At 55.2% G+C, this 461,373-nt stretch carries 404 protein-coding genes, 5 tRNA genes, 1 other RNA gene, 2 pseudogenes and 1 riboswitch (2 of these 413 running past the window's edge); of the genes and pseudogenes, 143 read left to right on the top strand and 269 right to left on the bottom strand.

All coding sequences use genetic code 11. The features are described from left to right. Positions 1–325: the 3' end of an aminopeptidase gene (locus PanJK_RS10100; protein ID WP_265299395.1), read on the top strand. It extends 701 nt beyond the left edge of the window; only the last 325 of its 1,026 coding nucleotides appear in the window; the start codon falls outside the window, past its left edge; its stop codon occupies positions 323–325. 9 nt (positions 326–334) lie between these two features. Beyond that, positions 335–619 carry a YciI family protein gene (locus PanJK_RS10095; protein WP_265299393.1) on the top strand — a complete coding sequence of 95 codons (285 nt, stop codon included), beginning with the start codon at positions 335–337 and terminating at the stop codon, positions 617–619. 175 nt (positions 620–794) lie between these two features. Here the strand turns inward: PanJK_RS10095 and PanJK_RS10090 are convergent, their stop codons facing one another. Genes PanJK_RS10090 through cysJ form a run of 3 tightly spaced genes read right to left on the bottom strand, consistent with a single transcriptional unit; the run spans position 795 to position 5,052 of the window. After that, positions 795–1,529, bottom strand: a complete 735-nt coding sequence (locus PanJK_RS10090) for a phosphoadenylyl-sulfate reductase (protein WP_265299391.1) — start codon at positions 1,527–1,529, stop codon at positions 795–797. Then, positions 1,526–3,250 (bottom strand): assimilatory sulfite reductase (NADPH) hemoprotein subunit, encoded by a 1,725-nt coding sequence (cysI, locus tag PanJK_RS10085; protein WP_256697221.1) that lies wholly within the window; start codon positions 3,248–3,250, stop codon positions 1,526–1,528. Before cysI ends, PanJK_RS10090 begins: the two co-directional genes overlap by 4 nt. Continuing rightward, positions 3,250–5,052, bottom strand: a complete 1,803-nt coding sequence (cysJ, locus tag PanJK_RS10080) for an NADPH-dependent assimilatory sulfite reductase flavoprotein subunit (RefSeq protein ID WP_265299388.1) — start codon at positions 5,050–5,052, stop codon at positions 3,250–3,252. Before cysJ ends, cysI begins: the two co-directional genes overlap by 1 nt. Before the next feature lie 293 nt (positions 5,053–5,345). Here cysJ and queD point away from each other — a divergent pair, with 293 nt between their 5' ends. Next, positions 5,346–5,708, top strand: a complete 363-nt coding sequence (gene queD / locus PanJK_RS10075) for a 6-carboxytetrahydropterin synthase QueD (RefSeq protein ID WP_256698444.1) — start codon at positions 5,346–5,348, stop codon at positions 5,706–5,708. Between the two features lie 129 nt (positions 5,709–5,837). Continuing rightward, positions 5,838–6,434 carry an inorganic diphosphatase gene (locus PanJK_RS10070; protein WP_265299386.1) on the top strand — a complete coding sequence of 199 codons (597 nt, stop codon included), beginning with the start codon at positions 5,838–5,840 and terminating at the stop codon, positions 6,432–6,434. Between the two features lie 36 nt (positions 6,435–6,470). On the opposite strand, the gene queE is transcribed toward PanJK_RS10070, so the two are convergent. From queE to rlmD, 6 genes are all read right to left on the bottom strand, one after another. Beyond that, positions 6,471–7,142, bottom strand: coding sequence for a 7-carboxy-7-deazaguanine synthase QueE (queE, locus tag PanJK_RS10065; protein WP_256697226.1), 672 nt, complete (start codon positions 7,140–7,142; stop codon positions 6,471–6,473). Between the two features lie 149 nt (positions 7,143–7,291). Then, positions 7,292–8,590 carry a phosphopyruvate hydratase gene (gene eno / locus PanJK_RS10060; protein ID WP_265299384.1) on the bottom strand — a complete coding sequence of 433 codons (1,299 nt, stop codon included), beginning with the start codon at positions 8,588–8,590 and terminating at the stop codon, positions 7,292–7,294. Positions 8,591–8,665: 75 nt separating this feature from the next. Beyond that, a complete protein-coding gene (pyrG, locus tag PanJK_RS10055) occupies positions 8,666–10,303 on the bottom strand; it encodes a glutamine hydrolyzing CTP synthase (RefSeq protein WP_007891723.1) in 1,638 nt (545 codons plus the stop codon). 241 nt (positions 10,304–10,544) lie between these two features. Next, entirely contained in the window at positions 10,545–11,336 is a 792-nt protein-coding gene (mazG, locus tag PanJK_RS10050; protein WP_265299380.1) for a nucleoside triphosphate pyrophosphohydrolase, read from the bottom strand. A 111-nt stretch (positions 11,337–11,447) separates the two neighbouring features. After that, positions 11,448–13,679, bottom strand: a complete 2,232-nt coding sequence (relA, locus tag PanJK_RS10045) for a GTP diphosphokinase (protein WP_256697230.1) — start codon at positions 13,677–13,679, stop codon at positions 11,448–11,450. A gap of 32 nt (positions 13,680–13,711) precedes the next feature. Further along, positions 13,712–15,028 (bottom strand): 23S rRNA (uracil(1939)-C(5))-methyltransferase RlmD, encoded by a 1,317-nt coding sequence (gene rlmD / locus PanJK_RS10040; RefSeq protein WP_265299376.1) that lies wholly within the window; start codon positions 15,026–15,028, stop codon positions 13,712–13,714. A 90-nt stretch (positions 15,029–15,118) separates the two neighbouring features. Here rlmD and barA point away from each other — a divergent pair, with 90 nt between their 5' ends. After that, a complete protein-coding gene (gene barA, locus PanJK_RS10035; protein WP_265299374.1) occupies positions 15,119–17,848 on the top strand; it encodes a two-component sensor histidine kinase BarA in 2,730 nt (909 codons plus the stop codon). A 111-nt stretch (positions 17,849–17,959) separates the two neighbouring features. On the opposite strand, the gene PanJK_RS10030 is transcribed toward barA, so the two are convergent. The 6 genes from PanJK_RS10030 to PanJK_RS10005 all read right to left on the bottom strand — a co-directional run bounded on the left by PanJK_RS10030 (position 17,960) and on the right by PanJK_RS10005 (position 24,952). After that, the gene (locus PanJK_RS10030; RefSeq protein ID WP_256697233.1) at positions 17,960–19,099 is read right to left on the bottom strand and encodes a glycerate kinase; all 1,140 of its coding nucleotides are present in this window, start codon (positions 19,097–19,099) and stop codon (positions 17,960–17,962) included. A gap of 84 nt (positions 19,100–19,183) precedes the next feature. Further along, positions 19,184–20,068, bottom strand: a complete 885-nt coding sequence (gene garR, locus PanJK_RS10025; RefSeq protein ID WP_265299371.1) for a 2-hydroxy-3-oxopropionate reductase — start codon at positions 20,066–20,068, stop codon at positions 19,184–19,186. Positions 20,069–20,087: 19 nt separating this feature from the next. Then, positions 20,088–20,855, bottom strand: coding sequence for a 2-dehydro-3-deoxyglucarate aldolase (gene garL, locus PanJK_RS10020; protein WP_265299369.1), 768 nt, complete (start codon positions 20,853–20,855; stop codon positions 20,088–20,090). A gap of 52 nt (positions 20,856–20,907) precedes the next feature. Beyond that, entirely contained in the window at positions 20,908–22,239 is a 1,332-nt protein-coding gene (gudD, locus tag PanJK_RS10015; RefSeq protein ID WP_256697235.1) for a glucarate dehydratase, read from the bottom strand. Positions 22,240–22,255: 16 nt separating this feature from the next. Then, complete coding sequence (locus PanJK_RS10010) at positions 22,256–23,596, bottom strand: enolase C-terminal domain-like protein (protein WP_061719915.1); 1,341 nt, start codon at positions 23,594–23,596, stop codon at positions 22,256–22,258. A gap of 9 nt (positions 23,597–23,605) precedes the next feature. After that, on the bottom strand, positions 23,606–24,952 hold the full coding sequence (locus PanJK_RS10005; RefSeq protein ID WP_008101389.1) for an MFS transporter: 1,347 nt from the start codon (positions 24,950–24,952) through the stop codon (positions 23,606–23,608). Between the two features lie 509 nt (positions 24,953–25,461). Between PanJK_RS10005 and garD the strand changes: the two genes are divergently transcribed. Further along, a complete protein-coding gene (garD, locus tag PanJK_RS10000; RefSeq protein WP_265299363.1) occupies positions 25,462–27,021 on the top strand; it encodes a galactarate dehydratase in 1,560 nt (519 codons plus the stop codon). A gap of 123 nt (positions 27,022–27,144) precedes the next feature. Here the strand turns inward: garD and PanJK_RS09995 are convergent, their stop codons facing one another. From PanJK_RS09995 to syd, 4 genes are all read right to left on the bottom strand, one after another. Continuing rightward, the gene (locus tag PanJK_RS09995) at positions 27,145–27,591 is read right to left on the bottom strand and encodes a flavodoxin (RefSeq protein ID WP_265299361.1); all 447 of its coding nucleotides are present in this window, start codon (positions 27,589–27,591) and stop codon (positions 27,145–27,147) included. Positions 27,592–27,603: 12 nt separating this feature from the next. Further along, positions 27,604–28,383 carry a tRNA pseudouridine(65) synthase TruC gene (gene truC, locus PanJK_RS09990; protein ID WP_265299359.1) on the bottom strand — a complete coding sequence of 260 codons (780 nt, stop codon included), beginning with the start codon at positions 28,381–28,383 and terminating at the stop codon, positions 27,604–27,606. Then, positions 28,383–28,709 carry a YqcC family protein gene (locus PanJK_RS09985; RefSeq protein WP_256697242.1) on the bottom strand — a complete coding sequence of 109 codons (327 nt, stop codon included), beginning with the start codon at positions 28,707–28,709 and terminating at the stop codon, positions 28,383–28,385. Before PanJK_RS09985 ends, truC begins: the two co-directional genes overlap by 1 nt. Positions 28,710–29,299: 590 nt before the next feature. Continuing rightward, positions 29,300–29,848 (bottom strand): SecY-interacting protein, encoded by a 549-nt coding sequence (syd, locus tag PanJK_RS09980; protein WP_256697243.1) that lies wholly within the window; start codon positions 29,846–29,848, stop codon positions 29,300–29,302. A 62-nt stretch (positions 29,849–29,910) separates the two neighbouring features. Here syd and queF point away from each other — a divergent pair, with 62 nt between their 5' ends. The 3 genes from queF (at position 29,911) to xni (ending at position 33,100) form a co-directional block, all read left to right on the top strand. After that, positions 29,911–30,756, top strand: a complete 846-nt coding sequence (gene queF / locus PanJK_RS09975; protein WP_265299355.1) for an NADPH-dependent 7-cyano-7-deazaguanine reductase QueF — start codon at positions 29,911–29,913, stop codon at positions 30,754–30,756. Between the two features lie 182 nt (positions 30,757–30,938). Beyond that, positions 30,939–32,303 (top strand): nucleotide 5'-monophosphate nucleosidase PpnN, encoded by a 1,365-nt coding sequence (gene ppnN / locus PanJK_RS09970; RefSeq protein WP_256697245.1) that lies wholly within the window; start codon positions 30,939–30,941, stop codon positions 32,301–32,303. Positions 32,304–32,341: 38 nt separating this feature from the next. Beyond that, positions 32,342–33,100: a flap endonuclease Xni gene (gene xni / locus PanJK_RS09965; RefSeq protein ID WP_265299352.1), complete on the top strand. Its 759-nt coding sequence runs from the start codon at positions 32,342–32,344 to the stop codon at positions 33,098–33,100. A gap of 223 nt (positions 33,101–33,323) precedes the next feature. Here xni and rlmM read toward each other — a convergent pair whose 3' ends face one another. The 4 genes from rlmM to PanJK_RS09945 form a co-directional block, all read right to left on the bottom strand. Continuing rightward, positions 33,324–34,424, bottom strand: a complete 1,101-nt coding sequence (gene rlmM, locus PanJK_RS09960) for a 23S rRNA (cytidine(2498)-2'-O)-methyltransferase RlmM (RefSeq protein WP_061719908.1) — start codon at positions 34,422–34,424, stop codon at positions 33,324–33,326. Further along, positions 34,417–34,812 carry a DUF423 domain-containing protein gene (locus PanJK_RS09955; RefSeq protein ID WP_008109570.1) on the bottom strand — a complete coding sequence of 132 codons (396 nt, stop codon included), beginning with the start codon at positions 34,810–34,812 and terminating at the stop codon, positions 34,417–34,419. The genes rlmM and PanJK_RS09955 overlap by 8 nt, the downstream gene beginning before the upstream one ends. A 49-nt stretch (positions 34,813–34,861) precedes the next feature. Beyond that, complete coding sequence (locus tag PanJK_RS09950) at positions 34,862–35,779, bottom strand: transcriptional regulator GcvA (protein WP_008109573.1); 918 nt, start codon at positions 35,777–35,779, stop codon at positions 34,862–34,864. A 333-nt stretch (positions 35,780–36,112) separates the two neighbouring features. Beyond that, positions 36,113–36,337: a YgdI/YgdR family lipoprotein gene (locus PanJK_RS09945; RefSeq protein WP_008109575.1), complete on the bottom strand. Its 225-nt coding sequence runs from the start codon at positions 36,335–36,337 to the stop codon at positions 36,113–36,115. Positions 36,338–36,543: 206 nt separating this feature from the next. Here PanJK_RS09945 and csdA point away from each other — a divergent pair, with 206 nt between their 5' ends. Together csdA and csdE are read left to right on the top strand one after the other, a co-directional pair. Then, the gene (csdA, locus tag PanJK_RS09940) at positions 36,544–37,749 is read left to right on the top strand and encodes a cysteine desulfurase CsdA (RefSeq protein ID WP_265299345.1); all 1,206 of its coding nucleotides are present in this window, start codon (positions 36,544–36,546) and stop codon (positions 37,747–37,749) included. Between the two features lie 4 nt (positions 37,750–37,753). Then, entirely contained in the window at positions 37,754–38,209 is a 456-nt protein-coding gene (csdE, locus tag PanJK_RS09935; RefSeq protein WP_265299344.1) for a cysteine desulfurase sulfur acceptor subunit CsdE, read from the top strand. Here the strand turns inward: csdE and tcdA are convergent. Then, a complete protein-coding gene (tcdA, locus tag PanJK_RS09930; RefSeq protein WP_265299343.1) occupies positions 38,197–39,003 on the bottom strand; it encodes a tRNA cyclic N6-threonylcarbamoyladenosine(37) synthase TcdA in 807 nt (268 codons plus the stop codon). The two genes, csdE and tcdA, sit on opposite strands and share 13 nt — an antisense overlap. A gap of 28 nt (positions 39,004–39,031) precedes the next feature. After that, the gene (gene mltA, locus PanJK_RS09925; protein ID WP_265299342.1) at positions 39,032–40,180 is read right to left on the bottom strand and encodes a murein transglycosylase A; all 1,149 of its coding nucleotides are present in this window, start codon (positions 40,178–40,180) and stop codon (positions 39,032–39,034) included. Positions 40,181–40,384: 204 nt separating this feature from the next. Between mltA and PanJK_RS09920 the strand changes: the two genes are divergently transcribed. The 3 genes from PanJK_RS09920 (at position 40,385) to PanJK_RS09910 (ending at position 40,719) form a co-directional block, all read left to right on the top strand. Beyond that, a tRNA-Met gene (locus PanJK_RS09920) sits at positions 40,385–40,461 on the top strand. Positions 40,462–40,514: 53 nt separating this feature from the next. Then, positions 40,515–40,591: transfer RNA gene (locus tag PanJK_RS09915), tRNA-Met, on the top strand. Between the two features lie 51 nt (positions 40,592–40,642). Beyond that, positions 40,643–40,719 (top strand) — tRNA-Met (locus PanJK_RS09910). Between the two features lie 72 nt (positions 40,720–40,791). Here the strand turns inward: PanJK_RS09910 and amiC are convergent. Further along, the gene (gene amiC, locus PanJK_RS09905) at positions 40,792–42,027 is read right to left on the bottom strand and encodes an N-acetylmuramoyl-L-alanine amidase AmiC (RefSeq protein ID WP_265299341.1); all 1,236 of its coding nucleotides are present in this window, start codon (positions 42,025–42,027) and stop codon (positions 40,792–40,794) included. A gap of 233 nt (positions 42,028–42,260) precedes the next feature. Here amiC and argA point away from each other — a divergent pair, with 233 nt between their 5' ends. After that, positions 42,261–43,589: an amino-acid N-acetyltransferase gene (gene argA / locus PanJK_RS09900; RefSeq protein ID WP_265299340.1), complete on the top strand. Its 1,329-nt coding sequence runs from the start codon at positions 42,261–42,263 to the stop codon at positions 43,587–43,589. Between the two features lie 122 nt (positions 43,590–43,711). Here argA and recD read toward each other — a convergent pair whose 3' ends face one another. The 12 genes from recD to rppH form a co-directional block, all read right to left on the bottom strand. Beyond that, entirely contained in the window at positions 43,712–45,550 is a 1,839-nt protein-coding gene (gene recD, locus PanJK_RS09895; RefSeq protein ID WP_256697252.1) for an exodeoxyribonuclease V subunit alpha, read from the bottom strand. Continuing rightward, on the bottom strand, positions 45,547–49,086 hold the full coding sequence (recB, locus tag PanJK_RS09890) for an exodeoxyribonuclease V subunit beta (protein ID WP_265299339.1): 3,540 nt from the start codon (positions 49,084–49,086) through the stop codon (positions 45,547–45,549). Before recB ends, recD begins: the two co-directional genes overlap by 4 nt. Continuing rightward, the gene (gene ptrA, locus PanJK_RS09885; protein WP_265299338.1) at positions 49,083–51,980 is read right to left on the bottom strand and encodes a pitrilysin; all 2,898 of its coding nucleotides are present in this window, start codon (positions 51,978–51,980) and stop codon (positions 49,083–49,085) included. The genes recB and ptrA overlap by 4 nt, the downstream gene beginning before the upstream one ends. A gap of 107 nt (positions 51,981–52,087) precedes the next feature. Further along, positions 52,088–55,468, bottom strand: a complete 3,381-nt coding sequence (recC, locus tag PanJK_RS09880; protein WP_265299337.1) for an exodeoxyribonuclease V subunit gamma — start codon at positions 55,466–55,468, stop codon at positions 52,088–52,090. A gap of 69 nt (positions 55,469–55,537) precedes the next feature. After that, complete coding sequence (locus PanJK_RS09875) at positions 55,538–55,795, bottom strand: prepilin-type N-terminal cleavage/methylation domain-containing protein (RefSeq protein WP_265299336.1); 258 nt, start codon at positions 55,793–55,795, stop codon at positions 55,538–55,540. Between the two features lie 16 nt (positions 55,796–55,811). Further along, complete coding sequence (locus tag PanJK_RS09870) at positions 55,812–56,234, bottom strand: DUF2509 family protein (protein ID WP_256697258.1); 423 nt, start codon at positions 56,232–56,234, stop codon at positions 55,812–55,814. Next, entirely contained in the window at positions 56,231–56,770 is a 540-nt protein-coding gene (locus tag PanJK_RS09865; RefSeq protein ID WP_265299335.1) for a prepilin peptidase-dependent protein, read from the bottom strand. Before PanJK_RS09865 ends, PanJK_RS09870 begins: the two co-directional genes overlap by 4 nt. Continuing rightward, entirely contained in the window at positions 56,761–57,231 is a 471-nt protein-coding gene (locus PanJK_RS09860; RefSeq protein ID WP_256697261.1) for a prepilin peptidase-dependent protein, read from the bottom strand. The genes PanJK_RS09865 and PanJK_RS09860 overlap by 10 nt, the downstream gene beginning before the upstream one ends. A gap of 213 nt (positions 57,232–57,444) precedes the next feature. Beyond that, positions 57,445–58,239, bottom strand: coding sequence for a thymidylate synthase (gene thyA / locus PanJK_RS09855; protein WP_176973571.1), 795 nt, complete (start codon positions 58,237–58,239; stop codon positions 57,445–57,447). Beyond that, positions 58,236–59,117: a prolipoprotein diacylglyceryl transferase gene (gene lgt, locus PanJK_RS09850; protein ID WP_008109262.1), complete on the bottom strand. Its 882-nt coding sequence runs from the start codon at positions 59,115–59,117 to the stop codon at positions 58,236–58,238. Before lgt ends, thyA begins: the two co-directional genes overlap by 4 nt. A gap of 113 nt (positions 59,118–59,230) precedes the next feature. Continuing rightward, on the bottom strand, positions 59,231–61,477 hold the full coding sequence (gene ptsP / locus PanJK_RS09845; RefSeq protein ID WP_256697265.1) for a phosphoenolpyruvate--protein phosphotransferase: 2,247 nt from the start codon (positions 61,475–61,477) through the stop codon (positions 59,231–59,233). A gap of 12 nt (positions 61,478–61,489) precedes the next feature. Further along, positions 61,490–62,017 (bottom strand): RNA pyrophosphohydrolase, encoded by a 528-nt coding sequence (gene rppH, locus PanJK_RS09840; protein ID WP_007890933.1) that lies wholly within the window; start codon positions 62,015–62,017, stop codon positions 61,490–61,492. Positions 62,018–62,699: 682 nt separating this feature from the next. Between rppH and mutH the strand changes: the two genes are divergently transcribed. From mutH to PanJK_RS09825, 3 genes are all read left to right on the top strand, one after another. Further along, positions 62,700–63,386 (top strand): DNA mismatch repair endonuclease MutH, encoded by a 687-nt coding sequence (gene mutH / locus PanJK_RS09835; RefSeq protein WP_265299334.1) that lies wholly within the window; start codon positions 62,700–62,702, stop codon positions 63,384–63,386. 104 nt (positions 63,387–63,490) lie between these two features. Then, positions 63,491–63,709: a YgdI/YgdR family lipoprotein gene (locus PanJK_RS09830; protein ID WP_007890930.1), complete on the top strand. Its 219-nt coding sequence runs from the start codon at positions 63,491–63,493 to the stop codon at positions 63,707–63,709. Between the two features lie 144 nt (positions 63,710–63,853). Next, positions 63,854–64,894, top strand: coding sequence for an NADP(H)-dependent aldo-keto reductase (locus PanJK_RS09825; protein WP_265299333.1), 1,041 nt, complete (start codon positions 63,854–63,856; stop codon positions 64,892–64,894). Between the two features lie 59 nt (positions 64,895–64,953). Here the strand turns inward: PanJK_RS09825 and lplT are convergent, their stop codons facing one another. From lplT to PanJK_RS09765, 12 genes are all read right to left on the bottom strand, one after another. Then, positions 64,954–66,144 (bottom strand): lysophospholipid transporter LplT, encoded by a 1,191-nt coding sequence (lplT, locus tag PanJK_RS09820; protein WP_265299332.1) that lies wholly within the window; start codon positions 66,142–66,144, stop codon positions 64,954–64,956. Then, the gene (aas, locus tag PanJK_RS09815) at positions 66,141–68,291 is read right to left on the bottom strand and encodes a bifunctional acyl-ACP--phospholipid O-acyltransferase/long-chain-fatty-acid--ACP ligase (RefSeq protein WP_265299331.1); all 2,151 of its coding nucleotides are present in this window, start codon (positions 68,289–68,291) and stop codon (positions 66,141–66,143) included. The genes lplT and aas overlap by 4 nt, the downstream gene beginning before the upstream one ends. Before the next feature lie 464 nt (positions 68,292–68,755). Beyond that, the gene (locus PanJK_RS09810; RefSeq protein WP_265299330.1) at positions 68,756–70,159 is read right to left on the bottom strand and encodes an efflux transporter outer membrane subunit; all 1,404 of its coding nucleotides are present in this window, start codon (positions 70,157–70,159) and stop codon (positions 68,756–68,758) included. Beyond that, positions 70,160–73,264: an efflux RND transporter permease subunit gene (locus PanJK_RS09805; protein WP_265299328.1), complete on the bottom strand. Its 3,105-nt coding sequence runs from the start codon at positions 73,262–73,264 to the stop codon at positions 70,160–70,162. After that, complete coding sequence (locus PanJK_RS09800) at positions 73,261–76,398, bottom strand: MdtB/MuxB family multidrug efflux RND transporter permease subunit (RefSeq protein WP_265299326.1); 3,138 nt, start codon at positions 76,396–76,398, stop codon at positions 73,261–73,263. The genes PanJK_RS09805 and PanJK_RS09800 overlap by 4 nt, the downstream gene beginning before the upstream one ends. After that, positions 76,395–77,639: an MdtA/MuxA family multidrug efflux RND transporter periplasmic adaptor subunit gene (locus PanJK_RS09795; protein ID WP_265299325.1), complete on the bottom strand. Its 1,245-nt coding sequence runs from the start codon at positions 77,637–77,639 to the stop codon at positions 76,395–76,397. The genes PanJK_RS09800 and PanJK_RS09795 overlap by 4 nt, the downstream gene beginning before the upstream one ends. 142 nt (positions 77,640–77,781) lie before the next feature. Beyond that, on the bottom strand, positions 77,782–79,182 hold the full coding sequence (locus PanJK_RS09790; protein ID WP_265299323.1) for an efflux transporter outer membrane subunit: 1,401 nt from the start codon (positions 79,180–79,182) through the stop codon (positions 77,782–77,784). Further along, positions 79,172–82,306, bottom strand: coding sequence for an efflux RND transporter permease subunit (locus PanJK_RS09785; RefSeq protein WP_265299320.1), 3,135 nt, complete (start codon positions 82,304–82,306; stop codon positions 79,172–79,174). The genes PanJK_RS09790 and PanJK_RS09785 overlap by 11 nt, the downstream gene beginning before the upstream one ends. Before the next feature lie 9 nt (positions 82,307–82,315). Then, on the bottom strand, positions 82,316–83,452 hold the full coding sequence (locus PanJK_RS09780) for an efflux RND transporter periplasmic adaptor subunit (RefSeq protein ID WP_265299318.1): 1,137 nt from the start codon (positions 83,450–83,452) through the stop codon (positions 82,316–82,318). Between the two features lie 291 nt (positions 83,453–83,743). Further along, a complete protein-coding gene (locus PanJK_RS09775; RefSeq protein WP_256697278.1) occupies positions 83,744–83,932 on the bottom strand; it encodes a toxin-antitoxin system HicB family antitoxin in 189 nt (62 codons plus the stop codon). 404 nt (positions 83,933–84,336) lie between these two features. Next, positions 84,337–86,067, bottom strand: a complete 1,731-nt coding sequence (locus tag PanJK_RS09770) for a penicillin-binding transpeptidase domain-containing protein (RefSeq protein ID WP_265299315.1) — start codon at positions 86,065–86,067, stop codon at positions 84,337–84,339. Between the two features lie 269 nt (positions 86,068–86,336). Further along, the gene (locus PanJK_RS09765; RefSeq protein ID WP_265299312.1) at positions 86,337–88,598 is read right to left on the bottom strand and encodes a molybdopterin-dependent oxidoreductase; all 2,262 of its coding nucleotides are present in this window, start codon (positions 88,596–88,598) and stop codon (positions 86,337–86,339) included. 197 nt (positions 88,599–88,795) lie between these two features. Between PanJK_RS09765 and galR the strand changes: the two genes are divergently transcribed. Further along, entirely contained in the window at positions 88,796–89,797 is a 1,002-nt protein-coding gene (gene galR / locus PanJK_RS09760) for an HTH-type transcriptional regulator GalR (protein ID WP_036649453.1), read from the top strand. 135 nt (positions 89,798–89,932) lie between these two features. Here galR and PanJK_RS09755 read toward each other — a convergent pair whose 3' ends face one another. Both PanJK_RS09755 and lysA read right to left on the bottom strand, forming a co-directional pair. Then, entirely contained in the window at positions 89,933–90,382 is a 450-nt protein-coding gene (locus tag PanJK_RS09755) for a GNAT family N-acetyltransferase (protein WP_008108205.1), read from the bottom strand. Then, positions 90,382–91,635, bottom strand: a complete 1,254-nt coding sequence (gene lysA / locus PanJK_RS09750) for a diaminopimelate decarboxylase (protein ID WP_265299307.1) — start codon at positions 91,633–91,635, stop codon at positions 90,382–90,384. Before lysA ends, PanJK_RS09755 begins: the two co-directional genes overlap by 1 nt. A 110-nt stretch (positions 91,636–91,745) precedes the next feature. Between lysA and PanJK_RS09745 the strand changes: the two genes are divergently transcribed. After that, on the top strand, positions 91,746–92,666 hold the full coding sequence (locus tag PanJK_RS09745; RefSeq protein WP_256697281.1) for a LysR family transcriptional regulator: 921 nt from the start codon (positions 91,746–91,748) through the stop codon (positions 92,664–92,666). Here PanJK_RS09745 and PanJK_RS09740 read toward each other — a convergent pair. Beyond that, positions 92,663–93,826, bottom strand: coding sequence for an MFS transporter (locus PanJK_RS09740; protein WP_265299305.1), 1,164 nt, complete (start codon positions 93,824–93,826; stop codon positions 92,663–92,665). The genes PanJK_RS09745 and PanJK_RS09740 overlap by 4 nt on opposite strands. Before the next feature lie 363 nt (positions 93,827–94,189). Between PanJK_RS09740 and PanJK_RS09735 the strand changes: the two genes are divergently transcribed. After that, positions 94,190–94,816, top strand: a complete 627-nt coding sequence (locus tag PanJK_RS09735; RefSeq protein ID WP_256697283.1) for a serine protease — start codon at positions 94,190–94,192, stop codon at positions 94,814–94,816. A 170-nt stretch (positions 94,817–94,986) separates the two neighbouring features. Here PanJK_RS09735 and PanJK_RS09730 read toward each other — a convergent pair whose 3' ends face one another. The 9 genes from PanJK_RS09730 to prfB form a co-directional block, all read right to left on the bottom strand. After that, the gene (locus PanJK_RS09730) at positions 94,987–95,658 is read right to left on the bottom strand and encodes an urea carboxylase-associated family protein (protein WP_265299301.1); all 672 of its coding nucleotides are present in this window, start codon (positions 95,656–95,658) and stop codon (positions 94,987–94,989) included. A 13-nt stretch (positions 95,659–95,671) separates the two neighbouring features. Then, entirely contained in the window at positions 95,672–96,337 is a 666-nt protein-coding gene (locus PanJK_RS09725; RefSeq protein ID WP_265299299.1) for an amino acid ABC transporter permease, read from the bottom strand. Beyond that, the gene (locus PanJK_RS09720) at positions 96,337–96,987 is read right to left on the bottom strand and encodes an amino acid ABC transporter permease (protein WP_008108217.1); all 651 of its coding nucleotides are present in this window, start codon (positions 96,985–96,987) and stop codon (positions 96,337–96,339) included. The genes PanJK_RS09725 and PanJK_RS09720 overlap by 1 nt, the downstream gene beginning before the upstream one ends. 3 nt (positions 96,988–96,990) lie before the next feature. Continuing rightward, positions 96,991–97,638 (bottom strand): urea carboxylase-associated family protein, encoded by a 648-nt coding sequence (locus tag PanJK_RS09715; protein WP_265299296.1) that lies wholly within the window; start codon positions 97,636–97,638, stop codon positions 96,991–96,993. Then, on the bottom strand, positions 97,622–98,254 hold the full coding sequence (locus tag PanJK_RS09710) for a DUF1989 domain-containing protein (RefSeq protein WP_008108219.1): 633 nt from the start codon (positions 98,252–98,254) through the stop codon (positions 97,622–97,624). Before PanJK_RS09710 ends, PanJK_RS09715 begins: the two co-directional genes overlap by 17 nt. A 2-nt stretch (positions 98,255–98,256) precedes the next feature. Continuing rightward, positions 98,257–99,093, bottom strand: coding sequence for a transporter substrate-binding domain-containing protein (locus tag PanJK_RS09705; protein ID WP_265299293.1), 837 nt, complete (start codon positions 99,091–99,093; stop codon positions 98,257–98,259). 262 nt (positions 99,094–99,355) lie between these two features. Continuing rightward, positions 99,356–100,207 (bottom strand): MurR/RpiR family transcriptional regulator, encoded by an 852-nt coding sequence (locus PanJK_RS09700; RefSeq protein ID WP_256697287.1) that lies wholly within the window; start codon positions 100,205–100,207, stop codon positions 99,356–99,358. A 223-nt stretch (positions 100,208–100,430) separates the two neighbouring features. Further along, positions 100,431–101,951 (bottom strand): lysine--tRNA ligase, encoded by a 1,521-nt coding sequence (gene lysS, locus PanJK_RS09695; RefSeq protein WP_265299289.1) that lies wholly within the window; start codon positions 101,949–101,951, stop codon positions 100,431–100,433. A 9-nt stretch (positions 101,952–101,960) separates the two neighbouring features. Further along, a protein-coding gene (gene prfB / locus PanJK_RS09690; RefSeq protein ID WP_102135998.1) for a peptide chain release factor 2 occupies positions 101,961–103,059 on the bottom strand; the annotation gives its coding sequence in 2 pieces (ribosomal slippage) (positions 101,961–102,983 and positions 102,985–103,059; 1,098 coding nt in all). Between the two features lie 554 nt (positions 103,060–103,613). On the opposite strand from prfB, the gene PanJK_RS09685 reads away from it, so the two are divergent. Further along, entirely contained in the window at positions 103,614–106,370 is a 2,757-nt protein-coding gene (locus PanJK_RS09685) for an autotransporter domain-containing protein (RefSeq protein ID WP_265299283.1), read from the top strand. Between the two features lie 52 nt (positions 106,371–106,422). On the opposite strand, the gene recJ is transcribed toward PanJK_RS09685, so the two are convergent. From recJ to xerD, 3 genes are read right to left on the bottom strand one after another with little or no spacing between them, the layout of a single operon-like run. After that, positions 106,423–108,147 carry a single-stranded-DNA-specific exonuclease RecJ gene (gene recJ / locus PanJK_RS09680; RefSeq protein ID WP_265299280.1) on the bottom strand — a complete coding sequence of 575 codons (1,725 nt, stop codon included), beginning with the start codon at positions 108,145–108,147 and terminating at the stop codon, positions 106,423–106,425. Positions 108,148–108,156: 9 nt separating this feature from the next. Further along, positions 108,157–108,870 carry a bifunctional protein-disulfide isomerase/oxidoreductase DsbC gene (gene dsbC / locus PanJK_RS09675; RefSeq protein ID WP_154155349.1) on the bottom strand — a complete coding sequence of 238 codons (714 nt, stop codon included), beginning with the start codon at positions 108,868–108,870 and terminating at the stop codon, positions 108,157–108,159. A 22-nt stretch (positions 108,871–108,892) separates the two neighbouring features. Beyond that, on the bottom strand, positions 108,893–109,786 hold the full coding sequence (xerD, locus tag PanJK_RS09670; protein WP_265299274.1) for a site-specific tyrosine recombinase XerD: 894 nt from the start codon (positions 109,784–109,786) through the stop codon (positions 108,893–108,895). Between the two features lie 100 nt (positions 109,787–109,886). On the opposite strand from xerD, the gene fldB reads away from it, so the two are divergent. Continuing rightward, positions 109,887–110,405, top strand: a complete 519-nt coding sequence (fldB, locus tag PanJK_RS09665; protein ID WP_265299272.1) for a flavodoxin FldB — start codon at positions 109,887–109,889, stop codon at positions 110,403–110,405. Here fldB and PanJK_RS09660 read toward each other — a convergent pair. Beyond that, positions 110,402–110,821 carry a protein YgfX gene (locus PanJK_RS09660; protein WP_265299268.1) on the bottom strand — a complete coding sequence of 140 codons (420 nt, stop codon included), beginning with the start codon at positions 110,819–110,821 and terminating at the stop codon, positions 110,402–110,404. The genes fldB and PanJK_RS09660 overlap by 4 nt on opposite strands. Then, entirely contained in the window at positions 110,796–111,062 is a 267-nt protein-coding gene (gene sdhE, locus PanJK_RS09655) for an FAD assembly factor SdhE (protein WP_061719865.1), read from the bottom strand. Before sdhE ends, PanJK_RS09660 begins: the two co-directional genes overlap by 26 nt. 218 nt (positions 111,063–111,280) lie before the next feature. Between sdhE and ygfZ the strand changes: the two genes are divergently transcribed. Beyond that, entirely contained in the window at positions 111,281–112,264 is a 984-nt protein-coding gene (gene ygfZ / locus PanJK_RS09650; protein ID WP_265299265.1) for a tRNA-modifying protein YgfZ, read from the top strand. Positions 112,265–112,313: 49 nt separating this feature from the next. On the opposite strand, the gene trhA is transcribed toward ygfZ, so the two are convergent. From trhA to PanJK_RS09605, 9 genes are all read right to left on the bottom strand, one after another. After that, positions 112,314–112,967 carry a PAQR family membrane homeostasis protein TrhA gene (gene trhA, locus PanJK_RS09645; protein ID WP_265299263.1) on the bottom strand — a complete coding sequence of 218 codons (654 nt, stop codon included), beginning with the start codon at positions 112,965–112,967 and terminating at the stop codon, positions 112,314–112,316. 240 nt (positions 112,968–113,207) lie between these two features. Next, positions 113,208–113,951, bottom strand: a complete 744-nt coding sequence (locus PanJK_RS09640) for an SDR family oxidoreductase (protein ID WP_265299261.1) — start codon at positions 113,949–113,951, stop codon at positions 113,208–113,210. A 64-nt stretch (positions 113,952–114,015) separates the two neighbouring features. Beyond that, positions 114,016–116,889, bottom strand: a complete 2,874-nt coding sequence (gcvP, locus tag PanJK_RS09635; RefSeq protein WP_265299259.1) for an aminomethyl-transferring glycine dehydrogenase — start codon at positions 116,887–116,889, stop codon at positions 114,016–114,018. Between the two features lie 99 nt (positions 116,890–116,988). Further along, on the bottom strand, positions 116,989–117,375 hold the full coding sequence (gcvH, locus tag PanJK_RS09630) for a glycine cleavage system protein GcvH (RefSeq protein WP_008108250.1): 387 nt from the start codon (positions 117,373–117,375) through the stop codon (positions 116,989–116,991). Between the two features lie 22 nt (positions 117,376–117,397). Further along, entirely contained in the window at positions 117,398–118,495 is a 1,098-nt protein-coding gene (gcvT, locus tag PanJK_RS09625; protein WP_265299256.1) for a glycine cleavage system aminomethyltransferase GcvT, read from the bottom strand. Between the two features lie 421 nt (positions 118,496–118,916). Then, positions 118,917–120,119, bottom strand: coding sequence for an FAD-dependent 2-octaprenylphenol hydroxylase (gene ubiI / locus PanJK_RS09620; RefSeq protein ID WP_256697300.1), 1,203 nt, complete (start codon positions 120,117–120,119; stop codon positions 118,917–118,919). Positions 120,120–120,139: 20 nt separating this feature from the next. Beyond that, positions 120,140–121,318: a 2-octaprenyl-6-methoxyphenyl hydroxylase gene (gene ubiH / locus PanJK_RS09615; protein WP_265299253.1), complete on the bottom strand. Its 1,179-nt coding sequence runs from the start codon at positions 121,316–121,318 to the stop codon at positions 120,140–120,142. After that, positions 121,315–122,637 (bottom strand): Xaa-Pro aminopeptidase, encoded by a 1,323-nt coding sequence (gene pepP / locus PanJK_RS09610; protein ID WP_265299252.1) that lies wholly within the window; start codon positions 122,635–122,637, stop codon positions 121,315–121,317. Before pepP ends, ubiH begins: the two co-directional genes overlap by 4 nt. A gap of 50 nt (positions 122,638–122,687) precedes the next feature. Further along, a complete protein-coding gene (locus PanJK_RS09605; RefSeq protein ID WP_008108255.1) occupies positions 122,688–123,269 on the bottom strand; it encodes a YecA family protein in 582 nt (193 codons plus the stop codon). A gap of 170 nt (positions 123,270–123,439) precedes the next feature. Here PanJK_RS09605 and zapA point away from each other — a divergent pair, with 170 nt between their 5' ends. The 3 genes from zapA (at position 123,440) to PanJK_RS09590 (ending at position 124,669) form a co-directional block, all read left to right on the top strand. Continuing rightward, positions 123,440–123,769, top strand: coding sequence for a cell division protein ZapA (gene zapA, locus PanJK_RS09600; RefSeq protein WP_007890288.1), 330 nt, complete (start codon positions 123,440–123,442; stop codon positions 123,767–123,769). Between the two features lie 39 nt (positions 123,770–123,808). Further along, a non-coding RNA gene (gene ssrS, locus PanJK_RS09595) (6S RNA) lies at positions 123,809–123,992 on the top strand. An 80-nt stretch (positions 123,993–124,072) separates the two neighbouring features. Further along, positions 124,073–124,669, top strand: a complete 597-nt coding sequence (locus PanJK_RS09590; RefSeq protein WP_265299247.1) for a 5-formyltetrahydrofolate cyclo-ligase — start codon at positions 124,073–124,075, stop codon at positions 124,667–124,669. Between the two features lie 38 nt (positions 124,670–124,707). On the opposite strand, the gene serA is transcribed toward PanJK_RS09590, so the two are convergent. Together serA and rpiA are read right to left on the bottom strand one after the other, a co-directional pair. Then, positions 124,708–125,946: a phosphoglycerate dehydrogenase gene (serA, locus tag PanJK_RS09585; protein WP_008108257.1), complete on the bottom strand. Its 1,239-nt coding sequence runs from the start codon at positions 125,944–125,946 to the stop codon at positions 124,708–124,710. Between the two features lie 279 nt (positions 125,947–126,225). Then, positions 126,226–126,885 carry a ribose-5-phosphate isomerase RpiA gene (rpiA, locus tag PanJK_RS09580; RefSeq protein ID WP_008108258.1) on the bottom strand — a complete coding sequence of 220 codons (660 nt, stop codon included), beginning with the start codon at positions 126,883–126,885 and terminating at the stop codon, positions 126,226–126,228. A gap of 181 nt (positions 126,886–127,066) precedes the next feature. Between rpiA and PanJK_RS09575 the strand changes: the two genes are divergently transcribed. Beyond that, a complete protein-coding gene (locus PanJK_RS09575) occupies positions 127,067–127,972 on the top strand; it encodes a LysR family transcriptional regulator ArgP (protein ID WP_265299243.1) in 906 nt (301 codons plus the stop codon). Between the two features lie 38 nt (positions 127,973–128,010). Here PanJK_RS09575 and PanJK_RS09570 read toward each other — a convergent pair whose 3' ends face one another. Continuing rightward, on the bottom strand, positions 128,011–128,739 hold the full coding sequence (locus PanJK_RS09570; protein WP_061719855.1) for an oxidative stress defense protein: 729 nt from the start codon (positions 128,737–128,739) through the stop codon (positions 128,011–128,013). Positions 128,740–128,956: 217 nt separating this feature from the next. On the opposite strand from PanJK_RS09570, the gene PanJK_RS09565 reads away from it, so the two are divergent. Then, positions 128,957–130,264 (top strand): MFS transporter, encoded by a 1,308-nt coding sequence (locus PanJK_RS09565; RefSeq protein ID WP_258143871.1) that lies wholly within the window; start codon positions 128,957–128,959, stop codon positions 130,262–130,264. Here the strand turns inward: PanJK_RS09565 and PanJK_RS09560 are convergent. Further along, positions 130,251–130,949 (bottom strand): IclR family transcriptional regulator, encoded by a 699-nt coding sequence (locus PanJK_RS09560; RefSeq protein WP_256697308.1) that lies wholly within the window; start codon positions 130,947–130,949, stop codon positions 130,251–130,253. The genes PanJK_RS09565 and PanJK_RS09560 overlap by 14 nt on opposite strands. Before the next feature lie 57 nt (positions 130,950–131,006). Between PanJK_RS09560 and PanJK_RS09555 the strand changes: the two genes are divergently transcribed. Continuing rightward, positions 131,007–133,265 carry an FAD-dependent oxidoreductase gene (locus PanJK_RS09555; protein ID WP_414858942.1) on the top strand — a complete coding sequence of 753 codons (2,259 nt, stop codon included), beginning with the start codon at positions 131,007–131,009 and terminating at the stop codon, positions 133,263–133,265. Here PanJK_RS09555 and argO read toward each other — a convergent pair. The 6 genes from argO to tkt form a co-directional block, all read right to left on the bottom strand. Continuing rightward, positions 133,262–133,885: an arginine exporter ArgO gene (gene argO, locus PanJK_RS09550; protein ID WP_061719851.1), complete on the bottom strand. Its 624-nt coding sequence runs from the start codon at positions 133,883–133,885 to the stop codon at positions 133,262–133,264. The genes PanJK_RS09555 and argO overlap by 4 nt on opposite strands. A gap of 128 nt (positions 133,886–134,013) precedes the next feature. After that, positions 134,014–134,889 (bottom strand): small-conductance mechanosensitive channel MscS, encoded by an 876-nt coding sequence (gene mscS / locus PanJK_RS09545; protein WP_256697311.1) that lies wholly within the window; start codon positions 134,887–134,889, stop codon positions 134,014–134,016. Between the two features lie 188 nt (positions 134,890–135,077). Further along, positions 135,078–136,157, bottom strand: a complete 1,080-nt coding sequence (gene fbaA, locus PanJK_RS09540; protein ID WP_256697312.1) for a class II fructose-bisphosphate aldolase — start codon at positions 136,155–136,157, stop codon at positions 135,078–135,080. 104 nt (positions 136,158–136,261) lie between these two features. After that, positions 136,262–137,425: a phosphoglycerate kinase gene (pgk, locus tag PanJK_RS09535; protein WP_222211091.1), complete on the bottom strand. Its 1,164-nt coding sequence runs from the start codon at positions 137,423–137,425 to the stop codon at positions 136,262–136,264. Positions 137,426–137,476: 51 nt separating this feature from the next. Then, a complete protein-coding gene (gene epd / locus PanJK_RS09530) occupies positions 137,477–138,496 on the bottom strand; it encodes an erythrose-4-phosphate dehydrogenase (protein ID WP_256697315.1) in 1,020 nt (339 codons plus the stop codon). Positions 138,497–138,836: 340 nt separating this feature from the next. Beyond that, a complete protein-coding gene (gene tkt / locus PanJK_RS09525) occupies positions 138,837–140,828 on the bottom strand; it encodes a transketolase (RefSeq protein ID WP_265299229.1) in 1,992 nt (663 codons plus the stop codon). Between the two features lie 273 nt (positions 140,829–141,101). On the opposite strand from tkt, the gene PanJK_RS09520 reads away from it, so the two are divergent. Then, complete coding sequence (locus PanJK_RS09520) at positions 141,102–141,854, top strand: M48 family metallopeptidase (RefSeq protein ID WP_008107309.1); 753 nt, start codon at positions 141,102–141,104, stop codon at positions 141,852–141,854. Positions 141,855–142,014: 160 nt separating this feature from the next. On the opposite strand, the gene PanJK_RS09515 is transcribed toward PanJK_RS09520, so the two are convergent. The 8 genes from PanJK_RS09515 to speA form a co-directional block, all read right to left on the bottom strand. Then, positions 142,015–142,419, bottom strand: coding sequence for a YidB family protein (locus PanJK_RS09515; protein ID WP_265299226.1), 405 nt, complete (start codon positions 142,417–142,419; stop codon positions 142,015–142,017). Positions 142,420–142,473: 54 nt separating this feature from the next. Then, on the bottom strand, positions 142,474–143,394 hold the full coding sequence (speB, locus tag PanJK_RS09510) for an agmatinase (protein ID WP_007890305.1): 921 nt from the start codon (positions 143,392–143,394) through the stop codon (positions 142,474–142,476). 146 nt (positions 143,395–143,540) lie between these two features. Beyond that, positions 143,541–144,767: an HlyD family type I secretion periplasmic adaptor subunit gene (locus PanJK_RS09505; RefSeq protein ID WP_256697320.1), complete on the bottom strand. Its 1,227-nt coding sequence runs from the start codon at positions 144,765–144,767 to the stop codon at positions 143,541–143,543. Next, a complete protein-coding gene (locus PanJK_RS09500; RefSeq protein ID WP_265299222.1) occupies positions 144,764–146,935 on the bottom strand; it encodes a type I secretion system permease/ATPase in 2,172 nt (723 codons plus the stop codon). Before PanJK_RS09500 ends, PanJK_RS09505 begins: the two co-directional genes overlap by 4 nt. Next, positions 146,932–148,383 carry a TolC family outer membrane protein gene (locus tag PanJK_RS09495; RefSeq protein ID WP_265299220.1) on the bottom strand — a complete coding sequence of 484 codons (1,452 nt, stop codon included), beginning with the start codon at positions 148,381–148,383 and terminating at the stop codon, positions 146,932–146,934. Before PanJK_RS09495 ends, PanJK_RS09500 begins: the two co-directional genes overlap by 4 nt. A gap of 74 nt (positions 148,384–148,457) precedes the next feature. Then, on the bottom strand, positions 148,458–164,552 hold the full coding sequence (locus PanJK_RS09490) for an Ig-like domain-containing protein (RefSeq protein WP_265299218.1): 16,095 nt from the start codon (positions 164,550–164,552) through the stop codon (positions 148,458–148,460). Positions 164,553–164,859: 307 nt separating this feature from the next. Beyond that, positions 164,860–165,549 (bottom strand): EAL domain-containing protein, encoded by a 690-nt coding sequence (locus tag PanJK_RS09485; RefSeq protein WP_265299216.1) that lies wholly within the window; start codon positions 165,547–165,549, stop codon positions 164,860–164,862. A 714-nt stretch (positions 165,550–166,263) separates the two neighbouring features. After that, positions 166,264–168,243: a biosynthetic arginine decarboxylase gene (gene speA, locus PanJK_RS09480; RefSeq protein WP_101761914.1), complete on the bottom strand. Its 1,980-nt coding sequence runs from the start codon at positions 168,241–168,243 to the stop codon at positions 166,264–166,266. 782 nt (positions 168,244–169,025) lie between these two features. On the opposite strand from speA, the gene metK reads away from it, so the two are divergent. The 8 genes from metK (at position 169,026) to ruvX (ending at position 176,407) form a co-directional block, all read left to right on the top strand. After that, positions 169,026–170,180 carry a methionine adenosyltransferase gene (gene metK / locus PanJK_RS09475; RefSeq protein ID WP_061720231.1) on the top strand — a complete coding sequence of 385 codons (1,155 nt, stop codon included), beginning with the start codon at positions 169,026–169,028 and terminating at the stop codon, positions 170,178–170,180. Between the two features lie 491 nt (positions 170,181–170,671). After that, entirely contained in the window at positions 170,672–172,066 is a 1,395-nt protein-coding gene (locus PanJK_RS09470) for a sugar porter family MFS transporter (protein ID WP_265299211.1), read from the top strand. 118 nt (positions 172,067–172,184) lie between these two features. Beyond that, positions 172,185–172,697 carry a SprT family zinc-dependent metalloprotease gene (locus PanJK_RS09465; protein ID WP_265299204.1) on the top strand — a complete coding sequence of 171 codons (513 nt, stop codon included), beginning with the start codon at positions 172,185–172,187 and terminating at the stop codon, positions 172,695–172,697. Between the two features lie 113 nt (positions 172,698–172,810). Continuing rightward, on the top strand, positions 172,811–173,518 hold the full coding sequence (endA, locus tag PanJK_RS09460) for a deoxyribonuclease I (RefSeq protein ID WP_256697328.1): 708 nt from the start codon (positions 172,811–172,813) through the stop codon (positions 173,516–173,518). 73 nt (positions 173,519–173,591) lie between these two features. Beyond that, a complete protein-coding gene (gene rsmE / locus PanJK_RS09455) occupies positions 173,592–174,323 on the top strand; it encodes a 16S rRNA (uracil(1498)-N(3))-methyltransferase (protein ID WP_265299202.1) in 732 nt (243 codons plus the stop codon). 77 nt (positions 174,324–174,400) lie between these two features. Next, the gene (gene gshB, locus PanJK_RS09450) at positions 174,401–175,345 is read left to right on the top strand and encodes a glutathione synthase (protein WP_265299200.1); all 945 of its coding nucleotides are present in this window, start codon (positions 174,401–174,403) and stop codon (positions 175,343–175,345) included. Positions 175,346–175,427: 82 nt separating this feature from the next. Then, entirely contained in the window at positions 175,428–175,991 is a 564-nt protein-coding gene (locus PanJK_RS09445; RefSeq protein WP_256697332.1) for a YqgE/AlgH family protein, read from the top strand. Next, a complete protein-coding gene (gene ruvX / locus PanJK_RS09440) occupies positions 175,991–176,407 on the top strand; it encodes a Holliday junction resolvase RuvX (protein ID WP_061720236.1) in 417 nt (138 codons plus the stop codon). The genes PanJK_RS09445 and ruvX overlap by 1 nt, the downstream gene beginning before the upstream one ends. Before the next feature lie 50 nt (positions 176,408–176,457). Here the strand turns inward: ruvX and PanJK_RS09435 are convergent, their stop codons facing one another. Next, positions 176,458–177,450 carry a type IV pilus twitching motility protein PilT gene (locus tag PanJK_RS09435; RefSeq protein ID WP_265299197.1) on the bottom strand — a complete coding sequence of 331 codons (993 nt, stop codon included), beginning with the start codon at positions 177,448–177,450 and terminating at the stop codon, positions 176,458–176,460. A 15-nt stretch (positions 177,451–177,465) separates the two neighbouring features. Here PanJK_RS09435 and PanJK_RS09430 point away from each other — a divergent pair, with 15 nt between their 5' ends. The 4 genes from PanJK_RS09430 to hemW are packed head-to-tail and all read left to right on the top strand — an operon-like array spanning position 177,466 to position 180,489. Continuing rightward, positions 177,466–178,173, top strand: a complete 708-nt coding sequence (locus PanJK_RS09430; RefSeq protein WP_265299195.1) for a YggS family pyridoxal phosphate-dependent enzyme — start codon at positions 177,466–177,468, stop codon at positions 178,171–178,173. 12 nt (positions 178,174–178,185) lie between these two features. Next, positions 178,186–178,740 (top strand): YggT family protein, encoded by a 555-nt coding sequence (locus PanJK_RS09425; RefSeq protein WP_008107240.1) that lies wholly within the window; start codon positions 178,186–178,188, stop codon positions 178,738–178,740. Between the two features lie 20 nt (positions 178,741–178,760). Further along, the gene (locus PanJK_RS09420) at positions 178,761–179,354 is read left to right on the top strand and encodes an XTP/dITP diphosphatase (RefSeq protein ID WP_265299192.1); all 594 of its coding nucleotides are present in this window, start codon (positions 178,761–178,763) and stop codon (positions 179,352–179,354) included. Next, positions 179,347–180,489 carry a radical SAM family heme chaperone HemW gene (gene hemW / locus PanJK_RS09415; RefSeq protein WP_265299189.1) on the top strand — a complete coding sequence of 381 codons (1,143 nt, stop codon included), beginning with the start codon at positions 179,347–179,349 and terminating at the stop codon, positions 180,487–180,489. The genes PanJK_RS09420 and hemW overlap by 8 nt, the downstream gene beginning before the upstream one ends. A gap of 34 nt (positions 180,490–180,523) precedes the next feature. Here the strand turns inward: hemW and PanJK_RS09410 are convergent, their stop codons facing one another. From PanJK_RS09410 to trmB, 3 genes are all read right to left on the bottom strand, one after another. Continuing rightward, the gene (locus PanJK_RS09410) at positions 180,524–181,240 is read right to left on the bottom strand and encodes a DUF2884 domain-containing protein (RefSeq protein WP_265299187.1); all 717 of its coding nucleotides are present in this window, start codon (positions 181,238–181,240) and stop codon (positions 180,524–180,526) included. Positions 181,241–181,433: 193 nt separating this feature from the next. Continuing rightward, complete coding sequence (locus PanJK_RS09405) at positions 181,434–181,760, bottom strand: YggL family protein (RefSeq protein ID WP_008107231.1); 327 nt, start codon at positions 181,758–181,760, stop codon at positions 181,434–181,436. Then, positions 181,760–182,479 carry a tRNA (guanosine(46)-N7)-methyltransferase TrmB gene (gene trmB / locus PanJK_RS09400; protein ID WP_008107230.1) on the bottom strand — a complete coding sequence of 240 codons (720 nt, stop codon included), beginning with the start codon at positions 182,477–182,479 and terminating at the stop codon, positions 181,760–181,762. Before trmB ends, PanJK_RS09405 begins: the two co-directional genes overlap by 1 nt. A 154-nt stretch (positions 182,480–182,633) precedes the next feature. Between trmB and mutY the strand changes: the two genes are divergently transcribed. The 3 genes from mutY to mltC are packed head-to-tail and all read left to right on the top strand — an operon-like array spanning position 182,634 to position 185,125. After that, positions 182,634–183,719: an A/G-specific adenine glycosylase gene (gene mutY, locus PanJK_RS09395; protein ID WP_256697340.1), complete on the top strand. Its 1,086-nt coding sequence runs from the start codon at positions 182,634–182,636 to the stop codon at positions 183,717–183,719. Continuing rightward, positions 183,719–183,991 (top strand): oxidative damage protection protein, encoded by a 273-nt coding sequence (locus PanJK_RS09390; RefSeq protein ID WP_007890330.1) that lies wholly within the window; start codon positions 183,719–183,721, stop codon positions 183,989–183,991. The genes mutY and PanJK_RS09390 overlap by 1 nt, the downstream gene beginning before the upstream one ends. 54 nt (positions 183,992–184,045) lie before the next feature. Beyond that, the gene (gene mltC, locus PanJK_RS09385) at positions 184,046–185,125 is read left to right on the top strand and encodes a membrane-bound lytic murein transglycosylase MltC (RefSeq protein ID WP_008107227.1); all 1,080 of its coding nucleotides are present in this window, start codon (positions 184,046–184,048) and stop codon (positions 185,123–185,125) included. Between the two features lie 101 nt (positions 185,126–185,226). Here the strand turns inward: mltC and PanJK_RS09380 are convergent, their stop codons facing one another. Further along, positions 185,227–187,377, bottom strand: a complete 2,151-nt coding sequence (locus tag PanJK_RS09380; RefSeq protein ID WP_265299182.1) for an ornithine decarboxylase — start codon at positions 187,375–187,377, stop codon at positions 185,227–185,229. A gap of 289 nt (positions 187,378–187,666) precedes the next feature. On the opposite strand from PanJK_RS09380, the gene PanJK_RS09375 reads away from it, so the two are divergent. Further along, positions 187,667–188,650 carry an MDR family oxidoreductase gene (locus PanJK_RS09375; RefSeq protein WP_256697343.1) on the top strand — a complete coding sequence of 328 codons (984 nt, stop codon included), beginning with the start codon at positions 187,667–187,669 and terminating at the stop codon, positions 188,648–188,650. 115 nt (positions 188,651–188,765) lie between these two features. Here the strand turns inward: PanJK_RS09375 and PanJK_RS09370 are convergent, their stop codons facing one another. From PanJK_RS09370 to PanJK_RS09350, 5 genes are read right to left on the bottom strand one after another with little or no spacing between them, the layout of a single operon-like run. Continuing rightward, positions 188,766–189,545 (bottom strand): heme ABC transporter ATP-binding protein, encoded by a 780-nt coding sequence (locus PanJK_RS09370; protein WP_265299179.1) that lies wholly within the window; start codon positions 189,543–189,545, stop codon positions 188,766–188,768. After that, complete coding sequence (locus tag PanJK_RS09365) at positions 189,542–190,540, bottom strand: FecCD family ABC transporter permease (protein ID WP_256697346.1); 999 nt, start codon at positions 190,538–190,540, stop codon at positions 189,542–189,544. Before PanJK_RS09365 ends, PanJK_RS09370 begins: the two co-directional genes overlap by 4 nt. After that, complete coding sequence (locus PanJK_RS09360) at positions 190,533–191,354, bottom strand: heme/hemin ABC transporter substrate-binding protein (RefSeq protein ID WP_265299176.1); 822 nt, start codon at positions 191,352–191,354, stop codon at positions 190,533–190,535. The genes PanJK_RS09365 and PanJK_RS09360 overlap by 8 nt, the downstream gene beginning before the upstream one ends. Next, a complete protein-coding gene (locus PanJK_RS09355; RefSeq protein WP_265299172.1) occupies positions 191,351–192,373 on the bottom strand; it encodes a hemin-degrading factor in 1,023 nt (340 codons plus the stop codon). Before PanJK_RS09355 ends, PanJK_RS09360 begins: the two co-directional genes overlap by 4 nt. Before the next feature lie 48 nt (positions 192,374–192,421). Next, positions 192,422–194,755, bottom strand: coding sequence for a TonB-dependent receptor domain-containing protein (locus tag PanJK_RS09350; protein ID WP_265299169.1), 2,334 nt, complete (start codon positions 194,753–194,755; stop codon positions 192,422–192,424). A gap of 221 nt (positions 194,756–194,976) precedes the next feature. Here PanJK_RS09350 and PanJK_RS09345 point away from each other — a divergent pair, with 221 nt between their 5' ends. Beyond that, positions 194,977–195,264, top strand: a complete 288-nt coding sequence (locus tag PanJK_RS09345; RefSeq protein ID WP_192412075.1) for a SelT/SelW/SelH family protein — start codon at positions 194,977–194,979, stop codon at positions 195,262–195,264. A gap of 59 nt (positions 195,265–195,323) precedes the next feature. On the opposite strand, the gene PanJK_RS09340 is transcribed toward PanJK_RS09345, so the two are convergent. From PanJK_RS09340 to PanJK_RS09330, 3 genes are all read right to left on the bottom strand, one after another. Further along, positions 195,324–195,863 (bottom strand): PadR family transcriptional regulator, encoded by a 540-nt coding sequence (locus PanJK_RS09340; protein WP_256697352.1) that lies wholly within the window; start codon positions 195,861–195,863, stop codon positions 195,324–195,326. Between the two features lie 89 nt (positions 195,864–195,952). Further along, on the bottom strand, positions 195,953–196,735 hold the full coding sequence (locus PanJK_RS09335; RefSeq protein ID WP_265299164.1) for a siderophore-interacting protein: 783 nt from the start codon (positions 196,733–196,735) through the stop codon (positions 195,953–195,955). Positions 196,736–196,978: 243 nt separating this feature from the next. Beyond that, positions 196,979–197,122 (bottom strand): hypothetical protein, encoded by a 144-nt coding sequence (locus PanJK_RS09330; RefSeq protein ID WP_162129952.1) that lies wholly within the window; start codon positions 197,120–197,122, stop codon positions 196,979–196,981. Here PanJK_RS09330 and PanJK_RS23990 point away from each other — a divergent pair, their 5' ends adjacent. Beyond that, positions 197,123–197,179 (top strand): SEC-C metal-binding domain-containing protein, encoded by a 57-nt coding sequence (locus tag PanJK_RS23990; protein WP_137386906.1) that lies wholly within the window; start codon positions 197,123–197,125, stop codon positions 197,177–197,179. A 195-nt stretch (positions 197,180–197,374) separates the two neighbouring features. Here the strand turns inward: PanJK_RS23990 and PanJK_RS09325 are convergent, their stop codons facing one another. The 4 genes from PanJK_RS09325 to PanJK_RS09310 form a co-directional block, all read right to left on the bottom strand. Further along, complete coding sequence (locus PanJK_RS09325) at positions 197,375–198,241, bottom strand: helix-turn-helix domain-containing protein (RefSeq protein WP_265299161.1); 867 nt, start codon at positions 198,239–198,241, stop codon at positions 197,375–197,377. Between the two features lie 222 nt (positions 198,242–198,463). Then, complete coding sequence (locus tag PanJK_RS09320) at positions 198,464–198,631, bottom strand: DUF2474 domain-containing protein (RefSeq protein ID WP_101761885.1); 168 nt, start codon at positions 198,629–198,631, stop codon at positions 198,464–198,466. Between the two features lies 1 nt (position 198,632). Beyond that, complete coding sequence (gene cydB / locus PanJK_RS09315; protein WP_256697355.1) at positions 198,633–199,637, bottom strand: cytochrome d ubiquinol oxidase subunit II; 1,005 nt, start codon at positions 199,635–199,637, stop codon at positions 198,633–198,635. 1 nt (position 199,638) lies between these two features. Then, entirely contained in the window at positions 199,639–201,060 is a 1,422-nt protein-coding gene (locus PanJK_RS09310; protein WP_256697356.1) for a cytochrome ubiquinol oxidase subunit I, read from the bottom strand. Between the two features lie 564 nt (positions 201,061–201,624). On the opposite strand from PanJK_RS09310, the gene yghX reads away from it, so the two are divergent. Continuing rightward, complete coding sequence (gene yghX, locus PanJK_RS09305) at positions 201,625–202,515, top strand: YghX family hydrolase (RefSeq protein WP_265299158.1); 891 nt, start codon at positions 201,625–201,627, stop codon at positions 202,513–202,515. A gap of 34 nt (positions 202,516–202,549) precedes the next feature. Here the strand turns inward: yghX and PanJK_RS09300 are convergent, their stop codons facing one another. Next, a complete protein-coding gene (locus tag PanJK_RS09300; protein WP_256697359.1) occupies positions 202,550–202,912 on the bottom strand; it encodes a winged helix-turn-helix transcriptional regulator in 363 nt (120 codons plus the stop codon). A 97-nt stretch (positions 202,913–203,009) separates the two neighbouring features. Between PanJK_RS09300 and PanJK_RS09295 the strand changes: the two genes are divergently transcribed. After that, positions 203,010–203,864 (top strand): SDR family oxidoreductase, encoded by an 855-nt coding sequence (locus tag PanJK_RS09295; RefSeq protein ID WP_265299155.1) that lies wholly within the window; start codon positions 203,010–203,012, stop codon positions 203,862–203,864. Positions 203,865–204,246: 382 nt separating this feature from the next. Then, positions 204,247–205,935: an alpha,alpha-trehalase TreF gene (gene treF, locus PanJK_RS09290; RefSeq protein WP_265299152.1), complete on the top strand. Its 1,689-nt coding sequence runs from the start codon at positions 204,247–204,249 to the stop codon at positions 205,933–205,935. Positions 205,936–206,098: 163 nt separating this feature from the next. Here the strand turns inward: treF and PanJK_RS09285 are convergent, their stop codons facing one another. Then, positions 206,099–207,046: a sensor domain-containing diguanylate cyclase gene (locus PanJK_RS09285; RefSeq protein ID WP_265299150.1), complete on the bottom strand. Its 948-nt coding sequence runs from the start codon at positions 207,044–207,046 to the stop codon at positions 206,099–206,101. A 353-nt stretch (positions 207,047–207,399) separates the two neighbouring features. On the opposite strand from PanJK_RS09285, the gene PanJK_RS09280 reads away from it, so the two are divergent. The 4 genes from PanJK_RS09280 (at position 207,400) to PanJK_RS09265 (ending at position 213,127) form a co-directional block, all read left to right on the top strand. Next, complete coding sequence (locus PanJK_RS09280; protein ID WP_265299148.1) at positions 207,400–210,630, top strand: transporter substrate-binding domain-containing protein; 3,231 nt, start codon at positions 207,400–207,402, stop codon at positions 210,628–210,630. Further along, complete coding sequence (locus tag PanJK_RS09275) at positions 210,627–211,337, top strand: response regulator transcription factor (protein WP_256697364.1); 711 nt, start codon at positions 210,627–210,629, stop codon at positions 211,335–211,337. The genes PanJK_RS09280 and PanJK_RS09275 overlap by 4 nt, the downstream gene beginning before the upstream one ends. Positions 211,338–211,448: 111 nt before the next feature. After that, a complete protein-coding gene (gene uxuA, locus PanJK_RS09270) occupies positions 211,449–212,513 on the top strand; it encodes a mannonate dehydratase (RefSeq protein WP_265299145.1) in 1,065 nt (354 codons plus the stop codon). 200 nt (positions 212,514–212,713) lie between these two features. Continuing rightward, entirely contained in the window at positions 212,714–213,127 is a 414-nt protein-coding gene (locus PanJK_RS09265) for an ester cyclase (RefSeq protein ID WP_265299143.1), read from the top strand. Here PanJK_RS09265 and PanJK_RS09260 read toward each other — a convergent pair. The 12 genes from PanJK_RS09260 to PanJK_RS09205 form a co-directional block, all read right to left on the bottom strand. Next, positions 213,110–213,532: a MarR family winged helix-turn-helix transcriptional regulator gene (locus PanJK_RS09260; RefSeq protein WP_265299140.1), complete on the bottom strand. Its 423-nt coding sequence runs from the start codon at positions 213,530–213,532 to the stop codon at positions 213,110–213,112. The two genes, PanJK_RS09265 and PanJK_RS09260, sit on opposite strands and share 18 nt — an antisense overlap. Before the next feature lie 43 nt (positions 213,533–213,575). Continuing rightward, complete coding sequence (fabF, locus tag PanJK_RS09255) at positions 213,576–214,853, bottom strand: beta-ketoacyl-ACP synthase II (RefSeq protein ID WP_265299138.1); 1,278 nt, start codon at positions 214,851–214,853, stop codon at positions 213,576–213,578. Between the two features lie 20 nt (positions 214,854–214,873). Further along, the gene (locus PanJK_RS09250) at positions 214,874–215,416 is read right to left on the bottom strand and encodes a winged helix-turn-helix transcriptional regulator (RefSeq protein WP_256697368.1); all 543 of its coding nucleotides are present in this window, start codon (positions 215,414–215,416) and stop codon (positions 214,874–214,876) included. Positions 215,417–215,579: 163 nt separating this feature from the next. After that, positions 215,580–216,272 (bottom strand): amino acid ABC transporter permease, encoded by a 693-nt coding sequence (locus tag PanJK_RS09245; protein WP_265299135.1) that lies wholly within the window; start codon positions 216,270–216,272, stop codon positions 215,580–215,582. A gap of 15 nt (positions 216,273–216,287) precedes the next feature. Further along, positions 216,288–216,974, bottom strand: a complete 687-nt coding sequence (locus PanJK_RS09240) for an amino acid ABC transporter permease (RefSeq protein WP_256698446.1) — start codon at positions 216,972–216,974, stop codon at positions 216,288–216,290. A 70-nt stretch (positions 216,975–217,044) separates the two neighbouring features. Next, complete coding sequence (locus PanJK_RS09235; protein ID WP_256697371.1) at positions 217,045–217,860, bottom strand: transporter substrate-binding domain-containing protein; 816 nt, start codon at positions 217,858–217,860, stop codon at positions 217,045–217,047. A gap of 20 nt (positions 217,861–217,880) precedes the next feature. After that, positions 217,881–218,618, bottom strand: a complete 738-nt coding sequence (locus PanJK_RS09230) for an amino acid ABC transporter ATP-binding protein (RefSeq protein ID WP_265299132.1) — start codon at positions 218,616–218,618, stop codon at positions 217,881–217,883. 10 nt (positions 218,619–218,628) lie between these two features. After that, positions 218,629–219,195, bottom strand: a complete 567-nt coding sequence (locus tag PanJK_RS09225) for a peroxidase-related enzyme (RefSeq protein ID WP_265299131.1) — start codon at positions 219,193–219,195, stop codon at positions 218,629–218,631. Further along, the gene (locus PanJK_RS09220) at positions 219,192–219,674 is read right to left on the bottom strand and encodes a CMD domain-containing protein (RefSeq protein ID WP_265299129.1); all 483 of its coding nucleotides are present in this window, start codon (positions 219,672–219,674) and stop codon (positions 219,192–219,194) included. Before PanJK_RS09220 ends, PanJK_RS09225 begins: the two co-directional genes overlap by 4 nt. Further along, positions 219,671–221,125 (bottom strand): NAD(P)-binding domain-containing protein, encoded by a 1,455-nt coding sequence (locus PanJK_RS09215; RefSeq protein WP_265299127.1) that lies wholly within the window; start codon positions 221,123–221,125, stop codon positions 219,671–219,673. Before PanJK_RS09215 ends, PanJK_RS09220 begins: the two co-directional genes overlap by 4 nt. A 296-nt stretch (positions 221,126–221,421) precedes the next feature. After that, positions 221,422–222,381, bottom strand: coding sequence for a LysR family transcriptional regulator (locus PanJK_RS09210; RefSeq protein ID WP_265299125.1), 960 nt, complete (start codon positions 222,379–222,381; stop codon positions 221,422–221,424). A 228-nt stretch (positions 222,382–222,609) separates the two neighbouring features. Beyond that, positions 222,610–223,518, bottom strand: coding sequence for a LysR family transcriptional regulator (locus tag PanJK_RS09205; protein ID WP_265299123.1), 909 nt, complete (start codon positions 223,516–223,518; stop codon positions 222,610–222,612). Positions 223,519–223,648: 130 nt separating this feature from the next. On the opposite strand from PanJK_RS09205, the gene PanJK_RS09200 reads away from it, so the two are divergent. The 7 genes from PanJK_RS09200 to PanJK_RS09170 all read left to right on the top strand — a co-directional run bounded on the left by PanJK_RS09200 (position 223,649) and on the right by PanJK_RS09170 (position 231,583). Then, the gene (locus tag PanJK_RS09200; protein ID WP_265299121.1) at positions 223,649–224,959 is read left to right on the top strand and encodes an MFS transporter; all 1,311 of its coding nucleotides are present in this window, start codon (positions 223,649–223,651) and stop codon (positions 224,957–224,959) included. Between the two features lie 14 nt (positions 224,960–224,973). Beyond that, positions 224,974–226,062: a tartrate dehydrogenase gene (locus PanJK_RS09195; protein ID WP_265299119.1), complete on the top strand. Its 1,089-nt coding sequence runs from the start codon at positions 224,974–224,976 to the stop codon at positions 226,060–226,062. A gap of 140 nt (positions 226,063–226,202) precedes the next feature. Next, the gene (locus PanJK_RS09190) at positions 226,203–227,609 is read left to right on the top strand and encodes an MFS transporter (RefSeq protein ID WP_265299117.1); all 1,407 of its coding nucleotides are present in this window, start codon (positions 226,203–226,205) and stop codon (positions 227,607–227,609) included. 409 nt (positions 227,610–228,018) lie between these two features. Next, a complete protein-coding gene (locus PanJK_RS09185; RefSeq protein WP_007893075.1) occupies positions 228,019–228,201 on the top strand; it encodes a general stress protein in 183 nt (60 codons plus the stop codon). A 69-nt stretch (positions 228,202–228,270) separates the two neighbouring features. After that, the gene (locus PanJK_RS09180) at positions 228,271–228,783 is read left to right on the top strand and encodes a ferritin-like domain-containing protein (RefSeq protein ID WP_265299114.1); all 513 of its coding nucleotides are present in this window, start codon (positions 228,271–228,273) and stop codon (positions 228,781–228,783) included. 129 nt (positions 228,784–228,912) lie between these two features. Then, positions 228,913–229,530, top strand: coding sequence for a glutathione S-transferase family protein (locus tag PanJK_RS09175; protein ID WP_265299112.1), 618 nt, complete (start codon positions 228,913–228,915; stop codon positions 229,528–229,530). 10 nt (positions 229,531–229,540) lie between these two features. Continuing rightward, positions 229,541–231,583, top strand: a complete 2,043-nt coding sequence (locus PanJK_RS09170) for a pyridoxamine 5'-phosphate oxidase family protein (RefSeq protein ID WP_265299110.1) — start codon at positions 229,541–229,543, stop codon at positions 231,581–231,583. Between the two features lie 51 nt (positions 231,584–231,634). Here PanJK_RS09170 and PanJK_RS09165 read toward each other — a convergent pair whose 3' ends face one another. Continuing rightward, complete coding sequence (locus PanJK_RS09165) at positions 231,635–232,594, bottom strand: autotransporter domain-containing protein (RefSeq protein ID WP_265299107.1); 960 nt, start codon at positions 232,592–232,594, stop codon at positions 231,635–231,637. A gap of 418 nt (positions 232,595–233,012) precedes the next feature. On the opposite strand from PanJK_RS09165, the gene PanJK_RS09160 reads away from it, so the two are divergent. Both PanJK_RS09160 and PanJK_RS09155 read left to right on the top strand, forming a co-directional pair. Continuing rightward, the gene (locus PanJK_RS09160; protein WP_256698478.1) at positions 233,013–233,249 is read left to right on the top strand and encodes a hypothetical protein; all 237 of its coding nucleotides are present in this window, start codon (positions 233,013–233,015) and stop codon (positions 233,247–233,249) included. 9 nt (positions 233,250–233,258) lie between these two features. Continuing rightward, positions 233,259–233,417, top strand: a complete 159-nt coding sequence (locus PanJK_RS09155; RefSeq protein ID WP_256698479.1) for a hypothetical protein — start codon at positions 233,259–233,261, stop codon at positions 233,415–233,417. A gap of 180 nt (positions 233,418–233,597) precedes the next feature. Here PanJK_RS09155 and PanJK_RS09150 read toward each other — a convergent pair whose 3' ends face one another. Next, positions 233,598–234,284, bottom strand: a complete 687-nt coding sequence (locus PanJK_RS09150) for a ZIP family metal transporter (RefSeq protein WP_265299104.1) — start codon at positions 234,282–234,284, stop codon at positions 233,598–233,600. Positions 234,285–234,432: 148 nt separating this feature from the next. Continuing rightward, a pseudogene (mntP, locus tag PanJK_RS09145) lies at positions 234,433–235,004 on the bottom strand (manganese efflux pump MntP). A gap of 272 nt (positions 235,005–235,276) precedes the next feature. Between mntP and cybB the strand changes: the two are divergent. Further along, positions 235,277–235,801 carry a cytochrome b561 gene (gene cybB, locus PanJK_RS09140; protein ID WP_265299102.1) on the top strand — a complete coding sequence of 175 codons (525 nt, stop codon included), beginning with the start codon at positions 235,277–235,279 and terminating at the stop codon, positions 235,799–235,801. Between the two features lie 397 nt (positions 235,802–236,198). Here the strand turns inward: cybB and PanJK_RS09135 are convergent, their stop codons facing one another. The 3 genes from PanJK_RS09135 to PanJK_RS09125 are packed head-to-tail and all read right to left on the bottom strand — an operon-like array spanning position 236,199 to position 238,751. After that, positions 236,199–236,636 carry a hypothetical protein gene (locus PanJK_RS09135; RefSeq protein ID WP_372340038.1) on the bottom strand — a complete coding sequence of 146 codons (438 nt, stop codon included), beginning with the start codon at positions 236,634–236,636 and terminating at the stop codon, positions 236,199–236,201. 49 nt (positions 236,637–236,685) lie between these two features. Beyond that, positions 236,686–238,074 carry a sensor histidine kinase gene (locus tag PanJK_RS09130; RefSeq protein WP_265299098.1) on the bottom strand — a complete coding sequence of 463 codons (1,389 nt, stop codon included), beginning with the start codon at positions 238,072–238,074 and terminating at the stop codon, positions 236,686–236,688. Next, positions 238,074–238,751, bottom strand: coding sequence for a response regulator transcription factor (locus PanJK_RS09125; RefSeq protein ID WP_265299096.1), 678 nt, complete (start codon positions 238,749–238,751; stop codon positions 238,074–238,076). The genes PanJK_RS09130 and PanJK_RS09125 overlap by 1 nt, the downstream gene beginning before the upstream one ends. A 206-nt stretch (positions 238,752–238,957) precedes the next feature. On the opposite strand from PanJK_RS09125, the gene PanJK_RS09120 reads away from it, so the two are divergent. Then, the gene (locus PanJK_RS09120) at positions 238,958–239,794 is read left to right on the top strand and encodes a MipA/OmpV family protein (RefSeq protein ID WP_256697399.1); all 837 of its coding nucleotides are present in this window, start codon (positions 238,958–238,960) and stop codon (positions 239,792–239,794) included. Positions 239,795–239,864: 70 nt separating this feature from the next. Here the strand turns inward: PanJK_RS09120 and PanJK_RS09115 are convergent, their stop codons facing one another. After that, a complete protein-coding gene (locus PanJK_RS09115) occupies positions 239,865–240,749 on the bottom strand; it encodes a LysR family transcriptional regulator (protein ID WP_256697400.1) in 885 nt (294 codons plus the stop codon). A 129-nt stretch (positions 240,750–240,878) separates the two neighbouring features. On the opposite strand from PanJK_RS09115, the gene PanJK_RS09110 reads away from it, so the two are divergent. Next, positions 240,879–242,276, top strand: coding sequence for an amidohydrolase family protein (locus PanJK_RS09110; RefSeq protein WP_256697401.1), 1,398 nt, complete (start codon positions 240,879–240,881; stop codon positions 242,274–242,276). A gap of 14 nt (positions 242,277–242,290) precedes the next feature. Continuing rightward, a pseudogene (locus tag PanJK_RS09105) lies at positions 242,291–242,504 on the top strand (hypothetical protein). 288 nt (positions 242,505–242,792) lie between these two features. On the opposite strand, the gene PanJK_RS09100 reads toward PanJK_RS09105, so the two are convergent. Next, positions 242,793–243,476, bottom strand: coding sequence for a hypothetical protein (locus PanJK_RS09100; protein ID WP_256697402.1), 684 nt, complete (start codon positions 243,474–243,476; stop codon positions 242,793–242,795). Between the two features lie 215 nt (positions 243,477–243,691). Between PanJK_RS09100 and PanJK_RS09095 the strand changes: the two genes are divergently transcribed. Then, positions 243,692–244,129, top strand: coding sequence for a VOC family protein (locus tag PanJK_RS09095; protein WP_265299091.1), 438 nt, complete (start codon positions 243,692–243,694; stop codon positions 244,127–244,129). Positions 244,130–244,428: 299 nt separating this feature from the next. Here the strand turns inward: PanJK_RS09095 and PanJK_RS09090 are convergent. After that, positions 244,429–244,504, bottom strand: a tRNA-Phe gene (locus tag PanJK_RS09090). Between the two features lie 195 nt (positions 244,505–244,699). Between PanJK_RS09090 and PanJK_RS09085 the strand changes: the two genes are divergently transcribed. The 5 genes from PanJK_RS09085 to PanJK_RS09065 all read left to right on the top strand — a co-directional run bounded on the left by PanJK_RS09085 (position 244,700) and on the right by PanJK_RS09065 (position 249,008). Beyond that, positions 244,700–246,022: a methyl-accepting chemotaxis protein gene (locus PanJK_RS09085; RefSeq protein ID WP_265299090.1), complete on the top strand. Its 1,323-nt coding sequence runs from the start codon at positions 244,700–244,702 to the stop codon at positions 246,020–246,022. 100 nt (positions 246,023–246,122) lie between these two features. Beyond that, positions 246,123–247,346, top strand: a complete 1,224-nt coding sequence (locus tag PanJK_RS09080; RefSeq protein WP_265299088.1) for a SpoIIE family protein phosphatase — start codon at positions 246,123–246,125, stop codon at positions 247,344–247,346. A gap of 9 nt (positions 247,347–247,355) precedes the next feature. Continuing rightward, positions 247,356–247,907 carry a SiaB family protein kinase gene (locus PanJK_RS09075; RefSeq protein ID WP_256697407.1) on the top strand — a complete coding sequence of 184 codons (552 nt, stop codon included), beginning with the start codon at positions 247,356–247,358 and terminating at the stop codon, positions 247,905–247,907. 7 nt (positions 247,908–247,914) lie between these two features. After that, positions 247,915–248,301 carry a DUF1987 domain-containing protein gene (locus tag PanJK_RS09070; protein ID WP_008103278.1) on the top strand — a complete coding sequence of 129 codons (387 nt, stop codon included), beginning with the start codon at positions 247,915–247,917 and terminating at the stop codon, positions 248,299–248,301. After that, complete coding sequence (locus PanJK_RS09065; RefSeq protein WP_265299481.1) at positions 248,301–249,008, top strand: GGDEF domain-containing protein; 708 nt, start codon at positions 248,301–248,303, stop codon at positions 249,006–249,008. Before PanJK_RS09070 ends, PanJK_RS09065 begins: the two co-directional genes overlap by 1 nt. Here the strand turns inward: PanJK_RS09065 and mrdA are convergent, their stop codons facing one another. The 11 genes from mrdA to PanJK_RS09010 form a co-directional block, all read right to left on the bottom strand. Continuing rightward, a complete protein-coding gene (gene mrdA, locus PanJK_RS09060) occupies positions 249,009–250,883 on the bottom strand; it encodes a penicillin-binding protein 2 (protein WP_265299085.1) in 1,875 nt (624 codons plus the stop codon). Positions 250,884–251,106: 223 nt separating this feature from the next. Beyond that, entirely contained in the window at positions 251,107–251,820 is a 714-nt protein-coding gene (deoD, locus tag PanJK_RS09055) for a purine-nucleoside phosphorylase (protein WP_008103284.1), read from the bottom strand. A gap of 33 nt (positions 251,821–251,853) precedes the next feature. After that, positions 251,854–253,077, bottom strand: coding sequence for a phosphopentomutase (deoB, locus tag PanJK_RS09050; protein ID WP_265299082.1), 1,224 nt, complete (start codon positions 253,075–253,077; stop codon positions 251,854–251,856). Positions 253,078–253,171: 94 nt separating this feature from the next. After that, complete coding sequence (gene deoA, locus PanJK_RS09045) at positions 253,172–254,494, bottom strand: thymidine phosphorylase (RefSeq protein WP_265299080.1); 1,323 nt, start codon at positions 254,492–254,494, stop codon at positions 253,172–253,174. A 62-nt stretch (positions 254,495–254,556) separates the two neighbouring features. Continuing rightward, positions 254,557–255,336, bottom strand: a complete 780-nt coding sequence (deoC, locus tag PanJK_RS09040; protein ID WP_008103289.1) for a deoxyribose-phosphate aldolase — start codon at positions 255,334–255,336, stop codon at positions 254,557–254,559. A 290-nt stretch (positions 255,337–255,626) separates the two neighbouring features. Further along, on the bottom strand, positions 255,627–256,406 hold the full coding sequence (locus PanJK_RS09035; RefSeq protein WP_265299077.1) for a TatD family hydrolase: 780 nt from the start codon (positions 256,404–256,406) through the stop codon (positions 255,627–255,629). After that, positions 256,403–257,455, bottom strand: coding sequence for a patatin family protein (locus PanJK_RS09030; RefSeq protein WP_265299076.1), 1,053 nt, complete (start codon positions 257,453–257,455; stop codon positions 256,403–256,405). Before PanJK_RS09030 ends, PanJK_RS09035 begins: the two co-directional genes overlap by 4 nt. Before the next feature lie 179 nt (positions 257,456–257,634). Further along, positions 257,635–257,796 carry a DUF1328 domain-containing protein gene (locus PanJK_RS09025; RefSeq protein ID WP_007893192.1) on the bottom strand — a complete coding sequence of 54 codons (162 nt, stop codon included), beginning with the start codon at positions 257,794–257,796 and terminating at the stop codon, positions 257,635–257,637. A gap of 93 nt (positions 257,797–257,889) precedes the next feature. After that, a complete protein-coding gene (osmY, locus tag PanJK_RS09020) occupies positions 257,890–258,504 on the bottom strand; it encodes a molecular chaperone OsmY (RefSeq protein ID WP_101761824.1) in 615 nt (204 codons plus the stop codon). Between the two features lie 261 nt (positions 258,505–258,765). Next, a complete protein-coding gene (prfC, locus tag PanJK_RS09015; protein ID WP_265299058.1) occupies positions 258,766–260,355 on the bottom strand; it encodes a peptide chain release factor 3 in 1,590 nt (529 codons plus the stop codon). Positions 260,356–260,682: 327 nt separating this feature from the next. Continuing rightward, on the bottom strand, positions 260,683–261,786 hold the full coding sequence (locus PanJK_RS09010) for a M20 peptidase aminoacylase family protein (protein ID WP_265299056.1): 1,104 nt from the start codon (positions 261,784–261,786) through the stop codon (positions 260,683–260,685). A 238-nt stretch (positions 261,787–262,024) separates the two neighbouring features. Between PanJK_RS09010 and ftnA the strand changes: the two genes are divergently transcribed. Then, positions 262,025–262,531, top strand: a complete 507-nt coding sequence (gene ftnA, locus PanJK_RS09005) for a non-heme ferritin (protein WP_256697419.1) — start codon at positions 262,025–262,027, stop codon at positions 262,529–262,531. Positions 262,532–262,591: 60 nt separating this feature from the next. On the opposite strand, the gene PanJK_RS09000 is transcribed toward ftnA, so the two are convergent. The 5 genes from PanJK_RS09000 to PanJK_RS08980 form a co-directional block, all read right to left on the bottom strand. After that, a complete protein-coding gene (locus PanJK_RS09000; RefSeq protein WP_256697420.1) occupies positions 262,592–265,435 on the bottom strand; it encodes a bifunctional diguanylate cyclase/phosphodiesterase in 2,844 nt (947 codons plus the stop codon). A 202-nt stretch (positions 265,436–265,637) separates the two neighbouring features. After that, positions 265,638–267,374, bottom strand: a complete 1,737-nt coding sequence (locus PanJK_RS08995) for an ABC transporter permease (protein ID WP_265299052.1) — start codon at positions 267,372–267,374, stop codon at positions 265,638–265,640. Positions 267,375–267,376: 2 nt separating this feature from the next. Further along, positions 267,377–268,366 (bottom strand): ABC transporter substrate-binding protein, encoded by a 990-nt coding sequence (locus PanJK_RS08990; RefSeq protein ID WP_265299050.1) that lies wholly within the window; start codon positions 268,364–268,366, stop codon positions 267,377–267,379. A 25-nt stretch (positions 268,367–268,391) separates the two neighbouring features. Next, on the bottom strand, positions 268,392–269,459 hold the full coding sequence (locus PanJK_RS08985; RefSeq protein ID WP_265299048.1) for an ABC transporter ATP-binding protein: 1,068 nt from the start codon (positions 269,457–269,459) through the stop codon (positions 268,392–268,394). Between the two features lie 142 nt (positions 269,460–269,601). After that, positions 269,602–271,302, bottom strand: a complete 1,701-nt coding sequence (locus tag PanJK_RS08980) for a lysophospholipid acyltransferase family protein (RefSeq protein ID WP_265299046.1) — start codon at positions 271,300–271,302, stop codon at positions 269,602–269,604. Positions 271,303–271,579: 277 nt separating this feature from the next. Here PanJK_RS08980 and PanJK_RS08975 point away from each other — a divergent pair, with 277 nt between their 5' ends. Both PanJK_RS08975 and PanJK_RS08970 read left to right on the top strand, forming a co-directional pair. Continuing rightward, complete coding sequence (locus PanJK_RS08975) at positions 271,580–272,200, top strand: response regulator transcription factor (RefSeq protein ID WP_256697424.1); 621 nt, start codon at positions 271,580–271,582, stop codon at positions 272,198–272,200. 85 nt (positions 272,201–272,285) lie between these two features. After that, a complete protein-coding gene (locus PanJK_RS08970) occupies positions 272,286–273,053 on the top strand; it encodes a capsular polysaccharide synthesis protein (RefSeq protein ID WP_265299043.1) in 768 nt (255 codons plus the stop codon). A gap of 43 nt (positions 273,054–273,096) precedes the next feature. Here PanJK_RS08970 and PanJK_RS08965 read toward each other — a convergent pair whose 3' ends face one another. The 14 genes from PanJK_RS08965 to PanJK_RS08900 all read right to left on the bottom strand — a co-directional run bounded on the left by PanJK_RS08965 (position 273,097) and on the right by PanJK_RS08900 (position 284,990). Continuing rightward, positions 273,097–273,801, bottom strand: a complete 705-nt coding sequence (locus PanJK_RS08965; protein ID WP_008103315.1) for a proteasome-type protease — start codon at positions 273,799–273,801, stop codon at positions 273,097–273,099. 17 nt (positions 273,802–273,818) lie between these two features. Then, complete coding sequence (locus tag PanJK_RS08960; protein ID WP_265299041.1) at positions 273,819–274,619, bottom strand: transglutaminase family protein; 801 nt, start codon at positions 274,617–274,619, stop codon at positions 273,819–273,821. Next, positions 274,616–275,545 (bottom strand): alpha-E domain-containing protein, encoded by a 930-nt coding sequence (locus tag PanJK_RS08955; RefSeq protein ID WP_256697427.1) that lies wholly within the window; start codon positions 275,543–275,545, stop codon positions 274,616–274,618. The genes PanJK_RS08960 and PanJK_RS08955 overlap by 4 nt, the downstream gene beginning before the upstream one ends. Then, positions 275,539–276,978 (bottom strand): circularly permuted type 2 ATP-grasp protein, encoded by a 1,440-nt coding sequence (locus PanJK_RS08950; protein WP_256697428.1) that lies wholly within the window; start codon positions 276,976–276,978, stop codon positions 275,539–275,541. The genes PanJK_RS08955 and PanJK_RS08950 overlap by 7 nt, the downstream gene beginning before the upstream one ends. 110 nt (positions 276,979–277,088) lie before the next feature. Continuing rightward, positions 277,089–277,703 (bottom strand): cupin domain-containing protein, encoded by a 615-nt coding sequence (locus tag PanJK_RS08945; RefSeq protein WP_256697429.1) that lies wholly within the window; start codon positions 277,701–277,703, stop codon positions 277,089–277,091. 265 nt (positions 277,704–277,968) lie between these two features. Then, complete coding sequence (gene lafU / locus PanJK_RS08940) at positions 277,969–278,889, bottom strand: putative lateral flagellar export/assembly protein LafU (protein ID WP_265299039.1); 921 nt, start codon at positions 278,887–278,889, stop codon at positions 277,969–277,971. Next, positions 278,889–279,752 (bottom strand): flagellar motor stator protein MotA, encoded by an 864-nt coding sequence (motA, locus tag PanJK_RS08935; RefSeq protein ID WP_137386492.1) that lies wholly within the window; start codon positions 279,750–279,752, stop codon positions 278,889–278,891. The genes lafU and motA overlap by 1 nt, the downstream gene beginning before the upstream one ends. 6 nt (positions 279,753–279,758) lie before the next feature. Then, the gene (locus tag PanJK_RS08930; RefSeq protein ID WP_265299035.1) at positions 279,759–280,457 is read right to left on the bottom strand and encodes a FliA/WhiG family RNA polymerase sigma factor; all 699 of its coding nucleotides are present in this window, start codon (positions 280,455–280,457) and stop codon (positions 279,759–279,761) included. A 9-nt stretch (positions 280,458–280,466) separates the two neighbouring features. Continuing rightward, positions 280,467–280,934: a flagellar basal body-associated FliL family protein gene (locus PanJK_RS08925; protein ID WP_265299033.1), complete on the bottom strand. Its 468-nt coding sequence runs from the start codon at positions 280,932–280,934 to the stop codon at positions 280,467–280,469. A 4-nt stretch (positions 280,935–280,938) separates the two neighbouring features. Next, complete coding sequence (locus PanJK_RS08920; protein WP_265299030.1) at positions 280,939–281,976, bottom strand: flagellar hook-length control protein FliK; 1,038 nt, start codon at positions 281,974–281,976, stop codon at positions 280,939–280,941. Continuing rightward, a complete protein-coding gene (locus PanJK_RS08915) occupies positions 281,976–282,275 on the bottom strand; it encodes a hypothetical protein (protein WP_265299028.1) in 300 nt (99 codons plus the stop codon). Before PanJK_RS08915 ends, PanJK_RS08920 begins: the two co-directional genes overlap by 1 nt. Beyond that, entirely contained in the window at positions 282,272–282,655 is a 384-nt protein-coding gene (gene fliS, locus PanJK_RS08910; RefSeq protein ID WP_265299026.1) for a flagellar export chaperone FliS, read from the bottom strand. Before fliS ends, PanJK_RS08915 begins: the two co-directional genes overlap by 4 nt. Positions 282,656–282,664: 9 nt before the next feature. Then, positions 282,665–283,954, bottom strand: a complete 1,290-nt coding sequence (gene fliD / locus PanJK_RS08905; RefSeq protein WP_265299024.1) for a flagellar filament capping protein FliD — start codon at positions 283,952–283,954, stop codon at positions 282,665–282,667. 184 nt (positions 283,955–284,138) lie between these two features. After that, complete coding sequence (locus PanJK_RS08900; protein WP_265299021.1) at positions 284,139–284,990, bottom strand: flagellin; 852 nt, start codon at positions 284,988–284,990, stop codon at positions 284,139–284,141. A 481-nt stretch (positions 284,991–285,471) separates the two neighbouring features. Here PanJK_RS08900 and PanJK_RS08895 point away from each other — a divergent pair, with 481 nt between their 5' ends. Next, the gene (locus tag PanJK_RS08895) at positions 285,472–286,410 is read left to right on the top strand and encodes a transcriptional regulator (protein WP_265299019.1); all 939 of its coding nucleotides are present in this window, start codon (positions 285,472–285,474) and stop codon (positions 286,408–286,410) included. Continuing rightward, complete coding sequence (locus PanJK_RS08890; RefSeq protein WP_265299017.1) at positions 286,385–286,849, top strand: hypothetical protein; 465 nt, start codon at positions 286,385–286,387, stop codon at positions 286,847–286,849. The genes PanJK_RS08895 and PanJK_RS08890 overlap by 26 nt, the downstream gene beginning before the upstream one ends. Positions 286,850–286,851: 2 nt before the next feature. Here the strand turns inward: PanJK_RS08890 and PanJK_RS08885 are convergent, their stop codons facing one another. The 12 genes from PanJK_RS08885 to PanJK_RS08830 all read right to left on the bottom strand — a co-directional run bounded on the left by PanJK_RS08885 (position 286,852) and on the right by PanJK_RS08830 (position 296,620). Then, entirely contained in the window at positions 286,852–287,883 is a 1,032-nt protein-coding gene (locus tag PanJK_RS08885) for a hypothetical protein (protein ID WP_265299015.1), read from the bottom strand. A 5-nt stretch (positions 287,884–287,888) separates the two neighbouring features. Next, positions 287,889–288,797, bottom strand: a complete 909-nt coding sequence (locus PanJK_RS08880) for a flagellin/flagellar hook associated protein (protein ID WP_265299012.1) — start codon at positions 288,795–288,797, stop codon at positions 287,889–287,891. A gap of 10 nt (positions 288,798–288,807) precedes the next feature. Further along, entirely contained in the window at positions 288,808–290,178 is a 1,371-nt protein-coding gene (gene flgK / locus PanJK_RS08875) for a flagellar hook-associated protein FlgK (RefSeq protein WP_265299010.1), read from the bottom strand. Positions 290,179–290,242: 64 nt separating this feature from the next. Further along, the gene (locus tag PanJK_RS08870) at positions 290,243–290,536 is read right to left on the bottom strand and encodes a rod-binding protein (protein WP_265299007.1); all 294 of its coding nucleotides are present in this window, start codon (positions 290,534–290,536) and stop codon (positions 290,243–290,245) included. Beyond that, positions 290,537–291,643, bottom strand: a complete 1,107-nt coding sequence (locus PanJK_RS08865) for a flagellar basal body P-ring protein FlgI (protein ID WP_265299479.1) — start codon at positions 291,641–291,643, stop codon at positions 290,537–290,539. It abuts the gene before it with no gap. A 19-nt stretch (positions 291,644–291,662) separates the two neighbouring features. Further along, positions 291,663–292,343, bottom strand: a complete 681-nt coding sequence (gene flgH, locus PanJK_RS08860) for a flagellar basal body L-ring protein FlgH (RefSeq protein WP_265299005.1) — start codon at positions 292,341–292,343, stop codon at positions 291,663–291,665. A gap of 52 nt (positions 292,344–292,395) precedes the next feature. Further along, entirely contained in the window at positions 292,396–293,181 is a 786-nt protein-coding gene (gene flgG, locus PanJK_RS08855) for a flagellar basal-body rod protein FlgG (protein WP_265299002.1), read from the bottom strand. Between the two features lie 14 nt (positions 293,182–293,195). Next, a complete protein-coding gene (locus tag PanJK_RS08850; protein ID WP_265299000.1) occupies positions 293,196–293,927 on the bottom strand; it encodes a flagellar basal body rod protein FlgF in 732 nt (243 codons plus the stop codon). A 2-nt stretch (positions 293,928–293,929) separates the two neighbouring features. Then, a complete protein-coding gene (gene flgE / locus PanJK_RS08845) occupies positions 293,930–295,117 on the bottom strand; it encodes a flagellar hook protein FlgE (RefSeq protein WP_265298997.1) in 1,188 nt (395 codons plus the stop codon). An 11-nt stretch (positions 295,118–295,128) separates the two neighbouring features. Further along, on the bottom strand, positions 295,129–295,839 hold the full coding sequence (locus PanJK_RS08840; RefSeq protein ID WP_265298995.1) for a flagellar hook capping FlgD N-terminal domain-containing protein: 711 nt from the start codon (positions 295,837–295,839) through the stop codon (positions 295,129–295,131). A 2-nt stretch (positions 295,840–295,841) separates the two neighbouring features. Beyond that, positions 295,842–296,267, bottom strand: a complete 426-nt coding sequence (gene flgC, locus PanJK_RS08835; RefSeq protein ID WP_265298992.1) for a flagellar basal body rod protein FlgC — start codon at positions 296,265–296,267, stop codon at positions 295,842–295,844. A 2-nt stretch (positions 296,268–296,269) separates the two neighbouring features. Continuing rightward, positions 296,270–296,620, bottom strand: coding sequence for a flagellar basal body protein (locus tag PanJK_RS08830; protein WP_265298990.1), 351 nt, complete (start codon positions 296,618–296,620; stop codon positions 296,270–296,272). An 84-nt stretch (positions 296,621–296,704) separates the two neighbouring features. On the opposite strand from PanJK_RS08830, the gene flgA reads away from it, so the two are divergent. The 3 genes from flgA (at position 296,705) to PanJK_RS08815 (ending at position 298,249) form a co-directional block, all read left to right on the top strand. Continuing rightward, on the top strand, positions 296,705–297,469 hold the full coding sequence (gene flgA, locus PanJK_RS08825; protein WP_265298988.1) for a flagellar basal body P-ring formation chaperone FlgA: 765 nt from the start codon (positions 296,705–296,707) through the stop codon (positions 297,467–297,469). 67 nt (positions 297,470–297,536) lie between these two features. Beyond that, positions 297,537–297,821 (top strand): flagellar biosynthesis anti-sigma factor FlgM, encoded by a 285-nt coding sequence (gene flgM, locus PanJK_RS08820; protein WP_265298986.1) that lies wholly within the window; start codon positions 297,537–297,539, stop codon positions 297,819–297,821. Then, positions 297,818–298,249: a flagellar protein FlgN gene (locus PanJK_RS08815; protein WP_265298984.1), complete on the top strand. Its 432-nt coding sequence runs from the start codon at positions 297,818–297,820 to the stop codon at positions 298,247–298,249. The genes flgM and PanJK_RS08815 overlap by 4 nt, the downstream gene beginning before the upstream one ends. Positions 298,250–298,363: 114 nt before the next feature. Here PanJK_RS08815 and PanJK_RS08810 read toward each other — a convergent pair whose 3' ends face one another. From PanJK_RS08810 to PanJK_RS08770, 9 genes are all read right to left on the bottom strand, one after another. Continuing rightward, the gene (locus PanJK_RS08810) at positions 298,364–299,266 is read right to left on the bottom strand and encodes a hypothetical protein (RefSeq protein WP_265298982.1); all 903 of its coding nucleotides are present in this window, start codon (positions 299,264–299,266) and stop codon (positions 298,364–298,366) included. After that, positions 299,266–300,636 carry a glycosyltransferase family 2 protein gene (locus PanJK_RS08805; protein ID WP_265298980.1) on the bottom strand — a complete coding sequence of 457 codons (1,371 nt, stop codon included), beginning with the start codon at positions 300,634–300,636 and terminating at the stop codon, positions 299,266–299,268. The genes PanJK_RS08810 and PanJK_RS08805 overlap by 1 nt, the downstream gene beginning before the upstream one ends. After that, complete coding sequence (gene fliJ / locus PanJK_RS08800) at positions 300,633–301,076, bottom strand: flagellar export protein FliJ (RefSeq protein WP_265298978.1); 444 nt, start codon at positions 301,074–301,076, stop codon at positions 300,633–300,635. The genes PanJK_RS08805 and fliJ overlap by 4 nt, the downstream gene beginning before the upstream one ends. Positions 301,077–301,084: 8 nt before the next feature. After that, positions 301,085–302,398, bottom strand: a complete 1,314-nt coding sequence (fliI, locus tag PanJK_RS08795) for a flagellar protein export ATPase FliI (RefSeq protein WP_265298976.1) — start codon at positions 302,396–302,398, stop codon at positions 301,085–301,087. Between the two features lie 127 nt (positions 302,399–302,525). Beyond that, positions 302,526–303,194, bottom strand: a complete 669-nt coding sequence (gene fliH / locus PanJK_RS08790) for a flagellar assembly protein FliH (protein ID WP_265298974.1) — start codon at positions 303,192–303,194, stop codon at positions 302,526–302,528. A 3-nt stretch (positions 303,195–303,197) separates the two neighbouring features. After that, positions 303,198–304,238 carry a flagellar motor switch protein FliG gene (locus PanJK_RS08785; protein WP_265298972.1) on the bottom strand — a complete coding sequence of 347 codons (1,041 nt, stop codon included), beginning with the start codon at positions 304,236–304,238 and terminating at the stop codon, positions 303,198–303,200. Then, on the bottom strand, positions 304,216–305,820 hold the full coding sequence (fliF, locus tag PanJK_RS08780; protein ID WP_265298970.1) for a flagellar basal-body MS-ring/collar protein FliF: 1,605 nt from the start codon (positions 305,818–305,820) through the stop codon (positions 304,216–304,218). The genes PanJK_RS08785 and fliF overlap by 23 nt, the downstream gene beginning before the upstream one ends. A 13-nt stretch (positions 305,821–305,833) precedes the next feature. Next, entirely contained in the window at positions 305,834–306,175 is a 342-nt protein-coding gene (locus PanJK_RS08775) for a flagellar hook-basal body complex protein FliE (protein WP_265298968.1), read from the bottom strand. A 17-nt stretch (positions 306,176–306,192) separates the two neighbouring features. Further along, positions 306,193–307,188 carry a sigma-54 interaction domain-containing protein gene (locus tag PanJK_RS08770; protein WP_265298966.1) on the bottom strand — a complete coding sequence of 332 codons (996 nt, stop codon included), beginning with the start codon at positions 307,186–307,188 and terminating at the stop codon, positions 306,193–306,195. Positions 307,189–307,762: 574 nt separating this feature from the next. On the opposite strand from PanJK_RS08770, the gene PanJK_RS08765 reads away from it, so the two are divergent. Genes PanJK_RS08765 through PanJK_RS08735 form a run of 7 tightly spaced genes read left to right on the top strand, consistent with a single transcriptional unit; the run spans position 307,763 to position 313,964 of the window. Then, complete coding sequence (locus PanJK_RS08765) at positions 307,763–308,560, top strand: FliM/FliN family flagellar motor switch protein (RefSeq protein WP_265298964.1); 798 nt, start codon at positions 307,763–307,765, stop codon at positions 308,558–308,560. A 1-nt stretch (position 308,561) separates the two neighbouring features. Continuing rightward, a complete protein-coding gene (gene fliN, locus PanJK_RS08760) occupies positions 308,562–308,927 on the top strand; it encodes a flagellar motor switch protein FliN (protein WP_265298962.1) in 366 nt (121 codons plus the stop codon). Positions 308,928–308,929: 2 nt separating this feature from the next. Next, complete coding sequence (gene fliP, locus PanJK_RS08755) at positions 308,930–309,694, top strand: flagellar type III secretion system pore protein FliP (RefSeq protein WP_265298960.1); 765 nt, start codon at positions 308,930–308,932, stop codon at positions 309,692–309,694. Further along, complete coding sequence (gene fliQ / locus PanJK_RS08750; protein ID WP_265298958.1) at positions 309,691–309,963, top strand: flagellar biosynthesis protein FliQ; 273 nt, start codon at positions 309,691–309,693, stop codon at positions 309,961–309,963. Before fliP ends, fliQ begins: the two co-directional genes overlap by 4 nt. 2 nt (positions 309,964–309,965) lie before the next feature. Continuing rightward, on the top strand, positions 309,966–310,739 hold the full coding sequence (gene fliR / locus PanJK_RS08745; protein ID WP_265298956.1) for a flagellar biosynthetic protein FliR: 774 nt from the start codon (positions 309,966–309,968) through the stop codon (positions 310,737–310,739). Then, the gene (gene flhB / locus PanJK_RS08740) at positions 310,739–311,875 is read left to right on the top strand and encodes a flagellar biosynthesis protein FlhB (protein WP_265298954.1); all 1,137 of its coding nucleotides are present in this window, start codon (positions 310,739–310,741) and stop codon (positions 311,873–311,875) included. Before fliR ends, flhB begins: the two co-directional genes overlap by 1 nt. Continuing rightward, positions 311,862–313,964 (top strand): flagellar biosynthesis protein FlhA, encoded by a 2,103-nt coding sequence (locus PanJK_RS08735; RefSeq protein WP_265298953.1) that lies wholly within the window; start codon positions 311,862–311,864, stop codon positions 313,962–313,964. The genes flhB and PanJK_RS08735 overlap by 14 nt, the downstream gene beginning before the upstream one ends. A gap of 210 nt (positions 313,965–314,174) precedes the next feature. On the opposite strand, the gene PanJK_RS08730 is transcribed toward PanJK_RS08735, so the two are convergent. Further along, the gene (locus PanJK_RS08730; protein WP_265298951.1) at positions 314,175–314,510 is read right to left on the bottom strand and encodes an endonuclease domain-containing protein; all 336 of its coding nucleotides are present in this window, start codon (positions 314,508–314,510) and stop codon (positions 314,175–314,177) included. Between the two features lie 174 nt (positions 314,511–314,684). Between PanJK_RS08730 and PanJK_RS08725 the strand changes: the two genes are divergently transcribed. Further along, a complete protein-coding gene (locus tag PanJK_RS08725; RefSeq protein WP_256697432.1) occupies positions 314,685–315,167 on the top strand; it encodes a YlaC family protein in 483 nt (160 codons plus the stop codon). On the opposite strand, the gene PanJK_RS08720 is transcribed toward PanJK_RS08725, so the two are convergent. Next, on the bottom strand, positions 315,164–316,576 hold the full coding sequence (locus tag PanJK_RS08720; RefSeq protein WP_265298948.1) for a PLP-dependent aminotransferase family protein: 1,413 nt from the start codon (positions 316,574–316,576) through the stop codon (positions 315,164–315,166). The two genes, PanJK_RS08725 and PanJK_RS08720, sit on opposite strands and share 4 nt — an antisense overlap. A 200-nt stretch (positions 316,577–316,776) precedes the next feature. Between PanJK_RS08720 and PanJK_RS08715 the strand changes: the two genes are divergently transcribed. Both PanJK_RS08715 and PanJK_RS08710 read left to right on the top strand, forming a co-directional pair. Continuing rightward, positions 316,777–319,077, top strand: coding sequence for an Ig-like domain-containing protein (locus PanJK_RS08715; protein ID WP_265298946.1), 2,301 nt, complete (start codon positions 316,777–316,779; stop codon positions 319,075–319,077). 286 nt (positions 319,078–319,363) lie between these two features. After that, positions 319,364–321,655 (top strand): Ig-like domain-containing protein, encoded by a 2,292-nt coding sequence (locus PanJK_RS08710; RefSeq protein ID WP_265298944.1) that lies wholly within the window; start codon positions 319,364–319,366, stop codon positions 321,653–321,655. A gap of 73 nt (positions 321,656–321,728) precedes the next feature. On the opposite strand, the gene PanJK_RS08705 is transcribed toward PanJK_RS08710, so the two are convergent. Together PanJK_RS08705 and PanJK_RS08700 are read right to left on the bottom strand one after the other, a co-directional pair. Next, entirely contained in the window at positions 321,729–323,831 is a 2,103-nt protein-coding gene (locus PanJK_RS08705; RefSeq protein ID WP_265298942.1) for a putative bifunctional diguanylate cyclase/phosphodiesterase, read from the bottom strand. Between the two features lie 156 nt (positions 323,832–323,987). Beyond that, complete coding sequence (locus tag PanJK_RS08700) at positions 323,988–326,090, bottom strand: putative bifunctional diguanylate cyclase/phosphodiesterase (RefSeq protein ID WP_265298940.1); 2,103 nt, start codon at positions 326,088–326,090, stop codon at positions 323,988–323,990. Between the two features lie 548 nt (positions 326,091–326,638). Here PanJK_RS08700 and PanJK_RS08695 point away from each other — a divergent pair. The 5 genes from PanJK_RS08695 to PanJK_RS08675 are packed head-to-tail and all read left to right on the top strand — an operon-like array spanning position 326,639 to position 331,861. After that, positions 326,639–327,208, top strand: a complete 570-nt coding sequence (locus PanJK_RS08695; RefSeq protein ID WP_265298938.1) for a spore coat U domain-containing protein — start codon at positions 326,639–326,641, stop codon at positions 327,206–327,208. Between the two features lie 38 nt (positions 327,209–327,246). Next, positions 327,247–327,741: a spore coat U domain-containing protein gene (locus tag PanJK_RS08690; protein ID WP_265299478.1), complete on the top strand. Its 495-nt coding sequence runs from the start codon at positions 327,247–327,249 to the stop codon at positions 327,739–327,741. 24 nt (positions 327,742–327,765) lie between these two features. Then, positions 327,766–328,464: a molecular chaperone gene (locus PanJK_RS08685; protein ID WP_414858941.1), complete on the top strand. Its 699-nt coding sequence runs from the start codon at positions 327,766–327,768 to the stop codon at positions 328,462–328,464. Then, positions 328,464–330,899 carry a fimbria/pilus outer membrane usher protein gene (locus PanJK_RS08680; protein WP_265298936.1) on the top strand — a complete coding sequence of 812 codons (2,436 nt, stop codon included), beginning with the start codon at positions 328,464–328,466 and terminating at the stop codon, positions 330,897–330,899. Before PanJK_RS08685 ends, PanJK_RS08680 begins: the two co-directional genes overlap by 1 nt. After that, positions 330,896–331,861, top strand: a complete 966-nt coding sequence (locus PanJK_RS08675; RefSeq protein WP_265298934.1) for a spore coat protein U domain-containing protein — start codon at positions 330,896–330,898, stop codon at positions 331,859–331,861. Before PanJK_RS08680 ends, PanJK_RS08675 begins: the two co-directional genes overlap by 4 nt. A gap of 167 nt (positions 331,862–332,028) precedes the next feature. Here PanJK_RS08675 and PanJK_RS08670 read toward each other — a convergent pair whose 3' ends face one another. From PanJK_RS08670 to exbB, 3 genes are all read right to left on the bottom strand, one after another. Further along, a complete protein-coding gene (locus tag PanJK_RS08670; protein ID WP_265298931.1) occupies positions 332,029–333,375 on the bottom strand; it encodes an MFS transporter in 1,347 nt (448 codons plus the stop codon). Positions 333,376–333,553: 178 nt separating this feature from the next. Further along, on the bottom strand, positions 333,554–333,976 hold the full coding sequence (gene exbD, locus PanJK_RS08665; protein ID WP_008103349.1) for a TonB system transport protein ExbD: 423 nt from the start codon (positions 333,974–333,976) through the stop codon (positions 333,554–333,556). A gap of 5 nt (positions 333,977–333,981) precedes the next feature. Beyond that, positions 333,982–334,710 (bottom strand): tol-pal system-associated acyl-CoA thioesterase, encoded by a 729-nt coding sequence (exbB, locus tag PanJK_RS08660; protein ID WP_265299474.1) that lies wholly within the window; start codon positions 334,708–334,710, stop codon positions 333,982–333,984. Between the two features lie 260 nt (positions 334,711–334,970). On the opposite strand from exbB, the gene metC reads away from it, so the two are divergent. Next, positions 334,971–336,161 (top strand): cystathionine beta-lyase, encoded by a 1,191-nt coding sequence (metC, locus tag PanJK_RS08655; RefSeq protein ID WP_265298928.1) that lies wholly within the window; start codon positions 334,971–334,973, stop codon positions 336,159–336,161. A 98-nt stretch (positions 336,162–336,259) separates the two neighbouring features. Continuing rightward, positions 336,260–336,922, top strand: coding sequence for a DedA family protein (locus tag PanJK_RS08650; protein ID WP_256697444.1), 663 nt, complete (start codon positions 336,260–336,262; stop codon positions 336,920–336,922). On the opposite strand, the gene PanJK_RS08645 is transcribed toward PanJK_RS08650, so the two are convergent. Beyond that, positions 336,923–337,834, bottom strand: coding sequence for an AraC family transcriptional regulator (locus PanJK_RS08645; RefSeq protein ID WP_265298925.1), 912 nt, complete (start codon positions 337,832–337,834; stop codon positions 336,923–336,925). 205 nt (positions 337,835–338,039) lie between these two features. On the opposite strand from PanJK_RS08645, the gene dkgA reads away from it, so the two are divergent. Then, entirely contained in the window at positions 338,040–338,867 is an 828-nt protein-coding gene (gene dkgA, locus PanJK_RS08640) for a 2,5-didehydrogluconate reductase DkgA (RefSeq protein ID WP_008103359.1), read from the top strand. Between the two features lie 134 nt (positions 338,868–339,001). Here the strand turns inward: dkgA and ftsP are convergent, their stop codons facing one another. The 3 genes from ftsP to parC all read right to left on the bottom strand — a co-directional run bounded on the left by ftsP (position 339,002) and on the right by parC (position 343,598). Next, entirely contained in the window at positions 339,002–340,429 is a 1,428-nt protein-coding gene (gene ftsP, locus PanJK_RS08635; RefSeq protein ID WP_265298921.1) for a cell division protein FtsP, read from the bottom strand. A gap of 119 nt (positions 340,430–340,548) precedes the next feature. Beyond that, positions 340,549–341,286: a 1-acylglycerol-3-phosphate O-acyltransferase gene (locus PanJK_RS08630; RefSeq protein WP_061720484.1), complete on the bottom strand. Its 738-nt coding sequence runs from the start codon at positions 341,284–341,286 to the stop codon at positions 340,549–340,551. A gap of 41 nt (positions 341,287–341,327) precedes the next feature. Next, positions 341,328–343,598 carry a DNA topoisomerase IV subunit A gene (parC, locus tag PanJK_RS08625; protein WP_256697446.1) on the bottom strand — a complete coding sequence of 757 codons (2,271 nt, stop codon included), beginning with the start codon at positions 343,596–343,598 and terminating at the stop codon, positions 341,328–341,330. Between the two features lie 407 nt (positions 343,599–344,005). Here parC and PanJK_RS08620 point away from each other — a divergent pair, with 407 nt between their 5' ends. The 6 genes from PanJK_RS08620 to PanJK_RS08595 all read left to right on the top strand — a co-directional run bounded on the left by PanJK_RS08620 (position 344,006) and on the right by PanJK_RS08595 (position 349,351). Further along, positions 344,006–345,568 carry a BglG family transcription antiterminator gene (locus PanJK_RS08620; RefSeq protein ID WP_265298917.1) on the top strand — a complete coding sequence of 521 codons (1,563 nt, stop codon included), beginning with the start codon at positions 344,006–344,008 and terminating at the stop codon, positions 345,566–345,568. 17 nt (positions 345,569–345,585) lie between these two features. Continuing rightward, positions 345,586–346,056: a PTS sugar transporter subunit IIA gene (locus tag PanJK_RS08615; protein WP_256697449.1), complete on the top strand. Its 471-nt coding sequence runs from the start codon at positions 345,586–345,588 to the stop codon at positions 346,054–346,056. 24 nt (positions 346,057–346,080) lie between these two features. Next, positions 346,081–346,395: a PTS fructose transporter subunit IIB gene (locus tag PanJK_RS08610; protein WP_008103372.1), complete on the top strand. Its 315-nt coding sequence runs from the start codon at positions 346,081–346,083 to the stop codon at positions 346,393–346,395. An 11-nt stretch (positions 346,396–346,406) separates the two neighbouring features. Further along, positions 346,407–347,498, top strand: coding sequence for a PTS fructose transporter subunit IIC (locus PanJK_RS08605; protein WP_256697451.1), 1,092 nt, complete (start codon positions 346,407–346,409; stop codon positions 347,496–347,498). Between the two features lie 9 nt (positions 347,499–347,507). Next, positions 347,508–348,359, top strand: coding sequence for a class II fructose-bisphosphate aldolase (locus tag PanJK_RS08600; protein ID WP_265298912.1), 852 nt, complete (start codon positions 347,508–347,510; stop codon positions 348,357–348,359). A 128-nt stretch (positions 348,360–348,487) separates the two neighbouring features. Next, complete coding sequence (locus tag PanJK_RS08595; protein WP_265298908.1) at positions 348,488–349,351, top strand: ketose-bisphosphate aldolase; 864 nt, start codon at positions 348,488–348,490, stop codon at positions 349,349–349,351. Positions 349,352–349,411: 60 nt separating this feature from the next. On the opposite strand, the gene PanJK_RS08590 is transcribed toward PanJK_RS08595, so the two are convergent. Then, on the bottom strand, positions 349,412–350,173 hold the full coding sequence (locus PanJK_RS08590; protein ID WP_265298907.1) for a transporter substrate-binding domain-containing protein: 762 nt from the start codon (positions 350,171–350,173) through the stop codon (positions 349,412–349,414). Between the two features lie 161 nt (positions 350,174–350,334). Between PanJK_RS08590 and PanJK_RS08585 the strand changes: the two genes are divergently transcribed. Both PanJK_RS08585 and PanJK_RS08580 read left to right on the top strand, forming a co-directional pair. Next, entirely contained in the window at positions 350,335–350,913 is a 579-nt protein-coding gene (locus PanJK_RS08585; RefSeq protein ID WP_265298905.1) for an NAD(P)H-dependent oxidoreductase, read from the top strand. A 31-nt stretch (positions 350,914–350,944) separates the two neighbouring features. After that, the gene (locus PanJK_RS08580) at positions 350,945–351,253 is read left to right on the top strand and encodes a putative quinol monooxygenase (protein ID WP_256697456.1); all 309 of its coding nucleotides are present in this window, start codon (positions 350,945–350,947) and stop codon (positions 351,251–351,253) included. An 85-nt stretch (positions 351,254–351,338) separates the two neighbouring features. On the opposite strand, the gene PanJK_RS08575 is transcribed toward PanJK_RS08580, so the two are convergent. From PanJK_RS08575 to PanJK_RS08560, 4 genes are all read right to left on the bottom strand, one after another. Then, the gene (locus PanJK_RS08575) at positions 351,339–354,491 is read right to left on the bottom strand and encodes an Ig-like domain-containing protein (RefSeq protein ID WP_265298902.1); all 3,153 of its coding nucleotides are present in this window, start codon (positions 354,489–354,491) and stop codon (positions 351,339–351,341) included. 205 nt (positions 354,492–354,696) lie between these two features. Then, on the bottom strand, positions 354,697–355,566 hold the full coding sequence (locus tag PanJK_RS08570) for an OmpA family protein (RefSeq protein WP_265298900.1): 870 nt from the start codon (positions 355,564–355,566) through the stop codon (positions 354,697–354,699). A gap of 70 nt (positions 355,567–355,636) precedes the next feature. Beyond that, entirely contained in the window at positions 355,637–357,826 is a 2,190-nt protein-coding gene (locus tag PanJK_RS08565; protein WP_265298898.1) for an Ig-like domain-containing protein, read from the bottom strand. Between the two features lie 266 nt (positions 357,827–358,092). Beyond that, the gene (locus PanJK_RS08560; RefSeq protein ID WP_265298896.1) at positions 358,093–358,992 is read right to left on the bottom strand and encodes a LysR substrate-binding domain-containing protein; all 900 of its coding nucleotides are present in this window, start codon (positions 358,990–358,992) and stop codon (positions 358,093–358,095) included. A gap of 92 nt (positions 358,993–359,084) precedes the next feature. On the opposite strand from PanJK_RS08560, the gene PanJK_RS08555 reads away from it, so the two are divergent. After that, a complete protein-coding gene (locus PanJK_RS08555) occupies positions 359,085–360,560 on the top strand; it encodes a tetratricopeptide repeat-containing glycosyltransferase family protein (RefSeq protein ID WP_265298894.1) in 1,476 nt (491 codons plus the stop codon). 27 nt (positions 360,561–360,587) lie between these two features. Here PanJK_RS08555 and parE read toward each other — a convergent pair whose 3' ends face one another. Genes parE through nudF form a run of 5 tightly spaced genes read right to left on the bottom strand, consistent with a single transcriptional unit; the run spans position 360,588 to position 365,045 of the window. After that, positions 360,588–362,483, bottom strand: a complete 1,896-nt coding sequence (gene parE / locus PanJK_RS08550; protein ID WP_256697463.1) for a DNA topoisomerase IV subunit B — start codon at positions 362,481–362,483, stop codon at positions 360,588–360,590. 46 nt (positions 362,484–362,529) lie between these two features. Further along, the gene (yqiA, locus tag PanJK_RS08545; protein ID WP_256697464.1) at positions 362,530–363,111 is read right to left on the bottom strand and encodes an esterase YqiA; all 582 of its coding nucleotides are present in this window, start codon (positions 363,109–363,111) and stop codon (positions 362,530–362,532) included. Positions 363,112–363,114: 3 nt separating this feature from the next. Next, positions 363,115–363,942: a 3',5'-cyclic-AMP phosphodiesterase gene (gene cpdA, locus PanJK_RS08540; RefSeq protein WP_256697466.1), complete on the bottom strand. Its 828-nt coding sequence runs from the start codon at positions 363,940–363,942 to the stop codon at positions 363,115–363,117. Positions 363,943–363,987: 45 nt separating this feature from the next. Next, positions 363,988–364,413 (bottom strand): DUF1249 family protein, encoded by a 426-nt coding sequence (locus tag PanJK_RS08535; protein WP_008103400.1) that lies wholly within the window; start codon positions 364,411–364,413, stop codon positions 363,988–363,990. Continuing rightward, positions 364,410–365,045, bottom strand: coding sequence for an ADP-ribose diphosphatase (gene nudF / locus PanJK_RS08530; RefSeq protein ID WP_256697467.1), 636 nt, complete (start codon positions 365,043–365,045; stop codon positions 364,410–364,412). The genes PanJK_RS08535 and nudF overlap by 4 nt, the downstream gene beginning before the upstream one ends. A 25-nt stretch (positions 365,046–365,070) precedes the next feature. Here nudF and PanJK_RS08525 point away from each other — a divergent pair, with 25 nt between their 5' ends. The 4 genes from PanJK_RS08525 (at position 365,071) to PanJK_RS08510 (ending at position 368,719) form a co-directional block, all read left to right on the top strand. Then, positions 365,071–365,262 carry a hypothetical protein gene (locus tag PanJK_RS08525; protein ID WP_225614418.1) on the top strand — a complete coding sequence of 64 codons (192 nt, stop codon included), beginning with the start codon at positions 365,071–365,073 and terminating at the stop codon, positions 365,260–365,262. Further along, positions 365,259–366,731, top strand: a complete 1,473-nt coding sequence (tolC, locus tag PanJK_RS08520; protein ID WP_061720468.1) for an outer membrane channel protein TolC — start codon at positions 365,259–365,261, stop codon at positions 366,729–366,731. Before PanJK_RS08525 ends, tolC begins: the two co-directional genes overlap by 4 nt. 141 nt (positions 366,732–366,872) lie before the next feature. After that, on the top strand, positions 366,873–367,547 hold the full coding sequence (locus PanJK_RS08515) for a DUF1190 family protein (protein WP_008103408.1): 675 nt from the start codon (positions 366,873–366,875) through the stop codon (positions 367,545–367,547). Between the two features lie 8 nt (positions 367,548–367,555). Continuing rightward, a complete protein-coding gene (locus PanJK_RS08510; protein WP_256697468.1) occupies positions 367,556–368,719 on the top strand; it encodes a glutathionylspermidine synthase family protein in 1,164 nt (387 codons plus the stop codon). 38 nt (positions 368,720–368,757) lie between these two features. On the opposite strand, the gene ygiD is transcribed toward PanJK_RS08510, so the two are convergent. Further along, the gene (ygiD, locus tag PanJK_RS08505) at positions 368,758–369,543 is read right to left on the bottom strand and encodes a 4,5-DOPA dioxygenase extradiol (protein ID WP_256697469.1); all 786 of its coding nucleotides are present in this window, start codon (positions 369,541–369,543) and stop codon (positions 368,758–368,760) included. A 275-nt stretch (positions 369,544–369,818) separates the two neighbouring features. On the opposite strand from ygiD, the gene PanJK_RS08500 reads away from it, so the two are divergent. Next, positions 369,819–370,202 carry a cell wall hydrolase gene (locus PanJK_RS08500; RefSeq protein ID WP_256699412.1) on the top strand — a complete coding sequence of 128 codons (384 nt, stop codon included), beginning with the start codon at positions 369,819–369,821 and terminating at the stop codon, positions 370,200–370,202. Positions 370,203–370,260: 58 nt separating this feature from the next. On the opposite strand, the gene ribB is transcribed toward PanJK_RS08500, so the two are convergent. Then, a complete protein-coding gene (gene ribB, locus PanJK_RS08495) occupies positions 370,261–370,917 on the bottom strand; it encodes a 3,4-dihydroxy-2-butanone-4-phosphate synthase (RefSeq protein WP_265298881.1) in 657 nt (218 codons plus the stop codon). A gap of 105 nt (positions 370,918–371,022) precedes the next feature. Continuing rightward, positions 371,023–371,172, bottom strand: a riboswitch (FMN riboswitch). Positions 371,173–371,343: 171 nt separating this feature from the next. Between ribB and ubiK the strand changes: the two genes are divergently transcribed. Next, entirely contained in the window at positions 371,344–371,649 is a 306-nt protein-coding gene (gene ubiK / locus PanJK_RS08490; protein ID WP_008103418.1) for a ubiquinone biosynthesis accessory factor UbiK, read from the top strand. Positions 371,650–371,686: 37 nt separating this feature from the next. On the opposite strand, the gene hldE is transcribed toward ubiK, so the two are convergent. The 3 genes from hldE to PanJK_RS08475 are packed head-to-tail and all read right to left on the bottom strand — an operon-like array spanning position 371,687 to position 377,365. Then, positions 371,687–373,111, bottom strand: coding sequence for a bifunctional D-glycero-beta-D-manno-heptose-7-phosphate kinase/D-glycero-beta-D-manno-heptose 1-phosphate adenylyltransferase HldE (hldE, locus tag PanJK_RS08485; protein WP_265298878.1), 1,425 nt, complete (start codon positions 373,109–373,111; stop codon positions 371,687–371,689). A 59-nt stretch (positions 373,112–373,170) separates the two neighbouring features. Then, positions 373,171–376,029 carry a bifunctional [glutamate--ammonia ligase]-adenylyl-L-tyrosine phosphorylase/[glutamate--ammonia-ligase] adenylyltransferase gene (gene glnE, locus PanJK_RS08480; RefSeq protein ID WP_265298876.1) on the bottom strand — a complete coding sequence of 953 codons (2,859 nt, stop codon included), beginning with the start codon at positions 376,027–376,029 and terminating at the stop codon, positions 373,171–373,173. A gap of 25 nt (positions 376,030–376,054) precedes the next feature. After that, on the bottom strand, positions 376,055–377,365 hold the full coding sequence (locus PanJK_RS08475; protein WP_265298873.1) for an inorganic triphosphatase: 1,311 nt from the start codon (positions 377,363–377,365) through the stop codon (positions 376,055–376,057). A 204-nt stretch (positions 377,366–377,569) separates the two neighbouring features. Here PanJK_RS08475 and PanJK_RS08470 point away from each other — a divergent pair, with 204 nt between their 5' ends. Beyond that, positions 377,570–378,193: a TIGR04211 family SH3 domain-containing protein gene (locus tag PanJK_RS08470; protein WP_097095975.1), complete on the top strand. Its 624-nt coding sequence runs from the start codon at positions 377,570–377,572 to the stop codon at positions 378,191–378,193. A 142-nt stretch (positions 378,194–378,335) separates the two neighbouring features. After that, the gene (locus tag PanJK_RS08465) at positions 378,336–379,568 is read left to right on the top strand and encodes a multifunctional CCA addition/repair protein (protein WP_265298870.1); all 1,233 of its coding nucleotides are present in this window, start codon (positions 378,336–378,338) and stop codon (positions 379,566–379,568) included. 18 nt (positions 379,569–379,586) lie between these two features. On the opposite strand, the gene bacA is transcribed toward PanJK_RS08465, so the two are convergent. Together bacA and folB are read right to left on the bottom strand one after the other, a co-directional pair. Beyond that, on the bottom strand, positions 379,587–380,405 hold the full coding sequence (gene bacA / locus PanJK_RS08460; protein WP_008103429.1) for an undecaprenyl-diphosphate phosphatase: 819 nt from the start codon (positions 380,403–380,405) through the stop codon (positions 379,587–379,589). A gap of 191 nt (positions 380,406–380,596) precedes the next feature. Further along, on the bottom strand, positions 380,597–380,956 hold the full coding sequence (gene folB, locus PanJK_RS08455; RefSeq protein ID WP_008103431.1) for a bifunctional dihydroneopterin aldolase/7,8-dihydroneopterin epimerase: 360 nt from the start codon (positions 380,954–380,956) through the stop codon (positions 380,597–380,599). 107 nt (positions 380,957–381,063) lie between these two features. Here folB and plsY point away from each other — a divergent pair, with 107 nt between their 5' ends. Further along, entirely contained in the window at positions 381,064–381,663 is a 600-nt protein-coding gene (gene plsY, locus PanJK_RS08450; protein WP_256697476.1) for a glycerol-3-phosphate 1-O-acyltransferase PlsY, read from the top strand. Positions 381,664–381,693: 30 nt separating this feature from the next. On the opposite strand, the gene tsaD is transcribed toward plsY, so the two are convergent. Further along, positions 381,694–382,707, bottom strand: a complete 1,014-nt coding sequence (gene tsaD, locus PanJK_RS08445) for a tRNA (adenosine(37)-N6)-threonylcarbamoyltransferase complex transferase subunit TsaD (RefSeq protein ID WP_256697477.1) — start codon at positions 382,705–382,707, stop codon at positions 381,694–381,696. Between the two features lie 281 nt (positions 382,708–382,988). Between tsaD and rpsU the strand changes: the two genes are divergently transcribed. The 3 genes from rpsU to rpoD all read left to right on the top strand — a co-directional run bounded on the left by rpsU (position 382,989) and on the right by rpoD (position 387,275). Further along, entirely contained in the window at positions 382,989–383,204 is a 216-nt protein-coding gene (rpsU, locus tag PanJK_RS08440; RefSeq protein WP_008103436.1) for a 30S ribosomal protein S21, read from the top strand. A gap of 118 nt (positions 383,205–383,322) precedes the next feature. Continuing rightward, positions 383,323–385,068, top strand: coding sequence for a DNA primase (gene dnaG, locus PanJK_RS08435; RefSeq protein WP_008103438.1), 1,746 nt, complete (start codon positions 383,323–383,325; stop codon positions 385,066–385,068). A gap of 365 nt (positions 385,069–385,433) precedes the next feature. Then, positions 385,434–387,275, top strand: a complete 1,842-nt coding sequence (gene rpoD, locus PanJK_RS08430; RefSeq protein WP_008103440.1) for an RNA polymerase sigma factor RpoD — start codon at positions 385,434–385,436, stop codon at positions 387,273–387,275. Positions 387,276–387,335: 60 nt separating this feature from the next. Here rpoD and mug read toward each other — a convergent pair whose 3' ends face one another. Both mug and PanJK_RS08420 read right to left on the bottom strand, forming a co-directional pair. Further along, the gene (mug, locus tag PanJK_RS08425; RefSeq protein WP_256697478.1) at positions 387,336–387,854 is read right to left on the bottom strand and encodes a G/U mismatch-specific DNA glycosylase; all 519 of its coding nucleotides are present in this window, start codon (positions 387,852–387,854) and stop codon (positions 387,336–387,338) included. After that, positions 387,851–388,438 (bottom strand): TetR/AcrR family transcriptional regulator, encoded by a 588-nt coding sequence (locus PanJK_RS08420; RefSeq protein ID WP_256697479.1) that lies wholly within the window; start codon positions 388,436–388,438, stop codon positions 387,851–387,853. The genes mug and PanJK_RS08420 overlap by 4 nt, the downstream gene beginning before the upstream one ends. A 133-nt stretch (positions 388,439–388,571) precedes the next feature. Here PanJK_RS08420 and PanJK_RS08415 point away from each other — a divergent pair, with 133 nt between their 5' ends. The 3 genes from PanJK_RS08415 (at position 388,572) to PanJK_RS08405 (ending at position 390,283) form a co-directional block, all read left to right on the top strand. Next, entirely contained in the window at positions 388,572–389,354 is a 783-nt protein-coding gene (locus PanJK_RS08415; protein ID WP_256697480.1) for an SDR family NAD(P)-dependent oxidoreductase, read from the top strand. Between the two features lie 189 nt (positions 389,355–389,543). Beyond that, positions 389,544–389,619, top strand: a tRNA-Ile gene (locus tag PanJK_RS08410). Between the two features lie 178 nt (positions 389,620–389,797). Continuing rightward, positions 389,798–390,283: a BRCT domain-containing protein gene (locus PanJK_RS08405; protein WP_265298861.1), complete on the top strand. Its 486-nt coding sequence runs from the start codon at positions 389,798–389,800 to the stop codon at positions 390,281–390,283. 37 nt (positions 390,284–390,320) lie between these two features. Here PanJK_RS08405 and PanJK_RS08400 read toward each other — a convergent pair whose 3' ends face one another. The 8 genes from PanJK_RS08400 to PanJK_RS08365 all read right to left on the bottom strand — a co-directional run bounded on the left by PanJK_RS08400 (position 390,321) and on the right by PanJK_RS08365 (position 397,520). Then, entirely contained in the window at positions 390,321–390,539 is a 219-nt protein-coding gene (locus PanJK_RS08400) for an ogr/Delta-like zinc finger family protein (protein ID WP_013510553.1), read from the bottom strand. A gap of 62 nt (positions 390,540–390,601) precedes the next feature. Then, positions 390,602–391,702 carry a phage late control D family protein gene (locus tag PanJK_RS08395; protein WP_265298857.1) on the bottom strand — a complete coding sequence of 367 codons (1,101 nt, stop codon included), beginning with the start codon at positions 391,700–391,702 and terminating at the stop codon, positions 390,602–390,604. Further along, entirely contained in the window at positions 391,699–392,184 is a 486-nt protein-coding gene (locus PanJK_RS08390) for a phage tail protein (RefSeq protein ID WP_265298855.1), read from the bottom strand. The genes PanJK_RS08395 and PanJK_RS08390 overlap by 4 nt, the downstream gene beginning before the upstream one ends. Continuing rightward, complete coding sequence (locus PanJK_RS08385; protein ID WP_265298854.1) at positions 392,181–395,339, bottom strand: phage tail tape measure protein; 3,159 nt, start codon at positions 395,337–395,339, stop codon at positions 392,181–392,183. The genes PanJK_RS08390 and PanJK_RS08385 overlap by 4 nt, the downstream gene beginning before the upstream one ends. After that, positions 395,332–395,451, bottom strand: a complete 120-nt coding sequence (locus PanJK_RS08380) for a GpE family phage tail protein (protein WP_071531062.1) — start codon at positions 395,449–395,451, stop codon at positions 395,332–395,334. Before PanJK_RS08380 ends, PanJK_RS08385 begins: the two co-directional genes overlap by 8 nt. A gap of 14 nt (positions 395,452–395,465) precedes the next feature. Beyond that, complete coding sequence (locus PanJK_RS08375; protein WP_265298851.1) at positions 395,466–395,768, bottom strand: phage tail assembly protein; 303 nt, start codon at positions 395,766–395,768, stop codon at positions 395,466–395,468. Between the two features lie 54 nt (positions 395,769–395,822). Further along, complete coding sequence (locus tag PanJK_RS08370) at positions 395,823–396,338, bottom strand: phage major tail tube protein (RefSeq protein ID WP_265298849.1); 516 nt, start codon at positions 396,336–396,338, stop codon at positions 395,823–395,825. Positions 396,339–396,350: 12 nt separating this feature from the next. Next, positions 396,351–397,520: a phage tail sheath protein gene (locus PanJK_RS08365; protein WP_265298847.1), complete on the bottom strand. Its 1,170-nt coding sequence runs from the start codon at positions 397,518–397,520 to the stop codon at positions 396,351–396,353. A gap of 144 nt (positions 397,521–397,664) precedes the next feature. Between PanJK_RS08365 and PanJK_RS08360 the strand changes: the two genes are divergently transcribed. Continuing rightward, complete coding sequence (locus tag PanJK_RS08360; RefSeq protein ID WP_265298845.1) at positions 397,665–398,462, top strand: hypothetical protein; 798 nt, start codon at positions 397,665–397,667, stop codon at positions 398,460–398,462. A 108-nt stretch (positions 398,463–398,570) separates the two neighbouring features. Here the strand turns inward: PanJK_RS08360 and PanJK_RS08355 are convergent, their stop codons facing one another. The 6 genes from PanJK_RS08355 to PanJK_RS08330 are packed head-to-tail and all read right to left on the bottom strand — an operon-like array spanning position 398,571 to position 402,833. Continuing rightward, the gene (locus PanJK_RS08355) at positions 398,571–399,002 is read right to left on the bottom strand and encodes a tail fiber assembly protein (RefSeq protein ID WP_265298842.1); all 432 of its coding nucleotides are present in this window, start codon (positions 399,000–399,002) and stop codon (positions 398,571–398,573) included. Then, positions 399,002–400,399 carry a phage tail protein gene (locus tag PanJK_RS08350; RefSeq protein WP_265298840.1) on the bottom strand — a complete coding sequence of 466 codons (1,398 nt, stop codon included), beginning with the start codon at positions 400,397–400,399 and terminating at the stop codon, positions 399,002–399,004. Before PanJK_RS08350 ends, PanJK_RS08355 begins: the two co-directional genes overlap by 1 nt. Continuing rightward, complete coding sequence (locus PanJK_RS08345) at positions 400,396–401,004, bottom strand: phage tail protein I (RefSeq protein ID WP_265298838.1); 609 nt, start codon at positions 401,002–401,004, stop codon at positions 400,396–400,398. Before PanJK_RS08345 ends, PanJK_RS08350 begins: the two co-directional genes overlap by 4 nt. Beyond that, complete coding sequence (locus PanJK_RS08340) at positions 401,001–401,915, bottom strand: baseplate J/gp47 family protein (protein ID WP_265298837.1); 915 nt, start codon at positions 401,913–401,915, stop codon at positions 401,001–401,003. The genes PanJK_RS08345 and PanJK_RS08340 overlap by 4 nt, the downstream gene beginning before the upstream one ends. Beyond that, positions 401,902–402,258, bottom strand: coding sequence for a GPW/gp25 family protein (locus PanJK_RS08335; protein WP_265298834.1), 357 nt, complete (start codon positions 402,256–402,258; stop codon positions 401,902–401,904). The genes PanJK_RS08340 and PanJK_RS08335 overlap by 14 nt, the downstream gene beginning before the upstream one ends. Beyond that, entirely contained in the window at positions 402,255–402,833 is a 579-nt protein-coding gene (locus tag PanJK_RS08330; protein ID WP_265298832.1) for a phage baseplate assembly protein V, read from the bottom strand. Before PanJK_RS08330 ends, PanJK_RS08335 begins: the two co-directional genes overlap by 4 nt. 92 nt (positions 402,834–402,925) lie before the next feature. Here PanJK_RS08330 and PanJK_RS08325 point away from each other — a divergent pair, with 92 nt between their 5' ends. Then, a complete protein-coding gene (locus tag PanJK_RS08325; protein ID WP_265298830.1) occupies positions 402,926–403,396 on the top strand; it encodes a hypothetical protein in 471 nt (156 codons plus the stop codon). Between the two features lies 1 nt (position 403,397). Here the strand turns inward: PanJK_RS08325 and PanJK_RS08320 are convergent, their stop codons facing one another. From PanJK_RS08320 to PanJK_RS08270, 11 genes are all read right to left on the bottom strand, one after another. After that, on the bottom strand, positions 403,398–403,844 hold the full coding sequence (locus PanJK_RS08320; protein ID WP_265298828.1) for a phage virion morphogenesis protein: 447 nt from the start codon (positions 403,842–403,844) through the stop codon (positions 403,398–403,400). Then, entirely contained in the window at positions 403,837–404,277 is a 441-nt protein-coding gene (locus PanJK_RS08315) for a phage tail protein (protein WP_265298825.1), read from the bottom strand. The genes PanJK_RS08320 and PanJK_RS08315 overlap by 8 nt, the downstream gene beginning before the upstream one ends. After that, entirely contained in the window at positions 404,240–404,482 is a 243-nt protein-coding gene (gene lysC / locus PanJK_RS08310; RefSeq protein ID WP_265299472.1) for an Rz1-like lysis system protein LysC, read from the bottom strand. Before lysC ends, PanJK_RS08315 begins: the two co-directional genes overlap by 38 nt. Continuing rightward, a complete protein-coding gene (gene lysB, locus PanJK_RS08305) occupies positions 404,373–404,801 on the bottom strand; it encodes an Rz-like lysis system protein LysB (RefSeq protein WP_265298824.1) in 429 nt (142 codons plus the stop codon). The genes lysC and lysB overlap by 110 nt, the downstream gene beginning before the upstream one ends. Next, on the bottom strand, positions 404,798–405,313 hold the full coding sequence (locus tag PanJK_RS08300; protein WP_265298821.1) for a lysozyme: 516 nt from the start codon (positions 405,311–405,313) through the stop codon (positions 404,798–404,800). The genes lysB and PanJK_RS08300 overlap by 4 nt, the downstream gene beginning before the upstream one ends. After that, entirely contained in the window at positions 405,294–405,506 is a 213-nt protein-coding gene (locus PanJK_RS08295; protein ID WP_009127601.1) for an HP1 family phage holin, read from the bottom strand. Before PanJK_RS08295 ends, PanJK_RS08300 begins: the two co-directional genes overlap by 20 nt. A gap of 3 nt (positions 405,507–405,509) precedes the next feature. Beyond that, positions 405,510–405,713 carry a tail protein X gene (locus PanJK_RS08290; RefSeq protein WP_265298816.1) on the bottom strand — a complete coding sequence of 68 codons (204 nt, stop codon included), beginning with the start codon at positions 405,711–405,713 and terminating at the stop codon, positions 405,510–405,512. Then, positions 405,713–406,177 carry a head completion/stabilization protein gene (locus tag PanJK_RS08285; RefSeq protein ID WP_265298813.1) on the bottom strand — a complete coding sequence of 155 codons (465 nt, stop codon included), beginning with the start codon at positions 406,175–406,177 and terminating at the stop codon, positions 405,713–405,715. Before PanJK_RS08285 ends, PanJK_RS08290 begins: the two co-directional genes overlap by 1 nt. Before the next feature lie 98 nt (positions 406,178–406,275). Beyond that, positions 406,276–406,926, bottom strand: a complete 651-nt coding sequence (locus PanJK_RS08280) for a terminase endonuclease subunit (protein ID WP_265298811.1) — start codon at positions 406,924–406,926, stop codon at positions 406,276–406,278. Positions 406,927–406,929: 3 nt separating this feature from the next. Beyond that, entirely contained in the window at positions 406,930–407,985 is a 1,056-nt protein-coding gene (locus tag PanJK_RS08275) for a phage major capsid protein, P2 family (protein WP_265298809.1), read from the bottom strand. A gap of 16 nt (positions 407,986–408,001) precedes the next feature. Further along, the gene (locus PanJK_RS08270) at positions 408,002–408,832 is read right to left on the bottom strand and encodes a GPO family capsid scaffolding protein (protein ID WP_265298806.1); all 831 of its coding nucleotides are present in this window, start codon (positions 408,830–408,832) and stop codon (positions 408,002–408,004) included. Positions 408,833–408,974: 142 nt separating this feature from the next. Between PanJK_RS08270 and PanJK_RS08265 the strand changes: the two genes are divergently transcribed. Together PanJK_RS08265 and PanJK_RS08260 are read left to right on the top strand one after the other, a co-directional pair. Further along, the gene (locus PanJK_RS08265) at positions 408,975–410,741 is read left to right on the top strand and encodes a terminase ATPase subunit family protein (RefSeq protein ID WP_265299470.1); all 1,767 of its coding nucleotides are present in this window, start codon (positions 408,975–408,977) and stop codon (positions 410,739–410,741) included. Continuing rightward, the gene (locus tag PanJK_RS08260) at positions 410,742–411,788 is read left to right on the top strand and encodes a phage portal protein (RefSeq protein WP_265298804.1); all 1,047 of its coding nucleotides are present in this window, start codon (positions 410,742–410,744) and stop codon (positions 411,786–411,788) included. It begins immediately after the preceding gene. Positions 411,789–411,818: 30 nt separating this feature from the next. Here PanJK_RS08260 and PanJK_RS08255 read toward each other — a convergent pair whose 3' ends face one another. The 12 genes from PanJK_RS08255 to PanJK_RS08200 form a co-directional block, all read right to left on the bottom strand. Further along, positions 411,819–412,964 (bottom strand): PIN domain-containing protein, encoded by a 1,146-nt coding sequence (locus PanJK_RS08255; RefSeq protein ID WP_265298802.1) that lies wholly within the window; start codon positions 412,962–412,964, stop codon positions 411,819–411,821. Continuing rightward, the gene (locus PanJK_RS08250; protein ID WP_265298800.1) at positions 412,964–413,632 is read right to left on the bottom strand and encodes a hypothetical protein; all 669 of its coding nucleotides are present in this window, start codon (positions 413,630–413,632) and stop codon (positions 412,964–412,966) included. The genes PanJK_RS08255 and PanJK_RS08250 overlap by 1 nt, the downstream gene beginning before the upstream one ends. A gap of 362 nt (positions 413,633–413,994) precedes the next feature. Beyond that, positions 413,995–414,252 (bottom strand): hypothetical protein, encoded by a 258-nt coding sequence (locus tag PanJK_RS08245; protein WP_265298798.1) that lies wholly within the window; start codon positions 414,250–414,252, stop codon positions 413,995–413,997. A gap of 113 nt (positions 414,253–414,365) precedes the next feature. Then, positions 414,366–414,554, bottom strand: coding sequence for a hypothetical protein (locus PanJK_RS08240; protein ID WP_154192720.1), 189 nt, complete (start codon positions 414,552–414,554; stop codon positions 414,366–414,368). A gap of 101 nt (positions 414,555–414,655) precedes the next feature. Further along, positions 414,656–416,665 carry a replication endonuclease gene (locus tag PanJK_RS08235; protein ID WP_265298795.1) on the bottom strand — a complete coding sequence of 670 codons (2,010 nt, stop codon included), beginning with the start codon at positions 416,663–416,665 and terminating at the stop codon, positions 414,656–414,658. Further along, positions 416,658–416,975 (bottom strand): DUF5405 family protein, encoded by a 318-nt coding sequence (locus PanJK_RS08230; protein ID WP_265298793.1) that lies wholly within the window; start codon positions 416,973–416,975, stop codon positions 416,658–416,660. The genes PanJK_RS08235 and PanJK_RS08230 overlap by 8 nt, the downstream gene beginning before the upstream one ends. Further along, positions 416,972–417,199 carry a TraR/DksA family transcriptional regulator gene (locus PanJK_RS08225; protein WP_105088565.1) on the bottom strand — a complete coding sequence of 76 codons (228 nt, stop codon included), beginning with the start codon at positions 417,197–417,199 and terminating at the stop codon, positions 416,972–416,974. The genes PanJK_RS08230 and PanJK_RS08225 overlap by 4 nt, the downstream gene beginning before the upstream one ends. Continuing rightward, positions 417,199–417,426 (bottom strand): DUF2732 family protein, encoded by a 228-nt coding sequence (locus PanJK_RS08220; RefSeq protein WP_105088566.1) that lies wholly within the window; start codon positions 417,424–417,426, stop codon positions 417,199–417,201. Before PanJK_RS08220 ends, PanJK_RS08225 begins: the two co-directional genes overlap by 1 nt. Positions 417,427–417,494: 68 nt before the next feature. Continuing rightward, a complete protein-coding gene (locus tag PanJK_RS08215) occupies positions 417,495–417,833 on the bottom strand; it encodes a DUF5347 domain-containing protein (RefSeq protein WP_110867358.1) in 339 nt (112 codons plus the stop codon). Further along, positions 417,797–417,988: a phage filamentation protein Fil family protein gene (locus PanJK_RS08210; protein WP_265298791.1), complete on the bottom strand. Its 192-nt coding sequence runs from the start codon at positions 417,986–417,988 to the stop codon at positions 417,797–417,799. Before PanJK_RS08210 ends, PanJK_RS08215 begins: the two co-directional genes overlap by 37 nt. A 2-nt stretch (positions 417,989–417,990) precedes the next feature. Continuing rightward, positions 417,991–418,500, bottom strand: a complete 510-nt coding sequence (locus PanJK_RS08205) for a phage regulatory CII family protein (protein ID WP_265298789.1) — start codon at positions 418,498–418,500, stop codon at positions 417,991–417,993. 34 nt (positions 418,501–418,534) lie between these two features. Continuing rightward, the gene (locus PanJK_RS08200) at positions 418,535–418,771 is read right to left on the bottom strand and encodes a hypothetical protein (RefSeq protein WP_034911927.1); all 237 of its coding nucleotides are present in this window, start codon (positions 418,769–418,771) and stop codon (positions 418,535–418,537) included. Positions 418,772–418,861: 90 nt separating this feature from the next. Between PanJK_RS08200 and PanJK_RS08195 the strand changes: the two genes are divergently transcribed. From PanJK_RS08195 to PanJK_RS08180, 4 genes are all read left to right on the top strand, one after another. Next, complete coding sequence (locus PanJK_RS08195; protein WP_265298785.1) at positions 418,862–419,482, top strand: phage repressor protein CI; 621 nt, start codon at positions 418,862–418,864, stop codon at positions 419,480–419,482. Between the two features lie 8 nt (positions 419,483–419,490). After that, positions 419,491–420,504, top strand: a complete 1,014-nt coding sequence (locus tag PanJK_RS08190; RefSeq protein ID WP_265298784.1) for a tyrosine-type recombinase/integrase — start codon at positions 419,491–419,493, stop codon at positions 420,502–420,504. 125 nt (positions 420,505–420,629) lie between these two features. Further along, on the top strand, positions 420,630–422,711 hold the full coding sequence (locus PanJK_RS08185) for a DEAD/DEAH box helicase (protein WP_265298783.1): 2,082 nt from the start codon (positions 420,630–420,632) through the stop codon (positions 422,709–422,711). 5 nt (positions 422,712–422,716) lie between these two features. Beyond that, the gene (locus PanJK_RS08180; RefSeq protein WP_265298782.1) at positions 422,717–423,436 is read left to right on the top strand and encodes a DUF2290 domain-containing protein; all 720 of its coding nucleotides are present in this window, start codon (positions 422,717–422,719) and stop codon (positions 423,434–423,436) included. A gap of 411 nt (positions 423,437–423,847) precedes the next feature. On the opposite strand, the gene PanJK_RS08175 is transcribed toward PanJK_RS08180, so the two are convergent. From PanJK_RS08175 to PanJK_RS08160, 4 genes are all read right to left on the bottom strand, one after another. Beyond that, positions 423,848–424,552, bottom strand: a complete 705-nt coding sequence (locus PanJK_RS08175; protein ID WP_008103447.1) for an MgtC/SapB family protein — start codon at positions 424,550–424,552, stop codon at positions 423,848–423,850. Positions 424,553–424,894: 342 nt separating this feature from the next. Further along, on the bottom strand, positions 424,895–426,766 hold the full coding sequence (locus PanJK_RS08170) for a TolC family protein (RefSeq protein ID WP_265298781.1): 1,872 nt from the start codon (positions 426,764–426,766) through the stop codon (positions 424,895–424,897). A 5-nt stretch (positions 426,767–426,771) separates the two neighbouring features. Continuing rightward, positions 426,772–428,013 (bottom strand): HlyD family type I secretion periplasmic adaptor subunit, encoded by a 1,242-nt coding sequence (locus PanJK_RS08165; RefSeq protein WP_256697530.1) that lies wholly within the window; start codon positions 428,011–428,013, stop codon positions 426,772–426,774. After that, complete coding sequence (locus PanJK_RS08160; protein ID WP_265298780.1) at positions 428,010–430,322, bottom strand: type I secretion system permease/ATPase; 2,313 nt, start codon at positions 430,320–430,322, stop codon at positions 428,010–428,012. The genes PanJK_RS08165 and PanJK_RS08160 overlap by 4 nt, the downstream gene beginning before the upstream one ends. A 268-nt stretch (positions 430,323–430,590) precedes the next feature. On the opposite strand from PanJK_RS08160, the gene ddlA reads away from it, so the two are divergent. Then, positions 430,591–431,673 carry a D-alanine--D-alanine ligase gene (ddlA, locus tag PanJK_RS08155; protein WP_265298779.1) on the top strand — a complete coding sequence of 361 codons (1,083 nt, stop codon included), beginning with the start codon at positions 430,591–430,593 and terminating at the stop codon, positions 431,671–431,673. A 14-nt stretch (positions 431,674–431,687) separates the two neighbouring features. On the opposite strand, the gene PanJK_RS08150 is transcribed toward ddlA, so the two are convergent. The 3 genes from PanJK_RS08150 to PanJK_RS08140 form a co-directional block, all read right to left on the bottom strand. Beyond that, on the bottom strand, positions 431,688–433,112 hold the full coding sequence (locus PanJK_RS08150) for a sensor domain-containing diguanylate cyclase (protein ID WP_265298778.1): 1,425 nt from the start codon (positions 433,110–433,112) through the stop codon (positions 431,688–431,690). A gap of 294 nt (positions 433,113–433,406) precedes the next feature. Beyond that, entirely contained in the window at positions 433,407–434,882 is a 1,476-nt protein-coding gene (locus tag PanJK_RS08145; RefSeq protein WP_265298777.1) for a SulP family inorganic anion transporter, read from the bottom strand. Positions 434,883–435,564: 682 nt separating this feature from the next. Further along, a complete protein-coding gene (locus PanJK_RS08140; protein WP_256698452.1) occupies positions 435,565–436,374 on the bottom strand; it encodes a 5'-nucleotidase, lipoprotein e(P4) family in 810 nt (269 codons plus the stop codon). Positions 436,375–436,483: 109 nt separating this feature from the next. On the opposite strand from PanJK_RS08140, the gene PanJK_RS08135 reads away from it, so the two are divergent. Further along, positions 436,484–437,203: a polyphenol oxidase family protein gene (locus PanJK_RS08135; protein WP_265298776.1), complete on the top strand. Its 720-nt coding sequence runs from the start codon at positions 436,484–436,486 to the stop codon at positions 437,201–437,203. Between the two features lie 30 nt (positions 437,204–437,233). On the opposite strand, the gene PanJK_RS08130 is transcribed toward PanJK_RS08135, so the two are convergent. From PanJK_RS08130 to PanJK_RS08115, 4 genes are all read right to left on the bottom strand, one after another. Then, a complete protein-coding gene (locus PanJK_RS08130) occupies positions 437,234–438,553 on the bottom strand; it encodes a gluconate:H+ symporter (RefSeq protein WP_008103467.1) in 1,320 nt (439 codons plus the stop codon). A 79-nt stretch (positions 438,554–438,632) separates the two neighbouring features. Beyond that, positions 438,633–439,397 (bottom strand): gluconate 5-dehydrogenase, encoded by a 765-nt coding sequence (idnO, locus tag PanJK_RS08125; RefSeq protein ID WP_265298774.1) that lies wholly within the window; start codon positions 439,395–439,397, stop codon positions 438,633–438,635. Between the two features lie 9 nt (positions 439,398–439,406). After that, positions 439,407–440,438, bottom strand: coding sequence for an L-idonate 5-dehydrogenase (idnD, locus tag PanJK_RS08120; protein WP_265298772.1), 1,032 nt, complete (start codon positions 440,436–440,438; stop codon positions 439,407–439,409). A gap of 170 nt (positions 440,439–440,608) precedes the next feature. Next, positions 440,609–441,310 (bottom strand): response regulator transcription factor, encoded by a 702-nt coding sequence (locus PanJK_RS08115; RefSeq protein ID WP_256697538.1) that lies wholly within the window; start codon positions 441,308–441,310, stop codon positions 440,609–440,611. A gap of 480 nt (positions 441,311–441,790) precedes the next feature. Here PanJK_RS08115 and PanJK_RS08110 point away from each other — a divergent pair, with 480 nt between their 5' ends. The 3 genes from PanJK_RS08110 to PanJK_RS08100 all read left to right on the top strand — a co-directional run bounded on the left by PanJK_RS08110 (position 441,791) and on the right by PanJK_RS08100 (position 448,483). Then, positions 441,791–445,435 carry an ATP-binding protein gene (locus tag PanJK_RS08110; RefSeq protein ID WP_265298770.1) on the top strand — a complete coding sequence of 1,215 codons (3,645 nt, stop codon included), beginning with the start codon at positions 441,791–441,793 and terminating at the stop codon, positions 445,433–445,435. A gap of 98 nt (positions 445,436–445,533) precedes the next feature. Continuing rightward, positions 445,534–446,157, top strand: a complete 624-nt coding sequence (locus PanJK_RS08105; RefSeq protein ID WP_256697541.1) for a response regulator transcription factor — start codon at positions 445,534–445,536, stop codon at positions 446,155–446,157. Between the two features lie 322 nt (positions 446,158–446,479). Next, entirely contained in the window at positions 446,480–448,483 is a 2,004-nt protein-coding gene (locus tag PanJK_RS08100) for an NADPH-dependent 2,4-dienoyl-CoA reductase (RefSeq protein WP_265298767.1), read from the top strand. On the opposite strand, the gene rlmG is transcribed toward PanJK_RS08100, so the two are convergent. Continuing rightward, the gene (gene rlmG / locus PanJK_RS08095; protein WP_256697544.1) at positions 448,484–449,602 is read right to left on the bottom strand and encodes a 23S rRNA (guanine(1835)-N(2))-methyltransferase RlmG; all 1,119 of its coding nucleotides are present in this window, start codon (positions 449,600–449,602) and stop codon (positions 448,484–448,486) included. Positions 449,603–449,683: 81 nt separating this feature from the next. Here rlmG and PanJK_RS08090 point away from each other — a divergent pair, with 81 nt between their 5' ends. Next, positions 449,684–450,184: a M48 family metallopeptidase gene (locus PanJK_RS08090; protein ID WP_008103482.1), complete on the top strand. Its 501-nt coding sequence runs from the start codon at positions 449,684–449,686 to the stop codon at positions 450,182–450,184. Here the strand turns inward: PanJK_RS08090 and PanJK_RS08085 are convergent. After that, a complete protein-coding gene (locus PanJK_RS08085; protein WP_265298763.1) occupies positions 450,181–451,869 on the bottom strand; it encodes a chloride channel protein in 1,689 nt (562 codons plus the stop codon). The genes PanJK_RS08090 and PanJK_RS08085 overlap by 4 nt on opposite strands. A 139-nt stretch (positions 451,870–452,008) precedes the next feature. Between PanJK_RS08085 and PanJK_RS08080 the strand changes: the two genes are divergently transcribed. The 3 genes from PanJK_RS08080 to sstT all read left to right on the top strand — a co-directional run bounded on the left by PanJK_RS08080 (position 452,009) and on the right by sstT (position 455,718). Continuing rightward, positions 452,009–452,995 carry a Gfo/Idh/MocA family protein gene (locus PanJK_RS08080; protein ID WP_265299468.1) on the top strand — a complete coding sequence of 329 codons (987 nt, stop codon included), beginning with the start codon at positions 452,009–452,011 and terminating at the stop codon, positions 452,993–452,995. A gap of 271 nt (positions 452,996–453,266) precedes the next feature. Further along, positions 453,267–454,238, top strand: coding sequence for a TerC family protein (locus PanJK_RS08075; protein ID WP_008103489.1), 972 nt, complete (start codon positions 453,267–453,269; stop codon positions 454,236–454,238). 232 nt (positions 454,239–454,470) lie between these two features. Beyond that, complete coding sequence (gene sstT, locus PanJK_RS08070; protein WP_256697548.1) at positions 454,471–455,718, top strand: serine/threonine transporter SstT; 1,248 nt, start codon at positions 454,471–454,473, stop codon at positions 455,716–455,718. 33 nt (positions 455,719–455,751) lie between these two features. On the opposite strand, the gene PanJK_RS08065 is transcribed toward sstT, so the two are convergent. The 3 genes from PanJK_RS08065 to uxaC are packed head-to-tail and all read right to left on the bottom strand — an operon-like array spanning position 455,752 to position 460,113. Continuing rightward, positions 455,752–457,242 carry a UxaA family hydrolase gene (locus PanJK_RS08065; protein WP_265298758.1) on the bottom strand — a complete coding sequence of 497 codons (1,491 nt, stop codon included), beginning with the start codon at positions 457,240–457,242 and terminating at the stop codon, positions 455,752–455,754. Positions 457,243–457,246: 4 nt separating this feature from the next. Further along, positions 457,247–458,695, bottom strand: a complete 1,449-nt coding sequence (locus PanJK_RS08060) for a tagaturonate reductase (protein WP_265299467.1) — start codon at positions 458,693–458,695, stop codon at positions 457,247–457,249. 2 nt (positions 458,696–458,697) lie between these two features. Next, on the bottom strand, positions 458,698–460,113 hold the full coding sequence (uxaC, locus tag PanJK_RS08055) for a glucuronate isomerase (protein ID WP_265298755.1): 1,416 nt from the start codon (positions 460,111–460,113) through the stop codon (positions 458,698–458,700). Positions 460,114–460,486: 373 nt separating this feature from the next. On the opposite strand from uxaC, the gene PanJK_RS08050 reads away from it, so the two are divergent. Beyond that, on the top strand, positions 460,487–461,373 hold the 5' portion of the coding sequence (locus tag PanJK_RS08050) for an MFS transporter (protein WP_256697551.1). Its footprint extends 415 nt past the window's final position; only the first 887 of its 1,302 coding nucleotides appear in the window; it begins with the start codon at positions 460,487–460,489; its stop codon lies beyond the right edge, outside the window.

The following is a 461,373-nucleotide window of genomic DNA, read 5'->3' as shown; positions in this document are numbered from 1 at the left end:
CGTGCAGCTGGCGCAGCGTTACGGCATCTCCGCCGCCAGCCACGCGATGACCGCACGCGATTATCCCGGCGTCAATCCGTTCGATAAAGCTGGCATGCCATTGCTGGATGTCACCGCCGCCAACTGGGCGCTGGGCAACAAAGATGGGCAGCAACAGCGCGCGCGCTCCAGCCACTTCCCGGCAGGCAACGTGCGCCATCAAACCGAGCGCGATAACCTCAACTATCTCGATCACTGGCTGCCAGGCCGCATCACGCAACGCACGCGTGACAGCGTGAAGATTCTGCTGCCGCTGCTAACCGAGCTCGCTAATCCGACAACCTGAGGATTCACTATGTACGTGGTATATCTGAACTATTTTCGTCCGGTAGAAGAAGTGGAAGCGTTACTCGACCCACATGTTGCGTGGCTTAACCGCTACTTTGACAGCGGCGTATTTATTGCGGCGGGACGTAAAGATCCGCGCACCAGCGGCGTGCTGCTGGTGAAGGATATTGATCGTGCGCGGCTGGACACCATTCTGGCGGAAGATCCGTTTGTGGCAGTGGCGCATTACGAAGTGACGAAAGTGAATGTGACGCGTGCGGCGGAAGAGTTTGCGGTGTTAAAAGGGATTTGATTGTGCTGGTAGTCCCCCATCCCGGCCTTCCCCCGTAAACGGGGGAAGGAGATGTTGCCACATGCACCTTCAGAACTCACATATTGCAGCATCTTCCTCCCCCATTTATGGGGGAGGACCGAGGAGGGGGACAGCAAGCACAAATTAAGGATGGGGTACAGCCAGCACTTACCACTTAACCCTCATGCAACCCGCATTCGCGCTTCAGGCCGAAGAAGCGTGTCTCTTCTTCTGCCATGCCCGGCTCCCACTTTTTGGTGGTATGCGTATCGCCCACTGACAGATAACCTTCATCCCACAGCGGATGGTATTTCAATCCGTGTTTGGTCAGATATTGATGCACCTGACGGTTATCCCAGTCAATGATCGGCAGAATCTTGAACACGCCGCGCTGCACCGCCAGCACCGGCAAGCTGGCGCGACTGCCAGATTGATCGCGGCGCAGACCAGCAAACCAGGTTTGCGCGCCCAGCGTTTCCAGCGCGCGGTTCATCGGTTCCACTTTGTTGATCTGGTTGTACTGCTCAATCCCTTCGACGCCCTGCTCCCACAGTTTGCCGTAACGTGCTTCCTGCCAGGCCGCTGACGTCTCAGCACGGAAGATCTGCAGGTTAAGATTGAGCTTGTCGGTCAGCTCATCAATGAAGCGATAGGTTTCCGGGAACAGATAACCGGTATCGGTCAGGATCACCGGAATGTCCGGCTTCTGCTGCGTCACCATATGCAGCAAAACCGCCGCCTGAATACCAAAGCTGGATGACAGCACAAATGCGCCTGGCAGATTTTCCAGCGCCCAGCTGACGCGCTCTTCTGCCGAGCGTTTCTCCAACTGTACGTTGCTTTCAGCCAGCGCCATAATGCGGTCAACTTTTGATGAACCATTCAGTGCTGCGAGATCGAGTACCGTCATACTGCCTCCGAGTCCCAGAAATCACGGGCGGGATCAACCACGGCTTTAATGATGCCGGTGCGAATCACGAAGTCGCCAAAGCCTTCATCGGCCTGACGCTCGGTTGCCCAGCGCGCCACTAGCTCATCGATGCTGGCAAGGATTTCGCCTTCGTTGATGTTCTCGCGGTACATGCGTGGGATGCGCGTACCTTCGCGGTTGCCGCCAATATGTAAGTTGTAACGGCCCGGCGCTTTGCCCACCAGACCCAACTCCGCCAGCAAAGCACGGCCACAACCATTTGGGCAACCGGTAACGCGTAACACTATGTGCTCTTCGCCGACGCCGTGCTTGTGCATGATCTCTTCCACTTTGGTGACGAACGACGGCAGGAAGCGCTCGGCTTCGGCCATCGCCAGCGGACAGGTCGGGAACGCCACACACGCCATGGAGTTCTCACGCTGCGGCGTGACCGCTTCCATCAAACCGTGTTCACGGGCGATGGCTTCGATCTGCGCTTTTTGCTTCTCCGGCACGCCAGCCACAATCAGGTTCTGGTTGGCGGTCAGGCGGAAATCGCCCTGATGCACTTTCGCAATTTCAGCAATGCCGCGTTTCAGCGGACGGCCAGGATAATCCAGCAAACGGCCGTTCTCGATGAACAGCGTCAGGTGCCATTTCTCATCGATGCCTTTCACCCAGCCAATACGGTCGCCGCGCGAAGTGAACGCATACGGACGAATCGGTTCGAAGGTCAGACCGGCACGCTTTTCCACTTCCGCTTTGAAAGTCTCTACACCGACGCGTTCCAGCGTGTACTTGGTCTTAGCATTTTTACGATCGGTACGGTTACCCCAATCGCGCTGCGTGGTGACCACCGCAGCCGCCACGTCGAGGATCTTCTCAACCGGCAGGAAGCCGAATTCGCTCGCGGTGCGCGCGTAGGTCGCTTTGTTACCATGATCAATCGACAAACCACCGCCAACCAGCAGGTTAAAGCCAATCAGCTTGCCCTTCTCGGCGATGGCGATGAAGTTCAGGTCATTGGCGTGCAGATCGACATCGTTATGCGGCGGCACCACAACCGTGGTTTTGAATTTACGCGGCAGATAGGTTTCGCCAAGAATCGGCTCTTTATCGGTGGTCGCGACCTTCTCTTTGTCCCACCAGATTTCAGCGTAAGCGCGGGTTTGCGGCAGCAGATGTTCTGACAGCTTTTTCGCCCACTCATATGCTTCCTGATGCAGCTCTGATTCCACCGGATTCGAGGTACACAGCACGTTACGGTTCACGTCGTTGGCGGTCGCCAGCGCATCCAGCCCGACTTCGTGCAGCATCTGGTGTGTCGGCTTCACGTTCTTCTTCAGAATGCCGTGAAACTGGAAAGTCTGACGGTTAGTCAAACGGATGCTGCCGTAAATGGTTTTATCGGTGGCGAACTTATCAATCGCCAGCCACTGCGTTGGCGTGATGATGCCGCCCGGCAGACGGCAGCGCAGCATCATGGCGTGACGCGGTTCGAGTTTCTGCGCAGCTCGCTCGGCACGAATATCGCGGTCATCCTGCTGGTACATGCCGTGGAAACGGATCAGCAGGAAGTTGTCGCCGGTGAAGCCGCCGGTCAGACCATCGTCGAGATCGTCGAGGATGGTGCCGCGCAGGTAGTTGCTCTGTTTTTTCAGACGCTCAGCGTCGACCAGCTTGCCTTCAACGACCAGCGGTCCAGGATGTTTTTCGCTCATTAGTAAACGTCTCGCTGATAACGGCGCTCAATGCGCAGCTCACTTAAAAATTCGTCAGCCGTTTCACGATCCATGCCGCCGTGTTCGACTACCACATCCAGTAATGCCTGCTCAACGTCTTTCGCCATACGATTGGCGTCGCCGCAGACGTAAAGGTGCGCGCCTTCCTGTAGCCAGCTCCACACCTCCGCACCTTTGGCGCGGATTTTATCTTGTACGTAAACTTTCTCGGCCTGATCGCGTGACCATGCCAGATCGATATGGGTCAGCAAGCCATCTTTGACGTACTTCTGCCACTCCACCTGATAGAGGAAATCATCGGTGAAGTGCGGGTTGCCGAAGAACAGCCAGTTTTTGCCGCCTGCGCCATCGTTGTCACGCTGCTGCATAAAGGAGCGGAACGGCGCGATGCCGGTGCCCGGACCAATCATGATCACTGGCGTTTCCGGATTAGCCGGTAAGCGGAAGTTATCGTTGTGCTCGATGAAGACGCGGATTTCGCCATCCTCTTCGATACGATCCGCTAACCAGGTTGAGGCGCCGCCCCCGCGCTGGCGACCGTCGATTTCAAAGCGCACCGCACCCACGGTGATGTGCACTTCGGTTTCGTTCTCCGCCTGTGATGAGGCGATGGAGTACAGGCGCGGCGTCAGCGGGCGCAGCAGGCCAGTTAATTGTTCGGCATTCAGTTCTGTCGGTGCCTGACGCACCATATCGACAATCGGGAAGCTCTGCGCATAGCTCTGCAGCTTCGGCTTGTCACCGGCCAGCGCCAACAGCGCATCATTGCGGGACAGCCCCGCATACTGCTCAACGATTTGTGGCGTGTTGACCGTCAGCTCGAAATGCGTTTTCAGCGCTTCGGCCAGCGGCAGATTTTTGCCCTGCACCTCTACCGGCTCATCACCTTTTAACCACACCAGCTGCAGCAGTTCCTGCACCAACGCGTCATCGTTTTCAAACCACACGCCCAGCGCATCGCCCGGCTGGTAGCGCAAGCCTGAATCGCCGAGGTCGATCTCGATGTGGCGTACATCTTTATCCGAATCGCGCCCGGTGATCTTCTGGTTAGCCGCAAAGCTGGCCACCAGCGGCTCTTCTTTGGTATACGGACTGCTGTCGACCAGATTAACGCTGCCCGCCGCCGTAACGGCGGCCTGCGCTGGCGATTGGCTCGGCACACGCGCTTTCAGAATCTCAGTGATCTGCTGACGCCACGCGTTCGCCTGATCTTTGTATTCAACATCGGCATCCACACGATCCAGCAGACGTTCTGCCCCCAGCTCAGCCAGACGCTCATCAAGGTCTTTACCGGCTTTGCTGAAAAACTCATAAGAGGTATCGCCAAGACCGAACACCGCAAACGCGGTGCCTTCAAACTTCGGCGCTTTCTTCGACAGCAGGAACTTGTGCAGCGCCACAGCTTCTTCCGGCGGCTCGCCCTCGCCTTGCGTGGAGGTCACCACCACCAGCAGCTTTTCCTGACCGATCTGCTTGAATTTGTAATCGCCGGCGTTAACCAGATTGACGCTCAGCTTGGCGGCCAGCAGGTCATCACGCAGCTGTTCAGCCAGGCGACGCGCGTTACCGGTCTGCGAGGCGGAGATCAGCGTAATGGTCGGGGTTTCTGCCTGAACCGGCGCTGGCGCGGCAACCGCACCCGGCGTCTGATTGACCATGCCCCAGAAGTAGCCGGAGAGCCAGGCCATCTGAGTGGTGTTGAAATCCGTGGTCGCCGCCTGTAAGCGCGCGAGTTGCTCCGGTGATAACGGAAGCAGTGAACCTGGTGCCTGAGTCGTCATTGCGTTAAAAATTCCAGTGTCAGAAGTCCGGATCAATATGTTGCGAAAGAATGCGTAGGTTACCGGGCTGTATATTAACGATTAAATACGCCTTCGACATATTAAATAACCAAAATGACTAAGTGGTTTTTCGGGTAAAGTTAACCAGCAAAAGTGGTAAATGAAGGCGATATGATTCAAAGAGTTAATTAGACGTTTGGCGTTGAGAAGGCGCAAAATGCCCTTTTCGTTGCCAGCGGGTGCGAAAAATCTGCAATTCAGGTAGACTTCAGCGGTTTTTAAGTCTGAGAGCCATTATGTCTACCACGTTATTTAAAGAGTTCCAGTTCGAATCTGCCCACCGCTTACCTCACGTGCCGGAAGGCCACAAATGTGGGCGTTTGCACGGCCATTCGTTCCTGGTGCGATTAGAAATTACCGGCGAAGTGGATGCGCATACCGGTTGGGTAATGGATTTTGCCGAACTGAAGGCGAAGTTTAAGCCACTGTATGAACGCCTCGATCATCACTATCTGAATGACATCCCGGGTTTAGAAAACCCGACCAGTGAAGTGCTGGCGAAATGGATTTGGGATCAGATGAAGCCGATTCTGCCAGAATTGAGCGCGGTGATGATTAAAGAGACCTGCACCGCCGGCTGCGTTTACAAAGGTTAATTGTGTTTTCGGGCTGCGCCAGTGCAGCCTGACTTTCCTGCTGTACGCTTCTTTACTTACCTTTCATCCCACTGTCATCTGCCGCCTCTAAGTTGTTGTCTCCTTCATTAAAGATCAAGAGAATCAACAATGAATCTGGTAAAACGCCTTTCCCTGATTGCAGTTTTTGTTTCCGCCTCTGCCGCCGTTCAGGCGCAAAATATTCTCGATTTTCCGCAACCGGATAAAGTGCCGGATGAGTTCTTTGCCGTAACCGAAATTCCAGCGGGCGGCATGATCAAATATGAAACCGACGCCAAAACCGGCTTTATTTTTGCCGACCGTTTCCAGTCAATGCCGGTTGCCTATCCTGCAAACTATGGCTCGCTGACGCAGTCGCTGGCGGGAGATGGCGATCCGCTGGATGTGATTTTCTATACCCGCGCGCCGCTACAACCAGGCACACTGATCAAACTCCGTCCGATTGGCGTGCTGAAAATGATTGATGGCGGCGAAAAGGACGACAAAATCGTCGCCGTGCCAACCAGCAAAATCGACCCGACCTATGACGAAATTAAAGAGATGAGCGACCTGCCGAAGATCGAGCAAGAGCGTTTGCAGTCATTCTTCCGCGTGTATAAGCAATTGCCGGATGGTCGGAAGAAAGTTGAGCTAAATGGTTTTGAAGATGCGGCGAAAGCCAAAACTGAAATCAAACAGGCGTTTGATGCGTACAAAGCGAAATAGTAAGTTTGCGGTCGCCATGAATGGCGACCCTACAATTTAGGCGATATTCAAATATTTGTGCGTCTGCATCGAAAGCCGCCAGTTGCGGGCGATACAGGTTTCAATACAGAGCTTGGTGGCCGCATCGCCGCGACTGATCGGTTGCAGCGCCACAATGCGCTTTTTCTCGTCGTGCAATCCCGCCAGCAATTCATCTAACGCTTCCACATCACGCTCACGCGCCACCGGATGCTTGATTTCATCTGCGCGCTGCAATGCCTGCGGCAATACGTCGTAGCCACCGCGCATGTTCACCTTGGGTGAAACTGTCACCCAGGTCGCGTCAGAACACTGCACGTCATGCGTGCCGCTGGTTTCGATCTGGCAGGCAAATCCCGCCGCTTCTAGTTGTTCCGTCAAAGGGCGCAGATCAAAAATCGCAGGTTCGCCGCCGGTAATCACCACATGACGTGCGGTCCAACCCTGACGTTGAATGGTGTCGATCAGCATCGCCGCATCGGCGCTGCCCCACGCATCGCTTTCCACGGTTTTAACCAGAATATCGCCGAGCGAGGTCTCCCGATCCGCCCGCTTTTCCCAGGTATGTTTGGTATCACACCAGCTACAGCCCACCGGACATCCTTGTAAGCGGATGAACAGCGCCGGAACACCGGTGTAAAAACCTTCGCCCTGCAGCGTCTGGAACATTTCGTTAATCGGGTAGAACATTTTTCACTCACGTCTAAAATTTGAGGCGCAGATTATGGCAGATCTTGCGCGCTGAGTAACAGCTGCTTCGTGCCAAATAAAAGCAAAAGCCCCGCACAAGGCGGGGCTCTATTCAGACGATGCCGCCCGCAGGCAGCATACTCAGGCGATTACGCCTGGCCTTTAACTTCTTTCAGACCGTTGAACGGTGCTTTGCTGCCCAGCGCTTCTTCGATACGAATCAGCTGGTTGTACTTAGCAACACGGTCAGAACGGCTCATAGAACCGGTTTTGATCTGGCCAGCTGCAGTACCTACCGCCAGGTCAGCGATGGTTGCATCTTCGGTTTCACCTGAACGGTGTGAAATCACCGCAGTGTAACCCGCATCTTTCGCCATCTTGATTGCAGCCAGAGTTTCGGTCAGTGAACCGATCTGGTTGAATTTGATCAGGATGGAGTTAGCGATGCCTTTATCGATACCTTCTTTCAGGATCTTGGTGTTGGTTACGAACAGGTCGTCACCTACCAGCTGGAGTTTGTCGCCCAGCACTTTGGTCTGGTAGGCGAAACCAGTCCAGTCAGATTCGTCCAGACCATCTTCGATAGAAACGATTGGATACTGATTAGCCAGATCTTCCAGGAAGTGCGTGAACTCTTCTGAAGTGAAGGCTTTGTTGCCTTCGCCAGCCAGCACATATTTGCCGTCTTTGTAGAATTCAGATGCTGCGCAGTCCATCGCCAGGGTGATGTCTTTGCCCAGCTCGTAGCCTGCTGCTTTTACCGCTTCAGCGATAACAGCCAGCGCTTCGGCGTTAGAACCCAGGTTTGGCGCGTAGCCACCTTCGTCGCCAACAGCGGTGCTCATGCCTTTCGACTTCAGCACTTTCGCCAGGTGATGGAAGACTTCAGAACCCATGCGAATCGCTTCTTTCAGGGTTGGCGCGCCAACTGGCTGAATCATGAATTCCTGGATATCGACGTTGTTGTCGGCGTGCTCACCACCGTTGATGATGTTCATCATTGGCAGTGGCATAGAGTATTTGCCTGGGGTGCCGTTCAGTTCAGCGATGTGAGCGTACAGCGGCAGGCCTTTAGAGGCAGCAGCAGCTTTCGCAGCAGCCAGTGAAACCGCCAGAATGGCGTTAGCACCGAAGTTAGATTTGTTCTCAGTACCGTCCAGCTCGATCATGATCTTATCGATGTTCGCCTGGTCTTTGGCATCTTTACCGGTTACCGCGTTAGCGATTGGACCGTTAACAGCCGCAACCGCTTTGGTTACGCCTTTGCCCAGGAAACGAGATTTGTCACCGTCACGCAGCTCCAGTGCTTCGCGAGAACCGGTTGATGCACCTGATGGCGCAGCAGCCAGACCAACGAAACCGCCTTCCAGATGCACTTCTGCTTCTACAGTTGGGTTGCCACGGGAGTCGATGATTTCGCGACCGATGACTTTTACGATTTTGGACATTCGATTTTCCTCAGTACAAGTTAGTCAATCCTAAGACAAACAACGCGCGAAAAGTTCGCGCGTTGTTCGTGAAACTTACTTCGCTAAACGCTTCTGGTGTTCCTGCGCGGCTTTCACAAAGCCAGCGAACAGCGGATGACCATCGCGTGGGGTCGACGTGAATTCCGGGTGGAACTGACAGGCAACAAACCACGGGTGGTTCGGGATCTCAATGATCTCAACCAGCTGATCGTCGCCAGAACGACCGGCAATATGCAGACCCGCCGCTTCAATCGGCTTCAGCAACATATTGTTTACTTCGTAACGATGACGGTGGCGCTCGGTAATGATTTCAGAACCGTACAACTGACGCACTTTGCTTTCCGGCGTCAACTGGCACTGCTGGCTGCCCAGACGCATGGTGCCGCCCAGATCGCTCTGCTCAGTACGCTGCTCAACGTTGCCCTCTTCGTCACGCCATTCGGTGATAAGCGCAACCACCGGATACTTACAGTCTGGCACAAATTCCGTAGAGTTCGCGCCTTCCATACCGGCAACGTTGCGGGCAAATTCCATCAGCGCAACCTGCATGCCAAGGCAAATCCCCAGGTAAGGCACGTTGTTCTCACGGGCGTATTGCGCCGTCATCATTTTGCCTTCCACACCGCGGTAGCCGAAGCCGCCAGGGATCAGAATAGCATCCAGATCTTTCAGTAATTCGACACCGCGCGTTTCAACATCCTGCGAGTCGATCAGTTTGATGTTCACGGTAACGCGATTTTTCAGGCCGCCGTGTTTCAACGCTTCAATCACTGATTTGTACGCATCCGGCAGTTCGACATATTTGCCGACCATACCGATGGTCACTTCGCCGCCCGGATTGGCTTCTTCGTAAATCACCTGCTCCCATTCGGCCAGGTTCGCTTCCGGCGCGTTCAGATTGAAACGCTTGCAGATGTAATCATCCAGACCTTGCGATTTCAGCATGCCTGGAATCTTATAAATGGAATCCACATCTTTCAGGGAAATAACCGCTTTTTCTGGCACGTTACAGAACAGCGCGATTTTAGCGCGCTCGTTCGCCGGCACAGCGCGGTCAGAACGGCAGATCAGCACGTCTGGCTGAATCCCGATCGACAGCAGCTCTTTCACTGAATGCTGGGTTGGCTTGGTTTTCACTTCGCCTGCGGCCGCCATATACGGCACCAGCGTCAGGTGCATATACATGGTGTGTTCACGACCGACATCGACCGCCATCTGGCGAATCGCTTCGAGGAACGGCAGAGATTCGATATCACCCACGGTACCGCCGATCTCAACCAGAACGACGTCATGACCTTCGCCGCCTTCAATGATGCGTTCTTTGATGGCGTTGGTGATGTGCGGGATAACCTGAATCGTAGCGCCCAGATAGTCACCGCGACGCTCTTTGCGCAGCACTTCTGAGTAGATACGACCGGTAGTAAAGTTGTTGCGGCGCGACATTTTAGTGCGGATGAAGCGCTCGTAGTGACCTAAATCCAGATCGGTTTCGGCCCCATCATCGGTAACAAATACTTCACCGTGCTGCGTTGGGCTCATGGTACCCGGATCGACGTTGATGTACGGATCGAGTTTCATGATGGTCACATTCAGACCACGTGCTTCAAGGATAGCTGCGAGGGAGGCTGCGGCAATGCCTTTGCCCAGAGAGGAAACGACCCCGCCGGTCACAAAAATATAATTCGTTGTCATGCTGAACCTGAGAGTTTAGGTTTAAAGACGGTGGAATAACCAAGACGGGAAAATAGTATACTTGAAGTCGTCTTAAGCCACAATTGATGAATCACACCATCGTCCTCCACAGGTAAGCCGGTAACATAGCGGATAGCATGGTGCGAAATGTTGATGTACGTCACAAAGTCACCGCAAGGCTGAATCGAGTAAGCTCAAGCGGCGAATTTATGCGCAGTGCTGGAATAATCGCCAGATTCGCTTACTGCTTGTTCTCCAACAATTTCACCTGCTGCCAGGCGGCTTCCATTTGATCCAGGGTGGCATCGCTCATCGCTAAACCTTGTGAGGCGATAATGGCTTCAACCTGACGGAAGCGGCGCTCAAACTTATCGTTGGCTTTCTGCAACGCGACTTCCGCTTTGCTGCCTAAATGGCGTGATAAATTGACGGTAGCGAACAGTAAATCACCGATCTCCTCTTCCAGCTTGTCGTTATCCACCACCGCTTGCTGCGCTTCGTGCATCACTTCGTCGATCTCTTCATGCACTTTATCCAGCACCGGACCGAGATTATTCCAGTCGAAGCCCACCGTGCTGCAACGCTTCTGAATTTTGTGCGCGCGCATCAATGCCGGCAGCGCTTTAGGGATGTCATCTAACGCAGAGTGCTGCGATTTTTCCGCGCGCTCGCTGTGTTTGATCGCTTCCCAGTTTTGCAGCACTTCTTCGCTGGTTTCGGCCTGAACATCACCAAAAATGTGTGGATGACGGCGCTCAAGTTTGTCGCTGATGGCGTTGCAGACGTCGTCAAAGTTAAAGCGCTTCTGCTCATCGGCCATCTGTGCGTAAAACACCACCTGAAACAGCAGATCGCCAAGTTCACCGCGCAGATCGGCAAAATCTTCGCGCTGAATGGCATCGATCACTTCGTAGGTTTCTTCCAGCGTATAAGGCGCGATCGAGGCGAAGGTTTGCTGACGATCCCACGGGCAGCCGCGCTCCGGGTCGCGCAAGATTTGCATGATGGTGAGCAGGCGGTTTAAGGGCGTCATGATTAGATCCTTGGGGAAATTTAGGGAGAGAATGCGCCGATGTCGCATATGGCAGCGTCTCCTTCCCCCGTGAACGGGGGAAGGCCGGGATGGGGGAACAGCCAGCACTTACTAATGCAAACGGCGCGCGTCGATAATATCCGGCACCTGATTAAGGCGTGCCAGCACGCGGCCAAGCACTTGCTGGTTATAGATCTCAATATCCATATCAATGGTCGCCAGCTGTTTTTTGGTGTCGCTGCGGCTGGAGACGCCGAGCACGTTGACCTTTTCGTTAGCCAGAATGGTGGTGATATCGCGCAGCAAACCGCTACGATCGTTGGCGGTGACGCGCACCACCAGCGAGTAACCGCTGGAGTAATCTTCGCCCCACACCGCATCAACGATGCGTTCCGGTGCGTGCGAAATCAGCTCGGTTAACTGGTCGCAGTCGGCACGGTGAATTGAGATGCCACGTCCCTGGGTGATAAAGCCCACGATATCGTCGCCAGGAATCGGCTGGCAGCAGCGGGCGATATGGTGCAGCAGATTGCCCACGCCTTCCACCACCACGCGACCGCTCTCTTTACGCGCCGACGGTGCATGTGACTTTTGCGTCAGCAGGCGCAGCGCCTCGCGATCTTCCTCTTCGGCGCTCGGCTTGTTGAGCTTGCCTTGCAGGAAATTCACCATCTGATTGAGGCGAATATCGCCGCCGCCAATCATCGCCAGCAACTCATCCTGCGAACTGACGTTATAGCGCGGCAGCAGCAGTTTCTCCGCTTCGCGCATGCTGATATCCATCTGATTCAGCTCGTTTTCGAGGATCTGACGGCCAGCGATAATATTTTTGTCGCGATCCTGCTTACGGAACCAGGCGTGAATTTTCGAACGTCCGCGGCTGGTGGTGATATAGCCGAGGTTCGGGTTCAGCCAGTCGCGGCTTGGATTCGGCTGCTTCTGGGTGATCACCTCAATCTGATCGCCCATCTGCAACTGATAGGTAAACGGCACGATGCGCCCACTGATTTTAGCGCCAATGCAGCGGTGACCGATATCGCTGTGAATGTGATAGGCAAAGTCGAGCGGCGTTGATCCCGCCGGCAGATCGACCACGTCACCTTTCGGGGTAAACACATACACGCGATCGTCGAATACCTGGCTGCGCACCTCTTCCAGCATCTCGCCGGAATCAGCCATCTCTTCCTGCCAGCTAATCAGCTTACGCAGCCAGGCGATGCGCCCTTCATGTCCCGCCGCGCCGCGCGCGTTGCTGGAGGTTGGACCTTCTTTGTACTTCCAGTGTGCGGCGACGCCCAGCTCGGCATCTTCATGCATCTGGCGCGTACGGATCTGGATTTCCACCGTTTTGCCCTGCGGCCCAAGCACCACGGTATGAATCGATTGATAGCCGTTGGGCTTGGGATTGGCAACGTAGTCGTCAAACTCACTCGGCAGATGGCGAAACAGCGTATGCACCGTACCGAGTGCGCCGTAGCAATCTTGCAAGCGTTCCGCCACGATGCGCACCGCACGCACGTCAAACAGCTCATCGAACGCTAACGACTTCTTCTGCATCTTGCGCCAGATGCTGTAGATGTGTTTTGGACGACCATAAACTTCGGCACGCACGCCCTCTTTCTGCATCTCGGCGCGCAGGTTGGCGACGAAGCTTTCGATGTAGCCTTCGCGATCGATACGGCGTTCGTGCAGCAGCTTAGCAATACGTTTGTATTCATCGGGATGCAGATAGCGGAAGCAGTAATCTTCCAGCTCCCATTTGAGCTGGCCGATACCCAGGCGGTTGGCCAGCGGCGCGTAGATATTGGTGCTCTCTTTCGCCGCAAGCACGCGCTCATCTTCTGGCGCGTCTTTCATTTCACGCAGATGGGCGATACGTTCCGCCAGCTTGATGACCACGCAGCGGAAATCTTCCACCATCGCCAGCAGCATGCGGCGCACGTTATCCACCTGCTCGGAGGCCATCGAATCGTTGTGAATCGCTTTCAGCTGACGAATAGCATCCATGTCGCGCACGCCGTGCACCAACATCACAATCTCTTTGCCAAAGGCTTTTTCGAGATCCTCTTCGCTCACCACATCGGCGTTAGCGAGCGGGAACAGCAGCGCCGCGCGTAGGCTGTCGATATCCATGCTGAGCATGGTGAGAATTTCCACCATCTCAATACCGCGCCACAGCAGCAGAGCTTGATCAGGATGGTTGTGCGTTTCGGCTTCACAGTAGCGCCACGCATCCGCCAGTCGTTGACAGGATTGCGGGTTGTTAATACTTAAACTGGCGATCCACTGGTCGAGGGCAAATTCGCCCGCCGTATTTAAATGCGCACTTCTAACCGCAACCATATCCTCTCCTGCCACAGCGATGTGGACATCGCTTATGCTTTGCTAAACAGCACCATGGATTCGAGATGACTGGTATGAGGGAACATATCCAGCATCGCGACCCTTTCCAAATGGTAGCCCGCTGACAGCAATGTCTGACTGTCACGCGCCAGCGTTGTAGGGTTACAGGAAACATAGACCACACGTTCTGGCGCAAGTTTAACCACATGCGTCATCACGCCCGCGGCCCCAGCACGCGCTGGATCCAGTAACACCTTGTTAAATCCCTGCGTCGCCCACGGCTGACGCGATACATCTTCCTCCAGGTTATGCTGGAAGAAGCGAACATTCTCAAGATTATTCTGGGCTGCATTATACGCTGCCTGCTGCACTAATGCTGCAACGCCCTCCACACCTACAGCATTTTGTACGAACTTTCCTAGAGGCAAAGTAAAGTTTCCCATGCCACAGAACAAATCCAGCACACGATCCTCTGGCTGCAAATCCAGCCATTCGATGGCTTTGGCCACCATCTGCTGATTCACGCCATCGTTGACCTGAATAAAATTCTGCGGGCTAAAGGTTAGCGGCAAATTCAACGAATGATAAAAAGGTTCACGCGCATTCAGCGCCTGCAAACTTTCACTGCCATCAGCCAGATAGAGCGATAGTTGCTGCTCATGCGAAAAACGTTCCAGTTTTGCGCGGTCGCCTGCAGTGAGTGCATCAAGATGACGCAGCACCATCAGCGGGCCATTGTCCGCCAGCACCAATTCAACGTGGCCCAGCCGTTTAACCGCCTGTAAATCGCTGAGACACTGGTGCAACGGCTGCAGTAACGCCTCAAGTTCGGGCACCAAAACCGGGCATTGCTTCAGCTCAGCCAGATCGTTGCTGGCGGCCTGGCGGAAACCCATTTGCAGGCGCTGCTGTTTTGGCTGCCACTGCAAGCCTAAACGCGCACGACGACGATAGCCCCACGCGTTGCCGCTGATGATCTCATCGACCTTTACCGGCAGCGGCGCTTCGCGGCTTAACATGCGGCTCAAGGCGCGCGCTTTGCTCTCCTGCTGCAAAGCTACCGACGCATGCTGCTGCTGGCAGCCGCCGCACACACCGAAATGGACGCAGCGCGGTGTTTCCCGCTGTGGACTGGGATTGATGATCTTGTTGGCTTTGGCGCGCGCGTACTTGCTTTTATCCTCGAATACCGTCACTTCGGCCTGTTCACCGGGTAACGCGCCGCTGACAAACATCGCCTTGCCTTTATGGCGCGCAACACCTTGTCCGAAAGGATCGAGGTCTTCGATGGTGACGGATATGCGCGCCTTAGTCGTCACACGCTGTTTTGCAGAGTAAAATTGCGCCATAGTATTGTGAAATCTCTACTTTAATTGGGTGTGCAGCCGTTCAATGCGCTCGCACAGGGAAAAAATGCCAGGAATCGCCAGGCCACAATTATGACCAAATACAGCCTGCGGGCGCGAATGATGATTTTGATACTGGCGCCAACGCTGATGATTGGCCTGCTGCTCAGTACCTTCTTTGTGGTGCACCGCTACAACGAATTACAGCATCAGGTGCACGACGCGGGGGCGAACATCATCGAACCGCTGGCGGTCTCCAGTGAATACGGCATGACGTGGCACAACCGCGATGCGATTCGCGAATTAGTCAGCCTGCTGCATCGCCGCCACTCCAATATTGTCCGTGCCATCACCATTTTCGACAACAACAATCACGTCTACGTCACCTCGAATAACAACCAAAACCTCTCGTTATTACAAAAAGAGGACATCTCCACGCTGGAAGATGGCGTCTCGGTGGAGCGGCAAGGCAATGTGATGATTTTGCGCACGCCGATTATCTCTGAACGCTATTCGGTAGATGAGCTGCCGGGCGAGGATGCCAAACCCGCCGGGAATCCGCTGGGTTATGTGGCAATCGAGCTGGATCTGCAATCGGTGCGGCTGGAACAGTACAAAGAGGTGTTTGTCGCTACGCTGCTGCTGCTGTTCTGCCTGTGCATCGCCATGCTGTTTGCCTATCGCCTGATGCGCGACGTCACCGGCCCGATTCGCAACATGGTCACCACCGTGGACCGCATTCGCCGCGGCCAGCTGGACAGTCGCGTGGATGGCTACATGCTGGGCGAGCTGAGCATTCTGAAAAACGGCATCAACGCCATGGCGATGTCGCTCACCGCCTATCACGAAGAGATGCAGCAGAACATTGATCAGGCGACTTACGATCTGCGTGAAACGCTGGAGCAGCTGGAGATTCAGAACGTGGAGCTGGATCTGGCGAAGAAGCGCGCGCAGGAAGCAGCGCGTATCAAATCAGAGTTTCTCGCCAACATGTCGCACGAGCTGCGAACGCCGCTAAATGGCGTAATTGGCTTTACCCGCCAGATGCTGAAAACCGGGCTGAGCACCAACCAGCGCGACTACATGAGCACCATCGAGCGTTCGGCGAATAACCTGCTGAGCATCATTAACGACGTGCTCGATTTCTCGAAACTGGAAGCGGGCAAGCTGGTGCTGGAGTCCATTCCGTTCCCGCTGCGCGCCACGCTGGATGAAACGCTGGTGCTGCTGGCGCCGTCAGCCCACGACAAAGGGCTGGAAATTACCGTGTGCCTGGAAAAACAGGTGCCGGACAACGTGATTGGCGATCCGCTGCGCCTGCAGCAGATCATGATCAACCTGATCGGCAACGCGATTAAATTCACCGAGCACGGACATATCGATCTGCGCGTTGAGCTGCGCAGCATCAGCAACACGCGCGTCGAGCTGGAGATTCAGGTGCATGACACCGGCATCGGTATCTCCGAACAGCAGCAGTCGCAGCTGTTCCAGGCGTTTCGCCAGGCCGATGCCAGTATTTCACGTCGTCATGGCGGCACCGGTTTAGGGTTGGTGATCACACAGAAGCTGGTGAGCGAGATGGGCGGCGAAATTGCCTTCCACAGCCGTCCGAATCAGGGTTCCACCTTCTGGGTGCATATTCATCTTGATCTCAATCCGAACGCACCGGCCATTCCGCGCATGCTGGATGATTTGCGCGCCACGCCGCTGGCCTATATCGAACCCCACCCGGCGGTGGCGAAAGCGGTGCAGGAGATGCTGAGCATCACGCCGTTGCAGGTGCAGCACTTCTCCAGTCTGGAAGAGATGCCCGATACGCACTTCCCGCTGCTGCTGATGGGCTTGCCGGTCACCGAACCGCATCCTGCGACGCTATCGGATGCCTTGATTACGCGTCTGCATGCGCATGCCGATTCGGTGCTGCTGGCGCTGCCGAGTGAAATGATGCTGTTTGCCGACGACTTGCGCGCGCGCGGCATTGCCGGTTGTATCGCCAAGCCGGTTTCGTTAACACGCTTGCTGCCAATGCTGCTCGACTTACATGACTGGCAAAGCGATGCGCTGCCGCGTGGCGCACGTCAGCCGCTGACGGTGATGGCGGTGGATGACAATCCTGCCAACCTGAAACTGATTGGCGCGCTGCTGGAGGAGCAGGTGCAGCACATCATTCTGTGTGATAACGCCGAGCAGGCGATTCGCCAGGCGCGCCTGCACAAGCTGGACGTGATTCTGATGGACATTCAGATGCCAGATATCGATGGCATCCGCGCCAGCGAAATCATCCGCAGCCTGCCGCTGCACGCCACCACACCGATTGTCGCCGTTACTGCGCATGCGCTGGATGGTGAACGTGCGCAGCTGATCAATGCTGGCATGAATGACTATCTGGCGAAGCCGATTGACGAGGACAAACTGAGCCAGCTGCTGCAACGCTACGCGCCGAACCGAATCGCGCCGCAACAACAACCGCCTGAAGTGGCGCCGTCCCTGGATTGGACGTTAGCGCTGCGTCAGGCCGCCAATAAACCTGATTTAGCCCGCGATCTGCTGCAAATGCTGCTCGATTTCCTGCCAGAAGTGGAAGAGCACGTTGAGAGTGCGATGGCGAGTAACGATGTGGTGGGCTTGCGCGAGATTATTCACAAACTGCACGGCAGCGCCAGCTACAGCGGCGTGCCGCGCCTGAAGCAGCTGTGTCAGCAGTTGGAGAAGAGTTTGCATCAGGAGAGCGATATCGACGCGCTTGAGCCGGAGCTGCTGGAGTTGAGCGATGAGATGGCGAACGTAGCGCGAGAGGCGAGGAAATTGTTGGCGTTGGGCTAGTGCGGTGCGGTTTTCCCCTCACCCCAGCCCTCTCCCGCAAGCGGGCGAGGGAGCAAAATGTGCACCGAACAATTCCCTCTCCCTCTGGGAGAGGGTGAGGGTGAGGGAAAACTATCTCCCTCTACCCACCTTAATCACCGCCGCCACATTACGTGCCGTCAAACGCACGTTCTGCGCCGCATTGGCCAGCGCGTCTTCCAGCGAACAAATGCTAAACAGCACGCTAAATACCGCATCCAGCCCATGTTGATGCACCACGCCGACATCCGCCGTCAAACTCCCGGCAATGCCAATCACCGGCTTATTAAACTGCTTCGCGACTTTTGCCACACCAATCGGCACCTTGCCGTTGATGCTCTGGCTATCAATGCGTCCTTCGCCGGTAATCACCAGATCGGCATCTTTCACCTGCTCGGCCAGGCCCAGGGCTTCGGTGACAATCTCGATACCGCTGCGCAACTCGGCCTGGCAAAACGCATGCAGCGCCGCGCCCATGCCACCGGCCGCGCCGCCGCCATCAATGTGTAAAACATCAATATCCAGATCGCGATGAATCAAGGTGGCGTAATGTTCCAGCGCTTTGTCCAGCTGCTGCACCAGCTCCGGCGTTGCGCCTTTTTGCGGACCAAAAATCGCCGATGCGCCCTTTTCACCGGTAAGCGGATTACTGACATCGCAGGCCACTTCAAAGCGGCACTCTTTAATACGCGCATCCAGCTGTCCGATATCAATGTGTGCCAGCTGCGGCAATGCACCACCGCCATAGGCAATTTCCTTGCCGTGCTCATCCAGCAGCTGCGCGCCCAGCGCTTGCATCATGCCGGAACCGCCATCGTTGGTGGCGCTGCCGCCAATGCCGATGATGATGTGATCGACACCGCGATCGAGCGCATCTTTGATCAGCTCGCCGGTGCCAAACGAGGTGGTAATCAGCGGATCGCGCTGTGCGGCGGGCACTAACTCCAGCCCGCTGGCCGCCGCCATTTCGATAAACGCGGTGCGCTCATCGCCTGACAAACCGTAGAACGCTTCCACTGGCTTGCCGAGCGGTCCAGTAACCGTCAGCCGGACAATGTTTCCCTGCGTTGCCGCCACCATCGCTTCAACCGTGCCTTCACCACCGTCGGCAACCGGTATTTTCACGTAGTCAGCTTCAGGAAAGATCTCGCGGAATCCCGCTTCAATCGCCGAAGCCACTTCCAGGGCGGATAAACTCTCTTTATATGAATCCGGTGCGATGACAATTTTCATAGGCAATCCAGCGCGGTTGATGACGGACATCCGTCCTGCGAAGGCAGCGAGCCGCCCGGCATCCGCAGACGCCGGACGATTGCACTACCGAGTGATCTCAACTTTCGCTAATTTTTCATAATAGCAGGCCAGTGCGCTATGGTCGGAAGTGCCCTGTCCTTCCACCTTGAGCGCCTGCATCATCTCCATCACCGCAGCGGTGAGCGGCAGATGCGCGCCAATCTCGTGCGAGGTATCCAGCGCATTGGCCAGATCTTTGATGTGCAGATCGATACGGAAGCCCGGTTTAAAGTTACGATCCAGCACCATCGGCGCTTTGGCATCCAGTACGGTGCTGCCCGCCAGGCCACCACGAATCGCCTGATAAACCAGCTCAGGATTAACGCCCGCTTTGGTCGCCAGCGACAGCGCTTCTGACATCGCCGCGATGTTGAGCGCCACGATCACCTGATTCGCCAGCTTGGTGACGTTACCCGCACCAATGTCGCCGGTGTGCACCACCGAACCCGCCATCGCTTTCATGATGTCGTAGCACTGATCGAACACCGCTTTATCACCGCCCACCATCACCGACAGCGTGCCTTCAATCGCTTTCGGCTCGCCGCCGCTCACCGGCGCATCGAGCATTTTGATGCCTTTCGCCGCCAGCGCATCATGCACTTCGCGGCTGGCCAATGGCGCAATGGAACTCATGTCGATCACAATCAGACCCGGCTTCGCGCCTTCAATGATGCCGTTAGCGCCGAGGCACACCTCTTTAACCTGCGGCGAGTTCGGCACCATGGTGATCAGCACATCCACCTGTTCAGCCACCTCTTTTGGCGTCTTTGCCACGGTGGCGCCCAGCTCCACCAGCTCTGCTTCGTTGCCGACATTATGGTCGCGCACCACCAGCGAATAACCGGCTTTCACCAGGTTTTTACTCATCGGTTTGCCCATGATGCCGAGGCCGATAAATCCAATTTTCATTGCCTTTCCTCTCAGTCAGTTATTTTTTAAATTTGTCACACAGCGCCTGCGTGGCGTGACGGAACACGCCCAGATCGCTGCCAACCGCCACAAAGCTGGCGCCCCACTCCAGATAACGGCGCGCATCGACTTCCACCGGCGCCAGAATGCCGCTCGGTTTCCCCGCCGCTTTGGCGCGTTCGAAAACGTGTTTAATCACTTTCAATACTTCGGGATGCGCAGGCTGGCCGAGATAGCCGAGCGCTGCCGAGAGATCGCCCGGCCCCACGAAGATACCATCGACACCATCGACTGCGGCGATAGCATCGATGTTGTCCACCGCCTGTTGCGTTTCGATCTGCACCAGCACCGTGATGTTGTCGTTGATGGTGCTGTTGTAATCCGGCAGCGTGCCGTACATGTTGCTGCGGTGCGAAACCGAGACACCACGGATGCCAGCCGGTGGATAGCGAGTTGATGCCACCGCGCGAATCGCCTCTTCCTCGGTTTCCACGAACGGCACGAGGAAGTTGTAAAAGCCGATGTCCAGCAAGCGCTTGATGATGATCGGTTCGTTGCACGGCGGACGCACCACCGGCGCGCTGTGGCTGCCCTTCAGCGCCATCAGCTGCGGCACAAAGGTGGTGATGTCGTTTGGCGCGTGTTCGCCATCCAGTACCAGCCAGTCAAAGCCCGCCAGGCCCAGCACTTCGGTGGTTAATGGATTAGCCAGCGCGCACCAGCTGCCAATCAGGGTTTCTCCTGCCAGCAAACGGCGACGAAAAGGGTTCGGCCAGGCATTGCTCATTGTCTTCACTCCTGTCGGTTACAGCAGGCTCCCGCGCGGGGAGCCGGAAAAGTTAGCGCACCAGGCACGGACGCTTGTTATCAAAGGTCCAGTTCGGTACGAGAAACTGCATGGCTTGCGCATCATCGCGCGCGCCCAAACCGTGTTTCTGATACAGCGCGTTGGCCTGCATCACCTGATCCATATCCAGCTCGACGCCGAGGCCCGGTTTTTGCGGCACCTGCACCATGCCGCCTTTAATCTGGAACGGCTCTTTGGTCAGGCGCTGATTGCCTTCCTGCCAAATCCAGTGGGTATCGATGGCGGTAATCGCGCCCGGTGCTGCAGCGGCAACGTGGGTGAACATCGCCAGTGAGATGTCGAAGTGGTTGTTGGAGTGCGAGCCCCACGTCAGGCCGAAGTCGTGGCACATCTGCGCCACGCGCACCGAACCCTGCATCGTCCAGAAGTGCGGATCGGCCAGCGGGATATCGACCGATTGCAATGACAGCGTGTGGCCCATTTGACGCCAGTCGGTAGCGATCATGTTGGTGGCGGTCGGCATGCCGGTGGCGCGGCGGAACTCCGCCATCACTTCACGACCGGAATAGCCTTGCTCGGCACCGCACGGATCTTCCGCATAGGCCAGCACGCCTTTCAGCTGCTTACCGAGCAGAATCGCCTCGTTCAGCGACCATGCGCCGTTAGGATCGAGCGTGACGCGCGCCTGCGGGAAGCGCTTCGCCAGCGCCGTTACCGCTTCGGCTTCTTCGCCACCACGCAGCACGCCGCCTTTCAGTTTGAAATCGTTAAAACCATATTTTTCATACGCCGCTTCCGCCAGGCGCACCACCGTATCCGGCGTCAGCGCTTCTTCGTGGCGCAGGCGATACCAATCGCATTTGTCGTTTTCCTGGCTTTGATACGGCAGCGAGGTTTTCTTGCGGTCACCGACATAGAACAGGTAGCCGAGCATTTCCACGCGGTCACGCTGCTGACCATCGCCGAGCAGCGAGGCGACATTCACGCCCAGGTGCTGCCCCAGCAGATCGAGCAGCGCCGCTTCGATGCCGGTCACCACGTGAATAGTGGTACGCAAATCAAAGGTTTGGTTGCCGCGCCCGCTGGCATCGCGGTCGGCAAAGGTGCTGCGCACCAGATTGAGGATATTTTTGTATTCACCAACGGTTTTCTGCACCACCAGCGCCGCCGCATCCTCCAGCGTCTGACGAATCTTTTCGCCACCCGGAATCTCACCCACACCGGTATGTCCGGCATTGTCTTTAATGATGACGATATTGCGGGTGAAAAACGGCGAATGCGCGCCGCTCAGGTTGAGCAACATGCTGTCGTAACCGGCCACCGGAATGACCTGCAGCGATGTAATTTTCGGTGTCTGACTCATTTACTGCTCCTTAGACTTAGCCGCGACCCAATGCTGGGCGCTTGCGGTCGAATGACCAATTGGGCACCAGATACTGCATAGCGGTGGCGTCATTACGTGCGCCCGCCGGCAGCGATTTGTACAAAGCGTTGGCCTGATGCAGACGATCCCAATCCAGCTCGACGCCAAGGCCCGGCTTATCCGGCACGGCGATCTTGCCGTTGCGTATCTGCAGCGGCTCTTTGGTCAGGCGCTGATCGCCCTCCTGCCAAATCCAGTGCGTATCAATGGCGGTGGGTTTGCCCGGCGCAGCCGCGCCAACGTGGGTGAACATCGCCAGCGAAATATCGAAGTGGTTATTGGAGTGACAGCCCCAGGTTAATCCCCAGTCGTCGCACAGCTGCGCCACGCGCACCGCGCCGCTCAGCGTCCAGAAGTGCGGATCGGCCAGCGGGATATCGACGGAATTGAGCATTACCGCGTGGTTCATCTCGCGCCAGTTGGTGGCGATCATGTTGGTGGCGACCGGCAAGCCTGTCGCACGGCGGAATTCAGCCATCACTTCGCGACCGGAATAACCCTGCTCGGCACCGCACGGATCTTCGGCGTAGGTCAGCACATCGCCCATGCCTTTACACAAGCGAATGGCTTCGTCGAGCGTCCAGGCACCGTTGGGATCAACGGTGATGCGCGCATCGGGAAAGCGTTTTTTCAGCGCTGCCGCCGATTCAATCTCCTGCTCGCCAGGCAGCACGCCGCCTTTGAGTTTGAAATCTTTGAAGCCGTATTTGTCCTGCGCCGCTTCCGCCAGCCGCACCACGGATTCCGGCGTCAGCGCCTCCTGATGGCGCAAGTGATACCAATCGTGGCTGGCATTTTCGCCGGTCAGATAGGGCAAATCGGTTTTACGACGATCGCCGAGATAAAACAGATAACCGAGCACTGTGACTTCATCGCGTTGCTGGCCCGGTCCGAGCAGTTCCGCCACCGGCACGCCGAGGCATTGGCCGAGCAGATCGAGCAGCGCAGCTTCCAGTGCGGCCACCGCATTGACGCGCAGCTCGAAGGTCCACGCGCCTTTGCCGAAGGTATCGAAATCCGCCGACTGATTGCCTTTGTGCACCTGCTGCACCAGACGATTCATGCGCGCAACCTGCTGACCTTTTACCTGCGGAATCGCCTCAACCAGCGTTTGGTAGATGGTTTCACCGCCCGGTGCTTCACCGACGCCGGTATGTCCGGCGCTGTCAGTCAGCACCACAATATTGCGGGTGAAGCAGGCGCTGTGCGCGCCACCGATGTTGAGCAGCATGCTGTCGTAACCGGCAACCGGAATCACCTGCATGTCGGTGATGACCGGCGTGCTTTGCGTAGTCATAGTCCGTCCTTATGGCCTGGTTTTCAGCTCGACGCGTTTGATATCGCCAGCAATCACCAGGAAGCTAAATGCGGCGACAAAGGCATGGATACCGACATAAATCAGCGCGCCTTCGAAGGAACCGCTGGTGGCGATGATGTAACCGATAGCGATTGGCGTCACGATGCCGGAGAAGTTACCGAACATGTTGAACAGACCGCCGCTCAAACCGCTGATCTCTTTCGGTGCGGTATCTGCCATCACCGCCCAACCCAGCGCACCAATGCCTTTGCCGAAGAACGCCAGCGCCATGAAGAACACCACCACCCATTCGGTGTCGGTGTAGTTACACATCACCATTGAAATGGAGAGCAGCATGCCGAGCACAATCGGCGTTTTACGCGCGATATTCAGCGAACCGGTTTTGCGCATCAGATAATCAGAAATCACCCCGCCCAAGACGCCGCCAAGGAAGCCGCATACCGCCGGAATCGAGGCAATAAAGCCCGCCTTTAGAATCGACATGCCGCGCGCCTGCACCAGATACACCGGGAACCAGGTAATAAAGAAGTAAGTTAAGGCGTTGACGCAGTATTGGCCGAGATAGATGCCCAGCATCATGCGGGAAGTCAGCAACTGCTTGATTTGGAACCACTTTTCACTCCAACTCACTTTGCGGTCGTCCTTTTTGACGTCCATGTTGATCAGCGCGCCGCCCTGCTCCATGTACTCCAGTTCGGCTTTGTTAACGCCCGGATGATCGGTGGGGTCGTGGATCACTTTCAGCCAGATGAAGCTGAGGATGATGCCCAATCCGCCCATGAACCAGAACACGTGCGCCCAGCCCACTTCTGACACCAGCCAACCCATGATCGGCGCGAAGATCACCGTGGCGAAGTATTGCGCCGAGTTGAAGATTGCTACTGCGGTGCCGCGCTCCTGCGCCGGGAACCAGGCCGCAACGATGCGGCTGTTACCGGGAAAGGATGGCGCTTCCGCCAGGCCAACCAGGAAGCGCAACAGGAACAGCGAAATGATAATGCCAAAGCCGCTGAACAGATCGACGAAGCCCTGCAGCAAGGTGAACAGCGACCAGAGGAAGATGCTCCAGAAGTAGACGCGTTTTGAGCCGAAGCGGTCGAGCAGCCAGCCGCCCGGAATCTGACCAATAACGTACGCCCACGAGAAGGCGGAGAAGATGTAACCCAGGCCGACCGAATCAAGGCCGATATCTTTGGACATCGCCGAACCGGCAATCGAAATGGTTGCGCGGTCACCGTAGTTGAACGAGGTGACGATAAATAACATCACCACAATCCAGTAACGGGCATTGGTGCGCTTTTGCACCGCTTCCGCTGTCTGGCTGAAACTATTCATGATGCACTCCTGAAATATAGCGAACGCTACATCCACTCTGACTGCATACACATCGCGTTGGGTATCAGAATGATGTTGGGTTAAACACGGCGATTTTTATATTTGGCAATACGATGATGCGTCGTGACGAATAACCTAACGTTGAAGAACGAGAATCAGTATAGGAACAGCCTGGCGGCGAAACACTGGAAGAACGCATGAGGATGAAGGGCGAATGAGAATGATTTTATGGCATCTGCACATAACGCTGCGGCGTGGCTCACGGAACGCTTTTTTTCACCGCGATTTTGCCTGGTAATCGTACAGGCCAAGAGCAGTTTGTGAGTCCCTTCACTTGCGTTTGGATAAACGAACCAAAATCCTCTGATAAATCTCCTTAAAGCCAGTCAGTTGCACAATGCATCCGGCAAATACCCCTGCATATACTGAGGCTGGCAAAAAACGATGACGTGATGGACGTATTTTAAACCGCGCTGCTAAGTACAGTGCGACGAACTGGAAGGTGAGCAATGAACCGTCCTCTGACAGAAAAACCGCTCTATATCAAAGTGCACGATGCCGATAACGTGGCGATCGTGGTCAACAATCAGGGATTGCCGTCCGGCACCCGTTTCAACGATGGGCTGCAACTGACGGAGCATGTGCCGCAGGGACATAAAGTCGCGCTGAATGACATCCCGCAAGCGGGCGCGATCCTGCGCTACGGTGAAGTGATTGGCTACGCACTGCGTCCGATCCCACAAGGTAGCTGGATTGAAGAATCATTGGTGGCGCTGCCCGAAGCGCCACCGCTCAACAGTTTGCCACTGGCAAACAATGTGCCGCCCGCGCTGCCGCCGCTGGAAGGTTATACCTTCGAAGGCTATCGCAACGCGGATGGCAGCGTGGGCACGCGTAACCTGCTCGGTATCACCACCAGCGTTCACTGCGTAGCGGGCGTGGTGGATTATGTGGTGCAGATCATCGAGCGTGATTTGCTGCCGCGCTATCCCAATGTCGATGGCGTGGTGGCACTGAATCATCTGTATGGCTGCGGCGTGGCAATCAATGCGCCGGCCGCGGTGGTGCCGATTCGCACCATTCACAACCTGGCACTGAATCCCAATTTCGGTGGCGAAGTGATGATCGTCAGCCTCGGCTGCGAGAAATTACAGCCGGAACGTCTGCTGACCGGTACACCGGACGTGCAGGCGATTTCGCTGGATGATAACGACATTGTGCGTTTGCAGGATGAGCGGTTGGTGGGCTTTGGTGCGATGGTGGATGAAATCCTGCAGGTCGCCGAACGTCATCTGAAGAAGCTGAATCAACGCCAGCGCGAAACCTGTCCGGCATCAGAGCTGGTGATTGGCACGCAATGCGGCGGCAGCGATGCTTTCTCGGGCGTAACGGCGAACCCCGCCGTGGGATTTGCCTCCGACTTGCTGGTGCGCTGCGGCGCAACGGTAATGTTCTCAGAAGTGACCGAGGTGCGTGATGCCATTCATCTGCTGACGCCGCGCGTGGTGGATGAAGCGGTCGGTAAACGACTGCTGGAAGAGATGGCGTGGTATGACGATTATCTCAGCCAGGGCCAAACCGATCGCAGCGCCAATCCCTCGCCGGGCAACAAAAAAGGCGGGCTGGCGAATGTGGTGGAGAAAGCGCTGGGCTCGATTGCGAAGTCAGGTCGCAGCCCAATTGTTGAAGTGTTATCGCCAGGTCAGCGCCCTACCAAACGCGGGCTGATTTATGCGGCCACGCCAGCCAGCGATTTCGTCTGTGGCACGCAGCAGATGGCATCGGGCATTACCTTGCAGGTGTTCACCACCGGGCGCGGCACGCCTTACGGCTTGGCCGCTATTCCGGTGATTAAGATGGCAACGCGCAATGCGCTGGCAGAACGCTGGCATGATTTGATGGATATTAATGCCGGAACCATTGCGACGGGCGAAGAGAGTATTGAACAGGTCGGTTGGCGACTGTTTGAGTTGATTCTGGAGATTGCCAGCGGGCGCAAACAGACGTGGTCGGATCGTTGGGGGATTCGTAATCAGCTGGCGGTATTTAATCCGGCGCCGGTGACGTGATGGTTGTTGCCCTCACCCTAGCCCTCTCCCACTTCGCGGGAGAGGGAACAAACCGTGCGGGCTGCACCCTCTAAATATTCCCTCTCCCGCTGGCGGGAGAGGGTTAGGGTGAGGGAAAAGTCATTACAGCAACTTACCCCAGCTCTCCACCCAAGGTGACGTCACTGATTCTGGCTCAGGATCTTCTGTCGCATCCACCAGCAATACCTCGCCGATACGCTGTGCGCTCTGCTCCTGCAAAGTGGCATCGAAGGTTTTACCGGCACCGCAGAAATTGTCATAGCTGCTATCGCCCAAGCCAATCACGCCGTAACGCAATTCAGGTTGATAACCCAGCTCATCGCGCACCTTAACATACAGGCGGGCAATGTTATCCGGGAAGTCGCCCTGGCCAGTGGTTGAGGTGACAATCAGCACCACCTCTTTGCTGTATGCCTGCCAATCCGCCATCGACGGATCTTCAAACACCTTCACCTCGTGGCCCTGCTCTTTCAGCACCGTCTGTGCTTCTTCAGCCACCAGCAGCGCATTGCCGTAAACCGTACCTGTAAAAATGCCAATCTTTGCCATCTTGCCGCTCCTTTATTTTGTTGGCTTATCCTGGACTGCATCAATGGCAAACTCAACCCTAGGAACATCAGGGATCTGATCCTGCCAGCCAAATTGATCAAGCATCTGCTGCCAGACGCGATCCAACCCGGCGCGAATCACTAAGGGCGCGCCGGTGACGGGATGGGTAAAGCTAAGTGCGCTGGCGTGCAGCATCAGGCGATTAAGGCCAAAGTGTGCCGCCGCACCACGATTCTGGCGCAGATCGCCGTGCGCGCTGTCGCCAATAATCGGATGACGCAGATGCACCATGTGGCGGCGCAGCTGATGTTTACGGCCGGTGTGCGGCGCCATCTCCACCAGCGTATAGCGCGCGGTGTCATAACGGCTGATAGCGACCGGCATCTCAACGTGTGCCAGCGCCTGGTAATCCGTTACCGCCGGTTGGGCAACAGGTTCCTGAGTGGCGAATTTGTCGGCAATCTTATCCAGCTCTTCCACCAGCGGATAATCCAGCGTCGCGCCGCCTTCCAGCCAGCCGCGCAGCACCGCATGATAGGTTTTCTGCATCTGATGCTGTTCAAACTGCTGCGCCAGTAGATGGGCGACTTCGCTCGATAACGCCATCAGCAACACGCCAGACGTTGGGCGATCGAGGCGGTGCACGGTGAAGACATGCTGACCAATCTGGTCGCGCACCGTTTGCATCACTACCACTTTTTCATTGCGATCGAGCCAGCTGCGATGCACCAGCCAACCGGCTGGCTTATTCACCGCGACCAGCCACTCATCTTGATAAAGGATTTCGAGCATCAGGCGGAAGGTTCCTGGAACAGCGCATCAAATTTGTTGAGCGTCAGCAATAACGCCGCATAGCCTGCGGTGTCGTCTGGCAATGCGACTTCATAATAAGGTGCGATAGCGAAATTCTGCGGTAACGGCGCGCCACTTTCGAGCAGCGCATAAAAGCGCGGCATCAATACCCATTGCAGCCACTGCAGTGGCTCCATGGTATCGAGACAGAAAGGTTCGGTACTGGCGAAGGCGTTCGCCTCGGGGGATTGTGACTGCCAATGGCCGTGTTCGCGCATCACCGCTTCGACCTGCTGCAGGCGCTGAAAAATCATTTGCGACGACATGCGCCACCTCCAGAGAAAAATTGGGCGGCAAGCATACCATCAGTCACGCCCGGCGCAAAAATGGCATAAAAAAAGGGAGCACTGTGATTACAGTGCTCCCGGTTTTCGTTTGCAGCATTCCAGCTACTGCTGTGCTCCCTGCTCATCCATGACAACTTTTCCTGCGCTTTCCGTCGCTTGTCATCATGACATTGGTCCTTAGCATCCTGGCCCGCCACATTCCGCGTGGCTCTCATTCTCCGTCCTGGAGGTGTCCCTGACTCAATCCTGAGTGTCCTGCTTCGTCCTGAAGCCTTCCTTGTGCCGTAAACTCCGTTACGTTCCTGCCTCATGGCTGACATTCTCCTGAACGTCTCTTAATCCCCAGCATCCTGCCAGTGGTGACTATTCTCCCAGAAACCATCGCAATAACAAGCCAGTAAGAAGCGTTAATGGATTAAGCCCTGTCTTAATTTTCAGATTGATGCCATAAGTTCATGATTCACAATATTTTTACATTTACGGCTTCCAGAAGTCTGCACGATGATCTAGCGATCTCTCACACGCGGCGTGAGAGATCTCTCACAAAGCGAAGCCTGAAAATCTGCAAATCACTGAGTAACCGGTTGTAATGCATTAAGAAATGTCTTAACGGATGGCGCCAGCACTTCGCGCTTTTTAGTGCCAGGCTCCTCCAGAATGACCTCACCGGTAAGATTGCACAGCGCAATCACATCATTCTCTGAATCGGTGGTGGCGATAAACAAGGTCGGTGCTTGTCTTAAGCGGCGCTTCATGACCAGATGGCCAATCAGGTTCTCCTGCAGGCGGGTGAAATCCGCTTCGCTCCATACCTGCAGCAGGGTAATCGGCCGCTGCTTTAAGGTTGCCGTCATATCGCCTGCAAATTGCGTGGTGTAAAACGCACTGATTTCCGGTTGCAGCTGCAGATCCAGTGCGCGCTCCACCGCTTCAAGCGTGGCCGGTAAGGTAAACGGCTGCGGCTGCCACAACACGCGGTCATCCAGCGTGCTGATAATACAATCTGAAGGAACGCCAAGCAGATCGGCGCTGGCGGGAAAATGTCCGGTTTGTTGCTGCCAATGTTCAACGTAGCGGGCGGTAAATTCACGCAGAGCATCTACGGTTTGCTGCATCATTCATATTCTCGCAGGTGTTAGGTTACACTTAACCACTTTGATGAAATTTAGTGGTAACCGTTATGTCTTCTGAAAACCGGGATCAGGCATTAAGCGGCCTGACCTTAGGTAAGCCCACGGCTTATGTTGATCGTTACGATAACACGCTGCTGCAATCCGTACCGCGCAGCCTGAACCGTGAGCCGCTTGGGCTGTATCCCGATACTCTGCCATTTACTGGCGCAGATATCTGGACGCTATACGAACTCTCCTGGCTCAACAGCAAAGGCGTTCCGCAAGTCGCGGTGGGCGAAGTGGTGCTGCGCGCCGATAGCCAAAACCTGATCGAGTCGAAGAGTTTCAAGCTCTATCTTAACAGTTTTAATCAGACAGTTTTCGCTGACTGGGGCGAAGTGCGCCAGACGCTGGAGCGCGATCTCAGCGCCTGCGCAAAGGGTCAGGTCAGCGTGGCCCTGTTTCGTCTTAGCGAAGTGGAAGGCCAGCCAATCGGCCACTTCAATGGCGAAGTGATTGATGAGCAAGATATCGAAATCCACGATTACGCCTTCAACGCAGATTATCTGGCGCAGGCTGCTGGCCGCGAGGTGGTTGAAGAAACGCTGGTTAGCCATCTGCTGAAATCAAACTGCTTAATCACCAATCAGCCCGATTGGGGCTCGGTGATGATTCGTTACAAAGGCCCGCGTATCGATCGTGAAGCGCTGCTGCGTTATTTGATCTCATTCCGCCAGCACAATGAGTTTCACGAGCAGTGCGTTGAACGTATTTTCAACGATGTTCAGCGTTTTTGTCAGCCAGAAGCGCTAACTGTATATGCACGTTACACGCGGCGCGGCGGTCTGGATATCAATCCGTGGCGCAGCAACGTGCCCTTCTCTCCCGGTTTTTCCCGCCTGGTTCGCCAGTAACAGATTGCGAGACGCCTCGCAGGCCGCTGCACGGATGCGCGGTTCCTCTTGAGCATTCACGGCGGACAACGTTACTCTGTTGAAGGCGCGATTGAAGCATGCGCGACCAGGGATTTTCGTCGCTGCGTTAATAAGTTAAGCGCAGCGTCATCAGCCACGCATTTGCGTGTAAAGGAGTTCTCTTGATTACACATATCAGCCCGCTTGGCTCGATGGATCTGCTCTCCCAGCTTGAAGTCGACATGCTGAAGCGCACCGCCAGCAGCGACCTTTATCAGCTGTTTCGTAACTGTTCTCTTGCGGTACTCAATTCCGGCAGCCAAACCGACAGCAGCCAGGAATTGCTTTCGCGTTTCGAAAACTTTGATATCAACGTGTTGCGCCGTGAACGCGGCGTGAAACTTGAACTCATCAACCCGCCGGAAGAGGCGTTTGTTGATGGCCGTATTATTCGTTCGCTGCAGGCGAACCTGTTTGCCGTGCTGCGCGACATCCTGTTTGTGAACGGACAACTGGCGGCCACCGAACGCTGCCAGAGTGATGAACCGGAAGACTCTGCGCATATCACCAATCAGGTTTTTTCGATTCTGCGTAACGCGCGTGCGCTCCATATTGGTGAGTACCCGAATACCGTGGTGTGCTGGGGCGGTCACTCGATCAATGCGGTGGAATACCAATATTGCCGCAATGTCGGCACACAAATGGGCCTGCGCGAACTCAACATCTGTACCGGTTGCGGGCCTGGCGTGATGGAAGCCCCGATGAAAGGTGCCGCCGTTGGCCATGCGCAGCAGCGCTATCATGACAGCCGCTTTATCGGCCTGACCGAACCGTCAATCATTGCCGCAGAGCCACCGAATCCGCTGGTCAATGAGCTGATCATCATGCCGGATATCGAAAAACGCCTCGAAGCCTTTGTGCGTATCGCCCACGGCATCGTGATTTTCCCAGGCGGCGTAGGCACAGCGGAAGAGCTGCTCTATCTGTTGGGTATTTTGATGAATCCGCATAACAGCGATCAGGTACTTCCGCTGATTCTGACCGGACCCAAAGAGAGCGCCGACTACTTCCGCGTGCTGGATGATTTCATCGTTAACACGCTGGGTGAAGGCGCACGCAAGCACTACAAAATCATCATTGATGATGCCGCTGAAGTAGCGCGTCTGATGAAGAAAGCCATGCCTCAGGTGAAAGAGTATCGTCGCGAAACCGGCGATGCCTACAGCTTTAACTGGTCGATTCGTATCGCACCCGAATTGCAGGTGCCCTTCCTGCCGACGCACGAGAATATGGCAAACCTGAAGCTGTTCCCGGATCAGCCTGCCGAGCTGTTGGCAGCGGATCTGCGTCGCGCTTTCTCCGGCATTGTCGCGGGTAACGTTAAAGAGATCGGGATTCGTGAAATTCGCGAGAAAGGTCCATATAAGCTGCACGGCGATGCCAATCTCATGCACCGCATGGATGAGCTGTTGCAAGGCTTTGTCGCACAGCAGCGCATGAAGCTGCCGGGCAGCGCCTACATCCCTTGCTACGAAATCATCAAATAACCCATCAGGAAGGCAGCCTGCGGGCTGCCACTATCGCTATGTCGTTTCATCTTCTTATCATTGATGCACTCAATCTGATTCGCCGTCTGCACGCCGTTCAGGGATCGCCGTGCCGCGACAGCTGTGTTGCCGCCTTGCATCAGTTATTAGGACATACCCAGCCCACGCACGTAGTGGCGGTGTTTGATAGCAATGAGCGTCAGCCTGGCTGGCGCCATCAACTCTTGCCGGATTACAAAGCGGGTCGTCCGCCGATGCCGGAAGATTTGCATCTGGAGATGCCCGCGCTGCAGGACGCCTTCCGCGCCGCTGGCGTCAGCTGTTGGGTGGCAGATTTAGATGAAGCAGACGATCTCGCCGCCACGCTGGCGGTGAAAATGGCTGACGCCGGTCACCAGGCAACGATTGTTTCTACCGACAAAGGTTATTGTCAGCTGCTGGCACCCAATATTCGTATTCGCGATTATTTCCAGAAGCGCTGGCTGGATGTGCCTTTTATCGAGCAAGAGTTTGGCGTTTCGCCCACGCAGTTGCCCGATTACTGGGGATTGTGCGGTATCAGCAGCAGTAAAATTCCCGGCGTACCCGGCATTGGCCCGAAAAGCGCCCGTGAGCTGTTAATGCAGTTTGGTTCGCTGGATGCGATTTATCAGCAATGGGATCAGGTGCCGAGCAAGTGGCAGGGGAAATTGCAGGAACAGCGGGAAATGGCAGAAATCTGCCGCAAGGTCTCGACGTTAAAACGGGATTTGGTGTTACAAGGCAATCTCAATACATTGAGATATCAAACGAAATAGCGGTCACCATAAATGGCGACCCTACAAAAACGTAGCGCGTCCTGGACGATCCTACGAAAAACACGGCATATCCTGCGAAATAATTTGTGCTACAGCAAGGCGGCAAGTGCGCGAGTCCCCGGGAGCATACATCAGTATGTGACCGGGGCGAGCAAACGCAGCCAGCGCCGCTGTAGTGCAAAATATGAAGCAGGACCGCTGTAGCGCAAAGTATGAAGCAGGACTAGCGCTCGTCGCGACGGCCGCCCACTGCCGCCCACAACCGGCGTACGTGAACGGTGACTTCTTCGCGGTCGTGATAGAGCTGACGCGCCTGAATCTGGGCATTAATGCCCTGCGCTTTCAGCGCGTCATCAATCATCGCCAGGTTCTGCGTCACTTCTTCGTAGCGCTTTTTCATGGGCAGCTTAAGGTTGAAGATCGCTTCACGGCACCAGCCATTCACCAGCCATTCGGTCATCAGGCTCGCTACGCGCACCGGTTTTTCCACCATGTCGCACACCAGCCAGCTGATATTGGTACGCGGCGGACGGAATTTAAAACCATCTTCGCGGCAGTGCGTGACTTGTCCGGTATCCATCAGGCTTGGCGCCATCGGACCGTTATCCACCGCAAATACCCACATGCTGCGTTTCACCAGCTGATAGGTCCAGCCGCCGGGGCAAGCGCCAAGATCGACGGCGTACATGCCGCTGGCTAAACGCTCATCCCACTCATCCGCCGGCACAAACACGTGGAAGGCCTCTTCCAGCTTGAGCGTGGAACGGCTCGGCGCATCGGACGGGAACTTTAGGCGCGGGATGCCCATGTAGAATGGTGAGTTGTTTTCCGGCAGCGAATAGCCAACGTAGCAGGTGCCCGGCGCAATAAAGAACACATGCACCACCGGACGCTTCGGCGTTTCGTAATTAAGCAGGATTTTGCTTTCACGCAGGCTGGCACGCAGCGGCACGGTTAATTTACGGCAGAATTTGGTGAGCTCTTTCGCTTCATTGGTATCCGGCACTTCAACGCGAAGTTCGCCGCCCTTCTCCACCACACCGGTCAGCATGCCGACAATCGGCGTAATGCGATCTTCTGGCGGCAAATCGCGCAGCAGCTCTCCCACCACCAGCATCTGACGCGCAAAGATCAGCTCGGCAAACGGCAGCGTTTGGATCAGCTTTTCAGCGTCTTCCTGCTGATAGCACTCATACAGCACGTAACCCGAGTCATCTTTGACGCGCGGGAAGCCGTAAATTTCGCGTTCAGCCGCTTTCGCGCTGATTTCTGCCGCGCACTCTTTCTCAAATCCCGGACGGCAATAGAGTAAAACTTTATTCATGGCGATCTGCCTTTCGTTTCAGACGCAGTGCGCCAATCAACATCAAGAACCAGCCAATAAGGAAGCACAAGCCGCCCACTGGCGTAACAAAAACCCAAAACTTCATGTGCGACAGCGCCAGACAATAGAGGCTGCCACTGAACAACACGGTACCCAGCGCCATCGCGGCGCTACTCCAGTAAAACCAGATATTGGCGCGGCGCAGCATGGCGGCACCCAAGCCGATCACCGCCAACGTGTGATACGCCTGATATTCGAGGCCGGTATGTATCCACGCCATTTCGGCCGGGCCGAGCGATTTGCTCAGCACATGCGCCCCGAAAGCACCAAACGCCACCAGTAAAAATCCACTGATAGCAGCAAAAACAAACATGGCACGACTGGACATCAAAGAATCCTCAAGGTAATGCGCACATCACTGTGCAGCCATCGATGCATTAGTGATCGTAGCGAAAACGGAATTTTTCTTGTTCATTGGCCGCTTTTTCCAGGATCCACTGACGAAAGGCGGCTATTTTACCCAGTTCTGCCTGGCTGTCATGACAAACCAGATAAAAAGCATTTTTACTGACTAATACGTCATTAAAAGGACACACCAGGCGACCGGCTTCAATTTCACTCTGCGCCATCACATTATTTGCCAGCGCTACGCCCTGACCATGTATCGCCGCCTGCAGCACCATCGCGCTGTGGCTGAAGATCGGGCCCTGTTGCACATTAATGTGCTGCAATCCCAGCTGGCGCGTATAAGATTGCCAGTCGCGGCGCGATGCATCATGCAGCAGCGTGCAGTGCGCCAAATCAGCCGGTGATTTGAGCGGATTGTCGCCGGTCAGCAACATTGGTGAGCAGACCGGCAGCAAATATTCGGCATACAATTTCTCAACCCGCAGACCTGGCCAATTGCCGCGACCGTAGAAAATCGCCACGTCAACATCATCCGCCAGTTTCTCCTCATCACGGTCCACCGCCTGGATACGCACGTCGATGCCCGGATAAGCCATATTAAAGCTGGAAAGGCGAGGCACCAGCCACTGAATGGCGAAACTCGGCAGCAAACTGACGGTCAGCGCACCTTTGGCGCTGCGCGCCTGCAACTTGCGTGTCGCATCATTTAGGGCGGAGAAAATCTCCTTGATGTCTAAGTAGTAGCTTTGACCTTCTTCTGTCAGTAAAAGCGAACGATTCCTCCGGCGAAACAGCTTTAAACCTAAGAAATCTTCCAGAGATTTGATCTGATGGCTGACAGCAGCCTGGGTAACAAACAGCTCTTCAGCGGCTTTGGTGAAGCTTAAATGACGGGCAGCAGCATCGAAGACGCGTAAAGCATTGAGCGGCGGAAGGCGTTTAGACATGGTTTTCCGTATCCGGATTGACAAGGTAATACTTCAACTTATACAAAGTCGCTACGTATTAGTTTTTTTAATCCGAGACATTATAATTTGTCCGTTGAGGAAGCTCCAGCAAATACCTATAGTTGCCGCACTTCCTGAGCCGGAACGAAAAGATTTCTGGAAACGTGCGAGAGATCGCAGACTTTTGGAGAGCTTTTGGCTTGTGGTCGTGATGTTGTGTTTGCATTTTGATCTGCCGCTTGCAGATCAAGCTTTTAATTCCTGTAGATTTACCCTGTCTGTCCATAGTGATTTTAAATAGCACCGCAAATTGCGGTGCTTTTTTTTGCCTAATTACTGCCCCATCTCTACCATCTCTTTGACGTCAGAGCGGTTAATCTGCTGCTTGTTGCCATTGGCATCCTGATAGCTGATCATACCGGTTTCATCATCAACTTTAGGTTTGCCGTCGGCGACGATGGTGCGACCATCATTAGTGTGCATCACGTAATTGCTGGAACATGCGGACAGGGTAAAGGCCAGAGTACATACGGCCAGCACTGCGGTGAGTTTATTCATCTTATTTCTCCTTGCAGATTGATTGCATTAAACCACCCGCATGCGCTCACCAAAGGTAGCGCCAGTGAAATCGACTGTGAATAGCGACGCGTTATGCGGGTTTCGGTTCAAACCTTGCAATAATTAGCATAACGCGCTTTTCCAGCTTTGCCAGGCAACGGGCCAGCTTTCAGCCTGGTCCTAATATGATTAACAGTGGGCTGAGTATGACCATTTTTTCCCCAGGCGCCTTCCGCCAGCAGTTCCCCGCAATGAGCGATGCCGGTATCTACCTCGATAGCGCGGCCACTGCGCTCAAGCCGCAGGCGGTGATCGACGCAACTGCACAGTTCTACAGCTTAAGCGCGGGCACCGTGCATCGTAGCCAGTTCGCTGCCGCTCGCGCATTAACCGAAAAGTACGAACAGGCGCGCGGTTTAGTGGCGCGCTGGCTCAATGCTGCGGACGATCGGCAGATTGTCTGGACGCGCGGTACCACCGAAGCGATCAATCTGGTGGCGAACAGCTGGCTGGCGCCGCGACTGCAGGCTGGCGATGAAATCGTAGTTAGCGAAGCCGAACATCACGCCAATCTGGTGCCGTGGCTAATGGTGGCAAAAGCGGCGGGCGCGAAAGTAGTGAAATGGCCGCTGGGCGCCGATCGTCTACCGGATATCGCGCAGTTGCCGGCATTGCTCAATTCACGCACCCGATTGTTAGCCGTTGGCCAGATGTCGAACGTCACCGGCGGCTGTCCGGATCTGGCGCAGGCGATCCGTTTAGCCCATGACGTCGGCGCCAAAGTGATGGTAGATGGCGCACAAGGCGTGGTGCATTGTCCGCCGGATGTGCAGGCGCTGGATATTGATTTTTATGCTTTTTCCGGCCATAAGCTTTACGGCCCGATGGGCATTGGCGTGCTGTATGGCAAGGCGGAATTGTTGGAAGCGATGGATCCATGGCAAGGCGGCGGCAAAATGCTGACGCAGGTCGATTTTAACGGTTTCACGCCGCAGCCAGTGCCGTGGCGTTTTGAGGCCGGAACGCCAAACGTTGCGGGCGTGGTGGGTTTGAGTGCCGCGCTGGAGTGGCTGGCGCAACATGATGGCAAAAAGGCTGAAATGTGGAGCCAGCAGCTTGCCAGCCTGGCTGAAGAGCAGTTGAGCGAGATCCCGGGTTTTCGCAGCTTCCGCTGTGGCAATGCCAGCCTGCTGGCGTTTGATATTGCCGGCATTCATCACAGCGACATCGTCACGCTGCTCGCCGAGCACGGCATCGCGTTACGCGCCGGACAGCACTGCGCGCAGCCGCTGATGGCGGCGCTTGGCGTAACCGGCACGCTGCGCGTCTCGTTCGCCCCCTATAATAATTTGCAGGACGTGGATGCGCTGGTGCGCGCCATGCGCCATGCCGTCGATTTACTGAGTGAATAAGCCCATGACATCAACTCTGCTCGCCCCGCATCCGTTCGGCGATCTGATCACCGCAGCCAGCCTGACGGAAAAGTTCACCCATTTTCATCAGTGGGAAGATCGCTATCGTCAGTTGATCCAGCTCAGCCGCCAGCTGCCTGCGTTAGCCGAAGAGCTAAAGACGGCGGATATCGAGCTTACAGGCTGTGAAAATCGCGTGTGGCTCAGCTGCCAGCTGTTGAACGACGGCACGCTGCACTTTTATGGCGACAGTGAAGGACGCATCGTGCGTGGATTGCTGGCGGTGTTACTAACGGCGGTGGAAGGCAAAACGCCAGCCGACTTGCTACAGCAAGATCCGCTGGCGTTGTTTGATACGTTAGGGCTGCGTGCGCAGCTGAGTGCGTCGCGCAGCAGCGGCTTACAGGCGCTGGCGGATGCGGTGCAACGCGCTGCACGTCAGCACACTCAGGCCGTTTGACGCGCCGCTTTCGCCAGAAACTTCTTCAACGCGTGAGAAACCGCCACAAACCCGAAAGTGGCGGTCACCATGGTCGCCGCGCCGAATCCGGCGGCACAATCCATCCGTTTCGGCCCTTCGGCGGTGGAGCGTGAAGTGCACACGCTGCCGTCCGGCTGCGGATACATCAGTGCTTCCGTTGAGAACACGCAGTCGATGCCGAGCTTGCCTTTGCTGTTCTTCACCACGCCGAAATCCCCTTTCAATCTCTCACGCAGCTTAGCCGCCAGCGGATCCTGAATGGTTTTCGCCAGATCGCTAACCTGGATCTGTGTGGGATCGATCTGGCCGCCCGCGCCGCCGGTGGTAATCAGCGGGATCTTGTTGCGACGACACCAGGCAATCAACGCAGCTTTGGGCCGCACGCTATCAATCGCATCAATCACGAAGTCGAACCCCGCCGATAACTGTTCGGCGGTATTCTCCGGCGTGATGAAGTCATCGATACAGATCACTTCGCATTCCGGATTGATGGCGCGCATACGTTCCGCCATCACTTCGGTTTTCGCCTGGCCCACTTTGCCCTGCAGCGCATGGATCTGGCGGTTGGTATTGGTGATACAGACATCGTCCATATCAATCAGGGTGATTTTACCGATGCCGGTGCGCGCTAACGCTTCCGCCGCCCACGATCCCACACCGCCAATACCAATCACGCAAAAATGCGCATCGGCAAAACGCTGTAGCGCGTCCTGCCCATAAAGACGCGCCGTGCCGCCAAAACGTTGTCGCCAGGCGTCGCTGACTACTGTCATAACCAAACCTTTCCGCTAAAACGGGACATTAATTAGAACCTAACAGCAGCGAACCGTTGTTGCCATTTTGTGGGTTGCTAAACACCGGCTGACCGGTGCCCGGCGCGGCTTTCAGCACCCAGACGCGGCCATAGTGGTTGTAGAAACCGGCCAGATGCGCCGCATCGGGGCCAACGCCCTGATAGATATCGAAGTGCTGGCCTTTAATCGCGCCGCCCACGTCCAACGCCACCATCAGGCGCATCTCATATTTGCCATTGAACTTGCCCTTCTCGTTCAGCTGCGGCACTTCCGCTAACAGCACGGTTCCGGCTGGAATCAGTGAACGATCGGAGGCAACAGAGGCTTTGGCAATTAGCGGTACCGCGCTGGCACCGCGCACCGGCACATACTCTTCCGGTTTAAAGAAGACGAAGGATTGGTTGGTTTCCAGCACCGAACGCACTTCCTGTGGCGAATGCTCTTGCGCCCACTGGCGAATCGCCTGCATCGACATATCTTCGCGCTTCACTTCACCGCGATCGATCAGCTCTTTACCAATGCTGTGGTAAGCCCAGCCATTTTTGCCGCCGTAGCCAAAGAAGCGCAGCGGACGGCCATCGCCAAAATCAACGTAGCCGCTGCCCTGCACATCCATCATGAAGTTATCGATCAGCGAGTTGCTGTAAGCAATGATGTAGCGATCGTCGAGCCCGCCGCTATATATAGAAGCGCGACTCGGCAGCTTCTGTCCGCGCGGACGCGGCGGCATACGATAAATCGGATACTGGAACTCGCCCTGACGGGTATAACGCGCTTCCACGACCGGCGTGTAGTAGCCGGTAAATTGCACGTTACCGTAATTGTCGGTGCCTTCCATCTGGTAGGCATTCAAACCAAACTGATTAAGCTGACGCGTATCGGCGCCGGACAGCAGCCAGTTTTGCACTGCGCTGTAGGTGCCGTTGTTGCGCCCAAACAGGCCAGAAGAGGCGTTTTGAATCTGCACCACCTGATCGCCAAAGTCTTTACCGTTCACCGGACGCCCTTTGGCATTCGGCTGATTGACCAACCCGAGCGGTTGCTCCAGCTTGCCATCAATATATTGTTGACCGCGGTCGGTCGGTTTGGAACTACAGCCCGCTAACAGCGCGATAAATGCGCCAGTAAGTGCATACTTCGCCCAATGTCCTTTCATAACCTTCTCTTTTTATCGATTGTTTGCCCGGCGAAGATAGCAAAGGGACAGAGAGATTGAAATCTGCCCTAAGCGGTCACGCTCACATCTGTACAATAATTCACCCGATGGCGAGTTTATTCATCAACTGACTGTAAATTTGGCGTTTTGTCTCAAAAAGGGGTTGCATCGCCGCGCGTCCAGAGTATAGTGCGCATCCACGGACGCGGGGTGGAGCAGCCTGGTAGCTCGTCGGGCTCATAACCCGAAGGTCGTCGGTTCAAATCCGGCCCCCGCAACCAATTCTTCTTAAATGAAGAGACAATGTGAAGTGTCGTGTAACGCGTCAGTCGGACGCGGGGTGGAGCAGCCTGGTAGCTCGTCGGGCTCATAACCCGAAGGTCGTCGGTTCAAATCCGGCCCCCGCAACCAATTGTCTTAAGAAGAATACAATGTGAAAAGTCGCTTAATGCGACAGACGGACGCGGGGTGGAGCAGCCTGGTAGCTCGTCGGGCTCATAACCCGAAGGTCGTCGGTTCGAATCCGGCCCCCGCAACCAATCATTTAAACACCTTAACGGGTGTTTTTTTGTTTCTGGCGTTCAAAAAAAGCGGCATTGCTGCCGCCCTCCTCAGCGATGTGCCAGCGCCGCACCTTTATCAAAATACGCTTTAATCCCATGCAGAATCGCCTCGGCCACCTGATGCTGATAGCGCGACGTGCGCAGCTTGCGCTCCTCTTCGACATTACTGATAAACGCGGTTTCCACCAGAATCGAGGGAATATCCGGCGCTTTCAGTACGGCAAATCCGGCTTGATCGACCGTGCGCTTGTGCAGGTGGTTGATATGTCCCATGCGCGAAAGTACCTCTTTGCCAAACTTCAGGCTGTCGCTGATGGTTTGCCGCTGCACCATGTCAAACATGGTGTGGTCGAGATAGCGATCGCCGCTCATGCTGACGCCGCCAATCAAATCGGCCTCATTCTGCGTTTGGGCGAGGAAGCGCGCTGCCGCTGAAGTTGCGCCGCTGGTTGAGAGCGCAAACACCGATGAACCGCGCGCGGCGCGACTGGTGAAGGCATCAGCGTGGATCGAGATAAACAGATCCGCACGCTGCTTACGCGCTTTCGCCACGCGAACGCGCAGCGGGATGAACACATCCTCATTGCGCGTCATGTAGGCTTTCATGTTGCGCTCTTTGTCGATCAGCGCCTTCAGATAGCGACCAATCTTCAGCACGATATCTTTCTCACGCGTTTTGTATTTGCCATGCGCGCCAGGATCTTCACCGCCATGTCCGGGATCGATCATGATAATAATCGGGCGATCGCGCCCCGCTTTCCCCGGCAGCGCCGCCTGCACCGGCTGATCGCGCTCAAGATCGCCCTGATTGTAATCCTGCAGTAATGCCAGTAGCGGATCCTCTTCCCGTGATTGCTGATTAGGATAGAGATCGACCACTAAGCGATGCTTGATGCCCGCCACCGGCGCCAGGGTGAAGGTCTTAGGTGCCGTGCTGCGCTTCAGTTCCAGTACAAGGCGTACCGTGTTGGCGTCAAACTGACCCACGCGTGCCGTTTTGATGAAGGGATCGTCCACGCGCACCAACTTATCGACCCCTTTCAGGACCGGATTGATGTGCATATTTTCAACATCAATAACCAGACGATCGGGATGACTCAGCGTGAACTGCTTGTACTTAAGGGGAACGTTCGATTCCAGTGTAACGCGGGAGTAAGTCGATGATGGCCAGATGCGCACCGCCACAATGTGCTGACTGGCAGCCAGCCCGGTGCGCGTGACGCTCAGCATGAATAGTGCGCCTGCGCCCTGTAATAATCGTCGTCGTGTGAAAGCTTCGGACATGCCGCTCCAACTACTGTGTTATGTCTAAAAAATCGTCACTTGATGGCAAGAAAGTGAAAACTTTGTTCGATGAGAATTGTCTTGTCTTGCCGGAAAACCCAGATAATGCAGGCTGTTAGCGCGTGTTGCATCAGGAAAATCGTAAAGTAACGTCAGGCCCGGCGCTTGCAATAAGGGGCAAAAGAGCATAAAAATACGAAAATTACGAATAAACATGCACAGAGGGCTTTGCCGTGAAGGAACGCAGTACAGAACTGGTTCAGGGTTTTCGCCATACCGTTCCCTATATAAATACCCATCGTGACAAGACCTTTGTCATCATGTTGGGTGGCGAGGCCATCGAGCATGAGAACTTCTCAAGCATCGTTAATGACATCGGTTTGCTGCATAGCCTCGGCATTCGCCTGGTGGTGGTTTATGGTGCGCGTCCGCAGATTGACGCCAGCATGGCCCAGCAACAGCTGGAACCGATTTACCACAAACACACCCGCGTGACCGATGCGCAGTCCCTTGAGCTGGTAAAGCAAGCCGCAGGTCGTTTACAGCTGGATATCACCGCGCGTCTGTCGATGAGCCTAAACAACACGCCGCTGCAAGGTGCGCATATTAATGTGGTGAGCGGCAACTTCATCATCGCGCAGCCGCTGGGCGTGGACGATGGCGTTGATTACTGCCACAGCGGCCGTATTCGTCGTATTGATGAGGAAGCGATTCATCGTCAGCTGGACAACGACGCGATTGTACTGCTCGGTCCGGTGGCGGTTTCTGTGACCGGTGAGAGTTTTAACCTGACGTCAGAAGAAGTGGCGACGCAGCTGGCGATCAAATTGAAAGCCGAGAAGATGATTGGTTTCTGCTCTGAACAGGGCGTGACCAATCGCGAAGGCACGATTATTTCTGAACTGTTCCCGAACGAAGCCCAGGCGCGCATTGACGAGATGGAAAGCGACGGCGATTTCCTTTCTGGCACCGTGCGTTTCTTGCGTGGTGCGGTAAAAGCCTGCCGCAGCGGCGTGCGTCGCAGCCACCTGATTAGCTATCAGGAAGATGGTGCGTTGCTGCAAGAGCTGTTCTCGCGCGACGGTATCGGTACCCAGATTGTGATGGAGTCGGCCGAGCAGATTCGTCGCGCCAACATCAACGATATCGGCGGTATTCTTGAACTGATTCGCCCGCTGGAGCAGCAAGGGATTCTGGTGCGTCGTTCCCGCGAGCAGCTGGAGATGGAGATTGATAAGTTCACCATTATTCAGCGCGATAACCTGACCATCGCCTGCGCCGCGCTCTATCCGTTCCCGGATGAGCAGATTGGCGAGATGGCTTGTGTGGCAGTGCATCCGGATTACCGTAGTTCGTCGCGTGGCGAACTGTTGCTGGATCGCGTGGCGTTACAGGCGCGTCAGATGGGGCTGAAGAAGCTGTTTGTGTTAACCACGCGCAGCATTCACTGGTTCCAGGAGCGTGGCTTTACGCCGGTGGATATTGAGTCGCTGCCTGAGAGCAAGAAGCAGATGTATAACTATCAGCGCCGTTCAAAAGTGCTGATGGCGGATTTGGGTTAAGTGCGGTTGGTGTGATTGGTCGCCATGAATGGCGACCCTACTAAAACCGTTCATATCGGCCATACGAAACCATTCCCGTAGGGTCGGCATTAATGCCGACCTTGTCCATCACCGCACCAGCTTTACTCACCGCTCAACCGCTCCAGCAAACCGCTGCGTCGCTGGGTACGCAACTGCACAGCACGGCGGAACACGCTGTCATCGCTATACAACGTCAGCTGCTTACGTGCGCGGGTAATCGCGGTGTAAATCAGTTCGCGCGTTAACACTGGCAGAAACTGCGCCGGCATCACCAGCGCCGTATGATCAAACTCCGAACCCTGCGATTTATGTACCGTCATCGCCCACGCGGTATCGTGCGTCGGCAATCGGCTCGGCTGCACCGCTTTAATGCTGCCATCCGGCAACGGGAAGAACACTTTCAGCAGACCTTCCTCATCAAACAGCGTAATGCCGATATCGCCGTTAAACAGGCCCAGCGCGCTGTCGTTGCGTGTCACCATCACCGGACGTCCCTGATACCAGCGACTGCCGCCGGTTGGACGACGAATCAGCTGCAGCTGCATCAGCTTCTGCTCAATACGCTGGTTCAATCCCTGCACGCCAAACGGCCCTTCACGCAGCGCGCACAGCAGCTGATATCGGCCAAATGCCGCGATAATCTCTGCAGGATCAGCGCGTTGGCTAATAAGTTTCAGGAATGGCTGATAACCGGCAGCAATCTCCGTCAGCATCGCCTGATACGCATCCGCATCCTGTAAAGGTTGACGGGTGATATCGCTGAAACCGGCCTGGAACACAGCTTCAACCGCCTTTACATCACCGGCGTTAACCGCTGCGGCCAGTTGGCCAATGCCGGAGTTGGCGTCAAAGCGGTAGCTTTTACGCAGCAGGCAAATCGCGTCGCGCACGGCGGGCGCGCTGCTGTCATCGTTACCCGCTACTTCACTGCCGGTGAGCGCACTCAGCTGCGCAGCACGCATCGGGCTGTATCCGGCTTCGGCACAACGACAGATGTCACCGAGCACCGCGCCCGCTTCCACCGACGCCAGCTGATCGCGATCGCCAAGAAATATCACGCGCGCCTGCGCTGGCAATGCCGCAATCAGGTTCGCCATCATGCCGAGATCGACCATTGAGGCTTCATCCACCACCAGCACATCCAGATGCAGCGGATTCCCGGCGTGATAGCGCAGGCGCTGCGTTTCCGGCTGCGCGCCTAACAAGCGGTGCAGCGTGGTGGCATCGGCTGGAAAGCGCTGCCGCTCCGCCTCGCTCACCGGCAGCTTTTGCAGCGCCTTGCCCAGCGATTCGGTGAGACGCGCCGCCGCTTTACCGGTTGGTGCAGCCAACTGAATACGTAACGCGCCTTCACTGAGACGGATCAGCGCCGCCAGCAGTTTTGCCACCGTGGTGGTTTTGCCGGTGCCGGGACCGCCCGAGATCACCGCAGTTTTCTGCGTCAGCGCCACCGCAGCCGCAATCTTCTGCCAGTTATCCGGCTCGATGCCAAACAGCTGATCCAGCACTAGCCGCACCTCTTCAGCCGCAAAAGCTTGTGATGTTGGTTGAGTCTGGAAGAAACGCGCCACCTGCCCTTCGTTGTGCCAAAGACGATGCAGATAGAGACGATCTTCGCTCAGCACGATGGGCGCTGCTTGCTCGCTGCGACTCAGCGCCGACCAGCCGCTTAAAATTGCAGCCCAATCCTGCGGTTCGCCTGCCGCTTGCCAGATGGCCTGCGCCAGCTCCGCATGACGCCCTTTAAACAGGTTGTCACGGCTTAGCTGTGATAACGGCAAACAGACATGCCCATCTCCCGCCTCCGCGCTGAGGCACGCTGCCAGCAGCAAACGCGCCGGTTGCTCGTCGTCGGCCAGCAGTTGAGCGAACTGGACATCCAGCGAGCGCAGCAAACGCAGCTCAGCCGCCTGTGCTAAAAGCGCGGTCATACCGCTCATGCTGTCGCTCCCGGCCCGCGAAACAGGCTATCCAGTTGTGAAACAAAATCGAAAGTCGGGCGGGTGTGGAACACACCGTTGTCTGGCGAACTGCCGTCCATGCCACGCAGGAACAGATAAAACACACCGCCGAAATGCTGCTCATAATCGTAATCCGGCACGCGATGTTGTAAATAGCGGTGCAGCGCCAGCGTGTAGAGTTGGTACTGCAAATCGTAGCGGTGGTCGATCATCGCCTGCGCCATGGCCTGCGGCGTGTAAGCCTCATGGCTGTCGCCGAGCCAGTTGGATTTATAATCCAGCAGGTAATATTTGCCCTGCCAGCGGAAAACCAGATCGATAAAGCCTTTCAGCATGCCCTGCACCTGACGAAAATCGAGCGGCGGAGCCTGTGCCGATAACGCATCCTGAGAAATTAACGCGCTCAGTTCGTGCGCGGTCAGCACGTTGTCAATCGGTAGATAGAACGCCATCTCTACCAAACGATCGCTGCTCTGCACCTGTGCCAGATGAATGCCCTGCGCGTTGAGCGGCGTGCTCAATACACGCGTAATCCACGCGCTGAGCATCGGCTGCCAGTGCAGCGGATAGCCGTTTTGCTGCAGATGTTGCGCCAGCTTCTCTTCAGAAGGCGGCTGCGGGAAATCCAGCGATTCGAACAGCTCGTGTAAAAATGTTCCCGGCGCAGCACCGCGCGGGAAATGATGTGGCGTGAGCGCTGCTTCCTCTTCCTCTTCACGCTCCTCTTCGCCTGCCGCTTCGACATCAAAATTCGGCATCACCTCAAGCAGACGATGAGCACTGTGCTGCTGCAAACCGGAGTAACTGGTGACGCGCCACGGATCGGCCAGCACGCGCGTTACGGATCGCGCGCCCAATTCGCTATCGGCGATAGCCTCAACCTGCCAGCGCTCGGCTTGCATATCTACTGCCAGCACCACATCGGTGCCCGCCGCGTCCATGTCATGCAGTAACGCACCGAGCTGTTCGGCCGTCGCCGCTTCGCCGCGCTGCAACAGAAAACCGAGCGCGCTTTTATGCAAATCGCTCTCGCCCTCTTTCTTGCGTGTGCCGCGAAACAGCGGTGCCACGCCGACGCTGCAGTGATAGATCGAACGGGTCAATGCCACGTAAAGCAGGCGTAAATCCTCCGCCAGACGCTCCTGTTCGGCCAGCGCCAGACTCTCCTCGTCGGCTTGCAGATCCAGCACCGCGTCAAAGTTCTCACGATCGTGATAGAGCGCGGTATCGGCCTCGCGGAAACCGGCGGCAAACGGCAGCCACACTAACGGATATTGCAGGCCTTTAGATTTGTGGATGGTGACGATCTGCACCAGATGGCGATCGCTCTCCAGACGCAGCTGCTGGCTGGCAGACTGGCTGTCCGGACGCGCGATCTGCTGTGCCAGATGGCGCACCAGCGCATGCGGGCTATCCAGTTGTGCAGCCGCTTCCTGCAGCAGTTCGCCCAGATGCAGTAAATCTGTCAGACGACGCTCACCGTTCTCCGAGGCCAGCAGATTTTCCGCCAGCTGGCGCTCCAGCATCATTTCGCGCAGCATCGGCAAGACGCCACGCTGCTGCCACACCAGCTGCCAGCGGGCAAAGGTATCCACCAGTTCATCCCAACCGCGCGCATCCTGATCCAGCGCATCCAGCTGCGAGGCATCAAAAGCAAACAGCGAGGTTGCCAGCGCGGTGCGCAGCATACGCTCCTGCTCCGGCGCCAGTACTGCCTGCAACAGCCATAACAGCTCACGCGCTTCCGGCGTGGTGTAAACGCTGTCGCGATTCGACAGGTAAACCGATGGAATGCCCAGCAGATTGAGTGCTTCGCGAATCAGGTTGGCTTCGTTACGGCTGCGCACCAGCACGGTGATGTCAGAGGCTTGTACCGGCCGCAAAGTGGGCGCTTTGCCCAGCATCGCGCGCTGCTGCTGCCCGGCCTGCAACCAGCGACTAATATCGGCTGCACACTGCTGCGCCATACGTTGCTGATAATCGCCAACGCTGCAGCCTTCGCCTGGTTGTAGCCAGAAGCGTAACGCCGCTTGCTCAACCTGATCGATGCTAAGAGACAACGGCTGGTTTGGTGGTGCGAACTGCACCGGCTGGAACGGGATCTCCGCAAACAGGAAGGGCGCGTCGAGGCGTGCAAACAGTTGATTAACGCTATTGACCATCGCTGGCGACGAGCGCCAGTTGGTGTCCAGCGTGTAGTGCGCACTGACTTCGCTGCGCGCGCGGATATAGGTAAAAATATCCGCGCCACGAAACGCGTAAATCGCCTGTTTGGGATCGCCAATCAGCAGCAGCGCATGCGCTGGCTGATTGATGTAAAGCGTGCGGAAGATGCGGTATTGCAGCGGATCGGTGTCCTGAAACTCATCTATCAGTGCCACCGGGAAACGCTGGCGAATCGCCTGCGCCAGCTGCTCACCGCTCGGCTGTTGCAGGGCTTCGTCGAGGCGGCTCAGCAAATCATCAAAGCCTAACAGCGCCTGATGACGTTTCTCTTTGCGCACCGCAGCGCGCACCTCGACCAGCGCGCGCGCAATCACCAGATCGCGCAGCGACAGCGGCTGGGCAAGGAAACTGTCGATGGCGTCAAACAGGGTGTGATGCGGCGGATTGCCCTTTTTGGTCTTCTCTTCAAGCATGCGCTGACCGAAGCGCGCCAGTTCGGCAGGCACCTGATAATCACGCGTTTCGCTCTGCGCCCAGGAGCTGACTTTGTTGACCCAGACCGGCAAATTTTTGCTGCTGTAGCTGCGCTTATCCACATCAGATTGCCCCACCAGCGTCAGCACCTCTTCACCCACCGCCAGCCATTGCGCTTTCATGGCGGCGATACGCGCCAGGTTTTCGCTGTGGCGTGAAGCTAGAGTTTCACTGTCAGCAGGCGGCAGGCGCAGGCTGGGCGATTCGCCCTGCAACCACGGACGCAAAGTGGAAAGCAACTGCTCTGGGCCGCTCCATTCACTGACAATTACCCGCGCAACATCCAGCGTCAGCGGATAGCAGTGACGACGCCAGAAATCGGCGGTCGCTTGGCGCAGCAGCAGCTGTTCATCCTCAATCAGCTGTTGTTCAAACAGCATGCCGGACTCAAAGGCGTTGAGATTCAGCATGCGCTGGCAGAAGCCGTGGATGGTGAAAATGGCGGCTTCATCCATCTGACGTTCGGCGGCCAGCAGCAGCGAGGCGGCATCGGCGGGTTGCGGGATCTCTTGCAGCAGCTGCATCAGCATCGGATTGCTGCTAATGCCGCGCAGGCAGGCTAACCGCAGCTCGTGGATGTTGGCGCGAATACGCCCGCGCAGTTCAGCGGTAGCGGCCTCGGTAAAGGTTACCACCAGAATCTCTTCTACCGACAGCGGACGCGAATAAGCATGTTGTCCGCCCAATCCCAGCAGCAGCCGCAGATAGAGCAGCCCGATGGTAAAGGTTTTACCGGTCCCGGCGGAGGCCTCAATCAGACGCTCACCGCGCAGCGGCAGCGTCAGAGGATTGAGCGATTCAGGTAGCAGACTCATTGCGTGTCACTCTTCACGGGCAACGATTGCTGCAGTTTCTGGACCTCATCCCATGTGGTCCAGCCCGGCAGTTGCGCGTAGTCATCTTTGGTCGCGCCATCATGGCTGCCGCCAATCTGCGAAATCATCGCCATGCCTGTTTTTGCTAATACCGCCTGATGGAAGAAGTCGGCCAGACCGGCTGGTGTTAGCTGCTGGATTTGCTCAATCGCCTTTTCACGCGTATCGAAAGCAAAGTTCTGACGTTTAAAGTCACGGTTAAAGCGGTTCGCCTCTTCATCCAGCGTTTGCGGGCGCTGCTTCATATCGTTAATTAGCGCCTGCTGATACTGGGCAAAATCTTCCGCTTTCATGCTGCGCAGACGCTGTTCCGCCTGCGGATAAAACGCCTGGAAGCGTTGCAGTAAAAACGCCGGCTGCTTGCTGTTACTTTGCAGCAGGAAACCGATGCCCCATTGCCGACCAATCGGCATCTGATACGCAAACACCGCGTAGCCGAGCTGCTCTTCGGTACGCAACTGGTTGTAGAACCAGGGTTGGACGATCTGGCTCAGCATGGTGCTGTTGGCCATGCTTTGATATTCGCTGAAGCCCAACGGCACATACAGTGCGGCCAGCGCCGAATCGGTGCTACTGCCGGCTTTTTGCAGGTTGGCCTTCATCGCTTTATCCACCGACACATAATCACTGTGCCAGTAGCCGTGACCATCGCTCTGCAACTGCTGCTGCAGCTCATCGCCGAGCTGTTTCACGCGATCGGCAGAGAGATTGCCCACCACCATCATTTCCGGCGTTGCATGATGAATCAGCGCATCGCGGTAATCGGTGACCTCTTTCAGCGTGATGTCCTTCACCAGTTTGCGGCGCGTTTCACGCTGGGTGTAAGGCAGCTGCGACAACATCTGCATCGGCTGAATCGCCTGCTCAAACGCTTTGCCCTTCTCTGCTGCCTCCAGTCGATCCAGATACCAGGATTTGGCCTGCTCCAGCTGCTGCTGATCCGGCGTAAAGGTGGCGTAACCTTCCACCAGCTTCTTCAGCAATTCCGGAAGACGTTGGGTAAAACCGCTGGCGCTAAACACGATGCCATCATCTTCCCCGGTGGAGAAACTGATGCCGCCAACCGAGGCCTGCGAATTCAGTTCATCCAGCGCCAGGCTAGAGAGATAGTCATTCAAGCCAAACAGCACCTGCTGGCGCGCATCGCTAATCGCGGATTTGTTACGCAGCGCCAGGGTGATAGCGGCTTTCGGTTCGCTGGCAAACAGCTGACTTGGCATCCAGTAAATACGCATGCTGTCGCCATTGGTCAGTGCGACCGGATGATCGTAGGTTTTGCCATCGGCAGGAATGATGGAGAAATCCGACGGAATGTAGGGATTCAGCGTGGGCATCGACAGCTGGAGCTGTGCGGCGCGTTGCTGCCAGTCGCTGAATTGGGCCTCGCTGATTTTGTCCACCTGATAGGGCGCATTCACAAAGTAGGCCTCTTTGTTATGCGGCTCCTGCGGGCTGATGTACCAGATACGCGCGTTCTGCGGCGTCATCTCATCGAGACGCGTTTTGATTGCGGCGGGATCGAACTGATCTGCCAGATACGGCGCATCCAGCGTGTGTTCAACCGGCACCCGCAGCATGGTATCCACCAGCCACTCAATGTAATCCATATCGCGGGTAATCGATGGATAACGGAAATCCAGCGCCAGCACGTGGGAGACTTCATCGAAGTACGCTTTACTGATGCCTTTGCTGCGCAGCATATCGAGGTAGCTAAACACCGCAGCGACCACTTCATCGCGCTGCGCCAGACCTTTGTCGGTTAACGAGACGCTGATAGCGAAGACGCCGCTGTTGCGCTCGGTCATTGGGTCAGCACCTGCACTGACGCCATCCGCCAGCCCCTGCTTTTGCAGCCAGTCGTTGAGGGTGTTTTTGCTGCGATTGCCGAGAATGTAGCTGATCAGCGTATCGGTTTTACTGCGGAACTGGCCGCTGTTGTTCGGGATACGGAACTCAATTTTTAACTGCTTGCGCGGCTGCGCGGGCACGTAATGGATAATGATGCCCTTCTGCGCGTCGGTCACCACCGGCACGTCAATCTCTGGCACGGTGGTCTGATGATTAGCCACACGACCAAAGGTTTTTGCCGCAATGTCGGCCATCTCGGGTAGCGGTTTGTTGCTGTAGATCACCGCCTTCATCAGATTGGCGGAATAATGGCTGTGATAAAAATCGGTCAGCGCCTGATGTAATTTGCTGTCCGGCTTGTCACTTAACGTATCGAGGTTGCCGCCGGAATAGCGCGAACCCGGATGCGCAGGGTTAAGGGTTTCTGCGCCCACCTGCGCCATGCGCAAGCCATCGCGAGAGCGAGCCATGGTCAGTTCTGCGTTGACCGCATGGCGCTCACGGTCGGCATTAACCGGATCGAGCAACGGTTCAGCAATCGCATCAGCCAGACGATCGACTGCTGGCTGCAGCGCACTGTTTTCCACTTCCAGATAGAACGCCGTGCGATACGACGCGGTGCTGGCATTGTGGCTGCCGCCATTCTTTTTCAGGAATTCGGCGAGATTATCAGGCTGCGGATAACGCTTTGATCCCATCAACACCATGTGTTCGAGATAGTGCGCCAAACCCAGTTGCTGATTAGGATCGTCCAGCGAACCAATCGGTAAGGTCAGCGCCGCCAGTGATTTAGGCGCTTCGGCATCCGAGACCAGCAGCACGGTCATGCCGTTGTTTAATGTAATCGCCTGGTAACTGCGTGGATCGTGATCGCTTTTACGAATGGTGTCATTGATGGGTTGCCAGCCGCGATCGGTATCGGCAAAGGCATTCAGCGCTAACGTGCTCAGCAGCAGCGCTCCAATCCAGCGTGCGTAAATCCGCATTTAAACCCCTTACGTTACCCTTTTCCGCTTGCTGTGTGCCCAGCGGTGAAATAGACAAACTTTCTTATCGTGTCAGGAACAACCTCAAACGAGGCCGTATTCCCTTGCTATTCATCATTTTGATGCGCCAGGCGCACCGGCAAATACCATTGGCGTGCGGCGGCAGTTATCGCCTGCACGGCATCATCATCCAATGAGCGACTCAGGCGCTGCAGATAGGGATCGCTGCCCTCGCCTTCCACCTGGAAACCACCCTGCCAGGCTTGCAGCAATTTGTTAAGTGCCTTTTTCTGCGTTGCTTCATCTTCCAGCAACTGCTGCGACTTGCTATCAAAGCTGGCTTCCAACCAGGCGCCGCCGGATTTATTCAGCAGCATCAGCGGCTGGACTAATCCGGCCTGATAACCCACAACATACTCATTCAGCAGCGACAGCGCCTGTTCAGCAGGCAGCGCCGCGAAGCGCCAGTGACTCTGTTTACGACCGTACATGCGGCTTTCACCGCTGCCGCCCAATGCGCAATACACCAGATGTTCCAGCCATAACAGCAGGCCATCATTCATGTTGAGCACGCCCGGACGCCAGCGCAGCAGGCCATCAGCTTGCACCTGCGTTAGCCAGCCGGTCAATTGCACTGCGCCGAGCGCCAGATTGATTTCCCAACTTTCGGCGGGCTGGCGTTGACCGCTCACCTCGACTGCCACTTCCAGCATCTCTTCGGTCTGGCTCTGCCAGAAAAGTTCCCCGAACGCGCCGTAAGGCAGATTGCCTGCCGCGCGATGGCGCGCATACAGTTGCGCCGGATCGTCACCGTTGACCAGCGTATTCAGTAATTGGGCGTTGATTTGGTAGCGTTCGAGGCTATCAGGCGCGAACGGTTCGCTGTCGGGCAGTTCGCTCTCTTCCATCCAGAAGGCCACACCCAAGCGCTGCTGGAACCAGGCGCGCACCGGATGACGCCAGAAGCGCAGCAGTTGCTCCAGCGACAAGGTTTCTAACGGTGCAGGCGGCAAAGGCTGTACAAAATCCGGCTGTGCCACGCCGCTGCCGCTGGCCGCTGGCAGCCACTCCGCAGCAAAGCTTTGCCCGTGTACGCCCGGCTGGAAGTTCTCTGCGGCAAACGGCATGCGGCTGTGCAGCTTTTGCAGATGGTCGCGCACGCGTTGCTCACTGATATCGGGTTCAAGTGCTTCATCCCCCGGCAGACGGAAGCTTTGTCCCAGATAATCCACCAGCTCGCTCACTAATACCGATGGATAGCGCTCCGTGTTGTCCTGAATCGCCCGGCCAATGTAGCTGATATAGAGCTGCTGCTGCGCCGAGATCAGCGCTTCGAGGAACAGATAGCGGTCATCGTCGCGGCGGCTACGGTCGCCTTTGCGCATCTGTTGCTGCATCAGGTCGAAACCAAGCGGCGCTAAGGTGCGCGGATAGACGCCATCGTTCATGCCCAGCAAACACACGACTTTGAAGGGAATGGAACGCATCGGCATCAGCGTACAGAAGTTGATGGGTCCAGCGAGAAAACGTTGGCTGATGCGCTGTTGATCGAGGCGTGAACGCAGCTCATCACGCAGCAGCGTAACCGGAATTGGCTGTTGATACGCCGCCTGCATGCCCTGTTCGATAATCTGTTTCCACTGCGTTTCCACCAGCAGTAGCGCGGCTTCACTTTCGGCGTCTCCGCTAAAGAAGCACTCAATCAGCTCACGGCACAGCGGCTGCCACTCTGCCAGCGTGCGTTCTTCTGCCAGACGCGCACGCCACTCTTCCAGTCGCGATAGCAGTTCAGCCAGATGACCCGCCAGTTCAGCGATCAAACCACTGGATTCGTCATACGGCAGGATCCCTTGCCAGTCACCGTTGCGGCTCTCCAGCGCATAGCCGAGCAGCATGCGCTGCAAGCCGAAGCGCCAGGTGTGTTGCCCGGTTACCGGCAGCGCCAGCGCTTCCACGCTGGCATCATCCAATCCCCAGCGAATGCCGGACTCCATCACCCAACGGCGCAGCAGTCGCAGCCCGCTTTCATCTACCGAGAAGCGCTGTGCCAGCGCGGGAACCTCAAGCAGCGCCAGCACATCTTCGGAGGCAAAGCGACTTTCAGGCAGCGACAGCAAGCTGAGCAGCGCCAGAATCGCCGGATGCGCCTGACTGGCGCGGCGGTCGGAAATGGCGAACGGCAAATAGCGTTCGCTCGGCGCGCTGGCAAAAGCTGCCTGAATAAAAGGGGCGTAACTGTCGATATCCGCCACCATCACGATGATGTCGCGCGGCTTGAGTTCGGGATTGGCTTCCATCAGCGTGAGCAGATGATCTTGCAGCACTTCAACTTCACGCTGGGCGCTGTGGCACACCTGCAGCGTGATCGAGCGATCTTCCGGATCAAGCAGGCGTTTCTCGGCGCTGTTCGCCAGTTCTCCCGCATTAAGGCCAATGACCGCTCTATCGTCCAGATTGAGCAGATCCGCTTGCAAGCTGTGCAGCAGATTGTCTTGTGGCATCTCAACGAAGGCATCAATGTCGTTGGCAGCGGATTCCATCTGGCTCAGCAGAAACAGATTATCGCGCCCCAGTTTGCCCCATGATGCCAGCAGCGGATTGGTTAGCTGCTGCTCGCCGATGTCGTTAAACAATGCCGGCGCGCTGGCTGGATCGCGGAACAGCGGCTGCAGCTCGTCCGATTGTATGCGGCGACGCTGGCGGCTTTGCAGCTTCGCCAGAAAAGCATAATCCTGAATGTCGCCCCAATAGTGACGGCAGGGGTTGGTGAACAGCAGATGGATATCAATGTGCCGACCCAGCGCTTCCAGTGCCTGCAGATAGACCGGAGGCAGCGCGGAAATACCGCAAATAAACACGCGTTGCGGCAAGCCTGCCGGCGGCGTTTGCGCCTGTTCCAGCTTTTGGATGAAGCGCGCATAGAGATTGGCGCGATGCCACATCGGCTGACCCAGGCTTTCGGTGAAGTTGACCAGATCGCACCACAGCGGCGCCTGCCACTGCTGCGATTCGCCCAAGCCATCAATCAGTTCACCGCGCTCCCAGCTGTTGAGCCAGTCCGAGCGATACACCAGATATTGGTCAAACAGGTCAGCAACACGGGCGCTGAGCTGATACAGCTTGCGCTTATCGTCATCATCATTGAGGTAGTGACGCAGCGGCTGGAATGCGTCCTGCTCCAGCAAAGTTGGCAAGCGATGCATCAGCTTCCAGCTCATGCTGGCTTTGGTAAAGGCGCTCTCTTCAGGAATATCGGGCAGCACCTTGACGAACATGTTCCAGATGAAGCTGGCAGGCAGCGGGAAATCGATGTTGGCGGCAATGCCGAAACTGTTAGCCAGCTCCATTTGCAGCCACTGCGCCATGCCTGGGCTTTGTACCAGCACCTGCTCAGCCGCCAGCGGGTCGGCCAGCGGTTGATTTTCAATCAGAATTCCTGCCAGATTCTTCAACAGATCAAGCTGATTTGAGTGATAGACCCGGAACATATTTCTCCTAAACACAAGACAACAACGCAGCCGAGCCACTCTACCGTTTATCACCTGCGATGCCTACCGCTAGTGGCAATTGAGCTGCGCCAGTGAGGCGGAACGCTGCTGTGGACCCGTAACCGTCACGCGCTCCAGCGTACAGCCGCCCGCCAGGCTCTGCTGCTGGCGCTGATTCTGCCATCCCTCAACCTCACGTCCAAGCAACGCCTGACCGGCAACACGCCACGCCTGTCGCTGCTGCCACTGCTGGCTAAAACCCAGCGCCAGCGCGCGATGATATTGCAGCAAGGTGCTGATGGTCATCGCCAACAACAGCATCGCCACCAGTGTTTCTGCGAGGCTAAAGCCCTGCTGCTTCTGGCTGGCACAGCGCCGGCTGCGACAGCGGACAGTAATCGATCCAGCCATGCGCTTGCCGCTGTGGTTGCGTGTTGGGGATTGATACCCAACGATAGAGCCACAGCGCGCGCCCTTCTCCATGTCCCGATAACAACGCATTGTCATCCTCCATCCGTAGCAGGCAGCTTTGCCACTGCTCTGCTGTCCATTGCTGACATTGCCAGCCGGTGGCCTGCGGCCAGTTTTGCACGCTGCCCCACTCTAACGCCGCCTGCGCCTGCCAGAAATCCTGGCCGTGCAGTTGCTCGTCAGCCACTAATACCATGCTTTGCGAAAGCTGCGTTCGCGTGGCGTGTAGCGTCAATCCGCCCATCAGTAACATCATCAGCACCATGCCCAGCGTGCTATTGCCGCGCTGCTTCACAGATTGATTCCTTCAATCCAGTTTTCCAGTTCTACGCTTTGGCTGTCAGCGTGTCCCGCCAGTTGCAGCACCAGACGCGTTCCCTGCCGCTCAAGCTTGAAGGTATCGATGGTGAGAAACGCCGGATCGGAGAGTTTCTCCCAACCGCTGCTGTTGCACTCATCCACGCCACGCTGCATTTCAAGCTGTCCGCTGCGCAGCCGATAGCCGTAATAGTCACTTTCGCTGTGGCCCACGCCTTCCCAGCGCCCGTTGCTATTCTCATCCCAGCGCAGTAAAACGCAACTGCCGCTGGCGGCAATCGTTAGTGCCGAACCGCTGCACTGGCCGTGACAATAGCCGGCTCGGCGCAGCGCTTTTTGCAGCGTATTGACGATCTGCTGCAGCTCCTGCTGTAACTGCACGCGCTGTTGCAGGCGCAGATTCTGCTCCAGCAGCAGCGGTAAAAATCGCCCGACGCTGATCATCAGTACCGCGCCTATCGCCATGGCAATCAGCATCTCCAGCAGGCTGAATCCACGTTGCGCTATTCGCATCCTTTTTCTCCCGGCTGGCAGGCGCGGATGCGCGCTCTGGCGGAGATGATTAAGCGCCAGCGCCCCGCCGCACTGGCGAGATCGATGCTGCCAGGACGCGCAACATCACGCCGTCCGTAAAAACCGACGTCGCCGGTGATGGCGACAAGGCGCACGCTGTCGTGCGGTGGTTTAAATAACCAGCGCGAGGGCAATGCGCAGCCTTCTGCCGGTTTGGCTCCCGCGCCAAGACAACCGTTTTCACCGCTTTGTAGCCACAGCGTGAGATCGCGATTGTGCCAGTTAGCATGGGCGCGCAGGCGCAGCAGAAATCCCTGCAGTTGCAGTACGCTGTCGCGCAGCTGTTGATATTGCTGCCAGCGCTGCCAACCATGCAGCGCGCCAACGCTGAGTATGCCGGCGATCACCATCACCAATAGCAGTTCGGGCAAGGTGAAGCCGTGGTTATCGTTTCTGTTCATGGCGGGTAATGTGCCCAGCGGCATGAGGTTGAACAAGCTTGGGAAATCAGCGTTGGGAAACGTTGCGCAGGGAATCGGGTGAGGTGTGCAGTGGGATACAGCGTTTTGTGAGGCGGATTCAGGATTGAGGTGCGGTTGGAGAGTGAGATGCGGTGAGGATTGAGGTGCGGGTGAGTAGAGGTCGCCATGAATGGCGACCCTACGAGTGTGGTGTTAAATTGCGACGGGCGCTTTAATCGCGGGATGCGGATCGTAGCCTTCAATCTCGAAATCATCGAACTGATAATCAAAGATAGAGGCCGGTTTACGCTTGATCACCAGCTTCGGCAACGGACGCGGTTCGCGCGTTAACTGCAGGCGTGCTTGCTCTAAATGGTTGCTGTACAGATGGGTATCGCCACCGGTCCAGACAAAATCGCCCACTTCGAGATCGCACTGCTGCGCCACCATATGCACCAGCAGCGCATAGCTGGCGATGTTGAATGGCAGACCAAGGAAGATATCGCACGAACGCTGATAGAGCTGGCAAGAGAGCTTGCCGTTCGCCACGTAGAACTGGAAGAAGGCGTGGCAAGGTGCCAGCGCCATTTGATCCAGCTCGCCCACGTTCCACGCCGAGACGATGATGCGGCGCGAATCCGGGTCACGCTTCAACTGCTCAATCACTTTACTGATTTGATCAATCTCTTCGCCCGACGCGCTGCCCCAGCTGCGCCACTGCTTGCCATACACCGGACCAAGATCGCCGTTCTCATCTGCCCATTCGTCCCAGATGGTGACCTTGTTCTCTTTCAGGTAACCGATGTTGGTCTCACCTTTCAGGAACCACAGCAGCTCATGAATGATCGAGCGCAGGTGCACTTTCTTGGTGGTAACCAGCGGAAAACCGTCCTGCAAATTGAAACGCATCTGGTGGCCAAAGATCGAGAGCGTGCCGGTGCCGGTACGGTCGGCCTTTTCAGCGCCTTCATTCAGCACATGTTGCATTAGGTCCAGATACTGTTTCATTTTACCTCACGAGTTTGTTGCTGCGGGCGACGACGATACGCCCAGATCATCATAATCACACCGGCCAGAATCATTGGGATCGACAAAATCTGTCCCATGCTGACGCCGCCTTCAAACAGGCCAAGCTGCGCATCCGGCTGACGGAAGAACTCCACGATAATGCGGAATGCGCCGTAGCCAATCAGGAACAGGCCCGAGACGCTGCCCATTGGGCGCGGCTTGCGGATAAACAGGTTGAGAATGATGAACAGCACGATACCTTCGAGGCACAGCTCATACAGCTGTGACGCATGACGCGGCAGTACGCCGTAGGTGTTCAGCAACTCCTGGTACTGCGGATTGTTGGCCGCCAGCGCGATATCTTCGCTGCGTGAACCCGGGAACAACATCGCGTATTTGAAATCGGGCGCCACGCGGCCCCACAGTTCGCCATTGATGAAGTTACCGAGACGACCGGCACCCAAACCAAACGGGATCAGCGGTGCAATGAAATCCGCCACCTGGAAGAAAGTACGCTTGGTGCGGCGTGCGAAGATCAGCATCACCACAATCACACCAATCAGGCCGCCGTGGAACGACATGCCGCCATCCCAGACCTTAAACAGATACAGCGGATTTTCCAGGAACAGCGGCAGGTTGTAGAACAACACATAGCCGATACGTCCACCGAGGAATACGCCGAGGAAGCCCGCATACAGCAGGTTTTCCACTTCCTCTTTTTTCCAGCCGCTGCCAGGTTTGTTGGCGCGTCGCGTCGCCAGCCACATGGCAAATACAAAGCCCACCAGATACATCAAGCCGTACCAGTGAAGCGAAACCGGTCCGATAGAGAAAATTACCGGATCGAATTGGGGAAACGAAATGTAGCCGTCAGTCATCTTTCACCACTGTTTTTTTCTGCCCTGAAACGGGTCTGGCTAAGGGTTCACATAATAAAAGGCCGCGCATAATAGCACAGCCACGTTTAACACAGGTCGCGAAGATGTAACCGTTAACGCCCGCCGCGAATTAAACCGCCTAAACCACGGCGCTCCATAAAGGTAGAGACCAGATGGCGCACTTCCGAGGCGGTATGCGCAGCCAGCCCATGCTCGCTAAGCTTCTGCGCCTCTTCAAAGTCGAGATGACGCAGCAGATATTTCACACGCGGTACATTCTTGCCGTTCATGCTGAGATGGTGATATCCCATGCCCACTAACAGCGCGACACACATGGGATCGCCGGCCATTTCACCACACAAGCAGAGCTCCAGTTTGGCCTGGCGGGCTTCGCTGGCGATGGTGTGCAGCGCCCGCAGCATCGCCGGATGCAGCGAATCATACAGGTTCGCCACGCGCGTGTTGTTACGATCGACCGCCAGCAAATATTGCGTCAAATCGTTGGTACCGACGGAGACAAAATCCACGCGATCCGCCAGATGCGGGATCATAAACAGCATCGACGGCACTTCAATCATGATGCCAATGCGCGGCTTAGGAATCACATAGCCGAGCATCTCTTCCACTTCGCGGCCAGCGCGATCGATCAGACGACGCGCATCATCGATCTCATCGATATGGCTGATCATCGGCAGCAAAATGCTTAAGTTGCCAGACGCCACGTTGGCACGCAGCATGGCGCGCACCTGTACCAGGAAGATTTCAGGCTGATCGAGCGTTAGGCGAATGCCACGCCAGCCAAGGCACGGATTCTCCTCGCTGATCGGCATATACGGCAGCTGTTTATCCGCGCCGACATCCAGCGTACGCAGCGTCACCGGCTTGTCGTAGAACAGCTGCAGCATGCCCTGATACTGCGCCACCTGCTCCTCTTCGGACGGGAAGCCGTTGTGCAGCATGAACGGAATTTCGGTGCGGTACAGACCGATGCCATCTACCCAGTTATCCAGTGCCTGCTCGTGTTCCGCGCTGAGACCGGCATTCAGCATCACCTGAATGCGCTCACCGCTTTTCAGCTCGCCGGGCTGCTCGACCACGCCTTCGGCCATTTTGCTCAGCGCGTTCTCTTCGCTGATCAAACGCTGATACTCCTGCACCAGCACCGGTTCCGGATCGATCAGCACTTCGCCGCGATAGCCATCAACAATCAGCAAGCGTTTGTTGAGCTGCGCCGGCAGGATATCCGCGCCCATCACGGTGGGAATGCCCATCGCGCGCGTCAAAATCGCCGCATGCGAGTTGGCCGCGCCGTCGCGCACCACCACGCCCGCCAGACGCTCCTGCGGCAATTCCGCCAGCGTGGTGGCGGTGAGTTCATCGGCGACTAACACGAAGCGTTCCGGCCACGCATTGGTGCCGACCAGTGAATCATCGAGGTGGAACAGCAGACGCTGACCGAGCACGCGCAGATCGCCGGCGCGCTCGCGTAAATATTGATCCTGCAGGTTGGCGAACTGCTCGGCGAACTTCTCGATCACCGTTTTCACTGCCCACTCGGCTACCGATCCGCGCTCGATCTCATCAAACAGATCTTTTTTCAGGCGCGCATCGGTAAGCAGGTGCGAATAGAGGTCGAAGATCGCCGCGCTCTCTTTCTGCACGCTGGCAGCAAAGCGTTTACTGAAGCGGCGGAATTCGTTGCCGGCTTCGCCCATCGCCAGCACCAGACGCTCGCGTTCACGCTGCACGTCGAGCGTGGACGCAGCAGAAACCTGGTCGAGCAGCGGTTGAGTTTCATCCACCCAACCGGGCGCAACCGCCACGCCAGGCGCCGCAGCAATGGCTTTTACCCGCGTCTGACGGAATTGACCGAACAGTTGACCGAGCTGCGACTGCGACAGCAAGCCCGCCATTTGCGTGGCGAGCGTGACGAGGAAAGACTCTTCGCTTTCATCAAACTGACGGTGTTCGCGCTGCTGGATAACCAGCACGCCAAGCAGCTGGCGACGGCTGATGATCGGGACGCCGAGGAAGGAGCGATAGCGCTCCTCTTTAACAGAAGGAATGTATTTGAAGCTGGGATGGCTTTGCGCGTCGGCGAGGTTGATTGGCTCAGCTAAGCGTCCAACAAGGCCAACAATGCCTTCATCAAACGCCAGCGTGACCGTACGACCACGCGGCTTTTTTAGCCCGCGTGTCGCCATCAGGTAGTAGCAACGACGATCGTGATCGGCGAGATAAACCGAGCAAACCTCGGTTTCCATCGCAAGGCAAATTTCGTTTACCAGAATGTCGAGTGCTTCATTCAGACGTGGAGCACTCGCCACTTTCTCTACAATTTCGCGTAACTGAGTGAGCATAAAGGGCGTGGCCTATCCTCTTTTACGTCGTTGGGCGGCGTTATTCCGCTGCCCCGCACTCTCCTGCATAGACATCACTACGCCCGCGAATTCTTTCATTACGCGGCGATAAACATCGCGCTTGAAAGAGACCACCTGACGTACCGGATACCAGAAGCTAACCCAGCGCCAACCATCAAACTCCGGCGTGCTACTGTGCTGCACATTGATTTCCGCGTCACTACACATCAACTGCAGAAGAAACCACTTTTGTTTCTGGCCGATACACACCGGCTTTGTGTCCCAACGCACCAAACGTTTTGGCAACTTGTAGCGTAACCAGTTTCGGGTTGAAGCAAGTATTCGAACATCTTTGCGGTGTAAACCCACTTCTTCGAACAGTTCGCGATACATCGCCTGTTCAGCAGTTTCACCCGGATTGATGCCTCCCTGAGGAAATTGCCAGGAGTGCTGTCCAAAGCGCCTGGCCCACAACACTTGTCCTTGCCTGTTACAGATTACGATACCAACATTCGGGCGGTAGCCATCATCATCGATCACTGGACTACCTCAAAGCTAAATTTGAATAGCCTGATTGTTTCACACTCCTTACAGGCGGTAAACCACTGGATAGCGGGCCGCAGGCGGAATAAAAACAGGATAACTCACAGAGATTAGCCAAGTTATAAACAGACGCCCCCATTTATCGGCGATCTTATTCACGTTTTCTGTGGATAGCTTTGTGCAGAACACGGGAATGAGTTGAATAACCACTTCGGATAAATCTCATCACCCAGCATGATAACGACGATAAATACGATATATTTCATCGATATAAAACTTATTAACCGTTAAATTACGATCAGGATCAACGGTTATCCTCCGCTCGGTTTTTTCGATCGGTTAAAGATCCATCACCGACGTTTTTATCCACAGAGAATGCCCTAAACCTGGTCAAAGAAAGGAAAAAAAGCGTTCAAAACACGAAAGTCAAGGCTGTAAATGGAAACAGGGGTATGGACAAAAGGGTGTTACCCCACTTTTCTGTGGATAACCAGGTTCAACACCTGTTCATTGTCGATAACAAGCTGGGATAACCGGGCCATATCACTGGATCGTCCCATTCTATTGAAATAAAAAAGCATGCTGAATCATGCTATTATCACCTTTATTCAACTAACTGCCATGTGGACAAACCCGGCTCGCGTTTACTGTTCACTCTTTAACCAATATGGGTTTTAGCATGCACTCCTCACCGTCATTACCATCGCCACCTGAAAACGAAGCGGAATTACTGCAGCGCGCACAGCAGCTGGCGGGACAGACCTTTGCCGCGCTGGCGGCGCAGATTAACCTGCCGATTCCGGCAGATTTGAAACGCGACAAAGGCTGGGTTGGCATGCTGTTAGAGCTGCATTTGGGCGCCAGCGCCGGCAGCAAAGCCGAGCAGGATTTTGCCCATCTCGGCATTGAGCTGAAAACCATTCCGGTGGATGCCCAGGGCAAACCGCTGGAAACCACCTTCGTGTGCGTCGCGCCGTTAACCGGCAATAGCGGCGTAACCTGGCAAACCAGCCATGTGCGGCACAAACTGGCGCGGGTGCTGTGGATCCCGATCGAAGGCGATCGTGCTTTGCCGCTGGCCGAGCGCCGTGTCGGTTCGCCGCTGCTGTGGCATCCGAGTGAAGAAGAGGAGCAACAGCTGCGCGAAGACTGGGAAGAGTTGATGGATATGATTGTGCTCGGTCAGGTGGAGCGCATCACCGCACGTCACGGTGCCTGGCTGCAAATCCGTCCTAAAGCCGCCAATAGCAAAGCGTTGACCGAAGCTATCGGCGAACACGGTGAGCCAATCATGACGCTGCCGCGCGGCTTTTATCTGAAGAAAAGCTTCACCGGTCCGCTTTTGGCGCGACATTTTTTACTGTAAATGCATATTGCTGCCGATAATTTTAGGAATGATGCGATTACTCCTAACGACGAAAGCATTTATTACTACACTTTTGCTGTTGAAGTCGCGAGAAGGAGATAAGAATGAAAGGGTTGGTGAGTGCAGTAGGTTTAGCGTTGGTTGCCGTGTTACTGAGCGGTTGTAGCAGTGATTACGTCATGGCGACCAAAGATGGCCGCATGATCATGACAGATGGCAAACCTGCCATCGATAAAGAGACCGGATTGGTACAGTACACCGATGAGAAAGGCCATCAGATGCAGATCAATGGTGATGAGGTTTCAACCATCATTGAGCGTTAAGTGCCAAATTGCCCTGCCTGCACGCGTTTTCCCTTTGTGCAGGCGATTTCCCGAACTTTCCCCTCTTCCTTCCGCGCCGCTTCACACGCTATAGTCCCCAAGGACACAACATTCCCTTTCATAATGAAAAAAGGATGCCGGCAAATGCACTATCACCGTATTCCCCATAGCACGCTGGAAGTGAGTCAGCTGGGGCTTGGAACCATGACGTTTGGTGAGCAGAACAGCGAAGCCGACGCCCACGCACAGCTTGATTACGCGGTTAGCAGTGGTATTAACCTGATTGATACCGCGGAAATGTATCCGGTGCCGCCGCGCCCGGAAACCCAGGGATTAACCGAACAATACATTGGTAGCTGGCTGAAGAAGCGCGGCAGCCGTGACAAAATCATCCTCGCCAGCAAAGTGGCCGGTCCGGTACGCGGCGCGGATGCGTCGATTCGCCCGAACCAGGCGCTGGATCGCAAAAACATCCGCGAAGCGCTGGATGCCAGCCTGAAACGCCTGAACACCGATTATCTCGATCTCTATCAGCTGCACTGGCCGCAGCGTCAGACCAACTATTTCGGCAAGCTGGGTTATCAATACACCGATTCCAGCGTGCCGGTGACGCTGCTGGAAACGCTGGAAGCGCTGACCGAACAGGTGCGCGCCGGTAAGATTCGCTACATTGGCGTGTCGAACGAAACCGCGTGGGGCGTGATGCGTTACCTGCAGCTGGCTGAAAAACATGAGCTGCCGCGTATCGTCACCATCCAGAACCCGTACAGCCTGCTGAACCGCAGCTTCGAGGTCGGTTTAGCGGAGATCAGCCAGCATGAAGGCGTCGAACTGCTGGCGTATTCCAGCCTGGCGTTTGGTACCTTGAGCGGTAAATACCTGAACGGTGCAAAACCCGCCGGTGCGCGCAATACGCTGTTTAGCCGCTTCACCCGTTACAGCGGCGATCAGTCCAATCAGGCGATTGCTGCCTATGTTGCGCTGGCGCAGAAGCACAATATGGATCCGTCGCAGATGGCGCTGGCCTATGTGCGTCAACAGCCGTTTGTCGCCAGCACCTTGCTGGGCGCCACCACGCTGGAGCAGCTGAAGATTAACGTAGAGAGTTTCAATCTGACGCTGAATGCCGAGGTGTTAGAGGAACTGGAAGCGATTCATCGCCAGTTTACCTATCCGGCCCCGTAAAACCGTAGGGTCGCCATTCATGGCGACCTTTTCAATTACCGCACAATCCACCGCCCAATCTACCGCCGCCCTTTCCACCACAACACCGCAATCGCCACGGCGAAAATCGCGCCGAATCCGACGCCGGTTGCCACCGCAGGCGCGCCCAACTTAATCGCCACGGTATACAATCCCAGCATCAGCAGCATCGCGGTATTTTCACCGAGATTCTGCACCGCAATCGCGTTGCCCGAACCCACGGATGCCTTGCCACGCTCCTGCAGCAGCGCATTGAGCGGCACCACGAAGAAACCACCCAGCGCACCAATCAGCATCAGCACCAGATAGGCATTGAGCAAGCTGGTTTGCAACGCGAACACCACCACCATCACGCCAATCAGTACACCGGCGGGCATGCAGCGACGCACGGTTTGCAGCGTCACCAGCTTCGCCGCTGCTGCCGCGCCCATCACGATGCCAATCGCCACCATCGCATTCAGCGTGGTCGGGGTTTTGTTGTCGCTGATGCCAAGCGCCACCGGTACCCACAGCACCAGCAGGAAACGCAGCGTCACGCCCGCGCCCCAAAACAAACTGGTACCGAGCAGCGAGAAACGCGTTTCGCCGTTACGCCACAGCAGCTTCGTGGCCGTGACGAAACTGCGCAGCATGGCAGCAAAATGCCAGCTCTGGCCCGGACGCGCCGCCGTCAGGCGCGGAATAAAGATGTTCGCCACCACCGCCATCGCATAGGTCATGGCACACACCACCAGCGCGGCCACCAGGTTCCAGTCCGCCAGCATCCCGCCCATCACCGAACCCAGCAGAATCGCTGCAATGGTCGAACCTTCCATCAAGCCGTTGGCTTTGACCAGGCGTTCACCGCTGGTGATCTCCGTCAGGATGCCGTACTTGGCCGGCGAATAGGATGCCGCGCCAATCCCCACCAGCGTGTAGCCAAGGAACGGATTGAAGCCGAAGCAGATGGTCAGCGCGCCCAGCAGCTTGAGGCTGTTGGCGAACATCATCACCCGACCTTTGGCGAAGCTATCCGCCATCTGCCCAACGAACGGCGCGAGCAGAATGTAAGTAGCGACAAACAGCATTTGCAGGATCGGCTGGCTCCAGTCCGGATAGAACTGGTTTTTCAGCACCGCCAGCGTTACGAACAACAGCGCGTTGTCGCCAAATGCCGAGAAGAACTGCGCCACAATCACCGCCAGCATGTTGCGTGACATTAGCGGTGCATCGTTATTTAACGCCTGGCTCATGCTTGCTCCTGTTCCGCCAGCTGCTTGAGGCTGACATAGTCCGGTTTGCCGCTGCCCAGCATCGGCAGCTGTTTCATCACGCGGATATCGCGCGGCACCGCCAGTTCTGGTGCGCCAATTTCACGCGCCGCTTTCAGCAAAGTATCGCGCCCCAGTTCGCTGTCGGTAGTAAACAACACCAGAGCTTCACCACGATTACCGTCCGGGCGCAGCGATGCCGCATGCTGTTTCTCGTTGGAGGCTTTCAGCGCAATCTGCTCCACAATCTCCAGCGACACCATCTCACCGGCAATTTTGGCGAAGCGTTTCGCACGCCCCTGTATCTGGCAAAAGCCGCCTTCATCAAAGCTGACGATATCGCCGGTGTCGTACCAGCCTGCTTCCATCTCGCCTTCGCCGTTATCGGCAACCGGCACTTCCAGCACGCCCGGATTCTCCACGCGCAGATACCCGTTCATCACGTTAGGACCGCGCAGCTGCAGGCGACCGCCCTGCTCAATGCCCGGCACCGAAATCAGACGCGAATCCATGCCCGGCAAAATGCGGCCGACAGTGTGATTTTTCGCCGCCATCGGCACGTTGATCGCCACCACCGGCGCGCACTCCGTTACGCCGTAGCCTTCGAGAATACGGATGCCGTATTTCTCCATGTAGATCTGACGCGTCGCTTCCTGCAGTTTCTCCGCGCCTGCCACCACATAGCGCAGACGCGCAAAATCGTAAGGGCTGGCGAAACGCGCGTAGTTACCGAGGAAGGTTGAAGTACCAAACAGCACGGTGCAGTTACGGTCGTAAACCAGCTCCGGCACGATGCGGTAATGCAGCGGGCTCGGATAGAGAAACACCTGCGCGCCGGTCAGCAACGGGGTAAACAGGCCAACGGTTAAACCAAAAGCATGGAACAGCGGCAGCGCCGACATAAAGCGGTCGCGCGGGGTGAAATCCGCCACGGTACGAATCTGCTCAACGTTGGCCAGCAGACTTTTATGCGAGTGCACCACACCTTTGGGATGGCCTTCCGAACCGGAGGTAAACAGCACCATCGCCGCATCTTCCGGCTGCTGCGCCACCAGCGCACGGCGCGGCATCAGCAGATGCGCCACGATCCACAATTTATCCTGCAAGGTGACGGTATCTTTCAGATCTTCCAGATAGATCCACTGCACTTCGTTGAGTCCCTGCGGCAAATGCCACAGGTTGCCTTTTTCGAGGAACTGACGCGAAGTAAAGACGGTTTTCACCTGCGAAGCGGTCAACGCCGCACGCATGCCATTTACGCCTGCGGTGTAGTTGAGCATCGCCGGAATGCGGCCGCGCAGCGAGGCACCCAGAATCGCCGCCGCCGTCACCGTGGCGTTCGGCAGCAGCAGACCGACGTATTCACCTTGCTGGCTGTAGCGTTCGAGAATGCGGCCGACGCCGAGCGCTTTCTTGAGCAAACCGGTGTAGCTATCCGGCTTGAAGTTGATGTCTTCGATGCACGGCTTCATCGCGCCATAACGCTGACGCGCATTGAGGAAAGCCTCGAACAGCGTTTCACGCGGACGCACCGCCATGCGGGCTTCCATCATCACATGGTGCAAGTGCTCGCCCGCCAGCGTGCGGCGATCGCGCGCGCGCTTAGCCTCAGGCATCGGGATTACCGTTGGCGGCAGCACCGTTAAGGTGATGCGTGGGAACAGGCGGCGTTTAAACACGCCAGCCAGACGACCAAACGGCGTATATTCCGCGCCTTCGATACGCATCGGCACCACGGTGGCACCGGATTTCGCCGCCACAAAACCTGCGCCGCTGTAGATCTTCATCAGCGATCCGGTCACGGTGATGCGACCTTCCGGGAAGATCACCACCGGACGGCCCTGATTGATCATGCGCACCAGATGTTTGATCGACATCGGCTTGGTGGGATCGAGCGGAACGAAGTCGATAATCGGCTTCAGCAGACGCATAAACCATTGATCGCTGATCGACGAATAGACCGCGAACACCGGTTTGATCGGCAAAAACAGCGCCACCAATACGCCATCGAGAAATGACATATGGTTCGGGGTGATCAGCACTTTCTCTTTATGCAGTGCCGCGAGGTCGCCGCGCAGTTCCACACGCCACAGCAGGCGGAACAGGAAACGGAAAAAAGTCAGTAGCATGCCAGCTCCTTAGCAGGCGTAAAAAATGGCTCTTACGATGCAGGATCTGGGGATTTTCGACAAGTGGCGCGGTGATTTAAACGCAATTGCGGTTGTAGAGCCGCCATTCATGGCGTTAAGCACAGAGCGACTTTCGTTCGCCTCGTGCTGATGCAGTTGCAGCACCTTCGTGCGGCGACCGAGCAGAGGACGCCTGGCCGCGCCCTCTGCACTCCCGGGCCTTGCGCCAGCCCAACCCGCCGCTTCGCGGTGCCTTCACTTATTCACGATTCCTGACGGACCGGTGGCGATTCGCTCCTGCTCAACGCCACCTCTCACCGCATCCATGCGGCTCGCCCTGGAATCCCTCATTCGCTCAGCGGTTTGGGATGTCGCCTCAACACCCGCGCTGCAGAATCAATGTATTATTTTGACTCACAGTCGCTGCAAATCCCGTAGGGTCCGCCATTCATGGCGACCTGGTTTCACCGCGCATCCACCTGCCAGCCGCCGCCCAGCGCCGCGATCAGACCAACGCTGCTCACCCATTGCGTGCTCTGCAGCGACAACAAACTCTGCTGTGCACTCAGGCTGCTGTTTTCGGTGGTGGCGACGTCGAGATAGTCGATCATTCCGGCATCATACTGATTGCGCGTCACGCGTGCCGATTCCTGCGCCGCGTCGGTTGCCGCCTGCTGCGAGGCGATTTCGCCCTGCAGAGTGTTCAGCTGCACCAGATAATCTTCCACTTCCCCCATGCCCGTCAGCACCGACTGGCGATAACTGGCGACGCTGGCATCATAGGCGGCGCGCGCCTGTTCCACTTTCGATGAAGTGGCACCGAAATCTAACAGCGTACCGCTCAGCTCCGGCCCCAAAGACCAGACGCGATTGGGCAGCGAGAACAAACTGTTGATCGCCGATGAACTCACGCCGCCGCTGGCGCTCAGCGTCAGGTCAGGATAGTAACCGGCAATCGCCACGCCAACCGCCGCATTTGCCGCAGCGACGTTGCGCTCGGCGTAGGCGATATCGGGACGGCGCTGCAACAGCTGCGACGGCACGCTGTTTGGAATCGCGGGCAGCGCGGCATCCAGCTTCGCCACCGGCAAGGAGAAATCCGCCGGAGCGCGGCCCAGCAGCAGCGCAATGGCGTGCTCCATCTGCGCCCGCTGCCACTGGTAATCCTGCGCCGAGGCGTGGGCGCTCTCCAGCTGCATCTGCGCCTGCGCTAAGGTGGCGCGTGATTCGCTGCCCGCCGCGTATTTGTTTTGAATCACGGTTAAATAGCGCTGATAAGCATCGATACTGCGCTGATAGAGCGCGATTTTCTCGTCGATGATGCGCAGCTGGAAATAGTCCTGCGCCAGTTCGGACTGCGCGCTCAAGGTGATATTTGCTAGCTCGGCTTTGCTGGCTTCGGCGCTGGCGTTGTTCTCCTCCAGCGTGCGCCGCAGTTTGCCCCACAAATCCAGCTCCCAGCTGGCGCTGAGTTCGGCGGCATGGCTGTTGCTAACGCTGCGTTGTCCGGTAGCGCTGGCGCGGCTGCCGCTGCGCGTGCTACTGGCATCGTAGCCCACCGACGGCAACAACGCCGCGCGTGATTGCCCGGCCAGCGCCTGCGCTTCGCGGTACTGCGCGGCATAAGTGGCGACGTTCTGATTGGAGATGCTCACCTGCTTCAGCAGGCTATCCAGCGTGGCATCGTGATACACCTGCCACCAATCCCCTTTGCTGGTTGCATCCTGCGGCGTCGCCTGCGTCCAGCCTTTGGCTTCTTTGAAATGGGTCGGCATCGCCATCGTCGGGCGCTGATAATTGGGGCCAACCGCGCAGCCCGCCAGCAGCATCACGGTGAGCAACGGCGTTATTTTCAGGGACATTTTCATCTATCGGGATTCCACATGACGCAACCGCAGCCACTGACGTTGCGTGGCGCGGCTCACACGATCAAGCCAGAGATAAACCACCGGCGTAGTAAACAGCGTCAGCAGCTGGCTCAGCGCCAAACCACCGGCAATCGCCAGCCCGAGCGGGCTACGTAAGTCGGCATCGCCGCCGCTGCCCAACGCCAGCGGCAGCGCGCCAAAGAAGGCGGCCAGCGTGGTCATCATGATCGGCCGGAAACGCATCAAACAGGCTTGGGTGATCGCCTGCTGCGGCGTCATGCCTTGACTGCGCTCGGCGTGAATCGCAAAGTCGATCATCATGATGGCGTTCTTTTTCACGATACCGATCAGCAGGATGATGCCGATCAGCGCGATCACCGTCAGCTGCGTGTTGGTGAGCAGCAACAGCAGCAGCGCGCCCACGCCCGCCGACGGCAGCGTCGAGAGAATGGTGATCGGATGGATGTAACTCTCATACAGCACGCCGAGCACGATATACACCGCCGCCAGCGCCGCGATAATCAGCCACGGCATGGTGGCGGTAAGCTGGGCGAACGTGGCGGCGGTGCCAGCAAAACCGGCCTGAAGGGTGGAGGGTAAACCGAGCTGCGCCATCGCCTGCTTAATCAGCGCCTGCGCCTGCTCCAGCGACACGCCATCATTCAGGTTGAAGGCGATGGTGCTGGTGGCGGATTGGCCCTGATGCGCCACCGACAGTGGTGCGTTGCCGCCGGTGAAGCTGGTGAACGCCGCGAGCGGCACGCGATCGCCGCTGTCGTTAATCACGTACAACTGCTGGAGAATCGCCGGATCGCGCGTGTAGCTATCCTGCAGCGACATCACCACATGATACTGATTAAGCGTGTGATAAAGCGTGGCGACCTGACGCTGGCTGAAGGCGTTATTCAGCATTGTGTCGAGCATCTGCACGTTCACGCCAAACCGTTTGGCGCGGTCGCGATCGATGTTGATCACCACTTCCTGACCGCCGGTTTGCGCATCAGAATCGACGCTATTCAATTGCGGGATCGCCGCCAGCGCCGCCTGCACTTTTGGCGTCCATGTGCGCAGCAGATCGAGATCGTCGGCCTGCAAGCTGTACTGATAGGTGGCGTTGGCACTGCGCCCGCCGATATGCAGATCCTGCGCCGCCATCAGGAACATCTGCGCGCCGGCGATATCGCGGGTTTTCATACTCAGGCGGTTGGCCACTTCGGTGGCGGTGGCATCGCGCTTGTCAAAATCTTTGAGCCGCACGAAGAAGTTGGCGCTGTTGCGCGAGCCGAACATGCCGCTGCCCATCGACGACATCACGCTCTCCACCGCCGGATCGGACTGGATGATTTTGGTGAACTGCAGCATTTTCGGCTTCATCGCCTGGAAGGAGATGTTCTGGTCAGCGCGCAGCGCGCCCATCAGCAAGCCGGTATCCTGATTGGGGAAAAAGCCTTTCTGCACCACGGAAAACAGGAACAGATTGAGCAACACGGTCAGCACCAGACTGAACATCGTCAGCTTTTGGTGCGCCATCACCCAAGCCAACCCGCGCGAGTAAGCCGCCAGCAACGCGTTAAGTTGGTTTTCGATAAACTGATACAGCGGATGTGGGCGTTGAGTGACTTTGGGCTTTGGCTTTAACAGGCGCGCGCACAGCATCGGCGTCAGGCTCAGCGAGACAAACATCGAGATCAGCAGCGATACCGTCAGCGTGACGGCAAATTCGCGGAACAAGCGTCCGACGATGCTGCCCATCAGCAGAATCGGGATAAACACCGCAATCAGCGACATAGTCATCGACAGCACGGTAAAACTCACTTCCTGCGCGCCACGCAGCGCCGCACGCAGCGGACTGAGCCCTTCTTCAATATGGCGCGTGATGTTTTCCAGCACCACAATCGCGTCATCGACGACAAAACCGGTGGCGATAATCAGCGCCATCAGCGACAGGTTATCGAGGCTGTAACCCAGCAGATACATCACCGCGCAGGTACCAATCAGCGAAACCGGCAGCGCCAGCGCCGGGATAATCACCGCCTGCACGTTGCGCAGAAACACAAACACCACGCCGATCACCAGCAGCATCGCCACCAGCAGCGTCTCTTCGGTGTCGTACAGCGAGGCGCGCACCGTCGGCGAGCGATCCACCACCACTTTCAGTTGCGTATCGGCGGGCAGATCTTTTTCCAGCGCCGGTAGCTGTGCTTTGATGGCATCAATGGTGTCGAGCATATTGGCACCGGCCTGGCGCTTGATGCCCACCATCACCGACGGCATAGCGTTGAGGAAACCGGCCTGATACTGATCTTCCACCGAATCATAAACGGTCGCCACATCATGCAGCCGCACTGCTTTGCCCGCTTTATAGGTGACGATCAGATCCTGATACTGCGCGGCTTTATCCAGCTGGCCGTTGCTGTCCACCACCCACGACTGGCTGCTGCCCTGCAAAATCCCTTTCGGCTTATTGGTGGTGCTGTTGGCGATGGCGCTGCGCACCGTATCCAGCGAAATGCCGTACTGCGTCAGCTTCAGCGGCTGTAGATCGATACGCACCGCCGGTAGGGCGCTGCCCATCAGCGACACTTCCCCCACGCCTTTCACCTGGCCCATCGCCTGCTCGATTTTGCTTTCAGCCAGATCGTAAAGTTCGCCCGGCGTGCGCGTGGCGGAAGTCAGCGCCAGCATCACAATCGGCGCATCGGATGGATTGGCTTTGCGATAGGTCGGCAGCGACTCCATCGCGCTCGGCAGCAAACTGCGCGCGGCGTTGATCGCCGCCTGCACGTCACGCGCCGCGCCGTTGATGTCGCGATCGAGATCAAACTGCAAAATCACGCTGGTCGATCCCTGCGAACTGCTTGAGGTCATCTCGGTGACACCGGCGATTTGCCCCAGCGAACGCTCCAGCGGCGTGGCGACGGTGGCCGCCATGGTTTCCGGGCTGGCACCGGCCAGGCTGGCGCTTACCATAATGGTGGGGAAATCCACCTGCGGCAGCGGCGCCACCGGCAGCAGCCGATAGCCCAACGCGCCCAGCAGCAGGATCGCCAGCGTCAGCAATAACGTGGCAACCGGGCGGAAGATAAACAGCCGGGTGAGGTTCATCGCTCGCCTCGCGCCTGCTGCTTGCGCTGCATGTAGCGCTTGCCGCGCTGCGCGATGCCATCAAACCACAGGTAAATCACCGGCGTGGAGAACAGCGTTAGCACCTGGCTGACAATCAAACCGCCGACAATCACCAAACCCAGCGGCTGGCGCAGCTCAGCACCGGAACCGGACGCCAGCATCAGCGGCAGCGCACCCAGCAGCGCCGCCATGGTGGTCATCAGAATCGGGCGGAAGCGCAGTAAACAAGCCTGATGAATCGCGTCGCGCGCGCTCATGTGCTGCGTGTTTTCCGCCTCCAGCGCGAAGTCGATCATCATAATCGCGTTCTTCTTGACGATACCGATCAGCAGGATCACGCCAATCAGCGCAATCAGGCTGAACTCGCTGCCCGCCAGCAGCAGCGTCAACAGCGCGCCGACCGCCGCCGACGGCAGCGTCGAGAGAATGGTCACCGGATGAATAAAGCTCTCGTACAGAATGCCGAGCACCACGTACATCGTGATTAATGCCGCCAGAATCAGCCACAACGTATTGCCGGTGGCGCTCTGGAACGCCGAGGTTTCGCCCTGATAACGCAAGGTGATGCTCGATGGCAGATTGAGCTGCTGCGTCACCTCGGCGATCGCCTTCTGCCCATCCTCCAGCGAATAGCCGCTGTTGAGATTGAATGACACCATTACCGCCGGGAACTGATTAAGGCGCATGTGCATCAGCGAACCGGTGCGCTGATGAATAGTGGCGATGGACGTGAGCTTCACCATGCCGGTGGTTGTGGTGTCATCGGTTGAAGACGTTGTAGTGCTGGTCACCGGCAAATAGACATCATCAAACGAGGCGGGCGATTGCTGATACTGCGGCGCCACTTCCAGCACCACGCGATACTGATTGGCCTGGGTAAAGATGGTCGAGACCAGACGCTGACCGAAGCTGTTGTACAATGCGGTATCGACGTCGGCGGCGGTAATGCCGTAGCGCGCCGCTTTATCGCGGTTGAGTTCGACGTAAGCCACACGCCCTTGATCCTGCAGGTTGCTCACTACGCCGTTAAACTCCGGACGCTGCTGCAAGGCGGCGACCATCTTCGGCGTCCAGCTCACCAGGTTTTCGCTGTCGGCATCATCCAGCGTGAATTGATACTGACTCGGCGACACCTGATCGTTGACAGTTAAATCCTGCGCCGGTTGCAGATAGAGCTGAATGCCCGCCAACTGCTGCGCCGCCTGTTGCAGCTGTTTGATCACCACATCGGATTTGTCATCGCGATCGCCAAATGGCTTGAGGTTGATCTGGATGCGCCCGCTATTCAGGCTGGTGTTGCTGCCATCAATGCCGATGGTTGAGGACAAACTCTCCACCGACGGATTTTGCAGAATCACTTTCGCCAGCGCCTGCTGCCGTTTCGACATCTCGCTAAACGACACATCCTGCGACGCTACGGTGACACCCTGAATCAGCCCGGTATCCTGCGTCGGGAAGAAGCCTTTAGGGATGGCGATATACAGCAGCGCAGTGAGCGCAAAGGTCGCCAGCGCCACCAGCAACGTCAGCTTCTGATGGTTCAGTACCACCGTCAGCATGCGGTCGTAGCCGCGTACCAGCTTGTCGAACAGTTCGCCGCCTTTACGCGAGAAGCGCGACTGTTTTTCCGGCGGAATGTGCTGCAACAGATAGGCGCACAGCATCGGCGTCAGCGTTAGTGACACCCCCATCGACACCAGAATCGACACCGCCAGCGTGATGGCAAATTCGCGGAACAGCCGCCCAACCACATCGCCCATAAACAGCAGCGGGATCAGCACCGCAATCAGCGAAAAGGTCAGCGAGATAATGGTAAAGCCAATCTGCTGCGAGCCTTTCAGCGCCGCCTGCATCGGCGTTTCGCCCTCTTCCAGCCGCCGTGAAATGTTCTCCACCACCACAATCGCGTCGTCAATGACGAAGCCGGTGGCGATAGTCAGCGCCATCAGCGACAGGTTATTCAGGCTGAAGTCGGCCAGATACATCACGCCGAAGGTGCCAATCAGCGACAGCGGCACCGCCACGCTGGGAATCAAGGTCGCCGCCACGTTGCGCAGGAACAGGAAGGTCACCATTACCACCAGCGCCACCGACAACATCAGCTCAAACTGCACGTCGCTGATCGAGGCGCGAATGGTTTGCGTACGATCCGACAGGATGCTCATCTTCACGCCGTCCGGCAGCGCCGCCTGCAATTTCGGCAGCTGCGCTTTGATGCTGTCCACCACCTGAATCACGTTGGCACCGGGCTGGCGCTGCACGCTGATCACAATCGCCGGGCTGTTGTTAGCCCACGCCGATTGGAAGCTGTTCTCCGGCCCTTGTTCGATATGCGCGATATCTTTCAGCCGCAGCGCCGCGCCGTTTTGATAAGTGATGATCAGATTGCCGTACTCATCGGCGGTGCGCAGCTGATCGTTGGCGTCGATGGTGACCGAGTGATATTTGCCGTCGAAGCCGCCTTTCGAGCCGTTCACGTTGCTGTTGCTGATCAGCGTGTTGACGTCTTCCAGCGACAGCTTGTGCGCCGCCAGCGCTTTCGGGTCCATCTGCACGCGAATCGCCGGCTGATGACCGCCCGCCAGCGTCACCATGCCGACGCCGTTAATCTGCGACAGCTTGAGCGCCACGCGCGTGTTCACCAGATCCTGCACCTGGGTCAGCGGCAGCGTGTCGGAACTCACCGCCAGCGTAATCACCGCCGTATCAGCCGGATTGACCTTTTTGTAGGTTGGCGGATTGGGCAGATCGCTCGGCAGCAAATTATTGGCAGCGTTGATCGCCGCCTGCACTTCCTGCTCGGCGACATCCAGCGACAGATCGAGGCTGAACTTCAGCGTGACGATCGACGATCCGCTTGAGCTGGTCGACGTCATCTGGCTCAAACCGGCCATTTGGCCGAGCTGGCGCTCCAGCGGCGAGGTGACGGACGACGCCATCACATCCGGGCTGGCACCGGGATAGAGCGTGGTGACCTGGATGGTCGGGTAATCCACCTGCGGCAGCGCCGAAGTAGAAAGAAAGCGATAGGAGAAGATCCCGGCGATCAGCACGCCGACCATCAGCAAAATGGTGGCGACCGGACGCTGGATAAACAGGCGAGACGGATTCATTTGGCCTCAGCGGTCGCGGTGGTTTTGCGCTCATCCGCCAGCTGCACTTTGCTGCCGTTGGTCAGGCGATCGATGCCTTCGGTCACCAGACGATCGCCCGGCGCCACGCCTTTGAGGATCGCCTGCTGATCTTCACCAAACGTTGGTCCGGTGGTGACCGCTTTGCGCGTCACGGTGTTGTCTTTATTGATGATAAACACGAAGCTGCCGTCGCTGCTCAACTGCAGCGCCTGCGCCGGGATCACCGTGGCGTTTTTCAGGATGTTGGTTTGCAGTCGCAAATTAACGAACTGATTGGCAAACAGCGACTCGTCTTCATTCGCGAAGGTGGCTTTCAGCTCAATGGTGCCGGTGGCGGTATCGATCTGGTTGCTGATGAACTTCACCTCGCCCTGCGCCAGCGCGCTACTGTTGTCCTGATCGTAGGCGGTGGCGGGCAGACTTTGTCCGCCGTGCAGCGCTTTGGTCAACTGCGGAATGTTGCCCTGCGGCACGCTAAAGGTCACGGCGGCCGGCTGCATCTGCGTCACTACCACGATGCCGGTGGTATCGGTGGTTTGCACCATATTGCCGGGATCGACCAGGCGCAAACCGACGCGTCCGCTGATCGGCGAAGTGATGCGCGCGTAGTCGATATCCAGTTTAGCGCTGGCGATCTGCGCTTCATCGGCGGCGACCGCGCCTTTGTACTGGCCGACGGTGGCAGTTTGCGTATCAAGATCCTGGCGTGATAGCGAATCCTGCGCCGCCAGTTTCTGATAGCGCACCAGCGTTAACTGCGCGCTTTTCAGCAACGCCTGATTCTGATTGAGATCGCCCTGATACTGCGCCAGCGTGGCTTGATAGCTGCGCGGATCGATCTGCGCCAGCAGCTGTCCGGTGCTGACTTTCTGTCCTTCGGTGAAGAACACCTTTTCCAGCTGACCGGCGACGCGGCTGGTGACGGTGACGCTGGCATTGGGGATCACCGTGCCAAGCGCGTTGAGATATTGCGGTACATCGGCAGTCGTGGCGACGCCGCTGTGCACCAGCATTGCGCCGCCCATCATCATCGCCATGCCCGGCGGGCCGCCCGCGCCACCGCGATGACCGCCGCGTCCGCCCTTCTCGCCGCCCGGCGGCATGCCGCCATGCCCGCCGACCACGCGCCAGATCACGCCCGCCACAATCAACAGCACAACCAACAGGAGCAGCCATTTCAGCCAGCGAGAGAACGTGGAGCGGGAAGCGTTAGGAGTCATCAGGATCTTCAAGTCAGCAAGAAAAAGGAAAATCCCCGGTAAAACAGGGGATTATTTCAAAGGGAAATCATCACTTCGCGCATTATCGATTGAATGCCCGCGCGAATTCCATACGCGAACCGTAAGGGTTTCGTTAAGGCAATTAAGATTTCCAGCCGCCGCCTAACGCCTTGTAGAGGGTGATTTTCTGGCTCAACTGGCCCAGATGTGCGCTGATCAGCGACTGCTGCGAACTGTAAAGCGATCGCTGGGCCACTAACACATTGAGATAATTGTCTACGCCTTGCTTGAAGCGCAATGCGGAATAGTCGTAGTCGCGTTGATTGGCGCCAACCTCCTGTTGCAGCGCCGTCAGCTGATCCTGCCAGGTATCCTGCCCGGCCAGCGCATCGTTCACCTCTTTAAAGGCGGTTTGAATCGCTTTCTCGTAATCAGCAATGTCGATGCGTTTTTCGATGTGCGCGATATTCAGGTTGGCTTCGTTTTTACCGCCGTCAAAAATCGGCAGATTAATTGATGGCATGAATGACCATGCGCCGGTGCCGCCGCCCAACAGGCTACCAAGCGAACTGCTGGTGGAGCCGCCGGACGCGGTCAGCGTAATGCTCGGGAAGAAGGCGGCACGCGCCGCGCCGATATTGGCGTTCGCCGCCTTCAGCGTGTGTTCCGCCGCCATGATGTCCGGGCGACGCGTCAGCAGATCCGACGGCAAGCCAGCCGGCGTGGCTGGGAACTGCCAGTTGGCGTCCAGCGTGGCGTGCGACAGCAGCGTGGCGGGCAGATCGGTGCCAACCAACAAGCGCAGCGCATCGACATCCTGCCGCACCTGCCGCGTATAACTCGCCACGTCGGCCTGCGCGGCGCGCACCGTGCTTTCAGCCTGCGCCAGATCCTGATCGCTGCTGGCACCGCCGTCGTAGCTGAGTTTGGTCAGGTGATACGACTCCTGCTGGCTTTGCGCAGTACGTTGCGCCAGATGCAGCAGATCGTTATCCGAACTCAGCGTTAGCCACGCCGTCGCCACTTCCGCAATCAGCGAGATACGCGTGGCGCGCTCGGTGGCGGCGCTCGACAGATAGGTTTCCTGCGCCTGATCGCTCAGGCTTTGCAGGCGGCCAAAGAAATCCAGCTCCCACGAGGTCACACTCAAACCACTGTTCAGCTCGTGATAGGTCACCGCGCCGCTGGTTTTGGTGTTGTAGAGATTGGCCGGTTCATGCGCCGAGGTCTGGCTGGCCGTGGCGTTGATCGACGGCATCAACGCCGCGCGCTGCACCGTGACGCCCTGCTGCGCCTCTTGCACATTCAGCGCCGCCACGCGCAGGTCGCGGTTGTTGTCGAGCGACAGCTGAATCAGGTTGCGCAGCGTGGGATCAGTGAAGAAATTCTGCCACGGCAAATCCGCGACGTTACCGACCGACGTCGCCTGATCGTATTTCGCATCCACCGGCAGTGCCGGGCGCTGATAGTGCGGTGCCAGCGTACAACCGGCCAATGCCAGCGCCAGCGGCAACAGCGCCAGACGGAAATTATTAATGTTCATTTTTAACCCCCTCTGCGGATGTTTGTTTCTTACGCGCAAAGAACTGCGAAACCACCACGTAGAACATCGGCACAAAGAAAATGGCGAGGAAAGTCGCGGTGATCATCCCGCCCGCCACCGCAGTACCAATCGAGTGTTGGCTGCCTGCGCCCGCGCCGTTGGAGATGGTCAGCGGCAGCACGCCAAGGATAAACGCCATCGAGGTCATAATGATTGGACGGATACGCAGCCGCGCCGCTTCCACCGCCGCTTCCACCAACGTTTTGCCCTCGCGCTCATGCAGCTCTTTGGCGAACTCGACGATAAGAATGGCGTTCTTCGCCGCCAGCCCGACCGTGGTCAGCAAGCCAACCTGGAAGAACACATCGTTCTGCAGGCCGCGCAGTAGCACCGCGCTGATGGTGCCAAGAATGCCGAGCGGCACCACCATGATCACAGAGAACGGAATCGACCAGCTCTCGTACAGCGCCGCCAGACACAGGAACACCACCAGAATCGAGATCAGATAGAGCTGCGTGGTTTGGCTGCCGGAGGCTTGCTCCTCATACGAAATGCCGTACCACTGCACGCGGAATCCGTGCGGCAGCTGCTTCGCCAGCTGCTCCACCGCTTTCATCGCTTCACCGGTACTTTGGCCCGGCGCGGGCGATCCGAGGATCTCTTCGGCGGTTAGGCCGTTAAAGCGTTCAAAGTGCGGCGAGCCGTACACCCATTTACCCGAAGCAAAGGCGGAGAATGGCACCATGGTGCCGCTGCTGTTGCGGAAGTACCATTTGTCGAGATCGGACGGCGTAACGCGTGAGTCCGCTTTGCCCATCAGATAGACCTCTTTCACGCGGCCGTTATACATGAACTGATCGATGTAGCTGGAGCCCCACGCCACCGACAAGGTGTTGTTGATGTCGGTCATGCTCAGACCGAGCGCGCTGGCCTTCTCATCATTGATCTCCAGCTGATACTGCGGCTCATCTTCCAGCCCGTTAAGACGCACCTGCGCCAGATGCGGATCGTTGTTCGCCAACGAAATAAGCTGGTGCGCGGCATCCATCATCTGCTGATGGCTGTGCGCACCGGTATCCTGCAGATAGAGGTCGAAGCCGGTGGCATTACCCAGCTCCATCACCGCTGGCGGCACCATGGCGAAGATTTTGGCGTTCTGATAGTTGGCGAAGTGCGCCATCACGCGGTTCGCCAAATCCTGTACGCTTTGCCCGCTGTGCGTGCGGTCGCCCCAATCTTTCAGGCGCACAAAGGCCATGGCGTTGCTCTGACCGCGACCGGCAAAGTTAAAGCCCGCCACGCCAAAGGTGGTGGTCACCACCGACGCTTCGTTCTGTTGCAGATAGGCGTTGAGATCGTTGATGACCTGCTGAGTACGCTGCGACGACGAGTTCACCGGCAGTGTGATTTGCACCATCATCAAGCCCTGATCTTCGCCCGGCAGGAAGGTGGTGGGTACGCGGGTGAACAAAAAGCCCGTCACGCCGACAATCACCAGATAGATCACCAGGAACAGGCCGCGACGGGAAATCACTTTGCTGACGCCGTTGGTGTAATGCATCGCCCCGCTGTCGAATTTGCGGTTAAACCAACCGGCGAATCCGGTGGTTTTATGCTCCGCCGCCGCCGGTTTCAGCAAGGTGGCGCACAGCGCAGGCGTGAAGATCAGCGCCATAATCACCGACAGCGCCATCGCCGAAACGATGGTGACCGAGAACTGGCGATAAATCACACCGGTCGATCCGGAGAAGAACGCCATCGGCAGTAGCACCGCCGACAACACCAGCGCAATGCCAAACAGCGCGCCCTGAATCTGCTGCATCGACTTGATGGTGGCGGCTTTGGGATCGAGATGCTCTTCGTGCATCACTCGCTCGACGTTCTCCACCACCACAATGGCGTCATCCACCAGCAACCCGATGGCGAGCACCATACCGAACATGGTGAGAGTGTTAATGCTGTAACCAAACGCCGACAGAATGCCGAAGGTGCCCAGCAGCACCACCGGTACCACCAGCGTGGTGATCAGCGTAGCGCGCAGGTTTTGCAGGAAGATCAGCATCACGAAGAACACCAGCACTACCGCTTCGATCAGCGTTTTCACCACTTCTTCAATCGAGGCGCTGACCACCGGCGAGGTGTCGTACGGGTACTGAATTTCGACGTTATCCGGCAGCGAATCTTTCAGGTCGGCGATGGTTTGGCGCACCGCCTTGGCGGTATCCAGTTCATTGGCACCGGTTGCCAGACGCAACGCGATACCGGCGGCCGGTTTGCCGTTCATGGTGGCGTCGATGCCGTAACTTTGCGGCCCGAGCGCGACGCTGGCCACATCTTTCAGCCGCACCTGCGAGCCGTCGCTATTCACCTTCAGCAGCACATTCTCAAACTGCTGCACGGTGGTGAAACGGGTTTTGCCGAGGATCGTCGCCTGGGTTTTTGCGCTCTGAATGGTCGGCAAACCGCCGAGTGAACCGGACGACACCTGCACGTTCTGGTTATCAATCGCCGTGGTGACATCGCTCGGCATCAGGTTGTATTTGTACAATTTGGCCGGATCGAGCCAGATGCGCATCGCGTATTCGGATCCCAGCACCATGAAGTCGCCGACGCCCGGCGTACGCGAGATCGGATCTTCCAGTTTCGACACCAGCATGTCGGCCAGATCGCCGTTAGTCAGCTTGCCGTCTTTGGCGATCAGCCCGATGACCATCATGAAGTTTTTCTGATACTTACGGATGCGGATGCCTTGCTGCGTGACATCGGTGGGCAACTGCGACTCCGCCAGCGACACGCGGTCCTGCACCTGAACCTGGGCGATATCGGGATTGATGCCCTGATTAAAGGTGGCGATGATCTGCGCGCTACCGTCCGAGGCGCTGCTCGACTCCAGATAACGCAAACCATCCAGGCCGTTCAGCTGCTGCTCAATCACCTGCACCACGGTATTTTGCGTGGTTTCGGCGCTGGCGCCCGGATAGGTCACCGAGATGGAGACCGCCGGCGCGGAGATGTTAGGATATTGATTGACCGGCAAACTGATAGCGGCAATCGCGCCCACCAGCATCACGATAATAGCGATAACCCAGGCAAAAATTGGACGTTCAATAAAAAACTTCGACATGCCGCCTCCCTATTGCGCTGCTGCGTCAGTCATCGAAAGACTCACCGCATTGGCGGATGGCGTGTCATTGGTGTTGGCAGCGGTAGTGGTGACTTTCACCCCGCTGCGCACGCTTTGCAGGTTGTTCACCACCACGTTTTCCCCTTGCTGCAGGCCCGACGTTACCAACCATTCGCCTTTGATCATCTCGCCGGTGTGGATGCTGCGCTGCTCAATGGTGTTGTCGCTTTTCACCACATAGACATACGGCTGGCCTTTGGTGTCATGCATGATCGACTCTTGCGGCAGCAAAATGCCCTGCTGCTGAATGCCCTGCGGGAAGCTGGCGTGCACGTACATGCCAGGCAGCAGTTCGTTGTGTGGATTCGGGAACACCGCGCGCAGCACCACGGTGCCGGTGGCGGTATCAACGTTCACTTCCGAGAACGCCAGCTTGCCCTGCTCGGCGTACTGGCTGTTATCTTCCAGCGACAGACCCACTGCGGCGGTGTTGTCGGCCACTTTGGCGATTTTGCCGTCGGCCAGCGCGCGGCGCAGACGCAGCAGATCGGTGGAGGATTCGCTGACATCGACATAGATCGGATCAAGCTGAGTAATGGTGGCGAGATAATCGGTTTGCCCGTTGGTGACCAGCGCACCGGCGGTATACAGCGAGCGGCTGATGTGGCCGGAAATCGGCGCTTTCACCAGCGTGTAATCGAGATTCACCTTGGCGGTTTCCACATCGGCCTGCGCTTCACGCGCGGCGGCAACCGCATCGTCGTAGGTTTGCTGGCTGATGGCGTGCGCGTTGGCCAGCGGCTGATAGCGTTTCACCACCATTGCATCGTTCTGCCAGGTCGCCATCGCTTTGTCGTAGGCGGCTTTATAGGTGGCCGGATCGATTTGATACAGCGGCTGGCCGGCTTTCACTTCACCGCCCTCAGTAAACAGGATTTTTTCAATCACGCCGCTCACCTGCGGACGCACCTGCGCAGTTCTCACCGCCGTGGTTCGGCCTGGCAATTGGCTAACAAGCGTAACGGGTTGCGCTTTCAGGTTGACCACGCCCACTTGCGGGGTGGCGGATGCGGCGGGCTTTGCTCCGCCCTGGTCACAGGCTGCCAGTAAAAACACCACGCTGGCAGAAAGAATTTTCAGGCGCATAGTTGTTCTCTAAAAGATAGGAAGGGAATAGTCACGAAGGTAATGACTCAAAAAGTCATTGTAGGGAGGCGGGTTAAGCGAGGTTGTTAAGGTTGCGTAAAATATATTTTCCAAAGGAAAATGGTAAACCTCTCGTGCCATAAATCGTTGGGATTTTTAGCGTTTTGCGGGTTTTTGATGGGGACTACGTCCGTGCATATCGCACCGTAGGGTCGCCATTTATGGTGACCGTTCCGAAGGCTGCACGGTGCGGTCATTGGGAAGGTCGTCATAAATGACGACCCTACGGGGTTAACCTTTGGGTTCGATGCCGCGGCGGCGCAGCTCGCAGCGTGCCAGCTCTTTTAACCAGCACGACAGCGTAACGTTGTCGTCTTCGGTCACACTGCGCAGCTGTTCATGCAGCTCCGGATGAATACGTAACTGAAACGCCGAGGATCGGCCCTCGCCTTTTGGCGTGCGGTCTTTGGTTTTTGGCATTGCGGGTGGCCTCAACGAATCGCAATAAAAAATCGCCCCCTAAAGCGCTACCAACACTGTAAGGGGCTAGCGAACCGCCATGGAATGCGACATCGCGGTGCGTTACATACAGGTTACACAACCCGATATTTTTATGTTGCCGGGGAAGTGTTAAGACTCAGACAAGAGGTGTGAGCGAGTTCGCGCGGCAGTAAATAACAGGCAAAAAAAACCCACGCATCTGCGTGGGTCGGTGTAATAACATGGTACTGCCAAAGCAGCTTGTTTCACACCCATCAATACCTCTGGGATGTCCATATTGGCACCGTTGAGCCGGTGAAAGACAGGTGCAAAAAGCAACGGTGTTTGGGGAAGTGAAACGAGGTGTGAATATTCTCCACACCTCACTTACACTTTTGATTTAACTAAGATTTGTCTGAAGAAGGTTTACTGTAGATCGCGTCAGGTGCCACGTTCATGTGCTTGAGTACCGGGCCCATGATGTTGCCGAAGATCGGTGCCGCCACCGATCCACCAAAGTGATCGCCAGCAGTAGGATGGTTGATCATCACCACCAGCGCCACTTCCGGATGGCTGGCAGGCGCGATGCCTGCGGTGTAGTTGATATAACCGCCATCGTACTTGCCGCTGCTGCCCATCTTCTCTGCGGTACCGGTTTTGGTCGCCAGACGATAACCCGGCACCGCCGCTCTGACACCGGTGCCGCCCGGCAGCACGTCGCTCTCCAGCATATGCACCACGGTTTGTACCACCTGCGGATTCGCCACCTGCTTGCCTAACACCGGCGGCGTTACTTTGGTGATCGACAGCGGACGATAGACGCCGTACGAACCGAGCGTGGCGTATTCACGCGCAATCTGCAGCGGCGTAACGCGCAAGCCGTAGCCAAAGGCGAAGGTGGCACGTTCGATATCAGCCCAGCGCTCGCGGTGCAGCGGGAAGTAACCGACGCTCTCGCCGGTCAATCCCAGCCCGGTAGGTTTACCCAGACCAAATGCCTGATAGGTGTTAACCAGCGCTTCAGCGGGCATCGCCAGCGCAATGTGCGAGACGCCGATGTCACTCGATTTCTGCAGGATGCCGGTCATGGTGAGGCGCGGCCAGTGACCGACGTCGCGGATCAGGTGGCCGTTAACACTGTACGGCGTGGTATCGATCACCGAATCGGCGCGCACCAGATGGCGCTCCAGCCCTTCCATCACCACCAGCGGTTTCACCGTGGAGCCAGGTTCGTAGCTGTCGTTGATCGCCGAGTTACGCATCTGCGCCGGCGTGGCGTTTTCATAATTGTTCGGGTTGAACGACGGATAAGAAGCCATCGCCAGAATTTCGCCGGTATCGATTTTCACCAATACCGCCGCGCCCGAATCCGCCTTGTTGAGCAGCACGCCGTCGCGCAGTTTGCTGTAGAGCGTGAATTGGTCGAACTTGTCGATACTGAGCTGCACGGTTGGCGGCTGCTGTGGCGGCTGGTAATCGATCATCGCAATGATGTTGCCTTCGCCATCCTGACGATAAACCTCTTTGCCCGGATCGCCCTGCAGCACATGGTCGAAGCCCTTCTCGATGCCGTTCAGGCCGTTGCTGTCGGCTCCCACGATACCAATCAACGGCGCAGCCGCTTCACTCATCGGATAGAAGCGGCTGTCGTTGTATACCGAACTGATGCCTTTCAGTTTCAGCTCGGCGATATCCTTGGCGATGCCGAGTTCGATTTTACGGCCCAGATAGAGGAAACGTTTTTTCGGGTTGGCGGTAATGGCCGCGCGCAGATCTTCCGGACGCTGATTGAGCGCCGCCGCCAGATACGCCCATTTGGCGCTGGTGAAATCGGGATTCGCCTCCAGCACGCGCATTGGGTCGGCGATGATGTCACGCGCCGGAACGCTCAGCGCTAACGCCTGGCCGTCGCGGTCCAGCAAGGTGCCGCGGTTGGTCGGCAGCGTCACGGTACGCAGCGAGCGCTGATCGGCTTCGTGCTCCAGCATCGGATGCTTGATCAGCTGCAGGTCACCAACGCAAATCAGCAACAGCACCAGACAGCAGAAAACGCCGAGGCAAATCAGGCGAAAACGAAACGGGTTAAAGGGCGCTTTTATCTGGTCTTTTCCCAGAAATTTTTTAATTGGAGGCATAGCAATCCGCTGCGATGAAAATCAGGCTTAATGCCAGCAGTTATAAAGAAACGTAAACCGAGTTGACAGGAAAACTGTGTTTCAGTTCGTTAAGCAAAAAAAAACCTGCGCATCTGCGCAGGTCGGTGTAATCAAGAAAACTTTTTGATGTTCACCCATCAATACCTCTGGGATCCTGACTGTAGCAAGGTGGCACGCTGGGAAACCATCTCCTAAACGCAACAGTTACCGGCAAAATGTAACCAGCGATGAGATTATTCGTTGCCCATTCACATCAGATGTTTTTTGATTTCCACTAGGCAACTCATGGCGTTAGGGCCCTGGGTTAACGACGAGGTACCGATGTCTAATGTCAGTACATTCGGGTTGCCGGCGCGATCCCACGGTTGCCAGGCACGACCAAATCCGGGGTCGAACCAGGCTCCGGTGGCGATGATCACTACGCCCGGCGTTAAACCGTCGGTCAGGCGTACGCCCGCCAACATGCGACCACGCGCGTTGCTCACCTCAATCTCATCGCCATCCTGAATATCACGCGTTGCCGCATCCTGCGGATGCATATACAGCGTCTCATGTCCGGCAGTTTTGTTGCCTTGCACCGTGGCGGTGGCATCCATCTGGCTGTGCAGACGATCGGATGGCTGAATCGAGATCATATGCAGCGGAAACTCGGCGCTGAGCGGCGCACCTAGCCACTCCTGCGGCTCACGCCACTCAGGATGTCCGGCGAAATCATCCAGCTGATAATCGGCGATGGTCTGGCAGAACAGCTCAATCTTGCCGCTGGCGGTTTGAATTGGATGCGTTTCTGGGTTAGCGCGGAAATCATCCATAAACACGAACGGCTTGCCGCCTTCGGGAATCTCGACAAAACCGCGCTCCCAGAATTCCCCGAACTCCGGGAAGGGAATATCACGGCGCGCATGCGCTACCGCGCACTGTTGATACAGATGCTCAATCCACTGCATCTCATTGCGCCCTTCGGTGAACACCTCACGGTAGCCCAGACGATCGGCGATATCGGCGAAGATATCGAAATCGTTACGCGCCTGATGCTGCGGCTTAATCGCCTGATGCATCGCCAGCACGAAGCGATCGCGTGACGATCCGCCGATGTCGTTGCGCTCCAGCGTGGTGGTGGCGGGCAGCACGATATCCGCCATCTGCGCCGCTGGCGTCCAGACGATATCCTGCACAATCACGGTATCCGGGCGCTGCCAGCCTTCCACCAGACGATTGAGCTGCTGATGATGATGGAACGGATTGCCGCCCGCCCAGTGCACCAAATGGATATCCGGATAGTGCTGGGTTTCACCCTGGAATGCGTACGGCTGGCCGGGATTGAGCAGCATGTCGCTGATGCGCGCCACCGGAATCGACAAATTGCCCGGATTCGGGCCGGTGCTCATCATCGGTGCCGGACCGTCCTGACGCGGATTGCCGACGCTGTTCATCGAGCCGTGACCAAAGGAGAACCCGCCGCCCGGCAAGCCCGGCTGACCGAGCATTGACGACAGCGCAATCATCATCCAGTACGGCTGCTCGCCGCGATGGGCGCGCTGTACCGAATAGGAGCAGGTAATAAAGCTGCGTTTGCCAATCAGCTGCTGCGCCAGCAAAGCAATGCGCGCCGCCGGAATGCCGGTAATGCTGCTGGCCCACTCAGGCGTTTTGGCGATGCCATCGCTTTCACCGAGCAGATAGCCGCGCAGCTGCGGCCAGCCGGTACAGTGGCTGGCGAGGAAGCTTTCATCCAGCGCGTTATGCCTGGTGATTTCAAAACCCAGCGCCAGCATCAGCGCCACGTCGGTGTTCGGGCGAATCGGAATCCACTCGGCATTGACGAACGCCGGACAGTCATCGCGCATCGGGCTAATGTTAATGATTGGCGTGCCTTTGGCGCTAAGCTGCTCCAGCGCCGGTTTCAGGCTGTGCTGCCCCGCGCCGCCGGACGCCACCTGCGCGTTTTTCAGCGCCAGGCCGCCGAAGGCGATAAAGATGTCGGCGTGCTGCACCACTTCCGGCCAGTCGGTCACGCGGCCAGTGAGCGGCATGTAGGTGCCAATCACGTACGGCAGGAAGAACTGCGCCGCGCCCCAGCTGTAGTTGCCTTGCTGATCGACCCCGCCGCCGCCCTGAAAATAGAAGCGGCGAATCAGCGTGCGCGCGTGGTTGACGCGCCCGGCGGATGACCAGCCGTATGAGCCGTTGAAAATGCCCGATGCGCCGTAGCGATCGCGCACGCGGCGATTCTCTTCCGCCACCAAATCGAGCGCGGTATCCCAATCCACCGCCACGAAATCTTCCCGACCGCGTAAGGTGCGATCGCTGTTCTCGCGCGACTTCAGCCATGAACGGCGCACCATTGGCTGGCGGATACGCTTATCCGAATAGACCAGTTCAGGAATGGTGTTGAGCATCGGCGACGGATCGGCATCGGCGAAGAAGGGTTCACAGCCAATCAGGCGATCGTTTTCAGTGACGGCAGTGAATGCACCCCAGTGCGCCAGGTGTGGCACGCGAGTTTTCATGGTTTTTGGGTCCGGCAGGCAGGTGTGATTGTGTCTGGCAGCATAACATGAGCCTGTAACCGAGCTAAAGCGCGGCTGTGAGCGCCTGATTTTCCGTGCTTTTGCGACAGCGCTGGCATTCTGCCGGGTTGCTACAGGGTGGGTTTTCCGTAACACTGGTGGCATGTGTAAACGTTTTCCCGGATGTCGATAATCGCATGGCTACCATTAAGGATGTTGCCCGTATGGCTGGGGTGTCGGTTGCGACCGTCTCCCGCGTCATCAATAATTCGCCCAAAGCCAGCGAGAGTTCTCGCCTCGCCGTCACGGCGGCAATGGAGCAGTTGCAGTATCACCCGAACGCCAACGCACGCGCCCTGGCGCAGCAATCCACCGAAACCCTGGGGTTAGTGGTGGGCGATGTTTCCGACCCGTTTTTTGGCGCGATGGTCAAAGCGGTGGATGAAGTTGCGGGCCAAACCGGCAACTTTTTGCTGATTGGTAACGGTTACCACAATGAGCAAAAAGAGCGTCAGGCGATTGAGCAACTGATGCGTCATCGCTGCGCCGCCTTAGTGGTGCACGCCAAGAAAATCCCCGATGACGATTTAGAGATGCTGATGAAGCAGGTGCCGGGCATGGTGCTGCTGAATCGTCTGCTGAAAGGCTTTGAACATCGCTGCATCGCGCTGGATGACCGCTACGGCGCGTGGCTGGCTACGCGCCATCTGATTCAGCAAGGCCATACGCAAATCGCCTTTATCTGCTCTACTCACACCATTTCCGATGCTGAAGATCGTCTGCAAGGCTATTACGACGCGCTGAAAGAGCACGGTTTGCCGTGCAACGATCGTTTAGTGGCGTGGGGCGAACCGGACGAAGTGGGCGGCGAGCAGGCGATGACCGAGCTGATGGGACGCGGCAAGCAGTTCACGGCGGTGGCCTGTTATAACGATTCGATGGCCGCCGGCGCGCTGGCGGTGCTGAGTGATAACGGCATTCGCGTGCCGGAAGAGATGTCACTGATTGGCTTCGATGATGTGCTGGTGTCGCGCTATGTACGCCCGCGTTTAACCACGGTGCGCTACCCGATTGTCACCATGGCGCAACAGGCGGCGCAACTGGCGCTGGCGTTAGCCAATGGCAGCGAGATGCCGGAAGTGACCAATATGTTTAGCCCCACGCTGGTAAGACGGCATTCGGTGAGTGGGCCGGGTTAATTTGGGTTTGTGCGTGGTTTCCCTCACCCTGGCCCTCTCCCAAAGGGAGAGGGGACTGAACGAGTGCGTTTTTCACCTAATCATCCCCTCGCCCGCTTGCGGGAGAGGGTTAGGGTGAGGGACAACGCGCACCCATCACAACTCCCGCGAGTACACCTTCACCCGCACATCCGGGAACTCCAGCGCGTCACACTGATACTGCCAGCCAAAACGTTCGTAATAACCGCCAAAGGTTGACCATAACCACAGCTTGTCATGACCACGCTGCTGCGCGAAATCGATCACATGCTGCTGCAGCGCTTCGCTCAACCCTTTGCCGCGCGCGGACTCCTCGACAAACAGCGCCGCCACCCATGGTGTGAGATCCTGACGGCTGATCAAATCGCAGCGCCAGAATCCCACCGTGCCGAGCGGTATATCGCCATCAAGCGCCACAAAGGTCACCGGAAAATCGGCGCCGTTGAGGCTGCTGCGCACGATACTGTCGTAAAACTCACGCGACGTACCGTCGCCAAATGCCTGCCACAGCCAATCGGTGATCTGCGAGGCATGATGCGGCACCTCGCTGAGCGCGACAATCTTCATCAGATCAGCTCCAGCGCCAGCAGCTCCTGAATGGTCTGCGCACGACGAATTTCACGCGGTGCGCCATTCTCAAACAGCACTTCCGGAATCAGCGGGCGGCTGTTGTAGTTCGACGACATCGATGCGCCGTACGCGCCGGTATCGTGGAACACCAGATAATCGCCGACCTGCGCCGCAGGTAGCGCGCGGGTTTCCACTTTACCGCCTTCCAGCTGCGTGAACACGTCGCCCGATTCACACAGCGGACCGGCCACCACGCTCTCGACAGTGGCGTCGCCCAGCGCGCGGCCATCGACCGGCAGCAGAGAAATGTGGTGAAAGCTGCCGTACATCGACGGACGCATCAAATCGCTGAAACCGGCATCGACCAGCACAAAGTGACGGCTGCCCATCTCTTTCACTGCACGCACCTGCGACACCAGCACGCCCGATTCGGCCACCAGGAAGCGACCTGGCTCGATCTCCAGTTTCACTGGATGACCGAGATGCGCGGCGATACGCTCACGCGCGCCGTTCCACAAGCCGTAATAGTGCTGGGTATCAATGGCTTCTTCGCCAAAACGATAAGGAATCGACAAACCGCCACCGGCAGAAATCGCCTCGAGATCCTGGCCAAACGCCACCACCTGATCGACCATCGCGTCACACACCTGCTGCAGATGGCCGTAATCCACGCCGGAACCGATGTGCATATGCAAGCCGACCAGACGCAGGCCGTGCTGCTGAATCGCCGCCAGCGCCAGCGGCAGATCGCTATGCCAGATGCCGTGTTTGCTGTTCTCACCGCCGGTGTTGGTTTTCTGGCTGTGACCGTGACCAAAACCAGGATTGATGCGCAGCCACACCGCGTGGCCCGGCGACAGTTCGCCCAGTTGATGCAGCATATCCACCGAACCAGCATTGACCGGCACTTTTAGCTCGGCGATGCTCGTCAGCGTTGGCTGATCGAACACATCGGCGGTGAAGACGATATCTTCGCCGCCCGGCTGATAACCGGCGGCAATAGCACGCTCGATTTCGCCCAGCGACACCGAATCGACTTTGACGCCCGCCGCGCGCATCAGACGCAAAATGTGGATGTTGGAGCAGGCTTTCTGTGCAAAACGCACCACGTCAAAGGCGCCGAGTTGCGCAATACGCTGCTGAATGATCGCCGCATCGTACGCCCAGAATGGGCCAGAATAACGCTGCGCCAGCGGCAGTAAGTTGGCGGCAGTTAACGCGGTTTCGCTGTTGTTGAGTGGGCGTGGCATGTCAATTCTCCTGTGTCATTGAGGCCATTTAGCCACAGCGCATCAATTCAGAAAAATATCTGTTTTAGCGACATCTATACAAATATGATATGGATTCAGCGGAGGAGACGATGGCAAAAATTAACTGGCGACATATCGAAATTTTTCACGCGGTGATGACCAGCGGCAACCTGACGCAGGCGGCCACGCTGCTGCACACTTCGCAGCCGACGGTAAGCCGCGAACTGGCGCGCCTGGAGCAGCAGCTTGGCCTGCAACTGTTCGAACGCGTGCGTGGCCGCTTGCAACCAACGGTGCAAGGCTTGCGGCTGTACGAAGAGGTACAGCGCTCGTGGTACGGACTGGATCGCATTATGGATGCCGCCGAAGGATTGCGTCAGTTTCGTCAGGGCGAATTGTCGATCGCCTGCTTGCCGGTGTTTTCGCAGTCGCTGTTGCCGCCGCTGCTACAACCGTTTTTGCAGCGCTATCCGCAGGTCAGCCTGAATATTATTCCGCAGGAGTCGCCGCTACTGGAAGAGTGGCTGTCGGCGCAGCGTTACGATCTCGGTCTGACCGAAACCCAACACCCGCCAGCGGGTACCGAACGTGTGCCGCTGCTGACCTGTGATGAAGTGTGCGTGCTGCCGCCACAGCATCCGCTGTGTCAGCGCGAGGTGCTGACGCCACAGGATTTCCACGGTGAAAACTACGTCAGCCTGTCACGCAGCGATAGCTATCGTCAGCTGCTGGATTCGCTGTTTCATGAGCAGGATGTGGAGCGTCGTTTGGTGCTAGAGACGCACAGCGCGGCGTCGGTGTGCGCGATGGTGCGCGCGGGCGTGGGGATTTCGATTGTGAATCCGCTGACGGCGCTGGATTACGCCGACAGCGGTGTGGTGATGCGTCGTTTCAGTATTGCCGTGCCCTTCACCGTCAGTCTGGTGCGGCCGCAGCATCGACCGGCTTCGGCGCTGGTCGATCACTTCTGCGACCACCTGCAACAGCACGTGGCCGCGTTTCCACAACGTATTGCCGAACGGCTGGCTTAAGCGTTGACCGCTTCGCCCTGCCCGCCCGATTTACGGAAGGTGATCAGGCAGATCACCAAACCAACTGCCGCGAGTGCGGCAGCGGCAACCGGCACCGACGTCAGGCCATAACCTTTCTCGATCACCGCGCCACCGACCCACGCGCCGAGCGCATTGCCGACGTTGAAGGCGGAGATATTCAGCGTCGAAACCAGATTTGGCGCATCTTTGCCGTGGCGCACCACGTTAATCTGCAAGCCCGGCACGGTGGCGAAGGTCGCCATCGCCCACAGGAACAGCGTGATTTCCGCCAGCCACAGCGCATGGCTGGTCCAGCTGAACAGCAGCGAGAACAGCGCAATCAGCACAAAGCTAAGGATCAGACTGAACGACACTTTCCAGTCGGCCAGCTTGCCGCCGAGGATGTTGCCGACGGTCAGACCCGCGCCAATCAGGAACAGCGTCCAGCTGACACCGCGATCTGAGATGCCGGTCACCTCTAACAGCAGCGGCGCAATGTAGCTAAACAGCGCAAACATCGCCGCCGCAAAGAACACCGTCATCAGCAGCGACAGCCACAGTTTGCCGTTGGCCAGCGCGCTGATTTCACTCGCCAGATGCACCGGCTTCTCTTCTTTGTTGGTCGGCAGGCTCACAATCAGCGCGATAAAGGCGAAGATACCGATGATCGCCACGCCCCAGAAGGTGGCGCGCCAGCCAAACATCTGACCAAACCAGGTGCCGAGCGGCACGCCGAGCACGTTCGCCAGCGTCAGGCCGGTGAACATCAGCGCCACAGCAGAAGCCTGTTTACCCGGTGCCACCAGACTCGCCGCGACCACCGCACCGATGCCGAAGAACGCACCGTGACACAGCGCCGTCACCACACGCGCCAGCATCAGCAGGTTGTAGGTGTAGGCCAAAGCACAGAGCACGTTACCGATGATGAAGATGATCATCAGCAGAATCAGAGTACGTTTACGCGGCAGTTTGGCGGTCAGCAACGCCATGATCGGCGCGCCGATGGCAACGCCCAGCGCGTAACCGCTGATTAGCCATCCCGCAGAAGGAATCGTCACTTGCAGATCGCCCGCCACTTCGGGCAGCAATCCCATAATGACGAATTCCGTGGTGCCGATGGCGAACGCACTCAGCGCCAGCGCCAGTAATGCAACAGGCATAACACACTCTCCCAATAATTTTTTTGCAGGCGGACCGCACTGCGAGCGCAGTGCGGTTACAACAGACGCTTATTAAAATTTGAACTGCGTCACACCGTTATTAAAGCATAGCCCTCTTATGCCAACTACCCCGCGCGCCGCAAGGCTTATTTGCGCTCACAGCAATAATCCCTGCGCGGGAAAATGTCACGGGCTAACCATTGAGACAGATTGATGTTTCCGCGCTACGCTTGAAAAGGATGTGATCGTTATCACAGTGAGTCAGCTTTTGACGCAAAATCAAACAGTAAAGGATGGACGTGCACTGCCGATACCTCAATGGATTGCCCGGTTATGGGGTGTCAAAAATCGAGGGGAAAGCGTATGCGATGGCTCATCGCGCTAACGGTTGGCTGCCTGAGTGGCTGCTCTGTTGGGCATTACGAATACAGCAAAGAAGCAGCAAAACGCGTCGATATGACCGTCACCGGCATTCCAACGGTGCTGGGCATTGGTGCGCTTGGCACCACCATTCCTCTCACGCCCGAATACAGCCTGACGGCGGCCCACGTGGCCAGGTATTCGCTCTATCGGGTGAAAGCCTGGCATCCCGAATGCGATATCGCCGTGGTGTACCACAAAAACAGCGAAGCCAATCTGCCACCGCCGTTCCGCAATAGCCACATTGGCGATGACGTGAATCTGTATGGCTACAGCTTTATTTCGGCGATGCCGGTGGCGTCGAGCGGCAAGAATCTGATTAACACCACGCTGGCAAATGACTGGAACAAAGCCAGCTGCGTGGTGGTGGCGGCCAATGCCGGCGTGGTGAAAGGCATGTCCGGCGGCGCGGTGTATAACGCCAGCGATGATACGCTGGCGGGCGTGATTGTCGGTTACAGCAGCCAGATTGATGACAATAAAAGCGGTAAGACGCTGTTTAAGAATGTGGCGCTGTATGTGCCGTATGCACGGTTTCAGGCGTGGCTGGATGGGGTGGTGAAGTCGTAGATCGTGCTGGCTGTCCCCCATCCCGGCCGGTGCTGGCTGTCCCCCTCCTCGGTCCTCCCCCATAAATGGGGGAGGAAGATGCTGCAATATGATAGTTCTGAAGCCGCATGTGGCAGCATCTCCTTCCCCCATTCATGGGGGAAGGCCGGGATGGGGGACAGCGTGCACCATCACGCCGGAACCCACGCGCCCTGCAACTGCACCTGCGGGAATCCGCTGGTCAAAATACGCAGCTCGGCATCGCGCGGGGTGTTGTCGCCCTGCCCCTGAATGCTGACGATATCCTGCGGACAGGCGGAAAACGCCACAAAACAATCCATCTCGGCGCGCAGCACAATATAGTCGCCCGGCTTCGTCACCACTGGCAGCGTCTTCAGCGTGATGCCATCCGGCTGCACCTGAATATTCATAAAGATATTAAACGAGGCCAGATTGCCGTGCGGCAGCGTCACGCCCAGCTCGCTCATGCCTTCAAACAGGTTGTCATGACAGTTGCGATGCGGTTCGGTGCAGCCGAGCAGCTCATAACGACGCGCGTCGCAGGCCGCCATAAAGGTGTCGTGCACGCCTGGCGAGGTATCTGCCACCAGCGTCAAAATCGGGTGGCGCTGGCTGGTGATAAAGCTGTCGCCCACTTTGGGATTGAGACGCTGATTCCACACGCGCGTCGCCTCCATACACATATATTCACTCACGTCTTCGGCGTTATACGCCCAGCAATCCACCACCTGCGTGCCGTGCAGATTAATCACCTGCACCGCTTCACCTTTCTGCAGACGCACCGCTTTGCCGTAGCGCGCCGGGATGGTCATCGCTTCACGATGCTGAAATTCAGCCGACATGTTGTTCTCCTGATTAATGCTGCATGGCACGACGGTAGCGCGTCATGCGAGATTCAAGGCAGCGCGCCAGCCAGTCGATAACGCTGTTGAGCAGCCAGTAACAGAGCGCCACCGTGAGATAGATCTCCAGCGGCGCGTAGGTATCCGAAATCGCCTGTTTGGCGGCGTACATAAACTCCTGCACCGAGACAATCGACAGCAGCGCGGAGTCTTTAATCAAACCAATCATCAGCCCAACCAGCGGCGACAGCATCTGCGGCAATGTTTGCGGCAGCACCACGTCGCGCAGTTGTTCACTGCGGCTCAGGCCCAGCACGCGACACGCTTCCCACTGCCCTTGCGGCAGCGCATCAATCGCCGAGCGGATCACCTGCGCAATATAGGGCGCGTAGTAGAGCGTTAGCGCCAGCACGCCCACCACCGGCGACGACAGCGTGATGTCATATTCCGGCAGCACAAAGTAGAGCAGATAGATCACCACCAGCAGCGGCAAGGCGAGCGTTAAACCACTATAAAGATTGAGCAAACGCAGCCAGAACGGCGAGGCGCGCATTAGCAGCACGGCCAATAGCGCGCCCCACAGCAGCGAGCAGAGCGCCGCCACCAAACAGAGCTGCAAGGTGGCGAGCAAGCCGTCACCCAGCGACGGCAAAGAGGTGATAATTGCCTGCCAATCCATTATGCCAACCTCCGTTTCGCTTCCAGACGACGCGCCGCCGCAATCAACGGCATGGCGATCAGCAGATAACCGGCCGCCACCAGCAGCAACACCTGCGTGGCTTCGTAGGTGCGGGCGATGACGATCTGTCCGGCGTAGGTCAGTTCGGTGAGCGCCACCACCGACGCCAGCGGCGTGGTTTTCAGCAGAATGGTGAACTCATTGACCAGCATTGGCAGACTGGCGCGCATCACTTGTGGGTTGATGACGTACCACCACGTCAACAAGCGGCTCAGGCCCAAGGTGCGCGACGCTTCAAGCTGTCCGCGCGTCACCAGACTGCGATTGACGCGCAGGATTTCCGCCACGTAAGCGCCGCTGTTAAGACCAATGGCAATCACCGCCGCCAGCATTGGCTGACCGCCCAATCCCAGCCGTGGCAAGGTAAAAAACACCACAAACAGCTGCACAATCGCCGGCGTTCCGCGCATCACGCTGACATAGAAACGCCCGATGGCGCGCCAGATCCAGGCACGACGCAGTTGCAGGAAGCAGCCGAGCTGCCCCATTACTACGCTGACTAACGACGCCAGCACGGTCAGCACCAGCGTCATCAGCAGGCCGTGTCCGAGTTCCGGCAGCGCGGCCACTACCTGTTGATCCAGCCCCATGCGTTACTCCGCGTTAAAGTCGTGCAGGTTTTCCGCCACCGACAGCAGCAGCGGCGCGGGACGATCGTTGCCCTCAATGCCGGTGTTGCAGGCGGAGACGATGAACTGCGTGTCCATCACCACGCGACAGGTAATGCTGTCACCGGCTTTGGTCAGGTTGGTTTCCGGCAGAATATCGCCTTCCCGCGTCAGCTTGACGTGCATAAACAGGTTGATGGGGTCTGGCAATTTCGGCACCACCATCCCCAAACGCGCCAGCTCGCCACGCAGCGCATCGAGGCAACCTTCGCCCGGATAGCCGCGTTCAATGAGAAACGCCGTGGTGGAAGCCGGCAGCAGCAGGTCGTGACGTTTCACGCTGTCTTTACCCAGCACCATCATCGGACGGCGACGGTTATTCACCAGACGCATACCGGAACCGAGCAGGTAGCTGTTGCTGAACACCCGCGTGTGATGCACCGACAGCCACACGGCGGGATCGGTCAGGCTAAAGCCAAACAGCGAAGCCACCGCACCGTCGCCCTGTGCGGTGATGCGCAGTAACTGGCCGCGCAGCACGCGAATCGAACCGATGCTGCCCGGCGCAACCTGCACCGGTTCAGCCAACGTGCGCACAGCGGTTTCTTCAAAACTTTCACGCATTAACAGCATGATTCATCTCCTGAGCGTGAAAATGGTCGCTGACCACGATGTCGATAGGCGTCACCTGCAGGCCGTTGCCGGGAATGATGTCCTGCGGGCAAGATGACACCGAGCAGATGAGATCGCACAGTGCTTCAAAGGTGATGCTGTCGCCCGCTTTGCTGTTGGGATCGGTGACTTCCATGCGGCCATCGGCGGTGACCGGGCCGTTCTGGAACAGGTTGAACGGCTCTGGCAGCGAGAAGTAGGTGACGCCAAATTCCTTCATCCCTTCCAGCAGGTTATCCACGCAGTTGCGATGCCCTTCTACGCCGAAATCGATGCTGAAACGGGTGCGATCGCAGGCGGGCACGTTGGCGTCGTGGATGCCGATGCTGTCGGCAAGGATGCGCAGCATCGGACGGTTTTCACTCGACCACAGCGCGTCGCCCGGCTTGAAGAACAGCGAGCGCAGTTGTTGACGCGTATGCACCGGCGACAGCTTCTCATTCAGATCATCGGCATTCACCGCGACGAAATCGGCCGCCTGCTGCCCTTCACTGTCAATCACGGTAATAAACTGGCCCTTGCGCACGCGGAAGGTTTTGCCAAAGCCGGCAGGTACCGTCAGGTTGGACTGGCACATAATTACTCCTGCGGGATGAAGTCGCTGGCGGGCACGGTAAAGGTGGTGCCGAGATATTGCTGCTGCAGTTTGGTCAGTTCGCCCTCTTTCTGCATCGCCAGGATGTGGTCGCTAATGGCTTTGTTCAGGCTGCCATCTTCTTTACGCGTCGCCCAACCCATCCACTGCGACGGGCCGACTTCGCCCACCTGCGCCACTTTGCCGGCGTATTTTTTGGCTACTGGTGCCAGTACCGAGATGTCGTCATAAACGAAGTCGGCGCGTTTGGTCATCAGCGTGCTGACGGTTTGATCAAGTGAATCGACATTGATGATGGTGATCGGTTTTTTACCCTCCTTCTTCAACTGCTCGTTGAAGCCCTTCAGCAGCTGCTCTGGCACGCTGGCGGTTTTCACCGCACCGCGCAGACCCGACAAGCTTTCCGGACTCAGGGTTTTGCCGTTGAAGGTTTTCGCCTCGGCTTCACGCACCAGCACGCCATTAACGGTTTTGCTGTACGGCACGGTGAACAGCACTTTTTTCGCGCGTTCCGCCGTGACGTTAAGGGATGAACCTTCGGCATTGAAAGAGCCGGAAATCAGGCCCGGCAGAATGCCGCTGAAGGCGGTTTTCTGAAACTCAAGTTTCACACCGAGCTCGTTGGCGAAGGATTGCATAATCGCCACGCTGTAACCGGTGATCTCACCTTTGTCATCGGTGTATTCGTAGGGAGGAAAGGTTGGATCGATACCGACGGTGATTTTGCCGCTGCTTTTGATGTCGGCCAGCGTGTCGGCTTGCGCCTGCGCTAAGGTGCCTACGGAGAGAAGAGCGGCAATCAGCAGTGCTGTTTTTTTCATTATGGTGTTTCCCTGGTGTTGGTGAAATGTCTTTTTCTACTGAGCATATTTTGTGCCAGTTTTTTCACCACTACGCAGGAAAACCCACAACAACTCATTCTTTAGGTAATAAAATCAACTGGAAACATTTGTTTCTTGTTTTTTATTTTTAATTTCTACTATTTCACATGATGCAGAATGGGGATGGATGGATTGGCGGAGGGTGGACAGAATTGCACCGTTTTGGTGATTTTTCTGGCGCACCCTGCGCCAGCACGGCGCATTATTCGAGTTCGTCGAGGGATTGGTGCAGCGCTTCGATTTGCGCGAGATGATCGTTGCTGGCTTTACCCATTTGTCGGGCCACCAGTGAACAGAGCAGATTACACACGCCGGAGAGCGCGGCGGTGCTGTCGAAGATCAGGCTGCTGTCGGTGTGACAGCGGATTACCCACTGCGCATGGCGCGCCGGTTTGCCAGAAAGTACATCGGCGATATACAGCATCGGCACATTGCGCTCGGCCAGCGCGTTCATCGCCGCTTCCAGCGCGGGCATGCGTCGACGCAGACCGACGCAGATCACCACATCTTCAGCGGTCAGAGCCGCCATATGTTCCGCCAGCGAATCACCGGGACGCGGCAGCAGACGCACGTCGGAGTGAATATGGATCAGATCGCGATAGATCAGATGCGCGATGGTTTGGCTGTGGCGCCAACCCATCACCACCACGCGACGCGCCTGGCTGATGGCGGTAACCGCCTGCTGCAGCTGTTCGCTGTCCAGCGTGCGATAGCTGTTGACCAGGTTGGCAATCTCTTTTTCCAGATGCTGCTGCATGATGCTCGCCAGCGGCGACGCGCTGGGTGCCGGTTGCAGGTAGAGCGGTGATCCGCTGCTCTGCATTTCACGCGCCTGGCGACGAGCGGCTTCATAACTTTCATAGCCGAGATGGCGGAAGAAGCGCGTGGTAGTGGCTTTGGATACGCCCGCGCTGTGCGCCAGTTCGGTGGCGGTGTTCATGGCTAACTGGCCCGGTGCGGCGAGTAGCACATCGGCAAGTCGCTGCTCGTGGCTGGAGAGTTGATCCCAGTGCTGACGAATCCGGCCCTCTAACGTTGCCGCTTTTGCACTCATGGTGATTCCCTGAAAATGAAAAAAACCATCCTGCACAGAGCGTGCCGGGTTGTCATCAGGAATTTTTTTTGGGGGGGAAGTGTGCTTGCTGTCCCCCTCCTCGGTCCTCCCCCATAAATGGGGGAGGAAGATGCTGCCATATGTCAGTCTTGAACTTGCATGTCGCAGCGTCTTCTTCCCCCGCTTGCGGGGGAAGGCCGGGATGGGGGACAGCGGCGCAATACTACTTAGCGGTCGGGCGCAGTGCCGGGAACAGGATCACATCGCGGATGGTGTGGCTGTTGGTGAACAGCATCACCATACGGTCGATACCAATGCCCAAACCAGCGGTTGGTGGCAGGCCATGTTCCAGCGCGGTGACGTAGTCTTCGTCGTAGAACATCGCTTCGTCATCGCCAGACTCTTTCGCATTCACCTGCTGCAGGAAACGCTCGGCCTGATCTTCTGCATCGTTCAGCTCTGAGAAGCCGTTACCGATTTCACGGCCGCCGATGAAGAACTCAAAGCGGTCGGTGATTTCCGGGTTCTCGTCGTTACGACGCGCCAGCGGCGACACTTCAGCCGGGTATTCGGTGATGAAGGTTGGCTGAATCAGGTGCGCTTCAGCGGTCTCTTCGAAGATCTCGGTTACTACGCGGCCGAGGCCCCAACTCTTCTCGACTTTGATGTGCAGCGATTGAGCAATCGCTACCGCTTTATCGAAGTCTTCCAGATCGCTCAGGTCAGTTTCCGGACGGTATTTCTTGATCGCTTCACGCATGGTGAGCTTCTCGAACGGCTTACCGAAATCGAAGCTGTGATCGCCATACGGCACTTCGGTGGTGCCCAGCACATCCTGCGCCAGGGTACGGAACAGGCTCTCAGTCAGCTCGATCAAATCTTTGTAATCCGCATACGCCATATAGAGTTCCATCATGGTGAACTCTGGGTTATGGCGCGGCGAAATACCTTCGTTACGGAAGTTACGGTTGATCTCGAACACGCGATCAAATCCGCCCACCACCAGACGCTTCAGATACAGCTCTGGCGCAATACGCAGGTACATATCGATGTCGAGCGCATTGTGATGGGTGATAAATGGACGCGCAGACGCGCCGCCAGGAATCACCTGCATCATCGGGGTTTCCACTTCCATAAACTCGCGGTTCACCATGAACTGACGAATGCCGGCCATGATTTGTGAGCGAATTTTGAAGGTTTTGCGCGAATCGTCGTTGGAGATCAGATCGAGATAACGCTGACGATAACGGGTTTCCTGATCGGCCAGACCGTGGAATTTGTCCGGCAGCGGACGCAGCGCTTTGGTCAGCAGACGCAGCTCAGTGATGTGGATCGACAGCTCACCGGTTTTGGTTTTGAACAGCTTACCGCGCGCACCGAGGATATCGCCGAGATCCCACTTTTTGAACTGCTCGTTGTAGACGCCTTCTGGCAGATCGTCGCGTGAGACGTAGATCTGAATCTGGCCGCCGACATCCTGCAGGGTGGCGAATGATGCTTTACCCATGATGCGGCGCGTCATCATACGACCGGCCACGCTCACTTCTACGCCCAGCGCTTCCAGCTCTTCGTTCTCTTTAGCGTCATAGCTGGCATGCAGCACATCAGACGTGGTGTCGCGGCGGAAATCGTTAGGAAACGCCACGCCTTTTTCACGCAGCGCGCTGAGTTTTTCGCGACGCGCTTTCAGTTCGTTGTTTAACTCAAGGGCGGCATCAGCGCTCTGCGGTTGTTGTTCAGACATGTCGGTTCCTTATAGCCCTGCTTTTAAACTTGCTTCAATAAAACGATCGATATCGCCATCCAGCACCGCTTGGGTGTTGCGGGTTTCTACGCTGGTGCGCAGATCCTTGATGCGTGAATCGTCGAGAACATAAGAACGGATCTGGCTGCCCCAGCCAATATCAGATTTGTTATCTTCCGCTGCCTGCTTGTCCGCGTTTTTCTTCTGCATCTCATATTCGTACAGCTTGGCGCGTAACTGCTTGAAGGCCTGATCTTTGTTCTTGTGCTGTGAACGGTCGTTCTGGCACTGCACCACAATGTTGGTCGGCAAGTGGGTAATACGCACCGCAGACTCGGTTTTGTTAACGTGCTGGCCGCCCGCACCGGAGGCGCGGTAAACGTCGATACGCAGATCGGCGGGATTGATATCGATATCGATGTTGTCATCCACTTCCGGGTAGATAAACACCGAACTGAATGAGGTATGGCGACGGCCGCCGGAATCGAACGGGCTCTTTCGCACCAGGCGATGAACGCCGGTTTCGGTGCGCAGCCAGCCAAACGCGTAGTCGCCGATGATTTTAATGGTGGCGGATTTGGTTCCGGCCACTTCACCGTCTGACTCTTCGATAATTTCGGTTTTATAGCCTTTGGCTTCCGCCCAGCGCAAATACATGCGCAGCAGCATGCTGGCCCAATCCTGCGCTTCGGTGCCGCCGGAACCGGCCTGAATATCCATGTAGCAGTCGGCGCTGTCATATTCGCCTGAGAACATACGACGGAATTCCAGTTCACCGAGCTTCACTTCCAGTGCATCAAGCTCGGCAACCGCTTCGTTGAAAGTTTCTTCGTCGTCGGCTTCCACCGCCAGATCCAGCAAGCCTTGCACATCTTCCAGGCCCTGACGCATGTGATCTAAGGTTTCCACCACTGCTTCCAGTGAAGCGCGTTCTTTACCCAGCGCTTGCGCGCGCTCAGGTTCGTTCCAGACGTCAGGCTGTTCCAGCTCGGCGTTTACTTCTTCGAGGCGTTCTTTCTTGGCATCGTAGTCAAAGATACCCCCGAAGAACGTCGCTGCGCTCACTGAGGTCCTGGATACGATTTTTGACCGGATTAATTTCAAACATGGCTTTTCAGTCTTTTTTGACGATTCGGTGAAAGGAGATAAAAACTAACGCGCTAGTTTACCCGAAAGTGTGCGTACTTTGTAGCATTGCACGCAGTGTGAGTGAGTACGCACGCGCCGCGAGAAAAAAAGTTCTCAACCTTCTGGAAAGCCGCATTCGTTATGTTTTCCAAAACACCCCAGCAAACACCTCTCCCTCAGAACCTTCTTAGGAATTTTCCTGCAAATTTTAGGCGATTAGCGCTGAAAGACGTCATTAAAGATCATGATTTATAACGATAAATCATTAAGAATTGCCTTGTGAGAAATTTCCTGCAAGAAAGCAGACACGTCTCAAACAACGCCATTAAGCAGCTGATATTCAGCCTATCGATTTGTTAGCGCCCTTTTATCATTTTGCTCAGTGACTATCCCCCCGATGGACATCACTAACGTCCAGACCGTTTGTCACCACGACCGCCAGGAATGCGCAGCTTTGACAGGGAATGACACAGTAATCAGCGCCCGTAAACGTGAGCGGGCACAACATGTCCTGAGAGACATGAAGGAGTATCGATGTTTATTCCCGGTTTGCGCACTTCTCCGCGCCTGCTTGCCTTGTTGATGCCTTTGTTACTCGCCGCCTGCGGTGGCGGAGGTGGAGGCGGCGGTAGCGCGACAACCTCGCCCACCACCGGCACGCCTGAGACACCCACGCCAGCTCAGCCCGGCGCGTCAGGCAATGCCAGCAAAGTGGGCATTATTGATTCGGGGTTATCGCCCGATCGCAGTGAAGTTAATTACGCCAATGTGCAGTTCACCAGCTACGTTGGCGGCGGTAGCAGTTTGAATGATAACCAGGGCATTAACGGTCACGGCACCGTGGTGGCGCTGACGTTATTGGGCCTGTCGCCGGGTAGCGCACTGTATGTGGCGCAGGCATCGCAAAACAATATTTTTCAATACGACGATACCGCGCGAGCGGTGAGCGGCCTGCTGAGCCAGGGCGTGCGGATTTTCAATATGTCGTACGCCTCCAGCGAACGTTTAACCACCGCGCAGGCGTTAACCGATGCGCAGCCACACTATCAGGTACTGGTGCAAAGCATGCGTGAGATTGCGGCGGCTAACGGCCTGGCGGTGGTGATCACCGGCAATGGCGGCACCGCCACACCTTCTCCTAACGCCCAACTGCCGCTGATTTATCAGGACAGCGCGCTGCAAAAGAACATGCTGGCGGTCACCGGCGTGATGGACAGCACCTCATACGACACGGCGAACCGCGCGGCCTTAACCGGGCCGTTTGATGCCTGCGGCAACGCTGCCGCATGGTGCCTGAGCGCACCGGGTTACAGCGATTATCGTTTTCAGAATAGCGACGGCACCTGGGTGAATGCGCGTAGCTACGGCACCTCATTTGCCGCACCGCGCGCTGCAGCGGCGGCTTCGCAAGTGTTGCAGCGCTTTCCGTGGATGAGCGGCTACAACCTGCAGCAAACGCTGTTGACCACCGCCACTTATCATAGCGATGCGTATGCAGGCGCTGCGGATAGCGCCAACGGGCGGCCTTACAACGATACCTTCGGCTGGGGCGATCTCAACCAGGCGAAAGCACTGAACGGTCCGGCGATGTTTTGGGCCAATGATTTTCACGCCAGCCTGGATGCGGGCAGCTATGTCTTCTCGAATGCCATCAGCGGCGATCGCGGTCTGATCCTTGACGGCGCGAATAATGGCGGCGTGCTGCAGTTGACCGGCAACAACAGTTACCTCGGCCAGACCAGTGTCTCGGCCAATACATTGCTTATTGATGGTGCGATTGCCGGCAGTGCCAACGTCAGCGGCAGCGGCATCCTGGGTGGCAGCGGCGTGATTGGCGGCAGCTTGCTCAATCAGGGATCGGTTAACGGCGGCTTGCAGGTGCACGGCGATTACCAGCAACGCAGCAATGGCGTGCTGAATATCGCGCTGAACAGTCCGCTGCGCGTCGCGGGCCATTCGACGCTGGACGGCACGCTGAACCTTGCGCCACCGTCATCGACCTATGTGGTGAAACAGCAGGAAACGCTGCTGACCAGCGATGCGGGCGTCAGCGGCCAGTTCAGTCAGGTCAACACCGGCATGTTTCTTGATGGTTCGGTCAGCTACAACGCCAACAGCGTCACCGGCCAACTGACGCGTAAAAATACTGCGGCAGCAGCGGCAGCGCTGGGCATCAACGGCGCCAGCACCCAGCAAACGGCCGTGAATCTGGAGCAGGCATTTAGCGTGGCGGATAGCTGGCAGCTACAGGGATCGCTCAGCAGTGCGCAGCAGTCGGCGCTGGGCGCGGCCGGCGCGTTCCAGACGCTGGCGGATGCCAGCAGTGCGCAGGCTGCCATCAATTCCCTTTCCGGTCAGGCGCACGCCTCCAGCAATGCGGTGCTGTTTAACGCGCTGGATTATCAAAGCCGCCTGTTAAGCAACCGTATCGCCGACGCCAGCGCCGACAATCGTTACGGTTTCTGGATCGAAAGCGGTCAACTGCGCGGTTCACTAGATCAGGCGGGCTACCTCGGTACCGATTATCGCAACACCCTTACTGCGTTGGGCGTAGATAGCGATTTAGGCGTTTCTGGTCTGCGCGTGGGCGTGGCGTGGACGCAGAACCAGATCGATTCCACCTACGACCAAACCGGCGGCACCAGCCGTAATCGCCTGCAAGGCGCGATGCTGTATGGTCGCTACGATTTGACGCCAGAATGGTATCTGCAGGGCAATCTAAGCTATCAACATGGTCGCGATGAGTTAAAACGCCTGATATTACTGGATGAAGCTTCGCCGGTGTCATCGACCACCAGTAGCAATAGCTGGCAGACGGCGCTGCAGAGCGGTTATCGCTGGACAATTGTGGATAATTATCGCCTCGAACCGTATCTCGGCTGGCGTGAAACCGGGCTGGATACCGGTGCGTTTGAGGACAAAGGCAGCGCGTTTGGTCTGAATGGTGACGGCGACAGCTATCGACGTAGCGTCGGTTATAGCGGTTTGAGTATCAGCGCACGGCAGGATTGGTCGGCTGGATTGTGGAGCATGCTGAGTCTGTATGGCGAATATCAGTACGCGTTCAACAATCCGTCGATGGATGTCAGCGCGCGCTGGGGTGGCTTTGGCGATGACCAGAACCGTTTCACGATTCCCGGTATGCAGCTCGATCGCCGGTCGCAGTGGTTGGGCGTGCGGTTGGATGTGGCGCAGACGTCTCGTGCGCGCCTGTTCCTGCGCGCCGACCAGCACTTCGCCGATCGCGGTGACGAGAAAGTGCTGCGCGGCGGTGTGGATGTGAGTTTCTGAGTGCTGCGCACCCAACGGTGTAGGGTCGCCATTCATGGCGACCTCACGCACCTTACATCGGCCAGATATGATCGATGATCAACTGCACCGAACGGTTACCACGATACTCGTTAATATCCAGCTTGTAGGCCAGCTGCACCTGACGCACGCTGCTGTCTGGCCACAGCGTGGTATCCACGTTGAAGGCAATCCCATCTAACAGCGGGCCGCCGCCGAGCGGCTCGACCATCACTTTTAAATGGCGCTCGCCCACTAACCGCTGTTGTAGCAGCTTGAACTTGCCATCGAACACCGGCTCCGGGAACGCCTGGCCCCACGGACCGGCTTCTCGCAGCATTTCGGCGGTGTGCAGCGTAAACTCCTGCGCATGCAGTTCGCCGTCCGACCAAACCACGCCCTGCAGCGCTTCGCCATCCAGCCACTCATCAATCAACGCGGCAAAACGCGCACGGAACTCCTCGTACTTCGCGGTTTCCAGTGACAATCCGGCGGCCATGGCGTGACCACCAAATTTGATCATCAAACCCGGGAACAGCGTGTCGAGACGCTCCAGTGCATCGCGCAGATGCAAACCGGCAATCGAGCGGCCAGAACCTTTCAGCGTGCCGTCTCCGGCAGGCGCGAAAGCGATCACCGGACGATGAAAGCGCTCTTTTAATCGCGACGCCAGAATTCCGACCACGCCCTGATGCCACTCTGGATGGTAGAACGCCAGACCCAGCGGCAGATCGGTGTGCTGGCGCTCCAGCTCATCGCACAGCGCCAGCGCTTCGCTCTTCATGCCCTGCTCAATCTCTTTGCGCGTCTGATTCAGCGCATCGAGCTCATTGGCCAGCATGCGCGCCTCGGAGATATCTTCGGTGAGCAGCAACGCCACGCCAACCGACATATCGTCCAGACGACCGGCGGCATTAAGACGCGGACCGACAGCAAAACCGAGATCGCTGGCAGCAAGTTGACGCGCATCGCGATTGGCAATCTCCAACAGCGCGCGAATCCCGGCGCGGCATTTTCCGGCGCGGATACGGCTCAAACCTTGCCACACCAGAATGCGGTTGTTGGCATCCAGCGGCACCACATCGGCTACGGTGCCCAGCGCCACCAGATCGAGCAGTTCCGCCAGGTTTGGCTCGGCGCGGCTATCGCTAAACCAGTTTTGCTGACGCAGATGCGCACGCAGCGCCAGCATCAGATAGAAGGCTACGCCAACACCCGCCAGCGAACGTGAAGGGAATTCGCTGTCGTTGAGATTCGGGTTCACAATCGCTTCGGCGGCGGGCAAGGTTTCGCCCGGCAAGTGGTGATCGGTAACCAGCACCGGAATGCCGTGCTGATGCGCGGTATCGACTCCAGCATGTGATGAGATGCCGTTGTCGACGGTGAGAATCATCTCCGCACCGCGCGCTTTGGCCTGCTCGACCACTTCCGGACTTAAGCCGTAACCATCTTCGAAACGGTTTGGCACCAGATAATCAACGTTGCCACCAAGGCTGCGCAGCGCCAGCACGGTTAACGCGGTGCTGGTGGCGCCATCGGCATCGAAATCGCCTACCACCACGATGCGCTTGCCTGCCAACAGCATCTGATGCAGCAGCGTCACGGCGGCTTCGATGCCGCCCAGCGTTTGCCACGGCAGCAGATGTTTAGCGCCGCGCTCCAGTTCCAGCGCCTGTTTCACGCCGCGTTGCAGATACAAGCGGCGCAGCAAAGGGGGCAAATCAGCGGGTAGGCTGGCTTCGGTCTCGGCTTCGCGCCGACGCAATTCAACAGAATGCATCACTGTGCGTTAACCGCCACGCTTCTGGCCGTCAAGCACCTGCTTCAGCTCTTGCGGTCCCTGATAGCCAGGAATCATCATGCCGCTGTCCGTGAGAATGGCTGGCGTGCCCTGAATGCCAAACAGGATGCCGAGTTTGTACTGCTGCTCGATATTGATTTTGCAGGTCGCTGGCGCATCCATCTGCGGCGCATCGCCTTTCATCGCTGCATCGAAAGCTTTGTTACGATCGGCGCTGCACCAGATGGCGCGCATGGCTTTTTCAACCTGGCCGTTGAGACCTTCACGCGGGAAGGCCAGATAGCGCACGGTGATGCCGAGCGCGTTGTAGTCGGCCATCTGCTCATGCAGCTTGCGGCAGTAGCCGCAGGTGATGTCGGTGAACACGGTGATCACGTGCTGCTCTTTTGGCGCTTTGTAGACAATCATGTCAGGTGCCAGCGCCGTGACTTTTTTGTCCAGCAGCTGATTGGTGACGTTGACCGGTTGGCTGCCGCTGACATCATACAGCGGCCCCTGAATCATGTGTTTGCCGTCTTCGGAGACGTAGAGCACGCCGCTTTCGGTCAGCACCGTTTTGATGCCCGGCAGCGGTGACGGCTGGATTTCAGCCTGCTGCAATCCCAGTTTTTTCAGCGTTTGCTGAATGGCGTTGTCATCGGCATGCGCCAATCCAGTGAATGCACTGACCAGCAGAGCCAGCATCGTTAGCTGCTTTTTCATCTTAAATCCTTGTTACCGCATCTCAAGCGCGCGGATGATGCTGTTGATGTAACAGACGCAGGCGCTCAGTGGCGACGTGCGTATAAATTTGAGTGGTCGAGAGGTCGCTGTGGCCCAGCAACATCTGTACGACGCGCAAATCGGCGCCATGGTTCAGTAAATGTGTGGCAAATGCGTGGCGCAGCACGTGCGGCGACAGCTTTTCGCTATCGATACCGGCAAGGGTCGCATAGTGTTTGATGCGATGCCAGAAGGTCTGCCGCGTCATTTGCTGTGCGCGCTGGCTGGGAAACATCACGTCCAGCGTTTGCCCGTTGAGCAGCCACGGCCGACCATGTTCCATATAGTATTCAATCCAGTACACCGCCTCTTCACCTAACGGCACAAGGCGCTCTTTGTTGCCTTTACCGATCACGCGCAACACACCCTGACGCAGGCTGATATCGCTGATGGTTAAGCCCACCAGCTCCGTCACGCGTAAACCGGTGGCGTACAGCAATTCCAGCATCGCCTTGTCACGCAGTTCAAGCGGCACATCAATACTCGGCGCCTGCAACAAGCGTTCGACCTGGTTTTCACTGAGATCTTTCGGCAGACGCTGCGGCAGTTTCGGTGCCGACAGCAGCGCGCTGGGATCGTCACTGCGCAATTTTTCCCGATAGAGATATTGGCACAAGCGGCGAATGGCGCTGAGGGTGCGCGCCGAGCTGGTGGCTTTGTAACCTCCCTCAACGCGTTCGGCGAGAAACTGCTGCAAATCAAGCGCTTCCAGCGTTAAGAGCGTGCGATCGTGGTGATGCAGCCAACCGGTGAGCGTTTGCAGATCCTGCCGATAAGAGGCGAGCGTATTTTGCGCCAGATTACGCTCAATCCAAAGCGCATCCAGAAACTGTTCGATCAGATCGCTGTCCTGCACTGTACTCTCCGCCCGTGTGAAATCGTGCTCATTATGCCTGAAAGTAGCCTGCTTCTGGTACAATTGCCCCCGAGTCAGTTTCAGACAGAGCATTAATTGCATGAATATCGGTTTGTTTTATGGTTCGAGCACCTGCTACACCGAGATGACGGCGGAGAAGATCCGCGACTTTATCGGTGAAGAATTAGTCACGCTGCACAATTTGAAAGATGACGATCCGTCGCTGATGGAGCAGTACGATTTGCTGATCCTCGGTATTCCGACGTGGGACTTCGGTGAATTGCAGGAAGATTGGGAAGCGATTTGGCCGCAGATTCCGGCGCTGAACTTGCGCGGGAAAATCGTGGCGCTGTACGGCATGGGCGATCAGGGCGAATACGCCGAATGGTTCCTGGATGCGCTCGGCATGCTGCACGAACTGTTGCAGCCGATGGGCGTGCAGTTTGTGGGTTACTGGCCGCTGGAAGGCTATGAGTTTACCAGCAAAAAACCGCTGACCGCAGATGGCTCGCAGTTTGTCGGCCTGGCGCTTGACGATGTTAACCAGTTCGAACAGAGCGATGAGCGCGTCGAACAGTGGTGTGAACAGATTCTGACGGAAACCGCAGCGCTGCTTTAAGGCAGCGTTTGCCCCTCGCGCAGAAAACAGCAGGCGCGTAACGTGCGCCATTCACCGGGCGGCAGGTTGTCGTGCATCAACCACAGCCGCCAGCGCTTCCCCTGCTGGTTACGCAACACCAGCAAAACGCCATACGGTAACCAATCTGCCCTGCGTTCTGCTCGCCAGCGCACGCCGCGCCACAGCCAATTGCCCTTCATGTCTAGCGCCAGACGACCTACGCGCTGCACCAAACGGCGCTCGTTGCGCCAGCATTCTGCCAGCAGCAGCACTAACACCGGCGCTTTGCTCCACGCCCACGCCTCAGGCCACTCAAGCGCCAGCAGCAAACCGGCGCACAGCAGCGAGAGCGTCACATTCAGTGCGCGCGCACTGCGTGACGCCCGCAGATTACATTGCCACCGGACCGCGTTCACGGTTGCGCTGCTGAATCAGTTTCACCATGCGTTTGAACTCGGGATCGACCGGTTCACCGTGATTCATTAACCAGTTGAACAGATCGGGATCGTCACTCTTTAACAGCGCGATAAACACCTGCTTATCGGTGTCGTCCAGCGAATCATATTCGAATTTGAAAAACGGCATGATAGCGATATCCAGCTCCAGCATGCCGCGACGGCATGCCCATTGGACGCGGGCTTTGTCGTTAATTTCCATGTCTCAGGTTCCATGACTAAAAACAGTGGCGCTCAGTGTACCTGCTTTTTTTTCTCGCTGCAGGCGCTGTGCTTATCCCTGTGCAATGCCTCGGCATTACATCCCCCAGTTTGCAATGGGTATCACGCGATTTGTGCGCCATATTCAGTAAACAGGTTGCAAAGCCGCACTGCTCTTTTACCATTGCAACCTATTACATCATTAATCAGGAAAGAGACATGTCGATTTTTACCCTTCCACCTCGCCAGCCTGCTGCATCGTCACGCCTGCCTTTGACCCTGATTTCGCTCGACGAATGGGCGCTGGTAAAGGTGCAGGGCAATGACAGCACGTCTTATCTGCAAGGTCAGCTGACGCTGGATGTCGCGGCGATGGGCGAGACGCAACATCGTCCTGCCGCGCACTGCGATGCCAAAGGAAAAATGTGGAGCAACATTCGTCTGTTCCATCGCACCGAAGGTTACGCGTACGTGGTGCGCCGCAATCTGCGTGAGCAGCAGCTTACCGAACTGAAGAAATACGCTGTGTTCGCCAAAGTCACCCTCGTTGCGGATGATGAAGCGGTGCTGCTGGGCGTTGCCGGTTTCCAGGCACGCGCCGCGCTGGCGGGCGTGTTCAGCACGCTGCCGGATGCCGAAAAGCCGGTGGTGCAGCAAGGTGACAGTACGCTGCTGTGGTTTGCCCAGCCAGCCGAACGCTTCCTGCTGGTGACCACGTCAGAACAGGCGAATGCGCTGAAAGAAAAACTGGCGGGCGAAGCGCAGTTCAACGACAGCTTGCAATGGCTGGCACTGGATATCGAAGCGGGCATTCCGGTGATTGAAAGCGCCACCAGCGCGCAGCTGATCCCACAAGCTACCAACCTGCAGGCGCTGGATGCGATCAGCTTCAAAAAAGGCTGCTACACCGGCCAGGAGATGGTGGCGCGGGCCAAATTCCGCGGCGCTAACAAACGCGCACTCTATTGGCTGGCGGGCAAAGCCAGCAAAGTGCCGGACGTTGGCGGTTCGATGGAGCTGCAGATGGGCGATAAATGGCGCCGCACCGGCACGGTATTGAGCGGTGTGCAGCTGGATGACGGCAGCGTTTGGGTGCAGGTGGTGATGAACAACGATTTGGAGCCGGAAAGCGTACTGCGCGTGGAAGGCGATGAAAGTGGCAAGTTGACCATTCAACCACTGCCGTATTCATTGGCAGAATAATTGCGCACCAAGCCCGCAGGGTCGCCATTCATGGCGACCTGAATCGAACTTACATCACATAAAAATAAATCGCGCAGAAGTGCAGCAAGCTGCCGCCGAGCACAAAACCATGCCAGATGGCGTGACTGTAAGGAATGCGGCGTGAGACGTAGAAAATCACCCCCAGCGAATAAACAATCCCACCGGCAGCCAGCAGCCAAATCCCGCCCGGCGACAGTTTGATCGCCAGCTGATAAATCACCACCAGCGACAGCCAACCCATACCAAGATAAGTCACCAGCGACAGCGCTTCAAAGCGATGAGCAAAGGCGATTTTGAACAGGATACCGGCCAGCGCCAGACTCCAAATCACCACCATCAAACCTTGTGCCAGCGGCGAATTGAGCCCCACCAACAAGAACGGCGTATAAGTGCCGGCAATCAACAGATAGATGGCGCAGTGGTCAAATTTCTTTAGCCAGTATTTGGCTTTTTGATGGGGAATGGCGTGATACAGCGTTGAGGCGAGATAGAGCAAAATGATGCTGCCGCCGTACAGGCTGTAACTGGTGATCGCGGTGATGTTAGCTTGGGATTCAACGGCTTGTGTCAGCATTAACACCAGCCCGATAATACCGAAAATGCAGCCGATTCCGTGGCTGATACTATTGGCAATCTCTTCTGCCAACGAGTAGCCCTGGGCAATAACTGGGGTTTGTACCATGAAGTGATTCCTGAACAACGGAAAAAGCAAGTGTGCTATTTCTGAGCAACCAGAGTAACCGGGATAATTTTCAGAGTACACATGTACGCTAAATTAAATCTGTGAGTGGGTGTGACAGGTGAGAGATTGATTAAGTCGGTCGCCATGAATGGCGACCCTACGGGGATTTGGAGGGTTTTATACGTAAAGGATCATCGTTTTTGGGTTTTGTAGGGTCGGTATTTATGCCGGCCTGATTAATTATCGCCCGCCAGCCGCATCAATAAAGGTGCCCGTCACATACGACGCGGCATCGCTCGCCAGCCAGACAATCGCTGCAGCAATCTCTTCGGCCTGACCGCCGCGTCCCATTGGCAACATGCTTGCCAGCCGATCGACTCGGTCCGGCTCGCCGCCATCGGCGTGCATGTCGGTATAAATAAGGCCAGGGCGCACGCTGTTGACGCGAATACCCTGCGCCGCCACTTCCAGCGACAAACCTTTGGTCAGCGTATCCATCGCCCCTTTCGAGGCGGCGTAATCCACATATTCACCTGGCGCACCCAGACGGGATGCGGCGGATGACACGTTGACGATGGCACCACCTTTGCCGCCATGATGCGTACCCATGCGTTTCACCGCCTCACGACAACAGATGAACGTGCCGGTAACGTTAGTGGCGAACACGCGTTGAATACGTTCGGCATCCAGATCTTCCACCCGGCATTGGGTAAACAAAATACCGGCATTATTCACCAGCACACGCAGTTCGCCCTCTTGCTGATCCAACTCGGCAAACATACGCATAACCTGCGCTTCATCGGCGATATCGGCCTGCAGCGCAATCGCACCGCCGCCCTGCGCTTCAATCTCTGCCACCACGCTTGCCGCTTCGGCTTGACGCTGGCGATAGTTGATCGCCACGCGATAACCCGCCTGCGCCAACAATAACGCGGTTGCGCGGCCAATCCCACGACTACCACCGGTAATCAAAGCCAGATCCATTTTTGCCTCCAAAAAAAAGGGCCGAACAGTCGGCCCTTTCATAAATACTTCCCGTAACTTTAGCCTAAATATATTCGCTCATTGGTACACACGAACAGAAGACATTGCGGTCGCCAAATACATCATCCAGACGTTTCACCGTCGGCCAGTATTTGTTAGCGCTGCCAGCCGGGAACACCGCCAGTTCGCGGGTGTACGGATGCGCCCAGTCGCCAACGATTTCTGTCTGCGTGTGCGGTGCGTTCACCAGCGGGTTATCTTCCAGCGGCCATTCGCCATCGGCAACGCGATCGATTTCCATGCGGATAGCCAGCATCGCATCGATAAAGCGATCCAGCTCGATTTTGCTTTCCGATTCCGTTGGTTCAACCATCAGCGTTCCCGCCACCGGGAATGACATGGTTGGCGCGTGGAAACCGTAATCGATCAGACGCTTAGCAATATCCAGCTCGCTAATACCGGTCTGCTCTTTCAACGGACGAATGTCGAGAATACATTCGTGCGCCACGCGGCCATCGCGGCCCGCATACAGAATCGGATAAGCAGATTGCAGACGGCTAGCGATATAGTTGGCGTTCAGAATCGCCACCGAACTGGCTTGTTTCAGACCTTCTGCGCCCATCATGCGGATATACATCCAGCTGATTGGCAGAATCGATGCACTACCGAACGGAGCAGCAGAAACCGCGCCCTGCTGCGTCAGCACGCCATCAATTTGCACTACGCTGTGACCCGGCACGAACGGCGCCAGATGCGCTTTCACGCCGATTGGGCCCATGCCTGGACCGCCACCGCCGTGCGGAATGCAGAAGGTTTTGTGCAGGTTAAGGTGCGATACGTCCGCGCCGATGTAACCCGGCGTGGTGATACCAACCTGCGCATTCATGTTGGCGCCGTCGAGATACACCTGGCCGCCGTGCTGATGCACGATCTGGCACACTTCGCGGATGGTTTCTTCGTAAACGCCGTGCGTTGACGGATAGGTCACCATGATGCACGACAGCTGCTCACCGACCTGTGCGGCTTTCTCACGCAGATCGCCAAGGTCGATGTTGCCTTGTTTATCGCAAGCCACCACCACCACCGACATGCCCGCCATCTGCGCCGATGCCGGATTGGTGCCGTGCGCCGAGCTTGGGATCAGGCAGACATTACGTCCACCTTCGTTGCGGCTTTCGTGGTAACGACGAATCGCCAGCAGACCCGCGTATTCACCCTGTGCGCCCGAGTTGGGCTGCATGCACAGCGCATCGTAGCCGGTCAGCTGCACCAGCCATTGCGACAGCTGGCCAATCATCTGCAGATAACCCGACGCCTGCTCAGCCGGGCAGAACGGATGCAGTTCGGCGAATTCCGGCCAGGTGATCGGGATCATCTCCGCCGCAGCGTTGAGTTTCATGGTGCACGAACCGAGTGGGATCATCGCCTGGTTCAGTGCCAGATCCTTTTTCTCCAGGCTGTGCATGTAACGCATCATCTCAGTTTCGCTGTGATGACGGTTGAACACCGGATGCGTCAGGAAAGCGCTCTCACGCACCTGACCGGCCGGAATCGCGCTGTTTTCCGCAGCAACAGCGGCATCCAGCGCATCAATATCCTGGCCGTGAGCATCACCCAGCAGAATCGCGAACAGCGCCAGCACATCTTCACGTGCGGTGGTTTCATCCAGCGTAATGCCGACGGCATTGTGGATATCGCTGCGCAGGTTGACGCCAAAGCTCTGCGCACGGTTCAGCACCGCCGCTTTATCAGCCACTTCAACCGTCAGCGTATCGAACCAGCTGTTGTGACGAAGCTTCAAACCACCGTTTTGCAGGCCTGAAGCCAGAATGCTGGTCAGACGGTGAATACGGGATGCAATGCGTTTCAGGCCAACCGGACCGTGATACACCGCATAGAGACCGGCGATATTTGCCAGCAGCACCTGAGATGTACAGATATTGGAGTTGGCTTTCTCACGACGGATATGTTGCTCGCGGGTTTGCATCGCCATGCGCAGCGCGGTGTTACCGGCGGCATCGCGTGATACACCAATGATACGGCCAGGCATCGAGCGTTTATGCTCGTCGCGGCTGGCGAAGAACGCGGCGTGTGGTCCGCCGTAACCCATCGGCACGCCGAAACGCTGGGCAGAACCGAAGACGATATCTGCGCCCTGCTTGCCTGGCGCTTCTAACTGCACCAGCGCCATGAAATCTGCGGCTACGCTCACCACCACTTTGCGGCTTTTCAGCTCGGCAATCAGTGCGCGGTAATCGTGCACTTCACCGTGCGTGCCAACCTGTTGCAGCAACACGCCGAACAGATCGTCGTGATCTAATACCTTATCAGCACTATCAATAATCAGTTCAAAACCAAAGGTTTCTGCGCGGGTGCGCACCACATCCAGCGTCTGTGGATGAATGTCATTGGCGATGAAGAATTTGCTGGCGGTTTTCAGTTTGCTGACGCGCTTGGCCATCGCCATCGCTTCGGCTGCAGCGGTCGCTTCATCCAGCAGTGACGCGGAAGCGATATCCAGACCGGTCAGATCCAGCGTCAGGGTTTGGAAGTTCAGCAGCGCCTCAAGACGGCCCTGTGACACTTCTGGCTGATACGGCGTATATGCGGTGTACCAGCCTGGGTTTTCCAACATGTTACGCAGGATAACCGGCGGTGTAATCACCGCGCTGTAGCCCATGCCGATCCAGGATTTGTAGCGTTGGTTCTGACTGGCAATGGCTTTCAGCTCTGCCAGCGCTTGCTGCTCGGTCGCGGCGTCGCCCACTGCCGGCGGGCCAGGCAGTTGGATATCGGCAGGCACGATAGAACTGATCAATGAGGAGAGCGAACTGGCACCGATCGCTTTCAGCATTAAGTCCTGTTGTTCCTGCGTAGGACCGATGTGGCGCTCAATGAAAGCACCGTTGTGTTCAAGCTGGCTGAGAGTCTGGGTCATTTGCAGTAAATCCTGAATCGGGCTGGGTTACAAAAATGGCGTTAAATCAGGCAGATAAAAAAGAAGGTGGCGCAGCGCGTCACCTTCTAAAACTACCAGTTACTCGTCGATCGCGGCTTTGTAGGCATCAGCATCCAGCATGGCGTCGAGCTCTGACGCGTCGCTGGCTTTGATGCGGAACAGCCAACCATCGGCGTACGGCGCGCTATTCACCAGCTCTGGCGAATCGCCCAGTTGGTCATTCACCGCAACAATTTCACCGCTCAGTGGCGCATAGATGTCTGAAGCCGCTTTCACCGACTCCGCAACGGCGCAGTCATCACCGGCCGCGAAGGTAGCACCAACGTCTGGCAGATCGACAAACACCATATCGCCCAGCAATTCCTGTGCATGTTCGGTGATACCAACAGTAAAGGTGCCGTCGGCTTCTTTACGGACCCACTCGTGGCTATCGCGGTATTTCAATTCACTTGGCACATTGCTCATTGGCCATTTCTCCTGAAAAAAATTACTGGGCGACCGGCTTACCGGCGCGAACAAAAATCGGTTTGGTGACGTTTACTGGCATTTCACGGTTGCGGATTTCCACAATCGCCTGCTCACCAATTCCGGCTGGCACACGCGCCAGCGCGATGCTGTAACCCAGGGTTGGTGAGAAGGAACCACTGGTAATAATACCTTGCTGCGGCTGACCTTGTTGATCGGTGAAACGCACCGTTAAGCCGTTACGCAGCACGCCTTTTTCGGTCATCACCAGGCCAACCAGCTTCTCGGTGCCGTGCTCGCGCTGCGCCTGCAGGGCATCACGACCAATGAAATCGCGATCGGCAGGTTCCCAGCTGATGGTCCAGCCCATATTGGCGGCGAGCGGCGAAACGCCTTCATCCATCTCCTGACCGTACAGGTTCATGCCCGCTTCCAGACGCAGCGTGTCACGCGCACCAAGTCCTGCCGGTTTAACGCCTGCGGCCAACAGCTGCTGCCAGAAAGCGGCGGCCTCATTCGCAGGCATGGCAATCTCATAACCCGCTTCGCCGGTATAACCGGTAGTGGCGATAAACAGGTTTTCTGCCTGCACGCCAAAGAAGGGTTTCATGCCGTCAACGGCATCACGCTGAGCAGCGCTAAATAGCGTTTGTGCTTTCTGCTGCGCATTTGGGCCTTGCACCGCAATCAGCGCCAGATCGTCACGCTCGGTCAGTTCCACGCCGAACGGCTGCGCATGCTGTTTAATCCACGCTAAATCTTTCTCACGCGTGGCGGAGTTCACCACCAGACGGAAGAAATCTTCGCTCATAAAGTAAACAATCAAATCATCAATGACGCCAGCAGAGGCATTCAACATGCCGGTATAGAGGGCTTTGCCCGGTTGGGTCAGCTTGGCGACATCGTTCGCCAGCAGATAACGCAGGAATTCGCGGGTACGTGCGCCGCGCAGATCGACAATGGTCATGTGGGAAACATCAAACATGCCGGCATCGTTACGCACCGCGTGATGCTCATCCATTTGCGAGCCGTAATGCAGCGGCATCATCCAACCGTGGAAGTCCACCATGCGCGCACCGCTTGCCTGATGCTGTTCGAATAGAGGCGTTTGCTGAGTCATAACCATCCTGTGAATACAAGTGAGTGTGACGCGCCTGCGTCGCCTTCGCAGGCTGACGCAAACGTTCTCTTTATGCTGAAGTTATCACCTAATGCGGCAATTAACCATGAGGAAAACGAGGGCGAAACACTACCACCTTTCGATGAGCCACCGAACAGCCACCAGCATAAATCACTGCATTATTGTGATTAGCCTCGCACAAAATACGACTAAATTACTTTCACGCAGCAAATTGAGGGAATAGACGCCGCAGGTTTAAGAAATGGTCCGGCATGTGAAAAGTTATTGCATGAATTAATCTAATGCGAATTAAGGGGTAAAATTAGAATAAATCAAATGAGGCGCGATTGCGGTGCAGCGCTGCATCATTGCGGTGCAGCAAAGAAAACGGCGCCTATTTAGGCGCCGTTGGCAGAGATGATTAGCGTATCCAGCTGGGTAGATCGTTAAGCCCCATCGCCTGTTTTAGCATCAGCGGTTTGACGCCCGGCAAAGTATCGGCGAGCTTGAGGCCAACATCACGCAGCAGCTTTTTCGCCGGATGGGTACCGGCAAACAGTTCGCGGAAGCCTTGCATCCCCGCGAGCATCATCGCCGCGCTGTGCTTGCGGCTGCGCTCATAGCGACGCAGATAGAGATGCTGACCAATGTCTTTGCCTTCCTGATGCAGGCGGCGAATTTCACCAATTAATTCGGCTGCATCCATAAAACCAAGATTCACGCCCTGCCCGGCCAGCGGATGGATAGTGTGGGCGGCATCGCCGACCAGCGCTAAACGGTGCGCGGCAAAGTTACGCGCATAACGTGCCGTCAGCGGGAAAGTTTTACGTTCGCTCTCGACCTGACACAAGCCAAGACGCATATCAAACGCCACCGACAGTTGCTGATTAAATAGCGCTTCCGGCATCGATTGCACGCGCGCCGCTTCCTGCGGCGAGAGCGACCAGACGATTGAGCATAAGTGCGGATCCTGCATCGGCAGAAACGCCAGAATACCGTCGCCATGGAACACCTGACGCGCAATGGCGTCATGCGGCATATCGGTGCGGATATTTGCCACCAGCGCGTGATGCTCGTAATCCCAGAAGGTCAGCGGAATATCCGCTTTGTCACGCAGCCACGAATTCGCGCCGTCGGCAGCAACCAGCAAACGGGCGCTCATCATGCTGCCATCTTGCAGCGTAATAAAGGCTTCGTTGTCGCCAAATGCCACTTGCTGCAACTGCGCCGGGGCAAACAGCGTGATATCGCTGCTCTGACTGGCACGCTGCCACAACGCACTATGAATCACTTCATTTTCAATGATATGACCGAGATGCGATAAGCCCTGCTGCTCATCATCAAAGCTGATCGAACCGAAGCTGTCCTGATCCCACACTTCCATGCCGTGATAGGCACTGGCACGCAGCGCCAAAATGCTCGACCAGACATCGAGCTTTTGCAGCAGACGTTCGCTGGCAGCGTTGATGGCGGAGACGCGAATCGACGCCTTGGCCGCCGGATCAAACTGTGGCTCGGGTGCTTTTTCCAGCACGGCAACGCGTAAGCCGCTACCTTGTAGTCCGCAGGCGACGGCCAAACCCACCATGCCGCCTCCGGCAATTGCCACATCAAAAGTTTGCATTGCTGCCCCTCAATTCGTGCTTAACGCTTAACCCAGCCGAGCGTGCGCACGGCAAGTGGATTTCGTAGCCAAGGCAGATGGTCCATCGCCACCAGCCCAAGATTTCGTCCTGCTACCAACGGCGCATAGCGGTTAGCAAACAGTCGGACTAAACCGTCAGTGACGCCAATAGTGGCGGCACGATCGGGCTGACGTCGCGCGGCAAAATGCTGCAATACCGCGAAACTGCCGGGATCTTGTTGCTGACGATGTGCGCCCGCCAGCGTTTCTGCCAGTGACATCACATCGCGCAAACCCAGATTGAAGCCTTGTCCGGCAATCGGATGCAGCGTTTGTGCCGCGTTGCCCACCAGCGCCAGACGATGCGTCACCTGACGTTCAGCGGTTTGCAGCGCCAGCGGATAATGCTCGCGTTGACCGGTATGCGTGAAACGCCCCAACCGCCAGCCAAATGCGCGCTGCAGTTCTTGCAGGAAGGTGGCATCGTCCCACTGCTTAACCGTTGCTTGCGCCTCAAGCGGATGGCACCACACCAGCGACATGCGGTTGCCGGACATCGGCAACAGCGCCAGCGGGCCGTGTTCGGTAAAGCGCTCAAAGGCGCGGCCCTGATGCGGTAACTGCGTCGACACGTTGGCAATCACCGCCAGCTGCTGATAATCGTCGCGCTGCCAGGTGATGCCGCAGGACGCGCCTAAAGGTGAACGCGCACCGTCGGCGGCCACCAGTAATGCGCCTTCCAGTTGTTCGCCGCTGTTCAGCGTGACCTGCACGTTATCTGCGGTGCGTGATACCGAAGTTACGCGATCCGGGCAGCGCAGCGTGACGCCAGGCGCTTTCTGCAGGCGTTGAAACAGTCGCTGGCCGACATCAAACAGTTCGACCACCTGGCCGAGCGCCGGAACCTGATGATCTTGCGCTTTAAGCGAAACAAAACCGGTATGACCGCGATCGGAAACGTGAATATCGGTAATTGGCGTGGCGCAATCGGCCAGCGAGCGCCACAGATCGATATCCGCTAACTGCTGACAGGTGCCTGCCGCCAGCGCAATCGCGCGTCCGTCGAAGCCAGGATGTGCGCGGCTATCGGGCTGGCTGCGTTCAATCAGCGTAACCGGCAGTTGGCCTTGCGTCAGATGTGAAATCGCCAGCGCAAGGGTCGCGCCGGTCATGCCGCCGCCGGCAATCAAAATGCTCATGCGTGACGTGCCGCCGCCATCAGAGCTTCAATCGCGTCGGCGTCTTTCACTACGCTGTCGGTGAGATTTTCGTTGCCGTCAGCGGTGATGACGATGTCATCTTCGATGCGAATGCCAATACCGCGATATTGTGGCGGCACTTTGGCATCTGGCGCGATATACAAGCCTGGCTCAACGGTCAGCACCATGCCCGGCTCAAGTAAGCGGTCGCGGCTTGGCGTGCCGTAATGGCCGACATCGTGCACATCCAGCCCCAGCCAGTGGCCCAAACCGTGCATGAAGAACGGACGATGCGCCTGCTCTTCAAACAGCGTATCGATGTTGCCATCCAGAATGCCGAGATCGACCAGCCCGGTGATCATGATGCGCACCACTTCGTCATTGACGTCATGGATGCTGATGCCCGGACGGAACATCGACAGCGCTTTGTAGAGCGAGGCCAGTACGATGTCGTAGATAGCGCGCTGCGGCTCGCTGAAGGTGCCGTTGACCGGGAAGGTGCGGGTGATATCGCCCGCGTAGCCGTGGAATTCACAGCCTGCGTCGATCAGCACTAAGTCGCCATCACGCATTTCACATTCGTTTTCGGTATAGTGCAGAATGCAGCCGTTTTCGCCAGAACCAACAATGGTGTTGTACGAGGGGAAACGCGCGCCGTGGCGATTGAATTCGTGATGAATTTCGCCTTCCAGCTGATATTCAAACATGCCTGGACGACAGGCTTTCATCGCTCGCGTATGCGCCAGCGCGCTGATTTTGCCGGCGCGGCGCAGAATCTCAATCTCTTCTGCGCTTTTGAACAGGCGCATTTCATGCACCCACGGACGCCAGTCGGTAACCGTATCCGGCGCACTGAGATTCTGACGGAAACCACGGCGCAGTTTTTCCAGCGCGCTGAACACCAGCTGATCGGCTTCTGCGTATTCGCCTTGCGCGTGGTAAACCACATCCAGCCCGTTAAGCAGTTGATGCAGCTGCTCGCCAATGTCATCCCACGGCAAGGCGCGATCGACACCCAGTTTTGCCGGTGCGGCATCCTGACCAAGGCGGCGACCAAACCAGATTTCGGCCGTCAGGTCACGCACGCGATTGAACAGCACGCTGTGATTGTGCTTGTCATCGCTTTTGATCAATACCAGCAGCGCCTGCGGTTCGTTAAAACCGGTGAAGTACCAGAAGTCACTGTTTTGCCGAAAGTTGTATTCGGTATCGTTGCTGCGCGTCACTTCAGGTGCAGCAAAAATCAATGCCGCGCTGCCTGGCGCCATGCGGGCAATCAACGCCTGACGACGTTGTTGAAACGTATCCAAGGTAATCATGTTTGCACTCCCTGTTGAAGACGGGCCACAACGCACCCGCATTGACGCGCTTAGTGTAACGTAGGCTTCTGTACTTCTGGTGCGGTTGGCTGATGCTGACGCGTGAAGGTGTCATGGCACAGCAGAGCGGCAACGCGCACGTATTCAATCACCTCTTCAAGCGACTGCTCCAGCTCTTCCTGATCTTCATCTTCGTCATAGCCAAGCTGTGCAATAGTACGCAGATCGTCAATCGCTTCGCCGGTTTCACCGGTCACTTTCTCCAGCTTAGGCTGAGTGACGCCCAAACCGAGCAGGAAGTGGTTTACCCAACCGGCCAGTGCATCCGCGCGATCGAATACCGTGATGTCATCATCTTCCGGCAACATCAGCTGGAACATAAAGCCTTCATCTTCCAGCGTGGTCGCCAGGCTTTCATGCAGCGCTTGCAACGGCTGAGACAGGCTCTGCGAAAACGCCATGCCTTCGTTGGTGAGATCGTGAACCATGGTTTTCCAGCTGGTATCCTGATTGCCGCCGCACAGGATCCCGGAAAGAAGACCATGCATTTCGGCTGGCGTCATGCCCACGCCCTGCTGTGAAAGGGCCGCGGCCAGCGCGTTGTAACTCGGCGTTGCGTTCTGTAAAGACATAAGCTTTGGTCGTCGTTGGCGGAATAAGTTCGTGTTATGCTACCACCAGGTGCCTCTGGGTTTCCAGAAAAGGGGTTGTAACTTATAACTCGGGTATATATAGTTTCGCACCTCCCAACCCATTGACCGGTAAGGGAGATGCGATCGAAGTAATCAGTTAGGATGGTGGCATGTCTGCACAACCAGTAGATATTCAAATTTTTGGTCGTTCGTTAAGAGTAAATTGCCCGCCTGAACAGCAAGATGCGCTGAATCTGGCCGCAGAGGATCTCAATCAACGGTTGCAAGATTTAAAAGTTCGCACTAGAGTCACCAATACAGAGCAGCTGGTGTTCATCGCCGCGTTAAACATCTGCCACGAGTTGGCACAAGAGAAAGGTAAGACGCGCGACTATGCAGCAAACATGGAACAACGTATCCGCATGCTGCAACAGACCATTGAACAAGCGTTAGTAGAGCAAGGTCGCATAACTGACCGCCAGGGCCCTAATTTTGAATAACACTTCATGGTCCTCATGCTAGAGTGACGGTGAAGTAAATTTTCTCTGAGATGTTTGCAAGCGGGCCAGTCCCCTGAGCCGATATTTCATACCAACAGAATGTGACGCTCCACAATTTGTGCGCATGCTCGGTCCGTCCGAGAAGCCTAATAGTTGTGACGGCATGTTCACCTTGAACCAAGGGTTCAAGGGTTACAGCCTGCGGCGGCATCTCGGAGATCTCCATTTAGTAGCAAGTCTGATTCCCCGGTTCGCATGATATAATCGCTTTTAAGAAGCGATTATTCCGGGGATTTAGATATCATGTCAGCGCCCTCACTTCTCGACCGTCAAGACATCCGACAGCATGTGCGCCACTTGCGCCGTAATCTCACATCTGAACAGCAAGAACAGGCCGCCGATCAGTTGGCTGAACACGCCATCAACATTGCGCCGATCGCTAATGCTCAACGCATTGCGCTGTTTTTGTCTGTCGATGGAGAGATCAATACCCGCCCGCTGATCGCCAAACTGTGGCAGCAAAAAAAACAGGTCTATTTACCGGTGCTTCATCCCTTCTCGCCGGGCAATCTGCTGTTTATCCGTTACACGCCAGAAACTTCACTCATGCCAAATAAACTTCGCATCCCGGAACCGCCGTTGGATATCACACAACTGGCAACGCTGGATCAACTCGATGTGATGCTGGTGCCGCTGGTGGCGTTTGACCATGCGGGTCAACGTTTGGGAATGGGTGGCGGATTTTACGATCGCACGCTGCAACACTGGCAGCAGCATGGTTTTCTTCCGGTGGGGATCGCACATGATTGCCAGCGCGTAGAAGCGCTGCCAGTCGCTGCATGGGATGTGCCGCTACCCGCGATACTGACGCCATCGAAACTGTGGCAATGGGAATCGTAAACAGGAAAAACAAAGGGCGCCGATGGCGCCCTGATTAATCAGTACAGCAGACGGGCGCGGATGGTGCCCGGAATCGCCTTCATCGCCTGCAGCGCTTTATCCGCTACATCTTTTTCCGCATCGATATCAATCACCACATAACCCATCACCGGCGTAGTTTGCAGATACTGAGCCGCGATGTTGATACCCTGCTCGGCAAAGATCAGGTTAATGGCCGTCAATACGCCTGGACGGTTTTCGTGGATGTGCAACAAACGGCTCGCGCTCGCTGCATGCATTGGCAGCGAGACTTCCGGGAAGTTAACCGCAGACAGCGTAGAACCGTTATCCGAATACTTCGCCAGCTTGCCAGCCACTTCGATACCGATGTTTTCCTGCGCTTCCTGTGTTGAACCACCAATGTGCGGCGTCAGAATCACGTTGTCGAACTCGCACAACGGAGAGTTGAATGGATCGCTGTTGGTGGCAGGCTCAACCGGGAACACGTCGATGGCGGCACCTGACAGATGTTTGTTCGCCAGCGCATCACACAGCGCCGGAATATCAATCACGGTACCGCGCGCGGCGTTGATCAGCAGCGCGCCTGGTTTCATCAGCGCCAGCTCTTCGGCACCAATCATGTTCTGGGTCGACTGGGTTTCAGGAACGTGCAGGCTCACCACGTCGCTCATGTTGAGCAGATCGGAGAGATGACGCACCTGCGTCGCATTACCCAGCGGCAGCTTGCTTTCGATATCGTAAAAGAACACGTGCATACCGAGGCTTTCTGCCAGCACACCCAGTTGCATGCCGATGTGGCCGTAGCCGATGATACCCAGTTTTTTGCCGCGTGCTTCGAACGAACCGTTGGCGACTTTATTCCAGATGCCACGGTGCGCTTTGGCGTTGGCTTCAGGAATGCCACGCAGCATCAGCAACATTTCGCCAATCACCAGCTCAGCCACTGAACGGGTGTTGGAGAACGGTGCGTTGAACACCGGCACGCCGCGTTTCGCCGCAGCACCGAGATCAACTTGGTTGGTACCGATACAGAAACAGCCGACTGCCACCAGCTTTTCTGCGGCAGCGAAGATCTCTTCGGTCAGTTGGGTACGGGAACGGATACCAATGAAGTGCGCATCGCGGATGGAGGATTTCAGCGACTCCGCATCCAGCGCCCCTTTGTGAAACTCGATGTTGGTGTAGCCTGCTGCACGCAGGTTTTCCAGCGCACTCTGGTGAACGCCTTCCACCAGCAGGAACTTAATCTTGTCTTTTTCCAGTGATACCTTTGCCATTTCCCGACCCTATTCAGAATTCAATGAGGACTACCATAAGGTAGCCTTCTGTCAAAATATCAAAAATTTCGTGCGCAGCAATACAAACGATTGCCTGGGAGCCAGCACGCGCCCACGCGGAGACAGCACAATGCCGTACAAAATCGTGACATCCTGAGTGGACGAAGTACGAACTCACTGCTGATGAATCTTTTGTGACATAAGTCACCAAATTTCAGCCTGGCGAGAAAAGATGTTTTGCGGATGGAAATAACCGGCGCATGACGCGCGCCGGACAGATCATTTTACGATGGTTTTCACACCGTCGGCGGTGCCAATCAGCGCGACATCGGCGCCACGTCCTGCAAACAGGCCAACGGTCACCACGCCAGGCAGCGCGTTGATGGTTTTTTCCAGTTCGATGGGGTCGAGAATTCGCAGATTATGCACGTCGAGAATAATGTTGCCGTTGTCGGTAATGACGTTCTGGCGATACTCCGGCAAGCCGCCGAGTTTAACCAGTTCACGCGCCACATAAGAACGCGCCATCGGAATCACTTCAACCGGCAGCGGGAAATTGCCCAGCACATCGACTTCTTTCGATGCATCGGCAATGCAGATGAATTTCTTCGCCACCGCCGCAACGATTTTCTCTCGCGTCAGCGCTGCGCCACCGCCTTTGATCATCTGCATCTGCGGATTGATTTCATCGGCGCCATCGACGTAAACCGACAGCTCATCAATTTCGTTGAGATCGAAGACGTGAATACCTAACGCTTTCAGTTTCTCTGTCGAGGCTTCCGAGCTGGAAACCGCACCTTCAATCTGATTCTTCATGGTGCCGAGTGCATCAATGAAATGCGCTGCCGTTGATCCGGTCCCTACGCCGACAATGGTGCCGGGCTCTACGTACTGAAGGGCTGCCCAACCTACCGCTTTTTTCAGTTCATCCTGGGTCATGGTATGTTTAAAACCTGTGCGACATCGAAGTGCGCGTAGTATAAAACAAGGCGCTGTAAAAAAGCGCGACTGTTAGACAGCCGATTTAACGCTTTGGAAGCCAGCCCGCAAAAATGCGCCGCAGCACAATTTGACAGTTTTATGGCATAGTAACGTCCACCCTGAACGAGAGAGAACAACAATGAAACGCCCGGATTATCGAACGCTTCAGGCGCTGGATGCTGTGATTCGCGAGCGCGGCTTTGAGCGTGCGGCACAAAAACTCTGCATTACCCAATCTGCGGTTTCGCAGCGTATTAAACAGCTGGAAAATTTATTTGGTCAGCCGCTGCTGGTGCGCACCGTGCCACCGCGCCCGACCGAGCAGGGACAAAAATTACTGGCGTTGTTACATCAGGTTGAACTGCTGGAAGAGGAGTGGCTGGGTGATGACAACGGTGGAACCACGCCGCTGTTGCTGTCGCTGGCGGTCAACGCCGACAGTCTGGCAACCTGGCTGCTGCCCGCGCTGAAAGATGTACTGGCCGATTCGCCGGTGCGCCTGAATTTGCAGGTAGAAGATGAAACCCGCACGCAGGAACGTCTGCGTCGTGGTGAGGTGGTCGGCGCGGTGAGTATTCAGCCACAGCCGCTGCCCAGCTGCTTAGTGGATCAATTGGGCGCGCTCGATTATCTGTTCTGCGCCTCGCCTGATTTTGCTGCACGTTACTTCCCAAATGGCGTGACGCGCTCTGCGCTACTGAAAGCGCCGGCGGTGGCGTTTGATCATCTGGATGATATGCATCAGGCGTTTTTACAGCAGAATTTTGACCTGTCGCCGGGCAGCGTGCCCTGCCATATCGTTAACTCGTCAGAAGCCTTTGTGCAGCTGGCGCGTCAGGGTTCGGTGTGCTGTATGATTCCGCATCTGCAGATTGAGCGCGAGCTGGCGCAGGGTGAGCTGGTGGATTTGACGCCAGGCCTGTATCAGCGTCGTATGCTGTACTGGCACCGGTTTGCGCCGGAAAGCCGCTTGATGCGCAGCGTCACCGATGCGCTGATTGCGCACGGACATCGCGTGCTGCGTCAGGATGTGTTGCCGCCGTAAAGATCAGGTCGCCTTTCATGGCGACCTGATCTACAGACTTACGGTGTATTCGGTTTGATTTCGAACACCACATCCACCTGATCGTCAAAGTGAATGCTCTGCTGCTCGTAAGTTTGCTGCGCGGTGGTATCAGCGGGTGCAGCGGCGGCTTTATACATGCGCGCCATCGGCATCGGTTGATAGTTCGCAACGTGGTAGCGGATGCTGTAAACCGAACCTAACTTGGCGTTAAATCCTTCTGCCAGCGCATTGGCCTGCTGTGTAGCATTGGCAATCGCCACTTTACGCGCTTTCTCTTTATAGCTGTCCGGATTCGCCACACCCAACTCGACGGAACGAATTTCATTCAGGCCAGATTTCAACGCGCCATCCAGCAGCTCGTTCAGCTTGTCCAGCTGACGCAGCGTCACCTGCACCTGACGCTCGGCACGATAGCCTTTCAGTACCGACTTACCTTCTTTGGTGTAATCGTACTCTGGTTGCGTACTGAGGTTTGCCGCATCAATATCTTTTTTCTCGATACCGTTCTTTTGCAGGAAATCGAAATATTGCGCCACGCGGTCATCAGCTTGTTTCTTCGCTTCTGCCGCGTCTTTCGACGAAACATTCACCACAATAGCGAGCGTCGCGAGATCTGGCGTGGCATCAACGCTTGCCTGTCCAGACGTCACCACATGCGGTCCATTCGGCAATTCGCCTGCCTGAACTAAACCGGACAGTGCGCCGGTGCTCATTACGGCGGCCAGCGCCAGTGCTTTCAGTTTCACGAAAGTCCTCCTTGAGGGATTCAATTAGCAGGTTGCCATTATGGCTAAACCCAAAACACATTAACATGTGTGCTTATCTGATTAGTAAACAGCTCAAAAGTTCGAGCAATCTCCTTTTTAACGTAGCCGCGATCGCAAATTCAGCTGTACGGATTCGCCTATTAAGCACTTATTCGTTTCTATTAAAGAAACACTTCTGGGTTCGGGAGAGTTGCCAATGACAGAACAGCCGCTTAGCCAAACAGCCGTCAGCGTTCGCGCTGGACGCACGCGCTTTCTGATGCTCGCTCTGGTATTTATTAATATCATTATCAATTACATGGATCGTACTAACCTGTCGGTTGCCGCTACCGCAATGGCGGGCGAACTGCGCTTCACGCCGATGGAGATGGGATTGATCTTCTCTGCTTTCGGCTGGATCTACGCTGCACTGCAGATCCCCGGCGGCTTCCTCATAGACCGCCTTGGCGCGCGCGTGGTCTATGGCGTCGGTTTATTTGCCTGGTCATTGATTACCGCGCTGCATGCGCTTGCCAACAGCTTTGGCGCACTGTTTGGTCTGCGGCTCGGCGTGGGAGCGTTTGAAGCGCCGGTGATGCCCTCCAATAATCGGGTAATTTCCAGCTGGTTCCCGGAGCAAGAGCGCGCCAGTGCGATCGGTATTTACTCCTCAGCGCAGTTTGTCGGCCTCGCCTGTATGACGCCGCTGCTGTTTCATCTGCAGGATGCATTTGGCTGGCGCGGGCTGTTTTTGATTACCGGAGTCGCGGGGATGATTTGGGCGCTGGTGTGGTATTGGCTCTACCGCGAGCCAAATCAGCATCAAGGCGTGTCCGAAGCTGAGCTCAACTATTTGCGCGACAACGGTGCGCTGCTGGAGAGTCGGCAGAATACGCAGCAACCCAAAGCGCGCTGGAGTGATTTGGCGCAGATGTTCCGCAGCCGAAAATTGGTCGGCATCTATATCGGCCAGTTCACCATTTCTGCCACCTTCTGGTTCTTCCTCACCTGGTTCCCGACCTATCTGGTTGAGTATCGCCACATGGGCTTCATCAAAAGCGGATATGTGGCTTCGGTGCCCTATTTCGCCGCCTTCTGCGGCGTGCTGCTGGCCGGATTTGCCTCGGATCGCATGATACGCCGCGGCATTTCTGCCAGCGTGGCGCGCAAGCTGCCGGTAATCCTGGGTCTATTCCTGACGCTGTTTATTCTTGGTGCCAACTACACCGATGATTCCACGCTGATCATCCTGTTTATGTCGCTGGCATTTTTCGGCAACGGACTGGCAACCATTACGTGGGTGTTTGTCACGGCGCTGGCACCGCGCCATTTGATTGGCCTGGCGGGCGGCGTATTTAACTTTACCGGCGCGCTCTCCTCCATCGTGGTGCCGATTGCTATTGGTGCGTTAATCGACGGCGATAACTTCGCGCCAGCACTGGCGTTTATCGCCGTGCTGGCCGCGATTGGCATCTGCAGTTATCTGTTTATTGTCGGGAAAATCGATCATGTTAGCGCGGGGTGATGACGGTTTGCGCCAGCGATTGCAGCTGTTGCAGCCGCTGCGCGAGATGCGCCTCATCGTCCTGCCAGATTTTGGCAAACGCCAGTGCAGCGCGGTTGTTATCGATCGGCTGCGCCATGCTGATTTCGCCGTCATCACGGTGCCAGATCAGGTAACTCTCAGCACGCTTACGCGCCAGCAGCGGCGCAATTTGCAACCACTGTTCGTCGTTAAAACGCGGGCGCAGCGCCTCATCGCTCTCCGCGGCCAGCAACGACACGCCAATCACCGATTGCCACGCGGGCAGCATGCGGAAACCCGCCAGCGCCTGGCTGGTGTTGATGCGTTCACCGGGTTCCGAGTGCCAGATATAGATCACCTGATCTTCCCACAGCACGCCCAGCGCCACCACAATATCGCGCGGCGCATGCCGTTCCAGCTGCGGCAACGCCTGTGCAAACAGCGAAGATCCGCGAATTGCCTGTGCCGCCAGCGCGTGAATACCGGGGCCGGGCAAATAGCGTCGATGCTCATCCTGCGTGGTCAGTCCAATCGAGGCCATGGTCATCAGCAGTCGATTCACGCGCGTGCTGTTCATCCCCATCTGGCGCGCCAGTTCACGGCAACCCACGGCTTTATCACTGGACACCAGATATTGCAGGCAGCGAATACCGTCAATCAAGCTTTGGTTGGGTTGAGAAGACATAGATCACCTGCGGCGGGAAAAATCCAATCTTAGCCTTAGAGTCAGAGGAATGAAATGATGCAGACTTTCTCTACGCAAAATGTGCGCGACTTTCCGCAACAACGGCTACAAGCGGAGTTGCTGATCGTCGGCGGTGGACTGGCGGGCGTATGTGCCGCACTCGCCGCCGCACGCGATGGCCTTGATGTGGTGCTGATTCAGGATCGTCCGGTACTGGGCGGCAACGCCTCCAGCGAAGTGCGCTTGTGGGCCAACGGCGCCACTTCGCACATGGGCAATAACAATCGCTGGGCGCGCGAAGGCGGCATCATGGGCGAGATCATGGAGGAGAACCTGTGGCGTAACAAAGAGGGCAATCCGGTACTGTTCGATATGGTGCTGCTGGACATGGTGCAGGCACAGCCCGGCCTGACTTTGCTGCTCAATACGGTTGTTACTGAGATCGAAAAGTCGGGCCGCCGCTTGCAGTCAGTGCAGGCATTCAATGCCATCAATCAAACGCGTTATCAGGTTTCGGCGTCACAATTTATCGATGCCAGCGGCGATGGCGTGTTGGGCTATCTGGCCGGTGCGGCGCATCGTGTAGGTGCCGAATCCGTGGAGGAGTTCGGCGAGAAAATGGCGCCGGGCGAGAATTTTGGCCACAAGCTCGGGCATTCCATATACTTCTACACCAAGCGCGCAGCGCAATCAGTACGCTTCGTTGCGCCCACTTTCGCCTTGAAAGAGATTACCGCCATCCCGCGCTATAAACGCCTGAGTTCAGAACTGAACGGCTGCGATTTATGGTGGCTGGAATGGGGCGGACGGCTTGATACCGTGCACGAGAGCGAAACCATCAAGTGGGAGCTGTGGAAAATTGTCTGGGGCGTGTGGGATTACATCAAAAACTCCGGCGAATTCCCCGATGCCGATAACCTCACCATCGAATGGGTTGGCCTGATTCCCGGCAAGCGCGAGAGTCGGCGTTTTCTCGGCGATACCCTGCTTTGCCAGCAGGACATCATCGAACAGCGCGACCACTACGACGCGGTGGCGTATGGCGGCTGGTCGATTGATCTGCATCCGGCCGACGGCGTCTACAGCGAACACGATGGCTGTCGTCAGTTCCACAGCAAAGGCACTTACACCATTCCCTTCCGCGCACTCTACAGCCAGTCGCTGGACAATCTGTTGTTAACTGGCCGACTGATCTCCGCAACGCACGTCGCCTTTGGCAGCGCTCGCGTTATGTGCACCTGCGGCGTGCTGGGCGAAGTGGTGGGTCGCGCGGCAGCGCTGTGCCAGCAAATGCAGATCACGCCCGCCGAACTGGCGCAGCCAGACCGCGTTGGTCAGCTGCAGCAGCATCTGCTGCGTCAGGGCGCGTTTTTTCCACGACATCCGTTGGCAAACCCCGCGCGTGATGCGCATGTCACGGTGAGCAGTACCTTACAGCTGCGCGCCCTGCCCGCTGATGCCGGTTGGCAGCCGCTAAAATCCCGCTGTGCATTACTGCTGCCACTTAAAGCGGGTGAACGCTTGCCGACGATTAGCGTGCAGTTACGCGCCGCATATGCGCAGAAATTACAGGTATCGCTGCTCTCCAGCGCTAATCCGGCCAATATCTGCGGCGATTGCCATCTGGCCAGGCAAAGCATCACGGTTACTGAGCAAGGCACGTATCGACTGAGCTTTGATTATCGTGCCGATTGCGATCGCTATGTGTTTATCACCTTTGAGGAGAACGCCGCGATTGAAGTTGCGCTGACCAGCCAGAGTTTGCCGGGCGTGATGATGGTCTTCAATAGTTTGAATCCGCGCGTGGCGAAGCGTACCCGGCAGATTAACGATGGCGATTACGGCGTTGATGAGTTTGATTTCTGGCTGCCGCGCCGTGCCCCGCAGCAAATCCTGCTGGCCTTTGCGCTGGACATGCCGCTGCAACTCTGGCACCGCGACTACCTGCTCAACGGCAAGCTACGCCCGGAACAGCACACCAATTGCTGGGTGCCCGCGCAGGATGATACGCATCCCTACGCGTGCTGGCACTGGAACGAACCGCAACGGGCAAAACAGATTACCTTGCTGTTCGACAACGACTTCGATCATGCGATGGAAACGGTGCAAATGGGGCACGCACAGGCGGTGACGCCGCACTGCACCACGCATTATCGGGTATGGCTGGATGAGATGCTCTTGGCGGAGGTGACGGAAAATCATCACTCGCTGTGTCATCACGCGGTGCCAAAAGGCGTGAGTTTTAGCCAGATTCGGCTGGAGTTGCTCGCCAGCGCGGGCGCGCTACCCGCACTGTACGGATTACATCTGCATTAGAGAGCGGCAATGCCCTGACGCGCCAGCTGAATGGCGATAAACCACATCACGCCGCCGACCAGCAGATTGATAATGCGCTGCGCCCGCACGGTGCGCAGCCGCGGCGACAGCCACGCTGCCAGTAGCGCCAGGCCGAAGAACCAGATGATTGAGGCGCTCACGGTGCCAAATGCAAACCAGCGACGCGCATCTTCAGAGGGAAGCTGGCTACCGAGGCTGCCGAGCACCACAAAGGTGTCGAGATAGACATGCGGATTGAGCCAGGTGACTGCCAGGATGGTGGCGATAATGCGCCAGCGCCCTTGTTTCAGCTCTGCGTCAGAAGCCAATGAAACATCGCCCTTCCACGCACTGCGCAGCGCGCCCCAGCCGTACCACAGCAGAAATGCCACGCCCGCCCAGGTGATCAGCATCAATAAGATCGGCGATTGATTCAACAACGCGCTGCCGCCAAAAATCCCACCGCAGATCAGCGCAATGTCGCTAATGGTACACAGCGATGCGGTCATCAGATGGTAGTGGCGTTTGATGCCCTGATTCATCACGAAAGCATTTTGCGGCCCTAACGGCAGAATCAGCGCAGCACCAAGAGCAAGCCCTTGTAAATAAACAGATAACACGGAAACAATCCTAAAAAATGGGGAGATGCGATGCAGTATAGTGACGCGAGGATATTAGAGGAAATTGAAATATTTAATCGGCCATTAGAATAAGTAATAAAAAAGGCACCCGCAGGTGCCTTTCTTATTTACTCAGTGCGCGCAGGTTGCTGTTGCTCGCTCTTCACCTGATGCAGATGCACATCCATCTGCGGATAAGGGATTCCGATGCCGTTCGCGTCCAGCGTACGTTTGAAGTTCTTCATCAGATCCCAATAGACGTTTTGCAGGTCGCTGCTTTTGCTCCAGCAACGCACCACAAAGTTGAGCGATGACGCAGCCAGTTCATTCAGGCCGATTTGGATACCCAAGTCTTTCAGTACACGCTCATCCGCTTCAACCACTTCACGGAAAAGTGCAATTACCTGATCAACATCCGCATCGTAAGCGACGCCAATAATGAATTCGTTGCGACGGATCGGTTCGCGCGAATAGTTAATGATATTACCCGCGATGATTTTACCGTTTGGTACCACGACAATTTTGCCATCAGCCGTTTTCAAGGTGGTGGAGAAGATCTGCACGTTTTGTACCGTGCCCATCACGCCACCGAGATCAACAAACTCACCGGTTTTGAACGGGCGGAAGGTCACCAGCAATACGCCTGCAGCCAGGTTGGATAGCGAGCCTTGCAGCGCCAAACCCACCGCCAAACCGGCAGCACCCAGCACGGCAATCACGGAAGCGGTTTGCACCCCAACGCGTCCCAGTGCAGCGATGACGGTGAAAGCGATAATTCCGTAGCGCACCATTGCAGAGAGGAAATCTGCCACTGTCGCATCAATGTGACGCGCCAGCAGAACGCGATTAATTGCATTGGAGACGATGCGGGCAATGAACATACCAATGATGATGGTAACAATCGCCGCCACAATATTGACCGCATAGCTCAGGATCAGCGCCTGATTACGTACCAGCCATCCACCCGCACTATTAATGCCGTCGACGACGTTTAAGTCTTCCATTTGTTAGCCCTGTTGTTGAGTTTCCCGCAGGAAATTGCCAAAAACTGCCAGATTGACTCCGGCATTCCGATTACAAGGGTAAACAAAAATAGGGCGAAGCGCCAAAAATGGCCTGAATTCGTGGGATTTTCCGGACGAGACGCATAAAAAAAGGCCCTTGCGGGCCTTTTTGCTACTGTAAGGAAAAATTACAGTACGTCGACAGCGTTAAGCTCTTTGAAAGCCTGCTCGAGGCGAACAACCATTGAAGCCTGAGCAGAACGCAGCCACACGCGTGGGTCGTAGTATTTCTTATTCGGGCTATCCACGCCAGTCGGGTTACCCAACTGCGCTTGCAGATAGTCTTCGTTCTTTTTGTAATACTGCAGAATACCGTCCCATGTTGCCCATTGGGTGTCGGTATCGATGTTCATCTTGATCACGCCGTAGCCGATAGACTCTTCGATTTCTGCAGCAGAAGAACCTGAACCACCGTGGAACACGAAGTCTAGCGCGTTGTGCGGCAGATTGTGTTTCTTGGCCACGTATTCCTGAGAATCACGCAGGATGGTTGGAGTCAGTTTCACGTTGCCTGGCTTGTACACGCCGTGCACGTTACCGAATGAAGCCGCGATGGTGAAACGTGGGCTGATTTTGCTCAGCTCGGTGTAAGCGTAATCAACGTCTTCTGGCTGAGTGTACAGAGCAGAAGCGTCCATGTGGCTGTTGTCCACGCCGTCTTCTTCGCCACCGGTGCAACCCAGTTCGATTTCCAACGTCATATCCAGCTTGGCCATGCGCGCCAGATACTTAGCAGAGATCTCGATGTTCTCTTCCAGTGACTCTTCAGACAGGTCGATCATGTGAGAAGAGAACAGCGGCTTACCGGTTTTCTTGAAGTGCTCTTCGCCCGCGTCCAACAGACCGTCGATCCACGGCAGCAGTTTCTTGGCGCAGTGATCGGTGTGCAGGATAACTGGCACGCCGTACTGTTCAGCCATCAGATGCACATGGTATGCACCCGCGATAGCGCCGAAGATTGCCGCGCCCTGAGGTTTGTCGGTTTTGAAACCTTTACCGGCGATGAAGGCAGCACCACCATTGGAGAACTGAACGATGACCGGCGCTTTCACTTTGGCCGCAGCTTCCAATACCGCGTTGATAGAGTCCGTGCCGACGCAGTTAACTGCTGGCAGAGCGAATTTGTTCTCTTTCGCTACCTGGAAAATTTTCTGAACGTCGTCACCAGTGACAACGCCGGGTTTTACGAAATCAAAAATTTTAGACATGTTTGTGTCCCGTTTCGTTACCGTTCATCCCCGAAGGGATTGCGATTTGATTGCCCCATACAGGGCTAGCCTTCAGGCGACGCCAAAGCGCCGCCCCCAAAGAGTTACTGCTTGGCGCGCTCTTCCAGCATAGCAACTGCTGGCAGTTTTTTGCCTTCCACGAACTCGAGGAATGCGCCGCCGCCGGTAGAGATATAAGAGATCTTATCTTCGATACCGAACAGGTCGATGGCAGCCAGCGTATCGCCGCCACCTGCCACTGAGAACGCATCGCTATCGGCGATAGCATTCGCCACGATTTCGGTGCCTTTACGGAAGTTCGGAAACTCGAACACGCCAACCGGGCCGTTCCACAGAATGGTTTTCGCGCCTTTCAGAATCGCGGCCATTGCCTGAGCGGTTTCGTCACCGAAGTCCATAATCTCTTCGTTATCCGCTACTTCGGAAACCTTTTTCACGGTAGCCGGCGCAGTTTCAGAGAATTCCGTGCCTACGCGAGAATCGGTAGGAACCGGGATGCCATGCTCGTCACGCAGCTTTTTCGCTGCTTCAACGAAGTCTGGCTCGTACAGTGATTTACCGACGTTGTTTTCGATAGCCACGAAGGTATTCGCGATACCGCCGCCCACAATCACGGTGTCAGCAATTTTCACCAACGACTGCAGCACATCAAATTTGGTCGACACTTTAGAACCGCCAACCACAGCAACCAGCGGACGCTCTGGGTTGCTCATTACTTTGCCCAGCGCTTCCAGCTCAGCTGACAGCAGCGGACCGGCACAAGCGATTGGTGCAAACTTGCCCACGCCGTGGGTAGAAGCCTGTGCGCGGTGCGCGGTACCGAACGCATCCATCACGAACACGTCGCACAGTGCGGCATATTTCTTCGACAGGCCTTCTTCGTCTTTTTTCTCGCCTTTGTTAAAGCGCACGTTCTCCAGCACAACCAATTCGCCCGCGCCGACTTCAACGCCGTCGAGATAATCTTTAGCCAGGGTAACGTTGGTGCCGTTCAGTTTGTCTTTCAGGTAGTTAACAACCGGCAGCAGGGAGAACTCTTCGTTGTATTCACCTTCGGTCGGACGACCCAGGTGAGAGGTAACCATCACTTTCGCGCCCTGTTTCAACGCCGCTTCGATGGTAGGCAGAGAAGCACGAATACGTGCATCTGACGTCACTTTCCCTTCTTTCACTGGCACGTTGAGATCGGCACGGATCAGAACGCGTTTACCAGCAAGATCCAGATCGGTCATCTTAATTACAGACATGGTGAACCCTCTCGTTGATTCTCATAAGTTTTGCCAGACGCAGTCCGCGTCTTACCTGAAACCGCTTGCGGCCATTGCTAACGTGGTGTCGATCATGCGGTTAGCAAAGCCCCATTCGTTGTCACACCAAACCAGCGTTTTGATAAGGTGATGACCACTGACCCGCGTTTGCGTGCCATCGACTATGGCACTGTGCGGATCATGGTTAAAATCTACTGAGACTAACGGTAATTCCGTATAGTCAACTATACCACGAAACGCCCCTTCTGACGCATTTCGCAACAAGGCATTAACCTCGCAGGCCTTCACCGCTTCGCGCACCGACACGCTCAAATCAATGGCTGTCACGTTGATGGTGGGCACGCGCACCGCAATCGCCTCAAAGCGATCGTTAAATTTCGGAAAAATACGGGTAATGCCAGCAGCAAGACGCGTATCTACCGGAATGATCGATTGGCTGGCGGCGCGGGTACGACGCAGATCGCTGTGATAGGCGTCAATCACCTGCTGATCGTGCATCGCCGAGTGAATGGTGGTCACGGTGCCCGACTCAATGCCAAAGGCGTCATCCAGCAACTTGATCACCGGAATAATGCAGTTGGTGGTACAGGATGCGTTGGAGACAATGCGGTCAGTTTGTTTAAGAGCTTGTTCGTTCACACCGAACACGACAGTGGCATCGAGATCGTTGCCGCCCGGATGCGAGAACAACACTTTCTTCGCCCCTGCTGCCAGATGGGCTTCGCCATCAGCGCGGCTGCCGTACACGCCGGTGCAATCCAGCACGATATCCACATTCAGTTCGCGCCACGGCAACACATCGATTTCCGCCTGATGCAGGATGCGAATGGTGTCGTCGCCAACAAACAGCTGATCGCGCTCCTGGCGCACATCAAAGGCAAAACGGCCGTGGCTGGTGTCGTACTTCAGCAGATGCGCCATCCCGGCGGCATCGGCCAGCTCGTTAATGGCGACCACGGTGATCTCAGCCCGGCGACCGGTTTCATACAGAGCGCGCAACACGTTACGCCCGATACGACCAAAACCATTTATTGCTACGCGAACGGTCATTTCTACCTTCAACAACACCCGAAAAAACGTGCCGATTAGCCTGAGCGTTTCACACCGTTTTGTACAGGGAATTATTGCCTGCTCTCACCGGCAAGATGCACGTTTTCGCTGGCGACTGAAACGGTTCAGCTAGAGTAATGCAAGAGAGGAATAACGGGAATGATTGCGATCAAGTGAGTGGCGGAATATTGGATCTACGTCACAATTTTTGCACTGCGGAATTATTACTACAGGAATAATTGAACCGTTTCAGGTTGGAGGTGGTGAATCAATAAGGGCGCCCCAGCTGGGACGCCCTTTATACCCGCTGTGTAGGGTCGCCATTGATGGCGACCTCAAATCACAGAATCGATTTCGCCGTGTTAACCACGTTCTCAACGGTGAAACCAAACTCTTTGAACAGCTGATCCGCAGGCGCTGACTCACCGAAGGTGGTCATGCCGACGATCGCCCCGTTCAGGCCGGTGTATTTGAACCAGTAATCCGCGATACCCGCTTCAATCGCCACGCGTGCGGCAACTGCTTTCGGCAGCACGGATTCACGGTACGCCGCGTCCTGCTTGTCGAAGGCGTCGGTGGATGGCATAGAAACCACGCGCACCTTGCGTCCTTCCGCCGTCAGCTGCTCGTAAGCGCTCACCGCCAGCTCCACTTCTGAACCGGTAGCGATCAGGATCAGCTCTGGTGTGCCTTCACTGTCCTTCAGCACGTAACCACCACGCGCCACGTTCGCCAGCTGCTCAGCGCTGCGATCCTGCTGCGCCAGGTTCTGACGCGAGAAGATCAGCGCCGACGGGCCGTCAACACGTTCAATGGCATATTTCCACGCCACCGCTGACTCAACCTGGTCGCACGGGCGCCACAGGCTCATGTTTGGCGTCACGCGCAGGCTGGCCATCTGCTCAACCGGCTGATGCGTCGGGCCATCTTCGCCCAGACCAATCGAGTCATGGGTGTAAACCATGATCTGACGGATTTTCATCAGCGCGGCCATACGTGCGGCGTTGCGCGCGTACTCGACGAACATCAGGAAGGTGGCAGTGTACGGCAGGAAACCGCCGTGCAGCGCGAGGCCGTTGGCGATGGCGGTCATACCGAACTCGCGCACGCCGTAATGGATGTAGTTGCCCGCCGCGTCTTCATTGATTGGCTTAGAACCGGACCACATGGTGAGGTTGCTTGGCGCCAGGTCAGCGGAGCCGCCCAGATATTCCGGCAGGATTTTACCAAAGGCTTCGATGGCGTTCTGCGAGGCTTTACGACTGGCGATTTTCGCCGGATTGGCCTGCAGCTGCTCGATGAACTTCTGCGACTCGCTTGCCCAGTTAGCGGGCAACTCGTTGTTGACGCGGCGTTTGAACTCCGCAGCCAGCTCAGGATGTGCAGCGGCGTAGGCAGCAAACTTCTGGTCCCACGCAGACTCTTTCGCCTGGCCGGCTTCTCTGGCATCCCACTGCGCGTAGATGTCGGAAGGGATTTCAAACGGACCGTGATTCCAGCCCAGCTGCTTACGGGTCAGCGCGATTTCATCGGCACCCAGCGGCGCGCCGTGCGAGTCGTGCGTACCGGCTTTGTTCGGCGAACCGAAGCCAATCACGGTTTTGCACATCAGCAGCGAAGGCTTGTCGGAAACCGCTTTGGCCTCTTCAACCGCTTTCTTAATCGCGTCGGCATCATGACCGTCCACGCCGCGCACCACGTGCCAGCCGTAGGCTTCAAAGCGTTTAGCGGTGTCGTCGGTGAACCAGCCGTCAACGTGACCGTCGATGGAGATGCCGTTGTCATCATAGAAGGCAACCAGTTTGCCCAGCTTCAGGGTGCCGGCGATAGAGCAGACTTCGTGTGAGATGCCTTCCATCATGCAGCCGTCGCCCATAAACACGTAGGTGTTATGGTCTACGATGTCATGACCCGGACGGTTGAACTGCGCCGCCAGCGTGCGCTCGGCAATGGCAAAACCCACTGCGTTCGCAATGCCCTGACCCAGCGGGCCGGTGGTGGTTTCTACGCCTGCGGTGTAGCCGTATTCCGGGTGGCCTGGAGTTTTAGAGTGCAGCTGACGGAAGTTCTGCAGCTCGCTCATTGGCAGATTGTAGCCAGTGAGGTGCAGCAGGCTGTAAATCAGCATTGAGCCGTGACCGTTCGACAGCACAAAGCGGTCGCGATCTGCCCACAGCGGGTTAGTAGGGTTATGGTTCAGGAAGTCACGCCACAGTACTTCGGCGATGTCCGCCATGCCCATCGGGGCACCCGGATGTCCCGAATTGGCTTTCTGTACTGCATCCATACTTAACGCGCGAATGGCGTTGGCAAGCTCTTTACGAGAGGGCATCTTCTACTCCAGGTCGGATTAATGCTCCGCCACGCTTAACTTATTGTAATTAATCAGTTATAAGGCGAAGCGAGAAAAAAGTCGCACATCAATGTACATGAAAATCAGGACAAAAGTACATGCATCTGGGTGCTAAATCACGGGTAACCGTTTGCATTTCCGGCCTTGTCTGCTAGCCATTGCACAACATGCGAGCTATAACCAAATCGTTTAAACACCTGTGACGGTTTCAGGTGTTTGTTTTCTTTACCTTGTTACCCAAAGGATGCCGATATGAAAATGAGAGCTACCATTGTTGCTCTGGGAATGGCTTCGTTGCTGAGCGGCTGCGAAGGATTTGATAACAACGCGCTGCTGCAATCTGGTGCGCAGGCTTATCAGGCCTACGCGCTGAATGATGCGCAAGTGAAAGAGTTAAGCGATCAATCTTGTGCGCAGATGGATAAAGACAATCAGGTTGCACCCGCCAACAGTGAATATCAGCAGCGCCTGAACAAAATCGCTGCGGCGTTGGGGGATAACATCAACGGCGTGCCTGCCAACTACAAGGTTTACCAGACCAAAGACGTCAACGCCTGGGCGATGGCCAACGGTTGTATCCGCGTCTACAGCGGGTTGATGGATATGATGACCGACAACGAAGTTGAAGGTGTGCTCGGTCATGAGATGGGCCACGTCGCACTGGGCCATACGCGTAAAGCGATGCAGGTGGCGCTGACGACCACTGCAACGCGCACCGCTGCGGCTTCCGTCGGCGGCGTGATTGGCTCGCTGTCACAATCGCAATTGGGTGAAATGGGCGAAAAACTGGTAAATGCACAGTTCTCACAAACCCAGGAAACACAGGCTGACGATTACTCGTTTGATCTGATGAAAAAGCGTGGCATTGATCCGATGGGATTAGCGACCAGCTTTGAGAAGCTGGCGAAGCTGGAACAGGGGCGCCAGAGTTCAATGTTTGATTCGCACCCGGATTCGGAAGCGCGCGCCCAGCATATTCGTGAGCGCATTGCCGCTGGGAAGTGAATTGTGCTGGCTGTCCCCCTCCTCGATCCTCCCCCATCAATGGGGGAGGAAGATGCTGCAATAGGTAGGCTCAGAGGCTGCATATAGCAACATCTCCTTCCCCCGTTAACGGGGGAAGGCCGGGATGGGGGACAGCAAGCAAAGATCAAGCAAGCAATAATCAACGCTTAAACAATCCATCCACCATCGCACCCAAATCCTGGGTATTCGACGTCATAATGTGGCCCTGCGGCGATAGCTTATCAATCACCTGCGGCAATAAGGCAGCCAGCGTACCGGACGCACCATGTACATCGGTGCCGAGCTTATCCGCCAGCGACTGCAGCTGATCATTGCCAAGCGCGTTTTGAATCTCGCCGCCATCAATCGACATGTTACTGCCGCTGCCAAGCCAGCTATTCAGCACCTGCCCCAGTCCGCCCTGCTGAAACTTCTGCAGCAGCACCTCAACGCCGCCCTGTTCCTGCACCCAGTTCCAGATAGCCATCAGCTGTTGCATCTGGTTGCCCTGCCCGCTTCCGTTGCTGTTTCCCAGCGATCCCACTAAATCGTCCAGTAAACCCATAGTCGCCTCCGCAGATTAATTAACCGCCAATAAGTGTAGCCGCAAGCAAAAGGATTAACCTTTATTTGCCGCCTGCACGTGCAGCATATCCAGCGCCAGTGTGGCTGCTGCCAGCGAGGTTAGATCGGCGTGATCGTAGCCCGGCGCCACTTCCACCAGATCCATGCCAACGATGTTCATGCCCTGTAAACCGCGAATCAGCTTAGTGGCTTTATCACTGCTCAGACCGCCAATCACTGGCGTACCGGTGCCCGGTGCATGAGCGGGATCGAGGCAGTCGATATCGAAGGTCAGATACACCGGCAGATCGCCAACGGTGCGCTTCACTTCCGCCAGAATGTCATCAACGCTGCGGTCGTTGACCTGCGCGGCATCCAGCACGTTGAAGCCGAGGCTCTTATCGAATTCGGTACGAATGCCGATCTGCACAGAGTGTTGCGGATCGATCAAACCCTCTTTCGGCGCGGTGAAGAACATGGTGCCGTGATCGAAGGTTGGGCCATTGGAATAGGTATCGGTATGCGCATCGAAATGCACCAGCGCCATTTTGCCGAAGTGCTTAGCGTGCGCGCGCAGCAGCGGCAACGTAACGTAGTGGTCACCGCCAAAAGTCAGCATACGCTTACCGTTTGCCAGCAGTTTCTCGGCATGCGCCTGCAGTTTGTCAGAGAGATCCTGTGAATCGCCGAAGGCATAAACCAAATCGCCGCAGTCCACCACGTTCAGACGCTGACGCAGATCGAAGTCCCACGGCCAGCGGCAGCCTTCCCACGCCAGGTTGGTTGAGATCTGACGAATCGCGCCCGGCCCTAAACGACTGCCCGGACGGCCTGAGGTTGCGGCATCGAAAGGAACACCGGTGATCACCCACTCAGCGTCGCTGTCGTATGGCTGGAAGTTCAGCGGGAAGCGCATGAAACCGAAGGCGTTAGAAACCAGGGAGTTATCGTACTGATTGCCCAGGGTGTTATACATAATTCGTCCTCATTAAGGCGGTAATCGTTTCACCAGTTTAGGAGATAAATAAAAAATCCCCTCCGCGTCGTTAGGCCCGACGAGGAAGGGATTGATTGGCGCGATTATCGCGGAGATTTTAGCGCCCTGCAATCGGACAGCATCAATCACCGCTCCCGCATCGCCTCCTTCCCCTTATTAAACGGCTTGATCAGATAATCCATCACCGTCTTCTCACCGGTCTTAATATCCACGGTAGAAACCATGCCGGGACTGATGGAGAAGCGCTTACCGGCTTTATTCTGCACATAGTCGTTATCGGTGCGGATAAACACGCGGTAGTAGTAAATTTCCGGCTTCACCTCATCCTGAATGGTATCCGGCGAGATGCTCTCCACCACGCCGTTCAGGCCGCCATAAATGGCGTAGTCATAAGCCGAAATCTTCACCACCGCCCGCTGGCCGGGATGAATAAAGGCGATATCGCGCGGTGACAGGCGTGCCTCAATCAGCAGCCGATCGTTCATTGGCACGATGTTCATCAGCTCGCCATTCGGTGGCACCACGCCGCCCACGGTCGAGACTTTGATATTTTTCACGATGCCGCGCATCGGCGAACGGATGGTTAATCGCGTCACCGTGTCTTCGCGTCCTCTCACCACTTGCGCCATGCTGTCGGCTTCGGCGTTGGCTTTCGCCAGCTCCTCGCGCGCCTGAACATAATATTGCGAACGCATATCGGTGAGTTTCAGCTCCAGATCCGACTTATCGCGCTGCAAACGCAGCACTTCCACGCTACTGGCGGCGCCGGTTTTCGCCAGGCGCTGCGTGATGGCCAGCTCGCGGTTGGCCAGCGCCAGCGACTCTTTGAACTGCGCGGTGGCATCAGTCAGCTGCGCGCGGCGGGTTTTGTACAGCCGCGTTTCTGACGCGATCAGATCGGGAAACTTATTCAGCTCCGCCGGGAAACTCAGCGGCTGATCGTTCACTTCAGCATTAAGGCGCGAGGCGGCAGCCAATGCCGCACGATAGCGCGCCGCGCTTTCCCCGACGTTAGATTCCGATCGCGTGGCATCCAGACGCGCCACCACTTGCCCGGCCTGTACCTGATCGCCTTCATGCACATACAGCTCGGTGAGAATGCCGCCTTCCAGCGATTGCAGCACCTGATCGCGCGAACTGGGGATCACTTTGCCGGTACCGGTTGAGACTTCATCCAGCACGCCAAACCATGCCCAAATCACCGTAACGAGGATCAGTGCGGTACTGATGACGATCAGTCGCACCGCGCCGGTGTAATGGGTTTCGGATCGCAGTTCACCCAGCAGATCGTCGGAGGAATCCACTTCTGCCGCCGTGACTAAACGCAGTCTTGCCGGTAATTGTTTGATCATGATTGCGTCTCCGGCGGAATGCCGTTCGCACGCGGTGCCGGCAAGGCGTTCTCTTTCGGGCTATCCATCACCAGTTGTCCCTCTTTCAACACCAGCACACGATCCACCAACGCGAGGATCGCCGCACGGTGCGTCGCCACGATCAAGGTGCGGCCGTTGAGCCACTGTCCGAGCCGTTCGATAAACTCTTTCTCGGTATGATCGTCAAGCGCCGCCGTCGGCTCATCCAGCAGGACAATGTTGGGATCGCGCAGCAGCATGCGCGCCAATAGCAGCGACTGACGCTGACCACCAGAAAGCCCAACGCCGCCTTCCATGATCGGATGATCAAGGCCGAGCGGCAGACGACGAATGAAATCCGCGCCGCCGCTGACGGTGAGTGCGCCGAAGATGGCATCATCAGTGGCGTGCGCCGCGCCCATGGTGAGATTTTCTCGTAACGTGCCGTGGAACAAGCGCGCGTTTTGCGTCAGCAGGCCCACGTTGCGCCGCACATCTGCTACATCTATGTGCGGCAGGCTGAGGTTATCCAGCCGCAGTTCACCGCCGACCAAATCGATGCCGCCGATCATCGCCTGCAGCAAGGTTGATTTGCCCGATCCGTTACGTCCCAGCACCGCAATGCGCTCGCCCGGTTTGATGGTCAGGCTTTTAATGCGCAGCGCGATGTTCAGCGAATCGGTGTAGTAACGGAACATCGCATCGGTGAATTGGTAGTGACCAAACAGCACCGGCGTGTGAATGCGCGTTTCATCTTTGCTGTTTTCCACCGGCAAATTCATCAGCGCATCAAGACTGCCTTTCGCCGCTTTCACCTGTTGCCAGCGCGCCAGCACGCCGCACAGCGTGGCCATCGGCGCAATCATGCGGGAAGAAAGCAGCGACGCCGCCACAATCGCACCGGTGGTGATGTCGCCGTTGATCACCATCGGCGCACCGATCACAATCACGCTGGCATACACCAAGCCCTGCACGGTGACGCCCCAGGTAATCAACGAGTGCATCACTTTGCGCATCTCCACGCCGGATTGCGCGGTAATGCGAATGTAGCTGTTCCACTGTTGCAGGAAGCGATCTTCCGCCTGCATCAGCTTGATATCCTCCAACCCTTGCACGCTCTCCACCAGCACCGCATTACGCAGCGTCGACTCTTTCAGGTTTTGCTGCGCCAGCTTCGAAAGCTTTTTCTGGCTCAGCACGCCCGGCAAGATCATCAGTAGCACCGCCACCGGCGCAATCCACGCCAGCTGCGGCGCGATAATCGCCATCACCAGCATGAACAGCAGGAAGAACGGCATATCAACAATCGCGGTCACTGTGGTTGAGGTGACCATTTCGCGGATCGCTTCCAGCTCACGCAGCTGCGAGATAAAGGTGCCGGTCGAACGCGGCACCGCGCTGTTTCGCAGCCGCAGTGCGTGCCCAAATACCCGATCGGAGACGCGCATATCGGCGCGCTTGCCCAGCAGATCGGTCACGTGATCACGCCCGACGCGCAGGATGTAAGTGAACACCACCGAGATGATCACGCCAATATACAGCACGTAGAGCGTGGGATAGGACTGCGCCGGAATCACCCGATCGTATACCTGCATTGAGAAGATAATGCCGACCAGCGCCAGCAGGTTGATCAGGAAGGATCCGAGCATCACGTAGCCGTACGGCCGCAGATCGTGCAGCACCAGACGGCGCAGCCAATCCGGTTTCACCGTGGCGAGATAGCGATCGACACGGCTGTCTTTGGCTGCGGTAACCGGACGCAGCGCGGCGGCAAAACGGATTTCCGGCAGCAAGGTTTCCAGCGCAATCGGCGCGGGCTGTTCATCACCCGCGAAATGCACCCGCACTTCATCATCGCCATCAAACTGGGTGATCACGCCCACCTGACCGTCGGCCAGTTCGATCGCCAGCGGCAAGCGCCAGCTGGTGATCTCCCACTTGTTCTCTTCATACAGCTGCAACGATAAACCGGCCTGACGCGCCAGATGGCGCAATGCTTTATCGCGCGACTGTTTGCCCTGCCATTCGGCAGCAGCCATGATCATACCCGGCGAACAGGGCAAGCGATAATGGGTGGCAATCAGGATGATCGCGGTGGCCCATCCGTGTAAGGGCACGTTTCCCCCGGACGCGCTGTCGGGCGCGTCGGGAATCTGTAATTGCGTCATGGCTGGATCTCCACGGACTGGATCCGCTGATTATTCAAGGCAAACGCCGACCGCATATGCCCGGTGCTGTAGAGGCAATCGAGCTGCAGTGAGCGCAACTGGCTGATGGTTTGCTGGAGTGTAAAACGGGTCTGGAACACTTCCTGCTCGGCGTTGAGTACATCCAGCAGCGGACGCGTGCCGAGTTGCAGATACTGATCCTGATAGAGCGACTGGGTTTTCTCGCCCAGCGCCTGTTGCCGTCCCATGATCGCCAGGCTGAGCGACAGGCTTTGCGATTCGTTTTGCGACTCGCTCAGTTGCTGACGCGCTTTAAGCCGCGCCGAGTTAACCGCGGCATTGGCCGCCTGCAGCGCATTGGCGGCTGCGTCACGGCTGGCGGTGATGCCGCCGCCCTGATAAAGCGGCATTTCCACTTTCACAAATGCCGAATATTGCGTGCGATCCAGCGTTTCGCTGCCGGAGTAGTGATTGTTGAGATAATGCGTCACCTGCGGTTCCAGCGAGATGGTCGGCATGTTTTGCGCGTTAGCATTATCGAGTTTGGCCTGTGCCTGATTAGCCTGCGCCCAGGCGGCCAGCACCGACGGATTGAGCTTGTCATCGGCTTTCGCCACCTGACAGGATTGGGTGAGTTTGGTGGGGAAATCGTCGCTGACTTTTTTCACCAGCGGCCAGCCAAGATAGGTCGCCAGCGTGGCGCGCCAGCGGTCGAGGTTGGCTTGATACTGCGTTAAGGTGGTTCGCGCACCTTCGATACGCGCATCGGTTTGCGTGGCATCCGAAAGCGATGCCGCGCCCTCTTCATTACGCTGGCGCGCCAGATCGCCAATCTTGCTCAACGCCGTGAGCTGCTGTTGCGCAATGATCACCAGTTGCTGATAACCCTGCACTTCCACCAGCGCTGCGGCGGTATCGTGCGCCACAGTATCAATGCTCACCAGCACGTTGGCCTGCTCCTGCGCCACGCCCGCTTCGGCGGATCGCACTGAACTGCTGACCTTGCCAAAGTCATACAGCATCTGTGAAACCGACAGCACAAACGACGGGCTGAAACCCTTTTCGCTGTAAGCGTTGCTGTAGCCGTTGTTCATGCCCGCGCTGATTTGCGGATAATATTTGGCTTTCGCCACATCAACCTCATTGGCCTGCTCCAGCATTTTCCCTACCGCCTGCGCGATATCGGGATGCCACTGAATGGCGCGCTGCACCGCCTGGTTGATGGTCAGAAAATCGGGGACATTAGCGAGGGCGGGTTCCGCCACCTCACCGGTTAATGAAGGCAGTTCTTGCTGTTGCGCTAAACCTGCTGAGGTGATTTGCCCCGCGCGGGTTAACGCCTCACTGGCCGCTAAAAGTTGAGAACTGTAAAGTAAAGCCATGCCCGCACAGAGAACGCCGAGCTTAAACGAACGGCGAAAAGTTGCGCCTGAGTGCATCAGTTCCATCGATAGTCCACCAGTCAATAAAGAGAAAGGGGCACATCCCTGTGCCCTCACTGCATCCCTGCATCACATAGCTATTAGGCCGTGTGGTTTTGGTGCGGTTGTTGCAGCAGTTCCTCCAGTGAAACGTTCACGCCTTCCAGCGTAATCAGTTGAGTACTGCTGTAACCCGTACCGGTACCATCACGGTCGATCGAGAGCACCGTATTGCCATCTGAAGTATGGTCCACTTTCACGAAATCATTAATATTACTTGTGGAATCATTCCAGCCGATAAGCAAGTTACTGACGTCAATTTTGTCGCCTTGCGCAACATTGAAGTCGGTCCAGGTATCGTGACCGTTACCGCCAGTCGCATCCGCGCTCGCCAGCAAGTGATAAACCAGGGTATCTGCGCCGGCACCGCTGGTGATGGTGTCGTCGTAGGCACCGCCGGTCAGCGTGTCAGCCCCCGTGGTTCCTGTGATGGTTGGATGCAGCTCGATGGTGAACGACTGCGTGGTGATGGTGCCATCGCTCGCTGCCAGGGTGTAACTGAACACCTCTTTATGGGTAATGGATTGTCCATCCACGCCCGCATTCAGTGAGTAGGTGTAGCTACCGTTGGCCGCAATACTCAGCACACCAAAGTCCCCCGCAACCGACGTATTACCCACGCTGTGAACCGTGGTGATATCACCGTGTTCATTAGTGATACTCAAGGTTCCGGTATGCGTGCCGGTTGACGAGCCATAGATGCTGCCGCTGGCGTCGTGGTCGCTGGTGTTCTCCGCCACCAGGCTGTTAGTCGCCAGCAGCGTGCTGGTTGACGCACCGTTGTGCAGGTTCACCGTCAGGCTGGCCGAGGTCACCGCGCCGCTGGCATCACGCACCGAATAGGTGAAGGTGTCAGCGGCTGGCAGGGTATCGATGTTCAGGCCCGCCTTGAGGGCATAGGTATAATTGCCATGAGAATCAATGGTCAGCGTACCGTAGCTGCTATTGATTACCGTGTTACCCGTTGCACTCACCACATTGCCAGAGACCGTTGTCACCGCCGTTCCGGAAGGTATGGTGCCCGCCAGCGAACTGGTGTCGTTCGTCAGCAGGTTGCCCGTGACGGTCGCCGCCACGGTTACCGCCAGGGTGGTGATATCCGACACCGTTGAAATGGTGGAGGTCGGCAGCAAACTAACGTTAACCGTTGAACCAACTATCACCGCATAGGTGCCGGTACCCAGGTTGTTATAGGTCACGTTGGCCCCTTTCAGGGTGCCAAGCGATAGCACGGCTCCAAGGTAGTTGGAGGTGATATTCACCAACAACCACGTGCCGTTGCTTTGCTGCTCGTAAAGGTTCAATGAGTAGTTGGTCAGCAAGCCAACACTGCTTATTGAGCCGTTCAACGTTACCGTACGCGTATCGTCAGGACCGACGTTGAAAATATAGGCATTGCCACTGGACAATACGCTCGCCTGCAGCACGTTACCGAGCCCCACAGTAAGCAGCGCGGTGTGTGAGACACTGGTGGTGCCATTGTTAAGGGTGCCAATTTGGGTGGTGTAATCCACTTCATTGACATCATTGGCCGCCACGATACGAATCGCACCGGTCAGTGACGAGCTGGTCGATACGTTGCCCGCGCGGTCGGTCTGAATCACCGACAGCGACGCTCCGGTGGTCTGCGCCGTGCTCAGGCTCACCGACCACGTACCGCCACTGCTAACCGTCGCCGTACCCAGCGCGTTACCGCCCGCATCACGTACCGTTACCGTTGCCCCCACTTCACCGCTACCGGTGACCGTGGTACCGGCATCGTTGATCGCCAGGCCGCTGACAGCCGCCGGTGGCACGGTATCAACGTTCACCGTTACCGCCGTGTTACCGGTACTGACGTTACCCGCCGTATCGGTAACCGTTACGCTCAACGGATGCGCGCCGTTCGCCAGCGCTGATGGGGTGTAAGTCCAGCTGCCACCCGCACCAACGGTTACCGAGCCAAGCGCGGTGGTGCCATCATAGATAGTGACAATCGCCCCCACTTCCGCCGTGCCGTTCAATACCGGCGTGGTGTCACGGGTGTACGCGCCATTGGTCAGCGTCACCAGCGTGCTGCCAGCGTCGTCGGTAATGGTGAGCGTACTGGCCGCTGGCGCAATGGTGTCGATGGTCAGCGTGGTTGAGGCATTCGTACTCACGTTGCCCGCCGCATCGGTCGCCGTCACGTTCAGCGTGTGCGTGCCGTTGCTCAGGGTAGTCGAGACGAAGCTCCAGGTGCCGCCGCTGCCCACGGTGGTGGTGCCGAGCAATGTGGTGCCGTCGTACACGCTGATCCTTGCGCCGACTTCGCCGTTACCGGTCAACAACGGCGTGCTGTCGTTGGTGATGCCATTGTTCGGGATGGTCACCGCCGTGCTGCCGTTGTTATTGGCGGCAACAAGGTTGGTCACCGCCGCTGGCGGCGTGGTATCGATAATCACCGAGGCCGACGTCGTGCCGCTGACGTTACCGGCGGTATCTGTCACCGTCACGCTCAGTGGATGCGTGCCGGTGGTCAATACGCCAGTGGTGAAGGTCCATGCGCCGGTGCCATTGGCAATCGCCGTACCCAGCAGCGTGCTGCCATCGTAGATGGAGACACGGCTGCCCGCTTCCGCCACGCCACTCAAGGTTGGCGTGGTGTCATTGGTGGAACCGCCGCTCGGCACCGTGGTGTTGGTGACGTCGTTGGTGATCACCAGCGTTGACGCCGCTGGTGCCACGGTATCCACGGTAATGGAAACCGTCGCCGACGCGCTGCTGGTGTTACCCGCCGCATCGGTCACGGTGACGCTCAGTGGATGCGTACCGTTGCTCAGCGTGGCGGTCGTGAAGCTCCATGCACCCGAACCATTGGCGGTGGTGGATCCAATCACGGTCGACCCGTCGTAGATGGTGACAATCGCGTTCGCTTCCGCCGTGCCGCTCAGGGTTGGCCTGGCGTCATCGGTGACTGCACCGTTCGCCAGCGCCCCCTGAATCGAGCCGACATCATCGGTGATCACCAGATTGGTCACCGGATTTGGCGCCACGGTATCAATCGTCAAGGTGGTTGAGGCGTTCGGGCTTACGTTACCCGCCGTATCGGTTGCCGTGACGTTCAGGGTGTGCGCACCGTTGCTCAGCGCGGTTGAGATAAAGCTCCATGTGCCGTTGCTGCCCACCGTGGTGGTGCCCAGCAGCGTGGTGCCGTCGTAGACGCTGATGCGTGCACCAATCTCGCCAGAACCGGTCAACAGCGGCGTATTGTCGTTGGTCACGCCGTTGTTCGGAATGGTCACCGCCGTACTGCCGTTGTTGTTGGCGGCAACCAGGTTAGTGACAGCCGCTGGCGGCGTGGTATCAATGATTACCGAGGCCGAGGTGCTGCCGCTGACGTTTCCGGCAACGTCTGTCACCGTCACGCTCAATGGGTGCGTGCCGGTGGAGAGCACGCCGGTAGTGAAGGTCCACGCGCCCGTACCACTGGCAATCGCCGTTCCCAGCAAGGTGCTGCCATCGTAGATGGAGACACGACTGCCGGCTTCGGCCACACCGCTCAGGGTTGGCGTGGTGTCATTGGTGGAACCCCCACTCGGCACCGTGGTGCCGGTGATGTCGTTGGTGATCACCAGCGTTGACGCCGTTGGTGCCACTGTATCCACGGTGATCGAAACCGTCGCCGATGCGCTGCTGGTATTACCGGCCGCATCTTTGACCGTCACGCTCAGCGGATGCACGCCGTTGCTCAGCGTCGCGGTGGTGAAGGTCCATGCGCCGCCCGTTCCGGCTACCACTGAACCCAACACGGTGGTGCCATCGTAGATGGTGACAATCGCATTGGCTTCTGCCGTACCGCTCAAGGTTGGCGTGGCATCATCGGTCACCGCACCGTTCGCCAGCGGCCCCTGACTTAATCCCACATCATCGTTGATCAACAGGTTAATAACGGGCGCCGGTGCCACGGTATCCACCGTCAGCGTCAGCGTTGCATTCGGGCTAACGTTGCCCGCTGCATCTCTCGCCGTGACGTTGAAGGTGTGCGCACCCTCCCCCAGCGTTGGCGTGGTGAAGCTCCATGCACCGTTACTGCCGGCGGTGACAGAACCGATAATCGAGGTGCCATCGCGGATGATCACCAGGCTGCCCGCTTCTGCCGTACCGCTCAGCGCTGGCGTGTTGTCATTGGTGCTGCCGTTATTGGCAATCGCTACCGGCGTGCTGCCGTTGTTGTTGGCCGCAGCCAGACCGGTTACGGCCACCGGCGCGACGGTATCAATAATCACCGTCGCCGAAGTGCTGCCGCTGACGTTACCGGCGGCATCTGTGACCGTGACGCTCAGTGGATGCGAACCTTGCGCCAGCTCTGCGGTGGTGAAGGTCCATGCGCCGGTGCCGCTGGCAATCGCCGTGCCGAGCAGCGTGCTGCCATCGTAGATCGACACGCGACTACCGGCTTCCGCCGTACCGCTCAGCGTTGGCGTGCTGTCGTTGGTTGAACCGCCATTCGGCACCGTGGTGCTGGTGACGTCGTTGGTGATCAACAAGGTTGAGTTGGCTGGTGCCACCGTATCGACATTGACCGTAAAGTTGGTCGCCGCGCTGGTGTTGCCTGCCGCATCGCGCACCGTCACGCTCAGTGGATGCGATCCGTCGCTCAGCGCGGCGGTGGTGAAGCTCCACGCACCGCCCGTTCCGGCCACCACAGAACCCAACACCGTGGTGCCTTCCGAGATAATCACAATATTGCCGGCGGTTGCGGTACCGGTCAGCGTTGGCGTGTTGTCATCGGTAGAGGCACCGCTGGTGAGCGGCCCTTGTGTCGCGCCCACATTGTCAGAAACCACCAGATTGGTGACCGGCGTTGGCGCAGCTGTGGTTACGGTGAAACTGATGGACGTATTCGGACTGACGTTACCAGCGAGATCGGTGGCCGTCACGTTCAGAGTATGCAAACCATCCGCCAGCGCAGGTGAGGTGAAACTCCACGCGCCGTTGCTGCCAGCGGTGACAGAGCCGATAACATCTGTGCCATCGCGGATCACCACTACGCTGCCCGCTTCCGCCGTGCCGCTCAGCGCTGGCGTGTTGTCGTTGGTGTTGCCTCCTGCAGCAATCGCCACTGGCGAACTGCCGTTGTTGTTGGCCGCGGCCAAACCGCTCACAGCCGTTGGCGCGACGGTATCCACGATCACCGTGGCAGTGCTGGAAGCCACGCTGGTGTTACCCGCGACATCGGTCACGCGAACGGTAAGTGGATGGCTGCCTTCGCCCAGCACCGGTGAAATAAAGCTCCATGCGCCGCCTGTTCCGGCAGCAACCGAACCGAGCAAAGTGGTGCCGTCATAAACGGTAATCACGCTGCCCACTTCCGCCGTGCCGCTCAGAGTTGGCGTATTGTCGTTGGTCGAACCGCCATTCGGCACAATCGTGCTGGTGACGTCGTTGGTGACCACCAGCGTCGAGGCGTTTGGCGCCACGGTATCGACCGTGAGATTCACTGCCGCTGAACGTGGTCCAATGTTCCCCGCCGCATCCGTCACGGTCACGCTCAGCGCATGTCCGCCCTGGCTCAGGGTTGGCGACGTGAAGCTCCATGCGCCGAGGCCATTGGCGGTGGTCGAGCCGATGACGGTATTGCCATCATAAACAGTGACAATGCCGTTGGCTTCGGTGGTACCGGTAAGCTGCGGTGTGCTGTCGTTCGTCGAGCCATTATTGGCAATCGGCACTGGCGAACCACCGTTGTTATTGGCGGCGGCCAGGTCAGTGACAGCGACAGGGGCAACGGTATCGATGGTGATCGTAATTGGATCCGATGGCACCCCATTGTTACCGGCGGAGTCAGTGACAAGAACCGAAAGCGCATGAGAACCGTCAGGTAATGCCGCTGGCGTATAGGTCCATTGCCCGCCGGCACCGGCGGTGACACTTCCCAGTTCGGTTGCCCCATCGAAGATTCTGACAATGTTGCCCGCCGTCGTCAGCCCGCTCAACACTGGCGTGCTGTCTTTGGTATTTGCACCATCGCCCAGAGCCACCAAGGTGCTACCGCTGTTATCAGTGATCTGCAATGTGGTGGTTGCAGGCGGCAGGCCCGCTTCAACAGTGATTGTAAAGTCTGCGGAAGCAGGTCCCACGTTTCCGGCTAGATCTTTGACGGTAACCGTAAAGGTATGATCGCCATTACTGAGCGCAGTAGGCGTAAATGTCCAGGTACCATTAGTGGCAGTAACCGTGCCCAGTAACGTAGTGCCATCGTAAACAGACACCACGCTGCCAGTGGCGGCTGAACCACTTAATGTCGGTGTGTTGTCATCAGTGATTGCGCCATTAGTTAATTCGCCAGTGCTACCACCCACGTTGTCGTTAACCACCAAATCGGTGACCGCAGCCGGTGGCACGGTATCGATATTGATCGTAATCGGCGTGGCTTCTGGCCCGGTGGTACCGGCGGCGTTAGTGACCGACACGGTGTAGCTGTGTTGACCATCCGCGCGCACGCTGGTTTCGAAACGCCATACGCCGTTATCACCTACCGTGGTGGTGCCGAGTAAGGTGGTGCCTTCGTAGATGTTAATGGTGGTGCCCGCGACGCCGGTACCGCGCAACACTGGCGTGTTGTCGTTGGAGTAACCGTTATTCGCCACCTGCGATGCGGTGGTATTGGCGTTGTTGTAGACGCCAAAGGTCAGCACCGCCGCTGGGGTAGAGGTATCCACCGTCAGGGATACCGAGGCATTGGAGCTAATATTGCCCGCCGCATCGGTCACAGTGACATTCAGTGTGTGAGTCGCATCAGTCAGCGTGCTGGTGGTGATGCTCCATGCGCCGTTGCTGCCTGCCACGGTTGAGCCAACTAAGGTGGTGCCGTCGTAAACCCGCACGATGGCATTGGCTTCCGCCGTGCCGCTGATGGCTGGCGTGTTGTCATTGGTGATACCGCCATCCGCAATGGTTATTGGTGAGCCACCATTGTTGTTTTGCAGCAGCAGGTCGTCAGCAGGCTGTGGGGCGGTGGCATCCACCACCACGGTAAAGCTGGAGGATGGCGCACTGACGTTGCCGACCGCATCGGTCACGGTGGCGGTCAGCGTATGCGAACCGTCGGTTAGGGCTGGAGAACTAAAGCTCCAGGTTCCGCCTGCCGTGGCCGTGGTGGTTCCGATTACCGTAGTGCCATCGTAGACAGTGACCAGACTGCCCGCTTCCGCATTCCCGCTCAGCAACGGCGTGTTGTCGCTGGTGGTTGCGCCATTCGGTACCAGAACAAGCGAGCCGCCATTGTCATTATTAACCACCAATGTAGCGACCGCCGGAACCGTGGTATCCACGGTGAAGCCAATTGCCGTTGATGCCGGGCTGGCATTTCCTGCCGCATCCACCACGGTGGTGGTCAGACTGTGCAGACCATCGCCCAAGGTTGGCGATGTGAAGCTCCACTGGCCGTTGCTGCCCACCGAAGCGCTGCCGAGCACCGTGGTGCCATCACGAATAATCACCGTGCTGCCCGCTTCGGCAGTACCGGTGAGGAATGGCGTGTTGTCATTAGTGAAGCCGCCGTTGGTAATCGCCACCGGCGACGTGCCTTCATCATTGCTGGCAACCACGTTCAACGCTGCAGCCGGTGGTGTGGCATCAATCACCACTCCGATGGTGCTCGGCGCACTGACGTTACCCGCCGCATCGCTGGCCGTGACGCTAAAGGTATGGGTGCCATCCGCCAGCGCAGTCGCCGGCGTGAAGGTCCAGGTTCCGCCCGCGCCAACGGTAGTCGATCCCAGCACGCCGTTCTGATCGGACACGGTGATGATGCTGCCCACCTGGCCAGAACCGCTCAGCACTGGCGTGCTGTCGTTGGTGAGACCGCCGTTTGGAATGTTCACTGGCGTGCCGATATCGTTGGTCAGCGTCAGCCCGGTAGCTGCTGGCGGTGCCACGGTATCAACGGTCACGGTGATGGTGCTGCTGGCCGGTCCGGTGTTGCCCGCCGCGTCACGTACGGTCACGCTCAGGTTGTGGGTGCCATCGGTCAGGTTCGGTGAGAAGCTCCAGGCGCCCTGCGCGTTGGCAACAGCGCTGCCGAGCACGGTGGTGCCGTCAGACACAATCACGATGCTGTTCGCTTCCGCCGTACCACTCAGCACTGGCGTGTTGTCGTTGGTGGTGCCGTTATTGGCAATCGGTACCGGCGAACCGCCATTGTCATTGTTGAGCGCCAGCCCAGTTGCCGCGCCAGGCGCAACGGTATCCACCGTAAAGGCGATGGCCGTGGACGCCGGGCCGACGTTACCCGCCGGATCGGTGACGGTCGCCGTCAGGCTGTGACCGCCTTCGCCCAGCGTTGGCGTGGTGAAACTCCATTGGCCGTTGCTGCCGACAATCACAGAGCCCAGCACAGTGGTGCCATCCAGCACCGTCACCGTGCTGCCCGCTTCGGCAGTACCGGCAATCGCTGGTGTCGCATCGTTAGTGGTGCTGCCTGCGGCGATGGTGACCGGTGTGCCGCCGTTATTGTTGTTAAGGGTAATCGCCGTTGGAGCCACCGGCGGCGTGGTATCGATGCTGAAGTTCAGCGCCGTAGATGGCGCACTGACGTTGCCTGCAGGATCGGTCACGGTGGTGGTCAGGCTGTGTGCGCCCTCGCCCAACGCCGTAGCAGGTGTGAAGCTCCAGGTGCCGCCGCTGCCGACTACCAGCGAACCCAGCACATTGCTGCCATCAGAGACAATCACGATGCTGCCCACTTCAGCGCTGCCGCTCAACACCGGCGTGGTGTCGTTGGTGGCACCGCCTGCAACAATCGGCACCGGCGTTTGGCCGGAATCATTGCTCAGTTGCAGACCGGTCGCCGCATTCGGTGCCTGCGTGTCGACGGTAAAGGTGATCGCCGCAGAGGGATCGCTGATATTGCCAGCCGCATCGGTAACGGTCGTCGTCAGGCTGTGTTCGCCCTGGCTCAGCGCCGGAGTGGTGAAACTCCATTCCCCGCTGCTGCCCACAATCACCGATCCCAGTACGGTGGTGCCATCACGCACGATAACAATACTGTCCGCTTCGGCGGTACCACTCAGCACTGGCGTGGTGTCGTTAGTCGCGCCACCCGAAGCAATTGGGGTTGGCGTGCTGCCTTCATCGTTATTAAGTGCCAAATCAGCCGCGGCTGGCGGTGGCGTGGTTTCGATAGTAACCGCGTACGGCGTTGATGCCGGGCCGGTATTACCCGCGGCATCGGTGACGGTGGCGGTCAGGCTGTGTGTGCCCGGATCCAGTGGCGTGCCAGGCGTGAAGCTCCATTTTCCATCGGTGCCCACGGTGGTGCTGCCCAACACCTCGGCACCATCACGCACGGTGACGACGCTGCCCACTTCGGCGCTACCGCTCAGCACTGGCGTGGTGTCGTTGGTGAGTCCTCCGGTATCAATCGGTACGGCAGTTCCACTGTTGTTGTTACTGAGCTGCAGATCGGTCGCGGCCGCTGGCGGTGTGGTATCCACGGTAAAGGTGAGAGGGGTAGACGCATCGCTGCTGTTGCCCGCCGGATCGGTGACGGTAGTGGTCAGGCTATGCGCGCCGTCGCCCAGCGCGGCGGCTGGCGTGAAGCTCCAGCTACCGTCGCTGCCCGCCGTGGCGGTGCCCAGCACCGTGGTGCCGTCGCGCACCGTGACGGTGCTGCCCGCTTCCGCCGTGCCACGCAATATCGGCGTGCTGTCATTGGTGATGCCGCCCGTGGCAATGAGGGTGCCGCCATCGTTGCTCAACTGCAGGCCGGTTGAGGTGGCTGGAGCCTGGGTATCAACGGTGAAGTTGATTGGCGTAGACGGATCGCTGACGTTACCCGCTGCGCTGGTGACGGTGGTGGTCAGGCTATGTGCGCCTTCGCTCAACGCTGGCGTGCTGAAGCTCCAGCTGCCACCGCTACCGACGACCACGGTGCCCAGCACGGTGCTGCCATCCAGAACCGTTACCGTGCTGCCCGCCGCCGCCGTACCGCTGATCACCGGCGTGGTGTCGTTGGTGGCGCCGTTATTCGCGATAGGCACTGGCGTGCTGCCATTATCGTTATTCAGCACCACGCTGCCTGCCACTGGCGGCTGTGTAGTGTCGATGTTGACAGTGATTGGCGTCGAGGTTGGACCGACGTTACCGGCTGGATCGGTGACGGTGGTGGTCAGCGTATGCTCACCCGCCGTTAACGGTGTGGTTGGCGTCACGCTCCACGATCCATCGCTGCCAACGGTCGCGCTGCCAATCACGGTGGTGCCATCACGTACCGTGACGATGCTGCCCGCTTCTGCGATGCCGCTCAGCGCTGGCGTGGTGTCGTTGGTGGTGCCGCCTGCCGCAATAGGTACCGGCGTCGTGCCTTCGTTGTTGCTGAGCTGCAGACCCGTCGCCGCTGCAGGTGGCGTGATATCCACGGTGACCACAATTGGCGTAGATGGCGCACCGGTGTTGCCCGCTGGGCTGGTAACGGTGGCGGTCAGGCTGTGACTGCCCTCGTTGAGTGCTGGCGTGGTGAAGCTCCATGTTCCGCCATTGCCAACGGTCACGGTGCCGAGCACGGTGCCGCCATCAGAAACGGTAATGGTGCTGCCCGCTGCTGCGGTGCCGCTCAATACTGGCGTTGCATCGTTGGTGGCCGCGCCAGAGGTAATCGGAACTGGCGTACCGCTGGTGTCGTTACTCAGCTGCACACCGCCCGGTGCTGGCGGTGCCGTCGTGTCGATGGTGAAGGTTAACGGCGTGCTCGCCGCGCCGGTATTGCCCGCCGCATCGGTCACGGTGGTGGTCAGGCTGTGCGAGCCATCGCCGAGCGTTGGAGAGGTAAAGCTCCAGTTGCCATCGTTGCCGACGGTAACCGAACCCAACGGCGTGCCGCCATCGGAAACCGTCACAATGCTGCCCGGCTCCGCGCGACCACTCAATACTGGCGTCACATCGTTGGTGGTGCCGCCATCCGCAACCGGCACCAGCGTGCCGCTGCCATCATTGCTGAGTTGCAGGTCGGTGGCCGCCGCGGGTGGTGTGGTATCAACAATCACAATCACCACTGACGAGGACGGGCCGACGTTACCAGCCGTATCAGTGACGGTGGTGGTGAGATTGTGCTGTCCTTCAGCCAGCGGATCGGTTGGCGTAAAGCTCCAGTTGCCGTCGGTGCCGGTGGTTGTGGTGCCCAGCACGGTGGTGCCATCGCTCACCGTAACGGTACTGCCCGGTTCGGCGGTGCCGTTCAGGGTTGGCGTGGTGTCGTTGGTGGTGCTACCTGAGGCCAGCGGCGTTCCGTCATCATTGGTGAACTGCACATTGCCTGCCGCCGCTGGCGGTTGGGTATCAATGGTCACGGTCACCGGCGTTGAAGCCGGACCGGTATTGCCCGCAGGATCGGTAACGGTTGAAGTCAGGCTATGACCGCCATCGCTCAGCGGTGGCGTGGTGTAACTCCAGGTGCCGTCTGTACCCACTGTGGTAGTGCCGAGCACGGTGGTGCCATCCAAAATGGTCACAATGCTGCCAATTTCACCGCTGCCGGTGATCGTTGGTGTGTTGGTATTGGTGCTGCTGCCATCCGGGATCGGCTCGCCAGCACCATCTTCCAGACCCACGCCGGTTGGTGCGGTTGGCACCACGGTATCGATGGTGATGTTGATGGTTGGCGAATCGGTCTCCACGCCGGTGGTGGCATTGGTAGCGACAGCGTGGAAAGCGTAGTTGCCATCGGCCAGCGCGGCTGGCGTGAAGTTCCACTGCCCATCGCTGCCCGCGACGGTGCTGCCAATAACAGTGGTGCCGTTATACAGCGTGATGAGATTCCCCGCGCCCGCCAGTCCGCTGAGAATTGGCGTGGTGTCGTGGGTGCTGGCGTTGTTGGGCAGTTCAACCAGCGTGCTGCCGCTGTCGTCGGTGACCACCAGTAAGCTGCTGGTCGCCGGAACGCCGGCATCGACATTCAGGGTGAATACCGGCGACGACGGGCTCACGTTGCCTGCCGCATCGGTAACCGTGGTGGTCAGGCTGTGTTGGCCGTTCGTCAGCGCGTTATCTGGCGTAAAGCTCCAGCTGCCGTCGCTGCCTGCTGTCGCCGAGCCCAGCAATGTGGTGCCGTCATACACACGCACTACCGATCCCGCTTCGGCGGTGCCGGTCAGGGTTGGTGTGCTGTCGTCGGTGATCGTGCCAGAGGTCAACGGGCCGGTACTGCCGCCAACGTTATCGTTGACCACCAGTCCACTGACCGGCGCTGGCGCGAGGGTATCGACACTGAAAGCGATCGGTGTGGTCGCCGGGCTGACGTTACCCGCCGCATCGGTGACGGTGGTGGTCAGGCTGTGATTGCCCTCCGCCAGCGTCGGCGTGGTAAAGCTCCAGTTACCGTCGCTGCCCACAGTAACGGTGCCGAGCACGGTGTTGCCATCCAGAATGGTGACTTTGCTGCCTGCTTCCGCCGTGCCGCTCAGCACTGGCGTCGCATCATTGCTGGCCCCTCCCGCAACAATCGGCTGCGTAATGCTGCCCGCGTCGTTGGTGAGTTCCACACCGGATGCCGCATCCGGCGCGATGGTGTCCACGATGATGTTGATGGTTGCAGTATCAGTAACGTTGCCGTTGGCATCGGTAATGGTGCCATGCAGCGCGTGCGGACCATCCGTCAGACCGCTGAGGTAGAAGATCCATTGGCCGTTACTGCCCGCCGTGGTGCTGCCCAGCACGGTGGTGCCGTCATACAGTGTGATGATGTTACCGGCACCCGCCACCCCGCTTAATACCGGGCTGTCGTTGTTGGTGCTGGCACCGTCAGTCAGTTGCGCCACGGTGTTGCCGTTTTCGTCCGTCACTTCCAGCGACGAGGTGGCAGGAGGAATATCTGCATCGACGGTGATAACGATCGGCGGGCTGGCTGGGCCGACGTTACCGGCCGTATCGGTTGCCGTGACGGTAAAGGTGTGATCGCCGTTGCTCAGCGCTGGCGTGGTAAAACTCCATGTGCCATCTGTGTCCACGGTGGTGTTGCCCAGCAGCGTTGTGCCATCGTAAATGCTGATGGTGGCATTCGGCTCGCCGGTGCCGCTCAGGGTTGGTGCACGGTCATCGGTGGTGTCGCCGGAGGTTAACGGCCCTTGTACCGCACCCACGCTGTCTTCGATCACCAAATTGCCCACCACGGCTGGCGGCGTGGTATCTACCGTCACGGTGACCGGTGACGATGCCGGACCGGTATTGCCAGCGGGATCGGTGACGGTGGTGGTCAGGCTGTGATTACCCTCCGCCAGCGTTGGCGTAGTGAAACTCCAGTTGCCATCGCTGCCAACGGTTGCCGTGCCGAGCACGGTGGTGCCATCCAGCACCGTCACGGTGCTGCCCGGTTCGGCGGTGCCGCTGAAGGTTGGCGTATTGTCATTGGTGGTGCTGCCAGCGGCAATCGGCACCACGGTACTGCCATTGTTGTCGCTCAGTTGCAGATCGGCTGCCGCCGCAGGTGCAACGTTATCAATGGTGATAGTGAGCGTGCCGGAGTCGGTCACATTACCGGTGGTATCTGTCGCCGTGGCGTGGAAGGCGTAAGTCCCGTCTGGCAGCGCGCCAGGCGTGAAGCTCCATTGCCCATCGGCACCTGCCACGGTGCTGCCCAGCAGCGTGGTGCCGTTATACAACTCAATCACCGCGCCCGCTGACGCCAGGCCGCTGAGAATTGGCGTGGTGTCAGGCGTGCTGGAGCCGTCTGGCAGGATTCTCAGCGTACTGCCGCTGTCATCGGTGATTTGCAGCGTACTGGTGGTCGGCGCAACGCCCGCATCAACCGTGAAGTTCACCCCGGTTGTCGCCGGACTGACGTTGCCCGCCGCATCGGTCAGCGTCACGCTCAGCGTATGCTGGCCATTGTTCAGCGCTGGTGTTGTGAAACTCCAGGTGCCATCACTGCCGACGGTGACGCTGCCGAGCAGCGTGCTGCCGTCGTAAATTTTAACGATGGCATTAACTTCGCCGTTGCCGCTCAGCGTCGGCGTGTTGTCATCGGTCGTCGAACCCGCAGTGATTGGGCCAGTGGCTCCGCCGACGTTATCGCTGATCACCACATTGCTGGCCTCTGCTGGAGCCTGGGTATCCACGGTGAAGGTGATCGGGCTGGAAGTTGGACCGACGTTCCCTGCCGCATCGGTGACGGTGGCAGTAATGCTGTGGCCGCCCTCCGTCAGCGTTGGTGAAGTGAAGCTCCATGTGCCGTTGCTGCCCACGGTTGCGGTGCCGAGCACGGTATCGCCATCACGCACGGTGACGGTGCTGCCCGGTTCTGCGGTGCCGCTCAGTACTGGCGTGGTGCTATTGGTCGCACCACCGGAGGCGATCGGTTGCAGCGTGCTGCCATCGTTATCACTCAGCGTGACGCCACTTGCGGCAGCAGGTGGCACGGTATCCACGGTGATGGTGATAACCGGCGTTTGCGTCACGTTGCCAGAGGTATCCGTTACCGAGGCGTGGAACGCGTAACTGCCATCTGCTAATGCGGCTGGCGTAAAGGTCCACTGTCCATCGCTGCCCGCGACCACGCTGCCCAACACGGTGCTGCCGTTATACAGCGTGATCAGTGCGCCAGCGGTTGCCAGACCACTCAACGTTGGGGTGTTGTCGTGCGTGCTGCCGCCGTTGCTGAGCTGCACCAGCGTATTACCGGAATCGTCGGTGATTTCGAGCGAGGTGGTTGCTGGGGGAATACCGGCCTGCACGTTGATATCATAAGGTGCTGAAGGCGCACTGACGTTGCCCGCCGCGTCGGTTAAGGTCACGCTCAGGCTGTGGCTACCGTTGCTCAAGGCGGTGGTGGTGTAACTCCAGGTTCCATCGCTACCCACAACCGCCGTACCCAGCAAGGTTTGCCCATCGTAAATGCTGACAATCGCGCCCACTTCACCGCTGCCGGTAAGCGTTGGCGTGTTGTCATCGGTAATGCCGCCATTGGTTACCGTACCGGAACTGCCGCCCGAGTTATCGTTGACCAACAGGTCAGTTACTGCTGTCGGAGCTTGCGTGTCCACAGTGAAGGTGATGGTGGTGGCTGGGCTGGTATTTCCTGCTGCATCGGTTGCAGTGATGCTTAATGTGTGACTGCCCTGACTAAGTTCCGGGCTGGTGAAGCTCCATGTACCGTTGCTGCCGACAGTGACACTGCCGAGCACCGTATCGCCATCGCGGATGGTGATAATCGAGCCCACTTCAGCGGTTCCGCTCAGCACTGGCGTGGTGTCTTTGGTCGCGCCGCCGTTGGTGATTGGCTGCGCAGTGGTACCGCTGTTGTTAACTACGCTCAAGCCGCCAACGGCGGTTGGCGCGACGGTGTCCACGGTGAAATCTACCGGATTGGTTGACGGGCTGGTGTTACCCGCCGCATCGGTGACGGTGGCGGTCAGGCTGTGCTGACCCTCCGCCAGCGCAGGCGTGGTAAAGCTCCAGCGGCCATCCGCGCCAACGGTCACCGTGCCGAGCAGCGTCGTACCATCGTAAATGCTGACAATAGCGCCCGCTTCAGCGGTGCCGCTTAAGGTTGGCGTGTTGTCATCGGTAATCGCGCCCGCACCAATCGCGCCCTGATACGGCCCAACCGTGTCGTTAATCACCAAATCCGTGATGGCGGTAGGCGGCGTAGTGTCATCGCCACCACCGGGATTGGTTGGGTTGGTAGGATTTGTAGGATTGGTCGGGTTGGTGGGATTGCCGCCGTTGTTACCGTCATCGGGATTGGTCGGCGAGGCATTACCGCCACCACCACCGCCCGAACCGGCAAACATCGCGCCCAAACCGGCCAGCGCCGCACCACCGATACCGAAGGCGGCGATGGTGCCGTCATTGGTGGTGTTTTCCGCTAACAGCCCTTCGGTGCTGTCGATTGAAACGTACTGGAAACCTTCTGTACCGGGATCTTCAACCCACCACATGGCGCCGCGATCGTCCTGCAGAACCAGATCGCTGTCACCATTCGGGCTATAAAAATTATGAATAACAACCACTTCACCAGATTTTGTGGTGACGACTAAATCATTACCATTGCGTGTGAAAGACTTAATATCAGACTGATTAAGATGCAGCTTCACCAAACTCGGAGCGGTCAAATTAACTTGATTTCCACTCAGCTCAGAAGCAACGGTCCCACCTTTTGGGGTTACTGAGATATTATTCATGTTATCGAGATCCCGCAGTTTCCATAATCACGCCCGGCATCAGCAGACACCGGCTTTTACAGCGAATAATCGCGACGATTATTCACTTCTTCTCTTGATCGATTTCATACAGGCTGAGAATGAAATCGCGTTGAGTTTTGTTTAGCCGCCATCCTGATAACTGATTGGTTTTATTTCTTAAAATCACCACGGGAAAAATATATTTATTCTCAAGCGGCCGGGCACAAATGACGTGAAACGCATAAAGCCCAGGCTTTGACATTTTTTTACTTCCCCGAGGGATGAAACCAACTCAATAATTTCAGGATTAAGCTAATAAATCATCGAGATAGACGCTCTGCCACAAATAGCCCTGCATGCCATAAATTGCTTTATGCGCCAGCAGGTCGACCTGTTGTTGATTTTCAACACCCTCAACGATGACGCCGGTGCATAATTCGTTGAGATGGTCGAGCAGAATGTCAAAGGTGCGACCGTTGCCAAATTGCCAAAAAAATTCTTTGTCAATCTTGACGATTTCAAATATTCCGCTATCAAACATGGAAAGGTTGGAATAACCCGGACCAAAGTCATCGAGCCATAAAGGGGCCGGCGTCACTTTCGCGACACCTTTTAAAATCAACAGATCGGCGCTATTAAATCGCGCAGTAAAGAATGCTGATATTTCCAGACGCAACAGCGTCAGTTGAGCCAGTTTTTCTTGCATTTCAGCATCTTTAAAAATGCTGGCTACGATATCTCTATCAACATTGACACTGACAATCTGGTCAAACCCTTTCTGGTATAGCTGAATAAGTTTTTCGATCTGGTGGAGGAATAACTGCCATTTAACGTCAGCAGAAAGCTGACTGAAGAACCCAACATCCCTTTCAGGGTTACGCTTATTATTGATATCTGCGTCGTCTGCAAGACGCGTTAACAATTCCCTGGCAATCACCTGGCCGGACAAATCGTAAACCGGCTCCAACAAGAACACTGCCTTCGGTTGATTGCTCATTTCATATCCTTACTGCAACTGCCTGATAGCCTTAAACTGTCAGGATTTCTCATGTAAGAAGTAAGGTAAACATTGATAAAACTTAATGTCTTAACTGAAGGTTAACGTACTACTTACACTTTGAGAAATAGATTTCAGTAAACACTTCAGGCAACTTCAATCGTTTAAATCAATCAATAACGTAAGTAAATTTCTCTAAAATTCACAAAAGCTCAGAAAATTCTTAATCTAATTTAACTTATCGTTTACTTTAATAGATCTGTAAAAACATTATCGAATTGAAAAATAATGATAAAAAAAGATTCCGCACGATTTGATAGCTCTCCTTAACTCAAATTGCAAAATATTTTATCTGGCATCTATGCTTCCAAAAAGCGCCAATAACCACTAATTTCTATGGTGACTATTAAAACCTTAATGTTTAAATTTTTATTATGCATTGAAAAGAATACATAACAGAATAACTGCTTAATCCATGATGAATCAGTAAGTAAGGTAAGGATATTAAGAAAATAATCAGCGTTGCCGACTCGCTTTATTAGAGAAAAGAAGGAGATAGCATTTGGGGAGGTAAATGTGGGATTTACGTGGCGGGTTACAAATAAGCCAAAGGTGATCGTCTTCACAAATCAAATTAAATTATTGTTGCCAGGCGCGGATATAGCAGGAAAAGCGAAAACCGAGCCCTTGCGAGCTCGGTTTAAGAACAATTAATTACTCATCTTCTAAATAGGTATAACCGTACAAGCCACTCTCGAATTCAGACAAGAATTGCGCGCGCAGCTCTTCATCTATATCCGTTTGTTGCGTTACCTGATCGCGGAACAGCGTCATCAAATCGTTAGGATTCAGCTGCACGTACTCAAGCATATCCGCTACGGTATCGCCCTCATCCGACAGCTGCACTTCCACGCTGCCATCCGGGAACGCAAACACATCAACCGCTTCGGTATCACCGAACAGGTTATGCATGTTGCCGAGAATTTCCTGATACGCGCCCACCATAAAGAAGCCGAGCATCGGCGGATTGTCGATGTCGTATTCCGGCATCGGCATGGTGGTGGCAATGCCATCGCCATCGACGTAGTGATCGATGGTGCCATCGGAGTCACAGGTGATGTCGAGCAATACCGCGCGACGCTTCGGCATCTTATTCAGCCCTTCCAGCGGCAGCACCGGGAACAGCTGATCGATGCCCCACGCATCCGGCATTGACTGGAACAGCGAGAAGTTGACGTAAATCTTATCCGCCATACGCTCCTGTAGCTCATCAATGATCGGGCGATGCGCGCGGTTGCTTGGGTCGAGATGCTGCTGAATATAGTGGCAGATGCTCAGATAAAGCTGCTCTGCCCAGGCGCGCTGACCGAGATCGTAGGTGCCAGAAGAATAACCGGTATGGATGTCGAACAGATCCATTTGGCTATCGTGCAGCCATTCGCGCAGCGAACGGCGCACGTCAGGTTCGTGCATCTCTTGCCACGTATCCCACAAACTCTGAATCGGACGCGGTGAATCGGCATCCGGTGCCACCGGCGTGCTGAACTCATTACGCTCAACACCAATAATGTTGGACACCAGCACGGTGTGGTGCGCCGTCACCGCACGACCTGACTCGGTGATCACGGTTGGATGCTCCAGACCGTTCTCTTCACAGGCATCGCCGATGGCCCAAATCACGTTGTTGGCGTATTCATTCAGACCGTAGTTGACCGAGCAATCTGACTGCGAGCGTGTTCCTTCATAGTCCACGCCCAAACCGCCGCCCACATCGAAACATTTGATGTTGACACCCAGCTTCGCCAGTTCAACGTAGAAACGCGCCGACTCACGCACGCCGGTGGCGATATCGCGGATGTTGGACATCTGCGAACCAAGATGGAAGTGCAGCAGCTGCAGGCTATCGAGACGACCCGCTTTGCGCATAATGTCGACCAGCTGCAACACCTGCGATGCCGCCAGACCAAACTTCGATTTCTCACCGCCGCTCGACTGCCACTTGCCCGAGCCCTGCGACGCCAGACGCGCGCGGATACCAAGACGCGGAATCACGTTCAGGCGCTCGGCCTCTTCCAGCACCAGACGTACCTCGGTCATCTTCTCGATCACCAGATAGACTTTGTGACCGAGCTTTTCGCCGATCAGCGCCAGACGAATGTATTCGCGGTCTTTATAGCCGTTACAAACAATCACCGAACGGGTTTTGCCGGCGTGGGCCAGCACCGCCATCAGCTCGGCTTTCGAACCGGCTTCCAAGCCCAGCGGTTCGCCAGAGTTGACCAGCGACTCAATCACGCGCTTATGCTGATTCACCTTGATCGGGTAAACCAGGAAGTAGTCACCTTTATAGCCGTAAGATTCACGCGCGCGTTTGAAGGCGGCGTTAATCGAACGCAGACGATGCTGGAGAATCTGCGGGAAGCAGAACAGCGCCGGCAGACGTTGACCGTCGGCTTCGCGCTCTTTCACCAGCTTCGCTAAGTCAACGCGCACTTCCGGCTGATCCGGATCGGGACATACGCTGATGTGCCCCAGCTCGTTGACGTCGTAATAGTTGTTTCCCCACCAGGCAATGTTGTAGGTACGCAGCATTCTGCTCGCTTCCTGATCGTTCATTGCCACCTCCTGCATGGAGCGGAGTACACCTTGTTCGCCAGCTGACGAACCCTTGATATTCTTCATGTCGTCAGACATCGCGAACCTCAATTTTCCGTTGAAATATGAATTTGTTACCGAGTTTTGTCATGGTGGCGCCAGGTAAAAATTGCCTCATCCTGCTTGCTGCCTCTGTAAGGTTGCAGTGTACAAAGCTGACTCTAAGTGTAAAACACCGCACCGAAGTCGGGGCAAATAGCCTGAGACTTCCACGGTCTGTAGACAGCGAAATGCAGTAATAGATGCAGAGAAATGTTAACCGGCGCGCGTGTCGGGAGAATGAACACAACGTCGATAGGAGAAAAGAACGGGTTTGGAGTGTGAAAGGAGTGCCAGCGCGCCGCAACAGCACAGTGAACCAAAGCGAGAGAAAGAGTGGTTCATTACTTTAATCACCTCCATCGCCTGCTTAAAGCATGCGAGAAACGGCTTGGGTGAAGGTCAGATTAAATGGCATCTGACGGCGCGACGCACGGCGGCGTCATCCTTTGCGGCTGTGGTCGACAGCAGCGGCGTTTTATACAGCCACGCGGGGTAAATTGCAAAATCTTTGTCAGTAACTGCGCGCGGTGTCAGGAAATGATTCCACTTATGATGTTGCGGAAAATGCGGGATCGGAAAAAGCACTGGAAAAGTGCTCACTGAGTAACCTAGAATAGCCGTCCAGATGGTTTTCCATCTAAACTGATTAACATCCAGGCGGTGTGAGTTAATGCTCTCGCTGCCACTGCTTGCGGCTTTGCCTGAAGGGGCGTCGAGTTGGTCTGATCCCGCTTACGCTATGCAGTCGTATTCAAACCATTTTTAAGGTAAAGAACAGAATGGCTAAACACCTTTTTACATCTGAGTCCGTATCAGAAGGACATCCTGATAAAATCGCTGACCAAATTTCCGATGCCGTGCTGGATGCGATCCTCGAGCAGGATCCTAAAGCGCGCGTGGCCTGCGAAACTTACGTGAAGACCGGTATGGTGCTGGTTGGCGGTGAAATCACCACCAGCGCTTGGGTGGATATCGAAGAGATCACCCGTAATACCGTACGTGAAATCGGCTATGTCCATTCCGATATGGGCTTTGATGCGAACTCTTGCGCAGTGCTGAGCGCGATTGGTAAGCAATCTCCAGACATCAATCAGGGCGTTGACCGTACCGATCCGCTGGAACAAGGCGCGGGCGATCAGGGCCTGATGTTCGGCTACGCCAGCAACGAAACCGATGTGCTGATGCCAGCGCCGGTCACCTACGCGCACCGTCTGGTGCAGCGTCAGGCTGAAGTGCGTAAAAGTGGTTCACTGCCGTGGCTGCGTCCGGATGCAAAAAGCCAGATCACCTTCCAGTACGATGACGGCAAAATTGTCGGTATCGATGCGGTTGTGCTGTCAACTCAGCATGCTGAAGATGTGACCACCGCCGATCTGCGTGAAGCGGTGATGGAAGAGATCATCAAGCCGGTTCTGCCGACTGAGTGGATCACCGCCAGCACCAAATACCACATCAACCCAACAGGCCGTTTTGTCATCGGTGGTCCAATGGGCGACTGCGGTTTGACCGGTCGTAAAATTATCGTTGATACCTACGGCGGCATGGCGCGTCACGGTGGCGGCGCGTTCTCAGGTAAGGATCCGTCAAAAGTTGACCGCTCTGCCGCTTACGCCGCACGTTATGTGGCGAAGAACATCGTCGCGGCTGGCCTGGCTGACCGCTGTGAAATCCAGGTTTCTTACGCCATCGGCGTGGCTGAGCCAACCTCCATCATGGTTGAAACCTTCGGTACCGAGAAAGTTTCTACCGAGCAGCTGACGCTGCTGGTACGCGAGTTCTTCGACCTGCGTCCATACGGCCTGATTCAGATGATGGATCTGCTGAAACCGATCTATAAAGAGACCGCTGCATACGGTCACTTTGGTCGTGAGCACTTCCCGTGGGAGCAGACTGATAAAGCGGCGCAGCTGCGCGAAGCGGCGGGTTTGAAGTAACAGACTCCTCTGCGGGCTGATGCCGTTCTCTGCGGCCTGATGCCCTCACCCCGGCCCTCTCCCACGGGAGAGGGAGACGCTGCACGATTTGACATCGAAGCTCGCTTTTGGCGGGCTTTTTTTATGGCTTTGCATCGGCAGGCACATTTTTCTCCACTGTCTACACTTCTTTCACCTCGCTTACAACTTGGTGATAACGATTACATTTTGAAATCCTTTAACAATCGGCAATTTAGAGATTTTTCAGCGTAGTTATTAACGTGAAAATGCGTTATTTTCAGCGTCCTCTGATTGCCGGTATTTAGTGCGATGTCAGAAACTTAAAGGGTGCTATACCTTACTGGTTACGTAACTATTTCGGGCGGAAAATGCTGGATTGCAGGGTTTCAGCGTGTGTAACCGATTACACTGATGTGATCTTACTCACTTTTTTCCGCCGACAGGTTTCATAACATTGATAACAACAACGATGGATAAACTTTGGAGGCTTCATGCCTGGTAATACTCATAAGAGCAGAACTTCAAATAAGGTCATGACCTTGTTTGTCTGCTTTTTAGCGGCGCTGGCCGGCTTGCTGTTTGGATTGGATATCGGTGTTATCGCCGGTGCGCTGCCTTTCATCGCGAAAGACTTCAACGTCACCGCACATCAGCAAGAGTGGATCGTCAGCTCAATGATGTTTGGTGCTGCTGTTGGTGCTGTGGGCAGCGGCTGGATGTCATCGCGTCTCGGTCGTAAAAAGAGCCTGATGGCCGGTGCGATTCTGTTCGTTATCGGTTCGCTGTGGTCTGCCGGCGCAACCAGCCCGGAAATGCTGATCGCCGCACGTGTGGTGCTTGGCCTGGCCGTTGGTGTCGCCTCTTACACCGCGCCGCTGTATCTCTCTGAAATCGCGCCAGAGAAGATTCGAGGCAGCATGATTTCGCTGTACCAGCTGATGATCACCATCGGTATTCTGGCGGCGTATCTCTCCGATACCGCGTTCAGTGATGCTGGCGCATGGCGCTGGATGCTGGGCATTATCACCATTCCAGCGGTGCTGCTGCTCATCGGGGTATTCTTCCTGCCGAACAGCCCGCGCTGGCTGGCGGCTAAAGGTGATTTCCGCAGTGCTGAGCGCGTGTTATCGCGTCTGCGTGATACCAGCGAGCAAGCAAAACGCGAGCTGGATGAAATCCGTGAAAGCCTGAAAATCAAACAGTCAGGCTGGCAGCTGTTCCAGAGCAACAGCAACTTCCGCCGCGCGGTGTTCCTTGGCGTGCTGTTGCAGGTAATGCAGCAGTTCACCGGTATGAACGTCATCATGTATTACGCGCCGAAGATCTTCGAAATCGCTGGCTTCGCCAACACCACGCAGCAAATGTGGGGCACGGTGATTGTCGGCCTGGTGAACGTACTGGCCACCTTTATTGCTATCGGTCTGGTGGATCGCTGGGGCCGTAAACCAACGCTGGTGCTGGGCTTCATGGTGATGGCGATTGGTATGGGCATCCTTGGCACCATGCTGCACATTGGCATTCACTCGCCAGAAGCGCAGTACTTCGCGGTGGCGATGCTGCTGATGTTTATCGTTGGTTTTGCGATGTCTGCCGGTCCGCTGATTTGGGTCCTGTGTTCCGAGATTCAGCCGCTGAAAGGCCGCGACTTCGGTATCACGGTTTCCACCGCGACCAACTGGATTGCCAACATGATCGTTGGTGCCACCTTCCTGACCATGCTGAATACGCTGGGCAACGCGCCAACCTTCTGGGTTTACGCCGGTCTGAACGTGTTCTTCATTCTGCTGACGCTGGCGCTGATTCCAGAGACCAAAAACGTCTCGCTGGAGCACATCGAGCGCAACCTGATGCAGGGCAAAAAACTGCGCGATATCGGTCAAAAGTAATCCCGATAAGCGAATGCAAGGGCTGCCAACTGGCAGCCCTTTTTTACAGGTTCGTCATTAATGGCGACCACTGCACACTCAGTTGATTCAACCGCTGCAACCTTTTATGCTGCCCCACATGAAAACACCACGCCTTCCCATCGCCTTACAGCAAGCCGTCATGCGTTCACTGCGCCATTATTTGCAGCTGGCTAACGAAAAGCTGAAACGCCGATTTGATGAGCCCTCTTTGATCTATCAGCAGCGCGGTACCGCTGCGGGCACCGCATGGCTGGAGAAGTGGGAAATCCGCATCAATCCGGTGCTGCTGCTGGAGAATCAGCAGGCATTTGTTGATGAAGTGGTGCCGCACGAACTGGCGCATCTGCTGGTGTGGAAAACTTTTGGCCGCGTGCCACCGCACGGCAAAGAGTGGAAATGGATGATGGAGAGCGTGCTCGGTGTGCCTGCGCGTCGCACCCACAAGTTTGAAATCGACTCGGTGCGCAGCAACACCTTTCCCTATCGCTGCAGCTGCCAGCAGCATCAGCTTACGGTACGTCGCCATAACCGCGTGCTGCGCGGTGAAAGCGAATATCGCTGCGTACACTGCAAATCGCTGCTGCAACCCGGTGAGTTTTTATCGAAATAGTTTAGCAATATAGTTTGTAATATAGTTCAGCAACATAGCCTAATCTCATATCCCGTACGTGATCATTCTGTTACCCTGCCGCCCTTTTTCAGGACCAGGTTAATTTTTGGAATATGTCTCGCAAAACGCTGCTGTTACTTACCTTATTAGTTGCCCCGCTTAGCGCTTATAGCCTCAGTTTTACTCACTATCATCAAAACAATTTTAGTCAGGCCAAAACTTATGCCGCGCAGATCAACGCTGATGCGCCCGCCGACTTTTACTGCGGCTGCAAAATCAGCTGGCACGGCAAAAAGGGCGTGCCCGATTTAAACAGCTGCGGTTACAGCGTGCGTAAGAATGCCAATCGCGCCGAACGTATTGAGTGGGAACATGTGATGCCCGCATGGGAGTTCGGCCATCAGCGTCAATGCTGGCAGAACGGCGGACGCAAAAGCTGCAGCAAGGATGCCGATTACCGTCGCATCGAAAGCGATCTGCACAACCTGCAGCCCGCGATTGGTGAGGTAAACGGCGACCGCAATAACTTCCAGTACAGCCAGTGGAACGGCGGCGAACAGCAGTACGGTCAATGCAGCATGAAGGTTGATTTTAAGCAGAAACTGGCGCAGCCGCCGGAGCGTGCGCGTGGCGCCATTGCCCGCACTTACTTCTATATGCGCGACCAATATCATCTGCGCCTGTCGCGCCAGCAAACCCAGCTGTTTACCGCGTGGGATAAGCAATATCCGGTGACGACGTGGGAGTGCGAGCGCGACAATCGCATCGCCAAAGTGCAGGGAAATCACAATTCCTACGTACAGCAGGCTTGCCAGCGCTAAAAGCGCTACCCTACACTAGCTTTTTTCGATCGCGCCGTGTCTGCTGACACGGCATAACGCTGGCAGGAACCGCATGCGTATACCTCGCATTTATCATCCCGAATCTCTCGAAGTTAACAGTGACGTCTTCCTCGATGAGGATGCCGCTAACCATGTTGGACGCGTGCTGCGCATGACGGCCGGTCAGCAAATTGAGCTGTTTGATGGCAGTAATCTGACTTTTAGCGCCGAAATCACCCAGGCTGATAAAAAGCGTGTAAAAGTAAGGGTCCTTGCCAGTCAGGCTGATGACCGTGAATCCCCGCTGCATTTACACCTCGGCCAGGTAATGTCGCGCGGTGAAAAAATGGAATTCACTATCCAGAAATCGATCGAACTTGGCGTGAATGTGATTACGCCCTTGTTTTCTGAACGCTGCGGCGTAAAGCTGGATGCCGAGCGACTGGCGAAAAAGATTCAGCAATGGCAGAAAATCGCGATTGCCGCCTGTGAACAGTGCGGCCGTAATCGTGTGCCGGAAATTCGCGAACCGATGACGTTACAAGCCTGGTGCGCGGAAGCCGAAGACGGTTTGAAGCTCAATTTGCATCCGCGCGCCAGCCACAGCATCAACACATTGCCGCAGCCGGTTGAGCGTCTGCGCTTGCTGATTGGCCCGGAAGGTGGCTTAACCGCCGAAGAAATTGCCATGACTGCGCAGCAGGGTTTTACCGATATTCTGCTTGGACCACGCGTGTTGCGCACCGAAACCACCGCACTCACCGCCATTACGGCACTTCAGGTGAGGTTTGGTGACCTCGGTTAAGCGATACTTTCGGGTTCGAACGTAACTTCACAGCACAACGCTTTCGGGGTAGTTGCTTCCCCATTTAGGAGAGAATAATGATTAAGCTTGGCATCGTTATGGACCCCATTTCGTCCATCAACATTAAAAAAGACACCAGCTTCGCCATGTTGCTGGAAGCACAGCGCCGTGGTTACGAAATTCATTACATGGAGATGAGCGATCTCTCCCTGCGCGGTGGCGTGAGCTATGCGCGCACCCGTCTGCTGAGCGTTGAGCAGAACTACGACAACTGGTACACGTTTGGCAGCGAGCAGAATATCCCGCTGGCCGATCTTAACGTGGTGCTGATGCGTAAAGATCCGCCGTTCGACACCGAATTTATCTACGCTACTTACCTGCTGGAACGTGCAGAAGAGCAAGGCACGCTGATCGTTAACAAACCGCAGAGCCTGCGCGACTGCAACGAGAAGCTCTATACTGCGTGGTTCGCCGACCTGACGCCTGATACGCTGGTCACACGCAATAAAGAGCAGCTGCGCGCCTTCTGGCAGGAACATGGCGACGTGATCCTGAAGCCGCTGGACGGCATGGGCGGCGCATCGATCTTCCGCGTGAAGCAGGACGATCCCAACTTCGGCGTGATCACTGAAACTCTGACCAATCACGGCCAGAACTTCTGCATGGCGCAGAATTATCTGCCATCAATTAAAGACGGCGACAAACGTGTATTGGTGGTGGATGGCGAACCTGTGCCGTACTGCCTGGCGCGTATTCCGCAAGGCGGCGAAACGCGCGGCAACCTGGCGGCCGGTGGCCGTGGTGAAGCGCGTCCGCTAAGTGACAGCGACTGGGAAATTGCGCGTCGCGTCGGCCCAACGCTGAAAGCTAAAGGGCTGATTTTTGTCGGCCTGGATATCATCGGTGATAAACTGACTGAAGTTAACGTGACCAGCCCAACCTGCGTACGTGAAATCGAGGCCGCGTTCCCGATATCGATCACTGGCATGCTGATGGATGCCATTGAGAAACGCCTGGGCTGATGCCGTCGGAGTCTCCACTCCGTGAACACCCAAAACCGGCGCTGCCGCGGCTGCGCCGGTTATTTTTGGTATACGAGTGATAATGAATTTACAGCATCATTTTTTAATTGCGATGCCGTCGCTGCAGGACCCACTGTTCAAACGCTCGGTAGTTTATATCTGCGAGCACAATGAAGATGGCGCCATGGGTTTGATCGTCAATAAGCCGATGGATAACCTGACGGTCGAAGGCATTCTGAAAAAGCTAAAAATTAGCGCATCCGAACGCGATCCTGCCATTAAACTGGACAAGCCGGTGTTTGCCGGTGGTCCGCTGGCGGAAGATCGTGGTTTCATCCTGCACTCGGCGCAGCACATTTACTCCTCGAGCATTCGTATCTCAGACACCACGGTGATCACCACCTCGCGTGATGTGCTGGAAGCGATTGGTACCACTTCACAGCCCGATAACGTGCTGGTGGCGCTGGGATATTGCGCCTGGGAAAAAGGTCAGCTTGAGGATGAGCTGCTGGAGAATGCCTGGCTCACCTCGCCGGCTAACACCAATATTCTGTTCCAGACGCCCATCGCTGAGCGCTGGCGTGAAGCGGCACGCGGTTTAGGTGTCGATATTCACAATATCGCCACCGATGCAGGACACGCCTGATGGCCAGTGAAACCTTACTGGGCTTCGATTTCGGCACCAAAAGCATCGGCGTTGCGGTGGGTCAGCAGCTAACGGGCACCGCCCGTGCGCTGACGGCGCTAAAAGCGCAGGATGGCACGCCGGACTGGAAGCTGATCGAAAAGCTGCTGAAAGAGTGGCAGCCCGATTATGTGGTAGTGGGTTTGCCGCTGAATATGGATGGCACCGAACAGGAACTGACCGCGCGCGCGCGTAAGTTCGCCAATCGCCTGCATGGCCGCTTTGGCGTTCGCGTCGAGCTGCAGGACGAGCGTCTGAGCACCGTCGAAGCGCGTGCCGACCTGTTTGAACGCGGCGGCTTTCGAGCGTTGCAGAAAGGCCAGGTCGATTCCCAATCTGCAGTGATCATCCTCGAAGATTGGTTTGATACGCATTAAAGCCCGCATTTTGTAGGGTCGCCATTCAAGGCGACCAATATAACAACATGTTAAATCATCCCCGCCAACTGCCGCGCCTGCTCGCTCTGCGCAAAGGTCTGCATGCCCGCCTGCGCACCGGTTTGCAACACGCCAGGCAACTGATGCATCTTGCCTTCACGAATCAAATTCGCCACCGCCGGCGTCGCCACCAATACTTCAAACAAACCCACACGCCCGCCCGCTTTCGCCGGCACTAAACGTTGCGCCAGCACCGCTTTCAGGCTGCCCGCTAATTGGGTACGCACCAGGTTTTTCTCCTCGGCGGGAAACACATCCACCAGCCGATCGACCGCCTGGGTTGCGCCGCGCGTATGGAGCGTAGCCAGCACCAGATGCCCGGTTTCTGCCGCAGTGAGCGCCAAACGGATCGTTTCACTGTCGCGCAATTCACCGAGCAGAATCACATCAGGATCTTCACGCAGCGCAGCTTTCAGCCCGTATTGAAACGACGCGCAGTGCGCGCCGACCTCGCGCTGCTGAATCAGCGAGCGCTGGCTGCGATGTACAAACTCAATCGGATCTTCCAGCGTCAGGATGTGCCGCGCCTGCTGGCGGTTCAGACAATCCACCATCGCCGCCAGGGTGGTGGATTTGCCGCTGCCGGTGGCGCCGGTAATTAAAATCAGCCCCTCTTCCAGCTGTAACAGCTGGCTCACTACGTCGGGTAAATGCAGGCTGCTGAGATCGGGCGCCTGGCTGGCAATCAGCCGCAGCGCCAGCGATAAACCGTGACGCTGCATAAACAGGTTGGCGCGCAGCCGTACGCCGCTGGCAAGCGTGATGGCAAAGTCAACGTGGCCATTCTCCTCCAGTTCGGCCTGTTGCGGTGGCGTGAGCCACTGCTGCATAAAGGCTTCCAGCCAGCCGCCATCCAGCGCGCTCTGCTGTGGAATCGGCTCCAGCACGCCTTGTCGCCGCCAGTGCGGCAAATGTCCGCTGCAAAGGTGCAGATCGGCGGCGTTATGCTTTACACTAAGGGCCACAATTTCATCCAACTCCATTAACTTCTCCTGACTATGACTTCCATTGAGCACAACTTACAGCAAGTGCGTGAGCGTATCGCCGCTGCCGCCGCACGTTGCGGCCGCGCGCCAGAAGAAATTACGCTGCTTGCAGTGAGCAAAACCAAACCTGCGAGCGCGGTCGCAGAAGCCATTGCCGCTGGACAACAAGCGTTCGGTGAAAATTACGTGCAGGAAGGGGTTGAAAAAGTGGCTGAACTGGCCGCACATCCTGATTTGCAATGGCACTTTATCGGCCCGCTGCAATCCAATAAAAGCCGTCTGGTAGCGGAAAACTTCGCCTGGTGCCACACCGTTGACCGCCAGCGCATCGCGCAGCGCCTGAACGATCAGCGCCCGGCGTCGTTGCCACCGCTCAACGTGTTAATTCAGGTAAATATCAGTGACGAGAACAGCAAATCTGGCATCATGCTGGAGGCGCTGCCGGAGCTGGCGCAACAGATCGCCGCACTGCCGCAGCTGCGCTTGCGCGGGCTGATGGCGATTCCGGCGCCGGAGTCAGACTACGCGCGGCAACTGGCGGTGTGTCAGCAGATGGCCGCCGCGTTTCATGCCTTAAAACAGGATTATCCTGACGTCGATACGCTTTCTCTGGGAATGAGCGACGATATGGACGCGGCTATCGCCGCGGGCAGCACCATGGTGCGTGTTGGCACCGCCGTTTTTGGCGCGCGGGATTATGCGCGACCTTCACAACAATAATTGAGGAACCTCATGTTAACACTGACGTTTTTAGTCAAAACGCTGATCGATTTGTACGTGATGGTGCTGCTGCTGCGCATCTGGATGCAGTGGTCGCGCTGTGACTTCTACAATCCGCTGGCGCAGTTTGTCGTGAAGATCACCCAGCCGATCATCAAACCGCTGCGTCGTGTGATCCCGGCGATTGGCCCGATTGATACCGCATCGCTGCTGCTGGCCTTTGTGCTGACCACGCTGAAATATCCGATCCTGCTGCTGATTCAGGTCGGCGTGTTCTCGGTTGATCCCACCAACTTGCTGGTTGGCCTGCTATCGCTGGTGAAATCCGCCGGTTATCTGGTGTTCTGGGTGATCATCATTCGTTCGCTGATGAGCTGGATCAGCCAGGGTCGCGGCCCGGTGGATCAGGTTTTGATGCAGCTGACTGAACCGCTGATGTCGCCAATTCGCCGTATTCTGCCGGCGATGGGCGGTATCGATTTCTCTGCCATGATTGTGATTCTGGTGCTGTACGCGCTGAATTTCCTCGGCATGGACCTGTTCCCAGGTCTTTGGTATTTGCTGTAATTCGTCTATCTGGAACTGTTATGCAAAAAGTTGTTCTCGCGACCGGTAATCCGGGCAAAGTTCGTGAACTGGCCGATCTGTTAGCGGCCTTCGGGCTTGATATCGTGGCGCAAACCGAACTCGGCGTTGAGTCGGCGGAAGAAACCGGCCTGACCTTTATCGAAAACGCCATTCTGAAAGCGCGCCATGCGGCGGAGATCACCGGCTTACCGGCGATTGCCGACGATTCCGGTCTGGCGGTCGATGCGCTGGGCGGCGCGCCGGGGATTTACTCCGCGCGCTATGCGGGCGTTGATGCCAGCGATCAGCAAAATCTGGATAAGCTGCTGCTGGCATTGGAAAAGGTGCCGGATGGCGAACGTCAGGCGCAATTCCACTGCGTGCTGGTTTACGTGCGTCACGCCGCCGATCCAACGCCGCTGGTGTTCCACGGTAGCTGGGCCGGGGAAATTACCCGCGCGGCAGCGGGCGCAGGCGGTTTCGGTTACGATCCCATCTTCTATGTCCCTGAATCAGGTAAAACGGCGGCAGAGCTGAGTAAAGACGAAAAGCGCGCCGTCTCTCACCGTGGTAAAGCATTGACGCTGCTGCTGGAAGCGATGCGCAATGCCTGAGTTACCTCCTTTAAGCCTGTACATCCACATTCCGTGGTGTGTGCAAAAGTGTCCGTACTGTGATTTCAACTCTCACGCGTTAAAAGGCGAGGTGCCGCACATTGAGTATGTGCAGCACCTGCTTAACGATCTCGAACAGGATTTGCCGCTGACAGGCGGGCGTGAAGTGCGCACTATTTTCATCGGCGGCGGTACGCCAAGCCTGCTAAGCAGTAATGCGATGCAGATGCTGATGGACGGCGTGCGTGCGCGTTTACCGCTGGCGGCCGAGGCGGAAATCACCATGGAAGCCAATCCAGGCACCGTGGAAGCCGATCGCTTTAGCGCCTACCAGAAAGCCGGTATTAACCGTATTTCGATTGGCGTGCAGAGTTTCAGTCCGCAGAAGCTGGAGCGCCTTGGCCGTATTCACGGGCCGGAAGAAGCGGTGCGCGCGGCACAGCTGGCGGAAGGTTTAGGTCTGCGCAGCTTTAACCTCGACCTGATGCACGGCTTGCCGGATCAGTCGCTGGAAGAAGCGCTGGATGATTTGCGCCAGGCAATTGCGCTCAATCCGCCACATCTGTCGTGGTATCAGCTGACAATTGAGCCGAATACCTTATTCGGTTCGCGTCCGCCCAAACTGCCGGATGACGATGCGCTGTGGGATATCTTTGAGCAAGGCCATCAACTACTAAGCGCTGCGGGTTATCAGCAGTATGAAACCTCGGCGTATGCCAAACCGGGTTATCGCTGCGAGCACAATCTCAACTATTGGCGTTTCGGTGATTACCTCGGCATTGGCTGTGGCGCGCACGGCAAGCTGACACAGGCCGATGGTCGAATTGTGCGTACGGTGAAAACCCGTCATCCGCGCGGCTTTATGAAAGGCACCTATCTCGATAAGCAGCACGACGTCGCCGAGAACGACAAACCGTTCGAATTCTTTATGAACCGTTTCCGTCTGCTGGAAGCGGCACCGCGCGCCGATTTCCGTCGCTATACCGGCATGGATGAGCAGGTGATTCGCCCGCAAATTGATGCGGCGATAACTGCGGGATACGTGGTGGAAACCACTGAGAACTGGCAGATTACCGAGAAAGGGAAACTGTTCCTGAACTCGCTGCTGGAGCTGTTCTTAAGCGAAGATGAGTGAGTAAAAAAGGCCGGGAAACCGGCCTTTTAGTTTTTTAACCTTTAACGCCCTGCATCAAGCCTTTACGCTGATCTTCCAGCACGGTAACGCGGTTACACACTTCGTGGCCGAAGTTCTGGAAATCCTGCTCCTGCTTATTCCACTCTGCCTGCACCGACTGCTGTAGGCCGCCAAGGTTGCCCATGATTGCCTGCAGTGGATTGCTGCCGTTTGCTGCCTGGCTGCTGCCCATTTCGTTGAGGCTATCCTGCATGATGCCGCCGAGCGTGCTCTGCACCAGCTTCTCGCCTTCCGCGCGCACCTGATCGATGGCCTGATGATGGAAGGTCAAACCGTCTGGACGATGCTCAATAATGCGGTTCATTTGCTGCTTAAGCTGACCATCCAGCCTGGTGAGGCGATTACGCACGTTGCTGTTCTCGCCGAGCTTTTCGACAATCACTTTATCCAGCGCCACGCGGCTGCGCTCCAGACGCGAGGTCGCGCCGCTATCGATCCACGGCAAATCGCGACGCAGCGCGGTTTGATAATCGATAGCTTTCTGGCGCGCGGCGTTATCCACGTTGACCTTCTGGCCATTAAACTGCACATCGCCCTGCGGAGTGATTTCGAGGTTGCCGTTGGTGCCCACCACCTGCACGCTCTGCGGTTTAATGATCACATCATCCTGTGGCTTGACGCTGCACTCGTATGCAGCCTGAGCCTGAGTTGCCGCCAGCAGCAGCGCGGCGATAAGTGCCTTACGAACCATGAAATCTCCCATAAACGAAAAACCGCCGATGCCTTGCCTTTCGTACAGGTCAGGCGTCGGCGGCGCAGCGATTTTGGTGACGGCCAGCGCACAGCATCCGGAGCGTACATTAGTACGTGAGGAATGCGCGCACTGCCCGGTGCCAAAATAGCAAGTGAGCTAGCCTGAAGCGATTACTCAGAAGAGCAGTATATTAGTCCCACCAAACGTCGAAGAGTTCAGTCACCTGCACATCGGTCAGGTTGTGGGCTTCCAGCCACTTGCGCACCAGCTCGCGGTGCTCATCAGTGCATTTGCCGGTTTCCTGCAAGCACACCAAACCTTCCCACACCAGATAACCGCTGCCGTCATACGCCAGACCATTTGGCGCGATCACTTCATTAATGAACTGATCAACAGTGGCGTCGATTTGCTCCTCAGTGGTGCCTTCGGCGAAACGCCAGGCGACGGAGAAACCTAATTCCTGAAACTCATCAATATGCAGTTTTTTACGCAAACGACGGCTACGCTGTACGGCCATTATTTCACCCTCTCAAACATCAGATCCCACACGCCATGGCCCAGTCGCTGCCCGCGCTGCTCAAACTTGGTTAACGGACGCGTTTCTGGACGCGGCACGTAATTGTTACTTTCCGACTGATTTTTATATCCGTCGATGCTGCTCATCACTTCTAACATGTGTTCAGCGTAGGCTTCCCAATCGGTCGCCATATGGAACACGCCGCCCAGCTTCAATTTGCGCATCACCAGCTCAGCAAACGGCACCTGTACGATGCGGCGTTTGTTATGGCGCGCTTTGTGCCACGGATCCGGGAAGAACAGCTGCACCATGCGCAGCGAGTTATCCGGAATCATCTTCTGCAGCACTTCCACCGCGTCGTGACACATCACGCGCAGGTTTTCCACGCCCGCTTCCTTCGCCGATGCCAGGCAAGCCCCCACGCCAGGCGCATGCACTTCCAAGCCGAGGAAGTTCTGATGCGGATTATTCTGCGCCATGGTCACCAGCGAGGCGCCCATGCCGAAACCGATCTCCAGCACCACCGGCGCGTCTCGGCCAAACAGCGTCACCAGATCCAGCGGCTCCTGCTGGAACTCCACGCCCATCTCCGGCCATAAATTATCGAGCGCGAGCTGCTGTCCTTTCGTTAAGCGCCCCTGACGGCGCACAAAACTGCGGATACGGCGTAATGGCCGCCCGTTCTCATCAAATTCTGGGGTGATGACGTCATTAATCATGTTGAAGCCTGCTGGTTAGCCTGTTCTGGGAAACGGGCATTATGCAAAGTTAGGAAGCAGAAGCAAGCCTTTGCAATGTTCCGGTTTACACCCTGAGGTCTCTGTGCTGGAATTCCTGCCTGATTGTAGAGTAAACACGGAAAATTTCCTTCTTATGATGCAAGCGCCGACGTTCGCGCAACAAGTGCTGGATTGGTATCAGCGCTTTGGTCGCAAAACCCTGCCGTGGCAGCAGGAGAAAACGCCGTACAAGGTATGGCTCTCTGAAGTGATGCTGCAGCAAACCCAGGTTGCTACCGTCATTCCCTATTTTGAACGCTTTATGGCGCGCTTCCCAACGGTGGCCGATCTGGCGGCTGCGCCGCTGGATGAAGTGCTGCATCTGTGGACCGGTCTCGGCTATTACGCGCGTGCGCGTAATCTGCACAAAGCCGCGAAACAGGTGGTGGAGATGCACGGCGGCGAGTTCCCGCGTAACTTTGACGATGTTGCGGCGCTGCCGGGCATTGGTCGTTCGACTGCGGGCGCGGTGTTGTCGCTGTCGCTGGGTCTGCACTTCCCGATTCTGGATGGCAACGTAAAACGCGTGCTGGCGCGCTGCTACGCGGTGGGCGGCTGGCCGGGTAAAAAGGACGTTGAAAAACGGCTGTGGCAGATCAGCGAAGAGGTCACGCCAGCGGCAGGCGTCAGCCAGTTCAATCAGGCGATGATGGACCTTGGCGCGTTAGTATGTACTCGCTCACGCCCTAAATGCGAAATCTGCCCGCTCAATAGCGGATGCGTTGCTTATGCCAACAGCAGCTGGGCTGAATATCCCGGCAAGAAACCTAAGCAGACTTTGCCAGAACGCAGTGGCTGGATGTTGATGATGCAGGATGGTGATGATGTGTGGTTAGAGCAGCGTCCGCCGGTTGGCCTGTGGGGCGGATTGTTCTGCTTTCCGCAGTTTACAACTGAGCAAGCGCTAACTGACTGGCTAACCGAGCGCGGCATTCATGCCAAACCGCAGCAGCTCACCGCATTCCGCCACACCTTCAGCCATTTCCACTTAGACATTGTGCCTATGTGGCTCGCATGGCCTTCCGCTGGGTCGCTGATGGATGAAGCGGGCGGTCTCTGGTATAACTTAGCGCAACCACCGTCAGTGGGTTTGGCGGCGCCGGTTGAGCGCTTGCTGCATGAAATGCGCCATCCCCAGCAGCTTACGCGTCGAGCAGACGCGACCGAAGAGGAAGAGTAATGAGCCGCACCATTTTTTGTACTTATCTGCAACGCGACGCTGAGGGTCAGGACTTTCAGCTCTATCCTGGCGAGCTGGGTAAGCGCATCTTTAATGAGATCTCCAAAGAAGCCTGGCAGCAGTGGATGTCCAAGCAAACCATGCTGATCAATGAGAAGAAATTGAGCATGATGAACCCGGAAGATCGCAAAGTGCTGGAGAAGGAGATGATCAATTTCCTGTTCGAAGGCAAAGATGTGCACATTGAAGGTTACACCCCGCCAGAAAAATAACCGTTCAGGGCTTCCCTTTGAGGCCCTCTTTTTCGATTCAGGCACGCATTAACAATGAATAAAAAACTGATAGCGCTCTTGGTGATTGCACCACTTTTGGTCTCCTGCTCCGGACAAAAAAAATCGCAGTACCATGAAGAGTGGGTCAAGGACACCAACGGTTTTGATATTTTGATGGGTCAGTTTGCCCACAATATTGAAAACATTTGGGGAATCAATGAAGTTCTGATCGCCGGACCGAAAGATTACGTCAAATATAGCGACGGCTATTACACCCGCAGTCACATCAATTTTGACAGCGGTAGCATCACCATTGAGACCATTTCCGGCACCGATCCGATGGCCAGCCTGCGTCAGGCGATCATCACCACGCTGTTGATTGGCGAAGATCCGGGCAATGTCGATCTCTACTCCGATGCCAACGATATTCAAATCAGTAAAGAGCCGCTGCTGTACGGCCAGGTGCTGGATAATACCGGCCAGCCGATTCGCTGGCAGGGCCGCGCCGGTAGCTTTGCTGATTACCTGATTCAAAACAAACTGCAGAAACGCACCTCCGGATTGCACGTCATCTGGTCGGTTACCATTCCGATGGTGCCCAACCACCTCGACAAGCGTGCGCACAAATATCTGCCGATGGTGCGTAAAGCCGCTGAGCAATATGGCGTCGATGCGTCACTGATTCTGGCTATTATGCAGATTGAATCGAGCTTCAACCCGTATGCGGTGAGCCATGCTGATGCGCTGGGACTGATGCAGGTGGTGCAGCATACCGCCGGTGTCGATGTGTTCCGCATGAAGGGCAAAGGCGGCAAACCAAGCCGCAGCTATCTGCTTGATCCTGAGAATAATATTGATGCGGGCACCGCGTATTTATCGCTGCTGCAGAGAAGTTATTTAGGTGGGATTCAGGATCCGACATCACGGCGTTATGCGGTGATTACGGCCTACAACGGCGGTGCGGGCAGCGTGCTGCGCGTGTTCTCCAGCGATAAGGATCGCGCGTTCTCGTCGATAAATAGTATGTCGCCGACGGAAGTTTACCAGACGCTGACCACCAACCATCCATCGGCGGAATCGCGTCGTTATCTGTATAAAGTGAGCCAGGCGCAGCGCAGTTATCGTCGGTTTTAAGCTGGTGCGGTTTGCCCCTCATCCCAACCTTCTCCCGCCTGCGGGAGAAGGAGCTAAAAATTCCCTCTCCCGCTAGCGGGAGAGGGTTAGGGTGAGGGCAATCAGCTCACCATCATATTCGCCACTAGACACAAACGCCCGCTCTCATCTTCTTCGGTGTAAACCCCTTGCAGCTCAGGCGAGAAGCCCGGCAGCAGGTTGATGCCCTCTTCCAGCGCAAGGAAATAGCGCTGCACCGCGCCGCCCCACACTTCGCCAGGTACTACGCACAACACGCCCGGCGGATACGGTAACGCACCTTCGGCCGCAATGCGCCCTTCGGCTTTGGCAATCGGCACCAGCTCCACTTCGCCACGAATGTAGGCCTGATGCGCATCCTGCGGATTCACTTTCACCGGCGGGAAGCAGGCTGAACGGAACATCGCTTTCTGCAGATCCTTAACGTCGAAACTGACGTAGAGATCGTGCATCTCCTGACACAAGCGGCGCAGCGTGTAACCTTTGTAGCGCTCGATATTCTTGCGATACACGCTCGGCAGCACTTCCGCCAGCAGCGCATCCTCGCGTACGTGCTGCTCAAACTGCACCAGCATCGCCACCAAATGCGCCATCTTCTCCGGCGTTTCCGCTGGCGTCAGCAGGAACAGAATCGAGTTGAGGTCGCACTTCTCCGGCACGATGCCGTTCTCGCGCAGATAGTTGGCCAGAATAGTCGCGGGAATCCCGAAGCTGGTGTACTCACCGCTGGCGGCATCGATGCCCGGCGTGGTAAGCAGCAGCTTGCACGGATCAACCAGATACTGTTGTTGCGCGTAACCTTCAAAGCCGTGCCACTTCGCGCCCGGTTCCAGGCTGAAGTAAGCGGGATCGGCGGCGATGGCTTCCGTTTCCGCCGCTTGCCACAGTTTGCCGTGGACCTTCTCCGGCAGGAACGGCTGGATCATCTCACAACGTTCCAGAATCGCTTTGCGCGCATCAATGCCGATAGTGACGCACTCGTGCCACATGCTGCGTCCCGCTTCGCCTTTGTGCATGCGGGCGTTGATATCCAGCGCAGCAAACAGCGGATAGAACGGGCTGGTTGAGGCGTGCAGCATAAACGCATTGTTGAGGCGCTTGTGCGGACAGAAACGCTTCTGCCCACGGATGTGATTGTCTTTCTTGTGGATTTGCGACGTCTGCGAGAAACCGGCCAGCTGCTTGTGCACCGACTGCGTGACAAAGATGCCCGGATCGTTCTCGTTCAACTCCAGCGTCAGCGGCGAACAGCCGGCCATCAGCGGAATAAACTGCTCGTAGCCGACCCACGCCGAATCGAACAGGATGTAATCGCACAGATGGCCGATGCGATCGACCACCTGACGCGCGTTGTACACCGTGCCGTCGTAGGTGCCGAGCTGAATAATCGCCAGGCGGAATGGACGCTGTTCGTTAGCACGATCGGGTGCCACTTTGGCGATTTCTTCACGCAGATAAGCATCGTCAAAACAGTGCGCATCAATGCCGCCGATAAAGCCAAACGGATTGCGCGCCGCTTCCAGATAGACCGGCGTCGCGCCCGCCTGAATCAGCGCGCCGTGATGGTTGGATTTGTGGTTGTTGCGGTCAAACAGCACCAGATCGCCGCGCGTCAGCAGCGCGTTGGTCACCACTTTGTTGGCGCTGGAGGTGCCGTTAAGCACGAAGTAGGTTTTATCGGCGTTAAACACTTTCGCCGCGAACTTCTGCGCGTCTTTGGCTGAGCCTTCGTGAATCAGCAGATCGCCGAGCTTAACGTCGGCGTTGCACATATCAGAACGGAACACGTTCTCGCCGTAGAACTCATAGAACTGACGTCCCGCCGGATGCTTGCGGAAGAAAGCGCCGCCCTGATGTCCCGGACAGGCAAACGTGCTGTTCTGCATATCGACGTAGCGCGTGAGCGTGTCGAAAAATGGCGGCAACAACTCGGCTTCATAGGCCTGCGCGGCATCCTCCAGCGCGTCCCACTCTTCTGGCGCGCCGTTGATTTCACCGGTGACGCCGGGCAGCTTCAGCACTTCTTCATCGAATGCATTGGCGACAAACACCGGCAGGTTAAAGCCGATTTTGCGCAACAGCGTCAGCACGCCACTGCGCGTGTCCGACAAGGTGATCACGACCGCAGCGACATCGGTAAAGTCGGTATTGTCCAGCGTCACCACGTCGCGCGCAGTGTTCAGACTAAGGGTTGGCGCTACAGCAACGCTGGCAGCAATTTTCAATGGGTTCATAACACAAATCCCTGAGAGAGGATGAGTGGGTGCCGATGGCACAGCAATGAGGAGGTTTCCTCGGCGAAGTAAATCTGGGAGTTGATCACTAACTGGGGCGCAATCATGTCATCTTTTTTTTGCGGGAACAACCGCTGCGCGGCCCCTCACCCCAGCCCTCTCCCGCAAGCGGGCGAGGGAGCCGATTGAGCCGTTCTTAACATTCCCTCTCCCACTCGTGGGAGAGGGTTAGGGTGAGGGCAAAAAAGGAGTACTATTACCCCACTTTCCTCAACCAGCCGGAGGCTGCATGTTCAAGGCATTGGTCATTGAAAATGATGAACAGGGATACCGCACATCCCTGAAAGATCTGTCAGAAAAACAACTGCCCGATCAGGATGTCACCCTCGAAGTAAGCTACTCCACGCTCAACTACAAAGACGCACTCGCCATCTGCAACAAAGGCCCGATTGTGCGGCAATTCCCGATGGTGCCGGGCATCGATTTTGTTGGCCGGGTGATCAGCAGCCGCCATGCCGAATGGCAGCAAGACGATGTGGCGCTGCTCACCGGCTGGGGCGTAGGCGAAAAACACTGGGGCGGACTGGCGCAGAAAGCCAGCGTTTCGGGCGACTGGCTGGTGAAAGTGCCGGCCGCACTTAGCCCGCTACAAACCATGGCGATTGGCACCGCTGGTTTAACCGCCATGCTGTGCGTACTGGCGCTGGAAAAACAGGGCATCACGCCGCAGCACGGCCCGGTTTTAGTCACCGGCGCGAGTGGCGGCGTGGGCAGTTTCAGCGTCAGCTTACTGGCGCGTCTCGGCTATGAGGTTATTGCGTCCAGCGGTCGCGCCAGCGATAGCGATTACCTGATCAACACGCTTGGCGCTACATCGATCATCGATCGCGCAGAGCTGAGCGAGCCGGGCAAACCGCTGGCGAAAGAGCGCTGGGCGGCGGCGATTGATAGCGTTGGCAGCCACACGCTGGCCAATGTGTTAGCGGGCATCAAGCGCGATGGCGTGGTGGCGGCATGCGGCATGGCGCAAGGTTTGGATCTGCCGACCAGCGTCGCGCCGTTCATTCTGCGCGGCGTGGTGCTGGCGGGCGTGGATAGCGTGATGTGCGCCAAACCGCTGCGTCAGCAGGCGTGGCAGCGCCTGGCGGAACTGGTGGATGGCGACCTGTTGCAGCAGTTAACCAAAGTGATTCCGCTGAGCGAAGCGCGTGAAGGTGCCGAGCAGCTGCTGGCGGGTAAAGTACGCGGCAGATTGATCGTCGATTGCCGCTGATGTTTTCGTAGGGCCGCCATTCGTGGCGACCTTATACACATCAATCACGGCCTGGTGGGCATAAATGCCCACCCTACGAAAACCCTACGTGCATAAATGCCCACCCTACGAAACATTATGCACGTAACTGAATCTGCGGCCTGCCCTTCTCATCCTGCAGCATCACATCCAGCTCCGCCTGATACCAGCGCGTCAGCGTGCTTTCGGTCATCACTTCATGCGGCGCGCCTTCTGCCACCAGCTTGCCCTGATGCAGCAACAGCACGCGATCCGACCACAGTGACGCCAGATTCAGATCGTGCAGCACGGTACAGACGCTGAAGCGTCCGTTGCGCGTCAGGCGATGCAACAAGCGCAAACTGTGCTGCTGCCAGAACAGATCCAGCGCGGAAGTGGGTTCATCGAGAAACAGCCAGCCGCGCGGGCCATCGTCATGCCACAACTGAGCCAGCACGCGCGCCAGCTGCACGCGCTGCTGTTCACCACCGGAAAGCGATCGATAATCGCGCTGTGCCAGCTCAAGGCTGCCGGTAATCTGCATCACTTCTTCAATCACCGCTTTGGATTGAGCGGCAGGCCAGGGCGCACGCCCCATCGCCACCACATCGGCGGCGGGCAGCGGAAAACTCACGCTATTTTGCTGACGCATCACCGCGCGGCGCTGCGCCAGCGGTTCGCGCGGCCAGCTGTTTAGCGGACGATCGCCGAGCCAGCACTCGCCCGCTTCTGGCGTGAGAAACCCGGTGAGCAAGCGCAGCAGCGTGGATTTCCCCGCGCCGTTGGGACCAATCAGCGCAATCATTTCGCCAGGCTGCAAAGTCAGGGAAACGTCGTCGATCAAGGCGCGTGAGCCGTGGCTAAAACGCAGACCGTGCGCCTGCATGCAGTCACTCATTCATCCCCCTTGGGCTCACGCAGAATCAGCCAGAGAAACCACGGGCCGCCCAGCAGACTGGTTAACAGGCCAACCGGCATTTCCGCCGGCACTACCACGGTGCGCGCCAGCGTATCGGCCAGCAGCAGCAAAATCGCGCCCGCCAGCGCCGAACCCGGCAGCATCCAGCGATGATCGCTGCCGAGACAGAAGCGCATCAGGTGCGGCACCACTAAACCGACAAAGCCGATAATGCCGCTCACCGCCACGGCGGTGCCCACCAGCAACGCACTCAGCACCAGCAGCTGACGCTGCGTGCGCTTTACGTCGATGCCCATGTAATGCGCGTCTTCTTCACCGAGTTGCAGCAAGTTGAGACGGCGCGCGCGCAGCTGAATCGCCATCAGTGCCGGCAGAATCAGCACTGCGCACACCAGCAAACTCGGCCACTGCGCCGCGCTTAAACTGCCCATGCCCCACAGCGCCAGCTGACGCAGCTGCTGATCGTTACTCAGCCACGACAGCACGCCAACCGCCGCGCCACATAAGGCATTGATGGCGATGCCGACCAGCAGCAAGCGCGATAAATTTCCCAACGCCAGACGGCTAAAACTGAAGATCAGCAGCGTCACCACCAAACTGCCCATAAAGGCAGCGAGAGTTGGCAGCCACAGCGCCAGCAGCGGCGGCAAGCCGAGTGGGATAACGATCGATATCGCCACCGCCAACCCCGCTCCGCTGCTGATGCCGAGCAAACCGGGATCGGCCAGCGGATTGCGAAACAATCCCTGCATCACCGCGCCGGACACTGCCAACGCCATGCCGAGCAGCACCGCCAGCAGCACGCGCGGCAGGCGGATGTTGATCCAGATTTGCCACGCCATATCGCTGAGCGGCGCACGCAGCAAGGTGCGCATTGAAAGCGGCATCGCGCCGAAGTTGGCGGCCAGCAGCATACACATCACCATGCTGATGCCCATCACACACAGCCAGCGAAGCATGGAGGTATTAGTCATGTTTTACTGCTTCAGCGGCACGACGCAACTTCACAATCGCGCCCGGCGTATCAAGACCAAAGCTCAGCAGCGCCATCTCATCAACCACCAGTAAAGCGCGATGCTGACCGGCTGGCGTCAATGCCAAACCGGGCAGCGCCCACACTTTCTCTTCGCCGCCCAGCGTACGCAGGCCATCTTCACCCACCACGATCAAATCCGGTGCGGCGGCGACCACGCCTTCCTGCGACAGCTGCAGATAGTGCGGCACCACCGCCATCGCGTTGATCAGACCGGCGCTGCGAATCGCGCCGTCCGCGCCGGTTTGCGCGCCTGCCGCTTGGGTGCGCATGCCGCCGTGCGCCATGATAAACAGCACTTTAACGGGCAACGGTTGTTGCGGGATCTGCGCGCGCTGTTTGTTGACCTTTTCGATCAACGCGTTGGCTTCATCTTCACGATGCAGCGCCTTGCCGATGGTGGCGATTTTTTCCGGGATGGCGTCGAGGCTGTTTTTGCCGGTGACATCCACCACCTTCACACCCGCCTGCTCCACCTGCTGCAACACCAGCGACGGTTTTGCCAGCTCGCTGCTCAGCACCAGCGTCGGCTTCAGCGCCAGAATCCCTTCGGCATTCAGCTGACGCATATAACCGACATCCGGCAGCTTGTTGGCCTGCGCCGGATACTGGCTGGTGCTGTCGCGTGCCACCAGATCCTGCTGCGCATCCAGGGCGTAGATGATTTGCGTGACGTCACCGCCAATCGAGATTACCCGCTCGGCCGCTACAGCCGGCAGCGCCAGCGCAGTCAGCAGCAACAGAAGTTTTTTCATGCTAGCGCCTCCAGCGACATCACCTGCTCGCGCCAGCGCGCCTGCTCTGGCGTGCCTTCGCTGCGCTGGCCGTACAGCTGCGCGATCTGCGTGCCGTCGGCAGCAAACAGTTCCAGGCTGGTGACGAAGCCGTCGCCGCTCGGTTTGCGCGTCACCCAGCTTTCGCTGATGTGATCCGCCATCAAATGCAGCGTGAAGGTCGGATTGAAGATGTTGATCCAGTTATCCATCGGCATCAGCTTCTCTACCGCGCCGGTGAAGATCTGCGTGCAGCCACGGTTGCCGATGAAAATCATGATTTCGTTGCCATCCTGCTGCGCCAGATCCAGCAACTGCGCCAGCGAGTCATTACTCACCTGACGTGCCAGATCGTCCGCCACCGCGCGGAACGCCTGCGGGCGCGAGATGTTGTGACGCTTCAGCAGACCAAAGAACTGATGCACATCGGTGATGGCACGCCATTCGGCTTCCACTTTGCTGGCATCAATCGCGTTGCTGTATTGCGGCGCGCTGGCGGGCTGCGGATCTAACGCCGCCGCATTCTCCAGCACAAGTTCCGCAATCAGTGCATCCCACGCGGCCATATCAGTGTTGTCGGTGGTGTAGATTTTCAACACCGCATCAGCGTGGCGATCAAAAATCTGGATGCTTTGACGTTCTCCGTGAGCGCTCTGCTCGCGCAGGAAGAACGCGCTGTGCCACTGACTCGGGAACAGGCGCTGATCGAGCGCGCGCGGGTTGAGAATCAGTCCGGCGTGTTCGCCGAGGTGCAGGTTTTCATATTTGCCCACCTGCTCGTGAACTGCATATTCATTGCGGGTAATGCTTTTGGTTTCTCCCACTGCCGCCAGTGCCGCCAGCAGCGCTGGGAAATCGGCTTTTAACGCCTTTGCATCCTGGCCGACACGCGCTTCACACAGCTGCGCTTCGCCAATGCCCATCAATGCTGCGAGATCGCGCGCGTACTTTTTCGGATGCTCGCCTTTCAGCGCCAGATAGTGATCGTAACGTGGGTTCATTGCCTTGCTCCATGAAAATGCCCTGCGCTGCCGCAGGGCGAAAAGTGATTAGAAATCGACGTTCACACCCAGTTGGAAGGTGCGGCCTGGCATCACCGCCAGGTTGATGTCGTTGCGTTCCTGGGCATTGCTGCTGGTCAGCGTGCGGCTGCTGGTGTAATCCCAGTATTTGCGATCGGTAATGTTGTAGATGCCGCCGCTCAGCTTGACGTTTTTCGTCGCCTGCCAGTAAGCCGTCGCATCCACCATGCCGTAACCCGGTACGCGCATATATTCCGAGGTGGAATCGGTGATCGCCGTGCCAGTGTTGGTGTAGCTTTCGCGGTTGGTCGCCGTGGCCTGCTTGCCTTTCACAAAGGTGGCGGTCAGCGCTGCACCGTAACCGCGCGCTTTGTCATCCCACGCCAGGCCAACAATCGCTTTCAATGGCGCGACGCTATCGAGATCGATGTACTTGTCACCGGCGTAGCTGGACTTGGATTTACCTTCGTTATAGCCCAGCGCAAAGGTGCTGCTCAGGCCATCCACTTGCGGAAACCAGGTGCCGTAATTCACTTTGGTTGAGATCTCAGCACCATAAATGTAGGCCTTATCGCGGTTTTCAGCCTGATAGCTGGTGTAGATGTTGCTCGGTACGTTGACGAACATCTCCGGATTGGCCGAGCGACGATAGCGGGTGTAAGCGATGAAGTTTTTGTACTGGTTGTAGAACACCGAGGTGTTGACCGTTACGCCTTCAGCCGCCTGGCCTTTCAGGCCCCATTCGAAGTTGTTGCTGGTTTCGGTTTTCAGATCGGTATTACCAATCAGCGCATACTGCGCGCTACCCGCATAGCTGGAGCCGAGGTTCCATGAGCCATACAGTTGGCTGGTGGTTGGGAACTGCACGCCGCGTTTATATTGCAGATAGGTAGTCAGCGCTGGCGTTAAGTCGTACTGGAAGGTCAGCGATGGCAGCACCTGCGTATCGGAGTTGGTTTTGCCGTACAGCGCATCAACCTGCTCTTCGGTCAGCACCGTGCTGCCGTTAGTCAGATCGCCCAGATTTTTCGGTTTGGTGCTTTGATACATTACGCGCACGCCAGGAATAACCGCGAAGTTGCGGCTATCAAGATCGAAATTGATCTTGTCTTGCAGGTAACCCGCCACCGCGAAGGTGCGGCTGTCAGACTGCGGCTGCGTGATGGCGCTGAAGGTGCTCGGCGTTGGCTCCTGACGGAACGGACGCTCGCTGTTATCCAGGCGCGCGTTGACACCGGCGCTCAGCTCATGGCGGCCCAGCGTTTTGGTGCCGCGCGTGTCGAAGCCGTAGGTATCGACGTTGAAATCAGAGTAAACAAAACCATACTGGCTAGCGCTGGTTGGCAGATAAGTGTTGTCGTGCGCCTGCGTTTGCTGCCAGTAAAGGCGCGTGGTCAGCGTATCGATAAAGTCGTTGTACGGCGTCCACTCATCCGCCAGATTGATGCCCCAGCGGCGCGTATCACTCTGCTGCTGCGCGGTGCCCCAAACGGTGTTACCGCTGGTGTCCCAGGTATCGTAATGGCTGTGATTGGTTTTGTGATAGTAATCGAAAGTAGCGCTCAGCTTGTGCTGATCGTTCGGCTGCCAGATGCCGGACGTCATAAAGGCGTCAGAGTGCCAGTTGGCCGGATAAGCATCGATCACGCCGCTGTTGTTCTCGGTTTCCTGACCGTCGCGACGGCTGTAAACAAACAGGCCGCGCAGCTCATCATCGCCGGCGGCGGCGGTGATGCCGTTGTGCCAGCTACGATTCGATGAGTCGTAACCGCTCTGATAACCGAAGTAGGTTTTTTTGTCGCTGCTAAGGTAATCGTCGGCGCTTTTGTTATGGAATGAGACGTTACCGCCAATCGAGGTATTCGGTTGATCCACCGCCGTGGCGCCCTTCTCGATATCAACGCTGCCGAACATGTAGGGATCGATGTAATCACGGCCAATTCCAAAGGTGTTGTTGCCGGTTCGGCTGACGTAAGGACGGCCGGTGGCATCTGGAATCGGAATGCCGTCGATATCCATGCCGACGCGGTTACTCTCCAGACCACGAATGTTGTAACCGGTATAGCCCGCGCGGTCGAAACCGCTTTTGCCGGCCGAGGATCCGCCGCTGGATCCGGTGGCGCTGATCAGCGGCTCATAACGCATGATCGAACCGAAATCATTCGCACCGCGTTTTTGCAGCTCTTGTGCCGTGATGGTGGTTTTATTGCCGGCCTGCTGTTTTGGCGCGGTGACGGTGAGAACCGGTTCATTGCTGGTACTGTCGCTGGCGGCAAAACTGCAAGCGGCATGAATGGCTGAAGATAAGATGGCAACTTTGAAAAGACGTTGCTGGGCCGTTCCCTGAAAGAGTGAAGACATGCGCGAAATACCTGGTTAATTGTTAGTATTCGCTCACTTGCTTGCTGCCTGAAAGTACGGGCTTGGGTTAAAAGACCGTAAAAAAATATGGACTTATTTTATGTAATAAATGATGTCGACAGGAATGTAATGCAAGTGGTAATCATTATCAACTAGCAGTAAGCTAAGATGTATCTTGGACCGCACATTTTGTTAACTTATATATCTAAAAGAGACAGGTTATGTCACAGAAACCAGCGATTACCATTCATTACTGCACACAATGTAACTGGCTGCTGCGTTCCGCCTGGATGGCGCAGGAGTTGCTGCATACGTTTGCCGAGGATTTAAGTGCGGTAACGCTACAACCGGGAACCGGCGGCGTATTTGAGATCACCATTGATGGTCAGGTGATTTGGGAGCGTAAGCAGGAAGGCGGATTTCCGGATGCGGCCGCGCTAAAGCAGCGCGTACGCGATGTTTGCTGGCCGGATCGCGCGTTGGGGCATGTGGATAAGAAGAAGAGTTGATTTTGGTTGGTGCGATTTTCTGGACGGTCGCCATGAATGGCGACCCTACGTTCGTAATGCTAACTTTTGGCGATTTTTTCCGCCGCTTCGTGCAGCGCGCTAATGACTATCTCCAGCGCCTCATCCGAAATATCTTCCTGCGCCAGACGATGATTCAAGGTGTGTTTGATCAGGTGAATCGCCTGCTCAACCTGCGGAATGCTGCGGTTATTCACCAGAATCGCCAGTGAGGTTAAGCGCTCGATAATCGCATCCACATTGTCACGATTCTCTGCCAGCAGCGCCACGCCGCTCTCATTCAGTGCATAGGCTTTGCGTGATGCCTGCGCATCGACCACGCGAATCGCATCCATCTCTTCGAGCAGCGTCAGGTTGGGATAAATAATGCCGGGACTCGGGGAATATTCCCCTTTGGAGAGCTCTTCAACCGATTTGATCAGCTCATAACCGTGCGCAGAACTGTTGGCCAGAAAGTGCAGCATTAACAGGCGGATATCGCTGGCATCCAGCATCCGCTCCCGACGCTTCTTACGTGCGCCTGCACAGACGGTACGCTGTGCGTGATCGGATTGCCATGGAAAATCCCGCTGCTGTTTCATTGCCTTCCTGAGCGCTAATTAAGGGAGGTTGATAGTAGTCTGCCACCTGGCAAAATTCAACACAGGCGGCAGCGCGCGCAGCATTACCGTTATTTCTGATGCCAATAAGCTACGGCGCGCACGAAATCGGTATTTGCACCGCGTCCCTGGGTGAAGTAATCGCTCAGCAATTTCACCGCTTCGCCCTCGCCGGTCAGCCAGATGAAGTATTCAGTGGCGGGCAGCGCAATCTGATCCAGCTGTGCCGTAATCGGTGCCAGGTTATCGGCCTGCATGTTGCCGCTTCCCAACCAGCTCACCTGCACATTTGGCAAATCACCGAGATAATCGCGGCCGGTGGCTTCATCGGCATAGGCCAGCAGGTGGATTTCCTGCGCCTGGATTTCGCTGTAACGACGTTTAAAGGCCGGCAAACCGGTCTCATCGCAGACGTAAATCTGGCAGGCATAATCCGTTGGTATCACCAACGAACCGCGTGGGCCGCCCATCGCAATTTGATCGCCCTCTTTGGCTTGGTTTGCCCAACTGCTGGCAACGCCGCCATCGTGGATGTAGAAATCGATGGTCAGAGAATCGACGCCGTTAAATTCCAGCGGCGTGTAATCACGCGCGGCAGGACGTACGCCATTCGGCCAAACGATGCCTTCGTCGGTGATCTGCGGCAGCGCCAGCTCAGCGCCGGCATGTTCCGGGAAGAACACTTTGATGTGATCGTCAAACGATGGCGAGTTGAAGCCGGCCAGATCGCTGCCGTTGAAAACAATGCGCCAGAATTCACCGGCAATCAGCGTTTTGCTGACCACGGTGATATGGCGGAAGCGCAGTTCATTGCGCACGCGGCGTGGCACGCGTTCGGAAGGGGTAGTTTGCACGTGGTGTCTCCCTAAAAGATAGTGAAAGTCATTCTCATCTGATGGGGAGAGAATAGTTATGATATATCTTCGATGCAATGCCGAAAAATGCTATCTGTGTGTTTGGTCGCCAGAATGGTACGCGCCATCGCAAAGGTCGCCATGAATGGCGACCCTACGGAAGGCATGTGCGAATGTAGGGGCGTCATTTATGACGACCTTCATAAAGGATGCAGCAGATGAGAGGTTTGTGGCGGAACGAGATTACGCCTGGTGATTGCCGCAGGTTACGAAACTGCCATCATCCTGGCTATGTTTCGGCAGTACATTATCGCCCAGAATTTCATGCTGCGCGCAATGGGGTTGATGCGGATGCAGACCGCCCGGCGGTGAAAAAGGCTCAGCCATCTGTGCACTTGCCAGCGAAGAAAACGCTACAAGCGCTGTCATGAGGAACAACGGTAGAAGTCGCATAATTTTTTTGTCTGTTCATTATAGCGGCCCGGAATGGACCAGAAATGCAGGTGATTATCCAGCCTGATGTGTGGCGGCTGGTGATTTACGCGGCCAATCAGGTTTCGATGGAGAATTTTACGCCGATTACCGCCTTGAGTTTATAAAATCGTGCGGTTTGTCACGGTTTACCGCACGAATTATGCATTACATATCCGCCACCGGAATATAGAAGGTGCCCTGCAACAGATCGGGCGTACTGTATTTCAGATCCAGCTTGAGCAAATCTTTGCCCGCACGGCGTGCTACGCCCAGCGCTGGCAAGTGGTTGTAGTAAATCTCCGCGGTGAACGCGTTGATCTCTTCCGGCGCGCCGTGCCAGTCAATCTCCGCATACAAACCACTTTCTCCGGTCCAGTTCTGCACATTGCGCGGCAGCACATCGGCGTACTGACTTTCCAGCGCCTGGAACAGGCTGATGTGCTGCTGATCGGCGGAATGTAGGCCCGGACTGAACTGGAAGCCCAGCCAGCCGCGATTCACGTGCTGACCCGCAAAAGCGATGAAATCACGCGTGTGCTGCGCCACCACATGGTTATGGTGAACGATGTATTCGCCGAAGCGGCATTCCCACTCAATCACTTCACCACACAGCTGAATTTCCGGCTTCTGCGCCAGACGCGCATTGACCCACTCGCGCTGCGTGGAGATGCGGCTGTGGAAATCCTTCATCAGCATCTCTGGAATGCGGCGATAGGCACCCGGCGTCATCGAGAAGTGACTTTTAAACACGCGGGTAAAATTCTGCTGATTATCAAAGCCAAAGCGCACCGCAATGTCGATCAGCGGCATGTTGGTCAAACGCAGCGCCATCGCCGCCATGGTCAGACGACGTTTGCGCGTGTAGGACGCCAGCGTTTGCCCGGTCATCTCTTTGAACATGCGCTGCATGTGCCATTTGGAGTAACCGGATTTCAGGGTAATCAGATCGATGTTGAGTTCGTCGGTCAGGTTCGCTTCTATCCAGTCCACCAGATCGTTGATGTACTGTTTTTTTACATTCAGGCTGAGCATGATTTTGAGAGTCGAATGAGGTGGTTAACGTCATGAATTTGCGTTATTCGTCACATAAATATAACAAAAACGTATTACTAACGTAAGGAAGAGTAAACGTACCGAAGCGGGAAAAGCATTAATTGCTTAGGTTACTAACGTTTTTTTGATCGCAGAAAAGAAAAAGGTCGCCATGAATGGCGACCCTACGGTGATATCAATGGGTTCTGTTAATGCGGGGACTCAATGCGAACGCATGCCCGCTGCCGTCATCATCATACGAAACAGTGATGCCACCACACCGAGTGCCAGCACGCTTGCGCCGTAAATGACTACCAGCCACATCACCTGCTTCCACCACGGAATCTTCGTTTCAGAGTGAGTTTTCATGTTGCTGACCTCGGTTTTCATCTCAATGGTATCCTTCGTCGGCTTTGATTTTTCCGCGGAACACGTAGTAACTCCAGAAGGTGTAACCCAGAATGACCGGAATAATCAGCAAGCCGCCCACCAGCATAAACGCCTGGCTGCTCGCCGGAGACGCCGCCTGCCAGATGGTGATGGACGGTGGAATGATGTTCGGCCAGATGCTGATGCCAAGGCCCGAGAAGCCAAGGAAAATCAGCGCCAGTGTCAGGATGAACGGCGAGTAATGCGCTTCACGCTTGATGGCGCGCACAATCCCCCACGAACAGAGCACCACCAGCACCGGAACCGGCAGGAACCAGAACAGGTTCGGACGCGAGAACCAGCGCTGGGCGATATCCGCATGCGTCAGCGGCGTCCAGATACTGATAATGCCCACCACCAGCAGCAGCGTCAGCGTCAGCGGTGTCGCCAGCGCAGACATCTTACGGTGCAGGTCGTGTTCGGTTTTCATGATCAGCCAGGTACAACCCAGTAGCGCATAAGCGATCACCAGACCAACGCCGCAGAACAGCGGGAACGGCGCTAACCAGCTCATCGCTGAACCCGCATATTCACGGCCAATCACCGGGAAACCATTCAGGATGGCGCCAACGGCCACGCCCTGGCTGAAGGTGGCCAGCAGTGAACCGGCAATGAACGACTTATCCCAGAACGGACGGTGTTCTACCGTGGCCTTGAAGCGGAACTCAAAGGCTACGCCGCGGAAGATCAGGCCAATCAGCATCGCCGTCAAAGGAATCGACAGCGCATCCAGCAGCACCGAATACGCCAGCGGGAACGCGCCGTACAGCGCCGCGCCGCCCAGTACCAGCCAGGTTTCGTTGCCATCCCAAACCGGGGCAACGGTGTTCACCATCATGTCGCGTTCGATGGGATCTTTGTTAAACGGCAGCAGCAAGCCAATGCCGAGATCGAAGCCATCCATCACGATGTACATCAAGGTGCCAAACACGATGATGGCAAACCAGATAATTGAAAAGTCGATCATCTTAGTGCTCCCCACTCTTTTCGCTATGGGTTTTGGCCGCCGACAACGGACGCGCTGGCGTGTGATGCTGACCCGGACCACCGTGATCAACCTCTTTACCTTCGCCGGTCACCGGACCCTCTTTGATCAGACGCATCATGTAGAGGTAACCGACACCAAACACCGACGAGTAGACCAGAATGAACGCCAGCAGGCTGATGCTCATATGCATATCGCCATGCGCGGAGACCGCATCAATGGTGCGCTGCACGCCATACACCACCCAAGGCTGACGTCCAATTTCGGTAGTAAACCAGCCGGCCAGAATGGCGATTAAACCCGATGGGCCCATCAGCAGCGTGAACCACAGGAACGGACGCGAGTGGTACAAACGGCCTTTGAAACGCAGCCACAGAGACACCACGCCGAGCGTAATCATCAGCAGGCCCAGCGCCACCATCACGCGGAATGACCAGAAGATGATGGTGGAATTCGGACGGTCCTCTTTCGGGAAGCTCTTCAACGCAGGAATCTGCTTGTCGAGGCTGTGCGTCAGAATCAGGCTGCCGAGGTACGGGATTTCCAGCGCGTACTTGGTGCGCTCTTGCTCCATATCCGGCACACCGAACAGAATCAGCGGCGTGGCTTCACCCGGCTTGTTTTCCCAGTGTCCTTCAATCGCCGCGATTTTCGCTGGCTGATGCTCAAGGGTGTTCAGGCCATGCGCATCACCGATCATTGCCTGAATCGGCGCGACGATCAGCGCCATCCACAGCGCCATCGAGAACATCTTACGAATCGCTGGATTGTCGTTACCGCGCAGCAAATGCCATGCGCCCGACGCGCCGACAAAGAAGGCGCTGGCGAGGAAGGCACCCACCGACATGTGGAACAAGCGATAAGGGAACGAAGGGTTAAAGATGATTTTCAGCCAATCTTCCGGCACCACGATGCCGTTCTGGATGATGTAGCCCTGCGGCGTATGCATCCAGCTGTTTGACGCCAGAATCCAGAAGGTGGAGAAGATGGTACCGAGCGCGACCATGCAGGTTGCAAAGAAGTGCAAGCCTGGACCGACGCGGTTCCAGCCAAACAGCATCACGCCAAGGAAGCCCGCTTCAAGGAAGAACGCAGTTAACACTTCATAGGTGAGCAGCGGGCCGGTAATACTGCCAGCAAACTGTGAGAAACCACTCCAGTTAGTACCGAACTGGTACGCCATCACCAATCCGGATACCACACCCATGCCGAAGTTAACGGCAAAAGCTTTCGACCAGAAATGGTAGAGATCGCGATAGGTCTCGTTACGGGTTTTCAGCCACATCCCTTCAAGCACCGCCAGGAAACTGGCGAGACCGATGGTGATGGCTGGAAAGATAATATGGAAGGAAACAGTAAATGCGAACTGAATCCTGGCCAGATGAAAGGCGTCTAATCCAAACATTGCTTACCTCATTGCCACAAATTACACCGAATTTTTACTTATAATTAACAAGCAGAGCGCAGCGGTTATTTCGCCGTGCTTAAAGAAATGTCGCGCCAATGTAAAAGGAAGTGGTGCGAACGAAAAGATACAGGGGAAGTCGGTAAAACTATAACAGTGTTTTTTGATTTCGATCATTGTTTTCAGCAGAAACTAATACTTTAAAATCACCACGTTAAGGTTAAACACCCTCACTCATTGTGACAATATTGTTATTGTTTTTCGCTTATTCTCGCTGTGCTCAGCTGGTAACCACTTCATTTATTTATTTTTTAGTGCAAAGCGAAAAGATGATATTTATGGCGTTTGACTGAAACATGTAAATATTTCCGGACAGCGCGAGGGGATCATAATTGTTAATTAAAAGATAATATTTTTATAATAAAAAGATATATTCCTGCTGATTAATTATGCCGTGATGTAAACGTGGTGACGTTAACCTGCTGCGGCATGGCATTTGCCAGCGGCGACAAGCTGTGCTTTTTTAGAGCAGTAATCAACCAGTTAAACAGCGAAGGAGAGGTTATGGCCCGTCTTACTGCACAGGATTTCCCTCAGGAACTGCTCGAGCTTTACGATTACTACGCCCATGGCAAAATCAGCAAACGCGAATTTATCTCGATGGCGGCGAAATTCACCGTTGCGGGTATGGCGGGCGCAACGTTATTGAGCGCCATGAGCCCCAATTATGCGCTGGCGCAGCAGGTGGAATTTACCGATCCGGCGATTAAACCGGAGTACATTCACTATCCGTCACCGCAAGGTCACGGCGAGGTGCGCGGCTATCTGGTGCGACCGGCCAATGCATCCGGTAAAGTGCCTGCGGTGGTGGTGGTACACGAGAATCGTGGCCTTAATCCCTATATCGAAGATGTGGCGCGCCGCGTAGCGAAAGCCGGCTACATCGCGCTAGCACCGGATGGATTGAGCTCGCTGGGCGGTTATCCGGGCAACGATGACGAAGGCAAAGTGATGCAGGCCAAAGTCGATCCCGCTAAGTTGATGAATGACTTCTTCGCCGCGATTGATTTCCTGATGCATCACGAGGAGGGCACCGGCAAAGTGGGCATTACTGGCTTTTGCTACGGCGGCGGCGTGGCCAATGCGGCAGCAGTCGCATTCCCTGATTTGGCCTGCGCAGTACCCTTTTATGGTCGTCAGCCTAAAGCGGAAGATGTGCCGCGCATCAAAGCGCCGCTGTTGCTGCACTACGCCGCGCTGGATAAAGGCATCAACGAAGGCTGGCCAGCTTATGAAGAGGCGCTGAAGGCCAATCACAAAATCTATGAAGGCTATGTTTATCCTGGCGTGAATCATGGTTTCCACAATTATTCGACGCCGCGTTATGACAAAGCCGCCGCCGAATTAGCGTGGAGCCGTACGCTGGGTTGGTTTGAGAAGTATTTACGCGCCTGATGCCGTTGTAGGGTCGCCATTGATGGCGACCTTCTCAATCCGCCTTCAAAATCCGATGAACATTGCTCTCCAGCCAATCCGCCAGCCCGGTCACCTGCCCTTCCACCTCGCGGCCTAAGGACGTCAAACGATACTCGACGTGCGGCGGCACCACTTCATAGGCGATGCGCTCAACAAAACCATCCTCTTCCATATAGCGCAGCGTCTGCGCCAGCATGCGTTCGCTAACACCGCCAATCTTGCGACGCAGCTCGCTAAAGCGCAGGGTTTCTTCGCGCAGCGCCAGCAAAATCAGTACGCTCCAGCGGCTGGTAATGCGTTTTAGCACTTCGCGCGACGGGCAGTTTACGTTAAGCAACTCACCGCGCGTAAATTTTTCACTCATCTTTTCAGACATTTAACTCATTCACCTCAAACTAACAAATCTGTAAGTACTTACTAAAAGTTAGTTTATCGCTTAGGCTGTTTTCATACCAGTTCAAAAGGAGAACAAGATGATTGCGATTACAGGTGCCACCGGTCAACTGGGCCGTTTGGTGATTGACGCGTTACTGAAAAAAGTGCCGGCTAGCGAAATCATTGCAGCGGTGCGTTCGCCGGAGAAAGCAGCCGATCTGCAAGCATTGGGCGTGACGCTGCGTGCGGCGGATTACGGCAAACCGGAAACGCTGCACAGCGCGTTTGCTGGCGTTGATAAACTGCTGCTGATCTCCTCCAGTGAAGTCGGCCAGCGTGAAGCGCAGCACAAGGCGGTGATCGAGGCGGCAAAAGCCGCCGGCGTCGGCTTTATCGCTTACACCAGCTTGCTGCATGCCGATACATCGCCGTTGGGATTAGGCGTTGAGCATCGTGCGACTGAAGCGCAGCTGAAAGCTTCCGGCATTCCGTTCGCGCTGCTGCGTAACGGCTGGTACACCGAAAACTACGCGGCGAGTATTGCGCCAGCGCTGGCGCATCATGCCTTTATTGGTGCGGTCGGTGAAGGTCGTATTGCTTCGGCGGCGCGCGCTGACTATGCGGCGGCGGCAGCCGAAGTGATCAGCCGTGACGATCAGGCTGGCAAAGTGTATGAACTGGCTGGCGATGACAGCTACACGCTGGCGCAGTTCAGCGCCGAGATTGCCAAACAGTCTGGCGAGCAAGTGGATTACATCAACCTGCCGCAGGCCGAATTTGCCGCAGCGCTGAAAGGTGCCGGTTTGCCGGATGGCTTGTCCGAGATGCTGGCAGATTCAGATGCCGGTGCTGAAAAAGGTGGATTGTTTGATGATAGCCATACGCTGAGCAAACTGATTGGTCGCCCAACCACGCCGTATGCGGAAGTGATTAAGGCGGCGTTGCAGAAGTAAGATGCGGCCTGATGCCCTCACCCCGGCCCTCTCCCACGGGAGAGGGAGACGCTGCCACATGTTAGCTCGATCGGTTCCCTCTCCCGCCTGCGGGAGAGGGTTAGGGTGAGGGAAATACAGCTCCGTCCCCGCTGCGTATGCCATCAATTGATCAAGCCATCCCGCGCTTTTTCGCGCAAATTTTAGCGATTTTCTTAAATACAGATAATTCTGCGTACCTATTTAAACATCCATCTTAAACGCCGCTTTCATTTCCTGAAATATAGTCCGTTGTAATCGCTGAAAAATCGTAAAAACATCGGATCCATCGACATGATTTATTACGTTCATAGATAAATCGCATTGTTGTTTCGCCCGTTCAGAGCTCTATAATTTGTTCTTTATGCATTCAAGAATTTACCAGGAGGCTGCTATTAATACTAACCAACAGCAATATAACGCTTTCGAGGATCGACGCGCTGATGCTGAACTGGAGTATCAATATAATCCTCATGAGTTCGTTCGCGAAGGTATGCAGGATTCGGAGCCGGAACCCGAGCTGATTGAAGGTCTGCCCGCGCCGGATGCGCTGACGCCTGCCGATCGCTACATGGAACTGTTTGAGCAGGTGCAAACATCGCACATATTTGCCGACAGCAAAACGTTCCCGGACTGCGCACCAAAATTCGATCCGCTGGATATTTTAATTCGCTTTCGTCGTCGTAAACGCGCAGCGGATTTTGATCTGGAAGCATTCGTGCACGAGCATTTTTATTCACCTCAGGTGAATGAGAGTTTTTATGTTTCCAATCCGGATAAAACTTTAACCGAACATATTGACGATCTGTGGCCGGTGTTAACCAAAATGCCGCAGCAACATTTAGCGCATTCATCGCTGCTGCCGTTGCCGAAACCGTATGTGGTACCCGGCGGCCGATTTGGAGAAACCTATTACTGGGACTCCTACTTCAGCATGCTCGGTCTGGCCGATGCGGGCCGCGACGACCTGCTGCGTCACATGGCGGATAACTTTGCCTGGCTGATTGATAACTACGGTCACGTGCCGAACGGCAACCGGACTTACTACCTCAGCCGCTCGCAGCCGCCGGTATTTGCGCTGATGGTTGAACTGTTTGAAGAAGATGGCATTCGCGGTGCGAAACGCTATCTCGATCAGTTGATGAAAGAGTACCAGTTCTGGATGGATGGCGCGGGCGAGTTGATGCCGCATCAGGCCTATCGCCACGTGGTGCGCATGCCTGATGGTTCGCTGCTCAACCGTTACTGGGACGATCGCGACACGCCGCGCGATGAGTCGTGGCTGGAAGATATTGAAACCGCGAAGAAATCAGGTCGTCCGGCGAATGAGGTTTACCGCGATCTGCGTGCCGGTGCCGCATCGGGTTGGGATTACTCTTCACGCTGGCTGCGCGATCCGCAGCGTCTGGCGAGTATCCGTACCACACAATTTATTCCTATCGATCTCAACGCGTTCCTCTACAAGCTGGAGCTGATGATTTCGACGTTGTCCCATGCCAAAGGCGAAGAATTGACGGCGCTGGCGTGGCAGAAAAAAGCCGATGCGCGTAAGCAGGCGATTCACCGCTATCTGTGGGATAACACCGCCGGTGTTTACCGCGATTACGACTGGCGCCGCGAGCGCTTTGGCGCCTTTACCGCTGCGGCGGTGGTGCCGCTGTTCCTTGGCCTCGCCTCACCCGAGCAGGCGCACTTGCAGGCCGTTGCGCTACGTCATCTGCTGTTGACGCAAGGCGGTTTGCTGACCTCGATGGTGGAAAGCGGTGAACAGTGGGATAAACCCAATGCCTGGGCACCGCTACAGTGGATGGCGGTTGTCGGTTTGAATCACTACGGTGAAGAGACGCTGGCGACAGAAATTGCCGTTAACTGGCTGAATACGGTAAACAATTTCTACTCACTGCATCATAAGTTGGTGGAGAAGTACGACATCAGCGGCGATCGCGCCCGTCCGGGTGGCGGTGGTGAATATCCGCTGCAGGACGGCTTCGGCTGGACCAACGGCGTGACGCGCAGATTGATGACCATGTATGGGCATTTGCTGGCGGATTAAGATCGGTGCGGCCTGATGCCCTCACCCTGGCCCTCTCCCACAGGGAGAGGGAAACGCTGCCATATGTAAGCTCTATCGGCCTGAGGAGAGGGAAACGCTGCCACATGTAAGCTCGATCTATTCCCTCTCCCGCCTGCGGGAGAGGGTTAGGGTGAGGGCAAAGCTACCCCGCCAACCCAAATCCCTGCTTACCGTTCTTCTTGATCTGATACATCGCCTCATCCGCCCGCATCAGCGCTTCATCGAAGCTGTCGCGTTCCTGCACCTGAGCAATGCCCATCGATGCGCCAATCTGTGCGTGACCGTTATCAATATCAAACGGTGTTAGCGCGGCATCCAGCACCGCCTGCAGCAGAATGCGTACTTTCGGGTAGTCGATCAGGAACGGCATCAGCAGTACAAACTCATCGCCGCCCAAACGACCAATCACCACGTTTGGCGGCAGCACATCGGTGATGCGCTGACTCAGCTGAATCAATACCTCATCCCCGCTGCGATGTCCCAGCGTGTCGTTGACGTGTTTGAAGTTATCGAGATCGATAAACGCCACGCATAGCGGCCCCAGCGCTTTCATCTTGCTGTACTGCGTGTGCAGCGCATGGCGGTTGGTCAGTCCGGTAAGCGGATCGTGATGCGCCAGCGATGAGAGCTGCGCTTCATACTGCTTCTCTTTGGTCATGTCGATGTGCGTGCCAGTGACTTTGATCGGATTGCCCGCTTCGTCCCATTCGGTGACGCGTCCGCGATCCAACACCCATTTGATGCTGTCGTCCTTGCCCAGCATACGGTGCAGCGCTTCGTAGTAAGGCGCGCGCCCTTCGATGTGATCGTAAAAGGCTTTCAGCACTTCGTCTGCGTCATCCGGATGCAAGCGATCGCGCCATACATCGAACTGGGCTTTGGTCTCTTTCGGCTGGAAACCCAGCATCGCGCCCCAGCGACGGTTAAAAATCACCAGTTTGCCGCTGGGAATATCCAATTGCCACAAACATAAACCGGTTCCATCCAGCGCTGCACTCAGCTTATTACGCGCGTCATGCGCTATACGCTTTAATCGCGCATTATGCTTTTTCAGGTTCTGAATCTGCTGACGCAGCGCTTCTTCTGACATGGTCGGCTGAAGGAGAGGAAATAAGCGCTATTTTGCCTGCCGGGAAATTTCTGTAAATAAAACAAATGAAAAGCCGATTAGCAGCGGTAAATTGGAGAAATTTCAGGAGTTACGTCGAAAGTTTCCAGTGAAAACAGCTGACTAAACTTACTTAAGTGCCAGCCTTAACTAAGCCCCCGCCTACAGACGTAAGAATTTTCCTAAATACCATTTAATAACTGTTTAGTTTCGTGCCGCTGTGAGGAGTCAACTGGCGCATCAAAGCACCGCCAGAAGGCCGCACCGCCGCACGGCAGTGCCTGACTGCAACAATGAAAACTGAGAATCAACTCGTGGGCAAACGCATTATAAGCATGATGTTTCTGTTGGGGTTTTGCCTGTCGGCATGGAGTGCCACCACTCTAAAATTCACGCCGCGTTATGGACTGGTTTCCCCCGAAGTGACTTTGGATGCTGAAAGCCATCGCTGGCTACAACGCCATCCAGTGCTGCGCGTTGGCGTGTGGAGCCACACGTTACCCCCCTACTCGGTTGAATTCGAAGAAAATACCTTTGAAGGTTTATCCGCCGATTATCTGGCTATCATCGCGAAAACGCTGAATCGCCCCGTGGAAGTAAAGCGTTATAAGACCCGTATTGAACTGGTTAACGCGCTCAGTAACAAACAAGTAGATTTAATCCCTTACTATCCGCAGGCCGCCAATCACGAGAGCAAACTGGCGCTGAGTACGCCCTATTCGCTGGCGCAGAGCGTGTTAATCAGCCGTCGCCAGGCAAAATTTGATCGTCAGTTAAACGACCGTCACTATCGCCTGATGTACTACGGTGACGACGAACTCAAGGCGTTGCTGCATAAACGCTATCCCAAAGCGATCCTGGAGCCTGCCTCACCGCCGCTTTGGGCGTATACGGATACCGCATTTAACGAAAACACCGTGTTCTGGAGTAACTCCGCCACGCAACGCTATCTGTCACAGCGCGGCTTGCAGAACATCATTGAAGGGCATAGTACGCCTTACATTAATGATGTCGATGCACGCTTTGCCACCCGCGCCGATAACTCATCGCTCATTGATGCCATCAATGAAATCCTCAAAAACATTCCTCTGCGCAACGCCGTACAGATCGCCGAAGCGTGGGGGCTGGATTATCAGTCGGTGGTGAAAAACCATCCGCTGGATCTTACTGAAGCGGAAGCCAACTGGTTGGAGCAGCACCGCGATATCACGGTGCATTACGATCCTACACATCTGCCTTTCACTTTTCTGGATGGCAAACAGCGCGTCGCCGGATTAAGCGTTGATCTACTAAATCTTATCTCGCAGCGCACCGGGATCCGCTTTCATTACAATGAGATACACAGATTAAGTGCCATGCGTGATGCGCTGGTGAGTCAACGTAATTCTCTGATTGTCGTGAGTGACGGCGCGTCAAAACAGAATCCTCAGATTCAATACACGCGTTCATACCTCTATTCGCCGTGGGTGGTGATGACGCGCAGCGACAGTAACTGGCGCAGTTTCGATGAGATGGCGGGCAAGCGTATTGGCATCTACGAGCGCTCATACTATCGCTTCGATTTACGCCGTCGCTGGCCTGAAATCGATTTTAATGAAAATGCCGTTTCTATTGATTCACTCGGACAGCTGCAGGATAAGCAGGTTGATGGCTTTATCGTGCCCTATGAATCCGCGCAGTATTTGCTGAATAACCACTTCAACGATCGCTTCAAAGTGGCTTTTGTCGCGCCGTTGCCGATGTTTCGCATGGCGATAGCAACCAACGTTGCTGATGAACATCTGAACGCGATCCTGAATAAAGCGTTATCCGATATTCCCCAGCCCACCATGCAGTCGCTGATGGAACGCTGGATCAAGTACACGCCGCCCGCCACCAGCACGTCCTGGCAGAGCTATCGCAGTTACGTGCTACGTATTATCGGCGTGGCTGGCATATGCCTGTTGTTCTTCTTATGGCGTAATCATTTACTGAAGTCGTCACTATCGAAGCAGCGTCAGCATGAGCGCGAAATGAGCAGCCAGCTGCATTACATCGAAACGCTGCTGGAGGATGTGCGTAAAGCCAAGCGCGCGGCGCTGCGCTCAAGCGAGGCCAAAAGTACTTTCCTTTCACATATGAGCCACGAAATTCGCACGCCGCTGGCGGCGCTGATTGGCCTGCTGGAAATCGAACACCTGGGTCAAAGCGACGAACCGCAGCGCCAGAAGAATATCGATTTGGCGTGGGAATCCTCACGCTCGTTACTCTCGCTGGTAGGCGATATTCTCGACTTGGCAAAAATCGAATCCGGTCATTTCAGCATTCGTCATGTACCGATGTCGCTGAGTGACGTGGTGCACGATACCGAAGCACTGTTCCGTCAGGTAGCACATAACAAAGGGCTATCGCTCAATGTGATGCTGGAAATTGATCAGGACTGCGTGCTGTTTGATCCGGTGGCGTTAAAGCAAATTCTCGCCAATTTAGTGAGTAACGCCATCAAGTTCACCGCTCAGGGTGAAGTCGAGGTGGCGTTGTATCAGGCCGATCCCAGCAAGCCCGAATACGTATTGGAAGTGTGTGACAGCGGCATTGGCCTGACGCCTGAACAGCAGAAAGCCATTTTCGACCCCTTTATTCAGGTTGAACAAAGTACTAATCGCGTTAGCGGCACCGGGCTAGGTCTCAATATTTGTCGCCGTTTGGCGGTGATGTTGGGAACCGAACTGCACGTTGAGAGCGAGCCCGATGCCGGCAGCGTATTTATGCTGCGCTTCACTGCCCAACCTGCCGCTGTGCTGGAGACCGAAAGCCAGCATCCGCCGCTGGAGGAGCTGGCACAGATTTCGTTACGCATGCTCATTGTTGACGATAACGCCACCAATCGTCTGTTGCTTGCACAGCAATTGCGCTATGCCGGACACCACGTTCTGGTGGCTGATGGTGGTGAAACGGCGCTGACGCTGTGGCGAGAACACGAGATTGATCGTGTCATTACCGATTGCAATATGCCCGGCATGGATGGCTTCGAATTTACCCGCCAGCTACGCATCGAAGAGAAATTACTCAATCGCCGCGCAGTACCGATTTATGGCCTGACGGCGATGGCGGAAGAGCGTGTCGCGCAGCTTGCCACACAAGCAGGTATGGATGGTTGTCTGTTTAAACCGCTGGAGCGCACGCAGCTGCTTAAAGTGTTAACCGGTGCGCCTACCAACCAGCTACGTTCTGACACCTTACTCACACTGGAAAACCTGGCCGCCAACGATCCGCAAGCCTGGTGCGATCTGGTGACAACAGCCCGACAGCAAAATGCACGCGATCTGGCTCAGTTGCAGCAGGCTGTAGCGGAGACGAATTTCGCCAGCGCGCGCCATGCGGCACATCAACTGCTGGGCAGCGCAAAATTGCTGCGCGCCGAGGCATTACAACGCAGTTGCCTTGCGGCGGAGCAAGCTGCAGAGCAACAAGATGGTGCATGCTTAGCGCAACAATTGCCAGGCGTGATCGCTGCTGTCGCTGAATTGGAAAAACTGTTCCAGAACGCACTCGAAAATACCCCCATTAATGAGGTGAACCCATGAAAGATAGCGCCATTTGGCAAGTTGCCGTATTAGATGATCACCCGCTGATTGGTAAAGCGATCCAGTATCGATTAGCGCAAGAGCCCGAGTTGGCGTTGGTCGGCGCTTTCGCGCAGCGCCAACAGTTGATGACTTTCCTGCAGCGCAATGCTGTGGATGTGTTAGTGCTGGATTACATCCTCGGCGATGATGAACTGGATGGCTTACAGATGGTGAAACAGCTGCGAATGCGCTATCCGCAACTTAAAATCCTCATCTCTTCCGCTGTCGAAAAACCGGCGATTGTGCAGCTGTTGTTGAAAGCCGGTGTGCAGGGTTTTGTTGGTAAAAGCGAAGATCAGGAAGTGTTGATCAAAGCGCTACATCAGGTGTGCCGCAACAAACTTTTCCTCACGGCAGACATGCTGCTGGAGATGGACAAATTCAAGGAAAGCGACAAAGAGATGCACGATTATCTGCTGCCACGAGAGATGGGCGATGACATTACGCTGTTACTGCGCGAATTGAGCCCTCGCGAGATCGAAGTGATTCGCTGCTATCTGGATGGATTAAGCATCACGCAAATCGCCGGCAAATATGCACGCAGTCGTAAAACCATCAGCGGGCAAAAACAGACAGCCTTGCGCAAACTGGGTCTGCGATCCGATCTTGAATTATTTAAATACAAAGAGCATTTCAGCGGAATTGTGCTGAACCATAATGCTTAAATTGTGTTCTGTGACGCGGATCAAGGCTTATTAGCCGCATCACACTGTCATGATGTTTACTAGAATGGTAGTTTACCAGTTATCACAGATACGATAACGGTGGATGACAGTATGCAACTGACAATGCGTTGGTTTGGTCCGAAAGAAGATAAGGTTTCGCTGGAATATATTCGTCAGGTGCCGGGCGTGCGCGGCGTAGTGGGCGCGCTGTATGACGTGCCAGTGGGCGAAACCTGGCCGAAAGAGAAGATTAACGCGCTGGTTGAGCAGGTGCATGCCGCCGGGCTCACCGTGGAAGTGATCGAAAGCGTCAATATTCACGACGACATCAAAATCGGTTTGCCGAGCCGAGATCGATATATCGAAAATTATAAGCAGAGCATCCGCAACCTGGCCGAGGTTGGCGTGAAGGTGATTTGCTACAACTTCATGCCGGTGTTCGACTGGATGAAAACCGACATGAACTACGTGCTGCCGGATGGCTCGCTCACCATGGCGTTCGAGAAGAAAGGCATCGATAAGAGCCTCGACGAGGTGGTGCAGGAAGTGCTCGGCAACTCCAATGGTTTCGCCCTGCCGGGCTGGGAACCGGAACGTCTGGCAAAAGTGCAGGATCTGTTTGCCCAATATAAAGATGTGGATGACGCGAAACTGCGCGAAAACCTCGCTTACTTCCTGAAAGCGGTGATCCCGGTATGTGAAGAAGTGGGCGTGAAGATGGCGATCCATCCGGACGATCCACCGTATTCGATCTTCGGCCTGCCGCGCGTGGTGAAGAACCGCGACGATCTCGACTGGATCTGTAACGTGGTCGATTCTGAGGCCAACGGCATCACGCTGTGTACCGGATCGATTGCCGAAGATCCGAGTAATGATGTGTACGCTATTCTGGCCGAATTCTCGCGCCGCAAACGCATTCCGTTTGCCCATGTACGTAACATCAAGATTATTCAGGACAAAGATTTCTACGAGTGCGCGCACCCAACGGAATACGGTTCGCTGGATATGTATAAAGTGCTGCAGTCGATGCATGACAACGGCTTCGATGGTTACATCCGCTCGGATCACGGTCGCTTTATCTGGGGTGAAACCGGCCGTCCGGGCTACGGTTTGTACGACCGCGCGCTGGGCACCACCTATCTGCTGGGATTGTGGGAAGCGCTGAGTAAGCGCTGAGTTGAGTGCGCTTTGTCCCTCACCCTAGCCCTCTCCCGCAAGCGGGAGAGGGGATTTTTTGCTCCCTCTCCCCGTGGGAGAGGGCCGGGGTGAGGGCATCAACGCGCAGCAGCCTTCACCGCACAAGCTATCAAACTCCCCCTTCCCACTTGCCGTTAAATATATACAGTTAAACTGTACATATTCAGCGGGGACTCACCATGTCAGAACATAACAAAGCCGTTGTGCGTCGATTCAATCAGCAGGTGATTGCCGAAGGCGATCGCCAGGCTTTCGATCAACTCGTCGGCGAAAACTTCATTAACCGCTCAGCGCCAGCCGGCGCGCCCAGCGATCGCGAAAGTCTTTGGTACACCTTCGATCAGATCCTGCGCCCTGCTTTCTCCCATCTTCAGGTGCACATTGAAGATCAAATCGCCGAGCGCGATTGGGTCACCACGCGCAAAACAATAACCGGCGTTCACAGCGGATCGCTGATGGGCATCGCGCCCACCGGTTTACCTGTAACGATCGCGGTGATCGATATGGTGCGAATTGAAGAGGGAAAATACGCGGAACATTGGGGCATGAACACGCTGGCGGCGGTGATGACGCAGTTAAAGCAGTTTGCGTAACGCAGCCAGCCCTTTTTGCAGATCGTCGCGATCCTGCTGGTCGAGTGTTTGATTGATGCGCGCCGCAAGCCAGTCGGCACGCTGTTGACGTGCGGCCGCCAACGCAGCGCGCGCCTGATCGCTCAGCACAATCACCTGCGCCCGCGCGTCCTGCGCGCTTTTTTGTCGCAGCACCAAATCTTGCGCCTCGAGTTCGTTAATCACTAATCGCATGCTTTGATGCTTCACGCCGCGCAGCCTCGCGAGATCGGCGATAGAAAGCGCGTCATGGCTGTCGAGCAGATCTAAGGTTTCATATTGCGAGGTGCGCACGGTCGCGGTGCTGACGCGGACGTTACGTACCAAATGACTGACCATCTTACGGAGCTCTTCCGCCAGCTGCTGGGTTTCATTTTCAGTGCTCAAAGGGGCGATTCCTGCGCGCTATCGTCGGTCCATTATAGGAAACCTATTGCCAGGCTTTAAACAACAAACTGGCATTCACGCCGCCAAAGCCAAAACCGTTGGAAAGCGCATAGGTCATCGCCGTCGACTGTGGTTTCAGCGCCACCAAATTCAGGCCAGCAGCCGCTTCATCCGGATGCTGCAGATTGAGCGTCGGCGGTGCAACCTGATCGCGCAGCGCCAGAATCGAGAAGATCGCTTCCACGCCGCCCGCCGCACCAAGCAAATGTCCGGTGGCCGATTTGGTGGAGGTAATCGCCACCTTGCTGCCAGCGAACAGCGCGCTAATTGCGGCCAACTCGCCCTTGTCGCCAACCGGCGTCGACGTGGCATGCGCATTGATATGCTGCACCTCGCGCGCGGTAATACCCGCCTGCGCCAGCGCGGTTTCCATCGCCCGACGCGCGCCCTCACCATTTTCCGGACCGGCGGTGAGATGGTAAGCATCCGCGCTGGTGCCGTAGCCCACCAGCTCCGCCAGCGGTGTCGCGCCGCGCGCCTGCGCATGTTCCAGCGATTCAATCACCAGCAATCCCGCGCCCTCGCCCATTACAAAGCCGTCGCGGTCGCGATCGAACGGACGCGAAGCCTGCTCGGGACGATCGTTAAAGCCGCCCGACATTGCTTTCGCCGCCGCAAATCCGGCCAGGCTCACGCGATGGATCGCCGCTTCAGTGCCGCCGCACAGCGCGATATCCGCTTCGCCGCTGCGAATCATTCGTGCCGCATCACCAATCGCCTGCGCACCCGCCGCGCAAGCCGTCACCGGCGCGCCAATCGGCCCACGAAAACCGTGCGCAATCGAAACGTGTCCGGCCGCCAGATTGGCGAGGAACGAAGGAATGGTAAACGGCGACAGACGGCGCGGCCCACGCGCGGCGGTGGTTTCGACCGCGTTGGCGATCTCATTAAACCCGCCGATGCCGGTGGCGATCACCGTGGCGGTGCGCTGCTGCTGCGCGTTGTCCTGCGGGTACCAGTTAGCTTGCGTCAGCGATTCATGCGCGGCCACCAGCGCGAACTCAATAAAGCGATCCATCTTCTTACGATCTTTGGCGGCAATAATGCCGTCGGGATTGAAACCGTGCAGCGCATCCTGCTCCAGCGTCGGCACCTGTCCCGCCACTTTGCAGGCGATGTCTTGCACCATTTCCGCTGGCAAGGCGCTGATGCCCGATTTTCCCGCCAGCAGCGCCTGCCAAACCGCTTCCGTGCCGCATCCCAGCGGCGATACCAGCCCCATGCCGGTAATGACAATTCGTTTCATCTTTAACTCCTTCATCTGCAGGTGCTCGTTGCACGTCAGCGTGATGATTGCAGCGCCGGCGGCGCAAATTTTTGGGTGCTATCTCCAGCGCGTTTTTTCTGCAGATAATCATGGCGATAGTGCATCATCGGCTCCGCTGCCGGGCCGGGCACCATCTGATATTTATCCAGCGTCAGCGGCTGTCCGTTTTCGCTATCAACCAGTTGCATCTTCACCGGACGCTGCGTGGCGGTTTCCACCAGCTGCATCTGACGACCTTCCGGCGAGAAATGGGTGTTGCCCCACTCGGCGAGCGCCAGAATCACGCCGCGAAAATCGCGGCCTACAGCCGTCAGGTGATATTCAAAGCGTGCCGGGCTGGTGCTGTAACACACCTTCTCCAGCAAACCATCGTCCACCAGCGCTTTCAGCCGCCGCGACAAGATGTTGGGCGCCACGCCGCTGCTTTTCTGGAATTCATCGAAGCGGGTAAAACCGGCCAGCGCGTCGCGCATGATCAGCATGCTCCAGCCATCGCCAATGCGCCCAAGGCTGCGCGCGATGGGACAAGGCATGTTGTTGAGCGGTTGGTTTTTCATGACTGGGTATCCGACATCGGTATGATGGCGGATACTGTTGCAGAGTGACTTTCATTTTGCAAGTAACTTGCAGAATGAAAGTTTATAGCGAGCATAAAAAAAGGTGCGCATGAATGCGCACCTTACAGGGTTTCGTAGGGTCGCCATTCATGGCGACCTGGCTTTACGTCCGCACCCGCAACCTCGCCTCGATCTTGTCGGCGATCTTGGTCACCACATAGGCAATCACCATGTAAAACACCACCGCCACCAGGAAGGCTTCGAGGTAATAGAAATTCAGCGCCGCCGTCAGCTGCGCTTGGGCAAAGATATCCACCACTTCAATGGCAAACGCCAGCGACAACGCTTTCATGATCACCATAAAGGCGTTGGCCAGATCGGGAATCGCCGCCACGATAATCTGCGGGAACATCACGCGGCGGAACAGCTGACCGCCGCTGTAACCCAGCGACAGCGCCGCATCCGATTGTCCGCTATCAAACGAGTTAAGTGCGCCCTTCCACACTTCCGCCTGAAACGCCGCGACGCAGGCACTCAAGGCGACGATGATGATCACCCAATTCGGCAGTGAGTGCGCATTCACTTTCACGCCAATTAGTGTGGCGACGAAGTCCAGCGCCGGCGGCAAACCGTAATAGGCGAGGAAAATCACCACCAACATCGGCACGCCTTTGAAGGCAATCTTGTACGCGATCACCAACTGGCGCAGCACTGGAATGCGGCGATGTTCAATAAAGGCAAACAGCCCGCCGAGCAGCGTCGAGCAGATAAACACCGTCACCGCCATCAGCAGCGTCACCGGCACCGCATCGAGAATGCTCCAGAAGTCCGGCAGCAAAACCTCAAGATCAAACATGGTTTCTCTCCCTTATCAGACGCTGGTGAATTTGACGCGTGCAGCGGTTTTCGAGCTGTACTTCGCGTGACGTTGTTCGAAGAAACGGATAATCAACCACGCCACGCCGCACAGCAGCGAATAGAGCACCGCCAGCACCAGATAAGTGCCGAACTGATATTGGTTGTAGTCGCGTTCCATAATCAGATGCGCAGTCGCCATCACATCCGCCGCACCGATGTACATCACCAGCGCCACGTTATGAATCAGATAGATAATCGCATTGCCGTAGCCAGGCAGCGCATAGTGCACCGCTTGCGGACCAACAATGCGCAGCATTTTCTGGCGGAAGCTGTAGCCCATGCTGTCGGCGGCGTCATGCTGGCCGTTCTCCACGGCGAGAAACGCCGGGCGCATCACTTCCGACAGATAACCGCCGTGATACAGGCTCAGGCCAATCATCGCCGCGATATTGGCGGTGACAAAATCGCTGAAGCCAAACTGCTCGGCCACCAGCGGCAAGCCATAAAAAGCGACAAACAGCTGCAGCACCACCGGCACGCTGCGCGCGTACGAGACGTACAAATCGACAAATTGGCTGATGACCGGGATGCGGCGCACGCGGAATACGGTGGCGATCAGCGCCAGGAAGAACCCGACGATCATCGCGACAAACATTATGCCAAGCGTCAACGGCAGCGCCGAGAGCAGCTCGGGAATCATCGAAGACAGATTCACGGTGAAACACTCCTGCTAACAATGAAGCTGCGCCGGGCGCAGCTTTAATGAATCCTTACTTCATGTACTTCGTGACGTCTTCGCCAAACCACTTCTGCGCCAGCTTATCCAGCGTGCCGTCGGCTTTCAGCTGCTGCAGCGTTTTGTTGATGTCATCATTCAGCGCTTGGTTCTCGGCGGAACGATGAATCAGCACGTAAGTGTTGTTGATGGCCACCGGCTCGCTGGCTTTGATTGCCAGTTTCTGGTTGTCGATCACCGTTTGCTCGCCGAGATTCGAAGGCAGGATCAGCGCATCATATTTGCCACGCTGCACCTCTTTCAGACGATCCGGATAAGGCACGCCAGCGCTCGAGGCTTTGATCTCAACCTTGTCGTTCGGGTTTTCCTGCTGCCACTGGGTCACGAATTTGTACACGCCGCCGCCAGCGGTGACCGGTACGATGTTCTTGCCGACCAGATCTTTCATGCTGTTGATGGTGCTATCGCTGCGGCTGTAGATCTTCATCAGGCTGGCACCGATTGGCGCATCCGGGATCAGGAACTGTTTGCTGCGCGTTGGCGCTTTGTAGTAACCGCCGGTCGCCATGTCATATTTGCCGGTGGCAAGGCCGGTTTCCTGGGCGATATCCGCCGCACCTTCCATCACAAATTTGTACTGCGGCAGTTTGGCGTTGATGGCTTTCAGCACGTCCGGCTCGTAGCCCTGCGGCTCGTGACCAATCGCGCCCCACGACAGCGGTTTAGATTCCGCTGCGGTGGCAATTTTGATGGTGCGCACCGCGTCGGCGAAGCTGTTACCGCTGATCAGTGCCAGCGCGATGATGCCAGGCGCGGCCAGGCGACGTAAGGTGGTTTTGATTGCAGGCATGTCGTTGATTCCTTTAATTATTAGAATACACGTTCTGAATTGAGGAACTGAGCAAGTCGCGGCAGGGTTGGATTATCGAACATCTCGGTCGGGCTGCCCTGCGCGGCCACCACGCCCTGATCCATAAAGACGATGCGGTTCGAGATGCTTTTGGCAAATTGCATTTCGTGCGTCACCAGCAGCGAGGTAATGCCGGAGGACGCCACATCTTTAATCACTTTCAGCACCTCGCCCACCAGCTCTGGATCGAGCGATGAGGTCGGTTCATCAAACAGCATCACATCAGGTCGCACCGCCAGCGCACGGGCGATGCCGGTACGCTGCAGCTGGCCGCCGGAAAGCTGCGACGGATAGTGATCGAGCTTGGCACCCAATCCCACGCGATCCAGCTCCTGCACGGCGATATCGCGCGCTTGCTGCTTGCTTTTGCGTTGAATGACGATCAGCGGATCCATCACGTTTTCCAGCACCGTCATGTTTTTGAACACGTTGAACTGCTGGAACACCATCGCGGTGCGCAGGCGGATCGCCTGGATCGCCGCTTTATCCGGTGACTGATAATCCATGCGGATCTGATCGAGCTGAATGGTGCCCGACGCCGGTTTCGCCAGATAGTTAATGCAGCGCAGCAGCGTGGTTTTACCGGTGCCGCTTGGCCCGATGATCGACACCACATCGCCGCGTTTCACCGACAGATCGACACCTTTCAGGATCGGCGTGCTGCCGTAAGCGAGCGTAATATCGTTGAGTTCTAACATGCAGCAGCCCTTATTTGTTCAGGTCAGCATGGCCAAGCACATGCATCAGACGGTTGGCCCAGCCAAAAATGGCGATGGCGTGGATCAGATCGACAATCTCCTGATCGTTCATGCCGACCGCGCGCAGTGCCGCCATATCCTCGGCGCTGGCTTCGGACGGCGTCACCGACAGGCGACGGGCAAAACGGTAGATCGCCGCATCACGCTCGCCGAGCACATCCGCACGATCAAAATAGATGGCGCTCACCACCGCATCACTCTCGGCCAGCTGCGCATGGCGACGCGCGTGTACCACCGCGCAATATTTGCAGCCGTTGACGATCGACGCACCCAGCGCGCCGAGTTCACGATCCGCACGATCCAGCCCGCCATCGACATACATAATGGCGTTGAACAGCACGGTACGCGCTACGTAGCTGTCGGGATCGTGCGCTAACGTGCGCACATATTCGGAGATCTTCTTGTTGGATGGCGTCACTTTCATCGCATCGAGCTGCGCGGGCGTGGCATCTGCCACCTCAACCGGCGCGATATACGGGTGCCAATGCAGTGGCTTGAGATTAACCGACGGAATCATGCAGACCTCAACAAACGTAATCCGGCCGCGACGCGCGTCTGGAAGTTAACAAAAGCGATCAGCTCGGAGAGCGCCACAATCTGCGGATTGTTCAATCCCGCCTGCTCCAGCAAGCGAATGTGCTGCTCGGTGGCATTCATTGGCTGCTGGGTAACGAGATCGGCATGGCGTGCAATCGTCGCCAGCGGTTCTGGCAGATCGCTTGCGCCTGCCGCCAGCGCCAGCAAATCATCCGAAGGCTGCAACGTCGCCAGCTGCGTCTGATAATCCTGTTGCAACTCGGCGTCGTGATTGAGCTGCGCCATGCGCTGTGCCAGCGCCAAACGCACATCCGGCGCTAAGCCCTGATAGTCGTTTGGTGCCAGCACCGAGAGGCGGCACTGTTCCGCGCCGTCAACAAATTCCGGGCGCAGGCGGCGCGTGCCATACAGCGCATCTTCAGCGTTTAAGCCGACTGCGCGATCAATTGCGTCACTCACTGCGCGTTCTCCTGGTTGAGTAAGGGCGTGGAATCCACCCATTCATCGCCCTGCAATTCAGGGGTATCAAAAGCCTGTAAGTTGGCGTAATGCTGCTCGACGTCTTCGGCAAACAGCGAAGCGGTGATGCCGCGCACCAGACGATCGGCACCGGCGCTTACCGCCGGAATATCGCCGGAGACTTTGCCGTGCGTCAGCATCGCTGCATCGTTAAAGCAGTGAATGTGCGCCAACAGCGGACATGCGCCTGGCGTCAGTTCGCGGAATTCAAAAGCGGGGCCGAGATCCGGTGCTTCCAGCAAACCGTGACGCGGCGCGCCCATTTGTGGCTGATAGCGTCCGTCACGCCAGCTGCGAATATGCGGCGCGATGGCGGCAAACTCCGGGCGGCCGTGGAAATCGTTGCTAAAGCCGGTCGCAGCGATCAGGTAGTCGTAGCGCAGCGGGCCTTGCGTGGTTTCAATCAGCAGGCCATCGGCTTCTTCTTTCACCGCATTGATGCCGCAATCAAGCAAGAAGCGCGCATTGGCATGGCGCGACACGCGCAGCGTTGAGGAGCGCGGCGGCGGCGTTTGCGTGGTGGCGGTGTAATCGACAAACTTCCACTTCCACGCGTCCGGCAGCTGATGCATGCCGTGCACCACGCCCTGACTGCCGATGCCGGTCATTTTGTTGATGCGCGGCATCTGCTTACGACGAATCAGCAAATCTACTGCGCCCGCGCCGTGTTCCAGCGCGGTGGCGGCGTTATCCATCGAGGATGCGCCCGCACCAATCACCGCAATGCGTTTGCCTTTTAGGGCAGCGAAATCAATGTCGTCGGCGGAGTGCGCCCAGAACTGGCGGCCAACACCTTGCAGGAAATCCGGCACGGCGAAACCGCCAAGGCCAGAACGTCCGGTGGCCAGCACTAAACGGCGGGTATAAATACGGCCGGTTTCGGCACCGCTGAGATCGAGAGCAATCAGATCATCGGCAAAGGCAATGTTGTTGACGCGCACATTGTTGCGCACCGGCAGATTCAGCACCTTGCGATACCAAATCAGGTAATCCATCCACTGCGCTTTGGGAATTTTATCCAGCGCTTGCCAGGCTGCTTTGCCCCACTGCGCGGTGAACCACGCGCGGAACGTCAGTTGCGCCATACCAAGCGCCGGGCCGTGCAGGGATTTCGGTGAACGCAGCGTTTCCATGCGCGCAAAGGTCACCCACGGACCTTCCAGCCCGGCGGGTGCGGCGTCATACGCCACCACATTGCTGATGCCGGTGAACTGCAATTTCGCCACTGCCGCCAGCCCGCACATGCCAGCGCCGATCACCACCACGTCACGCACCGGCGCGCCGTCCTGCGTGCGCTCGGGCACCCAGGATTTCGCGGGCAGTTCAAGATATTCCAGATCCTGCTGAAGCTGAGCTTCCAGCGCGGCAAGGCCATCGGCGGCATAAGTCATACACGTTTTCCCAGAAATAAGCGGCCGCCAGAGTGCGGACGAAACCACTAAAGCGCGTTAGTTACTATGCATTTCCATTATCCTGATAACACATAGTTAATGGGTAATAATCACTAAACCGCATAGTAAGAGCTAAGGCTTTGCATAATCCTCTTGCCCCAAAACAGAGTCAATAATCTCGCTCAGCTTTTGACCAATGGATTTCTTATATCTTATGCCGGAAATGTTATAAGCGGATTTGATGGCCATACGAGGGTCGCCATTCATGGCGACCTCGCTAATCACCGCACAACACTTTATTCCTGATTAATCAACCGCATAATACGCGGATGCTCGCTCGCAGGCAGACGCTCAAAACCCGGCAACAGAGTGGCGGCAGCATCTGCCAAAGCCTCAACCAGTGCCTGCGCAGCAGCAGAAATCTGGCGCCCCTGCGGCGTAATCACGCCAAAATAATAAGGAATATCCTCCTCCAGCGGACGAATCGCCACACCGGCCAGCGGCATGCCCCATGCGGTGACCGGTTCGAGGATCGCCACGCCCAGCCCGGCGCGCACACAGCCGAGAATATTGGCGGAGGAGTTGGTTTCGATGGTTTCGTGCAGCGGCGTTTTGACCTTTCTCAGCGCTTTTTCGTAGCGTCCGCGCAGCCGCTGCGGGCTCCACGGCGCAATCAATCGCCGTCCCGCCAGGCTGCTCAACGACAGTTGAGATTGCGCCGCCAGCTCATCGTTCTCCGGCAGCGCCACCACGCACTGCGATTGCCCAATCCAGTGCAGCTCCACCGCGTGATGCTCCAGCGGCAAACTGCATAAACCGAGATCGGCTTCGGCAGTGATCACCGCATGCGCCGTCTGCACTGCGGATTCACTGATGATCTGCACTTTGTTCTGCAAATTGAGCGCGGCCAGCGCCTGCGGCAGCAAACCCGCCGCCAGTGCAGGCGTGGCGGCAATGCTCAGCGGACGATGTTGTTGATGGGCGATCTCCTGCGCACGCAGGCGAATCTGCTGCAATGAGAGCAGCGCTTTCTGCACGTATTGATGCAGCTGCAGCGCCTCTTCCGAGGGATGAATACGCGGCCCGTTGCGGATAAACAGCGGATAACCCAGCGATTGCTCCAGCTCCTGAATCAAACGCGACACCGCCGGCTGCGAGCGATTGAGCGCCTTCGCCGCCGCGGTGACGCTACCGGCAGAGATCACCGCCGAGAAGGCTTCCAGCTGCCGCAAATCCAGGTCGTTTAAAATGGTCATCGCGCGATTTTTCCCTAACTCATTGATCAGTCCCGACATTGGTGCGGGAAAGTTTTCATCATAGAGAGAGTCGTGGGAATTAGCCACAGGGGGAAAGTGCGCGTTGTCCCTCACCCTAGCCCTCTCCCGCAGGCGGGAGAGGGAACAATTAGGTGGGAGAATATGCCACCCCGCAGCAGACAGTTCCCTCTCCCATTTATGGGAGAGGGTTAGGGTGAGGGCCAGCGATCACAACTTCGCCGTCAGCTCACGCTGATGCTCATGCAGCAAACGCAGCATATCCAGTAGAAAACGATCTTCGTTGCCCTTCTGCCAGGCAATGCTCAGCGGCAAACCTTTAATCTTTTCCGGCAGATCCAGCGCAATATAACTGACGCTGTCGCTGTTCATGGTGCGATAGGAAGCGGGCACCACCGCCAATCCCAGCCCGGCAGAAACCAGGCTCAGAATGGTTTGCTTCTCTTCAGCAAACTGCGCGATGTGCGGCGTGAATCCCGCCAGTTTAAACAGGCTCATGGTGAGATCGTGACTGTGCGGGCGTGTGCGGCGATCGGGAATGATCATCGCTTCATGCTGAAAATCGGCCACCGCCACGCGTTCGCGCTGCGCCAGCGCATGCTGGATTGGCACCGCCAGCACGCAGCTTTCGCGGGTAATAAAGCGCACTGCTAATGTCGCATCAATACTTTGCGGCTCGCGAATAAAAATCATATCCAGCCAGCCCGACTTTAATTTCGGCATTAAATTAATGGTCTTGTCTTCAATAATATGAATATCGCTGTGCGGATGCAGCGGAACAAATAAATTAAGTAACGCCGGAACTAATCCACGCGCGGCACTATCAATTGCGCCAATACGTAATGTGCGACGTTCATCTTTTAATCCCACTTTAAAACGTTTAGCCAGCGCATCAAATTGATCGATTAATTTGCTGGCGTCGTCAAAAAAGAGTGCGCCTTCGGCGGTTAATGAAACATTACGCGTCGAACGATTTAACAGACGCACGCCAAGGTCCTCTTCAAGTAAACGAATGAAGCGAGAAAGTGACGCAGGCATCATTTCCATCTTTTGTGCGGCGCGGCCAAAATGCAGTTCTTTACCCACCGCAACAAAGCAACGCAATTGATTTATATCCACATTCCCCTCACCCGTTGATTATGCAAATAGTTTATATAATCCACATCTGATGATAAGCCAAAGCAAAACTGCATACTGAACTCGATTACAAAAAAATAACACCACCCTACACAATCTGGAGCACTTTAATATGAACTCTCACCTCGAAAAAAGGATGATGCGTAAAGTGACGTTACGCATTGTGCCCTTCATCATGCTGCTCTACTTCATCGCTTTTCTCGATCGCGTCAATATTGGTTTTGCTGCATTAACCATGAATCAGGATTTAGGTTTCTCGCCCACGGTATTTGGCTTTGGCGCCGGAATATTTTTCCTCGGTTATTTTCTGTTTGAAGTGCCGTCGAATTTAATTCTGCATAAAGTCGGCGCCCGCATCTGGATTGCGCGCGTGATGATCACCTGGGGATTGGTTTCCGGCTGCATGGCTTTTGTGCAGGGCACCACCAGCTTTTACGTGCTGCGCTTTCTGCTAGGCGTGGCGGAAGCCGGATTCTTCCCCGGCATCATCCTCTATCTCAGCTACTGGTTCCCGGCGGCGAAACGGGCGCAGGTCACCGCCATCTTTATGGCTGCCGCGCCGCTTTCCACCGCGCTGGGATCGCCCCTCTCCGCCGCCCTGCTGCAGATGCACGGCCTGCTGGGCTACGCCGGTTGGCAATGGATGTTTGTGCTGGAGGCGGTTCCGGCGCTGCTGTTCGGCATCGTGGTGCTGTTTTACCTCACCGACCGCCCGGCAAAAGCCAAATGGCTTACCGATGAGGAGCGTGCGTGGCTGGAAACCACCATGCAGGCCGAAGAGCAGGCGCGCGCCGTCAAAAATAGCCACAGCAGCGCATGGCGCGGATTGATGGATAAACGGGTGTTAGCGCTGGCGCTGGTTTACTTCGGTACGTCAGCGGGTTTGTACACGCTCGGCATCTGGTCGCCACAGATCATCCGCAGCTTCGGCGCATCCTCGATGGAGATCGGTTTCCTTAATGCCTTCCCGGCGGTGATCGGCGTGATCGCCATGATCCTGTGGGCGCGCCACTCCGACCGCACCAAAGAGCGCAGCTGGCATGTGATTGGTGCCTGTTTGCTGGCGGCGGCTGGCCTGATTTATGCCGGTAACGTCAGCACGCTGTTCACCGTGATTATCGCCCTGACGCTGGTCACCGTCGGCATCAGCGCCTCAAAACCGCCGCTGTGGAGTATGCCGACCTTGTTCCTGAGCGGTCCGGCGGCGGCGGCGGGCATCGCCACTATCAACTCCATCGGCAACCTTGGCGGCTTTGTCGGCCCGATGATGATTGGCGTGATCCGCCAGCAAACCGGCAGCTATACGTGGGGCCTGTATTTCGTGGCGGGACTGCTGGCGCTGTCGGCCATTGTGGTTCTGCTGCTCGCCGCCAGCGGTAACCGACCGCAAACGGCGAAAATCCCCTATCCTCATACTCATTGATCTGGAGAAACAACATGCGTAACTATTCGATTGCCGCGATTCCTGCGGATGGTATTGGCCCGGAAGTGATCTCTGCTGGCGTGGAAGTGCTGCACGCGTTGACGCGTCACGATCCGCAGCTCAAGTTCAACGTGCAGACGTTTGACTGGGGCTCGGATTACTACAAGCAACACGGCATGATGATGCCGGAAGATGGCCTGCAAACGCTGAAGACGTTTGATGCGATTTACTTTGGCGCGGTCGGTGCGCCCGACGTGCCGGATCACATCACCTTGTGGGGTTTGCGTTTGCCGATTTGTCAGGGCTTTGACCAGTACGCCAACGTGCGTCCCACCAAAATTCTGCCGGGCGTCACCTCACCGCTGCGCAATCGCGGCCCCGGCGATCTCGATTGGGTGATTGTGCGAGAAAATTCAGAAGGCGAATATTCCGGTAACGGCGGCCGCGCGCATCGTGGTTTGCCGGAGGAAGTTGGCACCGAAGTGGCGATTTTCACCCGCGTTGGCGTGACGCGCATTATGCGTTATGCCTTCAAACTGGCGCAGTCGCGTCCGCGCAAGCTGCTGACGGTGGTGACCAAATCCAACGCCCAGCGTCACGGTATGGTGATGTGGGATGAGATTGCCGCCGAAGTTGCGCAGGAGTTCCCGGACGTGCAGTGGGACAAAATGCTGGTAGATGCGATGACGCATCGCATGACGCTGCATCCGCAGAGCCTCGACACCATTGTTGCCACCAATCTGCACGCCGATATTCTGTCGGATCTGGCCGGTGCGCTGGCGGGCAGTTTAGGCGTTGCGCCTACCGCTAATATTGATCCTGAACGTCGCTTCCCGTCGATGTTTGAACCGATTCACGGCTCGGCGTTCGATATCACCGGCAAAGGCATCGCCAATCCGATCGCCACGTTCTGGACAGCGGTGCAGATGCTGGAGCATCTCGGCGAGCGCGACGCGGCGGCGCTGATTATGCAAGGGATCGAATATGTCTGCGCGCAGGGCATTCTGACACCGGATGTTGGCGGCACGGCGAATACCGCAGAAGTGACGAAAGCGGTGGTGGCGTTTATTGAGGCCAAAGCTAGCGTGGCTGAGGCCGTCTGATTTAACCACGTGCGTATGGTTGTGGTCGCCATGAATGGCGACCCTACGACGGCATCAACATTTTGCTAAACAATTCGGTTTGCACCTGCCGCGCTTTTCATTAAAAGTCTTTGCATCCTTCTGTTTTCGCAGGATCTCGCATGATCGACTCAGGCAGAGAAGCCAAACCGAATTCCTATCGCACCCTGCTGTTAGCATTATTGGTCGCAGTAACCTTCTTTATGGAAAACCTCGATGCCACGGTGATCACCACCGCGCTTCCGCAGATGGCGCGCGATTTCGCCTCCAGCCCGGTGGCGCTGAACATTGGCGTCAGCGCCTATTTACTGGCGGTGGCAGTATTTATTCCGATGAGCGGCTGGCTGGCGGAGCGCTTTGGCGCGCGAACCGTGTTTGCCAGCGCCATCCTGATTTTCACCCTCGCCTCAATTTTGTGTGGCTTCAGCGAAACGCTGGCGATGTTCACGCTGAGCCGTATTTTGCAAGGTATTGGCGGCGCGATGATGGTGCCGGTCGGTCGCATGGTGGTGCTGCGCGTCACCGAAAAAAAGGAGATGGTGAAAACCATCGCCTTTATTACCTGGCCGGGCTTGATTGCGCCGGTGCTTGGCCCGCCGCTGGGCGGTTTGATTGTCACCTACGGGCATTGGCCGTGGATTTTCTGGCTCAATATTCCGCTCGGCATCCTCGCCATTATCGCCACCGCTTATCTGGTGCCGCAGTTTAAAAGTGAACAGCTGCGGCCGTTTGACGTGCGCGGCTTTGTGCTGACCGCCACCGCCTGCACCTCATTGATTATCGCACTGGAAGCGCTCGGGCAGATGCATCTCAATTTTGGCATTCCGTTGCTGCTGCTGGGCGTGCTGTGCAGCTGGCTGGCGTATCGTCATAGCTTCCGCCATCCGCAGCCGCTGCTGCCGTTTAGCGCGATGAAAATTGCCACCTTCCGCAATGCGATAATTGGCGGTTCCTTCTTCCGCGCTTCGATCAATGCAGTGCCCTATTTGCTGCCGCTGCTGTTTCAGCTGGGCTTTGGCTGGAGCGCGGCGCAGGCCGGTGCGATGGTGCTGTGGGTATTTGCCGGAAACCTGGCGATGAAGCCGGCAACAACCTGGCTAATGAATCGCTGGGGCTTTCGTCGCGTGTTGATGATCAACGGCGTGATCAGCCTCGTGGCGATGCTCGGCTGCTTGCTGCTCACTCCGTCGCTGGGCTACTTCGCCATCGCCGCGATTCTGTTTATTGGCGGGCTGTCGCGCTCGCTGCAGTTCAGCTGCTACAACAGCCTGGGCTTTGCCGATGTGCCGCAAAACAAAATGAGCGATGCCTCAGTGGTGTTCAGCATCTTCTTCCAGTTCAGCATGAGCGCGGGCATCGCGCTGGCGGCGCTGTTCTTACGCGCATCGATGTTGTGGCAGGAACATAGCGAAATCGCGCAGAGCGATATTCATATCGCCTTCGCCGGTGTGGCGTTGTTGGTGCTACTGTCACTCTTTGACGTGTTGAGGCTGGAAAAAAATGCCGGTGCGCAAGTGCTGGTAAAATAATATTCGCGCATAGATTAACGTTAAAAACATTAATCTGTGCGCTTCGCTAAAAATAATCACCTTCATATAAGGATTTATATTTTTTATATCCGTTTTGAGATAATGACTAATGATGAGAATGTTAATCAAACCTTAAGTAAAAAACAAAAATCAGGAATATTGATTCATTTCATCACATTGAAGAGTAAATATATAAATTCGAAGCGTAAATTTATTTTCAATGAAAAAATGGTCACGAAAAAATAATTATCACCCTCTTAATTTACCCTCCTTGTCGAAGAAAAATACCTGAACAATATCAACACAGATAAGATAAATCCTAATAACCCTTAATGCGCGTTAGGCTTTAACGACTAACCTTAAAGGGTAAGTGAAATATGCGTTATCCCCATTATCTGAGGTATTCATGATGACAACACCAAGAGGCGGTTCTGGCAATTTTGCCATGGACCCGGAAAGAGCCCGCGAAGCGGGAAAAAAAGGCGGCCAATTAAGTGGCGGCAATTTTCGCAATAATCCAGAACGTGCAATTGAAGCCGGGCGAAAAGGCGGGAAGAAAAGCCGTCGCGTCGTCGATAAATCTCCCGAATAACGTTATGGCGGCGGGCCGTTAATTTGGCTTACCGCCGCATTTTCCCACTCTTAAACAGGACCACATATTATGAGTAATAATAGCGAAGCACACTTTCTGGATTGGGTGAGAGATGCCCACGCCATGGAAAAACAAGCCGAGAAAATGCTGGAAAAAATGGCCTCGCGCCTCGAACACTATCCCGACCTGAAGCTGCGCATCGAGCAGCATATTGTTGAGACCCGTGAACATCAGACGTTGGTGCAAAGCGTGATCGATCGCTACTCCACTTCTCAGTCGGTATTGAAAGATATTGCCGGCAAAATCTCTGCCTTTGGTCAGTCGATTGGCGGCGTGATGGTGGAAGATGAAGTGGTGAAAGGCGCAATCAGCGGCAATGTTTTCGAACACCTTGAGATCGCCAGCTACACCTCATTGATCGCGGCGGCACAGCACCTAAACGACCATGAAAGTGCCGATATCTTCTCACGCATTCGCGAGCAGGAAATCGCCATGGCCGACTGGACCTTGACGCATTTGCCTGACGTGACCGAACAGTATTTGATTCGTTCCGCTACGCCTGGCGTTGAAGCCAAAAAGTAGTCCGCCTCTGATTCTTCCATTTTTCGCAACAATGACTTCGCTAACCCGGCTATTCTGCCGCTAAATTGTCTGTGCGAACCTTATGGCAAGGCTCGGGATCATCCCGAGCAACACCTAAGGAACCGCAATATGAAACTCTATCACTTCCCGCTTTCTGGCCATGCTCACCGCGCACGTCTGTTCCTGTCGCTGCTGGATGTGCCGCATGAGGTTATCGATGTCGATCTCAAAACTGGCGAAAACAAAACGTCGGAATTTCTCGCCATGAATCCGTTTGGTCAGGTGCCGGTGCTGGAAGATGACGGCGTGTTTATTGCCGACTCCAACGCCATTCTGGTCTATCTGGCGAAGAAAAGCGGTCGCAGCGAATGGCTGCCGGAAGATGCCGCTGGCGCGGCGGCAGTGCAGCGCTGGCTCACCGTTGCTGCCGGAGATATCGCCTTTGGTCCGGCAGCGGCGCGGTTGATTACCGTGTTTGGCCGCCCGTTCAATCCGGAAGAGGTGATTGGCCGCGCACATCTGGTGCTGTCACGCATTGAGCAGCATCTCGAAGGCCGTGAATGGCTGGTCGGCGATGGCCCGACAATCGCCGACATCGCGCAGTACAGTTATATCGTCGGTGCGCCAGAAGGCAATGTCGATCTCTCCGGCTATCCGGCGGTGAACGTGCTGTTGCGTCGTATCGAAGCGCTGCCGGGCTTTGTGCCCTTCCCGCAAACTGCGGCTGGCCTGCGCAGCATCGCCTGAGTCCACCATCATGAGCAAGAAACTATCGGTTTGGCATCAGGGTGAAATCGCGCTGCAGCAGCAGGCGGGCGTGGCGGAACGCATGGCGGACGTCGGCCAGCGCGTAATCCGCCATCACATGCCCGATCAACATCGAGACTTCTACGCACAGCTGCCGTTTATTGTGGCGGGCAGCGTTGATGCGCACGGCGATGCGTGGGCCACGCTACTGGAAGGCCAACCCGGTTTTATCTTCTCGCCGAATGCCAGCACGCTGGATATTGAGGCGCGTCCGCATCAAGGCGATCCGGCGGCGGCGGGCATGCAGGATGGCGCGCCGGTTGGGCTGCTCGGCATCGAGCTGCACACGCGGCGTCGCAATCGCATGAACGGCGTGCTGCAGACGATTGGCGGTGGCTTTCGCGTGCAGGTGGAGCAGAGTTTTGGCAACTGCCCGCGCTATATCCAGCTACGTGATTTTCACTATGCACGCGATCCCGCCGAGCCTTATCGCGGAGAGGTGGAAACCCTGAGCGCGCTGGATGATGCCGCCCACGCCACCATCGCTGCAGCCGATACCTTCTACGTCGCCACCTATGCCGAACGCCAGGTTGATGCCTCGCATCGCGGCGGTAAAGCGGGCTTCGTGCGCGTCAGCGAAGATGGCCTGATGACCATTCCCGACTTCAACGGCAACTTGTTCTTCAACACGCTCGGCAACATTCATCAGAATGGCAAAGCGGGATTGCTGTTTGTCGATTACGCCAGCGGCGACACGCTGCAACTGAGCGGCGATGCCGAAGTGATTCTCGACTCGCCAGAGATCGCCGCTTTTCAGGGTGCCGAGCGGCTGTGGACGTTTCGCCCGCGCCGTATCGTGCGTCGTCGTGCCGCCCTCGCCTTACGCTGGTTAACGCCGCCGGATGGCATCGCACCCAGTTCACTGATGACCGGCGACTGGCAAACCGCCGACGAACGCCTGCGTGCAGCAGATCTGGCATCGCGCTGGCGTCCGTTCAAAGTGATTAAGGTGGTGGATGAGAGCGCCACGATCCGCTCGTTTCATTTAGTGCCGGATGATGGCGCGGGTCTGTTGCCGCATCTGGCCGGTCAACATCTGCCGATTCGCCTGCAGTTGCCCGGTACGGATAAGCCGCTGATGCGCGCCTACACGCTTTCGGTCGCGCCATCGGAGAATTTTTACCGCATCAGCGTCAAGCGCGATGGCGTGGTTTCGTGCTACCTGCACGATCATCTCCACACCGGAGATACGCTGGAAGCGCGTGCGCCGGCGGGTGATTTTACTCTCGACGCCAGCGAACCGCGTCCGGCGGTGCTGCTTGCCGCTGGCGTGGGCATCACGCCGATGCTGGCGATGCTGCGACATCTGATATACGAAGGAGTGCGCAAACAGCGCCTGCGCCCTACGTTTCTGTTTCAGTCGGCGCGCAGCAAAGCCGAGCGCCCTTTTGTGCGCGAACTCGACCCGTTGCTGGCGGCGGCGCATGGCGCGGTGAAGCTAGTGCGCGTGCTGAGCCAGACGGCGGACGCAGAAGCGGATGTTGATTACGATTTTGCCGGCCGCATCGATATGGCGCTGCTCTCGCGGGTGCTGCCGTTTAACGATTACGACTTCTATCTGTGCGGTCCGCCGCAATTTACCCAAGCGCTGTACGACGGGCTACGCACCTTGAATATCGCCGATGATCGCATTCACGCCGAGGCTTTTGGCCCGTCGTCGCTGCAGCGTTCCCGCGATGTGGTGGCTGAAGAAAAACCACTATTGCCGGTGGCAACGCAATCGGTGCCGGTGAAGTTTATGGATTCACGGAAAGAGGCGCGCTGGACGCCGGATGCCGGTTCGCTGCTGGAACTGGCGGAAGCGCGAGGCCTAAGCCCGGCATACAGCTGTCGCGCCGGACATTGCGGCAGCTGTAAAACCAAACTGCTGCAAGGCGCGGTGACTTACCCAACGCCTCCGAGCGCGCAAGTGGCGGATGATGAAGTGCTGATCTGCTGCGCAAGACCGGCGCAGCAGGAAGGTGAAGTGCAGGTGATTCAACTGGCGCTGTGAGTGACGAGGTTTACCGCACTTTGCCTTTATAGATGGTAATACTAATTTTCATTAAAAACTCATGGCCAGCCCCACGCCATATCCCTGCGTATTATTTCCGAACATATAACGTGCCACTATTCGTGTACGACTGATAAAAACCGGATATTTACTACTATCAAGCTCGAGCCCAACACCCAATGAATTTAAGCTATCGAATCCTAATTGCCCACGCTGCTCACCCAAATATTCAGTGCGTGCAGCTTCAAGCACATAGCGCAAAGGACTACCTAATAACGTCCAATCTGAAATTGGAGCACGACGACGCAAATAGAGTCCGAGATTTTCCGCCGTAGCACTCCCGCTTACCGCATCAGAAGTATTGCCGAAACTATTGAGCTCTTGGTATGAGTAGCGCAACTCAACATCTATATCCTGCTCTTTGCTAAATAATTCATAATCCAGCATTAACGATCCCCCCAAGCCATACGCATTGAGGCGGCCACCATCCAGAAATTTGTAGTCTGCATCTTTAAATTTTTTTTGCAGAACAAAAGCGCCAATACGCAGATCGCTGGCCATTGTACCTAAGGTGAAATTTGCTATTGGCCGCAGGACCCAATTGCCGCCGAGTTTATCGGTATGGAGTTTTATATCCCAGCCAATACCGCCAGTCGCAGTTAAGCTATTCCATTTAACGGGAATTTTGCGGCTTTCATTGCCATTAGAAATAACAAATTGGGGATCATAGCGACTGTAACCGAGCGTACCTTCGAGATAGAGAGGAAATTCTTCACTAAGCGTTGCACCGCCGCCAAACTGCGTAATTGAAAGCGAGTTTTTTTCTTTGGTGTCAGCACCGATATTGAGGTCACTTGCGGTGACATCCGGTACCACCGTGTAGCTCATCAGGGAAAGAACGGCATTCGCGCGACTTTTTAGAGGGGTATCATCTGCAGCAAAACTGGTATAACTCATCAGAAGCATTACGCTAATTAGAATAGTTTTTATACGAGAAAAGAAAAGAGCCATGTTTAACTCCAGTTGTCATACCTCACGAGTGATAGTTTCTTATGGCATTGCAGCACCGCAAATTTACAAAACAAATATTCACTTCATTTTAGACCGGACTAAGAAATTGAAAGCTATTTTCATCATTATTTTTCTATAAAGTGACAATAATTATAATAAGTAGTCATTTATTGATAGACGTTTGAATGGATGTAGCTTTTAGTATCGGTGATGATGAGTTTAGTGATTATTATTTGCTATGTAAGGTAATTATTGAAACCTGGAGAATTTAGAAGTTTTTTCACTAGCGATGACTAAGGAACGAAATTAGGTCACAACGTTAGATGCCTCCCCGTAATGAACTCTAACAAATATTGGCACTGAACCCTGCCAGGCAAGCCTTCAATGATGTTCCGAGGATAAATTGAGGTTGTTACCAATGGCTCAAACACATGCCCGCTGGGTAGTTAAATGCGCATTCTTCCTTCTGGTATCGCTTGTCGTGGGGAGGTCACTCGGTGGCGAAGAAACCTACATTTCTCACGATTTCGCCCGGAAGGTGGCTGTATTGATAACCGGTGAATCCAATATCGAACCCCTCTATGACGCCTATTTCTACATGGATTTTGCCATCGTGTTGTTGGAGCAGATGTTTGAGAATCTGTCTTTGCCCTGACTGTCATCAATGATTTCAGCCGATACGCCACTGAACCCGGTTGGCGATAATCTGGCACTACAGGGTATTAAGCCGAATGAGCGCGGTGTATTGATGGATCTCCGTGATCGTGTTGGGCATACGTTAGGGGTTGGCGAAACGCTGCTGAAAGAGTTGCTGATCACGTAAGATATTCGACACGGCAGATTCACATCCTTTTAAGAAAGAATATTATTTTTTCCAGAATAGCCTCAACCTAATGCAACGAACGTGAATGACAGCTCACAGCGAATAGCGGACCTTTTCTCTGGATGAGAAGCAGATTTAGAATCATGTATTAAGTCGCAGTCATCCATTTATATATTCGTTTCAGAGCCCTTCCTCTATAAGCATCAGGATCATGAATCCCGCAAAAAACATAGCGGTTCCAAGTGGCGTATCACGATCACCTTTGTGAGCTTCCACCAATAGTTCTTCTGTCACCAGATAGAGCAAAGCCACGAGACCAAATGAGAGAAAATAGGTCAGCCAGAACTCGCCCAATTGTGCCACCGGCGTGCCTAACATGGAACCGATTGGCAGTAGGAGCGCGATACCGGCTACGGCAACCAGCACTCTCATTTTGCTGCCCAGCAAAGCTTTCAAATTGCCAACGACCGAAAGCCCAAGAAAAAGGATTTCAAGCGTCAGTGCCAGCGTAAGCATAATGCCGGTCTTCGCGCCTGCAGCGAAACTGATGCCCAATACTAAACCGTCAATAAAGATGTCTATGCCGATGGCTATCAGCATGCCTGATTTACTGGCCACCTTCTCTCCGTAGTGTTGAATAAGCATCATCAGAACGACACCTGTCACACCTCCGGCAATGACTGCCATCATTGAATGCTGTTTTAGCCCTGGTAGCACTTCGGTAGCTGCTGCTGAGAAGATCACTCCAGCGGTAAAGTGATGTATCAGACTCATGGTTTTTTCGCCGGGCTGGCGGAAAAGCGCAGCACCGGCACCCGCTACAGCAGCGCTGACAGGAAAGAGGGTGTAAAGTAGCGTCATGAGCATGCGAAGGTCCTTTGGATGATAGTCAAGTTCCAGCGAGGAAGGGATATCACGATGTCAGGCTATTATTTACCAAAAGAAAGGCACGAATCATCGCGCCTGACATCGCTACTTGCTGAGTCAAATAGCGTTAAGAAAGAGAGGGAGTTCTTTAGTTAAGCAAACCCAGATGTTCAACGAGGATCGAGCTGCCAATACCGATAAGCACCAGGCCGCCGAGAATTTCCGCCCATTTACCAATTTTTGCGCCAAGAAATCTACCCAGCAACATGCCGCTTGCCGCCATCAGTGTTGTCGCTGCACCGATCGCCAGTGCCGTTACCACGATGTTTACCTGCAGAAATGCCAGCCCTACGCCAACAGCCATGGCATCAAGGCTGGTGGCAATGGCTGTCGTGACAAGAAGCCAGAAACCATGACGATGTTGAACCACTTCTGGTTCGTTTGGATCTTTTCGGATGCCTTCCACGATCATGCGTGAACCCAGCACAAAGAGGAGTATGAACGCCACCCAGTGATCCCAGTTCATAATGAACTGGCTGGCCGCAAGCCCAATACCCCAGCCAATTACCGGCGTAATCGCTTCAATTATCCCGAAGATAAGTCCTGTGCGTAGCACTTCTTTAAAAGGTGGACGATGAAGTGCGGCACCTTTGCCAATGGCGGCGGCAAAAGCGTCCATCGACATACCAAAACCAGAATGATCACAGCATAAAAGCTCATAACTGATTCCAGGGACAGCTCTCGAAATGGAAAAAGAGAGCGTTAGATTTTAATAGGTCGCTATCCTGCCATAAATTAACAAATAAAAAAACCTTAAAATTCATCATCTTATAGACACGACTAAGTTTAATAGCCCGTGCTATAGATGCCTGCAAATCAATCAGATTGGGAACTTTTTACTGGGCCATGAATGGCAATTGCCATTTAGCCCTTAATCTTGAGATAAGAATTGGCTGATATAGTGAGATAACTTTTCAGGTAGGAACCAATCAATGCTGAACAAATATGCTCGCCCACAAATCTATTTTCACTGGCTAACGGTACTACTACTCATCATTGCTTACGCCACAATTGAGTTACGCGGATTGGCAGATAAAGGTACCTGGCAGCGTAATGCTGTCATCATCACACATTTCTCCGCCGGTTTTTGCGTGCTGATTTGTATGGTTGCTCGTCTGTATATGCGCAGCCGCTACATTACCCCTGCCATAACGCCGCCGGTGTCGAGCTGGCAGACCGGGCTATCGCATCTCGTACATTCGCTGCTTTATGTGCTTTTCATTGTTTTACCTGTGCTGGGCCTGACGTCACGCTATCTGCGCGGCAAAGAGTGGTCACTGTTTGGACTGAATATGCCGGTCGCAACAATTCCCGATCCCGCCACAGCGTCAACACTCATTAGCTGGCATGAAACGTTAGCGCCATTGGGCTACTGGCTGATCGGTCTTCATGCGCTGGCGGCCATCTTCCACCACTACTTTCTGCGGGATAACACTTTGCGCCGGATGATGCCCTAAATAGACGGCTTTACTGATAGCGAATGTGAAGGATCGCATTATTTTAAAGCCGGTAATGAAGAATGGTCGGTTCTCTTCTCAAATCTATTAAAAAGAAATACGGCACGTGAGCGTTAATGAAGCCTGGTAACAGGATGGGCATTGTAATTGGCGTAAATAATACGCTCAGGTTGCAGGCCCAATTCTTCCACGAATCTGCCGAAGCGGTGCCCATCGCTGGAGCCGCGATGGGCAAAATAGAAAAAATCTGCCAACGCCCTATGCAATTAACGCCGGGTCTGCAGTCGAGAAGCGGAAGTTTGAAGTGGCTCTCACCTCTGATGAAGGTATGACTTAAAATTGCGGTGTTAATCAATGTGGCGCAAGTCATATAACTGGGATGCTTCGCGGTGTCGCGCTAGCACGTTTTATCGCCGTCAGCCCAGCGCTTGATATCAATTATCTTTGGCGACCGAATTCCCGTGCTCAAGACGTTCTTGGTTGTATACAGGGAGACCTGTGCGTTGTCACCATGCCGGCTTTCGATCTCAATTAGCGTGTTATTTATCAACAATCCCTGTGAAAGGAACTTTTGATTAATCTCCCCTGCTTTGCGCTCACCATCAAATTCGCTCAGTACGATGACCGGATTTCCTGAATATGCCTCATATTCGAGGCACTGTCTTGCCATGTACCTTAGGGTTCGATAAGTATCAGATGAGCCTGCCTTGTTCACGAAACTGCCGTCAAAAGAGGATTGGCTGCTTTTTAGTTCACTGACCGTAATAGCGCACCCGCTGAGTGAGAGCGAAATTAACAGGCTTGCAAGAACAACGTATTTCACGTTTAACTCCATCATTCAGGTAAAGGCCCTCCGCTTGGGCGGATCAACGTTGTCTTTGCTTTCAGGCGGACTTGTGATTTGGGAAATCAACCGAAACCATCAGCCCACCTTCTGCCGACGTACTGAGGCTTACGCTGATGTTGTGTTGCTGCGCAACGGCTTTAACGATGGCAAGCCCCAGCCCACTCCCGCTTTGCATCTGGTTAGGATCCCGAAAAAATCTGTCAAACACGCGCTCCCTCAATTCAACGGGAATGCCAGGCCCTGCATCTGAAACACGTAACTGCGTGGATTGATTTAAGGATCGTAATTCCACCTCAATGCTCCCGCCCCAGGGGCTATACTTCACGGCATTTTCAACTACGTTATCGATAAGCGACATCAACCGTTCCCTGACGCCAGTCACCCAGATTTCCTCTTCGGCGTAAAATTCAAGTTCAATCCTGCGTTCCGCCGCGAGCGGTACCAGCCCGGCCATGCGTTCTTGTATCAGTGTTGTCAGCGGCAAAGGCTCCATAACCATGTCAATGCGCGCTTCACTGTGCATCAACAGCAGCAACTGATTGACCAGACGAGCCGCACGGCTGTTGCTGCGAACAATGCCCGCAAGCAACTCTTTATGGCTGTCACTGCTCACATAAGACTCCAGCGCCTCAACATTGATTCGCATCGCCGCCAGAGGGGTACGTAACTCGTGAGCAGCATCGGCAATGAAAACGCGCTCCCGTTCAGTGCTTTCCCGCACCCTGGCAAGAAATCCATTAACCGCGTCAACCATCTGACGAAGCTCCCTGTGCTTTGGCACTGCTTTTAAGGGCGAGAGATCGTCAGGCGTGCGCAAGGACACTTCATTTACCACCTTATTCCATGGGCGCATTGCAATGCGGATCGACAGCCACGCGGGGAACAAGAGAAAAGGAATGCATACCAGCAGCGGCATCACGTAGTAGCCACGCGAGTTCAAGTAGATAAAGAAATTCCAGCCTCCAGCAGGGGTGATAAGCGTGACCTCTGTGTCGGCGTTCCCGGACTTTAAGGTACGGCTGTTCCAGGCGCGACCATCACTCTCCACTCGCTCAATTTTTCCATAACGGCTATTTATCACTCCGACTGTCGCACCATCAGAGGCATAAATTATCTCTTTATTCTCGCGTACGATAAGGCTGATTGAGAGTGCTGGATCTTCACCGCCGCCATAATTTTCCCGTACTGCCTTACTTAATGCAGCCAGCACATACGTTCGCTCCTGCGGGCGATCGTCCATACTCTTAACCACCGTAAAAATGGTTTCGTACGTCTTACTGCCCGTTAATATCGGCGGACTTCGTAAGTCCTCCCACAAAACGTAAGTCAGAAAAAGACACCAGAGCAGAGTGAGCAATAGCATCTGCGCTACCATAATTCGCCGTACGAACGTTGGGGTTCTCAGATGGCGCCAGACATTTCGCATCAACCTGCTCCCTTCTGAATGGCTACGGTATCAATGACATACCCAACGCCCCTCACCGTTCGCACATAGCCTTCGCCGATTTTGCGACGCAAATTCCCCATATGCACATCAAGCGCATTACTCATATTTTCTTTTGCGCCGAAGATCCTTTCTTCCAGAAAACTACGAGTCAGCACGCGGTCAGTGCGTAACATCAACGTTTCAAGCAGCGCGTATTCACTTGCCGTCAACTCAACATGCCGTGCATTCACGGTCACGCGTCGTGTGGGCACAAACAGTGATAATCCGCGAAGTTCTATCGCCTCGTTCTGAAAACCATAACTGCGGCGCGCAAGCGCTCTCACCCTCGCCAGCAACTCGGCGAGAACAAACGGTTTGACGAGATAGTCGTCTGCACCCGCGTCCAGCCCGGAAAGGCGATCGTGCAGTGTGCCTCGCGCCGTCAGGATGATGACGGGAATGCTCTTAAGCTGCTGACGCAAGCACCCCATCAGGCTCATGCCATCGCCATCGGGTAATCCGAGGTCGAGCAACACAAGTTCAGGCACACAGACATCAAGCTGATGCTGCGCATCCTCTTTGCGGCGAACCCATATAACATCAAACCCTTGATCTGCAAGGGCAATACGTATGCCGTTACCGAGATCCAGGTCGTCTTCAATTAGGAGTATTTTCACAATGGTTACGGTATCAGCAGTGAATGAAGAACGTCTGAAGAAAAAAACGGTATCAGGAAATCTATCAGCTTTGCAGCATCTGTGGTTGCTTCACCCTTTCTTCATTTTTGGCTCATGAGAACTTTAGCGGGCGCATCCAAAATGAACGTTCTGGCGGTTACAACCCGCTTGCATCGTAATCATTTGAATGCATAAGGACTTCTTTAATGAGAAATAGCACACTGCGTCATAAGTTCCCCCTTTCACTCACGGGGTGCAGCCTGAAAAAAATGTTGTCGGGCGCAGTCCTGGCGTTACTGGCCACCCCGATACTGGCGGCAGCACAGAATCAGGGCAACGCGTTGACGGTGGGAGGCGGCGCGAACGTGACGCCACGCTATTCTGGTTCGGACAAAAGCCGCGTCACGACTTCCCTGGTGCTTGATTACACCATGGAAAATGGTTTCTTCGTCAGCTCCACGCGGGGCATCGGTTATGGCAATAACATCGGCAAATTTGATTACAACGCGGCGGTGAGCTATCGCGCAGGCCGTAAGGATCGCGACGTGGACAGTGACTCCCTCAGCGATGGCAGCGACTATTTGCGTGGTATGGGCGATGTCAAAGGCTCGGCTCTCGGTGTGCTTGGCCTGGGATACGGGGTGACCGACTGGCTCAATTTGCAATTGCAGGCTGAAGTGCCATTTTCTGAACAAAACAATGGCACGGCACTGCATTTTGGCATTCATAGCCCGCTTTATACTTCACCGAATAATACGGTAACGCTGGCGCTGACCGGCAGTTGGGGGACGGACAAATACATGCAGACTTACTACGGAGTCAGTGCATCTCAATCGGCCGCATCAAGGTTTATCCGATATGATGCCGGATCGGGAATTTATGCCTGGTCGATGAATCTTGACTGGACACACAAGTTCAATGAAGACTGGAGCGTGATTGCCGCAGCAGGCGTTACGCAGTTAACGGGAGATGCGCGCAATAGCCCGTTTGTGCAACGAGAAACATCACCCACCGGAAGCCTGCTGGTAACATACCGCTTCTGATCGTTATTCAATGTGTGTTTCCCGCCAGCTTAGGGCACTAAGCGGACACGCAGACATCGTAGCGGCGATTTTAAAGGATGTCGGTCATCCATTCAGTAAAGGCACGCACCGTGGGAGAAAGGAAGCGTTGATGCGGGTATAGCAAAGTGACCGGGACTGAAGGCGGCTGCCAGTCGGCCAACACTTCGACCAGCGCCCCCTTCTGCAGATGTTCAGAGACAATATTCTCAGCAAGCTGCGCCAGTCCGAAGCCTTCAAGACACATTTTTATATAAAGACCCGTTTCATTCACAGCGGCGTTTCCATTTACTGCTACAGACCGTGTTTCATTGCCACGAACAAAATGCAGTTCATTTACGCGCCGGGTCGAGGCGGAAAAATAATGGATCGCACGATGCTTTAGCAACTCTTCAGGTGTCTCGGGAATCCCGTATTCATTGAGATAGTCTGGAGAGGCGCAGGTTATCCATCGAAACCGGCCAAGCGGTCGGGCAACCAGCGAGGAGTCATTGAGCTCACTGGTTCTAATCACACAATCCACGCCCTCCTGAACCAGATCGACTTGTCGGTCACTTACACCGATCATCAGATAAATATCCGGATAATGTCGGTAAAAATCCTTGAGCTTCGGCATAACAATGAACTGAGCGATCCCACCGGGCATGTCAACTCGTAGACGCCCCTGAGGACGTTTGACAGACGCTGCAAGGCTGGATTCCGAGTGTTCTATTAATGACAGGATCTCCCGGCACTGTGCAAGATACTGTAGGCCTTCAGGGGTGAGGCTGACGCGCCTTGTCGTCCGGTTAAGCAGACGCACCTTCAGGTATTTCTCCAGGTTTTTAATCGTACTGGTGACGGTGGAAGAAGGCAGTGACAGTGTTTCTGCAGCGCGTACAAAACTCCCGGCTTCAGCAACCCGTGTGAAAACCTGCATAGCCTGAATCCGATCCATCGTGTTTCTCCCGGATGAAGTTAGTCTGATTGTTCGGGAATTATGAATTATGAAAACGTTTTACGCATCTTTTTAAGGTCAATGGCGTGGCGTATCGTTTCCCCATTAATCAGAAAAGAGGCCGGTTTAATGACCGATTACATCAGAAATATTATTCATAATCAGAATGTCACTTCACAGGCCACGTTGATTCGTGGCGCTACCCTACTGAGCATGGACGAGAACGTCGGTAACATTGAACGCGGTGATATTCTTATTAACGGCTCAATGATTACCGCAGTGTGCCAGCACCTTGAAGCCCCGGGTGCGCAGGTCATTGATGCCACCAACATGATCGCCATGCCGGGAATGGTCGATTCTCATCGTCACGCATGGGAAGGACAGCTGCGCCGAATTAACCCAAACGCTACCTGCCTGGACGACTACAGCAACGCCACGCACTTCTCCTTCGCTAAATATTACCGTCCTGCCGATATCTATGTTGGCAATCTGCTGACGGCGCTGGGCGCGATTGACGCGGGCATTACCACGATGATCGATAACTCACACAACAGCCGAACCGCAGCGCATTCCGATGCCGCCGTCGAAGCCTTGCTTGATGCCGGCATTCGTGCCATTCATGCTTCCGGCGCACCGGTTGCTGGCGAATGGGATAAAGCGCACTGGCCGGGAAACTGGCAGCGTCTGCAGGATAAGTATTTCAGCGACAACCCTGAAAGCCTGGTCTCTCTCGCCGTCATGGCTCAGCTGGAGCCGGAGTTATGGGCCGAGGCCCGCAGGCTGGGACTGTCGATTGTCACTGAGTTCTTTGGCGCTGAGATGGGGTCTGAACTTGAGTCGCTGCATCAGCAGGGGCTGCTGGGTCCGGATAATATTTTCAATCACTGCACGGCGCTGCCCGACCGGGGATGGAAAATTCTCCAGGAGGCCGGTGTCCGGGTTAATGTCTGCCCGCGCTCAGATTCGCACTATGGCATCGAAAGTGGGATGTTCGCCATTGAGGCCGCGCAGCGTCATGGCATCAATCCTGGCCTGAGCGTAGACAATGAAACCTCGTACAGCACCGATATGTTTATGGAGATGCGCGTCGCCTTTTACCTGCAGCGCGTGATGGGCATGCATCAGCAGCAGTGCTGCGATTCTGAACATGCGCTGAAAACGCTTCCGGCGGCGCAACTTCTTAAAGCTGCGACTCTTGATGGCGCTGCCTGTGCAGGGCTGCAGGACAAAGTGGGCAGCCTGACGCCGGGCAAACAAGCCGACCTGGTGCTGATTAGCGTCAGTGATCTCAATCTTTACCCGTCCGGCAATGCCTTTGGCACGGTGGTTCATGCCGCCGAGCGCAGCAACATCGATACTGTCATGATTGGGGGACGCATCGTTAAACAGAACGGTAAGGTGCTGGGCGTAGACAGCGCGCGACTACGAGCGGCGATTGATGAGTCGCGTGAGCACCTTTTTGCAGCCTCTGGCTACCAGCCTGACATTTTTGCTGACACCTTCCTACCGCTGGTGCAGGCCGACTGACCAGGATGAAAAGTATGGGCATGATCTATTACGTAATCGCGTTTGCCGCAGGTCTGGGGATCACCCTGCAGACGACCCTGAACAGCCAACTGGCAAAGGGGCTGGGCGGCGGCCCGGTCACTGCGGCGTCCGGTTTCGTTACTCAGGCTGGGGGGTATGGTTGTCATGCTGATCGGACTTGCCGTCATGCTTTTCGGCAATCGGCTCTCTGCACGTTTTCTGCAGTAACAGCGTAATCCACTTTTGCCATCGTGCAGGACCTTTCATATCTGAAGGATTATCATGTTTTCAATTGCAGCTGAGGTCAGGAATACGTTCGGAGAGTGCCCGCTGTGGTGTGAAAGAACTCACCGGCTCCTTTGCACTGACTTAACGAGGCTGGCTGTCTATAATCTCAACAGCAGGTTAATTAGCCCAATAGCCGCCTCTCCGGGAGATACCGGCACCAAACTCACTCACCTTTAAAGCCAGAACATGCGGGAAGGACGTTTTTGGCATGCTGTTACAACGTATTCATTAATTCTCCAAGGGAAAACATTTTGTCCAGTTGTAATTGACCTTAGCCAATATAAGTTCTTCGGCAACATCGCCGAAATTCATAGCCTGACGTTCAATGAAAAATTGACGCACGGTTGCAGGTAAAAAAGCAGCGCGGTAGCGCAGAATTGTGCTGTGCCAGAAGGGGGCGGGTAAAGGGCCACCGGTGTGCCGCGTCAGCAACTCATTATTCCACTGTGAATCCAGAACTTTTTCACAAAACGACCGGCGCATATCTATCGCAGAACAATCAGGAATCCCAGCAAGCAATAACTGACTGGGCAACGCGACTAACCGGAGTTGCCGGATAATAATTTTTTTCGCGTGATATTCGGTCCAAATATTCGTTAATTGATCCACTTTCTCTGGCAATGGTTCGTTCACTTTATACAGGGGAAGGGTCAGGGGTAAGAAAGTAAAATGAAAACCCTGAGTTGGCAGCGTGTCGGCGAGAGAATCATCCTTTGTGAGACCATTCAGTTCATCAATTAGCTGTGAGACACAATCTGGCACAGTAGGCTTAATGCCCGCTGCAAGAGCGAGTTTTAGCGGATCGTAATAGTGATCTTTTTTGCTATCCCCAATCCCACGATTTTTCATCCAGCTAGCGATAGTGTTCTGGTTTGTAGAAAGATACATCTTTTGCAGGCTTTCTGATTGCATAACAGACCTTATGATAGAAGTGTGAAAACAGGTAGCAGATGGCCAATCATATTTCTTTCAGCCATAGCTGTCGTTGTGTATGAATCGTAAATATATAATTTAGACCGCACTTAATTTTAATTTTTCCTGAAAATCTCCCGGCACTTATCGTGAAGAAATAAAACCAGGATATAAGATAGTTAGATGATAATTTTCCAAGCCCAGCAGGTAATCTCATGATCTTAAGTGCCAATCACGTCGGTTTTTCAGTTAAAAATGTTGAAGAATCATTATTCTTCTGGACTCATATTCTTGGAGGTAAAGTATTACGCGAAGGAAAAATGTCTGGACCGATTATTGATGAAGTAACAGGCACAAGAGGTGCTGATGTACGAATGGCTTTGCTTGAGCTGGCTGGGATGAAAATCGAATTACTGCAATACAATAACATTGAACAGCCAGAAGAGCCCTCAGCACCCTACATTCCTGGCTACGCTCACCTTGCGTTTATAGTCGAGGATCTTGATACGCTTTTGAGCAAAGTTTCGGACTATGGCTGGAAGACGCCAGGGAAACCTCAGACAGTCCTGGCAGGGCCCCTGCGGGGGACCAGAGTAATATATTTACAAAGCCCCGATGGTCAAACGCTTGAATTGATGGAATGCAGTCAATGAAGTCCACATGTTATGACCCGTTATCTTCTTATTAGAAAAGTGATACTTGCAATGTCCGTTTCTGGCACTTAGCGAACATTTTGGGGCTTCTTATCGAATTAGAGTATTGAACTCAAATGGCCGTTGAAATGATGTTCGCAGACATGGGGACAATAGATTAAAAGTATTAGCCAGGGATAAATAAATTGGTATCGATCAATGCTGAATAATCAACGTGTAGGGAAGGAAAGGAGGCAGTGGTTGAGATTAGCAAACGCAGAAAAGCAAAAACCCAGCCATAAGCTGGGTTTTCAGAATGTTGGTGCCCGGACGCGGAATCGAACCACGGACACGGGGATTTTCAATCCCCTGCTCTACCGACTGAGCTATCCGGGCAACGGGGCGCATTAAACCCTACTCGCGCGGCACCGTCAAACGCTTTTCGGCAAAAATCAGCTGACTGATGCCTTTTAAAGCAACCTCCAGACCAACAGGTAAAAAATTATTCGCCTATCGCTGTTATAGGTGAATTTTTAATCGCTTGTGCCGATAACCGTGCTGACATCCTATACCAATAATAAGGTTCGCCCCATGTTCAGCACAATTGCATCAGGAATCTTGTCACGTCTTGCGTGGCAAAAGCGCAGTAATAGCATGGCAACGCTCAGTTCACTGCAAGACGCTATTGCTATGGTTGAATTCACCCCAGAAGGAAAAATCCTCACCGCTAATGAGCTGTTTCTCGAGCGCATGGGTTATACGCTCAAAGAGATCGTTGGCCAGCATCACAGCATGTTCTGCACCGCAGATTTGCTCAACTCGCCGCAATACCGCGACTTCTGGCGACGCCTGAATCGCGGTGAAGGCTTCAGCGATAAGTTCCTGCGCGTGGCAAAACACAGCCGCCCTATTTGGCTGGAAGCGAATTACGTGCCGGTGCAGGATCGCAGCGGTCGGGTGATTAAAATCGTCAAACTGGCGAGCGATATCACCGCGCGCATCATGGATGCACAAGAGCAGCGCGCCATGACCACCGCGATTGAGCGTTCGATGGCGGTGATTGCCTTCAATCTCAAGGGCGAAGTGTTGATGACTAACGACAACTTCCTGAAAACCATGGGATACAGCGCGTCAGAGGTGATCGGCGTACATCACAGCCAATTCTGTCCGCCAGAAATGCGCAACAGCGACGAGTACCGCCGTTTCTGGCACAAGCTGAATCAGGGCGAATTTATCTCCGGCCAGTTCCAGCGCGTGAATAAACGCGGCCAAACGGTATGGCTGCGCGCCACATACAACCCGGTATTTAACGAAACCGGCGAGCTGTACAAAGTGGTGAAGTTCGCCACCGATGTCACCGCGCAGGTGGAGAAGAATCAGCAAGAGCGCGAAGCGGCGCAGCAGGCGTATCAAACCGCGCTGCAAACCAGCGAAAGCACGCGTCTTGGTGCCACGGTGATTGAGAATAGCGTGCAGACCATGAATGATTTGGCCGGCGAGCTGCATGGCATTTCCGGCGATATCAACGATCTGAGCGAATCTTCAGACCGCATCGGCGCGATTGTCGAGAGCATCCGTCGGATTGCCGATCAAACCAACCTGCTGGCGCTTAACGCGGCGGTGGAAGCGGCGCGCGCCGGTCAACATGGTCGCAGTTTTGCCGTGGTCGCCAATGAAGTCCGCACGCTGGCGGCCAACATCAACCGCGCCACCACCGAGATTGAGAACAGGGTGCAGCAGAACCATACGCTGGCGGAGAAAGCGCTGAAAGGTATTGCATCGAACCTGAAACGTGCCGATCAAGGCGTGGTGCTGGCGAAAGAGGCTGGCGGCATGATGGCGGATATTCGCGGCAGCTCCAGCGAAGTGGTGCGTGCCATTGGGCACGTTACGGCGGCGTTGAAGGAAGAGTGATTTGTAGCCAGGTCGCCATGAATGGCGACCCAACAGATCATAAAAGTGTCACAGGGGCGCAGTAATCTAAGATAATTCCTAATCAACGTCAGATCCCTCTATGCAGCTGCCTGATTTACGCGCAGGCCTTGCCTCCTTGTCGAGTCGTTCTCGTGCGCGTTCGCTGCGCATTGCCGTGCCGTTTGTTAGTCCCGCGATGGATAACACGGCGGTGATGGCGTTGTTTACCGAGCACAAAGATTTGATTGGTTTGCCGGTGATCGAAAACGGTACGCCGTTTGGCATGATCAACCGCCATATCTTCCTGTCGCAAATGTCGCGCCCGTTTTTCCGTGAACTCTACGATCGCAAAAGCTGCATCGCCTTTATGGATAAAGAGCCGCTGGTGATTGATGCAGATACCGAGCTTGATCAGGTAGCGCAGCAAGTGGTGGCGACCGGCGATAAATCGGTCACCGACGGCTTTATCCTCACCGAGCAAGGCCGCTACATCGGCATCGGGCTGGGTATCGATCTGATCCGCACCGTGTCAGATTTGCAGCATCAACAGCATCAGCAAATTTTGCAGAGCATCGATTATGCGCGCGTGATTCAGGACGCGATGCTCGATCGATCCAAGCAGCAGATGGCGCAGCAGCTCAGCGATTGGTGCCTGCACTGGCAGCCGCGCGATGGCGTCGGCGGCGACTATTACGCCTTCCATCAGGATCAACACGGCTGGCTGGCGCTGATTGCCGACTGCACCGGCCACGGCATTCCCGGCGCGTTTATGACGGTGATCCTGCAATCGGCGCTGGAAAATGCGCTGCAGCAGAATCGGCGTGGGCCGTCCGACGTGCTGCAATCGCTCAATCGCCATATCAAGCAAACCCTTGGCCAGCTCAACGCTTCTCAGCAAACCTCGCTGTCGAACGACGGCTGCGATGCCATCGCGCTGCGTCTGGATAGCGAAAATCATCAGCTTTCATGGTCGAGCGCGCGCATGCACGCGTTGCTGCATAGCGCTGGCGGCGAGGCGGAATCGCTGAAGGCCGACCGCGTTGGCGTTGGCTATACCGATACGCCGCAGGATTACGTCTGGCCGCAGCAGCAACGCACGCTCAATCCCGGCGACATGCTGCTGGTGATGACCGATGGCGTCACCGATCAGCCCGGCGGTGAACGTCACATTATGTTTGGCAAAAAGCGCATTCAGACGCTGCTGAATCACTATCAAACGCTGCCGATGCCGGCGCTTTCCACGGCATTCGAGCAGGAATTTCTTCGTTGGCAAGGCAACCAGCCGCGACGCGATGACGTCACCTGGTTTGGCTTCCGCTATTAGAGTCACGTTATGACACCAGCTTCGAATCTCAGCCGCGTCCCACCCGACAGCGTGGCGCTGCACTACACCGGCCTCTTTTCGCCGCAGAACATCACCGCGATGGGCGAAGTGATCAAAGTGTTTCTTGAGAATCAGCAGGCGCCGGTCAAAGTTCGGCGTCGCTTGTTCTCCAGCTTTGTCGAGATCGTGCAAAACATCCTGCGCTATTCACAAGACAGCCGCAGCACCAGCCACGCCGAGCAGGATTTTCGCTTCGGCACGGTGACGCTGCACGTTGAAGGCGACAACTACGTGCTGGAGAGCAGCAATCAGGTGGATGAAGTCGCCTGCGAGCAGCTGCGCTACTGGCTCGATCTGCTGCGCACCATGAGCAACGAAGAGATCAAACAGGCGTATCGCGTGGGATTGCGTGCCGAGAGCCCCGCCACCAGCAAAGGGGCCAACATTGGATTATTAACGCTGGCGCGCGACGTCAGCGAACCGCTGGAGTATGAACTGCGTCCGTTGGCCGCCAACGGTTACGCCACGTTTTGGCTGAAAGCCACCATTCACCAGGATTGATCGATTGATGCAAAACCTTGTTATTGCTGCCACAGAGAGCACGCCCGAAGTGAGTTTTGATTTTGCCGCCGGCCAGTTTGCCCTGCGCGGTGAATCCTGGCCGGAGAACGCGGCGGCGTTTTACCGTCCGCTGCTGGACGCCTTAGAGAACTGGCAGCCGCAGCCGGGCGGCGACGTTGAAGTGAATATCGCGCTGCGCTACTTCAACAGCTCCAGCACCAAAATGCTGTTTAGCCTGTTTGATCTGTTTAACCAGCGTGCGCAGAGCGGACAAACCGTGGCGCTCAACTGGTTCTTCGACGCCGAAGATGATGTCTCCGAAGAGTTTGGTCAGGAGCTGGCGCTGGACTTCACCGATCTGCAGGTGAATCTGCAGGCGGAAATGGCATCGTGATGGACCTCAACGAGCTGTTCCGCGAAGAGAGCGATGTGCTTAATCGCTCGCAGGATGTGGCGGCTCAAACCACGCTCAGCGCTGAGGATTATCGCGATGCGCTGCTGATGGTGAATCGCCATTATCAGCGCCTGATGCGTGAAACCTATCGCATGATCTCGCGCAGCGACCGCGCCGAGCGTGAGCTCAATCGCGTCAACGAACAGCTGCATCAGCTGGCGCAGGAGCTGGAGTATAAAGCCAGCCACGATCCACTGACGGCGGTGTGGAATCGTGGGGCGATTATTCAGCGCATTACGCAAACATTGAGTAACGGCGCAGCGGCGCTGATCATTCTGGATATCGACCACTTCAAACGCATTAACGACGAATTCGGTCATCCAATGGGCGATAAGGTGATTTGCGCGCTGGTGTCGCGCATTCAGGCGCACTGCCCGGAAGAAGCCAGCATTGGTCGCATTGGCGGTGAAGAGTTTACCGTGCTGCTGCCGCACTATCGCCTATCCGATGCGGTAATTGTGGCGGGCGCGATTCACGCCTCGCTGAATGCTTCACCGCTGGCGGTGTTGCCCGGCCAGTTGGTGACCGCCAGCCTTGGCGTCAGCTACGGCAAGCCGGGATCCGATTTTGAGACACTGTATAACAACGCCGATGTGGCGCTGTATGACGCGAAAAATCACGGTCGCAATCGGGTGTTCTTCCGCTGATTACTGTGCGGCCGTTGCTACCGGCGGCGGTGTCGTTTCCGGCACAAAGATGTGGTCGAGAATATTACGCATCAGCGGCGCCGCCGTGACGCCTTCGTTGCCACCATTTTCCAGAATCAACGCCACCGCGACTTTGGGATCGTTAAACGGCGCAAACGCGGTGTAGAAGATATGGTCACGCAGGCGCATTGGCGTCATTTTGGCGTTATAGATCTGGTTCTTTTTCAGGCTGAATACCTGTGACGTACCCGATTTCGCCGCTATGCCGTACGGCGCGGTGTGGAAGTATTTGTAGCCGGTGCCGTTTGGCGCATTCGCCATGCCGAACATGGCATGGCGCACCAGCGACCAGTACGGCGATTTGGCATCGCCAATCTGCGGCTGCGGCAATTTTGCCTGATACGGCTGCACCACCGTGCCGCGCTGCGATTTCTCCAGCAGATGCGGATTGATGACGCGGCCATTATTCAACAGCGCTACCAGCGCTTTCACCATCTGAATCGGCGTCGCCACCCAATAACCTTGCCCAATCCCAACCGACACGGTATCGCCCTGATACCACATCTTTTTGTGCACTTTTTGCTTCCATTCACGGCTTGGCAATAATCCAGCGTACTCTTCGTTGAGATCGATGCCGGTGGATTTGCCGTAACCAAACTGGCTCAACATGGTGTGGATGCGATCGATGCCCATCATGAACGCCACCTGATAGAAGAAGCTATCGGCCGACTCTTCGATGGCTTTCGTCACGTCCAGCATGCCGTGACCGGTTTTTTTCCAGTCGCGATATTTACGATCGGTGCCCGGCAGCGTCCAGGTGGGCGCGCCAAATATCGTAAAGCTCGGCGTGATGACTTTGGTCAGCAGCGCCGACATCGCCATATAAGGTTTTACCGTGGACGCCGGTGGATACAAGCCTTGGGTGACGCGGTTGATCAGCGGCAGGTCTTTATTCTGCAGCAGGGTTTTATAGGCTTTGTAGCTGATGCCTTTGACGAACGGGTTGGGATCGTAGCTCGGCGCGGACACCATCGCCAGCACGCTGCCGTCGTGCGGATCTTCAATCAGCGCCGCCGCACGTTGCCCGGCCAGTTGGCTCTCGACGTATTGTTGCAGATGTAAATCGAGCGTCAGCGTGATGTTCTGACCGGCCACCGGCGGCACCTCTTTCAGCACGCGCACGATGCGGCCGTGGTTATCCACTTCCACTTCCTGATAGCCGGTTTTGCCGTGCAGCAGCGATTCGTAATAGCCTTCAATGCCCTGCTTACCGATGTTGTGGTCCGCCGCGTAGTTCTCGCCAACGCCTTCTGCATTCAGACGTTTGTAGTCGTTATCGTTGATTTTCGAAACGTAGCCGAGCACGTGCGCCAGGTCGGCGCCGTAAGGATATTCGCGGTCCTGATAGGTATCGACGGTAACGCCGGTAAAACGGAATTGATTGACGGCGAAGCGCGCCACTTCTTCGTCAGTCAGTTCCGCTTTCAGTTCAACCGGCTTGTAGCGGCTGTTCTGTTTGAGCTCGTGCTCGAAGGTTTCAATCTCTTCCGGCGTGAGATCGACAATCGGCGTCAGCTCCTTCAGCGTTTCCTGCATGTTGTCGATTTTGTACGGCGTGATGTGAATGTCGTACCAGCTGACGTTGCGCACCAGCGGAATGCCGTTGCGATCAAAGATCAGCCCGCGCGTGGGCGCAATCGGGATCATTTTGATGTCGTTCTCGTTGGAACGCGTCTGGTAATAGCTGTGCTGATCGACCTGCAGGCGATACAGGTTGATGCCTAAAATGGTAAAGCAGATGACAACCAGGGCAAAAGCGACAATCGCACGGCGGGCAAACAGCTTTTCTTCTGCTTCGAAATTACGGAAATTCATCAGGTGGGCTTAGTCTCTTTGTTATCACGCTAATGATAAGCAGAGATTGCTTTAGAGCCAGCACGAAGATGCACAAGCCTGGGTAAAAGTGTGTCAGATGTTTACGGGATGGTGCGGTCTGGCGCCCTCACCCCGGCCCTCTCCCACGGGGAGAGGGAGAAAAACGCTCCGATCTGTCCCCTCTCCCGCTTGCGGGAGAGGGTTAGGGTGAGGGAAAAAGGAATCAATCGCCCAGCAGCACGGACTCCAGCGCGATTTTAATCATATCGTTGAAGGTGGTCTGACGCTCAGCCGCGGTGGTCTGCTCGTGGGTGCGGATGTGATCCGACACGGTACAGATGGTCAGCGCTTTGGCACCAAACTCTGCTGCCACGCCGTAAATACCCGCCGCTTCCATCTCCACGCCCAAAATGCCGTACTTCTCCATCACGTCGAACATCTGCGGATCTGGCGTATAGAACAGATCGGCGGAGAAGATGTTACCCACGCGCGCATCAACGCCCAGCGCTTTCGCGGCATCAACCGCATTACGCACCATGTCGAAGTCCGCAATCGCGGCGAAGTCGTGATCCTTGAAGCGCATGCGGTTCACTTTGGAATCGGTGCAGGCACCCATACCAATCACCACGTCGCGCAGTTTCACGTCTGCACGCACTGCGCCGCAAGAACCCACACGGATGATCTTCTTCACGCCGAAATCGGTGATCAGCTCTTTGGTATAGATCGAGCAGGATGGAATGCCCATGCCGTGACCCATCACCGAAATTTTGCGGCCTTTATAAGTCCCGGTGTAACCCAGCATGCCGCGCACGTTGTTCACTTCCACCACATCTTCAAGGAAGGTTTCAGCGATGTGCTTAGCACGCAGCGGATCGCCCGGCATCAGTACGACGTCCGCGAAATCACCCATTTCTGCATTAATATGAGGCGTTGCCATGGTTATTTTCCTTATTAAATTTGGGGCGCTGTTTTACAGCATGCTCTTGCCGTAGTCCATGCTGGACAGGCCGAAATATTTTGCGATGGTCTGGCCGATATCAGCGAAGGTATCGCGGTATCCCAGCGATCCCGGCTTCACATTCGGGCCGTAGATCAGAATCGGGATGTGCTCACGCGTGTGCTCGGTGCCTTTCCAGCTGGGATCGCAGCCGTGATCGGCGGTGAGGATAAGAATGTCACCCTCTTTCACCAACTCCATCAGCTCTGGCAAGCGACGATCAAAGAATTCCAAACCGCCTGCATAACCGGCGATATCGCGACGATGTCCCCACGTTGAATCAAAATCAACGAAGTTCGTGAACACAATCGAGTTATCAGGCGCTTTCTTCATCTGCTCGATGGTGGCGTTGAACAGCGCGTCTAAGCCGGTGGCTTTGACTTTCTGCGTGATGCCCTGCTCGGCGTAGATGTCGGCGATTTTACCCACCGAAATCACTTCACCGCCCTTCTCATCGACCAGCTTTTTCAGCATGGTCGGCGCTGGCGGTTCCACAGCCAGATCATGACGGTTGCCGGTACGCTCGAAGTTGCCCGCTTTGTCGCCGACGAACGGACGCGCAATCACGCGACCGATGTTATAGCCGCCATTGGTCAGCTCTTCACGGGCGATTTCGCACAGTTCGTAGAGGCGATCGAGGCCAAACGTCTCTTCGTGGCAGGCAATCTGGAACACCGAATCCGCCGAAGTATAGAAAATCGGCTTGCCGGATTTCATGTGCTCTTCGCCGAGCTGGTCGAGAATCACCGTGCCCGATGAGTGGCAATTACCGAGATATCCCGGCAGATCGGCACGTTTCACCAGAATATCCAGCAACTCCTGCGGGAAGCTGTTCTCTTTGTCGCTGAAGTAGCCCCAATCAAACAGCACCGGCACGCCGGCGATTTCCCAGTGGCCCGACGGCGTATCTTTACCGGACGACAATTCGCTGGCGTAAGCGTACGCACCGATGATTTCCGCGTTGGGATCGAGGCCTGGCGGGAAACGACCGGTGGAGAGCTCAGCCGCTTTGCCGAGGCCCAGTTTGGTCAGGTTAGGTAAGTGCAGCGGGCCTTCGCGGCCTTCATTGGCGCGGCCTTCGAAACAGGCTTCGGCGATATGGCCGAGCGTGTCCGATCCTTCATCACCGAATTTATCGGCGTCTTTACTGGAGCCGATCCCGAAGGAGTCGAGAACCATAATAAAAGCACGTTTCATGCAAGTCTCCTGCGCAATGCGCGATGACAAGTCAAAAAAAAGCGATCAGATCAGTATACCCGAACGGCCGCTGCCTGGCACGAAGAAGCGCCAGTTATTCGCTGACGCGGCGATAAACCACCGGCGTGATCGCTGGAGCAGTATCGCTCAGCGTAATGGCCGCTTTAACGGCGGCGGCGGCCTGTTGCCACTGCGCTTCCGACGCGGCGTGGATAATCGCCAGCGGACGCTGCGCGTCTACTTGCGTGCCGAGCGTGATCATGTCGCTCAGACCCACGCTGTAATCAATGCTGTCGCTGGCGCGCTGGCGTCCACCGCCGAGCGCAACCACCGCCATGCCAAGCGCACGCGTATCCATCGCGCTGACAATGCCAGCGCCATCGGCGTACACCGCTTTGCTCAGCGTTGGCGCTGGCAGATAGCTGTCCATGCGCTCGATGAAATCGACCGGACCATTTTGCGCCGCCACCATGCGGGCAAACACGTCAGCGGCTTTGCCGTTATCCAGCACCTGCTGCAGTTTTTTACGTGCATCGGCGTCGTTCTCAGCCAGTTTGCCGGAGATCAGCATTTCCGAGCACAGCGCCATCGTCACGTCCAGCAGGCGCGGATTGCGCGCTTCGCCGGTCAGGAACTGCACCGCTTCACGCACTTCCAGCGCGTTACCCGCAGTAGAAGCCAGCACCTGATTCATGTCAGTGAGCAGTGCGGTGGTTTTGCAGCCTGCGCCGTTCGCCACGCCAACAATCGCCTGCGCCAGATTTTCTGAGGCTTCGAAGGTTGGCATAAAGGCACCGGAGCCCACTTTGACGTCCATCACCAGCGCATCCAATCCTTCCGCCAGCTTTTTGGCGAGGATCGACGCGGTGATCAGCGGAATGGAATCCACGGTGGCGGTGATATCGCGCGTGGCGTAGAAACGTTTGTCGGCCGGTGCCAGTGAGTTGGTTTGGCCAATAATCGCGATGCCGACGTCTTTAATAATCTGGCGGAAACGATCGTCGCTCGGGAAGATATCGAAGCCCGGAATCGCTTCCAGTTTATCCAGCGTGCCGCCGGTGTGGCCGAGGCCGCGCCCGGAGATCATCGGCACATAACCGCCGCACGCCGCCACCATCGGGCCGAGCATTAGCGACGTGACATCGCCGACGCCACCGGTGGAGTGCTTATCAACAATCGGACCGTTAAGATTGAGCGATTTCCAGTTAAGCACCGTGCCGGAGTCACGCATCGCCATGGTCAAGGCCACGCGCTCGTCGAGCGTCATATCATGGAAATAGATGGTCATCGCCAGCGCGGCAATTTGACCTTCCGAAACGCTGTTGTCGCGCACGCCGTTAATAAAGAAGCGGATCTCCGCTTCACTCAGCGCCTGACCGTCGCGTTTTTTACGAATAATTTCTTGTGGCAGGAACACAATGGCCTCCCCGGAATAGAGAGGTCGCCATAAATGGCGACCCTACGAACATCGATATGAACTTAATAACCGGCTTTGCTGGTCGCGGTTTCGTGGCCCAGCGTATTCAGCAGGCTTGCCAGCAGGCTGGAAGCGCCAAAGCGGAAATGACGCGCATCCGCCCAGCCTTCACCCAGCAGGTCGTCCGCCAGCTTCAGATACAGCGCCGCGTCTTCCGCAGTGCGCACGCCGCCAGCCGGTTTGAAACCCACCTGCTGCTTCACGCCTTTATCGCGGATCACTTGCATCATGATCGCCGCCACTTCTGGCGTCGCGTTGACCGGCACTTTACCGGTTGAGGTTTTAATGAAGTCCGCGCCCGCATCAATAGCGATTTCCGAAGCGGCACGAATCAGCGCTTCGTCTTTCAGCTCGCCGCTTTCGATGATCACTTTCAGCAGCACGTTTGCCTGTGCGCAGGCTTCTTTACAGGCTTTCACCAGCTCGAAACCGATGTCGCGGTTGCCCGCAATCAGCGCACGATACGGGAACACCACGTCCACTTCGTCAGCGCCGTAGGCGATGGCCGCGCGGGTTTCAGCCAGCGCGATCTCAACATCATCGTTGCCGTGCGGGAAGTTGGTGACGGTGGCGATGCGGATTTCCGGCGTACCCTGCTCGCGCAGCGCTTTACGTGCCGCTGGGATGAAACGCGGATAGATGCAGATGGCAGCGGTGTTACCGGCTGGGGATTTCGCCTGACGGCACAGCGCGATCACCTTCTCGTCGGTGTCATCTTCGTTCAGGGTGGTTAAATCCATCAGTTGCAATGCGCGCTGTGCTGCTGCTTTCAGGTCGGTCATGATGCTCTCCAAAATTCAGATCGGCGGGCACAACCCACCGGGGAATGTGATAATTCTAACAACTACCGCGACGTTAAATTGCGCCTCACGTCACATGAAAAAGAAAACCTGTCATTTAAATACAATTATTTAGTGATGATTATCACAAATAATTGCTAACCAGGCGGGAATGCGCCGTGATGGCCATTGTTATTATTATCACAAAAATGGACGCAAAAGTGTACTCTCAGCTTTATCAATGTAGCTAATCAGGCGTAAGGCAGCGTAAATGCAGAATCTGTCGGGGAGAATCAGGCAGGCAAGGCGAACAGCTGCTGGCTGTTATGCCACAGCGCATCGGCGATCGCTTCAGGGGACTCGCTGCGTAACTGACACAGCACGTCAAACACATTGCGCGCCCGCTCGGGGCGATTGGGCTGCCCCTGAAATCCTTGCAGCGGCATATCGGGCGCGTCGGTTTCCAGTAACAACGCCTTGAGCGGCAGGTTGGCGATGGTGTTGCGGGTTTTACTGGCGCGTTCATAGGTGATGGTGCCGCCCACGCCAATCGCGTAGCCGAGCTGAATAAAGCGCTCCGCCTGCTGCTGGCTGCCAGCAAAGCCGTGTACCACGCCACGTCGCGGCAGATCGTGACGACGCAAATGCAGCGCCAGCTGATCGTGGGTGCGGCGCGAGTGCAGGATCACCGGCAGATCGTACTGCTTCGCCAGCCTGAGCTGCTTATCGAGCAGCCGCGTCTGTTTGGCGAATTGCGCATCGTCCATATAGAGATCGAGACCGATCTCGCCGATCGCCACCCGCTTGCTATCTGGCTTTTTCAACCAGTGCGCTAACTCATCAAGATGCGCATCTTCCTGATGCTCAGCAATGTTGATTGGATGCAGGCCCAGCGCGGCATACAGCGCCGGATGCTGCTGCGCCAGTTGCGTCACCCGCGCGAAACGGCTGGCATCCACGCTCGGTACAATGATGCGTTCCACGCCCGCCTGCGCAGCGCGCGCAATGCTGGCGTCTGCATCATCAATGAACGGCGGGAAATCGAAGTGGCAATGCGTATCGATAAACTTCATGCCAGCGAGCCTTTATCATAATCCGCATCGTTTTCCGCCAGCGCGGGCGTAATCAGTGGACGGTTGTCGGGCGAATTCGCCACAGCGGCGGGCGGCGTAATCGTGGTTTGCCGTATCAGCGGCTCGGCATCACTCAGCCATTGACCGAGCGTGGCGAGGAAATAGCGCCCACTGCGGCGGCCTACATGGTAATCCTGATTCAGCGATGACAAGCGGCTGCCGAGCGCCATGCTCGCCAGCGGTTTCGGCGGACAGATTTCGATGATGCGCAGGTTATCCGGCGGCTGCTCGATGAACTGCTGAATCTCGCGATAGCTCTCTTCATGCTGATGCAGGATGTTGATCATCGGCTGCAAGGCGCTGTCAGACAAAAAGCGCTCCATGCGTTTGAACCACTTCGGCGTGTATGACACCTGCGATGGCACGGTGCGGATCACGACAATGGTATCCGCGCCGCGGCGTGCAGCTTCGCGTACCGGAATTGCATCACTGATGCCGCCATCCAGATAACTCACGCCATCCATTTGCACGCCGCTGCGGTAAAAGCCGGGAATCGCGCTGGACGCTTTCAGGATGTCATGCCAGTTGGTGCTGATCGGATTGAAGTACTTGGCGCGGTAATCATCGCTGCGGCAGGCGCACATATAGAACTCGCTGCCTTTGGCGAACAGCCCTTCGGCGGTGTTAAGCGCCAGCGGGAATTCCTGTTTGGTGATGTCGATCAGCCAGTCGAGATCGATAAGATGCCCGCCACGCACGAATCGAAGCGGATCAAAAAACAGTTTACTGGTGGTGTAACGAGAGATCACGCGTCGCGCGTAGCCAGGCTGGCCACAGACAAACGCCGACAGATTTTGTGCCCCGGCCGAGGTGCCGAGTAACAGTTGAAAGGGGTTGAAGCCTGCGCGTTGAAACTCATCCAGTACGCCTGCGGTAAAGATGCCGCGCTGGCCACCGCCTTCGCACACTAAGGCGATTTTACTGGATTTGAAAGGGGTTAAAGCCAGCGGTTCAAGTGAACCTAACGTCAACGGAATACGTGTTCCCAATGGATGTCCCTCAGTGTTGCTTGCTCTGAGGGAGTCGCCGAAGCAGCATCCCGGAGAACCAGTCATTGTCGTTCCCTGACCAATTGCTTCTGCAATCGTTGCGGCTTCATAGTATGCCGCAAAAGACCGGTCTCCGCTTTAGGTGACTCGCGGGTTAGCGTCTATTGAGACGCAAGTAGTCAGGGTCGTTTGCGCCCGGTAAACAGGCTCACGAGGAACAGAATAATACCGACAATGAAGACAATTTTAGCTGCCCATGCTGCCGTACCCGCCAGACCGCCGAAACCTAATGCTGCAGCGATCAGAGCGATGACCAGAAAGATAATACCCCAACGAAACATAAGCCTCTCCTTTACCATTGTGAAAATCGAACTGCTTATTTACACCTTTGTTTTTATTACGAAACGGCACCAGCGGGTGCCGAGTCGCTCGCGTTAAGATTTCACCTTCAGGTCATTCTTCACGCTTTTCACGCCTTCAATGGCTTTGGCGATTTTCTCAGCACGATCGGACTGTGCCTGGTTCGCCACTTCCCCTGATAACTGCACCACGCCGTCGGTGGTTTCCACCTTAACGTTGCGTGATGGCACGATGTCATCTGCTAACAGCTTAGCTTTAATTTCGCTGGTGGTTGCGGTATCGCCCGCATAACCTTTGAGAGAAGCATTTTTGCTGTCTTTAACGTGTAGTTTGTCGCTGACGGATTTCACACCTTCGACTTTCTGCACCAGCGCGACGGCTTTTTCAGCCTGATCCTGAGAAGCCACAAAGCCGCTCAGTGTCACCACGCCATCATGCGTCTTGACGGAGATATCCGTACTTTTGATCGCGTCATCATCCACCAGCGCCGCTTTGGCTTTCGCAGTGATGCCGCTGTCATCCATATAACCATCGACTTTTTTCATAGAGCTATCGATCTTCGCACCCGCGCTGTCGGAGGTTTGCTGTGCTTTCTGCGACAGTGATTCATCTGCGAACGCCGCGCCGCTCAGCAGAGCAGAACCGGCCAGGGCAGCAATCAGGGTTTTGGCAATCTTAGTCTTATTCATCGATATCATCCTTCTATCAGTTAACTCATCCGTTATCGCGGATGCGCCAGCAACGAACGGCGTTGCTGAGTTACTGGACGTAATGAAACCCGAAAGGTCTCTTTTCTCGTCCGACAGAATAATAGTAGTAGGGATTACAGCTTTTGCTGGCTCTTGTGGTTGATATATCGCCAAAAAGGGAAAAAAGCAGCGGAATTAGGAGGAGTCTGTAACCAATAAAACAGGGCCAGTAAAAATCACAGGCCCTGCTTCCAATGCCGATTAGTGCTCGCGCGTTTTGCGGAATCGCACGTCAGGATAGCGTTCCTGAGTGATGTTGAGGTTCACCATGGTCGGCGCGATATACGTGAGGTTATCACCGCCATCGAGCGCCAGGTTCACTTCATTTTTACGTTGGAAATCGTCGAATTTCTTCGCGTCATCACACTCAACCCAGCGAGCAGTTGAGACGTTGATGGCTTCGTAAATCGCCTCAACGTTGTATTCGCTTTTCAGGCGCGCCACCACCACTTCGAACTGCAGCACACCGACCGCGCCCACGATCAGATCGTTGTTATGCACCGGACGAAACACCTGCACCGCGCCCTCTTCCGACAGCTGAACCAGCCCTTTCAGCAGCTGTTTCTGCTTCAGCGGATCGCGCAGACGGATACGACGGAACAGCTCTGGCGCGAAGTTCGGAATGCCGGTGAACTTCATGTTTTCACCCTGCGTAAAGGTGTCGCCGATCTGAATGGTGCCGTGGTTGTGCAGACCAATGATGTCGCCCGGATAGGCTTCTTCCACGTGCGAACGGTCACCGGCCATAAAGGTCAGCGCATCGGAGATCACCACGTCTTTACCGGTGCGCACCTGACGCAGCTTCATGCCTTTTTCGTACTTGCCGGATACCACACGCATAAAGGCGACGCGGTCGCGGTGTTTCGGGTCCATGTTTGCCTGGATCTTAAACACGAAGCCGCTGAATTTCTCTTCTTTCGCTTCCACAAGACGCGTGTCGGTGTTGCGTGGCATTGGGCGCGGCGCCCATGAAACCAGGCCATCCAGCATATGATCAACGCCGAAGTTACCCAGCGCGGTGCCGAAGAATACCGGCGTGATTTCGCCGCTCAGGAACAATTCCTGATCGAACTCGTGCGACGCGCCCTGCACCAGCTCCAGCTCATCGCGTAGCTGCTGTGCCAGATCTTCGCCTACCGCCGCATCCAGTTCTGGATTCGCCAGACCTTTAACAATGCGCACTTCCTGAATGGTGTGGCCTTTACCGGTTTGATACAGGTAGGTTTCGTCGTTGTAGAGGTGATAAACCCCTTTGAACAACTTGCCACAGCCAATTGGCCAGGTAATGGGCGCGCAAGCGATCTTCAGCTCGCTCTCCACTTCATCCAGCAGCTCCATCGGATCGCGGATGTCACGGTCAAGTTTGTTCATAAAGGTGATGATTGGCGTGTCACGCAGGCGCGTCACTTCCATCAGCTTACGGGTACGATCTTCAACCCCTTTCGCGGCGTCGATCACCATCAAGCAGCAGTCCACCGCCGTCAGCGTACGGTAAGTATCTTCGGAGAAATCTTCGTGTCCTGGGGTATCCAGCAGGTTCACGAGGCTGTCGCGATACGGGAACTGCATCACCGAGGTGGTGATGGAGATACCACGTTGTTTCTCCATCTCCATCCAGTCCGATTTCGCGTGCTGGTTGGAGCCGCGGCCTTTGACGGTACCGGCGGTTTGAATCGCCTGTCCGAACAGCAGCACTTTTTCGGTAATTGTGGTTTTACCGGCATCCGGATGCGAGATGATCGCAAAAGTACGGCGGCGCGCCACTTCTTCTAAAAAGGGAGCATTAGACATTGAGTGAATTCTTCTTCAAGGGCAACACGCGGGCGGCGCGCTGCGAATAAATCGTTTCGGGGTCATTCCGCAGGATAACGCGGCCAATGGCGACGCAGTGGCGTCAGTTCACAGCAAGAGGTGTGCGATCTACATTGGCGGCAGTTCCGATTATCCCGGCAGCATTAAGGCGGCATAGCATACAATATTTCGCAGAAAGGGGGAATCGGTGCCCTTCATGGCCCTCACCCTGGCCCTCTCCCAGAGGGACAGGGAATAAATAGGCAAACCCGCATGGACAGTTCCCTCTCCCTCTGGGAGAGGGCTAGGGTGAGGGAAACCCTCTAATCACCCCAACACCCGCACCACCGCCGCCTTAAAGATCTTCACGCCAATCTCCAGCGAGCTGAGCTCAAAGCGCATCTCGGGATGATGCAGGCCCGGCACCAGATTGGTTCCCAGTCCCCAGAAACCGGCTTTCACCTGCGGATTTTTCACCGGGTAATAGAAGAAATCTTCGCTGCCCGGCGTGGTTTTGGTATCCAGCAAACCGTCTTCACCCAGCACATCGACAATCGCCGCACGAATCACCGCCGTGGCTTCTTCATGAATTTCTGCTGCCGGCATCTCCTTCAGCACCGCCACGTCCGCCGTGGCACCCAACGCCGCGACGCTGTGCTGAATCGCCAGCGTGACTTTCTCTTTCAGCACCTCCATTGGCGCGTTTTCCTGCGAACGCAAATCCCACACCACGCGCGCCTCATCCGGCACCGAGTTGGTCACGCCCGCATCGCACAGAAAACGCGTGGCTTTCACGCTCCAGGTCAAACCCGGCGGCAGATGGATGGCGTTGACGGCCTGCACCGCTTGCACCGCCGCATCCAGCGCGTTAACGCCCAAATGCGGACGCGCTGCATGCGCCGGCGCGCCCTTGATGGTGGCTTCCAGCGTGCTGCAGGCGGAGTAAATCACCGCTGGCGTCGCCTGCCCCACATGGCACTCTTCCAGCGGACGCACATGGAAGCCGAGAATCATCTCCACATCCTCCAGCGCGCCGCCCTCAATCATCGCCAGCGCACCGGCACCGAGTTCTTCCGCTGGCTGGAACAGCAGCTTCAGCCGCCCTTTCTTGATCGCACCCTCTTTCAACAGCTCTTGCGCCGCCGTCAGCACCACCGACGAATGGCCGTCGTGGCCGCAGGTGTGACGCGCACACGCCACGCCGTCAATGATATGACCGAGCGCATCCATATCCGCACGCAGGGCCAGCACCGGACCGGGCACGCCGCTGTCGATTTCCGCCACCATGCCAGTGGTATTATTGATGCCGCGCGTCACCTTAATTCCGGCGCTTTCCAGCTGATCGGCAATATAAGCAGAGGTTTTGAATTCCTGAAAACCCAGCTCGGGGATTTCATGCAGAAAATGGTAATGCTCTAAGACGTTCGACACCGCTAAGCTCCTGACAAGTAAAGGCAAGCCTCAGCATCGCCCGATGCGAAGCTATAATCAATCCAGCGTGAATGAAAATTAGTCAAAAGTGAGAACTCTTCGCATTCAACATGTGGAATAATTCCATTTACAATCAATAAGATAAATTCAATTTTTTTAAGGAAAGTCCTTCACAAAAAAGTATAGATTGATGCATAATTCGCCGTACTTCACCTGACAAATTAAAAAGGACTCAGCCATGTTAACTGCTGAAATGACCTCGCGTTTGAACGACCAACTGAATCTCGAATTCTTCTCTGCCAACCTCTATCTGCAGATGAGCGCCTGGTGCAGCGATAAAGGCTATGAAGGCGCCTCTTCATTCCTGAAAATGCACTCTCGCGAAGAGATGCAGCACATGCAGAAGCTGTTTGATTATGTCAGCGATGCCGGTGCACTGCCGGTGCTGGGCAGCATTGCGGCTCCGGCCATTAGCTGGACGTCACTGAACGACGTGCTGGAAGAAGCGCTGAAGCATGAGCAGTTGATCACCAAAAAAATCAACGAGCTGGTGCACACCGCATTAACCACGCAGGACTACTCGACCTTCAACTTCCTGCAGTGGTACGTTGCCGAGCAGCATGAAGAAGAGAAGCTGTTTAAAACCGTGCTGGATAAACTGGCGATGGTGGGTAATAAAGGCGAAGGCCTGTTCCTGGTGGACAAAGATCTCGGCCACATGTCTGTCGACGGCCACAGCGCATAATAATAAAGATGACACACAGCAAAACAGAGAACGCCCGACATGTCGGGCGTTTTTTTATGCCTATTCCAACTCTTTCAACCGCAATTCCGATGGCTGCGGACGGCCAAAGAAATACCCCTGGAACAGCGTACAACCCTCTTCACGCAGTTTGGCGTATTGCTCGCCGCTCTCCACGCCTTCGGCGGTGATCTGAATATCGAGGCTGCGGCTCATGCCAGTAATGGCGCGGATGATCGCCAGCGCCTCGCGGCTGTCGCCCATATCGTTGATGAACGACTTGTCGATTTTGATCTTGTCGAACGGGAACGATCGCAGATAGCTCAGCGATGAGTAGCCGGTGCCGAAATCATCCAGCGCAATCTGCACGCCAAGCGTTTTCAAACTCTGCAGCGTACGGATATTACCGAGCGTATCGTCCAGCAGCACCGATTCGGTGATCTCCACTTCCAGCCGATGCGGTGCCAGTCCTGATTCACGCAGCGCGCCCTCCACCACGGACACCAGCGAGCTGTTCTTAAATTGCAGTGGCGACAGGTTTACCGACACCGATTGTTCGGTATTCCAGCTTTGCGCTTCGCGGCAGGCTTCATACAACGCGTAAGCACCCAGCATATGAATCAAGCCGGTCTCTTCGGCGATCGGGATGAAATCGTTCGGCATAATCAGCCCTTTAATCGGGTGATGCCAGCGCATCAGCGCTTCATAGCCGATGATGCCCTTCTCGTCGGTGATCGGTTGATAATAGAGTTTGAGCTGACGGCCGGAGATCGCCTCGCGCAGATCGTTCTCAATCACGCGACGACTACGCGCCTGATCGTCCATTTCTATGGTGAAGTGTTCGAAGCGATTGCGGCCATTACGTTTTGCTTCGTACAGCGCCATATCGGCGCAGCGCAACATATGTTCCGGCGTGTTGGTGGCTTGCGAGGTGAGCGCGATGCCGACGCTCAAACCCACCGACAGGTTATGTCCTTCAACGTTAATGGGCGGACGGATTCCCTCGATCAGCCGCTGCGCCACCACCGCCGCTTCATCAGCAGAACGGACATTGGGCAGCACGATGGCAAACTCGTCGCCGCCAATACGCGCCAGCGTATCGTGATCGCGCAGCGCGCTGCGCAGGCGTTTCGCCACCACGCGCAACAGGTCATCACCAATCTGGTGGCCGAGCGCATCGTTAACGTTTTTGAAGTTATCGAGATCGAGACACAGCGTGGCACTAACCTGATTATTTTGATTATCCACGCGCAGCGCTTCACTCAGTTTCTGGCGGAACAGCACGCGGTTCGGCAGGCTAGTGAGATTATCGTGATGCGCCATATGACGGATGCGCGCATCGGCTTCGCGCTGGTCGGTCACGTCTTCGACAATCAGCATCACGTAGTTCTGACGCATATCTTTGCCGCTGATGGTGGTGGCACGCGTATGCAGAATACGCTCGCCGCCCGCCGTCAGCAGCAGCTGTTCGCGCGAGTGAATGCCCTCGCTGCGCAGCGCCACATCCGCCAGGCTATTAAAGTAATCGCCCAGCTCCGCCGACATACATTCGTGCGGGCGTTTATGCATGATCAGCGCTTTGTTGACGCCAAACAGCTGCTCGGCTTTGTCGTTCACCATCAGGATTTCACGGCTGATGGCATCTTCCACAATCACGCACGAAGGGATATTGCTGATGATGGTGTCGAGGAAGCCCGACAGCTCCGACATTTTGGCACTCTGCGACTGCGCCAGATCCCGCGCGCGCAGCAGCTGCTGCTCGTTTTCACGGCGTTCGGTGATATCGCGGGTAATTTTGGCGAAACCGATCAGTTTGCCGGTCTCATCCCGGATTGCCTCAATGACAACGTGCGCCCAAAACGCCGATCCATCTTTACGGTAGCGCCAGCCTTCATCTTCGTAACGGCCGGTTTTCAAGGCGATGCCAAGGTTGGCTTCCGGCGTGTTGGCATTACGTTCCGCTGAACTGTAAAACACCGAAAAGTGCTGACCGACAATTTCGTCAGCCAGATAACCTTTGGCGCGCTGCGCCCCATTGTTCCAGTTCACTACGCGGCCCTGCACATCCAGCATATAGATGGCGTAATCGCGCACGCCTTCCACCAGCAGGCGGAAATTCTTCTCCTGCTCGTGCTGTTTACGCAGCAGCGCCTGCTGTTCGGTGCAGTCACGGGTAATTTTGGCGTAACCGATCAGTTTGCCCGCATCATCGCGGATCGCGTCAATGATGACATGCGCCCAAAACGCGCTGCCATCCTTGCGGTAACGGTAGCCTTCGTCTTCGAAACGACCGGTTTTAAAGGCGGTGGTGAGGTTTTTTTCCGGGATATGGTTGAGTCGATCCTGCGCGCTGTAGAAGCGTGAAAAGTGCTGTCCAACGATCTCTTCGGCCACGTAGCCCTTCGCGCGCTGTGCGCCCACATTCCAATTTTCAACGTTGCCGTCCAGATCGAGCATGTAGATAGCGTAATCGCTGACGCCTTCCACCAGCATGCGGAAACGCTGTTCCTGCTCACGCTGTTTACGCTGCTGCTCCTGCTGCTCGGTGCAGTCGCGGGTGATTTTCGCAAAACCCAGCAGCTCACCAAACTCATCGCGGATAGCGTCGATCACCACATGCGCCCAAAACGCGCTGCCATCTTTACGATAGCGCCAACCTTCGGTTTCGAAGCGTCCGGTGGCCGTCGCTGTCGCCAGCCCACGCTGCGGCGCGCCGTTTTTACGATCCTCTTCGCTGTAAAATAGCGCAAAATTCTTCCCCACGATTTCATCGGGGGTATAGCCTTTGGCACGCTGCGCGCCGGCGTTCCAGTTCGCCACGGTGCCATCGGGTTTGAGCATGTAAATGGCGTAATCCACCACGCTCTGTACCAAAAGTCGGTACATGACGTCAGAGTTATTATTCATTGTTATTCGCCTATTGCTGGCCTGGTATCGTCAAGTTGATTAAGAAAATTCTTAATTATCATGCAGACTTAAGCGCAAATACGCAGCGCTGACAAGCGCTATTCATCCGCAGACAAATGTTGGTAGGTCAGTTATCGGCAGTGGCGAGAAAATGTTCAGCGGGATACTTTATAAATCATGATGCGTTGACGGCAGGCTGGCGTTACGTTTGCCACGGCAAAGTGCCGTGCGGCAGGCGCCGGGTCAGACATGTGGCCAACGCCATTAATAAACACACCACCACAATCATCAGGCAACCGACCGCCGCCGCCAGCGAAGCGGAACCGCCTTCATCGAGAAACACAATGGTCGGCCCGATGGTTTGCGTTTGCGAGGTGACCAGCAGCACCGAAACCTGGATTTCATTCAGCGCGGTGAGAAACACCAGCACGCTGCCTGCCAGCGCGGAGGGTGCCGCCAGCGGCAACAAGATGTCGCGCATGCGGCGCAGAAAACCGGCGCCGCACAAGCGTGCGGCTTCATCCAGTGCCGGTTCCAGCTGGGCAAATCCGGCCAGCGTGGGGCGCAACACCAGCGCGAGGAAGTTCGCCAGATAGGCGGCGAGAATGATCCACACCGTGCCATACAGCGAAATATTGACGATCGGCAGCGGGCGCAGGAAGAACAACATCGCCGCCACGCCGGTGACAATGCCTGGCAGCGCATAGGTCAGTTCACTCGCCAGCCACAAACCGCGCACCAGTTTGGTACGCCGCCAGTTGAGGAAATAGGCAAGAAACAGCGCGCAAACCGTCAAAATCAGCGCCGTCAGCGTGGTTAATCCGAGGCTGGTGAGAAACGCGTGCCGCACCGCCGGATAGCCCCACAACGCGGCGTGGAAGTTCTCCAGCGTCAGCGTTTGCCAGCTGAGCGCCTGACCAAAACCGCTGGTGAGCGCGGTGATTAGCAGCGCGCTGAGCGGTAACAGCAAGGTCAGCGCCATCCACAGCCAGGCAACGCCTTCAATCGCCACTCGCCCGCGCCCCAGCGATTGCTGCCATAAACGTGGCGCACCGTTGACGCGCACATCATGGCGTCCGCCCAGCCAGGCGCTGGCCGCCATGCCCGCTAACGTGATCACCGCAATCAATAACGCATACACCGCCGTGTTCGGCAGCGCGCCTGGGCCAATACCATTCAGCTGCTGATACACCAGCGTGATCAGCGTGGGCACGCGCGCCGGGATCCCCAGCATCGCCTGAATGCCGAAGTTGCCCGCCGCCGCGACAAAGGTCAGCGCGGCTCCGGCAAAAATCGCCGGGCGCGCCAGCGGCAGCACAATGGTGAACAGGATGCGCGCGCGAGACGCCCCGCTGGCCTGCGCCGCTTCCACCAAATCAGCAGGCAAACGGCGCAAACCGGCGCGCACGGTGAGAAACACTAAAGGCGCATTGTGCGTGCCGAGCAGCAGCACAATGCCGGTTAAGGAGTAAAGCGGCTGCTCGCCGGGGGCAAACCATGGCAATCCAAGCGTGGCGAACAGCAGCGCCAGCGGACTGCCTGGTGCCAGCGCCTGCAGCCAGGCCAGCGCAGTCACCTGCGGCGGAATCATCAGCGGCAGGATAAACGCAAACACCCAGGCGGTTTTAGCACGCAGATCGCTGAGCGCCACCAGCCATGCGGCGGCGGTGCCGAGCACCACGGAAATCAGGGTAGAACTGAGCGCGATGAGCAAGGTATTGCCGCTGGCGATCAACACGCGATCGCTCGCCAGCAGGCGCGTTAAGCGCGCGATATCCGGTACGCCGTTGGGCGCGATGGCGGTCCACACCAGCCGCATCAGCGGAGCGACCGACAGCAAACCAATCAGCAGCACCATCAGCGCCAGAATCAACCGCTCGCTGTTAACGCGCGGCGCTTTGCGCGCCGCACTGCGCCATTCGTTGCTCAACACGCTCATGCTTAGCCACCGAACAGTGCGGTGAACTGATCGCGCACTGCCGCATCTTCTTTAATCGCTTTCGCCACGTCCGGCGACAGCAGCTTAATTTTGTTGATCGGCGTGAAACCTTCCGGTGCTGAGACACGATCGTCCACCGGACGGTTGCCCTGCTCGACCACCAGCTTCTGGCCTTGCTCTGACAGCATAAAGTTGACGAAGGCTTTGGCGGCCGGCAAGTTGTGCGCGGTTTTCATAATGGCAACCGGTTCAGTGACGTAGGAAACGCCCTCTTTCGGATAGACCAGATCCACCGGCGAACCCTTTTTCTTCGCCAGAATCACGTCAGCGTCGGTGATGATGCCGTACTTATCCAACCCGCTGGCGACCGCTTTTAGCGCCGGGCCGTTGCCGCCCTGCGGCGCTACGCCGATGGCCGCCAGCTTCTTATAGAAGCTCCAGCCAATCGACGGCGTATTGATATCGGTGTGCAGCTTGTAGAGCGCCGCGCCGGAGTAGAGCGGGCTTGGCACCGCAATCTGCCCTTTATTGGCATCAACCGCCAGCGCGTTCCAGCTATCAATCGGCTGCGCGTGCTGGGTGTTGTAAGCAATCACCGTGGCGATGATTTTGGTGCCGAAGAAGGTTTTGTCTTTTTCGTAGAACGACGGATTGATGTGGCTGAGCGGCGCATCACTGTAGCTATAAAGATGGTTTTCGTTTTTCAGCGCGCCAAGGTTGATGGCATCGGCAATCAGTAACACATCCGGCTTGGCTTCACCGCTCATCATTTCGGTGCGCAGCACGTTCATTAACTGCGTGGTGCCGTTGCGCGTCCATTCGACCTGCACATTGGGATAGGCGGCTTTAAAGGCATCCATGGTTTGCTGGGCAATTTCCGGTGCCTGCGAGGTATAAACCACCAATCTTCCCGCCGGTGCCTCATCGGCAAGGCTGGCGGCAGAAACGAATAATCCACTGGCTAACATCAACACGTTGAACGACGTACGCATAGCATTTCCCTGAAGGGTTAAGAAGTTAAGAAGGAAGAATCCAGCCGTCGCGCAGTGCCACACCGACAGTGGCATCGACAGCGGGTAAAGGTTGATCGGCCAGCAGCAGCGTGATGCTGCACTCGGGCGCATCCAGCGGCGTGACATTCAGTTGATGGTGGCCGCCGCGATAAATCACCCGCTGCACGCGCGCGGCAAACTGCGGTTCGCCCGGCGCGGCTAACTGGAAATCGACGGCATGAAAGCTGGCTTGCGCCTGTGGCTGCGGGCGCTGATCCCGCGCGCAGCGTAACGGCACGCGCAGGCCGCACAGCGTGGCAAAGGCGCGGCCATCGCCGAGTGGTTCGATATCGCTGATCGGCAGTACTTTGCCGTCATCAATAAAGCGCGCGACCATCGCATTCGCCGGTTCGCGCCACAGCGTTTGCGGCGTGGCGAACTGCATCACGCGGCCAGCATCCATCACCACGATGCGATCGGCCAGCGCCATCGCTTCATGCTGATCGTGGGTGATGTAGAGCAAGGTGGCGCGGCTGTGATGATGGAAGCGGCGGAACTCCTCTTCCATGGTGGCGCGCAGGTGGACATCAAGGTTGGCGAGCGGTTCATCCAGCAAAACCAGCGTTGGCTGCGCCACTAAACAACGCGCCAGCGCCACACGCTGACGCTGGCCGCCAGAGAGATCGGCAGGACGACGTGCGGCGAACGCCTCTAATCCCACCAGTTCCAGTGCCTGCTGTGTGCGGCGCTCACGCTCTGCACGCGCGATACCGTTAACTTTCAAGCTGTAGGCGACATTCTCCGTCACCGTCATATGCGGCCACAGCGCGTAGCTCTGGAACACCACGCCAAGCTGACGATCTTCCGGCGGCAGATGCACGCCCGGCGCGGCGAAGCAGCGATCGCCAACGTGAATTTCTCCGCCATCGGCGGTTTCAAATCCGGCCAGCAGGCGCAGCAAAGTGGTTTTGCCGCAGCCCGACGGACCTAATACGGCGATGAATTCTCCCTGCGCAATCTGCAGCGAGATGTCTTGCAATATCGGCTGCGCCGCAAAGGATTTGCGCAGCCCGCGCAGTGTGATTGATGCCATGTTTCTGACCTTTCGCTAATAGTCCGGCTAAGACCCTACGACACTGTGATGACGATTCCATGACATTGGGCCAGGTCGCCATAAATGGCGCCCCTACAAATGCTCGGGTGCCGTCGTAGGGTCGCCATTTATGGCGACCAATTCACAGGTGCATGCCGATATACCGCTCATAACGCGCAGGCTTCACCCGCGTCAGATCCACCAGCACCAAACCATCGATACAATTATTGAAATCTGGATCGCTGCCGAAATCGATAAACTGCACGCCGCCCGGCTCGCACACCTCGGAATATTGCTTGTACAGCGTCGGAATCGCGGTGCCGAGATTCGCCAGCAGATGCTTCAAGCGGCGTAAATCTTCGCTGTAGTTATCGCCGGTGAACTGCGCCAGCACTTCCGGCAGCGAGGCCGGATAAGGGCGGCGTGAGGTCGCCAGCGGCAGTTCGGTAGGAAAATACAGGCGATAGAACGCCACCAGCAGATCGCGCGCCGCCAATGGCATGCCGCCCGAGATCGATACCGGGCCAAACAGATAGCGGGTGTCCGGATACCTGGCGATGTAGGCACCAATGCCCATCCACAAATAATCGAGGCCGCGTTTACCCCAATAGGCGGGCTGAATAAAACTGCGGCCCAGCTCCAGACCCTGATTGATGATCGGCAACATGCGCTCGTCGTAGTGGAACAGGCTATCGCTGTAGATGCCTTCCAGCCCGCGGCGCTCCAGCTGCTCAGCGCCGGGAATAAAGCGATAGGCACCGACGATCTCCAGCGCATCGTCATCCCACAGAATCAGGTGATAGTAATCGTCATCGTATTTGTCGAGATCGCGACGTCGCCCGCTGCCCTCGCCCACAGCGCGGAACGCCACTTCGCGTAAACGTCCAAGCTCACGCAGCAACGGCACCCAGCTGGCGCCGTTGCGTCGCCACAGGTAGATCTGCTTGCCATCCGGCAGCGTGCCGAGTCGCTCGCTTTCCATCAGCGCTTTTTTCAGCTCGGCGCGATCTTCCGGACGCGCAATCGCCGCTTCGGTCTGAAATAGGCCGCGCCGCCCTTGTCCAATGCGATAAAGATGTTTGCGCAGCCGCTTCGCCAGCTCTTTGCCCGGCGTGTGGCCATCATGCCAGTTGGCAAAGGGGATCTGCTCGCCGATGTGCAGCTTGATGCGCGTACCGCGCTGGCGAAACATTTCGCGTACCAGCATTAATAACGCCAGCGGCGAGGCTATTTTAGCGGCGGCGTAGAACGCCAGGCTGTTGCGCCCCACTACATGCACCGGCACGATCGGCGCGCGAGCGCGGGCGGCGAGGCGTAAGAAGCTGTGGTGCCAGTGACGATCGCGTACGCCACGGCTGGAAAGGCGCGACACTTCGCCCGCCGGGAAGATGATCAGCACGCCCTGATTATCGAGATGCTGCTGCATATGTGTCAGCTGTTCGCGGCTGGTGCGGTTGCCCATGTTATCCACCGGCAGCATCATGTTGCTGATCGGCTCCAGCATCATCAACATCCGGTTAGCGACAATTTTCACATCGCGCCGCACCTGCGAAACCGCCGCCAGCAGCGCCAGGCCATCCAGCGCACCAAGCGGATGATTAGCAACAATCACTGCCGGCCCGCGCGTTGGGATCTGCTCCAAATCGCGTTCGCTCAGTTCACAACGCACATCCAGGTGCTCCAGCACTTGCTCCACCATATCCACGCCTTTGAGATGGCGATAGCGGGCGGCAAATGCCTGGAACTCATGTTCACGAACCGCCCATTTCAGGACGCTTTTTTGCCAGTTCGCCGGTTGATGGCCAGGCCAGTAAGTATCGAGAAGCTGATCAACTGAAAACATCATTCACCTTTTTATGCGCAGCGGTTTATCGCCTCGACGTTAAAACGGCTTGTTTTCAGATTTATGACTGCTCTACAGCCAGAGCGTAAAAAGCAGCAGCCTGCTTTGTTCTAACGCATAAAAAACAGCAACTCACCTTAAAATCCTAAATTCAAGACATGGCTTAAAGCTTATTCTTAAGCAGCGTGAATTAATCTGGTCACACCACTATTTAGTGTTTAGTCATTGGTGTTTTAACTTTGCATTTATTTTTTATTTTCTCCTTTGGACTACACATATGATTCACTCAGTTTTTATTGTGGACGATCACCCATTAATCTGTACGGGTATCCAGGCGCTGTTACAGTCATTTAACTACACCATTGTCGGAATAGCCGAAAAAGGCGATCTTTTGATTACTCAGCTTCATCAGTCACGCCCGGATGTCCTTTTACTCGATCTCACCATGCCAGGCCGCGCGGGAATTCCGCTAATTGCAGATATTAAGCGCGCCATGCCAGAGCAAAAAATCATTGTCTTTTCTGCTTCAGAAAGCCTTTTTTATCAACGCTGTTGCCTGCAACTGGGTGTGGAAGGATATGTTTACAAGCGCGGAGAGTTAGAGATGCTTCTTAGCGCAATTAAAGAGGTTGAGCGCGGAAACCGCTTTTATCCTGTCACGCATACGGCTGCAGACATGAATGAGTTCATTGAAAGTGAAAAATTGATGAGCCTCACACGCCGGGAATTGATGGTATTAGTTAAGCTCGCATCAGGAATGAGTAATAAAGAGATTGCCTCCCAATTGCAGCTGAGCAGTAAAACTGTGAGTACTTATAAAATAAAAATCTTGCACAAGCTTGGATTGAAAGGGATAAGCGGGATTAATATGACAGCGAAGATCAACGAACTGGTGTAATCGATCGGTGCTCTTTTGAACCCTGCCACTTAAGTTTTTTCACAGCGTGTCGCCTATGCTTTTCATGCCACTCAGGAGACACGAAATGATTATTTACACCTATTGGGTTGACCTGCCAGGGAAAACCAAGCCGGCCTATCTTAATTTATGTATGAAGAGTTGGAAAAACAACATCCCCAACCTGGAAATAAAAATCATTAATCATAAAAATATCTATGATTTCATACCTAAAAAGATACTGCCGCCGGTTTTCTTCCAGTTCTCTTTAGCAATGCAATCAGACATGGTTTCAGCATGGGTATTAACCATGTTAGGCGGTGTTTTTATTGATGCCGACACCATAATCACAAAAAACATCAGTGATATGAATTTTCTCAAAGGGGATAAACTGTATACTTTTGGCTATCCAGCATCGCGAGGCATTCATCTTGCCGTGTTATCTGCTAATAAAAGAAACAAACTGACTGCCGCGTGGTTCATGGGGATCATCGCGCGTCTTAATAACATTAGCGGCGAAATTTCATGGAACTATGTCGGCAACGGCATTTTAGATCCCCTGATCAAAAGTGGTGAGTATGATGATTACCTTCATATTCTGGATGCTGTTGAAGAGGGAAATATTTTAGAGGCCAGGCAACCTGAGAAAGAGCCATGGGAACGCTATTTTTCATACTATTTCATGCCAAAATCGCAGAAGGATTTTTCCAGCGAACTGGCAAAGTGTAAATGTGGCATTATTTCACTGCATAATTCATGGACACCAGAAGTCTTTAAAGATTTCTCTGAAGAGAAAATTACAAGCATGAAAAATGATTACTTGCTTCCTTATATTCTGATGGAAGCGAATAGCTAGATATAACGTAATAATATCCAGCTTCGCTTTCATAACGCTCAGCTTATAGCTTCAACGGCGGCAGTTGCGAAAAAACGCTCAGCAGCCCTTTACTCCACAGCTGACGAATTTGTGAAAAATAGGGATGGTGCTCGGTGATGTGATATTGCTCGCTGTCGCTGAAACTGTCAGTACGGTAGACCATCACATCCAGCGGTAAACCCACTGAAATATTACTCGCCAGCGTCGAATCCATCGAAATCAGCGCACACTGCATCGCCTGACTCAGCGGCGTTTCATAGCGCAGCACGCGGTCAATAATGGGTTTGCCATACTTACTCTCACCAATCTGAAAATAAGGCGTATCGACGCTGGCTTCGATGAAGTTGCCCTGCGGATAGATCTGGAATAGACGCGGCTCCTCACCACGAATCTGCCCGCCCAGCAGCAGCGTGCCGCCAAACTCCTCGCCATCGCGCTTGATCACCTCGCGCAGCGTTTCGCCCACCATCAGCGCAATGTCATACAGCGATCGCCCATTGAGCAAATTCGGTTGATCGCTATCGCCGTTGTTGCGTCGCAGCAGGCTCAGCACGCTCTGCGTGGTGGCCAGATTGCCGGCGCTTTGCAGCACCAACGTGCGTTCATCATCGACCTGAAATACATGCAATTTACGGAACGAGGAAATATGATCGACGCCCGCATTGGTGCGTGAATCGGATACAAAAATCATCCCTGACGATAAACGCATTGCCACACAATAAGTCATAGTCACGCCTGTTCTGATTACTGCTGCGCATGCACCTGAAGCACCGCAGCCACCGCCAGCATATCTTCACCGCCGCCGCCCAGCCGCATACCGCGCACCGGACACGCATCGAGATAATCCACACCGACCGCCAGACGTAAATGCTGGCGCGTGCTGCGAGTATTATTGGTGATATCAAAGCTGTGCCAACTGCCATCCAGCCAGGCTTCAACCCAGGCGTGAGTGGCGACGTGCTCAACGTTTTCAGTATAGAGATAGCCGCTCACATAGCGCGCCGGAATCCCCAGACTACGACAGCAGGCGAGAAACACGTGACTGTGATCCTGGCAAACGCCGCTGCCGGCGGCAAATACTTTCGTGGCGGCATCAGTAACCAACGTGCTGCCCGGACGATACGGCATCTTCAGCAGCAGTTCATCCATGAGTTTTTCCAGGCTGGCCAGCGGTTTTTCCGGTCGCCAGTAGCGCTTGGCGAACTCACGGATCTCACCGTCCGGCTGCGTCAGCGGCGATGAGCGCAGAAACACCAACGGCGACAATAATGATTCCGGATCGGGCGCCCATTCGCCATCATCAAGGATCTCCACCACGCCACGCGCGGCGATATCCAGCTGCTGATGCGGCGTATCCAGCGTCAGCACATGCATCACATTGCCGTACGCATCCTGCGTGCAGGTGGCTTCACACGGCAGCTCGAGCTCCCACGAGATTATCTGCTGATGCACCGAATTTTGCGGCGTCAGGCGCAGATATTGGGTGCTGAGTGTCACCTGATGCTCGTAGGCGTAACGGGTTTTATGCTCGATGTTCAGTCTCATTTCGCCTCCAGATAGGTGTGATTGATGCTGTCGGCCAGCGCATTCAGGCGCGTCAGGAATGCATTGAGCCAGTGATACAAGCCTTCCTGAGTCAGGCTTTCCCAGGTACTGAAGCGCATTTCGGCCAGCAGCACGGTGATCAAATAGCGCGGGCGATCTTCGCCGCTGCTGCCGATGTTCTCTAACTGTGTGGCGATCTCATCAATACAGGAGTGCAGCGATCGCGGACTTTCACTGCGCAGGATCAGCATCTCATTGACCAGATCGGGCAACAGCTGCTGCTTGAAGATGGCGTTGTAAGCTTCACGCGCTGAAACCGCGCGCAGCAAGGTGTCGAGGCAATAATATTCGCGTACCGAATCCGACTGCTGCTCCAGCAATTGCTGATTCACACTCAGCAAACGCGCAGTGCCGTCGCTGCGCTCCATCAGCGTGCCAATGCGGATAAAACTCATCGCATCGCCGCGCAGCAAGGTGCCGAACATCGCGCCACGAAACAGGTGCGAACGCTCTTTCACCCAATCGAAAAAGGTGTCGGCGTTAGCGCTGGTAATACCGCGTCGCCGCGTGTTACGCATCTCAATCCACGTCGAGTTGATGCTCTCCCACACTTCCGACGACAAGCTGCCGCGCACCGCATGCGCGTTGTTCCACGCCTCCTGCCAGCAGCTGAAGATGCTGCACGGATTGCGGTCATCGAGGGCGAAGAAGTTGAACAACTGCGGCATGGTGCAGCGGCCATTCAGGGTTTCAAACAGTTCACGTGTGCCGGTGAGATTGAGCGGCAGCAGCAGCTCATCGCCCTGGCTGCCGCGCACCGGCATTAATGACAAACGGTTGGTCACGTCCAACACGCGTGCGAGTTGTTCTGCGCGTTCGAGATAGCGCGCCATCCAATAAAGGCCACTGGCCGTGCGGCTTAGCATGATGCGTCATCCTCCAGAACCCACGTGTCCTTGGTGCCGCCGCCCTGCGACGAATTCACCACCAGCGAACCTTCGTTCAGCGCCACGCGGGTTAAGCCGCCGGGCACCAGACGAATATCCGCGCCGCACAGCGCAAACGGACGCAGATCGATATGGCGTGGCGCGAGGCCGTTGTCGATAAAGGTCGGGCACGTCGAGAGCGACAGCGTGTCCTGCGCGATGTAGTTTTCCGGCCGCGCTTTGAGGCGATCGCGGAAATCACTCAGCTCCTGCTGGCTCGCCACCGGTCCAATCAACATGCCGTAACCGCCCGCGCCGTGTACCTCTTTCACCACCATTTTCGCCAGATTAGCCAGCACATAGGTAAGATCCTGCGGTTTGCGGCATTGCCAGGTTGGGACGTTATTGAGGATCGGATCTTCATCGAGGTAGAAGCGGATCATGTCCGGCACATACGGGTAGATCGATTTGTCATCGGCGACGCCGGTGCCGATCGCGTTCGCCAGCACCACATTGCCAGATCGATATACCGATAATAACCCCGGCACGCCGAGCATAGAATCCGGGCGGAATGCCAGTGGATCGAGGAAGGCATCATCCACGCGACGATAGATCACATCGACTTTGCAGGGCCCGGCGGTGGTACGCATCATCACTGCGCCATCTTTCACAAACAGATCGGCGCTCTCCACCAGCTCAACGCCCATCTGCTGCGCAAGGAAGCTGTGTTCAAAATAGGCGCTGTTAAAGCGGCCCGGCGTCAGCACCACCACCACTGGATCGTTGACCGGCGAGCTTTCCCGCAGGGTTTGCAGCAGATGCGAGGGATAGCGCTCAACCGGCGCGATGTGCTGCCCGGCGAACAACTCCGGATAGAGGCGCATCATCATCTTGCGGTTCTCCAGCATGTAGGAGACGCCAGACGGGGTGCGCAGATTGTCCTCCAGCACGTAATATTCGCCATCGTTATTGCGCACCATATCCACGCCGACAATATGCGCGTAGATATTGCGATGCAGATCGACGCCTTGCATACAGGGCTGATATTGATCGTTCACCAGCACCTGTTCGGCAGGCACGATGCCCGCTTTGAGGATCAGTTGCTGATGATAGATATCGTGCAGGAAGGCGTTGAGGGCTTGCACGCGCTGGCGAATGCCGCGATCGAGCATCGCCCACTCGCTGGCAGGAATGATGCGTGGCACACTGTCGAAAGGAATTAAACGTTCCGCGCCGCCATCATCACCGTAAACGTTAAAGGTGATGCCAACGCGATGGAACAGCAGTTCCGCCTCTTCACGCTTGCGCGCTACGGCATCGACGTCCGCCTGTTGTAACCATTCCCAGTATTGCTGGTAGTGAGCGCGGTGTTGGCCATCGCTCAACAACATCTCATCATAGAAGTGCGATGCTATCTGGTAGCTTTCTTTCATGATTTACCCGGCGCTTGTCTAGAGATATTTCTCTCCTGCACAAACTGTGCCAGAGGCTTGCCCCCGGCATGTCACACGCGCCGCGTCTACGGAAATGGCTGTTATGCACTTTACTGGTGCATCAGCTGCTGCGCGATTGGCAGCCAGATCTCCGTCATCGCGCCTTCGCCACCGGTAAAGGGATCGCGGTGCGGCAGGGGAACATGCTGGATCGTCTCCTTCGACGCACGTAAACGCGACGGCTCATCACGCACGGTTTCCGGGGACATGCCTTCAGGATAGGCGCCAACGGTGAAAAAATCCTCTGAGGCAAAGACCTGTTTGTGGCCAACGCCTGCGGGGATCAACACCGCGTCGCCTTCGCGCAACGTCACCATGCGACCGCTGTCGCCGCCGAACAGTACTTCCGCCCAACCGGCAGCGACGCCCAGCACTTCATGGGTGTTCGGATGGTAATGCGTATACGGGAAGATCGGCGCACGCCACGCGGCAGGCCAACCGTTGCGGGTAAAGGTGGTTTCAAACCAGACGGCGCTGTCTTCGGTGGGATTTTCAGCGTCATACGGCACGATGCCAGGCCAGATGATCAACGGTAACGGGCTGTTGGGCACGCCGCCGGAGGGCAGCGACAGCATCAAATGTTGCGGATTGCTGGAGGATCCAGCAGAAAAGGTGCCGGCGGCGAAAGACATCAGTAACAGCAGGCTGGAGTGGTTGGCAGTCATACTCTTTCTCCGGTTAATCACGATGCTTAATTGTGGCTTACCAAAGCGGCATTGCAATGTGCGCCCGGCGACAAAATTCACAAAAAAGAATGATTTAGCTAACTAAAGCCAAATTTATTGGTAACATTTTTAACATCGCGTGCGGGAAATGAGTGGTCGCCATTTATGGTGACCCGGCCGCAAAGTGCAGGAATTTTAGGCGAAAAAAAACCGGTGGATTTCGCCACCGGCCGAATCAAAAAAACGATTCAAAGGCACTGACAGGTTATCGCAGGCGCTCAGCGATGGGCTTCACAACGTTCTCCCCTTCGCGGCCATAAAATTGGAATAAGGTTTCAGCAGCGGCATCGGTTAACACCAGAATTTCGATGCGACGATTGCGCGCACTCATCGGATCGTCTCGATCGCGTGGCATACGTGATGCCATGGCATTAACCTGCAATACACGCGCACTCTCTAATCCGCCACGCTCCAGCGCACGGCGCGCCGCCAGCGCGCGATCGCCAGACAGGTTCCAGTTGTTGTAGGAGGCTTGGCCGCTATATTTCGCAGCATCGGTATGACCGCTGATCATGATTTTGTTGTCGATACGGTTAAACACCGGACCGAGTTCGGTCAGCAATTTCTGGAAGAACGGGGTTAACACCGCGCTCCCACGTGGGAACATCATGCGATCCTGATCGTCCTGAATCAGAATGCGCAGCCCCTGTGGCAAGGTTTCCAGCATCAGATAATTTTGCGCGTTATAGCTGTTGATCATCCGTTGCAGCTGGCTATGTAACAGCGCCAGTTCCGCATCCGAACGCGACAGCACACTGTCTAAATCTTCCTGCGGTTGGTTGCCCGCGTTCAGGCTGATGTCATCCTGAGATGAACTGACGGTCGCAGCTTGCGTCGGCGGAGAAACCGCCATGGTTTCGCCAATGATCGCCGATGAGCCCGCGCTCTCAACATCAAAAGGATTGAAGTTGGTCCCAGTAAAAACGGAAGTGCCGTTCAATTGCGCGACGATCTCTTTACGTTCCTCTTCGCTCACCGCGCCCATAATCCACAGCACCATAAACAACGCCATCATCGCCAACGTAAAGTCGGCAAACGCCACTTTCCACGCGCCGCCATGATGCGCATGGTGCGCCTTTTTGCCGCCGCGTTTGATGATGGTAGTGTGATGCGCATTGTGTTTCATTACGCACCTTCAGTGAGCTGATTGACCCAACCATCCAGCGTGGCAAACGTCGGTTTGGTATCAAGCGGCAACATTTTACGTCCGGCATCCACCGCCAGCAGCGTTGGCTTGCCCGCCACCTGATTCACCAGCACGGTACGGATGCACTCCAGTACTGCCAGACGCTTTTTCTGGTTCTGTTCCATGGCATTCGCCAGCGGATCCAGCAGGCAGTAACAGAAGAATACGCCGAGGAAAGTACCGACCAAGGCGGCAGCCACTTTCACGCCGATCAGCGCGATCGAGCCGTCGATGGATTGCATAGTAATGATGATGCCCAGAACCGCCGCACAGATACCAAATCCCGGCATCGCTTCAGCAACACGCTGCATGGAGCGTGACGGCTTGAGCAATTCCTCTTCCACGGCGTGCAACTCAGATTCAAGGATGCCTTCCAGCTCATGTTCGTTGATCTTGCCCATCGCCATCAGACGGAAGTTGTCTGAGATAAAGGAAATGAAGCTACGATCGGCAAGGATTAGCGGGTATTTCTGGAAAATCTCACTGTTTTCAGGCACTTCAATATGCGCATCCAGGGCTTTCAGACCGCCGTCCTGCACCAGTTCCAGCAGCTCATAAAGCAGCATCAACAGCTGCTGCTGAAACTCTGCGGTGTAGATATTGCCTTTAACGGTGCCGCGCACCTGCGACCACATATCTTTCAATACGGTTTTTGAGTTACCAATCACCAACGCACCGGCGCCCGAGCCGAGGATGATCAACAGCTCACCTGGCTGCCAAAAGGCACTCAGCAAGCCGCCGGCGTGCGTATAGCCACCAATCACGCTGCCCAGTACCACAATTAATCCAATCAGTTTCTGCATGATGTTTTACTCGAAGAATTGTTTGATCTTTTCGCCGATCTTTTTGTTGATCTGGCAAACACGTGCTTCGGTCAGTTCCAGCACCTGAGCGATCTCTTTCAGGCTCATTTCATGCTGATAGTAGAGGCTCAGAATCAGCTGCTCGCGCTCGCACAGTGATGCCAGCGCGGTTTTCAGCGTACGCTGAATACCCACTTCTTCCTCCAGCGCGCGACCGCTCAATGCCTGGCCGAGCCCTAAGCCTTCACCGGCCAACAGCTCGTCAAAGCTCTCCATGGCGCTGGCCGATTCCAGCAGCAGATACTCCTGCACTTCTTCTGCGGTGAGCTTGAGGTGCAAGCGCAACTCTTCTTCGTTCGGCTCGTGACCGAGACGGCGCGTCAGTTCACGCACCGCATCATTGATTTTGTGGGTTTTCTGACGCAGACGACGTGGACGCCAGTCGTGCAGACGCAGCTGATCCAGCACCGCACCGCGCACGCGCTGCAGGGCGTAACCGGCAAAATGATCGTCCGGATGGCCGTAACGACGCAGCGATTCCAGCAACCCCATCAGGGCGATCTGCTCGAGATCTTCACGATCCATCACCGCATCGGTCTGTGCTGACAGTTGGCGCACCACACGCTTTACCAGCGGCAGCCACTGCTGCAGATAGCGGCTCTCTTCGAGCGGCGTGAGTTCAGTAACTTCATTAAAAACGCTCATGACATCTCCTCACTGGAAGACCATTTTGGAGATCATTACGTCAGAGAACGGCTGATCATTACCAAACACGCCTTCATATCGGGCCATCATCTGCATATGGATGTCATCAACGGTCATGATGCGCACCGCGTCGTATTCCATGCCGGAGAACATCGCCACCAGCACGCTTTTCATCTTCGGCAGGTTATGTTCCGTGGCTTTCAAACGTTCATCGCTGTTAGCGACGTAAGCCAAATCAAGCAGCAGGTAACGCTCTTTGCTGCCGTTGCCTTTTAGGGTGATGACCTGATTTTTAACTTCCAGGTAAAGCACCTGTTCTGGCTTCTCTTTTTTCTCAAAGAAAGAGGAGAAGCTGCGGCTTTCGCCAGTAGTGCTGGCGGGATGAAGCAGTTCAGTGCCGGCTACAACCAGCGCGGCGGTCAGCACGGAGGTGCCCATCACCATCGCAAGGCTGCGAGCGATATTTTTAGTTTTCATTAAGTTATACCGTTGTCAGTATGGAAAGATCGCGGTGACGTTGTTCTTCCGTCACTTCTGCAATGTTGTTACTCAGCACCACGTCCTGTTCGGGCTGTTGACGCGGCGCCTGGCGTTGTTCGCCCTGCTGCTGCGAAATCTGTACGTTGACCGCCACCTGATTTTGCTCGCTCAATGCACCACGCAACTCCCGGCTCACCTGTTGCAAGGCGCGATAGACGTCAGGCTGTGCTGCCTGAATCTGAACCTGCAACTTGCCGCCTTCGTAATGCAGAGAGATATCCAGCTTGCCGAGGTTGGGTGGATCGAGACGAATGGTGGCTTTCTGCGTGCGTTGTTCGACCTGCATCTGTAAGCGGTCACCCAAGGCTTCACGCAGCGCCGCCGCTTTCTCGTGCGCGGCTTCAGGCAATGCCAATGGAGCCTGCATTTTGGCCACTGGCTGCGTATTCACCTGATTGGCGGCGATCAGCTGCTGACTGTGCGCCACGACTTGCGCGGGCAACATTTTGGCCAGTGGCTCATCCGGTGACGCCTGCATCATTGCCAGAACCTGCTTGCTGGCATCACGCGCATCCTGTGGCGTACGCAGCTTGAATGGCTGCAGTTGTTCGGTTTCCGTCGGCGTGGTCACCTGCGCAGCCAGCGTGGTGGGCTGCACACTTTGCGGCAGCGCCGTAAGACGCACCGGCATCGCCAGCTCAGGCGGGATCGGCACAGTATTGCCCGGCAACAGCGGTTGCGGTTGATGCTGCGGGAGCGGTGTCATAGCCGGTGGCAGCGGTGCAGGAACTGGCGTGGAAAGTGCCGGATCCAGCAACAACTGCATCAACTGCTCAGGATCGCCGCTTTCCGGCATCGCATCCTCTTCGCTTAACTGCAGATGCGGAGCCTGAACCGGTGCTGGCGCAGTCCCGCCCAGCATAAACGTCGGCACCAGCGGCAGCGGCGTATTGGGCAGCTCAGTTGCGCCCGGCGTCGCGGGGGCAACGGATGGCACGCTTCCGCCGGGCAAAACGAACGAGGGGAGTGAAGGAATCATCAAACACCCCCAGCTTCATCGCCAAACAGGCTATAAGCCTGGCGGCCCTGACGTTGCGACTGATGCTGTTGCAGTTTGTGGCGTAACTCCTCAACACGCACACGGCACTGCGCCGCAACCTGTTGATGGCGCTGCTGAAGCATTTTGACTTGCGCTAAAGTGGCTTCGCTCAAACTCTGCTGGCGCAGCTGCAGCAACAAATCGTTGATCTGTTTATCAATCTGCGTGACCTGCAGCCAATCATCATTCTGCGCGGCCTGCTCTAAAGCCGTGCCCAACGCCACAAACTGCTGTTTCATGGCTGCATGCCCTCCCAGCCTTCACGCAACGTCACCAGCACACCTTCCACTTCCTCAATCTGGGCAACAGATAAGTTGTGGCTGGCGTCGTACAGGCGATAAACGCAATAGTCGTACAGCGAGGCCAAACGCAGCGCCAGTTCGCCACCGCGTTCGAAATCCAGCGCGCTGGTTAGCGCGTTGAGGATGTCGATGCTTTTGGAAATGCTGCTGGCTTTACGTTCAAAGCGTTTCGCGGCGATGTGGCCTTTGGCGCGCACCAGTTCATCCTGCAGACCGGTGAAGAGCATCAACACCAGCTGATGTGGCGTGGCGGCTGCAGTGCGGATCGCCAGATCCGCATCGTTGTAGCCATGAGTTTCGGAATAATTACCGTACATATTTCACCTTCAATAGCTGAAGAAGTTCGCCAATGTATTCTCCATCTGCGACATGGCCGCCTGCGCACGCGTGAATTGCTTCAGGTAACGGGCATAGCTGGTGTCATAGCGCGTCTGGATTTGATCGGCTTTGGTTGTCAGTTGGGTATTTTGGCGGTCGAGTGAATCCTGACGACTCTTGATGGAACCGGTCGAGGTGCTGAGGAAGCTATCAAGACTTTTGTCCATCTTCTTGATCATGCCGTCCGCGCCACCAAACATCGCATCGAGCGCTGCCGGGTTATCACGCACCGCGTCGAGGAATTTTTCGTTGTCGATTTCGAGCTTGCCGGTTTTATCCGTGGAGATACCGAAGTCGCTCAGCTTCTTACCATTGGTGGTTTGACGCAGCATGGACGTCATTTGCTGTTCCAGCACGCGCAGGCCAGAATCACCCGCTAATGCGCCGCGCTTCTCTTTATCGCCACCGCTTTTGGTTAGTTCGGCGATTTTGCTAAACAGCGCGTTGTAGGCATCAGCAAACTTCTGCGCCTGCTCTTTGGTTTGCGTCTCGTCGTTTTCCACGCTGATCACCAGCGGACGGCCAGCATCGGTTTTCTGCACCACATTGATTTCAACGCCGGGGATCACGTCTTTGAATGTGTTGCTGTCGCTCTTGATTACCATGTTGCCAACCGAGATCTCAGCGTCACGCGCCGTAGAAATGTTGGTCGCGGTAAGCGCTGCCTCAAAGGCCGGATCACCGGTCACGGTAATTTCAAATTTGTTTTTCTCACCGGTCTTTTCACTGCCCATCAACATGCGGGTTTCACCGTTGACCTTCATCAGCGATGCCGTTACGCCAGGATTGTCCGGATGTTTGTTAATGGCATCACGCAGATCCGCCATGCTTTCAACATCGGTCAGATCGATATCGATCTCTTTACCATCCACGGTAATCGTCATGGTGCCGGTGGCATTTTTGACTTTGTCATCGGTCATATCCGCAAAAGAGTCTTGCTGTGCAGCGGCAGTTTCTTTCACTTCAACTTGATACAAACCTTTGCTGGCATTGGCGCTGGCTTTGAGGTTGACGTAACCTTCCTGGTTAGCCTTAGCAATGTTCTTCACCAATTCGCCATTGGTACCGAAGCCTTTCAGCGCGGTACGGAAATCAGTTAGGGCAGTTTTCAGCGCGGTTAACGCACTCTGCTCATTAGTGACTTTTTTCTGCTGCGCCTGCAGACGAGACTGCATCGCGGCTATGCTGTCAGTGGCGAGGATCTCCGCCCATTGGGACGGTTCCATATTCATATTCATCGTTTTCTCCTACGGAATGACATGTATTTAGCAAACAGCATGCCAACTTTAATTTATGAATATTTTCAATTAGTTAAATACAAAAACAGGAAGGGTACTTTCCGCATGAGGGGAAGAAAAATCCAGCGCAGGCGGAAATAAAAACACCGCCTCAAGAGCGGTGTTTTTCAATACTTAAAGGGGATTAGCCCAGCATGCCCAGAACCATCTGGCCCATACCGTTAGCTTGTTTCAGCATCATCTGGCTGCTCTGCATCAGCATGTTCTGACGGCTCATTTTTGAACCTTCTTCTGCGAAGTCAGCGTCACGAATGGTGCCGAGGTTCAGCTCGGTGTTGTCTTTCATGTTGGCGAGGTTAGCTGCGGTATGACCCAAACGGTTAATGTTGGCACCCAGGTCAGAACGGATTTTGCCTACTGAACCCAGTGCATCAGTTACTTTGTCCAGCAAGCCGTTAGCTGATGCAGCATCAGCAAAGCCACCCGATACGGTCAGAGCTTTCAGATCAGTTGATACGCTGGTCAATGAAGTGCTCAGATCAACCTTCAGGGTTTCATCTTTAGATGCGCCGATCTGGAACTGCATTTCGCTAGTCAGTTTACCGCCGCCGCTTGCGCCGCTTGCATTGCCGGTCAGCAATTTCTCGGTACCGTAAGAGGTGTTGGTCATGATGTTGCTCAGCTCTGCATTCAGTGCATCGAACTCAGACTTCATCGCGGTACGGTCATCAGCGTTGTTGGTGTCATCCGCAGCCTGAGTCGCCAGGTCTTTCATACGGAAAAGAATGTTGTTCACTTCATCGAAAGCACCTTCAGCGGTCTGCATCAGAGCAGTCGCTTTCGAGATGTTGTTCTGAGCAACGCCCATACCACGCGCCTGACCATCAAGGCGGGTAGCGATCTGCAGGCCCGCTGCATCGTCAGCTGCAGAGTTGATACGTTTGCCGGTACCCAGACGCTCCATTGCGGTAGACAGTGCAGAGTTTGCACGGTTCATGGAGTTAGTAGAGGACATAGCTGCTGAGTTTGTGAACATAGTTAACATGAGGTTTATCTCCAAAAGTTGGAATCCGATGATTCCGTTTCAAGTAACAGGAGAAAACGGCACGCTAATGGAATCTCTTAAATGTATTTAAAATCTTTTCGCGAAAAAAAACATTATTTAGCAGAGAGTGCAAAATTGAAGAGAAAATAAAGGCGGCAAAATTAGCCCATTAATTAAATCATAACAATCCAAATCAATTTAATAAACAAAGCATTGATAAAAATGAATTTTTAAAGAAAACAAACATCAAACAACCCATTATTTTCTATTTTTTAAGAATGACGCTTTTTTTTAGGAGTAATTTCTCCCCTTTTTTCTGCAACAAAAATCTGGCTTCTAAAATCAACGCATTGAAATCGCTCCCTTTTAAGACTAGTCTTGCAGAATAAAACAACTATCTTTTCATCAAGTGTTCTTGACGCCATGCCGATGGCGATGACGACGCCCTCAACATCAGGGAAATAAAGTAACGATGACGTCAGATTGCATTATCAATCACTGGTTACTTGATATTGCCAGTGCTTCATTAATTCATCAGGAGAGCGGCGAGCAGCGGCGACTGGGTGAATATCAATTGAAACTGCTGGTGGTGCTGATACAGCATGCCGGTCAGATTTTATCGCGTGAAGAGTTGAATCAGCTGGTATGGGAACGGCGTGTCATCGGCAGCAACAGCTTACCCAATGCGATCCACGCGCTGCGCGTAGCGCTGGAAGATGATGGTAAGCAGCAGTTGATTATTAAAACCGTGCCAAAGAAAGGCTACATTCTCGAAGCCGAGTTTTGCCATTTCCAGCGACGTATAAATGAAGAAGATGACGAAGAGAGCGATGTGCAGTTATTGAGTATGACGCCGCCGTCACAGCCGTCTGCTGCTACAACATCGGAATTACCCGCCGAAGAAGAGTTGTTTATTGCCGCTGATGTGGCACCCGCACCGCTGATCGCTGAAACGCCGCCAGCGGCAAGAACTCATCATCTGTGGATGGCGCTGTTTGGCATAATGCTGGTGGTATTTATCACGCTTGCAGCAATGATCTGGCGCTCTTCACTGCAGCAGCAGCCGTATCTGACACAATTGCCTTTAGAAGGCGTCACGCAAATACGCTTGCTGCAACTCACCAATACCCCGCGCGACGCCATCACCCAGCAAAAAGATATCGCTAAGCTGCTCGGCAATACGTTGCGCCAACTGAACACCACGCTGCAACAGCGCGCGACCCGCATGGATATCTACTATTCGGCCAGCAGCGATGTGAACAATCTGACCCTTAATCTTAAAAACGCCTGCGCGCATCAGCAGTTGGTGATGACCGTATTTAATGCAGATGATAATCCGCAAGCCTTGAGCAAACTGCTCACCGAAGAGATGGAGAGAAAGCTGAATGAAATGGCGTCTTGCAACCCTTAGCCTGACGCTGCTGACTTTGCTGCTGCTGATTACCGCAGCGCTACGCGGCTGGTTGCCGTGGTCAAGCCATCAGGTATTTGACGAAGATTTTACCGGTAGTGGTGTTGAGGTGGGGATTTACGATGTTGAAAGCGGTCAAACGGAGATGTATTTGCCGTTTTTTGCCGTGAAATCAGACAGTGTGTTAATGACGCTGACCAGTGAAATCGCCACGCGGCAATTTCTGGCCAAAATATTGTTAACCCCACAAGCGGAGACGCGAAACGGCGTGGTGTATAGCTATCAGCCCCTGATGGTGCACGCCAGTAAAGATAAACCGTTGATAAAAAGCATCTTTAACTTTAATGCTCATAACGGCGTCACCTTTAATAGCGTGGAATTTGAAGGGAATCGTATGCTGGTGATGCCGTCAGGATTGATGATCAACCAGCAACATTAACCTCAGGCGCGCAGCAAGGCTGCGCTGCCCAGTACATTCTTCACGGTGGCGCGCGGCACGTTAGCTTGCGCGCCCAGCGCATCGGCCACGCTACCATAACTGCGTTGACTCAACTGCTGCGCCACGTCCTGTGCAGCGCTATTCGCCTGGGTACTGCTGAAATTGGACATACTATCAACACGTTGCTGTACCAGCGCTTTGGAGCGAACTAATTGCTTACGCTGATGAGTCAGCTGCTCCAGCGTGCTATCGAGCGTGGGTTGCAGTGATTCCAGCTGTGCTGGATTTGCTAACACGCGCGCCACTTCATCTTCCAGCGTGATTTCCGCCTGCGGCTTAACCGGGAAGAACTGACTAAGCGGATAACGTTCGCCGCCGCCTTGCACACTCAGATGTTGATTCACGCGCGACCATTGCTGCTCATCCACCTGAAACTGCACTTCGCGTTGCGCATCCAACTTGCCATGAATGCCCCATTTGCCCAGCGCCTGATTCAGACTCAGCAACGTCTGCTGCGGCGTACTGTCCGCCGCAATCGCCGCCGCACTGATTTCGCGCTGCTGGCCCGCCAGGGAAAACGTCAGCAGTTCCGGCTGCGGATTGTTGACCAGCGCCTGACCATCACGCAGCTGGAAATTGACCTGCGATTTCCCCTCGAGTGACACTTGCAGCTGGCGGTTCACACTACCGCCGGACAGCCTCTGGCGCTGCGCCAGCAGCGATTGTAATGCCTGCGTCTCGGCTAACGCCGTCTGGCGATCGCTGCGACGGCTCAGCGCATGGTTCACCTTCAGCAGCTGACTTTCGGTCGCCTGCAGAAAGTGATCGGCCTGCTGCACACGCGTTAGCTGTTGATTCAGCTGAACGTTATAGCGCAGAGGCTGAGAAGAGATCAGCGGCGCATCGGGAAAGTTGCTGCTCTGCCGCATAGTGGCGTTGGCAACGTTGCTGACCGGCGCTTTCGCCGTCAGCGGTGCGCTGTGCAGCGCGGGAGCGCGCAATCCCGGCGCCAGACGATTCTCCACCTGCATCATGTCGATTACCCCAGGTTAAACAGTGAAAGAGAGGAGATCTGACCATATGCTTTGTAAGAGTATTGCGTGGCCATCGTGTAACCGTTGAGAGCGGTCATCGCGCTGGCAACATCCAGCCCTTCGAGCTCACCCGCGACTTCATCATTGATCAGTTTATTATCCTGATGAGCCTCATCCAGCAAAGTCATGTTGTTCTGACGTCCGCCCAAATCGGTGAAAATAGCGGCAACGTTATCGGAAGTTCCCTGAACCTGCCCGATCATCGCCGTCATTTCGTCGGCATAGCTCTCTGGTGCAATGGTGGGATCGGACATTTTTTCCAACAGCGATTCAAGCTGGTTAAGCATTTTGAGATCATCGCCAAATGCAGCAGCCAAATCCGTGTTGGATTTCATCAGTACACCATTACCTACTGGCGTGCTATTGCTTTCATGGTTGCCCGCAAATACCCATTCGCCGGTTGCTGCATCACGCACCACAGGTTGCTGATTGGTTTTGGTGCCGGCAAACAGATAGCGCCCACTTTCATCGCGGCTATTCAGTTGCTCAACCAGCATATCTTTCATGGCACTCAACTCGGTGGCGTAGCCGGCCATATCGACCGCGCCGTTGCTGCTGTTGTTAGCATCGCGCAATTTATCCAGCATGCTCAGCAACTGTTTGCTGCTGGAGTTTACCAGCGTTTCCTGCTGACCGAGGCTATGACCTAAACGTTCAATATTAGTTTGATATTGACCAATCGCTGCCTGTTCACGTCGAATCTGCGCCAACTGCGTACTGGCGATCGGATCGTCAGAAGGATTGATAACGCGCTTCTGCTCATTCATCTGCGTCATCAATTTGACGAGCTGCGTATTGTTACGCCCAAGGTTGTTCAACATGGTATTAGAGAAACTTTGGCTATTCACTCGCATGGAATTTTCCTTAGAACAGAGATAGCAGGTCGGTGAAAATTTGATCGCCAGTAGCAATCACTTTTAAGTTGGCCTGATATGCCTGAATGTAATCAGTGAGGCCAACGTACTCTTCGTCGTAGTTCACCGCGCTGTAATTATCGCGCTGGCTGACCGCGTCTTCCAGCAGCGCGGCCGCAGCGGTCAACTCGGTTTGGTTCTGACGGCTTTTAATGCCGACAGTGCTGATCAGCGACGCACTGGCGCTATCCAGCGTTGATTCACCGATGCCCGGAATGGTGAAGGTTTTGGTTTTAATGCCAATCAGTTCCAACAGGTTTTTGTTGTTACCGGTGGCGGTGGCATCGCTGGAGAAGGCCAGTTCATCCCAGGCAAGATCGTTGACCTGTAGCATGCCGTTAGGATTGCTAATATCGAAGTCAAACAGCGGCTTACCCGGATTGCCCTTCAAATCAAATCCTGCGGCAAGCTGGTCGTTGAAGGCGTTGGCCATCGATTCCGCCATGCCGATAATGCTCTCTTCGATACCGTTAAGCGTATTGACCTGATAATCATGCAGCGCACCAAATGCGCCGCCGGTTTTCATATCAACCTGATAGCTGCTACCGGCAAAATCCAGTTGCAGGAACGGCTCGCCGCTGGTGTCCATCTCCATCGACAACTTGCCCACATCGCTGCCGCTTACCAGCGGCTGACCGGAAGGCAACATCAGGCTGTATTCGCCCTTATCATTCTCCTGCACGCGGATATCGACGTAGGTGCTCAGCTCGTTCACCAGTTGATCACGCTGATCGCGCAGAATGCTAGTGTCGCCGCCAATCGCTTCGGTCTCTTTGATGCGCTTGTTGTATTCGGCAATGTTGCCGCTCACGCTGTTGATCGAAACGGTCAAATCGCGCTGCTGCTGCTGACTGTTGGTACGCTGCTTTTGCAGGAACGACTGGATGTTATTGAAACGCGTCGACAGCGCGCGCGCTTCTGTCAAAACATCCTGACGCATCGCCTGATTCTCAGGCTTATCACTGGCGCCACTCAGCGATTTGAAGAAGTTATCCAGACCGTCGCCGATGCCGCTGGTTTCCGTACCCAGAAGCTTCTCGAGCGCGCCGAGATAGGTTTGTCCCTGGTCGAAATAACTGGTTTGCGTGTTGGCACGCCAAACCTGGCCGATACGGAATTGATCGGCCATGCGGCGGATATTGGTGACCTCAACACCGTTGCCGCTCGCCAGACGCTGATTGCCCATCGGGCCAATCGCCTGTTGCTCCACACGTTGACGGCTGTAGCCAGGTGTCATCGCATTGGCAATATTGAGCGACGTAACGTTCATGCCAATACGTGCCGCACTCGCGCCGCTGTAACCGATATTAATGATGCTCATAATGTCCTCTTGCATTCATTGTTTCTGCCTGGGCAGAGCGACAACAATGCTGCGTTTATTAAGTCTACTTCGGCGATAACTGCTGAATCAGCACGTTGGCGATTCCGGTGCTGCGCTGGCTTGCCAGCTCATGCGCCAGGGCATCGTCGTAGAAATCACGCAGGTTGCGCGCCTCACGGCTGCTGAACATGCCATTTTCTCCCGCAAATGCATCAGTGCCTTTACGCATTTCGCTCAGCATGGTGCGCAGGAACATCGCTTCAAATTTCTCGGCGGCCTGCTCAAGATTGTTGGGCTTAGCACCGCCCGCAATGCCGTTGGCCAGCGGGCTAAATGGGGTTGAGATACGATCAATCATTTAGATCACCACCAGTTCTGCATCAAGTGCGCCGGCTTCATGCAGCGCCTGTAAAATTGCCATGGTGTCGTCCGGAGCCGCACCCAGGCTGTTAATGGTATTCACAATGCTGCGCAGGCTGGTGCCCGCTGGAACCGTCACCATCTGACCGCGACCGCGATCCACACTGATATCCGATTCCGGTGTCACTGCGGTTTCGCCATTGCTGAACGGGCCAGGCTGGCTGACGTTCGGGCGCTCAGCGATGGTGACGGTGAGATTGCCGTGTGCAACCGCTGCCGCACGCACCACAATGCCTTCACCCAACACGATGGTGCCGGTGCGCGCATTGAACACTACACGCGGCGGCTGTTTGCCGGCGTTGATTTGCACTTCTTCCAGCATCGACATAAAGGCCACACGAGCGGAGGGATCACGCGGTGCGTTGACCGAGACGTTGGTGCCACTTTTCGCTACCGCAGTCCCGGCACCAAATGCCTGATTTAGCGCGACGGCGATGTTGTTGGCGGTTTTGAAGCTCGGACGCTTCAGGTTCAGCATCACATCGCTGTTGTCCTGGAAATCGCTTGGCACTTCGCGTTCAACCGAGGCACCGTTGGGAATACGGCCCACGGTTGGAGTGTTGATGGTCACGCTGGAACCGCTGTCGCCTTCGGCTTTCACGCCGCCGACCACCACGTTGCCTTGCGCCAGCGCATAGACTTCACCATCGGCACCGCGCAGCTGCGTTAACAGCAAGGTCCCGCCGCGCAGGCTTTTCGCATCACCAATTGAAGATACGGTAACGTTGATGGTTTGGCCGCGTGCGTACATCGAAGGTAGCGTGGCGCTCAATGCCACCGCCGCCACGTTTTTTACTTTCGGATCCATTCTCGGTGGCATCTGTACACCGAACTGACGCAGCATGTTGGCCAGCGACTGGCCGGTGAATTTCACCTGACTACGATCGCCAGTGCCATCAAGGCCAACGACAAGGCTGTAACCCACTAACTGGTTATCACGCACGCCCTGAATATCAACGAGCGAACCCAGCGCCTGGGCTTTTGCGTGGTTGGCTGCCATCATTCCCGCCGCGAGAAACAGCGGCAGCAGATAGCGAACGGTCATTCTGATCATGATCTTCACCTTAAATCGGGAACAGAGGATGGTTGAAGAAGCGTGTCAGCCACCCCGCTGAATTGGCATCGCTGAGCGCACCGCGCCCGGCGTAGGAGATACGCGCATTGGCAATGCGCTGGGATGAAATACTGTTATCGCGTTCAATGTCATCGGCACGCACCAGGCCGGTAACGCGCATGTACTCATCGCCCTGATTCAACGTCAGCCACTTCTCGCCGCGAATCACCAGTACGCCGTTAGGCAACACTTTGTGCACCGCAACGGAAATCGATCCACGCAACATGTTCTGCTGCGCCGACGTGGCATTACCGTTGAAGTTACGATTGCCCTTAATCGAGCCGCTCAAATCATCAAAGGTTTTACCCATCGCCGAGGGCACGCCGAGTTCGACGTCGTTCTTCTTGCCGAAGTTGGTACGTGCTTGCTTGCTCGACTGCGTCGATTCATCAAGACGCACAGTCAGGATGTCGCCCACACGATAAGCACGACGATCCTGCATCAGCGACCATTGGTATTGGGTGTTATAGAGTCCACCACCACTCACGCGGGCGTCTGGCTGAGCCAGATCTTCCGGCGGCGCATAGGCGGCGTCATCTTTGTGCACCAGCAGCGCCGGGCTTTCACAGCCGGTCAGCAGCAGTGCGGCGCTCAGTACTAAGCCGCCGGTGAGTTTTTTTGTCAGTGTCATTGTTTTTATGGCCTTGCAAGGTGGGCGGAAAAGCCACTTCCGCCCAAAAAAATTACATCTGCTGCGTGACGAACTTCAGCATGTCATCAGCAGCCGACACCATCTTGGCGTTCATCTCGTAAGCACGTTGCACGGTGATCATGTCAACCATCTCTTCCACCACCTGCACGTTGGACCCCTCCAGCGAGCCCTGTTCCAGCTGGCCAAAGGCCTCTTCGCCCGGCACGCCTTCTACCGCTTCACCGCTGGCAGCGGTTTCGCGATACAGGTTGCTGCCTGTCGCTTCCAGACCGGCTGGATTGACAAAATTCACCAGCGTGATTTGGCCGAGTTCAACCGGATCGGTTTCGCCCGCCACGGTGGCGCTGACGGTGCCGTCTTTACCGATGGTGAGATTTTTGGTGCCTTCCGGCAGCTCAATCTGTGGAATCAACGGCAAGCCTTGCGCGTTGGTCATCACACCATCAGCGCTGATTTTCAGGTTGCCAGAGCGGGTATAGGCGATGTCGCCATCGGCGGTTTCTACCTGGAAGAAGCCCTGACCGGCAATCGCCACATCCAGCTCCTGCTGGGTGTTTTTCATCGAACCCTGGGTGAACTGCTTCTGCGTACCGAGGATCTTCACACCGCTACCGAACTGAATGCCGGTTGGCGTCTGGTTGTTCTGGTTCAACTGGGTGCCAGGCGCACGCTGCGTTTGATAGAACAGATCTTCAAACACCACGCGATCGCGCTTGAAGCCGGTGGTATCAACGTTTGCCAGGTTGTTAGAGATGGCGGCCATTTTGGCGTCCTGCGCCGCCAGACCGGTTTTACTGACCCAAAGAGCTGGATTCATTTTTAATTTTCCTGTTAGCTGCCACGGATCAGGCGGTTGCCTGCCTGCACAAGGGTTTCTGCGGCTTTCATCATTTTGATTTGCGCTTCAAATTGACGGCTGAGCGACAGGGTTTGCACCATCTCATTCACCGCCGAGACATTACTGCCTTCCAGATGCTGGCTTGCCAGCTGCACGTTCTCGCTGCGCGGCGCGGTCAGGCGATTGGCCGTCAGCCAGCCGTCGTTGTTTTTCCGCAGCTGATTGGCGGGAATGTCCACCAGCTTGATGCGCTCGACATCCATTGCCGCTGCCACGTTGCCATCTTCCGGAATGATAGTGATGGTGCCGTCATCGCCAATCGCCACCTGCGAAAACGGTGGCAGCTGAATCGGGCCGTTCTCACCGATCAGCGGTTTACCGCCAATCGACAGGTTGCCCATATCATCAATATCGATATGACCGTTACGGGTATAGAGCTCACGGCGTCCTTCACGTACCGCAATCAGTCCGTCGCCTTTGATGCCGATATCCAGCTCGCGGCCAGTTTCCTGTAGTGCGCCGTGCGCCATATTGATGCCGCCGTTTTCACTGCGCACCTGATGACGGCTGTTGTAGCCGCCACCCGCCACCGCTTGGGTAGTGGCGCGTTCGAGGTCGGCGCGAAACCCTTCGGTATTGGCATTCGCCAGGTTGTTGGAGTGAATCATCTGCTGTGTCAGGCTGCGATTGGCGCCGCTGACCGCGGTATAAATCATGCGATCCATAATTACAGCGCCTGGAACAGCGCGTTCATCATCGAATCATTGGTCGAGATGACTTTGGTGTTCGCCTGATAGTTACGCTGCGCGCTCATCAAGCCTACCAACTGTTCGGTCATTTCGACGTTTGAACCTTCCAGTCTGGCGGAGAGGATGCTGCCGTTAAGGCCGCTTTTTGGTACGCCCAGAATCGCCTGACCAGAGAGGTTGGTGGTTGACCATGCGGTGCCATCTTCTGAGTTGAGGCCATTCGGACTAGTGAAGTTAGCCAGAACCAGCTGGCCCTGCAGCAGGCGTTCACCGTTGCTGTAAGTCGCGTAAATTTTGCCGTCGTCGTCGATCTGCTCACCGTTTTTCTCGCCGGCGGAATAGCCGTTCGGGCTATTTTTCGAGACGTTGAATTCAGAGCCATACTGGCTGGTACCGGCATAATCCAGTGCGATGTTCAGTGCATCAGCTCCTGGAATCGCCGCGTTAATGTTGACGGCACCCGTTGGTGAAGTGATGACGCCATTGGCGCTAAATTCCAGCGGCTGTGAAGCCGGCGTAGCGGCATTGCCATCAACGAAGTAGTGAACTTCCCATTCGTTTTCCGCCGTCTTCACGAAGTACTGCTCGATGGTGTGTTCACGGCCCAGCGAGTCGTACACTTTGCTGGTGTAGGTGTTGTTGTAGCTTTTGCCTTCTTTAGGATCGAATGGCGTGACTTCTGGCTCTTTGGCGTTGGCATTCAGGTTGCCGGTGAAGCCCATGCTGTCGGTGGCTTTCGCTGGGATGCTGCCCGCTGAAATTCTGAGATCACCAATTACGCCGGTCTGTAATTGACCGTTGGCATCAACCGGATAACCTTGTAGGCGTTTACCTTTAGCGGTGATAAAACCCTGGCTGTCCATCTGCATCTCACCTGCGCGGGTGTAGCTCACATTGCCGCTAGTATCTTTGGTCATAAAGAAGCCGTTACCAGAGATAGCCAAATCGAGTACACGACCGGAACCGGAAATGCCGCCGTTTTGGGTAATGCTTTGCGAGATGCTGTTCACGCCCACACCCATTGCCTGACCACCGGCATAAAGTGATGAGAACTCGGCACGCATTGATTTGTAACCGGTAGTACTACCGTTGGCGATGTTGTTACTGATAGCGCCAAGCTGTTTCGTGACCGCATTCAGGCCAGAGGTTGCAATATTAAAGCTCATGGAAAAAACCCTTAGGAAAAGCGACGTGATGCATTCACGTCAGGAGAAGGAAGCGGCGCGGGCGCCGGATTTTTACTGCTACCAAACTGACGAATGGTGTTGTAGGCCACTTCGCCCAGTCCGGGAATGTTGATCATCGGTGCACCGGTTTGCGGATCGAAGCGCACGCTGTTAACGGTGCCGGCTATCTCAATCGGGATGTTTGCTTCACCCACGTCGGTGACTACGCTCAGGGTGTATTCACCATCGGCCAAGCCAAGCGCTGCGGGATCGATAGTGAAATTGACATCGCCTTGTGGCTGCTTACCCAAATCCAGCTTGTACTCTTTACCCGCGCTGTCTTTGATGTGCAGCGTGACGGTTTCCGCTGGATGTTGCAGATTGATGCGCCCTGCAACCTCGTTGCCCTCAACCTTGATTTTGTCGCTGCTGGCAAGCACGTGCTGGCCGACCAGGTTGGCCATACCGAGCGCTTGCATGCTTTCAGCCATGTAGTAAACGCCGGTCATGGTGTCAGTCAGCGTCTGCATCGACTCCATCTGCGACATCATCGACAGCTGATTGATGTATTCAGAACTGTCGGTGGGATTGGTAGGATCCTGGTTCTGGATCTGCGCCACCAGCAATGTCAGGAACATGCTGCTGGTGCCGCCGTTGCTCTGCGGAGTCTGGCCATAGGTCTCTACGCCCGTGCCGCTATTGTTGACGTTATTCACGCTCATACTTACGCTTCTCCCAGACGTAGCAGGCTTTGCTGCATGCTTTTCACACTGTTCAGCACTTCCACATTGGTTTCGAAATTGCGCGAAGCGGACATCATGTCGGCCATCTCTTCTACCGTATTGATATCGGGATAGAAGACATGACCCTGCGCGTTCGCCAGCGGATTGCCCGGCTCGTAACGACGCACAGCGTTGCCGGTTTCCACTACATCCAGTACCTGCACGCGTGCTCCCGCCAAAGCAGGCGCATCTGTCAGCTTGCTGTTCTGATAGAGGGCGGCAAACACCGGACGTCGCGCCTTATAAGTTGCAGCTTCGCTTGCTGCCGGTGATTCCGCGTTCGCCAGGTTACTGGCGATGGTGTTCAGACGAACGGTTTGTGCCGTCATTGCTGAACCCGAAACGCGATAGATATCGTTGAAAGACAAAATTATTTCCCTTCAATAGCCTGCTTCAGGCCGATAAATTTGCTGCTGAGAAATTGCAGGCTGGTTTGGTAATCCAGCGAGTTTTTCGAGAACTCGGCCTGCTCAACGTCCAGCGCCACGGTGTTGCCATCGGACGATGGTTGATACGGCACGCGATACTGAATTTCTGGCGAAGAAGTGAACGAACTTTTCAGCATTGAACGTTGCATCTCTGCCGCAAAATCAATATCTTTAGCCTGGTAATTCGGGGTATCCACATTTGCCAGGTTGGCCGTTAACAGCTCTGCTCGCGAAAGTCGAAGCTGTAAGGCGGCGGGATGTACCCCCAGCGCTTTGTCAAAACTTATCCCCATGTGGTGTTCCTCATCAGTTGCGATTCACACGCTGTATAGCAAAGAGCGTGCCAACTTTTAAATCATTGATTTGGTGAGATTTTTATGAACACATTGCGTTTTAACGGGAAGTCACTTTTCCGCCTGATTCCGCTCAGCCTGCTGATTATTTCGACACAGCTTTTTGCCGCGCCTGAAGCACAAACCGCACGTAAGCAGGTCTATAATCAGGCCGTCGCCAACGCGACGTCCGACATCCAGCGCATTGCCAAACAGAAAGGCTGGAAAGATTTCAGCAGCAAACTCAACGTCTTTATTCCTACCGAAGTGAGCCGCTTTCAGCGCTGCTCGCGTCCACTGACCTCGGCATTACCGGCGGGCGATCGCAGGGATCTGGCGCGCCTGCGCTATGACATTCGCTGCGATGGCGCCAACGGCTGGGAAATTGCCGTCACGGTGAAACCGGATGTTTATCTGCCGATTCTGGTGGCGAAAAATATGCTGGAGCGCGGCAAACAGCTGGCAGCCAGCGACGTGGAAATGAAGAAGCGCAACATTGTTGGCCTGCGTGATGGCTTTATGACCAATCCTGACGAAGCGATCGGCTTTACGCTGAAGAAGCGCGTGCGTGAATTGCAGGCGATCGCCCCGGCCCATCTCGATCAGCCGGTTTTGATCGAGCGCGGTCAGCAGATTGTGATGATTGCCGAGCAGGATGGCGTGCAGGCAAAGATGATGGGCGAAGCACTGAAGAAAGGCCGTAAAGGCGACATCATTAAAGTGCGCAATCTGCAAAGCCAACGTGTGGTGAGTGCGCGCGTGGACGATCGCGGCGTGGTGCGAATGTTAGTGGCGCCGGGCAATCCCTGAACCGGAATTTAAGTTTCCGCCAGGCAGTGTCGTTGTGCTGAGGTATGCCGTAATCGACCCGAGACATATGACCATGAAAATCACCCGTAATGAAACTGGCATTGCGCCAGTTGCCAAATCTGTTACCACATCGCTGAACGATGCACCTGTTGCGACTAAAAATGAGCGCGCCGCAGTGCGCAGCGACAAGACCGAGCAAGGCCCAATGCAGGCTGCACAGCAGCAGCTGCGTGAAATGCCAGAAGTGGACGCAACCTTCGTTAGCGCCATGCAGGACGCGTTAAAATCAGGTCGTTTGCAGGTTGATACCGATAAGCTGGCGCAGGCCATGATGGACTTTTATCGCTCATGAACAGTACCGCGGATCGCGTAAAAACGCTGCTGCGTGATATCAAGCAGGACACGCAGCACTACGATGCGCTGACGACACTATTGCAGCAGCAACGTGAGGCGATGATCGCCTGTGATGCCCTAAACCTGCAGTCTGTAAACGAGAAGTTGCTGGCCATTTATCAGCAGCTGCACGGATCAGCGCAGCGCCGCAGCGAAACGTTGCAGGCGTTGAAACTGGCTTCCGACAGCCGCGGCATCAGTCAGCTCATGCCGTATTTGCCTGCCGCGCTGGCACAGCAAGCGGAAAGCTGGTGGCGCACGCTGGAACTGAGCGCACTGGCTTGCCAGCAGATGAACGAGCGCAACGGTTTGTTGCTGTCGATGCAACAGGAAACGCTGAGTTCATTGACCGGACAAGGACAGCAAAACTTCCTGTATCAACGTTAAAGTCCCGCTTGCTGCATAAAAAAGTCGCCAAATTGGCGACTTTTTCTGTTTATTGGGGCAAATAAAGTGAACCGGTCGCCATGAATGGCGACCCTACCAAGGATAGATGCGCCTTTACTTCAGCAGTGACAAACCAATCAACAGTGCGTTTTCCTCTCTCAGTGCAGGCTGTGCCTGGCGCTCCCAGGAGGCAAACAGCGCGGCCAGCGTGACATCATCCAGTTCGCACTGTTCAGTCAGCAGCAGACCAATAATCACCTGCATGCCAAACACCCGTTGGCACAACTGCAGAAACGCATTTTCCCACTGGGCATCAGAGGTGCCGGGGAACACGCCGTGATAGGCTTGCCACAGCAAGTAGTTACGCCATACATCGGCATGCTGCTGCATAAAGGTTTGCACCTGCGCATCTTCACGCAGTTCCGCCAGCAGCGGTAACAGCTGCGCATCACTCAACATGGCTAATTCATTCAGTTTCATTACCAGCGTCATGCCGGTAAGCGGATCGAGACTGGCATCCAGCTCAACCTGGGCCAGCTGACGGAGTGCGGCTAACGGATAGGCATCAATCGGCGGCAAGGCAGCAAAGGCTTCCGCCAGCAATCCGCTGTTCATCAACATCAGCAGCTCTTCACCCACCTGCTGAATCTCGGTGGTTTCCTGCAGTTGCTGACATTTGCTCAGCAGCACGCCCGTAGCGTAAAGCTTCTCGGCCAGCGGCGCTTCCTCGTTGCCCAGCAGGAAAATGGTCTGCTGGTTGAGCATTTGCAAGCGCGAGCAGAGCGCCGGCGCATCGGATGCAGCGGCCAGCGTATGCTGCAAGGCGAATGCATCGGCATCAAACAAAATCGCCGAGGCCGCGCCATCACAACGCAGATCGGCGCTGGCACGCTGCTCTTCACGCCAGCGCAGTTGCAGCAGCGGTTTTTCGCCGTTGCAGCCAGAACAGCGACATTGCCAGGGTTGCGCCTGCAGGCGCGTGACATATTCAGGGGTATAACTGTTTGCGGTATTCATCATTGCTCCTGTGCGCCGGCTTGCGGCACGACACCTAATTTGCGGAAAAAGCGCGCCGTACATGCCTGCCCATCGTCATCTTCACTGCGGAAGAACATGCTGGGGTAAAGGGCAAACCAGCGCAGGTCCGCAGTATTGAGATAACCAGCTTCAGTCAGCTGATCCTGTAAACGTTCGATTAAGGGTGCATAGCCCTGCTGATTGACGCAGCAAGCCAGATGCGGCAGGGCTTGCACCAGCGGACTAACCACACCCGTCAGTTGACTCAGCTTTATCCCCGCCTCAAGTTCGGCGGCCAGATGAAAACCGTCCCAGCTGATGTGATTCAACGCGCGCAGCAGATTATTGAGTGCATCAATACTGCGCTGCTGGCGTACCCAATCCAGCCGCGTGTCTAACAGCAAATAGTTCGGCCAGTTTTCGCGCTGAGCACGTTGCGTTACGGCTAGATGGGTCAAGCGGGGATCGTTCTCCACCAGGCTAATCTGCTCCACTTGCGTCGCTGATAACCCGCCATCTAACAGCGTCTGACGGAAGGCAGCGTTATCCCCCACCAGCACCACGCGATGGAAAAAGGCCCAGTTTGGCTGTTGTGATAACGGAGCCTGATGCAGGCGCTGATAAAACTTGCGCACAAAGGAGTCAGGTACCGCTTCATCCAGCGTGACGCGCTGCGCTTCACAGCTGCCAAGCACAAAGTCTTTGTCGAAGGTATTGCTGCTGTGCGACACACAAAGAATCGAGCGCCATGGATCGAGCAACAGTACCGGCGTGGTGAAGTAATTGGTGAAACCTTCCTCTTCGGCTAGCGTGGCGCGATCGTCATAACGATGTTTTTTCAGGAAGTTGCGATGATAAGCAAAAGTGCCGTTCAGCACGTTGCGCGCCCCGTTGTCATTGGTCATAAAGATGCGATTAACATGGCTGTACCAAATGGGGATCACGTTACAAGCGGCAAACAACGCATTGTGACGGCGCATTTCGTTAATGGTGTAACTGAGCTTATCGGCACGATAAAAGTCATCGTCGTCCATGCAGACAATGTATTCACCGCGCGCCAGTTCATTCACCCGATTGCGCTTGGCGCCAATCGTCATGCGTTCGCTTTGATGGTAATAGCGGATCAGTTCCGGATGCGGCGAGTAGCGTGTCAGCGAGGCGATCAGCTCGGCATTGCTCTCCGGCGAATCGTCGAGAATCACCAGTTCGCGGCGATCGGCCGGATAATCCTGATACTGAAACATGTAGAGCAGATACGGCAAAAACTCGCGGCGATTCCACGTTGGCGTCACCACGCTAATAAACGGCAGCTCGCCTTGTTTTAGCGGCTGGCGTTTGTTCATCAGTTGGGTAAAGAGCATGTTGCTCATGCGAGTTTCCCCCGATTGCGCAGCCAACATTGCATCGCCTGTGCATCAGTGAGTTTCTGCTGCTGCTGTTGGCGCGCCTTGGCCAGCGCCTGCTGCTGCTGCTCCAGCACCAGCGACACGGTTTTCTCCTGACACGCATGGCTGATTAACGCAGATTGCATTTCATCCTGCTCTTTCTCCGCCAGTGCCGAAGCCTGGGTTTGCCAGGCGATCACGCGCTGAATATTGGCTTTGTAGCGCGCCAGATTGCTGAGCTGCGTGGCATCCGTCACTTCCGTGCCCGTTCCGCCGCCCAGGCGATTCAGCGCCGAGATATTATTTTGATAACGCTGAACCAGCTGCTTTTGCTGTGCCAGCTGGCTGCTGAGATCGTTCACTTTGCGCTCGCGCATCTCGCGTAGCTGCGTCAGGGTGGCGATCATTTTTTGTTTTCTGATCATGCCTTGCCTTATGCCTGGCTCAGGGCCAGCAGGTCATTAATGGATTGCGCCAGCGCGGCGGGTCTATCCACCGTCTGACACAGGAAACTGTTGATAGCCGGTTGCAAGCGCACCGCACGATCGGCCTGCGCATCAACGCCCGCCACGTAGCCGCCCAGCGGCAGCAGCGGTTTGATCGCCATGTAATCGGCATAAAGTTGCTTGAGCGTACGCGCCGCGAGCTGGTGATCTTTGTCGGTGATTTGGCTCATGCAGCGGCTGATGCTCTGCCCGATATCGATCGCCGGATAGTGACCCGCTTCGGCCAGCGCACGCGTTAACACAATGTGGCCATCCAGCACCGCGCGCGCGCAGTCGACGATCGGATCCTGCTGATCGTCACCTTCTGCCAGCACGGTATAAATCGCGGTCATGCTGCCGTTCGAGGCGCTGTTACCCGCGCTCTCCACCAGCTTAGGGATGATGCCAAACGCCGAAGGCGGATAGCCTTTGGTGGCGGGCGGCTCGCCAAGTGACAGTGCGATCTCGCGCTGCGCCATGGCGTAACGCGTCAGTGAATCCACCAGCAACAGCACGTCATAACCGGCATCGCGATACCACGCCGCTAACGTGTGGCACAGCTCGGTGGCTTTCATGCGCATCAACGGCGATTCGTCTGCCGGTGCGGCCACCACCACCGACTTCGCCATGCCCGCCGGGCCGAGCGAGTGATCGATAAACTCTTTGACTTCGCGGCCACGTTCGCCAATCAACCCCACGATCACCACTTGCGCATTGGTGCTGCGGGTGATCATGCCAAGTAACACGCTTTTACCCACGCCTGAACCGGCCATTAAGCCGACGCGCTGGCCTTTGCCGATGGTCAGCAAACCGTTGATGGCGTTGACGCCCACATCCAGCGGTTCCGCCACCGCTTTACGCGTCAGCGGATGTATTTGTGTTGGTTGTGAGGGCAGCACGTCGTTGCCACCGAGCTTGCCTTTGCCGTCGATCGGTTCGCCGAGGCCGTTCACCACGCGTCCGAGCCAGCTTTTACCAATCAGAATGTCGCTCTGTTTTTCCTGCGGAAAAACGCGGGCGCCGGCGATCAAGCCTTCCGGGCTTTTGAACGGCATCAGCCAGGTGACATCACGATCGAATCCCACCACCTGCGCGGCCAGCAGCGTGCCGTCGGCCTGCTCGACGTTGCAGCGCTGGCCCACCGCTAAACGGCAACCGACGCTCTCCAGCAGAATGCCGTTGACGCGCACCAGCCGTCCGGCGACGCGCGCCAGCGGGATGTTTTCCAGCGATTGCAGTAGGTTATTGAAGGATTGCGTCATGATGGTTCCTGTTCGTTTTGTGCGGCTTGTCCCTCACCCCAGCCCTCTCCCGCAAGCGGGAGAGGGAGTATTTAGTCCCCTCTCCTGTGGGAGAGGGTTAGGGTGAGGGCATCCAGCCGCAGTGCACTTACAAATTCTCCTGCAGCACGCTCATGCACTGGCTCAAGCGCTGATTGCAGCCGATATCCATCTCACTGGCATCGGTGACAATGCGGCACTCGCCGGGCTCCATTTCGCTGTCGGCGGTTAAGCCCCAGCTTTTCACCTTCTTCGGCTCCAGCTCTTTGATGCGGCTGAACTCTTCCGCATTCATCAACACCCGCAGCTGCTTCGGTCGCTCCGGCAAGCTGGTCAGCGCTTCATCCACCAATGCCAGCAGCTGCGAAGGCTGCAACGCCAGCTCAACGCGAATCACCTGGCGCGTGACTTTCTCGACCAGCGCTAACAATTCGCTTTTACGACGCTCTTCATGTTCATCCAGCTGCTGCTGCAACTTAACGCTCAACGCATCCAGCGGCTCGCCCGCTGCTAAAAAGTGCTCCAGCGCCTGTTGCTTGCCCGCGTCGAAGCCCTGCTGCTTACCTTCAGCCCGCCCGCGCGCCACGCCTTCCTCATACCCCTGACTGCTGCCCTGCTCTAAACCCTGAGCAAAACCCTCGCTGATGCCCTGTTGGAAACCGTCCATCAGCTGCTGTTGCCGCGTCGCCGCATCAGCAGGCACGTCGGATTCGTTTCCGCGCTGCCAGGCTTTGCGCAGCGGGGGAAACTGATGCAAACGCATCTGTTTGCTGGTCATCGCTTACTCCACCGTTTGTTCGCTAAACAGCTGAATCTGGATCTCGCCGCTTTCCGCCAGTTCACGCACGCGCGTCATGATCTCTTTGCGCACCTGCTCGATACGGCTGATCGGCACAGGACCGAGGCGCGAAGTGGTGTTCTGCAACAACTGCACCTGACGGCGCGGCATGGCGTCGTAAATCGCCTGGCTCAGCATCGGCTCGGTGCCTTTCAGTGCAACCGCCCATTGATCCATTGGCACCTCTTCCAGCAGACGTCCCAGCACCGCGCTGTTCTGACGGCTGAGGATAAAGAATTCGTACATTTCGCTTTTCAGCTCATCCACCACCGCTTCATCACGCATCTCCAGCTGCGCCAGCAGCGCCTGCTGATTGCCGCTGATGCGGTTAACGATGTTGGCGGCCTGACGCATGCCCTGCACTTTCGAACCGTGTTCGGACAACACCGCCACGCCGCGATCGATCAGGCGATCCAGCTCATCCACGACATCGCGGTTGATGTCATCAAGACGCGCCACGCGATAGAGGATTTCGTCCTGACGCGACTCGTCGAGCTGCGCCAGCACGCCGGCGGCGACATCCGGCGGCAGGAAGGCGAGAAATACCGCCTGCAACTGCAGATGTTCCTGAGCGATCATCGCCGCCAGTTGCGGCGTATCGACCCATTGCAGGCGCGCCATACGATGACGAATCTCATCACCGTAAATGCCGTTGATCACGCTGCGGGCGATTTCCCCGCCCAGCGCGCGTTCAAGGATGTTGCGCAGATAGCTGCGAGACGCGCCGTTGATACCGCTCTGTTCGCGGTATTCCTGGAAAAAGTTGTTCATCGCCAGGCGTGCATGCGTCAGCTTGACGCCGTGCAGACGCGCCATGGTTTCTGACAGGCGCAGCACTTCTTCACGACTCATCTTGCTCATCACCTGCGCCGCAGCCTCTTCGCCGATGCTCAGCAGCACGATGGCGGCCTGCTCCAGACGCGAACGCACCTTGGCGGCCTGGTCGCTGCTTTTGCTATTTTTACTTTCTGTTGCTTCGCTCATTGCTGCTGATCCATTGTTTCAACACTTCGGCGACGCGATCGGTTTCGCTCTGCGCCAGGTTTTGGAGATGATTGATTTTGGTTTCGAGGCCAGAGCTCTGCGGCGGTAAGTTGTCGTCGCCGTTGAAGCTGTTGCCCGGCAATACCGGCGTATCTTCTTCCGCTTCCGCCACCGTTGCTGGCAGCACAGGACTGGCTTCAGCCAGCGCGTTGACGGCCGGCTGGCGCGCCACACGGCGCATCATCGGCAGCAGACCAAACAGAATCACCAGCAGTGCCAGCAGGCCGATGCCGCCGCGCTCCGCCCACAGCAGCGTGCTATCACGTTCCCACCACGGCAACGCCTCTTCGGGTTGCACTTCCGGCTGATTAAAGGCCAGCAATGCCAGAGATAACTCATCGCCACGCGTGCTATCGATACCGGCTGCTTTGGTCAGCAAGGCGTTGATTTGCGTTTGGTTATCCGCTGTCCAACCCTGTACCACCGCTGCGTTTTGATTCAGCACCACGGCCACGGTCAGTTTCTGCACCTGATAGCCCTGATGTTTGATATGGCGGACATCGCGATCCCAGTTGAACTGGCGCTGTGCCTGATTGCGTGAGGACATCTGTGGCTGCGCGTTGTTCTGCGCGGGCGCATTGGCCGGGCGGTTGCTGAGCGAACCCGGAATACCCACCGCCAACTGCTCGGTGGTGTTGTCCTGCGCCAGCTGCTCACTCGCCACGCGCGGTTCATTCAGGAAGCGTTCCTGGGTCTCTTCGACCTGGCTGAAGTCAACACGCGGCACCACGCTCACGCGGAAGTTTTCATGGCCCAGCACCGGCACCAGCAGGTTGGCGATGTTGCGCTCCACCTGCTCACGCATCTGCTGCACCATCTCACCGCTGTTGCGCAGGCCGGTACGACCATTCAGCTGATCAGCGATATTCGCCGACAGCAGCGCGCCTTGTTGATCGACCACGCTGACCTGTTCGGCCTTCATGCCCGGCACGCTATTCGCCACCAGACTTACCACCGCGCCAACCTGCTCGTCGGTGAGTTGGCGACCATATTTCAGGCGCAACACCACCGAAGCGGTACTGTTGGGTTTATTGGAAAGGACAAATGAACTGGTTTCCGAGATTCCCAGATGCACGCGCGCAAACGCGACGCTGTCCAGCGCCATGATGCTCTGCGCCAGTTCGCCTTCCATACTGCGGCGCAGACGCACGTTCTGTACGAACTGGCTGCTGCCGAGCATCTCTTCTTTATCCATTAGCTCGTAGCCGTCAGGCGTGGCTGCGCGGATGCCTTTGGCGGCCATCGCCATGCGTGCTTTAGGTAAATCACCTTCGCGTACCAGCACCATGCCGCTGTCGGGTGCGACGCGATAATTCAGCCCTTCACCGCTTAGCGTGGCCACCACCTCGGACATCGGCAGGTTCTCCTGCGTGCCGAACAGCGTGGTCCACTTGTTATTGCTCTGCCACAGCAGCGCCACGATCACGGCGGTGATCACCGCCGCAATCGCCGCCGGCAGCAGCCATTTTTTCACTATCGCCTGCAGATTCGCAGGCAACAGCGCCTGTAATTTATCCAGCACGTCTCAACTCCGTTTACAGTGGGCTATTGATGACTTCATCGAAGCCCTGTTGCAGCTTGTTTCGCACCTGCATCAGCGCCGAGAACGCCACACTGGCTTTCTGACTTTCAATCATGGCGCCACTCAAATCATCGCTCAGGCCCATATCAATGGCCGTTTGCTTCTGCGAGGCCACATGCTGCTGGCGGTCAACGCTGCCGACGGCGCCCTTCAGCACATCCGTAAAATTTGGGGTGCTAAGGGAAGCCAGTTGGCCGGCTGGCGCAATTGGGCTGGTTTGTGCCTGCAACTGCATACGTTGCATCTCGGCCATCATGTTGCCCTGCACGCCGATAGCGGGAAGTTTGTCTAACATTGCGTAGTTCTCTTTTATCAGGCGCAGCCGAGGTCAAAGCCCTGCTCGCGCATGGAAGCCAGTCGATAGCGCAGCGCGCGTGGAGTGATGCCAAGAAACTCGGCGGTTTTAGATTTATTGCCCTGATGGCGTTTCAGCAAATCAAGGATGTACTGCGATTCGGCACGGCGACCGTGACTCTTAATCTGGCATTCGTCGGCGTTGGCGGCGTCGCCAAGCTGCTGCACCATCACTTCCGGTAATAAGGTGGTGCTGACTTTCAGGTTGAAACAGCCTTCATGCAGATCGCCATCGGCGCACATGATCAGGCCGCGCTGCATGATGTTTTCCAGCTCACGCACGTTGCCCGGCCAGCTGTAGCTTTCCAGTGCCTGGCGGCCACATTCGGTGATGCGCGGTTTGTGCTTAACGAAAGCCTGATATTTTTCGATAAAGCGTTCTGCCAAAGGCAGAATGTCTGCGGTACGTTCACGCAGCGGCGTGATGTGCATTGGCACCACCGACAGGCGATAGAACAGGTCCTGACGGAAACGCCCTTCGGCGATTTCCACTTCCAAATCTTTATTCGTCGAGGCAATTAAACGGATATCGAGCGGAATCTTTTTATGGCTGCCGAGGCGCTCAACTTCCTGCTCCTGCAATACGCGCAGCAATTTGACCTGCAACGCTAACGGCATATCACCGATTTCATCGAGTAATAATGTGCCACCATTAGCTAATTCAAACTTACCTGGCTGGCTACTGACTGCGCCGGTAAATGCGCCCTTTTCATAACCAAATAAAATTGCTTCCAGCATATTCTCGGGAATCGCCGCACAGTTAACACCGACATAAGGCGCCGAAGCGGGAAAGGCATGTTGATGAATATACTTCGCCACACACTCTTTACCGGTGCCCGTTTCACCGGTAATTAATACCGGCACATTGAATTTTGCTACACGTTGCGCCAGTGCAAACAGATTCACACTCGATGAAGCCTGAGCGATAAAACGATCATCATTATTCTTTTGCATTGAGTCAGCCATATTCATAATGAAAAATTTCCTGAACACCAAGTAAGAGGCGCATCTATATAAGAAGAGCTGCCTTTATTACGTATGGCATTTCATACGTTTTCCCAAGGTGAAAGCCAGACTATTCGTTATTAAGAATCGGCTTATCTCAAGCCCGGTAAAGATGTCGAATCGCTGGTTCCGCCTGTGTTGTGCGCTGAGTATACTTATCGGACTATTCCTGGCTAGCATCTTCGCAATATTAAAACATTAATCTATATTTATCAGTGATTTACCATGTTAAATTAATCTTAATTGGCGTTTTCAATTAATAAATTAATAAGTTTTCCCATCTTGTTTTAATCACATATAAACGTTTTAATTTGCACCAGAGAAAACATCTCGCTTAAAAAGATTAGAAGATTCCTATATCAGCAAACTCTTATGATTTAAGAGATGACTGATAAGCGGGAATCGCCAGCGGGATCGCATTCATTCTATTAAAGACAGGTTAACCCTGACAGACGGAAGCATGAAGATGCGCACCAAATCCAATCGGATGAGAATTTATACCCCAGAGAATCAGCCTGAGCTGATGAAACTGGAAGTCAATAAACTCGGTCGCCCTTATCACAAGGTACCGAAAGTATTTAAAGATAATAGCGATCGCTTAGACGCCAAGTTGGGTATCTATTTTCTAAAGAAGTTTCGTGTTGATGTCAGTTTGCGCGATATGCAATTTCAGATGGATTGCGCAGTTAAGCAGGCCACTATTTTCAGCAGTGAATTGGGTAATCTGGCGTTTCGCCTAGATCGCGCTTTATTACTGAATATCTTGCATGACTATTACGGTTTATCACGTGACGACCAGCACGAGTTAACGGCAGAACATTTCCCGGTAACCAAAACGGAAGAGCGTTTGCAAATAAAGCTGGCGAGTGAGCTGGTGCATTTAATTTGCGGTGATGAGTTATTTACCGAAGCCTTGACCATTAAACCGGATCCGGCATCGTTATTAACGCAGTGGTCTTATCGGGTGGATTTCTTCCTCGACGGTTATAGCAACGGCACTTTCTCACTACTGCTGGATGCCGCGCACGTTGACCGTTTGCTCAGCACACTGCGCCAGCCTGCGGAGGCCAACCGCAATACGCCGGTGCCGACCAGCCCGCACAGCTTTAAGCAGCTGCCGGTGCGCCTGCGCGGACGTTTAGCCACGCTGCCGATGACCGTGGCGGATCTGGCGCGTCTGAAGCCGAACGATGTACTGCCTTTTGCCATGAATGACCGCATTCCACTGTTAGTGGGCGATCAACCGCTGTTTAGCGCCGTTATCTGCGAAGAGCGCGGCAAACTCTTTTTCTCCGAATTCAGTGACCGTACGAGTGAATAACATGAGCGATTTAAACGATTTAGCCACAGCGCTGGACCTCGATTTTAACCTGGAAAACCAGCCCGAAACGGAAGTCGCTGAACCGGTGAGCGCAGTAACGCGCGACGCGCCGCGCAATATGGCGCTGTTCAGCCGCATTCCGGTGACGCTGACGCTGGAAGTGGCGTCGGTGGAGATCTCACTCGCCGACCTGATTGGCGTGGGCAACGATTCCGTGATCGAACTGGATAAGCTGGCCGGTGAGCCGCTGGACGTGAAAGTAAACGGCATTCTGTTTGGTAAAGCCGAAGTGGTGGTGCTTAACGACAAATATGGCCTGCGCCTGATTGAGTTCAACAACAGCGATCTCAGCGAACTGGCGGGCTAATAATGATGCGCAATTCCGGCTGGATTAAAGGAGGGCTGGCGCTGGCTGGCCTGCTGCTGATGCCTTCACTGGCGTTAGCAGAACAGAACGGACTGCCGTTGTTCTCCGCTGTGCCCTCCGCCAATGGCGGCCAGGAGTACAGCGTAAAAATTGAAATTCTGATTCTGATGACGCTGCTCGGCTTGCTGCCGATCATGATGCTGATGATGACCTGTTTTACCCGCTTTATCATTGTGCTGGCACTGCTGCGTCAGGCGATTGGCCTGCAGCAAAGCCCGCCGAACAAAGTGCTAACCGGCATCGCGCTGGTGCTGACGTTGCTGGTGATGCGTCCGGTATGGACCAACGTCTATGACAACGCGGTTGTGCCCTATCAGAACAATGAAATCAGCCTGCAAAAGGCGCTGAGCACCGGTCAGGTGCCGCTGAAGAAGTTCATGCTGTCGCAAACCCACAGCACCTCGCTGGCGCAGATCATGACCATTGCTAACGCTACCGGCGAGCCGGAAGCGCAGGATCTCACCATCATCGCGCCTGCCTTCGTACTGAGCGAGCTGAAAACCGCCTTTAAAATTGGCTTCATGATCTACATCCCGTTCCTGGTGATCGACCTGATCGTCGCCAGTATTTTAATGGCGATGGGGATGATGATGCTGTCACCGCTGATTGTGTCGCTGCCGTTCAAACTGATTCTGTTTGTGCTGTGTGACGGTTGGTCGTTGATTGTCGGCACGCTGACGCAGAGCGTACAGGGGCTGGGATTATGATGAATATCGACGTCGCCGGCGACATCCTGGCGCAAGGCCTGAAGCTGGTGCTGATGATCTCTGCGGTTGCCATTGTGCCCAGCCTGATCACCGGCCTGCTGGTGAGTATTTTTCAGGCCACCACGCAGATCAACGAACAAACGCTGAGCTTTCTGCCGCGTTTGACCATGACGCTGCTGGTGCTGGTGTTTGCCGGTAAATGGATGCTGACGCAGCTAATCGATTTCACCCAGCTGATCTTTCAGCAAGCCGCGCAGCTAGTAGGCTAACGATGGATATCGCCATCAACGATCTGATCCAACCGATCTTCGCGCTGTGGCTGCCCTTCGTGCGCATCTATGCCTTTATGCACTTTTGCCCGCTGCTGGATAACCGTGCTTTTTCACGCAAAGCCAAACTCGGTTTAGCGCTGTTGCTCAGCATCATCATGACGCCGATGCTGGCGCACAACGTGGTACTGCGTGATCTGATGTCGGTGCAGAGTTTGATACTGACCGGCGAACAAATTCTCTGGGGCTTCCTGTTCGGCCAGATGCTGTGGTGGACCTTCTGGGCGCTGCAGACGGCAGGCAATATTTTGTCGATGAACATGGGCCTCGGCATGGCGGTAATGAACGATCCGGCCAGCGGCAGTTCAACCATGGTGATTTCACAAATTATTCAGGTGTGGGCTGCGCTGCTGTTTTTCAGCATGGATGGTCATTTGCTGCTGATGTCGATTCTGTTTACCGGTTTTACCTACTGGCCGATTGGCCAGGCGATAAATGAGATTTCCCTGCGTACGTTGTCGGGCGGCGTTGGCTGGATGTTCAGCGGCGCGCTGCTGCTGGCGATGCCCACGGTGATCATCATGATGCTGGTGCAAGGCGTATTTGGTCTGCTGAACCGCATTTCACCGACGCTGAACCTGTACGCGCTTGGTTTTCCGATCAGCATGCTGTTCGGCCTGTTCTGCTTCACCTTGCTGATTGGCAATGTCGGCAACCACTACCTTGAGCTCACTAATCAGGTGCTCGGTATGCTGGAAAAAATGAGGAGCTACTGATGGCTGATGCAGGAAGTGGTGATAAGAGCGAAAAACCCAGCCCCGGGAAACTGCGTAAAGCGCGTCAAAAAGGCGACATTCCCCGCTCCAAAGAGGTGAATCTGGCGGTTAGCCTGGTGATGGCGCTGGTGATGATGGGACTGTTTTTTCCCTATTATCGGGAGTTGATTCAGGCTTCGTTTCAGGCCGTACGCCAGATGGCCGATCGCATTCAGGATGACGGCGCGCTGCACCAGTTCATGCTGACGCAGGTACTGATCATCATGAAATTTATCGCCACGCTGATCCCGATCCCTTTCGCCGCCGCCCTTTCTACTCTGGTGCCGGGCGGCTGGATCTTTGTGGTGACACGCATTAAGCCCGACTTTAAAAAGCTTAACCCGATCAACGGTGTAAAGCGCATGTTCTCCATGCAGCACTACGTTGATGTGCTGAAGATGATCGCTAAGTGTTTGCTGATCCTGGCGCTGCTGTGGAGCACCATCAAAGGCAACCTGACCGAGATGATGGGTCTGCAAAGCTTGTTTTTACGCGACTCCATCAATCAGGGCCTGCAACTGTTCGAGTCGATGATCCGGCTGTTTATCCTCACCATCGTGCTGTTCGCGGTGATCGACATACCGCTGACCAAATTCTTCTTCACTAAAAAAATGAAGATGTCGAAGAAGGAGGTGCGCGATGAGCACAAGAATAATGAAGGGAATCCGCAGGTCAAAGGCCGCATTCGTAACCTGCAACGTCAGATGGCGATGGGCCAGATTAACAAGCAAGTGCCGCTGGCGGATGTGGTGATCACCAACCCAACGCACTTCGCGGTGGCGCTGAAATACGATCCAAAAAAAGCCGCCGCACCTTACGTGGTGGCCAAAGGTGTGGATGACGTCGCGCTCTATATCCGAAGCGTGGCCGGCAAAAACAACGTTGATGTGGTGGCGTTTCCGCCGCTGGCGCGCGCCGTTTATCACAGCACGCGTATCAACCAACAAATTCCTGCAGCCCTGTTCCGTCCGATTGCACAGGTGCTGACTTACGTAATGCAACTGCAAACCTGGCGCAGCGGTCAGGGTGAAAAACCTCGGCTGGATACCCAACTGCCGAACTTAGATGAGGTAATGAAAGCTCATGAGCCAACTTAAAACGCGCCAGTTCACGCAACTGTTGCGCCAGGCCCACATTGGCGTGCCCGTGCTGCTGCTCAGCGTGCTGGCGATGGTGATTTTGCCCCTGCCGCCGATTGTGCTGGACGTGTTATTCACCTTTAACATCGTGCTGGCAATCATGGTGCTGCTGGCGAGCGTTAACAGTAAACGCCCGCTGGATTTCTCCATCTTCCCGACCATTTTGCTGATCACCACGCTGATGCGTTTGACGCTCAACGTGGCGTCGACGCGCGTGGTGCTGCTCGACGGTCACGAAGGCGTTGGCGCCGCCGGTAAGGTGATTGAAGCCTTCGGTAACGTGGTGATTGGCGGTAACTTTGTCGTCGGCTTTGTGGTGTTCATCATCCTGATGATCATCAACTTTGTGGTGGTCACCAAAGGTGCCGAGCGTATTTCCGAAGTCTCGGCACGTTTTACCCTCGATGCGTTGCCGGGCAAACAGATGGCGATCGATGCCGATCTGAATGCCGGTTTGATCAATCAGGAACAGGCCGGTCTGCGCCGCAAAGACGTTGCCAACGAAGCCGACTTCTACGGCGCGATGGACGGAGCCTCTAAGTTCGTGCGCGGTGATGCTATCGCCGGGATCATGATCCTGATGATCAGCGTGATCGGCGGGATTCTGATCGGCGTGTTCAAGCACGGTTTACCGGCGGGACAAGCATTTGAACAGTATGTCCTGCTGACCATCGGTGATGGTTTGGTGGCGCAGATTCCATCACTGCTGCTCTCAACCGCCGCGGCCATCATCGTGACGCGCATCAGTGATGGCGCGGACATGGGCGATGACATCAAGACGCAGCTGCTGGCACGACCGGGTACGCTGTACACCGCTGCCGCCGTAATGTTTGTGCTGGCGATTGTGCCGGGCATGCCGCATCTGGTGTTCCTGATTTTTACCGCCATGCTGCTGTTTGCCGCCTGGCGTCAAAGCCGTGGCGTGAAAGCACCGACGCAAGATCACCACGATATGGCAGCGATCAATCAGGCGCTGATGCAGCCGGAAGAGCAGCCCGCCATCGGTTGGGACAATATCCCGATGGTTGAGCCCATCGGCCTGAATCTCGGCTACAAGCTGGTGACGCTGGTGGATAAAGGCAAAGGCGCGCCGCTGACGCTGCGTATGCGCGGCGTGCGCCAGGTGGTATCGGAAACCAGCGGCGTGCTGCTGCCGGAAATTGCGCTGCGTGAGGATTTCCACCTCAAACCGGCGCAGTATGCGATCAAGATCAACGGTGTGCGCACCGCCGTCGGCGAAGTGCATGCCGATCGTTTAATGGCGATCCCGACGCCGGAACAGTACGGCGAGATCGATGGCGTATTGGATACCGATCCCGCCTACGGCATGGCGGTGACGTGGATCCTGCCCGAGCAGAAAGCCAAAGCGCTGAACCTTGGTTATCAGGTGGTGGATTGCGCCAGCGTGGTCGCCACCCATGTGAATAAAGTGGTGCGTGAGAATCTGCCCGAGCTGTTTAACTACGATGACATTACCCAGCTGCATCAGCGTCTGGCGAACGTGGCACCTAAACTCTCTGAAGATGTGAATGCGGCGGTGAACTACAGCTTGCAGCTGAAAGTGTATCGTCTGCTGCTGAACGATCAGGTGTCTCTGAAGGACATCACCACCATCGCAACGACTTTGCTGGAGAGCGTGGCGATCACCAAAGATCCGATCCTGCTGACGTCCGACGTGCGCTATGCATTGCGCCGTGCGATGGTGGCAGCGATTGCGCCGGATAATAAACCGCTGTCGGCGTATACGCTGGAGAACAGTCTGGAGAACCTGCTGCTGGCGGCGCTAAATCAGGCGCAGCAAGCCGGTAAAGTGGCACTGGATAGCTTCCCGGTGGATCCGAATATCCTGACGCAGTTGCAAAGCACGCTGCCGGTGATGATGGAGCAGCTGAAAGCGCAGAACCTGACGCAGGTGCTGCTGGTCACGCCGCAGCTGCGTCCGCTGATTGCGCGCTACGCGCGTCTGTTTGCCAATGGGTTGAATGTGCTGTCGTATAACGAAGTGCCCGATGAGGCGAATTTGCAGATTGTGGGTCAAGTTTCTTAAACGGTGCTCGCTGCACTAGATTGTGCTCGCTGTCCCCCATCCCGGCCTTCCCCCGCTAGCGGGGGAAGGAGACGCTGCCACATGCCAGTGATGAAGCTGCATGTGGCAGCATCTTCCTCCCCCATTCATGGGGGAGGACCGAGGAGGGGGACACCGAGCACCGACCGAGGAGGGGGACAGCGAGCACCGACCCAATTCTAACAGCCAGCACTACCCCATCAACGCCGCCATAATCACTGCAAAAACCGCGTCCGGCTGCAGCATCACCTCATGATTCCAAAACCTCAGCACGCGCCAGCCCTGTCTGTTTAACCGTTGCGTACGTTCATCGTCATATCTGAAAGTTTCGCCATGGTGCGATCCATCGAGTTCAATCGCTAGCCGCTTCTCCAGGCAGGCAAAATCCAGGATATACGGGCCATAAGGATACTGGCGGCGAAATCGCATGCCGCCACATTGTCTGGCGCGCAGCAGAATCCAGAGCTTTCGCTCTGCTGGCGTCATGTTATTTCTCAATTCCTTAGCACGCAGCACATGATGTCGCATCGATATTCATCCTGAAAAAGCGCATCGTGTTCCCGCTGGTGCCCAATCACAACGCATGGAGTGCCATCTTGAGCAGCAGATTCCAACTGTTATAAAAAAACACACCGAATCTGTCTCTAATTCGCTTCACTGTTATGTGCTTTACTGGCAGGCAGTGATAATTAGAGGTGAACAATGGACGCGATCAAACAAATCCTGCTCGACGAAATCGCCACGCTGAACCGTGAAGGACAGCGTGATAATTTGCCGCGCTTTAGCTTTTCCTTCCTTAAAACCCATCCGGGACTCTGGGCCATCATGTACTTATGCTACGCGCTGTGCGTGGCGTTGATCTTCTCAACCGAGATGCTCGGCTGGCCCGCGTTCTGGTTTGCCACGGTGTTTGTGGTGGTGATGAGCGTGCTGATGCTGATGGATATCAACCCGAAATACCGCTTCGAAGATATCGATACGCTGGATCTGCGCGTCTGCTACAACGGCGAGTGGTATTACGTGCAGCCGGTTTCGCAGCAGGCGCTGGACAAAATTCTCGATAATCCGCACACGCCGGATCGCGTGCGCAGCGGCATTGATCGTCTGATGAAGCAGAAAGGGGAAGTGGATTTCTACGACGTCTACTATCTCACCTGGGGCCACCAGCAGGCAGCCCACGTTTAATGGTTTAATCCGGCAATCAGTTTTCCCAACATCTCCACCGCCGCTTCAGCGCGTGCATCCCACGGCCAGGCGGTGTTAAAGCGGAAGCAGTGGCTGAAACCTTCGCTACTGGAAAACAGCTGGCCGGGCGCGATGCTGATCCCCTGGTCTAAGGCCAGGTGGTAGAGCTCAGTGGTGTTGATCTGCGCTGGCAGCGTGATCCACAAAAAATAGCCGCCCGGCGTATCGCTGATGCTGGCATCCGCGGGCAATACGCGGCGCAGCGCCTGTTGCGCCAGCTGTTTACGTTTTGCCAGCGTCTGACGCAGCTTCTTCAGATGCGTATCATAGCTGCGCGTGCTGAGGAAATCCGCCAGCGCCAGCTGCATCGGCGCGCTGGTCGACAGCGTGCTCATCAGCTGAATGCGCTGCACGCGCTGGGCGTGACGTCCCGCCGCCACCCAACCGACGCGAAATCCCGCCACCAGATTCTTCGAAAAACTGCCGCAGTGCAGCACGTTGCCATCCCGATCAAAGGCTTTAGCCGGTAGCGGCTTGTCATGCCCTTCATACAGATCGCCGTACACATCGTCTTCAATCATCGCCACGTTATAGCGTGCCAACAGTGCCACCAGCTGCTGCTTACGCTCGGCGCTCAGGGTAAAGCCGAGCGGATTTTGTCGGTTGGTCATTAGCCAGCAGGCTTTCACCGGCCAGCGCTGCAGCGCCTGCTCCAGCTCATCCAAATCCATGCCGTGTTCCACATCGCTGGCGATGGCAATCGCGTTCAGCTTAAGGCGTTCGATAGCCTGCAATGCGCCATAAAACGACGGATTTTCAAGGATCACCCAATCGCCGGGTTCGGTGACGGCCTGCAGGCTGAGATTGAGCGCTTCCATTGCGCCGTTAGTGATGACGATGTCATCCGGCGACAGCGTGATGCCCTGTTGCGCATAGCGCTGGGCGAGAATTTTACGCAGCGCTTCATTGCCTGGCGGCAGGTTGTTAAGCGCATCGGTGGGTTTCAGGTTGTGTGAAACTTTCACCAGCGAGCGCATTAGCTGGCGCTGCGGGAAGAGTTCGGGATCGGGAAACGCCGAACCAAACGGCATGATGGCGGGATTGCGCGTGGCCTGCAGCACATCAAACACGAAGCTGTTGGTATCGGCCTGGTCGGTTTTGGCGATCTCCTGGGTGGGCAAGCGCGGACGACTTTCGGCGGCGCGCGGCGCGACGTAATAGCCCGATTGCGGCTTTGAGACAATCCAGCCCTGGCTCTCCAGCACTTCATAGGCGTGCATCACCGTCATCAGGCTTAATCCACTCTGTTCCGCCTGCTGCCGCAGAGAAGGCAATTTCTCACCCGGCGGCCAGATGCGCGCTTCCATTTGCGTGCGCAGCCTATCTACCAACTGCTGATATTTCGCCACCCGAACTCCGATGTAGAGGATTTGGCGGCTATTTTAGCGCAAATCGCTGGCGCCTGAACGCCTGTGGTTTGTCAGCAGCCGTTTGTTCGCTCTAAGAGTTTTCCTACTTCGGGACATTTCTGCTAAGTCAACGTTAGCAACCTCACTAACATCACGGGTTTTCAGGCCTACCCAACATCAGATAGACAAGGATATTTATCATGCAAGAAACAGTGCAAAAATGGACCACGAATCCTAAACCTTCTCTCAGCACGACCATTCCTGAGGAGAAAGGCGGAGTTATGGAAATCGTGCTGAATGGCACCATTTACAAGGCGGATATTGACAAGGTGACGGGCACATGGAGCTGGACACCGGATGCCGCACTCGCCGACGGGCCCTATAACATCACCTTCCGGGTGATTGACGACGCGGGCAATTATGGTGATCCCACGCAGTTAATTCTTCACGTTGATACCACGGCGCCTTCCAAACCTGAAATTCTGCGCGTGATTGATGATGAAGGTTCAGAGCAAAGCTGGCTGATGCCGGGAGCCAAAACCGATGATAAAACGCCGGTCCTGAGCGGCTACGCTGAACCCGGTTCGATTGTGCGCCTGTACGACGGCAGCAATGAAATTGGCAGCGCTAAGGCTGCTCAAAACGGCCGCTGGGAAATTACTCCAGCGACCGAACTGTCCGAGGGTACGCACAGTTTCACGGTAACCAGCACCGATCGTACGGGCCACACCAGCAAGGCGTCTGATGCCTTTAGCCTGACGATTGAACCTGACAGCGTGCCACCGATTGGCAACCAGGCAACCATTACCCATGCCAGTGATGATGTGGGGAGCGTAACGGAGATGCTGCGTGATGGTGCCATCACCGATGACACCACCCCGACCCTGAACGGCACTGCCATGCCTGGCAGCGATGTGCGCGTACAATATCGTACGGCAAACGGCAGCTGGACTGAGGGCGGCCTGGCAACACTGAACGGCACTGACTGGACGTGGACACCCAACCCGGCGCTGGCTGAAGGTAAATACGAATTTCGTGCCAATGCCGGCGGTGGATGGAGCGATTCTTTCTCACTGGACATTGCTCTGACACCTGTCGATCGTTACGAGATTACGCACGCCTACGATGATTTCGGTACTTATACCGGTGAACTCGGCAACGGCGCGATCACCGACGACCGCACGCCAACGCTGCACGGTCGCGGCGAAGCAAACAGCGTGGTCTACATTCACTGTCTCAATCTGCAGGGCGCGTGGGTGTTGCTGGAGAGCGTCACCGTCGGCGCGGATGGTCAGTGGCGCTATGATCCCGATTTGCTGGACGTGGGCGATTATCAATTTAGCGCAGAGAGCAGTGCCGTTCATGATGCTAAAGCGAAAAGCTTTGGTCTGAAAATTGTGCCTGAAGGCAGCTTTGCCCCCACCATTGACGGCGCCATTGATGACGCAGGATCGCAGACTGGAATTATAAAGCATAATGCCTACACGGATGATACCACCCCCACGTTGACAGGCACCGCTGAAGCTAACAGCCTGGTAGTGATTTCATACAAAACTGGTACAGGTGATGATAATGTTTTCTCCGTTATGGCTGATTCCCGTGGCACGTGGAGCTTCACACCCGACCAATTAACACAGGGCTTATGGGAATTCAACGTTAAACGCCCGGAAGGTAATTTTTTACCAAACGCATTCAAATTATCTATCGTGCCGGATAACAATGATGCTTACTATTATGGCTTTGAAAACAGAGTTAATGGTGAACGTTTTGCGCAGGATGAATACAATTTACTCACTGAAAAAATGGTATTAATCGTAAAAAAAGGACTCGCATCAATTTATTCCTCTTCGTATGAGAACCCTGATATTACTGGAGAAAAATCACTGTACCTGCACAATCACAGTGAGATTGAATTTCAATTGCGTGATACCAGAACATTTTCGTTTGATCTGAGTCAATGTAGAGGACAAAGGGTTAGCATAAAACTTTACGACACATCTGATAAAATCATAGGTGGCGGGAATTATATATTAAATGATAGTAGGGATCCTGGAGCTGATCTATTAGAGAACTTATCATTTAATGTTAATGATCAATTAATTAAGAAAGTAACAATATTTAATGATAGTGCTTGGCCATTATTATTAGATAATCTGACATGGTTACCCTCCTTATCTGCTAATCAGACTTCAGAATTAAATGATAATGAAAGTGCATTGTTTATGATTGACGAATCTAAGCATATATCATTAGACATTTCCGACGTGCTGTCATCGGGGCAGAAAGATCTTTATATCGATGACGGTAAAACCCAGTTAATGGTCAACGGTAAAGCGGATGACATCCTGCAACTGGATGATATTCTGCCAGCAGGCAATGAAACCAGCGGCTGGACGGCGCTGGCGGGTACCGTCACCATCGCCGGCTGCGAATATCAGGTTTACAGCAATGGCGATGCCGAATTACTGGTGCAGGAAGGTGTGAAAACCGAAATTGTGTAATTGCTGACATCACTACTCTGAAGGCCGGATTAACAACCGGCCTTTTTTTTATAAACCGCACTGTCTTGCCCCTGCCGCAGCAACGGCCATTTCTCATTCTGCGTCCTCATTCGTGCTTCCTTTTGCCTATGCAGCCCAGCCACCCACAGCTGATTTTTCAGCGGCCGCTTGTCCGCTCTAAGAGTTTTCCTACTTCGAGACATTTCTGCTAAGCCAACGTTAGCAACCTCACTAATATCACGGGTTTTCAGGCCTACCCAACATCAGATAGACAAGGATATTTATCATGCAAGAAACAGTGCAAAAATGGACCACGAATCCTAAACCCTCCCTCAGCACGACCATTCCAGAGGAGAAAGGCGGGATTATGGAAATCGTGCTGAATGGCACCATTTACAAGGCGGATATTGACAAGGTGACGGGCACATGGAGCTGGACACCGGATGCCGCACTCGCCGACGGGCCCTATAACATCACCTTCCGGGTGATTGACGACGCGGGCAATTATGGTGATCCCACGCAGTTAATTCTTCACGTTGATACCACGGCGCCTTCCAAACCTGAAATTCTGCGCGTTGTGGATGATGAAGGTTCAGAGCAAAGCTGGCTGATGCCGGGTGCCAAAACCGATGATAAAACGCCGGTCCTGAGCGGCTACGCTGAAGCCGGTTCGATTGTGCGCCTGTACGACGGCAGCAATGAAATTGGCAGCGCCAAGGCTGCTCAAAACGGTCGCTGGGAAATTATCCCAAATACCGAGCTGCCCGATGGGCCTCACAGTTTCACGGTAACCAGCACCGATCGTACGGGCCACACCAGCAAGGCGTCTGATGCCTTTAGCCTAATAATTGAGTCTCCGCCCGTTGTGGGCGACGCATCTATTACCTATGCCACTGATGATGTGGGTACCGTAACGGGCATGCTGGGTGATGGTGCCATCACGGATGACACCACCCCGACCCTGAACGGCACGGCCAACGCAGGCAGCGATGTGCGCATACAATATCGCGCACAAAACGGCAGCTGGACTGAGGGCGGCCTGGCAACACTGAACGGTACTGACTGGACGTGGACACCCAACCCGGCGCTGACCGAAGGTAAATACGAATTCCGTGTCAATGACGGCAGCGGCTGGAGCGATGAGTTCAAACTGGAGATTGATCTGACGCCCGAAGATCGCTACGAGATTACGCACGCCTACGATGATGTCGGTACCTATACCGGTGAGCTCGGCAACGGCGCGATCACCGATGACCGCACGCCAACGCTGCACGGGCGCGGCGAAGCGAACAGCGTGGTCTATATTCACTGTCTGAATCTGCAAGGCGCGTGGGTGTTGCTGGAGAGCGTCACCGTCGGCGCGGATGGTCAATGGCGCTATGATCCCGATTTGCTGGATGTGGGCAATTATCAATTCAGCGCAGAGAGCAGTGCCGTTCATGATGCTAACGCGAAAAGCTTTGGTCTGAAAATTGTGCCTGAAGGCAGCTTTGCCCCCACCATTGACGGCGCCATTGATAATGCAGGACCGATAGCGGGATTCATTAAAAATAATGCTTTAACAGATGATACCACCCCCACCTTGACAGGCACGGCTGAAGCGAACAGCCTGGTGGTGATTTCATACAAATCTTACACAAGTAGTGACGAACTTGTTTTCTCCGTTGTGGCTGACTTCCGTGGCAAGTGGACCTTTACACCCGACGAATTAACGCAGGGCTTATGGGAATTCAACGTCAAACGCCCGGAAGGTGACTTTTTATCAGATGCATTCAATTTATCTATTGTGCAGGATGACAGCGAAGCTTACTCATACGGTTTTGACGATAAAAGACATGAAGATTTGATTATAGGCAAACTCTACTCCCTGACTCAGGACGTTTGTTTAAAACTAAATCGTGGAGAAGGAAATTTCATGGGAGGATATGAAGGTAATCCATATAATATTGGCAAAGGGACATTAAACGTAGACCAAAACAGTTTGGTTGAATTTAAATTATCTAACATTAGAGAGTTTTCATTTAGTTTAGCCGGTGCGAACGGTGGCACTGCAACTATATTAGTTTACGATACATCTAACAATCTTTTATCAAGAATGACATACGTATTAAAAGATCACCAAGTAACGGGCGCCGAAAATCATGACCACTTCACATTTAATTTCAACAACCAATTACTTGGAAAAATAGAAATAACTAACACTTCCCCGGGTGGTTTTTACATTGACCATTTGAAATGGTATCCCGCATTAAATCCTAACCAGATTTTAGATGTAAATAATAACGACCATTCTCTATTCATTATTGACGACGCTAACCCGTTATCACTGAACATTTCCGACGTGCTGGCATCCGGCCAAAAAGATCTTTATATCGATGACGGTAAAACCCAGCTAATGGTCAACGGTAAAGCGGATGACATCCTGCAGCTGGACGATATTCTGCCAGCAGGCAATGAAACCAGCGGCTGGACGGCGCTGGCGGGCACTGTCACCATCGCCGGCTGCGAATATCAGGTTTACAGCAATGGCGATGCCGAATTGCTGGTGCAGGAGGGTGTGAAAACCGAACTGGTGTAATTGCTGACATCACCACCTTGAAGGCCGGATTAACAACCGGCCTTTTTTTATAAACCACAGTGTTGCCGCAGAATTAAGGCACCTGCTCCACTTCCCGTTCGTCCTCTTCCACCGCCGCAAAAAAATTCGGCAGCTCCTGAATACGTTCCGGCGGCACCGGTTTACCCAGTAAATAGCCCTGCAAGGTATCGCAGCCTAAGCCGGTGAGGAACGCCTGCTGATCCTGCGTTTCTACCCCTTCAGCCACCACTTTCAGGTGCAGCGACTGCGCCAGCGCAACAATCGCGGAAACGATGGTGGCATCTTCGGAGTGCGCCTGTAACTCGTTAACAAAGGCGCGATCGATTTTCAGCTCGCTGGCCGGTAAACGCTTGAGATATAACAAGCTGGAGTAGCCGGTGCCGAAATCGTCAATCGAGGCTTTTACGCCCATGTTGGTGAGTTCGGTGAGGATACGCACGCTCTCTTCCGGATCGCGCATCGCCGTGGTTTCGGTGACTTCCAGCGTCAACAGCTCAGCCGGAATCTGGTGCTGCGCCAGCGCCTCGGTAACGGTTTCCACCAGATTGCTTTGCTCAAACTGTACCGCCGACAAATTGACCGCCACCGACCAGTGCGGATGGCCCTGCAGATGCCAGGAACGCAGTTGGCGACAAGCTTCGTTAATCACCCAGTTGCCGATGTTAATGATCATGCCGGTCTTTTCCGCCATCGGCAGGAAGGCATCCGGCGCCAGTAAACCGCGTGAAGGATGCTGCCAGCGCAGCAGCGCTTCAAAGCCCAGGATCGGGCCGCTCGGCGCGCAGTATTTTGGCTGGTAGAACAGGCGTAACTCTTCGTTATCCAGCGCTTGCCACAGATCGTTATTCAGCTGCAATTGTGACTGCGCCAGCGTGTTCATCGACGGCTGAAAGAAGGTATAGCCGTTGCGACCGTTGTTTTTGGTGTGATACATGGCGGCATCGGCGTTGAACATCAGCTCGCGATCATCTTTGCCATCGCCAGGGTAAACCGCAATGCCGATACTCAGCGACACCACCAGCTCATAGCGCGAGATATCGAACGGACGATCCACCGCTTTCACCAGCGTATCGGCGACCGCTGCGGCATCGTTGGGTTCATCGATTTCCAGCAGTAGTACAAATTCGTCGCCGCCCATGCGTGCCAGCGTATAGTGCCCTTTCATCTGTTCGGTCATGCGCTCGGTCACACCAATCAGCAAATTGTCGCCCACGTGATGACCAAAGGCATCGTTGACCGCTTTGAAGCCGTCAAGATCCATAAACATCAGCGCAAACTGCGACTTCTCGCGATTGGCTTTATTGAGGGCTTGTTCGAGGCGATCTTCCAGCAAAATACGGTTGGGTAAGCGCGTCAGGTTATCGTGCAGCGCCAGCTGCGCCAGTTCGCGGTTGGCCTCCGCCAGCGAATGCGCAAGGATCGAGGTGCGTGCCTGCAAACGCGCATCCAGCATCGAGACCAGCAAGGTAATGCCGAGGATCGCCAGCGTCACCACCGTCACCACAATCGCCAGCCAGTTGCTGTTGACGCCCATTTGCGTCGCGTGGCTGTGCATCGGGAAGTCGGCCGCCACCATGCCGGTGTAGTGCATGCCCGCAATCGCGCAGCCCATTACCACTGATGCACCTAAACGCAACACGGTGACACGGCCGTGGCCTTCGCGCAGGTTAAACGCCAGCCACAGCGCGGCACCCGACGCCACCAACGCAATCGCCACCGATGCCGCCACCCAACCCCAATTCCACGTAATGCCAGGCGCAAACATCAGCGCCGCCATGCCGGTGTAGTGCATCGCCACCACGCCAGAGCCCAGCACCAAGGCACCACCGCACAGTCGCGGCCACGGTAACGTCGGCGTTGAACACACCAGCCACAGCGCAAATACCGAGGCTAATACCGCCACCACCATGGAGGTGACGGTGAGCATGGGATCGTAGCTCATCACCATATCAAGGCTCATCGACAGCATGCCGATGAAGTGCATCGCCCAAATGCCGACGCCCATAGCGAATCCACCGCCAAATAACCAAACCAGCGCCACCTTGCCAGTTGAGGAAGCCACGCGCCCTGCCATATCAAGTGCAGTAAACGAGGCCAGCATCGCCACCAGAATCGAGACGATGACGGTAAACGAGTCGTACGAAGTCACTAACATAGTGATTTACCAAGTAAAAGCCGGTTTGAGTCAGCTGTGGTGTTGTGATTAAAAGTGAGATCTATGGGTTTTATTGTAGGAATTATCGGCAGCATCACTGCCGATCTGAGTTTTTGAACGATGAAACCTTCCGATGGGGAAGAAACTAAAAATTGTTTATTGCGCGCCTGCCAGCGGCACCAGGTTATCGCTATACGCCAGCGGCACGTTAAGCGCAGCGGTAAATTCACCGATGCGGTCGGCGGGTGTGGGCTTGCCGAGCAGATAACCTTGCAGCGTGTCGAAGCCTAAACCGGTGAGCAAACGCTGCTGCTCCTCGGTTTCGACGCCTTCCGCCACCATGCGCAGGTTGAGCGTTTGCGCCAGCGTCAACATCGCGGTGACCACCGTGGCGTCTTCGCTACCGGCGCGCAAACTGTTGATAAAGGCGCGATCGATTTTTAGCTCGCTGGCTTCGAGGTGTTTCAAATGCAGCAAGTTGGCGTAGCCGATGCCGAAGTTATCGATCGCCACTTTTACGCCAAGACGATGCAGCTCGGCAATGCGCTGCTGGCTAAACTGCGGATCGCGCATCGCGATGTTCTCAGTAATTTCCAGCATCAACGCCCCTTCCGGGATCTGATGGTGCTGCAATGCCTGGCGCACGCTCTCAATCAAATCGCGCTGCTGGAACTGCAGAGCCGAGAGATTGACAGAGACGGTCCAGTCACCATTGCCTTCATCGTGCCACTGCTTAAGCTGGCGGCAGGCTTCATTGATCACCCAGTTACCCAGCGCGACAATTTGCCCGGTTTTCTCGGCGCGCGCCAGAAACATATCCGGCATCAGCAGTCCACGACGCGGATGCTGCCAGCGCAGCAGCGCCTCAAAACCGATTAATACCGTGCCGCCCGCGCGGAATTTTGGCTGGTAGAACAGGCGCATCTCCTGATATTCCAGCGCGTTCCACAAATCGTTGGCCAGCGCCAGCTGATGCTGCGCCACCGCGCTCATCGCCGGTTCAAACAGGCACCAGCCGTTACGGCCGCTGTGTTTGGTGTGATACATGGCGGAGTCGGCGTTAAACATCAGCTCCTGCTGGCTGCGGCCGTGCAGCGGGAAGATCACAATGCCAACGCTCAGGGAGACGCGCAGCGAATAGCGATCGAGATTGAAAGGCGCATCAATAACCTGCACCAGCCGCTGCGCCAGTTTGGTGGCCTGATGCAGATGGAATTGCGGACACAGCAGTACGAATTCATCGCCGCCCAGACGCGCCAGCAGAATTTCTTCAGCGAGTTCACTTCGTAAACGCTCAGCCACCGCAATCAGCAAGCGATCGCCGACGTGATGGCCCCATGTGTCATTAATGGCTTTGAAACCATCGAGATCCATGAACATCAGCGCAAAGTTCTCATCCTGCAGCGTCGCCTGTTTGATCTCCGTGGTGAGTTGCTGCTCCAGCATCACGCGATTCGGCAGCGCGGTGAGGTTGTCATGCATCGCCAGCTGGCGCAGCTCGCTGTTGGCGCGCTTGAGTTTAGCGGCGAGGCGCGCGGCACGGAGCTGCGCATCCAGCATCGAGATCAGCAACATGAATCCCAGAATACTCAGCGTGATAATGGTGACCCACACCGCCAGTCCCTCTTCGCTGGCACCGTGATGTTGCATGCTTACCGGCATAACGAACTCTGCTGCCGCCATGCCGGTGTAATGCATGCCGGCAATCGCAATCCCCATCACTAACGCTGCGCAGGCGCGCAGTAATAACAGGCTTTCGCCCTGGCGCAGATGAAACGCCAGCCACAACGCCGCGCCTGATGCCGCATAGGCAATCAGCACCGAGAGCGCCACCAGCGGCAGATTCCAGTCAATTGGGCTTTCAATCATCAGCGCGTTCATGCCGAGGTAATGCATGACAATGATGCCGCTGCCCATGATCAGGGTGCCGCGAATTAAGCGTCGCCGGGTGAGATGGCTGCCCTGCACGCCCTGCGCAAAGGCAAAGATGGCGGTGACAATCGCCACCAGTAATGAGATGGCGGTGAGTTCGACGTCGTAGCGCATGGTCATTGGCATCATCATCGCCAGCATGCCAATAAAGTGCATCGCCCACACGCCGATGCCCATCGCGGTGCCTCCGCCGATTAACCACAGTTTTGCCAGACAGCCGCGTGAAACGGCTACGCGCCCGGCGGTATCTAAGGCGGTAAACGCGGCAATGAAGGCCACGATCAGTGAAACGGTAACCAGAACGCTATCCCAGGTAACCAGCAGCATGTGCGCTCCTAAACTTCACCCGCTACGGAGCAGGTGCGGTGTCGTCAAATTAGAACAAGGATGATAAAGCGCCGATCAAGGGCGATTCATGACCGCCTGCGGCGAAGTTCAACTTAGAACCGATCCAGACAAATCTTGAGTCATGGTGCGGATTTTTTTTATTTTCATCGTCAGTCGTTAAGCGAAAAATTAATAATATCTGATTAATGCACGAACATAACATTGAACCGTAGCGTGCGGTAGAGGGAGAAATCATCGGCTGTTTAGTTTTTTTAACCGCTCGCTACCCCTTGTGTTTACTGAGTTATCGGCGAAAAGTGTGAATTGATTAGGGAAAAATTGAACCCTTGGCGTACAAGTGCCGATTTGCTGATCTATAGTAAAGAAAACTGATATAAATCATTAATCCGCCACCCAGGAATTTTCTTAGATGGCAGGCGCTTACGCTGTCGAGTCCATTGCGGCTCTTGTTTGATTTCGGATGTATTTCCATAAATGTCTGACCAGGTGAAAAAGCACTGACCTTGGATAATCAGTAAGGAATGATTATGAAACTCAAGCTTTTTCTTATGGCTACTAGCCTAAGCGCCGCGCTAGCCCCTACTGCTGTTTTTGCCGCCACCACCACGGGAACCATCAATGCGACGTTGACGCTGACCACCGGTTGTTTGGTAAACGGCCAGTCTGCAACGACGGGGGTTAACTTCGGTACCCTGAACTTTGGTAGCAGCGCCGCCACCTTTGATACGCTCAATGCCACGCTGGTCGGCGCGTCCGGTAACGGTATCTATGTCCGCTGCACCACTGGACAAACCTTCAACGTGCAGGTCACCAGCAGTAATGCCGCTCCGGCGACCATTTACGGCACGGTGAGCGGCCAGCCACGCTATCTGATCCTCGGCTCCAACAATACGCAGGGTATTGCCTATACGTTGTATAGCGATGCCGCTTTTACCACTGCTATCGCCAACAACACCAATATCGCCGCCAGTGGCACCACGGATCCAACGTTGGGTACCAACTACGCCATTTATGGTCGCGTGGTCGGCGGCGGTTTTAACCCGTTGATTCCCGCAGGGACTTACACCGACACCATTAACGTGGCGGTGAATTACTGAGGGAAAGGATAATCAGGGTGGCCGTGGTGCAGCGGTTGATGCACAGTGCAGGCGGCCTTGCCCTGCTGATAGGGAGCGTCTCCGCCTGGGGGTTGCCCACGGCAACGTTTCAGGTTTCAGCATCAGTAGTGGCAGGCTGTGTTGTTTCCGGTACCAATACCGGGGTCTTTGGCACGCTTAACTTTGGTACCCAATCTGGCGTGGCTGCAAGCAGCGTCAGCGCCAGCTATGTGCAAAGCACCACTATCACTCTCGCCTGCACGCCAGGCACCGCCGTCAGCATGAGCATTAACGGTGGCAGCAATTACACCTCCACGCGCAACCTCAAGCATACCAGCAACACCAATATCGTGGCCTACAACCTGTATACCAATGCGGCACACACCACGGCGATTCCAGTGAACAGCCCGATGGCGTTGAGTTACAGCAATGCCAATAACATCACGTTGCCGATTTACGGCTTATTAACGCTGCCCGGCCCCACGCGCGCCGGGACGTATACCGACACCTTAACCGTCACGCTGAGTTGGTGACGGCGCCAATAAGAAGGATGAATGATGATGAACCTGCGCGCCCTGATTCTGTTGTTATGTGTGGCACTAACACCTGCGGTGCATGCCGCCAATTCACTGATGGTGTGGCCAATCGATCCGGCAATCGATCCACAAGATAAAGCCAGCGAGCTGTGGCTGGAGAATCGCGGCAATGCCACCACCATGATGCAGGTGCGCATCTTCAGCTGGCAGCAGGTCAACGGTCAGGAGCAGTATCAAACCCAGCAGCAAGTGGTAGCGAGCCCGCCGATGGTACGCCTTGAGCCAGGGCAAAAGCAGCTGGTGCGTTTAATCAAGCAAACGCCGCCCGAAGCCGGACGTGAGATGTCCTATCGCGTGGTGCTGGATGAGATCCCCACGCCGCGCACGCCGGGCGAGAATCAGGCCGGGCTGACGTTCCAGATGCGCTATTCGGTGCCGCTGTTTGTTTACGGCAACGGCGTAACACGTGATACGGCGAAACCGCAGCTGAGCTGGCAGGAAGTGAACAGCGGCGGCAAGCGCTGGCTGGAGCTGACCAATCACGGTAACGGCCACGCACGTTTAAGTAACGTGACCATTGGCGGGCTCAAAATGGGCAACGGCTTGTTTGGCTACGTGCTGGCCAACAGCAGCCATCGCTGGCCGTTAACCCGCAGCGTAAGCGGTGAGCTGTCGGCCGAAATGAACAAAGGCCACTGGAGCAGCGCTGCCGCGCGTTGATGAAGTTAACGCCGCATCCCTGCGCGCTGGCCGTTGCCAGCGTGCTCTGTATTAGCCCGATAAGTAGCAGTGCGGAGATTTTCTCCGAACTGCCACCGCCGCCTGCGCTAGAGAATAACGCCAGCGGTCAGCAATACATGCTGGAACTGGTGGTGAATCAGGGCGAACGTGGCGACATCGTGCCGGTTGAACGCAAAAACGGTGATTTCTGGCTGCGACGCGGCGATCTGCAACGCGCCGGTATTCCGGCCGAGAAGTTGCAAGGGCAGCAGATCGATGTCAATCAACTGAGCGGAGCGAAAGTGGAGTATGACGAACGACGCCAGCGCCTGTTACTGACGGTGCCGCCCGCCTGGCTGCCGGGCCAAACCATTGGCCAGTTGCAGAATGCGCCGCGCTTTCCCGGCCGCGCCAGCAATGGCGCCCTGCTCAACTATGACTTCTACGCCACGCGCACCGATAACGCCGGTTCGCGCCTCTCCAGCTGGAATGAATTGCGCTTCTTTGGCCCGGTTGGGCAGTTTTCGACCAACGGTGTTTATGTGCAGCAACTGGAAGGTGGCGTTGCCGGTCAGCAGGAAGGCTATATCCGCTACGATACCTGGTTCAGTAATGAAAACGAGAACGCAGCGATCAGCTGGCGCGCCGGGGATTTGGTAACTGATGCGTTGAGCTGGAGCAACAGCGTGCGGCTGGGTGGCGTGCAGATTGGCCGCGACTTCAGCGTGCGTCCGGATCTGGTGACCTATCCGCTGCCGGCGTTTTCCGGTCAGGCGGCGGTGCCCTCGTCGGTCGATCTGTTTATTAATGGTTATCGCAGCACCCAGGCCGATGTGCAGCCGGGTCCGTGGTCGCTGACCAACGTACCTTTCGTTAACGGCGCAGGCGATGCGGTGATCACCACCACCGATGCAGTGGGCAGACAAGTCACCACCACGCTGCCGTTTTACGTCTCCAGCAGTTTGCTGAAAACCGGGCTATCCGATTACTCCTTTTCCGCCGGTGCCATTCGCGAAAACTACGGCATCAACAATTTTGATTATGGCGCGGCGGCGGCCAGCGGTTCGTATCGCTACGGTATCAACGATTGGCTAACGCTGGAGAGTCACGCAGAAGGCAGCGACAGCGTGGCGATGGGCGGCGCAGGTGGCCTGGTGAAGCTCGGCAGTTTTGGCGTGGTGAATGGTGCGCTGGCACAAAGCCAGATGGACGGCAATCCGGGTACGCAATACAGCTGGGGCTATCAGTACAACAACAGCTGGTTCAGCCTCGGAACGCAGCACATCATTCGCAGCGCCGATTTCGGCAACCTCGCGCTGGTTGGCAGTCGCGGCGACAGCGCGAACACCAGCTATTCACTGGCTCGGCGCAGCGCGCAGTACACCGCCAGCGTATCGCTGAATGATTACGGCAGCCTGGGATTGGCCTATTTTGATATCTCCGGCGGCAACGGTGACCGTACACGGTTACTCAATCTGTCGTGGAGTAAAAATCTGTGGGGTAACAGCAGTTTGTACATCTCCGCCAGCCGCGATCAGGAACAGGGCAACTGGAGCGGCGCAATTTCGCTGGTCATTCCATTCGGCGAGCAGAGCAGCGCCTCGGTCAGCACCGAACGCGATCAGGAGGGCAATAACAGCCAGCGACTGTATTTGTCGCGCGCCATGCCAACCGACGGTGGCTTCTCATACGATGCCGCGTGGGCCAATCAGGCCAGCGACAGCGGCGATTATCGCCAGGCCAGCCTGCGTTATCGCAACAATAAAATCGATACCTCAGCCGGTTTCTACGGCGATAACGACAACACCACGCAATGGGCTGATTTCACCGGTTCGGTGGTGTTGATGGATAACCGCGTGTTCGCTGCCAACGATATCAACGATGCCTTTGTGGTGGTGAAAACCGATTATCCCGACGTGACGGTGCGTTATGAGAACCAAACCATGGGCCGCACCGATAAACAAGGTTATCTGCTGGTGCCATCGATCAGCAGCTATTACGGCGCGAAGTACGATATCGATACGCTGGATCTGCCTGCCGATCGCACCGCGCCGAAGGTCGAACAGCGCTTTGCGGTGAAGCGTAAGAGCGGCTATCTGCTCAACTTCCCGGTCGAGCGCCTGCGCGCCGCCAGCGTTGTACTGCACGACAGCAATCATCAGCCGCTGCCGATTTCCAGCCAGGTGTTACGTCCGAATCAGGCCACCGAATATGTCGGCTGGGACGGCATTGTATGGATGGAAGATCTGGCTGCCAGCAACCCGATTCACGTGGTGACGCCAGATGGACGCAGTTGCGATACGCAACTGGAGATCGCCAACGGCCAGCCAAAAGCGCTGGAAACCTACGGACCGCTTACTTGCCCGCTGCCACCGCCGCCGCAAGGTTCTGCGGTGAGCAGCGCGGATCATTCACAGTCAGGGATTTCACCATGAGAAAGCTTCTGCTCCTGCTGGCGCTGTTTTTACTGCCGGGCACCAGCTATGCGCTTTGTAGCTTATCGGCGCCGACTGCCACCTTTGGTTCGGTCACCACATTTTCGGTGGCGTCAACGGTGAATAACACCTCCAGCACTACCAATGTTAACTGTGGCTCGGGTACGCTTTCGCTGCTGGGCTCCGACAACATCACCTATGCCTTTACCACCGCCTCAAACCTTAGCGGCACGCGCGCCGTGTTGAAAACCGCCAGCGGCGGCACCGATAACATTCCGATCCAGCTGTGTATCGATAGCGCTTGTGCCACCGAATTACAGCAGGGCGGCAGCTATCGCTGGAGTTCCGCCTCACTGCTGGCGCTGGGTAGCACCCTTAACTTTAATATTCCGCTCTACTTCCGCACCCTTACCGGGCAGGTGATCGCTGCAGGCACCTATACCACCACCATCACGCTGACCGTCAGTTATACGGTGTGTGCCGGATTGAACGTGGCGGGATTGTGCGTGGGAACGGTACAGAGCAGCACCGGTACGGCGATGCCGATTACCGTGAATCTGGTGGTTACCAACGATTGCACCACCATCACTGCGCCGAATGTTAGTTTCGGCAGTGCACCTTTGGTGGGCAGTTTCTCAACGGTGCAGCAGACGATTAACGTGGTGTGTTCAAAAGGCAGTACTTACACCGTGGGTTTGAGCAACGGCAGTTACTACAGCGGCACCACGCGGCAGATGGCGAGCGGGACGAATCGGTTGGCGTATGACATCTACAAAGGCACCACCACCACCTCGCGCTGGGGACCGACTGGCACCGATCGCTGGAGCAGCACCACCTCGACCTCGTTGAATGCGGATACCGTGACGCGCAACTTTACTTATACGGCGCAGATTTTGACGACGCAGAATACGCCCGCGGCGGGGAATTATACTGATAGCGTGGTGGTGGATGTGTCGTTTTAGGTGGGTGCGCGCTGTCCCTCATCCCAGCCTTCTCCCGCAAGCGGGAGAAGGAGCCGATCGAGCGGTTACCTAAACATTCCCTCTCCCGCAAGCGGGAGAAGGAGCCGATCGAGCGGTTACCTAAACATTCCCTCTCCCGCAAGCGGGAGAAGGAGCCGATCGAGCGGTTACCTAAACATTCCCTCTCCAGCTTGCGGGAGAGGGTTAGGGTGAGGGGAACGGTGTTGCGCTTGATATTGCTTCACCATACGGCCAATCAGCAGCGTACCAACCAGCCCGCACACTGCCGCAAAAGAGAGCCACACGCCCGGCATCGCTTTGTCGCCGGTGGCATGAATCAGATAGCTCGACACCGCAGGAGTAAAGCCACCAAACAGCGCGGTTGCCAGGCTGTAGGCGAGCGAGAAGCCCGAAGCACGCACTTCTGCCGGCATGATCTCAGCCAGATAAACCACCATCGCGCCGTTGTAGCTGGCATAGAGGAACGACAGCCAGAGTTCGGCCTCAACCAGGCGGGCAAAGGTCGGCGCGCCCACCAGCCAATGCAGCACCGGCCAGGTGGTTAAAATCATCAAGATGGTGCAGATAATCAGCAACGGACGACGACCAATGCGGTCCGATAGCGAACCCATCACTGGCAGCCAGAACAAGTTGGAGATGCCGACAAACAGCGTCACCAGGAAGCTCTCTTTATCGCTCATCATCAGAACGGTTTTGCCAAACGTCGGGGTAAAGGCGGTGATCATGTAGAACATCACGGTAGTGGTGACCACCATCAACATCCCTGCCAGCACCAGCGCCCAATTCTGCCCGACTGAACGCATAATCTGGCTCATGGAAGGATGATGTTTGCGCTGGCTGAAGGCTTCGGTCTCTTCCAGCATGCGACGAATGTAGAACAGGAACGGCACGATCATACATCCCACCACAAACGGAATACGCCAGCCCCATTCGGTAACCGCGTCTTTCGCCAGCAGATGGTTCAGACCCAAACCAAGCAGCGCCGCGAAGATCACCGCAACCTGCTGGCTACCTGACTGCCAGCTGACATAAAAGCCTTTGCGCCCTTTCGGCGCCACTTCAGCCAGATAAACCGACACGCCGCCCAGCTCAACGCCCGCCGAGAAGCCCTGCAATAAACGACCAAGCAGAATCAAAATCGGCGCGGCAGCACCCAACGTGGCGTAACCGGGTACCAACGCAATGGTTAAGGTGCCGATCGCCATCAGACCAAGCGTTAACAGCAAGCCTTTACGACGACCATGATGGTCGATGTAAGCGCCGAGAATAATCGCGCCGAGCGGGCGCATCAGGAAGCCTGCGCCGAAGGTCATCAGCGTGAGCATCAGAGAGGCAAAGGGATCATCGCCGGGGAAAAAGGTTTTGGCGATTGCGGTGGCGTAATAGCCAAATACCATGAAATCGTACATCTCAAGGAAGTTACCGCTGGTAACGCTAAAGATGGTTTTGGCACCGCTTTGCGACGACTTTTGTAAAGAGTGACTCGAGCTCATATTGTCCTTCCTGGTTTTTTCTTCAGTTTTAACGTGCCGGGCCAGGAATAAACGTGATCCTCTTCACCATTGCAGTTTACAAAAATAAGACCAATGGTAACAATAAATTAACAAACTAAGTATCAGATATAAAAAAAGGTCGCCATGAATGGCGACCCTACGATTGAGCTGAGAAACGTTACTTTTTGACCGTTTCCATGCCCATCAAGCCAATCTTCAGATAACCAGCTTCACGCAGCTGATCCATCACTTCCATCAAAGTAGCGTAATCAACCGATTTATCCGCCTGGAAGAAGATGGTGGTGTCTTTCTTGCCTTCGGTTTGTGCCGTCAGCGCGTTCACCAGTGTCTCTTTGGTGACCGCATCGTTACCGATGAAGATCTGCTTATCTTCCTTGATGGAGAGATAAACCGGCTTTTCCGGACGCGGCTGCGGCGCGCTGGTCGATGCTGGCAGATTTACGCGCACATCGACGGTGGCTAATGGCGCGGCGACCATAAAGATGATCAGCAGAACTAACATGACGTCGATAAACGGCGTCACGTTGATTTCGTGCATTTCGCCATCGCCGACCGAGTCATCGTTTAAACGCATCGCCATAATACTTATCCTACGCGCAGTTTCTGTGCCGCCGCTGGACGGTTGGCTTCTTTCGCAGTATCGACGTTGCCGAGGTCAAGGTCGCGGCTCTGCAGCAACATCACCTGCGCGGCGACATCGCCCAGCGACGCTTTGTAGCTGGCAATCATACGCGCGAAGACGTTGTAGATAACAACTGCTGGGATTGCTGCAACCAGACCAATCGCGGTGGCCAGCAGCGCTTCGGCGATGCCCGGCGCAACCACGGCGAGGTTGGTGGTTTGCGTTTTAGCGATACCGATGAAGCTGTTCATGATGCCCCAAACGGTACCAAACAGACCGATAAACGGCGCAACGGAACCGATGGTAGCGAGGAAGCCATTACCGCGACCGGCATGACGGCTGAATGCGGCCACGCGGCGATCGAGACGGAAGCTGGTACGCTCTTTAATGCCATCCAGATCTTCGGTGCCGGCAGACAGCTCCAGCTCATTCTGCGCATCGTTAAGCAGCACAGCGCTGTGGCTGTTGGCTTTGAAGTTTTCAGCAGCACGGTAAGCATCGTTTAACGAGCGGGCTTCGCCCAGCGCTTGCTGCTCGCGTTTCAGGCGACGTTTCGCCCCGCTCAGCTCAGCAAACTTACCGAAGAAAATTGCCCAGGTGACAACGGAAGCCAGTAACAGGCCAATCATCACAATCTTTACCACGATATCGGCATGCTGATACATGCCCCAAACGGAGAGATCCGTTTGCATCAAATCACTGGCTACCACGCTGCATCTCCAACTTCTGTTGCACAGTTCACGATTGAAGCGCGGATCATAGCAAAAAAAACGCCCGAAGTGATAGTGGTTCTCATTACTATTTACAAAGCAAAGAGACCAGCAATTTCCACAATTTAGCGGATGTTATGCGCAATACTGGCCTCACTCTGATAATCCGCAATCAGGCTCAACCCACTACGCTGATTCGTGGTAACGTGGATGTTTTGTGGGAAATGTCAGGAAAGGCAGTGATGGCAACGAAGAAAATAGACACCACGCTTGTCAGCGCGGGACGCAGTAAACGTTACACTCAAGGCTCAGTTAACAGCGTAATTCAACGCGCTTCATCCCTGGTTTTTGACACGGTCGCCGACAAGAAACGTGCTACCGCCGGTCGCGCTTCAGGCGAGCTGTTTTATGGCCGTCGCGGCACCCTCACCCATTTCTCGCTGCAAGACGCCATGACCGAGCTGGAAGGCGGCGCAGGTTGCGCGCTCTATCCATGCGGCGCGGCGGCGGTCTCCAATGCCATTTTGTCCTTTGTCGAAGCCGGCGACCATATTCTGGTCAGCGGCGCGGTCTATGAACCGACGCAGGATTTCTGCTCGAAAATTCTCAGTAAGCTGAACGTTACCACCAGCTATTTCGATCACTGCATCGGCAGCGAAATTGGCGAACTGGTGCAGCCGAATACGCGCGTGGTGTTCCTGGAATCACCGGCGTCAATCACCATGGAAGTGCAGGATATTCCGGCGATTGTTGCCGCCGTGCGCGCCAAAGCGCCGGATGCGATCATCATGATCGATAATACCTGGGCGGCGGGCGTGCTGTTTAACGCGCTGCAGCATGGCATCGATATTTCGATTCAGGCCGGCACCAAATACATCATTGGTCACAGCGATGCGATGATTGGTACGGCGGTAGCGAATGAACGTTGCTGGCCGCAGCTGCGCGAGAACTCCTATCTGATGGGCCAGATGGTCGATGCCGATACCGCCTATATGGCGAGCCGCGGTATTCGTACGCTGGGCACGCGTTTGCGTCAGCACGAAGAGAGTGGATTGCAGGTGGCCGAATGGCTGGCAAAGCAGCCGGAAGTGGCACGCGTGAATCACCCGGCGCTAGCGCAGTGTAAAGGCCATGAATTCTGGCAGCGCGATTTCAGCGGCAGCAGCGGTTTGTTCTCCTTCATCCTGCATGAAAAACTGAGCCGTGAGCAGCTGGCGAATTACCTCGATCACTTCCACCATTTCAGCATGGCGTATTCGTGGGGCGGCTATGAATCCCTGATTCTGGCAAACCAGCCTGAAGAGCTGGCGGCGATTCGTCCGGCGGGCGGCGTGGATTTTGACGGCACTTTGGTGCGTCTGCATATCGGCCTCGAACATGTCGACGACTTGCTGGATGACCTTAAAGCCGGTTTTGCACGTTTAAGAAGTTAAACAGAAGATAAACCACGCTGTGGCGGCGATGAGAGATCAACGTATACGATGCCACAGAAGGTTAAAATTAGACTCCTTGTGACTCGATGGAATAGCTGATGGGTGTTTTACATGAGATTGTCCAGGCGCTTTGGCATCAGGATTTTGCCGCGCTCGGCAATCCGGATGTCGTTTGGATTGTTTACGGCGTGATGTTTTTAACGCTGTTTCTGGAAAACGGTTTGCTGCCCGCCTCATTCCTGCCGGGCGACAGCCTGCTGTTACTGGCGGGCGCGATGGTCGCCAAAGGTGTGATGGATTTCGTGCCGACGATTGTGATTTTGACCACGGCGGCCAGTCTCGGCTGCTGGCTCAGCTATCTGCAAGGTCGCTGGCTCGGCAACACCAGACTGGTAAAAAGCTGGTTGCTGCATCTGCCCGCGCAATATCACCAGCGCGCGTGGAATATGTTTAACCGCCACGGTTTGATGGCGCTGCTGGTTGGCCGCTTCCTCGCTTTTGTGCGCACCTTGCTGCCCACCATGGCGGGCATTTCCGGTTTGAACAATGGCCGCTTCCAGCTGTTTAACTGGCTGAGCGGTTTGTTGTGGGTTGGGATTGTGGTGACGCTGGGCTACGGCATCAGCCATGTGCCCTTTATTAAGCGTCACGAAGATCAGGTGATGGCGATCCTGATGATTCTGCCAATCGCGCTGCTGTTTATCGGCCTGGCCGGCAGCATTGTGGTGATTTGGAAAAAACGCCGCCAGAAAGTTTCCTGATTACGACGCGGCGTCAAACGGTAAGGTTTGACGCACGCGGCTCGCCTCCTCTCCCGGCGTCACGCCGAAATAGCGCTTAAACTCTCGCGAAAATTGCGACGGACTTTCATAGCCGACGCGCACCGCCGCCGCGCTGGCTTTCATGCCATCCTGCAGCATCATCAGGCGCGCCTGATGCAGGCGATAGCGCTTGAGGTATTGCAGCGGCGAGGTTTGCGTCACCGCTTTGAAGTTGTGATGAAACGCCGAAACGCTCATGTTCACTTCAGCAGCCAGCATGTCGACGCTCAGACTTTCCGCAAAGTGACTTTCGATGCGACGCAGCGCGCGCGCAATCTGGCTGAACTGCGTCTGGCGATTGACCAGCGACAGCAGCGCGCCGCCAATCGGTCCGGTTAACACGTAATAGATCATCTCGCGCACCAGCTGCGGACCGAGCACGCGGGCGTCACGCGGATTGTTCATCACATCCAGCAAGCGTTCGGCCGCACACAGCATCTCTTCGCTCATAAACGCCGAATGGATGCCGGAGGTTTGCGCCTGTGGCTGGAACTGCTCGTCATCGCCGATATCCATCAGCAGATCCTGCAGGCTGGCGACATCCACGCTCAAACACATGCCGGCCAGCGGCTCCGCCAGCGTGGCTTCGGTTTCGCACTCCACCGGCAGCGGCACGGTGAGCATCAGATATTTGGTAGCGTCGTAGTGGAAAACCGTGCTGCCGAGATAACCGGTTTTACGCCCCTGAAACAGAATCACAATGCCGGGTTGATACATCATCGGCGTACGCGGCAAGGTTTCGCAGGCGTAAATCAGCTTGACGTTTTCTACCGCGCACAGCGGCTTATGCAGGTCACTCATCAGCGCGACTACACGCTGCGCCAGCTGGCGGCAAAGGGCGTCGTTTGGCATGCATCTCTCTCGGGCAGCAAAAAAGTCAGTTTGCCGTAAGGCTGTGCAAAGCTCCACCATCCTGGAGAATCAGGCAAGATTCTTGCAGAAATCCATCAGGCAAAAGTGCCGCCCGCTTGCCACAATGATCCTGAGGTGAGGTTTGTTGACTAGACTTAAGCACATCTTTTCTACGGTAAGTCACTGCAACAGATAAGGAGCAACTATGGCAGAGCAACCCATTATTAAATTGCGCGACGGCAACATGATGCCGCAGCTTGGCCTCGGCGTGTGGCAAGCGAGCATTGAGGATGCACGTAACGCCATCCTGGAAGCGTTGAAAGTCGGCTATCGCTCCATCGATACCGCCGCTATCTACAAAAATGAGGAAGCGGTTGGGCAAGCGCTGCAAGAGACCGACGTGGCGCGTGAAGACATTTTTATCACCACCAAGCTGTGGAACGACGATCAAACCAACTGGCAGCAGGCGATGGAAACCAGCCTGAAGAAGTTGCAGCTGGAGCAGGTGGATTTGTATCTGATGCACTGGCCGTGCCCGGAAAAAGACAACTACGTCGAAGCCTGGAAAGGGTTGATTGAGCTGCAGCAACAGGGCTTAACCAAGAGCATCGGCGTATGTAACTTCCACGAGGCGCACCTGAAGCGTTTGATCGATGAAACCGGTGTGTCGCCGGTAGTGAACCAGATTGAGCTGCATCCGATGCTGCAACAGCGCACGCTGCATGCGTGGAATGCGCTGCACCAGATTCAAACTGAATCCTGGAGCCCGCTGGCGCAAGGCGGGAAAGGCGTGTTCGATCAGGAGATTATCCGCGAGCTGGCGAAAAAGTATGGCAAGACGCCGGCACAAATCGTGATCCGCTGGCATCTGGATAGCGGTTTGGTGGTGATTCCGAAGTCGATTACCCCGGAACGTATTCGTGAGAATTTCCAGGTGTTTGATTTTAGATTGGATAAAACTGAAGTGAGTGAGATCAGTAAGCTGGATAGCGGTAACCGTTTGGGGCCGGATCCGGAAGCGTTTAACGGGTAGGATGGTGCGCTTTTCCCCTCACCCTAGCCCTCTCCCGCAGGCGGGAGAGGGAATAGATTGAGCGCTGATGTAAAGCTGAAATCCATCTAAACGTCCCTTCTCCCACTTGTGGGAGAAGGTTAGGATGAGGGACATCAGGACACCGAGTTAACCAGCAACTGCCCCGCCGTACCGCGATCCGCCATCTCTAGCGTCTGGCTGTAATAAACAAACGGGAAGTGATCCGATGAACTCTGCGGGAAGCTCACCAGTAACTCCACGCTGCCATCCACCCACACGGTATCTTTCCAGCCGCGATCTTCACCCATCGGCTGCGCGCCATTGACGTTCTTAATCAGGAACATCACGCCCTGAATATGCAGCGATTGCGGGCGATCGGCGTGGATAATCCAGCGCTCAAAGGTCCCCTGCTGCACGGTGGTATCGATGCGGTTCATGTCCCACAGCACGCCATTAATGCCCGGCTCGCTGTCGCCAATGCGGAATTCACGCGTACGTGACGCTACGCCATCGAGAATCTGATCCGCCAGCAAACGCATCGGCAGATTGTCGGTGACCAGCGGCAACAAACCGGTTGGGCGCAAGCTCAGCACCAGCGTGTTGGTCAGAATTGATGACGGCTCAAACAGCCCGCGCAGGCGATCCATCAGGCCCGCCGCCGTTCCGGCCGTAATCGACACTTCATCGCCCTGCGACATATCCACCAGCACTTCGCGACGCTCGCCGGGTGCCAGCGTCAGCAGCTGCACCGCCACCGGCGCAGGCAGGAAGCCCTGATCGCTGGCGATCACCGTAAAGGGACGATTATCGGAGAAGCTGAGATCGAAGCGCCGCGCGTTCGATCCGTTCAGCAAACGCAGGCGCACCCAGCCGCGTGACACTTCGACATACGGATTTTGCACGCCGTTCACCAGCAGCACATCGCCCATAAAACCGCCGCTGGATGGCGGGTTATAAACCGGCGTGGCGAAGTTATCGAGGCGCTTGTCTTGAATGATCAGCGGGAAATCATCGACGCCATAATGCTTCGGCAGCGGCAGCGATTTACTGACGTCATCTTCCACCAGCCACATACCGGCGAGTCCGTTGTAAACGTGCGGCGCCATGCGGTTTGGCGTGTTGGCGTGATACCACAATGTGCCCGCGCCCTGACGAATCGGTAGCACCGGTGCCCAGTCGGCCCCCGCCGACATCATGCGCGGCGCACCGCCCATTAATGCGCCCGGCACCTGCAAACCGCTGACGGTCATTGAGACCGGTTCGTTGAGGCGATTGCTGTAGATCAGCTTCACATCGTCGCCGCTGTAAACGCGCACCGTTGGGCCGAGATACATGCCGTTAAAGCCCCACACCGGCACTTTATTACTGTTGCCGCTGAACGACCAATGGCTGCGCTGCAAGGTGAGAAACAGCGGCTGACCGCGACGGGATTCAATCAGCGGTGGAATAGGAAGTGGCGTATCGCCCAATGGCGCGGCGGCGCGGGCGGCGAAAGGCATAGCGCCGGAAGCCAGTGCGACACCGGCAGAAAGCTGAATAAACTGACGTCTGCTGCAAGACATAAAACTTCAGACCTTTTGAGCGTGGCGTGAGGACGCCGTGTCCATGTTGTTTTAATTAATGATGAGTTGCTGTGTGGCTTGAGAACGGGGCAGATGATCACCTGCCCCATTTTGGCTGGTCAGAGTTTACCGCTTTTTTCGCGCTCGGCGACTTCGGCGTTCAATTCTTCCAGTTTAGTCGACATTAATTCACGGCAGTGCGTGGCGAGCTTGCGCACCGAGGTGGTAGCAAACTGCGAGGTATCAACCGGCGGCAACATCTCAACAATCACCAAGCCGTTGTTCCAGCGGTTCAGCTTGATCTTGTCGTGGGTGTTAGACACCACGATCGGGATGATCGGCACACCAGCCGCGACCGCCGCATGAAACGCACCGGTTTTGAACGGCAGCAGACCACGTCCGCGGCTGCGCGTCCCTTCCGGGAACATCCAGAACGAGATGCGCTTTTTGTTGAACTGATCCACCAGCTCACCGATGGTGCCGTGCGCTTTGGAGCGGTTATCACGGTCAATCAGCAGGTTACCGGTCAGCCAGTAGAGCTGGCCAAAGAACGGAATCCACAGCAGGCTTTTCTTGCCCACGGTCACGGTGGTCGGCTGCACGATTTTGGCTGCCGTGATCATGTCGTAATTGTTCTGGTGGTTCGCGATATAGATCGCGTTACCGTAATGCGCGGCTTCCGCCGGTTTACGCAGTTCCACCTTGAGACCAAATACCGTCGACAGGCGACCAAGCATATGGCCGAACGTCGCAACATGACGCGGGTTGCGCGGTGAAAACAGACACCAAATACTGCCGAAGATACAAACCAGAATCGAATAAACAATAACAATAATTGCTCGTAAAATTAGTAACATAGATTCCTCAAATTGGGCATTCCATCGCCTGAATAACAGCGTTACTCTTCACTCGCGTCGGCTTTCGGACGCGCTGGTGCATTCACTTCTACGCTATCGATACGTTGCAGACCACGCGCCACGCTGCCGCGACGACCGCGCTCGGCACGCACTTTCTGCAGATCTTCATCACGCATGATCAGCTTACGTTTACCGACATACACGGTGATCGACGCGCCTGGCGGCAGAATCAGCAACCATTGTAGTTTGTCGGTGCCCGCAGCGGCTTCCGCTGAAGGGATCGAGATGATCTTGTTGCCTTTGCCTTTCGACATCTGCGGCAGATCGCCAACCGGGAACATCAACATGCGTCCGGCCTGGGTAATCGCCAGCAGCATATCATCGCCTGAGTGCACCGCCATTGGCGTCATCACTTTGGCGTTTTCCGGCAGCGTCAGCAGCGCTTTACCGGCACGGTTGCGCGATACCAGATCGGCAAAGGTACAGATAAAGCCATAACCGGCATCAGAGGCCATCAACAGCTTCTGATCATCGGGTTCCATCAGCACCTGCTCAATCACCGCGCCCGGTGGTGGCGTCAGTTTGCCGGTGAGCGGTTCGCCCTGCCCGCGCGCGGACGGCAATGAGGTTGGATCCAGCGTGTAGCTGCGTCCGGTGGAGTCGATAAAGGCGACTGGCTGATTGCTCTTACCGCGTGCGGCGGCCAGATAGCTGTCGCCCGCTTTGTAACTCAGGCCCGCTGGATCGATATCGTGACCTTTGGCGCTGCGTACCCAACCCATTTGCGACAGCACGATGGTCACCGGCTCGGCGCTCACCAGCTCGGTTTCGCTCAGCGCTTTGGCTTCTTCACGCTCGCGCAGCGGCGAACGACGATCGTCGCCGTAGGTTTGGCTGTCGGCCAGTAGCTCTTTCTTCAGCAGATTGCTCATCTTGCGTTCGGACGCCAGAATCGCCTGCAGCTGATCGCGCTCTTTTTCCAGATCCGCTTGCTCACCGCGAATCTTCATCTCTTCCAGTTTGGCGAGATGACGCAATTTGAGTTCGAGAATCGCTTCGGCTTGGGTTTCGCTGATATCAAAGCGCGACATCAGCACCGGCTTCGGCTCATCCTCGGTACGGATGATGTGGATCACTTCATCAATATTGAGGAACGCCACCAGCATACCTTCAAGGATATGCAGGCGGCGTAGCACGCGATCTAAACGATAGTTGAGGCGGCGCGTCACGGTATCGCGACGATACACCAGCCATTCAGACAAGATTTCCAGCAGGTTCTTCACCGCCGGACGGTTATCCAGTCCGATCATGTTCAGGTTAACGCGGTAGCTTTTTTCCAGATCGGTAGTGGCAAACAGGTGATTCATCACCTGCTCGAGATCCACACGATTGGAGCGCGGCACAATCACTAAACGCGTTGGGTTTTCGTGATTGGACTCATCACGCAGATCTTCCACCATCGGCAGCTTTTTATTGCGCATCTGGTTAGCGATCTGCTCCAGCACGCGGGCGCCCGACACCTGATGCGGCAGCGCGGTGATGACCACATCGCCATCTTCTTTCTTCCACACCGCGCGCTGGCGAATCGAACCCCGTCCGCTTTCATAAAGCTTACGGATTTCGTTGCGTGGCGTGATGATTTCCGCTTCGGTCGGGTAATCCGGACCTTGCACAATATCCAGCAGCTCATGCAGCGTGGTGTTCGGGTTGTCGATCAGCTTGACCGCCGCTTCCGCTACTTCGCGCAGGTTATGCGGCGGAATGTCCGTCGCCATACCCACGGCAATGCCGGTGGTGCCGTTCAGCAGAATGTTGGGCAGACGCGCCGGCAACATCTTCGGCTCCTGCATGGTGCCATCGAAGTTCGGAATGTAATCGGACGTGCCCTGGCCGAGTTCACCCAGCAGGATTTCAGCGTATTTCGACAGGCGCGATTCGGTGTAACGCATCGCGGCGAAGGATTTCGGATCGTCCGGCGCACCCCAGTTTCCCTGACCATCCACCAGCGGATAGCGGTAAGAGAACGGCTGCGCCATCAATACCATTGCTTCATAACAGGCGCTGTCGCCGTGCGGGTGGTATTTACCCAACACGTCACCGACGGTACGCGCCGATTTTTTGAATTTGGCATTGGAATTGAGGCCCAATTCCGACATGGCATACACAATACGGCGCTGCACTGGCTTGAGGCCATCGCCGATGTACGGCAGCGCGCGGTCCATGATCACGTACATGGAGTAGTTCAGGTACGCGTTTTCCGTAAACGTGTGCAGGGCAAGACGCTCTGCACCATCCTGCGTCAATTCGCTCATTCAGCTCGCATCCTCACTTCGTGGCCCGCAACGGCGGGACATCCGGCGGTCATTTGGCGAGGATATTACCTTATTCGTGCGGTTTAGTCACAGAGAAGCCCGCTCAGCAAACAGAATCGTCTTGCATTAAATAGCGTGATATTGGTCAGAGAATTAAAACGGAATGGGAGCCCTGTCACAGTGAATATCGCCCATAATCTGTGAGTAACGTCGCAATTAATATCCCGATGCGCCTGGCGTATTAATCGTGTCCGCAAGCCGGGACAACATTTAGTATTGTTGCCTACTGATTACTCTCCTAAATTCATACTCCACCAGCACCACATTTTTGCGCGTCTGATTTCTGGCATGGAATAAATATAAACATCAATTAGCCATAAACGTTTTGCCAAAATAAGGGTGAACGAATGCAAATACTGACTTCGCGACAACACCGATTAGTAAAATTGCTGCTGCATCATGCCGCGCCGCAGCCAACAAAAGAATTAGCGTTACAGCTTGGCGTGTCGGAGAAAACCATTCAGCGCGATTTACAGTGGCTGGAGAGCTGGCTGAGCGACTGGTCGCTACAGCTGGAAAAAATGCCGGGACGCGGCGTGCGCCTGCGGGTGGACGATCTGCAGCAGTGTCTGCAACTGGAGCAGCAGCTCAACGGCGACGAAAGCCGTTCGGATGCGCTGAGCCACAATAGCCGACGGGTGAAGATTGCTTCGCAGCTGTTGAGTGATGCGCCACGCGCCACCTCAATCAGTAAATTGTCGGAGCGCTACTTCATCAGCCATGCGTCAATCGTGAATGACCTGAAGGTGATTGAAGAGTGGCTACAGCCGTTGGGATTAATGCTACAGCGCGGCCCCGGCGGCACGCATATTGAAGGCAACGAGCAGACGCTACGCCAGGCGATGGTGTCGCTGATTAATGATGTGATGCAGCAGAACGTCGCCGGCACGCCGCTGCTACCGCGGCTCGATCCCGGCAGCCAGCAGGCGCTGGTGCACTATTTTGGCGATGAGGATGTGGCTTTTGTGCAGGCGCTGCTGGAGCAAATGGAGCAGCAGCTGAGTTATCCGCTGGGCGATGCGTGGTACCTCAATCTCTGTACCCATATTCTGATCATGATGCATCGCATGGCGCAAGGTAACGCGCTGGCGCTGGAAACGCTGACCAGCGCGCAGGATCTCGACCAGCGCATTCTGAACATTGCCCAGCAGATGGTGGTGCAGATTGAACAGCGCATGTGCTGTGCATTGCCGGCCGATGAAGTGGGTTTTATTTATCAATATATTGTTTCGTCCGGCATTGTGGTGGAAGAGCGTGGCGATAATGCACCGCTGCATAATCAATTTTCCACCGCTGAATCGGTGAAAATAACTTGTGAATTAATCGATCGCTTCGCCTCATTTATTCAGCAGGACTTAGCACAGGACCGATTATTATTTGAAGGCTTATTAGTCCATATAAAGCCATTATTAAATCGACTCAAATATCATATTCATATTCGTAATCCGCTGCTGGAGGATATTCAGCAGGAGATGAAGGCAATATTTTCCTTAACTCAACAGGCGATGCAATTAACCGCGCGCAGTCAGGGACTTTCATCGGTGGCGGATGACGAAATAGGTTATCTGTGCGTGCATTTCCAGGCGGCGCTGGAGCGACAAATTGCCCACAAACGCATTCTGGTGGTGTGCTCGAGCGGCGTGGGGACCTCGCATCTGTTAAAGAGTCGCATTCTGCGCGCCTTCCCGGATTGGGCGATTGTCGGCGTGGTTTCCGCCAGCAATCACGCGGCGTTTTGCCAGCGAGAAACGGTGGATTTGGTGATCACCACCATTCACCTCAATGCCGGATCGGTTCCGGCGGTGTATGTCAGTGCCTTTTTTAACGATGACGATATTCGGCGGGTGACAGACGCCATGATTGGCAGCCAACTGCCCGACGGCGCCTCCTGCGCTTTGGCTGAACATTAATTGAATGAGGATTGATCATGGATATTTCGCGCATTCTGACGCCACGCCGCGTTAACCTGGCGCTGACCGCCACCACCAAAGAGCAAGCGATTCATGAGCTGACCGATTTGCTCTACCAAGACGGCGCCATCAGCGACCGCGCCGCCTTTATCGAAGACGTCTGGCTGCGGGAAGCCGAGGGTTCCACCGGCTTCGAAAATCACATCGCCATTCCGCACGGTAAATCTGCGGCGGTGAAACAAACCACGCTCGCCATCGGCCGCACCCAACACGACATTCCGTGGGAAACACTCGATGGCAGCCAGGTGCGCTGCATCATTCTGTTCGCGGTGCGACTGGAAGATCAGAACACTACCCATATTCGCCTGTTGTCGCAGGTGGCCAGTGCGCTGGCCGATGATGAGGTGATAGCCCAACTGCTGGTGGAAAACGATGCCAGCAATATCATCCGGCTGTTTAGTCAGTACGCCGAAACCGACCTCTGTTAACACCCTAACTCTCTGAGGTGACACATGAATATCGTCTGTGTAGCGGCCTGCACGGCAGGCATCGCGCATACCTACATTGCGCGCGAAAAACTGATTAAAGGGGCCCACGCGCTGGGCCACACCATCCACGTTGAAACCCAGGGCACCATCGGCACCGAAACGGCGCTGACGCAGGAAGACATCGCCGCCGCTGACGTGGTGATCCTCGCCGTTGACGTGAAGATCAAAGGCGAGGAGCGCTTTCAGGGCAAACCCATAGTGCGAGTGAAAACCGAAGTGGTGATCAAATCACCGGTGAAATTCCTCGAAAAAGTGGCGGATTCACTGGCGCGCGCCTGAGGAGATCCATCATGAGTGACAATAAACGTCAGTACGGCCAGGAGATCAAAGGGCACTTGCTCACCGGGATCTCGTGGATGATCCCGCTGATCGTCGCCGCCGGGATCTGCATCGCGCTCGGCCAGGTGATTGGCGGCCCGGATGTCGGCAAACAGACCGGCACTGTCGCCTGGATGCTCAACCAGATCGGCGGCTGGGGCATGGGCTTAATTGTGCCGCTGATCAGCGCGGCGATCGCCTACTCCATTGCCGATCGTCCCGGCTTCGCGCCCGGCCTGATCGTCGGGTTTATCTGCGGGCAGATCGGTACCGGCTTTATCGGCGGCATCTTCGGTGGCTTCCTGGTCGGTTATACGGTGCTGCTGCTGCGCCGCACCATTAAGTTACCGAAATCGATGCAGGGTTTAATGCCGATTATGGTGCTGCCGGTGCTGAGCACCATCATCGCCGGGCTGCTAATGATGACCTTTATCGGCCAGCCGATTGTCTGGCTGCAGAAGGCGCTGATTGCCCTGCTGGAGTCGATGCAGGGTGGCTCGAAGTTTGTGATGGGCGCGATTCTCGGCGCGATGGCCACCTTCGATTTCGGCGGTCCGGTGAATAAAACCATGTCGCTGTTCGCCGACGGCATGCTGGTTGACGGCATTTACGGGCCGGAAGCGGTGAAGTTTGTCGGCTCGATGATTCCGCCGTTCGGCATCACGCTCTCTTATCTGCTGAGCCGCAACAAATACACCAAAGCGGAAAAAGAGGCGCTGAAAGCCGCCTTCCCGATGGGCATCTGCATGATTACCGAAGGGGTGATTCCGATTGCGGCGCGCGACCTGTTCCGCGTGGTCGGCAGCTGCGTGGTGGCCTCCGCCATCGCCGGTGGTCTGATTATGGTGTGGGGCGTTGGCGCACCGGTGCCGCACGGCGGCATGTTTGTGGTGCCGCTGTTCACCAAACCCTGGCTGTTCTGTTTAGCGCTCGGCATTGGCACCACGGTGTGCGGCGTGATGCTGTCGGTACTGAAAAAGCCGGTTACGCAGGCGGATGAAGAGTTCGATGACGTGGAAGCCCCCGGCGTTCGCGATGAAGAGATCAAATTCACTCTGGAATAAGGAGCCACCATGTTTGCCATGATGAACGACCTGATTCAGGCCGCTGCCCAACAGCGTTATGCGGTGCTGGCGATCAACTGCTTCAACCTGGAAACCGCGCGCGCCGCCATTCAGGCCGCTGAACAGCAGCGCGCCCCGCTAATCCTCAATGTGTATCAGGGACACAGCGCGCACTTTCCCCCTGCTGTCGCGGTGCCGTTAGTGCGAGCGCTGGCCGATGCCGCCAGCGTGCCGGTGGCGCTGGCACTCGATCACGGCAAAGCCTTTCCGCTAATTGGTCAGGCGTTTCGCGCCGGTTTTACCGGCTTGATGATCGATGCCTCGTCTGAGCCGCTCGCCGAGAACATTCGCCAGACCGCTGCCGTAGTGAAGATGGCACATACCGCTGGCGTGTGTGTGGAAGGCGAGCTGGGGCATATCGCCGATGCACCAACCTACGAGCTGGCCGATGCTTCAGTGAAGATGACGCAGGTGGCCGATGTGCTGCCGTTTATCGAACAGACCAACATTGATCTGCTGGCGATCTCGGTCGGTACCGCGCACGGACTTTATCCGGCTGGGGTGAAGCCTAAAATCGATTTTCAGCGCCTGCAGGCGCTGCATGCGGTATCCACGCGACCGTTGGCGCTACATGGTGGATCGGGCACGCCGACCGAGGATATCCGCCGCGTCAGTGAGTTTGGCGTCGCCAAGATCAATGTCGGTGCGGCGGTGTTTGATGCCGGGAAAATGGCGGTGGTGCAGGCCCTGAAGCAGCATCCGCATGCTGAACTGGCCGACTTGCTTAGGCTAATGGAATCTGCCTGCCGCGAGGTGGTGGCGGAGTATCTGAGCTGGTCGGGATCGGCGGGCAAGGTTTAGCCATCGGATTAGCTGGCGGTCGCCATGAATGGCGACCCTACATCGTTTTGTAAATTTCACATTCATATCCACTATCGGGTCGGCGCGTGCGTCGGCTCCAGTAAAAATCACGCTGAGGAAATATTAACATGTTGATTTCAATGAAAGAGATGTTGGCACCGACTCGTGAACACCGCTACGCGATTGGCGCATTTAACGTCGCAGACAGTTGCTTTATCCGTGCAGTGGTTGAGGAAGCCGAAGCGACCAACACCCCGGCGATTATCTCCATTCACCCGAGCGAACTGGAATTTGTCACCGATGAGTTCTTTGGCTACGTGCGCGAACTCACCCTGAAAAGCAAAGTACCGTTTACCATCCACCTCGATCACGGCGCCTCTATCGCTCAGGTGCTACGCGCCATTCAGTGCGGCTTTACTTCGGTGATGATCGATGGCTCGCTGCTGCCCTATGAAGAGAACGTAGCGCTGACCAAAGAAGTGGTGAAGCTGGCGCACGCGGTGGGCGTTTCGGTGGAGGGGGAACTCGGTACCATCGGCGATACCGGCACTTCAGTAGAAGGCGGTGTGAGTAAAGTGATTTACACCGAACCGGCGCAGGCAGAGGATTTTGTGCAGCGCACCGGCGTAGATACGCTGGCGGTGGCGATTGGCACCGCACACGGCATCTACCCGAAAAATATGAAGCCTGAGCTGCAGATGCATATTCTCAGAGACATTTCACAGCGCACCACGATTCCATTGGTGCTGCACGGCGGTTCAGCCAATCCTGATGCTGAGATCGCGGAAGCGGTGACCCTGGGCGTGGGCAAAATCAATATTTCCAGCGACATGAAGTTCGCCTATTTCGACAAGCTGCGTGAGATTCTGGCGCGCGAAACCTGGTGGGATCCGAACGTGATTTATCCGGATGCGATTGCGGCGGCGAAGTCAGTGATTCGCTACAAGATGAATCTGTTTGGCGGGCTGGGTAAGGCGAGTTTGTATCGTTGAGTTTAGTTTCATGGTGCGCATTTTGCGCACCATGTATACAGGTCGCCATAAATGGCGACCCTACTTCTCGCCTAACCATTTCTTAGTAATCTGGGCGTATTCGCCGGTGGCGGTGCTGAGATGCAGCCACTGATCGACATACAACTTCCAGCTCATATCATCGCGCGGGATCATGTAGGCCTTCTCGCCGTACTGCATCGGTTTGTCCGGATTGATGGCGCACAGCGTGGGATAATGCTGCTGCTGGAACAGCGCTTCAGACGCGTCGGTGATCATCACATCCGCTTTGTTATCCACCAAATGTTGAAAAATCCCCACGTTATCGGCCAGCTGCAGCGTTGCCTCTGGTAAATGGCTGTGTACGAAGGCTTCGTTGGTGCCGCCCGCCGGTTCAATCACCCGAACGCTGGCTTTATTGATCTGCTCAACTGTTTGGTATTTCGCTTTGTCATCGCAGCGTACCAGCGGGATTTTGCCATCGACGCCGAGCGGCTGGGCGAACCAGGCGATCTGCTGGCGCTTGAGCGTGACCGATACGCCGCCCAGTGCGATATCACACTGCTTCGCGACAAAATCATCGCTCAGCGTTTTCCAGGTGGTTGGCACCCACTGCACTTTCGCGCCAAGGCTCGCCGCCAGCGATTGCGCCATGCTGATATCCAATCCTTCGTATTGGCCATCGCTGCGCAAATAGCTATAAGGCTTGTAATCGCCGGTGGTACAAACTTTTAAGGTCTTGCTTGCGCGGATGTCATCAAGGTGGGATTGCGCCTGAGCAGCGCCAGTCACCAGAAGTAATGCACTCAGTATCGCGGTTTTCATGGTTTCTTCTTTTATGAGTTGATGTTGGTGTGCATGCGGATTGTTTCATAATCATCCGCATTATTGCTTTACTAGCAAAAGTGTTGTGATCAATCACGCATTTTTCTCGCTCCTGCGCGCGCGTAGAGTGTGCGTCATCAACCAGAAACGGAGCGGATTAGATGAATTTTTTAATTATCGATGGCGGCAAAACTTTCGCCCATTCGAAAGGCGAACTGAACCATACCTTAACTGATGTGGCTGCCAGCCAACTGCGCGATCTTGGCCATCAGGTACAGGTGACCATCGCCGATAGCGATTACAACGTGGCAGAAGAAGTGCAGAAGTATCTCGACAGCGATGTGGTGATTTATCAGATGCCGGGTTGGTGGATGGGCGAGCCGTGGACAGTGAAAAAATACATCGATGATGTCTTCACCGAAGGTCACGGTTCACTGTATGCCAGCGATGGCCGCACACGCAGCGATGCCGCTAAAAAGTACGGTTCTGGCGGCCTGATTCAGGGTAAGAAATACATGCTGTCATTGACCTGGAACGCGCCACTGGAAGCCTTTAACGATCCTGAGCAGTTCTTCGAAGGCGTGGGCGTGGATGGCTTATATCTGCACTTCCATAAAGCCAACCAGTTCCTCGGTATGGAAGGTTTGCCAACCTTTATCTGTAACGATGTGATTAAAATGCCGGACGTGCCGCGCGATATCGAACGTTATCGGACTCATCTCAGCCAGATCTTTGCTTAACTGTAAGCACCCAGGGAAAAAAGGAAGCGCTATGTTAACCGTCGTTGCAGAAATTTGTGTCAAACCGGGCCGCCGTCAGGTGGTGCTAGATGCGATTAATCAGCTGATTCCAACCGTGCTGAAAGAAGATGGTTGCCATCAATATGACGCATTAGTGGATCATCAGGCACAAGTGCCGTGGAAACAGAATTCACCCGATTCGATTTTCATGCTGGAACTGTGGGAATCGCTGCGCCATCTGGAGCAGCATCAGCAGATGCCACATATGGATGCGCATCGCGCACTGATTAAAGATGACGTAGTGGATGTGAAGATTCTGGTGCTGGAAGCGGCTAAATAAGTCGATTTAGTTTGTCGCTCAGCATCATGCATAAAAAAAGCCCCGATCTCGCGACCGGGGCTTTTGTTTAGCAGCTCATCAGGGATTAGTGCTGTTCTTGAATCAGGTGCTGAGGAACCATTACTTCAGCATCGCCAGCGTTGTTCTGGTAAACGTTGTACTCAATGCCAGCCACAGTCACGGTGCCATTTGCCTGGCTCCAGTTACTCACTTCTTCACCTTTCGGCAAGATGTCTTCCAGAGCAACTTCTTTACCTGCGTCAGCAATCATCAACTGGGTTTTACCGTTGTCAATGAACAGGGAATCATCGCTCATTCCCAGGATGTCATTCAGAGACATAGTCATCAGAATGTCATTCACTGAATCCGGGAACAGATCGCCCGGATCAACAGCGCCAGGAGGCGTAACGTCAATGACCAGCGTGAACGTTTCGCTACCCGCAGTTTCATTACCGGCTAAATCGCGGTAGCCGAAGGAGAAGTCATAACTGCGTTCTTCAAGCTCAATGGTCTCCAGTTTCCACTCGCCATTAGTCACTACAGCGCTGCCGAGTACTAAAGTGCGCGCAGCATCGCCATAAAGTACAACAGTGGTGCCATCTTCTACACCGCTACCGTTCAGCGTCAGCACCTGGCCATTAACCGGTGTTAAGGTACCGTCTTTTCTGGGTGTTAAATCCAACGGTTTAGTAAATCCATCTTTGTCAACGAAAGTACCGTCCAGGAAGCTACCACCGCCAGGAGGAGTCACATCCACTTCAAAGTTGATACCAGCGTTAATTGGGCCAGGAACGCCTGATGCGCTGACAGGCTGAACACGGATGTTATGCGCGCCTTCAGTCAGATCTTGCAGCTCATAGCTCCACTCGCCATTGGTGACCACGGCAGAACCAATTTCTGTGTTGCCATCCCAGATAATGACTTTAGAACCCTCTTCACCAGTACCGCGCACGGTTGGGGATTTATCGTCGGTGAAACCACCTTCATGAATTACACCGGTTTCGATGCCAACATCATCCCACAGTTCAAAATTGACAATTTCATCTGGTACTTGGGTATCAATGATCAGATCAATGGGGTCTGAACGATCGGATGTGTTACCTGCTGGATCGGTGATATCAACGACTACCTCATATTCACCATCATCAATTGGATCCGTTGGTGTCACTGTCCAGTTGCCACCTGCATCTACGATGCCGGTTCCAATGACTTTCTCATCTCCATTTTCGTCAATGATAACGACTTCAACGGTATCACCCGGGTTAGCGCCACCCCCCTTGAATTCAGGCTTGGTTTCGTCAATTGGCGTTCCTGGCTGCACCGGGCCATTGTCCCCACCGGTATTATCAATAATTTCAGGTACACCCGGTTTATTTGGTGGCGTGAGATCCACCACGATAATCACTGGAGTAGAGAAATCAGACTCTTTTCCGGTTGCAGGATCCTCGATTTTAATCTTCAGCTCATGTGAACTCTCATCCAGCGGATCCAGTTCGATTTCCCATGTGCCGTCAGCTTTAACCACCGTTGAATTAATAACATCATCACCGTCATAAACGTGAACAATCTCACCTTCTTTACCGGTTCCGCGCAGTACAGGCGTGTCATCATTGGTTGCATCTCCGCTAACCAGAGGACGCTCGGTACTCCCGTTGTTAGCAACAATTTCACTGATTTCCGCTGGTGGTGGAGATGAGGTATCAACGATCAGAATAAATTCATCGGATTTAGCAGAAGCACTCCCCCCTTTTGAGACCGAGTCTACACGCAGGGAGTGTGAGCCTTCAGCCAGTTCCTGATCCACCTCATAGCTCCATTGACCGCGACTATTAGCAACAGTGCTACCAATGAGTTGATTACCATCCCAAATACGCACAATGGAACCGGCATCCGCTACGCCAGAGAGCTTAGGCGTGGTGTCATCGGTTTTATCTCCCGAATGCAATATGGCGGTTTTATCAAAATCATCAAAAGCTTCACTAATCTCTGGTGCGCTGGGTGCCGTTGCATCCAGCTTCAGGATGAAGTTGTCAGATTTCGGGCTCATACGACCATAGCTATCCTCGTATGCCGCGCTGAAGACATAAGTATCATCAGTAGTCAGCGTTGGGGTAAAGCTCCAGCGGCCATCATTGCTTGCTGTAACACTGCCAATTGGGGTAGCAGTGGCGCCATAGATGAATACCAGCGATCCCGGTTGAGCAACGCCTGACAAGGTTGGCGTTTTGTCATCGGTATATTGACCTGACGTTAAATGGTCAATTTGGCCTTCATCGTCAATGACGCGCAAAATTTGTGGTGCTTCAGGATTTTCAGCTTCAATGTGGAAAATCATTTGAGTTGGTATAAGACCCCAGTTACCTGCATCATCACGCACTCGATACTGGAAGAAGTAGACGCCATCAGGCAGTGCATCAGAGCTGAATGACCATTTTCCATCTGCACCTGTTTCGATGAGGGTTACGGTATTGTTAATCGTGATCTCAATCGTGTCATAAGGGTCGGCGGTACGAGATATACTGATCACGTTGCTCTTTTGGTGTCTTTCAAACGCGTTTGCGAAAGTGCCGAAATCGTTAGTGGTTGCTGCTGGCTCAATGTGATGCTCAACCTCTGACGCTGAATTTTCGGCCATGACCACGATGCCCGCTTCAATTTTAAGATTGAAAGCTGCAGATGCGGGACTTTCATGTTTACCCGCATCTTTTACGGTAGCGGTCAGGCTGTGGTCGCCATCGGCCAGATCTGGTGTAACGGTCCATGCACCCATGCCATTCACTTTCGCGGAAGCAATTGGAGTTGTGCCGTTATTATCGTAGATATAAACGGTTGAACCCGGTTCTCCTACACCTGAAAGTACTGGTTGAGCCTCATCAGTAATATCGCCTGGATTCAAATTACCTTTATCACTGCCGGTGTTATCTGCTACACGCCAAATTTCGGGGGCTACTGGCGGTTTGGTATCCAGATTAACAATTGATGAAGTTGCCGGTCCACGGTTACCTGCTTCATCAATAATGGTGATTTGAACGGTATGCATGCCTTCAGCCCACTCAGGAGGAGTGAATGACCACTTACCTTCTGCGTCAACTTTCACATAAGTCGTAACGCCGTCGATGATAATTTCAGCTTTTCCATTTTCACCTTTTGGAGCAGTGATATCTTTCCAGCCAAAATCTTTTTTGTTGATGGTCTCTATTTTCTGCACTGCAATTTCATTGATGCTGCTATTAGCCATGATAACATTCCTTTTATGATATTTCGGTTTAAGGTTCCGGTTCCCTCCCGGAACTCAAACATTCTGAGCCAGTTAGTGAAATAGCTAACACAGGACATGTCTCAATTAATTGGGAATAAATAACAATTAATTGAATACAAATGTTTAAAAAATGGTTCGAATCAATAAATTTTAGACCGCGTAATAATTACAGGAAAGAATAAAATTATTTACTCTCTACACTGATTATTACTCGACGCTCGCTTGCATAGCACAAACGCTGCTGTTTTAATGACCCAGAGCACTGTTTAGAAACCTGGCTTTCACCCATACTTTGCGATTGAATATTGTCACTACTTAAACCATTATTGACTAATAATTTCTTAATTGTATCAGCGCGGCGTTGGCCTAATTTTAGGTTACTCTCATTATCACCAATAGGATCGGTAAAACCTGTAACGATAATATGCGGATTCAATTTACCATTGCGTTTCATTTGATGCGCGAATTGCTGAATAGCGTTATGGCCTTGAGCAGAAATATCGTTACCGCTGGCACTGGCGAAATTAAATAACAGATCAGATGAAAACTCGTAATTATCGTAAGATTGAGCGGCGTCCACCTTACATGAGATAACGGACGAGGCACGGGAAAGCAAATGCGCTTGCTGCCGGGCACCCATCAACTGTTGCTGCGCCACAGAGGTTTCTACAACATGTGGGCGGCCAGAGCCATCAAGACTTGCAGTGACATAGTAGGTTTTTCCCGCAGCCAATGAATCCCGCCACTGCTGTTGTTGTTTACCTCGATAGCGTGGCGCATCATCGGTGTAGCTTCCTAATGAATGCATACCTGGCTTAAGACAAAACACCGTGTATCCTCCCGATAAAAGGGCGGTTTGGAATTCACCATCCACATAGATATGTGCAGCTTTTTTATTATTATCAGCAGTGCGATAATACACAACTTTGGTTTGATCGGACGCCGCTGCTGGCATTGATTGCCATGATTTCCCAAAAACAGTTTGCGCTTGAATTCCCGTCGTTACGGACAATGATGCAAGAACAGCGACAATAGCAATACGTTTAATCTTCATTACAACTCCCTGGAAGAAAGTGCCAAATGGCACTTTCTTTTATTCCAAATTAAAATTAGCAGTGTGGTGATTATTCAGATAAGTCACGAAATTCCAGGTGATTATCAACTGAAGAGACATCTAATGAAACCACTCCATTAAGGGTGGAATGATTGACATTAAAATCAGACATAATGTTATTTAAAGCACTTTCATCAAGATGTTGAGACAGCACATTTCCTTCCTGGGGTTCGCCAAACAGTGTGTCTTGTTGATCTGAAAGTAGATCAGCAATATTAATATGACCTATTGAATCAGGGAAAAGATCACCTGGATCAACAGCTCCTGGCGGTATAGTGTCAATTTTAACTTCAAATGCAGGCGTTTTAGACGTTACAACACCTTCTGCATCCTTGAAAGCAGCCTCAATGCTATATTTATCGTCTGGAAGATCTGGTGTTGCGATGCTCCACTTTCCTTTAGCATCGACTGTGGAAGAAAGATAAAAGTGGTTATCAGCCCCATTTATCCAAATATAAACGATATCTCCGGCAACTCCGGTACCACCAACAAAGATGGTCGAATCATTTACTGCTTCACCGCTCGCAATAGGTGTCTTACCGATATGGAATTTTTGACCACCTTCCAACTTCTCATCGCGATAAACATCACCAATCACACCGGTTACTGGCACATTTGGATCGGGAATAACTTCATCACCGGGTACGGGATCGATGGGTGCATTTGGATCATTGATATCAACGACGACTTTTTCAGAAAGCTGAGATTCATTACCGGCGGGATCAACAACGATGATTTGGAATTCATGTTTACCGTTTTCTAAAGCTTTTTCCGGTGTAAAGGTCCACTCGCCTTTGTCATCAATAACGGTGCTTCCTATAACTTTGCCGTTGTCGATTATTTTGACGATATCACCTTTCTCACCCACACCAGAAAACGTCGGCGTGCTGTCTTCAGTTTCATCACTGTTTTCAATCGGTTTTTCATTGCTATCTTTAATTGCACCAATACCTTTATTTTCAGGCGCAATGGTATCAATCTCAACGATCCAGGCATCTGACGGCAAAGATTTATTACCTACCTGATCAACGACCACAATGCTGAAATCATGTTTTCCGTCGGCTAATTTTGGGCAGGTGAATTTCCAATTACCTTCACTATCCGTTTTCGCGGTGCCCTGCAATTGACCATTTTTCCAGATTTCAACCGTAGAGCCAGCTTCAGCTTTACCTGAAAGACTTGGCGTACTGTCTTTGGTCACGCCATCTTTTGTAATTTCTTTTGGTGGATTCGTACTGTCGTCGAACATGCCACCAATGGTACCTTTTGCTGGTGCAGTCAGATCAATGACAAAACCCCATGCTTCACTTGATTCGCCCACTACGCCTTTTTCATTGCGCTCACGGGTAGTAATGCTGTGGCTACCTGCGCCCAAGGCTTTTCCTGGTGTGAAAGACCAGGTGCCATTTTCACCAACGGTCGTTTCACCAATTTTGATGGTGCCATCCCATACTTCAATCACGTTTCCTTTGGTACCAGTACCATTCAGAGTTGGCGTGGTGTCATCAGTTCGGCTACCTTTAGCGATCAGCCCAGTGATGCTACCTACATCGTCGAATATGCCATTCACCACCGGAACGCTTACATTACCGCCACCGTTGTCACCGCCACCTTTGCCGTCATCGCCACCTTTACCGCCGTCTCCGCCTTTACCACTCTTACCGCTATTGTTGCTGTCCTGATACTGTTCTTTCGCGGCTACGTAACCAAGGCCTGCGGCGGCGGCAATAGCAGCCAAACCACCCAAAGCAATCAGCGCTGGTGACCATTCAAAGCCCGAGGCCAGCGCATAACCAGAATCGGTATCAACAGTGCCTTCGCTCAGAGCTAGCGCGGCGGTTTCGCCATCGACAAGGGCTGCAGCTTCGTGGTCAGCATGTCCATCGGTTGCAACGTATTCATGCATTTCGCCATCTTCTGCTTTCCCTACGAGGGAACCCGATTTGGCGAAGAAGTCTTCGATGATCAAATCTGGGTTATTGCTATCTGAACCTTCCAGCATGACTAACAAGTTTTTTCCTACGCGTTTAACGGTAATGTTTTCTGGCGCAACGCCGTCATTACCCTGCGTAAGAAGATATTTGCCATTGGTAATAGCTTGAATTTTTGCTGATTTTCCATCTTTGCCAGCACGCATGACTTCTGCTTTTGTTATCGTTTTTTTGTCGATAACCGCAACACTTACGGGCGAAACGTTCATGATTAATCCCTTTAAAACATTTGATTTTGATTGCGCATTTGCAAGCAAGAGCAGCAATCTCCCTGGCTTAGCCCAGCAGTGTGGGCTCAAAGTGAGCGACATAATCAGGAAAGAGAGATTTCCGAGACATAAGAAATGTCCCGTTAGGGCATAAAAAACTTCCCAACATTACCAAAAGGTAAGTTAGTTAATTAACCAACTGAAATTGTGAGTTTTTATGGCTGATAATGTGATAAGAGATGGGAAGTAATTGAATTAAAATAGGACTATAACAGATGATTTTCCTGAATTTTTTTGCGTAAAAAATCCAAAAAACAGGTAATGCGTGAGGTAAGGGATTGATTGCGATAATAGACCGCGTGGACAGGTAGACGTTGTTCACGGGTCTCGGTTTCTAAAACCGGGATTAAACGCCCGTTAACACGATCATCCCGACTGACAAAATCGGATAAACGCACGATACCTTGCCCGGCCAACGCCAGTTGACGCAGCGTTTCACCGCTGGAGGCAGATAGCGTGGGTTCAATACGCAGGAACTCCCCCTCACGCTGCCATACCGGCCAGACGTTATGCGCATCGAGCTGACTAAACCCCAGCAGTTGGTGATTCGCCAGCGCTTCCACGCTTTCAGGGGTGCCGAATTTATCGAGATAAGCCGGGCTGGCCAATAAGCGTATGGCGCTGCTTCCAAGAACACGCGCGCGTAGTGTCGAATCACGTAACTCGCCGATGCGAATGGCGATGTCTGTTTGCTGCTCCAGCAGGTCGATAACGATATCGTCAGTGTTCAGTTCCAGTTGAATATGCGGATACTGCTGACGAAACTCTGCCACTAGCGGCACAATAACGTGCAGGGTAAATGGCGTATTGGCATTGACGCGTAGGCGTCCGGAAGGAATATCCCGGCGCTGCACGATTTGTTCTTCGGCCTGTTCGACTGAAGCGAGAATCTGCCGTGCGTGATCGAGAAAAATCATCCCCTCTTCGGTCAATGCCAGCCGACGCGTTGTGCGATGCATTAAGGTGGTTTGCAGCTTGCTTTCCAGGCGGCTAAGTGCACGGCTCACACCAGAGCTGGTTTGATCGAGTTGCTCTGCAGCTGACGTGATTGATCCCGTATCCACCACCGCAACCCAGGCACGCAACTCTTCCAGTGTGATTTTCAAATTTCCATCCTCAGAGAACAAGACCTGTCTTAGCGCGGTTTCTGACACTTTCGACTTAAATTACGCCACTTTATCAGCGGCAGGATATCACAATGCGCCATAAACCTCGGACCGATAGCGGTTTACGCCAGAAGCAAGCGGTAACCCAGTTACTGCAGCAAGGCCGACAGGAAGAAGCCTGGCGTAAAATCCGCGCGCATCTGACACTTGTCCCTTACGATGGCTGGTTTCTGCATGAAGCCGCGAGGCTTGCACGGCGCAGTGGCGATCTTGATTTGGCGCAGCGCTATTATCAGCGTGCGCTGAAGCTTGCGCCACAAGATGCGGGATTACTCAACGGTCTCGGCCTTACCCATTATGACGCCGGACGCTGGAGCGAGGCCGAAGCCTGTTATCAGGCTGCACTGAAATCACATGAGGGCTACGCCGCCTGTCACAATAATTATGCCATTCTGCTGCATAAACAGCGTCACTACCACCTTGCTTTAGAACAGTATCGATTAGCTTTGCTGAGCAAGGCCGATTATACCGAAGCCCGCTATGGCATGAGTACATTGCTGGCACACATGGGCCAGTTGCAAGAAGCTGAAAGCCAAATGCAACAAGTGTTACATGTTCGTCGCAGCGATCTACGCTGTCGCAATGCGCTCGGCATGGTGCAACTACAGCAAGGCAACTTTTCTGCGGGCTGGTCAAACTATCAGGCGCGTTATGCGCCGGACAATCCTGATCGCTTCTTTACTTTGCCTAAACTGCCAATACGCTACTGGAAAGGAGAAGATCTGTGCGGTAAAACGCTGTTGGTGCGGACTGAGCAAGGAATGGGCGACGAGATACAATTCAGTCGCTTTCTCCCACGTCTGAAAACTGAAAAGCAGGCAGAAAGCGTGATCATGCTGGGAAGCAAGCCATTGAAACCATTAATGTTCTCGATGCCGCATCTCGATCATTATCTTACGCGTGAAGAAGCACAGCACGCGTTGCCACAGGCAGATTATTGGTGCTCATTACTGGATTTACCGCAGCATTTCCTCAACTCAACACAACCCTTTGGCGCGCATCATCCCTATCTGTTCAGCCCCAAAGAACAGCAGGCAAAGTGGCCGATTCTGGGGAGCGGGAAAAAAATTGGTATCGTTTGGAAAGGATCCACCGGACATAAGAATGATAGTCAGCGATCGCTTGCACATCTATCACAACTCGCGCCTTTGTTTGACCTGCCTGATAACAACTGGATTAGTTTGCAAAAAGGTGCAGGTGAAGAGGACATTACTGATTTCCCGCACGTGCAGCCACTTGGTGCGCTGTTTAGCAGTTATCGGGACACTGCCGCCGTTATCGCCCAATTAGATTTAGTGATAGGCGTCGATACCTCAGTGATTCATCTGGCGGGAGCGATGGGGAAACCTTGCTGGGTAATGTTGCCTGCCTGGGCGCGCGACTGGCGCTGGTTAGCCAATCGCGACGATTCGCCGTGGTATCCGCAAATGAGATTGTTTGCGCGCGGGCAGGATGAAGAGTGGAGCGCGGTAGTTGCGCGGATTAAGCAGGCGCTGCAGCAGCAATAAAAAAGGGACGCCGAGGCGTCCCTTTTTCTACACTTCGAGGTCGGCTAAATCGCCTTTCTCTTGCAGCCAGTTTCGGCGATCTTCCGAACGTTTCTTCGCCAGCAGCATGTCCATTACACGCAGCGTTTGGTCGACATCTTCATCGCTGATCGTCAGCTGAACCAGACGACGCGTGTTTGGATCGAGCGTGGTTTCGCGCAGCTGCAGCGGGTTCATTTCACCCAAGCCCTTAAAGCGCTGCACGTTCGGCTTACCTTTCTTACGCTTGAGCTGGTCCAGCACGCCCTCTTTCTCATCTTCATCTAAGGCGTAATAGACTTCTTTGCCGAGATCGATGCGATACAGCGGCGGCATGGCCACATATACATGGCCGTGCTGCACCAGCGAACGGAAATGCTTCACAAACAGCGCACACAGCAGCGTGGCAATGTGCAAACCATCGGAATCCGCATCCGCGAGGATACAGATCTTGCCGTAACGCAGCTGGCTCAGATCTTCGCTGTCGGGATCGATACCGATCGCCACGGAAATATCATGCACTTCCTGCGAGGCCAGCACTTCGTCTGAAGAGACTTCCCAGGTGTTGAGGATCTTGCCTTTCAGCGGCATGATCGCTTGATAATCACGATCGCGCGCCTGCTTGGCGGATCCGCCCGCAGAATCCCCTTCGACGAGGAACAGTTCGGTTCGATTCAAATCCTGCGCGGTGCAGTCAGCCAGTTTGCCCGGCAGCGCCGGTCCGCTGGTGAGTTTTTTACGCACCACTTTCTTGGCGGCACGCATACGGCGCTGTGCGCTGGAGATCGCCAGCTCGGCCAGCATTTCAGCCGCCTGCACGTTCTGGTTCAGCCACAGGCTGAAAGCATCTTTCACCACCGCTGAGACGAACGCCGCACACTGACGTGACGACAGGCGCTCTTTCGTCTGACCGGCAAACTGTGGATCCTGCATCTTCACCGACAGTACGTACGCACAGCGATCCCAGATATCTTCCGCCGAGAGCTTCACGCCGCGCGGCAAAATATTGCGGTATTCGCAGAACTCACGCATGGCATCCAGCAATCCCTGACGCAAGCCGTTGACGTGCGTGCCGCCTTGCATGGTTGGGATCAGGTTGACGTAGCTTTCCGTCAGCAGCTCACCGCCTTCCGGCAGCCACAGCAGCGCCCAATCCACCGCTTCCACATCGCCGGCAAAACTGCCCACAAAAGGTTTTTCCGGCAGCGTCGGCAAGCCGTCAACCGCTTCACACAGGTAATCGGTCAGGCCATCCTGATACATCCAGGTTTGTTCGGTATCGTTGACCTTGTCTTTAAAAACAATTTCAACGCCCGGACAAAGCACGGCTTTAGCTTTTAACAGATGCGATAAACGGGAAACGGAGAAACGCGGGCTATCAAAGAAGCTTTCATCTGGCCAGAAATGTACGCTGGTGCCGGTGTTGCGTTTACCGACGGTGCCGGTAACCGTAAGATCCTGCACTTTATCGCCATTTTCGAAGGCAATCTGATAGATCTCGCCGTTACGACGCACGGTAACTTCCACGCGCTTCGATAAGGCGTTGACCACCGAGATGCCGACGCCGTGCAAGCCGCCTGAGAACTGATAGTTTTTATTGGAGAATTTTCCGCCCGCATGCAGGCGACAAAGAATCAGCTCAACCGCAGGCACGCCTTCTTCCGGATGGATATCCACCGGCATGCCACGACCGTCATCAATAACTTCCAATGACTGATCGGCATGAAGAATCACTTCCACACGTTTGGCGTGACCAGCCAGCGCCTCATCGACGCTGTTATCGATCACTTCCTGGCCCAGATGGTTCGGGCGCGTGGTATCGGTGTACATCCCCGGACGACGACGCACCGGTTCAAGGCCGGTCAGGACCTCAATGGCATCGGCATTATAGCTTGATTGGCTCATCGTAAATGTCTGATTAGCAATAGGAAAATGGCCCCACTTCGCAAAGCTACTGAGCGTTTAATCCCAGAAAATCAACTATCTGTGCGAAATGGCGTTCGAATCCGATATAGGCATGATTGCCGCCCTCTTCAACCGTCTGGCGGCATGCGCTGTAATACTCCAGCGCCTGGCGATAATCGAGTATTTCATCGCCGGTTTGTTGCAGCAGCCAAAGTAAATCAGGCGCTTCAAGAGGGTCAATCTGCATTACTTTCAGATCGTAAATGTGGCGAGACTCTAACACATATTGCTGGCCGGTGTAGGGATTACGGTTTTCGCCGAGGTAATCCACCAGCAGCTCAAACGGCCGTACGGCGGGATTGACCACCACCGCTGGCAACATAAAACACTGCGACAGCCAGGTAGCAAAATAGCCGCCCAGCGACGATCCCACCAATCCCAGCGGTTCACCGGAATACTGCATCACCAGCTCTTCCAACATGCTGGCGGCGTCGGCCGGAAACGTCGGCAGTTGCGGCACCATCACATTGATGTGTGGATGCTGCTCGTTGAGCCATTGCTGTAGCTGGGTAGCTTTCGCCGATTGCGGGGAACTGTTGAAGCCATGCAGATAAATCAGCGCCGCCATTGCTTAGTAGCCCTCGGAATCAAGATCGGGGCGGAACATGTCGCTTTGCAGGCGGTTCACCTCGGTTTGCAGCGTCCCGTCTACCTGTAAAGTAAACCAGCGCCAGCCTGGCGCCAGCGTATCAATAGTGAAGTTGGTGCAATGCGGTTTGAACTGGACACAGGTCGATGGCGAAGCCATCACGCGGCGCCCATGCCAGTCGAGATCGAGTTCCTGGTGAATATGGCCGCACACCAGATTGCGCGCACGCGGGAAGTGTTGCAGCACCGCTTCCAGCTGATGTGGATTACGCAAGCTGTGCTGATCTAACCAGGTACAACCGGAAGCCAGAGGATGATGATGCAGCAGCACTAAGGTGTGACGTTCCGGATACTTGCTGAGCGCGGTATGCAGCCACTCAAGCTGGTATTCGCTCAACATGCCGTGCGGGACACCAAATACCTGACTATCTAACAGCACCAGCTGCCAGTGATCGCCTAGCAGAACATGCTTGTCTGACTTAATACCCGCGTCGGCCAGCGTATCCACCATCGCCGGCTGAAAATCGTGATTTCCCGGCAGCCAGACGCACGGCTTCGGCAGACGATTAATGCCCGCTACAAAATGTTGGTAAGCTTCGACGGTGTGATCCTGAGCGAGATCGCCGGTGGCGATAATCAGATCATAATGCTGCTGTTGTGCCTCAATGGCATCCAGCACCGCATCAAAACTCGACCAGGTATTCACCCCAAGCAGCGATTGATGTTTTCCGGCAAAAAGATGGGTATCCGTGATTTGTAAAATCCTGATATCAGACCCGTCTCGTGCAGGAAGAGTTAGCAGGCTATCCAAAGCGTTTCCTTAATCTCCACGCCATCGTTGCGTTTTTTTACGCTATCAGCAAACCGGTACTGCCACAGCGCCATGCGCTAAGCAGTAACGTAACCAATCCGCAAGGAACTGGTTAATCTGATGTTTTTCATCGCGCTGATGCAGTTTTTTATTAGGATAATCATAGCGCGCTTTAAATCGGTAGATCTGTTTAGTGGAACACACTTCAGCGACCATCGCATCATGGTAGAGCCGCACAGACATCGAAGGCAGGCTCCAGTAACTCACCGCGGGTGCCACCTGACGCACTTCAACCAAAGTGGTGTAACGGGTCGATTCCTCGATGGTGAGCTGATAGCTGGCGCCATTCACCTGATAAATCACCGATGCACCTGCCTCGTCATTACGCGGCAGCAGGCGACGCAGTTGGGCGAAATTCGTTTCGCACAGGCGCATCATTTCGGGAAAGTCAGGGGTATAGCGCTGTTTCATTTTAGCTTCCACTCTTCTCGTAGTTTTTCATGGTGCAACGCCAGCCATTGCAAGGCGATGACAGATGCCGCGTTATCAATAATCCCCTCTTCCACCCAGCGATAAGCCTGTTCGCGGCTCACCACATGGACAAGAATATCCTCATTCTCTTCCTCCAGCCCGTGATTTCCCTCTGCCAGGCTGGCATCCACTTCGCCCACCAGCACCGACAAACGTTCAGATGTTCCGCCGGGGCTGGCTAAGTAATTCACTATCGGTTTGACGCGGCCAACCTTGAGGCCAGCTTCTTCTACCGCCTCACGACGTGCGACATCTTCTGGTGTTTCGCCAGGTTCGATGATGCCAGCCACCATTTCCAGCAGCCAGGGCGTTGGGCTGGAATCAAAAGCGGGAATGCGGATCTGCTCGATCAGCACCACTTCATCGCGTAAGGCATCATAGGGTAGCAGCACGGCGGCGTGTCCGCGCTCAAAAACTTCGCGCACCACTTCACCGCTCATTTCGCCATTAAAACGACGGTGACGGAAACGGTAGCTGATGATGGAAAAAAAACCATCGTAACGCGTTTCGCGTGCAATAATTTCTACATCGTTTTTTGTGAAAGTCACAGGGGATTTTTTTGCACTCGCCATCGTCTGATTCCTTATGCAGATTGGGATGGAGCAAAGAAAAGCCAAGTCTACCGCTCCGTCCGAGTGGTTCTTTTTGAATTATTTACGTAAATTAGGGGAAGAAGGCACGTTCAGCCAACTTATCTCTGACGCCGCCTCTGTAGAATCGGCGATTATTTTTTTGGCTTACCTGCAGCACTACCAGTGCATTTTGCTGCAACAAAAGGAATGCAAATGAAAAAACTGCTCCCACTTTTTATTGGACTGAGCCTGGGCGGATTCAGCCTTGCCAGCCAGGCAGAAAACCTGTTGCAGGTCTATCAGCAGGCGCGCCTTAGCAACCCCGATCTGCGCTCCTCTGCCGCTAACCGCGACGCAGCATTTGAGAAAATCAATGAAGCGCGTAGTCCTTTATTGCCGCAGTTAGGCTTGGGCGCTGATTACACTTATAACAACGGCTACCGTGACAGCAGCGGACTTCATTCCAACACGACCAGCGCCTCTCTGCAATTAACTCAAACTATTTTCGATATGTCGAAATGGCGTGCGCTGTCGCTGCAGGAAAAACAAGCCGGTATTCAGGACGTCACCTATCAGGTTGCTCAGCAAGATCTGATTCTGAACAGTGCAACTGCCTATTTCAACGTGTTGAAGGCGATCGATACGCTTTCTTACACCGAAGCACAGAAACAGTCGATCTACCGCGAATTGGATCAAACCACTCAGCGCTTCAATGTAGGTTTGGTCGCGATCACTGACGTGCAGAACGCCCGCGCACAGTATGACACCGTGCTGGCCAACGAAGTGACCGCACGTAACAACCTTGATAACGCCGTGGAATCGCTGCGTCAGATTACCGGCATGGATTATCTGTCGCTGGCTTCTCTGAATATCGATCGTTTCAAAACTGCGCGTCCAGATGCCGTTGCCAGCCTGTTGAAAGAAGCAGAGAGCCGCAACCTGACCTTGCTGTCTGCGCGTCTGAGCCAGGATCTGGCACGTGAGCAGATTCGTTCCGCAGAAACCGGTCACATGCCAACGCTGGATTTGACCGCGTCAACGGGTATGTCGAACAGCAAATATGGCGGCAGCCGCGCTAATCAGAGCGCCGGCAGCACCGACTCGATCACCGGTTCTAACCAGGTTGGCCTGAGCTTCACCATGCCGCTGTATAGCGGCGGTTCGGTGACTTCACAGGTGAAACAAGCGCAGTACAACTATGTCGCGGCGAGCGAACAGCTGGAAGGCGCGCATCGTAGCGCGGTGCAGACGGTGCGTTCTTCATTCAATAACGTGAATGCCTCTATCAGCAGCATCGATGCTTACAAGCAGGCTGTGGTCTCTGCACAAAGTTCACTGGATGCGATGGAAGCCGGTTATCAGGTTGGTACGCGTACCATCGTTGATGTGCTGGATGCGACCACCACGCTGTTCAACGCTAAACAGCAGCTGTCTGATGCGCGTTATAGCTATCTGATCAACCAGCTGAATATCAAATATGCGCTGGGTACGCTGAATGAGCAGGATCTGCAGCAGCTGAACAGCACGCTGGGCAAAGAGATCACCACGACACCAGAAGTGGTGGCGCCGGAAAATAACCAGCAGGCCGCGCGTGTGGATAACGGTCCGAAAGCGTCTTCGCCTTCAGCCGCCGCACAAGCCCGTCCAGCTGCCGCACGCAGCAGCGGAAATCCATTCGGTAATTAATTCCCCAAGGGGCCGCATGCGGCCCCTTTCGCATTCAATCGTATAGCTACGTAAAGATGCTTTCCCCATCTGGCTCCGCGCTTCATTTTCCACCGCTCATCCCCTATCCTTTACCGCACCTTTGGGCACAGGATGAAAATAATGAAACGGACGAAAAATATTCGCCATGCCGCTTTTCGTAAAAGCTGGCAGGCACGCCACTTAACGCCAGTCGCCTTTGCCGTTAGCGCAGTGTTTATGCTGGCAGGCTGCGAGCAGAGTGATGAGACGGTGTCGCTCTATCAAAACGCAGATGATTGCGCCAAAGCCAATCCGGGCCAGAGCGCGCAATGTACCACTGCATATAACAACGCACAGAAAGAAGCTGAACGTACCGCGCCAAAATACGCCACGCGCGAAGATTGTGTGGCTGAGTTTGGTGAGAATCAGTGCCAGCAAACGCCTGCACAAGCGGGCGTGGGCACCACCGCTAATAATGCAGAAGCGCAGCAAAGCGGGAGCTTCTGGATGCCATTGATGGCCGGTTACATGATGGGACGTATGATGAGCGGCGGCGCAGGCTTTGCCCAGCAGCCACTGTTCTCGCCAAAAAATCCGAACAGCCCGGCAAACGGAAAATTTGTCGACGCGTCGGGTAAAAACTACGGCAATGCGACATCAGGCCGAACCATCAATGTGCCGAAAACAGCCATGGCGCCGAAACCCGCCACCACTTCCACTATCACGCGTGGCGGCTTTGGTGACAGCGTGGCAAAACAAAACACCATGCAGCGCAGCAGTGCCTCTGGCACCGGCAGCCGCTCGCTGGGAGGCTAAGCCGCAGCATGCAACGTATTGCAATCCCTGAACGTCCAGACTGGCGTGAAAAAGCAGCTGAGTATGGTTTCCAGTTTCACACCATGTATGGCGAACCTTACTGGTGTGAAGATGCGTACTACCAATTCACGCTAGCGCAGGTTGAACAGCTGGAAGATACCACCGCCGAGCTGCACCAGATGTGTTTGCAAGCGGTGGAGAAAGTGGTGAGCAGTGACGAGCTGCTCACCCGATTCTGCATTCCTAAGCACACCTGGGATTTTGTGCGCGATTCCTGGAAGTTGCGCCAGCCGTCGCTCTATTCGCGCCTCGATCTGGCATGGGATGGCAAAGGTGACGCCAAGCTGCTGGAAAACAACGCCGACACGCCAACCTCGCTGTATGAAGCCGCCTTCTTTCAGTGGATTTGGCTGGAAGACCAGGTCAAAGCGGGCAACCTGCCGCAGGGCAGCGACCAGTTCAACAGCCTGCAAGAGAAGCTGATCGAGCGCTTCGCCACGCTACATCAGCAGTTCGGGTTCAGCTGGCTGCACTTCTCCTGCTGTCGTGATACCGAAGAAGACCGCGCCACGGTGCAATATCTGCAGGACTGCGCCACCGAAGCCGGATTGCCGAGCGAGTTTCTCTATATAGATGAGATTGGATTGGGTGAAAGAGGCCAGTTTACCGATGTAAACGATCAGGTCATCAGCAATCTGTTCAAGCTCTATCCGTGGGAATTCATGCTGCGCGAAGTGTTCTCCACCAAGCTGGCAGACGCGGGCGTGCGCTGGCTGGAGCCGGCATGGAAAAGCATCATCTCCAATAAAGCGCTGTTACCGCTGCTATGGGAAATGTTCCCCAATCATCCCAATTTGCTGCCCGCCTATTTTGCCGATGATAAGAACGCGCCGCAGATGGATAAATACGTGGTGAAACCGCTGTTTTCACGTGAAGGTGCCAATATTCGCATCATTGAGAACGGTCAGGAGATCGCGCGTGCGGACGGCCCGTATGGCGAGGAAGGCATGATTATCCAGCAGTTCTATCAGTTGCCGAAATTTGGTGACAGCTACACGTTGATCGGTAGCTGGCTGATTGACGATCAACCTGCCGGTATCGGCATACGTGAAGATCGTGCATTGATCACTCAGGATCTGTCGCGCTTCTATCCTCATACCTTTATTGAGTAAACGCTGCGCCGCCCGCAATCTTCGGGCGGCCACGCGAATTAACCAATCTGCACCGACATCATGCTGATCGCGCCCATCTCCATACCTTCTACGGGAATAGAGATCGCTTCATCAGCAGCACGCGCACCAAGAATATAGAGCAGCGGTAAATAGTGTTCCGGCGTAGGGTTTGCAAGCTGTGCATCCGGATGCTGCATAAAGTTCACCAATGGGTGATCCGCTGCTTCGCCCTGGAAATCCAGATTCTCACGCACGTGCTGATCAAAGTTATCCGCCCACGGATACGCGGTTTCCGCACCCTGCCAGCGCAGCATACGCAGATTGTGCACTACGTTACCGCTGGCCACGATCATCACACCTTCATCTCGCAATAACGCCAGCTTTTGCCCCAATGCGTAGTGCCATTCGGCTGGTTTAGTAGCGTCGATACTCAATTGCACAACCGGAATGTCGGCTTCGGGATACATTTTTGCCAGCACGCCCCACGAGCCATGATCAAAACCCCACTCCTGATCGGCATGAACGGCGACCGGCGCCAGTAAATCAATCACTTGCTGGGCCAGCTCTGGCGATCCCGGCGCGGGATAACGCACATCAAACAGCGCCTGCGGGAAACCACCGAAATCATGGATGGTGCGTGGATTATTCATCGCCGTCACGGCCGTACCGCGTGTGTACCAGTGCGCCGAAACCGCGAGAATCGCGCGTGGACGCGGCAATGTTGCGCCCAACTGCTGCCAGGTTTGGGTATACCGATTATCTTCCAGTACGTTCATCGGGCTGCCGTGACCAAGGAACAGCGCAGGCATGCGTGTAGTGCTCATGATTAATCCTCTGACGAAGTGTCGCTTTGTTGACCGATACGATACGCGCTTTCGCGGGGGGATTAACGCTGATAAGTATGATGTTCTCTGTCAGGGAATTTGAATGATATTCAGCGGAAAAATTTAAGACCAGATAGGTCTCAATCTTGCACGTGCTCCTTCTACATATCAGTGATATAGCCCGCACCTAAGACCGAGCGAGACCAGTCTTGTTACATCCAATGAATCGTCTTCTTACACTCCACTCGGTTTTGGAAATATGAGCATTGGAATGTATGTTAATTCAGGGAGCAATATTGTGCCTGGCAATGAATATCTACCATGAAGCGCGTGGCGAACCGATTAAAGGACAAATAGCGGTTGGCACGGTGACCATGAACCGGGCCAATTGGGATGTCAAAGAGATCTGTCCTGTGGTGTATGCACCTAAGCAGTTCTCCTGGACGTCTCTCAAAAAGAATCCTTATCGTTATCCACCCAAGGAAGATAAAAGCTGGCAGCGCGCTAGAGAGTTGGCAAAAAAGATTGTTGAAGGGGAATTACAGGACGTAACCAAAGGCGCAACGTTCTTCCATGCACACCACGTTAAACCGACCTGGCGCCATGCTTTTGAACGTACCGTGGTGATTGGTAATCATGTGTTTTATGCCAATCGCTAAAACAAAAAAAGAGGCCGAATAGATCACTATCCGGCCTCTTTCTTCTACATCAATTCAGTTAGCTGGCGTGACGCGTCTCACGTTGACGGCGATACGCCACCAGATCTTCAATGGTGACAACCGGCATATCGTGTTGCTTAGCAAACACGATCGCTTCAGGCGCATGCGCCATGCTGCCATCATCATTGGTCAATTCGCACAGTACGCCCGCAGGTTTAAATCCTGCCAGCGTCACCAGATCGATAGTCGCTTCGGTATGTCCACCACGAGACAGAACGCCGCCTTCACGCGCGCGCAGCGGGAAGACATGGCCCGGACGGTTAAGGTCTGACGGCTTGGCGCCATCAGCGATTGCAGCGCGAATGGTAGTAATTCGATCGGTAGCAGAAACGCCGGTGGTAACACCGCTTGCGGCTTCAATCGTCACTGTAAAACCGGTGCCATAAGCGCTGGTATTGGTTTCCACCATCATTGGTAGCTCAAGCTGCTGACGGCGTTCTTCGGTGATGCAGAGGCACACAATACCGCTGCCGTGACGGATGGTTAATGCCATCTGTTCAACGGTCATGGTTTCTGCCGGGAAGATCATGTCACCTTCGTTTTCACGATTTTCATCGTCGAGCACCATTACACCGCGGCCGTTGCGCAGCGCATCAATGGCGCGCTCTACACGCTGTTCAGGCGTGCCAAATTCAGAAAGAAGCGTCTGATTCATGGTAAAAAAACCTTATAAAATATGAGTTACCAGAACCAGGGCGTGCTTAGGAGTGCGTACAAAACACATGGCAAAAACGTGACGCGGGCAAAGCCCGGCTGATGTCGTTACCCTCTCCCATCCGGACTCTAACCGTCGGCTCCGGAATTACACCGGATCTGCTGACCTTTCACATTGCTGTGAAAGCGCTCGCGGGCTTTCAGCTATAGCTGATTTACCGCCGGTGGGGAATTTCGCCCCGCCCTGAGAATAAGCGAACAAACTATAACGCCAATCATCTGGACGGGCAATCGACAAAAGTGCAAATGCTTTTGCATTTCCTGCGTTGCGGATTTCAGGTTTAACCTTTTCGTTTCAGGTATTACACTTAATAGCTATTGAGTCCGAACACGCGCAGCTATCGGCCACCGTAACCAGGAAATAATCATGATCGACACGAAAAAAATTGAACAACTGGCTCGCCAGGTACATGAAGCTATGCCGAAAGGGATTCGTGATTTTGGCGATGATGTCGAAAAGAAAATCCGTCAGGTATTGCAGGCGCAGTTGACGCGCATGGACCTGGTTAACCGTGAAGAGTTTGATGTGCAGACGCAGGTTCTGCTGCGTACGCGCGAGAAATTAGCTGCGCTGGAACAGCGTTTGGCGAAGTTGGAAAGTGAAAGTCCAGCAGCACCCGCGCCGGCAATCATCACGCCAGATCCTGCTGGGAAAATCGATACTCCGCAGTAAGCTCATCGGCGGGAGCATGACTCCCGCCGATTTACACTTAATGACTGCGAATCGTTTTGATGATATTGCTGGTTGAGATGCCATCTTCGAAGTTAAGCACGCGCACGTCACCGCCGTTCGCCCACACTTCTTTACTTCCCGCGATATCTTCTGGTTTGTAGTCGCCGCCTTTTACTAGCATATCCGGCAGTACGCCAGCAATCAGACGCTGTGGCGTATCCTCTTCAAACAGTACAACCCAATCCACCGCTTCCAGCGCACCCAAAACAATCATGCGATTTTCTTGCGGATTGACCGGACGTGTTTCGCCTTTCAGACGCTTAGTCGAGGCATCACTGTTAACGGCCACAATCAGGCGATCGCCCAGCTTGCGCGCGTTCGCCAGATAAGAAACATGACCAGCGTGCAGGATGTCAAACACGCCGTTGGTCATCACCACTTTCTCACCGCGCTGACGCGCCAGCGCAACAGCGGCTTTCAGCTCCGCTTCGGTCATCACACCAAATCCCGTTTCAGGACGGGCGTGAATGGCATTTTCCAGCTCAACCGTGCTGACAGTAGAAGTACCCAGCTTGCCAACGACGACGCCGGCAGCAGCATTGGCAAGGAAACAGGCTTCTTCCAGGCTGTCACCCGCCGCCAGCACCGCAGCCAGCACGCCAATTACCGTATCGCCTGCGCCGGTTACGTCATACACTTCCTGCGCCTGTGTAGGTAGATGTAGCGGTTCTTTGCCCGGTTGCAGCAGCGTCATACCGTTCTCTGAACGGGTGACCAGCAGCGCGGAGAGCTCATAATCAGCGATTAACTGCATGCCACGGCTGACAATCTCGTCCACGGTTTTGCATTTACCCACCACCGCTTCGAATTCAGACAGATTCGGCGTTAGCAGTGTCGCACCGCGATAACGTTCAAAATCAGTACCTTTGGGATCAATCAGCACCGGCACATTAGCTTCACGCGCCAGTTGAATCATGGTCTGTACGCTGTTCAGCGCGCCTTTAGCGTAATCAGACAGCACCAGCGCACCCGCTTGCGTCAGCGATTGGCGCATACGATCGTGAATCGGCCGCGGATCAATCTGCTCAAAACCCTCTTCGAAATCGAGGCGAATCAGCTGCTGATTGCGCGAAAGCACGCGCAACTTAGTGATGGTTGGATGGCTTTGCACTGCCACAAAATCACAGTCGACATTAACCTTCTGCAGGGTTTCACTCAGCACGCGCGCGGCATCATCAGCGCCCGTCAAGCCAATCAGCCGTGATGCTGCACCGAGCGCAGCAATGTTCATAGCGACGTTTGCCGCGCCGCCTGGACGCTCTTCAATAGTATCCACTTTCACCACCGGCACTGGCGCTTCCGGGGAAATACGGCTGGTTGGGCCATACCAATAGCGATCTAACATGACATCGCCGACGACCAGCACAGTGGCCTTGCCAAAAGTGGGCAGTGTTACTTTCATTCAGAGACTCCAACACGGTCAAAATAATGCGCGGGATATTACCACATAAGCCATCAGGCTCACTGTTCCGCGCTATCAGATTCGGTGCCGCTTAACCAACGCTGCCAACTGTTGTTGACCACCGCGCGCTCAGCGACAAAGGCTTCAGTTGCCACATGGCCCGGCAATTCCTGCAGCGCCAGATGGTGCAGCGCATCACGTAACGTGACGTAAGCATGCGTTAAAGCCTGCGCCTCTTCATCCGGCATAATGCCGTGACACGCCATTAACTCGAAAATGCGGACGTTATCCGACCAACGCGTCAACGCTGGCTGATGGGCCGCGTAGCCTAAGACAAGATATTGCGCGATGAATTCAATATCGGTGATACCGCCCTCATCGGTCTTAATTTCCCAGCGACCTTTGTGTTTATTGCTGAGATGCGCACGCATTTTTTCACGCATTTCACGCACTTCTTTTTGCAACGTCTCGACTTCACGCGGTAGGCAAAGAATGCCACGCCGAATCTCATCAAAGCGTTCACATAGCGCAGGTTCGCCAAACACAATACGCGCGCGCACCAGCGCCTGATGCTCCCAGGTCCACGCCTCGCTGCGCTGGTATTCGTTAAAGGCAGCAAAAGTACTGACCAGCATGCCCGCCGCGCCAGAAGGACGCAGCCGCGCATCCACTTCATACAAAATGCCGGACGACGTGCGCGTGCTAAACAGATGCATCACACGCTGCGCGAGGCGTAAATAGAACTGACGGCCATCAATGACGCGCTCGCCATCGGTTTCCGCATCATCCGGACAATCATGCAGGAACACCAAATCAAGATCAGAGCTATAACCCAGCTCCCAACCACCGAGCTTGCCGTAACCAACAACCGCAAAACCGCGCTCGTTGTCGCTGGTGAGATGCGATGGGCGACCATAACGCTGCACCATCATCTGCCAGGCTTGCTGTACCACCGATTCGATAATCGCTTCTGCCAGCCAGGTTAAGTGATCACTCACTTTCATCACGGGTAGCGTTTCAGCAATATCGGCAGCGGCGATGCGCAGATGCTGCGCCTGTTTAAACTGGCGTAATGCTTCCAGCTGCTGCTCTTCGTCATCGGTAGGAATACGCAGCAAATATTGGCGTAGTTCGTCGCGGTAAGCGTCGGTCGCGGTAGGTTGATACAGCGTTGCGGGATCGAGTAGCTCATCCAGCAGCAGCGGATAGCGCGCCAGCTGGCTGGCAACCATCGGTGATGCGGCGCACAGGCGAATCAGATGACGCAGCGCGCCATGATATTCGGTAAGTAATTCCAGATAAGTGCTGCGCGTCAGCACGCCCAGCAACAGCGGTGTCAGACGGTTCAGCAGCACATCGGCATCTTCGCGCTGACAGACTTCACTGAGCAGACGCGGCATCAACTGATCAAGCGCCAGACGACCGCGCGGACCAATGGTGCGGCGGCTCACATCCTGGCGGAAGTTGTTCAACGCGTTGTAAAGCGCGTGACGCTGCGCATCGTCCAGCTGCGGCACAACCGGGATGAGATCGCTCTCTTCAAGTGCGTCCTGCCACAAACCAGCAAATTCGGCCAACTGCGGCTGATCGTCGACATCCGGCGCATCGTCGCCAATCAGCTCGTCAAAGATGGCGCGCACACCGGCCATTTGCAGCTCCAGCTGCGCCATCAGAACGCTCCAGTCTGCCGCGCCCATCGCCCAGGCTAAGCGCTGGCGGTCGAGTTCGTTCTCTGGCAGCGTTTGCGTCTGCTCATCATTAATACTTTGCAGTAGGTTTTCCAGCCGACGCAGGAACAGATAGGCTTCACTCAGATGCTCGATCTGTTTTTGACTTAACAAAGCCAGCTCGCCAATGGCTTCAAGCGTAGGGAGTAAGGAACGCAGTTGTAGTGAGCGCTCACGTCCCCCGCGAATCAGCTGGAAGACCTGCACAATGAATTCTGTTTCACGAATGCCGCCAGCGCCGAGCTTAATGTTGTCTTTCAAGCCACGTCGACGCACTTCGCGCGCGATCATGCCCTTCATGTTACGCAGCGATTGAATCACGCTGAAATCGATATAGCGTCGATAAACGAAAGGACGCAGCATTTGCTGCAATTCCTGGCTCCAGTGACCGTGATCGTCGCCCATCAGGCGGGCTTTGACCATCGCATAGCGTTCCCAGTCGCGGCCCTGCTCCTGATAATAATCCTCCAGTGCCGCAAAGCTCAGCACCAGCGGACCGCTATCACCGAACGGGCGCAGACGCATATCCACGCGATAGACAAACCCATCCACCGTTGGCTGATCGAGCACTTTGATCAGGCGCTGCCCCATGCGCGTGAAGAATTGCGCATTGTCGAGCTCGCGCCGTCCACCTTGCGTAACGCCGTTTTCCGGCCAGGCAAAAATCAGATCGATATCAGATGAGAAGTTGAGTTCGCAGCCGCCGAGTTTACCCATGCCAAGAATCAGCATCGGCTGGGCTTCGCCGGCTTCATTACATGGCGTACCGAAGTCGCGGCTGCAATCCTGCCAAACCCAGTCGCGTGCGGCAGCGATGAGAATTTCCGCCAGCGTACTGAGCTGCTGCAAACTTTGTTCGGTAGTGGCGTGTTGCAGCGCCTGCATCCAGGCGATGCGCACCAGCATGTGACGACGGAACAAACGCAGTTCGCGCATCAGGGAGGTTTCGTTATCAACGGCTTGCAGCGCGTCCTTCAGCCAGCTGGCATAGTGCTGCCACTCATCTGGCGCAGGCGCTTGCTGTTGCAGATGCTGCCACCATTCGGGATGCTGCTGCAGGTTATCGAGGATAAAGTCACTAAAAGTCAGCGCGCCCGCCTGTTCTGGCGTAAACGCTGAAGGTGGCAAATTAAGTCGCTCTGCCACATTAGCCAACTGCGCCTGCATTAGCGCCGGTAACGGTAACAACATCGTCTCTCCCTGATTGGATTTTTCGTTAGCGTTTGATTCCGCTATTAAGCCAGAACGGCGCTGGTTTAATCGCAAGATTCACCAGTTGCATTAAGCCGTGATTCTGTTTGACGCGAATGGCGTGCTGTAACTCCAGCCAGCCTTCCAGCCAAACATTCACTTCTTCCGCCGGATAAGCACCTGCCAGCAGGTTCACCGCCAGCAGCTGGCGATTCAGGCGCGTCGCTTTATCCTGAAACTCATTGAACAGTTGCACGTCGACAAAGGTTTCACGAAGATCGGCTGAGATGCGGCTCAGCATAATATCGCTGAAGCGCTTGAACGATCCCTGCAGCTTGCTTTTGCTCTTGTCGTCGAGCCAGTTCTGCCACTGCGACTCAACCAGCCAGTGAGTAAGCGCTAACTGGGCTTCAACGGAGGTCAACGAGAAACACGTGGCTTCTGCATTATTCTCTTCATCGGCCAGTAACTCTTCCTGTCGGGTCAATTTCTGGCGCAGATCGCTGCTGGCCTTACGAGGCACCAACGCGCCAAACAGTGAGAACGCCTGACGCAGCGTTTCCAGCGCATCAATCACCGCCGCTTTGGCCTCTTTATTACCACGCAGCCACACTTCTTCATGGTATTGCCAATGATTCAGTGCCGCCGTCATCGCGTTGATCATGCCCTGCTCAACCGATGCTTTCGCGGCGATTTTCTGCAACGGCAAGGTACGGATTGGACGCGGTAAATTACCCTGCGCCAGCTGGTAACCGCGCGCGGCTTTGCTCAGGCTGCCGAGACGCAAGCCGCCCATCGCAATCAACGCTTCAGCGAATTTCAGCATGTCATCGCGCTGCCCACTTTTGAGCTCCAGCTCAACTTCATAAAGCGGTTCGCTAAATTCACCGGCAGCGACTTCGCCGCGGTCAAACGCCACTTCAATTTCACTGTCGCCAAATTGCACCAGCCAGGCTTCGCGCTGGAAATTGGTGCTGAACAGCGGCTGCAGGCGCGATTGCAGTGCGGCGATATCGGTGTCCTGCGGCCAGATCTCAGCCGGCAGGCGCGCGATATCCAGCTGCGGCTCGGTGAGATCGACATTATATTCAGGACGCTGATGCAAGCCGCCGACGGTTTTACCGGCAGCTTTCAGTGTCATTTCATAGCGTTGGTCAACGCCACGAATGCGCAGGCCCATGTCCCAACGACGCAATTGGTTGTCGTCGGTTTCATAATAGATATTGGTCAGCTCGCGCGCGGCGAAGTGCTGATGTGGCCACGCGGCAAGCTTTTCAGCCAGTTTTTCGGCGGCTTGCGGTGTAGCAATGAACTTTAATTCGATTTCGATGGTCATAATTTTTTATTCAATACGCTGCTGGCACTTACGAGTTTAATCTGGCGAAGAGTAATGCACCGGAAGCCCGCTGTCTCCGCTTTCTTGTACTTTTACGACCCTTTTCGCACCGGATTGAGACCAGGATAGTTCTCATTCAGATTTTTGAGAAGCGTCTCCAGACTGTGCCGGTAATTTTACGCCATTAAGAAAAAACGACATCGAATGAAAAAAATCACACTTGCTGCCCTTTCTTTGCTGGCTTTCAGCGCCATCACGCCTGCTCATGCTGCTGACGAAAAGCGTTACATCTCCGATGAATTGTCCACTTGGGTGCGCAGCGGTCCAGGCGATCAATATCGCCTGATCGGTAAGCTGAACGCCGGAGAGGAAGTGACCTTGCTGCAGACCAATAGCGATTCTCAATATGGTCAGATTCGTGATGCAGAAGGCAAAACCAATTGGATTCCACTGTCGCAGCTGAGCGCCAATCCAAGCCTGCGTACCCGCGTGCCGCAGCTGGAGCAGCAGGTTAAAGACCTGACGGCCAAGCTGGCGAATATCGATAATAGCTGGAATCAGCGCACGTCCGAGATGCAGAACAAAGTCGCCAACAGCGACGGCACCATTGATGGTCTGAAAGCTGAGAATCAGAAGCTGAAAAATGAGCTGATTGTCGCGCAGAAGAAAGTGAGTGCCGCCAACGTGCAGCTGGATGACAAGCAGCGCACCATTATCATGCAGTGGTTTATGTATGGTGGCGGCGTGCTGGGCGTTGGTCTGCTGTTGGGTCTGTTGCTGCCGCACATGGTGCCGCGTCGCAAGAAAAACGATCGCTGGATGAACTAACGCGCCACGCAGATTTGTTCTTTTATTTAAGGGGATCGTAAGATGCCCTTTTAGGCGTGCCCGATATTTAGCCAAAGTATGCAACAATAAAGTAACAAGCGTGCTCAGCACGCAATTTCTGATTTGCCTCTGGAGTGGTTGAGTGAAGACGTTTCTGGTCGGTGGCGCAGTGCGCGATGCCTTACTGCGTTTGCCGGTAAAAGATAGAGATTGGGTGGTGGTTGGCGCGACGCCGGATTCGATGCTGGCGGAAGGTTATCAGCAGGTTGGCCGGGATTTTCCAGTTTTTTTGCATCCACGCAGCCGTGAAGAGTATGCGCTGGCGCGTACGGAACGCAAAAGCGGCAACGGTTACACCGGTTTTGTGACGCAGTTCGCGCCGGATGTTACGCTCGAGCAAGATCTGCAGCGCCGCGATCTCACCATCAATGCTATCGCCCAAAGTGATAGCGGCGAGCTGATTGATCCTTATGGCGGTCAGCGCGATTTGGCGCAACGCCAGCTGCGCCATGTTTCCGCCGCCTTTAACGAAGATCCGCTGCGTGTACTGCGCGTGGCGCGTTTCGCCGCCCGCTTTGCCCATCTGAATTTCCGTATTGCCGATGAAACCCAGGCGCTGATGCGCGAAATGGCCGTCAGCGGCGAACTGGCGCATCTCACTGCAGAACGCGTGTGGAAAGAGACGGAAAAAGCGTTGCTGACGCGCAATCCACAGGTCTATTTTCAGGTGCTGCGTGATTGCGGCGCGCTGCAGGTGCTGTTCCCGGAAATCGATAACCTGTATGGCATTCCGGCACCGATCAAATGGCATCCTGAAATTGATACCGGCATCCATGCGCTGATGACGTTGGCGATGTCCGCCGCGCTCTCGGATCAACTTGATGTGCGTTTCGCTACGCTGTTTCACGATGTCGGTAAGGCGCTGACGCCACCGGAAAAATGGCCGAGCCATCATGGTCATGGCCTCGCGGGCGTGCCGATTGTTGAAGCGCTTTGCCAGCGCCTGCGCGTGCCGAATCAGGTGCGTGATTTGGCGTTAGTGGTGACCGAATTCCATGACGTGGTGCACACCATTGAGCGCCAGTCAGCGGACGCATTAATCGCGCTTTTTGATCGTATCGATGCCTGGCGTAAGCCCGATCGCGTGGAGAAAATGGCGCTGACCAGCGAAGCGGATGCGCGCGGGCGTGCGGGCCTGGAAAGCATGGCTTATCCGCAAGGCGACTATTTGCGTCTGGCGTTTACGCTGGCGCAAGCGGTGCCCACCAAAGATGTGGTGGCAGCAGGTTTTAAAGGGGCGGAAGTGCGGGAAGAGTTAACCCGTCGACGTGTTGCAGTACTGCAGGCGGAATTGATTAACGCGCGGCCAGCGTAACCGGCCGCGCGGGATGACTTACATAAAGATGGCGTAAACCACGGCCGCCACAATAAAGCGGTAGATTGCGAAAGAGACAAACGAAATACGCTTGATCAGCTCAAGGAACACTTTGATTGCCAGCAGCGCCACGACGAAGGCGGTGACAAAACCGACGGCAAACATCGGGAAATCCTGCATTGTCAGGAAGCCGAGGCTCTTGTAGAGATCCAGTCCGGTTGCACCAATCATCATCGGCACCGCCAGAATGAACGAGAACTCCGACGCCGCATAACGGCTCACGCCCATCAGCATACCGCCAGAAATCGTCGCACCTGAGCGCGAGAAGCCCGGCCACAGCGCCAGACACTGGAAGCAACCAATCATAAACGCTTGCAGGTAAGTGATATCGTCAACGCCAACTGCTTTAGGTTGCTTTGGCTTAAAGTATTCCGCCACCAGTAGCAGCACACCGCCGACCACCAGCGCATACATCACGTTGATCGGGTTAAACAGCGTTTTGATTTGGTCGTGCAGCAGTAAACCAATCACCACCGCCGGCACCATGCCCAACAGAATATGAATCAACGTCAGTCGACCTGTACCAACACCTTCATGTTTGACCTCACCAAAGTGAATGCCGATCAAACCAAACAGGCGGCGCCAGAACATCACGACCACAGCGAGGATGGAACCGAGTTGAATCACAACTTCGAAGGTTTCAGCGGTCTGGCCTTCAAAACCCAACAGATGACCAACAATTATCATGTGGCCCGTGGAAGAGACCGGCAGGAATTCCGTGAGGCCTTCTACAACCCCCAGGATTGCAGCTACCCAAAGCTGGTGAATGTCTGCCATCAAAATATTTCCTCTATCCGTTTTAAACAGTAAAAAGGCGGTCGCAAAGGGCTACCGCCTGAAATTATGCCTACGTCACGCTGAAGGAAACCTTAAGAAATTCGGTAACTTCCTGCTCGTTAGCGCAACGGCCTCAAGTGAGACACACCATAATTTGGTTTGGTTTCATTGTGATGGCAATCACGGAAGTTTTATTTCGGAATAGTCCCGCGCTCAATACGCACGCCAACGCTGGCCGCCTGGGCTACAGCGCCCGGTTTGCCTACCTTTATACGTACTCCGGGGGTTTTGAAACGATTCATCAACAGATCGGCGATTTCTTCTGCCACCCTTTCCACCAGGGCAAAACGCTGACCTTGCAGATGATTGAGGATCACTTCGGTGACATCGGCGTAGCTCAGGCAATCGTTCACATCGTCGCTGGCCGCGGCCTGACGGTTGTCCCACGCCATTTCGACATCGAGCACCAGCTTCTGCTGCATGCCCTGTTCCCAGTCGTAAACGCCAATAGTCGTGAACACGGTAAGCTGCTCGATAAATACGATATCCATGATGTCAGTCTCTGTTTTTGGCTAAGCCGGATACCACTTCCGGCGGATTATGCGTATTATCCACGCTTATCGAGAACAAAACGACCCAAAAGGAACGGTACGACGCTATGAGTGCTATCGCGCTTGGTATGATTATTTTCGCGTATCTTTGCGGCTCGATTTCCAGTGCGATACTGGTCTGTAAACTGGCTGGTTTACCCGATCCGCGCTCGCAAGGCTCAGGCAATCCTGGCGCGACCAACGTTTTACGCATTGGTGGCAAAGCCGCCGCTGCCGCAGTGCTGATTTTCGATGTGGCAAAAGGCATGCTGCCAGTGTGGATCGCTTATCTGCTGCACGTTGCCCCGCTCTATCTTGGCCTCACGGCGATTGCCGCCTGCATGGGCCACATCTATCCGGTGTTCTTTCGTTTTCGCGGCGGTAAAGGCGTGGCGACCGCCTTTGGTGCGATTGCGCCGATTGGTTGGGATTTGACTGGATTGATGACCGGCACCTGGCTGCTGACGGTGCTGCTGAGCGGCTATTCGTCACTCGGCGCGATTGTCAGCGCGCTGATTGCACCGTTTTACGTGTGGTGGTTCAAACCGCAATTCACTTTCCCCGTTTCGATGCTTTCGTGCCTGATTCTGTTACGACACCACGACAACATCCAGCGCCTGTGGCGCGGCCAGGAAAATAAGATCTGGAAGCGGAAGAAGAAGAAATAAAAAAACCGGCGCGAGGCCGGTTTTTTCGTTTTAGATGGCGGGTAATTCTGCCAGCGGCCAACGTGGTCGCACACTCACGCCGAGTCCACCACGGGTGCCGCCTTTGAGACGCACCATGCCAGCGTAAGCAATCATCGCGCCGTTATCAGTGCAAAACTCAGGGCGTGCATAAAACACTTCGCCGCCACGCTTTTGCATCATCTCAGCCATGCGCTCCCGCAGCGTGCGGTTCGCGCTGACGCCACCCGCAATCACCAAACGTTTAAAGCCGGTTTGCTCAAGCGCACGTTTGCACTTAATCATTAAGGTATCAACCACCGCGTCTTCAAACGCACGGGCAATATCCGCGCGGGCTTGCTCTTCGCCCTGATGCTCGCGAATGGTGTTCGCCGCAAAGGTTTTCAGGCCGGAGAAGCTAAAATCCAGCCCCGGACGATCGGTCATTGGCCGTGGGAAGCGGAAACGGTTTGGCGTGCCCTGCTGCGCCATACGCGACAGCATCGGTCCGCCCGGATAATCCAGCCCCAGCAGCTTGGCAGTTTTATCAAACGCTTCGCCTGCTGCATCGTCAATCGATTCGCCCAGTAAGGTGTATTCACCAATTCCGGTCACGCTGATCAATTGTGTATGCCCGCCGGAAACCAGCAGCGCAACAAACGGGAATTCCGGCGGATTCTCTTCCAGCATCGGCGCCAGAAGATGGCCTTCCATATGATGCACAGGCACCGCCGGCACATTCCAGGCGAACGCCAGCGCACGACCAATGGTGGCGCCAACCAGCAGCGCGCCGACCAATCCAGGCCCGGCGGTATAGGCAACGCCATCAATCTGTTGTGGCTCAAGGCCTGCTTCTTTCAATGCCGCCTGAATCAGCGGCACGGTTTTACGGACGTGGTCACGCGATGCCAGTTCCGGCACCACTCCGCCGTAATCGGCATGCAGTTTCACCTGGCTATATAGTTGATTTGCCAGCAGACCGGACGCATCGTCATAAATCGCGATGCCGGTTTCATCGCAGGACGTTTCAATACCCAGAACTCGCATAGCTTTTATCACCCTCTTCGTGCGGCGCGCAGTGTAACACAGGCAATTCTCACGCCAGAGACTTTGCCCCTGAAAAAGTGTTTTTCTGTCGCACAAAGAGTGCGCTATACTCCACGGCCTGAAAAAACCGGCAGCCGCGATGGCATATGCCCCTGTTGGTTCTAAATTATACATGGTGCTTTACAAGTCGGCCGCGGCTGGAGTAAAATGCTGCACCATTTTGAAATGTGCTGGCGCCGCAGTCAGCAGCAAAAACCGAATTTTATCGAGGTAAGAGTTACATGCCGGTAATTAAAGTACGTGAAAACGAGCCGTTCGACGTAGCACTGCGTCGCTTCAAGCGTTCATGCGAGAAAGCAGGTGTTTTGGCAGAAGTTCGTAGCCGTGAGTTCTACGAGAAGCCTACCACTGAGCGTAAGCGCGCTAAAGCATCAGCAGTTAAGCGTCATGCCAAGAAACTGGCTCGCGAAAACGCACGCCGCACTCGTCTGTACTAATTTCTTGCGGAAGCTTGCTTCCGCCGCGCGATAAACGCAGACAGAGTCAAGTAAAAGGCCGTGCTTTCCGAAAGGAAGCGCGGCTTGTTGTCGTTTATGAGCTGAAAAATCGGGGCTTATGGCTGGACGAATTCCACGCATATTTATCAACGACTTACTTGCCCGCACGGACATCGTGGATATTATCGATGCCCGCGTTAAGCTGAAAAAGCAGGGTAAGAACTATCACGCGTGCTGTCCTTTCCATAACGAGAAAACCCCCTCTTTCACCGTAAGCGGTGAGAAGCAGTTTTATTACTGCTTCGGCTGTGGCGCCAAAGGCAATGCCATCGACTTCCTGATGAATCACGATCGTCTGGAATTTGTTGAGAGCGTTGAGGAGCTGGCCACGCTTCATGGCTTAGAAGTGCCGTATGAAGCGGGCAATGGTCCTAGCCAGATGGAGCGCCATCAACGTCAAAGTCTTTATCAGTTGCTGGATGGCCTGAACGGCTTCTATCAACAGAGCCTGCGTAATCCACAAGCGCAATCTGCACAGAACTATCTCGCCACGCGTGGTCTTAGTCAGGAAGTGATCGATCACTTCGCTATCGGCTATGCGCCTGCCGGTTGGGATAATGCTCTGAAGCGCTTTGGCCAGCAGAAAGACGATCGCGAATCACTGATGGAAGCGGGCATGCTAGTCAGCAATGACTCAGGCCGCACCTACGATCGCTTCCGCGATCGCGTGATGTTCCCTATTCGCGATAAGCGTGGCCGCGTGATTGGTTTTGGTGGTCGCGTGCTGGGCAACGATACGCCGAAGTATCTGAACTCGCCTGAAACACCGATTTTCCATAAAGGCCGCCAGTTATACGGACTTTATGAAGCGCAGAAAAATCATCCGCAACCCACGCGTTTGCTGGTTGTCGAAGGTTATATGGACGTGGTGGCGCTGGCGCAGTTTGGCATCGATTATGCCGTTGCATCGCTGGGCACCTCGACCACCGCTGAACACGTTCAGCTGCTTTACCGCTCAACGGATACCGTGATTTGCTGTTACGACGGCGACCGCGCCGGACGTGAAGCGGCATGGCGTACGCTCGAAACCGCATTGCCTTACATGAATGATGGTCGTCAGCTACGCTTTATGTTTTTGCCTGATGGCGAAGATCCGGACACGCTGGTACGCAAAGAGGGCAAAGAAGCCTTTGAAGCACGAATGGAGCAGGCTACACCGCTCTCTACGTTTCTGTTCGACAGCCTGATGCCGCAAGTGGATTTGAGTACACGCGATGGCAAAACTAAGCTGGCGACACTGGCGTTACCGCTGATCAGTCAGATTCCCGGTGAAACGCTGCGCATTTATATGCGTCAAACATTGGGTAATAAACTCGGGATTCTTGACGATAACCAGTTAGACAAGCTGATGCCGAAGCTGGCGGAAAGCGGAGTGCTGCCAACTGCCCCGCCTTTGAAGCGCACCACCATGCGCGTATTGATCGCGTTATTAGTGCAGAATCCGCAATTTGCTTCCATCGTGCCTACACTGGATGGACTGGAGCAGTCAAAAATGGCGGGTTTACCGCTATTTGTGGAGTTAGTCAGTCGTTGTACAGAGAATCCTGGCCTGACCACCGGACAGCTACTAGAGTTATATCGCGGAACAAATTTTAGCCAGCCCCTTGAAACACTGGCCACCTGGAACCACATGATAGTGGATGAAGAGGCGGAGGAAGTGTTCCAGGATTCACTGGCAAGTATTTACGATTCCGCGCTCGAACAGCGCCTTGAAGCGCTGATCGCACGCGAGCGAACGGAAGGCCTAAGCGCCATCGAACGCCGCGAGTTCTGGGCTCTAAGCCAGGCATTAGCGAAAAAATAAGATTTTTACTTGGTTAGAACAGTTAGCGCTCTTTAAGCTCCTTTTCTGACTCATTCTACGGACAAGGCTTGTATATAAGCGAAACCGGAAAAAGGACCGTAGGCGTCGAAGTCAGTTTCGTTACCGCCAGCGCGCAGCAACCGGAGCGTACTGAAGTACGTGAGGATTGCGAGCACTGCCGGGAACGAAAATGACGAGTGAGCCAGGTCCGAACAGAATTCAAGCGGCTTAAGTGCCGATTATAGAAGGGCAAAGGCCCCGGCCGCGATGTAGGCAGCGGCAAAAACACAACGCCTTCACTGTTATTGTTGGCTTTCGCCGCCGACCGACACCAATCTAATTAACAGAAGTGTGGATACCGTCTTATGGAGCAAAACCCGCAGTCACAGCTTAAGCTACTTGTCACCCGTGGTAAGGAGCAAGGCTATTTGACCTATGCTGAGGTCAATGACCATCTGCCGGAAGATATCGTCGACTCCGATCAGATCGAAGACATCATCCAGATGATTAACGACATGGGTATTCAGGTTGTTGAAGAAGCGCCTGATGCTGATGATCTGATACTGAATGAAAACAGCTCCGATACTGACGAAGATGCCGCAGAAGCCGCCGCTCAGGTTTTATCCAGTGTTGAATCTGAAATTGGCCGTACCACCGACCCGGTGCGCATGTACATGCGCGAAATGGGTACCGTTGAACTGCTGACGCGCGAAGGCGAAATTGACATCGCTAAGCGCATCGAAGACGGTATCAACCAGGTTCAATGCTCTGTAGCCGAATATCCGGAAGCGATCACCTATCTGCTCGATCAGTACGATCGCGTAGAAGCGGGCGATGCTCGCCTGTCTGACTTGATCATCGGTTTCATCGATCCGAACGCAGAAGAAGATATCGCGCCGACCGCCACCAACGTCGGTTCTGAGTTATCACAGGAAGACCGTGATGACGACGAAGAAGAAGATGAAGACGATGACGACAGCTCTGATGACGATAACTCTATCGATCCAGAACTGGCTCGCGAGAAGTTTGGCGACCTGCGTACGCAGTACGAAACCACGCGTACCGTCATCAAAGCCAAAGGCCGCAGCCATGCTGACGCCGTAGCCGAAATCCAGAACCTCTCTGAAGTGTTCAAGCAGTTCCGCCTGGTACCGAAGCAGTTTGATTACCTGGTAAACAATATGCGTGAAATGATGGAGCGCGTGCGTACGCAAGAGCGCCTGATCATGAAGCTGTGTATTGAACTGTGCAAAATGCCGAAGAAAAACTTCATCACGCTGTTTACCGGCAACGAAACCAACCCAAGTTGGTTCAAAGCCGCGCTGGCCATGAACAAGCCGTGGTCTGAGAAGCTGCTGGAAGTTGAAGATGATGTGAACCGTTCGCTGTACAAACTGCAGCAGATCGAAGAAGAAACCGGCTTGACCATCGAGCAGGTGAAGGACATCAACCGTCGCATGTCTATCGGCGAAGCGAAAGCGCGTCGTGCGAAGAAAGAGATGGTTGAAGCAAACTTACGTCTGGTTATCTCTATCGCCAAGAAATATACCAACCGTGGTCTGCAGTTCCTCGATCTGATTCAGGAAGGCAACATCGGCCTGATGAAAGCCGTTGATAAGTTTGAATACCGTCGTGGTTATAAGTTCTCAACTTACGCCACATGGTGGATCCGTCAGGCTATCACCCGCTCTATCGCTGACCAGGCGCGCACCATCCGTATTCCGGTGCATATGATTGAGACCATCAACAAACTCAACCGTATTTCGCGTCAGATGCTGCAGGAAATGGGCCGCGAACCGACGCCGGAAGAGCTGGCTGAGCGTATGCTGATGCCTGAAGATAAGATTCGCAAGGTGCTGAAAATCGCTAAAGAGCCAATCTCTATGGAGACCCCGATTGGTGATGATGAAGATTCGCATCTGGGCGACTTTATCGAAGACACCACGTTGGAACTGCCGCTGGATTCCGCCACCTCGGAAAGCCTGCGCTCAGCGACTCACGACGTGCTGGCTGGCCTGACCGCGCGTGAAGCGAAAGTGTTACGTATGCGTTTCGGTATCGATATGAACACCGACCACACGCTGGAAGAGGTTGGCAAACAGTTTGACGTAACGCGTGAGCGTATTCGTCAGATTGAAGCCAAGGCGCTGCGTAAACTGCGTCACCCAAGCCGCTCAGAAGTACTGCGTAGCTTCCTCGACGATTAATCGTTGTCGAGACGAAAAAACCCCGGCAAGCCGGGGTTTTTTATTGCCTGAAGCGTCGCTCTATCGCGCGTTACTTTGCAGCCAATCATGCAGTTGGCGATAGGATGCGGCCATCTCTTCTAGCGTCGCACGATTTAACCCACTCGGATTAGGCAGCACCCACAAACGCGTTTCACCCAGTGTTAGCGGCTGCTCGCCCCACTCAACTTTGCGCTGACGAAATGCTTTCTGGAAGGCATCTTTGCCCAACACCGCCAATGCACGCGGTTGATAGTGCAAAATCTTTTGCTGCAAGCGTGAGCCACCGTCGCGTAATTCATCGCCATCCAACTCGTTAGCCTGCACCGTCGGACGCTCCACCAGCATGGTAATACCACATCCAGTTTCCAGCAGCCGCTGCTCCTGCTCGGGCTTGAGTAACTCGCGCGTAAAGCCGGCCTGATATATCACTTTCCAAAAGCGATTGCCGGGATGCGCGAAGTGAAATCCAGTGTGCGCCGACGACTTGCCCGGATTGATGCCACAAAACAGCACCTGTAAATCAGGCGCAATGATGTCGCGGATATCGTGCTCGCTCATACAATCTCCAGTCCGGCGCGTTGTTTTACCGATCGACGACTGCTCGCCAGCATAGTGCGCGCTTCCTCGTCGTCCGGACAAGCACGTGCCATTGCCACCGCACCAACCATCTCAGCCAACATAGTGGTCGCCGCGTCATCCGCATGCGGATGATTAAGCTCATGTAGCGTCAACGCCAAACGCTGCCGCATCGCTTCACGCTGCTGTGAAAACAACGTACGCGCCTCGACGGGTAAATGCGCCATCTCACTCACCAGCGCAGGCATCGGACAGCCTTCACCCGGCGTGTTGCAATGCTGCTCAGATAAATAGCTATCAATCAGCTGATTAAGTCGTTCAGCGGGATCGTTAATTGAGGTGATATCCGCAAAGCGGCGCGCCGAATCAGCAAACATCTCAGCGATCACCGCTTGCACCAGATCTTCTCGGGAGGCAAAATGGGCATAAAATCCGCCGTGCGTTAAACCCACGCGCTTCATCAGCGCCGCTACGCCAATGCTTTCAGTGCCGTTCTCGCGCATCACCACCGAGGCTTCATCCAGAATGCGCTGTCGTGTACGCGCCTTATGGCTCAGCTTTTCCATCTTCATTGACTCCGACATCGTTGATGGCAATCAGTGTAATTATTACAACCATCATATTCTAGCTTGACGACAAATATTATGATCGTCATATTAAATCTCGTAAATATGACAACCATCATCTTAAGGAACACACATGTCACAACAACTGGCTTTAATCACCGGCGCATCAAGCGGAATTGGCGCGACCTATGCAAAACAGCTGGCAGCACGTGGCACAAACCTGATTCTGGTGGCACGCGATGAAGCCAGGCTCAATCTGTTGGCGCAATCGCTGCGTGAAGCACATAGCGTTGAAGTCAGCGTGCTGGCTGCCGACCTCACCAACCACGATGATTTGCTAAGAGTTGATCGCGAAATCCAGCAAAACAAAGCGATTACGCTGCTGGTAAACAATGCAGGTATGACAGTTGAAGGCGAATTCATTGACGGTGATATCGCGAAAATACAAACGATGCTGACGTTAAATATCCTTGCGCTGACTCAGCTGGCCCACAGTGCTGCACAGGCATTTCTTGCACGTCGCAATGGCACGATTGTGAATATTGCTTCGGTGCTAGCGCTGGTGAGCGAATCGGCCAATGGTGCCTACAACGCCAGTAAAGCGTATGTACTTTCCCTGACCCGTAATCTGCATCGTGAATTAGCCGAAAGCGGTGTGCGTATGCAGGCTGTGTTGCCAGGCTTAACGCGCACTGAAATCTTTGAGCGCGCAGGAAAATCCATTAACGATCTTCCCGCTGAGATGCTAATGGAAGTAGACGATTTAGTCTCGTCAGCGCTGCGTGGACTCGATGCCGGCGAGCTGGTGACGATCCCATCCGTGGAAGATGTGCAGCTTTGGCAGAACTACGAAGAGGCACGCATCGCCATATTGCCCTTCATCTCGCTCAACAAGCCTGCAACGCGCTATTTGTAGTATCGACAAACTTTCGAATGAGCCTGGTCTCAAAAAACGCTGTTGATTGGGCGCTTAATAAACGATAGTGCGTGGGATAGTAGAATTTTCTTTTTTAGATCAAGGAGTCAGCTATTGCTGTAATTTTCACCATCCGAATGGTGAACTCTGGATCACCCTAACAAGATACTCTATAATCCTCGCTCCGCTGGCCCCTTAGCTCAGTGGTTAGAGCAGGCGACTCATAATCGCTTGGTCGCTGGTTCAAACCCAGCAGGGGCCACCAAATTTAGTGATTAAAATCATGCATTTAAGCCGCTTTTTCAGCGGCTTTTTTTGTGGCCAAATAACTGATTGGCAGCAAAATGGCAGCAGGTTTTTTCCCCTCTTTTCTTCTGTTGCTTCTGCTCTTCACGTTTGACGGCTTTTTTACGCTCGTTCACACAGCCTCTGAAGGTGACCACATGGAAGAAATGCACTTCGTCTATATCAATGCAAAGGGGCAAGTAAGCGCCCAATCGATTTTTAATGTCAGCCACAGCGCCGAGCATGTGCAAGGCATCTGCAACGTCATCAAACAATTAAGAACTTTTCGCAAAGACAGAGTAATTAAACTTGTTGAAACAGCGGACGCTGCTTCGACATTTTTAATGACGGTGAAGGAGAGTGATTACTCTCATATTCAATTGAGCAGGCCCAAAGCTCAAAAGGTAACTTTTGATGTTTGCTTCACTGGTTTTAAAAAAGCGGATAAAGATCGATTAATTGAGTGCGCAAATGCCAACGGCATGACAGTTAGAAGTTCGGTTACACAGAATCTTCAATTACTTTGCTGCGGATATAATGCCGGACCAACTAAAGTAACGGCAGCCCGTATGAAAGGTGTTGTAATACTTAATGAAAATCAATTCGCGGATTTTGTGAAAACAGGTGAAATTCCAGAAGTGTAATAGCCCACCTAAGCGGGCTATTTAATATTGGCAGCGATCATAACCACAGTGGTTGCTGCTGATTTCTTCCCGGATGCGGCGGCACAGGTTTGACGCTACCCGGTTTCATAATGATCTCAGAAACTGTTTCATGAGATTTAAACGTACAACTACAATTAATGTTCTGGCACTGGTTATATCGTTCTTTGGTTGTTGCTGATACCTGAAAGCTGCTGCGGGTATGTGCGGCGTTCCCGCACAAAGGGCAATTCATCATAATGTCGTCTCCAAACCCCAATTGAGATAAATATTACTCAATTTAACCCTTTTGAGATAGCACTATTCCATTTCAAGTGAATCTATTTTCACTTCAAGCTCAATGCTGATCGTATAACCGTTTTCCGCGCTCAGGCTGTGCGTCAGCGCCGTGATGATCCACTCACCCGCATCAATCTGCTGCTTGAATCCGCTCACCTTTACCGGCATTTCCGTGTAGAGATCCGCACGACCCCGCGCCAGCTGAATAGAGAACGTCGCCACCCCGCGCTGCAGCCGCTCCCACTGCATTTTGGCGGCACGCTCGGCGTTGGCCCGGTTCGCATAGGTGCGGCTCAGCACCAGGACGTTTTCATCCGTGCCGATCAGATAGTCGCCCTGCTTCGCCTCCGGCTCCTTCTTCTGCGCGGCGGGCTTTCGGCGCTTACGCTTCACCGTGGCTTCCGGCTTTTTCACCGGCTCACGGGTATGCAGCCAGCTTGCGATCACACCGGTGTAGGCGTCACGGTCAGCCAGCGTAAAGCGGTGGCCATCGCCGTCTTTGCGCACGAGGGTGATGGCGGGTAATACCTTACCGCTCGCCGTTTTTCCCTGCCCCTGCCGGATAAACAGCAGGTTGCCGTTTTTGATGCAGGCCACCGCGCCGCACTGTTTCGCCAGCCGCATCAGGAAGCTGGCGTCTGACTCGTTGGTCTGGTCGATATGGTCCACGGCCATCTTCGCCACGTCGTCGCCTATTGCCGTTTTAAGCTTGTGCCGCCCGGCAATCTCTTTCACCACCTCGCCCACGCTGGTCTGATGCCATGACTTTTCGCGCTTCGTGTTCAGCGTCTGGCGGAAGTCCGCGCTGCGGGCGCGCAGAGTCAGCCGGTCCGGCGTGCCGCTGTGCTCGATTTCGTCCACGGTGTAGGTGCCTTTCGGGAAAAGCGCCTCCCCTTTCCAGCCCAGCGCCAGCGACAGCTCAACGCCCCGGCGCGGCATCATCAGCTGCCCGTCCGCGTCGTCCAGCTCAATGTCCAGCTGGTCCGCCTCAAAGCCGCGGTTATCGGTCAGCGTCAGGCTGATAAGCCGCTGCTCTATCTTCTGCGTAACGTCCGCACCGGCAAGCGTCAGGCGAAACGCGGGCGCGTTTGCCTGGCCGTTAATCCAGCTGCCCGCCATCATGAGAACAGCCCGCCCACTGCAGCGCCGACTTTACCGGCGGCGTCGGTGGCCGCGCCCTGCATAGCCGACAGCTGATCGCTGAGGCTGCCGAACATTTCACCCAGCGATTCATCGATGCGCTTCAGCGTCAGCGTGAACTCAATGCGCCGGCACACGCCGTTGCTGAAAAACTCCGCTTTGGTCTGGCTCAGGCTCTCGATCACGAACATGCCGTAAATCGTGCCGCTCCCCTCAATCAACGGCCAAGCGCGGCCCAGCTCGGCAATCTGCTCCAGCGCGAACAGCGACAGCCTGCCGCCGGTGATTTCCGGCAGCAGCACGCCCGACAGCGTGATCGTGTCGTTGTCCGGGCCGAGGAACTGCAGCGCGGGACGCACGCCCACGCGGCTGTTCGACGGAAAGCGCCAGCTGCGCTGCAGCTGCAGCTCCTGATACGGTACCGTCTTGAGCATGAAAACAAACAGGCCCAGCGTCATCATCATGAGTCAAATCCTCCACGGTCTCGGTAACTGCTGCGGGCGCGGGACTGCGCCTGCCGCTCTTTCGCCTCCAGCCTGCGCATCACTTCGTCCACTAAATCCTGCTGGCTTTGCCCTGGCTGCTGCACGATGGTGAATGAGGCGTGGATCTGCGGCGCGGCTACTGCCTGCGAGGTCTGCGCGCGCGGCGCGTCCTGCCGGTACGCCTGTGCGGGCAGGCTCAGCGGGTGCAGCGGCTTCGCCTCCGCCGTTCCGGCAGCGGTGCCGAACGTCAGCGCCGCCATAGCCGCCAGCTGCGCGGTGCGCCTGCGGCTGGTTACGCTCACCGGGCCGCCGACGATTTCCGGCCCGTTCTCACCGACGACGCCAAACTGGCCCGCCGGGATGTTGCCGCCGGTGTCGTACATGCCCGCAAACGCCGGGAAGCCGCCCGCTGGCAGCTTAACCCCGCCACCGCTGACGCTGGCGGCCTGCGGTGCCTGCGGTGCCTGCGGCAGCTTCGTATTAGCCGACGCCTTGCTGACGAGCCCGAACTTATCCAGCAGCTCGCCGATCCCGGCCTTCAGCGTGTCCAGCGGGTGCATCACCATGTTCAGTCCGTCGGCCAGCGCCTGCCCGAACGCCTTACCCTTCGCGGCGGCGCTGTCCAGCTCGGCCGCTGTGGACTGCACCGGCGATAGAAGGTTTTTAAACCAGCCGAACAGCGCCTGCACTTTGTCACCAATCGACTGGAACACCGGCTGAAGCGGTGAAAACGCCTCGCTGATGGGACCGGCAGCGGCCCGGAAGCCGTCCACCACGCCGCCTAAAAAGGCCTTAATTGGCGCCCAGTATTTCCAGATAACCATCGCCACACCGGCCAGCGCCGCCACGGCCAGCCCGACGGGACTCAGCAGCGCGCCGAGCGCCCAGACCACGCCCGTCAGCACAGTGCGCAGCAGCGCAAACGGTGATTTCACCAGCCACATCAGCGCACCACCGGCACCGCGCACCGAGGCAGCCAGCGGCGCAAGGGCGGCACCGGCCAGCCCGCGCACCTGCGCGCCCAGCGCCCGCACACCGGCCATCGGGTTACGGAAGGACGCAACCAGCGTCTGCCCGGCGTCCTGCGCCTTCTCCTTGATTTTCTCCAGAGCGCCCTCACGGAAGGCGTTAAGAATGCCGCCGCCCTCGTCATCATTGTCACCGCCGCGCAGGGACGCCAGCGCGTCGCGGATTTTCTCCAGCCAGCTCACCGACTCCCCGGCCTCGCCGCCGCTGAACAGTGAAAACAGCTTTTTGATGCCGTCGCCGGACGACGCCAGACCGGGCGCAAGTTTTGAGAATGCCTTGCCCAGCCCGCCCAGCAGCGGCGAGAGCTTCGCAAGCCCTTTCAGGCCGAGCATGTTCAGACCGAAGCGCAGCATCAGGATCGGCCCCAGCACGGCGGCCATGCCCACGGCGAGCGTGCCGAGCGCCAGCGTCACCGTTGCCACCACGGCGGCGATTTTCATCAGCCTGCCGACCAGCTCCGGGTTCGACTCCACCCAGCGGCGCATGGTGGCGGTGACGCGCTTCACCGCGTCCATGATTTCCATCAGCGGCGTGCGCAGCGTGTCGCCGAGGCTGCTCAGCGTGTTGGCCGCGCCGGTTTTCACCAGAAGCCACTGCGCGGACAGCGAATCCTTATTGATGTCGGATTCTTTCTGCATGGAGCCGCTGGCCGCGTTGCCCTGCGTCAGCTGTAGCTGGCGCCGCAGCTCCGGCATGTTGTTGGCGAGCTTGGCAGCGTCCTTGCCGAACTCCTTGCCGAAAACCATGGTCATCGCGGTCAGGCGCTTGTCGGCGGGCAGGTTGTTCACCTTCTCCAGCACGCGCTGAATGGTGCCCATCGCGTCCGTGGTCATCTGCTTTTCAATGGCTTTCGGGTCGAGCTTCAGCAGCTCCATGCCGCCCATAAACGTCTTGCCCTGCATGGTGGCAACGGAAAGCTCGCGCACCATGGCGTTCGCCGCGCTGGCGGCGGTTTCCGACGTGGCGCCGAGGCTCAGGAACGTGGAGCCGAGCGCGGCGGCCTTGCGGTAGTCCAGCCTGTCCGCCACGCCGCCCATGCGCTGAAGCACGTCGATAATGTCCGAGCCTTTGGACATCGCGTTGTCGTCCAGGTAGTTCAGCGCGTCGCCCAGCTGCTCGATGTTGCGCGTGGGAATTTTGTACAGCTGCGCAATCTTGCCCAGCCCCTCGGCCAGCTCACCGGCGGGCAGCTCAAACGCGGTGGACGCCTTCGCCGCCGTGGTGGCAAACGCCAGCAGGTCGCGCTTCTGGTCCTCGTAAGAGTCGTTCTGGCTGGTCACGCCCATGCGCGCGCCGCCCTCAACCAGCGCGGCGTAGTCAATCGCGCCGTTGTCCATCGGCAGCTGCTCGCTGGCAGCCTTGATGGCGGCCTGCATGTCGTAGAACTGCGCCGTGCGGTTGCCGTCGTTGTCGCGCAGGCCGTTCACCTGCTTTGCCACGCCCTTCATGGCGTCTTCCATGTCCGCCGAGGATTTTACGGCGGCCAGCACCGGCGCCCCCATCGCCAGCCCGGCAACGGTGGTCGCCGCACCGGCCCCGGCAATTTTATCGCGCACCTCAAGCGATCGGGCGTGACGCTCGCGCAGCGCGTTGATTTTGGCCTGCTGCTCGCCGAGCCGCTTCAGCGACTTCTGCTGGCGGTCAATCGCCGCGCGCGCGTCGTCCGCGCGCCCCTTCAGGTCATGCTGTGCCTGGCTGAGTTTTTTGGTATCAATGCCGGATTGAGTGAGCGCGGCGCGCTGGCGCTGCACCGAACCCAGCAGGCCGTTGTAGCTCTGCTGAAGTTCGCGCACGCGATTCTTCGCCTGCTCCAGTACCCTCGCCTGCGCGGCGGTGGGCCGGTTGGTGGCGCTGAACTGCGTCGCCAGCTTTGCCGCCTCTTCGCGCGCGCCCTTCAGGTTATTGGCGGTGATGGCAAGCTGCGAGCGGGCTTTACGGAAGCCGTCGATGCGCGCGGCCTGCGCGTCTAAGTCCTTCAGGCTGGCGCGCGCGGTGCGCAGGGAATCGGCCAGCTCGCGGGTACTGGCCTTTGCAGAACGGAAGGGGCGGGTCAGTTTGTCTACCGCGTTAAGAACAACCTGCAAACGCAAGTCTTTATCACTCATCGCTGGTCCCGTGTCGCATTATCGCCTTATGCCGCCATTCCAGTACCTCGGTCAGCGTCATGAACTCGGTAACGGACGGCGGCCAGTGAAAGACGGTGGCGATGTCCGCCACCAGATCGTCAACCGTCAGGCCGTCGCTAAATCCGACAGCACCGACTTCTTCAGTAAAAAAGTGACCACCTCCACCGACAGGCTCACCAGATCGGCGGGGTCCATTTCGGTGATTTCCTGCACGGTCAGGGCGGGCGTGGTGACGCGCGGCAGCACGGTGATCATGGCGTTTACGTCCATGTCCATCAGCGCCTGCAACCGCGTACCGCGCAGCGCGCCGGACTGCGGCTTGCGCACGACAACGCTTTTGATTTCTGTCTTGCCGCGCAGGACAGGGGTGTCCAGCTCAACGGTTTTTTCGGTGGTTTTGTCAGTCATGGTTATGGCTCGCTAAAAGGCTAAAAGGCGGCAGGGTTTGTCCTGCCGGATTAATTACAGGCCGAGCGCGTTACGGTGCGCTTCCATCAGGTCCGTACCGTCCACGATGTGAACCATGTTCACCAGGTCAATCTCGTAGAGCACTTCGCCGTTGATGGTCAGCTTGGCGTAGCTGTTGGTGCCGGACACCTTGGTGGTGCTGGATTCGCCGGTCTTCCACTCGCCGGAGTCCAGCTCCTTGTGGCGGCCACGCGTCACCAGCTCCACCGCCTGCACCTCGCCGGTGTCGTCGCGCTGAATGGAGCCGGTAAAGCGCAGCTGCACGCCGTCCACGGTAAGGGTGCCCATCTGCTTGAACAGCAGCGCCTCAACGCCGCCGCAGGTGAATTCCGTGTCCAGCGCGCCGTCGTCCAGGCCCATGTCGATGTCCACCGCACCGGCCATGCCGCCGCCGCGATACTTCTCGAACTTGCGGGTGACTTTCGGCAGCGTTACGGACTCGATCAGCCCCTGCCAGTTGTTGCCTGCGTTGAACAGGTTCAGGTGCTTGAGCTTGCGGGGTAATGCCATGATTCGGTCTCCTTATGCGCTGATGCGGCTGGCGAAATCGACCAGGTACTGATCGGTGATGCGCTGGCGCAGCAGCAGGTTTTCCAGCGGCGGCACCGGCGTGTAGTCGTAATCGATCAGCAGCTTGCCCGCCTTGAGCGTGTCCTTGTCGTTTACGCTCTCGTCCAGCCAGCAGTCCGCGCCGATGAGATAGCCCTGACTCACAAGGCTGCGCAACTTAGCGCGAATGCCCTCGATAATGTCGCGGGCCAGCGACGGGTTCAGCGCGCCGTCCACCGCCCACATGTGCGCCTCGGCCATGGTGTCCGCCAGCACCTGTGCGGTGCGGGTGTAGCACTCGAACGCAAACAGCGGATCGTCGCTGAGGCAGCGCGAACCCCAGAAGCGGAAGCCGTCTTTGCGGATGAGCGTGGTGATGTCGTTCTGGTTCAGCAGGCCGGAGTCGGTAGCCGGATCCTGCAAATCCCAGAACACGTCTTTGGAAATACCGGTGACGCCGTTCACGCCGACGTTCGACAGGGATTTGTGCCAGCCGGTCTGCTCGTCGATTTTGGCGCGCAGGCCGAGCGCGCGGGCGGTGGCGAAGGCCGTCGCGTCCGCCTTCAGCACGGTGTCAAAGTTGATGAAGTCAGGCCAGATGAGCATGCCCTCGCGCTGGCTGAAGTTCGCGCGGTAGGCAATCGCCTCTTCCACGCTCTGACAGCCGTACGCCGACAGGTAGGCGAAGCCGCGCAGGCTCTGCGCCACGCTCAGCAGCTCGGTAGCCACCGCCTGCGTGTCGTGACCGGGCACCCCGAGAATGCGGGGCTTTACGCCGCACACCGCCTGCGCGGCCAGCAGCGCTTTCATGCCGGTGCGCTGGCCGTTGCTCACGCCGCCGATGATATTGGCGGTGGTTTCTGCCTCGGTTTCGCCCTGCGGCACGCGCACGACGACGGTGACGGGTTTAGCCTGGTCGGCGATGGCGTCCAGCGAGCGGGCCAGCGTGCCGGACTCGCCCGCCTTGCCGCTCGCGGTGAGTACGTCGGTCAGCAGCACCGGACGGTTAAGCGGAAACGTGGCAGCGTCGGCGTCGTCGCCGGTGCAGACCATGCCGACAATCGCCGTGCTGATGGTGGTGATGGTTCGGGTGCCCTCGTTGATTTCCTCAACGCGCACGCCGTGGTGATAATCCTGTGCCATATGACGGTTCTCCTGTGAAGAGGTTCCGCTATGGTCGAGGTTGGCTAATCTTATTGCACCTATAATGTGTTGTATGATGGGCTATACAATTGAACCGTTAATCAAATGGCACACGCCCCTTTTTAGAATAAGGAACGCTTGTATATGAAATTTCATGAACTCATAAAGCCTGGGACATGGGTCAAAATTGAAAATAAAGAAACCCAAAGAGAAGTTGAAACTTTGTTAAATAACATCATAACTAATTTTTATGATGCCAACATCTCATTAATTGAATTTGAAGAGTATAATCAACGTTCCCATGAAAGTAAGAGCAAAGGGATTTCACCAATGAAAGAGTACTTTAGGAAACTTGACGCATTACAACATAAATTAACCCAAGAAAATCCTGAGTTAAATTCATATGAAAATCATGGAACATTGAAACTAAAAAGCACAACCATCCTAAATAGAGAGGCGTGGCAAACTGGAATTTTACCTAGCAACTTCCTCACTGCAAAAACTAGAATATTCGCACGTTCATTTATTTACGCATTAGATGGAGTTGAAAATGCACTAAACAAATTATCAAAACCACCACTGGAGGCAGATGGAGTCACTCAAATATATGATAAATTTAAAGAAAAATTCAAAACAAATAAAGACATTCGTGATTCAGCTCACCATCAGGAGGATCGCGCAAGATTCATTGGAAAATATAATAGAAAGTTTAAAGCACAATCACTTCCAAATGGTCTTTCAAAGGGTGATGGACAGATATTTACTGCTGGCCTGCTCATAGGAACAAACTTCACTTATACCACTCACACAGGCGAAAATTTAGGAACAGAGATATCTGAAGCTACCATGGATGAACTGCAATCACTGGTACAGATGTTACTTGAAGCTTACGATTGGATCGGCCCTCCAGTATATCATCCCGAGCTTAATGAATGGAGATAGAATCGGCACCCCATTAAAAAAGCATATCTATTTTATAATAGACCTATTTATTATTTAGTAAAACTATTTCATTTTCAACCCGCTTTTAAAAGCGGGTCAATAGGTGCTCTATATTAATTTAGGGTAATTAGGCCATATGATTTCTTGTATACTGCTGGTATCAATAGCGTGTAACACATCAATATAATCCAGCCAAGCGTTGAGGTTTGCCTTATCGACGTCGCTTATGCGGCCAAGCAGCAGCTTCGTCTGCCAGATGCTGATGGTATCTTGCGCCATTTCCAACAGGCTAGTTTTGCGCTGCTCCGCCTGCTCTGACAACTGCGCGGGCGATGGAGGCGGAGTATCGACCCATGCGGGTAAGCCATCAGACCCGGCGCGCATAATCATATCTTCTGGCGCTTCACCCATAAATTCCAGCGCGGTGAACGGATCCAGCTCTACGGCGTCACCCGGCCATGTCCCCGCCAGCTCATAATCATGCTTTAGCGCAACGGCGCAAATCATATTCAGCGACGCGCTGTAAACGTAGTCTTTCATCAGTAACCCACTCCCCACACGGTGACGGTTGACGTTGATTTTGAATAGCTGCTCGCTGCCGCAAATGTTGCGCGATCTAGAATGGCTGACGACGTGAAAGGCGTGCCGTTGGTCGCATAAATCAGCGAGTTAGTCAGCGCCTGCATGGTTGACAGGCAGGCCGTCGGAAACGCCACGGGCCAAGACGAATTGACCACCTGCATCGTGCCGTCCGTTGACATGGGAACGCTCACCGATTTCCACTGCACAATGATATTGCGGCTGACGCCGCCGATTAGTACCGGGACGGATAACCAGCCAGCCCCGTTTGCGATGGCCGATGCGGCTGGCATTTTAGCCCCGTCTCCCAGCCCGAGATTTCTGAGAAAGGCCGCTACGTCAGCAATATCGCTGCCGTTTTTGGCGATGTCCATTTTACCGGCCAGTGCGGTAGTCATGGTGGTGGCAAAGTTCGGATCGTTGCCGAGCGCCGCCGCCAGCTCGTTCAGCGTGTCCAGCGCCGCCGGTGAAGACGCAACCAGCGCGGAAATGGCCGATTTTACAAATGCGGTGGTCGCCAGCTGCGTGTTGTTCACTGCCTGCGCCGCCGTCGGTGCGGTGGGCGTGCCGGTCAGGGCTGGACTTGCCAGCGGTGCTTTCAGCGCCAGCGCATTGGTGATGGTGGTGGCAAAGTTCGGATCGTTATTGATGGCCGCCGCCAGTTCTTTGAACGTGTCCAGCGTGACCGGCGCGCCGGAGGTCAGCGCCAGAATGGCCGCCTGCACGAACGCGGTGCTGGCAATCTGCTGCGTATTGGTGCCCGCTGCCGCCGTCGGGGCTTTAGGCGTGCCGGTAAGCGCCGGGCTTTCCTTTGGTGCGTACTGCGAGTGGGGATCGGCGGCGGCGAGGTGTTTCGCCATCAGGTCGTCCACGTACACCTTCAGCTCCAGCACCTTATCGTCAACGTATTTACGGGTCGCCAGCACCACAGCCGGGTCGATTTTCAGCGTGATGGTGTCGGTGCTGCTGGTAATCAACACCATGCGCACGGTCTGCGTGCGTCCGCTGCCCTCGGCCAGCTGCGGCTTGTAGCTCTCCGGGCAGTTTCCAACGGCAATCAGCGCGCCGGTGTCATCAAACAGGCCCACCTCACGGATCCACCAACCGCCCTCTGTTTCCGGGATAACCTGCTCGGCAATAATCTGGCTGCTGTTCTGCGGATCGATATACAGCATGTTCAGGTCGGCGCGGCGCTTCTCCGCAATCAGCTTCGTCTGCTGCGCGCTCGGCGTGGGCAGCACGCCGCCGCCGTCGCCGACGGCCATCTGCGTAATTTTCAGCGGCACGCCGAGGGCGGCAGCGCTGGCAAGTTTCGCCGCCCCAATGTCCGTCAGCAGGGTGTAAAATTTCGCGCTCATGGGTTCACTCTCACTGTGTCAATAATGTGCAGCGCCCCGCCTTCGTACGCGGCGCCGCCGGAAATAATGGTCTCGTTGATGTAGGGATAAACCGTGATTTCTTCGCCGATGTAGGTGCCTGCGCCGACAAAATACGGTCCGCTGGTTTGCAGGTTGATAGACATCCCGATCAGATGGCGGCTGCACGGCTTGGCGTCGCTGATGAGCCGCTCCAGCTCCTGATAGGTTTCCTCCGTAATCCCCTCATCCTGCACGCCGATGTCCAGGCGAAACGTGCCGGGCGCTTCCCCGTTCTTCCACCACTCAATGACGCGGATCAGGAAGCCGAACGGCTCCACCACGCGCCGGATCGCGCTGATGGTGCCCTTGTGCTGATGGATATAAAAAGCATCCTTCACCACCTTGCGCTTCACGCTTTCCACCCAGCTTTCGTCCCAGCGGTCCACCGAAAACGCCCAGGCCAGATAGGGCAGAAAACTCACCGGGCAGGTGTCCGGGTTCCACAGGTCGCGCAGCGGCACATTTAGGCCGGAAATCCCGCTGCACGCCTGCGCCAGACGGCGCTCCAGCGCGGATGAGCCGGGCGGTAAGAGGCTGCTACTCATGCCAGCACCCCGTCGTCCGCCACGCTGATGTCCGTACCGGTGCAGTTGCCCGCCTGCGTACGGTCCATGATGATGTCCTCAGCCGGTTCGGTGATGTCCACCCAGTCCACACCGGCCACGCGCAGCACCGCGCCGTAGGACTCGCGGCGCACGCTGCGGCCCAGCTTTTTCTGCTCAATGAGGTAGGCCGCCAGCCGCGCGTTTGCCGCCTCCAGACAGGGCGCGGCGGCCACGCCGTCAAACAGGTGCAGCTTCGCCTGCACGCGGTAATCGTTGATGGTTGCACCCTGCACGGTCACGCGGTCCGCCACCGGGCGCACGCTGTCGTCATTCAGCGCTTTGTCCACTGTACTCAGCAAATCAGCGGCTGCCGTGCCGTTGCCCTCGCGGCTCAGCACGGTAACAAGCACCGTCGCCGGTGACGGGCTGATGGCGGACACGTCCTGCACGCGCCCGTCTGCGCTGCGGGCGTGAAACTCGTAGGCTGCCGTCGGACCGGCAACCGATAACCCCTCAAACGCCTCCGGCACCCGCACGCGCAGCGCGTCGTCCGATTCCATCACTGCCTCAACGGGCGGCACGGCGTCCGGGTTGGCCGGGGTGATGGTCAGGCGCTGCACGTTACTGCGTGCGGCCAGCTGATCAAGGTCGCTGCCCAGCGCATAAGCCACCATGACGGCCTGCGCCGCCTCGTTGATGCGCTGGCGCAGTAGGATTTCCCGGTACACACTTTCCTGCAGGCACTTCACAATCGGATCGGATTCCAGCGCCAGCACGCGGCGCATGGCGGCCTGCTCGTCCACCGGATAAAGCGCAATCAGTGCTTCTTTGCGCTCGGCCAGCAGCGTTTCAAAGTCCGGCACCTCGATCACTTCCGGTGCGGGCAGCTGCGAAAGGTCAATTACTGCCACTGTTCACCCCCGTAGGCACTGACATTGCGAGTGGTGAGCCGTCGGAGCGCTGGCCGGTCAGCTCAACCACCATGGAGCCATCAAAGGCGCTGGTTATGCCCAAAGAGCTGAGGCGGATACGCGGCTCCCAGCGGCTCAGCGCCGTATACGCTGCCGCCATCACCTGAAGGCGCACCACGTTATTCTGCGGCTGGTCAATCAGCACCGACAGCAGCGAGCCGTATTCACGACGCCCGATACGGCTGCCTTCCGGGGTGATCAGGATGTCGCGCACGCTCTGGCGAATGTGTTCGGTGTCGGTAATGGCTTCGCCGGTGTCGCGGTTCATGCCGAGATACATCATTGCGGGCCTCCTGACGTGTCGCCGCCGGACTTCACGCCGCCGTGTTTGTGCTTATCAGCAATCACGCCGTTTGAACTCATATCGCCGCCGCCCTGCGTCACCGCGCCGTTCATCACGGTCTGGCTGTTAATCAGCGTTCGGCTGGCGTCAACGCCCAGCTGATCGGTGATCAGCTGAATGCCGTCGGCGGCCTCGATGCGCACGCTTTTGATGTTCTTAATCAGCAGCTGGCCGGTGTCCGGCTCGTACTGGAACCAGCCGCCGTCGTTGAACACGGTGGTGCTGCCGTTCTCTGAATAATCGGGCGGCGGGAAGGCGTCGGAATAAATAGCCGGCAGCGCAAACGCGGTTTCGAGATTGCCGCCAAGGCTCAGCAGCACAACCTGCTCGCCGATGGACGGTTTCCACCACGTGCGGGTATTTCCGGCGCGGAAGGTGAGCCAGTTAATCCAGTTAGTTTCAAGGTCGCCCGTTTTCACCCGGCACATCCAGTTAGCCGTATCCACATTGGACACAGTGCCGGTGCGGATCAGGTTGGTGATGAGGCGCATGATTTCAGTGAGTTGAGTATTCATGACAGTACATTGCAACGGCGCAAAAATTCTGGCATCAATTAAGCGTTGTATGATGAACCATACAAAAGTCACTTAACAAACGTAGGTATAAAATGGGATATAGATTAAATTTACCCAATGGGGTTTATGTTTCAATTTTGGCACTTCTGGTGTTCACAACCATTATTTACAGCAAAGTTGAAGCAGCTCTTGATAAGCAGATGATTAACTATCTTTCAGGCCTTTTCGTTCTAGCTACCGTTCATGGCTGCCTACTAATACGAATGGGTAAATTTGATGTTTATAAAAATATATTAAATGCAATATGGAATATACAAACGGCATGCGCATTTATTTATGGTGTATACATCATTATTGAATATTCAGCCGCGGGACTTAAAAATCCAGACACCATCAGCAAACTTTTCACTTCGGATGCTTACTTGTTCATTCCAGCTGTAATATTTCTTGGGGTTGTTTGTGTAGCTCGTGCTGGTTACTCAGTTGCAGAGATATTCAAAAATCCAATTATTGAAAGTAGAAATAAACAAGACGAATATCAACAGAAAAACATACCTGATTAACCTACTCTACCAACCAGCGCAATAGCGTTTCTTGAACCAAATTTTCAACATCATTATTGACGCCCAGCAATGGGCGTTCAGCATATTTCACTTCAATGCCGCGCCGGTTCACCTTGTCCCGCAAACCATAGTGATGTACGCGCACAACCCTTTGCACACCTGGAGTAAACGCAACTTCTGCCATATTTGCATTTGCCTGCGCTTTGAGGTATTTCGCCGTTTTCAGCTTCGCAAACATCTTGCGCCGAATGCGGCCCGGCTTGGTCCGTGCAGTAATGCGTCGCGGTTCCCATGCTGTGCCGTCCGGGCTGCGCTGCAGCGTGATGTTGTTCTGCTGGATGCGCCGCACATCGCGCGCCACTTCGCGCAGCATCTTTGTGCGCATAGCCGGTTCAAGCTGCGACAATAGCGCACCCAGCCACTCCTCGACTTCATGCAACTCAGCCACGGCGCACCGTCCAGCCTTCCTCTGCATCGTCCGGCGCTTCCGGCTCCGTCACCGCCTCAACCGACATCACGCCGTCCACCTCTTTCGCGATCACACGTTCCGTCAGCTTCAGGTTCATGCTGATGTCGCAGCGGTCATTGCCGAGAATGTCCGCCTCAAAGGTAAAAAGCCGCTCGCGCTCGGTGGCGTTCTGCAGGGCGTCCGGCTGGTTGACGCCGAGCCAGAATAAAACGGGCGCCATCAGCAGATTCTGATCGCCGGTGAAGTCCGTCACCACCACGTTCAGGGTGTAGCGGTACTCCCACGAAATTGACGTGGCGGAGGTGGCAACCACCGCGCCATTATCAACGAACAGGTGCAGGCGGTCCGGGTTGTCGGCCACATAGGGCACGGCTTTATTCAGGGCGTTTCGCAAGGATTGCGGCTTGTTCATCGTCTTTATCCTGACAGCTGATGATGGTGTCTACCTTGTCGGCGCAGGCCGCCCATGCGGCTTCGGTGTCGTCCAGCAGCGCCAGCAGGTCGCCGTTACGGCGTGGTGCGGCTTCGTCCAGGCGGCACGGGGTGATTCGCGGACAGCCACTCACGGTAAGACTGACCTCCGGTGAGGGCCGGACGCTGGCGCAGCCGGATAACAGGATCAGGCAAATTGGCATCAGCCCAGCGGCGAAGCTCGTCATTTTCACGTTTCAGTTCCTCAATGGTGCGCTGCCGGTCACGCAGCAACGCGCCGTTCTGCTCGGCGGCGGCATAAAGCTGCGTATGCGCCCGGCTGCTGGTCTGCGTCAGAATGTTGAGGGCAATCAGCTGGCCGTTTTTCTGTGACAGCTTTTTACCCTGCGCGGCTAAGTCCTTCACCTGCGCGTCGATTTTGTTGTGGGCGGTACTGAGTCGCCACGACTGCACGCCAAGCGCTGCAATCAGAACGAGCGTCAGCACCGCCAGCGTGCGCATCATGCTGTTACTCCTTTTAAGCACCACCCCAATTCACGCTGTCGCCGGTTATCCAGCCCCTGATTGAATACGCCCTTCACGTACACCCAGCGCGGCAGCTGATAACATGCATCGCGCCAGCGCTCCTTTTTGATGAGTGCCACCATGGTTGAGGCGCAGGCGTTGCCGGTACCGACGTTAAACGCCAGCGACACCAGCGCGTCATAGACTGGCTGCGGCATAGAAACCGCAGCGCAGCGCGCCAGTGCCGCCTCAACGCGTAACACGTTTGTGATGAAGTTGCCCGCCGCCTGCCGCTCGGTGATGCTCCGGCCCGGCACCACGCCGACGGTGTTACCAATGCCATCGGTCCACTTGCCCGCGTCGCACAGGTACGGCTTCAGGCGGCAGCCTTCGTAATCGGCGATCAGCTTCAGCCCCTCGACGGAGGTGTGCAGCTGCTGAAAACCCGGCAGCGTCGCGGCGATAGCCAGCACCATGCCAACGGTGCAGCGCTTAACGGTTTGCAGATTCATACTCCTCCCGCGTGATGCGCCCGGCGGCCAGCAGCTGATAGGTTTTACGCTTGTAGTACCAGCTGATGATTGCCATCAGCAGGCCGATTAATACCCCGGCCACGGTTGAAACGTCTTTCAGCGACATGTCGCCCAGCCATGCCATACCGACAGCAATAAACCAGACGATCCCGGCGCGGATTCTTTCCCACATGATTCAGTCCCAAAGCTGGACGGCCTGCACGGTGGCAGCCGCCGTCACGTCCGGCAGCTCCACCTCCAGCCCGTGCGGTAAAAAGGGGCCGTGCTCCGCCAGCCCCGGATTGGCCTGCAATACCTGCTCCGTCATGCCCTGCGTGCGCCCGTAGTGACGCCAGCAGATCTCGTCTACCGTGTCGTACTGCTGCGCGCGCACCTTCATCAGATAAGCTCGACGGTGCAGTGCGGCGAGTTCTGTACGCGGCTGATAGCCCAGCGTGCGTCGCGCCACAGGTCGCCGGTGGCATCTTCCAGTTCTTCCCCGCGCTTCGCTGCGGCAGCGGTGGCGTCAAAGTCCTGATAACGTTCATTCAGCACCGCGCGCGCCCAGCACCACACCGCGTTTTCATAGTGATGCAGGCGCACGCTGCGCCCGGCCAGCTGCTCCGCCGGTACATCGGCCAGCCCGTTAAAGCCGCGCAGCTCCTGCTGTTCGCGCCACGGGTACAGCTCGGCGTTCACTTCCGCCATCGCGGTGAGCACCACCTGCTTCAGACGGTCCGGCGTCACGGTGCCGTCAACGCGCATCACGCTGCGAAACGTTGCCAGATCGATGTCCGGCCAGAATGAGTTGTTGGGGATAATTTCCGGCGTTCCCGTCGCCTTTTCCGGCGCTACAAACTGCATGCCTTATTTCTCCTGAATAGGTGGGCGGTGGACGGGGTTTTGATGCGGCGCTGCCTGTCGCCACCCCGTGCCGCCCCGCGCGTGGGCACGTCCGGTTATCAGCTGGCGTTGCGGATTTTCCGCTCCAGCTGCTCAATGTCTTTTTTCACCCCGCAGCGCTCGTCGAGCTGCATGGCCTGCTGCAGATGGTTTAGCGCGGAAACCGGCTGGCTTTCGCGCAGCACCCAGCCGAGCGACTTGTGCAGGCGGGCGCGCGACTGATCGGGCATATCCAGCTCGCCGATCACGTCGAGCGTCTGCATCAGCAGGTCGGGGGCAAAATCGGCTTTTGCCATGAGGGCATTTTTCGCGGCGTCGGCCATCTCCTCGGCCAGCAGCGTCTGCACGTTGCGGTTAAAGCCCTGCGGCATCGACCAGCCGTGGCGGATAGCGTGGCGGCCAATCTTGAGCGCCCCGGCATAATCACCGGCATCAACGCGCCATAGCATCACGTACATCAGCACGTCGTCCTGCTGCGCGCCGTCGGCGGCCAGCACACCGTCCACCCACGGCACGTATTTGGGCAGGACTTCCACCTTGATTTCGGCCTTCTTCACGGTGGACTGAATGCCCTTGAGGCGGCGGCGGTCTTCGCCGAGCTGCATCAGCATCAGCTCATAGCCGCTGGCGTGGCGAACACTGCCGCCCTGTCGGGCGGCCTGTTCAGCCTGGACGCGCTGGCGATGCTGCCGTGCGGGACTCAGGCTCATGGCTTACGCTCCCGCGCCAGCATCTGCGGAGAACTCACCAATGGTGATGTTTTCAACCAACGCGGCGCAGCGGTAATCCTCAACCACGTAGGCCTCATTGACCGATTCGAAGTTTTCAATGCGGTCACGTTTCGGGTTATCGATGAGTGAGCGACGGCGGGACTCTTCCTGCCAGTAAATCGACAGGTTATCGAGGCGGGTGATCAGCACCGCATTTGCCGGGAAGTAAGGCGCGCGCACCGCCTGCAGGCCGCCCATGCGTTTCTGGCTGATGATGAGATCGGCGGCCAGCTTGTTGGTGTTGTCCTGCTCGTTGTTAACCAGCGGGAAATACTTGTCTGCCAGCAGCTCGCGGCCACAAATGACGACCAGTTCGTCGTCGTCCTGAAAAATCGGGTCAATCAGCTCGTTAACGGCATCCATCACTAGCGCGTCGAGGTTGGCATATGCGCCGCCCTTACCCACTTTCACCGGCTCGGCAGTGGTTTCGCCGTCTTTGGTCACGCTGCCCAGCACGTTGTCCGGCGCATCCTCGCGCACCTTCTGCAGCCAGCCCTTATTCACGTCCTGCAGCAGAGGGTTGGCGGTGCGGTTAGAGGATTTCGCGCGGGCAATACCGTTAAAGCCGATCATGATGCGGTCCAGCGCCTGACGCTTCACGATGGCGTCACGGATGCGGGTCTGGAAGTCCTGAAACTTCGCCCACAGGTCCAGCTTCGCGTAGGTGATCGCCGTGTCAAAATTGGTCTGCTCGCAACGGTACTCAATATCCGACATGACCGTCGGATCGGTTGGCTCACGGTCTTTAGCGGTGGTGTCGGTGGTGCCTGCAATGGTGCTGCCGACGCCAAGGCCCAGCAGTTGGCCGGATTGTTCCGGCACGCCGATCACGTTGACCAGCGTCAGAAAGGCCGCCGACTGCTGAATGGTGTCTTCCAGCGTTTGCGCCACTGAAGGTTCAACGTTGAACTTGCTGGACAACTCTTCAACCGGCACGCCGTTGAGTTTTGCCAACTGCATCAGGTAGGCGTTGAATGCAAAACGGGTATTCTTTTTCATGGGGTGAGCTGCTCCTTTAGCAGTTGGTCATGTTCGCGGCTGGCGCATTGCCACCCGGTGCGCGCTGGCGGTAATCGGCACGGCTATCTTCGCGGCCCAGCTGCTGCTTCAGTTCGGTGAAATCGTTCACCTGCGTTTCCAGCAGGTTTTCCAGCTGGCTCAGGCGATCCGCCTGCTCGTCCAGCGCCTTGTCGGTGCGGGTGCTGAATTCCTGCTGCTCGGTAGCAACCAGTTCAACCGCCTGATGCACGTCAGAAAAGCGGGCGTCGTCGGACAACTGCTTTTTACCGAACAGCGCGGTGATGCGGGCAAACAGCGCGGGCTTGTCCTCCACCTCTTCCAGCTCGATCACGGTTTCGGTGGCGGCGGTGAACAGGTTTTCCGGGTGCTGCTTGCGGTTCGCCAGCGGGTTCAGCTCGGCTTTCGCGCTGAAGGCCAGCATTTCGGTGCCGAGGCTTGCCGGGTCGTCGGTGGCAGCCAGGCCAACCAGGTAGGCTTTGCCGGTGTCGGCAAACTTGGTGCTGACTTCCATGGAGGTGAAAAGCTTCTGGCCCTGCTTTACCAGCGCCACGAGGGAATCTGTCGGCAGGATGTCGGCATACAGCGCCAGCTTTCCGGCTAGCGGACCGTCGGTGATCTCCTCGGTGCCCAGCGCGCTTACCGTGCCGTAACGGTTAAAGGTGCTGTCTGGCGAGTACGATTTGATGTGTTCAAGATTGATGGTCGCGGTGTAAACCGCCGGGTTGTAGGCGGCGGCCATCTGCACCAGCCATTCGCGGGAAATCTCACGTCCGTCCGTGGTGGCACCTTCCACCCCGATACGAAAACGCTTTGCTTTAACTGCCATAGGTCAGGCTCCGTTGGGTAAATCGCTTTGAAGCCTTATGTTTGCGGTTCAGAGGGGGTCGAAACAACGCGGGCACGTTGTGAGGGCAGCCACACAACGGCAGGCGGCAGAAAAGGGATCGGCGGGGCCGTATTTTGAGGCCATGACAACGACACTCGCCCCCGAAGACCTCGATCCCCGCAGGCAGGCCATGCTGCTGTACTTTCAGGGATACCGTATCGCCCGCATTGCTGAAATGCTGGGAGAGAAACCCGCAACCGTTCACAGCTGGAAGAAGCGCGACAAGTGGGGCGACTACGGCCCGCTTGACCAGATGCAGCTGACCACCGCCGCGCGCTACTGCCAGCTGATCATGAAGGAGACAAAAGAAGGGAGAGACTTCAAGGAGATTGACCTGCTGGCGCGCCAGTCCGAGCGCCATGCCCGCATCGGCAAGTTCAGCAACGGCGGCAACGAGGCGGATCTCAATCCGAACGTGGCGAACCGCAACAGCGGGCCGCGCAAGCCGCCGGAAAAGAACGTGTTTACCGACGAGCAGGTGGAGAAATTACAGGAGATTTTCCACGACTCGATGTTCGACTATCAGCGCCAGTGGTGGGACGCGGGCAACAAGCACCGAATCCGCAACGTGCTTAAGTCGCGCCAGATTGGCGCCACTTACTATTTTGCGCGTGAGGCGCTGCTGGATGCGCTGACCACCGGACGCAACCAGATTTTCCTGTCAGCCAGTAAGGCGCAGGCGCACGTCTTCAAGCAGTACATCATTGAGTTCGCTAAAGAGGTGGATGTAGAGCTGAAAGGCGATCCGATGACGCTCAGCAACGGCGCGTGCCTGTACTTTCTCGGCACCAACGCCCGCACCGCGCAGAGCTATCACGGCAACCTGTACCTGGATGAATACTTCTGGATCCCGAAATTTCAGGAGCTGCGCAAGGTGGCGTCCGGCATGGCGCTGCATAAGAAGTGGCGCCAGACCTATTTTTCAACGCCTTCCAGCCTCACGCACAGCGCCTATCCGTTCTGGTCCGGCGGCCTGTTCAACCGGGGCCGCGCCAAGGCGGACCGCGTGGATATCGACCTGTCGCACATGAACCTTTCGCCTGGCCGCTTCTGCGATGACGGCCAGTTCCGCCAGATTGTCACCGTTGAGGACGCCGTGCGCGGCGGCTGCAACCTGTTTGACCTCGACCAGCTGCGACTCGAATACAGCCCGCCGGAATACCAGAACCTGCTGATGTGCGAATTTGTAGACGATCTGGCCTCCGTGTTCCCGCTGCAGCTGCTGCAAAAGTGCATGGTGGACAGCTGGGAAATCTGGGCCGACTTCGAAGCGCTGGCGCTGCGGCCGTTTGGCTGGCGCGAAGTGTGGATCGGTTACGACCCGGCGAAAGGTACGCAGAACGGCGACAGCGCCGGGTGCGTGGTGATCGCCCCGCCTGCCGTACCGGGCGGCAAGTTCCGCATTCTGGAGCGCCACCAGTGGCGCGGCATGGACTTCCGCGCGCAGGCCGAGTCCATCAAAAAGCTGACGCAGCAGTACAACGTGACCTATATCGGCATCGACTCCACCGGCGTCGGCCTCGGAGTGTACGAAAACGTGAAGATGTTTTATCCGGCGGTGAAAGAGTTTGTTTATAACCCGAACGTGAAAAATGCCCTGGTGCTGAAGGCGTTCGACATCATCAGCAGCGGGCGCCTGGAGTTCGACGCCGGACACCTCGATATCGCGCAGTCATTCATGGCAATCCGCCGCGCCACCACGGCCAGCGGCAACCGCCCGACCTACGAAGCCAGCCGCAGCGAAGAAGCCAGCCACGCCGATCTGGCGTGGGCGACCATGCACGCGCTGGCAAACGAACCGCTACAGGGCGAAGCCGCCCACACCGGCAACATTATGGAGATTTTTTAAATGAGCAAACGCAGGAACCGCACGCGCACGCAGCCCGTGCAGCAGCAACAGATGACCGGCAGCCCGGCGGCAGAAGCGTTCACCTTTGGCGACCCGGTGCCGGTGCTGGACCGCCGCGAGCTGCTGGACTACGTGGAATGCGTGGTCATGGATAAGTGGTACGAGCCGCCGGTGAGCTTTGACGGGCTGGCGCGCACGTTCCGCGCCGCCGTGCATCACAGCTCGCCGATCAATGTGAAACGCAACATTCTGACAAGCACCTTCATCCCTCATCCGCTGCTGAGCCAGCAGGCGTTCAGCCGTTTTGTGCAGGATTATCTGGTGTTCGGCAACGCCTATCTGGAGAAGCGTACCAACAGGCTCGGCGGCGTGCTGTCACTTGAGCCGGCACTGGCAAAATTTACGCGTCGCGGCACCGACTTAGACACCTACTGGTTTGTGCAGTACGGCATGAACACGCAGCCCTACGAGTTCACCAAAGGCAGCGTGTTTCACCTGATGGAGCCGGATTTAAATCAGGAGGTTTACGGCCTGCCGGAATATCTTTCGGCAATCCCGTCCACCCTGCTAAACGAGTCGGCCACGCTGTTCCGCCGTAAATACTACCTTAACGGCAGCCACGCCGGTTTCATCATGTACATGACCGACGCCGCGCAGAATCAGGAAGACGTAAACAATATCCGCCAGGCGATGAAGAGTGCCAAGGGGCCGGGCAACTTCCGTAATCTGTTTATGTACTCGCCGAACGGGAAGAAAGACGGGATCCAGATCATCCCGCTGTCAGAGGTGGCGGCTAAGGATGAGTTTCTGAATATCAAAAACGTGAGCCGTGACGACATGATGGCCGCGCATCGCGTGCCGCCGCAGATGATGGGGATTATGCCTAATAATGTTGGGGGGTTTGGTGATGTAGAAAAGGCCAGTCATGTATTCGTTCGCAATGAACTTATGCCACTTCAAAACCGCTTTGAAGAGTTAAACACATGGCTGGGCGAGGACGTGATTGTATTCAAAAAATACAATCTAGAAAGTAATGACAAAAGATAAGTTATTATGGAGGGCATAAGCCCTCCTCAGCTACAGCATTTTTATTATTTCAGCATTTTTATCTTCAAAGTTAATGCTAATTTCGCCCCTAAACAACAATCCAATTAACTCATCCTTTTTAATTTCATTGCCAGGATTTGCGAATTTGATTGTAAGATCACCATAAAATCTTGCTAAGGTATTTTCTGATACATCACAAATACCTTCACCATTCATGCTATCCATTTCTGGAGTTCTACCATGCAACCGTTCAATATCAAGAAATGAGCCATAATCCGTTATGTAATTAACATGCACATCCATATCAAAACACAATGATGCAATAAATGTCTGCTCATCTAGACCTTTAGCACCCATTACTTTAATATTGCTGGCATCATTGAACAGTTCTAACTCTATAGACGCGGCATAAATTCTTTGCCCGATTACTGACATATTTGTAATTAGCTCATCCTCTAAAAACAAGTAATCGAATGCCCTAGGGTTTGCATCAAGATATTCTTTAATAGCATGTGAAAACTCATCAGACTGAATCAATTCTACTTTCGACTCATCTTGTAATAAACCAACACCCTCTAAAGAAAAAACCTCGTTCATAGAGTTAAGAACTGTAACCTGTTCATATCGTGCCAAATGCTTCTTAAAAACATTATCTTTATTAACCACAACAAGGCTTCCATGTTCCTTGGTTAAATTGATTATCGTGGCGCAAATGAAACCATCTGGTATATCTTCTCTAGCTTTAATTTTTCTGAAAACACCAGAACCTGAAAAGTAATCATCAAAAACTTCATTTACGGACTCAACTGTAGTATCAACGATCGATACATTAAAATCTTTTATCCACTGCTCAAAGCTTTGCTGCGGCTTATCACCAATTTTCTCTTTAGTCTGAATGATTTTTTGCTTTAATTCTTCGAGGCTTCCTAACAAGTCCTCACTCAACCCTCTTGCATCTCTCTCCACGCTATCCAAAGATTGCCTAGATTTGTCCAGCCCTTCAAAAAGACTACTGGATTTTCTGGTTAAAAACTCTCTTGCAACAAGTTTAGGAATATGAAGTTTAATAAGCTTCTTGTCAGTATATTTTTTCAGCAACTTCATGTCATTAGAATTTAGGCCCTCTTCATGAAGTACGTTCGAATCCAAAACCAAATGAAGTGTATTATCTCCCATTACCTAGGCACTCCCAAAATTCCAGTTTTAATAATCTGATTCCACATATTTTTCATCAACTGACCAGTATGTTGATTAACAAATAATGATGACCTTGCACCGTGGGGATAACCAAGAAACTGGCCTCTCATATCTTCCCAACTCTCACAGTAAATTCCATTTTTCCAGTTAGGAATTTCACGTTCGAGCATTAACCCAATCGCCGCTCGGGATGAAATTGTGCCATCATCATCAAGAATAGAACTATGCCACATACAACGAATCAAAATAGGCACTGCATTTTGATGGTACATTACAATATTGCTTAATTTAACAGCACTGAAAAAGGCTGCCGAATGCTGTAAATTATTTATGGAATCCAGCAATTCATTAACCCCATGTCCGTATGGGCACGTAAGCATTCCATTAACGAAATATATAGTGTGATCTAAATTTTTGAAGCTTGGACTATTATTGGGGGTCATAGGTGACCAATTAGCAGCATCAGTCTCGATCAAGAAAGGGTGCCACGCTGGATAACCTTCTACTATCGGACCACAAATAGACACCATTTCTTCTAACTTATCTCGTATAAGTCTACGTTGATCTGCATTAGCACCTTCAGGCAAAAGATATCTATACGCCTTCTCAAATCCCGCCTGCGCTGCCTCGTCTGCTCTGAATGCCATTTTAACCTCACATGATAAAACAACCTTGCGCACAATATTACACTTTCATGCACAACATGCAATGGTTATGAAGCACATAATCTTGCTTCATCTTTAGATGGTTGTTCAGTATCAGGCTGGTGTGTCTTCTGGTCTTATATTCATCACTACATAAATAATAAGCAAGATTAGCTAAAATTCTGCTGCAACAATGCCACAACACGCTCCAGCGCGCGCTCGTACCCCCGCCACGCCTGCCCGCTTTATGATGCGGTTTTCATGCACCTGCATGACATAAACGAAAGCCCGCCAGAACTGGCGGGCCGTGGGTAAAGCGATCCTTTTCGGATCATGCGAATTCATGCGGCATAGTCATGCACGCTTCACTCCAGTTTGAAGTCGTCCACCGAAGCGGGCTTATGGGTGCCAATACCTTCCAATGAATCCATAAATTCCATGCCCTGTCGCAAAGAAACGGGATAGGGAATCTCGAACATAAAAACAAAGTCGTAAGTCTTGCCCAGCCAATAGCCCCCGCCACATTCTTTTGGTCGTTGGAAAAACACCCATCCGCCGGGTTTGTAGTAAGTGAGAACCTCACCCCGGTAAACGATTTGGAATTTTTCGGGACTTTTAGCCATAACCTAACGCCTCGTAACTCTCGTAATGTTCGGCCTCACCTTTCCATAGCATTTCCGTTTAAATTTCTGCTCTTACCCGATCACGTTTTCGCTGTGTGTAGCACCGGCATAAACTATTCAGAAGCCTGCATCATGCGTGAATACTCGTGGCTTCTGACTTTTCGCATCAACTCGTCGGTCAACTCTGAAACCCACTGAATGGCGAGCTGCTTCTCGTCATCAGTGCAATCACTCGCTGCAACAAGTTTCATAAATAAATCAATACGCTGGAGCTTCATAGACTCCAAAAAATAATCCTGCATAATCCCTCCGCACAATTAACAACTGGTTATGCATACAGTATATTATGAGTTTCGGAATGTGAAATGTTTTTTTACCTTCCGTGAGAAATCCTCTGGATTAATCAGATGGTTATCTTTTGCTCCTGTAGCCTGCCGTTTCGGTAAAACAGCCGCATTCGCGCGCCAGCATTCAGGCTGCATCCTCTGGAAAGGAGGCTAATTTCCTCTTCATGCCCCTCAAAACCACGGGCTTTTAATTCCAGCTCTAACCGTCGGCGCTCTGGCCCCGTACAGTTATTGACAGAACTCCAAGGGGCGGCGATGCCGCCAGAAGGACCAGCCTCCGCTGACGCGTCGGCTAATTTGGCAACGGCTTCCCACTTCACCTGTCGCGTGAATACTTCAGAATCTTGATAGTGAGGCGAGTAGATGCCCTGAACGCGCTGCACGTCCTCCGCGTATTCGTTGCCCATTTCGGTAATCTCGTAGCAAAGGCGGATCACCAAGTCATCACGCGCGACCAGCGGGCCACCCTGCGCCATGGTGTAAGACGCCCAGCAGCTGGCAACAGAAGCAGACGCCAGCACAGCGTCCATCTTCTCGTTTGGTAGGCGCGTATCGCCAAGACGGCGCAACTCGCGCCAAACAGTGACCGGCGCGCCGCCAATCTGCTGAAACTGGCGGATGCGCCAGCGGGACGCCCACGCGCAAACGGCTTTCGCCATATCACGCATGTTTGAGCCGGTTTCATCATCCTTTTCGCCGTCCATTGCGAAGCCGTCGATATTTTTGGAGATGTATTTAGCGATGTAACCCGTGGCGCTGCCTTTGGTGGGATCGATAGGCTCAGCGTGAAAACGCGCTTTGCGCGCCTGCGGCGTGCTCAGTTCGTCGGCGTCTTCTTTGCTGGCATGCTCACGCATGATCTGCTGCACACGCTCGCGATGTTCTGGCAGCATAAACAGTAGCATGTGCCAGTGTGGCGTGCCGTCGTGATGAGGCTCAACGACGCGGAAACCAAAAACATGGATTTCTTCGCGTGACATCGCGGCGCGTATACGCGCCCAAACGCGGCAGAGATAACGCTGCGTATCGCGCGGGCTTGAGCCGTTCCATTTAGTAATGAAACCGCCTTGGCTATAAACAGAGTGATAACGCGATGGCGCGGTGATCGTATAAAAATCCCCTACGCAGCCGCTTTCGTTGGCGATGTCTTCAAAGCCACGCATTCTGGTCATAAGCTCGCGGCGGCGCATGGCCGGGTTCGCGATGCTGCGGTTGACCATTTCATCCATCGCGACACGATCACCGGTTTCTTTGTTCATCAGGTCGTAGCGTTTGAAGAACTCGCGATTGCGTTTCTTCTGCTCGACCCATTCCGCCAGTGTGCCGCGTGAAACGTAAGGTGAAGCAGATTTTTGCACCTGCCCAACAGCGATTGCCATGTGCTCGCGCTGGAGATCGCGCATCTGCTTAAGACGGCCGCGCCACCATTCAGGCGCCATCATGCGCAATAAACCGGATTGCGCCTTGCGCAGACTCAGCTCACCTTTGCAGGCTTTGAACTCAGCCCAATATGGCGGCTGCGTGCCGGTCAATGCGGCCAGCTCAGCAACGTAGCGATAAGCAATGCAGGTTATGGTCTGCTCGTCCGCTTCCTGTGGCATTGAGGTTTTATCGACAAACTCAGCCAGACTGAGCGAAATATAGGATGCAACTTTGTAAGCCAGATCGCGCACGTCCTGCCGGTCAAGCGTGGGCAGACGATCAAGCTGCTTTATGAACGGCAGTTCATGTTGAGCGGCTTCATCAAGACGATAGCGACTGCGAACAAGCTGCAGGCGTGGCAATACGTTCTGGCCGATAGTCTGGCGCAGAAACGCATTGGCCCGACGGCGGCCATTATTTGCTGAGAGGATTTTGCTGTAGCGATCGGCAAAGTAACCGGCCAGATAGTCCGGCATGTTTTGCAGATACTGGCTGCGCCAGTTGTGGTCCTCTGGATTCACATTCCAGAGACGGCGCTCAGAAAGGGACATATCCGCCGGAGCGGACATGCCAAATACTTCACGCCGCTGCTGATTTACGGCGTGATATTCACCAGTAAGGAGATCAGGAAGGCTTTCAGACATGCGCGGCCTGAAATTCAGCCAGCTCTTGCACTGCAACCTCGACCAACTCAGCAATGCGGCGAGTTTCCGCCACAAAGGCCGCAGTTGTTTTCATCTGGCCGTGCAAAACATGGCGACCAATGACATCAGCAGCCAAATCGCGCATGAGGAGCACTGCCGACTCATATACGGCCATGGTTTGCGGCATGCGCTGACGGACACCATCAATCTCAAGCCAGCTGAATTTCTCCAGCACCAACTGTTGCGGCTTGCCCGGCTCACTTGATTTCAACGCACGCACTGCATAGCGATCATCAACCTGAACTCTCAAAGCGCGGCCCCTTTGTAATGCACGCTTTTCAGTTCGCTAATCTCTTTGCAGGTAACGCACAACTCGACACCCGGCAACGCTCGGCGACGCGCTTCAGGGATAGCTGCATCGCATGACAGGCAGAAAAACTCACTCGCTCCTGCAGGACGATGAATAGCCGTTGCCAGGTTGCGCGCCAGTTCTTCCTGAACGCGCTGCTGAACCAGATCCATTGAGTCGGCCATTAGTGCAGCTCCCGTGATTGGTTCTCGAAGCGCACGGATTCTTTGTCCAGCAGTTCGATAATTTCAGCAGCTGACATTTCTTTGTTTCTTGCATGAATCGCTAATGCAGCCAGGCGAACGGATACGGCCAGCGCATCATCTGATCGCTGCTCACTTTTGGCCTTACTCAGCATCGCGTTTAGCACTTCTGCATCGGCTTCAAAATTTCGGGTTTCAATATTTCGCATTTAACTTTCTCCAGAATTTGGGCAAAAAAATGCCCGGCGGGTTTACGCCATTTATTTTTTCGGTTTAATTAATTTGGAAGCGTTAGCTTCTTAGGAAATAAACTCACGACTGCGCGAAAGTGATTCATTGCACCTATCAGCGCGGTAATTTCGTCACTCGTCAATTCACTGTATTCAACGTTGTGACGTTCTTTATTGATGTTTGCCAGAAAGAAAATGGCACTCATCGCCCGGTTATTTTGTTCGTACTGTGGATCACGAGTATTACGCATTTCACTGATGAACCGCTTTAACTCATTACCGCAATCGCCGTACATCATGGTGCGAAGTGCGGCAATATGATTAAGCGCGCTAACTCGCTGCCCAGCGCTCATTTGAACAGTGATGCTTTCAGCTTTGTAAGCCATGTCACTTTTTTCCTGTTGCCAGTTAAACCTGCCAGCAATTCGGCTTGAGAGTTTGCCGGGTGCCAGCGCCTGCCATTTTCAGCTGCTATCCAGCCGTGACCGAATGCATGTGAAGGGCTTTGCCGTTTTAGAAGCGGTGCTACTGAAAACGCCATAATTAAACAACCCCTATCGATGCGCCGATCCCGCTTAATGCATCTGCAGTGCCAGCCAATGCAGGGTTTGAATGCACGCGTGTTTGAACAGCTATCGCAGCTAACGTCAGGCAACGAATGCCGGCATTAACGTTCTGCACAAATCCGCGCCTACAGGCCGAGGTAAATTTCTTCTGACTCACAACGCCCGCGGCTAACTGCCCGACTTCGGCGGTAGCTTTGAGGACATAAGCCGGTAAGTTCTCCTGAGCGATTTCGTTTACCGGCACACATGGCAGGCATTGCAGTTGAGCCAATGCGCCATCAACTAGCGTTGAGTCTTCCGTCAGGTCGGTCAGGATTAGCATTTCACGAACGGTAAGCTGATGGACCTGATCCGGGTTTAGCTTGTTACGGATGGTTTGCGGATTAAGCCCCGCCTTTTTAGCCAGCTGGATGATGTTGTGCTTTGCGGAAAACTCGCGGCACGCTTCATCAAAATGGCTATGTGTGGAGACACTGAAATCAAACATGCTTAATACCTCACGTTATCCCAATATGGATGTATCAAGCCTGCATTGTGATTTCGCAGCCAGCAGCGGCTTCGATAGTGAGAGCAACCATGTTGATTTCGATAAGTCCGTTTAAGCCCTCTTTCTTCCTGATGGGCAAACGGTTCTCGCGGTACATCTGGCGAACTGTACCTTCCTTGTAACCAGTGCGACGGCAGAACTCTTCGACAGTAATGTACGGTTCCGAAATCACCAGATTGATTGATGGGCGCATTGAAAGTTTACGGGTCATGATGCAGTATTCCTCGGTTTAGGTATTAGATCTCACTATTAAACGCTATTCATCTCATCACAGACCGAAGAATAGGATCACAAATCGGATATGTCAACGAAAGAAAACACAAATCGCCATGATGCGAAAGTGGTTCGTGAAGCGGTAGAGAGTAACCGGGGCGGTAAAGACGCGATTCTTCGTTTAGTTGAAGCGTACGGATTCAGCAGCCGTCAGGCGTTATGCACCCATTTGGGCGTTTCGCAAAGCACGTTAGCCAACCGTTCAGCCCGCGATACCTTCCCAGCTGACTGGGTGATCATCTGCCATGTGGAAACGGGAGCATCACTTACCTGGCTTACTACAGGTAAAGGTGCACGCTTTATGGAAGTGGAGGAATCCCGTGTTGTGATTGCGACACATAAAAAAATCTCAAATGGGATTTTAGAGACCATGGATGATTTCATTCTGGATAAAGCATCACTACCCGAAGGCTTAAACGCCCCGTTTGTGATCAACTCAGACAGAAGCACTTATTTGGTTGATACCTATGAAGGCGAGATCGTCGATGGGTTATGGCTTATCGAGATTGATAAGTTAGTCAGCATCCGAGAACTGGTACGCTTTCCCGGTGGAAGAATACGTGTCGAAAATGGGAAATCGTCATTTGAATGCCAATCAAGTGACATCGTGGTTTTAGGCAAAGTGATCACCCGAACCGAATACCTTTAAGGCATGGAATGGCGATAAACAAATTACCCAACGGGAAATGGCAGGCACAGGTTTTCCCAAACGGCCGTGACGGCAAAAGGATTCGCCGCCAGTTTGCGACGAAGGGCGAAGCACAATCCTATGAGAAGTTCGTAAAAGAACAGGCTCAAGATAAGCCCTGGCTGGGAGAGAAAGCAGATAAGCGGCGGGTAATTGAGCTGGTTGAATTGTGGTTCAACACGCATGGTATTACGCTGGCGGATGGTGAGAAGCGGCGAACCACAATGGCGTTCGCCTGCGAGGCGATGGGAAACCCACTCGCAACCGAGTTTAACGCAAAAATTTTTGCGTCTTATCGCGAGCAGCGGTTAAGCGGGAAGATCACGCGCTCCACTCGAGTGAAGACTGTTACGCCTCGCACGGTCAATTTAGAGCTGGCGTATTTTAGGGCGATGTTTAACGAGCTACGCCGGTTAGATGAATGGACCGCACCGAACCCGTTAGAGAACGTTCGCGAGTTTAAAATCAGTGAATCTGAGATGGCGTATCTCACCATTGAGGAAATCAGAACCCTCCTCGCCGAATGTGAGAACAGCCGTTCTAAAGATTTAACTACCATTGTGAAAATCTGCCTAGCAACTGGCGCACGATGGAGTGAGGCCGAAGGCTTGAAGGGGAACCAAATCCGCGCCGGTCAGATCATCTACGTTAAAACTAAAGGCAAGAAAAACCGAGCGGTGCCGATAACTGAGAAATTACAGGCTGATCTGCCATCCAGCAGGAAAGCACAGGTGCTCTTTAAGCCATGCTATTCAGCCTTTAGAAAGGCCATGCAACGCGCTGGCATCGAGACACCTGCTGGGCAACTTACCCATATTTTGCGCCACACCTTTGCTTCTCATTTCATGATGAACGGGGGTAATATTCTTGTGCTTCAGCGGATATTGGGGCACACGGATATTAAAGTGACGATGCGTTATGCACACTTTGCTCCGGATCATCTTTCGGAAGCAATATTGCTTAACCCGCTAAATAAAATTTAGTAGGTCTGATCTAGTGACCGAAGATTAACTTGAAAAAAATCAACAAAATGTAATTATGCATGAATACATTAGGATATATTCATTGTCGAGTCATCTTTGATAAATTTTTTATTTAGGAGAATATTATGTTAGATGTCGTTTTTGGTAAAAAGAGTAATCCTGTTGCTGTGGATGAGCTAGTACAGTGTCTTTCAACACTGAAAGCTGAAGGTACTCTGTACATTGGCTACCCAATGTTTGACTCTGGCAATGAAGCAGTACTTACAGACGCGATGCTTATTACTCAAGAATTTGGCGTTGTTATTTTTGATTTGACAAACTTCACTGAAAGTGACAATGAAAAAATATTTAGCTATCAAGACGAGTTATATCGCGGCGTCTTCCAAAAGTTCCTTTCTCAAAAAGAATTATTAAACAGGCGAGAGCTTGCATTTGAAATAAAAGTAATAACTATTAGAAGTGACGATGAAAGCGACGACTCCTTTTCAACAATAGATTCTTTGAAAGATAAAATATCCTCTTTCGATGAAATTAGCCCTTCTATATTTAAACAAATAAATGCCACCATTCAAAAAACAGATGTATTAAAGCCAGCAAAAAAAAGAAATAATGTTACACGTGAAGATTCATATGGCGGTGTAATGAAGAGAATTGAAAAGGAAATTGCTAACCTTGATGCATGGCAGAAAAAGGCTGCAATTGAAAGCCCTGATAAACCACAAAGAATAAGAGGCCTTGCGGGTTCTGGGAAAACTATAATTCTGGCGATGAAGGCCGCTTATCTGCATGCTTTTGAAGAAAATAAAAGAATAGTTGTAACCTTTCAGAGTAGAACGCTTTATCAACAATTTAAAAGACTCATTGAAAAGTTTTACTTTGACCATAAAAAAGATGAGCCAGATTATTCTTTTTTAACAATACAGCATTCATGGGGTGGTGCAGAGCAAGGTGTATACTCTGAAATTTGTAAATATATTGGCTATGCTTCAATGAGCTGGTCTGCTGCTGAAACAAAGTTTGGGAGAGATGATGCATTTAAAGGGATCTGTAAAGAATTATTGGAATTTGTTGGGGATAAAAACTTCCAACCAATATATGATTATGTATTAATCGATGAAGCCCAAGACTTCCCTGAAGAATTTTTTAAGTTAGTCTACAAATTCACAAAAGAACCAACTAGAGTAGTTTGGGCTTATGATGAATTGCAAAATTTAGGAGAGTATAAAATGTTACCTCCTGAAAAATTGTTTGGTGCAGATACAAATTCTATACCATTCGTAACACTACAGAATGAAAAAGACAAGCCTCAGCAAGATGTTTTATTACCAATTTGTTATCGAAATCCACCATGGACACTTACACTAGCATTAAGTTTTGGATTAGGAATCTATCGTCAAGATGGATTAGTCAAAATGTTTAGAGAACCTTCATTTTGGAATAATATTGGATTTGAAACTGTAGGTGGCGATTTAAGACTTGGATCTGGAGTTACATTACAAAGAGCTCGAGATAGAACTCCCGATTTCTTTTATGAGCTCATAGATCCTGATAATGCAATAATTGTTAATAAATATGAATCAAATGAAGAACAGGCCAAGTGGGTTGCCAATCAAATTAAGGAAAATTTGGAAAACCAAGAGCTTGAGGCAAGTGATATATTAGTGATATATCCAGTTCCATATACAATGCCTAAACAATCTGCACATTTAATTTATGAGTTGAGAAATTTAAATATAAATTGCCACATTGTTGGAAAAGACACGAGTAGAGATGTTATTTTCAAAGAAAATTCAGTAGCCATTACGCACATTCATAGAGCAAAAGGTAATGAGGCAGCAATGGTATACGTAATGAACTCACAATTTTATCAAGGTGGGTATGAACTTGGTAAGAAAAGAAACTCATTATTTACAGCGATAACAAGAACTAAAGCATGGCTACGAGTCTGTGGAGTTGGAGACAGCATGGACGTTTTGATCAATGAATACAATCGCGTTGTTGAAAATAACTTCAGGCTATCTTTCGATTATCCTCAAGCTGATAAAATGGATGCAATGGATAATACTTACGGAGATAGAAGTGAAGAGCAGCGCAGTGAGTTAGCCACTAGTTTCGAACAAATAAAAAGAATAAAAATGATGTTGAAAAGTGGCGAATTAACACTTGATGATGTTCCAGAAGACATTAGAAAAATTTTTGGGGAGTAATTAAAATGATTAGGCCTGAAGTAATGGTCAGTTATTTAAACAAACTGTGCTTAGAATGGGATAGTGCTGGCCTATCTTTAGGCTCTAATCGCTCTTGTATACGCCAAATGAAGAGTAATAAAACATTGGTGAGCTGGGATAGCGAAAATATTGTTTTAAAAGATAATGAATTTTCTACTCTCGAAGAGTACATCACGCTTCTATCGTGTTCACAGTATACTCTTGTATTATTTGATGGCTCATTACTTCAATTATCATATACACTCGAAAGAAATGAGGTTGTTGGACATAGACTATGTTGGTACCCCTCTCCAATAGATGTTACTGGCATACAAGAAATTGATGAAATTATATTTAAAATACAAAACATCATGAGTGATAACAGTAATGTTTTGGAGGAGCACATTACCAACCCTCAAGCTAGCTACCCCATCAGTTTAAAAGGCATTTATAATAGAAGCCCGTTACGTTTTGATTTTTCAGTTATGCCTGACGATAAAAAAGACGATCACCCTGATGTGCATTTACACATTAGTAACGAGAACTGCAGAATACCCGTCAAAACACCTCTTTGCATTAGAATGTTCATGCAGTTTATTGTAAGTAACTTTTATCATAATATTCCTATTGAAGGTTCTCTTGTTAATGATTTACCAAGCTGGGAAAATAATGACATGTTGACTGCACACCACAGAGGTAAAATTCATTTTAGCTATAATCGTTAAAAAATTATTGTCAGTGAAACAATCAAATCGCCATGCTTTCTTATATTAGTATTGTTAAAAGAAATTATTATGATGAAATGTGATTTCAGTAACCACATCCATTTCTACTTCAATAAGGTTTGGCTTTTGACACGCTAAAGCATGGTTGGAAGTGGCAGCAAAGTGGCAGCAGAGCGCAACGCTATGTGCCACTTTTCATCACTATTCGGCCTAAAGAAAAGATAAAAATCAGTAAGTTACTGATTTTTATCGCTTCAAATTGGGACTCATAATCGCTTGGTCGCTGGTTCAAACCCAGCAGGGGCCACCAATTTAGCGAATAAATTCATATTATTAAGCCACCTATCTCAAGGTGGCTTTTTTCTTCTTCATTCAAAGTGGCGATTAAATGGCGTCACGTTTGCCAAAAGACTAATCCCGTTCCAACTCACTCACCTGCCATCTTACCGAACTGACGCCTTTCTCCAGACTAATGCGGCTCACCAGGCTTTCAAGCTGGTCGGTTAACGTCGGATTGCCAATCACCTCGGCATTTACTTCCATGCGATGCGGCGGATCCATATCTTCACTGTGCAGTGATTGTAGTCGTAGGCCGCTGCCGCCGAGCGTGTGCAGCATCAAGCTGCGGACCTGAACTTCATCCTGCGCGAGGCAGATGATTTGTACTTTATAGTGTTGAATCGCTTCTGCGGCTGAGACGATGGTTTGACGGTTAATTCCTAAAGCCAATTCACGCAGCAGAATATTCGCGCACAGTATCACCATGCAGCCGATCGTCGCCTCCAACAGCAATCCCATGCTGCACAGCACGCCTATGGCGGCGGTGCACCACAAGGTGGCGGCGGTATTCAATCCGCGGATGTTTAAGCCATCACGCATGATCACGCCTCCGCCGAGGAAACCGATACCGGATACCACATAGGCTGCAACACGCGACGCATCGGTGGCGATGCCTGGCACGCTTTGTGTCATCAGAACGAAGAGACATGCGCCGGTGCTGACCAGCGCATTGGTGCGCAATCCGGTCATGCGTTGACGTAACTGGCGCTCACTGCCAATCAGTGCGCCCAAAACCAGCGCGACGGTGACGCGCAGTAAAAAGATTTTCCAATCCATGATAGACCTCACTCCACAACTCTTTATTTGCGGAATAACAGGTTAAAAATGGATTACAGACAGTGCGAATACCGCTGGGAATCAGCTGCATTATGCTTATGAAAAGGGGTGATTCTGGGAGGAAATCAACCGTCTTAACGCGCAGTTAAGACAGCGTAAAAGCTATCTTACCGCGAGGTCCTGTTGTAATCGTGTGGGACAAGTGTCCAATGCCGTTCTCCTCTTGGGTAAAAATTCGCCGCGATTCTAAAGTGGTTTGCGCCGCGTTGCCAACTCAAAAAGCCCGTTCGTTTACGTTGGGTTAAGGACAAGAAACCCGCCGAAGCGGGTTTATGTGCCAGTTTATCGTCCGGTCGTCAACCAACGACTCAGCGTGCCGGAGTTAGCATATCCGCTGATAATGGCGGCATAGCTATCAAAACGGTTGCTGACTTCACTGACCTGGTTGTTGTACAAATCGCTTTCTGCGCTCAGTACGTCCAGCAATGAACGGCGGCCTAAGTGATACCACTGATCAAAGAAGTCCTTACGAATACGGTCGGATTCCACAATCAGGTTTTTATACAGCACGGCGCGTTCCGCTGTTGAGTGTGCATTCTGGCTGGCTGCGCGCACACGGTTTTCCAGATCGCGGCGCTGTTCTTGCACCTGCTGACGGCTCGCTTCGGCGCGTTTAATCGCCGCAATTTCCTGTGCATTGGTTGAACCGCCGCGGAATAAGCCCCAGCTCACGTTGAGGCCGGTTTGCCATGCCTGCTGGCGCCCAAGCTGATCTTCACGGGTGTTTTTGCTCACCGTCCAGTTGAGCTTTGGCAGACCAGAAGCTTTGATCGCCTCCGCCTCTTTGAAGGCCGCTCGCTCTTCGGCGCTGGCGCGCAAGATCAGCGGATGGACATCCAGACTCGTCAGCTGGCGATTTAAATCGCCAAAGGAAAGCGCCCACTTATCACTGGCTGGTAAAGTCACGCGGCTGTTGCCCATCAGGCGATTCAGGGTGATTTCTACATCACGTGCGCGTGATTCGGCATTTTCCAGATAGCTTTGCGCTTGCAGCAAGCGCCCTTTCGCCTGCGTCAGTTCACTGCGACGTCCAGTATCTGATTGAACAATGCCGCTGAGCATTTTGGTCAGCTCTGCCATACGCCCCAGATATTGTTTGCTGATAGCAATGACGTGCTGCTGTTTATTCCACTCAATCAATGCATTACTTACCTGCATCGCCAGATCTTCACGCTGTGCCTGCACCGCCTGTAAGGCTGACTTAACGCGCTCTTCGCGGCTTTCAATGGTGCGACTGGTTTGGCCAAAGTCGATAAGGTTGGTCGCTACTGAAACACCTAATGATGGCGTATTCCCCTGGTATTCATAATTCTTCGTGCCACTGCCAAACTTTTTGGTGGCGGATGCGGCGCTGACATCAACCTGCGGCCAGCGCTGGCCTTTTGCTTCATCTACGCTGGCTTCAGCCGCATCGCCCTGAGCGATATAGGACTTCAGTGACGGACTGATACGCCAGGTAATGCGTGCAGCCGAAAGAAACTTTTGCCGAATTTCACTTTCGGCAACCGTTTCATTAGCCCCGCCCCTTAGCGTAACCGGAGAAGTCGTGACTGCAGCATCGGCTGAAGGCGTGCTTACAAAATTGATATTTGCCTGTGGGCTTTCCACTGGAGCATGAGTCGCTGTTTGCGCAGATTGTGGCTGACTCACTTTCCGCGCCGGTTGCAGCGGATTGAACGGCTGTGGCTCAGGACGACGCTGTTCCTCAGTCAGGAAACCGCCGCCCTGAATTTCAGCCGGCTGGCTCGGTTTGGCATTGATCGGTGCTGCATGCTCTATGACCTTAAACTGTTGCGGAGCTTCCGCTATCGCATGCGGTGCAATCGGCGCAACTGACGGCTGAACCGGCTGAGTAATAATAGTCGCAGGTTTCTGCCTTTCAGCGAAGAGCGGCTGCTGCGCTGGCACAGCGATCTCTGGTCGCGCAATGTTTACCGCAGGTGCCGGTGCCACATGAACCGGCAAGGGCTGAGTTCGCACCGCCGCTGGAGCCGGTACCGCTGGACGCTGGCCGCTCATCTCTGCAAACATCATTAACTCACTGGTAGAATCAGCCATTACGTTGACCGCCGGTGCCATCACCACCGCAATACAAACGGCAAGCAGAGAGAGATGACGCGCCTGTACGTAGCGCATCTTGTTATTATTTTTCATGATTATTAACGCTCGCGGAATGCTTCTTTAGCTTTCAGGACCGGCTTCAGCAGGTAATCGAGAATGGTTTTCTCACCCGTGCGCACCTCGACGGTGGCGATCATGCCGGGAATGATTGGCAGATCTTTGTTACCCGCATGCAGCGTGCTTTTGTCCGTCAGGATCAGTACGCGATAGTAGGTATCATCCGGGCGTCCACTGGCCGCTTTCTGATCGTCTTTCAGGGTATCTGGACTGATGTATTCAACGTGCCCATCAAGCCCGCCGTATATGGCAAAGTCGTAGGCCGTGATTTTCACCTTGGCCGGTAAACCAGGACGCAGGAAGGCGACATCAGACGGACGGATTTTCCCTTCCACCAGCAACTGCTCTTCCAGAGGAACGATTTCGAGGATGTGCTCACCTGGCTGAATAACCCCGCCAATCGTGTTTACCCGCACGTTTTTCACCGTACCGCGCACTGGCGCCACTATCGTGGTGCGATCAACGATATCGGCACGACCAATAAGGTTTTCGCTCACCTGGCTCAGTTCTAATTCCAGGCGTCCCAGCTCGGTGTGGGCATCAGATTGATAGCGGTTACGACGCTCAACAATTTGCGCCTGAATGTCATTGGCCTGACGCTGCATGCGCAGTAGTTCGACTTCCGACAAGAGCCCTTTGGCCGCTAACGGTTCAGCCAGATGAATCTCACGCATTGAAAGTGCGTAACTGCGTTGCAATGAGTTGATGCTGTCACTTAACGCACGTTTACGCGATTCATATGCTTTCGTTTCCTGCGCCACCACAGCCGGATCGCGCTTCACCTGCTCATCAAACGCCAGTGGCAGTGAATACGCTTCCGCACGCAGGCGCGCAATGCTGCCCTTAAGACCCACCACTTTGCTCAGGACTTCGCGATAGCTGGACTGGGCACGCGTTGGGTCAATCTTCAGCAGCACATCTCCGGGATCCACTACCGTACCTTCACGCACATTCATCTCTGCCAGAATGCCGCCTTCCAGGCTTTGAATGACCTGTTCACGACTGCGTGAGATGACTTTGCCATCGCCTTTGGTGATCTCTTCGACTCGTGCGTAATTGGCCCAGGTTAATCCTATGCCTAATACCGCGATGATAATCCACATCACCAGCTTGGAACCGGGCGTGGTTTGTGACAGCAGAGATGCCTGCACGTCATTCATAAATTCGGCATCAGCAGCGGACATACCTTTCTCGCTCTTACGCCATGGCATTAACTTGCTCATACTGCAGCCTCCTCTTGTGCTGCTTCTTTCGGCGCAGACACTGCCGAAGCATCGTTAGCGGGCGCTGACGCAGGTACTGCCGGTTCAGCAGCCTTACGCGGCTGCGGACGGGCTTTGTTTTTCCCTTCCAGCGCGGCAAGTACCTGATCTTTAGGACCGTCCGCGACCACTTTTCCTTCTTCCACTACGATGATGCGATCGACCAGCGCCAGAATGGATGGACGATGCGTTACCACGATCAGCGTGTGTCCTTCACTGGCACGACGTAAGTGCGTGAGGAACTGGTTTTCAGTCATGCTATCCATGGCGCTGGTTGGCTCATCCATCAGCAGCACTTTTGGACGCGTCAGCAGCGTTCTCGCCAGAGAAACCAACTGACGCTGACCACCTGACAGGCCTTCACCGCCCTCGCCGACCGTTAAATTGATCCCGCTTGGATGACGTGCGGCAACGTGATCCAGACCAGTAAGGTTCAGCACGCGCAACAGCTCATTGGCAGTGGCGTCCGGGCGCCCAATCATCACGTTTTCGCGCAGCGTGCCATAAAACAGACGCGCATCCTGCCCGACAAAACCAACGGCTTTGCGCCAGTCCGCTGGATCAATCTGGTTTACGTCCAACCCATCGGCTGAAAGCTGACCTTTAACCGGCTGGTAGAGTCGCGCCATCACACGTAATAAGGTGGATTTACCGCTACCGATGCGACCGAGAATCGCGACGCGTTCTCCGGCTTTGATGCTCAACGAGATATCTTTGAGGATCTCCGGGTTCGGCTTCATTGGCGGTGCTGGATAGGAGAAGTTGACGTTAGTCAGCGTGATCTCACCACTCAACGGTGGATCAGTGAGATAGGTTTTGCTGCTGTCACGATCGACGGGCATCTCCATCAGTTTGTTCAGCGAAGTTAACGCGGCTTTTGCCTGCTGATAACGCACTGCCAAACCAATAACCTGGCCGAGCGGGCCGGTGGCGCGGCTGGCGAGCATCACGGTGGCGATCATCGCACCCATGGTGAACGTGCCTTCGTTGATCAGATAAACACCGGCAACCACCAACATCACGGTCTGGAACTGCTGCAGGAACGTCACCACGCCGGTTGCCAGCGTCGAGTAACGTTTTGATTTCATTGAGTTAGCTGATTGCAGTGCACTGAAGTTTTCCCAGCGGCGCTGCATGTGCGCTTCACCGCCCACCGCTTTCAGCGTTTCCATGCCTTCAACCGACTCGATCAATACGCCTTGCTTGAGCGAGGCGTCACGCAAGTTCTCTTTCATGATGCGTGCCAATGGCCACTGGATCGCGGCACTGACGATGATGATCAAAGGGATCATCATGAGCGGAATGATTGCTAACGGGCCGCTGATAAAGAAGATCACGCCAACAAACATCAGAATGAAGGGCAGATCGGAAATCGCCGCCAGCGTGGCGGAAGCCACGAAGTCACGCACCGATTCGTACTCACGAATTTGGTTCGCAAAGGTTCCTGAGGAAGCCGGTTTATGCTCCATCTGGATGGAAAGCGCCTGGCGGAACAGCATACTGCCAAGCACTAAATCGGCCTTTTTACCGGCCATGTCCAGTAGATGCGCACGTACGAAACGCGTAACGGCTTCAAAAACCATCGCAATGGTGACGCCAATGGCCAGCGACCACAGCGTTACGAAGGCCTGATTGGGCACCACACGGTCATAGACGTTCATGGTGAAAAAGATGCTGGAAAGACCGAGGACGTTGATCAATACCGCCGCAATTGCGGCGCTGCGGTAATAGCGGCGATAGCGCCACAGCGTGGTAAACAGCCAATGGCCTTTCACCTCTGGCAACATTTCACTGGCACGCTCATCAACCACCGCAGCAGGTTTCGCCATCACGGCGAAGCCGGCGTAGATCTCATTGAGTTCTGCCAGGCTCATCTCAACGGCTGAAGCGCTCACTTCTGGCATCACCAGTTGGAAACGCAATTCACGTTGATTCTCTTCGTTGGTGTGAATACGGCGTGACAGCACAATACAGCCGCCGCCCTCTTTGCGCAGCAGTATCATCGGCATTAACTGTTCCGGAAGATCCTGCAGACGTCGTTCGACCATACCGCCGGTAATGCCGGCATTTTCCAGCGCAGTCATGGCTTGTGATGGTGAGAGCAATGTCGCTTTTGGCAAACCCGCCACCAGCGCTTCTTCACTTTTCTCGCGTTTGTAGTGTTTGCAGATCCAAGCCACGCTTTTTAACAACGTGTCATCCACCCTGGTTTCAATACGAGCAACAGAACGCGCATCCTGCTCCACAGCATCCTGCTTCTGGTCGACCATTTCCCGACTCCTGTAAACCTGACAAAAAAACGGTGAGCACATTGCCCACCGTTGCACCTGTTTGAATTGGGAAAATTCTGACAGAAGGCAGGTTTTGAGCCGTCCAAGACTTGTCTCAAACGGTTATGAATAATTGTTTAAACTCGTGACTGAGCAGGCTGAGATAGACTGTTTTACAGTGTGTTATGCAGGAAAAAGCAGGGCTGTTGATGGCTGTCCTGGGCATGTTATCTTACTGGCTCGCTTTATCGCAATCGGACAAATAGCAATGGTAAAACAGCGTGTAGGGATCGTGTTTGGCGGCAAATCAGCCGAGCATGAAGTGTCATTACAATCAGCCAAAAACATCCTCGAAGCCATCGACAAGAGTAAGTATGACGTGGTGTTACTGGGGATCGATAAACAGGGTGAATGGCATCTCAATGATGCATCGGGATTCTTGCTCAACGCTGAGAATCCGAAGCTGATTGCCCTTAATCGTTCAGGTGAAAATATCGCGCTGGTACCAGGAAGTTCTTCCCAGCAGGTGATTACCCGTCAGCAGGCGCAGCCGCTATCACAACTGGATGTTATTTTCCCTATCGTGCACGGCACGCTGGGTGAAGATGGTTCGCTGCAGGGCTTATTGCGCATGGCGAATCTGCCGTTTGTCGGTTCTGACGTGCTCGGTTCTGCAGTCAGCATGGACAAAGATTTCACCAAGCGCCTGTTACGTGATGCTGGTCTGAGCGTCGCTCCCTGGCTGAGCGTAACGCAGGCACAGCGCGCGAATATTAACGCTGAGGCCGTGATTGCGCGCTTTGGTCTGCCGCTGTTTATCAAACCGGCTAACCAGGGATCATCCGTCGGCGTGAGCAAAGTCGACAGCGTTGAAGCGTTCGATGTCGCACTGGATCTGGCCTTTACGTTCGATCGCAAAGTGTTGATCGAGCAAGGGATCAAAGGACGCGAGATTGAGTGTGCTGTGCTCGGCAACGATACGCCAGAAGCCAGCCCATGCGGCGAAGTGGTCGTCCACGATGCCTTTTACTCCTACGACACCAAATACATCAGCGAAAGCGGCGCTCAAGTGGTGGTGCCAGCAGCGATCAGCGATGAAGCCAGCGAGGCAATACGTCAGGTGGCGATTACCGCGTTTCAGGCGTTGGAGTGTTTTGGTATGGCGCGTGTTGACGTGTTCCTGACGGAAAGCGGCGAGATCATTGTCAATGAAGTGAATACCCTGCCAGGCTTCACCAACATCAGCATGTATCCGAAGTTATGGCAGGCTGCGGGCTTAAGCTACAGCGACCTGATTTCCCGTCTGATCGAGCTGGCACAGCAGCGTCATCAACAGACCAGCCGCGTGTAAAAGGCGGACGTGGCTCAGGCCACGTCATTCATCATGCTGCGCGGTTCCATCGCCGGTGAGGTTTGATTTCGTCCATTGCGTTTGGAGAGATAGAGATTCTTATCCGCCGCTGACACTAAACGATTAATTACGCCAGGCCACTCACGTTCGCTCTGCGCACTGCCGCGCGCCAGGCCTAAACTGGCGGTGACCGTTACCGTGTTGCCCTGAATCCAGAACTTCTCTTTGACCATCGCCTGGCGCACTGTTTCAGCCAGTTGATAGAGCTGGCTGTGGCTACAATCGAACACCACCACCACAAACTCTTCACCACCAAATCGACACACCATGCCACGGTTACCAACCACACGCTGAATGCGCCGCGCAATCTCTTCAAGCACGCAATCACCGGCATCGTGACCGAAGTTGTCGTTAATGGCTTTGAAATAGTCGACATCGAGCATCACTACGCCGGCTTCCCGCTGTAACGAAAAAGGTTCATTTCTCAGACTTTCATACAGACCGGAACGCGACAGCAACTGGGTGAGGAAATCAAAATTAGCGCGCAAAGCAAGGCGATGATTCAGCTGGCGGATGGCATCCATGCTCACCGCCACAAGCAATGGACTGAGCGCAACGGTAGCAACGCCAAGGCGTGCCGAAGTGAGATGGCTAATCGGCAGCAGCGCATCGTCACCCTGAATATTCATGACGCCGTGCGACACCAGCACAATCTCGGTGATACCGGTTATCAGGATCACCAAACTGGTCAACGGAATCGGCAACACGATAGCGCACCAGATCAGGGCAGGAACCGGGAATGTCAGGCTGCCTGCCCCGCCAATTAATGCTCCAACGATCAGCGACAGGATGACCGCCGCCAGTGGCAGCAGTTTGCCGGGATGCAGCAAGGTGCGCGGTGAAACCGTGCGCAGCGGGCGTGCCAACATTACCGGCAGCAGCATCAGCGAAGTGGAGAACTGTTCGCTGAACCAGTCGCCCCACGCCACGATAAAGCGCGCATTGAAATCGATATCCTGCGCCCATGCGCCCCAGGTCGCACACGCCGCCGCGCCAAGAAAACAGGCGGGAAAAATGCGCATCGCATTAAATACCTGACTGTTAGCGGAAGGACGCTGCAAATGTTTGATCAGCATGCTGACCGCGACGAGGATAAACAGAATATTAGCAAAATTGACGGTAAACGCCGGCAGCGCCCAGCCGGAAAATACCGTGTCGTTAAAAACCATCGCACTAAAACACACCAGATAACTGGAGGTGGTGTGCAAAAACGGATTCCGCACGATCAGTCCCGCCACCAGTGCATTCACCGGCCAAAACAGAGAGAACTCTTCGGGAATGCGTAAATGGCTGCCGATAAAGCAGAAAAACAGCGTAATGAAGAACAGCGTGAGAGCATTCTTTTTAAAATTATTCTCTTCAAACAGCATAACGCGCATACGTCTGAACCCTGTAACCTGGAAAGTGCCGCCATCAGCCATAGGCATCAGCAAGCATTAAACCGGAAATAACCGTGCGATGATTCGGTAATTAAGCAAGTGTTCGTCATCCTACTCTGCGGCTGGGCGGCGCTCAACCTGCCATAAACAGCAGTGTCGGGCCAAATGGCATTGTGGAAACGCTAGAGAAAAAGGATAAAACTTGCGGCAATTATGCCTTGTAAATAAAAAAATCGGCTATCCGAGATATCCGATTTTTCATTTTAAAACCACTATTCCAGCGCAGACTTATTGCTATTTCACCACAACAGGCCACTGATTCAGACGAATGCCACGTTCACGCGCGTTTTCACCAAAGTCTTTTAGCACCGCCTTAACGTCCGGATCCATATACTCGGCGTTATCGTTATCCACAACGACCACGCTATTTTCCGGAATTTCCGCCAGCAATCCCTGCAGTTTCGGATTGTGCATAAAGGTCAGATTTTGCTTGAGGCGTAAAACGTAGTGACCGTCATGACGCGTGAGCTGCAAGGCGTTGCGATGGCTTTTATAGATGCTGTAGAGAATTTGGGTAGCGATGCCAATTCCAATGCCGGCCAGCATGCCAAACACGATAATCCCGCCGATGGTGGCAAGGAATGGCACATATTGCTGCGGCCCCATGCGTATCTGCTCAATGAACAGGCGCGGTGTAGCCAGCTTATAACCGGTATAGAGCAGCACCGCCGCGAGGCTGGCAAGGGGAATCGCGTTGAGCAGATTACTGAACCACAGGCCGCAAATTAATAGCAGCACACCATGGATTAGAATCGACAGCTTAGTTTGCGCGCCAACGCTCACATTCACCGAGCTGCGCACGATCACCGCAGTAATCGGCATCGCGCCAAGGAAACCAGCCGTCAGGTTACCAATGCCCTGCGCAAACATCTCTTTGTTGGGTGAAGGTGCAGGATTTTGCGGACGCAGTTTCTTCAGCGCTTCCTGGCTGAGCAGCGTTTCAAGGCTCGCGACCAGCGCCAGCGTTATCGCCACCATCCACACAGCAGGGTTTTGCCACGCTTGCCAGTCTGGCGTTTCCAGCTCCGCCACCAGCGCCGACATGCTATCAAACGCAGGTAGCGTGATGCGCGGTAAGCCTTCTGCCAGCGCCGGGAACAGACGATCGCCAAACACTGTGGCGGCACAGCCCACCAGCACCGCCACCAGCGGGCCGGGCATCCAGCTTAGCGCTTTAAACGATTTAATCAGCGGTGTGGTCCATAGCCAGAGAATCAATAATCCCGCGACAGCAACCAGCATCGCACTGCGCGAAAATTGAAACTCCCCGTTAACCAACGACAGCAGCTCGACATCGCCCGCCGCGCCGAATGCGACCGAAATTTGCTGCATAATCAGCAGAATACCAATCGCCGCCAGCATGCCTTTAATCACGCTGCTCGGCACCAGCGCGATAAAGCGTCCGGCACGCAGTAAGCCAAACAGGCACTGCAACGCACCCGCCAGAATCAGCGCGGTGAGAAAGGCGGAAAAGCTTCCTAGCGTGGCGATCGATGCGACCACAATCGTCACCAAACCCGCCGCTGGACCGCTGACGGCAAAGCGCGACGGGCTGAGCGCAGTAACCAGCAAACCGCCAATCACACCGGTTAGCAGACCAGCAAAGGGGGGCAATCCACTTGCCTGCGCGATGCCAAGACAGAGCGGCAGCGCGACCAGAAACACCACTAAACCAGCCGGAATATCCTGACGAAGCGTGCTTAAATTCATGGCGTTGATTCCTCTGCAGATTGCTGAATTAACCGCGCGCGGCGCTGCATAGCCAGACTGCGATTTATCGCTAATAAGGGTTTCAGGGTCGTCACAATAATCTTCTCTCAACGTTTATAAATATCGCTTTCAGCTAAATAGCGACGTCATTAAACGCGGCTATGGAGAACAATTGAGGATGAAAGCAGAACTTCCTCACAGAAATTGTTTATAGACGCTTAAGCATAGTGTTGCATCAGGAATATTTTTGACGTCGACAAAATGCGTCTTTTTGTAAACAAAACTTCAGTAAACATATTAATTTGGTAAGTTTATGCAAGTGGGCAAGCATTGAGCGAAAACGATAAAAATGATTATTAACAGTTAAATAAGGGCATCTTTAAATATAATATTCGTGATGCAATTACAAAAAAATACACGTAATAATGCTATGCCTTTCAAGTGGCGATAAGAATTAAGCCTTTTGAGCTGAGAAGATTCCTAATTGTAAAATTTATGATTAGCGTTATTCACTGCCCTTTTGCGAGCAAGACAATATAATTCACTGTTCATTCTCATCAAATAAAGTAAGAGATCAGGAAAACAGTGAGGAGAATAATAGTTACTCAGAAGTGTAAATATCACTGGACCTGAAGAGGATATGAATGCGCCTGCCAACGCAGACGCTATTTCACCTGACGAACTATTTACCGTTCCACGCTTTCATACGCGCTTCACGCACCTGCAATTGCTGTTCAGGCGTTAGTTTGTTGTAGTTTTCTGCCATGCCACTTTCCCAGTCGCCATACAGCGGGTTTGGTAACACGATGAATTGGGTGCCAAAACGCTGATGGTTGAGGCTCACGAACTGCTGACGCTGCGCATTTCCCTGATGCCAGGTTGAACCGCCAAAGTCATTCAGGTTGTCGCCCACATACAGCACCACGTTGTAACCCGCGTTTTTCACCGCATCGAAGCGCTCTTGCTTGTTGGAATTGCCGGTGCTCAGGCGCACCGTTTTCTCGCTCACGCCGCTGAAGCCCAGCTTATTCAGGTTCTCCACGGTTGCGGCATAGTCTTTTTGATCGCGGTTGGAGATATAGAACATGGTGCCGCCGTGGCTGTTGACGTAGTTAGCAAACTCCACTGCGCCCGGCACGGCGGTGGCCTGACGCGCCTGCGTCCACGCTGACCAGGTTTTACCGGAGAAGGGCTGGCCATTTTTTGCCTGCCACGCGCTATAGGCGCTGTTATCAATCATGGTTTCATCCAAATCGACGATAACCGCTTTCGGTTTACCCGCCAGCGATGGCGCCTGATCAAAAGCCATGCGCGCGCTGTTAAACGCCTGCCAGCTCAATGCCTGATATTCGCCGGATTGCTGGAACCAGTTCACTGCCAGTACCGATTGCTGACCGAGCTGCTGCTGAGCCTGCTGTTTGGCAGGTTGCGCGCAACCGGTCAACGCCAACGCGATTAAGCCGGACGCCGCCAGCAAAGTGGTTTTCTTCATCATTTCATCCTTAAGTGATTAGGGTCAGTTTTTGTAAAGCTTTAAAAATGTAGCAGTTAACGTAAGCTGTGGGCAGCAGAAAGCAGCCGTTTGGTGAGAGGAGACACTTATGGCACAGCACCCGCACAGCGGTCCACGCTCGAGACTATTGGATGCGTTTTCCTGGCTGGAATACGCGTTTCAACCGGCGGGCCAGCCCGTTCCAGTCAATGCCGCTTACGGCCAACAGCGTCACAGCGCCAATGTGCTGCTGGCTAATCAAAACATCCCGCCTAAGCGTTGCGAATCAGATGGTTTGATTGGCGAAGATCATCTGCCGGTCGCGGTATATACCGCCGATTGTCTGCCGGTGTTATTTGCCGACCCGCAACAACAGCAAGTGGCGGCGGTGCACGCCGGATTAAAAGGCACACTCGGTGGCGTGTTGAACAACGCGATTGATCGTCTGCTGGAACGCGGCGCCAGCCGTGCAACGCTGTGTGTGGCCATCGGTCCGGCGATCGGGCCGTGCTGCTATGAGTTGGGTAACGATCTGGTGACACAGATGCAGGATCGTGACGATCTTCCGCCGTTACCCTACTTCACTCAGCAGCCGCATAACGCACAAGCGATCCGTCCGCAGGCGCGGGCTCAGCAAGATGGAATCTGGTTTGATTTGCCTAATCTGGCGCGGCGCTTGTTGTTACAGCGGGGAATAGTGGCGGAACATATTGAGATGCTAAACGTTTGTACTTACTGCATGGCGGAATCGGGTTCCAGCTATCGCTACAACACCCATTTTGACAGCGGCTATCAGTCACGTTTCTCGTGGATCCGCACGCGTGTTTGAGGGCTTCACATCCTTGTGAAGCCTTGTCGATCAGTGAATTATCGCATTGAGCGCCAGTACGCCGGCTAAACCGAGAATCGAGATCAGCGTTTCCATCACCGTCCAGGTTTTCAGGGTTTCCACCACGCTCAGGTTGAAGTAGCCTTTGAACAGCCAGAAGCCGGGATCGTTAACGTGTGAAGCGATCACGCTGCCGGAACCCACCGCCAGCACCATCAAGGCCGGATCGGCGTGCGTGGCCGCGATAATCGGCGTCACAATACCGGCGGTGGTGATGGCGGCCACCGTGGCCGAACCCAGCGCCACGCGCAGCATTGCCGCCACCGTCCAGCACATCAGCAGCGGTGAAAGAGACGATCCCTTCATCATATCGGCGATATAGTTACCCACGCCGCTGTCCACCAGCACTTGTTTGAACGCACCGCCGCCTGCGATGATAAAGATGATCATGGCGATGGCGGCAATCGATTCGCCGCACATATCCATCACTTCTTCCATCTTACGGCCATTGCGCAGCCCCAACGTCAGCACGGCGATTACTACCGCGATAAACAGCGCTACCGCTGGATTGCCGATGAATTCAAAGAACTGACGCAGCGCGTTCTCTTTCGGCGTGGTCAATTCGAAGACGGCGGCAATCGCCATCAGTACCACGGGAATCACTGCGGCAAAGATACTGATACCAAAGCCCGGCATCTCCTCTTCCGTGAAGATTTTTGGGTTATACAGCCCTTCCGGCGGTGACTTCTCAAAGCTTTTGAGGAACTTCGAGAAAACCGGTCCGGCAATAATCACCGTTGGAATGGTGATGATCATACCGTAGAGCAACGTTGTACCGAGATTGGCACCAAAGATGGTGGCAATCGCCGTTGGGCCCGGATGTGGCGGCAGGAAGCAGTGCGTGACCGAGAGCGCGGCGACCATCGGCACGCCGACGTACAGCAGCGGCAGACCGGCAGCTGCCACGATAGTGAACACCAGCGGCAGCAGCAGCACGAAACCGACTTCGTAGAACATCGCCAGCCCGACAATCAATCCGGTCACCACCAGCGCCCATTGCAGCCGCTCTTTACCAAACGCGGCGATCAGCGTAGTGGCAACGCGTTGTGCGGCACCGGTATCGGAAACCAGCCGCCCCAGCATGGCACCGAAGCCGAGGATCATCGCTAATCCGCCTAACGTGGAGCCGATACCTTTCTGGATCGAGGCCATCACATTCAGCGGCGTCATGCCTTCAGCGATACCGACCACCGCCGAGACAAACACCAACGCAATGAAACCATTGACCTTAAATACAATCATCAACACCAGCAGCAGTATCACACCCAGCACAATGATGGTTATTGGCATTTTTTATTATCCTTAGGAATACAGAGGGGTGATTAAGGTTTAGGCGCGGCCCGACGATAACGCCAGCCGCGTCCAGATATCACACGGCGACGCGCATGCCACCGTCAACGAACAGCAGATGCCCGTTAACAAAGTTCGATGCACCGGAAGCGAGGAATACAGCCGCACCAATCAGCTCTTCCGGCTTGCCCCAGCGTGCGGCTGGCGTACGCTTGGTGAGCCAGCCGGTAAAGGCAGGATCGTCTGCCAGCGCCTGGGTCATCTCAGTGACGAAATAGCCCGGCGCAATGGCGTTGACCTGAATATTGTGACGCGCCAGCTCCACGCACATGCCGCGCGTCAGCATAGTCACCGCGCCTTTGGAGGCCGCGTAAGGCGTGATGGTGTCGCGCCCTAATTCGCTCTGCATCGAACCGATATTGATGATTTTGCCCTGCTGACGCTCAACCATTTTTTTCGCCACGGTTTGCGAAACCAGGAATACGGCGGTCTGGTTTACCGCAATGACGTCATTCCAGTCCTGCTCCGGGAATTCCAGGAAAGGTCGGCGGCGCTGAATGCCGGCATTATTTACCAGCACATCAATCGCGCCCCACTCCGCTTCAATCTCATCCACCGCCTGCTTAACCTGCGCCGATTGGGTGACATCAAACGCTTTGGCGTGCGCGCGTAAGCCCAACTCACGCAGATGCGCGGCGCCCTTCTCTGCCCCTTCGAGCGTGGTGGCGTTGACAATCACTTCGGCACCGGCTTCCGCTAAGCCACGCGCCAGCAAAAACCCAATACCACGCGCCGAACCGGTCAGCAGCACACGCTTGCCTTCGAGAGAAAATAACTGGCTCATCACTGCTCCTTAAAAAGTTAACTGAACTTTAGCGGCACGGGTTTTATCGCCGGCAAACTGCAGCGCGGCATCAATATCCTGCAAGGCGAACTCACCACTGAACAGCGGCAACGGATTCACCACGCCAGTAGCTAGCCATTCGACGGCGGTGTTGAATTCATGGGTAAAGCGGAAGGAACCGACCAGATTTATCTCTTTGGCAATCAGCGCCATGATTGGGAAATTGGGGATGGTGCCGCCCATACCAACCTGCACCAGCGTGCCTTTGGCGCACACCACATCAAGGCAGCGCTGCAGCGAAGAAGGATGACCAGAGGCTTCAAACGCCACATCGAAATAGCCTTTGTCGGCGAGGTATGGCGCGAAATCGCCCTCTGCGGCATGAATCACGTCGGTTGCGCCCATTTGCTGCGCCATCTCCAGTGAACGCTCGCTGATATCGCTGCACACAATGGAGGCGGCGCCACGCGCTTTTGCCGCCGCCGCAATCAGGCAGCCAATCGGACCCACGCCCGAAATGAACACGTGCTTGCCAGTGAGATCGCCCGCCTGCTGCGTGGCGTGAATGCAAACCGCCAGCGGCTCAGCAAATACCATGACCGTTTCGTCGGCATCCTGCGGGAACGGCACACATTGCGCGCTATCGACCACTTTATATTGAGTAAAACCGCCATCAACGTGCGGCACATACATGGCGCTGCCGAAGAAACGCATGGTGGTGCACTGATTTTCCTGATCGCGCTGGCAATATTTGCAGGTGCCGCAGGGCTTTGAGGGATTTACCGCGATTTTTTGCTCGGGTTTGAGATTCGGGTCATCGCTCTCAACCACGTAGCCAATCACTTCATGGCCAAGAATCATCGGCATTTTGATCTCAAAACTGCCGACCTTACCTTCCTGATAGTAATGCAGATCGGAGCCACAAATGCCGCCACGCGTGATGCGCACCAACGTACCTTTGCCGTCCCATTTCACCTGCTGCTGTGCAACGCTGACTTGTTTTTTTCCAGTGATCATGCCGGATTGCGTTTCGATATTCATAACGTCCCCATAAGTGCTGTAGCAATGGGCGCCATCAGACCGGGTTACGCAGCTTTAAACTGTGATGAAGATCACCTAAAGACATGTTACGGAAAGGTGTTACCTGGAACGTGAAGTATGCAATGCAGAGGAGGCTACTGGCGGCCGTATGTGGCCGCCTGTGAAGAAAATTAATAGCCTGACATCAGGTCGTGGCTGTATTTGAACAGCTCAGAATCGGAGCGCAAACCGAGTTTTTTCAGCGCCGATTGTTTCTGTCCGCTCACCGTTTTACGGCTGCGCTTAAACTTCACGGCAATTTGCGACACGCTTAAACCATCGAGAAAACAACGCACCACTTCCACTTCGCGCGGGCTGAGGGTTTTCACCTTCTCATACATGTTGCCTTTGCTGCTGAAATCAAGGCTTTCATCCAGTGACTCTTCACTCATGACATAGAGATTTTCCACTTCATAGGCGACTTCTTTTGACAGGAACAAACGTCCTTGTGCCACCTGACGAATAGCGTGTGTGATCTCTTGCATGTTGTGGCTCTTACCAATAAAGCCTTTTACACCCGCGCTCAGCACCATTTTGACGATGGCAGGACTCTCCATTGAAGAAGAGATCAGAATTTTTTGCTGCGGATAGTGATTACGCAGTTGCTTCACCAACGCCAAACCATCCAGTTCACGCTCGCCCAGCAGGAAATCCAGTACCAGCACATCAACCACGGTACTCCTTAGCTGATTAAATAATTCATTACTTGAAGCCCAGGTTCCCACCAAATGAATATCGGACTCATGTTTTAAACACAACTCGAAAACGGTACGGACCATTGGGTGATCATCAAGGACAGCCACACGCACTTGTTTATTATGTGCATATACCATTTATTTATTCCTTTATTACAGCATTAACTTTGTCCAATTCTGACCACCACAACTGCTTCAATAAATAAATGGTATCGATTACAGCAGTCGTGAAAGAGTAGCATTCACAACATCAGAATTTTAAATTGATAGAGTCACCCTAACAGCGGCCATTTTTATATGCCTCTTTAGGTTTATATTTTATCGTGATAAATTTTTACTTGCCTGCTCACGTAAAAGTGGGAAAAGTCTGACTTAACTCCTTAACAAGACCACATAAGAATTGTCTTGAAAGAAAATGAGCAATATAACTAACTGAATTTACTAATTAATTATAGCCATATCGTAACACCACCTTCACAGACACTCTTTCACTAAAAATCAAATATTTGAGAATGGTCGCAAAATATTCTCAGCAAAAGAATAGAGCGAGCGAAAGATAACAATATCCTTATACTCGATAGTCCTGATTGACATTAATGAATATTTTAAGAAGGCTGCGTGCTAATCAACCTTAATACCTTTCGCTTGTTAGCTGTATTTTTTTTGGCTTTATTTTCATGTTCATTAATAGCATCAGAGAAAAAACTGCAATTACTGGCGCGATATGATACTGCTCAACCTGCTTTGCAACTGGCTGAGCCTATTACTTCAGAGTTTCGTAATCACGTACTCAAAGTTGCTGTAGCTGGGAAACCACAACCGCCTTTTTTTATGGATATGGATACGCGGCGATTCGAAGGCGTAAGTGCGGATTATCTCTCTCTAATTCAAAATATGCTGGATACCACGGTAGAAATCCATTATTACGCCAGCCACAGCGCGGCCCTGGAAGCCTTAACCAGCGGAGAAATGCATCTATTAGCGATCTATGTGGATCAACCCTCACTCGCAGAGCCGCAATCATTGATCGCCAGCGAACCCTGGATGCTGGATTACGCAGCGATAGGTTTTAATCCTGAAGAGCGCAATGAACTCAATCATGATGGACCTAATCGTATGGCCTGGTCAGGTTCAGCACTGCTGCGTGCGCATTTGGAAGAGATTTATAAGAGTGATGTTTTGGTTCGCTTTCCCGGTTACTACGATGCTGTCGCGGCGACAGTTTTTGGTCAATCAGAGCGAGTTTGGGGCAGCGCCGCCACACTTATGCACCTCAATCGCTTTATGTTCGCAAATGCGCTGGAAATCACGAAAGATGATCACTCTCTCGCGATGAATGTTAGCTTTGGCATTAGTCCGCGTTATCCACAACTTGCCGATGCGATCAATCTTGCCCTAACACAAATTCCGCTCTCTATTCGAATGCAAATAGCGAAGCGCTGGCAGCTTGATACGTACCATGTGCTGCAACGTAATCCGCTAGCACTCTCGCATGAAGAGGAGAAGTGGCTACAGGAACACCCACTTATCAATACCGCACTACCGCAAACCCTCGCGCCACTCAGCAGTCGCAGCGGGGGTATGCCCTTTCGCGGCATGATCATTGACGTCTTAGATCTTATTGCCAACCTAAGTGGCATCACCTTCAATCCAGAAGTTCAGGAAGAAAGTAGCCGTAATCAAGCCGATAAGCATTCTCCACATCTGTATGCACTAGAGATGCTTACCCATGAAATTCCTCCTCAGTTGGTCACCCGATCCTGGCTAGTTTCACACTGGGTTATTATTCGCCATAAGCGCCCCCGCAATATTATGGCTCGGAATACTTTCCCGTTTGGTTCTGCTCTCATGCTCAACAATAGGCAAATGAAAGATTGGATGCTGCTGCATTATCCCCATCTGAATCTCTCCTACGTCGATGACCCTTTACAGGCCTTACGCGCTTTGCAGACGCAAGAAATTGATGCGGTAGTGCTGCCAAAAATCTTTGCGGATAACTTGCTCCACAACCATTATACAGATGACTTTATTGTCGAAACGACTTTGGGTGCCGAGCCGGCACGCTTTGTGATGCGCGTAGAGCCCGGTAATGAAATGCTGGTTAGCATCATTAATAAAGCATTAATCGCAATTCCGCCGGAAACGATGTTCAAATTACTGGCGCAGTGGCGTCAGTCAGATATGCCGTTTTTAAGTGCTTCCTGGCAGAACTACAAACAAATTATCTTGCTGATCGTATCAGTTTCAACCGGTTTGATAGCACTGATTCTGTTGTGGAACCGCCATCTGCGTAAGGTCATTCAACAGCGTATTCAGGCCGAAAACGCGCTCAAAAATCAGCTCAATTTCACCCATACGCTGTTTAATGATTCGCCCGTTGCTATGTATATTCGCGACAAACAAACCCGGCTGGTGGATTGCAACAATGCCTACCTGAATTTTATGAATTTCCGGCGCGAAGAGGTCATCGGAAAACGACTTTCGGACGTTTTGACAGGCAATAACGCCAATATTCATAGTATTGAAGATGGCTATCAGAAAACGTTACTGGATGGCGAAGCCGTCATACGCGACATCCATATGGACTTTGATCAGCTTTCATTCCAGCTTTATCACTGGACGCTGCCGTTTCGCGATCGGCACGGTGATGTCGCAGGCGTTATCGGAGGCTGGCTGGATGTCACTGAACGCAATGCGCTGTTGCAGGAGTTACAGCTCGCCAAAGATGTGGCTGATAAAGCCAACCGCTCCAAAAGTGAATTTCTTGCCAGCATGAGCCATGAGATCCGCACGCCACTACACGCTATGATTGGCTTGTTGGAATTAGAAACTCGCTTACAACCACCGGATTCGCTATCAGAGAATATCCGCGTCGCCTATAACTCAGCACGCGCACTGCTGTCATTGATTGGCGATATTCTCGATCTGTCGAAAATCGAATCCGGCCTTTATCAGCCAACATTAGAAACAATCTATCTTCCTGATGTACTTGATCAAGCAGTCACGCTTTTTCGTAATAAAGCAGAGATTAAGGGCCTTGAATTGCGGATAGAAATGGATATTGCCGCTTACTGGGTGAAAACGGACCCATTAATGCTTAATCAAATCCTTTCTAATCTAATAAGCAACGCCATTAAGTTTTCCGACAACGGCACTGTTACGGTTGTCCTCATGCAGGGCATCGCGCAAGAGGAGGAGGGTTGCGAATTCGTGATTGAAGTTAGCGATCAAGGCTGTGGCATGACGGAAGATCAACAGCACGCCATTTTCGAACCTTTTGTACAGGTCGGCGATCGCCAGCAGCAGCAGATTGGCACCGGATTAGGACTAAGCATCTGTCGTAATCTGGCACATTTACTGGATGGTGAGTTAATTGTAGAAAGTTCGCCGGGTGAGGGCGCGGTATTCTCTTTTTACTTCCGTGCCTTGCCGGGTGAACCTCAGGATCAAACACAACCTCATTTGTCGCAGCCGCTGATGTCAGACAAGCTCTCGGTGATGATCATTGACGATCACGCCCCCAATCGATTGCTGCTCGGCAAACAGCTGGAACTGGCCGGACATCAAGTCATGGTGAGTGAAAGTGCAGCTGAAGCACTGACATTATGGCAACAGGATCCGTTACGCTTCGATCTTATCATTACTGACTGCAATATGCCCGGTATGAACGGTTTTCAGTTCACTGAGGCGCTACGGCAATACGAGCAGGATCATCAATTAACACCGATTATGTTATTCGGCCTGACTGCATCGGCTGAGCAGCATATCATGCAACGCTGCTTACAGGCGGGAATGAACGATTGTCTTTTCAAGCCGCTAAATTTAGAGAGCTTACTGACGCAGGTTGCACGCTGTACCCGTCGCAGTGCCCTACAACCAGAAATGCTAGTGACGTCAATAACTCCATCAGAACCGAGTATTGCCTCTTACCCGCAGCTTTTCACACAATTGGCCGAACAAGACAGAGAAGGTTGCCTGGCATTACTCACCAGCATACGAAGCAGTCACGATGAATTAGTGGCATCACTTCAGCAGACGGATGATGCCAATACATTGTCGCAGCTTGGACATAAACTTAAAGGAGGAGCAGCAATACTTAATGCTACCGTTCTGGTTGAATTGGGCCGCAAGCTGGAAAAGCACCTTGAGGAAGGGCACAATTCACAATCGTTAATTCAGCAAATTATCCAAGAGATGAACCGTGTCGACGAGTCATTGGATGAATTTGAGAAACATCGCTTGAAAAATCAGCAAGATTCCTAGAATCATAATCTTATCGAGACATTTCTCGGTTCGCCCTATTATTCTGCCGGACATAATGGCCGTCAGCGTCATCATTACGGTGCCGTTAAGGGAGATATATGTTTAATGCAAAAATCCTCATCGTTGATGAGCATCGTTTGGTTGCCGCCGGCGTGCAGGCTTTATTATTAATGAACGGTTTTAATTGTGTCACTACTGCGCACACAATTAACGAAGGCATAGATGATATTATTCATCATCACATCGACATACTCATATTGGCCCCGGACTTCAAAGAGAAAAACGGTATTGCTTTTTTGCGTGATATCGTTAAATCCAAGACCTGGATGAAAGTTATCCTAATTGGCCACAGTGGGAACAACCCTGTTTCATTACAGTCACTTAGCCAGGGAGTAAACGGATTCGTATCTACATATGATCCGATTCAAACGCTAATCGCTGCTATTGGCTGTGTATCTAACAATGTAAATTATCTTCCTGGTGACATTCTGGATAAACGTCAGCGTTACGTGAACGAACAAGATATGCTTTCGCGTTTAACAGATCGTGAAAACTTGATTTTACGGCAACTTGCACAGGGAAAGTCGAATAAAACCATAGCTTGTGAATTAGGATTGAATAACAAAACCATCAGCACCTATAAAACAAAAATATTCCAAAAACTTGAGTCAAAAAACCTGGTCGATATCATCGAACTCGCACGTCGTAATGGTGCGTGCTAAAAGAAAAATCAAGACTAGTCTTGCGGATAAACAGTGTAGTGACATGGCATGATGTGCCTTGTCCTTACCCTGGACAGTTTTTAAAAAGATTGAGTTATAAAGGAATTAACAACCACAGAGCTAATTTATTAGCCCCTTCTTCATGCTATTACAGGGCGAGTAGGTTTCTTCCCGTGCCTGGCGAAAGAAGTCCGATACTTTCGTCTGCGACTTACCGCCCTGCTTTTTTTTGATGCTTCTCACAGGCTGAACGCCACACACTTCCTTCCCTGCAAATTCCCGCTAGAGTTCACTCATCCGACCACTTTCTGAGTATGTGATCATGTCTGAACATTATGCCCATCTGTTCGCCCCGCTAGATTTGGGTTTCACCCACCTTAAAAACCGTTTCCTGATGGGGTCGATGCATACCGGATTGGAAGAACATGCTGAAGGTGCCGAACGTCTGGCTGCCTTCTACGCTGAGCGCGCACGCGAAGGTGTGGCGCTGATTGTCACCGGCGGTATTGCGCCCAATCCGCAAGGCGTGGTGGCACATGGCGGAGCGATCCTAAACCAGGATAGTCAGTGCAACTGGCACCGTATCATCACCGATGCGGTGCATGCAGAAGGCGGGAAAATTGCGCTGCAGATTCTGCATGCTGGCCGCTACAGCTATCAACGCGACCTGGTTGCCCCTTCGGCGTTGCAGGCGCCGATAAATCCTTTTACACCGCAGGCGCTCAGCGATGCGGATATTCATCAAACCATTCAGGACTTCGCACACTGCGCCAAACTGGCGCAGCGGGCCGGCTATGACGGCGTGGAGATTATGGGTTCGGAAGGTTATCTGATTAACCAGTTTTTGGTGGCACATACCAATCAGCGTGAGGATGACTGGGGCGGCGATGTGGCGCGACGTCAGCGCTTTGCGTTAGCTGTGACGCAAGCGGTGCGCGATGCTGTCGGCAGCGACTTCATCATCATCTTCCGCCTGTCGATGCTTGATTTGGTCAATAACGGCAGTTCGCTCGAGGAAACGCTGTCGCTGGCGCAAGCGCTAGAGCAGAACGGCGTTACGCTATTTAATAGCGGTATTGGCTGGCATGAAGCGCGTATTCCTACCATCGCCACTTGCGTGCCGCGCGCCGGTTTTGCCTGGGTCACCCAGCATCTGCGCGAGCGCGTGTCAGTGCCGGTCATCGCCACTAACCGCATCAACCATCCCGATGTGGCTGAACAACTTCTGCGTGAAGGCATCGCCGATATGGTTTCGATGGCTCGCCCTTTCCTCGCCGATGCGGCTTTCGTTCGTAAAGCAGAAACCGGCCAGCCTGATGCCATCAATACCTGCATTGCCTGTAATCAGGCCTGCCTCGATCAAATCTTTGTCGGCAAAGTCACCTCTTGCCTGGTGAATCCACGCGCCTGCCATGAAACGCTGATGCCGGTGATCGCCACCGAACAGCCAAAGCAGTTAGCGGTGGTGGGCGCGGGACCTGCCGGCATGGCATTCGCGCTGCAGGCGGCCGAGCGCGGCCATCAGGTCACGCTGTACGAAGCCGACACACAAATTGGCGGGCAGTTTAATATCGCCCGACAGATTCCCGGCAAGGCCGAATTCAGCGAAACGCTGCGCTATTTCCGTCATCAGCTTGCTGCTGCGGGCGTGACGATTAAAACAGAACATCGCGTCACCACAGACGAACTGGAAACCGCTGACGAAGTGGTTATCGCCACCGGTATCTTGCCGCGCCAGCTGACGATTCCTGGCATCGATCATCCCAGCGTGCTGAGCTACCTCGATGTGATACGCGATAAAAAACCGGTGGGAAAACGCGTGGCGATTATCGGCGCAGGCGGTATTGGTTTTGATACCGCCGAGTTTCTGCTGCATCAAGCCAGCCATGACGATTTCTACCAAAGCTGGGGCATCGATCGCAGCCTGCAGGCGCGCGGCGGTTTGATTGCCCCACAGCCACAGCCCGCCGATCGGCAAATCTGGCTGCTGCAACGCAAATCCGGCAAGCCGGGCGCAGGCTTAGCGAAAACCACTGGCTGGATCCACCGTGCCAGCTTGCAGGCGCACGGCGTGCAGATGTGGGGCGACGTCGAGTATTTGCGAATTGATGATGCCGGATTACATCTGCGTCATCAGGGCGAAGCGATAACGCTGGCGGTGGATAACGTGGTGATTTGTGCCGGACAGGAACCGCTGCGCCTGCTGGCGGACCAGCTCAGCGCGCGAGGTAAATCCGTTCGGGTAATTGGCGGTGCAGATGTGGCGCAGGAGCTGGATGCTCGCCGCGCCATTGCTCAGGCGACTGAACTAGCGCTAAGTATCTAATTAACGCAGTTTGACCGAACGCAGCACCACGAACTTGGCGTTGGACGCCACCAGTTCGCAGTTGCCAAACAGCTTTTTCATTTTGACGTGATAGCCGAGATGGCGGTTGCCGACGATGCGCAACTCGCCGCCATACTGCAGGCAGCGTTTGGCATCACGCAGCATTTGCCACGCCAGATGATCGGTCACCGCGTGCTGCTGATGGAACGGTGGATTGCACAGCACCGCGTGCAGGCGATCGGACGGGAAGCCACTCAGCACGTTGTTAACGCGGAACTGACAGCGCTCCATATCCTGGGGACGGTTCACTTCCACGTTCAGTTTGCTTGATGCCACCGCCATGTAGGATTCGTCATAAAACAGCACGTCCGCGTTCGGGTTCTGCTCCAGCGCCAGCAAACCAATCACGCCATTACCGCAACCCAGATCGAGAATCTCACCTTCAATGTCAAAAGGCAGATGCTGCATAAAGAAGCGTGCGCCCACATCCAGCGACGCGCGGGAGAACACGTTGGCATGGTTGTGGATTTGGTATTCAGAATCATCCAGCGGCCAAACGGTGGTTGCTGGCTGATCCGCTAATTGAGGCGCGGTATAGCGGCTATAAATCAGACGCGCTTTTTTCCACGCCAGCGAGGTTTTGCTCTCGCCCAAAATGCGCTCGAACAGCTGCAACGTAGAGTTGTGAATATCTTTGGCTTTCGCCGCCGCCAGAATCAGCGTGTCTGGCGTGATCACTTCGCGCAATGCACGCAGTTGATGCTCCAGCAGCGCCAGCGCTTTGGGAATTTTGATCATCACCACCGCCGGCGCGGCGGGCAGTGGCGCCAGGCTATCGATAAAGTGCACCTGATCTTCATCCATCTCATTGAGACGCAGGTTCTGTTTTGCCGCCTGTTCGCTCAGCAGCGAATCGCTGACGTGCCACACAGGACGTGCGCCCAGCCCGCAGGTCAGCGCACCAAAACTGTCGTTGAACACCAATACCGGTCCCTCAGGCAGCGCTTGCTGCAGCAGGTATTCATCGGCGGAATCCCACGCCTGTAGCGGGCTTTCCTCACGCATTGGCGGGAAGCGGTGCAGCGTCAGCGTGCGATTGGTCAGTTCAAGTTGGCTCATGGAATCTCCGGCGTGGTACACTTTGCGCGATTTTCGCCCTAAAAAGGGGGCGCAGTATACTGTCTTTCGCCGGGAATCCCAATGTCATTAATCTATCTGCAGGGTTACCCTGAAAACATCCTCGAGCAGGTTCAGACGCTGATCGAACATGAGCGTTTAGGTTCATTTCTCCAGCAACGCTATCCCGATACGCACAATATCGTCAGCGACCGCGCGCTCTATGATTACACCCAGGCGCTGAAAAACCGCTACATGCGCAGCGCGCCGCCGGTGAGCAAAGTGATTTGGGACAATAAGATCAAAGTGATGAAGCACGCGTTGGGGTTGCACACGGCGATTTCGCGCGTGCAAGGCGGCAATCTCAAAGCCAAAGCGGAGATTCGCATCTCCACTTTCTTCCGTCTCGCACCGGAAGCGTTTTTGCGCATGATCGTGGTGCACGAACTGGCGCACCTTAAAGAGAAAGAGCACGACAAAGCGTTTTACCAACTCTGCTGCCACATGGAACCGGATTATCATCAGCTCGAGTTTGACGCCCGCTTGTGGATGACCGACCAGGCGATGCGCGGCAATGCGGCTTAAAGAAACTCCTGCGCCTTTTGAATTAAACTGGTTTTGGTCAGTGCGCCCATAAAACGGCGCTCCTGCGGGTTATTCAGCACCGGCAGGCGCTCAAGCGTGACGCGGGCAAAGGCTTCCCAGCCTTCGCGCATGCTTTGATTCTGATAAATGCAGGGAAAGTTATTGTCCATCACGCTACTAACGGGCGAATGCAGCGTGATCTCCTGCGACAATACCTTGCGTGAGATATCGTGAATCGACACCACGCCGAGAAATTTCCCTTCGCTATTAATCACATACACATAACGTTCACGCTTGAGTGAGCTCACCGCCAGCGCCTGCCCTACCGACTCTTCCGGCTGCAGCGCTGCGCCGGGAATGATCAGCTGGTCGACGCGCATGTTATCGAAATCATACTTGGCTTCGGAACGACTGAAATGGCTGCTCACCACCGGATAAGTACTGGACGATTGCAGGCGATAGACCACCATCGATGCCAGCACCGACGCGATCATGATCGGGAACAGCAGGCTGCTATTCAGCGTCATCTCTAACACCATCAGCATCGCCATTAACGGCGCCTGACTGACCGCCGCCAGCACCGCCGCCATGCCGATCGCCGCATACAGCAAGGTATTGCCAACCGGTAAATGCAGCATCACGCCCAACTGCGCCAGCGCCACGCCAAGCAGTGCGCCGATCAATAATGAAGGGGTAAACAGCCCACCCACCGCGTTGGAGCCCACCGACAGCGTGGTCGCCAGCGTTTTTAACACCAGCAATCCCAGCAAACCCATCAGCAGATACTGGCCATCAATGATTTTGACGATCACTTCATAACCGTTACCGAGAATATCGGTGGAGATCAGCGCCAGAAAGCCCACTGCTAATCCACCCACACCCAGCCGTAGCGGCAGCGAACGCACCCGGCCAAACAGCGCCTTGCTGCGCGCAATCAGTTTGATCAGCAGCCAACCGGCGATACCGGCGACAAAACCAATCAGCAACGTCATCAGCAAGCTGCTGATATCCATCTGGAACAGCGCTTCGGATAACGGATAAAGCGCGCTGCGAAAACCCAGCGACCACATGGTCATCACCGCCACCGCCGACGAAACAATCAGCGGAATCAAGCGTTGCAGCGCCGAGATGCCAAATGCGATTTCCGCCACAAATATCGCTGACGCCAGCGGAGCGTGATACACCGACGACAGCCCGGCGGCAGCGGCCATCGCCACGATATCGCTGTTGCGCAGATTGAGCGATTTGGGCAGCCAGCGCCCGATTAAACTGCCGCTCAGCGCCGATAGCTGCACCATCGGCCCCTCTTTACCAATCGACGCGCCGCTGCCGATACTGGCAATCGATGACAGCGCACGGAACAGCGAGGTTTTGGTCGGCACCGCATCAAGGCGCGCGTTGATAACTTCCAGATAATCGGTCTGCACCGTTTCCTGTTTCTCAATCGCCACCGCATAGCGCAGGAAAAAACCGGCGATAACGCCACCCGCGCCCACCAGCAGCGGCCAGAAGATCCACGGCCAGACATGCATCGCCACGGTGATTTCGTTATCGCTGTTGAACAGCAGGCGGTTAATGACATCGATCACGCCGCGAAAAGCCAGCGTCACCAGCGAGGCCACGCATCCAACGGGGATGGCGATCAGTAATGTGGTCCAGTTCAGAGCATGTTTACTTCCACTCACCCGCGCGTCCCCGCTAAGTCGGTTAAAAAGTTGTGCGGCATCATCATATTGGAATGCGGATCTCAGGATCAAATTTCGCCTGCCTGGCGCTCAGATGAACATGTTACTCTGCCGTTTTACTTTAGCAGGAGAGCAGCACGTGATTCGTTTCGCCATCGTGGGAACCAACTGGATTACCCGCCAGTTTATCGACGCCGCGCATGAAACCGGCAAGATGAAGCTGAGCGGCGTCTATTCGCGTAATCAGCAGCAGGCCGACGCTTTTGTGGTGGATTATCCCTGCAAGCTGACCTTCACCTCACTGGATGAACTTGCCGCCAGCAGTGAGATCGATGCGGTATATATCGCCAGTCCGAATGCGCTGCACAGTGAGCAGGCGATACTGTTTATGTCGCACGGCAAGCATGTGATTTGCGAAAAGCCGATGGCGTCTAACCTGCGTGAAGCCGAGGCGATGATTGCCTGCGCGCGCCAGCATCAGGTGGTGCTGTTCGAAGCCTTTAAAACCGCCAGCCTGCCGACGTTCCTGCAGCTGCAAAAAACGCTGCCGCAATTGGGCAAACTACGTAAAGCCCTGATCAACTATTGCCAGTACTCCTCGCGTTATCAGCGCTATCTGGATGGCGAGAATCCAAATACCTTTAATCCTCGCTGGTCGAACGGCTCCATCATGGATATCGGCTTTTACTGCCTCGCCGCCGCTGTCAACTTGTGGGGCGCGCCGCAGCAGGTCAAAGCGCAAGCTTCGCTACTGGAAAGTGGCGTTGATGCGCATGGCGTGGTGGTGCTGGGCTACGGCGATTTTGATGTCACGCTGTTGCACTCAAAAGTCAGCGATTCACTGATACCGAGTGAGATTCAGGGCGAAGCGGGATCGCTGATAATTGAAAAGATCTCCGAATGCCAGCAACTGCGCTTTATCCCGCGCGGCGGCGAGAGCCAAAACCTGACGCAGCCGCAGCACATCAACACCATGCTGTATGAAGCCGAAACCTTCGCCAAATTGGTGGAAGCCGGTGAAGTTGATCATGCGGGCTTAGAAACCTCGCGCATTACGGCGCAACTGCTCACGGAAATTCGCCGCCAGACCGGCGTGGTATTCCCGGCAGATCAGGCTGAAGTGTAAATATTGCAAAACATTTCTGGCGCCCTCTTGAAAGCGATTATCGAACTCCGTATGTTTAGCGCTGCAAAGGGGAGTAACTTGTAAGCTGATTGATCGTCATTACGATGCGCAACGCAATATGCGAAACGCATCCGGTCGTCAGGCAACCCGGAACCTATTCTGAGTTGTAAGTGAGACCTTGCCGGAAGGCGAGGTTTGCTTGCAGCACGATCAAAGCGGCTGACGTCTTCTGACTTCAGCCGCTTTTTTATTTCTGGAAAAGGATACGACTATGCACTCAGTTGGCACACCGTTACTTTGGGGCAGCTTCGCTGTCGTGGTGCTCATCATGCTGGCGATCGACCTGCTATTACAGGGTCGACGCGGCGCACAAACCATGTCATTCAAACAAGCAGCGGTCTGGTCGCTGATTTGGGTCTCCGTTTCATTGCTGTTTAGCGCTGCCTTCTGGTGGTATCTCGACGGCACCGCCGGGCGCGAAGTCGCTACCGCGCAAACTCTCGCTTTCCTCACCGGCTATGTTTTAGAAAAAGCGCTGGCGGTGGATAACGTTTTTGTCTGGCTGATGCTGTTTAGCTACTTCGCCGTCCCAGCCAACCTGCAGCGCCGCGTGCTGATTTATGGCGTATTGGGCGCGATTGTGCTGCGTACCATCATGATCTTCGCTGGCAGCTATTTGGTCACCCAGTTCAGCTGGATTCTTTACGTCTTCGGCGCCTTCCTGCTGTTTACCGGCCTGAAAATGGCGCTGGCGAAAGAGGAAGATGACAGCACGGTTGGCGACAAGCCGGTGGTGCGCTGGCTGCGCAAGCATCTGCGGATGACCGATAGCCTGGACGGCGAGAAGTTCTTCACCCGTAAAAACGGCGTGCTGTTTGCTACGCCGCTGCTGCTGGTGCTGATCATGGTTGAACTGAGCGATGTGATTTTCGCCGTGGACAGCATCCCCGCCATCTTCGCGGTAACCACCGATCCGTTCATTGTGCTGACTTCAAACCTGTTCGCGATTCTCGGCCTGCGCGCCATGTACTTCCTGCTGGCTAACGTGGCGGAGCGCTTCTCGATGCTGAAATATGGCCTGGCGATTGTGCTGGTGTTTATCGGTATCAAGATGCTGATCGTCGAGTTCTATCACATTCCCGTCGGCATCTCGCTGACGGTGGTGGGCGTGATTCTCGGCGGTACGCTGCTGATTAACGCCTGGGTAAACCATAGAAACGACCAGAAGAAGATCTCACCATAATCTTCTGCAGGGGCGCTAATCGCCCCTGCTTTGTTTCGCCAGTGGCAACCTTAACCTTTTATATATCTGTCACACTTCCCATCATCAGCAGATCAAAAAACCGATCTGCCGCGCATGCACAGAATTTTCTCTTTCCTCATAAGCTCTTTTCCTTATACTCCGCCGGGCAAACCGTTGTGGGTGGTTGAACCGCGCACAATACTCATGACCGCAAATATAAAAAGACTGTGATATGCAAAACAACTTTATTGGACGTCTGGGCGCGCTGTTCGCAGGAAGCCTGGTAAAACAAATCATGATCGGCCTGGTGGCGGGCGTGGCGCTGGCGTGGTTCTCACGCGATGCCGCACTGGCCGTTGGCTTGCTGGGCGAGCTGTTCGTGCGTGCGCTGAAAGCCGTCGCGCCGCTGCTGGTTTTGGTGCTGGTGATTTCTTCGATCGCTAACCATCAGCAGGGACAGAAAACCAATATCCGCCCGATTATCATGCTGTATCTGCTCAGCACGTTCTTTGCTGCGGTTGTGGCAGTGATCTTCAGCCATCTGTTCCCTCAGACGCTGTCGATGAACGTCGGTGCCACGCAAATTACGCCGCCGTCGGGCATTGCCGAAGTGCTGCACGGTTTGCTGATGAGCATGGTGTCGAATCCGATTGAAGCGCTGATGAACGCCAACTACATCGGCATTCTGGTATGGGCGCTGGGATTGGGCCTGGCGTTTCGTCATGCCAGCCCAAGCAGCAAAGCGTTTCTTAATGACGCGTCAAATGCCGCGACCTGGGTGGTGCGCTGCGTGATCCGCTGTGCGCCGCTGGGGATTTTTGGCCTTGTCGCTTCCATTCTTGCCTCAACCGGTTTTGATGCGCTGTGGGAATACGCCAATCTGCTGGCGCTGCTGCTCGGCTGCATGCTGATTATGGCGCTGGTGATCAACCCAATGCTGGTGTTCCAGAAAATTCGCCGCAACCCTTATCCGCTGGTGTTTACCTGCATGCGTGAGAGTGGCGTTACCGCATTCTTCACCCGCAGTTCCGCAGCCAATATCCCGGTGAATATGGCGCTGGCGAAGCGTCTCAATCTGGATGAAGACACTTACTCCGTATCGATCCCGCTGGGCGCCACCATCAGCATGGCCGGTGCTTCGATCACCATCACTGTGTTGACGTTGGCTGCAGTGCATACGCTGGGTATTTCGGTGGATGTGCCAACCGCGATTCTGTTGAGTCTGGTGGCGTCGCTGTGTGCCTGTGGCGCATCCGGCGTGGCGGGCGGTTCGCTGCTGCTGATCCCGGTAGCCTGCAATATGTTTGGTATTCCGAATGATTTGGCGATGCAGGTCGTGGCGGTGGGCTTCATTATTGGCGTGCTGCAGGATTCCGCCGAGACCGCGTTGAACTCCTCGACGGATATTCTGTTTACCGCCGCCGTATGCCAGGCTGAAGCCGAGCGCGAGCCGCGTCGTACAGTTTCAGAATCTGAGTAATTGCTCCAGGTCGCCATTCATGGCGACCTGGTTCTACAACGTCACTCCGCTTTTAAAGATGGCTAACTCGCGGAAATCATTGGTTTCATTGCGCGCCGGTTGGCCATTGGCAATCGCCACAATCATATCGACGAAGTCCTCCAGCATCTCCGCCATACTCATCCCTTCAATCAAACGTCCGGCATTAAAATCGATCCAGTGCGGCTTCTTCTCGGCGAGCTGCGTATTGGTGGCGATTTTCACCGTCGGCACAAAACCGCCATACGGCGTGCCGCGTCCGGTGGTGAACAGCACCATATGACAGCCCGCACCCGCCAGCGCGCTGGTGGCCACCGCATCGTTGCCAGGCGCACTTAACAGATTGAGTCCCGGCGTATGCAAGCGCTCACCGTACTTCAGCACATCCACCACCTGGCTTTGTCCGGCCTTCTGCGTGCAGCCAAGCGACTTCTCTTCCAGCGTAGTGATGCCGCCGGCTTTGTTACCGGGTGAGGGATTCTCGTAGATCGGCTGCTGATGATCGATAAAGTAGCGCTTGAAGTCGTTAATCATCGCCACGGTTTTTTCAAAGGTGGCTTCATCGCGACAGCGGCTCATCAGGATACGCTCCGCGCCAAACATCTCTGGCACTTCGGTCAGCACGGTGGTGCCGCCGTTGGCAATCATCTGGTCGGAGAAACAGCCCAGCATGGGATTGGCGGTGATGCCGGAAAAACCATCCGAACCGCCGCACTCCAGACCAAACTTCAGCTCGCTAAGTTTGCCCGGTTGACGCTGATCTTCGCGCATGGCGCGATAGAGTTCGTGCAGGCGTTCCAGCCCCGCTTCCACTTCATCATTCTGCTTCTGACACTCCATGAACTGCACGCGATCGCTATCGAAACCACCAAGCGTTTCACGGAACACATCGACCTGATTGTTCTCGCAGCCGAGGCCAATCACCAGCACCGCGCCGGCATTGGGATGGCGCACCATATTTTGCAGCATGGTGCGGGTGTTTTCATGATCCTGTCCAAGCTGCGAACAGCCAAACGGATGGCTGAACAGATGCACGCCATCAATGCCTTCAGCGTCATTGGTCTCTTTCATAAAGCGCGTCAGGATTTGCCGTGCGATGCCGTTAACACAGCCGACGGTGGGCAGAATCCATAACTCATTACGGATGCCCACTTCACCGCTGGTGCGGCGATAGATCTGCACGTCACGGTCGCCTACTTGCGGCGGCAATTCGAGAAAATCGGGTTGATAGTCGTACTCATCCACGTCGCTCAAATTGGTGCGCGCATTGCTGGAGTGGATGATCTCGCCGGCCGCAATCGGCTGAGTGGCGTGCGCGATGGGCAAACCGTATTTGATCACCAGCGCGTCAGTGATTAAAGGCTGCAACGCAAATTTATGGCCGCGCCCAACCTCCTGCTGCAAGGTGATCGTCTGTTGATTGATTTCGACCTGGGTATTGGCTGGCAAATCGCGCAACGCCACAGCAACGTTGTCGCGTGAATGTATTCTAATGGCATCTTGCATAGCGTTATCTCAGTTGTGTCAACGCCGTCCGCATCCCGTGGACGATGATGTTTTGCAGGTGCTGGCTGACCGCAGCGACTAATCCGGGCCGCTGCGTGAGATCTTCGCCCCAGTGATTGGCATCGCTGAGTACCGCGCGCACCAACTGTTCTGGAGTCTGTTGATCGTTATTTACCGCTGGCCACAGTTCAGCAAAACGCTGCAGCCAGTGATCGTCGTCCTGCAGCGGCCAGTGACGCTCGCCCTCTGCACCGCGATAAAAGGCCAGCAGTGCGGCAAAGGAGAAAGTCAGGCGCACCGGCCATTGCCCGTTTTGCTGCTGCGACATCAGCAGTTGCGGCAGCAAACGGGTGCGGAATTTGGTCATACCGTTGAGAGCGATGGAGAGCAACGCATGGCGAATAAAGGGATTGCGGAAGCGACGCTGCACCGCGTCGGCAAAGGCGTGCAGCTCATCGCGCGGCAGATCCAGCGTGGGGATCACCTCGTCGCGCAGCAGCGCATCGACAAAACCGGCCATCTGCGCGTCATCCATCGCTTCTCCCACGCTCTCCAGCCCGGCCTGAAACGCCACCGGCACCAGCGCGGTGTGTGCGCCGTTGAGGATCGCTACCTTTTGCGCTTTGTACGGCGTGATGTCGTCCACCAGCTTCACTTCTGGCGCCAGCGCGTGCAGCTGCAGCTCCTGCGCCAGTGCGTCCGGCCCCTGAATCACAAACTGGTAATAGACTTCGCCCGCCACCAGATAACGATCTTCGTAGCCCAGTGAAGCTTCGATCGCCGCGCTATCCGCCGGATAACCAGTGACAATACGATCCACCAGCGTGTTGTAGAACGCGCAGTGATCCTGTACCCAGCGGGCAAACGCCGGCGGCAGCTGCCAATGCTGGCTGTAGCGCAGCAACAGCTCACGCAGCGTGTCGCCGTTGTAATCGATCAGTTCACAGGGCACCACCAGCCAGCCTTTATCACTGGCGCCGGCAAAATGGTTGAAGCGCGCCCACAGCAGCTGCGTCAGCTTGCCGGGGAAGGACGAGGCGGGCGTATCGTCCAGCCGATCCTGCTCTGCGAAGGCAATGCCCGCTTCCGTGGTATTGGAGAAGACAAAACGCATTTGTGGCGCGCGTGCCAGCGCGAGAAATTCGTCAAACTGTTGATACGGCTGGATTTCACGATTCACGCTGCGGATCAGGCGGGGTTCACTCACCTGCTCGCCCGCCGTGTTTAGCCCGCGAATCAGCGTGGTGTACAAGCCATCTTGCTGATTGAGTGTCTCTTCCACCACGCGATTGCGTGGCCGCACCACCACCACGCCCGCATCAGTGTCTTGATGCTGATTGAGCCAGTCGAGCTGCCAGTCGATGAAGGCGCGCAGGAAATTGCCTTCACCAAACTGGATAACCCGTTCGCTATAGTGCGCGCCGGGAAAGTCGTGACGGTTGAGTCGCTTCATCATCAGGCTCCCAGCTCAATGCCGAAGTAATCGCGCGCATTGTTGAAACTGATGTTCTGTACCATCTGCCCTAACAACGCTTCGTCGGCAGGCGCTTCGCCCCGCTCAACCCAGTTGCCGATCATCTGGCACAACAGACGACGGAAATATTCGTGGCGCGTGTAGGAGAGGAAGCTGCGGCTGTCGGTCAGCATGCCGACAAAGCGGCTCAGCAGGCCGATTTGCGCCAGTTGCGTCATCTGGCGCTGCATGCCATCCAGCTGATCGTTAAACCACCACGCCGAACCAAACTGCATTTTGCCAGGTTCGCCTTCACCCTGGAAATTGCCCGCCATGGTCGCCAGTACTTCGTTGTCGCGCGGGTTGAGGCAGTAAAGGATGGTTTTTGGCAGCGCGTTGTTGCGGTTCTGCGCATCCAACAGGCGCGCCAGCGGAATCGCCAGCGGCGCATCATTAATCGAATCGAAGCCAACATCCGGGCCGAGGATATCAAACTGGCGACGATTGGCGTTGCGCAGCGCACCAATGTGATATTGCTGCGCCCAGCCACGGCGCGCATATTCGCTGCCGAGCCACACCAGCACGGCGGTTTTGAATTGAGCCGTCTCTTCGGCGGAAGGCGCTGCGCCTTGCAGTCGACGCGCCAGAATGCCGTCGAGCGTGGCGTCATCCGCTTCCGCAAACAGCACCACATCCAACGCGTGATCAGAGATTTTGCAGCCATGCGCGGCGAAATGATCGAGTCGCTGGCTTAAGGCGCGACGCAAATCGTCAAAGCGCAGCACGCTGACATCCGCCACCTGCTCTAAGCGCTGAATCCATGGCAGGAAGCTCTCCAGCTCAATATTGAAGGCCTTGTCCGGACGCCAGCTCGGCAGCACTTTGACGTCAAAGCTGCTGTCCTGCGCCAGCTTACGGTGATGCTGCAAGTCGTCGAGCGGATCGTCGGTGGTGCCGACCATTTTCACCTTCATCTGCTGCATGATGCCGCGCGCGCTGAAGGCGTCCTGCGCCAGCAGTTCATTGCACTGCAGCCAGATACGTTCCGCGCTCTGTTCGTTCAACAGCACATCGGTAATGCCAAAAGGTCGGCGTAATTCGAGGTGCGTCCAGTGATAGAGCGGATTGCCGATGGTATGCGGCACGGTGCGCGCCCAGGCATTAAATTTCTCACGGTCGCTGGCATCGCCGGTACACAACGCTTCCGGCACGCCGTTAGCGCGCATCGCACGCCATTTGTAGTGATCGCCTTTCAGCCAGATGTCATAGAGGTTGGTGAAGCGGTAATTATCGGCAATCTGCTGCGGCGGCAAGTGACAGTGATAGTCGAAAATCGGCTGGTCTTTGGCGTAGTCATGGTACAGACGACGGGCGAACTCGGTGTCGAGTAGAAAATCCTCACTCATAAAACGCGACATACCTGCTTCCTCATTTTGTAGCCAGGTGGCTTTTAACTAAAAGTTATCATACCAATTTAGACGAACGGCAAAATTGTTTGCGATCCGACTCACAATAATGACAGTTTCACTGTGGGTATATGGACGATTCTGTTGCGGATATTGCGCTAAATAGCTGTTTTAACGATCTTTCGTCCTTACACACATGAGCCGCAAGGTTTGTGTGATGGCATTCAACTTTTGAAGCTGTATAACAAGTTAACCTCTCGCTCCGTTGCTAACGGGATTAATGGCACAGGCAAGGAACTGCGGGAGTGATCAGCACTGTTCACATCTTCCCGCTCCAGATAACTACAGCGGTAAAACCGCAACGACAGACTGGACGAGGTTAATAATGCGTAAGATCAAAGGGCTACGCTGGTACATGATTGGGCTGGTGACGCTGGGCACGGTGCTCGGCTACCTGACGCGCAACACCATTGCCGTTGCGGCGCCCACGCTGGAAACGCAGTTGGGTATCACCACGCAACAATATTCCTATATCGTCGCCGCCTACTCGGCGTGCTACACCATCATGCAGCCGGTGGCCGGTTATGTGCTGGACATGCTCGGCACCAAAATCGGTTATGCGGTGTTTGCCGTGCTGTGGGCGATCTTCTGTGCCGCAACCGCGATGGCGGGCAGCTGGGGCGGCTTTGCGCTGGCGCGCGGTGCGGTTGGCGCCGCCGAAGCAGCGATGATTCCGGCAGGCCTGAAAGCCAGTAGCGAATGGTTCCCCGCCAAAGAGCGTTCGGTGGCGGTGGGCTATTTCAATGTAGGATCGTCGATTGGCGCGATGCTGGCCCCGCCGCTGGTGGTGTGGGCGATCGTGGCGCACAGCTGGCAAATGGCGTTCATTATTACCGGCGTGCTGAGCATGGTGTGGGCCATCTGCTGGCTGGTGTTTTACAAACATCCCAAACAGCAAACCAAGCTGAGTGATGAGGAGCGTCACTACATCATTGCCGGCCAGGAACTGCAGCATCAAACCGGTAATAACAAGAAGATGTCGGCGCGCCAGATCCTGCGCAATCGTCAGTTCTGGGGCATTGCGCTGCCGCGTTTCCTCGCCGAACCGGCGTGGGGAACCTTTAACGCGTGGATTCCGCTGTTTATGTTCAAGGTATACGGCTTCAACCTGAAAGAGATCGCCATGTTTGCCTGGATGCCGATGCTGTTCGCCGATCTCGGCTGTATTGTCGGTGGCTACTTGCCGCCGCTGTTCCAGCGCTGGTTTGGCGT

Origin of the sequence: Pantoea sp. JK (assembly GCF_026130245.1) — a bacterium.
In the GTDB taxonomy this organism is placed as follows: domain Bacteria; phylum Pseudomonadota; class Gammaproteobacteria; order Enterobacterales; family Enterobacteriaceae; genus Pantoea; species Pantoea trifolii.
This window is presented reverse-complemented; position numbering and strand designations above follow the sequence as displayed.

Excerpts from the sequence above, each read along its gene's own strand:
- PanJK_RS09280 (WP_265299148.1), top strand. The coding sequence starts at position 207,400 with ATGATGTTTCTGTTGGGGTTTTGCCTGTCGGCATGGAGTGCCACCACT.
- cysJ (WP_265299388.1), bottom strand. The coding sequence starts at position 5,052 with ATGACGACTCAGGCACCAGGTTCACTGCTTCCGTTATCACCGGAGCAA.
- eno (WP_265299384.1), bottom strand. The coding sequence starts at position 8,590 with ATGTCCAAAATCGTAAAAGTCATCGGTCGCGAAATCATCGACTCCCGT.
- PanJK_RS08605 (WP_256697451.1), top strand. The coding sequence starts at position 346,407 with ATGAGTGACAATAAACGTCAGTACGGCCAGGAGATCAAAGGGCACTTG.
- PanJK_RS09230 (WP_265299132.1), bottom strand. The coding sequence starts at position 218,618 with ATGTTAGAACTCAACGATATTACGCTCGCTTACGGCAGCACGCCGATC.
- PanJK_RS08295 (WP_009127601.1), bottom strand. The coding sequence starts at position 405,506 with ATGTGGGAAAGAATCCGCGCCGGGATCGTCTGGTTTATTGCTGTCGGT.
- dsbC (WP_154155349.1), bottom strand. The coding sequence starts at position 108,870 with ATGAAAAAGCAGCTAACGATGCTGGCTCTGCTGGTCAGTGCATTCACT.
- ygiD (WP_256697469.1), bottom strand. The coding sequence starts at position 369,543 with ATGAGCACTACACGCATGCCTGCGCTGTTCCTTGGTCACGGCAGCCCG.
- gudD (WP_256697235.1), bottom strand. The coding sequence starts at position 22,239 with ATGAGTCAGACACCGAAAATTACATCGCTGCAGGTCATTCCGGTGGCC.
- PanJK_RS09470 (WP_265299211.1), top strand. The coding sequence starts at position 170,672 with ATGCCTGGTAATACTCATAAGAGCAGAACTTCAAATAAGGTCATGACC.
- mltA (WP_265299342.1), bottom strand. The coding sequence starts at position 40,180 with ATGAAAGGACATTGGGCGAAGTATGCACTTACTGGCGCATTTATCGCG.
- hemW (WP_265299189.1), top strand. The coding sequence starts at position 179,347 with ATGCCTGAGTTACCTCCTTTAAGCCTGTACATCCACATTCCGTGGTGT.
- PanJK_RS09155 (WP_256698479.1), top strand. The coding sequence starts at position 233,259 with ATGATTTCAGCCGATACGCCACTGAACCCGGTTGGCGATAATCTGGCA.
- flgA (WP_265298988.1), top strand. The coding sequence starts at position 296,705 with ATGAACACATTGCGTTTTAACGGGAAGTCACTTTTCCGCCTGATTCCG.
- PanJK_RS09490 (WP_265299218.1), bottom strand. The coding sequence starts at position 164,552 with ATGAATAATATCTCAGTAACCCCAAAAGGTGGGACCGTTGCTTCTGAG.
- PanJK_RS08330 (WP_265298832.1), bottom strand. The coding sequence starts at position 402,833 with ATGAATACTCAACTCACTGAAATCATGCGCCTCATCACCAACCTGATC.
- glnE (WP_265298876.1), bottom strand. The coding sequence starts at position 376,029 with ATGTTGTTACCGTTACCGGCGCTAATGCAGGCGCAGTTGGCTAATGTG.
- PanJK_RS09025 (WP_007893192.1), bottom strand. The coding sequence starts at position 257,796 with ATGTTTCGTTGGGGTATTATCTTTCTGGTCATCGCTCTGATCGCTGCA.
- PanJK_RS09095 (WP_265299091.1), top strand. The coding sequence starts at position 243,692 with ATGATCTTAAGTGCCAATCACGTCGGTTTTTCAGTTAAAAATGTTGAA.
- PanJK_RS09745 (WP_256697281.1), top strand. The coding sequence starts at position 91,746 with ATGGCAAAAATTAACTGGCGACATATCGAAATTTTTCACGCGGTGATG.
- PanJK_RS08130 (WP_008103467.1), bottom strand. The coding sequence starts at position 438,553 with ATGCCAATAACCATCATTGTGCTGGGTGTGATACTGCTGCTGGTGTTG.
- PanJK_RS09200 (WP_265299121.1), top strand. The coding sequence starts at position 223,649 with ATGAACTCTCACCTCGAAAAAAGGATGATGCGTAAAGTGACGTTACGC.
- fliR (WP_265298956.1), top strand. The coding sequence starts at position 309,966 with ATGGATATCGCCATCAACGATCTGATCCAACCGATCTTCGCGCTGTGG.
- PanJK_RS08060 (WP_265299467.1), bottom strand. The coding sequence starts at position 458,695 with ATGAAGCGACTCAACCGTCACGACTTTCCCGGCGCGCACTATAGCGAA.
- PanJK_RS08955 (WP_256697427.1), bottom strand. The coding sequence starts at position 275,545 with ATGCTAAGCCGCACGGCCAGTGGCCTTTATTGGATGGCGCGCTATCTC.
- thyA (WP_176973571.1), bottom strand. The coding sequence starts at position 58,239 with ATGAAACAGTATCTGGACCTAATGCAACATGTGCTGAATGAAGGCGCT.
- PanJK_RS09730 (WP_265299301.1), bottom strand. The coding sequence starts at position 95,658 with ATGTCGGCTGAATTTCAGCATCGTGAAGCGATGACCATCCCGGCGCGC.
- PanJK_RS09485 (WP_265299216.1), bottom strand. The coding sequence starts at position 165,549 with ATGAGCAATCAACCGAAGGCAGTGTTCTTGTTGGAGCCGGTTTACGAT.
- PanJK_RS08645 (WP_265298925.1), bottom strand. The coding sequence starts at position 337,834 with ATGCCAAACGACGCCCTTTGCCGCCAGCTGGCGCAGCGTGTAGTCGCG.
- truC (WP_265299359.1), bottom strand. The coding sequence starts at position 28,383 with ATGCTCGAAATCCTTTATCAAGATGAGTGGCTGGTCGCGGTGAATAAG.
- PanJK_RS09555 (WP_414858942.1), top strand. The coding sequence starts at position 131,007 with ATGCAGACTTTCTCTACGCAAAATGTGCGCGACTTTCCGCAACAACGG.
- PanJK_RS08225 (WP_105088565.1), bottom strand. The coding sequence starts at position 417,199 with ATGGCCGACTCAATGGATCTGGTTCAGCAGCGCGTTCAGGAAGAACTG.
- PanJK_RS08675 (WP_265298934.1), top strand. The coding sequence starts at position 330,896 with ATGAGAAAGCTTCTGCTCCTGCTGGCGCTGTTTTTACTGCCGGGCACC.
- PanJK_RS09165 (WP_265299107.1), bottom strand. The coding sequence starts at position 232,594 with ATGGCTCTTTTCTTTTCTCGTATAAAAACTATTCTAATTAGCGTAATG.
- PanJK_RS08360 (WP_265298845.1), top strand. The coding sequence starts at position 397,665 with ATGAAATTTCATGAACTCATAAAGCCTGGGACATGGGTCAAAATTGAA.
- PanJK_RS10030 (WP_256697233.1), bottom strand. The coding sequence starts at position 19,099 with ATGAAAATTGTCATCGCACCGGATTCATATAAAGAGAGTTTATCCGCC.
- PanJK_RS08695 (WP_265298938.1), top strand. The coding sequence starts at position 326,639 with ATGAAACTCAAGCTTTTTCTTATGGCTACTAGCCTAAGCGCCGCGCTA.
- PanJK_RS08255 (WP_265298802.1), bottom strand. The coding sequence starts at position 412,964 with ATGGGAGATAATACACTTCATTTGGTTTTGGATTCGAACGTACTTCAT.
- PanJK_RS09865 (WP_265299335.1), bottom strand. The coding sequence starts at position 56,770 with ATGCGAATAGCGCAACGTGGATTCAGCCTGCTGGAGATGCTGATTGCC.
- PanJK_RS10010 (WP_061719915.1), bottom strand. The coding sequence starts at position 23,596 with ATGACTACGCAAAGCACGCCGGTCATCACCGACATGCAGGTGATTCCG.
- fliD (WP_265299024.1), bottom strand. The coding sequence starts at position 283,954 with ATGAATATGAATATGGAACCGTCCCAATGGGCGGAGATCCTCGCCACT.
- PanJK_RS08150 (WP_265298778.1), bottom strand. The coding sequence starts at position 433,112 with ATGCGCGTTATGCTGTTTGAAGAGAATAATTTTAAAAAGAATGCTCTC.
- PanJK_RS09250 (WP_256697368.1), bottom strand. The coding sequence starts at position 215,416 with ATGAAAAACCAACCGCTCAACAACATGCCTTGTCCCATCGCGCGCAGC.
- fliQ (WP_265298958.1), top strand. The coding sequence starts at position 309,691 with ATGATGAATATCGACGTCGCCGGCGACATCCTGGCGCAAGGCCTGAAG.
- PanJK_RS08735 (WP_265298953.1), top strand. The coding sequence starts at position 311,862 with ATGAGCCAACTTAAAACGCGCCAGTTCACGCAACTGTTGCGCCAGGCC.
- PanJK_RS09245 (WP_265299135.1), bottom strand. The coding sequence starts at position 216,272 with ATGTTTGATCTTGAGGTTTTGCTGCCGGACTTCTGGAGCATTCTCGAT.
- tcdA (WP_265299343.1), bottom strand. The coding sequence starts at position 39,003 with ATGACAGTAGTCAGCGACGCCTGGCGACAACGTTTTGGCGGCACGGCG.
- serA (WP_008108257.1), bottom strand. The coding sequence starts at position 125,946 with ATGGCAAAGGTATCACTGGAAAAAGACAAGATTAAGTTCCTGCTGGTG.
- PanJK_RS08600 (WP_265298912.1), top strand. The coding sequence starts at position 347,508 with ATGTTTGCCATGATGAACGACCTGATTCAGGCCGCTGCCCAACAGCGT.
- PanJK_RS09575 (WP_265299243.1), top strand. The coding sequence starts at position 127,067 with ATGAAACGCCCGGATTATCGAACGCTTCAGGCGCTGGATGCTGTGATT.
- yghX (WP_265299158.1), top strand. The coding sequence starts at position 201,625 with ATGGCCCGTCTTACTGCACAGGATTTCCCTCAGGAACTGCTCGAGCTT.
- PanJK_RS09410 (WP_265299187.1), bottom strand. The coding sequence starts at position 181,240 with ATGGTTCGTAAGGCACTTATCGCCGCGCTGCTGCTGGCGGCAACTCAG.
- PanJK_RS08885 (WP_265299015.1), bottom strand. The coding sequence starts at position 287,883 with ATGATGCAGGTGGAGAATCGTCTGGCGCCGGGATTGCGCGCTCCCGCG.
- PanJK_RS08335 (WP_265298834.1), bottom strand. The coding sequence starts at position 402,258 with ATGATGTATCTCGGCATGAACCGCGACACCGGCGAAGCCATTACCGAC.
- PanJK_RS10090 (WP_265299391.1), bottom strand. The coding sequence starts at position 1,529 with ATGACGGTACTCGATCTCGCAGCACTGAATGGTTCATCAAAAGTTGAC.
- uxuA (WP_265299145.1), top strand. The coding sequence starts at position 211,449 with ATGCAACTGACAATGCGTTGGTTTGGTCCGAAAGAAGATAAGGTTTCG.
- PanJK_RS08300 (WP_265298821.1), bottom strand. The coding sequence starts at position 405,313 with ATGAATCTGCAAACCGTTAAGCGCTGCACCGTTGGCATGGTGCTGGCT.
- yqiA (WP_256697464.1), bottom strand. The coding sequence starts at position 363,111 with ATGGCGGCGCTGATTTATCTGCATGGCTTCAACAGTTCCCCGCAATCG.
- PanJK_RS08565 (WP_265298898.1), bottom strand. The coding sequence starts at position 357,826 with ATGAACGTTTCGCCCGTAAGTGTTGCGGTTATCGACAAAAAAACGATA.
- cydB (WP_256697355.1), bottom strand. The coding sequence starts at position 199,637 with ATGATCGACTTTTCAATTATCTGGTTTGCCATCATCGTGTTTGGCACC.
- PanJK_RS09295 (WP_265299155.1), top strand. The coding sequence starts at position 203,010 with ATGATTGCGATTACAGGTGCCACCGGTCAACTGGGCCGTTTGGTGATT.
- PanJK_RS09190 (WP_265299117.1), top strand. The coding sequence starts at position 226,203 with ATGATCGACTCAGGCAGAGAAGCCAAACCGAATTCCTATCGCACCCTG.
- PanJK_RS08285 (WP_265298813.1), bottom strand. The coding sequence starts at position 406,177 with ATGCAGTTTGTAGCGCCGGAAAAGGCGACGGGAACGCCGGAAATTATC.
- PanJK_RS09715 (WP_265299296.1), bottom strand. The coding sequence starts at position 97,638 with ATGCTGTTAATGCGTGAAAGTTTTGAAGAAACCGCTGTGCGCACGTTG.
- PanJK_RS08620 (WP_265298917.1), top strand. The coding sequence starts at position 344,006 with ATGCAAATACTGACTTCGCGACAACACCGATTAGTAAAATTGCTGCTG.
- tkt (WP_265299229.1), bottom strand. The coding sequence starts at position 140,828 with ATGCCCTCTCGTAAAGAGCTTGCCAACGCCATTCGCGCGTTAAGTATG.
- PanJK_RS09130 (WP_265299098.1), bottom strand. The coding sequence starts at position 238,074 with ATGCGAAATGTCTGGCGCCATCTGAGAACCCCAACGTTCGTACGGCGA.
- PanJK_RS08135 (WP_265298776.1), top strand. The coding sequence starts at position 436,484 with ATGGCACAGCACCCGCACAGCGGTCCACGCTCGAGACTATTGGATGCG.
- PanJK_RS09355 (WP_265299172.1), bottom strand. The coding sequence starts at position 192,373 with ATGAACCCACGTTACGATCACTATCTGGCGCTGAAAGGCGAGCATCCG.
- PanJK_RS08170 (WP_265298781.1), bottom strand. The coding sequence starts at position 426,766 with ATGAAAAATAATAACAAGATGCGCTACGTACAGGCGCGTCATCTCTCT.
- PanJK_RS09170 (WP_265299110.1), top strand. The coding sequence starts at position 229,541 with ATGAGCAAGAAACTATCGGTTTGGCATCAGGGTGAAATCGCGCTGCAG.
- ptsP (WP_256697265.1), bottom strand. The coding sequence starts at position 61,477 with ATGCTCACTCAGTTACGCGAAATTGTAGAGAAAGTGGCGAGTGCTCCA.
- PanJK_RS08175 (WP_008103447.1), bottom strand. The coding sequence starts at position 424,552 with ATGGATTGGAAAATCTTTTTACTGCGCGTCACCGTCGCGCTGGTTTTG.
- lysA (WP_265299307.1), bottom strand. The coding sequence starts at position 91,635 with ATGCCACGCCCACTCAACAACAGCGAAACCGCGTTAACTGCCGCCAAC.
- dkgA (WP_008103359.1), top strand. The coding sequence starts at position 338,040 with ATGGCAGAGCAACCCATTATTAAATTGCGCGACGGCAACATGATGCCG.
- fliN (WP_265298962.1), top strand. The coding sequence starts at position 308,562 with ATGAGCGATTTAAACGATTTAGCCACAGCGCTGGACCTCGATTTTAAC.
- PanJK_RS08395 (WP_265298857.1), bottom strand. The coding sequence starts at position 391,702 with ATGATGGCGGGCAGCTGGATTAACGGCCAGGCAAACGCGCCCGCGTTT.
- mltC (WP_008107227.1), top strand. The coding sequence starts at position 184,046 with ATGAATAAAAAACTGATAGCGCTCTTGGTGATTGCACCACTTTTGGTC.
- PanJK_RS09705 (WP_265299293.1), bottom strand. The coding sequence starts at position 99,093 with ATGAAAAAAACAGCACTGCTGATTGCCGCTCTTCTCTCCGTAGGCACC.
- PanJK_RS09330 (WP_162129952.1), bottom strand. The coding sequence starts at position 197,122 with ATGGCTGAGCCTTTTTCACCGCCGGGCGGTCTGCATCCGCATCAACCC.
- speB (WP_007890305.1), bottom strand. The coding sequence starts at position 143,394 with ATGTATAACACCCTGGGCAATCAGTACGATAACTCCCTGGTTTCTAAC.
- PanJK_RS09365 (WP_256697346.1), bottom strand. The coding sequence starts at position 190,540 with ATGACTAATACCTCCATGCTTCGCTGGCTGTGTGTGATGGGCATCAGC.
- PanJK_RS08580 (WP_256697456.1), top strand. The coding sequence starts at position 350,945 with ATGTTAACCGTCGTTGCAGAAATTTGTGTCAAACCGGGCCGCCGTCAG.
- PanJK_RS08555 (WP_265298894.1), top strand. The coding sequence starts at position 359,085 with ATGCGCCATAAACCTCGGACCGATAGCGGTTTACGCCAGAAGCAAGCG.
- PanJK_RS08370 (WP_265298849.1), bottom strand. The coding sequence starts at position 396,338 with ATGGCATTACCCCGCAAGCTCAAGCACCTGAACCTGTTCAACGCAGGC.
- fabF (WP_265299138.1), bottom strand. The coding sequence starts at position 214,853 with ATGAAGGAGTTAAAGATGAAACGAATTGTCATTACCGGCATGGGGCTG.
- PanJK_RS09590 (WP_265299247.1), top strand. The coding sequence starts at position 124,073 with ATGTCAGCGCCCTCACTTCTCGACCGTCAAGACATCCGACAGCATGTG.
- fldB (WP_265299272.1), top strand. The coding sequence starts at position 109,887 with ATGAATATCGGTTTGTTTTATGGTTCGAGCACCTGCTACACCGAGATG.
- PanJK_RS08970 (WP_265299043.1), top strand. The coding sequence starts at position 272,286 with ATGATTATTTACACCTATTGGGTTGACCTGCCAGGGAAAACCAAGCCG.
- ruvX (WP_061720236.1), top strand. The coding sequence starts at position 175,991 with ATGGCCAGTGAAACCTTACTGGGCTTCGATTTCGGCACCAAAAGCATC.
- queE (WP_256697226.1), bottom strand. The coding sequence starts at position 7,142 with ATGTTCTACCCGATTAACGAAATGTTCCAGACGCTGCAGGGCGAAGGT.
- PanJK_RS08925 (WP_265299033.1), bottom strand. The coding sequence starts at position 280,934 with ATGAAAACTAAAAATATCGCTCGCAGCCTTGCGATGGTGATGGGCACC.
- PanJK_RS08140 (WP_256698452.1), bottom strand. The coding sequence starts at position 436,374 with ATGAAGAAAACCACTTTGCTGGCGGCGTCCGGCTTAATCGCGTTGGCG.
- PanJK_RS08770 (WP_265298966.1), bottom strand. The coding sequence starts at position 307,188 with ATGCAAAAGAATAATGATGATCGTTTTATCGCTCAGGCTTCATCGAGT.
- PanJK_RS08980 (WP_265299046.1), bottom strand. The coding sequence starts at position 271,302 with ATGTTTTCAGTTGATCAGCTTCTCGATACTTACTGGCCTGGCCATCAA.
- rsmE (WP_265299202.1), top strand. The coding sequence starts at position 173,592 with ATGCGTATACCTCGCATTTATCATCCCGAATCTCTCGAAGTTAACAGT.
- PanJK_RS08500 (WP_256699412.1), top strand. The coding sequence starts at position 369,819 with ATGTTAATTCAGGGAGCAATATTGTGCCTGGCAATGAATATCTACCAT.
- PanJK_RS09070 (WP_008103278.1), top strand. The coding sequence starts at position 247,915 with ATGCAAAACCTTGTTATTGCTGCCACAGAGAGCACGCCCGAAGTGAGT.
- deoD (WP_008103284.1), bottom strand. The coding sequence starts at position 251,820 with ATGGCAACGCCTCATATTAATGCAGAAATGGGTGATTTCGCGGACGTC.
- rpsU (WP_008103436.1), top strand. The coding sequence starts at position 382,989 with ATGCCGGTAATTAAAGTACGTGAAAACGAGCCGTTCGACGTAGCACTG.
- gcvH (WP_008108250.1), bottom strand. The coding sequence starts at position 117,375 with ATGAGCAATGTGCCAAGTGAATTGAAATACCGCGATAGCCACGAGTGG.
- fliS (WP_265299026.1), bottom strand. The coding sequence starts at position 282,655 with ATGTACGGTAATTATTCCGAAACTCATGGCTACAACGATGCGGATCTG.
- prfC (WP_265299058.1), bottom strand. The coding sequence starts at position 260,355 with ATGTCTAATGCTCCCTTTTTAGAAGAAGTGGCGCGCCGCCGTACTTTT.
- xni (WP_265299352.1), top strand. The coding sequence starts at position 32,342 with ATGTCGTTTCATCTTCTTATCATTGATGCACTCAATCTGATTCGCCGT.
- PanJK_RS08235 (WP_265298795.1), bottom strand. The coding sequence starts at position 416,665 with ATGTCTGAAAGCCTTCCTGATCTCCTTACTGGTGAATATCACGCCGTA.
- tolC (WP_061720468.1), top strand. The coding sequence starts at position 365,259 with ATGAAAAAACTGCTCCCACTTTTTATTGGACTGAGCCTGGGCGGATTC.
- fliJ (WP_265298978.1), bottom strand. The coding sequence starts at position 301,076 with ATGATCAGAAAACAAAAAATGATCGCCACCCTGACGCAGCTACGCGAG.
- PanJK_RS08610 (WP_008103372.1), top strand. The coding sequence starts at position 346,081 with ATGAATATCGTCTGTGTAGCGGCCTGCACGGCAGGCATCGCGCATACC.
- PanJK_RS09515 (WP_265299226.1), bottom strand. The coding sequence starts at position 142,419 with ATGGGTTTACTGGACGATTTAGTGGGATCGCTGGGAAACAGCAACGGA.
- recJ (WP_265299280.1), bottom strand. The coding sequence starts at position 108,147 with ATGCATTCTGTTGAATTGCGTCGGCGCGAAGCCGAGACCGAAGCCAGC.
- csdE (WP_265299344.1), top strand. The coding sequence starts at position 37,754 with ATGACATCAACTCTGCTCGCCCCGCATCCGTTCGGCGATCTGATCACC.
- PanJK_RS09340 (WP_256697352.1), bottom strand. The coding sequence starts at position 195,863 with ATGAAACAGCAGCGGGATTTTCCATGGCAATCCGATCACGCACAGCGT.
- PanJK_RS09640 (WP_265299261.1), bottom strand. The coding sequence starts at position 113,951 with ATGGATCTGGCTTTGATTACCGGTGGTAGTCGTGGGATTGGCCGCGCA.
- PanJK_RS09390 (WP_007890330.1), top strand. The coding sequence starts at position 183,719 with ATGAGCCGCACCATTTTTTGTACTTATCTGCAACGCGACGCTGAGGGT.
- PanJK_RS09565 (WP_258143871.1), top strand. The coding sequence starts at position 128,957 with ATGACAGAACAGCCGCTTAGCCAAACAGCCGTCAGCGTTCGCGCTGGA.
- gcvT (WP_265299256.1), bottom strand. The coding sequence starts at position 118,495 with ATGACTCAGCAAACGCCTCTATTCGAACAGCATCAGGCAAGCGGTGCG.
- PanJK_RS08515 (WP_008103408.1), top strand. The coding sequence starts at position 366,873 with ATGAAACGGACGAAAAATATTCGCCATGCCGCTTTTCGTAAAAGCTGG.
- PanJK_RS08575 (WP_265298902.1), bottom strand. The coding sequence starts at position 354,491 with ATGGCTAATAGCAGCATCAATGAAATTGCAGTGCAGAAAATAGAGACC.
- PanJK_RS08345 (WP_265298838.1), bottom strand. The coding sequence starts at position 401,004 with ATGAGTAGCAGCCTCTTACCGCCCGGCTCATCCGCGCTGGAGCGCCGT.
- recB (WP_265299339.1), bottom strand. The coding sequence starts at position 49,086 with ATGAGTCTGCTACCTGAATCGCTCAATCCTCTGACGCTGCCGCTGCGC.
- PanJK_RS09325 (WP_265299161.1), bottom strand. The coding sequence starts at position 198,241 with ATGCTCAGCCTGAATGTAAAAAAACAGTACATCAACGATCTGGTGGAC.
- rlmM (WP_061719908.1), bottom strand. The coding sequence starts at position 34,424 with ATGAATAAAGTTTTACTCTATTGCCGTCCGGGATTTGAGAAAGAGTGC.
- PanJK_RS09985 (WP_256697242.1), bottom strand. The coding sequence starts at position 28,709 with ATGTCGTCGCAAATGATTTTTCAGCGCCTGCAGCAGGTCGAAGCGGTG.
- epd (WP_256697315.1), bottom strand. The coding sequence starts at position 138,496 with ATGACCGTTCGCGTAGCAATAAATGGTTTTGGTCGTATCGGGCGTAAC.
- PanJK_RS09265 (WP_265299143.1), top strand. The coding sequence starts at position 212,714 with ATGTCAGAACATAACAAAGCCGTTGTGCGTCGATTCAATCAGCAGGTG.
- PanJK_RS09795 (WP_265299325.1), bottom strand. The coding sequence starts at position 77,639 with ATGACTCCTAACGCTTCCCGCTCCACGTTCTCTCGCTGGCTGAAATGG.
- PanJK_RS09350 (WP_265299169.1), bottom strand. The coding sequence starts at position 194,755 with ATGTCTTCACTCTTTCAGGGAACGGCCCAGCAACGTCTTTTCAAAGTT.
- syd (WP_256697243.1), bottom strand. The coding sequence starts at position 29,848 with ATGATGCAGCAAACCGTAGATGCTCTGCGTGAATTTACCGCCCGCTAC.
- pepP (WP_265299252.1), bottom strand. The coding sequence starts at position 122,637 with ATGATTACCTTGGATACGTTTCAACAACGTCGTCAGGCGTTGATTGCC.
- PanJK_RS08570 (WP_265298900.1), bottom strand. The coding sequence starts at position 355,566 with ATGAAGATTAAACGTATTGCTATTGTCGCTGTTCTTGCATCATTGTCC.
- garR (WP_265299371.1), bottom strand. The coding sequence starts at position 20,068 with ATGAAAATTGGATTTATCGGCCTCGGCATCATGGGCAAACCGATGAGT.
- cysI (WP_256697221.1), bottom strand. The coding sequence starts at position 3,250 with ATGAGCGAAAAACATCCTGGACCGCTGGTCGTTGAAGGCAAGCTGGTC.
- flhB (WP_265298954.1), top strand. The coding sequence starts at position 310,739 with ATGGCTGATGCAGGAAGTGGTGATAAGAGCGAAAAACCCAGCCCCGGG.
- mazG (WP_265299380.1), bottom strand. The coding sequence starts at position 11,336 with ATGACGCCCTTAAACCGCCTGCTCACCATCATGCAAATCTTGCGCGAC.
- ptrA (WP_265299338.1), bottom strand. The coding sequence starts at position 51,980 with ATGCGGATTTACGCACGCTGGATTGGAGCGCTGCTGCTGAGCACGTTA.
- recC (WP_265299337.1), bottom strand. The coding sequence starts at position 55,468 with ATGTTCCGGGTCTATCACTCAAATCAGCTTGATCTGTTGAAGAATCTG.
- fliH (WP_265298974.1), bottom strand. The coding sequence starts at position 303,194 with ATGACCAGCAAACAGATGCGTTTGCATCAGTTTCCCCCGCTGCGCAAA.
- PanJK_RS08280 (WP_265298811.1), bottom strand. The coding sequence starts at position 406,926 with ATGAGCCTGAGTCCCGCACGGCAGCATCGCCAGCGCGTCCAGGCTGAA.
- PanJK_RS09065 (WP_265299481.1), top strand. The coding sequence starts at position 248,301 with ATGGACCTCAACGAGCTGTTCCGCGAAGAGAGCGATGTGCTTAATCGC.
- PanJK_RS09175 (WP_265299112.1), top strand. The coding sequence starts at position 228,913 with ATGAAACTCTATCACTTCCCGCTTTCTGGCCATGCTCACCGCGCACGT.
- PanJK_RS08220 (WP_105088566.1), bottom strand. The coding sequence starts at position 417,426 with ATGCGAAATATTGAAACCCGAAATTTTGAAGCCGATGCAGAAGTGCTA.
- PanJK_RS08210 (WP_265298791.1), bottom strand. The coding sequence starts at position 417,988 with ATGGCGTTTTCAGTAGCACCGCTTCTAAAACGGCAAAGCCCTTCACAT.
- PanJK_RS09120 (WP_256697399.1), top strand. The coding sequence starts at position 238,958 with ATGAGAAATAGCACACTGCGTCATAAGTTCCCCCTTTCACTCACGGGG.
- PanJK_RS08705 (WP_265298942.1), bottom strand. The coding sequence starts at position 323,831 with ATGTTAGTGACTTCGTACGACTCGTTTACCGTCATCGTCTCGATTCTG.
- PanJK_RS08730 (WP_265298951.1), bottom strand. The coding sequence starts at position 314,510 with ATGCGACATCATGTGCTGCGTGCTAAGGAATTGAGAAATAACATGACG.
- motA (WP_137386492.1), bottom strand. The coding sequence starts at position 279,752 with ATGCAGAAACTGATTGGATTAATTGTGGTACTGGGCAGCGTGATTGGT.
- PanJK_RS09945 (WP_008109575.1), bottom strand. The coding sequence starts at position 36,337 with ATGAATAAACTCACCGCAGTGCTGGCCGTATGTACTCTGGCCTTTACC.
- PanJK_RS09740 (WP_265299305.1), bottom strand. The coding sequence starts at position 93,826 with ATGCCTGTTGCATTACTGGCGCTGGCGCTGAGTGCGTTCGCCATCGGC.
- PanJK_RS08865 (WP_265299479.1), bottom strand. The coding sequence starts at position 291,643 with ATGACCGTTCGCTATCTGCTGCCGCTGTTTCTCGCGGCGGGAATGATG.
- PanJK_RS08065 (WP_265298758.1), bottom strand. The coding sequence starts at position 457,242 with ATGCAAGATGCCATTAGAATACATTCACGCGACAACGTTGCTGTGGCG.
- PanJK_RS08190 (WP_265298784.1), top strand. The coding sequence starts at position 419,491 with ATGGCGATAAACAAATTACCCAACGGGAAATGGCAGGCACAGGTTTTC.
- PanJK_RS09465 (WP_265299204.1), top strand. The coding sequence starts at position 172,185 with ATGAAAACACCACGCCTTCCCATCGCCTTACAGCAAGCCGTCATGCGT.
- PanJK_RS09495 (WP_265299220.1), bottom strand. The coding sequence starts at position 148,383 with ATGGAACTGATGCACTCAGGCGCAACTTTTCGCCGTTCGTTTAAGCTC.
- trhA (WP_265299263.1), bottom strand. The coding sequence starts at position 112,967 with ATGGTACAAACCCCAGTTATTGCCCAGGGCTACTCGTTGGCAGAAGAG.
- PanJK_RS09100 (WP_256697402.1), bottom strand. The coding sequence starts at position 243,476 with ATGCAATCAGAAAGCCTGCAAAAGATGTATCTTTCTACAAACCAGAAC.
- PanJK_RS09710 (WP_008108219.1), bottom strand. The coding sequence starts at position 98,254 with ATGTGCCAGTCCAACCTGACGGTACCTGCCGGCTTTGGCAAAACCTTC.
- PanJK_RS09380 (WP_265299182.1), bottom strand. The coding sequence starts at position 187,377 with ATGAACCCATTGAAAATTGCTGCCAGCGTTGCTGTAGCGCCAACCCTT.
- PanJK_RS08180 (WP_265298782.1), top strand. The coding sequence starts at position 422,717 with ATGATTAGGCCTGAAGTAATGGTCAGTTATTTAAACAAACTGTGCTTA.
- ubiI (WP_256697300.1), bottom strand. The coding sequence starts at position 120,119 with ATGCAAACTTTTGATGTGGCAATTGCCGGAGGCGGCATGGTGGGTTTG.
- ribB (WP_265298881.1), bottom strand. The coding sequence starts at position 370,917 with ATGAATCAGACGCTTCTTTCTGAATTTGGCACGCCTGAACAGCGTGTA.
- fbaA (WP_256697312.1), bottom strand. The coding sequence starts at position 136,157 with ATGTCTAAAATTTTTGATTTCGTAAAACCCGGCGTTGTCACTGGTGAC.
- PanJK_RS09235 (WP_256697371.1), bottom strand. The coding sequence starts at position 217,860 with ATGCCTGCAATCAAAACCACCTTACGTCGCCTGGCCGCGCCTGGCATC.
- PanJK_RS09500 (WP_265299222.1), bottom strand. The coding sequence starts at position 146,935 with ATGACGCAATTACAGATTCCCGACGCGCCCGACAGCGCGTCCGGGGGA.
- ubiK (WP_008103418.1), top strand. The coding sequence starts at position 371,344 with ATGATCGACACGAAAAAAATTGAACAACTGGCTCGCCAGGTACATGAA.
- exbB (WP_265299474.1), bottom strand. The coding sequence starts at position 334,710 with ATGCAAACGGATCTCTCCGTTTGGGGCATGTATCAGCATGCCGATATC.
- PanJK_RS09360 (WP_265299176.1), bottom strand. The coding sequence starts at position 191,354 with ATGAAAAAACTTCTGTTGCTGCTGACTGCGCTGGCGCTGCCGGCTGTA.
- uxaC (WP_265298755.1), bottom strand. The coding sequence starts at position 460,113 with ATGTCGCGTTTTATGAGTGAGGATTTTCTACTCGACACCGAGTTCGCC.
- mrdA (WP_265299085.1), bottom strand. The coding sequence starts at position 250,883 with ATGAATTTCCGTAATTTCGAAGCAGAAGAAAAGCTGTTTGCCCGCCGT.
- PanJK_RS08365 (WP_265298847.1), bottom strand. The coding sequence starts at position 397,520 with ATGGCACAGGATTATCACCACGGCGTGCGCGTTGAGGAAATCAACGAG.
- PanJK_RS08990 (WP_265299050.1), bottom strand. The coding sequence starts at position 268,366 with ATGCGTACGTCGTTCAACGTGTTGATGTTAGCCAGTGGATTATTCGTT.
- PanJK_RS09035 (WP_265299077.1), bottom strand. The coding sequence starts at position 256,406 with ATGAAGTTTATCGATACGCATTGCCACTTCGATTTCCCGCCGTTCATT.
- ftsP (WP_265298921.1), bottom strand. The coding sequence starts at position 340,429 with ATGTCTTGCAGCAGACGTCAGTTTATTCAGCTTTCTGCCGGTGTCGCA.
- PanJK_RS08880 (WP_265299012.1), bottom strand. The coding sequence starts at position 288,797 with ATGCGAGTGAATAGCCAAAGTTTCTCTAATACCATGTTGAACAACCTT.
- PanJK_RS08270 (WP_265298806.1), bottom strand. The coding sequence starts at position 408,832 with ATGGCAGTTAAAGCAAAGCGTTTTCGTATCGGGGTGGAAGGTGCCACC.
- relA (WP_256697230.1), bottom strand. The coding sequence starts at position 13,679 with ATGGTTGCGGTTAGAAGTGCGCATTTAAATACGGCGGGCGAATTTGCC.
- PanJK_RS08805 (WP_265298980.1), bottom strand. The coding sequence starts at position 300,636 with ATGAGCAACATGCTCTTTACCCAACTGATGAACAAACGCCAGCCGCTA.
- PanJK_RS08525 (WP_225614418.1), top strand. The coding sequence starts at position 365,071 with ATGGAGCAAAGAAAAGCCAAGTCTACCGCTCCGTCCGAGTGGTTCTTT.
- PanJK_RS08470 (WP_097095975.1), top strand. The coding sequence starts at position 377,570 with ATGAAAAAAATCACACTTGCTGCCCTTTCTTTGCTGGCTTTCAGCGCC.
- PanJK_RS09195 (WP_265299119.1), top strand. The coding sequence starts at position 224,974 with ATGCGTAACTATTCGATTGCCGCGATTCCTGCGGATGGTATTGGCCCG.
- PanJK_RS08375 (WP_265298851.1), bottom strand. The coding sequence starts at position 395,768 with ATGACTGACAAAACCACCGAAAAAACCGTTGAGCTGGACACCCCTGTC.
- gshB (WP_265299200.1), top strand. The coding sequence starts at position 174,401 with ATGATTAAGCTTGGCATCGTTATGGACCCCATTTCGTCCATCAACATT.
- PanJK_RS08975 (WP_256697424.1), top strand. The coding sequence starts at position 271,580 with ATGATTCACTCAGTTTTTATTGTGGACGATCACCCATTAATCTGTACG.
- fliP (WP_265298960.1), top strand. The coding sequence starts at position 308,930 with ATGATGCGCAATTCCGGCTGGATTAAAGGAGGGCTGGCGCTGGCTGGC.
- ygfZ (WP_265299265.1), top strand. The coding sequence starts at position 111,281 with ATGTCGATTTTTACCCTTCCACCTCGCCAGCCTGCTGCATCGTCACGC.
- PanJK_RS08145 (WP_265298777.1), bottom strand. The coding sequence starts at position 434,882 with ATGAATTTAAGCACGCTTCGTCAGGATATTCCGGCTGGTTTAGTGGTG.
- PanJK_RS10070 (WP_265299386.1), top strand. The coding sequence starts at position 5,838 with ATGAATCTGGTAAAACGCCTTTCCCTGATTGCAGTTTTTGTTTCCGCC.
- queF (WP_265299355.1), top strand. The coding sequence starts at position 29,911 with ATGTCTTCTGAAAACCGGGATCAGGCATTAAGCGGCCTGACCTTAGGT.
- PanJK_RS09720 (WP_008108217.1), bottom strand. The coding sequence starts at position 96,987 with ATGGGGCTGGATCAACAGGTAGTGGCCGCGCTGCCGGAACTCGGACAC.
- PanJK_RS09370 (WP_265299179.1), bottom strand. The coding sequence starts at position 189,545 with ATGAGTGACTGCATGCAGGCGCACGGTCTGCGTTTTAGCCACGGCTCA.
- csdA (WP_265299345.1), top strand. The coding sequence starts at position 36,544 with ATGACCATTTTTTCCCCAGGCGCCTTCCGCCAGCAGTTCCCCGCAATG.
- PanJK_RS08420 (WP_256697479.1), bottom strand. The coding sequence starts at position 388,438 with ATGGAAAAGCTGAGCCATAAGGCGCGTACACGACAGCGCATTCTGGAT.
- speA (WP_101761914.1), bottom strand. The coding sequence starts at position 168,243 with ATGTCTGACGACATGAAGAATATCAAGGGTTCGTCAGCTGGCGAACAA.
- PanJK_RS08325 (WP_265298830.1), top strand. The coding sequence starts at position 402,926 with ATGGGATATAGATTAAATTTACCCAATGGGGTTTATGTTTCAATTTTG.
- garL (WP_265299369.1), bottom strand. The coding sequence starts at position 20,855 with ATGAGCAATGCCTGGCCGAACCCTTTTCGTCGCCGTTTGCTGGCAGGA.
- PanJK_RS08315 (WP_265298825.1), bottom strand. The coding sequence starts at position 404,277 with ATGAACAAGCCGCAATCCTTGCGAAACGCCCTGAATAAAGCCGTGCCC.
- hldE (WP_265298878.1), bottom strand. The coding sequence starts at position 373,111 with ATGAAAGTAACACTGCCCACTTTTGGCAAGGCCACTGTGCTGGTCGTC.
- PanJK_RS08895 (WP_265299019.1), top strand. The coding sequence starts at position 285,472 with ATGACGTCAGATTGCATTATCAATCACTGGTTACTTGATATTGCCAGT.
- PanJK_RS09770 (WP_265299315.1), bottom strand. The coding sequence starts at position 86,067 with ATGCCTCCAATTAAAAAATTTCTGGGAAAAGACCAGATAAAAGCGCCC.
- PanJK_RS08355 (WP_265298842.1), bottom strand. The coding sequence starts at position 399,002 with ATGAAAGACTACGTTTACAGCGCGTCGCTGAATATGATTTGCGCCGTT.
- PanJK_RS10095 (WP_265299393.1), top strand. The coding sequence starts at position 335 with ATGTACGTGGTATATCTGAACTATTTTCGTCCGGTAGAAGAAGTGGAA.
- aas (WP_265299331.1), bottom strand. The coding sequence starts at position 68,291 with ATGCTACTGACTTTTTTCCGTTTCCTGTTCCGCCTGCTGTGGCGTGTG.
- PanJK_RS08850 (WP_265299000.1), bottom strand. The coding sequence starts at position 293,927 with ATGGATCGCATGATTTATACCGCGGTCAGCGGCGCCAATCGCAGCCTG.
- PanJK_RS09115 (WP_256697400.1), bottom strand. The coding sequence starts at position 240,749 with ATGGATCGGATTCAGGCTATGCAGGTTTTCACACGGGTTGCTGAAGCC.
- PanJK_RS09345 (WP_192412075.1), top strand. The coding sequence starts at position 194,977 with ATGTCACAGAAACCAGCGATTACCATTCATTACTGCACACAATGTAAC.
- tsaD (WP_256697477.1), bottom strand. The coding sequence starts at position 382,707 with ATGCGAGTTCTGGGTATTGAAACGTCCTGCGATGAAACCGGCATCGCG.
- lgt (WP_008109262.1), bottom strand. The coding sequence starts at position 59,117 with ATGACTGACGGCTACATTTCGTTTCCCCAATTCGATCCGGTAATTTTC.
- PanJK_RS09320 (WP_101761885.1), bottom strand. The coding sequence starts at position 198,631 with ATGAAAACCGAGGTCAGCAACATGAAAACTCACTCTGAAACGAAGATT.
- bacA (WP_008103429.1), bottom strand. The coding sequence starts at position 380,405 with ATGGCAGACATTCACCAGCTTTGGGTAGCTGCAATCCTGGGGGTTGTA.
- PanJK_RS08670 (WP_265298931.1), bottom strand. The coding sequence starts at position 333,375 with ATGAGCTCGAGTCACTCTTTACAAAAGTCGTCGCAAAGCGGTGCCAAA.
- PanJK_RS08915 (WP_265299028.1), bottom strand. The coding sequence starts at position 282,275 with ATGAAACAGCAGTTTGTGGCGTTGGGCACGGCTTTAGAGCAGGCCGCG.
- PanJK_RS09800 (WP_265299326.1), bottom strand. The coding sequence starts at position 76,398 with ATGAATCCGTCTCGCCTGTTTATCCAGCGTCCGGTCGCCACCATTTTG.
- PanJK_RS08265 (WP_265299470.1), top strand. The coding sequence starts at position 408,975 with ATGACAACGACACTCGCCCCCGAAGACCTCGATCCCCGCAGGCAGGCC.
- PanJK_RS08090 (WP_008103482.1), top strand. The coding sequence starts at position 449,684 with ATGTCATTAATCTATCTGCAGGGTTACCCTGAAAACATCCTCGAGCAG.
- PanJK_RS08630 (WP_061720484.1), bottom strand. The coding sequence starts at position 341,286 with ATGTTACTAATTTTACGAGCAATTATTGTTATTGTTTATTCGATTCTG.
- flgE (WP_265298997.1), bottom strand. The coding sequence starts at position 295,117 with ATGAGCTTTAATATTGCAACCTCTGGCCTGAATGCGGTCACGAAACAG.
- recD (WP_256697252.1), bottom strand. The coding sequence starts at position 45,550 with ATGAGCGGTATGACCGCGCTTTTAGCACAGGCGGCTGAGCTGCGTTTG.
- PanJK_RS08510 (WP_256697468.1), top strand. The coding sequence starts at position 367,556 with ATGCAACGTATTGCAATCCCTGAACGTCCAGACTGGCGTGAAAAAGCA.
- PanJK_RS08985 (WP_265299048.1), bottom strand. The coding sequence starts at position 269,459 with ATGGCATCAATCACACTGCGCGGGCTGCGCAAATCCTTTGCGGCGCAG.
- PanJK_RS08715 (WP_265298946.1), top strand. The coding sequence starts at position 316,777 with ATGCAAGAAACAGTGCAAAAATGGACCACGAATCCTAAACCTTCTCTC.
- galR (WP_036649453.1), top strand. The coding sequence starts at position 88,796 with ATGGCTACCATTAAGGATGTTGCCCGTATGGCTGGGGTGTCGGTTGCG.
- zapA (WP_007890288.1), top strand. The coding sequence starts at position 123,440 with ATGTCTGCACAACCAGTAGATATTCAAATTTTTGGTCGTTCGTTAAGA.
- PanJK_RS09755 (WP_008108205.1), bottom strand. The coding sequence starts at position 90,382 with ATGAAGATTGTCGCGCTCAGCGAGGTGCCGCATCATGCCTCGCAGATC.
- PanJK_RS08810 (WP_265298982.1), bottom strand. The coding sequence starts at position 299,266 with ATGAATACCGCAAACAGTTATACCCCTGAATATGTCACGCGCCTGCAG.
- PanJK_RS09445 (WP_256697332.1), top strand. The coding sequence starts at position 175,428 with ATGAATTTACAGCATCATTTTTTAATTGCGATGCCGTCGCTGCAGGAC.
- osmY (WP_101761824.1), bottom strand. The coding sequence starts at position 258,504 with ATGAATAAGACTAAGATTGCCAAAACCCTGATTGCTGCCCTGGCCGGT.
- deoC (WP_008103289.1), bottom strand. The coding sequence starts at position 255,336 with ATGACCGACCTGAAAGCAGCAGCACAGCGCGCATTGCAACTGATGGAT.
- PanJK_RS08390 (WP_265298855.1), bottom strand. The coding sequence starts at position 392,184 with ATGATGATGACGCTGGGCCTGTTTGTTTTCATGCTCAAGACGGTACCG.
- PanJK_RS08930 (WP_265299035.1), bottom strand. The coding sequence starts at position 280,457 with ATGAGCGTTTTTAATGAAGTTACTGAACTCACGCCGCTCGAAGAGAGC.
- PanJK_RS08475 (WP_265298873.1), bottom strand. The coding sequence starts at position 377,365 with ATGACCATCGAAATCGAATTAAAGTTCATTGCTACACCGCAAGCCGCC.
- PanJK_RS09420 (WP_265299192.1), top strand. The coding sequence starts at position 178,761 with ATGCAAAAAGTTGTTCTCGCGACCGGTAATCCGGGCAAAGTTCGTGAA.
- PanJK_RS08350 (WP_265298840.1), bottom strand. The coding sequence starts at position 400,399 with ATGAGCGCGAAATTTTACACCCTGCTGACGGACATTGGGGCGGCGAAA.
- parC (WP_256697446.1), bottom strand. The coding sequence starts at position 343,598 with ATGAGCGAATTGACGCAGGATGGTGCAGAGCGTCTTGCCCTGCACACG.
- PanJK_RS09430 (WP_265299195.1), top strand. The coding sequence starts at position 177,466 with ATGACTTCCATTGAGCACAACTTACAGCAAGTGCGTGAGCGTATCGCC.
- PanJK_RS09505 (WP_256697320.1), bottom strand. The coding sequence starts at position 144,767 with ATGATCAAACAATTACCGGCAAGACTGCGTTTAGTCACGGCGGCAGAA.
- lysB (WP_265298824.1), bottom strand. The coding sequence starts at position 404,801 with ATGATGCGCACGCTGGCGGTGCTGACGCTCGTTCTGATTGCAGCGCTT.
- pyrG (WP_007891723.1), bottom strand. The coding sequence starts at position 10,303 with ATGACAACGAATTATATTTTTGTGACCGGCGGGGTCGTTTCCTCTCTG.
- PanJK_RS09810 (WP_265299330.1), bottom strand. The coding sequence starts at position 70,159 with ATGAAAATGTCCCTGAAAATAACGCCGTTGCTCACCGTGATGCTGCTG.
- rpoD (WP_008103440.1), top strand. The coding sequence starts at position 385,434 with ATGGAGCAAAACCCGCAGTCACAGCTTAAGCTACTTGTCACCCGTGGT.
- PanJK_RS08200 (WP_034911927.1), bottom strand. The coding sequence starts at position 418,771 with ATGACCCGTAAACTTTCAATGCGCCCATCAATCAATCTGGTGATTTCG.
- mscS (WP_256697311.1), bottom strand. The coding sequence starts at position 134,889 with ATGGAAGACTTAAACGTCGTCGACGGCATTAATAGTGCGGGTGGATGG.
- PanJK_RS08405 (WP_265298861.1), top strand. The coding sequence starts at position 389,798 with ATGGAAGAAATGCACTTCGTCTATATCAATGCAAAGGGGCAAGTAAGC.
- PanJK_RS08965 (WP_008103315.1), bottom strand. The coding sequence starts at position 273,801 with ATGACTTATTGTGTGGCAATGCGTTTATCGTCAGGGATGATTTTTGTA.
- rlmD (WP_265299376.1), bottom strand. The coding sequence starts at position 15,028 with ATGGCGCAATTTTACTCTGCAAAACAGCGTGTGACGACTAAGGCGCGC.
- gcvP (WP_265299259.1), bottom strand. The coding sequence starts at position 116,889 with ATGACCCAGACTCTCAGCCAGCTTGAACACAACGGTGCTTTCATTGAG.
- PanJK_RS09790 (WP_265299323.1), bottom strand. The coding sequence starts at position 79,182 with ATGAACATTAATAATTTCCGTCTGGCGCTGTTGCCGCTGGCGCTGGCA.
- PanJK_RS08690 (WP_265299478.1), top strand. The coding sequence starts at position 327,247 with ATGCACAGTGCAGGCGGCCTTGCCCTGCTGATAGGGAGCGTCTCCGCC.
- PanJK_RS09435 (WP_265299197.1), bottom strand. The coding sequence starts at position 177,450 with ATGGAGTTGGATGAAATTGTGGCCCTTAGTGTAAAGCATAACGCCGCC.
- pgk (WP_222211091.1), bottom strand. The coding sequence starts at position 137,425 with ATGTCTGTAATTAAGATGACCGATCTGGATCTTGCTGGTAAACGCGTT.
- PanJK_RS08650 (WP_256697444.1), top strand. The coding sequence starts at position 336,260 with ATGGGTGTTTTACATGAGATTGTCCAGGCGCTTTGGCATCAGGATTTT.
- PanJK_RS08960 (WP_265299041.1), bottom strand. The coding sequence starts at position 274,619 with ATGAGACTGAACATCGAGCATAAAACCCGTTACGCCTACGAGCATCAG.
- PanJK_RS09405 (WP_008107231.1), bottom strand. The coding sequence starts at position 181,760 with ATGGCCGTACAGCGTAGCCGTCGTTTGCGTAAAAAACTGCATATTGAT.
- PanJK_RS09830 (WP_007890930.1), top strand. The coding sequence starts at position 63,491 with ATGAAAGGGTTGGTGAGTGCAGTAGGTTTAGCGTTGGTTGCCGTGTTA.
- PanJK_RS08830 (WP_265298990.1), bottom strand. The coding sequence starts at position 296,620 with ATGGGGATAAGTTTTGACAAAGCGCTGGGGGTACATCCCGCCGCCTTA.
- fliI (WP_265298976.1), bottom strand. The coding sequence starts at position 302,398 with ATGACGCAATCCTTCAATAACCTACTGCAATCGCTGGAAAACATCCCG.
- PanJK_RS09080 (WP_265299088.1), top strand. The coding sequence starts at position 246,123 with ATGCAGCTGCCTGATTTACGCGCAGGCCTTGCCTCCTTGTCGAGTCGT.
- PanJK_RS09180 (WP_265299114.1), top strand. The coding sequence starts at position 228,271 with ATGAGTAATAATAGCGAAGCACACTTTCTGGATTGGGTGAGAGATGCC.
- PanJK_RS08950 (WP_256697428.1), bottom strand. The coding sequence starts at position 276,978 with ATGAAAGAAAGCTACCAGATAGCATCGCACTTCTATGATGAGATGTTG.
- PanJK_RS08785 (WP_265298972.1), bottom strand. The coding sequence starts at position 304,238 with ATGAGCGAAGCAACAGAAAGTAAAAATAGCAAAAGCAGCGACCAGGCC.
- endA (WP_256697328.1), top strand. The coding sequence starts at position 172,811 with ATGTCTCGCAAAACGCTGCTGTTACTTACCTTATTAGTTGCCCCGCTT.
- PanJK_RS09150 (WP_265299104.1), bottom strand. The coding sequence starts at position 234,284 with ATGCTCATGACGCTACTTTACACCCTCTTTCCTGTCAGCGCTGCTGTA.
- PanJK_RS08995 (WP_265299052.1), bottom strand. The coding sequence starts at position 267,374 with ATGAGCGTGTTGAGCAACGAATGGCGCAGTGCGGCGCGCAAAGCGCCG.
- PanJK_RS09085 (WP_265299090.1), top strand. The coding sequence starts at position 244,700 with ATGTTCAGCACAATTGCATCAGGAATCTTGTCACGTCTTGCGTGGCAA.
- PanJK_RS08680 (WP_265298936.1), top strand. The coding sequence starts at position 328,464 with ATGAAGTTAACGCCGCATCCCTGCGCGCTGGCCGTTGCCAGCGTGCTC.
- PanJK_RS09520 (WP_008107309.1), top strand. The coding sequence starts at position 141,102 with ATGAAAATGAGAGCTACCATTGTTGCTCTGGGAATGGCTTCGTTGCTG.
- PanJK_RS09160 (WP_256698478.1), top strand. The coding sequence starts at position 233,013 with ATGGCTCAAACACATGCCCGCTGGGTAGTTAAATGCGCATTCTTCCTT.
- PanJK_RS09780 (WP_265299318.1), bottom strand. The coding sequence starts at position 83,452 with ATGCGCCTGAAAATTCTTTCTGCCAGCGTGGTGTTTTTACTGGCAGCC.
- rpiA (WP_008108258.1), bottom strand. The coding sequence starts at position 126,885 with ATGACCCAGGATGAACTGAAAAAAGCGGTAGGTTGGGCAGCCCTTCAG.
- PanJK_RS08205 (WP_265298789.1), bottom strand. The coding sequence starts at position 418,500 with ATGTTTGATTTCAGTGTCTCCACACATAGCCATTTTGATGAAGCGTGC.
- PanJK_RS09995 (WP_265299361.1), bottom strand. The coding sequence starts at position 27,591 with ATGGCAAAGATTGGCATTTTTACAGGTACGGTTTACGGCAATGCGCTG.
- PanJK_RS09310 (WP_256697356.1), bottom strand. The coding sequence starts at position 201,060 with ATGTTTGGATTAGACGCCTTTCATCTGGCCAGGATTCAGTTCGCATTT.
- sstT (WP_256697548.1), top strand. The coding sequence starts at position 454,471 with ATGCAAAACAACTTTATTGGACGTCTGGGCGCGCTGTTCGCAGGAAGC.
- cybB (WP_265299102.1), top strand. The coding sequence starts at position 235,277 with ATGCTGAACAAATATGCTCGCCCACAAATCTATTTTCACTGGCTAACG.
- garD (WP_265299363.1), top strand. The coding sequence starts at position 25,462 with ATGAACCGTCCTCTGACAGAAAAACCGCTCTATATCAAAGTGCACGAT.
- folB (WP_008103431.1), bottom strand. The coding sequence starts at position 380,956 with ATGGATATCGTATTTATCGAGCAGCTTACCGTGTTCACGACTATTGGC.
- PanJK_RS08585 (WP_265298905.1), top strand. The coding sequence starts at position 350,335 with ATGAATTTTTTAATTATCGATGGCGGCAAAACTTTCGCCCATTCGAAA.
- PanJK_RS08775 (WP_265298968.1), bottom strand. The coding sequence starts at position 306,175 with ATGTTAGACAAACTTCCCGCTATCGGCGTGCAGGGCAACATGATGGCC.
- PanJK_RS08385 (WP_265298854.1), bottom strand. The coding sequence starts at position 395,339 with ATGAGTGATAAAGACTTGCGTTTGCAGGTTGTTCTTAACGCGGTAGAC.
- PanJK_RS09285 (WP_265299150.1), bottom strand. The coding sequence starts at position 207,046 with ATGTCAGAAGAAGCGCTGCGTCAGCAGATTCAGAACCTGAAAAAGCAT.
- PanJK_RS08185 (WP_265298783.1), top strand. The coding sequence starts at position 420,630 with ATGTTAGATGTCGTTTTTGGTAAAAAGAGTAATCCTGTTGCTGTGGAT.
- PanJK_RS08250 (WP_265298800.1), bottom strand. The coding sequence starts at position 413,632 with ATGGCATTCAGAGCAGACGAGGCAGCGCAGGCGGGATTTGAGAAGGCG.
- PanJK_RS08215 (WP_110867358.1), bottom strand. The coding sequence starts at position 417,833 with ATGGCTTACAAAGCTGAAAGCATCACTGTTCAAATGAGCGCTGGGCAG.
- PanJK_RS08195 (WP_265298785.1), top strand. The coding sequence starts at position 418,862 with ATGTCAACGAAAGAAAACACAAATCGCCATGATGCGAAAGTGGTTCGT.
- nudF (WP_256697467.1), bottom strand. The coding sequence starts at position 365,045 with ATGGCGAGTGCAAAAAAATCCCCTGTGACTTTCACAAAAAACGATGTA.
- PanJK_RS09735 (WP_256697283.1), top strand. The coding sequence starts at position 94,190 with ATGCGATGGCTCATCGCGCTAACGGTTGGCTGCCTGAGTGGCTGCTCT.
- PanJK_RS09375 (WP_256697343.1), top strand. The coding sequence starts at position 187,667 with ATGTTCAAGGCATTGGTCATTGAAAATGATGAACAGGGATACCGCACA.
- PanJK_RS08725 (WP_256697432.1), top strand. The coding sequence starts at position 314,685 with ATGGACGCGATCAAACAAATCCTGCTCGACGAAATCGCCACGCTGAAC.
- PanJK_RS08245 (WP_265298798.1), bottom strand. The coding sequence starts at position 414,252 with ATGGCTAAAAGTCCCGAAAAATTCCAAATCGTTTACCGGGGTGAGGTT.
- ddlA (WP_265298779.1), top strand. The coding sequence starts at position 430,591 with ATGGTAAAACAGCGTGTAGGGATCGTGTTTGGCGGCAAATCAGCCGAG.
- PanJK_RS08115 (WP_256697538.1), bottom strand. The coding sequence starts at position 441,310 with ATGGTATATGCACATAATAAACAAGTGCGTGTGGCTGTCCTTGATGAT.
- exbD (WP_008103349.1), bottom strand. The coding sequence starts at position 333,976 with ATGGCGATGCGTTTAAACGATGACTCGGTCGGCGATGGCGAAATGCAC.
- PanJK_RS08290 (WP_265298816.1), bottom strand. The coding sequence starts at position 405,713 with ATGAAGGTGCGCGCGCAGCAGTACGACACGGTAGACGAGATCTGCTGG.
- flgG (WP_265299002.1), bottom strand. The coding sequence starts at position 293,181 with ATGAATCCAGCTCTTTGGGTCAGTAAAACCGGTCTGGCGGCGCAGGAC.
- metK (WP_061720231.1), top strand. The coding sequence starts at position 169,026 with ATGGCTAAACACCTTTTTACATCTGAGTCCGTATCAGAAGGACATCCT.
- lafU (WP_265299039.1), bottom strand. The coding sequence starts at position 278,889 with ATGAAACACAATGCGCATCACACTACCATCATCAAACGCGGCGGCAAA.
- PanJK_RS09240 (WP_256698446.1), bottom strand. The coding sequence starts at position 216,974 with ATGATTCCCGAGCTGCTCTCGGCGCTGCCGTTGACGCTTGGCATAATG.
- PanJK_RS08840 (WP_265298995.1), bottom strand. The coding sequence starts at position 295,839 with ATGAGCGTGAATAACGTCAACAATAGCGGCACGGGCGTAGAGACCTAT.
- treF (WP_265299152.1), top strand. The coding sequence starts at position 204,247 with ATGCATTCAAGAATTTACCAGGAGGCTGCTATTAATACTAACCAACAG.
- PanJK_RS08710 (WP_265298944.1), top strand. The coding sequence starts at position 319,364 with ATGCAAGAAACAGTGCAAAAATGGACCACGAATCCTAAACCCTCCCTC.
- PanJK_RS08765 (WP_265298964.1), top strand. The coding sequence starts at position 307,763 with ATGAAACTGGAAGTCAATAAACTCGGTCGCCCTTATCACAAGGTACCG.
- plsY (WP_256697476.1), top strand. The coding sequence starts at position 381,064 with ATGAGTGCTATCGCGCTTGGTATGATTATTTTCGCGTATCTTTGCGGC.
- PanJK_RS08240 (WP_154192720.1), bottom strand. The coding sequence starts at position 414,554 with ATGCAGGATTATTTTTTGGAGTCTATGAAGCTCCAGCGTATTGATTTA.
- PanJK_RS09955 (WP_008109570.1), bottom strand. The coding sequence starts at position 34,812 with ATGTCCAGTCGTGCCATGTTTGTTTTTGCTGCTATCAGTGGATTTTTA.
- trmB (WP_008107230.1), bottom strand. The coding sequence starts at position 182,479 with ATGATTAATGACGTCATCACCCCAGAATTTGATGAGAACGGGCGGCCA.
- PanJK_RS09860 (WP_256697261.1), bottom strand. The coding sequence starts at position 57,231 with ATGAACAGAAACGATAACCACGGCTTCACCTTGCCCGAACTGCTATTG.
- sdhE (WP_061719865.1), bottom strand. The coding sequence starts at position 111,062 with ATGGAAATTAACGACAAAGCCCGCGTCCAATGGGCATGCCGTCGCGGC.
- PanJK_RS09225 (WP_265299131.1), bottom strand. The coding sequence starts at position 219,195 with ATGATTCCGTCGGTTAATCTCAAGCCACTGCATTGGCACCCGTATATC.
- PanJK_RS08535 (WP_008103400.1), bottom strand. The coding sequence starts at position 364,413 with ATGAAACAGCGCTATACCCCTGACTTTCCCGAAATGATGCGCCTGTGC.
- PanJK_RS09605 (WP_008108255.1), bottom strand. The coding sequence starts at position 123,269 with ATGTCTTTACAGAACGCAACGCCGAGTTACAACGCGCTGGCCGCGGCC.
- PanJK_RS08160 (WP_265298780.1), bottom strand. The coding sequence starts at position 430,322 with ATGGTCGACCAGAAGCAGGATGCTGTGGAGCAGGATGCGCGTTCTGTT.
- PanJK_RS09075 (WP_256697407.1), top strand. The coding sequence starts at position 247,356 with ATGACACCAGCTTCGAATCTCAGCCGCGTCCCACCCGACAGCGTGGCG.
- PanJK_RS09765 (WP_265299312.1), bottom strand. The coding sequence starts at position 88,598 with ATGAAAACTCGCGTGCCACACCTGGCGCACTGGGGTGCATTCACTGCC.
- PanJK_RS09775 (WP_256697278.1), bottom strand. The coding sequence starts at position 83,932 with ATGCCAAAAACCAAAGACCGCACGCCAAAAGGCGAGGGCCGATCCTCG.
- ftnA (WP_256697419.1), top strand. The coding sequence starts at position 262,025 with ATGTTAACTGCTGAAATGACCTCGCGTTTGAACGACCAACTGAATCTC.
- PanJK_RS09560 (WP_256697308.1), bottom strand. The coding sequence starts at position 130,949 with ATGTCTTCTCAACCCAACCAAAGCTTGATTGACGGTATTCGCTGCCTG.
- PanJK_RS08920 (WP_265299030.1), bottom strand. The coding sequence starts at position 281,976 with ATGATTCCTTCACTCCCCTCGTTCGTTTTGCCCGGCGGAAGCGTGCCA.
- PanJK_RS08700 (WP_265298940.1), bottom strand. The coding sequence starts at position 326,090 with ATGCTGCTGGTTACCTGGGATAGCGTTCTGGTTACCGTTTCACTGATC.
- parE (WP_256697463.1), bottom strand. The coding sequence starts at position 362,483 with ATGAGCCAATCAAGCTATAATGCCGATGCCATTGAGGTCCTGACCGGC.
- PanJK_RS08590 (WP_265298907.1), bottom strand. The coding sequence starts at position 350,173 with ATGAAAACCGCGATACTGAGTGCATTACTTCTGGTGACTGGCGCTGCT.
- PanJK_RS08415 (WP_256697480.1), top strand. The coding sequence starts at position 388,572 with ATGTCACAACAACTGGCTTTAATCACCGGCGCATCAAGCGGAATTGGC.
- PanJK_RS09275 (WP_256697364.1), top strand. The coding sequence starts at position 210,627 with ATGAAAGATAGCGCCATTTGGCAAGTTGCCGTATTAGATGATCACCCG.
- deoB (WP_265299082.1), bottom strand. The coding sequence starts at position 253,077 with ATGAAACGTGCTTTTATTATGGTTCTCGACTCCTTCGGGATCGGCTCC.
- PanJK_RS08615 (WP_256697449.1), top strand. The coding sequence starts at position 345,586 with ATGGATATTTCGCGCATTCTGACGCCACGCCGCGTTAACCTGGCGCTG.
- PanJK_RS09135 (WP_372340038.1), bottom strand. The coding sequence starts at position 236,636 with ATGGAGTTAAACGTGAAATACGTTGTTCTTGCAAGCCTGTTAATTTCG.
- idnO (WP_265298774.1), bottom strand. The coding sequence starts at position 439,397 with ATGAGCCAGTTATTTTCTCTCGAAGGCAAGCGTGTGCTGCTGACCGGT.
- PanJK_RS08100 (WP_265298767.1), top strand. The coding sequence starts at position 446,480 with ATGTCTGAACATTATGCCCATCTGTTCGCCCCGCTAGATTTGGGTTTC.
- PanJK_RS08075 (WP_008103489.1), top strand. The coding sequence starts at position 453,267 with ATGCACTCAGTTGGCACACCGTTACTTTGGGGCAGCTTCGCTGTCGTG.
- PanJK_RS09425 (WP_008107240.1), top strand. The coding sequence starts at position 178,186 with ATGTTAACACTGACGTTTTTAGTCAAAACGCTGATCGATTTGTACGTG.
- mutY (WP_256697340.1), top strand. The coding sequence starts at position 182,634 with ATGATGCAAGCGCCGACGTTCGCGCAACAAGTGCTGGATTGGTATCAG.
- PanJK_RS09825 (WP_265299333.1), top strand. The coding sequence starts at position 63,854 with ATGCACTATCACCGTATTCCCCATAGCACGCTGGAAGTGAGTCAGCTG.
- PanJK_RS08870 (WP_265299007.1), bottom strand. The coding sequence starts at position 290,536 with ATGATTGATCGTATCTCAACCCCATTTAGCCCGCTGGCCAACGGCATT.
- PanJK_RS08275 (WP_265298809.1), bottom strand. The coding sequence starts at position 407,985 with ATGAAAAAGAATACCCGTTTTGCATTCAACGCCTACCTGATGCAGTTG.
- barA (WP_265299374.1), top strand. The coding sequence starts at position 15,119 with ATGACCAAATACAGCCTGCGGGCGCGAATGATGATTTTGATACTGGCG.
- PanJK_RS09805 (WP_265299328.1), bottom strand. The coding sequence starts at position 73,264 with ATGAACCTCACCCGGCTGTTTATCTTCCGCCCGGTTGCCACGTTATTG.
- PanJK_RS08105 (WP_256697541.1), top strand. The coding sequence starts at position 445,534 with ATGTTTAATGCAAAAATCCTCATCGTTGATGAGCATCGTTTGGTTGCC.
- PanJK_RS08945 (WP_256697429.1), bottom strand. The coding sequence starts at position 277,703 with ATGACTGCCAACCACTCCAGCCTGCTGTTACTGATGTCTTTCGCCGCC.
- flgH (WP_265299005.1), bottom strand. The coding sequence starts at position 292,343 with ATGACACTGACAAAAAAACTCACCGGCGGCTTAGTACTGAGCGCCGCA.
- PanJK_RS08815 (WP_265298984.1), top strand. The coding sequence starts at position 297,818 with ATGAACAGTACCGCGGATCGCGTAAAAACGCTGCTGCGTGATATCAAG.
- PanJK_RS08900 (WP_265299021.1), bottom strand. The coding sequence starts at position 284,990 with ATGTTCACAAACTCAGCAGCTATGTCCTCTACTAACTCCATGAACCGT.
- lplT (WP_265299332.1), bottom strand. The coding sequence starts at position 66,144 with ATGAGCCAGGCGTTAAATAACGATGCACCGCTAATGTCACGCAACATG.
- amiC (WP_265299341.1), bottom strand. The coding sequence starts at position 42,027 with ATGTCCGAAGCTTTCACACGACGACGATTATTACAGGGCGCAGGCGCA.
- PanJK_RS09110 (WP_256697401.1), top strand. The coding sequence starts at position 240,879 with ATGACCGATTACATCAGAAATATTATTCATAATCAGAATGTCACTTCA.
- flgK (WP_265299010.1), bottom strand. The coding sequence starts at position 290,178 with ATGAGCATCATTAATATCGGTTACAGCGGCGCGAGTGCGGCACGTATT.
- PanJK_RS09210 (WP_265299125.1), bottom strand. The coding sequence starts at position 222,381 with ATGACCATTTTAAACGACCTGGATTTGCGGCAGCTGGAAGCCTTCTCG.
- PanJK_RS08685 (WP_414858941.1), top strand. The coding sequence starts at position 327,766 with ATGATGAACCTGCGCGCCCTGATTCTGTTGTTATGTGTGGCACTAACA.
- metC (WP_265298928.1), top strand. The coding sequence starts at position 334,971 with ATGGCAACGAAGAAAATAGACACCACGCTTGTCAGCGCGGGACGCAGT.
- PanJK_RS08595 (WP_265298908.1), top strand. The coding sequence starts at position 348,488 with ATGTTGATTTCAATGAAAGAGATGTTGGCACCGACTCGTGAACACCGC.
- PanJK_RS08400 (WP_013510553.1), bottom strand. The coding sequence starts at position 390,539 with ATGATGAATTGCCCTTTGTGCGGGAACGCCGCACATACCCGCAGCAGC.
- PanJK_RS09700 (WP_256697287.1), bottom strand. The coding sequence starts at position 100,207 with ATGAGTGCAAAAGCGGCAACGTTAGAGGGCCGGATTCGTCAGCACTGG.
- PanJK_RS09000 (WP_256697420.1), bottom strand. The coding sequence starts at position 265,435 with ATGAATAATAACTCTGACGTCATGTACCGACTTTTGGTACAGAGCGTG.
- PanJK_RS08165 (WP_256697530.1), bottom strand. The coding sequence starts at position 428,013 with ATGAGCAAGTTAATGCCATGGCGTAAGAGCGAGAAAGGTATGTCCGCT.
- PanJK_RS08890 (WP_265299017.1), top strand. The coding sequence starts at position 286,385 with ATGAAATGGCGTCTTGCAACCCTTAGCCTGACGCTGCTGACTTTGCTG.
- PanJK_RS09185 (WP_007893075.1), top strand. The coding sequence starts at position 228,019 with ATGACAACACCAAGAGGCGGTTCTGGCAATTTTGCCATGGACCCGGAA.
- mutH (WP_265299334.1), top strand. The coding sequence starts at position 62,700 with ATGCACTCCTCACCGTCATTACCATCGCCACCTGAAAACGAAGCGGAA.
- PanJK_RS09300 (WP_256697359.1), bottom strand. The coding sequence starts at position 202,912 with ATGTCTGAAAAGATGAGTGAAAAATTTACGCGCGGTGAGTTGCTTAAC.
- PanJK_RS09215 (WP_265299127.1), bottom strand. The coding sequence starts at position 221,125 with ATGACTTATGCCGCCGATGGCCTTGCCGCGCTGGAAGCTCAGCTTCAG.
- PanJK_RS09725 (WP_265299299.1), bottom strand. The coding sequence starts at position 96,337 with ATGGATTGGCAGGCAATTATCACCTCTTTGCCGTCGCTGGGTGACGGC.
- PanJK_RS08260 (WP_265298804.1), top strand. The coding sequence starts at position 410,742 with ATGAGCAAACGCAGGAACCGCACGCGCACGCAGCCCGTGCAGCAGCAA.
- PanJK_RS09950 (WP_008109573.1), bottom strand. The coding sequence starts at position 35,779 with ATGTCTAAACGCCTTCCGCCGCTCAATGCTTTACGCGTCTTCGATGCT.
- flgM (WP_265298986.1), top strand. The coding sequence starts at position 297,537 with ATGACCATGAAAATCACCCGTAATGAAACTGGCATTGCGCCAGTTGCC.
- dnaG (WP_008103438.1), top strand. The coding sequence starts at position 383,323 with ATGGCTGGACGAATTCCACGCATATTTATCAACGACTTACTTGCCCGC.
- PanJK_RS10005 (WP_008101389.1), bottom strand. The coding sequence starts at position 24,952 with ATGAATAGTTTCAGCCAGACAGCGGAAGCGGTGCAAAAGCGCACCAAT.
- rlmG (WP_256697544.1), bottom strand. The coding sequence starts at position 449,602 with ATGAGCCAACTTGAACTGACCAATCGCACGCTGACGCTGCACCGCTTC.
- lysS (WP_265299289.1), bottom strand. The coding sequence starts at position 101,951 with ATGTCTGAACAACAACCGCAGAGCGCTGATGCCGCCCTTGAGTTAAAC.
- ubiH (WP_265299253.1), bottom strand. The coding sequence starts at position 121,318 with ATGAGCATTTTGATTGCCGGCGGCGGCATGACCGGCGCGACCCTTGCG.
- mug (WP_256697478.1), bottom strand. The coding sequence starts at position 387,854 with ATGAGCGAGCACGATATCCGCGACATCATTGCGCCTGATTTACAGGTG.
- PanJK_RS09785 (WP_265299320.1), bottom strand. The coding sequence starts at position 82,306 with ATGTCGAAGTTTTTTATTGAACGTCCAATTTTTGCCTGGGTTATCGCT.
- PanJK_RS09685 (WP_265299283.1), top strand. The coding sequence starts at position 103,614 with ATGTTTATTCCCGGTTTGCGCACTTCTCCGCGCCTGCTTGCCTTGTTG.
- idnD (WP_265298772.1), bottom strand. The coding sequence starts at position 440,438 with ATGAATATCGAAACGCAATCCGGCATGATCACTGGAAAAAAACAAGTC.